Source organism: Flavobacterium riviphilum (assembly GCF_055231795.1).
Window position 1 is genome coordinate 115344 of record NZ_JBUYSY010000002.1, and the last position, 382637, is coordinate 497980.

Sequence of the window (382637 nt, forward strand, 5' to 3'; positions counted from 1 at the left end):
AGCGATTAAAGCTCCAACCCAAGGGGCAAAGTCGCCATTGACTCCAATGTTTATGGACTGTGGGATAAAACTTTTGTAAAACTCATTGCTATTTCGAGTGTCCAAAATAAGGGCTCCATACTCTTCTGCCATTTTTTCAAAATCATCTGCTGACCAAGCTTTCATTCCGTTTTGAAGTACTAGATTGAAACTTTCATACCCTTGTTTGTTCATAGCGACATTCATTCCAAAATAGGCTGGTGGTGGCAACAATCCCTCGGTTACTTCTTTTATAAATTCAGCTTCGGTCATGTTGGCTCTTAAGGCATAATTATTTGATTTTTGTTGCCCAATAGTCGAAACCGTTTCTTTGCTCATGTTTTTTCCGCAAGCACTTCCAGCGCCATGAGCGGGATAAACGATAACATCATCAGGAAGAGTCATGATTTTGTCTCTTAGCGAATGGTATAAAATTCCGGCCAACTGGTCTTGAGTCATATTGGCTGCTTTTTGGGCCAAATCAGGGCGTCCTACATCGCCAATGAATAGTGTGTCTCCAGAAAAAATTGCGTGTTCTTTTCCATTTTTATCAAGAAGTAGATACGTAGTACTTTCCATAGTATGACCTGGGGTATGTAAAACTTTTATTTTACAATTCCCTAATTCAAATAATTGATTATCAGTAGCAATAACCGCCTCAAAATTTGGTTGAGCGGTAGGACCATAAACGATAGGAGCGCCAGTGGCTTGACTTAAATCTAAGTGACCCGATACGAAGTCAGCGTGAAAGTGTGTTTCAAAAATGTATTTCAATTGCACATTATCTCGTTCTATACGATCCAAATAAGGTTGTACTTCTCTAAGTGGATCTATGATGGCGGCTTCTCCGTTCGATGTAATGTAATAGGCACCTTGTGCCAAACAACCGGTATAAATTTGTTCTATTTTCATGGTAGCTATTTTTAAGAATACAAAGGTATAATTGATTTATGATATGAAACGTGATTTTTGTTACACTTCAAAAATGATTACAAAAAGGTTTCTCTAATGATAATGTATATTCCCATAATTAATATAAACCATCCAAATGCAGGTTTTAACTTTGCTCCATCAATTCTTTTAGATAATTGCGTGCCAATGATTATTCCGAGTAATGCCATAGTGGAAATGGAGAGTAAAAAAGGATAGTTGATTTGGGTGCCAATCCATAAATCGCCAGCAAAACCAATGGCAGAATTTAAGAAGATTATTAGGAGTGAGGTCCCAACAGCTTGTTTCATAGGAAGTTTTGCGAAAAACAACAATGCAGGAATGATTAAAAAACCGCCGCCTGCTCCCAAAAATCCAGTAACAATACCAATAATAAATCCAATTATTCCCAATTGGAAATAATTTGTAGTTCCGTTTGTATCCAATTCTTTAGTAGGTTTTCGTATCATTGAAAAGGAGGCTGCAATCATTAATATGGAAAAAATTACCATAATCATGAATTCTCTGGAAACTTGAAAATTGGCAATTGAAAAAAGAGTAGAGGCAATCTGAGGGAAAATTACTTCGCGAATGATTAGAAGCGAAAGTATAGAGGGGAAAGCAAATACTAGGGCAGCTTTTAATTTTAAATTTCCCATTTTAAAATGAGTAAATCCTCCAAATAGAGCAGATAATCCTACTATAAATAAAGAATAACTTGTAGCTAATTTTGGGTCAATTTTGAATAAATACACCAAAATAGGTATTGTGAGTATGGATCCACCACCTCCGATTAACCCCAAAGAGATACCAATAATAATGGATGCAAAATAACCAAGGTATTCCATTGTTTTTCTTTTAGAATACAAAGGTGAGACTTTATCGATTTAGTTTTGGTAATTTTTGTCACATTATTTTTCAAAAAAAACTTTCGAAGCTTTTATATAATGAATTTTGAAAAAGGAGTGTAGGAATAGAATATTAGGTACTAATTTTTGGCTGTCAAATGGTACTTAAAATTACGCTTAAAATAAGACCTCAATGTGGTTTCTATGAAGTGTAACCAAACCTCTTTGTTCCATTTTTTTAAGTAAACGAGAAATTACTTCTCGGGAAGTATTCAAATCCATGCCAATTTCTTGATGCGATAATTTCAAATCGTTAGTTCCATTCGAAGCTACTTGCCTTTTCAAATAAAATTCGAGACGTTCGTCCATGGCTCTAAACGCTACACTGTCCAACACCTCTAATACTTCTTCAAAACGATTGCGGTATGTAGCCACAACAAATTCGTACCATGTGCGGTGTTCCATCATCCATCGGTCCATTAATTGTAATGGTACTGTAATTAACTCGGTATCTTCAACTGCTTTAGCCATAATTTGGCTTTTTTCGCTTCGAGTAGCGCAAACCATAGAAAGAGCACACGCTTGTCCCGGAAGTAAATAGTACATGAAGAATTCGCCTCCATCTTCGTCTTCACGATAAATTTTTATTTTCCCACTTATAACTAAAACAGTATTGCGAATGTATTGCCCCGTTCGCATGATTATGGTACCTGACGGAAAAAATTGCTCTTTGGCATTTTGATGAATGGCCTGAGTTAGTTCATTGGAAAAAGAAGGAAAAGAAGCTTGCAATGTAGTACTCATTATTGATATGCTTTTTTGATGTGGAATTCTCAAAGATAAGATAATTTAAAATAATATTTATTTAGGATAGTATTGCGGATCTGATTCTTCTAAGTGTATTGTTGTGTTTTATATTTGTTTCTTTTGTTAAAAAATAAAGATGTTGATTAATTTTTAAGAAAAATACGTTTATGTTGGTTTATTTTATTTACGATAACGATTTCTTTGAATTATTATCTATTTAACACTTTTGGGGTCAAATTTATAATCGAAACATTGTATTTTTACCAAAAACGAAAAAATTATGGACTTAACACAAGAAGATTGGATCTCACAATTTGAATCGGATAGCAATGCTGTAATGTTAGATGTTAGAACAGAAGAGGAATTTAATGATGGAGTAATTCCTACAGCAATAAACATTGATATTCGTCAAGAAGCAGAATTTATGGAAGCAATTGAAGCTTTAGATAAGACTAAAAGTTATTATGTTTATTGTCGTTCAGGAATGCGAAGTGCTAATGCCTGTGCCATTATGAATGAAATAGGTATTCCTAATACATTTAACTTAATTGGAGGGATTTTGGCTTGGAATGGAGAAATCGTGGCTCCAGATTAATAAAAGATTTTTTTAAAATAAAATAGATAAAGAATGGAAGTTATACCACAAGAATATCAAATTACAGACTTAATCAATCAAGATACATATTTAGTTAATGGTGAATTGCGTAAGTGGACTGGAAAAACCACTCCAGTGTATTCTACCATTTCTTCTACCGAAGAATATGCACCTACATTATTAGGTACTATTCCTTTTATGGGAGAAACCGAAGCATTAGAAGCTGTTGAAGCTGCTCAAGCCGCATATAACAAAGGTCAAGGTTTGTGGCCAACGATGAAGGTGGTGGATCGAATCAAGTGTATGGAAAACTTTGTGACTCAAATGAAAACAACGAGATCACTGGTTGTAAAAATGCTAATGTGGGAAATTGGTAAAACACTTGGAGATTCTGAAAAAGAATTTGATAGAACTGTGGAGTATATATATGACACGATTGAAAGTTTAAAAGAGTTGAACCGACAAAACTCTCACTTTACCAAAGTGCAAGGTATTCATGCCATGATACGCCGAGGACCTTTGGGAGTGGTACTTTGTTTAGGTCCTTATAACTATCCTTTAAATGAAACATTTTCACTGCTTATTCCTGCGCTTATCATGGGAAATCCTGTGATTTTTAAACCCGCAAAACATGGAGTTCTTTTGATTTCTCCTTTGTTAGAAGCTTTCAAAAATAGTTTTCCAAAAGGAGCCATTAATATTGTATATGGTAGAGGTCGCGAAGTGGCCACCCCAATAATGCGTTCTGGAAAAGTGGATATGTTGGCTTTGATTGGTAATAGTAAATCTGCAATTGCCTTACAAGATCAACACCCAAATAAAAACCGTTTGCGTTTAATCTTAGGTCTAGAAGCTAAAAATCCTGCTATTATTTTGCCTGATGCCGATTTAGATTTAACCATTCAAGAATGTATAACGGGTTCGTTGTCATTTAACGGACAGCGCTGTACAGCACTAAAATTGATTTACGTGCACGAATCTATTGCAGCAGAATTCAATGCAAGATTCGCAGCCAAAGTAGATGAACTAAAATTGGCTAATCCTTGGGAAAAAGGCGCGATGCTAACCCCTTTACCCGAAGTAGAAAAGCCAAATTATATTCAGGAGTTAATTCAAGATGCAACCGCAAAAGGCGCCAAAGTGATAAATGCAAAAGGAGGACAAAGAACTGAAAATGCAATTTTTCCTGCTGTTGTTTTTCCAGTTAATAAAGAAATGCGTGTCTATCACGAAGAACAATTTGGACCTATTGTACCTATTCTTACTTTCAAAGACATCCAAGAACCTTTGAATGATATGGCAGAATCCAATTATGGCCAACAAGTGAGTTTGTTTGGTAAAGACAGTCAAACAATTGCCCCTTTAATTGATACTTTAGTAAATTTAGTTTGTCGTGTAAATTTGAATAGCTCTTGTCAAAGAGGTCCAGATGTATTTCCTTTTACCGGACGAAAAGATTCGGCAGTAGCCACTCTAAGTATTCATGATGCCTTGCGTTCTTTCTCTATTAGAACTTTTGTAGCTTCAAAAGATAATACCTATAATAATGAAATTTTACAAAATTTGTTAAATAGTAAAGAATCCAATTTCATTAATACAGATTATATATTATAACCTCTATTTTCCTACATTTAAACACCTTCTTTTAACAATTGAAGGTGTTTTTTTTTGCAAGCAAAAATAAGTATTTAACATTTTTTTTGTAAAAAATGATATTTGTCATTCCACAAACAGAGTATATATTGTAAATTTGATTAACAAACTAAATCGATTTCGATATGAAAACTAACTATGCTAAGCCTTTTGTTTTTTGGTTGTGTATTGTACTAAGTCCCATCGCCTTTGCTCAAAAGTCAGATTGGAAAGCACCAATTGAATCCAAAACTTTGAAAAATCCATTCAAAGGCAATGCTAAATCAACCGCTGAAGGAAAAAAAATATATGATCAAATGTGCGTGATTTGTCACGGTGAAAAAGGTAAAGGGAATGGCCTAGCCGGATTAACCTTGGATAAAAAGCCTGCCAATTTTTTGGCTTTCAAAGTGCAAAGAGAAACTGATGGTGAAATTTATTGGAAATTAACCAACGGAAGACCACCAATGGCATCTTATGAAGAATTGTTAACCGAAGACCAACGATGGAAATTGGTTAATTATATTAGATCACTAGAACAATAATTAAAAATTTAAAACCATTCGTAAAAAAGTTAAAATAGTCAGCAAGAAAATTCAAGATCAATTGCATCGTGAGCCTTATTATATACCTGTTCGATGGCGCATTTTTCCTAATATTGTAATTAACTTAATCAGTTTTTTGTTTTCTGGAATGGTGATTTTTGTTTTGGTGTTTTGGATCTGTAAGTTCGTTCTTAAATTGTTTTATCATTTGAATTAGTATCATAAATTAAAAGGCGTTTCTGGGTTCAATTTATTAACCACTTCAAGATTTTTTTGGAGTGGTTTTTAAGTTTTTATCTATTTTCAACTCATGATCAAATAGGCAAATGCTTGCTTTGAATCAATTTTTTGTATTTTAGCTCAAAATCTGAATAAATGTTATCACAAAAAACAAAATACGCACTCAAAGCTTTACTTTATTTGGCGCAAATGCCTGAGGGGGAAATTGCAAAAACCATTGCAATTTCTGAAGGTGCTAATATTCCTAAAAAATTTTTAGAGCAAATTCTGTTGGATTTAAAAAGAGGACATTTTGTTGGAAGTAAACAAGGAAAGATGGGAGGGTATTATCTTCTAAAATCGAAAGAAACTATTACATTAGCGGATGTTCACAGATTGTTTGATGGAGCAATTGCCTTATTGCCTTGTGCATCGCTAAATTTTTACGAGCGATGTTCAGATTGTACCAATGAAGAAGAATGTCATTTACGCCAAGGTTTGATTTCGGTTCGTGATGAAACTTTAAAATCGATGCAAAAAATTACCTTAGCCTCATTGTTAATTAACCTTTCAGAGTAAAAATCACTGCAAATTATTTTTCGAATTCTATATAGTTCTAAAAAAAGCATCCCAAAAAGCACTAGTTCGAAAGTGGTTTTTGGGATGTTTTTTTGTGTGTAAAAATTTAGTTTTCTGCTATGATTGTGTCTGTCTTTCGATTGGTCCACTGTATGAGTATTGAAAGGAAAATAGTCAATAAAGCACCAATAAAGTTAAGCCATAAATACCCAAGTTTTTCTTCGCCACTTGGATAAATATATATGGCGAAATAGTAGATGATAAAAATAGCCATTTGACTAACTACAGCACTATAAAAAACGGCATTTGCTCCTACTTTTTTAAAATAGAAGCCCACCAAAAACACCCCCAATACAGTGCCATAAAAAATAGACCCGATAATGTTTACCAATTGAATTAAGTTTTCAAACATTGTACCGATACAAGCAAAAAGGATAGCAATGATACCCCACATAATAGTGAAAAATTTGGTAGCGTTGAGGTAGTGTTTGTCTGATTTTTCGCCTTTTTGATTGCGTTTATAAATATCGATAGCCGTGGTTGATGCTAATGCATTTAGCCCCGAAGCTGTAGAAGACATGGCTGCGGATAAAATTACAGCTAACAAAAGTCCAATCAGTCCTTTAGGAAGATAATGCAATACAAAATGGAAAAAAACATAATCTTTGTCGTTTGTCTCACTTTCAGGGTCTGCTTTGGCAATTAGTTCTTTGGCACGATCTCTCAAATCTTTTTCTTTATTCGATAAAACGACCAATTCTTTGCGCAAGGTTGGATTATCAAAATCTTGATTCAATTGATCAATGTATAATAAATTGATGACTTTTTTATCTTCCGATAAGGCGCTGAGTTGTTTTTCCAGAGCATGATATTCCGTTTTGTAAGCCGATTTTTCAATCAAAACTTTATTGTTCGGATTGAAATTCAAGGGTACAGGGTTAAATTGGAAAAATACAAATACCATGACCCCGGTTAGTAAAATGAAAAACTGCATCGGGACTTTTAATAAACCATTCATGATAAGTCCCATTTGACTTTCTCGTACGGATTTACCAGAGAGATAACGGCCTACTTGCGATTGATCAGTTCCAAAATAGGCCAAAGCAAGAAAAAATCCACCGGTTATTCCGCTCCAAAAAGTATATTTTTGTTCAGGATTGTAAGAAAAATTTACGATATTCATTTTGTCATTAGCGCCTGCAATATGCAAAGCGCTAGAGAAAGTCATATCGTTAGGTAAATAATGTAAGATCAAGAAAAAAGTGATAAACATGCCTGACATGATAACAAACATTTGTTGTTTTTGCGTCACATTTACTGCTTTGGTACCACCCGAAAAAGTATAAATAATCACCGAAATACCGATAAAGATATTCATGTAAGTAATATTCCAGCCCAAAATAGCCGATAAAATTATTGCAGGAGCATAAATAGTAATTCCGGTACCAAGGCCGCGTTGTACTAAAAACAGAATAGCGGCTAAGGAACGCGTTTTGAGGTCAAATCGTTTTTCTAGGTATTCGTAAGCGGTATAGACTTTAAACTTATGATAAATAGGAATAAAGGTTACACAAATCATAATCATAGCTATGGGTAAGCCGAAGTAGAATTGTACAAACCCCATTCCATCATGATAAGCTTGACCCGGAGTAGATAAAAAAGTGATGGCGCTAGCTTGTGTAGCCATGACTGACAAGCCAACCACCCACCATGGGGTCTCGTGATTGCCTAAAATAAATTCTTCAACATTTTTACTGCCTTTGGTTTTCCAAACGCCATAGAAAACGATGAATAAAAGTGTAAGTAACAGGATAATCCAATCAAATAATTCCATAGATTAAGCAAATAGTTTCATGATGACAGTAAAAATAAAGACATATATAATGTTAGCTATGAGTACTATGGTGTAGTCTCGTTTCCAAATTTCTTTCTGTGGTGGCTTCATTTTGAGTCGTTTAGTCTTAATTTTTGATAGTAGGGTGAGGTACTTTTGGTGTGTTTTTTAACGAAATCGTGTTGGCCAAAAGTTTAAAGGCGCCGATAACTCCTTCGGGTAATTCTCTAAAAAAGCTTAAACCGGTATAAATGTAATTTCCTTTGCCGTAGGGGGCTACCAATAAAGCTCCTTTTTTGTCTGTTTCGCCTTGGTCATGAGCCGATAAAATAGGGGTAAATGCAGGGTCAAAAGTATTGGGATAGTACAATCCTTGTTCTTGTTTCCAGCCTTTGAAATCATCAGGGGTTATTTTGTTTGGTGTGGTCAAGATGGGATGAGTTGGTGCCAAAAATTGTACTTCGGCATTTTCCTCGGTCACTCGATCTCTTGATATTTTTAAAGGATACGGGGCAATATTTGGTGTTACCAAGTCGTCTGTAGTATTGTATTGTACGATCATGGTTTTGCCTTCTTTTACAAAATCAAACAAAATAGATTGTTTGTTGGCCAATGCCGGCAGTGTGTTATACGCGCGTACCCCAGTCATTACAACATCAAATGAAGACAATTTTTCGGGAGTAATTTCTTCTGCTTTAATTAGACTTACTTGATACCCTAATTGCTTTAAACTTTCTGGAACCTCGTCTCCAGCACCCATAATGTAGGCAATCCTTTCGTTGTAGGTTTTGATGTCGGTTTTTAAGAATTTGGCTTCGGCAGCTTGTAAGATTTGTTGTTTGGTAATGTGGTTGTACTCTATAAGTATTTGGCTCTTGTCTAATCGTTTGTCTCCAATAATTACGATACTTTTAGCAATGCTTTCTTGATTGTTTTTTGGAGGTGTAACTGTGAAATATACAGTTTTTTCCTCTCCTTTTTGCTGTAGTTCAAATTCAATAAAAGCAGGGGTAACTTTCCAATCTTTATTCATTTCTAATTGGACAATTCCCTTAATACCTTCTTTACCTGCTCTTACTTTTACCCCAATTGTTTTAGTTTTTTCACTTTGAAACAATACTACTTTTTCGTTAAATGTTGAGGTAGCTTCGGGTACAATGTCTAAATAATTGTACATTTCTCCTTTTACATCATCGTTGTATTTGTATACCACAGTACGCTCCATAGGGATGCTTACTCCTTGGATAACTAGGTTGAAAATTACTTTGATTTCTCTTTCTTTTTCTGGCAATCCGATGGAAAGTGGGTCGCTAACTTTGTACATTCCTTCTGTTGCTTTTTCTACTAACCAATAAGGTTGTGTGTAGGAAAGCTGATCAGAAAGCTTTTGTTCTATGTTAAAAGTGAACTGTTGGTTGTTTTTCAAGCTAGTGTTTTTTTCAAAAGTTGTGGAATCCGGCAATGTGGTTACACTTTTTAATACCATTGGAATTTCAGAACGATTGATGGCTTCAAGCTTTAAATTGATGGAACTTCCAGGGGTAATTTCTTGAGTAGAAGCAACGGCTTCCAAGTACAAACCACTACAAGCTGCAATGATTTTTTTGGTAGCTTCTGCTTTAATTTTTGACCAATGATTTTCTTTCAAATCAAGCATCATTTGGTAGGCTCTTACTAAATCGGGAATACTGGCGGCGGGATGATTGTAATCAAATGTGTTGGCTATGGAAGTAAGTAATTCTCCAATAGGTTTTCCTCCTTTAACGCGATTCCAAGAAGTATCAATTCCGTCAAACAATGAGCCATTGGCTGATATTTTATCGCCATTTAAGAATTCTAAATATTCGGTTTCTTCACCTCTTGTACCTGTTGATCCAAATCCTTGAGATTGATGACAACTACGGCTCAAAGCGGCAATTTCTTGATTTGATTTACCAATATTGGCATAGTAAACGCCTGTTTGTAGTGCAATTAAATTGGATTTATCTGCCGCGTCGAATTTTTCCTTGGAACCATAAAACCACCAAGACGTATTGAAAAATTGTCGTTTAGGTTGCCAAGGTTGTACATAGGCTAATTGTTCAGGAAATACATTTGGATTGTTAGCCATTGAAAAACTTTCGACACTTAGCATGGCTGATGAGGTATGATGTCCGTGGGTAGTTCCTGGCGAACGATGATCAAATCGATTGATGATAATATCAGGTTGGAATTTTCGTATAGCCCAAACCACATCAGCAAGGACCTTATCTTTTTCCCAAATATTCAAAGTTTCGGTTGGATTTTTTGAAAAGCCAAAGTCATTGGCACGAGAAAAAAGTTGTTCTCCACCATCAATTTTTCTAGCTTCTATCAGCTCTTGAGTTCGAATTACTCCTAATTGTTCACGCAATTGAGGACCAATCAAATTTTGTCCTCCGTCGCCTCGAGTAAGCGATAAATAGGCAGTACGTGCTTTAGTGTCATTGGCTAAATACGAGATAAGTCGGGTGTTTTCGTCGTCTGGATGTGCGGCGATATACAAGACCGACCCTAAGAAATTTAATTTTTGTATTTGGTTGTAAATTTCGGCCGCGTTTAGTTTTGATGGTTTTTGGGCAAATGAAGGAGTAGCAGTTACAATAAATAAGAGACTAAAGTAAATTGTAAATTGTCGCATGTAATTTAGGTTTCAAAATATAAACAAAAACTCAAGAAAAGCGCATTTTCCGCTTTCTTATTCCAAAAAATTGTTCACGAAGATAGTATAAAAACCATACGAAAATTCAAAAAATGTAATAGGTTTTTGCATTAGTTTATTGGATTTACAAGGAAAAGCTTTTTTTGCTTATTTTATAACATACAATTAAAGGCTGAGCTTATTTTGGACTTTGTGTCATGTAGTAGTCCCAAGTTGTTTTGGCAATCTCGGCGATGATTTTTTCATTTGTAGCTTCATTTTCTTTGGATTGACTGACCAAGACACAAATGGCTACATAATTTCCGTTAGGAAAAAAAACAATTCCAATATCATTAACTGCAGCGGTAATGCCTTCTTTGTTTGTGCCAGAGGTACCTGTTTTATGTGCTACTTCAACTCCTTTAGGTAATAAGCCTTTCAGTCTGTTTTTTCCGGTTTGAGTGGCTTTCATCGTGTTCCACAAAAATGTGTGATTCGATTTTGAAAGTAATTTGGGGGAGTTTTTATAAAAAAGCTGCAAAGTTTGTACAGCGGCTTTGGGTGTGGTCCAGTTTTTAAATTGGTAATCCCAATTGGATTGCATTACTTCTTCGTTGTATGTAATTGCAAAATTCGAAATGCCTTTAGATTTTAAAAAATGTTCCACCTGCTGCGGACCACCCACCCATTGCAACAAGGCATCACAAGCTACATTATCGCTGCTTGTCACGGCGTAAGTAAGTAGTTTTGAAATAGGAAAAGTACCTCCTTTGGGGAATTCATCTTTTAGTGGACTCCAAAAATTAGGTAAAAGCGCTTGTTTAGAAATAGTGATAGGGGTATCTAGTGACAGTTTTCTTTGATCCACTTGGTCCAAGACGGCCAAGGCAATATGAAATTTGAAAACACTTTGTAATGGGAAATGCTTATCATTATTTATAGATAGTGTGTCCTTAGGATTTTTGCCACTGATTGCCACACCCACTACAGCATTTTTGGAGTTGATAATTGTAGTGATTTTGTGTCGAAGCTCCTCAAGGTTTTGACCCCAAGACATTGCGTTGGCTAAAAGTAAAAGAATCCAACAAAAATATTGAATTGATCTCATAAACTTGGATAGATAAATCAGGATTAGTTGAATAGCAATGGTCTAAAGTTTTGAAACAAATGTATTAAAAAGTCCGAGTTTTTCGGATCTAATTTGTTAATCCACTACTTAAGGTTTAAGTTATTACTTTGTTTGGTTTTAATACCGCACATCGCAATATGCGATATCGTTCGTATAGGTTATATCTGTTTTCAATAATTCTATAACTTACTATGAAAATTTATTGGTAACTATATTCGCTTTGCAAGATTAAGATGGAATGTCAGTTGTTGTAATATTCGAAACAACTACAGCGCTTAATAAAATAGGATGATAGATGTTGTGATCATTACTTAAAGTTAATCTATTGATTAGTTTGAATATACTTGCAATCTGTTTTTACTGTAATAACGGTAATATGAATGTGGTTTAATTATTTAAAAGACTAAACGAATATAAACATTATTATTTACTGTTATAGCGGTAAAAAAAGATATTTGTATTGTGTTTCTTTGTTTTGTCTAATAAAAAACATAAATTTACTGCTTAAGCGGTAAAAAATGAATGGTTTTAATCTTGGTGAATTCGTAAAAGAGCATCGTAAACAAGCTGGTTTAACACAGTTGGAACTGGCTAATCTAGCTGGAGTAGGTAAGACTACGGTTTTTGATATAGAAAAAAATAAGGAATCTGTGCGATGGAATAATCTTAGTGCTGTGCTGAAAGTTTTAAATATTGAAATTGTTTTTAAAAGTCCATTAAATAGACAATTATGAGAAAAGCAATAGTGTTTGTGCATGGAAAACGAGCTGGAATATTGTGTGAAGAGAGTGCTCAGATATACTCGTTTACTTATGATGACGATTATCAGGGGGAAGTCGTGTCTTTGACGATGTCTTTGCAACAAAAAAAACATTCATTTCCTCATTTTCCTCCTTTCTTTGATGGTTTATTACCTGAAGGTGTACTGTTGGAAGGTATGCTGCGTATTGGAAAAATAGATAAGAAAGACTATATGTCTCAATTGATAGCAACAGGAAACGATTTGGTTGGATCAGTAACCGTAAAGGGAATGGAAGATGAATAGATGTCCGATAACTTACGAATTATGTGGTTCTGAAAAGTATAGTAATAAAGGGCTCCGTTTACTGTCACCTAAAATGACGCATGTTAACGATTTGCCTTTTACTGCTGCCGAACTGCGACAAGAAGCAGCAAACAGAGCCAAAAAAATATCCATTCAAGGTGTTCAACCCAAGTTAAGCGCTATTGTTTCTGTAGTAAATCAAGGTTTTGAAATAGTAGATCAATTTGGAAACTATATTATCAAACCGCAAAATGATTTGTTTCCAGAGTTACCAGAAAACGAAGATGTAACCATGCGTATGGCTAAAAAATACGGACTGGACGTTCCTTTTCACGGAATGGTTTATGCTAAAGATGGTAGTTTGTCGTATTTTATAAAGCGTTTTGATCGCTACGGAAAAGGTAAAAAAGTTGCCACGGAAGATTTTGCGCAGTTAACTGGAAATACAAGAGATACCAAATACCGCTTTACTATGGAAAAGATAGTAAATGTTATGGATGAGTTCTGCACATTTCCAGCTATCGAAAAAGCCGATTTTTTTAAAAGAGTTGTGTTTTGTTTCATCACTGGAAATGAAGACATGCATCTTAAAAACTTTTCATTAATCACCAAAGGAGGTAAAACGACATTGACACCCGTTTACGATTTTTTGAATTCCTCAATAGCTATTAAAAAACCTGAAGAGGAAATGGCACTTACTTTAAATGGAAAGAAAAGTAATTTAAAAAAAGCGGATTTCATAAATTACTATGCTAAAGAACGTTTAGGCCTTTCGGATAAAACTGTTGATTCGATTTTGACAAATATGATTAAATGTCTTTCAGAATGGAATGAATTGATTGAAATTTCTTTTTTGTCCGATGACATGAAAGAAAAATATCTGAAACTTTTATCAGAGAGAATAAGCAGGTTTTAAGACATAAATATCACTTGATTTAGTGATTGTTTTTAGTGTGTTTTTATGGTTATGTTTGGGGAAATTAAGAACTCTCTTCGCTTCGGGATAGGTTATTAGCTATGTTAATGGATGGGCAAGTGAGTTTGGGCGGTTATGAGGTTGAGGATAGCGAGTTGAGGATAACGAGTTGAGGATGGTTGCGAAGGAAGGAGAAAATTATAAAAAGAAAAAAAATGGAAATATTAAATAGAAGCGCTATTACCATTACGCCAAAACAACCTTTTGTAGATTGGGCGAATGGCTTAACACCAGAATTCCCTTTGGAGATAAATGTTGTAGGCGAATCACATGCCTATCTTACCAATCCAGATTTTGAAGATGCCGAAAAACACTTAAAAAAATATTTCAAGCAAATTTTTATAGAAGAATTAGATAGTATTTGGACAGAGGAACAGGATTGGCCACAAAAAAGAGATTTCAAAACCTTTTGCGAATGGTTTAGTTTTGAAATTTCTGATTGGGTACAAGATTTGAGTACTAAACATCTCTTCGATGATGATCATTAAATAAAAAAAAGATGTCAAATCGCGATGAATTACAGCAAATGCCTTTATACCAAAAAGCAGAGCAAATTTTAAAAATAACCATGGGATTAGTGGCAATTGTACCCGCTGAAAATGAGTTTTTACAGGAAACCACCGTGCGCTACATGATGGAAAATGCCTTGTTACTACCTGCTAAAATCGCGGGTGTACAGGGCATTGATTTGTACGATTTGAAAATGGAAAATGCAACGTTAATCCGCAAAGCGGCAAGAGAATTGTATGTGCAAGCCGGTAGTTTGCGATTCGACGACTCAATTATGGATAAAGATTATATCGAATTGCTACGAAATACAATCGAAGAATTTCGGTTGTTGTTCATTGACTGGGTAGAAAATTTTGACCCATGGAATTATATTAAGGACGATTGGGGCTTGTTTAACCCTCCAGGAGTAAGCGCACATGATAAAGACCCGGATGAAGATATTCCCTTTGATCCCAATGATTTTTTTGGTGATGAGGAATAATCTTCATTTTAGTTTATTGCCTAAAATCTGTGTGCTTACAGTGAATGGCCTGCCCGTAAATCCTTGTCATTAATTTAAAATTTCATGAGCATTTATTCTTAGACAACGTTCGCTGCCTAAATAGAGTGGGTCACCGTGTTTTTCAGACCAAAAACCATCCAAAACATCTTTGGTAATGCATTGATAGACCGCAACGCCTTTGTAGGTGACTTTATCGGCTCCCTTGTATTTAAAATTGATGACTAAAATATTGTTTTTGAAAAATCCAGAACCCGTTTGTACTTGCTCATCGTTTATCAACCAGTGGGCTTGGATTCGATGGTGCTCGTCTAATGTTAGCGTTAAAACACCATGATAAGTAATAGCATTGTTCGCTTCCTGATTGCTTCCTGAAATGGAGTAAGTTCCGATTAAGTCTTGTGGAGTCATTTACTTCCCGATACAGAATTTAGAAATCTTTATTTTACAGTACTTAAGAGGTTATGAGGTACAGTTTGGGTACATCAAATTATATTTTTATTGTAAAATTAGTTATTTTTTTGATAAAAACACATCAATTGTTATCTATCTTGTAATTAATCCTAATTTTATGTCTTGTAGTTCAAGGTTTTAAGAAGTTGTTAATACAATAATTCTTTCTCTTTTAAAATTTTTGAGGTTTTTGGTTACATCTAGAAAAGTAATTTTTTTAGGCTAATTTTTGTGCTAATTTTTGTTTGGGAAAGTAAGATCCTAGTGTTTATAGGGGTTTGTTCGTTTTTGAGGTGTATTTTGTAAATATATTCTGTTTTTTATGTCTTTAAATGAAGTTCGATGTACTTTCTCTTAGCCAGACTATTTAATAGTTAAATATTCTGATTTGTTATGTCTGGAGTGAGTTTGAAAACTTTTTATTTGATAACGCATATCGCGATATGCGATATGGTCTCTCTGGGGGTTATCTTTTTTTAATAATTCTATAAAATTACTATGAAAATTTAATTGTAATTATATTCGCTGTGTAAGAATTGGATACAATAGTAGTTATTGTACAATTTACTACAACTACTACTAGGCCAAATTTTAAAGCTTTTTTGTACTATGAAAATTTTAGTCGTTTATAAGGTTAGTATCCTTCATTTGAATTTTACTCAATTTTATACTGTTTTACCGGTTGAAAATGTATCTTTATTTTAATGGGTTGTTTTTTGGGTTTGTTAGACATTTGAATTTAGTTTAAATTTTCAGGAAAGAGAATAGTCAGATTATTATAACAGTAACATCACTAAATTTAGTGATTGTTTAAGTGTTTTTTTATCTTTATGTTTGAGAAATTTAAGCTAACTCTGCCCCGATAAATGAAATTCAACGAAGATTCCAGGGTAAAAATCCCTACCATACTGCATTTAATGCGATTAGGTTATGAATATATTTCATTACCTTCTCAAAAATGGGATGAATCCACTAATATTTTTACCGATATTTTTCATGATGCAGTGAAACGATTAAACCCGGAGTTGAGTGATGGTGATTTAGATCGGGTGTATGACGATGTGGCTTTGTGTTTAGAAAATGAAGATTTAGGAAAAGCTTTTTATGAAAAAGTCATAGATCAGTCTGGAATTCGTTTGATAGATTTTGAAGATTTCAATAATAACTCTTTTCATGTTGTTACAGAACTGACGTATAAAAAAGATGATGAGGAATTCCGACCGGATATTGTTTTACTCATTAACGGGATGCCTTTGGTTTTTATTGAAGTTAAAAAACCAAACAATCAAGACGGTATTTTAGCAGAACACAAGCGTATACAAACCCGATTCCAAAATAAGAAATTCCGACCGTTTGTAAATATTACCCAATTAATGGTTTTTTCCAATAACATGGAATATGACAATAGTTCTCCATTGCCAATTGAAGGAGCTTTTTATGCTACGACTTCATATTACAAACCGATTTTTAATTATTTCAGAGAAGAGGCAACTTTCGATTTGAATCAGATCCTTTCAGAAGTTGACGATTCTGTTGAAACAACGGTTTTAAAAGATAATAACTTAGTTGGGATTAAACATTCGGATGAATTTATAACCAATAAAAATCCGAATACTCCAACCAATCGAATTTGTACTTCCTTGTTTCAAAAAGAGCGATTGGCATTTGTTTTACAATATGGAATTGCCTACGTAAAAGAATCAAGCGGTTTGCAAAAACACATCATGCGTTATCCGCAGCTCTTTGCTACTAAAGCTATTGAAGCTAAACTTGATGCCGGCGAAAAAAATGGAATTATTTGGCATACACAAGGAAGTGGAAAAACAGCCCTTACGTATTACAATGTAAAATATTTGACGAACTATTTTCGGGAGAAAAATATCGTACCAAAGTTTTACTTTATTGTGGATCGTTTGGATTTATTAATTCAGGCCGGAAAAGAGTTTAAAAGCCGTGGGTTGGTCGTTCATAATATCAATTCGCGCGAAGAATTCTCAAAGGACATAAAATCGACGAGTGTTATTCATAACAATTCCGGAAAGCCTGAAATTACGGTGGTAAATATCCAAAAATTTCAAGATGATCCGAATGTAGTTCGTAATACCGATTATAACCTGAATGTTCAGCGCGTGTATTTTATGGATGAAGTACACAGAAGTTATAATCCGAAAGGAAGTTTTTTAGCCAACCTGAACGAATCGGATAGGAACGCGATTAAAATCGGACTTACTGGAACCCCTTTATTGGGTACAGATTACAACTCGAAATCACTTTTTGGCGGTTATATTCACAAGTATTATTACAATTCATCTATTGCTGATGGTTATACCTTGCGTTTAATTCGCGAAGAAATTGAAACCAATTACCGTTTGGCTTTAAAGCAAACGCTAGAGGAAATTGATATTTTAAAAGGGAATGCCGACAAAAAACTGGTGTACGCCCATCCGAAGTTTGTAGAGCCAATGCTGGATTACATCGTACAGGATTTTAAAAAAGCCCGAATTACTATGAATGACAATACGATTGGTGGTATGGTGGTTTGTGATTCTTCGGAACAGGCTAAAATGTTGTATGAAATTTTTCAGACAAAATATGCGGAGCAAAAGAATGGAACGGAAGGTCTTTTAATGGCCGCAGAACCAAAACAAAGCTATGGCGACAATAAGAAAAATGAAAGTCGTGTAACGAAGGCTGCTGTTATTTTGCATGATATAGGAACCAAAGATGATCGTAAAAACGAAGTAGATCAATTTAAGGATGGCCATATCGATTTATTGTTTGTGTATAACATGCTTTTAACCGGTTTTGACGCTCCTAGATTGAAGAAATTATACATTGGGCGCGTCATTAAAGCACACAATCTGTTGCAAACCTTAACCCGTGTTAACCGAACCTATAAAGATTTTCGTTATGGTTATGTAGTAGATTTTGCTGATATTCAGAAAGAGTTTGATAAAACCAATCAGGATTACTTTAACGAACTGCAATCGGAGTTGGGCGATGAGATGCAGCACTACTCGGATTTGTTTAAATCTCAGGAAGAAATCAATCAGGAAATTCAGGAAATAAAAGACGTCCTGTTTCATTATAATATTCAGAATGCCGAGATCTTTTCGCAGCAAATCTCACAGATTAAAGACCGTGGCATTATGTTGCAAATTACCAAAGCTTTAAACAATGCCAAGAATTTGTATAATCTGATTCGCTTATCAGGAAATTATGAATTACTGGAACAATTGGATTTTCATAAACTTACAGTATTAGCAAGAGAAGCCAACAATCATTTGACGTTAATTAACACCAAAGAAGCGTTAGAAAGTAATGTCGATACTTCCAATTTGCTTAACATTGCACTCGAAGACGTTTTGTTTGCTTTTGTAAAAGTGAAAGAAGAAGAAATGGTTTTGGCCGATGAACTCAAAACCACTTTGCAAAAGACCAGAGAAATGCTCGGTGGTAATTTTGATCAAAAAGATCCGATGTTTATTTCATTGAAAGAAGAATTGGAACGATTGTTTAAAAAGAAAAATTTGAGCGAAGTTTCCAAAGAAGAAATGGAAGCCAATATTAAAGCCTTGGAAGCCATATACCACCAAGCCAAAGAACTGGAACGCAAAAACCAATTGTTGCGTGCCAAATATGATAATGACGAAAAATATGCCCGACTGCATAAACGCCTGATGGAAAAAGACCCGTTAACGGATAGCGAAAGTAGGTTGTTTGAAGCTTTGCAAGGGTTGAAAAAAGAAGTCGACCAACAAATTCTTCAAAATTCAAAAATGTTGGAAAACGAAAGTTTTGTAGAACGCATGATGATGCGCTTGGTGATCGATCAGTTTAAAAACAAACAGCACATTCCATTGGATGCCGCTACTTCTAAGCGTATCAACGGAATGATTGTGAAAGAATATATGAATGAATTTTACGGCAGAGTAGTATAATGGAGCAACAAATAGAAATTTTTAAAACTAAAGATAATCAAACAGAAGTAAAAGTACGGTTTGAACAAGATACTGTTTGGCTAGATGCCCATACCATTGCTTCATTGTTTACAGTAAATAGGCCGGCAATTGTAAAGCATATTCAAAATATCTATAAAGCAGAAGAATTACAAGAAACTGCAACCTGTTCCATTTTGGAACAGGTTGCAGCTGATGGTAAATTAAGAAAGATGAAACTCTATAATCTCGATATGATATTATCAGTTGGATATAGAGTAAATTCTAAAAGCGCAACCCAATTTCGACAATGGGCAACCCAACGGCTTAAAGATTATTTGGTACAAGGTTATGCGCTAAATGAAAAAAGATTAAAAGAACTCAATTACAAATATTCCGATTTGCAACAAGCTATACAACTAGCCGCAAATGCAGGGAATATTGAAACCTTAACCTCTTCGGAAGCTAAAGGAATCTTACGCGTAATCGAACAATACGCCTATGCGCTTGAAACCTTAGACAAATACGACCATCAAAAATTAACCATCGATAGCGACACTTCGGAAAAAGTAACTACAAGACTTTCTTATGAAGAAGCCATCAGGCAAATAAGTATTTGGAGAGATTTTCAAAATAGCGGAAAGCTGTTTGGAAACGAAAAAGACCAATCGTTTAAAAGTTCTTTGGAAACGATTTACCAAACCTTTGACGGTATTGATTTATATCCTTCACTCGAAGAAAAAGCAGCAAACCTCCTGTATTTTGTGGTGAAAAACCATTCGTTTTCCGATGGCAACAAACGTATAGCAGCTGGTTTGTTTATCTACTTTCTGGATATAAACAACAAATTACTTAACGAAAATGGCAACAAACGTATTGGTGATAATGCTTTAGTAGCGATTACCATTATGATTGCCGAAAGCAAATCAGACGAAAAAGACATCATGATTAAATTAGTGGTGAATTTGATTAACAATAAAAATTAAACACGAATACATATAGAATGACTACAGCATTACAATTTGAAAAGCAAACCAAAGCCTTAATTGACGACCTGAAAAGCGTTTGTGCCAATTACGGATTGGGAAATGACGGCAATGAATTTAAGATTATCACCCAAGTCTTTTTATATAAATTTCTGAACGATAAATTTGTTCACGAAGTAAAACAACTGGATCCCAAAATTGCCGAAACCAAAGATTGGGAAAAAGCCTTACGCGCTTATAGCCCAGACGACTACGAGATGCTAACGATGCAAATGAGCGAAAGCACCGCAAACCTGCATCCGGATCAGTTGATTTCGAGCTTATTTGACCGACAAAACGAACCAAAATTTGCCGATATATTTGATGCTACTTTATTGGATATCGCCAAACAAAACAGCAGCATTTTCTCGGTAGTAACCGAAGGCGGCGAAAAGATTGTCTTGTTTGAAAACATCAGTAAATATGTAACCGATAAACGAGATGAGTTTTGCAAAGCCATAATCAACAAACTGGTGCATTTTAGTTTTGAAAACATCTTTCATCAGAAGTTTGATTTTTACGCCACCATCTTCGAATATTTAATTAAAGATTACAACACCAACAGTGGCGGAAAATATGCCGAATACTTTACCCCACATGCTGTAGCCAAAATCATGGCGCGTTGTTTGGTACATGGCGAAGTAAGCAATGTTACCTGTTATGATCCTTCGGCCGGATCGGGAACCTTGTTGATGAATTTGGCCCACGAAATTGGCGAAGACAAGTGTACGGTTTATTCGCAGGATATTTCGCAAAAATCATCCAACTTGTTGCGACTGAATTTAATCTTGAACGATTTGGTGCACTCGATTCCGAATATTGTAAAAGGAAACACCATATTAGAACCGTACCACAAAGACAAAAACGGACGTTTACAGCAGTTTGATTACATTGTGAGTAATCCGCCGTTTAAGTTGGATTTCTCCGATTATGTGGCCGATTTGGACAGTAAAGAAAACCACGAACGCTTTTTTGCAGGATTACCCAATGTACCCAAAGCCAAAAAAGAAGGCATGGCCATTTATCCCTTATTTGTACAGCACATTATGTATTCGCTAACCGCCAAAGGAAAAGCGGCTATTGTAGTACCTACGGGATTTATCACGGCACAAAGCGGTATTGAACGCAAAATACGCGAGCAAATGGTGGAACGCAAAATGTTGCGCGGGGTGGTAAGTATGCCCTCTAATATTTTTGCCACTACAGGAACCAACGTTTCTATTTTGTTTTTGGATAAGGAAAACAGCAAAGGCGATATTGTGTTGATGGACGCTTCTAAATTGGGAACTACCGTAAAAGAGGGTAAAAATCAAAAAACAGTATTGTCACCCGAGGAAGAAGATGATATTATTGATACATTCAACAAGCACGAAGCCAAGGAAGATTTCTCGGTGGTGGTTTCGTATGACGATATCAAAGCCAAAAACTACTCCCTAAGTGCTGGACAATATTTTGAAGTAAAAATTGAATATACCGATATCACTCCAAAGGAATTTGAGGACAAAATGAAAGCCTTTGAAAGTAATTTAGCGCATTTGTTTGCCGAAAGTAAAACCTTGGAAACGGAAATTCAAAATAATTTGAAAGGGCTAAAGTATGAGTGATAGTATCGATAAAACAAATAACGACCGTTTATTTAACGAACTCTCATCATTAATTGAGCAAAGTAAACAGCGCATTACTGCTACAGCAAACAGCACGCTTACCCTCTTGTTTTGGCAGGTTGGCAAACGAATAAATGACGAAATATTACATAATGAGCGCGCAGCTTATGGAAAAGCAATTGTTGCTTCAGTTTCGGCACAATTAGAAAAACATTATGGTAGAAATTTTGAACAACGAAATATAAGGAGAATGATTCAGTTTTCTGAACAATTTCCAGATTTTGAAATTGTCGTGCCACTGGCACGACAATTAACTTGGTCTCATTTTTTGATTCTAATCCCTTTAAAATCTTTAGAAGCAAAATTGTATTATGCTCAAAAAGTAGTTGAGGAAGCTTGGGGAAAAAGAGAACTTCGCCAACAAATTTCTAGAAAAGCCTTTGAACGAAAAGAAATTGCCAACATACAACTATCGAAATTTCCTTCTGAATTGCAAAATACGTTTAAAGATCCCTATTTATTAGACTTTCTGAATTTAAACAACACCTATTTAGAAAATGATTTAGAACGTGCTATTTTGCAAGAATTGGAAAGTTTTATATTAGAGTTAGGTAAAGGTTTTGCCTTTATGGAACGCCAAAAACGAATGATAATAGACGGGGACGATTTTTATTTAGACCTTTTGTTTTATAATCGAAAACTTAAACGATTGGTTGCTATAGAATTAAAGCTAGGCAAGTTTGAAGCATCACATAAAGGTCAAATGGACTTGTACCTGAAATGGCTCAATAAATACGAAAAGCAAGATGGCGAGAACGAACCCATTGGAGTTATACTTTGTGCTGAAAGTAATAATGAGCAAGTAGAATTACTAGAAATGCATAAAGACGGAATTATGGTAGCAGAATATTGGACCGTATTACCTCCAAAAGCTGAGTTGGAAGCTAAAATACACCAACTGTTAATAGAAGCCAAAGAACGAATTGAACGAAACAGAATTGAGTAGAGTGAAAATGAACATGAAAAAGAAGCTACAAAATAATTTGAAAGGGTTGCGATATGAGTAAAAAAATAACCAAAACAGATTCAGAGCATTCATTTACCGAGTTTTTACTGTACAGCACCCCAAACGGAGGTGTTAAAGTGGAAATTTTTCTAAAAGATGAAAATATTTGGCTCACTCAGGATAAAATGGCGCAGTTGTTTGGAGTACAACGACCAGCGGTAACAAAGCACCTTAAAAATATTTTTGAGTCGGGTGAATTACAAGAAAATGTGGTGAGTTCCATTTTGGAACATACCACTTCACACGGGGCAATAGAGGGAAAAACTCAAGAAATAAAAGTTAAATAGTACAACCTCGACGCCATTATTTCGGTTGGATAACGGGAAACCAACATGGTATTTCTTTCAAAATCATTACTATATGCAGCAAGATGATCAACTAATTTCACAGCAAGAAGTAGAAAATCGCATTTTTACATTTCGAGGACTTCAGGTAATGATAGATCGTGATTTAGCAGAAATGTATGGTGTAGAAAACAAAAGGTTGAACGAGCAAGTGAAAAGAAACAGTGAACGCTTTCCCGACACTTTTCGATTTCAATTGAACGATAACGAATTTATTGAACTGGTCGCAAATTGCGACCGGTTCAAGACCCTAAAACATTCATCAACATTGCCTTATGCTTTTACCGAACAAGGAATAGCGATGCTCTCGGCAGTGATTCGTAGCAGTGTGGCCATCAAAATAAGTATCAATATAATGAATGCCTTTGTAGCGATGCGAAAAACTATGGCACAAAACAGTCTTTCCGATTTACGCATTAAAAAACTCGAACACAAACAACTGGAAACAGATGAAAAGTTTGAACGTATTTTCAAAGCTTTAGAAAGTAAAGATACCATTCCAGAAAAAGGAATCTTCTTTGAAGGACAAGTTTTTGATGCCTATCATTTTGTATCCGATTTGATTCGCAAAGCCACTAAAAATATTGTATTGATAGATAATTATGTAGACGATACCACGCTCACACTGTTACTCAAAAGAAATGAAAACGTTACCGTTACCCTTTATACTAAAAACATAAGCAAGGAACTGAAATTAGATTTGGAGAAACACAACTTCCAATATAGCCCCATCATACTAAAAGAACTGAATACCGCACACGATCGCTTCTTGATTATAGACGATAGTATGACGTACCACATTGGTGCTTCTCTAAAAGATTTGGGCAAAAAATGGTTTGCTTTTTCTAAAATGGATACCCATAGCCTTGCCATACTTAACAAACTAAACGATGAACAGAAATAAAATAACAACAAATAGCAGGATGACTATTTCGAGAATAGTGGGAGTTCAGAATAATTTGAAAACTACAAAAATATGAATGAATACTTTTTAGAAGAATTGCTTCAAATAAAAAATGGTAGAGACCATAAACATTTACCCAACGGTAATATTCCTGTTTTTGGGAGTGGTGGATTAATGCGTTATGTTAATCAAGCAATCTATAATGATGAAAGTATTTTATTACCAAGAAAAGGAACATTAAGTAATATTCAATTTACAAATAAACCCTTTTGGACTGTTGACACAATTTATTACACTATAATTAATAAAAATAAAGCAAATCCATTATACTTATATCATTATTTAAAGCAATTAGATTTAAGCTATTTAAATTCTGGAACAGGTGTGCCAAGTATGACTTTTGGTGTGTATTACAGTATTAAAGTAAAATTACCTTCATTATCTACCCAAAAAAAAATCTCCAAAGTCCTTTCTGATTTAGATGCCAAAATCGAGTTGAACAACAAAATCAACGCCGAGTTAGAAGCGATGGCCAAAACGCTGTATGACTATTGGTTTGTACAGTTTGATTTTCCAACTCCCTCTCCTTCGGGGAGGGCTGGGGTGGGGAAGCCATATAAATCTTCCGGCGGTAAAATGGTTTGGAATGAAGCATTGAAAAGAGAGATTCCTGAAGGGTGGGAGGTTGATACCTTATCTTATTGGATAAAAAATGATAAAAGCGGTGATTGGGGAAAAGAACAACTAGAAGGAAATTACAATCAAAAAGTATATTGCATTAGAGGTGCGGATATAAACGGATTAAATGGAAAAGGAGAAGTAAAATCACCTGAACGTTATATTTTAGAAAAGAACTTACATAAAGTTTTGGATCCTCATGATTTGGTTGTTGAGATATCTGGTGGTAGTCCTACACAATCTACAGGTAGATTAGCTTATATAACAGAGTGTACGTTAGATCGTTTTGATGCTCCAATTATATGTTCTAATTTCTGTAAAGCGGTTACTTTAAAAGACTATAAATATTTTTACAACTTCGTGTATCAGTGGAACAGTATTTATGATGCAGGAGTCTTATTTGGTTATGAAGGAAAAACAAGTGGTATTAAAAATTTATTGTTTGAATCATTTGTAAGTTCACATTATGCTGTAATTCCACCTAGTGAATTAGCAGAGAAATTCTACGATTTTATGAAGCCAATTCAAATCAAAAAAGAAAAGAATCTCAAAGAAAACCAAGAACTTGCTTCGCTTCGCGATTGGTTGTTGCCTATGTTGATGAATGGGCAGGTGAGTGTGGGTGGTTATGAGGTTGAGGATAGCGAGTTGAGGATGGTTGCGGAGGAAGTAGAAAAGTATAAAAACTAAAAAAAGCACATCGGCATTGGATTTTAAGCTAACCATACAACAAGGAGGAATGTTTGAGTTTGAAAAAACCGGAAAATATCCTCAATATTTAGTTTTTACTGCACCGGAACTTGGCAGAACATGGCGTTTAAAACTGAAAGAAGACATACAAAACGGCGTTTTAAAAGTAAACGGTCAAGTGGCCTTTTATTACTTTTTTGATGGTTTGGGCTGCAAAATACAAAATGTCGCTTCTGGAGTCATTACCTCAGAATGGGAAATTGAAGAGATTACGATGGTGATGAGGGATTGAGTGTGATTTGCAAAACCCAATAGCTTAGCGATTTGTTATTGCCTATGATGATGAATTGGCGGGTAAGTGTGGGTGAGATTGAGGAACAGTTGGAGATGGTTGTGGATGAAGGAGAAAATTATAAAAAGAATTAAGAATGAGATATATAGATATAATTGGAGATTTCACAAAAGAAGAAATTTTATACACCTATCGTAAAGTTAAAAGAGAACTTTATAATGAAAAGGAATATATTATACTAGAAGATATAGTTTATTTTGAAGAAAATTTATACGAAAATATTGATTATTTATTGGATTTACTGAATGGAAATTCAAAAGGATTAATAGACATTTTTTTAAACAATATTGAGCATATTGGCTCTTCAAATTTTATTTTCAAAAAAGTAAAATTTAAACCAACAGGTAAATTCAAAGTAAAGAAAACAATTGAAAATTTAAATAGGAAACTTTTTGAATTTAATTCTGATAAAAAATCTGAAAGTGTTGAATTTAGATACATTAGTAATATCTCCATTTATTTTCAGATTATTGGAGGATTATGGATCAATAGAATTGGATATAAATTAGATAAACATTTTCCTGATAACGTTTATGGTTGTAGATTGAAAAAGTTTGATGAAGAACTCGATTTACCATACTTCAAACAAAATCATTCACTATACAAACCGTACTTTAATGATTATAAGAAATGGCAAAATGATTTATTCGATAAAATTGAAACTTTTGAAAATAAAGATATAGTTGTTATTACTTCAGATTTAAAAAAATACTATCATTTAATTGAAATTAATTGTTTAAAAAAGAAAGTCGACAATCTTATTAAAGAATACATAAATGACTTGAATAAACAAGATAAGTTTTTGAATGATTTGGTATTTATAATGTTGAATAAGTTTAATGAAACCAACAATGCTGATTATAAGGATTTTTATGATGGTGAAACAATTGACTCAAAAAATTTTGGATTACCGCTGACTCTTAATGTCTCAAGGGTTTTAGCTAATATTTATTTGTTAGATTTCGATAAAGATATTATTCAAAACGTAAGACCAATTTTCTATGGTCGTTATGTTGACGATTTGATTATTGCTGTTGAATATAATAGTGATAAAGACAAACTTGAATTTGAAAAAGTATTAGGTAATTTAAAAGAGTTTGAGATAGCGAAAGGCGGTGAATTAAAAAATATAAAAGACCAAAGTTTTAAACTTTCTTTTAATTCAGATAAAGAAAATATTTTCCTTTTTAATAATAGTAAAGATAAGGCAGAGCTAAATCATATTAGGAAATCTATCAACAAGAGTTCTAGTGAATGGAAACTTTTACCAGACACATCGGAATATGATGACAATAAAGATTTAGATTTATTTCAAAGTATAAACAAAGAGACAGAGGAAGTAAACAGTTTAAGGAAATCTGATGGTCTAATTCTAAAGAGAAATAAATTCGTAAAAGAAATTTTAAGTTTTGAAAGTGATATTAAGATTTATGATAAAACAGTTTGGCAAAGCAGACTTAATAATTTTCTAAGTATCACTTATGATTTTATTTACGATATTCAAAATTTTATTGATTTAAATAAGTACGTACCCAGGTTATTTGGATTAATTATTCACTCAGGTGATGACGAGCTAATTAAAAAATATTTTGATGAGATTGCCAATGTATTTAATGTTTTAGAAAAAAATATAGAAACGGAAAATAAAGGTAAATTTCAAAAGGCAAAAAGTTTTATTTACAGCAAGATTTACGAGAATTTTATTTGTTCAAATAGCTTAAATGGAATTAATTCAGAATATGCATTAGATTTACTAGATTCTAAAATTCTAAATTTTAGTGATTTTAAGAATGACGTAAAAAGGTATTTTAATACAGATTTGCATAGTATACCATTTAAAAATTGCTATTTCAAGTATGAGGAGTATTTTAAATATATTTCAAGTAATTTACCAGAAGATGACATTGAAGATTTAACTAAAACTTTTTTTAGTCCAAATTTAAAAGATTTTATTAGTAACAATATTCAATCTACAAAATGTGATTGTGAAGAAGAGAATTGTGATAATTATTGTCATAAAATTTTTGAATCGTCAGGTTTCTATTTCTTTACAAGAAGAATTACTCTATTAGAACTATCTGTTGCTTTTAAAAATAAGGTGATAACAGAGCAGAAAAGTTTTTTAGAATTAGCAAGACAATATTATCACAAGTTTGTAATAAATGTTGGTTTAAAGGATTATCAGAAAGGACCAATGGACAAACAATATAAATTTGTTGATTTCGTTGAATCGAAAAGTCAAAATAATCCAAAAGTATGTAATACTCATTTTCTAACTAGTGATGAATCTTTTGACGCAATGGTTCGTCAATTAAATGAACCGGATAAAAGTAGATTTGATAGGCTAAAAAGAATTGTTAATGATCTAATTCGTAATAGTAAAGATATAGATTATGCTGTTTTCCACGAATTAGCTCTCCCTAGACATTTGTATGTTCAAATTGCAGAAAAGTTAGCTTTTGTGGGTATAAATCTAATTGCGGGACTTGAATATAAAATTGACAGAAGCAAAGATAAAGCTGATAATCAATTAATTTATGTATTGAATACAGGGAATAAAACAAAAGGAAGCATAGCTCTTTATCAATCAAAAATTATTGGAGCAGTCCACGAAAGTAGTGAGATTTTTAATCGGTCAAATCTGAAAATTTATCCAAAATTTAAAGAGAAATTAATTATAAAACATAATAATTTTGTCTTTAGTGGTTTAATTTGTAATGACTTATTAGATATAAATAACAGATGTAATTTGAGAGGTGAAATAGATGCATTATTTGTAATTGCATGGAATCCAGATATAGAAACTTATCAACATTTGGTAAAATCTGCAACTTTAGATATTCATTGTTTTGTTTCATTATGTAACAATAAAATATACGGAGATACGAGGATAAGAGCAGCTTTTAAAGATGAATGGAAAAGAGACATGCAAAAAATACATGGTGGTGAACTTGATAATTTTATGATATCAAAATTACCTATTAAAGAGCTTAGAGACTATCAATCTAATAATATACCACCAAGTAAGCCTTTTAAGCCTTTTCCAACAGGGTTTAAAATTTCAGATAAAAGAGAAAAGAAATAAATATGCAATCAGAATACTTAAAATTTAAAGAATTACTAGAATATTTTGTATCTCATTTAGAATGGATTGGAAATAAAGAGGATGCTTTTATAGGGTATGAAAAATATATAAAACCTTTAATAGCCGATGGTAGTTTCAAAATGACTGGTCAAGGTTGGGATGGTGCAGGAATACAAAATCAAATAAATGAATGGGAATCTTATTCATGTGGAAAAATTTGCATTAATATACAAGGGAATTACGGGTCTTATACCTCTGTAAAATGCTATTTAAATTGGCAACATACCGGAATAAATGTTTTAGCCAAATGGAAAAATAGTAAAATAATAGGTTTATATCAAGATGAGTTTATTTACTGGGAAAATCCTACTCGTAGAATTAATTCAGGGAAAGAGTATTCCTTAACAGAATTAAAACTGTTTGAATCTGATGAAATTTCGGCAGAATTAATTGATTTTTTTACAACTTTCAAGCTAAGATTTGAAACATTCCAAAAAAATGAAAAAATAGAAAAGCTAATGTCGAGTATCTACAAAAATAGGGATCTATTAAAATACAAAAAACAAATTATTTTACAAGGCCCACCGGGAACCGGAAAAACCCGTGAAGCAAAATTAACTGCAAAAGAGCTCATTACGTTAACTCCTGAAATTATTTATAAGAATCTTAAGGTTGGAGATAAAATAGATAATGTGAGTGGTACTGTAAATTATTATACCATAAAATCGATAGATACGGCAACTGTTTCATTGGTTTCTGATAGAACAACGCAAGACTGGAGCCCAACTTTTACCGAAATCATCGAAAAATACAATCAATTAAAAAGCGGAATAGAGCCTTTAAATAGAAGTGGTATGGATCCCTATTCTATTGCTGTTGCTAAACATTTATTTACAAGAAAATTAGAAGTATTGCTAGAAGAACAATGTAAACTAATTCAGTTTCATCCAAGTTATACCTATGAAGATTTTGTTCGTGGTATTGTAGCAAAACCAAATCCCGATGGCGAAGGAATACTTTACGAAGCAGAGAACAAAACACTTGGGGATTTTGCTAAAAAGGCATTGGATAATTATCTTTTAAGTATAGAAGACAATGCTTTAGCGTTACAAGACAAGTGGATTGATGAAAATTTTATTGATTTTAAAATAGAAATTGAGAGTTTAATTGGTGAAAATAATTTAGTTCTTTCAGGAAATATTGACATTTATAAGGTTGAAAAAGATTGTTTTAAATATGGTAAAGACTGGCAATATCCTTCTAGAATTAATTTTAACGAATTTAAATTGCTAATAAAAGCAGTTCTCAATAATAAATTAGATATTAATGATACTGTAATTTCAAAAGAAATTTCTGTACATGCACATTATCGTTTTACATATTATCTTGCCTTACTTCGGAAGTTTTTTGAAAAGTTTAATTATATAAAGACAGAACTAAAAGAACCACTTAAAAACTACGTACTCATCATAGACGAAATCAACCGTGCTAATCTCTCTTCGGTTCTAGGAGAGCTTATTTATGCTTTAGAATATCGTGGCGAAGCTGTGGAAAGTATGTATGCCGTTGAAGACGATAATAAATTGATTCTACCGCCAAATCTCTATATTATTGGAACTATGAATACCGCCGATCGTTCTGTAGGACATATTGATTATGCCATTCGAAGACGATTTGCGTTTGTAGATGTTTTACCAAAAGATTTAAGCGACGATACAGATGTAGTTTTTGACCGTAATTTGTTTTTTGCTGTCAAAGCTTTATTTACAACGGATGATTATAAAACACATTCGAATAATGTATCAAAAGAGTTTGAACCCAAAGATGTGGCTTTAGGGCATTCCTACTTTATTCAGCAATATGAAAAGGATAAAGAAGGTAAAAACGACAAGGATAAACCAATTGATTTTAAATTGCGTTTAGAATATGAAATTAAACCCATATTACTTGAATATGTTAAGGATGGTATATTGATAGGTGATGACATAATTGAAAAAATTGAAAGTTTAGAAGCTTCTATTTAATGGGGTATAGATTATCAGAACATAGCAGTATTTTTTTCCACCTCAATGAATCTTTACAAGAAGCATTGAATCTGGATATTTTGCTATTGGATTCCATTACCTCTAAACGGTTTAATGACAGTAGTCATTGTTATATTTACGAGAAACACGAAACAGGTTTTCAATTAAAAGCAGATTATTGTATTGGTCTGGATTGGTTGGGCAAAACAGAAAAACATATATATGTTGAGCCTAAAATTAATACAAAGAATGCCCGTGTTTTTGATCTAAAAACAGATAAAGATCCAAACGAAACACAGGATGAAGAATTTGCAGATACCACATCTGTTTTTTTTGAATTGGATTACTTAAAAATGCTGTTGCAAGTGACTTCCGTTTCGGAAAGCAATTCTGAAATTAAGGAATTACTTAAAATCGATTGGGACGCCAAACCAATTGAAATGGAACAAAAAGACGATAAGTTAACTCCCTTTTTGGTGGTACGTTTTTTACAAACCTTAAAAGCAATTGTGCGTAAAGGGTTAAAGAAAAACTATTACAAAGTTCAGGAAAACCTAAATAATAGAGTAAAAGGGAAAATATTAGTCGGGCAGCATATTAAACAAAATGTTTTCAAAAACAGATTTACCAGTACTTTTTGCGAATACCAACAATTTGGGGAAGATCATGCTGAAAACCGATTTTTAAAGAAAGTATTGCAGTTTGCAAGTAGTTATGTAGAAAATCACAAAGACCTTTTTGGAAAAAATTATACTGATATTCAACACACCATTAATTATTGTCGACCGGCTTTTGAACTGATTTCTAATCAAGTTAATGATTATGAATTAAAGCACATTAAACACAATCCGTTTTACAAAGATTATGCAGAAGCTTTACAAATGGGGAGTTATATCCTGAAAAAATTCGCCTATAATATTACACAAACTACTACTCAAAAAGTGGCAACACCACCCTTTTGGATAGATATGCCGCGATTGTTCGAGTTATATGTGTATAGCAAGATGATTGAAGCCAATCCAGCCGAAAAAAAGGAGATTCATTATCAGTTTTCTACATATGGTAATGCATTGGATATTTTGGTTTCAAAGCCTAATTTTCAAATGGTAATTGATGCTAAATACAAATTGCATTACCAAAACGGTCATTTACATGAAGACATTCGGCAAGTAGCCGGTTATGCGCGTTTAAACAAAGTAAGAACAAAATTAAATGTTACAGACGATAGAAATATTGACTGCTTGATTGTTTATCCTGATATGGAAAATGGGGTTGATGAATTGTCTTTAGCTCAAATAGATAATAAAAAGCGTAAGATAGAGCCTTATTATAAGGTATTTAAGATAGGAGTTAAATTACCTGTAATTTGAACAGTAAAATAATTTTTGTCGATAGAAAACATAAAATAAGATATAAGAAAGTAGATTTTTATGTTTTGAATTATGTAATTATTGAAGATTTTATCGATAAAATTAATTGCCAAAATTTAGCTTTAACTAAATATTTTAAACTTTTTTTCCGTTTAATTCAAATTGATTAATTCGTTTTTAGTCAACATTTTGTATCTTTAATTCAGTTCTTTAAAGTGTTAAACCTATGGAAAATATTGAATTAACTAGAAAAGAATTATACGATAAAGTATGGACTACGCCAGTATCAAAGCTGATTCAAGAATATGCACTTTCAACTGAAGGAATAAAAAAATTGTGTAAACAATTTGAAATCCCCATGCCGGATGGAGGATATTGGATGAGGCTGAAATTCAATAAAAAAATCAACAAAACAATGTTTAATCCTGTCTTTGGCGGTGTAGATAAAATTGTTTTAACGATACGAGAAGAAGGGAATTCTGTAAACTTGGACCAAACCCCTTTAACCATAAGAACCAAAGAAATCGAAAATGATCCCAAGGCTCCTTTAGTGGTTCCAAATAAAATTAATAAACCAGACCTATTGACTTTGCAGACCAAGGAGTATTGGGCTGAAAGTAAAGGTAATGTGTTTTATGATAAATATAAAAAGTTGCGTTATCCAATAAGGGTAGGTGATAAGCATCGCGAAAGGGCATTGTGTTTTATGGATGCCTTTACCAAGTTGTTACGCTATAGAGGTCATACTATTGCAAAAGATAATTACCAAACTTGTGTTTTAATCGATGGGATTTATATTGAGTTTCACCTCAGGGAAGCAACGAAAAGAGTACCTCCCACAACAGAACATAGTTTTTCACAATATGTTCCAACAGGAGAATTTATACTTAAAGTAGGTAAGTATTCCAGAGAAAAAGAATGGCGAGACGGAAAGGTAAAACTTGAAGAAATACTAGCAAGGATACTTGCAAAACTTGAAATTTATGCTCAAGAAGAGAAAAAACAACAGGAGGAATCGCGTTTGTGGAGATTACAATATGATGCAGAATTAGAACGTAAGGAGAAAATAAAAAAACGTAAGGAAGAAGAGATTAAAAATTTCAACAATTTGGTTGCGCTCTCGGAACAATATAATAAAGCGCTATTAATTAGAAATTATATTGATGCAGAAAAGCAACATGCAATAAATACTAATAACCTAACACAAGAAAAACAAGAATGGATAAATTGGGCAACGGATAAAGCGGATTGGCTTGATCCATTGATCAACAAACCAGATGAGATATTGGACGCTAAATAAAAAAAGTGGAAATATAAAATATCTTTTCAACTATTAATTTCTGAATCATAGGTTTTTAGCTTTTTTTATAATTATCGTTTAAAACCAATTGTAGGTCATGCTATTGTCATTAATTTTAATTTTATTAAAAATGGAAAATCCTTTCGAAATAATTTTAGAAAAATTAGATGCTATTCAGAAAGAATTAGAGCAAGTAAAGGCTTCTGCAGGTATTGATGGGGAAAGATTACTTTCTAGAGCCGAAACTTGCGAATTGCTAAAAATAAATGAAACCTCCCTTTGGAAACATACTAAGAGTGGTAGACTGACTAGTTATGGTTTGGGAAATAGAATTTATTATAAGAAAAAGGAGGTAATGGATAGTATTGTGTGCATTAATAAATAATGAGGTGTTTTATTGCACAAATTTCCTAAACACATCCTCAAGATCATTGTTGTAAATGCCTTCACTTTTCAATTCCGCATCGGTTTTGCCTTCGGTCATGTCCCAAATTTTGGCATTGATTCCAAGTGAAATGAGAGTAGGGATTTTATTAGAAATGACTTGAACAGCATTTTCGCTACAATCGGGAATGATGATTACGGTATGACCAATTAATGGTTGTAGTTTGTTTTCGGTAAGACCATTGAGCCCGCCATAAGCCAACCAAATGTACTCTGGAAAGTGGAGGTAACCAACAATAGCAGTTTTTTCACTTTCTACAAGTAGTATGTTTTTTTTGCCTTTTAATTGATCATTGAGGAGGTGTGCACCGAACAAACAAGAGTAATATCCGTCTTCGTTTTTGTAAGGAACTTTGAAGATTTTGCTTCTTTTTCCGTTTTCATCATAGTAACAAATTTTAGCTTTTTGCACTTTCAAGTCAGCATTGATATTCCAGAATACAGTTCCACCATCATGAGTTGTCCCTATAACGTAAGTTGTTTTGGCATCTTCCATTTTTGTTTTGCCATACGCTTTGCAAAGGTATTGCAACAAATTGTTTTCGGGAGTTATATGAAAGTAGCGCCAAATGAGACTTTCTGGAATGTATTTCGAAATTTGCAAAACAGCCGCAACGTTTTCTTGCTTTTTTGCAACAAAAGCGACTTCCTTTGCAACGGAATCAACTTCTTTTGCAAAGGAAGTTGAATTTTTTTGCATAGGCATTGCAATTGGGTCAAATTGATTCGAAAGGTCATTCCAAATGTATTCATTGCCTTGTTCGTCTTCATATCGAGTTGGAGGAAGGCTAGTTTTTCCGCACGAATGGCAGTACCCAAATTGTGGAGGTAAATTTAGATAATTGGAAAACTTACCGTCTTTGTTATTACGTTGGCAACATGGCGTTATTAATTTAAAATCTCGCTTGGGATCAAATTTCAGATGAAGGTCTATTTTTTTGAGCATAATGATAATTTTTAAATGCAACCTGCAACTCGCAAATAACTCTTGTATTTTTGCTAAGCCCTAATATTACTGAGGTTTTCAAAGTATTATGGTGGTGTTGTTAGTTGCAAGTTGTTTACTACTTTATTCCATTTTCTTGAAATGGTAGATTTATCCAATCCAGATATAGCCACTACATCTTTTTGAGTAGCCCCATTATTTATAGCTAATTTGATAATCTCTTCTATGGAGGGTTTCTTTGTTGAATTAGAAATGTTTTCTTCTAGTATAATTTTGAAATTAGTAAAATAGAACGCATTGATTTCAATCGCAGTTTCCAAAGTAGTTTCAAGAATAGGCTTGTTGAAATCGCTAGTAGAGGCATTCTCAATCAGATGTACCAAAAGAGTGATTTTATGAATGTTTATTAGCATTTTGGCAAGGTATTCTCGGCTATAATCTGTATGAATATTTTGTTCATTTATCAAGGATTGTGAATAGTCAAACATTCTTTTTTCAGCTGCTTCATTTAGTTTTAGTGTAATACAATTAATCTCAGTAGTGGCTTCAATTTCATTTCTATATTGTAATACGTTTAGAAGTAAAGTCGCGTATCTGTCAATTGTAATGTCCGATATTTTGTTGATGGATAATTTACTATTACAAGTTAATTTTGTGGTGAACAGAATGCGATCAATCAAGCCACTTTCAAGGTTTCCGTCGGCAAAAAGTTGAGGAACAAACTGGTTCTGAATGGAACCCATTAAGGTGGGATACGATTTTTCGATTCGATAACTTTCGGTTGTTTTTCTAGAAATGTCAATATGCTTATTGGTGTTTCCTTGTAAAAAAAAGGTGCGCCATGCAGATCCTTCATTACTATTCTTATTGGCCATTTTTTGTACTAAATAGTAAAGTTCGTCAATGAAGATACCAATGGAATAGGGGTTTTTATGATGTACATATAAGGCCGATTCTATTGTTGCGTCTTGTAAAAACAATTGCTTTCTAAAACAATTGTTGTTCGGGTCCTCCAATTTATTTTTCTTCGCTTCATGGTAATTTTTGTCATCATTTTTATGGAGTGGTGCAGTTGCTAAATCCATGGCAGGAGATTTACTATCGCCTCTACTTCCTACAATGGCAAAATATAAATTGGAATAATTGGTATAGCCCATTGCGTTTATTGAAAAGGATAATCCAATGGCATTGCTAAAAGCAAACAAAATGGAGCTCAATAAATATTCCTTGGGTATCCTTTGGTGTACAAAAGCATCATAAATTAAATTCCTTATTTCTACAGGAAGTAAGGAAATAATTTGATGTAATTGTTGAGATGCAATTTCTTTTTTAGTTAAAGTAAAGCTTTCAATAGTATTTTTTATATCATTAATTTTCATATACTGGATCATGTATTAAATATATAATATTTTTGGTTTTTAAGTCAAAATATGGCTTGGTCCCATTTGGTTTTTCGGGAAGATTTTGAATTAAATAAAATCGTTGCTTTAAATTGGATATAAGAAATTGAAGTGTATTCTTCTCTAATGAAGTTACTCCTTTACAAAATTTTTTCTTTGTGTTTTTTTTGAGTTTCATTTTTTACTAAGGTTAAAAAAGACGTCTTTTTGATAAATAGGCATCGGCACGAAGTTCTAATTCTGATTTAGATTCCGTTTTGCCGTTTCGAATCCATTGCAAAATTTCAGATTTTAAGAAGTAGAGTCGTTTTCCTCTTTTGTGATAAGGAATTACCTTTTGATGTGTTAAACCATAAATTGTTGCTTTAGTAAGATTTACAATTTTTGCGGTTTCTTCAATTGATAAAAAAGCGTCCTCGTCAGAAGTGTTTGAGGGTTGAATAGCTTTTAAAATTTTCTCCGTAATTTGATCCGTCAGTACTTTTATTCCTGCTTCTGTGATCATGTAGATTTGTTGATTTTCCATGATTCAAATGTGGGGAAAATGTCTTGTGGAATTTCGTGTGGATTATGGTGTGGATTTAGAATTACAATAAAAACTAATGAATTAAAGCTTTAGCAGTGTTTTTTTTGTAAAAAAGAAAACCCAAATGAAGAACAGTTATTAGTCTCATTTGGGTTTTAGTTGTTTTATTGTGGAAAAAAGTAGGCTCTGTTTTGTATTGTTTAGTTATAGTTTAGCGTTTTACCTGTTTATTGTACTCTTTGTTAAGCAATTCTTTGATATTTTTTGTAGTTTTCGGGAGTAGTAAATCATTTAATTTTTCAATCAATATGTTAAGAAATGTTATTCTTTCAGTGTTGGGAAAAAAATCAATTCCTTTGGTCAAAATTTTATAATTGTTTGAATCTCTATAGTTGTTTTCAAAGCAGAATTTATCTTTAAAATCGATGATCGTATTTAAACGTATTAATTCTGTGTAAGGTAAATTAAAACCTTCGCTAGAGGGTTCGGTTTTTGGTTCGCTCAATGCTTTGCAAAGGATGTAAAACAAAAAAGCTTTTTCTTCTGATGTTAAATTATTTGGAAGGGATGCGGTTTCTGAATTTTTGGTTTTCGCATGCTTTACTTTATGATGTTGCTCAAAATCTAATGAAGGAGCAAATGAATCCATTTCGGGGTGAATGGCTGCAATGGAAAAATCATTTAGTTGATTGCATTCGTATTTTGTTTTAAAATAGTCCATTTGTTCACAAAATCGATAATCTACATCGTTGATTCCGTGTAAAATTCCAAGATCTGCACTAAATTTTTTAAAGGTATAGCCTGCAGGAATTTCTGAAGTTTTTAGTTTTTTAAATGCTGTAAACACCTCATTTTGGAGTGTAAGTGCAATGCTGTTTTCAGAATAAGTAGATAAGCAATTTTTAAATACTTTCTCTAATTCAATCAGATATTTACTAGATTTTATCTTGCAGTTATTTACAATTAATTCATTGTTTTTTTTGTTAATCTGTTCTAAGGTAAACGCAAAACTTCTTGAGTTTTTTTTAGATTCAATTAGTGAATTTTGTATCATTTTTTCACCTAAAGAATACGTTTTATTATAGAAGTAATCATAAGTGGTTTTATATTCCATTTAAATTCAGTTTGATACGGTTGGCGGCAACTATTTTGTTTTTGTCCATTATCTTGGTGTAAATTTGAGTAGTCGAAACATTTTTGTGACCCAAAAGTTTTGAAACGGTATAAATATCTGTTCCGTTGGCTAATTGTAAAGTGGCGTAGGTGTGTCTAAAGTTATGGAAAGAAATTTTCTTGGTTATTCCAGCATCAGAGAGCCATTTTTTCAAAGGTTTTGTTATTTCTGTATATGCAATAGTACCAAATACAAATTCATTTTCCTTGGTTTGTAAATTGATAATGTTTAGCACATTTTCAGATATAGGATGATTGTATAAATTTCCTGTCTTTTGTTCTCGTACTTTAATGTAATGTCCCTGATGAATATCGGAATAGATGTTGCAAAAAGGTAAAGTTTTAATGTCTACAAATCGCAATCCAGTCAAAGCTGAAAAAAGCGCCATGTGTTTTAATTTTGTAAAACTACATTCCGTATTCCATAGTTTCTCCAATTCTTTTTCGGACAAGTATTCTCGATACGTTTCTTCTTCTTTTATGTAATCCGCATCGGTAGCAAGATTGTGTTCTATTATTTTGTCCTTATATGCCTTTTTTAGAATGAAAATAAAATTTTTGTAATAGGCGGCTGCTGTATTTCTTGATAGCTTCTTTTTTTGTGTTCTTAAGTTTTTTGTCTCAAATAAAAATGCCCTATATTTCTTAACATGGTTTTGATCTAGTAAGTTAGCTTGTAATTTGTTTCCAGCGAAAACTTTAAAATAATTCAATGAAGTATTCCAAGTACTATAATTTGATCGGCTCCCTATGTTAAGGTATTCATCTACTATTGAAGCATAATATTCAATGAAGTCTTTATTGTAAATGATGTTTTCTTTAAATCCATATTCTTTTTCTTTAATCTGAGTAAGTCTTTTGGATCGTATCAATTCAGCAAATTCTATGGTGGATTTGTTGTGGCTTTTTTCAATATCGTTCTTTGGTTTTTCAAATAGCTGCAGCCCCAAAAATTCTCTTCTTGATTCTTTTCCTGTTTTAGGATTAATAATAGGAGGAAAGTAGTCTAAGTATAAACTCGACTTATTATTTGCTAATGCTTTTTTTCGGAGGGTTACATTTGCCATGATTTTTTATTTAATTGAAAATGGAGTCAATATCTTCTCTTCTCACCAAAGTATATTTTCCTTGTTTTTTCTTAGGTATTTTAAATCGAATAATCAAATTGTAAAGTGCACCATTCGAAATATTGTACTTTTCCTGTACTTCTTGAATGGTATATGAATTGTCAAGATTAATATCAATCTCAACTGTTTTTTTGCTGCTTTCTAATTCTTTTAGATTCTTATCAAAATAGGAATCAATATCTTTTCTTCTGATTAATGTTTTTCGTGGTGAAAAAGTAAAGGAATTGATTTCCTTTCTTTCAATTAATCGGTAAAGGGTTTTTGTCGAAATGTTCAATAATAGGGAAGCGTCTTTAACCGTCAAAAAATCTCTTCCTTTAATTTCTTCTATTTTTTGAATTTTGGTATCATTTGATTTTGACAAGGTTTCTAAATCACTTTCTTTAATTTTTAAATTCCGAATGATCATCTTATTGTTTCTTCCATTGCAAATAGGTGAGCAAAATCTGGTGCGAGTTGTCTTAGCTACAAATGTATTTTTGCAGTATTCACAAACACGATTTACACTTAAATTGGAGCTCATTTTTTATTATAATAGTTAGAAATATTAGGATATAAATAGAATTAAGGGGAAATAAGGGACATAATCTGTCCAACCTTAATGTAAATTTAATAAAAAAAATGAATGAGGTACACTGGAGGTACAAAAAAGAACAAAAAAAAATAATTCAAACTAAGATATGAAAATTTAAAAAATAAAAAACCCTTGAATTTCAAGGGTTAGACTGTGTTATGATTTGGTTTTTCTTTTGAATTTTTGGGTGTTTACTTGCCGATACAGAAATTTGCAAAGATATTTCCCAACAACTCATCATTGGTAACCTGACCGGTAATCATCCCAAATTGGTATAGTGCTTCTTTAATATCAAGAGCCATCAAGTCACTGGATAGATTGGTTTCTAGTCCAAACTTCACTTTCTGAATTTCCTCTAAAGCTTTAAGTAAAGAATCATAATGTCTTGTATTTGTGACTATTGTTTCGTTATTACGCAAAGCACCAGTGTTAACATACGACAGTAATTGATTCTTTAAATCCTCGATACCTTCTTTGTTTTTGGCTGAAATTTTTAAAAGTTTAAGGTTTAAAGTTTCAAGATGGTTGTTGATACTTACTATTTCATTTTCAGCCAACAAATCAATTTTATTTATAACTACTAGAATTGGTTTTAGAGGGTATTTGTTTTTTACTTTTTCAATTTCGGTGATATAGTCAAAACCTGAAACTTTAAACTTTAAACCATCAAACAAAAAGATAACGACTTGCGCTTGCTCAATTTTTTCAAAAGTCTTCTGGATACCAATGCTTTCTACATAGTCTTTCGTTTCGCGAATTCCAGCTGTGTCGATAAATCGAAAGCCAATGCCTCCAATAGTCAATTCGTCTTCGATGGTATCACGCGTAGTTCCCGCAATTTCAGACACTATAGCGCGTTCTTCGTTAAGTAATGCATTCAATAAAGTCGATTTCCCAACATTGGGTTCGCCTACAATGGCTACTGGAATTCCGTTTTTGATTACATTTCCAACGGCAAAAGAATCAATCAAACGTTTCAATACAAATTCGATTCGGTTGACTAATTCATGAAATTGCGTTCTATCAGCAAATTCTACATCTTCTTCGGCAAAATCCAATTCCAATTCGATTAAGGAAGCAAAATTCAACAGTTCTTCACGCAGTTTGGCAATTTCGTTAGAGAAACCGCCACGCATTTGCTGCATGGCAATTTGATGACTTGCTTCGTTGTCTGACGAAATCAAATCGGCAACGGCTTCGGCTTGGGACAAATCCAATTTTCCATTCAAAAAGGCTCTTAGCGTAAATTCACCCGCATCAGCCATTCTGCAACCTTTTCGCAATAACAACTGAATTATTTGTTGCTGGATATACGTAGAACCGTGACACGAAATTTCAATCGTATTTTCTCCCGTGTAAGAATTAGGTCCTTTAAAAATCGAAACCAATACTTGATCTAAAGTCTTCTCTCCATCCACAATATGTCCCAAATGCAGCGTATGCGTTTTTTGGGTAGTCAAGTCTTTGTTTTTGATAGAACGAAAAACAGCATTGCCAATTTGAATGGCATCTTGACCAGAAATACGAATGATGGCAATGGCTCCAGCACCAGAAGGTGTAGCTAAAGCAACTATAGAATCGTTTGGAATCATGGATGAGGATTATTTTGATGCAAAAATACATAAATCCCTTGGCTTTACAATTTTATAGAGCATCACAGGTTTTAGAGAAGGTGATGATTATTGTGTTTTTTATATTGAAAAAGCATAAATATCTAAAAAACTGATATATAAGGATTGATTTGTGTCGTTTTTTTTGTAAATTTAATCAAGTTTAAATAACGCTTTAAATTTAAAAGTCATGAAAAGAATTTTGTTTCCAACCGATTTTTCTGAAGTTGCATCTAATGCATTCGTTCATGCCTTGCATTTAGCTACCCTAGTTGAAGGGGAGTTGATCCTGCTACATACGTTTCAATTGCCTATAGTGGATAGCCAATTTACTCCTGATAACTATTATTTAATTTATGAATCGATGCAGCTTGCCGAGTTTGATGTTTTTAAAGATGAAATTCCAAAACTCAGATCCATTGCCGAAAAAGAAGGATTGTCACATATTAAAATTACCCATCGATTGATGGATGGCGACTTAATTTCTTCTATACAAAAAGTGGTGAAAGAAGATCAAATCAATTTTGTGGTGATGGGTACTGCCGGAACAACAGGTTGGGAAACTTTTTTCGCAGGAACCAATACAGGTTCTGTGCTGTCAAACCTAAGTGTGCCAGTTTTGAGTGTGCCTTTGGTTGCAAAATATCAGAAAATCAAAACAATTGGTTTTACTACTCGTTTTAGAGAAAAAGATAAAAAAGCACTTGAGTTAGTATGTTCTATTGCTAAAAAAACAAAGGCAAAAGTCAAATGTTTATACGTGAAAACCAGTCGCTCTGATGTAAAACAAGAAACCATAAAAGAATGGGAAACCCACTTTGCCAATGAACCGGTTCAGTTTACAATTTTACCTTTAGATGATGTTCAAGGAACTATACTTGATTTTGTATCACAAAAGAATATTGATATCTTGGCGATGGTAACCTACAAAAGAAACTTCTTTGTCGAATTGTTTAATCCTAGCTTGACTCGTAAGTTCTCAGATTATTCCGAGGTCCCTGTTTTGGCACTACCGAGTGATGGAAACTTAACTGATGAATAGTTAGAATGCTTTTGAATCGTGTATATTTGTTGTCATTTACGACACTTTAATATGCAAATTTATTTACAGAAGAAATTACAATATGAATCCGAACTACAACGGATTCAGAAGCTTTACAATTGGATTAGTTTAGGTCGTTTACTGGCTGTTTTATTGGTTGGATTTTCGCTCTATGGATATCAAAAGTTCAACAATGTTAGCTTATTGTCTATAAGTTGTATAGCATTTGTTGGATTTTTTATTTTGATGCGTTGGCATACTCGATTGTCTTTTCAAAAGAATATAACTCAAATGTTAATTGAGGTCAATACTGATGAATTGGCCTTTTTGTCACATACCAGTAATCCTTTTGCGGATGGTTCCGAATTCCATGAATTGCATCATCCGTATGCTTATGATTTAGATATTTTTGGCCCACAGTCTTTATTTCAAAGTTTGAATCGTACTGGGACTTTCATGGGAAAAAAAACGTTAGCTACCCATTTACTGCATTTGAATTCAGCCGATGAGATTGCTCAAATTCAAAAGGCAACACGAGAATTGAGTGAAAAGCTGGATTGGCGTCAATCTTTTTTTGCCACTGCCAAAATAGGTAATGATAATGCATTCATTTATAATACCTTAATGCAATGGAGTGTTTTCAATAGTGAAGCGGTATCACTTTGGGCTGTGTTTTTGGCCCATTCCTCCCCAGTTATTTTGATTGGGTTGATGATTGGTTATGGGATAACGTCTCAATTGGTTTTAATGCAACTTTTTGGTTTAGTATTTATGATCAATTTAGGGATTGCTGGAATTTTCTTGAAACGAATTTTGGCTGAAACAGCTCATTCTACAGCAATTAATACCATTGTTCATAACTACAGTTTGTTAATTGAAAAAATAGAAAATGAATCCTTTAGTAGTGCTAAAACGATTCATTTACAAAGACAATTGACCCGCAACCAACACAAAGTCAGTTATCAATTGAAGCAATTGTCTGAGTTGTTTTCAAAAATGGACAGCACGAGCAATTTCTTAACTTCAATTATTTTGAATGGTCTTTTTTTGTACAACGTTCATCTATTGAAGGGTATCGTGAAATGGAAAAACGAACATGCGTCTGATTTGGAGCAAAGTTTACAAGTAATTGGTGATTTTGAAATGCTCAATAGCTTAGCTAATTTTTCATACAATAACCCAGATTTTGTCTTTCCAGAATTGAATGATCATTATAGAATTGCTTTCGAAAATTTAAGCCATCCATTGTTAAATCCAACAACTAGAGTAGGCAATTCCATTGATTTTCATCCACAATCTTTTTTGATTTTGACAGGTTCGAACATGTCGGGCAAAAGTACATTTTTGAGAAGTTTGGGAATCAATATGGTTTTGGCAGGAGCAGGAGCTCCCGTGTGTGCTACAAAAGCAACAGTTCATCCTATGCCAGTATTGGTCTCCATGCGATTATCCGATTCTTTAGCCGATAGTGAATCCTATTTTTTTGCCGAAATTAAGCGTTTGAAACACATTATGGATGCTTTATCCGAGTGTCCTGCTTTTGTGCTTTTGGATGAAATTTTGAGAGGAACCAATTCAGATGATAAAAGAAACGGTACAATTGAGGTGGTTAAAAAAGTAATCGGTCAAAAAGCAATAGGGGCTATAGCAACACACGATATCGAGGTGTGTCTGACAACTCATGAGTTTCCTCAGTATTTAAGCAATAAGTGTTTTGAAGTCGAAATTATCAATGATGAACTACATTTTGATTATCAACTTCGTGACGGAGTCTGCCAAAACAAAAGTGCTACTTTTTTAATGAAAAAAATGGGGGTGATTTAAATTGACAATTGTTAAACAATAAAAAAATCCGCAATCTGGTTAAGAATTGCGGATTTTAGCATGGTATTGAATTTGGTTAGTTTCGTGTATTGAATACTAGTTATTTAGCATTACAGGCATAACTAGCATAGTGACAGTTTCTCCTTCTTCTAAACCATCAACGGGAGTTAGGATTCCCGCTCTATTAGGTAATGACATTTCTAACATGATCATATCCGATTGTAAATTGGTCAACATTTCTGTTAAGAAACGAGAGTTGTAACCTATTTGCATATCGTCTCCTTGATAGTCACAAGTCAAACGTTCTTCTGCTTTGTTGGAATAATCGATATCTTCTGCAGAAACATTTAACTCGGCTCCAGCTATTTTTAAACGAATTTGGTGTGTAGTTTTATTGGAAAAAATGGCAACACGACGTACTGAATTTAAAAACAAGGAACGATCTATCAAAAGTTTGTTTGGATTTTCTTTAGGAATTACGGCGTCGTAATTTGGATATTTTCCATCAATTAAGCGACACATCAAAATGTAATTGTCAAATGAAAAAGTAGCATTGCTATTGTTATATTCAATTTTTACCTCGGCGTCTGAAGCTGAAAGTATATTTTTTAGAATAGTCAATGGTTTTTTAGGCATAATAAAGTCGGCAACCTCAGTAGCTTTCACATCTGTTCTTGCATATTTTACTAGTTTGTGAGCATCTGTTGCAACAAAAATTAATCCTTCAGGTGAAAACTGAAAGAATACTCCCGACATTACAGGTCTTAAATCGTCGTTGCCAGCTGCAAAAATGGTTTTACTAATGGCTGTTGCTAAAACATCTGCAGGAACCAATGTAGTGGAAGGTTCTTCTAAATTTACAGACTTTGGAAATTCTTCTCCAGGAGCAAAAGCCAAGGCATATTTACCAGAATTGGAACTAATTTCTATAGTGCTGTTTTCTTCAACGGTAAACGTCAAAGGTTGTTCTGGAAAAGTTTTAAGGATTTCCAAGAGCAATTTAGCAGGAACGGCAACACTACCATTGCTTGTAGAATCAATACTTAAGGTTGCTGACATGGTAGTTTCTAAATCGGAGGCAGAAACGGTCAACTGATTTTGATTCAGTTCGAATAGAAAATTATCTAAAATAGGTAATGTATTGCTACTGTTTATAACACTTCCAAGTACTTGTAACTGCTTTAATAAGTACGAACTCGATACAATGAATTTCATTTGCTTAATTTTATTTTTTGGATTCTGTTTGAAATTATTTTAGAATACCTGATACAAATATATCGTAATCTAGGTTACCTTTTTAATTTTTTTATTAACACTTAACGAGCATATTTTCGTTTGCGAAGGTACGCAAATAGTACGCCAAATAATCCTAAAACTAGGATTGGAAGCCCAATAGTTATGACTTGGGTTTGTGTGTACTGTGAATAAACTTTTTCTTTATCTAAAAGAGGTAGTTCTAAATCTTTACTTCTAATGTTAATAAGTCCATTATCGTCAAGTAGATAATTTACACAATTCTGTATAAAATCTTTGTTGTCGTATAAATTTCCAGTACGTTGATCATATCCTAGTTCGACCGGAAGTTGATTTTTGTCCAATTGATTTCTTAAGAGATCACCGTCAGAAATTACAATCATTTTGGTAGGCTTGCTTTGGTTTTTAAAATCCATTTGATCAAAAGCCTGTATACGATTTTTAAATACGGATTGGAAGGATCCTTCTAATAAAACTGCCAAAGGAATGTTGCCAGTATTTGGATAATCAGCTGGGGTTGTATTTTCAGTAACACTATTTAATTCGATAGTTGAAGGTGTTCCTATTTTTTTAGAGTAAGGAGACGATTGTAATAAGATCGTTTTTTTAATTCCATTTTTTAAAGTATCGATAGAATTAGCAAAATCCATTTTGATACCTCCTAAATTTTTTACAATTGGATGGGTATGATTGGGAACCACTAATGGTGCAAATTTCCAATTAAAAGTTTGAAATCTAGTAGCACTTCCTGTTTCACCAGATGCAAGTTGAATAGGCGTTCCTTGCTCATCCTTGATTAGGTCCGGGTTGATGCGAACTCCATATTTGAATAACATGTCGTTGATGTTTAGGTTTCTAGGAAAAGCTAAGTTTGCGCCCGAAGGATTGTATAAACTGTCTATCTCGGCCACTACTTGATCAATCAACCAGATGGTTTTTCCGCCTTTCATTATAAATTGATCCAATACTTGTTTTTCACTTTCTGAAAAGGCTTCAGTGGGTTTGGCTATTACTGCTAAATCAAATCCAGCTAGTGATTGTAGACTTCCTAATGGGTTTTGAGCAACAGAGTCAAGTGTAAAAGGGGCTATGAAATAACTTTCTCGGGTTTGAAGTAAAAATTTCGCGATAAATGCTTCTTTGAGTTCGCCATTGCCCTTAATTATTGCAACTTTTTTCTGTTTGGGACGGGTTAACTTTTGAAAGGCCTCCGAAAAAGAATATTCCAAGTGTTGCACAGAACCCACTACTTTTTGGGTAGTTGAGGCTCCCATTTGGTTTTTGAGCAAAGGGATGTTCACTTCTTTATTATCATAGGTAGCAATTGCCCATGGAAAAACCATAGCTTGTGATTGCTTTCCTTTATCGTCTACGGTAATGTTTATAGGGGTCAATCCTTTTTGATAGAGTTCTTTAATAAGAGCCATGCTTTCATTTTCGTTTTCCATAGGATCTACGAATTCAAAAGCAATTTCGTTATTATAGGCTTGGAATTCTTCTAAGATTTGCTTGGTTTCAAGTTGTAAGCGTATAAATTCAGCAGGCAAATCACCTTTCATATATACTTTGATGGAAAGAGGATTTTTTACTTCTTTAAGGATTGTTAATGAAGTAGAAGAAAGCGTATATCTTTTGTCTTTTGTCAAATCAAAACGCCAAAAAAAGAAGTATCCAATGACTTGGAGTACTACTAAAGCAATGAATGTAAAAAGTAATGGAGTGAAATTGTTTTTTTTATTAGCGTTCATTACGATTTAAATGATTTTAGGTTAAAAACAGTAAAAGATAAAAAAAGTATCGTTAAACTCACAAAATACAGTATATCACGAGTGTCAAGTACACCGCGACTCATACTTTTAAAATGATCTTGCATACCGATATACGAAAGTAGTGTGGACGATTTTCCAAAAACACTTCCAAGAGCATGAAATCCAAAATAGAAGAAAAAGCATAACACCAAAGCAAGTAGAAATGCAATAATTTGATTTTCGGATAGGGTAGAAGTAAAAACACCAATAGCGGTATAGCCACTAATTAAAAAAAGAAGTCCAAAATAAGAACCTAAAGTACTTCCTAGATCAATGTTGCCCTCAGGTAATCCAAGGGATGATATACAATATACATACAAAAGTGTAGGGAGCACCGCAACAATGATAAGGAGAAAAGCACCTAAGAATTTACCTCCTGCTATTTCCCATATACTTAACGGTTTAGTTAATAACAATTCTAAAGTGCCTTGTTTCATTTCGTCTGAAAAACTGCGCATAGTTACCGCTGGAATTAACAACAACAGAACCCATGGGGCTAAGGTGAAAAAAGGAGTTAAATCGGCAAAACCTGAATTCAAAATATTATATTCTCCTTCAAAAACCCATAAGAATAACCCGTTGATGATTAAAAATAAGCCAATTACCAAATAACCTATTGGTGAACCAAAAAAGGACTTTATTTCTCTTGTTACGATTGATTTCATTTGTTTTTTGTGCTAAATGATATTAGATGCAAATTGATTAAAAATTAAGGTAAACTTACTAGTTGATTAACACTCCAAGCTTCAGGTTGGGCATTAAATAGTGTTTTTGTAAAGGCCCAAACCTCTTTGAATAGTGCTGAATTTTTATAATTTTCTAAGTCTTCTTCAGAATCCCAATAGCTATAGGTGAATACAATAGAAGGGTTGTCTTTGTCTTGATAAAGTTCTAACAATGAAACGCCTTTGGTGTTTCGGATTTGATCTTTTACTTGATTAAAATTAGTTAAAAAAGTAGGTATTAATTCGGGATGAAAGCTCATCTTTACAATTCGTATAAACATCTAGTAATTATATATCGATATTAATTTGTGCTTGAGGTATTAGTTGTAAAATTGAATCGTAATAGGGTCTCTGAAGTTTAACCCCAACAAACTTTGGGCAGTCCCAGTTTTTGAAGGATTACTTCGGTATAAGGCAATTTCTAGATAGCCAGCATCGTTAAAGAGAGCTAACTTAGACCCTTCATAAAATTTAGAGGGATATTTGTCCGAGGAAATAATATCCGAAAAGGTATTGAGAATACTTGTTATTGGTTTTTTTTCTTTAGACATTAATAGTATTTCAAATTTTCGTCCTTTAGCGGCTTCTGTAAATTGCGTTTTAGAAATGTTAGTAACCACATTTCCAAAGTGATCAATATACATTACCGAGCCTTTTAATTGGTTAGTAGTTTCGTTCATTACTACTTGCATTTCGGTTATTTCTTTCATGGTAGAAATTTCTTTACCAATAATGGAAAGCAGTCCACCTTTTGAAAGATGACAGGATACTTGTGCCAAGACATCCAAATCCGAAGTACCATTGTGAATATGATCGTGTATATTGATTTCGACTATTTTTTCAGGTACTATTTTTTGGCATAGACGACTTAAAATACCATTGTCTGCAGCCACAAAATAATGGTCGTTCCACAAGATAGCGATGTGTTTATTTTCGTTTGTAAACTCGATGTCAACACCAATTAGGTGAACAGTGCCTTTTGGGAAATTGGAATAGGCGGCACTAATTATATAACTTGCCTCAACAATATTAAAAGGGTCAATTTCGTGTGAAATATCTACTATCCTTGCTTCTGGATGTATGCTTAGAATCTTACCTTTTAGCGCGCCTACAAAGTGGTCTTTTAAGCCGTAATCTGTGGTAAGAGTTATAATCGACATAATTTTATTTAGAATTAGTAGGGTAGTTTAAAGCTATTTTACTTAAATTTGAGATATGCAAATTTAGTAATTTCAATATTTATTTTTAATTTAAACTGCAGCATTTTGAACGAAAGAACCATCGAGCTTGTTGATATTGCGCCAAAAGAATTTTGGGGTGCTCAAGATACTCATCTTGAGATGATTAAAAAGTACTATCCTAAACTTAAAATTGTAGCTCGTGGGTCTATCTTAAAAGCATTTGGCGAAAAAGAAGTCCTAGATGAATTTGAAAAACAGTTTCATCGGTTGATGTTACATTATACACGCTACAATACTATTGATTTAAATGTAATTGAACGTGTTATTTTGAATGATGGACAGGATTCCAAAAAAACATTGGAGTATGACAAAATTTTAGTACATGGAGTGGGGGGCAAAATCATTAAAGCCTTAACCCCAAACCAACAATTATTAGTAGATACTCTAAATAAAAATGATATGGTATTTGCAGTTGGTCCTGCTGGTACAGGTAAAACGTATACTGGTGTAGCCATGGCTGTAAAAGCATTAAAAGAAAAACAAGTCAAAAGAATTATTTTAACGCGTCCTGCTGTAGAAGCTGGTGAAAACCTAGGTTTTTTACCTGGAGACATGAAGGAAAAATTAGATCCTTACATGCAACCTTTATATGATGCGCTTAGAGATATGTTGCCTAACGAAAAATTAGAAGACTTTATTTCTAAAGGAATCATTCAAATTGCCCCCTTGGCATTTATGCGTGGTAGAACTTTAGATCATGCGTTTGTAATCTTAGATGAAGCACAGAATACTACCCATTCTCAAATGAAGATGTTTTTAACTCGAATGGGCAAAAATGCCAAATTTATGATAACCGGAGATCCTGGTCAAGTAGATTTACCTAGACGTACGATTTCTGGTTTAAAGGAAGCTTTGTTGGTTTTAAAAGACGTGGAGGGTATTGGGATTATATATCTAGACGATAAAGATGTAGTGCGTCATCGCCTAGTGAAGAAGGTAATTGATGCATATAAACAAATAGAGAATAACGATTATTAAGCTTTCAAATGAAAGTAAAAAAATGTATAAAGCCTGTAATAGGCTTTTCTTTTTGACTGATTTTGAAAAAAAAATTAAATAGATTGAATACTACTGTTGCTTCTATAAAAGTTGTTGTTTCGGATTTAGATGGTACGTTGTTGAATGAAAATCATGACGTTACTTCAGTTACACAAGAGGTTTTTGAACAATTACATCAAGAAGGATTTTTAATAATAATAGCTACAGGCAGACATCATTTGGATGCAAAGTCAGTTTTGCATAACTTTAAAATTCCTCATTACTTAGTAAGTTCAAATGGAGCAAGGATTCATTCTCCCTCCAATCAATTATTGTTTTCTAAAGACATTGATCATAAGGTGTTGGCATCTGTTTTTGAATTAAATATTGATCCGAGTATTACAGCTGTCTTATTTAAAGAAAACGTTTGGCTTACTTCAAAGCCCAATGAAATGATAGTAAGTTATCAAAAAGATGCATCTTATCCCCCGCAAATTGCTGATTTTGCAACACTAGAGGATTTTACAGCACTCAAATTATTCTTCACTCATGATAACCATGAGGTTTTGGTAGGTTTGAAAAATCAAATTCTTTCTACTCATGATAAAGATTTGGTGCATGCTTTTAGTTTGCCATTGTGTTTGGAGTTTATGCATCATTCGGTAGATAAAAAAAATGCCATTACTAAAATTTTGGAAATGGAAAATTACTCCTTTAAAAACACTATCGTTTTTGGCGACGGATTCAATGATGAACAAATGCTGTTAGCTGCAGAGATAGGGTTGATAATGGGAAATGCCCCTTTGAATTTGCAACAAAAATTAAACCACCTCGAAGTTATTGCTTCAAATCGAGTGCATGGAGTAGCCAACTTTCTGAAAGAAAGATTGCTAAATAATCTGTAATGTTATACTCTAGAACTTAGTTTTAAAGACAATTTACTTGCTATACATTTCTAATTTGGAATCGGTGTTTAAGTAATGAGTTTTGTTAATTGAGAATACTATTTTGTAGGTTTTAAGTAATTTTTAAAATTAACAATACAAATACGATTGCTGTATTTTTATTTTGTTTATTTTTGAAATAAGGTATTGATTGTAAAATGATTATCAAGGTTTTAATCCCCTAGTAAAGATAGTTTTTTTTTAACATGGCCTTGTTTTTATAAAATCTAAAAGGGCATTTGAGTATAATCCGGTTTTCGAATTGAATTATTATGAAAATGTACTTTATAAGTTAATCTCTTCAACATAGTAACTCTTTTTGACTTATTAATATTCAAGCTAATGACAAACAAAGGTATCATTATCGGGTCGATTACAGTTGGAGTAATCAATTGTACAATTAACACTTTACAATATTGGTTTACAATGGGAGAGAAATATCCCACCATTTTTTTGACTCAAAATAGTATTTCTTCGGATGTGCCAACAGTTTTTTCAAAAGCGGTACCCTTAGCTGTTTCTTTAAGTTTTATTGTTACCTCTGTAGCTTTTTTTACGACAAAAATGAAAAATAAACCGCCCTATTTCCCAGGATACTTTTTAAAAGCTTTGAAACATTGTGTTTTTGCCTTTGGTTTGGTGACCATCTTTGCTGTTTTATTTCAAAAGTACGTAGGTGCAATTGAAGTAAGTCATATGCTCGCATCGATTATTACGGGATTAGTATCAGGATTTGCGGCAACTGTGGTTGATTTTGAAACCAAAAAAGACTTGCATTTAGTACAATAATTTCAATGTGAATTACTTTTTGGATGGAAGTAATGAAAACAACAAAAAGCAAAATGATACTTTGGATTTGATTAGGAATGCAGTTAGTAAGTACAAAATACATAAAGTGACACAGAGCAAAATTACGACGAGTTACCAATACAGTTGATGCCGAAATAATAGTAGTTTATTTGCTCTTGAAGGTTGTGTTTTGCAGTTCAGAAAGTGCTGAGGTTAAGTAATTGATAGAGCTGCTGAAATTACTTGGAGAGGAAATGCTCCTTCTCAAAACCAGGGACTTGAATGTGGCGGTTTTAGTTTGGATTAATGGAATAGTAGAAGAACGAAGTAAAATAATTTTTTAAAATAAATCATTTAATTTAAGATAGTTAACTATGGAAAAATTTTGGAATGACTTAAAGAATAATATGATTGCAGGTGTTTTGTTTCTTCTCCCACTTTATGTGTTGATGATTATTTTTCAAAAGGTATTTGCTTTTTTTGCAAAATTTGGAAGCGGAATGGCAAAATACTTTGGGCTGGAAAATTTCTTAGGTAAAAACATGGCCAATGTCTTTGGGGTGCTTCTCCTCTTTGGTTTTTTAATTGTTTGCGGTTTTCTAGTACGGCTAAGTTTCTTTAAACGAATTAGCGATACTATTGATGAAAAATTAAAGGTGTATTTGCCAGGTTATGAAAAACATAAAGAGTTGGCTAAACAAAAATTAATTAAAGAAGATAAAAAAGAAGAAATTCCTGTTGTTCCTCCAAAAATTCCAATACTTTTCCAGCAAAATGGAAGTTGGATTCCCGCTTTTTTAAAAGAAAAAAATGAAAATGGAGAGGCCATTATCTATTTTCTTTCGACAAAGGATTCTAAAACACCCGATTTTATGGTGACCACAACAAATCATATTAAAATATTAGAGAATATTACCGAAGCAGAATTTATCCAAGTTCTGAATAAAAGTGGGGAAGGTTTCTTAGATTTGCTGAAAAAATAATCTTAAAACATGCTAAAAAATACCTTCTTCCATTTATTACTTCTTTTTTCTACTGTATCGTTCTCACAATCGTTGACCTTAGATGAAATTATGAAAGGCAATGATTTCATTGGTTGGCCACCGGAAAATCACCGTTGGTCATTAGATGGTCAAAAAGTCTATTTTGAGTGGAATCCTAAAAAAGAATGGGGAAGTAGTACTTATTTTTGGCAAAATGGACTGAAAAACCCTCAAAAAGCATCTGCGGAGGAAGCAAGGTTTTCTAAACATGACTTTAAATTCAATAAAAACAGATCGATAGCCTATTTTATTGATAAAGGCAATTTATATGCTTATCAAGTCAAAAATAAACTAGTTAAAAAACTGTATCAGAACACGCAAACACTTTCAAATTTGACTGTGGGTTTTGATGACAGTATTTTGTTTTTTGTACAAAATGAGAATGTTTTTCAATTCGATACCCAAAAAGGAACGTTGTTTCAACTGAGCAACTTTAAAAAAGGAAACGCAACTGCAAAAAAATCTAAAGGAAATTCTTTTTTAAAATCCCAGCAAAAAGAATTGTTTCAATATGTTAGGGATCAAGAATCGAAGAAAAATTGGAATGACGAGAGAAAGAAAGAGATACTTGTAGAAGGGCCAAAAGAGTTTTGGTATGGTGAGGAGGATTTAGAGGCCATTAAAGTACATCCCAAAGGTAATTTTGTAACGTTCAGGATAGCAGCAGATCCTCAAGTTAAAAAAGAGACCATGGAGGTTTTCATTACAGATGACGGATACAATCGATCTCCAGAAACTAAAAGCAAAGTTTCTATTCAAAATATTGTGAATTCAAAAATGGGAATTTATAGTGTGGCCAAAGATTCGGTATACTGGGTAAATTTTTCTGCATTAACTGGACTTAAAGAGGTGCCAAAATATTATGAATTGTATGATAATTTAAAGAATGCCGAAAAAAAGGAAAAAGCAATTATAGCTCAAGAGCCAATCTACAATGATTCGGGTTCCAAAGCCATAGTCGAAATTCGAAGTCAAGATAACAAAGACCGATGGTTGGTAAATTTAGACTTAGAGACAGGTGCCTTTCAAGAATTTGAACATCAACATGATGAAGCATGGATAGGTGGCCCAGGTATCCCTTCTTATGCATTTTCTTCGGGGAAAATAGGTTTTTTAGCAGATCAGGAAACTGTTTATTTTCAATCGGAAGCAACGGGGTATTCTCATTTATATACCTATAATTTTAAAACTAAAGCAAAAAAACAACTTACAAAAGGCAACTGGGAAGTTAGAGATGTAGTACTGTCTAATGACAAAAAAACAATGTATCTCTCCACCAATACGTCTCATCCTGGAAATAGAGATTTTTACCAATTGAATATTCAAACAGGAAAATTGGAGCCTATTTTGACTACCGACGGAGCACATGAAGTAATACTATCCCCAGATGAAACTAAGTTAGCGGTAAGATATTCATATAAGAACAAGCCATGGGAATTGTATTGGGCAGCCAATACCAAACAACCAAAACTGCACACAATTACATCCTCATTGACAACGGATTTTGTGAAATACAATTGGAAAGCTCCTGAGGTTATTTCTTATACTGCTCAAGATGGTACTAAAGTTCATGCAAGATTATATCAACCCTTAAGTACAAAATCCAATTCGGCAGGCGTAATTTTTGTTCATGGCGCGGGATATCTGCAAAATGCACATAATTATTGGAGTAATTATTATAGAGAGTTTATGTTTCATAATCTACTTACCGATTTAGGTTACACGGTATTGGATATAGATTACAGAGGTAGTGACGGGTATGGAAGAGACGTAAGAACTGGAATTTACCGTTTTATGGGAGGAAAAGACCTCTCGGATCAATTGGATGGTAAAAAAGTGTTAGTAGAAAAGTACGGTGTAGATCCTAATCGTGTAGGTATTTATGGAGGTTCCTACGGAGGATTTATTACCTTAATGGCCATGTTAACCACTCCAAAAGAGTTCGCTTCTGGAGCCGCTTTACGTTCGGTTACGGATTGGGCTCATTATAATCACGGGTACACTGGAAATATTTTAAATTTTCCAGAAACAGATCCTATGGCGTACCAAAAAAGTTCTCCTATTTATTTTGCAGATAATTTACAAGGCAATTTGTTAATGCTTCACGGGATGGTGGATGACAATGTTGAATACAAAGATATTATCAGGCTTTCCCAACGTTTTATAGAATTTGGAAAGAAGAATTGGAGTTTGGCTTCCTATCCTGTGGAAGCTCATGGTTTTCGTGAAACCTATTCCTGGTTAGATGAGTACAGACGTATATTAAACCTTTTTGAAACAACTATCGGAAAAAAAGATTAAGCATCAATTATACCTAAGCTTTTCTTTGCTTGCTCTTAGAATAATTATAAATTTGTTGCTCTAAATACTTACACATATCAACACAATGAGTACTACAATTACAACTACCAACTTTAATTTTCCTAATCAAAAATCTGTTTATAGAGGAAAAGTTCGTGAAGTTTACAATATAAATGATGAACTTTTGGTCATGATAGCTACCGATAGATTATCAGCATTTGATGTAGTTTTGCCTAAAGGAATTCCTTATAAAGGTCAAATTTTAAATCAAATTGCTACAAAATTTATGGAGCTTACTCAGGATATTGTACCTAATTGGTTAATAGCCACTCCTGATCCAAGTGTAGCAATTGGTCATTTATGTACTCCATTTAAAGTAGAAATGGTAATTAGAGGCTATTTATCAGGCCATGCTGCTCGCGAATATGCTGCAGGAAAAAGAACTTTGTGTGGTGTGCCATTGGCAGAAGGGTTAAAGGAAAATGACAAACTACCAGAACCCATTATAACACCCACTACAAAAGCTGATAACGGAGAGCATGACGCCGATATCTCTAGAGAGGCTATTTTAGCAAACGGAATTGTCTCCGAAGAGGAGTATTTGGTTTTGGAAAACTATACTCGTGCATTATTTCAAAGAGGGACCGAAATTGCAGCCAGTAGAGGTTTGATTTTAGTTGATACTAAATATGAGTTTGGAAAAACTAAAGACGGTAAAATTGTTTTAATTGATGAAATTCATACACCAGATTCTTCAAGGTATTTTTATGCTGAAGGCTATCAAGAACGACAAGATAGAGGTGAGGAACAAAAACAACTGTCTAAAGAGTTTGTACGCAGATGGTTGATTCAAAATGGATTTCAAGGAAAAGAAGGACAGCAAATACCTGAAATGACCGATGCGTATATTGAATCGGTTTCAGAGCGATACATCGAATTATATGAGAACATCATAGGAGAGAAGTTTGTAAAAGCAGATATCTCAAACATCAATGAACGTATCGAGCAAAATGTTTTGAATTATTTAAATCGATAATAGTATATCCTATAAGAATACGGCTCCGCACTACTAAGTGTGGAGTTTTTTTTTGGAGCTATGTTATCCAATTAGGTGTTAATTCTTTTATAAAGCTATTTTTTGCTGTAACTAATCATTACAGTTGTCGTCTATTATTACAACAAGGCTAAGATAAAGTGGTGTAAATAAGTTATTTGAAATTAGTTTGCAATGTTAAATAATAGTTAATAAACAGTACTAAGTAATACAAGGTATTAAAAAATACATACCTTTGAATAGAATTTAATCATCAATCAATTTAAACAATCAATCATCATGAAAAAATCAATCATTTGTTTAGGAATGTTGGTGGCCTTATCAGGAATTGCCATCGACGCAACTGCTTCTAATTTGAATTCATCAGTTAAATTAGAAAAACTGGTTCCCGTTTATGGAAACGCAACACCATTATGTGTAGCCATTTATAAAGGGGAAATTGACTTCGTTAAAAAGTTAATAGCTTACGGAGCTGATGTAAATGAAAAGTCAAATGGTCTTACACCATTAATGATTGCAGCTAGATTCAATAAAGTAGAAATTATGAAATTACTAATTGCAAATGGGGCAAAAGTAAATGAAAAAAATGAGTTCGGAATTGATGCCAAAAAATATGCACAGTTGTCTAATGCCAACGATGCTTATGCCTACCTAGCATTGAATTCTTCTAAAAAATCCATTGCACAGCGTTAAATAGGATGTGCTACTACCAAAAAAAACTCCGTATAAACCATTTAGTTTTACGGAGTTTTTTATTGGATTTCATTTTTTATTTGAAATAAGAAAAAGTTTCGTTGTTTTCAATCTTCAATAGGGATTCATAAATAAGTTTAATCACATTTTCAACATCTTCTCTATGTACCATCTCTACTGTGGTGTGCATATAACGCAGTGGTAACGAAATTAAGGCAGAGGCCACCCCTCCGTTGCTATAAGCAAAGGCATCAGTATCGGTTCCAGTAACACGAGAAGACGCTAATCTTTGGAAAGGAATACCTTTTTCTATAGCGGTATCCAAAATCAATTCTCTTAAATTGTTTTGAACCGCAGGAGCATAAGTAATAACAGGTCCTTTACCAATTTTTGTTTCACCTTCAATTTTTTTGTCAATCATTGGAGTTGTAGAATCGTGACAAACATCCGTAATGATAGCAATATTGGGTTTGATGGTTTGTGTAATCATTTCGGCGCCTCTTAATCCCACTTCTTCTTGAACCGCGTTGGTAATGTACAAACCAAAAGGAAGTTGTTTTTTGTTTTCATGTAGTAAACGAGCAACTTCTGCAATCATAAATCCTCCCATACGATTATCAATGGCTCGACAAACAAATTTATTGTTATTTAAAATCATGAATTCATCGGGATAGGTAATGACACATCCGACATGAACGCCCAATTTTTCAACTTCTTCTTTGTTTTCGCAACCCAAGTCAATAAATATATTACTCGTTTTGGGGTTTTCTTCTTTATCGCGATTTCGAGTATGAATGGCAGGCCATCCAAAAACACCTTTTACGATTCCATTTTTTGTATGAATGTTAACTCTTTTTGAAGGAGCAATTTGATGGTCGGATCCACCATTTCGAATCACATAAACCAAACCGTCGTCTGTAATATAATTAACATACCAGGCAATTTCGTCTGCGTGCCCTTCTATTACTACTTTGAAAGGGGCTTCGGGATTGATCACTCCTACAGCAGTGCCATAGGTATCTGTAATAAAAGTGTCGACATAAGGTTTCAAATATTCCATCCAGAGTTTTTGTCCCTCTGATTCATAGCCTGTAGGAGATGCATTATTCAGATATTTTTCTAAAAATGAAATGGAGGCTTCGTTTAATATTGTTGTCGTACTCATAGTTGATATTTTTTTTGCTAAATTATAAATTTGGCATCATACTTGTCCAAAAAAAAAATACTTTTGAAGTCAAATTAATTGTAAACATGAATCGATTCCAAATCATACTACTGTTTTTATTTTTCGTTTTTTCTGCACAAGCTCAAGTTGTGACTAAGGATGTTGATAGAGAGCAACTTGACTTAGTTGAAGAAGATACTATTTTGAGTGATACCATTTTGCTTCCGGAAATAGTTATTAGTAAAAACAAACTGAATTATGAAGACAAAAAGAATTTCTTAATTCTTCAGAATAGAGTTTATAAAACATACCCTTACGCCAGATTAGCTGCAGAGCGATTAGTTGGGTTGAGAAGAGGAATGGCTTATCTGAAAACCAATAAAGAAAAAAAGAAGTATTTTAAAATAGTAGAAGACTATTTGACCAATGAGTTCGAGGCAAAATTGAAAAAACTATCCAGAAAACAAGGTCAGATTTTGGTTAAACTCATTCATAGACAAACAGGTGTTTCTACATATGAATTAGTAAGTGATCTAAAAAGTGGATGGAAGGCTTTTTGGGCCAATTCAACCGCCAATCTTTTTGACATTAGTTTAAAAACAAAATATTCGCCTTACGAAGTTAATGAAGATTTTTTGATAGAAACCATATTAGTTAGAGCCTTTGAATCCGGAAGACTTCCGAATCAAAAACCTGCCAATCCGGTAAATTATGATGATTTGAATGAATTTTGGAACAACAAAGCTCTTCAATCAAACTAAAAAGTTTCAAATGAATGATAAAAAAAAATCAGATTCCGATTTAAGATAGCAATCGGAATCTGAATTTTTTTATGGATTATAGTTGGTGATTTTAATAATTTACGTATTCTGTTATTTCAAGGCCATATCCTATCATTCCAACTCTTTTACCTTGAGTTGAGTTGGTAACCAATCGTATCTTTGAAATATCAATGTCATGTAGGATTTGAGCTCCAATACCAAAGTCTTTGCTATCAATTACAATCTTTGGCGCTTTGAGTTCGCCTTTAGCTTGTAAGGCTTTAAGCTCGGTGATTCGGTTCAAAAGATTAACCGCTTGCATGTCTTGATTGATAAAAATAACAGCTCCTTTACCTTCATTATTGATCATGGTGAACATATCATCCAATTGCTTGTCTAAGTTGTTGGTTAAGGTTCCTAATAGATCATTGTTTACTTGTGATGAATTAATACGAGTTAGGATTGATTCACCAAGATTCCAAGTACCTTTAGTTAAAGCAATATGGACTTGTTTATTGGTGGTTTGTTGGTACGCACGAAGTCTAAAAGTTCCAAATCGAGTTTGAATGTCAAAGTCTTCTTTTTTTACAATCAAACTATCGTGTTGCATTCTGTAAGCTACTAAAGCCTCAATAGAAACTAGTTTTAAATTGAATTTTTTGGCCACTTCTACAAGTTGCGGTAAGCGTGCCATTGTACCATCTTCGTTCATGATTTCTACAATCACACCAGCCGATTTGAAACCTGCTAATCTCGCGAAATCAATGGCAGCTTCTGTATGCCCAGTACGTCTTAATACGCCACCTTGTTTGGCAATGAGTGGAAAAATATGTCCAGGTCTGGCTAAATCATGGGGTTTGGTATTTGGATCAACTAAGGAAAGAATGGTTTTTGCTCTGTCCGAAGCCGATATACCTGTAGTAACGCCATTGCCTCTCAAATCTACTGAGACTGTAAAGGCAGTTTCCATGGGGTCAGTATTGTTACTTACCATAACATGTAAGCCCAATTCTTTGCAACGACTTTCGGTTAAGGGGGCGCAAATCAAACCTCTTCCATGGGTGGCCATGAAATTAATCATTTCTGGAGTCACTTTTTCGGCAGCAGCCAAAAAGTCTCCTTCATTCTCGCGATCTTCATCGTCTACTACGATGATAACTTTTCCTTGACGGATGTCTTCTATGGCTTCCTCAATTGTATTGAGTTGAATTTTTTCTTCTGACATGGATACTTTTAATTTTTAGAAGGGAATATTTTTTTGAACAATTTTTGAAATGGTTCAATTAATCGGTCGGTATTGATCATCCCAATGTCGTTAATAGCCCTATAGGTTAATAAAATAGCTAAAGGAGCCAATATAAATGAAGACATCCAGGCTCCCACAAAAGGAGTAAGTCCATCTTCTTGGGTGATTCTTTTTCCAAAAGTATTGATAAAGTGAAAGGTAATGAAAATTAATACGGCAAATACAATCGGCAATCCTATACCACCTTTTCGGATAATAGCGCCCAGAGGAGCTCCTATGAAAAACATTAAATAACAACCAAATGCAATAACGAATTTTTCATAAACTACAAATTGGTGGTTGTTGATGTTTTTTTGTTTCATTTTTAATTCTGCCAATGTACCATCAATACTCACAATGGTAGATTGAGTATTGGCAAGGGCATTTTTAAAAATAATTTGTTTGTCCTCATCGGTATAATGCGCTAAGGGGTCTATTGTATTGGCTTTTTTTAATTTTTTTAGAGTATCATTTGCAGATACAGGTGCAGCAACAGAGGTGGATGCTAAAGGAATTGTTATTTTTTGATTGATATTTTCAATAAAGGATTTGCGCTCAGTTACTTGACTTTTGGAAAGAGAATCTATCGTATATTGTAATTCCGAAATATCAAGCATACCCTTGGTATTGGTTTCTTTACTGTCTTCTACTGTGACGGTATTCAGTTTTGATAAATCAATATTAATGATGTCTTTTTTAAAAGAGCTTTTAATGAAAGGCATCTTTTCTCGGTCTTCGTATTTTTTTGGAGTTACATCTTCATAGTAATATCCGTCGTGTAAAATCAATTGAAGTAGGTTAGAGGCTTCATTACTTACCAATTCTCCAGTTTTGGCTTTTATCACGGTTTTGTTACCATCACCTATCATGGATTTTTTGTGTATGGTTACTCCACTCAAAAAATTACCTTTTTCACCCGTTTTTTTGTTGACTTTAATATTGTAAATTCCAATGGTATTAAATTGACCTTCAGCAATTGCCAAAGCAGGTTTTACTTGAGCAATGTTTCTTCTAAAGCTCATGAATTTATATTCCGCATAAGGAATTACATTGTTGGCAAACAAAAAAGCCACAATACTAAGAAAGAAAATAAACACTATTAACGTTCTAAAACACCTTTGTAGTGAGATTCCCGAAGATTTTATAGCGGCTAATTCGTAATTTTCAGACAAACTACCAAAAGTCATGATGGAAGCCAATAAAACGGATAAAGGCAAAACTAATGGGATAATTCGAGGCATAGCAAAAAGTAAAAACTTAATAACCATAATAAAGTCCAAGTCTTTACCAGCTAATTCTGATATAAAAAGCCAAACGGTTTGTAAAATAAAGATGAAAAAAAGGATTACAAAAACTGTAGTAAATGTAATCAAAAAGGATTTTAATAAATATTTGTCAAGTATCTTCACTTGTAATTAGTCTAATTTGTTGATGTAGTAGTTTGGATATTTACTCGACACAAAGGTAAATTGATTTTTTGATAAAGGTTGATTGGTTTTAAAGGAATTCACCGTTAGGGTAGTTTTAGTACCTTTTTTGCCAGTTTCAATCAAATTATAAATATGTTTGGTTTGAATATCAATCCCCAATAATATTTCTTTTCGCTGGTCTTTGCTATTAATCGGAATCAATTTAATGTATTGTATTTTTCGACCACGTACATCTTGTACAATATCCATAGAATATTTATAGCCTTTGTTGAAAAAGGTTAACATTTTTGATGGAGTTATAGCATTATCATCATTCTCGTCCACCTTGGAAATGGTAACTTCTTCGTCTTCAGGAACAATAGTGTATGTTTTTTTTCCGTCAAATAGTTTCGTGGTGCCCATAAATTGCAAGAAATACAAGTTTCCTTTTAAAGTAACATTGCCTTTGCTATCTTGGTGTATGTTTTCCTTATGATTTTGAAGGCTATATTTGAAATCAATAACAATATTGTTGTAGCTTTTTACTTTATTCGTTACTTGGTCCAAAAGGGCTTTGGCTTTTTGATCTTGCGCATGAGTAGATAAAAAAGACAAAAATGCAATGAATATAAATGCGAATGAGAAAAAATTGTTTTTTTGTTTTTTAGAATTTAAATAGGTAGGGATAAGTAACATGATGTTAAAGATTTAGTTCATTGTTGAAAAATTGATCCAGAGCAGTCATATCTAGGATGTTTACACTTCTTGCTTTACTCCCTTCAAAAGCGCCAACAATTCCTGCAGCTTCTAATTGATCAATTAAACGGCCGGCTCTGTTGTAACCTAATTTGAGTTTGCGTTGCAATAATGAAGCTGAACCCTGTTGTGCATTGACAATGATTTCAGCTGCTTCTCTAAATAATGGGTCTCTTTCTGAAATATCTATATCAAGATTAATGCCACTTTCTTCTCCTACAAATTCCGGAAGCAAATAAGCGGTAGCATAAGCCTTTTGAGAGCCAATAAATTCAGTGATTTTTTCCACTTCGGGCGTGTCTACAAAGGCACATTGTACACGTACTACATCGTTGCCATTGGTGTACAGCAAATCACCTCGGCCTATTAATTGATCTGCTCCTTGCGCATCCAAAATCGTTCTTGAGTCAATTTTGGAAGTTACTCTAAAGGCTATTCGGGCAGGGAAATTGGCTTTTATTAAACCAGTAATCACGTTAACTGATGGTCTTTGCGTAGCAATAATTAAGTGAATTCCAATAGCTCTGGCTAATTGTGCCAATCGGGCAATTGGTACTTCAACTTCTTTACCGGCTGTCATAATCAAATCAGCAAACTCGTCAACGACCAAAATTATGTACGGTAAAAAGCGATGTCCTAATTCTGGATTTAGTTTTCTGGATTTGAATTTTTCATTGTATTCTTTGATATTCCTAACCATGGCATCCTTTAGTAAAGAATACCTGTTATCCATTTCGACACAAAGCGAATTTAGGGTAGTCACTACCTTGGCAGTATCAGTAATGATTGCATCTTCTGTATCCGGTAGTTTGGCTAGATAATGTCTTTCAATTTTGTTGAATAAGGTTAGCTCTACTTTTTTGGGGTCAACCAAAACAAATTTGACTTCGGCAGGATGTTTTTTATACAATAAGGAAGTTAAAACTGCATTTAATCCAACCGATTTTCCTTGTCCTGTAGCTCCAGCCATTAATAAATGCGGCATTTTGGCTAAATCCACTACAAAGGTTTCGTTTGAAATTGTTTTTCCTAAAGCAATTGGTAATTCCATTTCTGCTTCTTGAAATTTTGCCGATCCTATGGCGCTTTTCATGGATACCATAGTTGGATTTTTGTTAGGTACTTCAATACCAATGGTGCCTTTGCCTGGAATTGGGGCAATAATACGAATACCAAGTGCAGACAATGACAAGGCAATATCGTCCTCTAAACTTTTAATTTTAGAGATTCGAATTCCCGCTTCGGGTACAATTTCATACAAAGTTACCGACGGACCTACCGTTGCTTTAATTTGAGCAATTTCAATTTTGTAATTGCGTAAAGTATCAACAATTTTATTTTTATTTTCTTCAAGTTCCAATTGATTTATGGTAATACCACCTGAGGAGTATTCTTTTAGTAAATCGAGAGTTGGAAATTGATAGTGTGAAAGATCCAATGTTGGATCGAATAATCCAAAATCAGCAACTAATCGAGAAGCAAGATTTTCTTCGATTATGGTTTCTTCCGTGGCTTTTTCAATCACAAAGGATTCGTTATGCGCACCAGTTTCTACTAAAGAAGGTTCGTTGTGTAAAGGAATGGATTTTAACTGAGGGTCTAAATTTATTTCTGAGGCGTTATTGATGGTAGGTTTTAAGGCCTCTTTGTTGATTTCAAATTGCGACCCCGTAGTTTTTAAATGGATAGTATCTTCAATTTCTGCCTCTTTCGATTCTGTTACAGCAAATTCTTCTAAGTTGTAAGAGGTATCGTTTCCTTTAGGGAATGGAGTTGTGTTTAATTCTGCTTTAATTTCCTCTTTGGTAGATTGAAATAGTTGTTGGATTTTTTCGGGTGAAATTTTTATTTTGAAAATTAAATAAATCAGTACACCTAGTACAAGCACCAAGGCCGTACCTGTTTTACCTAAATAATCTTGTAGAAGCAAATTGAGTTCATACCCCATAATTCCACCTAAATCAGGTAGCGATTCGATAAAATATCCAAATAGAATAGAAAGATTTACCATTAAAAACAAATCCCAAAACCAAATATTTTTTAGTTTGTTAGGTTTAAGTCCAAGGAATAAAAATAAACCGGTGATAAAAAAAAGTCGCACAAACAAAAAAGCAGCGATTCCAAAGCCATCTCTAATTAGAGCGTTGGCCATAAATGCTCCTGTTTTTCCCAACCAATTTTGTACCACTTCTTTTCTGTTGGTTAATTCATTAACTACACTTTGGTCAGCTTGACCATGTAAAAAGTAAGAAATAAAAGCAACCAATAATCCTATGGAAAACAAAATGAAAATGCTTCCAAAAATTAATTTATTTTGTTGAGAAAGTGTCCAAAACTTCGTTGGAGTTGATGTTGTGTCAGCACTATTAGTCGAAGTGTTTTTTTTGGTAGATTTTGCCATACGTTTTGATGTAAGCCTATATGAATTTGGGGATATAAATAATTAAGCCTATTATGATAGCAGTAATTGCTGCAAAGAAAACGGCTCCTGCAGCAATATCCTTTATAAATCCAATCTTTTGATGGTAATCAGGATGAATAAAATCAGCAATTTTTTCAACCGCTGTATTTAGTCCTTCGATACTCATAACTAATCCAATTACAAGGGTTTGAATGAGCCATTCAGTGGATGAAATTTGCATATAAAAACCAAAGAAAGTCATTAGGATGCCAATAGAAAATTGAACCATAATGCTATGTTCGGTTTGGATTAATTTTAATGCACCTTTAACAGCAAACGAAACACTTTTTATTCTTCCTTTTACAAAAGAGTTGTCTTTTTTAAATTCCATTAAATTTTTTTTAAAATGAAGCTAACGCTTTTTCGTAGTTTGGCTCGTTGGCAATTTCACCTACTTGTTCTGTGTGTGTAATTGTACCATTTTCATCAACTACAATAATAACTCTAGAATGTAAACCAGCTAAAGGGCCGTCTATTATTTCAAGTCCGTTTGTTTTTCCAAAACTACCATCTTGAAAATCAGATAAGTTAATTACATTTTCAATTCCTTCAGCACCACAAAAACGTTTTTGAGCAAAAGGTAAATCTCTAGAAACACAAAGTACAACTGTGTTGGTCAAAGAAGCAGCTTTTTCGTTGAATTTTCTAACCGAAGTAGCACATGTACCTGTATCAATGCTAGGAAAAATGTTAAGAACTAATTTTTTACCAGCAAAATCAGCTAATGTAGCTACTGATAAATCGTTTTTAACCAATTTGAAATCTGCTAGTTTGCTTCCTATTTTTGGAAGTTCTCCCGATGTGTGGATAGGGTTTCCACCTAATGTTACTGTAGCCATAATGTTGATTTTTTTAAGGTTCAAAAGTATGAATTTTTTTTAAGAATAAAATTCTAAACCTTTAAATAAAGGCAGTGATTTTCTTCTTAAAAATAGATTAAGATTTTTAATTGCTTACTTGTAGTTTTCTTCTTTACAACATAAGTTAGTTTTAATTTTTTATTGTTTTCATAGAAACGGTTATCTCGTAATTGTAGGTCAATTTTGAAACGAAATTAGGTTTTGATTCTGCTTTTATAAAATAAAATTGAGCCTTTTATTTTTTGTAGATATATGCTATATTGCAGAAAATTCCAACAAAGATTTATGATAGAACAAAGTAGTTATAATGAAGACAATATCCGATCACTCGATTGGAAAGAGCACATCCGTATGCGTCCCGGAATGTACATTGGGAAGCTTGGTGATGGGTCTTCTCCTGATGATGGTATTTACATTTTATTAAAGGAAGTACTGGATAACTGTATTGATGAGTTTGTCATGGGAGCTGGAAAAACTATTGAAGTAACCATCAAAGACAAATTAGTTACTGTTCGTGATTACGGACGAGGTATTCCATTAGGAAAAGTGGTGGATGTAGTTTCTAAAATGAATACCGGAGGAAAATATGATTCGAAAGCCTTCAAAAAATCGGTGGGATTGAATGGAGTTGGTACCAAGGCCGTAAATGCTTTGTCTCATTTTTTTAGGGTAGAATCAGTTCGAGATAATCAACAAAAAGCAGCCGAATTTTCTGAAGGAAATTTGCAATTAGAAGAAGAAGTTCAAGAAACTACCAAAAGAAGAGGTACAAAAGTTGCTTTTATTGCGGATGATACGATATTTAAAAACTATAAGTATCGCAATGAGTATGTGGTTAAAATGCTCAAAAATTATTGCTATCTCAATCGAGGGCTTACTATTTATTACAATGGGGAAAAGTTTGTCTCGGAGTTTGGACTCAAAGATTTATTAGATGAAAATATCACCGAGGAGGACATGCAATATCCAATCATTCATTTGGAAGGAGACGATATTGAAATCGCTTTAACACATAGTAAATCGCAATATTCCGAAGAGTATCACTCCTTTGTTAATGGTCAAAACACAACACAAGGAGGAACGCACTTAAATGCGTTTCGTGAAGCGGTAGTAAAAACCATTCGAGATTATTATAATAAAGGTTTTGAAGCTTCGGATATTCGAAAATCTATAGTAGCGGCAGTGGCTATAAAAGTAGAAGAACCAGTTTTCGAGTCTCAAACGAAAACAAAATTAGGTTCGACCGATGTGGGGCCTTCAGGACCTTCGGTGAGAACATTTGTCAATGATTTTATTACGACCAAGTTGGATAATTTCTTGCACAAAAATCCTGAAACTGCCGATTTGTTACTTCGAAAAATTTTGCAAGCCGAGCGTGAGCGAAAAGAATTATCGGGTATCCGAAAATTAGCCAAAGACCGTGCTAAAAAAGCAAGTTTGCACAACAAAAAATTAAGGGACTGTCGTGTACATCTTACTGATATCAAAAATCCAAGATATTTAGAAAGTACATTGTTTATTACCGAGGGAGATTCGGCTTCAGGGTCGATTACCAAATCGCGTGATGTGAATACGCAAGCGGTTTTTAGTTTGCGTGGAAAGCCTTTGAATTCTTATGGAATGAGTAAGAAGATTGTGTATGAAAATGAAGAATTCAATTTGTTGCAAGCGGCTTTGAATATCGAAGAAGATATGGGTGACTTGCGCTACAACAATATTGTAATCGCCACCGATGCCGATGTCGATGGAATGCATATTCGCTTGTTGTTGATTACCTTTTTCTTGCAATTCTTTCCTGAATTAATAAAAGAAGGGCATTTGTATATTTTGCAAACGCCACTTTTTAGAGTTCGAAATAAAAAAGAAACCATTTATTGCTACTCTGACGAAGAACGTAAAGAAGCCATCGAAAAATTAAAACCCAAACCCGAAATCACTCGATTTAAAGGACTCGGGGAAATTTCGCCAGATGAGTTCAAAAATTTCATTGGAGAAACCATCCGATTGGATCCTATTATGATGGATAAAAACACCTCAATTGAGCAATTATTATCGTTTTATATGGGTAAAAATACCCCAGACCGACAAGATTTTATCATCAAAAACTTGAAGGTAGATTTGGACGTGATTGAGAAAGAATAGTATTTTAGAAATGAACAAAAAAACGTTAATACTCATTGTTTTAGCTTTTGCTCTAGGTTTTGGTGGGACATTTTTTATTATCAAAAGTAATGATCATAAAGAATGTGAAATTGTTACCAAAAAGGTGAAAGACAAAACCGGAAATTGGGTGACTACAGAAAAACATATTTGCAAAGAAAAGTATGCTTTTTAGCATTGATGTAACGATTAAGTATATTTATAAAGATATAAATGAAAGACGAAGAAGAAGATAACATCCTTCCTAACGAAGACGAAAACAACGACGCCAGTTTTGATGCCAATGATCAAGAAGGGTTCGATGATATAGTAACTTCCAGTGGGATGCACCATTTTTACGAAGATAAAGCCGACGAGCACGATACCATTACCAAAGTTACAGGAATGTACAAAGATTGGTTTTTGGATTATGCTTCGTATGTAATCTTAGAACGTGCCGTACCCGCTATCGAAGACGGATTCAAGCCGGTGCAACGCCGTATTATGCATTCGTTAAAAGAATTAGACGACGGCCGTTATAACAAAGTAGCAAATGTGGTGGGTCATACTATGCAATACCATCCTCACGGGGATCAAAGTATTGCCGATGCTATGGTGCAAATTGGTCAAAAAGATTTATTGATTGACTGCCAAGGAAACTGGGGTAACATTTTAACAGGCGATGGCGCAGCTGCTTCTCGTTATATCGAGGCACGTTTGTCCAAATTTGCTTTGGAAGTATTGTATTCTCCTAAAATTACAGATTGGGGCGTGTCGTATGACGGTCGTCGTGCAGAACCGAACAATCTTCCCGTGAAGTTTCCGTTGCTTTTGGCACAAGGAGCTGAGGGAATTGCGGTGGGACTTTCCACTAAAGTGTTGCCTCATAACTTCAATGAGTTGATTGACGCTTCCATAAAAATTCTGAAAGGAAAACCTTTTACTTTATATCCAGATTTTCAAACTGCAGGTATCGCTGACGTTTCGAATTATAACGACGGAATGCGTGGCGGACGAGTGCGAGTGCGTGCCAAGATCAGTCAGTTGGACAAAAATACTTTGGTAATTACCCAAATTCCGTTTTCGACCAATACCTCTAGCTTGATTGACAGTATTTTGAAAGCCAATGAAAAAGGGAAAATCAAAATCAAAAAAATCGAAGACAATACTGCTGCCGAGGTTGAGATTTTAATCCATCTTTTCCCTGGTGTTTCTCCTGATAAAACTATTGATGCTTTGTTTGCTTTTACTGCTTGCGAAACGTCAGTGGCACCGTTAGGTTGTGTAATCGAAGATAACAAACCGCTTTTTATTGGGGTTTCGGATATGTTGAAAATTTCGACCGACCGTACCGTAGATTTATTGCGTCAAGAACTCGAAATTCAATTAGAAGAATTAAAGAATAAATGGCATTTCGCAACTTTGGAGAAAATCTTCATTCGCGAAGAAATGTATATTGACTTCAAATTGTATTCGGATAAAGAAGCGTTATTCCAATATATGTATGATCGTTTTGAGCCTTTCAAACCCTCCTTTGTAAGAGAAATAAACGATGATGATTTGCAAAAACTAACGCAAATCCCAATGATTCGTATCACGCGTTTTGACTCGGATAAGGCCGATGATTTCATTGCGAAATTAGAGGACGAAATGAAGGAAGTGCAACATCATTTGGATCATATTATCGATTTTGCGATTTCTTATTTTACTAAGCTGAAAGAAAAATACGGCAAAGGAAGAGAGCGCCAAACCGAATTGAGAAGCTTTGATACTATCGAAGCAACAAAAGTGGTGTTGCGTAATACCAAATTATACGTTAATAGAGAAGAAGGGTTTATTGGCACAAGTTTGAAAAAAGACGAATACGTTACGGATTGCTCAGATATTGACGATGTAATTGTCTTTTTGCGAGACGGAAAAATGATAGTGACAAAAGTAGATGCTAAGACATTTATAGGAAAAGACATTATTCATGTTGCCGTTTTTGATAAAAGTGATAAACGCACGATTTACAATTTAATATACAGAGACGGAAAATCCGGACCATCATATATTAAACGCTTTAATGTTTCTGGAGTTACTCGAGATAAAGCCTATGATTTGACCAATGCTACTCCTGGATCTCAAATTTTGTATTTTTCTTGTAATCCCAACGGGGAAGCAGAAGTGATAAATGTATTGTTGAGACAAGTTGGCAGTATCAAAAAATTAAAATTTGACATTGATTTTGCCAAATTAGCCATCAAAGGAAGGGCTTCAAAGGGTAATTTGGTAACCAAATATCCAATTAAGAAAATTGAGTTAAAGGAGAAAGGGATTTCTACTTTATTACCAAGAAAGGTTTGGTTTGATGATACGGTTCAACGTTTAAATGTTGATGGTAGAGGAGAATTATTAGGTGAGTTTAGGCCAACAGATAAGATATTGGTAATATCACAAGCAGGAAAACTAAAAGTAATTATTCCAGAATTATCAACCCATTTTGATGAGGACATGATTGTTTTGGAAAAATGGATTCCCAACAAACCAATATCGGCAATTTATTTTGATGGCGAAAAAGAACGATATTATCTCAAACGCTTTTTAGTGGATTTTGAGAATAAAGAAGAAAGTTTTATTACAGAACATCTAAATTCGCGATTGGAAATTGTAGCTACCGATTATAGACCAGTGGCTGAATTGGTTTTCAGTAAAGTCAAAGGGGTGCAAAAAGATAATCTTGTAGTAGATATGGAAGCCTTTATTGCTGTAAAAGGATTTAAAGCGCTCGGTAATCAATTAACCACTGATAAACTCAAACAAGTAAATCTATTAGAACCTTTGCCATATGAAGCCCCTGAGGAGGAGGTTGTAGAAGAGTCTGAAAATTTTGAAATACCAGAGGATGATACTTCGATACAACTTGATGATGATGGACAAGTAACCTTGTCTTTGGAATAATAGATAGGCCGTTTTTAACAAATGTTAAAAACGGTTTTTTTTTATGTATTTTTTATCATAGGCGTTTGTTGGAATTATGTTATTTTTGAGGAATAAACAAAATAAAGCTTTTTTACTATGAGTATTTTTCCTTCGGATATAGAAATTGCACAAAAAAGTAAGATTTCCTCAATAAAAACGATTGCTCAAAAAATAAATATTGATGAAGATGATTTGGAATTGTATGGAAAATACAAAGCCAAATTGCCATTAAGTTTACAAAGCGAATTTCCAAAAGGAAAATTGGTTCTTGTTACAGCTATGTCGCCTACAAAATACGGCGAAGGCAAGTCAACTATGACTATTGGTTTAGTGGATGGCCTTAACAGTATTGGCAAAAAAGCTATAGCTGTTTTAAGAGAGCCATCATTAGGGCCTGTATTCGGTTTGAAAGGTGGAGCCGCTGGTGGAGGTTATGCTCAGGTTTTGCCTATGGAGGATATCAATTTACATTTTACAGGTGATTTTTCAGCAATTGAAAAGGCTAATAATTTATTGTCGGCCATTATCGATAACGAATTGCATAATCCCAATAGTACTATAAATTTAGATCCCAAATCCATAGCCTGGAAACGTGTAATGGATATGAATGATCGTGCCTTACGTCAAATTATTATTGGTATAGGTGATAAGTCGAATGGGGTGATGCGCGAAGAGAATTTTAATATTACACCTGCTTCAGAAGTCATGGCGATTCTGTGTCTGGCCAAAGATATAGCTGATTTGAAAAAACGTTTAGGGGAAATTTATGTAGGGAAAACACATACAGGCACCCCTGTTTTTGCAAAAGACTTAAACGTGGTCGGCGCAATGGCTGCTCTATTAAAGGATGCGATCAAGCCTAATTTAGTTCAAACTATAGAAGGAAACCCGGCGCTTATTCATGGAGGTCCTTTTGCGAGCATTGCGCAAGGAACAAATTCGGTAATTGCTACTAAAATGGGATTGTCTTTAGGAGAATATACAGTAACCGAGGCAGGTTTTGGTGCCGATTTGGGTGCCGAGAAATTTTTTCATATCAAATGTGAGCAATCTGGTTTGAAACCGGATGCTGTAGTTTTAGTGGCAACAATAAAGGCTATAAAGCACCACGCTGGTATACCACCTGAAGACTTAAACATTGAAAGTAAAGAAGCAATAATAAAAGGGTTTTCTAATTTAGAAAAACACATACAAAACATTCACAAGTTTGGAATTAATCCAGTGGTTTGTATCAATGCTTTTCCAACAGACACTCCTTTAGAGTATGATACTTTGATAAAGTTGTGTCGACAAAAAGGAGTAAAGGCATTGGTTAATACTGCATTTGTAGATGGTGGTAAAGGTGCTGAAGCGTTAGCAAAAGCTGTTGTAGAAGAAGTTGAGTCGGAAAGTGCAAATTATCAGCCTTTGTATCAAAATACAGATAGTATATCTACTAAAATAGCAACTATTGCTACCCAAATTTATGGGGCAACGGGGGTGGAATATTCTTCTAAGGCAAAAAAACAATTGAAAACCATTAGCGAACTTGGATTTGACCATTTTTCAATTTGTATGGTAAAAACTCCAGCGAGTTTTTCTGATGATGAGAAAAAAATTGGAAGCCCAAGCAATTTTACTGTAACGGTACGCGAATTTGAATTTGCCAGTGGCGCGGGATTTGTAATTCCATTGCTAGGCGATGTGATGCGTATGCCGGGTTTACCTAAACTCCCTAATGCTATCCGAATCGATATTGATGATAATGGCGTGATTTCGGGATTGTCTTAAAATAAAAGAGTTGTCTATTTAGACAACTCTTTCGTTTATTCAGTATTTATAATTATTTCTTTTTGGTTTTCATGTTCAATATTTCGACAAAGAGCGAAAAAGAAATAGCAAAGTATAAGTACCCTTTAGGGATAGGGGTAACATGACTGCCCAAAATTGAAGCATTGGCCAAATGAGCACTTTCGGTTAGTAACATGAAACCAATCAGTATCAAGAAAGATAGTCCTAAGATTTGGATAGATGGATGCTTGTTCACAAAGTTGCCCACAGGCACAGCAAATTGCATCATGATGAATACCGATACAACTACAGCAGTAATCATAATATAGAGCGCTCCAGGAACTCCATTGGTCATCCCGACTGCAGTTAATATACTATCAAAAGAAAAGACCAAATCGATCATGATGATTTGCAGAATCACACTTTGGAATGATTTGGTTGCTGCTTTTCCTAATTCCTTTTCTTCTTGACCTTTTTCGTCTACTTTTTCTCTAATTTCGTTGGTGCTTTTGTAAATTAAAAACAATCCGCCTAAGAGTAGTATGATACTTTGGCCAGTAATTCCAGCATGAAGCCACCCCCAATCAATAGTAAACCAAGGCTTTTTCATTTGGATTAATAAGTTAATTCCAAATAGTAGAGTTATACGCATGAACATGGCTAGAAACATTCCGATTTTTGTGGCTTTTTTGCGTTTCTCAATAGGAAGTTTGCTAGTTGCAATTGAGATAAAAATGATATTATCTATTCCTAATACAATTTCTAAGAAAGTTAAAGTGAGCAAGGCAATCCATGCATCAGGATTTAAAAATACTTCCATAATATTTTGGTTTGATTAGTATATAAATGATTGTAGTTGAATGTTGTGTAATTAGTCTTCGATTTTGGTTACAACACCTCTTTGTTTAGCATCAGTACCTAAAATACCAAATTCAAAAGTGTATGAATTGTTATCGGTAGTTAAAATTTTAATATGAATAGCTTTTTCTTCGGCCATATTCTTTGGATGTTTTTTTTGTAGTACGTATTCGCATTCGTTCACCCAACGTATGGAAGCGGTATCAGTTTTGCCTTCGAAAGTTTCAATTTCGATGCTGTCATTTCTTTCAAAAGTAGTTATTTTTTTGGCGCCATTTACGTCATATTCAAATTGAAATTTTCCCGTTTTGAAATCGGCACATTTCCTTTCGGAGTTGTAACAAGAAAAAAAAGTGAGCATTGGGACAAGTAGAAGTAGTTTTTTCATTATTACTTTGGGTTAAAGGTTATAGGTTTTCATTTTTATTCAACGATGATTTCGTATTGATCCAAAAGGCCGCAAATTCCCGCTGTCGAAAATTTGGCTTTTTTCATAGGATTTTTTGCTGGATCAATTTTGTAGTTGTATGCGGTTCTAAAATCTGCATTTGCTAGTTGTGTTTCATGGAAAAAGGCACGATCTAAATTGCAATTGTCAAAAACACTTTTATTTAATTGGGTGTGATGAAATACAACTTCTTTCATGGAGCAATTTGTAAATAGGGTGTTATGCATTTTCTTATTGGCAAAAGAAGCATAATCTAATATGCAATCTTCAAAACGCACTTCGAATAAAAAATCATCACATTCCTGAAATGGAGCGCCCATTATTTTACAGTTTTTAAAGTAATTTTTCTTTAACCCTGTACTTTTTAATTGAACCATGGAGAGATTACAATCTATAAATTCGCAATCTATAAACATACTTTGGCTCAAATCGGCATTTGAAAAATCGCAATTTTTAAAAACACATTCTTCAAATTCATAGTTTCGAATGCTTTGATGGTGTGTGTTGAGTTTTTCAAATACAATTTGAAAGTTGATTAAATTTTCCATTAGTCATTAAAAATTCCTTTAATTACCCATTGTAAACCAGAATACATTAGATACATTGCAACAATACATATTATGATTCCAATACCCAAGACTAAGTAATGCCAAAGGGTGTGTTGGTTCATAAAGGCATTATAAATGATAGCGGGGCCTATGAAGAGTAAAGGAAGTGTACCGAGTAGGAATTTTAGCCCTTTTGCAATGTGGTCCTTGTTTGTAGCCATTTTAATGTTTTCGAAATTTTAAATTACACAATGAGAAGCAAAAAATAATCAACCAGTTAAAATAGAGTTGCATTAAAAGCTCTTTTGGCTGTTGTAAATGAACAGGTAGATAGCTTACTTGTTTGTTAAATAGTTATCAACTGCTTTTCTTACACTACCATATTTTTCAAGCAATATTGAGGCTTGATCGTAGCTAACTGGTATTTCGCTCATGATCATTTTGATGCCTCGGTCTACCAGTTTGTTATTACTCAATTGCATGTCTACCATTTTGTTTCCTTTCACTTTTCCAAGCTGAATCATAGTGGTGGTGGTAATCATATTGAGTACTAACTTTTGTGCAGTACCAGCTTTCATTCTCGAACTTCCTGTAACAAATTCTGGTCCAACAATAACTTCTATAGGGTATTGTGCTGTTTTTGAAAGGGGGCTTCCTGCATTGCAAGAGATGCTACCAGTGCTAATATTGTTTTGATTACATGCTTCCAAACCACCAATTACATAAGGAGTTGTTCCAGAAGCAGCAATACCAACGACCACATCATTTTCGTTGATATTGAATTGTTGTAAATCGATCCAAGCTTGCTGAGCATCGTCTTCGGCATTTTCTACAGCTTTGCGAATGGCTGTGTCGCCTCCTGCAATGATACCTACAACCAAATCAAACGGAACCCCATAAGTCGGGGGACATTCTGAGGCGTCTAGAATTCCTAATCGACCGGATGTTCCTGCTCCTATATAAAAAAGGCGTCCACCTTTTCTTAGTTTAGTAACAATTTCGTTTACAAGTTTTTCAATTTGTGGTAAAGCTTTTTCAACGGCCATTGGAACAGTTTGGTCTTCTTTATTGATAGAAGCCAAAATCTCTTGTACGGACATTTGGTCTAAATCATCGTAATTCGAAGTTTGTTCGGTCGTTTTTATGAACGTCATAATAAATATTTATAGTGAAATTTTAAAGCCCCAAAGTTAAATAAAATTTAGGAGTCCTATTGAATTAAACATCAGTTTGTAGTTTGGGTAAGTTTAATTATGAAATCTTCAAAGTTTTAATTTGAAATCTGATGGAATAATGGAATTGGGATTGCAGAAGTGGTATGTATAATCTAACGTTATGTTTTGAAGCAATTTTAGTCTAAAATATTAATTGTAGGAAATCTCACTTTGAGTGGAAATTTTAAAAGTTGAATAGCGAGGAACTAGTAGGGCTAAAGCTTAATTGGTTTTTGCCATCTTAATGATTGCAGGGTCCTTTTCTGTTGACTCAGTTAATGTTTTGTGTAAGCGTTCAGCCATATTTTCGATACTGTCTGAGATGGAACCGCAAATTAAATCCATTCTTTTTTGTTTTTCTTCTCTTACGGCCAATAACAATTTGTCAACAAGGAAGTTGTCGTACTTTTCCGCTATCGAGTCATGAGTATTTGTAATTCTAATAACATATTCATTACTGAAGATAGTTACTCTGATATGATGGTCTTCATTACTCAAATAATATTTTCCGCCTAATTCATCACAATGGATATCAGTACTGTTTCTTTTTAATAGCTCAGTAATAATGCCAAAAATGTGACTTTCAGTTTTGGAAAATTCTCTGGATTTTTTTTGAAACAAACTAAACATAATAAACAGTTTTAAATTGGTTACGGCTACATTTGATTCATAATTTCTATTTGAATTCAATTGAAATTAATATCAACAACATCCAAATTGAGTTCAAAGGAAATTTAAATCTGTAATAGCTTCAAAATAAATCAGTTTAATAGCAAAAAGTTCAGATGAAATGCAATTTAATAGCTTTTGTCGCTTTGATTTTCGAATACAAAAGCAATAGGCTCCACTTTAATTTATAACATTATTGCTAAGAGGATTCCTATAACAATCATAGAGACCTTCGCGATGTTAAATTTATGACCTTCGCTACTTTCGAAAATGATAGTGGAAGAAATATGAAATAAAATTCCTATTACAATTGCCGTAATTTCGGTAATGTAGTTTTGTAATTGTGGCAGGGTATTAGCACACAAAGTACCTAGTGGAGTCATTACAGCAAACAAAAGCATAAACCACAAAATGGCATTTTTGTTGAGTTGGGCTTGATCAAAAAATGTAGTCAAGATGATAGCAATGGGAAGATGATGAATGGCAATTCCGAAGGCTAAGTCGTGATGATGTCCTACAGGAAATCCTTCTAAAAAAGCATGCGTGCATAAACTAATGAACAATAACCATGGGATATGGTATATTTTACCGTGTCCATGAACGTGTCCATGCTCAGCACCTTTAGAGAAAAACTCTAAGACAATTTGAAACAAAATTCCAATCATAATGAAAATCCCAACATTGTGATTGTGTACCGCATATACTTCTGGTAGTAATTGAATAACAGTAATAGCCAATAAAAATGAACCGCTAAAAGCTAATAATAGTTTTAGGTTGGTCTTTTTTTTAGGCTTAATTACTAATGCTATGATATATCCTAAAAGTACAGCTAGCAATGGCAATAGGTAATTCATTTATGGAAAATTTCTTTATGGTATAAAATACTTATTCTTTTTTTTAAAAGGTGAACAGGTTTCCAAAAATTATTTGAAAATCATGATCAATCGTTCGCTTTCTGTTTTATGGAATTTTTTTAGTTTATAATCGCCAAAAGTATCCAAAAGGTATATACCTGCTTGCTCCATTAATTCCTCAAAGTCTTGTAAAGTTAAAGCTTTTACTTTTTCGGTGAAATGGTACTTTTCTCCTTGGTCTTCAAAATCAATTTCTTTATAAATATGGCCGTCACTTACATATCTTTTGATGTGAAATTCGATGCCTTCCACTTCTTTTACTTCCTCAGGCACTAAGTTATTTATAACATAATTTACATTCATAAAATCGATAACCGCAAATCCATATTCGCTTAAGCTCTCCTTGATTGCTTTTAAGGTTGTAAGGTTGTCTTCGTCGTTTTCAAAATAACCAAAACTAGTGAATAAGTTGAAAATAGCATCGAATTTTTCATCATAAGGCATCCTCATATCATGCACTTGGAAATGCAGGTTAGGAGCAGTATTTTTTTGAGCTTCTTTAATACTGTTTTCGGAAAGATCAGCTCCTAGTACATCAAATCCTAATTGGCTTAAGTAAATCGCATGCCTGCCTTTGCCACAAGCTAAATCTAACACTTTGGCGTTTTGTGGTAAATTAAGATATTGAGTCAAGTTATCCATGAAAACTTGCGCTTCTCTGTAGTTTCTTTCTTTGTAAAGAATGTGGTAATAAGGGGTGTCAAACCAAGAGGCGTACCAATTATTAGTTTTTTGGGGTAAAGAATTCAGCATTTATTCTTTTTCATTATAAATTAAGCCGCAAATTTAGTTTATTTTTGCAACAAATATACTATTCCAAATAGTTTGGAATTTGGTGTTTTAATTATGGAATAAAGAAGAAAATGGAGAATTATAAAATGGTCGCCAAAACCTTTTTTGGTTTTGAAGAAATTTTAGCTCAAGAATTACGCCAATTAGGTGCTCAAGATGTAGAATTAGGCGTGCGTATGGTTAGTTTTAAAGGCGATAAGGGATTTATGTACAAAGCCAATCTATCGTTGCGTACTGCATTAAAAATTTTAAAACCTATCTATTCTTTTCGTGCCAATAACGAAAAAGCCTTGTATAAAGGAATTGCAAGTGTTAATTGGTCTAAATATCTTAACGCTAATCAAACGTTTGTGATTGATACTACGGTGCATTCAGAGTATTTTAATCACTCAGAGTTTGTTTCGCAAAAATGTAAGGATGCTATTGTGGATCAATTTAGGGAGCGAACAGGACAAAGACCAAGTATAGACAAAATGTTTCCTGATTTGAGAATCAATATTCATATTGGTAAAGATCAAGTATCGGTTGCATTGGATACTTCTGGTAATTCATTGCATCAGCGAGGTTATCGAGTAGCTACCAATATTGCGCCTATTAATGAGGTTTTAGCAGCAGGTATTTTGTTGTTGTCAGGTTGGGAAGGGCAAGGACATTTTTTAGACCCGATGTGTGGGTCTGGGACATTTTTGGCAGAAGCTGCTATGATTGCTTGCAACATTCCTGCTAATATCAATAGAAAAGAATTTGCTTTTGAGAAATGGAAGGATTGGGACAATGATTTGTTTGATCAAATCATGGATAGTTTATTAAAAAAAGTAAAAGAGTTTCATTATACCATCAAAGGGTATGACAAAGCTCCGAGCGCTGTTTTGAAGGCGAAAGAGAATATCCGAAATGCAAATTTGGAAGAGTATGTGTCGATTCAAGAGGCAAACTTCTTTGATACTGAAAAAACCACAGAAGGAAGACTGCATATGGTTTTTAACCCGCCCTATGATGAACGTTTGGATATTCAAACAGAAAATTTTTATAAGAACATAGGAGATACTTTAAAAAAGAGCTATCCTGGAACCCATGCTTGGTTTATCACTGGAAACTTAGAAGCTCTAAAATATGTAGGTTTGAAACCTTCTAGAAAAATTAAATTATTTAATGGAAGTATTGAAGCTCGTTTGGTTAAGTATGAAATGTATGAAGGCAGCAAACGAACCAAGTTTCAAACATTATCGGAATAATTGGTTTCCATCTTCAATTCGATTTATTCAGTAGTTACAACTTAAAAACCTATTTAGCCCCAATAGGACATGTCTAGGGGAGCATTATGACTAAATTACAATTACGTGCGTTATTATATCAAATGGGATGTTTTGGAGTATTATATCTCACCTCCCGCTATTTGATAGGGCACTATACAGCATTAACTGGATTATGGGTTTCTATTACGGCATTTGTAATCGGTACTATTTTGGTGCCTCAATTTCAGGCTATCAAAACCAAAGACGGAGAAAAATTGTTTATGAAATGGATTTTTATCAAAGGCGTGCGAATTATTGGTTAATAGACAAACCCTATTGATACAAAAAAGCGTTTTTACCAGTTAAAGTAAAAACGCTTTTTTTTTTATTTATTTCCCCAATATTAATTCTTGGGTTTATTGTTTTTTGCAGTAATTTCTGGAAGAATCTTCTTTTTGTATAGAGGAATAAAATAAGAAATGGTATAATTGAATCCCACACCAAAATCACCATCATATGTTCTGTTAAATCCTGGGATGTAGAGGTTTTCAAAACCTTTAGGTTCTTTGTTGGTTATCAGTCGGTTGAGTCTTAAGCTGAATCCCATAAAAACATTATCAAACATTTTGGCTTTAATGCCCGCTACGACTTCAATCCAAGAAGCGCTTAATCCATTGAATTTTTTTCCAGATACTATAGGAGGTACTTCTCCCCAATAAGGATTAGGATTATAAATTTTGTAGCTATTCAACTGTTGATTAAAGGTAGAAAACCCTGCTCGTAAACCAATAGAGATGATGTTTTCCATATCAAGCCAGTTTTCATAAGCATTGTAGTCGAAACCTGCTTTGAGATAAGACCCTTGGGCAGTAGAATTCAGTCGTGTATCTTCGGTTGTTTTGTTTTCTGTACCGAGCTCTGCTGCCAAATAGTAATTTTTAGTAAGTCGATAATCTCCTACAAATTCAATTCCTTTGTAGTCTTTGTCGTATAATCCTCGAGTAAGTTTGTACAAATCTACACCAACCCTTAACCCATAGCGATTTATTTTGGGTTTAATTGTGTCGTTTTCTTTCTTCTTGGGTAGTTTTTCAACTTCCTGAACGGGTTTTGCTGGCAGTATATTATCGGCTTTCAAAGGAGTCGATTGGGTTTCCTGTGCCTGCAAAATAGTACAAAAAAGGATAAAAAAACTACTAAAAAAATATGGAAAGATGCACTTCATTTTCGTCATTGATGTTGGTTTTTTGCAGCTGAATAAATTTCATCCATTTGGTGTCGGCTACTGCACCATCGGTATGAATGAAAGGATTACTCGGACTCATTTCGAATATGGTTTTGAAGCCACAAGCTCTTGAAACATAGACTTCATTTGTAGTATAACTAAAAGTAATTATGTCGGTATTGACAAATGCCAAATTGGAACTGCCAGAATTCAAGACAAATTGAAATGAAGTACTAGTACTATTGGTTTTCAAAGGTATTGCTATTGATTTCGAATTGGCCAAATACTTAGCTTCTCCCGTAGCTTTGGGTTCAAAAATCACCCCTTCAGTCATGCCTTCTCCAATTACTTTTAAATTGGTTACACTTTTTTCTACGGTTGGATTGTTTATATCATAAAATTTAATAACCAATCTTGGTGTAGTTGGCGTATTAGGATCGCAAATGTCGTCTTTTTCGCAACCGGAAAAAGAATAAAACAAAGTTAAAAGGAGAATTAGATAATGGATTTTTTTCATTTGAGATGCATTAACGTCTTTCTAATAAAACTACATTTTCAACATGATGTGTTTGTGGAAACATATCCACAGGACGAACTCTTGTTACTTTGTATTTTTCATCCATTAAGGCTAAATCTCTAGCTTGTGTCGCTGAATTACAACTTACGTAAACTACTTTTTTAGGAGCAATTTTTAAAATTTGTTCTATAACATCTTTGTGCATACCGTCTCTAGGGGGATCGGTAATGATAACATCGGGTTGTCCATTTTGCGCGATAAATGCATCATTAAAAACTACCTTCATATCGCCAACAAAAAAGGTGCAATTTGAAATTTTGTTGCGTTCTGCATTGGCTTTGGCATCTTTAATGGCTTCTGGAACACTCTCAACACCTACAACTTTTTTTGCTTTTTTGGAAACAAATTGAGCAATAGTACCTGTTCCGGTGTATAAATCATATACAATTTCATTACCTGTTAGTCCGGCAAATTCTCTTGTGATTTTATAAAGTTCGTAGGCTTGATCCGAATTGGTTTGGTAAAAAGATTTAGCATTGATGCAAAATTTCAAACCTTCCATTTCTTCCAAAATATATTCGCGACCTTTGTATAATTGCACTTCAGTGTCATACAAAGTATCGTTTGCCTTATTGTTGATGACAAATTGTAAAGATGTTATTTGAGGAAATTTTTCATACAAGAAATCTAAAAGTAATTCTCTTTTTTCTTGATCGTCTTCATAAAATTGTATCAAAACCATGATTTCGCCAGTTGAAGCTGTTCGAATCATTAAGGTTCTTAATAAGCCTTCTTGAGCTCTTGGATTGAAAAAACTCAAATTGTTTTCGTTGGCAAAATCGCGAATGCTATTGCGAATGGCATTGGAAGGATCTTCTTGTAAATGACATTTTTGGATGTCCAAAATTTTATCCCACATTTTAGGAATATGAAATCCTAAAGCATTTTTGTTCGCTACTTCTTCTTTGCTATCAATTTCATTTTCGGTTAACCATCGGCTATTTGAAAATGAAAATTCCATTTTATTGCGATAAAAGAATTGTTTTTCTGATCCTAAAATAGGGTCAAATTCTGGAAGTTCGATTTTTCCAATACGTTGTAAGTGATTTTGAACTTCGTTTTGCTTAAAAAACAATTGTTGGCTGTAATTCATGTTTTGCCATTTGCAACCTCCACAAACACCAAAATGATCACAAATTGGCGCAACGCGGTGTTGTGAGTATTCATGAAATTTTACAGCCTTACCCTCGTAATAGGCTTTTCTCTTTTTTAGTGTTTGTACATCGATTACATCTCCAGGAACAACATTTGGGATGAATACAACTTTACCATCGGGAGCTTTGGCTACCGAAACGCCTTTTGCGCCTGCGTCAAGGACTTTTAACTGATGAAAGACAACTTTGTCTGTATTTTTCTTTGCCATAGCGCAAAAATAAGCTATAGATTTAACTTTTGGATTTGAATTATGATTTTTTTTATCCAATTGTTATGCTTCGCACTTTATTCCATGATGTCTTTCCAGTCTTTAGTGGTAATTGCAGAAGCTTTATTTTTCTTATTCATTTTTACACGCATTTCTTTTGTAATGCTATCTTTTTCAAAATGAGCTTTAAAACGATACGTGTTGGAACTGTCTTTTTTACGAAACATCATTTCGATAAATTCTAAGTCTTTGAAGGCACCATACTCTTTATTGAACTTTTCACAGATTTTTTTTAATTTCTCAAGTTTTGAATTGTTTATCACTTTTTCAGTAGCTTCATTTTCTGAAAACGGAATGAATTCATTGGTATTACAGGTGCTAAGTACTCTTTTACCAAGTTCATAAGCCTTTTTTTCTTGTGAATTTTCGTCGGTTGTTAATTCGGATACACGTACCTTTTTTTTATCATTTACATCAATTTTTTGGGTTTTACAGCCTGTAATAAGTAGTAAACTAAGCAGTATAAAGACTCTTTTCATGATTACAGTTTTTAGGATGTTTACGAAGTTTTTTTGATGTTTTAACGCGATGAGTTTTGTAAATAAATGATAATCATGAAGATAGTAAAATTATTTTTATTAGCAAAAACCGAATTTTGATTTTGGGTTTTTCAATCATATTTGTAAAGAATACATTATATAGTGATTAAAAATAAGTATCTTTGATGGGGTTAAATAATTAAAAATCAGTAGTTTGAGGTAGTTTGGTTTTAAAATAGATTACTAATCGTTAAAAATTATTATTATGAAGCATTCAATTCAATTCGTTGTAGTTCTGAGTCTTATGTTTTTTACTTCATTCGTTCCGAGAGAGGGATACGAAAGGAAAAATAAGGATGTTGATAATGTTTTTAGGGAGGTGATTAAAGTAAGTTTAAATCAAGACGGGACAGGCTTGATTTTGGACGATGGCAATTCGAAAGGACCTGATATCACTACCAAAGTCTCAAAAAACACGAGAATTAAATGGAAATTAGTATCCGACTCCGGGATAACTTCTTTAGATAGTATAGTGTCTAAGAATGGAGTAAATGTTTTTATAACTTCTCCTAAAAAGAATAGCGATGGTGATTTAGTTGGTGATGTCGGTGAAGTAACTGAAGGAACTATAGAAGAATATGGGATTTATTATACCATCAATGGGGTGTCAAACATGCATGATCCTAAAATTCAAATTCGTTAAGTACTCAACTGTGAATGTTATATTTTGTAAAGAACTTTATTCCATATTCTAAAGTTGTACATTTTGCTTTGACTTTATTCTGGTTATTGCTTTGTTCTACTGCTTTGGGGCAGATTCAAAGTAAAGTTGACAGTTTGGAGCTTTTGTACAAACATCAGGAATTGAATCCAAAGCAAGAATTAGAAGTTCTTGATGAGCTTGCCTTTAATGAACATGATACGGAAAAGAAGTTAAAGTATAGTAATTTGTTAATTCAAAAAGCTACGACTTTTAAATCGCCTTTTTACGTGTATAGAGGGTTTACGGGCAAAGGATATGCTTATATGTTAAAAGGTGACTATGGAGACGCCTTGAATTTCTTTCTAAAAGCATCCAAATTGGCCACTTCTCTTAAAATATCTAAGAGAATTTCGGCAACTAATATTTCAATTGCGGATGTTTATTCTTTGCTAGATAAAAAGGATTTGGCTGTAAAGTATTACCTAAAATCGATTGAATTACTTCGAGAGGAAAAAGATTCTACCGTTTTAGCATCTGCATTATTAAATGCTGGCGATTTATACATTTCGACTAACGATTTGAACAAAGCTATGCTGTTGACTCAAGAAGCTAATCAGATTTTTGAAAAACTCAATTATAAAACTGGTATTGCTTATAGTTTAGGAAATTTGGGAATGATTTATGCCAAATTAAAGCAAGATGATTTAGCCACGAATAATATCAATAAAGCCATTGCGATATTGGAAGTTGAAAAAGATTTTTATCCCATTTGTGTATATCTCATGACGATGGCTGACATTTATTTGGAAAAGCAAGATGTCAAAAAAGCCACACAATATACCAACAAAAGTTTGTCTCTAGCGTTGAAATACAATTTAAAAAGGGAAATAGCAGATGCTAATTTTAAGTTGTCAAAAATTTTTGAAAAGTCTCAGCAGTACCAACAATCACTTTTTCATTTCAAAAATTACACTTTATTTAATGACAGTATAAAGAATATAGAATCGGTAAAAAAAATATCTGAAATACAAGCCAAGTTTGAAATTGACAAAAAACAATTGATAGTAGATAAACTCAACCAAGAGAAAAAATCTCAGCGAATAATCACTATTATTTTTTTGATTGGAGTATTCTTGTTGTTTCTATTGGCATTTGGGCTATATCGTAGGTATAAGTACGTTTCCAAAACCAATCAGATTATTGAAAATGAAAAGAATCGTTCAAATGCTTTGTTGTTGAATATTTTACCCGAGTCGACTGCAGCTGAATTAAAAGAAAATGGAAGGGTAACTTCCAGAAAATTTGATTCGGTAACTGTTTTGTTTACTGATTTTGTGGGATTTACCAATTACTCCAAAACATTAGAACCCGAACAATTGGTTCAGCAAATAGATTTTTATTTTTCAAAATTTGATGAGATAATTGAAAAGTACAATTTAGAAAAAATTAAAACCATTGGAGATGCCTACATGTGTGCGGCCGGGTTAACCAATGACACACAAAATCATGCTCATAGAATGATGGCTGCTGCTGTAGAGATTGTCCAATTTGTGGAGCAGTGTTCTGTTGATTCATGGCCACATCAATATTGGTTTGAAATACGAGTTGGGATACATACAGGACCTGTTGTCGCTGGGGTAGTGGGAACCCGAAAGTTTGCCTATGATATTTGGGGAGATACTGTAAACATTGCTTCACGTATGGAATCCAATTCCATTTCTGGCAGAATAAATGTATCAAAAGATACTTATGAATTGGTCAAAGACACCTTCGAATTTGAATATCGTGGAGAGATTGAGGTGAAAAACAAAGGGAAAATGCAAATGTATTTTTATCTCCCTGATGTCATTATTGGCAAGGCCTAAAAAGAAAATAGAGTCTCTAAAATGTCATCTTGTCAGATTTATTTTGACAGCTATTAATAAAATGACATTATTTTATATAAATAAAAACTTGGCACAGTCCTTGACTTATCGACCTCGAGTTGTTAAAATGAGTATACAATAAAAATTAAATATAATAAAAATGGGTAAAATAATCGGAATTGATTTAGGTACGACCAACTCTTGTGTTTCTGTAATGGAAGGGAATGAAGCAGTTGTTATTCCAAATGCGGAAGGTAAAAGAACAACGCCATCTATCATCGCTTTTGTTGAAGGTGGAGAAATTAAAGTGGGTGATCCTGCAAAAAGACAAGCAGTAACTAATCCAACTAAGACTATTGCTTCTATTAAAAGATTCATGGGGCATACTTTTGCTGAAATTACTGAAGAAGCAAAAAGAGTTCCTTACAGTGTAGTAAAAGGAGACAACAATACGCCACGTGTGGATATTGACGGTCGTTTATATACTGCTCAAGAATTGTCTGCAATGACACTTCAAAAAATGAAAAAAACTGCTGAAGACTATTTAGGTCAAACAGTAACTGAGGCAGTTATTACTGTTCCTGCATACTTTAACGATGCACAACGTCAGGCTACAAAAGAGGCTGGTGAAATTGCTGGTTTGAAAGTTATGCGTATCATCAACGAACCAACTGCTGCTGCTTTGGCTTACGGATTGGATAAAAAAGGAACAGATCAAAAAATTGCTGTTTACGATTTAGGTGGAGGTACTTTCGATATCTCTGTATTGGAATTAGGAGACGGAGTTTTCGAAGTGTTGTCTACTAATGGTGATACTCACTTAGGTGGTGATGATTTTGACCAAGTAATCATTGACTGGTTGGCAGACGAATTCAAAGCTGAAGAAGGTATTGATTTACGTTTGGACCCAATGTCATTACAACGTATCAAAGAAGCTGCTGAGAAAGCAAAAATCGAATTGTCTTCTTCTGCAGAAACTGAAATCAACTTGCCATACGTTACGGCTACAGCTTCAGGACCAAAACACTTAGTGAAAAAATTAACTCGTGCTAAATTTGAGCAATTAGCTGATAGTTTAGTAAAACGTTCTATGACACCAGTAGCACAAGCTTTGAAAGATGCAGGTTTGTCTACTTCTGACATTGACGAAGTAATCTTAGTAGGTGGTTCTACTCGTATCCCAAGAATCGTTGAAGAAGTTGAAAAATTCTTTGGTAAAAAAGCGTCTAAAGGTGTTAACCCTGATGAGGTTGTAGCTATTGGTGCTGCTATCCAAGGTGGTGTATTGTCTGGAGATGTAAAAGATGTATTGTTACTTGACGTTACGCCTTTGGCTTTAGGTATCGAAACTATGGGTGGTGTAATGACTACTTTGATCGAAGCTAACACTACTATCCCAACTAAAAAATCTCAAGTATTCTCAACTGCTGCTGATTCTCAACCATCTGTAGAAATTCATGTTTTACAAGGTGCAAGAACCATGGCTGTAGATAACAAAACTATTGGTCGTTTCCACTTAGACGGAATTCCACCAGCCCCAAGAGGAGTGCCTCAAATTGAAGTAACTTTTGATATTGATGCTAATGGTATCATCAAAGTATCGGCTACTGACAAAGGTACAGGTAAATCTCATGACATTCGTATCGAAGCTTCTTCTGGATTGACAGCTGAAGAAATCGAGAAAATGAAAAAAGATGCAGAAGCTAATGCTGATGCAGACAGATTAGCTAAAGAAAAAGCAGAAAAATTGAACGAAGCTGACTCTATGATTTTCCAAACAGAATCTCAATTGAAAGAGCTTGGTGATAAATTATCTGACGATAACAAAGTAGCTGTTGAGTACGCTTTGACTGAATTGAGAATGGCACACCAATCTCAAGACATTCCAGCAATTCAAACCGCTTTAGATAACATCAATGCAGCTTGGAAAAAAGCTACAGAAGCTATGTACGCTCAGGGAGAACAAGGGCAAGCGGCTGCAGAGCCACAAGCACAATCTCAAGGAGATAATGTTGAAGATGTAGAATTTGAAGAAGTTAAATAATTTCGAAGTACTTAGGTACTAAGATTTTAAAATATTGGGAAAACCGAGTCTTCATTGACTCGGTTTTTTTATTTCACTCTCAAGGTTTGATTTTGTTCTAATAATTCTCTTTGCAAGCAAACCCTTTTTTTAAACATTACAAATAATAAATTAATGTTAAAATAACACAAGCCAAGTCCCAAAATGGAGCCATTTCTCTCTAAATCAGATGTTATTGGTAGTAAACTGATTTTTCTCATAAAAAATCATTTTTTTTTGAATTAATTTCGCATTAAAATTTGTGATTAAGGCATTTGATAAGGTAAAAAAATCTTGTCAAATTGTTAAAAATCAAATAGATATTGATTAATTTTAGTAATATTACTATATAAAATCAATGTATGAGAAAAATCAAATATCGTAAAGGGCGAAAATTGCATTCAAGTAGTTTTGAATATACCGGAGTACACACACATAAAACTTCAGAAATGCAACTTTTTGTTTATAATGATAGTGGTTTTTTTGAGTATGATGAATTAAAAGTGTCAGAATTAAGTGCACTTATTGATCCATCAAAAGTCAATTGGCTAAATCTACATGGGTTGAATGATTTGGAACTACTAAAATCGATTGGAAATCATTTTTCTATTGACAATTATGTTCTTTCTGATGTTTTAAATACAAACAAAAGAACAAAGTTTGAAGAGACCAATGATCATTTTTTTTTTAATATCAAATCGATTTTGCCTAATGAAGATGAAAGTATTACAGTTGAGCAAATAAGCTTTTTTTTTAGAAAAGGAATTTTGTTGTCTTTTCAAGAAAAACGGTCCGATTTTTTTACTCATATTAGAGATAGAATTCGACAAAATTTAGGAATTATTAGGTCTAAAAACGTAGACTATCTTTTGTACTCTCTATTGGATGCTGTAATGGAAAATTTTTATATCACCATAGAAAATGAGGAAAGCAAATTAGAAGCCATTATTGCCTTGTCAAAATCCAGTTCCGATCTCATGATTTTGGAACGGATTGAAAAGCATAGAGATAATTTTAATTTTTTGAAGCGTTCCATTGTGCCTTTAAGGGATTCATTGTTTGATTTGAAAAGCATTAAAGACGATACTACTTTTAATAGTATGTCCAATGAAAGTGTTGTGTTTTTTAACCGCTTGTATCAGAAAGCTTTGGATTTATTAGAACAAATTGATTCAGACATGAGTATAGTTGAAAGTGCGACCAATTTTTTCTATACCACACAATCGCATAAAATGAACGAAATAATGAAAACGTTGACCATTGTTTCTTCTGTGTTTATACCGCTTACCTTCATCGTAGGTGTGTATGGTATGAATTTCGAGAATATGCCCGAGCTAAAACATCCATATGGATATTACCTAGTGATGTTGTTGATGCTATTCATAAGTATTGCAATGGTGCTTTATTTTAAAAAGAGAAAATGGTTTTAGAAAATGATAATTTCAAAATTAATAATATAGCTAAATATATATAAGATGAACAAAGCAATTTACATAGCTACAAGTGAGCAAAACTGTGGGAAATCTTTAATTAGCCTTGGATTAATGCAACTTTTGATTGGTAAAACTGCTAAAGTTGGTTATTTCAGGCCTATCATTGAAGATTTTGAAGAAGGTAAGTTTGATAATCATATAGAAACTGTTATTTCTCATTTTGGTTTAGAAATGGAATTTGGTGAGGCTTATGCTTTTACCAAAAGTAAATTAATCAAGAAAAGAAATAAAGGTAAAATGGGAGAAGTTCTTGATGTAATTATCGAGAAATTCAAACGACTGGAAGAAAAATACGATTTTGTTCTTGTTGAAGGAACAAGTTTTACAGGAGAAGGAACGGCAATCGAGTTAGGTTTGAATGTTTTGATTGCCAAAAACTTAGGTATTCCTACCATTATTGTTGGATCGGGAGTAGGAAAAACTTTGGATGAGTTTGTAGATAGCTTGTATTTGGCATACGATACTTTTAAAGTAAAAGATGTAGAAGTTTTGTCCATAGTAGCCAATAAAGTACAACCAGAGAATGTTGAGTTGGTTACCTCAAATTTAAGAAAAAATCTTCCAGATAATGTACTTATCAACACGATTCCAATTATACCAACTTTGAACAATCCTACAATTCAAGAAATTGTTAATGAGATTGGTGCCAAAGTGTTGTTTGGTCATGAATATTTAAATAATCAAACAGGAAGTTACAGTATTGGAGCCATGCAATTGCCTAATTATCTTAAACACATGAGAGAAAATGGCTTAATCATTACTCCTGGTGATAGAGCAGATATAATTTTAGGAGCTCTCCAAGCCAATGAATCAGCTAATTATCCTTCGGTATCAGGTATTGTGTTGACTGGAAATATTTTGCCAGAAGAAAGTATCCTAAAACTGATAGAAGGACTCTCCTCTGTAGTGCCAATCCTTACTGTGGAAACAGGTACTTATCACGTGTCGAATCAAATTGGAGCAATCAAATCGAAAATTTATGCGAATAACAAGCAAAAAATTCAGACATCAATAGCTACTTTCGATAAGTATATTGATGTAGATGCTTTGTCTGATAAATTCACGGCCTTCGAATCTGAGGGAATTACTCCAAAAATGTTCCAATATAATTTAGTCAAACGCGCTAAAAAGCACCGTAAACATATTGTTTTACCTGAAGGGAATGATGACAGAATTTTAATAGCTGCTGCCAGATTACAAGTGATGGATGTTGTAGATATGACCATCATTGGAAATAAAAAGCAAATCGAAAATAAAATGGCCGAGTTAGGGTTGAAGTTTAATTTTGATAAGGTAGATGTTGTTAATCCAAAAGAATCAGTGCATTATGAAGATTATGCGAATACATATTACGAATTAAGAAAGGCAAAAAACGTGACTATCGCAATGGCTCGCGATGTAATGGAAGATGTTTCTTATTTTGGAACTATGATGGTTTATAAAGGACACGCAGACGGAATGGTTTCCGGGGCAGCACATACCACCCAGCATACCATTTTACCAGCTTTACAGTTTATTAAAACCAAACCAAATTCTTCAGTAGTGTCTTCTGTATTTTTTATGTGTTTAGAAGATAGGGTTTCGGTATTTGGCGATTGTGCGATTAATCCCAATCCAACTGCGGAACAATTGGCAGAAATCGCTATTTCTTCAGCAGATTCTAGTTTAGCTTTTGGAATTGAACCCAAAGTAGCTATGTTGTCGTATTCTTCCGGAACATCAGGAAAAGGGGATGAGGTAGAAAAAGTAAGAAAGGCAACTGAAATAGTAAAATCTAAACGCCCTGATATCAAAATTGAAGGACCAATTCAATATGATGCTGCTGTTGATATGAATGTAGGTAAGAGCAAAATGCCAGACTCTGATGTTGCAGGGCAAGCAAGTGTATTGATTTTTCCTGATTTGAATACAGGTAATAATACATACAAGGCTGTTCAAAGAGAAACAGGAGCTTTGGCTATTGGACCAATGTTACAAGGGTTAAACAAACCTGTTAACGATTTGAGTAGAGGTTGTACAGTGGATGATATAATTAACACTGTAGTAATTACCGCTATTCAAGCACAAGATATGTAAACAAATTAAAAGAAAAACACTTCAAAAAAATGCAGTGTTTTGGATCATTTAAATAAACAAACAAAATGAAAATTGTAATTATAAACTCCGGAAGTTCCTCAATTAAATATCAATTAATCGAAATGCCAGAACAAAAAGTAATTTGTAATGGTATGATTGATCGAATTGGTTTAGATACGTCCAATTTGACTTATACTACCGATTCTAATAAAATAGAAGAGTCGTTGCCAATTGCTAATCACAAAGTTGGGCTACAAAAAATAGCTCAGTTGTTAATGGATGAAAAAGTTGGGGTTATCAAATCTACTTCCGAAATTAAAGCTGTTGGGCACAGAGTTGTTCACGGAGGTAGCTCGTTCTCCAATACCGTTGAAATTACCACAGATGTTAAGGATCAAATCCGTAAATTATTTGAATTGGCGCCATTGCATAATCCGGCTAATTTAGAAGGAATTGTGGTTGCCGAGCAAATCTTTGACGCGGCCAAACAAGTGGCTGTTTTTGATACAGCATTCCATCAAACCATGCCTATTGAAGCTTATAAATATGCCATTCCAAATTATTTATTGACCGAAAACAAAATACGTTCTTATGGATTTCACGGAACCAGTCATAAATACGTTTCGGAGAAAGCTATTACATATTTGACAGAAAAAGCCAATCATAAAGCCGAAAAAATTATTACGATTCATTTAGGAAATGGTTGTAGTATGACAGCTATAAAAGATGGTAAAAGTATCGATACTACGCTAGGATTTGGTCCGATGAATGGTTTAATCATGGGAACCCGTAGTGGTGATGTGGATCAGTCAGTAATTTTTTATTTAATTAAAACTTTAGGCTACAGTCCAGATGAAGTGAATGCTATGTTGCAAAAACAAAGTGGAATGTTAGGGCTTACTGGTTATAGCGATTTAAGAGATATTGAAAGTAACGCTGCGACAGGAAACAAAGAATGTCAGTTGGCATTGGCAATGAACACGTATAGAATTAAAAAATTTATTGGTTCTTATACAGCTGTTTTGAACGGTCTTGATGCTATTGTGTTTACAGCTGGAATTGGAGAAAATTCAGATGTAATCAGAAGAATGGTGTGTGAAGATATGGACTATTTTGGTTTAGAATTGGATCAAGAAAAAAACAGTATCCGTTCAAAAGCAATACGCGAAATCAATTTACCTACTTCAAAAACCAAAATTTTAGTAGTGCCAACTAATGAAGAAGTGGAAATTGCTAATCAAGTGTTTGATCTATTGAATTAAGAAAAATAATTCAATTTTATACATGAAAAAAAGAGGTTTTAAAACAAACCTCTTTTTTTGTTTCATTTTGTTTTGAATAGTAACTATCGGTTGTTCAGTTTTGCTTTTTCTTTGATGATATCACTAATTTTTCTGTTCTCAATTTTACTTTCCAACCAAGAGATAATATCAAGATATAAAAAGGCTCTTTTTTCGTATTTCTTTTTATCCAATTCTTCAAATCGGGTTTTGATTTTTATGAATTCCTTCTTGATATCACTTGGATAAATTGAATTTAAATTTTTCATAAATCGAATGATTTCTTTTTGCACCTCGTGCATGTCATTCATTTTGATCAAAAATTTATAGGTGTTTTTTATTTGATTTTCAATATAAAAATCTTTGCCTAGTTCGTAATGTGCTATAAGGCATAAAATTCTTGAAAAGCACATTAAATCCTCTCTCATGGAAAGATTTTTGTTATTGATGATTTTCTCTAAATAAAAGATGCATTCGTTGTATTTTTCAATTCCAAAATAAATGGAGGCAAACTTATAGTAAAACAACATTTCGTGATGCTCATCAAGATGATTGCTATGGATTTTGAGTTTGTTTAATACCTCAGGAATCAGATATTCACTTTCGATAAATGTTCCTTCTAAAATATGTAAATTCAGTTTGTTATTGTATACATACAAAAATGACAAACAAGCTAGATTGTCATTAACAGGGAATTTAGGATCTTTAATTGTTTCTTCGAGCAAACCAAGATATTTTTTAAACTTGGATTTGTATTTTAACATGTATAGTGATTCCAAAAGGTAGTTATTTCCTTTTAAGAAAAAAACGGGGTTCAAATAAATCATATTTGAATTGTCATAAAACAATGTCACCCATTTAGCTGCATATTTGTAACTGGCCAAAAAATCTTGAACTAAAAAGCTGTGCCATAAATTGGCATTGTAAAACCAATATTTTTCTCTAAATCCAAATTTCGATTCGTCTAGTTTTGAAATGTGTTTGATGAAATAGTCGTTAATATATTGGTATTCTTCATCGTTTTTCACATAGCCAGACTTTAGCATAATGCCATACAATTGCAACGAAAGGTTGGATAATTTGCTTGAAATGGTGTTGCGATAATTTAATTCCTTGGCTTGTATTACCAATTCATCAGCACGTCCTTGGATACTCCTAGTAATGTACTGTGATTCTATTAATTTTTCAAATTCAACTATTTCGAATGCCATGTATTTTTCGTCATTTTCAAGCGCAATCGATTTGGTTTTGTCTAAAATTTTAAGGCTTTGTTTGTATAATCCCTTGTTGTATAGGATGGTAGCAAAATCGATTTGTTCTCTTAATTGATAACGGATGTTTTGGCTAGGTATATTCAAACGAATGCTAACCAAAATTTGTTTGTACAAATACGATTTTAAATTGGATAATTGTACTTTTTGAATGACACCATTCTTCAAAATTGCTTTTTCATCATAGACATCAGATTTATCCAAAATGTTGAAAAGCTCAATAAATTTAGTGTTTGAACTCGTTTCCAAACGGCTAGCAAATATTTTAAATTGCCGTTTTTCTGACTTTGAGAGTGACTTGATTAATACAAATAAAAAATCTTTTTGATGGTTAGCCATTGTAAAAAAATGTATTGTAAATAATTGAAAATCAATAACTTAAATAAGTATAAATGATTTTATAAAGAGTATATTTGCATTTATTGGTTTTTACTCTTTCTATTCTAAAACTATTTTTGTTTAGCGATGTGAAATTACATTAAATATATTAAAATGAATAGAGAGAAAGTTCAAATTTTTGACACCACATTAAGAGACGGAGAGCAAGTTCCTGGTTGTAAGTTAGATACACAGCAAAAGTTGATAATTGCTAGTCGTTTAGATGAAATGGGAGTAGATATAATTGAAGCAGGTTTTCCTGTGTCAAGTCCAGGTGATTTTTTGTCTGTTTCTGAAATAAGTAAAATAGTAAAAAACGCTTCTGTATGTGGTTTGACTAGAGCGGTTAAAAATGATATAGATGTTGCTGCTCAAGCTTTGCAGTATGCAAAAAAACCTAGAATTCATACGGGTATTGGAACATCAGATTCTCATGTGATTTATAAGTTAAATACTACTCGAGAAGATGTAATTGCAAGAGCAAAAGCTGCAGTAGCTCATGCTAAAACCTATGTGGAAGATGTTGAATTTTATGCAGAAGATGCTGGACGTACTGATAACGAGTTTTTAGCACGAGTCTGCGAAGAAGTTATTAAATCAGGGGCTACTGTTTTAAATATTCCAGACACTACAGGATATTGTTTACCTGAAGAATATGGAGCCAAGATTAAATATTTAAAAGAAAACGTAAAAGGCATAGAAAACGTAACTATTTCCTGTCACTGTCATAATGACCTAGGGATGGCTACTGCAAACTCAATAGCCGGAGCAATAAACGGGGCACGTCAGATAGAATGTACGATTAACGGAATTGGAGAACGAGCTGGTAACACAGCACTTGAAGAAGTGGTAATGGTTTTCAAACAACATCCTTACCTGAACTTAGATACAAGCATTGATACGCGTCAGCTTAATGAAATGAGTCGATTGGTTTCTGAAAGTATGGGGATGATTGTTCAACCCAATAAAGCGGTTGTAGGTTCAAATGCTTTTGCACACAGTTCTGGAATTCATCAAGACGGGGTTATCAAAAACCGCGCAACATACGAAATAATGGATCCTTTGGATGTAGGTGTAAACGAATCCTCTATTATTTTAACGGCTCGTAGTGGTCGTGCAGCTTTAGCATATCGTGCTAAAAAAGTAGGATATGAATTGACAAAAGTTCAATTGGATATTGTATATCAAGAGTTTTTAAAATTTGCTGATATTAAAAAAGAAGTAGTAGATACGGATATTCATCAAATTATTGAAGCATGTAGAATAGCAATCTAGCAGTTTTTCAACCTAACCTTAAGACTAAAATTATGAATTTAAAAATAGCAGTACTTTCTGGAGACGGAATCGGACCCGAAGTGACCTTACAAGCCAAAAAAGCTTTGAGTGCTATTGGCGTGGTATTTAATCACGAATTTGTTTTTGAAGACGCTTACATTGGTGCGATCGCTATAGAAAAGACAGGCAAACCCCTTCCTGAGCAAACGCTTAATTTGTGTAAAAACACAGATTGTATTTTGTTTGGAGCTATAGGTGATCCCATGTATGATAATAATCCATCTGCGAAAATTCGTCCAGAACAAGGGTTATTGAAATTAAGAAAAGAATTGGGACTTTTTGCAAATATTCGCCCCATTAAAGCCTATCCCCATTTAATTGATGCTTCTCCTTTAAAAAAGGAAGTTTTAGAAGGGACCGATTTTGTGGTGTATAGAGAACTTAATGGAGGATTGTACTTTGGTCAAAAATCTACCAATGAAAACTACACCTATGCAACAGATTTATGTGAGTATCATGAGGAAGAAATTGCCAAAATAGCGCATTTGGCTTTTAAAAAAGCACTTGAAAGACGCAAAAAAGTTACGTTAGTTGACAAAGCTAATGTGTTAGAAACTTCTCGTTTGTGGAGAAAAGTAGTTACTGAAATTGCCAAAGAATACGCAGAGGTAGAATTAAATTTCTTATACGTTGATAATGCTGCCATGCAAATTATTCTAAACCCAAGACAGTTTGATGTTTTGCTTACAGATAATTTATTTGGTGATATTCTTTCCGATGAGGCTAGTGTTATCTCTGGTTCAATTGGTTTAATGGCATCGGCTTCTATCGGTGATTATTATTCACTTTTTGAACCCATACACGGTTGTTATACCGAGGCCAAAGATAAAAATATTGCCAACCCAATCGCTTCTATTTTATCGGCTGCACTTTTACTGCAACATTTTGGATTAACTCAAGAAGCACAAAAAGTTACTGATGCTGTTGAAACAGCTATTAAAAATCAAGTTGTAACCGTGGATTTGAAAGTAGACTCAAGATTTGGAACCAATGAGGTTGGAGATTTTATAGCCAATTGCATTATGGATTCGGATGATCTGTACTTCAAACATGATTTTATTCAATTGGGAAGGTCAACCATCGTATAACATTTTATAACTAAAACATCAAAACTCAAAATAAATAATCAGAATAGTTCACACAAGCTTTGATACCCAAAAATTGTGTGGCAATTTTCAAATAGTAAGATAAAAATGGAATTAAATAAATACAGTAAAACAATTACTCAAGACGAAACACAACCAGCGGCTCAAGCCATGTTATATGGAATTGGTTTAACTGAAGAAGATTTAAAAAAGGCACAAGTAGGAATTGTAAGTATGGGTTATGAGGGGAATACCTGTAACATGCATTTAAATGATTTAGCAAAACAGGTAAAGCAAGGTGTTTGGGATGCTGATCTTGTAGGGCTTATTTTTAATACAATTGGGGTTAGTGATGGTATTTCTAATGGGACCGAAGGTATGCGCTATTCATTGGTTTCTAGAGATGTGATTGCTGATTCTATCGAAACCGTAATGGGTGCACAATGGTATGATTCGATGATTGCCATACCGGGTTGTGATAAAAATATGCCTGGTGCTTTAATTGCTATGGGAAGAGTAAATAGACCCTCAATTATGGTTTATGGAGGATCAATTCATTCAGGAGAGTGGAAAGGTGAGAAACTTAACATCGTTTCCGCTTTTGAAGCCTTGGGGAAAAAGTTAAAAAACACAATCTCCGAAGAAGATTTTAAAGGAGTAATCCAGAATTCATGCCCAGGTCCAGGTGCTTGTGGAGGAATGTATACAGCAAATACTATGGCTTCTGCGATAGAGGCATTAGGGATGAGCTTACCCTACAGTTCTTCAAATCCGGCTTTGAGTGAACAAAAGAAAAACGAATGTCTTGAAGTTGGAAAATACATGCGAGTATTGTTAGAAAAAGATATCAAACCAAGAGATATCATGACGAAAAAAGCGTTTGAAAACGCTATTACAATTGTTGCGGTATTAGGAGGGTCAACCAATGCGGTTATGCATTTAATTGCGATGGCCCATGCGGTGGACATCGAGATTACACTAGACGATTTTCAACGAATTAGTGATAGAACTCCAATGTTAGGTGATATGAAACCTAGTGGAAAATACATGATGGAGAATCTTCATTATGCAGGTGGGGTTCCGGCAGTGTTAAAGTATTTATTGAAAAATGGATTGATTCACGGTGATTGTATGACAGTAACCGGAAAAACAGTAGCTGAAAATTTGGCCAATATTCCAGATTTAAGCGATGGTCAAGATGTAATTCATGAAATCCAAAGAGCCTTAAAACCAACTGGAAACATTCAAATTCTATATGGTAATCTGGCTGAAGAAGGATGTGTGGCAAAAATTAGCGGAAAAGAAGGAGAATATTTTGAGGGGACAGCAGTAATTTTTGAAAGTGAATTTGAAGTTATTCCAGGAATTGAAGCTGGAAGAGTTAAACCAGGAAATGTAGTCGTCATTAGATATTGTGGTCCAAAAGGAGGTCCTGGTATGCCAGAAATGTTGAAACCAACATCGGCTATTATGGGGGCAGGCCTAGGAAATTCAGTAGCTTTAATTACCGATGGTCGATTCTCAGGAGGTTCGCATGGTTTTGTGGTAGGGCATATTACCCCAGAAGCATATGATGGAGGAGGAATTGCTCTAATTGAAGAAGGCGATGTCATTTGTATTGATGCTGTCAACAATACCATTAACCTTAAAATTTCTGATGAAGAATTCGCGAAACGAAAAGCCAATTGGGTACAACCGCCATTAAAAGTAACAAAAGGAGTTTTACTTAAATATGCTAGATCGGTTTCAAGTGCTTCTACAGGATGTGTGACCGATAAATAAAAATTTAATAATATCAAAAATACTTTGATTTTGTAGTGTGAGTAGGGGTTAGTAGAAGAATTACACAGGAAGATTTTTTCACATCACAATGCAATAGATTTTTGAAAACCAAAATACTATGAAAATATCAGGGGCAGAAGCCGTTATCAGATGCCTGTTAGAAGAAGGTGTAAACATTGTATATGGATATCCTGGGGGAGCCATAATGCCTGTTTACGATGAATTGTATAAATTTAGAGATCAATTGCATCATGTGTTGGTGCGTCATGAACAAGGTGCAACCCATGCTGCCCAAGGATTTGCTAGAGCCACTGGAAAGGTTGGTGTGGCTATTGCAACGTCTGGACCGGGTGCTACCAATTTAGTTACAGGAATTGCTGATGCTCAAATTGATTCAACTCCAATTGTATGTATAACAGGACAAGTAGGTAAACATTTATTGGGATCTGATGCTTTTCAAGAAACCGATATTATTGGTATATCTACCCCTGTAACTAAATGGAATTATCAAGTTACCGAAGCTCATGAAATACCAGAAGTTATAGCCAAAGCATTTTATATTGCTCGTTCAGGTCGTCCTGGCCCCGTTTTGATTGATATAACTAAAAATGCTCAGTTTGATGAGTTAGAATATAGTTATACCAAATGTAAAGGGGTTAGGAGCTATGTGCCGAAACCTGCTATTAACCATCAAAAAATTGCAGAAGCAGCTAGCGTTATTAATGCAGCTAAAAAACCCTATATAGTATTTGGTCAAGGCGTTATTCTTGGTGAAGCTGAGGAGCTTTTGAAAGCATTAATCGAAAAAACAGGAATACCAGCTGCTTGGACAATTTTAGGACTTTCAGCTTTGCCAACAGATCATCCTCTAAATGTTGGGATGTTAGGTATGCACGGTAATTATGGCCCAAATGTTTTAACTAATGAGTGTGATGTATTGATTGCAATCGGAATGCGTTTTGATGATCGTGTGACAGGAAATCTAGCCACTTATGCTAAACAAGCCAAAATCATCCATTTTGAAATTGACCCAGCTGAAGTTGATAAAAACGTAAAAACGGATATTGCTGTTTTAGGAGATGTAAAAGAAACTTTGGCCGCATTATTGCCTTTAGTAAACCCTAATTCTCATGAAGCCTGGCACAACGAATTCAAAGAGAAATATAAAATCGAATTAGAAAGTGTTATAAACAACGAGATATGTCCTTCTGAGAAAGGGATCACCATGGGCGAAACTATAGCAATGATTAACAAACATTCAAAAGGTGATGCTATTATGGTAACCGATGTTGGTCAACATCAAATGATTACTTGTCGCTATTCAAAATTTAATCAAACCAAAAGCAATATCACTTCTGGTGGTTTAGGAACTATGGGATTTGGTTTGCCAGCTGCCATTGGAGCCAAGATGGGAAGGCCAGATAGACAAGTAGTTGCCGTAATAGGTGATGGTGGTTTTCAAATGAATATTCAAGAGTTAGGAACCATATTTCAAACCAGAGTCCCTGTTAAAATTGTAGTCTTAAATAATGAGTTTTTGGGCATGGTAAGACAGTGGCAACAATTGTTTTTTGATAAAAGATACGCTTCAACCGAAATGATTAACCCCAATTTTATTGCTATAGCCGAGGGGTACTATATCAAAGCTAGAAAGGTTACGCAAAGGGAAGAGCTCGATGAAGCAGTTGCTGAAATGCTTGCTTCGGATGAGGCTTACTTCTTAGAAGTTTTGGTTGAAAAAGAAAATAATGTATTCCCAATGATTCCTACAGGAGCTTCGGTTTCTGATGTAAGATTAAGCTAAAAATTATGGAAAATAAAACATTCACCATCTCCGTATATTCCGAAAACAACGTAGGTTTATTGAATAGAATATCTGGAATTTTTTTAAAACGACATATCAATATTTTAAGCCTAAATGTATCTGAATCTGAAATTGAAAATGTCTCTCGTTTTGTAATTGTAGTTAATACAACTGAAAAATGGGTGCAGAATATAGTAGGACAAATTGAAAAACAAATTGAAGTTATCAAAGCGTTTTATCATGTAGACGAAGAAACCATTTTTCTAGAAAGTGCAATCTTCAAAATTGAGTCAAGTTTGTTGTTTGATGAACGACAAATTCAAAACATTATTAAAGAAAGTAATTCCGAAATTGTAACCGTTTCGCGTGATTTTTTTGTGATCTCAAAATCAGGTAGAAGATCCGAAATAGAAGATTTATACAATAAATTGAAACCCTATGGTATAATGCAGTTTGTACGTTCGGGTCGAATATCAATTTCAAAATCTAAAATGGAAATATCATCATTATTAGAAAAACTAAAAACTCAATCTTAACAGAATATTTTTTAAACCAATTAACAATACATTATAAAATTATATACATTAAATATTAGTAAAATGGCAAATTATTTCAATTCATTACCACTTAGATTACAATTAGAACAATTAGGAGTATGCGAATTTATGGACCAATCAGAATTTGCAAACGGAATTAGCGCTTTGGCTGGAAAAAAAGTAGTCATAGTAGGTTGTGGTGCACAAGGATTAAATCAAGGATTGAATATGAGAGACTCTGGTCTTGATATTTCCTATGCTTTAAGAGCAGAAGCTATCGAACAAAAAAGAGCTTCATATAACAATGCAGTAGAAAATGGATTCAAAGTTGGGACATACGAAGAATTGATTCCAAGTGCTGATTTAGTTTGTAACTTAACTCCAGATAAACAACATACCGCGGTGGTGAGCGCCATTATGCCGTTGATGAAACAGGGAGCAACTTTGTCTTATTCTCACGGATTTAATATCGTTGAAGAGGGTATGCAAATACGTAAAGATTTAACGGTAATCATGTGTGCACCAAAATGCCCTGGTTCTGAAGTTCGTGAAGAGTATAAAAGAGGTTTTGGAGTACCAACTCTTATTGCTGTACACCCTGAAAATGATCCAAATGGACAAGGATTAGAGCAAGCCAAGGCTTATGCTGTGGCTACAGGTGGTCATAGAGCAGGAGTTTTACGTTCTTCATTTGTGGCTGAGGTAAAATCAGATTTAATGGGTGAGCAAACGATTTTATGTGGTTTGTTGCAAACAGGATCTATATTGTGTTTTGATAAAATGGTAGCAGAAGGAGTTGATCCAGGTTATGCATCTAAATTAATTCAATATGGTTGGGAAACTATCACTGAAGCCTTAAAACACGGTGGTATTACCAACATGATGGATCGTTTATCAAATCCTGCCAAAATTGCAGCGTTTAAAGTTTCAGAAGAATTGAAAGAGATCATGCGTCCTTTGTTTGAAAAACATATGGATGACATTATTTCTGGTGAGTTTTCTAAAACTATGATGGAAGATTGGGCTAACGATGATGTTAATTTGTTAACTTGGAGAGCCGCAACTGGAGAAACAAATTTTGAAAAAACACCAGCTGGAGCTGTTGAAATTTCTGAACAGGAATACTTTGATAATGGGGTATTAATGGTAGCTATGGTTAGGGCTGGAGTTGAGTTGGCTTTTGAAGCAATGACAGATTCTGGAATTATTGAAGAATCGGCATATTACGAGTCATTACACGAAACACCACTTATTGCTAACACAATTGCTAGAAAAAAATTATTCGAAATGAATAGAGTGATTTCTGATACTGCAGAATATGGTTGTTATTTGTTTGATCATGCTTGTAAACCATTAATTGCTGATTATGTTAAAAATGCACCTAGTAATTTGATTGGTAGACCTTTTAATGCGGGTAATAATGGAGTAGATAATAAAGAGTTAATTGAAGTTAATTCGGTTATTAGAAATCATCCGGTAGAAGAAGTTGGAGCTTGGTTACGTGAATCTATGACTGCCATGAAAAAAATCGTTTAAAACTTAGGAATACCACATTAAAAGTGCTGAATAGGTCAAATCAAAATAATTGTGTTTTGAATTAATAATAAATATGTTTTGTTTATCATATTGATTTGATATTAACAGATTCCCTTGATTTTGAATAAATTGAGGGAATGTTTTCCTTTTTTTTGACAAAATAACGAAAGACAATCTATAATTTAGATTGTCTTTTTTTGTAAAAAAAATTATAAATTACATAATAATTTTTAAAAAAAAATATAGATTCCATATAGATATTAGTATATTTGGTTTTTACAAATCTTACATGTTATAGGAATTATTCTTTCAAAAATTAGATAAAATGAGTTATTTTAAAGTTGAAAATTTAGAACAATATTTTAAGCATTATAATAAATCCGTAAGGGAGCCTAGAAAGTTTTGGGGTAAAATTGCAGAAGAAAATTTTACATGGTATCAATATTGGGACAAAGTAGTCGATTTCAATATGGCTTCAGCTGAAGTTAAATGGTTTACTGAAGCTAAACTTAACATAACCAAAAATTGTATTGATAGACATTTGGCTAAAAAAGGAGAAAAAACTGCTTTGATATTTGAACCCAATAACCCAGACGAACCAGCACAACATATTTCCTATAATGAACTGCATCAAAGGGTTTGTAAGATGGCCAATGTTCTAAAAGAACAAGGAATAGAGAAAGGAGATCGTGTATGTATCTATTTGCCAATGATACCTGAACTTGCAGTGAGTATTTTGGCTTGTGCTCGTATTGGTGCAATCCATTCCGTTGTTTTTGCTGGTTTTTCTGCTTCTGCAGTAGCTGCCAGAATTAATGATAGTGAATGTAAAATGGTTATTACTTCTGATGGTGGGTTTAGAGGTAACAAAGTTATTGATCTAAAGGGTATCATTGATGAAGCTTTGCAAAGTTGTCCTTCAGTGAAATCTGTATTAATTGCTAAAAGAACCAATTCGGAAGTAAATGTGGTGCCAAATAGAGATTTTTGGTTGCAACCATTGTTAGATCTTGCATCAGACAACTCGATTGCCGAAATTATGGATGCCGAAGACCCATTGTTTATCTTGTACACTTCGGGTTCTACAGGAAAACCTAAAGGTATGGTTCACACTACTGCCGGTTATATGGTATATACTTCGTATACTTTTAAAAATGTATTTAACTACGAGGAAAATGATGTTTTTTGGTGTACCGCTGATATTGGTTGGATTACGGGGCATTCCTATGTTTTATATGGTCCATTATTAAATGGTGCTACTTCAGTAATTTTTGAGGGAATACCTTCTTATCCTGATTTTAGTCGTTTTTGGGAAACTATAGAGAAGCATAAAGTAACGCAATTTTATACGGCTCCTACTGCTATCCGTTCTTTAGCTAAAGAAAGTTTAGAATATGTTCAACGTTTTCCGCTAAAATCATTAAAAGTGATTGGTTCAGTGGGAGAGCCTATTAATGAAGAAGCTTGGCACTGGTACAATGATCATGTTGGAGATAAACGTTGTCCTATAGTGGATACATGGTGGCAAACTGAAACTGGTGGTATCATGATTGCACCAATTTCATTTGTAACACCAACAAAACCTACTTATGCTACCTTACCTTTGCCTGGTGTACAACCCGTTTTGATGGATGAAAAACGTAATGAAATTGAAGGCAATCAAGTAGTAGGAAGTTTGTGTATTAAGTTTCCATGGCCAGGTATTGCAAGAACGATTTGGGGTGATCACCAACGTTATATTGATACCTATTTTTCTGCTTTTCCTGGTAAATATTTTACTGGAGATGGAGCATTGAGAGACGAGGTAGGTTACTACAGGATTACGGGTAGAGTAGATGATGTGATTATTGTTTCTGGACACAATTTAGGTACTGCTCCTATTGAAGATGCTATCAACGAACACCCAGCTGTAGCAGAATCTGCAATTGTTGGTTATCCACACGATATCAAAGGAAATGCCTTGTATGGTTATGTGATTTTGAAAGAAACCGGTGAATATAGAGATCGTGATAACTTGAGTAAAGAAATTAACCAAATCATTACGGATCATATAGGGCCTATTGCTAAATTAGATAAGATTCAATATGTGTCAGGTTTACCCAAAACACGATCTGGAAAAATTATGCGTCGTATTTTGAGAAAAATTGCTGAAGGTGATTTTTCAAACTTTGGAGACACGACTACACTTCTTAATCCTGAAATTGTGGATGAAATCAAGGATAATAAGCTATAACCTATTTTATGCATTAAAGAAAAAGAGACAAATATACAATTGTCTCTTTTTTTATGTATTATGATGAAGTATTTTGCCTTCTATTATAACAGTATCTATCAAATTGGAACCAAAAGAATATGGGATATGATAAAAGGAAGGAATCGGTTTTGTCACGATAAGATTTGCTTTTTTTCCAATCGTTATGCTACCATGCGTGGCACTGATTCCCATAGCATAAGCTCCGTTTAGTGTGGCTGCATTGATGGCTTCCTCTGGAGTCATTTTCATTTTGATGCAAGCGGTTGCAACAACAAAATTCATATTTCCTGAAGGAGTAGAACCTGGATTAAAATCTGTGGCTAAGGCTAGCGGAAGTCCTGATTTTATCATTTCACGTGCAGGAGTGTAAGGAATACTCAGAAAATAGGAGCAAGAAGGCAAAGCAACTGGCATAGTTGAAGCCCCTTTTAATGCTTCTATATCTTCTGGAGTCATGACTTCAAGATGGTCAACCGAAAGTGCTTTGTGTTGCACTCCAATTTGAACTCCGCCTATAGAGTTGAACTGGTTGACGTGGATTTTTGGTTGCAATCCATATTGAATTCCTGCAGTTATAATTCGTTCGGTTTGTGCAACCGTAAAATAGCCGTTTTCACAAAAAACATCAATAAAATCAGCTAAATTTTCTTTGGCAATTGAAGGAAGCATCTCATTGATAATTATATCAATGTAGGCTTCTTTGTTGTCTTTGTAAAGGCTAGGGAAGGCGTGTGCTCCTAAAAAAGTAGCTTTGATAGCAACAGGGTAGTTGTTAGCTAATTTTTTGATAACACGCAACATTTTTAGTTCTCCTTCTGCTGTTAATCCGTATCCCGATTTTATTTCTACGGCTCCTGTTCCCAATTGTATGACTTCCTTGAGTCTTTCTTCTGATTGACGATACAATTCTTCTTCGGAGGTTTCGTTTAATTTTTGAGCTGAATTTAAGATGCCACCACCACGATTGGCAATTTCTTCATAAGTCAATCCGTTAATTCTATCTACGAATTCTTGTTCGCGATTTCCAGCGTAAACAATATGGGTGTGACTGTCACACCAAGAAGGGAGTACAATTTTACCATTAGCATCAATTGTTGTATCAGCCTTTACATTGGGTAGGTTTTCCATTGAACCAAAATCAGTAATCAAATCATTTTGGATAACCAAATACGCATTTTTTATGGTTGGTAGAATAGCCATTTCTGCACCAGAAACCATTGTAATATCAGAGTTTCGTACTTGTAAAAGTTCTTTTATATTGGTAATTAATGTTGTCATAAATAAAGTATATAAACACAAATTTCACAAATAATCATGAGAACCATCATGAAATTTGTGAAACTTGTGTGTTTGTTTTTAAAAAATTATTCTGAGACTTTAATCTCAAACATTTTATCCCAGTTTTTTCCGGTTACGAAAATGGTTTTGGTTTTTGGGTTGTATGCAATTCCATTTAACGCTTCTGCTGTAGGGCTTTTTAGTTCTTTTCTTAATTTTGATAAATCCAAAACACCTTCAACTGCTCCGTTTGCTGGATTGAATACTGCAATGGCATCTTTTAGCCAAATGTTAGTGTATATTTTGCCATTAATATATTCGAGTTCATTTATTTTTTTTATTTTAGAACTACCAGAATAGACATTGATGTAATTATCTATTTTTTGAGTAGTTGGATTAAGTGTCCATACTTTTTCGGTACCATCAGTGTGGTAAATGTTAGTGCCATCATTGGTCATACCCCATCCTTCAATATCTTTGTCATAGTTGAATTTTTTTTCCAATTTCATGGTTTTTGCATCGTATATAAAACCGGTTTTTTCTTCCCATGACAATTGATATATTTTATCATTTAAGATGGTAATTCCTTCGCCGAAGTAGGCTTTGTCCAAATCTACTTGTTGATAAATTTTACCAGTTTTATAATCATATTTTCTAATATAAGATGATCCCTTTTGTCCAGTACTTTCATAAAGTGTGTCTTTGTAGAATTCTAACCCTTCAGTAAATGAAGCAACATCATGTGGATAGGTGTTTACAACTGTATATTTTAGTAGTTTAGGTTCAATATTTGAAACCAATTCTACTCTTGCCGTGGCTTCGGAATTTTCGCCACCAAAATAAACCAAAGCTTTTAGGTTTTGATATCCTAACTTTTGATCTTTTAATGGGAACATAAGGTTTTCATTTCCTTTTTTATTGGCGATTTTAATATCATTTATAAAGTAGATGATACTGTCAATAGTTTTGGAATTTGGATTCAAAACATTAATTTTTAGTTCATCTTTGATAGTATAGGAGGGTTTAAAGGAACTACTATCGATGGAAAAAATAGAATTTTCACCTTTTTTAGTATTGCCACAATTGCTAAGTGAAAGTCCTAAGAAAATGATATATAATAAGTTGCGTTTTTTCATTTTATTTGTTTTTAAAGAAGCCAATATACAACGATATTTTTAAGAGACAAAGGGCTTGCGTAAATATAAAAAGGTTGTATATTTGCACCGGCAAGTCCTACACGACCAGCTCCTGCTGACTCCCCCAGGGTGGGAACGCAGCAAGGGTAAGCGGTTGAGCGGTGCGATGTAGGTCGCTTGCCTTTTTTTATTTTTTTATACTTGTAATCTTCCTTTGTAGGAAGATTTTTTTATTTTAGACCTTTCTAATTTAATTAGGTGTTAGTTATTTAACTCCTAAAAAAATACAATAGTTTTATGCAAAAAATAGTTTTGATAACCGGTGGGTCATCGGGAATTGGTAAATCAATTGGTGAATTTTTGCACCATAAAGGGTATCAAGTTTATGGTACGAGTAGAACACCAAAACAAATTCCAGATTCTGTTTTCCCATTGTTAGCTATGGATGTAAGGGACTCGATTTCAATTGAATCTGCAGTGAAAAAAGTGATTGATACGGCAGGTCGTTTAGATATTTTAATTAATAATGCAGGAGTTGGAATTACAGGACCACTTGAAGAGATTCCAACTGTTGAAATTAAGAATAATTTTGAAACCAATTTTTTTGGTCCTATTGAAGTCATGAAAGCAGTTTTACCACAAATGCGTCTTCAGAAATCGGGTTTAATTATAAATGTCACCTCTATTGCGGGTTATATGGGCTTGCCTTATCGAAGTGTATATTCGGCATCAAAAGGAGCTTTAGAACTCATTACAGAAGCTCTAAGAATGGAAGTGAAACCCTTCGGAATTCAGATAACAAATGTAGCGCCTGGCGATTTTGCTACTAATATAGCGGCAGGAAGATATCATGCTCCAGTTATTGAGGGTTCTGCATATGAGGAAGTTTACAGTAGAACTTTGCAAGCAATGAATGAACATGTGGATAGTGGAAGTAATCCTAATGAAATGGCCGAGGCTGTCTTTCAAATTATAAACACAACATCACCTAAAATTCATTATAAAGTGGGAGCTTTTATGCAAAAATTCTCCATCGTCTTAAAAAGAATACTACCTGATAAAGTCTACGAAAGAATGCTTATGAACCATTATGGATTGAAGTCTAAGTAATGAATTTTAATCTTTTTTATAGTTTTGATTTTTTATGTGTATTGATTTAGTACATTAGCCCCGAAATTGAAAAAACACCCAATCAAATATTTAACTACTATGAAATTTTTTATCGACACAGCAAATTTGGCCCAAATTAAAGAAGCACAAGCTTTAGGAGTTTTGGACGGAGTAACCACCAATCCTTCATTAATGGCCAAAGAAGGAATTACCGGAAAAAATAATATTCTTAAGCATTATGTAGACATTTGCAACCTAGTTGAAGGTGATGTAAGTGCTGAAGTGAATGCTTTGGATTTTGAAGGAATGATTAAAGAAGGAGAAGAATTAGCCGAACTTCATGAGCAAATCGTGGTTAAATTGCCTATGACAAAAGAAGGGGTAATGGCAGCAAAATATTTCTCTGATAAAGGAATTAAGACTAATGTAACTTTAGTGTTTTCAGTGGGACAAGCCATTTTGGCTGCCAAAGCAGGGGCAACATACGTATCTCCATTTGTTGGTCGTTTGGATGATGTTTCTACTGATGGTTTAAATTTGATAGAAGAAATTCGTTCTGTATATGATAATTATGGATTCGAGACACAAATTTTAGCCGCTTCTGTACGTCATACCATGCATATTGTAAACTGTGCCAAAATTGGTGCCGATGTGATGACTGGACCACTTTCTGCAATTTATGGTTTGTTAAAACATCCATTAACTGATATCGGATTAGCGCAATTTGTTGCTGATTTTGAAAAAGGAAACAAATAATATGAAAAAGTTATTTGTTTTATTCTTGGGTATAATGGCGTTGCAAATGCAAGCGCAAGTGAAAAGAGTGATTAAAAACACTAATGATGCTGGTGATGTGACAAGTTTTGAGTTGGATTGTACTTCAAATTTTCCAGTATTGGCCAAAGGCTTGAAATATAACATCACAAGATATGATATGAAAGGAGAACAAACACGTTCAGTATTTCGTATTCTTATGGTAATGGATGGATTTTATACCAATGTTTTGAAGAGTGAAATGTTGATTTCTGCTGAGCTTTCTAATGGAGTTGTAACTACTCAAAAGAAGCCTTTAGAAGAAGATGGTTACTTTGATGGTGCTGTAACATTAAAAATGGATTTAATTAAAGCACCTGTTGAATTGACAATCAAGAAAATTATTTTGCATGCTGGTAAAGAAGTAGTTTATGTGATTCCGGAAAAAAATGGAATTACATTTAATAAAAATTTAAATGCAATTTTTGAAGCAAAATAAAAAGGAATAAATAGCTTAAAAAGGAGGGTTCTTGTCGAGAGAACCCTCCTTTTTTTGTTATCATATAAGTTTAAGCTACAATTTATTCAACATTTGGTGTAGGTTAGAATAGGGAAGTAGGGTTGTTCATTTATATTGGGCTATAAAAAACGGATGGTTAACGAAAGAATCTTCTATAAAAAAAGAGGCGAATACCAATTGTAGGTTATCGCCTCTTTCTATTATGTTTATTGAAAAACTATTAATCCTTCTTTGTATTAAACTGGAATATCTTTATTGATATTTTTGCATCCAGAAATGGCAAAGTATAAAATGTATATTAAGCTTATTACAACAACCCAATAACTAGATGGGAAACTTCCAGTTACATCTACTGCATAGGCTTGAACCAATGGAATAATTCCTCCTCCAAATACCATGGTCATAAAAAATCCAGAACCTTGTGCGGTGTATTTACCCAATCCAGAAGTAGCAAGATTAAAGATTCCAGGCCACATTACAGATAGGCATAATCCGCATAAAACTAATAACAAGATGCTTAAAGGAACTTGTGTTAAGCTAAAAGATAGTGTAGATCCTGAAAAGGCAGGCATAGAAGCAGTAGCGTCTGTTCCCATTAAAATAGAAGAAATAACAAAAACTAATGCTGCTGAAGAAACAGCAACTAACATTTGTTTACTAGAGAATTTTTTACCCAAAACACCTCCAAATAAACGACCTACTAACATTAATAACCAATAAGTACCCACTATTGATCCAGCTTCACCTTTGTCAAAATTTAGTCCATTAGTTAGATAATTGAATGTTGTATTTGAAATAGAAACTTCAACACCAACATATAGGAAAATGGCAATCATCCCCATTTTAAAATGCGTGAAAGACAATGGGCTATGATTTTCGTTACCCTTAGCCGCTTCTGTGATTTCTGGCTCAGGAATTTGTACATTGGTCAAAACTATAAAAACCAAAGCAAAAATAGCCATAGCTAAATACAACAATGGATTGGCGTCTGATATTTTTGGAGAAGCAATGTTTCCTACGATAACTCCTCCTAAAACTGGCGCTAAAGTACCTCCTAAAGAGTTTAAAGCACCACCAAAATTAAGTCTAGAATTGGCACCTTTTTCATCACCTAAAATAGATAACATCGGATTTACTACCGCATTCAAAATACACATTGAAAAACCTGAAATGAAGGCTCCGAATAAATAAATAGAAAACGATTCAATTTTTCCAGCGATAAATAGTATTAATACTCCCGTGAATCCTATGATTAAAGCTCTTAATGCTGATTTTTTATATCCAATTTTTTCAAGCATTTTTCCTGCAGGAATCCCCATGAAGAGATAGGCCAAAAAGGTTGCCATGTTGGCTAGTTGGGATTGGAAATTGCTTAGTGTAAATTGTTCTTTTAAAATTCCTCCCATTGGATTTTGAAGACCTGTTACAAAGGAAATGATGAAAAATAATAAGAACATCATTGCAATTGGTAATGCATAATTTGTATTCTTAGACATAATTTTTTTTATTTTTTTGATTAAACATTGTATATATTGTAAATATATCTGTTACAATTTTTAAAAAAAAATAATTTTAGTTTTTTTTAGTCTTTTTTAAATCAACGACCTTTTTTCTTCTATGAAAAGAATGTGGGAACAATGTATTCAGGTTGTTAAATTGAAAACTATATCATTTTTTAGTCTAAAATTTTACTTTTAACTTCTTTGCTATAGTTTCTTCCTATTGGTAGCGTGTATGCATTAATTTGTATTCTATTGCCTTCAATAGATTTAACTTTTGTGGTGGCAATAGTGAACGACTTGTGGATTCTCATGAAGCGATCTTCAGGCAACTCTTCTGTAAGAGAGGTCAAAGATTTGTGAGTGATGTATGATTTTTCGGCAGTTACCACTTTAATGTATTCTTTCATGCCTTCTAGAAACAGAATATCATCAATGTTTATCTTTACCATTTTTTTATCTACTTTGATAAAAATATAAGGTTCTGGTTTGTGTGTTTCGGCCTTGGAAATAATTCTATTTTGGAAATGATTATTGATTTTTGTGATGCACTTTATAAATCTAGGCAAGGGAATAGGTTTGACCAAATAATCCAAAACATCAAGTTCGTAACTCTCTGCTGCAAATTCCCTAAAAGCAGTAGTAATGATGATTTTGGTATTGGGTTTATTGTTGTAAAGGTGTATCAATTCAAACCCTGACATTAAAGGCATGTTGATGTCTATGAATAAAGCGTCTACTGCATTGTTATTGATGAATTCTAAACCTTCAATAGAGTTGTTAAAGGTACCAATTACTTCATATTCTGGAAAATTTTCTAAATAATTCAGTAATACTTTTAGTGCCAATGGTTCGTCATCAATCAGTACGCACTTAATTTTCATAGTTTATGGGAATTTGTAATTGTAATATATAAAAGTTAAACTTTATGGAATGATTGAGATGAAAATTGTTCTTAAATAATAATTTTAATCTTTTCCTTGAATTTGTTAGTCCAATTCCTTTGTTGACTTTCAAATTGGGTGAAATGACAAAGTTATTTATTATTTCAAAACTAAGAGTGGACTCCTTTGTAATTTTGCAATTTATTTTAATTTTTAAATCGGGATTATTCGCGCCACCATGTTTGAACGCATTTTCGATAAAAGAAATGAGCAACATGGGAGGAATGTGTACTTTTTCGAAATTGGATTCCAAATTGATGAAAACCGAAACGTTTTCAAATCGCAATTTCTCTATTTCGATATAATTTTCGATGTATTCTAATTCTTTTAAAAAGATAACATTTTTAGTTCTGTCTATATCATACAGAACATATTCCATCAACTTTGATAATTTTAGAATGACACTCGGTACTTTTTCCGAAGCTTCTAAGGACAAAGCGTATAAATTATTGAGAGTATTAAAGAAAAAATGAGGCTGTATTTGATTTTTTAAATACTTGAGTTTGATTTTGTATTGATTTTCTCTCAATGTGCGGTTGCGTTCTCTTTCTCTAAGCCAAGTAAAAGTAAGGTAAACGGATGAAGCCATAGCCAATACATACAATTCACCTATAACCACCGCAATTATATGATTGGTTTCAAAAGGTTGGTAGTCTCTATTGGCTTCAGGCCATATGTTTTTGGAGATCAAAAAAAATGTTAATCCAGTTTTTAAAATATAGATTACTCCTAAGCTGGCTATTAATGAAAGAGCATAGCGTAGGTATTTGTTTTTTAATACTAAAAGAGGGATAAGGACAAATAAATTGAAATATACTAACGGAATATGTAAGGAGAACTCGATCAAATTTGATTTAAAGGAGTATTCATAATCGTTAAAATATGCTCCCCATCTTAAAAAATTAAGAATAAAATACAAACCCCAAAACCAAACATGATATTGCGGTTTAATTTCAAATTTGAGGTCTTTGATTTTACTCATTATAGGATATTGTGTTAAAATAAAAAATGCAATTGAAATAGCAATTATACTGATAAAAAAATTAAAGTTTGTTAATTTTTTGTTTTTAAATTAACCGCAATAGCTTTCATTTTCTATTGAAAAACACGGATGAAAACGTTTTCGTAAAACATATTATTGAACAATTCATGTCGTTGGTTGAAAAAAATCCACAGTTGGTATAAATTTTTTTTTTTAACAGAACCTTAAGGATAGTTTTACACCATAACTAACAAATACAATTAAATAAAATGAAGAAAATTCTAGTAATCTTTATGATTATTTTTACTTCCCAGTTGATGTTGGCGCAAGTAAAAACGCTTAAAGGAACCGTGGTCGATGCCAGTGGTGCACCAGTTCCTTCGGCAAACGTACAAGTGAAAGGAGAGAAATCAAGTACTGTGACCGATTTTGATGGTACTTTTTCCATTCAAGTTGGGGTTGGAAAAACTATTGTGGTTTCGTATGTAGGTTATGATGCGCAATCAGTAACAGTTGGAGACGAAAATACTATCCAAATTGTTTTAAATGCAGGTAAAACCACAGCGCTTACAGAAGTTGTAGTTACTTCTCTTGGTATCAAGAAAACAAGAAAGTCTATTACTTATGCTGCCCAAGAATTAAAAGGTGAAGAGTTTACTAGAGTAAAGGATGCTAACATTATTAATACAGTAGCAGGTAAAATTGCTGGTGTTGCTGTAACAAGAAGTTCAGGTGGTACTGGTGGATCGACAAAAGTGGTGATTCGTGGTAACTCTTCTGTAAGTAACAACCAACCTTTGTATGTTATTGATGGTATTCCTTTATATAATGGTACTTCTGGACAACCAAATAATGCATTTGGTGATACTCAAGGAGGTAACCGTGATGGTGGTGATGTAGTTTCATTGATCAACCCAGATGATTATGAAGGAATGACTGTATTGAAAGGTGCAGCGGCTTCGGTATTATATGGTTCTCAAGGAGCGAATGGTGTTGTATTGTTATCTACAAAAAAAGGGAAACAAGGAAAATCACAATTGAAAGCTTCTTCCGTAACTACTTTTGAATCGGCTGCGTATTTACCAAAATTCCAAACGGACTATGTAGCTGTTGCTGGTGGTGATGAGTCTTGGGGAGCGAAACAAAAAACTAAGGATCATGTAAAAGGTTTCTTTGAAACTGGAAGTACTCAAATTTCATCTTTGAGTTTCACTACAGCTTCTGATGTAGCTTCTACTTCATTATCTTATGCTAACACAACTGGTCAAGGTGTTATTCCTGGAAACGGTTTAAAACAAAACAACTTTGGTTTCCGTCAGTCTGGAAAATTATTTGAAAAATTAACTGTTGCAGCTAATGCAAACTATACAACTAGAACTGTAAATAATAGACCTGTAAATGGATATTATTTCAACCCATTAACTGGTGTTTACTTAATGCCAAGAGGGAATGACTTCAACGAATACAAAAACAACTTTGAGGTATTTAGTCCAGAAAGAAACATGTTTGTTCAAAATTGGATGACTAATAGAGATATTATGCAAAATCCATTTTGGGCAATTAACAGAAACCAATCTGAAGATACAAATAACTTCTTTAATGGAAATATTGCTTTAGATTATCAAGCTACAGATTGGTTAAAAATTGCCGCTCGTTACAGCTATAACAGAATTGAAAGCGGTTTTACTAAAGAAATTTTTGCTTCTACACAAGGAACTTTATCACACATTAATGGAAGATATATTGATATTAACAACTTAAGTACACAACGTTATGGTGATTTAATTGCTACAATCAATACGAAATTCAATGACGACTTTAGTTTTAACGCAAACATTGGTACAAGTATCAATAATACTATGGCAAACAAACGAACTACTTTAGACTCAGGTATTGGTGGTGGTTTGCAAATTGCTAACTGGTTTACTTTAGGAAATTTTGTAAACAATGCGTTAAACTTACAAACTGTTGATGCTAGAAGAGAGGTACAATCTGTTTTTGCTGCGACTACTTTTGGTTACAAAGAAATGTTATTCTTAGACGTAGCTGCAAGAAATGATTGGTCTTCCACATTGGTAAATACTGACAAAAAAGGATTCTTCTATCCATCTGTAGGGGTTACAGCTATTCTTAGTGAAATGGTTAAAATGCCAGAATTCGTAAACTACGGTAAAGTTCGTGCAACTTATGCGCAAGTGGGTAATGATATTTTTCCATATGTAACTTCGCCAGCATATACGTACACAGCAGAAGGTAGAAAACAACCAACTGTAGCTCCACAACCAGGTACTTCTTTACGTCCAGAATTAAAATCAGAGGTTGAGATTGGTACAGAATGGAGATTATTTAATAACAGATTAGGTTTTGAGGTGTCTTACTACAATTCAAAAACTAAAGATCAATACTTGCAAATCTTAGCTCCACTAACTAACCCATTAGGTGTAACATTCTACGGAATCAATGCAGGAAGTATTTCTAATAAAGGTATCGAGGCTGTGGTGACTGGAAAAATTGTGAACGGTGACAAATTCTCTTGGGATGCTACGGTGAATTTCTCTAAAAACAAAAACGTAGTAGAGGAAATCCCTGCTGAATTAGGAGGTACAGTAGTTTTGACTGAAGCTGGTGTAAACAACTACAGATATGTGTTGAAACAAGGAAGACCTTTCGGAGTTATCGAAGGTGTTAATATCAAAAGAGATGCTCAGGGTAGAGTACTTTTAAATCCTAAAGAGTTTGATGACAAAGGTAATTTATTACCTGCAAGTATTCAGAAAACTGGTTTTGAAGAGGTAGGAAATGCAAATCCTGATTTTATGTTAGGTTTTTCTAACTCATTCAAATTCGGTTCTTTCTTTGCCAATGTATTGATTGATGGAAGATTTGGAGGAAATGTGATGAGTTTGACAGAAGCAACTAATGACGAGTTTGGTGTCTCAAAAGCTACTGGAGATGCCAGAAACAATGGAGGTGTTGTTTTAAATGCTGTTTATCCTGATGGTTCTCCATATGTTGGAAAAATGGATGCTCAGTTATATTACAGCCAAATTGGAGGTAGAGCCGGAGCAACAGGTGAATATGTGTATGATGCTACAAATATAAGTTTAAGAGAAATTTCTATTGGTTATACTTTTAATACGAAGAAGTTGCCATTTTTACAATCTGCAAGTTTGTCTTTAATTGCTAGAAACTTAGGATTTATCTACAAAGACGCTCCATTTGATCCAAACATTTCTTTAAGTACTGGTGAAGGTTTGCAAGGTGTCGATGTTTTTGGAATGCCATCTACAAGAAGTATAGGTCTTAACTTAAACGTAACTTTCTAATTAAAAAAAAATGAAATTAAATACAATTAAAAAAACAGCTATATGTGTCTCCTTACTTGCAGCAGTAAGTTGTACAACCAATTTTGAAGAACTAAATACTAATTCAGAAGGTTTTACAGAGACTCAGTTAGAACAAGATTTTAATAACATCAAGGGATCTTTTGCTCCAATGTTTAATAATATTGTTGTTTTAACTCCAGAGTGGAAATACCAAGTTCAACAAGGACTTCAAGGAGATATCTGGTCAGGTTATATGGCTACTCCAACGCCTTTTAGGGGAGGTACCAACAATACTACTTATGATTTGGTAGATGGATGGAATGGTTTTGCTTGGGGGGCAGCTTACGGTGATGTAATGTTTAATGCGTATTCTGTTGCTCAAAAAGCAAAAGGTAAATACGATCAATTTTATTCATTATCATTAATTTTGAAAGTATTGGGAATGCATAGAGTTACTGATACTTATGGTCCAATCGTATATTCTAAATTTGGAACCACAGAAAAAACAATTGAATATGACTCTCAAGAGGAGGTTTATAATCAAATGTTTAAAGAGTTGGATTTTGCTGTAGCCGACTTAACTAAAAGAGTAGATGCAGGAGAAGCTTCTGTCTTTTTAACAACCGATTTATCTGGTTATAGACGAGAAGAAAAATTTAAAGGTGAGCATTATCAAAAATGGGTAAAATTCGCAAACTCTTTGCGTTTACGTTTAGCGATGCGTATTGTAAAGAAAAATCCAACTTTGGCTAAGGCTGAAGCAGAGAAAGCAATTGCTCAGAAATTTGGAGTAATGACAAGTAACGATGATATCTTCAAAGTAGTCTCTCCTAACTTTACTAATCCTATTGCTACTATTAGCGGTGCTTGGCAAGATGTTAAAATGTCTGCCGATATGGAGTCGATTATGGGCGGATATCAAGATCCAAGACTTTCAGTTTACTTCAAGACATCTAAACAGTTTCCTGGACAATTCAAAGGTGTTAGAACTGGAATTGAGATTGCTGCTAAGAAAGACCATGAAGATTTTTCTGAAATCGGACCAATTGTTAATTCTAAAGAAATTGTATTGATGTCTACTGCTGAGGTTTATTTGTTAAGAGCGGAAGGTGCACTAAGAGGTTGGAATATGGGAGGATCAGCTCAGAGTTTATATGAATTGGGTATTACTAGTTCATTTGCTCAACATGGAGTTTCAGGTGTTAGCGCATACATTGCTGATAATACCAAAACTGCTAAAGATTATGTTGATCCTAATTTCCCTGCTAACAATGGTAAAGCTTTAAATAATGTTACTGTAGCTTGGGATGCTGCTGCATCCAATGAAGTGAAACTGCAAAAAATCATTACTCAAAAATGGATTGCTGGTTTCCCAGAAGGACAAGAAGCTTGGTCGGAATACCGCAGAACAGGATATCCTAAGCTATTGCCAGTACTTAAAAACACAAGTGGAGGGAAAATTACTACTGAATTTGGTGTGCGTAGAGTGAATTTCGTACAATCAGAAAAAGATGGTAACCCTGGTGGTGTTGCAACAGGATTAGCGAAACTAGGTGGTCCAGACACAGGAGGAACTAGATTGTGGTGGGATACAACAGGGGCTAATTTTTAATACCTGAACCACATTAAACAACAGAACAAGTAATTTTTTATTGCTTGTTCTGTTTTTAACATTTTTATGCGTTTTTATGAATGATTTAAGTGGTTAGTAGTTTTAACACCTTGTAAATAAATGTAAAATGATTTTTTGTATTTTTTTAGAGCGATTTTGCTTAAAAATAAAAGCAAAAAAATGCACTTCATAGACAAAATATTACCGTTGGTTTAAAATTTCGAACAGTTTGGTCTATTTATTTTTTTAACAGAAATATTACCCTTAAATTTGAAATTGATTTAATATACTCTCCTTAATATAATATATAAAATTAGTAACTGTGTTTTAAATAAAATATTGTTTTAATAAATATTTAGTTAGTATAAATCTTTTTGAAATAAAATAACAAGTTAATAATATAATTTAAAAACCTTAAAAATGAAAAAAACTGTAGAAATTATGCCTGATATCTCTCATAAGAGTGCGGGTAAATTTGAAGAAACTCGTTTTGAAAAAATTCACAATGAAATTTTTAACAATTCATTAGAAGCGTCAAAAATTGTGGCACATGAAATAGCTTCTTTAATTCGTTCCAAACAAGAAGCTAATGAAAATTGTGTTTTAGGTTTAGCTACAGGATCGTCTCCTATCAAAGTTTATGAAGAATTAGTGCGTATGCACAAAGAAGAAGGATTGAGTTTCAAAAATGTGATCACTTTCAATTTGGATGAGTATTATCCCATGAATAAAGAGAACAAACAAAGTTATCATTATTTCATGCACCAACATTTGTTCAATCATGTAGATATTCACCCAGATAACGTACATATTCCTGATGGAACTGTTGCAATTGATGAATTGAATCAATACTGTATCGATTATGAAATGAATATTAAAAATGCTGGTGGACTTGATTTTCAGTTACTAGGTATTGGTCGTACTGGTCACGTTGGTTTCAATGAGCCGGGATCACATATCAATTCAGGAACTCGTATCATTACGTTAGATCATATTACTAGAGTAGATGCTTCTTCAGATTTTAATGGAATTGCCAATGTTCCAAAACGCGCAATCACAATGGGAGTTTCGACCATTATGCGTTCTAAACGTATTGTGCTTTTGGCATGGGGACAAAACAAAGCTGATATCATCAAAAGAACCATTCAAGGCGATGTAAGTTCTGAGGTTCCAGCAACTTTTTTACAAAATCACCCTAATGCTACTTTTGTTTTAGACAAATCGGCAGCTTCTTCCTTGACTCGTTTTGAAACCCCTTGGTTAGTTGGTGAGTGCATTTGGACTCCTGAATTGAAAAGTAAAGCAATTGTTTGGTTGTGTCAAAAAACCAATCAGTCAATTTTAAAACTTACCGATAGAGATTATAACAACAATGGTATGTCGGATCTTTTGGCTCAAGAAGGATCGGCTTATGATTTGAATATTAACATGTTCAATGTCTTACAACATACTATTACAGGATGGCCAGGTGGAAAACCAAATGCTGACGATACACACCGTCCAGAAAGAGCTAATCCAGCGAAGAAAAGAGTAATCTTGTTTAGCCCACACCCTGATGATGACGTGATTTCTATGGGAGGTACTTTTGCTAAATTAATCAAGCAAGGTCATGATGTGCATGTAGTGTATCAAACCTCTGGAAATATTGCAGTTACTGACGATGAAGCCTTGAAGTTTGCGGAAGTTTGTAATGATTTCGTAGGCGAAGATAGCAGTAAGATCAACTTTCAAGCCGTTATTGATTTCTTGAAAAACAAAAGCGACAATCAAATTGATTCTTTGGAAGTTCGCAAATTAAAAGGATTAATCAGAAGAAGAGAATCCTACGCAGCTGTCCGATACATTGGCTTAAAAGACGAAAATGTACATTTCCTTGATTTGCCATTTTATGAAACAGGGCAAGTGAAAAAGAATCCACTAGGTCAAGAAGATATTGCTATAGTTGCCGATATTATTGCTAAAATTAAACCACATCAAGTATTTGCTGCAGGCGATTTAGCAGATCCTCATGGTACGCATGAAGTGTGTTTGAATGCCATTTTTGCTGCAATGAAAGAATTGAAGGCCAAGCCTTATATGAAAGATTGTTGGTTGTGGTTGTACCGTGGTGCATGGCACGAATGGGATATCCACGAAATAGACATGGCTGTGCCGTTAAGCCCAGACGAAGTATTGTTAAAACGTCAGGCCATTTTATTCCACCAATCTCAAAAAGATAGAGTAATGTTCCAAGGTAATGATTCTAGAGAATTCTGGGTTCGTGCCGAGGATCGAAACAAAAATACTGCTAAATTATATGATGATTTAGGTTTAGCAGAATATGAGGCGATTGAAGCCTTTAAACGATTTGATTATTAACCTTATGTAACAATCAATTCGGTTTTGTAGCCGAATTGATTGTTTTTCTCAAATTTTGAGAAAGTTCACCCTTTATTCCTCATGAAACACTTTTGTTTAGTATTTTTACTAGCCCTTTCCACTTTTGCACAAAACGCAAAAAGTTCTCTTCCATTAATGCCATGGCCTCAAAAAATCGAATTACAAACCGGTAATTTTGTGCTAACTCCTAGGTTCAACCTTTCTGTATCAGGAAATCCAAATTCTAGAGTTTTTAACGCGGCTACAAATTTTTTAAGAAAATTGGATGGTAGAACAGGGATGTTTTTTAAACAAGGTTTCGTGACGACGACCAATGAATATTCCAAAGCGCAATTGCAAATTCAGTGCGCCAAACCTGGGGTAATTGATTTGTATCAAGACGAAAGTTATCAATTAAAAATTGATTCCAATCAGATTTTGATAACCGCAACTTCGGATTTAGGTGCCATGCACGGTTTGGAAACTCTATTGCAGTTGTTAACTGTAAAAGATGGAGTTTTTAGTTTCCCAAATGTAGTTATTACCGATATGCCAAGGTTTACTTGGAGAGGTTTAATGATTGATGTGGCAAGACATTTTCAACCTGTTGAAGTGATTAAGCGAAATTTGGACGCCATGGCTGCTTTTAAAATGAATGTTTTTCATTGGCATTTGGTTGATGATCAAGGGTGGAGAATTGAAATGAAAAAGCATAAAGTCTTGACCGATAAAGCATCTGATGGGATGTTTTATACTCAAGAAGAGATTAAAAATGTAGTAAAATATGCTGCCGATAGAGGTATTTTAGTAGTTCCTGAAATTGATGTGCCAGGTCATGCAAGTGCTATTTTAACTGCTTTTCCCGAAATAGGAAGTAAAGTAGTTACTGTAAATAAAGGAGACGCAGAGCAAAATCAAAAGGTATCTGCATTGGTTCAATACACTTTAGAAAGAAATGCTGGTGTTTTTTCGCCAACTTTGGATCCTTCCAATCCCAAAACCTATCAAATTTTAAGTGAAATTTTTGACGAAGTTTGCCCGTTGTTTACTGGGAAATACTTTCATATAGGTGGAGATGAAAATGAAGGTAAAGATTGGGATTCCAATCCCAAAATTCAAGAGTTCATGAAGAAAAATAAATTGGCAAACAATCATGAATTGCAAACGTATTTTACCATGCAATTGGTGCCCATGCTTCAAAAACACGGTAAAGCGTTAATGGGGTGGGAAGAAATCATGACCAAGAACCTTTCGAAATCGGCTATTATTCATTCTTGGAAAGGGGTAAATGAAGGCGTTGCACCTGGGAGTTCTTTGGTAAAAGCCGTAAAGAACGGGTATAAAACCGTTTTGTCTAACGGGTATTATATTGATTTAGTACAAGGCGTTGCTCAACATTATTTAGTCGATCCCATGCCAAATGATGCGTCATTAACTGCTGATGAAAAATCTAGAATCCTTGGAGGTGAGGCCACTATGTGGAGTGAATTAGTAACACCAACAACTATAGATTCTAGAATATGGCCAAGAACTGCTGCTATTGCTGAAAGATTATGGTCTGATGCAAAAGTTAATGATGTAGTGGATATGCGCCAAAGATTACAAGCTGTTACAAACCGTCTTGAAGAGTTAGGCATTTCTCATCTTAAGAACAAAGAGATGTTGTTGCGCAATCTCAGCAATTATCAAGATGTAACTAGCTTGCAGACTTTTTCAGCTATATGTGAGCCTTTGAAAATATATTCACGCAATGCCGGTGGTACCGAGTATCAAATGTATTCGCCTCTTACTTTATTTGCCGATGCTTGTACACCTGATGCAGAAGATGCTTTGATTTTTGACCAATTGGTTAGTGATTTTGTTACCAATAAAGATTCCAAAAAGCAAGAAACAATAGTGTTGTTTTTAGAAAAATGGATAGCCAATCACAAGCAATTAGAAGTCTTGAGTGAGCGTGCTCCTTTAGTACGCACTTTTTTACCACTGTCACAAAGTTTAAAAGACTTGTCTGTGCAGTTGCTTTTGAAATTAAAAGACCAGCAATCCGTATATTCAAAGAATTTAAATGAATTGTTGATTAAATGCAATTCCAAAGAACATGCGGATGTTGAATTAGCAGTATATGAAAGTTTGAAACGTTTGGTCGAATTATAAAAAGTTTCTATTGATTCTTAAATGAGTTTAAAATAAATAAAATGGTTGGTTAGTAAATAGTCATTCTTAAAAATGGTAATGTTAAGTTGGGTTTTTAGTTCCATTTTTTTAGAATGATAGGTGTTAATTTCTGTTTCAATTTGGTTATTGTTTTTTTTATTAGAAGTTAACCTCAAAACCGTCTCAAACTACCAATTGAGGCGGTTTTTTTGTGTTTGCTTGTATGAGAAATCAATTGATTCTGTCAGGAATTAGCATCAAAAAACAATCAAATTGATGTCGTTATCCTGAATATCAAACCATTCGCCTATGGCTTTATTGGTTAAGATACCATGATAAAGATAGACCCCATTTTTCAATCCTTTGTTGCATCTAATGGCACTTTCTAACCCACCATCGTCTGCAATTTGTAATAAGTAAGGGGTGATAATGTTGCTTATAGATAAAGAAGCTGTTTTGGAATATCTAGATGGTATGTTGGGAACACAATAATGTATGACATTGCTTTTAACAAAAGTAGGTTTTTCGTGTGTGGTAATTTCGGAGGTTTCAAAACTTCCGCCTGTATCAATACTTACATCCACAATAACGGCCCCCTTTTTCATATATTCTACCATGGTTTCGGTTACTACAATTGGGCAGCGCTCTTTTCCTCTCATGGCACCTATAGCAACATCACATCTTCTAAGGGCTTTTAATAAAGCTTTCGGCTGAATGGTAGAGGTGAAAATACGTTGAGATAAGGTATTTTGTAAACGTCTTAGTTTGGTTATCGAATTGTCAAAAACCTTGACATTTGCCCCTAATCCTATAGCGGTTTTGGCAGCAAATTCTCCTACAGTTCCAGCTCCCAGAATCACAACCTCGGTAGGTGGTACTCCAGTAATGTTGCCCAACAAAAGCCCTTTCCCAGAAAAATTATTAGTCATAAGTTCTGAGGCTATCAAAACTGAGGCAGTACCAGCGATCTCGCTTAGCGATTTTACAGCTGGATAGGTGCCATCTTCGTCTTTGATGTATTCAAAGGCTAACGCTGTAATTTTTTTATTGGATAGTGCTTCAAAATAAGATTTTGTCCTTGTTTTCAGTTGAATTGCCGAAAGGACTATTGCTTTGTTTTTAAGTAGTTTTATTTCTTCTATGGTAGGGGGTTCAACTTTAAGTATGATAGGGCATCCAAAAACCTTGGCCGTATTTTTAGTGATTTCAGCGCCCGCATCCATATATTCTTTGTCGGTGTAGCTAGCGTTTTCTCCTGCGCCAGATTCTATCATTACTCTGTGTCCGTGAAATGTAAGTGAATTTACTGCATCAGGCGTTAAACAAATTCTTTTCTCTTGAAAACTTGTTTCCTTTGGAATTCCAATGAAAAGAACACTTTTTTGTTTTCTTATTTCAAGGGTCTCTTCTTGTGGAATTAACTGTTGTTTGGTAAACGGACTTATCGGCATGGCAATGTTTAATTTAAGCGTACAATTTACGAAAAGAAATCAAATAAATATTTCTAAAAGTTTCGTTTCAATTGAGCAATTTCTTGCTTAAGGATTTCGGTTTCAAAAAAGGAATATACTAGTGGTAATTGTTTAGAAAGATTAGGCTTTACACATTACACTTGGGCCAAAAATAATTGTCTTTGACCATCCTCCAGTATTGTTATGTTTACGATTGAATGTTGTTCAGGAATAAGGTTTTCAATTTTTTCTGCCCATTCAATAAAACACCAATGTCCAGAGTACAAGTATTCATCAATTCCCATGTCTAATGCTTCTATTTCTGATTTTAGGCGGTAGCAATCAAAATGATAGACCAATCCTTGGTCTGCTTGATATTCGTTGACTAATGAAAATGTAGGACTATTTGTGGCGTCTTTTACTCCAAGAATCTTACAGAGTTGTTTGATTAAAGTAGTTTTTCCGGCTCCCATTTCGCCATTGAAAAGTATAATTTTATTGGGATTTTGATCCAAAATTTCTTGAGCTACATCGCTTAATTTGTCTTTCGTAAAAGTTATAGTCATATGCTTATTTTGGGTTAAAAACTAAAAAAGGAATTATCATTTCTTCCAAAGAAATTCCACCATGTTGATAGGTGTTTTTATAATAACTTACATAATGATTGTAGTTGTTTACATAAGCCAAAAACAAATCATTTTTTGCAAAAATATAGGAACTTGTCATGTTAATGGATGGGAGTCCAATTTCTTTTGGGTTTTTTACAGCAAAAACATCTTTTTGTTCATACGTTAAACTGCGACCTGTCTTGTAGCGTAGATTTAAACTTGTATTTCGGTCGCCTACTACTTTTGAAGGATTTTTTACATTGATAGTTCCATGATCGGTGGTTAATATCAATTTGAATCCCATTTTTTGTGCCATTTGGATGATTTCCAATAAAGGAGAATTTTTAAACCAACTCAAGGTTAGTGAGCGGTAAGCTTTATCATCGGCCGCCAATTCTTTGACTACATCCATATCCGTTTTAGCATGCGAAAGCATATCGACAAAATTATAGACTATTGTAATCAAATCGTTGTTTTTTAACGATTTGAAATTTTCTACTAATTTTTTTCCACCTGCAAAATTGGTGATTTTGAAGTAATCTTCTTTAATTGAAAGTCCTAAACGTTTGATTTGTGCCGATAAAAATTCGGCTTCATAGAGGTTTTTACCACCTTCTTCGGGGTCGTTTTTCCAATATTGAGGAAATTTATTTTCCATTTCAAGAGGGGTAAGGCCTGAGAAAATAGCGTTTCTAGCATATTGAGTGGCAGTAGGTAAAATAGAGAAGTAAGGGACTTCTTTTTCTAATTTATAGTGATTACCCACAATACTTTCAAAGGCTTTCCATTGATCGTATCTCAAGTTGTCAATGACAACAAAAAGTACCGGTTTGTCTTTTTTTTGCAGTTCAGGTACCACTAATTCTTTAAAGACATGGTGAGATAAAATGGGTTTTGCTGATTTTGGATCAAACCAGTCAAAGTAATTGCGCTCTATAAACTTGGCAAATTGCGAGTTGGCTTCAATCTTTTGCGATTCTAAAATGCCAAACATGCTTTGATCATTGATGTTTTCTAACTCAATTTCCCAAAACAGTAATTTTTTATAGAGTTCAATCCAGTCTTCGTAAGAATTGACTGTTGCCATTTCTAAAGTGATTTTTCGGAATTCCTTTTGGTAATCGAGTGTTGTTTTTTGAGAGACCAAACGCGAATGATCTAAGTTTTTTTTCAAACTTAACAATATTTGGTTGGGATTCACGGGTTTGATTAAGTAGTCTGCTATTTTTGCACCAATAGCTTCTTCCATCAAATACTCTTCCTCGCTTTTGGTGATCATAATAATGGGAACGGCAGATTTTTTTTCTTTCATTTCCGAAAGGGTTTCTAAACCGCTCATGCCTGGCATGTTTTCGTCAAGAAATACAATGTCAAAATTGTGCTCCTCAAAAATAGCTAACGCATCTAAGCCATTATTGCAAGTTGTAACAGTGTAATTTTTTTTTTCTAGAAATAAAATATGAGGCTTGAGCAAATCAATTTCATCGTCAACCCAAAGTATTTTTATAGTATCCATTTGTGTCTTTGTATAACTTTCAAAAATATTAAATTTTTATTCAAGTTGTCGATTTAATTCGGCTTACTTGTAGACTTTTTTTAGGATTTTAAAACTCACAATGTTGATAGGAGGAAATAGACAAAGTGCTTTCAATTTGCGAATAAATACTTTACAAACTAAATTGTTTATATTTGTTGCCCTTATAATTTATAGAAAGTGATTCCAATCAACAAATTAAAAATTTTCAATGACCCAATTTATGGTTTTATAACCATACCTAATGCGTTAATATATGACTTAATTCAACATCCCTATTTTCAGCGTTTACGTCGAATTTCACAAATGGGATTGTCTTATTTAGTGTATCCAGGAGCCAATCATACTCGATTTCATCATGCTTTGGGCTGTATGCATATCATGCAAAAAGCGGTAGAATCATTGCGATTTAAAGGCGTGTTGATTTCTAGTGAGGAAGAAAATGCATTGTATATTGCCATTTTGCTACACGATATTGGGCATGGACCATTTTCTCATGCAATGGAAAGTAGTATTGTGGAAGCTATTCATCATGAAGAAATCTCCTTGTTGTTTATGGAGGAATTGAACAAAGAATTTGATGGAAAATTAAGTCTTGCGATTCAGGTTTTTAAAGGAGAATACCATCGAAAGTTTATGTTGCAATTGATTTCAAGCCAATTGGATATGGATAGAATGGATTATTTAAAACGTGACAGTTTTTATTCTGGTGTGTCCGAAGGGAATGTCAATTCTGAACGCATTATTCAAATGATGAATGTAGTTGATGATGTTTTGGTGATTGAAGAAAAAGGGATTTATTCGGTAGAGAAATTTCTAATGTCCCGTCGTTTAATGTATTGGCAGGTGTATTTGCATAAAACTAGTTTGGTGGCCGAAATAATTTTGACTAAAATTTTAAAAAGAGCCAAAGAATTGTCCTTAAAAGGAATTGAGTTTCCGGCTAGTGCACCCTTGTCTTTTTTTATGAATCAAAAAGTTACACATGAATCATTTAATGCTGAAATTCTAAATACGTTTTCAAAATTGGATGATTTTGATATAGTGAGTGCACTGAAATCTTGGCAAGATCATCCAGATTTTATATTGTCTTCTTTAAGTTCAATGATTATCAATAGAGATTTGTTCAAAATTAAGGTAAGTGATGATAAAATAACTGCTGAAGATTTAAATGATTTAAAAGAAAAAGCCACCCAAATGTTAGGTGTTTCGATGGCAGAGGTAAACTATTTTGTGTTCAGAGGTAAAATAAAAAATCAAGCCTACAGCAAAGAAGCAGAACCCATTCGAATACTAAAGAAAGACCGTTCTATTGAAGATGTTGTAGAGGCTTCGGATCAACTTACATTTAAATCGGTTTCGAAATTGGTAACCAAATATTACGTTTGTTTTCCAAAACAACTTTTATAAAATAACATTTTAATACCTATTTTTTATATTTTTGTCGCGGTAAAACAAACAGATTTTTTATTTTGAAAAACATTAAAATAGATGTCGATTAGTTTTATCTTAATTCTTCAAGATAAAAAAAACACAAGTAGATGAAATTTACAGCAGAGCAAATTGCGGGTATATTAGAAGGAGAAGTTGTTGGAAATCCAGAAGCATCAGTATCTCGTCTATCCAAAATTGAAGAAGGAACCGAAGGATCTTTAACTTTCTTATCCAATCCAAAATATCAAAATTATATCTATGCTACACAAGCATCAATTACAATTGTAAATGATACTTTTGAGCCAGATGCACCGATATCAACCACGTTAATAAAAGTAAAAGATGCTTATGCTGCTTTTACAAAATTGTTGACTTTTTATAATGAAGTTAAACGTAATAAAACAGGAATTGAACAACCTTCTGTTATATCTGATTCTGCAACTTATGGCGAAAATTTATACCTAGGAAGTTTTAGTTATATTGGTCAAAATGTAACGATAGGTAATGATGTTAAAATCTATCCTAACTCTTACATAGGTGATAATGTTTCAATTGGAAATAATGTAACTATTTTTGCTGGTGTCAATATCTATTCAGAAACTGTTATTGGCAACGATTGTGTAATACATTCTGGAGTAGTTTTGGGTTCAGACGGCTTTGGTTTTGCTCCAAAAGAAGATGGTAGCTTTGATAAAATACCGCAAATTGGCAATGTTGTACTTGAAGATGGCGTTGAGATTGGGGCCAATACAACCATAGATAGAGCTACATTAGGCTCAACAATTATTCGTAAAGGAGTAAAATTGGACAATCAAATTCAAATTGCTCATAATGTAGAAATAGGAGAGAATACCGTTATTGCAGCACAAACAGGAATTGCGGGTTCCACTAAAATTGGAAAAAATGGAATGTTTGGTGGTCAAGTTGGAATATCGGGTCACTTAACTCTTGGCGATGGAATCAAAGTTCAAGCCAAATCGGGTATCAATAAAAACATTAAAGATAACGAAGTGCTTCAGGGTAGTCCCGCCTTTGGATTTAATGATTTTAATAAATCTTATATTTATTTCAAAAAATTACCCAAACTCATTGCTGAATTAGAAGAATTAAAAAAAATAATAAATCAAAAAAATGGAAATAATGGTTAAGCAAAAGACCATCAATACGGAAATATCACTTACCGGTGTTGGATTGCATACTGGTAAAGAGGTAACAATGACTTTCAAACCGGCTCCTGTAAACAATGGATTTACATTCGTTAGAATTGACCTTGAAGGACAACCGATTATTGAAGCCGATGCCAATTATGTTGTCAATACTCAAAGAGGAACAAACTTAGAAAAGCTTGGAGTGAAAATTCAAACTCCAGAACACGTTCTTGCTGCTATAGAGGGATGCGATTTGGATAATGTGATTATAGAATTGAATGCCTCTGAGTTGCCAATTATGGATGGTTCTTCTAAATACTTTGTTGAAGCTATCGAAAAAGCGGGTATTGTTGAACAAAATGCCAATCGAAATGTATACGTTGTAAAAGAAATCATCTCTTTTACTGACGAGGCAACTGGAAGTGAAATTTTGGTGATGCCAAACGATCATTATTGCGTGACAACTATGGTGGATTTTGGGACTAAAATTTTAGGAACTCAAAATGCAACCATGAAAAATATTGGCGAGTTCAAATCCGAAATTTGTGATTCGCGTACTTTTAGTTTTCTTCATGAATTAGAATCTTTATTAGATAATGGATTAATAAAAGGAGGCGATTTGAATAATGCCATTGTATATGTGGATAAAGAAATATCCGAAAATACCATGTCAAATTTGAAAAAAGCCTTCGGTAAAGATTCCATAACAGTAAAGCCTAATGGTATTTTAGATAATTTAACCTTGCATTATCCCAACGAAGCTGCTAGACATAAATTGTTGGATGTAGTAGGGGATTTGGCCTTAATTGGTACAAAAATTCAAGGAAAAGTGATTGCCAATAAACCAGGGCATTACGTTAATACACAATTTGCCAAAAAAATGGCTAAAATCATCAAAATTGAACAAAGAAATCATGTTCCAGTTTATGATTTAAATCAAGAGCCATTGATGGATATTCATAAAATTATGTCGGTGTTGCCTCACAGACCTCCTTTTTTGTTAATCGATAGAATAATCGAAATGTCGGAAAGTCATGTGGTTGGTATGAAAAATGTAACGATGAACGAAAATTTCTTCGTTGGGCATTTTCCAGAAGCACCTGTAATGCCGGGTGTGTTAATTGTAGAAGCAATGGCACAAACGGGAGGGATTTTGGTGTTGAGTACCGTTCCAGATCCAGAAAATTATTTGACCTATTTCATGAAAATTGATAATGTGAAATTCAAACACAAAGTTTTGCCAGGCGATACTTTAATCTTCAAATGCGAATTGATTTCGCCAATACGAAGAGGAATTTGTCACATGCAAGCCAATGCTTACGCAAATGGTAAATTAGTAACAGAGGCTGAATTAATGGCTCAAATAGCAAGAAAACAATAATAGAAGGTTTATTTATTAGGCATTTGTACTTAAAAATAAACTTACCAAAACAAAAACACTATGAATCAACCTTTAGCCTACGTTCATCCTGGTGCAAAAATTGCCAAAAATGTGGTAATAGAGCCATTTACAACTATACATAATAATGTAGTTATTGGTGATGGCACATGGATTGGGTCTAATGTAACTATTATGGAAGGGGCACGTATTGGAAAAAATTGCAATATTTTTCCAGGTGCGGTGATTTCTGCAGTTCCACAAGATTTAAAATTTGGAGGCGAAGAATCTTTAGCAATTATAGGTGATAATTGTACAATACGCGAATGTGTAACCATAAACAGAGGGACTATTGCATCTGGGCAAACAGTATTAGGAAACAACTGTTTAGTTATGGCTACGGCTCATATCGCACACGATTGTCATATTGGTGACAATTCCATTATTGTAAATGGAGTAGCGCTTGCTGGTCACGTAATCGTTGGTAAGTATGCTGTAATTGGTGGATTGGCTGCAATACATCAATTTATTCATATTGGTGATCATGCTATGGTTTCTGGGGGGTCTTTGGTGAGAAAAGATGTACCTCCATTTACTAAAGCAGCTAAAGAACCTTTATCATATGTAGGGATTAATTCAGTTGGTTTACGTAGAAGAGGATTTACCACTGAAAAAATTAAAGAAATTCAAGACATATACCGAATATTGTATCAAAAAAATTACAATACTTCTCAAGCTCTCGATATCATTGAAGCCGAAATGGAAGCAACTCCTGAGCGTGATGAAATTATTGATTTTATTAGAAATTCTTCTAGAGGAATAATGAAAGGCTATACAGGGTCTTACTAATTCTTTGAAATTGAGACCTAGAGTCACTGTATAGTACAAGATATTTTAAAAAATTTAAATTATTATAAAAAATGGCATCTACTTCAGATATTAAAAACGGACTTTGTATAAAACACAATCACGATATTTATAAAATTATCGAGTTTCTTCATGTGAAACCTGGAAAAGGCCCTGCTTTTGTTAGAACAAAATTAAAATCATTAACCAATGGAAAGGTGTTAGACAACACCTTTTCTGCAGGACACAAAATTGATGTGGTTCGTGTTGAAACGCATACATTTCAATTTTTATACCCAGAAGGTGATACGTTTCACTTTATGAATGCTGAGACTTTTGAACAAATCACTTTGAATAGAGATGTCTTAGATGCTCCAGAATTATTAAAAGAAGGAGAAAATGTAATGATTCAAATCAATACTGAAACTGATATGCCACTTTCAGTAGATATGGCTCCTTCAGTAGTATTAGAGGTTACTTATACTGAGCCTGGAGTAAAAGGAAATACAGCTACTAATGCTACCAAACCAGCAACTGTTGAAACAGGGGCTACTATTAACGTTCCTTTGTTTATTAATGAAGGAGATAAAATTAAAATTGATACCGCTACAAGTTCTTACATGGAGCGTGTAAAAGAATAATTTTTTTAAAGATAAAAGTATTTAATCTCTTTATTTCTTTTAGAGATTAAATACTTTCCTGATACATATCGGGAAATATGCTATACTATCATGAAATTTCCTAAAGTTTATTCTTTACAAGCAATTGCTGACTTGTTAAATTGTCGTTTTGTGGGCGATTCCCAATTTCCTGTAATGGGAATGAACGAGATACACGTGGTTACCCCAGGTGATATCGTTTTTGTAGATCATCCTAAATATTACGATAAGGCACTTCAATCTGCAGCAACTATTATTTTAATTAATAAAGAAGTAACTTGCCCTGAAGGGAAAGCGTTATTAATATCCGATGATCCTTTTCGGGATTTTAATATTCTTACCCGTCATTTTCGACCTTTTGTATCTTCAACTACAACTATTAGTGCTTCAGCTGTTATTGGGGAAAATACTATTATTCAACCCAACGTTTTTGTAGGGCATAATGTAGTAATTGGTGATAACTGTCAGATTCATCCCAATGTAATTATTTACGATAATACTATTATAGGTGATAATGTAATAATTCATGCCGGAACTGTTTTAGGAGCCGATGCCTTTTATTACAAAAAACGAGAGTCAGGTTTTGATCAACTCTTGTCAGGAGGTAGAGTGGTAATCGAAAATAATGTTGGAATTGGTGCTTTGTGTACGATAGACAAAGGGGTAACCGGTGATACTACAATTGGAGAAGGTTCAAAATTAGATAATCAGGTTCATGTAGGACATGATACAGTTATCGGAAAAAAATGCTTAATTGCATCGCAAACCGGAATTGCTGGTTGTGTAATTATAGAAGATGAAGTAACACTTTGGGGGCAAGTAGGAACCACCAGTGGTATTACTATTGGTACTAAAGCTGTTGTAATGGGACAAACTGGTGTTACCAAATCAATTGAAGGAGGCAAGTCGTATTTTGGGACACCAATTCAGGAGTCAAGAGAAAAATTAAAACAACTCGCCAATATCAAAAAAATACCAGAAATCTTAAAAAAGTTAACGTAATATGTCTCCAAAAGATTTTATTAGAGCCTTTTATAAATCAGACGCTTTAATTGATAGTACGGTTTTAAAAGAATTTATTCATCCAGATGTGTTAATCGATTGGCATTCTACAGAAGGCTTTATACAATTGAATTATGATGCTATTATTCAGCTTACAAAACAACTTCAAGAAGCGTATATTCGTTCCAAAGTACGAATAAGTCATATAGTTGAAGAAGAAAATATGGTTTCGGTAAGGTATTCTCACTTTGTGAAAACAGTCGAAAACCCAAGGGAGGAAATACATCTTGCACAGTTTATGACCATTTGGGAGATAAAAGACAATAAACTTTACAGAGGATATCAAATGAGTCATCTGTAATATTTTTTTCTCTCAATCGTTTGATTTGATATGAAAAAGCATACTTTTGCAACGCTAATTTAAAAACCACATAAAATAGATAACATGAGTGTTTTAGTTAATAAAGATTCTAAAATTATAGTTCAAGGATTTACAGGAAGCGAAGGAACCTTTCACGCTTCTCAAATGATTGAATACGGAACCAACGTAGTTGGAGGAGTTACCCCAGGAAAAGGTGGAACAACACATCTTGATTTGCCAGTTTTTAATACGGTAAAAGATGCAGTAGTTCAGGCAGGTGCCGATACGTCTATTATTTTCGTACCACCCGCTTTTGCTGCTGATGCTATTATGGAAGCTGCCGATGCTGGAATTAAAGTTATTATTGCCATAACAGAAGGAATTCCTGTGGCAGATATGATTAAAGCCAACGCTTACGTTAAAGACAGAAACGCTCGTTTAATTGGTCCAAACTGTCCAGGAGTTATTACTCCAGAAGAAGCCAAAGTTGGTATTATGCCAGGCTTTGTTTTCAAAAAAGGAACCGTAGGAATTGTTTCAAAATCTGGAACTTTAACTTATGAAGCTGCTGATCAAGTGGTAAAACAAGGGTTAGGTATTACAACTGCAATTGGAATTGGAGGAGATCCAATCATTGGAACCACTACTAAAGAAGCGGTTGAATTATTAATGAATGATCCAGAAACTGAATGTATCATTATGATTGGAGAAATTGGTGGACAATTGGAAGCTGATGCTGCCAAATGGATTAAAGCCGATGGAAATAGAAAACCAGTTATTGGTTTTATTGCAGGTGAAACTGCTCCAGCAGGTAGAACTATGGGACATGCAGGTGCTATTGTAGGGGGATCTGATGATACAGCTGCCGCTAAGAAACAAATTATGCGTGATAATGGTATTCACGTTGTGGATTCTCCTGCAGAAATAGGTAAAAAAGTAAAAGAAGTTTTAGGTTAATCCTTCTTTTTTAAGCAATAGAAATGCCTCACAATTTGTGGGGCTTTTGTTTTTGAAATTAGTTTATTAATCAATTGGTTAATCGCTTGAATTTCAGTAGTTAAATTAGTAAATTTGAGTTTAAAATCTTCATAAATATGAAAAGAGTCTATTTTTGGATTGCTGTTTTTGTTGTATTTGCAGTAATTTATTCCTGTGCAACAAATCCTATGACTGGAAAGTCAACTTTAAATATGGTGTCTAATAGTGAATTGTTTCCTTCTTCTTTTCAACAATATGGACAATTTTTAAAAGAGAACAAAGTTCTGCAAGGCACTGTAGATGCAAAAAGGGTAGAAACTATAGGTGTTAAAATAAAAGATGCAGCTCAAAAGTATCTGGCTTCTGTAGGGTATAAAGATTATTTGAATGAGTATCAATGGGATTACAAATTAGTTGAAAGTAAAGATGTAAATGCCTGGTGTTTGCCTGGGGGGAAAATTGTTGTCTATACGGGTATTTTACCTATTGCTAAAAATGATGCTGGCCTAGCTACTGTTATGGCACATGAAGTTTCTCATGCCCTTGCCAATCATGGTGCTCAACGTATGAGTGCCTCAAAATTAAAAGAATTAGGTGCTGTAGGTTTAGCTGTAGCTACAGGAGGAAAGTCTGCAGAACAACAAGCCATGTGGCAACAAATTTATGGAGTTGGTTCGCAAGTGGGTGTGATGTTGCCTTTTAGTAGATCACATGAAACTGAAGCCGACAAAATTGGTCTTACTTTAATGGCAATAGCAGGTTATAATCCTGAGGAAGCTATTTCATTTTGGCAAAGAATGGGGGCACAATCAGGCGGTGCTGCTCAACCCGAGTTTATGAGTACACACCCATCAGATGCCACCCGAGTTGCTAATTTAAAGCAATTGATCCCTGAAGCAAAAGCAACTGCACTTAAGTTCGGAATCAAATTTTAGTAGAAATCAAGATTTGTAAGTTTTAAACCAAGTTTTTACTTGGTTTTTTTGTCTATCCAAGTAAACCATTTCAGATAAAAAAGATATTTTTACAAAAAATTAGTTTACACTTATGACAGATCAACCCAAAGGACAAAAGAAGGTTTTAAATGCTTGGGCTTTTTATGATTGGGCCAATTCAGTTTATTCTTTGACTATTGCTTCCGCTGTATTTCCTATATTTTACGAAGCCCTTTTTACCAATCGAGGACATTATATTGAAGTGTTTGGAGTGAATTTTAAGAACACTGCGTTAATCAGCTTTACTACAGCTATGGCTTTTTTGGTAATAGCCATGTGTTCTCCAATTTTATCTGGTATTGCTGATTATATGGGGAATAAAAAGATTTTCATGAAGTTTTTTTGTTATACAGGCTCTATTGCTTGTATGGGGTTGTACGTATTTCAATTGGAATCAATTTATTTGGGATTGTTTTTTTATTTTTTTGGATTAATTGGCTATTGGGGGAGTATTGTTTTTTATAATTCGTATTTGCCTGATATCGCATATAAATCACAACAAGATGCCATAAGTGCCAAAGGGTATTCCTTAGGTTATTTCGGGAGTGTTATTTTGTTGCTCGTTAATTTGGGAATGATCATGCAGCCCAAGTTTTTTGGAATAACCGGAACCGAAGGAGAAGCTGCTATGAAGGCAATGAGGTATTCTTTTATCATGGTGGGTGTTTGGTGGATTCTTTTTAGTCAATATTCATTTTATTATCTACCAAAAGGAAATAAAAAAATAACTGAAGCAACTCGCAAAGATGTTTTGTTGAATGGTTACAAAGAGTTAAGATTGGTTTGGAATATTCTTAAATCGAACGAAATTCTGAAGAAATACCTTTATGGTTTTTTTGTTTCAAGTATGGCTGTTCAAACGGTTATGTTGGTGGCAACTTATTTCGGAGCTCAAGAAATTGCTTGGAAATCCAAAACAGATAGTACCATTGGTTTGATTATTTGTATTCTCTTGATTCAATTTATTGCTATTATAGGAGCATTTTTAACTTCAAAAGCTTCTGAAAAGTTTGGGAATATCAAAGTTTTAATTGCTATTAATGCATTTTGGGTATTATTATGTGTTGGGGCCTTTTTTATTGTGTTGCCAATGCAGTTTTATATTATGGCAGGATTGGTAGGTTTGGTTATGGGAGGAATTCAAGCATTGTCCAGGTCAACCTATTCAAAGCTGTTGCCTGAGACACTCGATACTACGTCATTTTTTAGTTTTTATGATGTAGCAGAAAAGATAGGAATCGTTATAGGGATGTGTGTTTATGGTTTGATAGATCAAGTAACAGGAAGTCCTAGGTTTGCCATCGTGTTTTTGGGTGTATTCTTTGTTTTAGCTGTTGTTTTATTGCAAAGAGTGCCCGTAAAAAAAGCCACTTCACTCATGTAAATTGTGGGGGGGGTATAAGCTATCCGGATGATGTTAACTTTTTGAAATACTACCCGATCCAGATATTTGAGTGTCCTTTTGATTGGGATTTCCAGAATATAAAATTTTACCAGAGCCTGAAATTCTTGCATGTAAACTATCAGAGCAAGTTACTTTTATGTTACCAGAACCCGAAATGATAACTTTGGCTGCTTTCGATTCCAATTGCGAGGCGTCAATGTCTCCCGAGCCAGAGATTGAGGTGGTTATTTCATTGGCTATGCCTTTTAACAAAACACTTCCTGAACCACTAAGAGTCATGTTTAGTTTTTTGGTGTCTAGTAATAGTTTCAATTCTCCCGAACCTGAAAGTTTTGTGTCAAAAGTTTCGGTTCTAATTACATCTCTGCTTATGATTGTTCCTGAACCACTCAAAGAAAGTTGGTTGATGGTTTCAATTGGGATTTTAATATGGATGTTTTGATTGTTCGAAGTTTTTAGATAATAGCCTTTTTCGGAACCTATGGTTAAAATATTTTCGTTCACCGATACAGCAATGTGGTCGATAAGGTTTTGTTCTCCTTCAAGACTGATGTTACCTTCTTTTCCTGCTATTAATTCTACATCGTATACCCCAGAAATTTTAATGCCTTCATAGGCTGTTGTGCTGCGGTTTTGAGTAACAATCATACCGTTGCCTTTTATGGTCTTGCTGTTGTTCCATTGCCCAAAAGACAAAAAGGAAATCAAGAATAAAACTAGACATTCTAAATAGGTTTTTGTTTTCATGAGAATTGCATTTGGTTACAGTTTTAATTGAGATATTGGAATAAATTTAAGAAAAAAAAGAATAGGGATAATCTAGTATTTTTGACTGCTAATTTCAATGCGATTTTATGGCAAAAGATTAGAATCAAGATTTTTAAAGTTTAAGTTTTAATTATCGAGTTTTAGTATTGCGATGCGTGTTGTATTCTGGCATAAAGATTGACATAAACCTTATGGATTTTGTGTGCTATGGTTCCATAAACATTGAATTTCAGATAAATAAAACGTTTAAATCATTAACTTTGTGTCGAATGATTTTTCATTTAATGACAAAATGACTCAATAATACTATGTCAAATCATAAAATACTAACAATTGACAACTTGTCACTTCAAGAATTTGATTCTGAATCGGATTTGATTCCTTTGTTAACTCCCGAGGACGAGGAGGAAATGAATAATGAATCGTTGCCCGAAACATTGCCCATATTGCCGTTGCGAAATACAGTTTTGTTTCCAGGGGTGGTAATTCCAATATCAGCTGGGAGAGATAAATCAATAAAATTAATCAATGATGCCAATGCTTCTGGAAAAGTAATTGGAGTGGTTGCTCAAATTAATGAAGCAGATGAAGATCCTTCTAAAGATGATATCAATACAATTGGTACCGTAGCCAAAATTTTGAGAGTTCTCAAAATGCCTGACGGGAATGTAACGGTAATTCTTCAAGGGAAAAAACGCTTCGAAATTAATGAAGTGGTATCTGAAGATCCATATATTACGGCCACTATAAAAGAAGTTGCAGAGAAACGTCCTAAAAAAAATGATTCCGAATTTAATGCTATCATTGAATCCATCAAAGAATTGGCCATTAAAATTATTCAAGAAAGCCCCAATATTCCAACTGAGGCTACTTTTGCCATAAAAAACATCGAAAGTCAGTCGTTTTTGGTCAACTTTGTTTCTTCTAATATGAACCTTTCGGTCAAAGAAAAACAAGATTTATTAGCCATAAATGGTCTGAAAGAACGTGCATTGGAAACTTTGCGTTTCATGAATATTGAATTGCAAAAGTTAGAATTAAAAAATGATATTCAGTCCAAAGTTCGTTTTGATTTAGACCAACAGCAAAGAGAGTATTTCTTGCACCAACAAATGAAAACTATCCAAGAAGAATTGGGTGGTGTTTCTCAGGAGGAAGAAATGGATGAAATGAGCCAAAAGGCGAAATCCAAAAAATGGGACGAAAAAACGCAAAAACATTTTGAAAAAGAACTAGCTAAAATGAGACGCATGAATCCTCAGTCGCCTGATTTTGGTATTCAACGCAACTATTTAGAAGTGTATTTGGATTTGCCTTGGGGTGAATATTCTAAAGATAATTTTGATTTAAAACACGCTCAAAAAATATTAGACAAAGATCATTTTGGTTTAGATGAAGTCAAAAAACGAATGATTGAACATTTGGCGGTTTTGAAGCTTAGAAATGATATGAAATCGCCTATAATTTGTTTGACAGGACCTCCGGGTGTTGGTAAAACTTCAATTGGTCGTTCGGTAGCTGAGGCATTAGGTAGAGAATACGTTCGAATATCTTTGGGAGGATTACGTGATGAAGCTGAGATACGTGGGCATCGTAAAACATATATTGGCGCTATGCCAGGTCGTATCATCCAAAGTTTGAAAAAAGCGGGAACCTCAAATCCTGTTTTTGTTTTAGATGAAATTGACAAACTTTCAAGTAGTCATAATGGAGATCCTTCTTCGGCTTTGCTTGAAGTTTTAGATCCAGAGCAAAATAATGCCTTTTATGATAATTTCCTCGAAATGGGATACGATTTGTCTAAAGTGATGTTTATTGCTACATCTAACACAATGTCGACAATTCAACCCGCTTTAAGAGATCGTATGGAAGTCATTAATATGTCGGGTTATACCATTGAGGAGAAAGTTGAGATTGCCAAGAAACATTTGTTTGCTAAACAATTAGCGGCTCATGGTTTGACTTCTAAAGATTTATCTATTGGTAAAAAACAATTGGAAAAAATCATTGAAGGATACACTAGAGAATCTGGCGTTCGTGGATTAGAAAATAAAATCGCTCAAGTGGTTCGAAATGCTGCCAAATCAGTTGCGATGGAAGAGGAGTACAACAAAAAGGTAACCGATGAAGATATCATAAAAGTATTAGGTGTTCCAAGATTAGAGCGTGACAAATATGAAAGTAATGATGTGGCAGGATTAGTTACAGGTTTAGCTTGGACTAGCGTTGGTGGCGATATTTTGTTTATCGAATCATTAATTTCTGCAGGAAAAGGCACTATGACAATTACTGGAAATCTAGGTAATGTCATGAAAGAATCAGCAACTATTGCTTTAGAATATATTAAAGCAAATGCTGAAATGTTAGGTTTGAATTCAGAAGTGATTTCTAAATATAATGTGCATTTACATGTGCCAGAAGGTGCTACACCAAAAGATGGACCAAGTGCTGGGATAGCCATGTTAACTTCTTTAGTTTCATTGTTTACACAAAAACGTGTGAAAAAACAATTGGCTATGACGGGTGAAATTACATTGAGAGGAAAAGTATTGCCTGTTGGTGGAATTAAAGAAAAAATATTAGCAGCGAAAAGAGCGAATATTAAAGAGATTATACTTTGTCATGAAAACAAAAATGACATTGACGAAATCAAACCAGAATATCTAGAAGGATTGACTTTTCACTATGTAAAAGAAATGAGCGAAGTTTTGGCTATCGCAATAACGAATCAAAAAGTGAAAAACGCAAAAGAAATTAAGTAAATATATATTTTAAAATATCCAAATTCTCTTATCTAAACGTTTGAGAATTTGGATTTTTTTATGGTTTCTATGTTTAACTTTATTTTTTAAATTATAAAATTTTATCTTCGCTTTTACGTTATAAAAGTTATCTAAAAATCCAACTATTTTGAGGGTCTATCTAAAAGTTGTTATCGTATTTCTATTATCATTTAGCTCTTCAATAGAGGCTCAAATAGGTGGTCGGTATACCTATCAATTTTTAAACCTAGTTACTTCCCCTCGACAAGCGGCATTGGGAGGAAAGGTGTTAACGATTTATGATCAAGATGTAAATCAAGTACATTTTAATCCGGCAACCATAAATGCAGAAATGCATAATCAATTAGCCATTAACTATGGGAATTATTTTGGAAATGTAAGTTATGGGACGGCTTCCTATGCCTATACATACGATAGACATGTGCAAACTTTTCATGCTGGAGTTAACTATGTCAATTATGGCTCTTTCGAAGGCTACGACGAAAACGGACAACCCACCGCAGCATTTACTGGAAATGAAGCGGCTCTAACCTTGGGATATGCTTATAATATTCCGTATACCGATTTTCACTTGGGTGTTAATGCGAAATTGATTTCTTCCACTTTAGAGCGTTATAACTCTTTTGGCGGCGCTATAGATTTGGGAGCAATCTACATCGATGAGCGTAATGATATCAATTATGCCTTGGTGATTCGAAATATTGGTACACAATTTACCACTTATTCGGGGGTGCAGGAAAAATTACCTTTGGAAATTCTAGTAGGAGTTTCTCAGGAATTGGAGAATGTCCCCATACGTTGGCATTTAACATTGGAGAATTTGCAGCAATGGAATCTAGGTTTTTCAAATCCAGTACGATCTGAAACTTCTATAAACGGACAAGAAAATGCTGAGAATGTTTCGTTTTTTAATAATGCGTTGCGTCATGTGGTTCTTGGTGCCGAATTGTTTCCTAAAAGAGCTTTTTCGCTTCGTTTTGGATACAACTTTAGAAGAGGCGAGGAGCTTAGGATAGTTGAGAAAAGAAATTTTTCAGGAATTTCTGTTGGTTTTGGATTAAAAGTAAACCGATTGAAGTTTAATTATTCCTATTCCCGCTACACTTTAGCTTCCAACACAAGTTTATTTGGTTTGACCTTAAACTTGCAATAAGAGTTTTATAACTTTGTAAACTATTTTAAAAAATTAAATTTTGAATTCAAAAATAACAATAGCAATTGATGGCTTTTCATCCACAGGGAAAAGTACATTAGCAAAACAATTGGCAGCTCATCTCGGTTATGTTTATGTAGATACTGGAGCAATGTATCGTGCAGTGGCTTTTTTTGCCATGCAAAAGGGATTTATATCCAATGAAAAATTCGATAAACTAGCCTTAATACAAGCTTTGCCTTCTATACATTTGGCTTTTCATTTTAATGCAGACAAAGGGTTTGCTGAAATGTATTTGAACGATCAAAATGTAGAGCAAGCCATTCGCACATTAGAAGTGTCAAATTTTGTAAGCAAAGTGGCAGAAGTTTCGGAAGTGCGTGCTAAATTAGTGGAACAACAAAAAGAAATGGGCAAAAACAAAGGCATCGTTATGGATGGTCGTGATATTGGTACAGTTGTTTTTCCGGATGCCGAACTCAAAATTTTTATGACAGCCAGTGCTGCAACACGTGCACAGCGTCGATTTGATGAATTGCAATCCAAAGGAACTGAAGTAAGTTATGAGGAGGTACTTCAAAATGTTGAAGAAAGAGACTATATTGATACCCATAGAGAAGATTCTCCTTTAATTATTGCTGACGATGCTGTAGAAATAGATAATTCTTTTTTGACAAAACAGGAACAATTTGACGTGGTAATGGATTTGGTTCATCAAGCAATTACAAGACACTAAGTTTTGTCATTTACCATTTAAATAGTAGCTTTACCATCTTAACATTTTATTACAATTTGAATTTATTTTATGGGAATTAAAAATAGGTTGATCATCATGAGCTTTCTTCAATTTTTTGTTTGGGGAGCATGGCTTATTACCATTGCAAATTTTTGGTTTGGCACAAAGCAATGGGATGGAACACAATTTGGTTTGGTTTTTAGTACCATGGGAATTGCTTCCTTGTTTATGCCAACTCTAACTGGAATTGTAGCTGATCGATGGATTAATGCTGAAAAGTTATATGGCGTTTTACATATTCTATATGCCTTAATCTTGTTTTATCTACCTCAAATTTCCACACCAGATAATTTTATTTATGTTATGTTGATTGCCATGTGTTGTTATATGCCAACCATAGCATTAAGTAATTCGATTTCTTACACTGCTTTGAAGTTGAACAACTGCGATGTAGTTAAAGATTTTCCTCCAATTCGTGTTTACGGTACTGTAGGTTTTATTGTAGCCATGTGGATTACTAATCTTACGGGAAATAAGGCGTCGGCTTATCAGTTTTATATTGCCGGTATTGCTGCCATTGGTTTAGGATTGTATGCTTTTACATTGCCAAAATGTAAACCTCAAAATTTGATTAATGAAAATGCTTCATTGATGGAATTAATGGGATTACAATCTTTCAAATTGTTTGCCAATTATAAAATGGCGTTGTTCTTTATTTTCTCCATGTTTTTAGGAGCTGCTTTGCAATTGACCAATGCTTATGGAGATGTTTTTTTAGACGAATTCAAACATTTTCCTAAATATGCGGATTCATTTGTGGTGAAATACTCTACCATCATTATGTCAATTTCTCAAATATCTGAGACTTTGTTCATTTTGGCTATTCCTTTCTTTTTAAAGCGTTTTGGGATCAAACAAGTAATGCTTATTAGTATGTTGGCTTGGGTGTTGCGTTTTGCATTATTTGCTTTTGGCGATCCTGTAAATGGTTTGTGGATGATTATTTTATCCTGTATTGTATACGGAATGGCGTTTGATTTTTTCAATATCTCAGGTTCATTGTTTGTGGAAACAAATACAGATGCAAAAAATAGATCTTCAGCTCAAGGCTTATTTATGATGATGACCAATGGTATTGGTGCGGTTTTAGGAAGTTTTACCTCAGGCTGGGCTATCGATAAGTTTTTTACTAAATCCTTTACTACTTCTGCTGAATTGGCTGTTTTTTTAGAAACAGATCCTGGTAATTCGAAAATGCTTGATTTCGTGTCTAGTCAAGGTAAAAAAGTTTCTACAGATGGATTGTTCGATTCTGAAATTTTGATGAAAGATTGGCATCATATCTGGTTGGCATTTGCAATTTATTCCTTGATAATTGCGGTAGCCTTTGCTATATTATTCAAACATGAACATCGACCTCAAGAAGTGGAGTCTGTAAATCATTAATACCTATAAAGTAAAATCCCAGCTTTTTAAGAGAACTGGGATTTTTTATTGCTACTTAATAGTTATAATATTTGATTAATTGATTGTTAAAAGAGCACTTTTGTAGTACATTTGCACCGCAGACCGCCTTATCGTCGTCCTGATTTATAGGGAGGGAGGAAAGTCCGGACACCATAGAGAAGCATAGCGGGTAACGCCCGTCGGTTCGCCTCGGCGAATTAGGACAAGTGCAACAGAAAGTATGTACAGGTAATGCTGTAGTGAAACCAGGTAAACTCTATGCGGTGAAATATCAAGTATATCAGCATTTAAGGGCTTCTCGTCCGTTGCTGAAGGGTAGATAGCTTGAGCTTATGAGTAATTGTAAGTCTAGATAAATGATAAGGGTTTCGTTTCGACTTTTGTCGTTTTGAGATACAGAATCCGGCTTATAGGTCTGCTTTTTTTATCACAGTGAAATAAAACGAAGTGACTATTCATCTTCGTCATTCCAATCGTCTTCTAAATCATCGTCGTAAAGGTCATCCTGATCTTCTTCATTGGTTGCATATTCGAAAAAACTAAAAAACGAACCACCATAATTCTTTTGAAATGAAAAATGTTCCAAATGATCCATTTGGGTGTGTTTAGAATGTTCTATGATTAGCATGCCGTCTTCTTCGAGTAAATTCTTTTCGAATACAAGTTGTACTACTTTTTCAAAAGTACTTTGATCTAGTCCATAGGGTGGGTCGGCAAAAATTATATCGTATTGCGTTTTACCGTTTTCTAAAAATTTGAAAACATCACTTTTGGTTGCGGCAATCGTAAAATCAAATTCTGAACTTACTTGTTTGATAAATTTAATACAACCAAAATCACCATCAACAGCGGTAATGGGGTAACTGCCTCTTGATGCAAATTCATAACTAATATTTCCGGTACCTGAGAATAAGTCCAAAACTTTTAAACCATCAAAATTAAAGTGATTGTTTAAGATGTTGAATAAAGCTTCTTTACTCATATCGGTCGTAGGTCGAACTGGTAAGTTTTTTGGTGGGAGTATTCTTCTTCCTTTATATTTTCCAGAAATGATTCTCATGAGTTAAAAAGTATAAAATGTTGTCTATTGATGGTTTCAGAATAATCGTTGTTTTTTTGCAAAGAACTCATGTCGAAAAATGAAATGTTTCTTATGTATTTATACGCTAATTGATAAAAAGGACTTTCCTCAGTGAGTGAGCCAAGAAATTCTAACGGGAAATGTTCGGGATTTAAACTTAATTGTTCTGCTGTAAACAAGATGTAGTATAAAAAATCTTCTGGTGTGGAGTATTCAAAAGTATTGAATAATAAAAGTTGTTGATTTTGTACCACAACGATCTCAAAATGTCCCGAATTAAAGTGTACAACCATTTTTTTGGTATCATTGTTTTTGGAGGTTTCCAAAATCTTAGTTACCAATATGGTATTGGCATGTTTGTAATCAAAAGAGCCAAACTGATCGATAAAAAAATTATTGATATTTACATACGGAATGTATACCGTATTCATTTCGTAATTGGAAATTGTATCGAAGGAGAAATAATCAGTAGGAAATACTTTAGTGTTGTATTGTAAATAACTTCCTAAATAATTTTCATCGAATAAAGCTTTTGGGACAAAAGTCGACAATGTGTTGTTATGTATGACTACAATTTCATCATAGGACTCCTTTAATTCTGGGAAATCTTTAAAAGCATCAGAAAAAAGAGTTTCAATTTGAGTTGATTTATGAAAAGTATCAAAATGAATTTCGTTATACGAAGTAATTTTTTTTTGTAACGTATCAAAACAACAAAATGACAAACCCGTTAATGAAACTTGTAGGGCTAATTTGTTGTATTTTTTTTGTGTTATACTCATTTTAAAACAGGCTTTTTTTGAATCACACAAACTTACAAATTTAAATAGCAATTGCAATTTCATTAACGGTAAATAAATATGGCTCTCTCATTATTCCCATATTTTTCAATTCCGAAATCATACCCTTATAGAAAACTTTCCGTTACTTTGTGGCTTAATTTTATGTTATGAATTCTGCTCAATTTTACGGACTTTTACAAAAGCAATTTCCGTTTCAACCTACCTATCAACAAGATATTTTTTTTCAAAAAATTGCCGTTTTTTTGACAGATACTTCAAACGATTCAATTTTTGTATTGAAAGGGTATGCAGGTACAGGAAAGACTTCTGTAATTTCCACAATTGTGAATAATTTAGTTGCCATACAAAAAAAATATGTTTTGTTAGCACCAACGGGTCGAGCAGCCAAAGTAATCGCCAATTATTCGGAAAAACCAGCTTTTACCATTCATAAGAAAATCTATTTTCCTAAAAAAACATCCGGAGGCGGCGTTTCTTTTACGCTGCAACCCAATAAACATAAGAACACCATTTTTATCGTCGATGAAGCCTCTATGATTTCGGACACCAATTCCGATTCGAAATTGTATGAAAATGGCTCACTATTAGATGATTTGATTTCGTATGTGTATTCGGGAACCAATTGCAAAATGATCCTTTTGGGAGATACCGCTCAGTTGCCTCCAGTTAATCTTGAAGTGAGTCCAGCGTTGGATATTCATTCGTTAGAATTGCATTATGCCAAAAATGTAGAGCATATTGAATTGAATGAAGTCATGCGTCAAGAAGAAAGTTCTGGAATTTTATATAATGCAACTGCTTTGCGTGAATTGCTTAACGATGCTTTCGTGACGGATTATCAATTTGATTTGAAAAAATTCAAAGATATCGTCCGACTTGTGGATGGTTATGATATTCAAGATGCGATTCATTCAGCTTATAGCAACTACAGCATTGAGGATACCGCTTTTATTGTACGTTCTAACAAAAGAGCGAATCAGTACAATGAGCAAATTCGTGCCAAAATATTAGATAAAGAAAGTGAATTGGCCACGGGCGATTTTTTGATGGTGGTCAAGAACAATTACTTTTGGCTAAAAGATTCTGATGAAGCTGGTTTTGTAGCCAATGGTGACATCATCGAAGTGTTAGAGATATTTGCAATCAAAGAATTATACGGTTTCAAATTTGCAAAAGTCAAAATCAGAATGGTCGATTATCCCAACCAAAAACCTTTAGAAACCGTTTTATTATTGGACACCATTAAAAGTGAATCGCCTTCTTTAACCTACGAAGAATCGAACAGATTGTATCAAGAAGTGATGAAAGATTACGAAGGCGAAACCAAATACAAACAGTTTCAGAAAGTTAAAAATAACGAGTATTTCAATGCACTTCAAGTCAAATTTTCCTACGCCATCACTTGTCATAAATCGCAAGGTGGACAGTGGAATACGGTTTTTATTGAACAACCGTATTTGCCCAACGGTATCGATACGGATTATGTTCGTTGGTTGTATACTGCCATGACACGTGCGAAAAATAAGCTATATTTGATAGGATTTAAAGATGATAGTTTTGTAGAATAGTGTTTTATTATCTGTTGATATAATTATAAAAAAAAAGAAAAATAATGAAAATAATAGCAGTCATTCCCGCTCGATACGCCTCCACACGATTTCCTGCAAAATTAATGCAAGATTTGGGTGGACAAACAGTCATCAGAAGAACTTATGAGGCCGCCATGAATACACAACTTTTTGATGATGTGTTTGTGGTAACCGACTCTGATTTGATTTATAATGAAATTGTTTCAAACGGCGGTAAAGCCATCATGAGTATCAAAGAACATGAGTCGGGGAGTGATCGTATTGCAGAAGCAGTTGAAAATTTGGATGTTGATATCGTGGTCAATGTACAAGGCGATGAACCATTCATAAATGCCGAACCTTTGGCAAAAGTGATTGAAGTATTTAAAAACGACACCAACCAACAAGTGGATTTAGCTTCCTTAATGCGTGAAATTACAAATGAAGATGAAATAAATAATCCAAATAATGTGAAAGTGGTGGTGGATCAAAATGGCTTTGCTTTATATTTTTCACGTTCTGTAATTCCGTATCCAAGAGAAAAAAATGTAGGAGTGCGTTATATGCAACATATCGGTATCTACGCTTTTAGAAAGCAAGCCTTATTAGATTTTTACAGTTTGCCTATGAAATCTCTCGAAGCTTCTGAAAAATTAGAACAGTTACGTTATTTAGAATTTGGTAAACGAATAAAAATGGTTGAAACTAGCCACGTAGGAATAGGTATCGATACGCCTGAAGATTTAGAAAAAGCAAAAAAGTTATTGAAATAAAAAAATCATAAAATAAGTTGTATATTAGATTGATATTCAGTTATCTGTCTCTAGTGTAATGTTTCGTTTTGTTTTTAACTAAAAAAAAATATTATGAGAAAATTATTTTTTACAACTGTTTTTTTTGTTGGATTTTGTTGGGGAATTCAGGCTCAAATATCACTTAATGATGTAAATAAAGTCACATCAGTAGCCTCAAAAGCAGCAACATCCTCTTTTGATGTAGGGGCTATCGGCAGTCAGATTGTAAATTCATTACAATCTAAAATTCAATTAAGTCCTGAGCAGGTTACACAAACTACTTCAATTGTTACTGAATTATTAAATAAAAAGAAAAATGCCTTGCCTATGTTAGCTACAAACAAGGCGGGTTATCAAAAAGTAATGTCTGGTATACAAACTGCTTTTCCTTCTAAAATGAAAACTGTTTTAAAAGCACAACAATATGCTAGTTTGTTACAGTTAATTCCTAAAACATCTAGTTCAACTAATATATTATCTAAATTACTCTTCTAGTTTTAATACAAAAAAATAAATAAACCGTTTCAGAGGGGCTTTGAGACGGTTTTGTTTTTTTAAAAGTTAGCAAGATGTTGTATTTCATTTTGTTAATACTAGAGGCTTGACTTTTCTTTAAAATTTCAATTTAAAAAAGCTTCTAATGTTCTTATAAAAGTGTAATTTTATGGAATTCGATTTAATTTCCTCTAATTTTATGGATATTTCAACCTCAAATTGCTCTATTAAATTCACAATGATGAGAATAAGAAATTTTGTTTTACTTCTTTTTTTACTTCTTTTAGTTAGTTGTTCCAAAGAATCCCGCCAAGAAACTCAGCCCACAATCGGGGTTATTACAGAAAGTGTTTATGCTTCTGGAGTAATAAAAGCCAAAGGTCAATATATAGTATATGCTACGGTTAACGGTGTTTTGAAAAAAACAAGAGTACAAGTGGGGCAAACCATTAAAAAAGGGCAAATTTTGTTTGAATTGGATAGTGATAAAGCTAGTTTAAATGCTCAAAATGCTCAATTAGCTTATGAGTTGAGTCGAAGAGAAAGTCGTTTTATACAAGATAAAATTGCCGAACTAGAGTTGAAACTTCAAACCGCAAAAGATAATTTGGCACTTGAAGAATCGGTTTATAAAAGAAGTCAAAATGCTATGAAATATGAAGGTATTTCTCAAGTTGATTTGGATAGGGTAACGCAAAGTTATAAAACTGCCAAAAATAATTACGAAGTAGCTCGTAGACAGTTGGCTCAATTCCAAATTCAATTGCAAAATGACCAAAATAAAAATGCAATCAATGTGAAATTAAGCCAAAAAAACCTTGAGGATTATGCAATTTCAAGTGAGTTTAATGGTCAATTGTTTGATTTACCAGTCAAAGAAGGCACATTTGTAACTCCTCAAATGGCATTGGCTACCATCGGAAAAACCAATGATTTTTTAATCGAACTGGATGTGGATGAAAATGATATGGTAAGGGTACAAATGGGGCAAAAAATGCTTATCACTATGGATAGTTATAAGAACCAAGTATTTGAAGCCATTGTTTCAAAAATTTACCCTATTATGGACGAAAAATCAAGGACATTTAAATTGGAAGCACAATTTACTAAAGCACCGCCAAAATTGTATCCCAATCTTACAGCAGAAGCTAACATTGTCATCAAAACCAAGAAAAATGCTGTAATTATTCCTAAGGAGTATTTATTTGACGGTTCTTATGTACTGGTGAATAAAGATGAAAAAAGAAAAGTTAGAATCGGTTTGAGTGACTATAAAAAAGTCGAAATTCTAGAAGGACTTCATCAAGGAGAAACTATATACAAGGCTCAGTAATGAATTATAATCTCATTCTCAATATAGCTTTGCATTTGCTTAGAGCGCGTTTGAAACAAACAATAGTGGCGGCAATTGGAGTTACTTTTAGTATTGCTATGTTTATTGCTCTGGTAAGTTTTATGAATGGTTTAAATGATTTGTTGGATGGTTTAATGCTCAATCGAACACCTCATGTTCGATTGTATAATGAAATAAAACCTACAGAAAATCAACCAATTTTATTGAGTAAAAATTATGCAAAAGACATTCATTTTATCCATTCGATTAAACCCAAAGACCAAGGCAAATCTATATATAACGCGATTCCAATTATTAAGGTTTTAAAAGAAGATTCTCGTATTGTTGACGTAGCGCCAAAAGTAGTAACTCCTGTTTTTTTTAATTCAGGTACCATAGAAATCTCCGGGGTAATCAACGGTATAGAGGTGAATGCGGAAGAGAAACTTTTTCAAACCAGTGATTATATTATCGAAGGTACTATAACTGATTTAGAACAAAACAATAGTATTATTATTGGGAAAGGGTTAGCGGATAAAATGATGTTGGTTGTTGGAGATCGTATCAAAGTAACTACTTCAAAAGGGAATTTGGCTACATTAAAAGTAGTCGGCATTATTCAAATAGGTATTGCAGAAATTGACGATACGATGACCTATACATCAATTGGTACCGCGCAAAAAATATTAGGAGAGTCTACTAATTATATTACCGATATTCAGGTTAAGCTTTTTGATATGACCACGGCTCCTTTGATTGCTAAAGAATTTGAAAAAAATTTCGATTTGGATTCCATTGATTATCAAACCGCCAATTCTCAGTTTGAAACCGGAAGCTCTGTTCGGTCAATAATTTCATATGCCGTAGGAATTGTACTGCTTATTGTGTCTGGTTTTGGGATTTACAATATATTGAATATGATGATTTACGAAAAAATGGACAGTATTGCCATTCTCAAGGCAACAGGATTTTCGGGCAATGATGTGAAATGGATTTTTATGACCTTGTCTCTTATTATAGGATTTACAGGCGGCGTTTTTGGATTGTTGTTTGGGTATATCTTTGCCTCTATTATTGACATTATACCATTTGAAACGGCAGCTTTGCCGACCATATCAACGTATCCTATTAATTTTAATATTTTGTATTACATCATTGGAATCTCTTTTGCGCTTTTCACCACATTCATAGCAGGTTTATTTCCAGCGATAAAAGCAAGTAAGATTGATCCTGTAGCCATCATTAGAGGAAAATAACTATGTCTAATAAAGTTTTAGAAACTCAAGGTTTAAGTAAATACTTTTACGACCCTTCACCATTTCAGGTGTTGAAGAATATTGATATGACTATTAATCATGGGGAATTTGTTTCCATTGTTGGTAAATCAGGTTGTGGTAAATCAACTTTGTTGTATTTACTTTCGACTATGGATACTGATTATGAAGGTAAATTGTGGATTCATGAAGAGCTTGTAACGGGTAAATCGGATAAAGAATTGGCTTGGATTCGAAATGAGAAAATTGGTTTTGTGTTTCAGTTTCATTATTTGTTGAATGAGTACAATGTATTGAGAAATGTAATGCTCCCAGGATTGAAATTAGGTAAGTTAACCGAAGCAGAGTTAGAATTTAGGGCAATGGAACATTTGAAGACCTTAGACATGCAAGAGCAAGCTTTAAAAATGCCCAATCAATTAAGCGGAGGACAAAAACAGCGCGTAGCCATTGCAAGGGCTTTAATTAATGACCCTTTAATTATTATGGGAGATGAGCCTACGGGTAATCTAGACAAGAAAAATAGTGATTTGGTTTTTGATATTTTCAAGCAATTAACGCTCGAAAAACAGCAAACCTTGCTAGTTGTAACACATGATAACGAATTTGCAGAAAGATCAGACAGAACCATTATCATGCAAGATGGACAAATTCTTTCGAATTAATCTACTACGACCTCAAAACAGCTCAATAGACCTTTGACTTCAGCCCTGCTAAAACGGGCTTTTTTTAGTTGTGTTTTAGTTGGATTTATAGCGTAGTTGCGACTGGTTTTAAAATCAGTTTTATTGGCTTTGGCTTTTTCAAACTCTGCTTTGTATAAATCACAATTGTCAAAAATGGCTTCGGTGAGATTGGTGGCCATAAAATCTGCAGCAATCAAACTGCATCCAATGAAATTGGTTTTCTTTAAATTTAGAGCGTAAAATTTTGTAAAATCCAATTGGCAATTTGAAAAATGAATTTCAAAAATTGTTTTGTCACACATAGCAAAATTGACGGCTTCCATATGACATCCTTTGAAATGCACTGTTCTAAATGCAACATGGTTAATTTGTGTCCCCTTGAAATTGCAATTAATAAATTCACAATCGATAAATTGGACATCTATAAAATGGCATGAAGGGAAATTGCAATTTTCGAAAATACAAGTTTCAAATTCTTGATGATTCAATGAGCTAATGTCGAAGATTACGTTCTTGTATTTTTGGTCATAATGGAATTCTCTCATAATTAAAGGAAGGGGGTAAAAGCAAAAAACGCAACTATCAATGGATAATTGCGTTTTTTTGTGACCTCGACAGGATTCAAACCTGTAACCTTCTGAGCCGTAATCAGATGCGCTATTCAGTTGCGCCACGAGGCCTTTTGCTAATGGCTTGGTGTTTATAACTAAGCCTTGATTGCGGGTGCAAATATAGGAATAAATGTGTAACTTGCAAGCGTATTTATTAGTAAAAATAAAAAAAAATGAAAATAGATCAGTATATCCGTGATATTCAGGATTTTCCTAAAGAAGGAATTTCGTTTAAAGATATAACTCCATTACTTCTTGACCCTAGTGCAAGGAAAGAATGTCTTGAAATTTTAGTTTCTTCATTACGAGACCGCGGAATTAATAAGGTTGTTGGCGTAGAAAGTAGAGGTTTTTTTATGGGCACTTTGTTGGCACAAGAATTAAATGCTGGTTTTATTCCAGTTCGTAAACCTAAAAAATTACCCTACGAAACTTTGTCGGCTTCATATGAATTAGAATATGGATTTGATGCTTTGGAAATTCATACCGATGCCATTCAAAAAGGGGATTTAGTGGTGATTCATGACGATGTTTTGGCTACGGGAGGTACAGCCAAAGCAGTATGCGATTTGGTCGAGCAATTAGGCGGTATTATTGTACAATGTAATTTTATAATGGAACTTTCCTTCCTAAACGGAAGAGAAAAATTGGGAGCAAATGAGATTTTTGCTGCCATTCAATATTAATCAAGCGCTCTTTTGGTTACATAATATCTATAGCCGATTAATGCCAATTGCCACTTTTTGGCTTTATTGATATCTAATCGTTGCTTGGTGAAACTTGGTAAGATGAATTTGTTAATTCGAGCTAAAATTTTAAACATATGTTTTTTTCTTCAAATATAAAAAAAATGACGGTCTATCAAAACCGTCATTTTTCTTTATATTTTTTGTTGTTTTAAGGCTTCTGCTCGAGCTTTCTCTAGTTCTATTCGAGCTTTTTCCATGGCTGCTTTTGCTTTTTCCATTTCCTTTTTCGCTTTTTCAATTTCTGGTGTAACTTTTTCGCGTTCTCTAAATGCTCGTATCATTTCAGATTTGGCTTTTTCCATTTCTTCTTTAAATCGCTCCATTTCTTTACCCAAGTTGATTTCGGTTTTTCCGTCTTTTGAAGTAATAATAATGGTGCCTTTTTTGGCATTGCCTTGAATTGCTATGTCTTCATCCAAAGCATCTAAATTTAAAAAGGAACTTGGGTCAAAACTAAAGTCTAGATCGTCTAAATCAATATCAATTTTTTTACCATTAATGTAAACCGTTGGTTTATCGCCATTTTTTTCAGTAAATACTTTTATCTTTTTTTCAATTTTCACATTTGGTTGTGCGGGTAACTCAGGTTTATCAGCAGGAGAGGCCTTTGATGCTGGGTTGGGTGGAGTTGGTGTTTCTGGTATTTCTGGTCTAGTAGTAGTACTAATTTCGTCTTCGTCATCACTAAAAGAAAAAGTAAAATTGTCGCTTTCTTTATCTTTAGTTGTGATGGCAATTTTTTTATGGTTACTAAGTTTATTAGGTTTACCAGAAAGTAAACTTAAATTAGTTTTTCCATAATCGTCTGTTTTTTTGATGAGAGAAAATGGAGCAATGGGATGATCGCTTGCTACTTGGTTGCTGCCTTTGTTGCCAAATTGATCTTCGTATTGGATTTTTATTGCCGTAATTTCAAAATTAGCATTACGCTTTATTTTTGATACTTTCAGGGTGATACCGTGTTCTTTTTTAAGTTGTTCTATGTCTTGTTTCAACTTAAAATCGGTTGTGTTTTTGTCAATTACCCAAACAAGGTCTTTTTCTTTTGCTATCGAGGAAGAGATAGTAATAGTTGGTTTTTCTTGTGCAATTACTTTTACTTGAAAAAGTATTACAAATGCCATTAATGCTGGAATTATCAAAGTGTATTTCAATAAATTCCTTCTGTGAGATTGATTTTTGTTTAACATAACGATTCGTTTTTTGATTAATGATTGATGAAAATGATTGGTAAGAGCCACACAATTTTCGTGAGTGGTAAATTTTAATAGAGCCAATTGGTAGCTTTTTTTGTCTGAAAGACGCTGTATGGCTTTATGATCGGCTATAAATTCGAGATTCTGTAAAAGGGCTTTTTGGTATAACCAAATAAAAGGATTGAACCAAAAAAGTATACTGAAAAAACGAATGATTAGTACATCAAGAGTATGATGTTGTTCACTATGAATTTTTTCGTGTTCTAAAATACTTTGTAATTCTTGTGTTGAATACAAGCTGGAGTTGAAAACAATAGTGTTGAAAAATGAAAATGGAGCAATTTTTTCAGCAACATCGATTAGTTTGAAGTTGGTTTGGCGTTCCGATTCTTGATGACGTAAAAGGTTTTTTAGGCTTTTAAAGTCTAGGGCGAGTTTTAAAAATAATACAGCCAAACCGATCAGGTACAATCCAAAAATTACACTAAACCAATTTATTTCAAAGCTATCATTCGTATGTATTTGTTTATATGATAGGGGCGAAAATAGCATGGGGACTTTTGTTGTTGTGACCCAGACAATTTTTTTGATATAAAATAACGGTAATGTGAGGGCAATACCAAGGCCACTCAATAAGAAATAGCGATTGAGCGAAAAGAATGTTTCTTTGCGTAACAAAAAATGATAGGCAAGATAGAACATTACAATCAAGCCACTCGATTTTAATAGGTAAAGAAAGAGCGTTTCCATATCTTTATTTTTGTTCTATCATAGCAAGTATTTCACGTAACTCAGCGGCTGATATTTTTTCTTCTTTAGCAAAATGGGTTACCATGTTTTTGTAGGAACTATCAAAAAAATTTTCGATAGCAGTTTTCATGAATTTCTTGCGATATTCTTCCAAAGTAACTACAGGAAAGTATTGATGGGTATTGCCAAAAGCCAGATGAGCAACAAAACCTTTCTCTTCTAAATTTCTTACAATAGTTGACAGTGTATTGTAGTGGGGTTGCTCGTCAGTGATTTCTGCGAGTATTTCTTTTACAAAAGCTTTTTTTAGCTTCCATAAAATATGCATGATTTCTTCTTCTTTGTTGGTAAGTTTTTGCATCATGGTTAATTTGTGATTGTGATACAACAAACTTATAACTATTTTTTTAGTTGGTAAACTAATTTTATAGTTATTTAACTAAATTTTAAGTTGACATTGCTCTTCTATAGGTGTGTAGACGAAGTTATGAAGAGGATTTTTGTTTTTCATTTTGTACCAATTTCAATATCCAGATACAACCAAGTACGGAAAGGAGGCCTAGTGCACTCATGAACAACCAGTTGTTTTGATAGCCAAATCGACTAATGATTTCCATGCCCGTTTTCGAACTGACGATGTGCGCCAAACTAAAACTCATAGTGAAAAGCGCCATATAGCGTCCTTCATGACCTTTGGGTGCTCGGCTCAATGCAAATGAATTTGAAAAAGGGAATATAAACATCTCTCCAAAAGTGATTATGAAAACGCTAATAATCAAAAAGCCAACCCAAGAGTGAAGAAGTAATACCAAGAAACTAATAGACATGAAAACACAACCCCACAGAATGATCTTGAGTTTGTTGATGTTTTTTCTCTGCGATGTACTTACAATAGGCATTTCTAAAAAGAAAATCAACAAACCATTGAAGGACAATAATAATCCGCTTTGAAATTCGGACAGCCCAAATTGTTCTTTATGATACAAAGGTAAAGTGGTAAATAATTGAAAGAATAACACAGCTGTTATAAAACAAACAAACAAGAATATCCAGAAAATACTGTCTTTAAATACAGAAACCGTTTGATTTGATTCGTTAGAAATCTCTATGGTATTTTTTACTGATTTTTTTTCTTTGACTAAAAAGGCAAATAAGCTAATAGCAATTATACATGAGGCTCCGTCCACCCAAAACAATCCTTGGTATCCCATTCCAATGATTATCAAACCACCTAAAGCAGGTCCAGCGGCAAATCCAAGGTTTACTGCCAAACGAACCAAGGTTAACGCTCTTGTTCTGTTTTCGGGTTTGGCATAGGTGCCCAACGAAACAAACATGGCAGGTCGAAACATATCTGCTATAGACATGATGACAAACATACTAACGCAGAGTCCCCAAAATGAGGTAATATATTGTACCACAAAAAACAAAAGACCAGTAGTAAATAAACTGAATACCATAATGCGATAAAAACCAATCTTGTCAGATAGCTTTCCTCCCAACCAAGAACCCAGCATCGAACCAAAACCAAAACAAACCATAACCCATCCTACTTGTGAATAGGTAAATCCAAGGTCTTCCTTTAAATATTTTGATAAAAAAGGGAGCACCATTGTTCCTGCACGATTTATAAAAGTCATAATCGTTAAGATCCAAACTTCTCTAGAAAACCCTCTGTAATTATCAATATAGCGTTGAAATCCTTTTGTAAGCATTGTTTTTTTGTTTGCTGCAAAGGTACTGTTTTGAAAATTTAAAATTTAGGGTTCCTTGTTATTTGACTTTGTTGGCATAAATTACATGTCGAATTTGATCATTTTTTGAGAGGGATAAATTATTTTTGCAAAAAAAAGTACATGAAAAAAGCATTTTTTGTTTTTGCAATTCTATATTTCAACGCTATTCAAGCACAAGCTCCTTTTGATAGCAATTCAGTTATAAAATTTCAAAACGATTTGAATATCGAATTTTCAGATCCCAAACATAGTCCTTTAAACAAAGAAGATTTGGCAAAATTTAAAGCCCTTGAATTTTATTCGATTGATGAAAAGTTTTGTGTTAAGGCAGTTTTAAAACGTACTCCCAACGAAGTGCCTTTTTTGATGAAAACCACAACGGACCGAAAACCATTGTATGTAAAATATGGCGAAGTAAGTTTTACAATAGAGAATCAATCATTTACTTTGAATGTATACCAAGATGTTGAATATTCTAAAAAGCAAGGTAATGAGGATGATTTATTTTTGCCCTTTTTTGATTTGACTTGTGGAAAGGAAAGTTATATAGGTGGAAGATATATTGATTTGAAAGTACCCAATTCTAATGAACTCTTGATAGATTTCAACAAAGCTTACAATCCTTATTGTGCTTACAGTCATCGTTATTCTTGCCCCAAAGTTCCAATAGAAAATGATTTGAATATTGCAATTAAAGCAGGTGTAAAACGTTTTAAAGACTAATGCAATTTATTAATTTACATACGCATCAATTTACCCATCAAGCAAAGGTGTTGGAAATAGTAAATCAATATCCCAACGATTTTGATTCCGAAATACCATATTTTTCTGTTGGTATACATCCCATGTTTATTGAGATTGATCGGTTAGAAGACGATTTTCAAGTTTTAAAAGATAAAGTACAACTATCAGGATGTATGGCTATTGGCGAATGTGGAATAGATAAAAGGAGCGCAGTAGATTTAGAAATGCAAATGAAAGTTTTGGAAAAACAATTGGAAATTGCAGAGCAAATACAAAAACCTGTAATTCTGCATTGTGTAAACGGTTATCAAGAACTCATAGCATTAAAAACGAAAGTTAAAACTACCATTCCTTTAATAATTCATGGGTTTTCCAAAAAAGATATTTTAGCGCAACAATTATTGCATCACGGCTTTTATCTTTCCTTTGGAAAACAAATTTTGGAAAACTCAAATTTAGCATTGGTTTTAAAGAACACTCCCAACGATCGGTTTTTATTAGAAACGGATGTGGCAGACATCAAAATACAAGAAGTTTATACCGCTGCAGCAGCTTATAAAGCACTAGCAGTGGAAGAAATTCAAACTATAGTAAATCAAAATTTCAATGCACTATTTTAAAAAAATAAATAATTCTTTAACTAAAAAATAATCTTTAAAATGGCACAATGGACCGAGAGAGCAGAGCTTTTGTTTAAAGCTGATGGATTGGAAAAATTAAGAAAATCAAATGTATTAGTAGTAGGTTTAGGAGGAGTAGGATCTTTTGCAGCCGAATTTTTAGCTAGAGCCGGAGTGGGTAGCTTAACGATAGTGGATGGCGATGTAGTAGATATTACCAATATCAACCGACAGTTGCCCGCCTTACATTCTACAGTAGGAAAACCTAAAGTTGAGGTGGTTGGAGATCGATTGATGGATATAAATCCAGAATTGAAATTGACACGAGTAAAAGAATTTTTATCACCAGAACGTGCTTTTGAAATCGTAAATAATGACTTTGATTATGTTTTAGATTGTATCGATAGTGTGACTCCCAAAATTAATTTGATTTTAGGTGCTAGAAGGTATAGGGTAAAAATTATCAGTAGTATGGGAGCCGGCGGAAAAATGGAGGCATCAAAAGTGAAAGTTGCAGATATTTCACAAACCATTAATTGTAGCTTTGCCCGTACTATTAAAAGGCGATTAAAAGAGCATAAATTGTTCAAATTAAAAGTAGTTTTTTCTTCAGAAATCCAAGATCCTACCAGTTTAAAATTGACAGATGGGTCCAATTTCAAAAAATCTTTTTATGGCACCAATAGTTATATGCCAGGACTTTTTGGTTTGTATGCTGCCGAAACCGTTATACGCCATTTGTTGAAAACAGATAAAGCAGAAGAATAGATTCTATTAATTATTAAAAAAAATATAACAAAAAATAAAAAAATGATACAGACCGTAATTTTTGACATGGATGGAGTGATTGTGGATACAGAACCTGTACATCGTTATGCGTATTATAAACAATTTGAGGTGTTAAACATCACAGTACCCGAGGAGATGTACACTTCTTTTACAGGGTTGTCAACTCGAAATACGTTTCAAATTTTGAAATCTAATTTTAATTTGTCTCAAGAAGTTGAGGACCTGATTCAGCAAAAAAGAAATCTTTTTAATGATGCTTTTGATACTAAAGAGGATTTGACTTTGCTAGAAGGGGTAGAAAACTTAATAAAAGATCTTTATCAAAATGGAATGCAACTTATAGTAGCTTCATCTGCCTCAAAAGTAACTATTGATCGTGTTTTTAAACGCTTTGATTTACATCAATATTTTTCGCATATAGTTAGTGGGGAAGACTTTCCACAATCGAAGCCTCATCCTGCAATTTTTGAGCATGCAGCAAGTTTGTCAGTAGCACCAAAACAACAATGTATTGTTATTGAAGATAGTACCAATGGGGTGAAAGCAGCCAATGCGGCAGGCATATTTTGTGTAGGCTATGCCAGTTTGCATTCTAAGGATCAAGATTTGACAACAGCTAATGCTTTGGTAACTGATTTTAATGACTTAGATGCAGCAATTGTAAAACAATACGGATTTAAAATCTAAACTTAAGTAGAGGAGATGTCAATCTTATTTGTAATTTTGAAAAACTAACTTAAATTACACCTATGAAAAAAATTATTATTGCATTGGCGATATTTATTGCCAATTTCACAATCGAAGCACAAGTAAAAGCACCTGCTGCTAGTCCAAAAGCGACTATCATGCAAACTGTGGGACTCACAGATGTTGAAGTGGTATATTCTAGACCAGCGGCAAAAGGAAGACCTGTTTTTGGAAATTTAGTACCATTTGGTAAATTATGGAGAACAGGAGCTAATGCTAATACAACAATATCTTTTTCTGATGATGTGATCATTGATGGGAAAACATTGAAAAAAGGTAAGTATGCTTTATATACCATTCCGAAAATTGAAAGTTGGGAAATAATTTTTTATACCACTACTGACAATTGGGGGTTGCCAGCTGAATTTAATGAGGCTAATGTAGCTTTGCGTACTACAGTAAAAGAAGAAGCGTTGCCTAAAGCGGTAGAATCTTTTACCATTGGAATTAATAACTTGTCGATGAATGCGGGACATTTAGATATTGCTTGGGAAAATTCCTCTGTTTCTTTGAAATTTGAAGTTCCAACTGAAAAAATAGCAACAGAAAGTATCAACAAAGTATTAGCAGGACCCACAGCTGGTGACTATTTTTCTGCAGCACAGTATTTATTTCAAGCCAATGGTGATCTTTCAAAATCAAGAACATACATTGATAAAGCTTTAGAATTAAGTGCCGAAAAACCTTACTGGTATTTAAGATTGAAATCTTTAATTCAAGCCAAACAAGGGGATAAAGCAGGAGCAGTAGAAACTGCAAAATTATCTCTAGCTGGTGCTGAGTCTGCAAAGAATCAGGATTATGTGAAAATGAATAAAGAAAGCATCGCTGAATGGAGTAAAAAATAATCCGTTTAAAAAGCTCAAAAAAAATCCCAATCTAGCAGATTGGGATTTTTTTTGATATTGTTTTCTAATTATTTGTGTTTATTAATGAAAGTAATAATGTTTTCAATAACGACTTTGTCACCAAGAATTTTTCTATGGCCAAGATTGTTGGTTAGCAATAATGAACTTGAAATTGCATGTTCGTGAATGTGAATTCCAGCAGAAACAGGGACTTCATAATCGTCATTATCGTGTATAATAAGTAAAGGAGTTGTGATAGAAGATACAACTTTGTAGGAGGAGTAATCGTCCATTTTTCCACCGTATTTTTTTTCAAAGTATTCTTTTAAAAGTGTACTAAACTTGGGGTTGATCTTTAATTTGAAAATAAAATCATCAATAATGTCTTTAACAACATCGCCACTTCCTATAATTACTGCATTTTTTACTTTTAACCCATTTTTTAGTGCATTTAAAACTGACATGCCTCCAAGGGAATGACCTATGGCTATTTCAAAAGGGCCGTACTTTTGGTCTACTTCGTGAATGGCGGCAATGAATTCAGACATTATTGTTGTTGAACCTGGTGATTTTCCATGGGCAGGAGCGTCAAAACTCACTGTGGCATAACCATTTTTTGTAAAAGCTTCAGCAATTTTGCATAATTGAGTTCCACGACCAGACCAACCATGAACTAAGAGCACTTTTTTTTGTGATTCACCATACCGATAGCACATTATTTTTTTGTTAAGACTTGGTATGTGTAAGAATTCCTTTTTGCTTTTTCTGTACATTTCATGCTCTCTTTTAGGCGCTTTGTGTTTGATTGGGGTAACAAATAACAATGCGGCAAAACGTGTTGTAAGTCGAGTGGATAATACTGAGGATATCTTAGCTGAATATAAAATAAATTTTGGTATTCGTAAATTTTTGTTTGTATTTGAATTGTTGCTTGGCATTTTTATAATTATCTCTAAATATTTGTAAACCGTTTTATTTTTCTTAAATTTAAGAAAATATTATTAAAGCACTGTTTTTTTAGTAAAATATGCTTTTAAAATATGTTTTTATTAAGTATTTAGAATCTTAAGTACTTAATATCAGTGATTTACAATCGTATATACTAGAACCATTTATCATGAAACAACAAAAGAAAAATGTGATTGCAATCGTTTTGGGAGGAGGGCAAGGATCACGCTTGTTTCCACTTACTCAATTTCGATCAAAACCTGCTGTGCCTATTGCTGGGAAATATCGATTAGTAGATATTCCTATTTCAAATTGTATGAACTCAGACATCTTTCGGATTTTTGTGTTGACGCAGTTCAATTCTAAATCATTAAATGCACATATCAAGAACACCTATAATTTTAGCATATTTACCAATGCTTTTGTAGATATTCTGGCAGCAGAACAAACGCCTGATAATCCTACTTGGTTTCAGGGTACAGCCGATGCTGTAAGACAATGCATGCCTCATTTTTTAAATCATGATTTTGATTACGTATTGATTTTATCAGGAGATCAGCTGTATCAAATGGATTTCAATGATATGCTAGAAGCTCATATTGCTAATCAAGCTGATATCTCTATCGCTACACTACCAGTTAACGCAAAAGATGCTCCTGAATTTGGTATTTTAAAAACAAATAAGCAAAGTGGTATCGAATCGTTTATAGAGAAGCCAGCACCTGAGCTTTTGCCTCAATGGGAGTCAGAAGTAAGTGAGGAAATGCAAGAACAAGGTAAAAAGTACTTGGCTTCAATGGGGATTTATATTTTTAATAGAGAGCTTCTAGTTGAAGTTATGAAAAACCCAGATACCAAAGATTTTGGAAAGGAAATAATACCTCAAGCTGTTGGTAATAAAAAGATTTTAAGTTATCAATATGAAGGTTATTGGACTGATATTGGAAACATAGATTCGTTTTTTGAAGCCAATATTGGCCTTACTGATGATGTGCCAAAATTTAATTTGTACGACAACGAAAACAAGATATATACGCACCCTCGATTGTTGCCTCCTTCCAAATTTATCAATACACTAATAGATCATTCGGTAATTTCTGACGGATGTATCATTAGTGCAAAGTCAATAAAACGTTCTGTAATTGGTAATCGTTCTAGAATAGGTGAGGGCACTGTTATTGAAAATTCGTATGTCATGGGGAGCGATTTTTATCAGAGTTTGGAGGATATTCAGAAAGATGTACAAAACCAAGTTAGTTTAGTTGGTATAGGAGCAAATTGTTTCTTGAACAATACTTTGATTGATAAAAACTGTAGAATCGGGAATAATGTATATCTCAATGGAGGGCCACATTTGGAAAACTGTACCGAAGAACTTTATTGTATTAAAGACGGTATAATAGTAGTCAAAAAAGGAAAAGTTCTTCCAGATAATTTTAGAATTGAATAAAAGAAAGTACATTTTTTAAGTCGTTATGGTATAAAACCCTCCAATGACTTACCTATAAATATTGATTTATGCAAAAACAAACACGAATTATAATTGAAAATGTTGTTCCACAGTTAGATGGAGGAGCGCATTTTATTAAACGAATTGTAGGTCAATCAGTAGCGGTAGCTGCTGATGTTTTTTCGGATGGACATGATGTTTTAGAGTGCTGTGTAAAATTTAAACACGAATCGGAAAAAAAGTGGAGTGAAGTGAGAATGTGGCCTACTCATAATGATGAATGGCATGCAAGTTTTACAGTTGAAAAACAAGGTTATTATACTTATTTTATTGAAGGTTGGGTGGATTACGCATTGAATTGGCAACATGGCACCGAGCGTAAAATTAACGATAATCAATATGTAAAGTCGGAATTGCTAGAAGGGGCAGAATACATAGAAGCAATACTCCAAAAAGTTGAGGCTTCAGAAAAAGAATACCTAAATCGAGTACTAACCTTATTCAAAACAGAGTCGTCTTATGATGCTGCTATAAGGGAAGCGGTGTCTCCTGAGTTGAAATCTATTTTTAAAAAATACCCCGTACGTTATATTGAAAATACCTCGCAAGAATTAATTGTGTATGTAGATAGAAAAAAAGCACTTTTTAGTACTTGGTATGAGTTTTTCCCCAGATCATCTTCTGAACAAGAAGGCCAACATGGTACATTCAAAGATTGCGAGAAACTATTACCTAGGGTGGCAGCTATGGGTTTTGATACCTTGTATTTTCCGCCCATTCATCCAATAGGAGAAGTGAATAGAAAAGGTAAAAATAATGCTACCAATGCCCAAGTAGGGGATGTGGGATCACCTTGGGGGATTGGTTCCCAATATGGCGGACATAAAGCGGTTCATCCCGAGCTAGGTTCTCTTGAAGATTTCAAATCTTTAGTGAAAAAAGCAAGCGAACTAGGAATTGAGGTAGCAATGGATTATGCGTTGCAAGCTGCTCCTGATCATCCTTATGTAAAAGAGTTTCCTCAATGGTTTAAGTGGAGACCGGATGGAACGGTTCAATATGCCGAAAATCCTCCTAAAAAATATCAAGACATTCAGCCTATCTATTTCGAAACAAAGGATTGGAAAAACCTTTGGAAAGAATTGTTAGATGTGGCTTTGTTTTGGGTTGAAGAATGCGGCATTAGAATTTTTAGAGTGGATAATCCGCATACCAAACCTTTTTATTTTTGGGGTTGGTTAATAGCCGAGGTAAAGAAAAAACATCCTGATGTTTTGTTTTTAGCAGAAGCTTTTACTCGACCAAAAATAATGAATGAATTAGCTAAACAAGGTTTTACACAATCTTATACCTACTACACTTGGAGGAATTCAAAACGAGAATTAACAGAGTATGTAACTGAATTAACTCAGTCAGCTCAAAAAGAGTATTATAGACCCAACTTTTGGCCTAATACCCCCGATATTAATCCTTTTGCATTGCAAGGAGCGAACGAATCAGTGCATTTGCAAAAATATTTTTTGGCAGCCACACTTAGTTCAAATATAGGAATTTATGGTCCTGTTTTCGAATACATGATTAGTACTCCTCTTGCTCAAGGTAAAGAAGAGTATCTGAATTCTGAAAAATATGAAGTTATTAAATGGGATTGGTCTGTTTATAATAATTTGATGCATAGAATTACACAAATAAATACAATTAGAAAAGCACAAAGTTCGTTGCAGCAAACGAATAATATTGTTTTTTGTGAAACCAATAATGACCAAGTAATAGCCTACTATAAATTTGATGATTCTAAGGAAAATCAAACTTTAATGGTGGTGAGTTTAAACGCAGAACATACTGTTCAAGCCATGGTTAAATTGCCTTATGCTCATATCGGAAATCGCCCAATACGAGTACATGATTTGATGACAGACGAATCGTATTATTGGGAGCACGAATGGAATTTTATAGAATTGAGACCTAATTTGCCTTTTCATTTATTTAATTTTCAATAGTAATGGTTGATAAAAGTAATATTGATGAATTCCAAAACCCATTTGAGTTTAATATTGAATGGAAAAATGCTTTTAAAGAAGAAGAATTTGTAAAGATTTTTTCTTCAGATATTTTAGAAAATTATATTATCAATAAGCGATGGTACGGTGGAAAAGCCAGTACCTTGAAATATATTGAAATTGTGGAATCGTTTCAGATCTCCTCAAAAAAGCATACTTATTATGGTGTTTTGTTTGAAGTAAATTTCAAAGAAGCATTCTATCAACATTATTTTATGCCTATTGCTTTTATGTCTGAAGTAGACATAGAAACCAATACTGTTATAGCTCCCGTTGTGATGAATGGGGTTCAAGGATTTCTGGTAGATGCTTTGCATCAAGAAGATTTTAGAAGGCTATTGTTTGATAACATAGTGCATTCCAATAACAAAATGGATGCGAAACTAAGTTTTCATTGTGGGACTAATATGCATCAAAAAAACTATCATAGTTCCAAATTCATGGGCGTTGAACAAAGTAATACTTCTATCATTTATAATGATTCATTAGTGCTCAAAATTTTTAGAAGGATATACATCAACATGAATCCTGATTATGAAATCAGTAGGTTTTTGACAGAAAGGATGCATTTTAAAAACTCGCCTGCATACACCGGAAGTATAAGTGTTATTTTGGCAGAAGGGAATATCACCTTAGGACTTATGCAAGAGTTAGTTCCTAATCAAGGGGATGCCTGGAAGTTCATGTTAGAGGAAATAAATGGGATTTTCGAAAACTTGAGTGTGCGAAAAATCAAAATTGACAAATTGCCCGATGTTGCCTTGTTTTCTAGGTTAAAACTGAATGATGTTCCGCATGAAATCATCGATTGGGCTGGACTAAAAATTTTTTTAAGGATTCGAACTTTAGCTACTCGCACTGCCGAAATGCACATTGCCTTAGGGAGTGATATACATGAAACGGCATTTACGCCTATAACGTACAATAGTGATTATTCGGTTTGGTTAAAAAACCGTTTGACCTATCAATTTCAAAACCGACTGAATATACTTGAAAATAATCTTCACAAATTAGACGGATTATCTCTAGAATTGGCCAATCAATTCTTGGATAATAAAAAGAAGATTAGACGAGTGTTTCTGGATTTCAATTGGACTAAAATGAAATCGGAACGCATTCGTATACATGGGGATTATCATCTAGGGCAAGTCTTGGTAAACGGTGATGATTTCTATATTCTTGACTTTGAAGGAGAGCCAGAAAGTACCATACGAGATCGAAAAGTAAAACAACCTCCCTTGAAAGATGTTGCAGGTATGTTTCGTTCGTTTCATTATGCAATTTATGCCACCATTTTCAATAATAAAGACAAATACCAATTTGAACAAAATGAACTATTTAAAGCCGGTGAGTTATTGTATAAATATTTCGTAGGGATTTTTATAGAAACCTATACTAATGTGGCACAAAATGGTAATTTAAATATTGGATACGACAAAGAAATAGAATTTTTATTGAAATATTGTCTACTAGAAAAAGCAGTATATGAATTGGGTTATGAGTTGAATTCAAGACCTCGTTGGTCTGTAATTCCTTTGACGGGTATTGCGAGTATTATGAATTTTAAAGAACAATAATTTATCACGACTGAAGCATTCGGTTTAACATTATACAAATGAATAAAGTACAAGTACATTCACTTTTTACTGACTTTGATATTAGTTTATTTAAAGCTGGTAAACATTATAGATTATATGAAAAATTAGGAGCCCATATTATTGAAGTTGATGGTATTCATGGGGTATATTTTGCAGTTTGGGCTCCATCGGCCAAGTCTGTAGAAGTTATTGGAGATTTTAATTTTTGGCAAGGCGAGGAACATCAACTCTATGTTCGATGGGATTCCTCGGGAATTTGGGAGGGTTTTATTCCTTTAATTTCACTTGGTTCAGTGTATAAATACAAAATTTATTCCTCCAATGATAATGGGGTTTTTGAAAAGGCTGATCCTTTTGCCTTTTACTGTGAAAGACCTCCTCATACCGCATCAATAGTTTGGGATTTGGATTACAAATGGAAGGATCAAACTTGGATGTCTACTAGAAAAGAATACAATGATTTGGATAAACCTTATTCTGTTTACGAAGTGCATTTGGGCTCGTGGATGCGTCATGCAGAGGATAACAGTTTTTTATCGTACACTGAAATAGCTGATAAATTGGTAAAATATGTGAAAGAAACAGGGTTTACTCATGTAGAATTCATGCCTATAATGGAGTATCCGTACGATCCGTCGTGGGGATATCAACTGATAGGATATTTTGCCCCAACTTCAAGATTCGGCACCCCGCAAGATTTTATGCATTTAGTGGATTCTTTGCATAATGCGGGTATTGGAGTTATACTAGATTGGGTGCCTTCTCATTTTCCTGAAGACGCTCATGGGTTAGGTTTCTTTGATGGTTCTCATCTGTATGAACATCCTGATAGAAGAAAAGGGTATCATCCCGATTGGAAAAGTTTGGTGTTTAATTATGGAAGAAATGAAGTGCGTTCATTTTTGATAAGTAATGCTATTTTTTGGTTGCAAAATTATCATGTCGATGGATTACGTGTTGATGCTGTGGCCTCTATGTTATACCTTGATTATTCTAGAAACGAAGGCGAATGGGAGGCTAATATTTATGGTGGAAGAGAAAACTTAGACACTATTAGTTTTTTGAAAGATTTTAATGAAGCGGTTTACGCAAATTTTGATGGTGTACAAACCATTGCAGAGGAAAGTACTTCTTTTCCAATGGTGTCAAGGCCAACCTATATGGGCGGTTTAGGATTTGGAATGAAATGGATGATGGGATGGATGCATGATACGTTACATTATTTTCAGAAAGAAACGGTGTATCGTAAATACCATCAAAATGAGTTGACGTTTTCCATGACTTATGCTTTTTCGGAGAATTTTATGTTGCCGCTTTCACACGATGAGGTGGTTTATGGGAAGCGTTCTATTGCAGGGAGAATGCCTGGTGATGAATGGCAAAAATTTGCGAATTTAAGATTGTTGTATGCTTATATGTTTACTCATCCAGGAGCCAAACTTTTATTCATGGGATCGGAATTTGGACAAAGTGAGGAATGGAATTTTCAACAAAGCTTAGATTGGCATTTGCTTCAGTATCCATTTCATCAGGGTATTCAAAAAACGATTACAGCCATAAATAGTGTGTATAAGTCAGAACCGGCTTTATATGAAAAACAATTTAGTCCAGAGGGATTCGAATGGATTAACTATTCTGATCATGAGAATGCGGTGATGACATATATGAGAAAGGGTAATCAAGAAAAAGACAATCTGATAATAGTGGCCAATTTTACTCCTGTAGTTCGTGACAATTATCGAATAGGTGTTCCGAAAAAAGGGGAATTAGTTGAGGTATTTAATAGCGATGCTTTACACTATGAAGGTAGCGGAGTTGAAAATAATGCAAAACTAACAGTAGCATCTACACCTTATGATGGAAGAGATTATTCTGTAGCTTTAACACTACCTCCTTTGGCTGTTTGCATTTTAAAATACTGCTAATGGTATGAAAAAAACAATCGCTTAAAATTTTGGATATTTTTTAAGCGATTGTTTTATTTATTGTCTTACAAAAGGTGGAAGCAATTGACTAGTTACTTCTCCAAAACCTATGCGAACTTCGTGGTTTTGACTGTAACCTTTAATGGTTACTGTATCGTAGTCATGTAGAAATTTTCTTTCTGTTCCATCATTGAGTTGAATGGGGTTTTTGCCTCCCCAAGTTAGTTCGAGCATGGAACCAAAACTATCAGGAGTTGGTCCAGAAATCGTTCCAGAACCCATCATGTCGCCCGAGTTTACTCTACAGCCATTGGAGGTGTGATGCGTTAACTGTTGACACATAGACCAATACATGTATTTGAAATTGGTTTTAGAAACTATATTTGGAACCCCATTTTTTGGAGTAATAGCAACTTCTAAATTGATGTCAAAAGCATGTTTACCTTTGGATTGCAGATAAGGTAGAGGGGTTGGATTTTGTTTTGGGCCTTTGGTTCTAAAGGGTTCTAAAGCATCCAAAGTAACAATCCATGGAGAAATGGAAGTAGCGAAATTTTTAGCTAGAAAAGGTCCTAGTGGTACATATTCCCATTTTTGAATGTCTCTTGCGCTCCAATCATTTAATAGGACCATACCAAAGATGTAATCTTCGGCTTCGTAAACGGGGATGTTTTCTCCCATAATGTTTACATCTGTTGTGATAAATGCAGTTTCTAATTCGAAATCTACTAAGCGTGATGGACCAAAAACAGGAGTGTCTTCTCCTTTTGGTAATGTTTGTCCCATCGGGCGATGAACGGGAATACCTGACGGGATGATGGAAGAACTTCTTCCGTGATAGCCCACAGGAATGTGAAGCCAATTCGGGAGTAAAGCATTCTCAGGATCGCGAAACATTTTTCCAACATTGGTAGCATGTTCTTTACTCGAATAAAAGTCTGTGTAATCACCAATCAAAACCGGAAGTTGCATCTCTACTTCCGAAATATTAAAGATGACTACCTCGCGATGTTTTGCATTGTCTCTAAGTTTAGGATTGCTCGCTTCAAAAATTTCTGAAATTCGATTTCTAACCAATCGCCAGGTTTTTTTACCATCAGAAATGAAGTCATTCAATGTATCTTGCATGAACATATCATCGGTTAGTTCAATGCCTTCAAAATAATTCAGTTGTTGCAAGGCGCCAAGGTCTATGGCATAATCGCCAATACGAGAACCAACGGTTACAACATTTTCTTTGGTCAGAAAAACGCCAAAAGGAATATTTTGAATCGGAAAATCGCTATCTACTGGCACATCAAGCCATGATTTTATATTTGGATTATTGGCTGTAACTGGCATAATGTGTTAATTAGGTTGTTGAAAATTATAGACCAAATATATTATAATCTAAGTTTCAAGCAAACGATTTTTTGTATTTTTGCGACTTAATTAACGAAAATCAATAAAATGCAACGCGACGAACAAATTTTTGACCTTATTCTTGAAGAACAAGATAGACAAATTCATGGATTAGAACTTATTGCCTCTGAGAACTTTGTAAGTGATGAAGTATTAGAAGCAGCTGGATCTGTGTTAACCAATAAATATGCTGAAGGATATCCTGGTAAAAGATATTATGGAGGATGCGAAGTAGTAGATGTAGTAGAACAAATTGCGATTGATAGAGCCAAAGCTTTATTTGGAGCGGAGTATGCAAACGTTCAACCACACTCTGGTTCTCAGGCTAATACTGCGGTTTATCATGCCTGTTTACAACCAGGTGATAAAATTTTAGGTTTTGATTTGTCTCACGGAGGTCACTTAACACACGGTTCTCCAGTAAACTTCTCTGGTCGTTTGTATACTCCCGTTTTTTATGGCGTAGACAAAGAAACAGGACGTTTGAACTATGATAAAATTCAAGAAATTGCTACAAAAGAGCAGCCAAAATTAATCATCGCTGGGGCATCTGCTTATTCACGTGATATGGATTTTGCTAGATTCCGTCAAATTGCTGATAGCGTTGGTGCTATTTTGATGGCTGATATTTCTCACCCAGCTGGTTTAATCGCCAAAGGTTTGTTGAGTGATCCAATTCCACATTGTCACATTGTTACTACAACTACTCATAAAACATTACGTGGTCCACGTGGAGGATTGATCATGATGGGGAAAGATTTTGAAAACCCATGGGGCCATAAAACACCAAAAGGTGAGATTCGTATGATGTCTTCTTTATTGGATTTGGCAGTTTTTCCTGGAAATCAAGGTGGACCGTTAATGCATATCATTGCAGCCAAAGCAGTGGCTTTTGGTGAAGCTTTACAAGATGAGTTTTTTACCTATGCAATGCAATTGCAAAAAAATGCCAAAGCTATGGCTGAAGCATTTGTAAAAAGAGGGTATGAAATTATTTCTGGTGGAACTGATAATCACATGATGTTGATTGATTTAAGAAATAAAAATATCTCTGGTAAAGAAGCTGAAAACGCCTTAGTGAAAGCAGAAATTACTGTAAATAAAAACATGGTGCCTTTCGATGATAAATCGCCATTTATCACCTCAGGTATTCGTGTGGGAACCGCTGCAATAACTACTCGTGGTCTTGTAGAAGAGGATATGGAAGTTATTGTTGAAATGATTGATAAAGTTTTGATGAATCATACTAATGAAGAGGTAATAGAAGAAGTTGCTGCTCAAGTTAATGAAATGATGAGCGAAAGAGCAATGTTTGTTTTTTAATACTTTTCGTAATCATAATAAAGAGTTTAATGTTCAAGGTTTACTTTATGGTAAAGTATTGAATTTTAAACTCTTTTTTTAATCTATTGTTTTTTAATTTTTTGCTATGTCTGTATTACGATTACAATTGCCAACTGACCCAAGATGGGTTAATATAGTTGAAAAAAATATTGAAGAAATTCTAACCGATCATGCATGGTGCGAACAAAAAGCGGCCACCAATGCTATGACCATAATTGTCAATAATTCTGAGTATCAAGATTTGGTGAAAGATTTGTTGGCCTTGGCCAAAGAAGAAATCGATCATTTTGAACAAGTGCATAACATTATCATCAAACGTGGGTTGAAATTAGGAAGAGAACGCAAAGATGAATATGTAAATGAATTGTATTTGTATATGAAAAGAAGTAGCGATGGTAGCCGAGTTTCTGGTTTAGTAGAGCGATTGTTGTTTTCGGCCATGATTGAAGCAAGGAGTTGTGAACGTTTTAAAGTACTTTCCGAGAACATAAAAGATCCAGAATTGGCAGTTTTTTATAGAGAGCTAATGGAAAGCGAAGCAGGGCATTATACTACATTCATTAGTTATGCAAGAAAATATGGAGTAGGTATTGATGTGGAAAAGCGATGGAAGGAATGGTTAGACTTTGAAGCTGCTATTATATCAAATTATGGAAAAAAGGAAACCATTCATGGTTGATCTCTTTTAAATTATTGCTGTAGTTTTATGAGTAAGAATATTTTATATTTATGCTTGTTGTTTCATTTGTAACAAAAAATCATTTATTTAATAAAATTACAACAATTATTTGTTTTTTTATTTATATTGCGGCTTTAAATAAATCTACATATGAAATTTAACTCTTTATTGGTTTGCTCTTTGAGTGCTTTACTGTTGATAAGCTGTAGTACAATGAAAAATGATCCTCTACAAACTGTGCTTCAAACCCAATCTGGGATTATTCATCAAGTGATGCAAAATGCCAAAGAACATGAAATACAAATTATCTACACAGAAATCAAAAGAGGAAAAGATAAGAGTGTTTATTTCAAAGATTACTCCTATAATTTAGACGCCAATTACTATCATTATCCTGCAAGTACAGTTAAATTTCCAATTGCGGTCATGGCACTCGAAAAGTTAAGTACCATACCTAATGCGTCTGTTAACTCGGTCTTTCAAATAGGAGACGATACTAAAAAATGGCGTTTTTCAGAAGAAATTTCAAAAGTATTTGCTGTTAGTGAGAATGAAGCCAGTAATCATTTATTTGAATTTATTGGATTTGAGTATCTAAATGAAGGCATGAAACAAAAAGGGATTCAGCCTTTTTTAATTACACATCGTTTATCGGTTCCAAATGCTGCAAATACTACGGTTGATAAAACCATTCTGTTCAAAGACGACGGAACACAAATTGAGTATCCTTCTACTACTATTCAAGGCTACAAGCCACTTGAAATTAAAGGCTTGTTCAAAGGGATAGGGTATATGAAAGATGATAATTCTATTGTGAAAACCCCTTTTGATTTTTCTAAAAAGAATGATTATCCAATTGAAAGTTTACACAATACATTAAAGAGAGTGATTTTTCCAGAGGCTTTTGCTGAAAATCAACGATTCAAATTATCTGAGAAAAACAGGGATTTTTTACTTTATTCGATGCAAAATCTACCACGAAATGCTGGATATGACCCAAAAGAATATTATGATGGGTATTGCAAGTTTTTGATGTACGGAGATACCAAAAATCCTATACCAGATCATATTAAAATCTACAATAAAGTGGGGGATGCCTACGGAACACTAACAGATTGCGCCTACATTGTGGATACTAAAAATAATATTGAATTTATGGTTACGGCTACGATTTTAGTCAATAAAAACCAGATTTTCAATGATGGAGTTTATGAGTATGAAACGGTTGGTTTTCCTTTTTTGGCAGAATTAGGAAGACAATTGTATGAAAAGAATTTAAACAAAAAGAAGTAGCATGTAATTTTTGTTTGGTGCTTAGTTTAAGGTTAGTGCCCCCAAAATTTCTTCTGACATAAATGGACCACCAGGATATTTTGCAGTATAATCCAAATTTAACCACACATTGTTTCGTTCGTCTATGTGATAATGCAATTGATTATTTGAGCTTTCTAAAGGAAACAATTCATTTTTTATAAGAAAATTTATTATTTCTAAATCGCTTACTTTCCCAATGAGAATTTCTGGATAAATATGGCCTTTGGTATGAATTAACCGAGGAGTTCCACCAATTGCTCTCACTGCAGCAGCCATTAAAATGGAATGATCATCGCAATCACCAGAGAAATACAATAGTGATTCAGAGGCTCTAGCTATATAATCTCCATTTTTAGGGTCGTTTACATAATTCCATTTACTGTTTATTTCTTTGAAAACTGCAAAACACTGAATTAGGGATTTGTAATTTTTATACCCATAAACATGTTTGAAATGTTTATTGGTAGCCATTATTGCAAAGTTTCTTACTTTAGGGTTGTTATATTCTATGGCGCTAATAATTTTTGATTTGTTTGGAAAAGGAAGCAATTTAGCAATGATAATGTCTTGTGGGTAGGGGTTGTTAGACATGGTGTATAGCATCGAATTGTAGTCTTCCAATAGACTTTTGAAACCGTAGTTTCCAAATAAACTACCATAAATGAGGATGAAAAAATAAACAATTATGGCAATAATCAAGAAGGTTTTAACAGCATTGAGTAGTATATGAATGCTAACTAATACTACAATAACAATAAGAATTCTATCAATGTTTAATGGCCAATCTGGGTCAATAAGGTTTTGATGAACTATGATAAAGGTAGGAAAAGCCAATAAAATATTTAGAATTGATATAATAATCCAATCCCAAGGTTTCTTTACTTGAAATTTTGTTTTGAATTGATTAAAGTCAAATTTTTTGGAGGATATCATATCAAAAAAGGTATGTGATTATAGCCTTTTTACTATACTAGCAAATGTACTTTTTTTATTAATAATACCTAGTTCGAATAAGCTATTTTGTATTTTATCATACTCTTCTTGGGTTATTGTTTTTTGTGACCATTCGGTAATTTCCAACCAATTATGAAGATCATTTTCTTTTTGCTGATATCGCTTTGCTAACATCTCGATTATTCCCTTAGTTTCTTTGAAGTGAAGCGTTTTGGAGTTGATAATTTCGACTATTTTTTTTACGATTGTAGGATTGTTTTCCAATAGCGAATCACGCACTGCAATTACAAAACAAGGCCAAGGAGTAGGGCATTCCCCAACTCTTTTAAATACTCCATTGTCTATTAGGGGTTGTGTCATGAATTTTTCCCACATGAAGTAATCGGCAGTACCTTCTTTCAAAGCTGTCACGGCTCCGTCAATTGTATTGACAATTTCGAATGACAAAGAGTTAAGATCCCAATTTTGATTATTAGCATTGACATAGGCCATTAATTGAGAGCCAGAGCCAATTCTAGAAATGGCGGCTTTGGTGCCTTCAAGTTGAGCTAAAGTTTCATATTTGGATTGAGCGGCAACATGTATCCCCCATATTAAAGGGGATTCTACGTAAACTTGAACTATTTTTGAAGGATTTCCTGCAATGATATCTTTTATGATTCCTTCGGTTAAAATAATGGCAATATCAGTACTTCCATCCCGAAGCATTTGGCACATTTTGCCTGTGCCTTCTGGAACGTCGGTCCATTGTAAATCGATTCCTTCATTTGCAAATTCTTTGTTTTCAATGGCCAAATGCCAAGGAAGGTTGAAATGTTCAGGAACACCAGCTATTTTTATTGTTGTCATTTATTTTTGATTTATTAGTTGCCACCATTTCCAGTTGATTCCGTCTTCTGCGGTGTATTCTTCTTGAAACCGCATACCGCATTTGCTCAAAATATGATTGGATGCGCCATTTTGAGCATGAGTGTATGCATTTACTTCTTTTATCTTCATCTGATTGAAACCATAATCCAACCAAAATTTTGTGGCTTCGGTGGCATAGCCTTTATTCCAAAAAGGCTCATCTAACCTATAGCCATAATCAAAAAAATTGGTGTTCCCATTTTCTACATGATCATTAACGAATTTAATACCAGTCCAACCAATAAACTGTCCGTTTTCTTTAAGAAGTGTGGCATAACGACCAATGTTGTTTTCTGCATATTGTTTTTGCACATACTCAATTACCTTAATGATTTCAGAAATATCTTTAGCAGGGGTATTCCATAGGTATTTGTGTACGTTAGGATTAGAATCCATGACAAACATTGCTTTTGCATAGTCTAGAGTAAGTGGACGAAGAATCAATCGGTCGGTTTCGAGAAGTAAATCCATAATTTGTTACAATTATTGCGTTAGTTTATTCAGAGTGTACAAAATAAGTTCGTCAACAGCTTTATAAGGATCTTGGCTAAAAGTGCCGTTGGCACGATTGGCAATTATGGCATTCATTGATAAACAGTGATGACCTAGTAATTTACCAAGTCCATAAATGGCACTGGTTTCCATTTCTAAATTGGTAATGCGATGTCCTTCGAAACTAAAAGAATCCATTTTAGCATTCAATGCTGGATCTTGTATTCCTAATCGTAACACACGTCCTTGTGGCCCGTAAAAACCACCAGCGGTGGCTGTAATGCCTTTGTGAATTTGATCACTAGCAATCAATTGCTCCAACTCAGGGGAACAACCGATGACATAAGGTGTTCCTTTTTTCAAATCCCAGTTGGTATGTTCGATAAACGCTTTTTCTAAACGGTTTTCTGAAATCGAATCAATCAAATAGGAGCGAAGCATGTTGTCTAATCCTAGTCCGTACTGCGCCATCACAAAATGATCTACTGGAATATCGGCTTGTAGAGATCCAGAAGTTCCAATTCTGATGATTCGCAATGAGGTTAGCGTGTCTTTTACCTTTCTAGTTTTCAAATCGATATTGACTAAAGCGTCTAATTCGTTGAGTACAATATCAATATTGTCAGGACCTATTCCAGTAGAAACCACACTAATTCGCTTGCCTTTATAGGTTCCGGTTTGCGTTTTGAATTCTCTTTTTTGAACGGTTAATTCAATAGTATCAAAATGCTTAGTGATTTTTTCTACACGATCTTGATCGCCTACAAACAGAATCGTGCTTGCAATTTGCTCTGGCTTTAAGTTGAGATGATAGACACTACCATCAGGGTTGAGTATTAATTCGGAATCTTTTATCATATCAAAGCCCCCTATCCCCCAAAGGGGGAATGCCTATTAGAGGTGAATAGGTATAGTTTTTATTAATAATCAAGCTAAATATTCCCCATTTTGGGGTCTGGGGGATTACCCTCCAACTCTTTTTGTTTTGAAGCCTTTATCTTTTAAAAGAGCCATAATTTTATCGCGATAATCACCTTGAATGATGATTGCACCTTCTTTGAAAGTGCCACCCACACTCAATTTTGTTTTTATTTCTTTGGCTAAAATTTTGAAATCCTCATCGGTTCCCTCATAGCCCTCGATAATGGTGGTGGCTTTGCCTTTTCGTTTTTCGTATTTACAAATCATCGGTTCTTTTTGCACATACAATTCGTGTGCTACTTCCTCAACGGGTTCGTCGGGAAGAGGTTGATGATCTGGAAAAAGTTGTTTTAATTGGTCTTGTAAATCCATAAAATTGAACTTTTGAAAAAATCAAATTCCAAATTCCAAGTTGGTAAGCAATGGAATTTGGAATTACTGATAGTATGTTTATACTTTTATTTTTTGATTAAACCCAAATCTACCAAACGTTCATACAAATAATCGCCTGCAGTGATGTCATCAAATAATTTAGGATGTTGGTCATCGATACAATTTTCCAAGCAATTTAGCTTCATATCGCTAACAGGATGCATGAAAAACGGAATAGAATAACGTGAGGTTCCCCATAATTCTCTCGGCGGATTCACTACTTGATGAATAGTTGATTTCAAACGATTATTGGTATGACGTGATAACATATCACCAACATTAATCATTAATTCATCAGGTTGTGCCATAGCGTCAATCCATTCGCCTTCGTGGTTTTGCACTTGTAAGCCTTTTCCTTGAGCCCCCATTAATAGGGTAATTAAGTTAATGTCTCCGTGAGCTGCGGCACGAACGGCGCCGTCTTTTGGTTCATCTGTAATGGGTGGATAGTGGATAGGTCTCAAAATACTATTACCATCTTTTACGTATTGGTCAAAATAAAATTCATCCAATCCAATAAATAAGGCTAAGGCTCTTAATACATAAACCCCTGTTTTCTCAAGCATTTGATAAGCTTCTTTACCAACGGTATTAAAATTAGCTAATTCTGAAACTTCAACATTGGCAGGATATTCACCTTCGTATTTTGAACCTTCGCTTACATATTGGCCAAAATGCCAAAATTCTTTCAAATCTCCAGCTGAGCGTCCTTTGGCATGTTCTTTTCCAAAAGAAATGTAGCCTCTTTGTCCTCCAATACCTGGAATTTCATATTTTTCTTTTACTTCGAGTGGAAGCGAAAAAAAGTTACGAACTTCGGCATATAAGTTCTCTACTAATTCGTCATTTAAAAAATGACCTTTTAATGCTACGAAGCCAATTTCTTCGTAAGCGGTTCCGATTTCATTTACAAATTTTTGTTTACGTTTCGGGTCATCCGAAAGGAAATCACGCAAGTCAACACTAGGAATGTTTTGCATAGTAAAAAAATTAAATAGTTTTGAAGTCAAAATCTTCAAGTAACAAAATTAACGATTTTTTTTGAAATCCTTTTAGGTTTGAAGTCTTGTTGATTTATAAAAATATAACAAAAATTAGCAAAACTGTGATATTTTTATATCTTTGAATCCTATTTAAACGCTAAACCAAAATGATATTTGATAGAAAAAATCTTACCGACTTTCAATTATTACAACTTTATAATAAGATAATTGTTCCAAGATTAATTGAGGAAAAAATGCTTATCCTAATTAGACAAGGTAAAGTGTCTAAGTGGTTTTCTGGCATTGGCCAAGAAGCTATTGCTGTGGGAATTACCGCTGCCTTAGACCAGGATGAGTATATATTGCCTATGCATAGAAACTTAGGCGTTTTTACTGGAAGAGACATTCCTTTGCATCGATTGTTTTCGCAATGGCAAGGTAAAGCCAATGGTTTTACAAAAGGGAGAGATCGTAGTTTCCATTTTGGGACTCAAGACTATAAGATTATTGGAATGATTTCGCATTTGGGTCCTCAATTAGGAGTTGCAGATGGGATTGCTTTGGCTAATACACTTAAAAAAAATAATAAAGTAACCGCTGTTTTTACAGGCGAGGGAGCTACTAGTGAAGGCGATTTTCATGAAGCGTTAAACATTGCTGCTGTTTGGGATTTGCCGGTTCTTTTTGTTATTGAAAATAACGGTTATGGCCTTTCGACCCCTACAAACGAACAATACCGTTGCGAAAATTTGGCTGACAAAGGAATAGGATATGGCATGGAAAGTCATATTGTAGATGGGAATAATATTTTGGAAGTCTTTAATTTGATTTCCGAATTAAAAGCTTCAATGATTGAGCGTCCACGTCCAATTTTACTAGAGTTTAAAACGTTTAGAATGCGAGGCCACGAAGAGGCAAGCGGCACTAAATACGTTCCTCAAGAATTGATGGATTTGTGGGCAGCTAAAGATCCTGTGACCAATTATAAAAATTTCTTACTTGAAAACGGTATACTTTCAGAAGCATTGGATGCTGAAATGAAAGCAGAAATCAAAAAGGTAATTGATACTGATTGGGCTTTGGCTAATGCCGAACCAGAAATTGAAGCTAGTCTTGCCGAAGAGTTAAATGATGTCTACAAACCCTATGTTGCAGAAATTGTTGAACCCTCAGGTCCTACCGAAAATATTCGTTTTATAGATGCTATTAGTCAAGGATTAAAGCAATCCATGCAGCGCTATGAAAACTCTGTAATTATGGGGCAAGACATTGCTGAATATGGAGGTGCATTTAAAATAACCGATGGTTTTGTGGCTGAATTTGGAAAGGAACGCGTTCGAAATACACCTATTTGCGAAAGCGCTGTAGTTTCTGCCGCTATGGGATTGTCCATTAATGGATACAAAGCTATTATGGAAATGCAATTTGCAGACTTTGTTTCTACAGGTTTTAATCCAATAGTGAATCTTTTGGCTAAATCACATTATCGTTGGTTAGAAAAAGCCGATGTTGTGATCCGAATGCCTTGTGGTGGAGGAACTCAAGCGGGACCTTTTCATTCTCAAACTAATGAAGCTTGGTTTACCAAAACACCAGGTTTGAAAGTGGTTTATCCTGCTTTTCCTTATGATGCCAAAGGATTATTAAATGAATCGATTAATGACCCTAATCCGGTTTTATTTTTCGAACATAAATTATTGTACCGCTCCATTTATCAAGAGGTTCCGAAGGAGTATTACACGCTTCCTTTAGGTAAGGCAGCTCTTTTAAAAGAAGGGAAACAAATCACCATTATTGCTTTTGGAGCTACCGTTCATTGGGCCTTAGAAACCTTGGATAAAAATCCACAGTTTAGTGCTGATGTGATTGATTTACGTACCTTACAACCCTTGGACACCGAAACTGTTTTTGCTTCGGTAAAGAAAACAGGAAAAGCCATTATTGTGCAAGAAGACAGTCTTTTTGGTGGAATTGCCAGTGATTTGTCAGCATTGATTATGGAAAATTGTTTTGAGTATTTGGATGCGCCAGTAAAACGCGTGGCCAGTTTGGATTCGCCAATCCCTTTTACAAAAGCACTTGAAGATCAATATTTACCCAAAGGCAGATTCGAAAAAGAATTGCTGGATTTAATAGCATACTAAAATAGAAATCAAAAAGATGATTGTTGCCCAAAAACGACAATCATCTTTTATAAAGAATGGAATTTTTCTTTTATCAGTTCTATTTCTTTAGCATAGATGCTTTTTTTTCTGGTGGCAAAATACAAGGTGTTAACTAAAGCATGATATCCTTCCCATAATACTTGTACGGTTCCATTTTCTATTTCACTTTTACACAGAAAATCAGGAACAACAGCTAGCCCATGACCGGAACTCAAACATCGAATAATTGAATTTATATTTGGAACAATATAATTGGGTCTAAAATCAGGATACTTATTAAAATTGAGTTGCCAAAAACGGCGCAAATGTTCCATATCTCCTGTAGTGCCATACCATTTCTGTTGTTTTAGCCACGATTCCAATTCATTGGAGTTTTTACTTTCTAAAAGCGTTGTAAATTCATCGCGATTTTCGTTTATACCACAGATAAGAACGATAGTTTCTTTTGAAAAAGGTTCATAAACAATGTTGTTTTTTGTAACATTTTGTGGTGTAATGATCAAATCTAAAATTCCTTTTTCCAAATAATCAACCATTTCTGGGTACAATCCGAATTGTATAATTACATTGAAAGGTAAACTTGAAATGTATTTTTCAAGTGTAATTTGAAACGTTTCAAAGCACATGCCTACACTAATAGTAGGGGTGTTTTTTTCAGTACTTCGTTGAAAATTTTTTTCAGCATCTTCTAATTTGGATAGTGGTTCAATAATATAATTGTAAAGTACCTTTCCTTTTTCGGTTGGGACCATTTTTCGGCCGGTCCTATCAAACAATTTGAAGCCAACATAATTTTCTAATGAGCTAATATGAAGACTTACACCGGGTTGAGAGATGAATAACTCCTCGGCAGCACTGGTTAAAGTACCTGTTTTGTAAACCGCTTTAAAGGTTCGGTACCATTCTAAATTGACCATAACTATTATTTTTATAATACAAATGTATAATTTATCTTATTTTAATAATAGTATGTGAGGCTGTAATTTTGCACCATCAAATTAAACAAAGAAATCATGAAAAAAGTTTTTATAATTAATGGAGGTCAAAAATTTGGTCATTCAGGTGGACGTTTCAATGAAACAATTACCAATGCTTCAGTAAATTTTTTTGAGAATAATGCGAATTTCGAAGTGAGAACCACCAATATCAATGAAGAATATGATCCAAAAGAGGAAGTCGAAAATTTTGTTTGGGCGGATGTTATCATTTACCATACCCCAATCTGGTGGTTTCAATTGCCCCATGGTTTTAAAAAGTATATTGATGTAGTTTTTACTGAAGGACATGCCAACGGAATCTATAAAAGTGATGGGCGTACATCTGAAAATCCAGCCATTAATTATGGAACAGGAGGTATGCTTAAAGGAAAAAAATACATGCTGACTACTTCTTGGAATGCACCCAAAGAGGCTTTTACATTGCCTGGTGAGTTTTTTAAACAGCATTCTGTAGATGATGGACCTTTATTTGGATTTCATAGAATGAATGCCTTTGTAGGATTGGAACCGTTGCAAAGCATCCATTTTCACGATATTGAAAAAAATGCCAACGTAGCAAATGATCTTAAAACTTATCAAAATCATTTAGAACAACTTTTTTTAAATTAATCATGGCAATACATCTTACCGCAATAATTAAAAGTAAAACTGAAAAAACTGCAGAAGTAAAATTGTTTTTGCTTGAAATGGTTCAAAAATCCACGAAAGAAGAAGCATGTATGCAATACGAATTGTTTCAGGAACAAACAGATTCCTCAATTTTTATTTTTCACGAAATATGGAAAGATCAAGAAGGATTTGAAAAACATAACCAACAAAAGTATATTCAAGCTTTTTTTGAACGATCAAATGCCTTATTGCAAGAGGCTCCTTTGGTGTATTTTAACAATAAATTATCGTAGAAATTTTGGCACAAACAAGGTTAGTTTTAATTTTGACTTGAAAATTGAATACCATGAAACCTTTAAAAGAAAAACAACTCATACAAGAAGCTTCTATTCATAAAATGCAATACGACAAAGAGTGGTTCTTTATGTTGGACGACATGGCTTTCTATTTGAAAGAAGATCTTTCAGAAGTGGAATCTATCTATTTGCCATTGATTATTGAGGGAAAGGAAAAAATGGTGAAATGCTGTACTTTTGAAGATATCTTACGAGGGCGAAGAGAAATATAATTCAAAAAAAGCTGTCTTGCATAGACAGCTTTTTTGATTTTTGACTATTTATTTAGTCATTTTTATTTAAAACTGTTAAATTTGATAGTAAAAATTACAATTTTGAAAAAAATAGTCTTGTTTTTTGGATTAATTATTACAACTTCCCTTTTTGGGCAGGAATTATTGCCTTTTGTCGAAAATTATAACAAGTCGATTTACAAAGGAGATAATCAGGTTTGGAGTATTGTGCAAGGGGAGGATAAAGCCATGTATTTTGCTAATAACAAGTATTTTATTCGTTACGATGGTAACGAATGGGAAAAATACCGATTGCCCATTAATACTGTAATTCGATCTGTTTTTTCTGATGGTGATCGAATATATTCAGGTTCTTATAAAGAGTTTGGATATTGGCAAAGAAATAATGGCAAAATGGAATATTTTTCGCTGACCCATGGAAAGTCGGTTTTCTATGAAAATGAAAATGAAGAAATATGGAAAATTTTTAAACAAAATGGTATTATTTATTTTCAATCTTTCAATCAATTGTATGCCTACAACAAACGAACGGTTAAGAAAATTACGTTTTCCCATTTGATATCATATTGCTTTCCGATTGATCAGGAACTTTATGTAGCCACGGTCGAAAATGGGATTTTTCGAATGAAAAATGATCATTTTCAAGCCATACCCGGTATGGATAAACTGAAAAAAACGGTAATTCATGGGATTCAAAAAATAAATAAAAGACTTTTTATTTTTACTCAAAACAAAGGCGTATTTGTATTTGAAAATAACATACTTCAACCTTGGAATCATCCGTTGAATGCCCTTTTAAAATCGGCTACAATCAATGTCACACACTGGGTTGCTCCTCAAAAGCTCATTATAGGTACGGGATTGCAAGGGCTTTTTTTGTATGACTTTAAACAAGACACTTATCAGAACATAAGTAAAAAAAACGTGTTGCTAAATAATTCGGTATTGTCGATGACGCTTGATGCCGAAAATGATTTATGGTTGGGTTTGGATAATGGGATTTCTCATGTTGAAATTAATTCTCCTATTTCTATTTTAAATGATAATTCGGGTATTTTAGGATCGGTTTATTCTGTTGCACAAACATCTCCTTCGCATTTTTTACTGGCCTCAAATCATGGGGTTTTTGAATTTCACTCTAATAAACTTGAGCCATTACCAGCGGGAAAAGGTCAAGCATGGGATATTGAAGCAGTACCACAAGGCTTTATTGTAGGTCATAATTCCGGTACCTTTCTCTATGAGCCTAACTCAACATTAAGGCAATTAAATGTGGAGAATGGAGGCTGGAATTTTGTAAAAAGTGGCATCAACGCATCCTATTTGCAGGCTACATATACCGGTGTGGTAGTGTATCCTAATCCCAATGATTTATCCGTAAAATATAATATTAAAGGATTGGTCAAACCTATTAAATATGTAGCACAAAACAGGAAAAATGAAATTTGGGCAGCAGATAATTATAGAGGATTATATCGGATAGTGACCAATGATCGGTATGAAACAGTTACTGTAAAAAATGTATCCCAACAAAGTAATATCAAGAATGATTTTGGAGTAAAAATTTTTGATTTTCGAAACGAACTGTTGTTTTTAATCGATAACAATTGGTATACGTACAATTCACTAGAACGCAAATTAGAAATAAACGAGTTGTTTCAATCCAATTTTAAAGACATTTCTAATGTGGTGGCCTTAGACGATAATCAGTTTTTGGTTGTAAAAGAAGGTATTTTGTATCATATTTTGACCGATGGAAGTCATTTCAAATGGAATAAAATTCGTGATAAATATTATCGTGGGAAACTTTCTATTGAAAACTTGAAAGTGTATCAGTCAAATAAGCATTATTTATTAAACTTAGATGACGGATTCATAGCAATTGCTTTTGAGTTTGATAATAAAAAAACCACAACACCAAAAATTGAGGTTTATAATCATGAGGTTTTGCTTTTACAAGGAGACAAAGTAGATAATAATGCTGAATTACGAGTTAGAGTTATTACAGGAATGTATGGTTACAAAAGGCCCAACTTATTTTATAGTATTGATGATGGTAAAGAATTTATACCTTTAAAAGATGATGGGTTTGTTTTAAATAATATGAGAAGCGGATCCTTATTTATCAATGTATATTATCATGATGGAATTGACTTTGTCAAGCTTAATTCATTTTTACTCAAAGTAAAACATCCTTGGTATTTGACGTTTTGGATGTTTATACTCTATTTTATGGTTTTGGGAGGCTTCTTGTTTCTGTATTATAAGTGGAATAAAATGCGTTATCAGCAAAAATTAAAATTGCAAGAAGAAACATTGAAACACAAAAATGAACTGATGAAGATGGAGCTGAAAGCACAAAACGAATTACAGTTTCAAGAGTACGAAAAACACATTTTAGAATTAGAATTGCAAACCAAATCTTCTGAAGTGGCTGGAAAATCATTATCTATAGCCAAACAAACTGAGATGATGGATAAAATTCAGACCATTTTAGAAACCGAAACCGAGGTGAGTAAGGTTAAAAATGAAATAAAGAAGGTGATCAAGATTAATTCGGTCAACAAGCATGAGTGGGAAGCTTTTGAAACCAATCTGAACCATATTCACAAAGAGTTTATTACTAATCTAACAGCTAAGTATCCAAAATTGACTCCAAAGGATATCAAGCTTTGCATCTACTTAAAGATGAATCTTTCTTCTAAGGAAATCGCACCAATGATGAATATTTCATTTCGTGGTGTAGAATTGCATCGTTATCGATTAAGAAAGAAATTACAACTTCAACAAGAAGAAAACCTCACCAAATTTTTGTTGAACATTTAAAGTTTGTTTAAGAGCATATATTTTTTTCTTTATAAAACGTTATAGTTACGCTTACTCTCCTACATCATCACTACATCATACGCTACAGCATAGGTTTTAAGGTGATATTGTAATTGATTGTTTTTTAGGTAATTAATGTTAAAATTTAACTAAATGATGTAGTTGTGTAGTGGTAACACACCCTTACTACAACGTTGTAATTGATTAATTTTGAGCCATCAACATTAACCAATTATAGTCATATGAGAAATTATATTATTTGTTCATTAATGATCCTATTGATGCCTGCATATATGGCAGCACAATCAATTAAAGGTCAGGTCCTTGACACACAAGGATTGGGTGTTCCAGGAGCCATAGTGGTATCTACACCTTCAAATACTTCCGCAGAGACTGATTTTGATGGAAACTTTGAAATAGCAGCCAAAGAAGGCGATATGTTAAAAATCTCCATGCTCGGATTTGATTCTCAAACGGTAAAAGTAACTTCTGTTTTTATGAAAGTTATTCTTAAAGAATCAGAAGATACCCAGTTAAAAGAAGTTGTAGTTATTGGTTACGGTACTCGTAAAAAAGCTGACAATACCGCTGCTGTATCTTCTATTAAATCAGAAGAAATTGTAAAAACTAAAGTACTTAATGCTTCTCAAGCCATTCAAGGTAAGGCAGCTGGGGTACAAGTTGTTTCTTCCGATGTACCAGGTGCAGCACCTTCTGTAGTGATTCGTGGTTTAGGAACTGCACTCGGAGGTAGATCTCCATTATTTGTAGTTGATGGTATGCCAACAGAAAGTATTAACAACATTAACGCAAACGATATCACTTCGTATGAAATTTTGAAAGATGCTTCTGCATTAGCAATTTATGGTACAAGAGCGGCAAATGGGGTAATCATTATTACGACTAAAAGTGGTAAAGGAGACAAAGTCAATGTAGAAGTAGAATCTTTTGCAGGGGTTAGAAATCCTTTGAAAAAAGTAAAAATGGCTGGTAGTAACAAATATGCTCATTATACCAATGTAGCTTTGGGATCTACTGTTTTTTCTCAAGATCAACCTGTAAACACGGATTGGTTTGATGCCATTACAAGAACTGGTCAATATGTGCAAAACAACGTTTCGGTTTCTGGTTCTTCTGAAATTGTGAAATTTTTCTTTAGTGCGGGTAATTACACTGAGAAAGGTATTTTGAATGGTTTAGATTATGGCCGTACTACTTTCAGAAATAATAATGAATTTAAAATTTCAGATAAGATAAAATTGAGTCAAAATTTCAGTTTAACTTCAACTCAATCAACACCAAAACCATTAAATGCATTTACTACGGCTTACAAACAATCACCCATAGTATCTGTGCGTTTTCCTAGTGGGCAATATGGTGTTTCTTTTGTAGGTGCTGATGGATTTGCATCTCCTTCAGGTTCAGCTTTCAACAATGTTGGGAATCCAGTAGCAATGTTAGACTTTTTTAATGAGCAACAAAGAAGTCTTACCTTACAAGGGGGATTGAAATTAGATTATGAAATTATTAAACCCCTAAAATTTACTTCTCAATTTAATGGTGAATATTTTTCTTGGAAAAACTACAATTTTACCGACACTAAAAATATTTGGTTAGCCGCAGATCCAACTAGAGTTCCTGAAGCTTACCCTACGACAGACTTTATCAATACTTTATCAAGAGGAAGAACTGATAACTATAACTGGAACATCATGAATTATTTTACATTCAACAAAACGTTTAAAGAAATTCATGATTTGGAAGTAACGGCGGGTATGGAAGCTTCAGTTAGACGTTCTACTTCAGGGATGTATGCCACAAGAAAAAATGTAAATCCAAATGAAAATTATTGGAGTATCAATATAAATCTTACAGATCTTATTGGATATTCTGAAGGAATTTCCAATGAGAATAAATTAGCCTCTTACTTTGGTCGTTTTCAATACAAATTAAAAGATAAATATTTATTTACAGGAACAATTAGACGTGATGGTTCATCCAGTTTTGCTAGAGATTATCGTTGGGGGACTTTTCCAGCCTTTGGTTTAGGTTGGGTTGTTTCGAAAGAATCCTTTTTACAAGACTCTAAAACTATCGATTTATTAAAAGTAAGAGGAGGTTGGGGTAAACTTGGAAACCAAAGTGTGCCTTTGAATCGTCAAGCTTTTTCTACTGGATTAAATTCCTATTTGGGTGGTTCATTATTAGAAGAAGGTACAACCATAGCCTCTATCATTGATCCTAGTTTGTCTTGGGAAATTACACAAGAAGCTTCTTTTGGAGTTGATTTAGAAATGTTCAACAAAAGATTAAAAGGAACATTTGACGTGTATGATAAAGAAACTTCAAATGTGATTTTATTCACTAAACCAGCGATAACTTCGGGTATTACAGGTGCAACACCAGCTCATGTTGGTGAAGTTAGCAACAAAGGTTTTGAAGCTGCTTTGCGTTGGGATGATAAAATTACAGATGAATTGTCGTATTGGATAGGAGGGAATTATTCTTATAATGACAATAAATTACAAGCTATCAAAGATGTTAGTTTAGCTCCAATCGTAGGAGGTGCATTGGGTAACGGACAGGATACTAAGTTGCTTGATAACTCCTCTGTAGGTAAACCACTAGGAAGTTTCTTTATGTATGAGTATGCTGGTTTTGATCCTAACAATGGTAAAATGTTGTATTTCAATGCCAATGGAGACAAAGTAACACAAGATGCCTTAGTATTAGCAGATAAAAAATATGTTGGAAGTGTATTGGCTAAATCTACTTTTGGTTTGTCCTTAGGTTTAACCTATAAAAATTGGGATTTCTCGGTAGATGGATATGGTACAGCAGGTGCCAAAGTGTATAATGGTAAAAAAGCACAACGATTTGCAGGTGAGAATGTTGAAGATGTTTTAGCTACTAATTTCTGGACACCCAATAACCCAGGAGGGTCAGTGGTAGGGCCATTTAACGAAGTACCTGTTGCTTCTACTTATTATTTAGAATCTGGAGATTTCTTCAGAATCAACAACATAACAATTGGTTACAAACTACCAATGGATCTTAAATTCATTAGTTCTTGTAGACTTTATGTAAATATGATCAACCCCTTTATTTTCCAAAAATACTCAGGCTTTTCTCCTGAATTGAATGGAAACGGTGATCCTTATGGTTCGCAAGGTATTGAATTAGATGCTTATCCAACTTTGAGATCATTTGTAATTGGAGCTAATTTAAAATTTTAACATTATGAAAAAGAGATATATAACCCTATTTGCTTTATCCTTATTGTTTTTTACTGCTTGTTCAGACGATTTTCTAGATGTAGATCAAAAAGAATCGGTGTCAACAGACGATCTGGAGTTGTATAATAACGATAAAGGAGCAGCCACCTTTACTACTGCGATTTACAATAAATTCTTGAATTTTGATATGTCTTCCTTTCCTTGGATTGGTATTGCTAGTATTACTTCAGATGATGCCGACAAAGGGTCTTCGCCAGGAGATACAGGAGGTGATAAAGATGTATTGGATGCCTTGACATTTAACGCTTCTAATCCATCATTTTTAGATGTTTTTAGAGCTAATTACGATGGGATAAATCGCTGTAATCAAGCTTTAAATATCATTCCAAAATTAGATAAAGCCAACCCACAGTTAAGAGAAAGATTAATCGGAGAGGCTAAGTTTTTAAGAGCTTATATGTATTTCACCTTAGTAAAATGTTTTGGTGGGGTGCCAATTGTTGATCGATTGCCAAATCCTTCTTCTGATGAAGATCGAAAAATGTTATTGGAAAGAAAAACAAAAGAAGAGGTATACGCTTTAATTGAAAAAGACTTAAAAGAGGCTATCCCTGTATTAGTAGATAAGTCCGCTTATCCTGCAAATGAAAAAGCTAGAGCTTCTAAAGGAGCTGCCTATGCCTTATTGGCAAAAGTGAGTTTGTACCAACAAAAATGGCAACAAGTTGTTGATAATTGTAATGCAGTTACAGGATATTCTTTATCACCTGATTTTGCTAAAATGTTTAGAGTGGAAGGAGAAAATGACAACGAATCCATTTTTGAAATTCAAAGTACTGGTTTAGCACCAGCCATCGGAATTCAACAATATTCTCAAGTACAAGGCGCTCGTGGTGCCGGTGGTTGGGGATGGGGTTTCAATACGCCATCTGAAAGCTTAGCAAATGCTTTTGAACCAGGTGATGTGCGAAAAGCCGCAACCATCATTTTTAGAGGAACTACATTGTACGATGGTAGAGTTGTGCCAAATACAGTAGAAAATGAAAGATATAATTATAAAGCGTTTTCTTCTTTGTATACAGGAGCAGATATTTCCGATGCTAATATGAAATTAATGCGTTACGCTGAAGTACTCCTGATGAAAGCAGAAGCTTTGAATGAATTAGGTCAAACTAGTGCCGCAATTCCACTATTGAATCAAGTTCGTAACCGAGCTGGATTGGCCAATACTACTGCACTTTCTCAGAGTGAAGTAAAGTTAGCCATCTGGAAAGAAAGACGTGTTGAAATGGCCATGGAAAACGATCGCTATTTTGATTTAGTAAGAACAGGTCAAGCGGTATCAGCATTTGCAGCTGTTGGAAAAACTTTTGTAAAAGGAAAACATGAAGTGTTTCCAATTCCACAAAATTTTATCATTCAACAAGGTGATTTCGCGCAACAAAACCCTAATTATTAAACTTCAAATTCTATCACAATGAAAAAACATCAATTGCTATATTTACTTTCTTTTGCGCTGATAAGCCCTTTTTTGATCAGTTGCGAGGATAGTATTGACAAGGTGAATAACCCTATTCCTTATGAACCGGTAGGTGGATATGAAACTTCAGATGAAGTGGCCGCTGAAAATTTAGTGTCTAAAATAAGTTTTGATAATACGTTTACAGATGCCAAAAGCAATGTAAACAGTATTGATGGTTCAAAAGCTGGATTTGGTACTGGAATTAAAGGGGCTGCCTACCAAGGATCTAGTACAGAAAACCGATTTGCAGTTGGTACTGGAACTACAAAAGTTACAGGTCTAAATGATTTTACGCTATCTTTTTGGTTAAATTCTGCCAATACAGTGCCTGATGGAGGAAGTCCAGGACAAGGTAAAGGGGCACAAGGACTATTTTCAATTGTTCGTCCAACAGAGTTTTGGGGTGCTTTGAATGTGTTTTTAGAAAATCCTGATAGTACTAAACCCAATAGATTGTTGCTAAAGTTGTCTACAGAAAACGGAAGAGCAGGTGTAGTTTGGAGAGGTCAAAACCTTGTTTTAGAAATTGACGATTTGTTGAACAAATGGGTTCATGTTTCCTTTACTTACAATTCAAAAACAAGTACCATTACAAGCTATGTCAATGGAGTTGCTAAAAAAAGTGCAGTGTGGTTTGCAAATGATCCTGGTGGCGCAGACAATCCAAACAATGCTCCAAAATGGGGAGTATTTGAAATGACTGGCACCAATGGAAAAATTTTATTTGGATCCCATCAGTTTGAAACTACTCCACCACTAAATAACGGTTCGGATCAACCTTGGGCTACTAGTTTTGTTGGGTTAATGGATGAATTCAGAATTTACAACAAAGCCCTAGAAGCCAACGAAGTTACAGCATTATACAAACTCGAAAAAGATAATCGATAATGAATTATGATACTACTACACCTAGAAACAGTTGGGTGTAGTAGTAACTTTTGTAATTGATTTTCATAATTTAAAAGATACCTATGAAAAAATATAGTTTTTTATTACTATTCCTTACGACTTTAGTGTCTTGTACTAGTTCGAATACGAATGGTAGCAGCGGAACCCCACTTCCAACACCACCCAATGTCATACTTCCTGATAATGAATTATTAGATTTAGCACAAAGAGACGCGATTAAATACTTTTGGGAGTATGCCGATGGAAATTCCAAATTAGCACGTGAGCGATATCATACTGAAGATCCCAACTTTGAAGCCAATATTATCACAACAGGTGGGTCTGGTTTTGGATTGATGAATCTGATAGTAGGAATTGAAAGAGGGTTTTTACCTCGTGCAGAAGCGGTTGCTAGATTGCAAACGGCATTAAACTTTCTTGAAAAAGCAGATCGTTTTCACGGTGCTTGGCCTCATTGGATGAACAATGCTGACGGGAAAGTGCTTCCATTTGGTACAAAAGACAATGGAGGTGATTTAGTAGAAACTTCATTTGTTTGCCAAGCATTAATTACAGTTAGAGAATATTTTAAAAATGGTAATGAAACCGAAAAAGCCATAGCCAAAAAAGCCGATGAACTATGGAAAGGAGTAGAGTGGGATTGGTATACCAAAGGAGAAGAGGCTTTGTATTGGCATTGGTCTCCAAATTATGGTTGGGACATGAATTTTAAACTCGAAGGGTATAATGAATGTTTGATAACCTATATTATGGCTGCTGCATCTCCAACACATTCTATTTCTACCAATGCATATCATAAAGCATGGGCCAGAAGTGGAGCCATTAAACATGGAGGTTCTCAATACGGAATTCCTGTGGTTTTGAGCTACAATGGTTCTGCAGGTAATGTTGGACCTATGTTTTGGTCGCATTATTCCTATTTAGGATTGGATCCTACTAATTTAAAAGACGCTTATGCTGATTATGACGCATTAACAAAAAACCATGCCAAGATTATGGTAAAATACAGTCAAGATAATCCTAAGAACTTTAAAGATTATTCGGATAAATGTTGGGGATTAACCGCAAGTTATACCCGAAATCCTGATGGTACGACTGGCTATACGGCACACGAACCTAAAAATGATAATGGTGTAATTACACCCACTGCCGCATTATCTTCATTTCCATATGCGCCGGTTGAAGCAATGAAATTCTTACGTTATGTATACGATGAAAACAAAGCAAAATATGTGGGGATTGCTGGCCCCTATGATGCGTTTTCACCTCATTACAATTGGGTAACGCCTCGTTATTTGGCTATTGATCAAGGGACTATTGCTCCTATGATAGAAAATTATAGAACGGGATTGTTATGGAAACTATTTATGAATGCTCCTGAAGTAAAAGCAGGACTGACCAAATTAGGATTTACCTCATCAAAATATGGGATTTAAACCTAATTATTCCTTCAACAATTTGGAGTAAGGATTGATAAAAAAACACACCAACTTTTTAAAAATTGAAAACATGAATACAACGAAACTATTAGTGCTTCTTTTGAGTGTCTCCGTTATAGGATATAGTCAAAAGAAAGTCAATAAAAAGAATGTAAAAATTAAACCCAAAACAGAGTTTGTTGCCGAATTAATGGCCAAAATGACTCTTGAGGAAAAAATTGGACAGTTGAATTTGCCTACTTCAGGCGATATTACAACTGGTTTAGCTAGCAGTTCCAATGTAGCCAAAAAGATCGAAGACGGTCAAGTGGGTGGATTATTCAACATCAAATCGGCCAAAAAAATTCGTGAAGTTCAAAAAATTGCTGTAGAGAAAAGCCGTTTAAAGATTCCTCTAATTTTCGGTATGGATGTAATTCATGGTTATGAAACTACCTTTCCAATTCCATTAGGGTTATCTTGTACTTGGGACATGAATTTGATTGAACGTAGTGCTCAAATTGCTGCTCAAGAAGCCAGTGCCGACGGAATTAATTGGACATTTTCTCCTATGGTGGATATTTCTAGAGACCCAAGATGGGGTAGAGTATCCGAAGGTAATGGTGAAGACCCTTACTTAGGGTCCGAAATTGCCAAAGCTATGGTGAAAGGGTATCAAGGAAAAGATTTATCCGAAAAAAACACTATTATTTCATGTGTAAAACACTTTGCTCTTTATGGAGCTCCTGAAGCAGGGCGTGATTACAATACTGTTGATATGAGTAGAATTCGTATGTACAACGAATACTTTCCACCATACAAAGCGGCTATTGATGCAGGGGTAGGATCGGTGATGGCTTCTTTTAACGAAGTAGATGGAATTCCTGCAACAGGTAACAAGTGGCTTATGACTGACGTATTGCGCAAACAATGGGGATTCAAAGGCTTTGTTGTAACAGATTTTACTGGAATCAACGAAATGGTTGATCACGGTATGGGAGATACGCTTACAGTAGCTTCTTTGGCTTTAAATGCTGGTGTAGAAATGGATATGGTAAGCGATGCTTTTTCTTCTCAATTAAAAAAAGCTTTAGAACAAAACAAAGTGTCTCTTGAAACAATTGATAATGCTTGTAGATTGATTTTGGAAGCCAAATATGATTTAGGTTTATTTCATGATCCTTATAAATACTGCGATTTAGATCGTGCCAAAAAAGAAATTTTCACTTCGTCAAGCAGAAAAGAAGCAAGAAGTACAGCAGCACAATCTTTAGTATTGTTGAAAAACGAAAAGCAATTGTTACCACTTAAAAAATCAAGTACCATTGCTTTAATTGGACCATTAGCGGATGCTAAAGAAAATATGTCTGGAACATGGAGTGTAGCTACAAAAGCAGAAAATTGTATTTCGCTTTTAGAAGGTATGAAAACTGTTGCTGGTGATAAAGCTAAAATTTTATATGCTAAAGGAAGTAATTTGGAATATGACGCAGCCTTAGAAGATAAAGCTACTATGTTTGGTAAAACGTTGCACAGAGACAATCGTTCAAAGGAAGAATTGATTGCCGAAGCGCTAAAAGTAGCCAACCAAGCCGATGTGATTGTTGCGGCATTAGGTGAGTCTGCAGAGTATAGTGGAGAATCTAGTAGTCGTGCCAATATAGAAATTCCTCAAGCTCAAAAAGATCTTTTAGAGGAATTGTTGAAAACAGGAAAGCCTGTAGTTTTGGTATTGTTTGATGGTCGTCCTTTAGTTTTGGTGGATGAAAACGAAAAAGTTCCTGCTATTTTGAATGTTTGGTTTGCTGGAAGTGAAGCGGGTTATGCTATTGCCGATGTGTTATTTGGTGATGTAAACCCTTCAGGGAAATTAACCTCAACTTTTCCAAGAAGCTTAGGTCAAGTGCCAATTTACTATAATGCAAAAAACACCGGACGTCCGTTGATGAACAAAGAAGGGAAATTTGAAAAATTCCGTTCTAACTATATTGATGAACGCAATGAACCTTTATTTGCTTTTGGTTACGGGTTAAGTTATACCACTTTTGAGTATTCTAACTTAAAAATTTCATCCAATAAAATGGATAAAAATCAATCCTTAACCGTGTCTGTTGATGTAGCAAATACAGGAAATTATGATGGTAAAGAAGTAGTTCAATTGTATATCAGGGATGTTGTAGGTAGTGTGACAAGACCATTGAAAGAGTTAAAAGATTTCAAAAAAATTAGTTTGAAGAAAGGTGAAAAACAAACAGTAACCTTTGAGATAACATTAGAAAAGCTAAAGTTTTATAATTCTGATTTGGAATTTGTTGCAGAACCAGGCGCATTTGAAGTGTTTGTAGGAACAGATTCTAATACCGACAGAAAAGTAAGTTTTGATTTAGTTAATTAATTTTTTTTTACCCTTCGACTCCACTCGAAGGGTAATTTTTTACAAACACGATTTTTTCAAGCATTTGATAATTTGATTTAACACGATGACTTTTTTAAAGAAAATATTTTTATACACATTTGTTATTGGCACCTTGTCGTTAGCTCAGGCACAACAAAAGACCTATTGCAACCCGATTAATATTGATTACGGCTATTGTCCGATTCCCAATTTTGTGACACAAGGAAAACACAGAGCTACAGCCGATCCTGTAATTACCTATTTCAAAGATCACTATTATTTATTTTCAACAAATCAATGGGGATATTGGCATAGTAAGGATATGTTAGATTGGAAATTTGTTTCAAGGAAATTTCTTCGACCAGAGCACAAGGTTTATGACGAATTATGTGCGCCATCTTTATCATTTGTTAACGATACATTATTGGTTGTAGGATCTACGCATGGTAAAGAGTTCCCAATTTGGATGAGTAAAAACCCAACCAAAGATGATTGGAAAGAACTCGTTCATAAGTCGGAAGCGGGAGCTTGGGATCCTCAAATTTTTTGGGATAAAGAGAAAGATGAAGTTTATGAATACTATGGATCTAGTAATGTCTATCCGTTGTATGGAGTCAAATTAAATAGGAAAACATTCCAACCAGAGGGAGAAGTAATACCGCTTATTGCTTTGAATGATGATGAACATGGATGGGAACGTTTTGGGGAGTATAATGACAATACTTTTATGCAGCCCTTTATGGAAGGGGCATTTATGACGAAGTACAAGGATACTTATTATTTACAATATGGTGGTCCAGGAACAGAGTTTAGCACCTATGGTGATGGGGTTTACACTAGCAAAAATCCGTTAGGGCCTTTTGAATACCAATCGCACAATCCTTTTTCCTACAAGCCTGGTGGCTTTGCAAGAGGAGCAGGGCATGGGGCTACTTTTCAAGATGCCAATGAGGCCTATTGGCATGTGTCCACTATTGTAATCAGCACTAAAAATAATTTTGAGCGTCGATTAGGGATATGGCCCTCTGGTTTTGATAAAGATGGTATTTTATATTCCAATACAGCATATGGGGATTATCCAACTTTTTTACCCGCACAACAAAAAGACCATTGGAAAGGCAGTTTTGCCGGATGGATGTTGTTGAATTACAATAAGCCTGTAATGGTTTCCTCTACCTTGGGAGGATTTCAGCCCAATTATGCAGTAGATGAGGATATCAAAACGTATTGGTCTGCAAAAACTGGAGGTAAAGGAGAATGGCTGATTTCCGATTTAGGCGAAATTAGTACTATTAATGCTTTGCAAATCAATTTTGCAGATCAAGATGTAACCCTGATGGGTAAGCCAGCCACTACAACTGGTCACAAATACGTGCTTTCCGTTTCTGATGATCAAAAAAACTGGAAAGTGGTTGCTGATAAAAGCAAGAGTACCAAAGATGTACCTCATGAATACATTGAATTTCAAAAACCAATCAAAGGACGTTATTTGAAACTAGAGAATATTGCGATGCCTGATGGCAAATTTGCTATCAGCGGCTTTAGAGCCTTTGGAAAGGCAAGTGGGAAAGCCCCAGGAATGGTGCAAAAGTTTGTTCCGCTGCGCTCAGGACCAAAAGTTAAGGGTGAGCGTCGCAACGTATGGTTCAAATGGGAACAAAATGATCTTGCTGATGGATATGTGATATATTTTGGAAAATCTCCCGATAAATTGTACGGTTCGGTGATGGTATATGGCAAAAATGAATATTATTTAAAAGCTTTGGATCGTACTGATGCTTATTATTTTCAGATAGAGGCTTTTAATAATAATGGTATTGGGCCTAGAACACCTGTTGTCAAAGTAGACTAAAATTGTAATAAAGTGTAAATATGAAAAAGGCTGCCCAAAAGTTTATACTCGGGCAGCCTTTTTATTTATAAAGCGTTATTATTGCTTAGAATAGTTTTTTATCTAAAAATTAGATTGCAGTGATAATAGCTACAAAATCATTGGCGTTTAAAGCGGCTCCACCAATTAATCCACCATCAACATCTGGTTTAGAGAAGATTTCTTTTGCATTGTCTGGTTTAACGCTACCTCCGTAAAGAATAGTTAATTCTTCAGCAATTGTACTACCAAAAGCTTTACGAACAGTTTCTCTAATAAACTCGTGCATTTCTTGTGCTTGTTCTGGAGAAGCAGTTTCACCCGTACCAATAGCCCAAACTGGTTCGTAAGCTAAAACAACTTTTTCCCAATCGCCAGCATTGATATGGAACAATCCATCTTTTAATTGGTTTTCCACTACATTAAAATGGTTACCTGATTGACGGTCTTTTAGTTCTTCTCCAAAACAGAAAATAACTGTCATATCGTGCTCTAAAGCAGTATCAACTTTGCTCGCAATTAATGCATCGCTTTCGTGAAAAATAGATCTTCTTTCAGAGTGACCTAAAATTACATGGTTCACCCCAACACTTTTGATCATGTCGGCTGAAATCTCTCCAGTAAAAGCGCCACTTTCTGCTTGATGCAAGTTTTGAGCAGCTACTTCAACTGCAGAACCTTCAAGTTTGGCAACTGCTGCAGCCAAGTTTACAAAAGTAGGAGCTACAATTACTTGTGCGTTAGTTTGTGCTGGTATTTTAGCTAGTAAATCAGTTAATAACTCTTGAGTTTGAGTGGCATTTTTATGCATTTTCCAGTTTCCTGCTACAATCTTCTTTCTCATTTTATTTGAATTTTAAGTGTATAACGATGATTAATTATTTAATTTTTTTAATACCGCATCAATTTCTTCAAAGTCTGTTTCTACTGCTCGGTATTTTACAATTTTGCCTTTTTTGTCTAAAATAATGTAACGTGGAATCCAATCTAAATCTATGGCTTTGGCAAATACGCCCTTCATTTGATCATTGGCCATGTAGTGATCTCCTTTAATGTCGTGTTTTTCGATTCCCGCTTTCCATTTATCTGCCGTTTTATCCATAGAAATGAATACATAATTTACTTCTGGATGATTCGCTTGAAGCTCTTTTAATTTTGGCATTGCTTTTACACAGTCACCACACCACGAAGCCCAAACTTCTATTACAGTAGTTTTGCCTTTGTGTTTTTTTACAATGTCTTTAAATGAAACTTGTTGATTTGTATATCCTAATAATTTTTCATTAAGTGCTACTTCAGAAAAGTTTGATTTTTGTGCTTGAGTGCATGATATACTTAAAATAGCGAATAAAAGAGCAATAGTTTGTTTCATTGGTTTGAAAGTTAAATTAAGCGTATTAAAATAAATTGTATTTATTTTTTTAAGTTTAGTTATAAGGTTGGTTAATTGGTTTGCAATAATTCCTCATTAAAGTGAATCAATACATTTTCTACAAATTTAAGTAATCTATTCCATCTATAACGAGTTGAATTTGATAGTTTAGTTGTTTTTTTGTTAAAAAAATCAACAATATCGTTATCGTATTGCTTTTTGGTGTTGGTTTAATTCTTTTGGTTTGTTGAGTACATCTTACATAAAGCTCAAATTAAATACAACAAAAAAGCGTTCTAATTTTAGAACGCTTTTTTGTTTTAGAAAGCATAGAGTGTATTGGCTAATTGTAACTTGTCAATATCATTATGGTGTACTTTTTGAACTACAACAGCTTTTGATACTAAAACCACACTTGGATTGGCTCTCTCGATCGTTTTTAAAGCGATAGCATCACAATAATAAAAATCGAAGGTTAGTCCGTATTTTTTCTTGGCTATTTCCATTTGTTCTGGTGTAGAGCCCGTCATACCTATGACTTTATAACCAAGAGCAGTTGCTTTTTGATTTAGTTTTTCCATTTTTTGCATCCCTTCAGGATCAGCAAGGGTCAGGTCATAGGCAACAATTATCATTAGTCTCTGATGTCTCAAATAACGTTCTTTATAATCCACTCCGTCTTTTTCCATTGTGAAGTCATGAATTGGAGGAACATACCCTTCTTTAATGACTTTGTCGATTCGGTCTACAAATTGAGCGCCTTCTGGAAGCGACATTAAATCCTTTTCTCTAAATTCTTTTTTGACACCATTTACATTGTATATAAATACCATTTCAACCTCACTTTTTGGAGCGTTTTCTGGAATTTGCATTCCTTCAATTATATTATTTCCCACTTTATAGGGTCTAAAATCGACTAATGGTAGATGGTTTAAAACCCAATACCCCATGAAGCAGCACAATATAAATGTGATACTTGCGATACTAATTTGAATTGTATTGTTAAATAGTGGTTGAATCAAATCTAGGTTGAAATATAAAATCAAGATGAAAACCAATAAAACAATGTCTTTAGTAAATGTACCCCAAGGCGTCAATTTTAGGGCGTCACCAAAACAACCACAATCTTTTACTACATCAAAGTAAGCGGAATAGAAGGTAAGAAACGAGAATAAAACGGTTAGTAATAATAAACTCCATACGGTAAATTTGTTTTTATATCCTATCAATAAAAACACCCCTAATAGCACTTCTACTATTACGAGAAACAAAGCTAAAGGTAATGCTGTAGGGTTTAGAAAAGGTAAATTAAAAACGGGTTCACTAAAATATTCTACGAGTTTGTAGGAGAAACCAAGAGGATCGTTAAGTTTAATGAGTCCCGATATAATGAATAAAATCCCTACAAAAAGTCGGGAAAAATGAGTGAGAATTTTTTTCATGGTTTAAAAAGTTGCGATTGGGGTTATTGGTTATCTAAATGAAAATTCATCAATATCAATGCGAAAACAGCATAATTTATCATATCTTGATAATTGGCATCGATACCTTCAGATACGATAGTTTTTCCTTGATTGTCTTCAATTTGCTTTACACGAAGTAATTTCTGTAATATCAAATCGGTTAAAGAACTCACTCGCATGTCACGCCAAGCCTCTCCATAGTCATGGTTTTTTGCTTCCATTAAAGATTTGGTCAGTGCAATTTTGGTATCGTACCAGTGTGTCGCACTTTCTACATCCAAGTCAGGTTGATCTACCACGCCTAATTCTAGTTGAATCAATGCCATTATGGAATAGTTTATGATTCCAATGAATTCTCCCGATTCGTCTTCATCAACTTTACGAATGGTATTTTCTTGTAGGCTTCTGATGCGTTGGGCTTTGATAAAGATTTGATCAGTAAGAGAGGGTAATCTTAAAATGCGCCATGCACTTCCGTAATCTTTCATTTTATTGACAAATAACTTTCGGCAAATGGCAATTATGGCATCGTATTCTTGCGAAGTGTTCTTCATTATTGGTGTATATTTGTATTCTGATTGCTCCAAAAATAAGTTATTTTTTGAAATGAATCGCTATGTTTGTAATTGAAACACCAAAACTATGACAATAAACTGCAACGGACAATTGTTGGATGTGTCCACGCCCAAAGTTATGGGGATTTTGAATGTGACACCTGACTCATTCTATGATGGTGGTCGTTTGGCAGATATGAACTCTATTTTAAAAAAAGTGGAGCAAATGTTGCTTGATGGCGCCACAATTATCGATGTAGGGGGATATTCCAGTAAACCCAATGCCAAAGAAGTCACTGCTCAAGAAGAAAAAGCAAGAACGGTACCAGTTGTTGCTTCCATTATGGAACATTTTCCAGAAGCCATTTTGAGTATTGATACTTTTAGAAGCGATGTAGCTCAATTGTGCTTGGATCAAGGTGCAGCTATGGTTAATGATATCAGTGCTGGGCTTTTAGATCCGTTGATGTTGAAGATAATAGCCAATTACAAAGTGCCTTACATCATGATGCACATGAAAGGGACGCCTCAAACTATGACCTCTCAAACTCATTATGATGATGTCATCAAAGAGATGATGTTTTATTTTTCGGAAAGAGTAGCGGCAGCTCGAAGTTTGGGTATTTCGGATTTAATCATCGATCCCGGTTTTGGATTTGCAAAAACTTTGGATCAAAATTTTGAGATTCTAAACCATTTGGATGTTTTTAAAATGATGGAATTGCCAATTTTGGCTGGAGTTTCCAGAAAATCAATGGTTTATAAAACACTTCAAATTACGGCAGATGAAGCATTAAACGGAACTACGGTTTTGAATACTATTGCATTGCAAAAAGGGGCAACGATCCTCAGAGTTCATGATGTCAAGGAAGCGGTAGAAACAATACAACTATGGAAAAAAGTAACAGAAAAATAATTTTCAGCTATTCTTTGGCTATTGTTTTGGCTGGCTTGGTAGCTTCTTGTGTCGAAAAAAGAGAAGTAGAATTGCCAAAATCCAATGCTTCTTTGGTTACGCAAATTGGTGAATATTCTACCATTTATATCTTTTATGAAAAAGTAGGAAAAGATACAATTGCGGACTTAAACCGTAATAATACTATCAGTTCAACACATTGGGTTTTTAATATCGATAAGCGATTGCCTTTACGATTAGTAGTGCCTCATTTGATAAAAATGAAAGCTAAAAAGGAAGGGAGCATGCATAAAAGTGAAACGGCACAGAGTTATTTTTCGTATGCTGATAGTTTGCGTAAAAGTTTAGCTTTTTTGCCATTTACGAAAGTTAACTATAGCCTCTCTAAACCTAAAAAAGGTATAAGTGTGTTTTTTGATAAAACAAATGTCATATGGATAGGAGGGGTACGTATCAAAAGAGAGGTTTTTGCGGATTATATGAAGCAATATGTTTTTTCAAAAAATCTGGAATACCAGTACTGTTTTTCTAAAGATTTGTCTTTTGGAGAGTATTTGCAAAACAAAGTTTTTTTAGCAACTATCAAAAAGACAGAAATGAAACAGTCATATATAGTACTTGACGAGTATGTTTATTAAAGGAAATACTTCTTTTTATAGCGTTTTTCTCTTAACTATTGATGGTGGTATGGCTCGTTGCGAAGAATGGTAAATCCTCTGTACAATTGCTCAATGAAAAATAAACGCACCATTTGATGCGAAAATGTCATTTGTGATAAGGATAATTTACCTTGCGCTTTGGCATAAACATTGTCTGAAAAACCATAAGGCCCACCAATGACGAATACTAAAGTTTTGATACCAGCGTTCATTTTTTTTTGTAATTCGGCCGAAAAACCGACACTTGAAAATGTTTTACCATTTTCGTCTAAAAGTATCAATTGGTCTGTGGAGGTAATTTTAGCTAAGATTAATTCGCCTTCTTTTTCTTTTTGTTGACTTTCTGAGAGGTTTTTAGCGTTTTTGATATCGGGAATGATTTCCAAATCAAACTTGATATAGAAGGACAGTCTTTTGGTGTAGTCTTCTATAAGAGATTGTAAAGCTTTATTGTCGGTTTTGCCTATCGCAATCAGTTTGATGTTCATGTTTGTTTGTTTTTAATGGTTGCAAAGTTATCTCTTGCGAAACACTTACTCAAATTAGTTTCTTACTATTTGTTCTTTTGTTTTATTAAAGATTCTACTCTAAAATGAGTTGCATGAAAACGGAATGTAACCATCTGTTAAATTTAAATCCCGATTCTTTTATAAAGCCAACGGTTTTGAAGCCATTTTTTTCGTGAAATAAAATACTGTTTTCATTTTCAGAATCAATAACGGCTATCATGGTATGTAATCCTTGTTTTTTGGCTAAATTGATTAGCTCGGTCAGTAATAGTTGGCCAACCCCTTTACCTTGAGCGTTTGGTGCTACATACACAGAATGTTCTACGGTGAACTTGTACGCTTCTCTAAAACGAAATTCGCTATACATTCCAAATCCAATAATTTGATCATCAACTTCGGCTACAATTACAGGGAAATTTTTAGAAATTTTATCCTTTAAAATGCTTAGTTGTTGTTCGTAGCTTCTAATGTTGTAGTCGTATAATGCGGTTGAGTTGAGTATGTTATAATTGATGATTTCAAGTATTTTTTCGGTGTCATTTACCTGATAAGGTCTAATATGTATTTTCATATTTGTTAGGAATTTCAATTCAAAAATAGAAAATCTTATCCAGTTTACGGTAATTAGCGTATCAAGTTTGTAACTTTGCACCTCAAGTTTGAGTTGTCATACTCCTTACTTTTAATATCTAATTTCCGACTTTAAAATGGTTTATCCCAAAATACCTTTAGCGCAAAGTATTCTTCAAATTTTTTTAGCCAAAGGCATTCATACAATTGTTATATCACCAGGATCACGAAACGCTCCTTTAACTATAGGATTTGTAAATCATCCTGATTTTACTTGTTACAGTATCGCCGATGAGCGATGTGCGGCTTTTTTTGCTCTAGGAATAGCGCAACAAACCCAAAAACCGGTTGCGGTAGTCTGTACTTCGGGTTCTGCCTTACTGAATTATTATCCGGCGTTTTCTGAAGCTTTTTACAGTCAGATTCCGCTTATTGTGCTTTCTGCTGATCGTCCTCAAAGTAAAATTGATATTGGCGATGGACAAACCATACGTCAAGAAAATGTGTTTTTGAATCATTCCTTGTATAATGCCAATTTAACCGAAGAGGTTTCAATTGAAAATGATGTAAAAATCAATGCCGCTATCAACACTGCAATAATTCAAAAAGGTCCGGTGCATATCAATGCTCCCTTTGAAGAACCATTGTATGAAACCGTTGCCGAGTGGAGCGTTGAAGCTTGTATTGATCAAATTGAGCCAAGTGTAGTCGAGTATCCATTGGGAGATTTGTCTCAGTTTGCTTCAATTTGGAATGCTTCTCAAAAGAAAATGATCCTAGTAGGAGTAAGTGAATTAGAGGCCAATGCCAAATCAATAAACGTTATTGCAAACGACGATTCTATTGTGGTTTTTACCGAAACGACTTCGAATATTCATCATCCAAGTTTTGTGTCAAATATTGATACAATAATTACTCCTTTTGATGAGGATGATTTTAAGTTTTTTCAACCCGATATTTTGGTAACTTTTGGAGGAATGATAGTATCTAAAAGAATCAAAGCTTTTTTGCGAAAGTATAAACCAAAACATCATTGGCATATTGATCCCTTGAGAGCATATGATACGTTTGGAGCGTTGACACACCATTTTAAGGTGCAACCCGATACTTTTTTTGATGCTTTTTATCCTTTAACTCAAAAGGTAGTAAGTAATTATTCTTCGCGTTTGGTTCAAGTTAAAAACTGGCGAAAACAAAAACATGATGCGTATTTAGCCCAAATTCCATTTTGTGATTTTAAGGTGTTTGATGCTGTAATCTCAAGTTTGCCTAAAAACATTCAGTTGCAAATTAGTAACAGTTCAGCTATCCGATATGCCCAATTAGTGGCAATAGATCCAAGTATTGAGGTGTATTGTAATCGAGGAACTAGTGGTATAGATGGTAGTACGTCAACTGCTATAGGTGCTGCCGTTGGTTCCAAAAAGCCTTCAGTGTTACTAACTGGCGATATTAGCTTTTTTTATGATAGTAATGCGCTTTGGAACAATTATATTCCAAACGATTTTAAAATCATTCTTATCAATAATGGAGGTGGGGGGATTTTTAGAATTCTACCAGGTCATGAAGAGAATGATGTGTTTAATACGTTTTTCGAAACAACACACCAGCTCAATGCTTCAGATTTGTGCAAAATGTACGGACTAACTTATTTTTCAGCAGAGGATGAAAAAAGTTTGGAAGATGGGATTCAACAGCTTTTCAATCAAAATGATCGTCCTTCGGTACTAGAGGTTTTTACACCAACTACAAAAAATAATGAGGTGTTATTGCAATATTTTAAAGCGCTCAATTAAGGATTTTTTTTAAGAACTATTCGTATAATTTATTAAATTTGAATGAGTTATGTTTTGAGTTCTTAATTTTAAAAAAAAAAATATTGATATGAGTACTAGAGAAGAATTAATTGAAAAGTATGCATCCGACTTAAAGGATAAATGTGGGGTAACTCCAGATATGGATTTACTTACAAAAGTTACCATTGGGTGTGGACCATCTATTTACAATGCAGATTCGGCCACAGTAGCGGGATCGCAGCAATCTGAATTGGATACTGTTAAAAATAATTTTTTAATTGGTAAGCTAGGCTTGTCAGATGGTCCGGATTTGGATACGGCTATTGATAAGGTTATGGAACAATATGGTAGATCCAATTCGAATAAATATAGAGTAGTGGTGTATTATATGCTCACGGTTCACTTTAAGAAAGAAAGTGTGTATAATTGATTTTTAGAATTTATTGGTACAAAAAAAAGCGCTCTGAGCGCTTTTTTATTTTCTACCTAATGTTATGCGAACACACTTACTACCAAAAAAAGGATGACTAACACAACAGCAATTACTTTTACGTATTTTGAGTTTTTCATAATATTCAAATTTAATTTTTTCAAAAATATTGATTCTTTTTGATTTTCATACTTTCAAGATGTTTTTTAACGAATAGGAATTGGGAAAACTGGTAAACTTGAGTGACCTAAGGCGTCGGTAGCTTGAACTGCAAAAAAGTAATTGTCTTTTGAGTAGGGTATTTCGGCTTTTGTTTCTTTTACAAATATTGCTTTTTGCCAATGCGATGCGGAGGTTTCACGGATTAAGATGGTGTATCCATGCACAGGTTTGCCTTCGGGAGCTTGCCAAGATAAAACCGAGCTATTGGTGAGTTCTTTGACTTCGGTACCTACATTCAAAGGGGCTTTTGGAGCCAAGGCTAGATTGCTCATTGTGGGCAAATTAGAACAAGTTACTTTACGCATATATTCAAAATCCATAAATTCAGGTAAATCTCCGTATTGAATGTTATTTTCTTTTCGAACATCTTGGTGTTGGTGGTCGTAATTTTCATTCATTTCGCAAAAACGAATAGCTGTAAATCCATTTTGACTAAAAGGGGTGTGGTCGCCACCTCTTAGAAAGCGATCGTTTCGGTATACTAATTGAATATCTAATTGCTCAACATATTGGTTGGTAACCGATTTAATGTATCTAGCTAATTGACGTGAAGGGCTATCATTTTCACGATTGGTTGCCTTTCTTATTTTTGCTTCGGCTTCAGTTTCGGTATAGGGAATGGTTTCGCTAAAAACGCGTACTCTGGTGTTATCTCTGAGTTGTGTGCCACTAGAAAGGCTATTGCCAATCATATCGTTGTTGAGCATGGCAATTATATTCCATTTTTCCTCTTTGGCAAGATCGGCTAGATGTTTGGCACCATACAATCCTTGTTCTTCACCTACAACAGCAACAAATATCAAAGTAAATGGAAATGATCTTTGACTCATGATTCTTGCCAATTCCATGACGCAAGCAACCCCTGATCCATCATCATTGGCGCCAGGTGCATCGGATTTGGCATCCATTACATCTGAGGCTCTAGAGTCCAAGTGACCACTGATGATGATAACTCTATCGTCTGTGGGGTCTGTGCCTTTAAGAGTAGCCATAACATTGCCTAATTCGCTATCTTTTGCGATTCTTTTCCCGTCGGCTTTAATTGTGAAATAGTCAATTTTTGATGATAATCTTCCATTGGACGCAAGGGCATATTGGTCAAATTCTGATTTTACCCAGCGCTGAGCTGCACCAATTCCACGTGTATTACTTCGAGTATCACTTAAAGTATGTCGGGTGCCAAAGGAAACCAGTTTTTTTACGATTTTCTCTAAGTTTTCAGTTTTAACTTCTTGAATCATTTTTAAAATCTCTTGATCAGAAATTGTGGTTTGTGCGTGTAAAAAAGGGGTGAGAAGTAGTGCTATTAAAAATGTAAGTATAGTTTTGGTTTTCATAAAAAATATTTTGGTTCTTTTCAAAGATAGTTATTTTGTAAACAATTTAATTCCACTATAAACTACTAAAAGTGGATAAATAGAACATCATTCGCTAATCAATTAAAGTCTTCGTACATTTGTAGCGGAAAAAATAAATGAAGCAATGATTCAAATAGGAAAATACAATACCCTTACTATATTAAGAGATACCAAAGTGGGTCTGTTTTTAGGCGACCCAGAGCGAGATCCTGAAGGAATACATGACGTACTTTTACCAAATAAATATGTGCCAAAAGTGTTCGAAATTGGAGAACTCCTTACGGTTTTTATCTATCTTGATCACGAACAACGCCCTGTTGCAACAACTTTAGAACCCTATATTTTGTTGAATGAATTTGCTCTTTTGAGAGTGAATTATATTAACAATGTAGGTGCTTTTATGGATTGGGGAATGGAAAAAGATATTTTAGTTCCCTTTAAAGAGCAAGCTCGTCCTATGGAAAAAGGCAAGCGTTATTTGGTGTATTTGTATTTAGATGAAAAAACCAACCGTTTGGTAGCTTCTAGTAAAACCAATCAATTTTTGAGTAATGATCAGTTGACTGTTGCGAAAGGCGATGAAGTTGATTTGATTGTTTCTCATATTACTGAACTTGGTATTAATGTCATTATCAACGAACGCCATAAAGGATTGTTGTATAAAGATGAAGTTTATGATGATGCCATCAGAACCGGAGATCGATTGAGGGGGTATATCAAAAATATTCGCCCAGATCATAAAATAGATGTGTCATTACAAATCCAAGGGTATCAGAATATAGAGCCTAATGCCGAAAAGATAATGAATGAATTAAGAGCCAATAGAGGGTTTATTCGGTTAAACGATAATTCACATCCAGAAGACATCAAGACGGTTTTAAAAATGAGTAAAAAGACATTCAAAAAGGCCATAGGTGCTCTTTATAAAGAGAAACAGATTGAAATAAAAGAAGACGGTATTTATTTGATATCGTAACAAAAAAGGCTAATCGAAAATTCGGTTAGCCTTTTTCCTTTTTGAAGCGATGTGCTTCAAAAATATTCTCTAGGTAGTTGTATCACTTGTAAAACAGCAGTTACCTAAACATTTAAAACTGCTTACAATAGATTAACTTAAGTGTAAATACCTATCGAATTATTAATTTGCTGAAATTAACGCTTGTTTGAGAATTTAGAATTAACCTCGCAATAAAACCATTGGTTGTGTATACATGTGTAGAGAATAATGCAAATGGTAACATTTATTGCTTTTAGGTTTTATTTGATTATTGCTCTAACGTTACCCTAAGGTGCTACTATTTTATTCTTGTATCTTGGACAACCGTTATATTCAGTTGCTCATTGTTTTTTGTAGTATTTTTCACTTGTTTTACAATAAAAAAATGAGCGAGAGTTTTTTTTAAAAAATCCAAATGTTTTCATTTTTTAAGTTAGTAATTCAGTGAACAATCCTTGCTAATCTTTTAACTCAAAAAACGCATACAACGCTGATTAGCAATGATTAAAATTACTAAAAAAATAAATCGACAGATGTTAAAGTAATCAAAAGATAGAGAACTTTAACAATTGTAGTTTGTTGGCCTGATTAGGATTAACAAACCTTTTTGGTTTAAAAGCTTAAAATGATTTATTTTTACACATTATAACAAAAAAATTGACCAAATGGAATGGATAACTGTAAAAGAATTTGAAGATATTACTTATAAAAAATGCAATGGGGTAGCAAGAATTGCATTTAACAGACCTAATGTACGTAATGCATTTCGACCCAAAACGACCTCGGAATTGTTGCAAGCTTTTCATGATGCGCAAGAGGATACCTCAATAGGGGTTGTGTTATTGTCTGCAGAGGGGCCAAGTACCAAGGACGGTGTGTGGTCATTTTGTTCGGGTGGAGATCAAAAAGCTAGAGGACATCAAGGATATGTAGGTGAGGATGGATACCATCGTTTGAATATTTTGGATGTACAACGTTTGATTCGTTTTATGCCAAAAGTGGTTATTGCTGTGGTGCCTGGTTGGGCTGTTGGTGGCGGACACAGTTTGCATGTGGTGTGCGATATGACGCTTGCCAGTAAAGAACATGCTATTTTTAAGCAAACAGATGCCGATGTAACTAGCTTTGATGCGGGTTATGGTTCTGCGTATTTAGCCAAAATGGTGGGACAGAAAAAAGCACGTGAAATTTTCTTTTTAGGGCGTAATTATTCGGCACAAGAAGCTTTTGAAATGGGTATGGTCAATGCTGTAGTTCCTCATGAAGAATTAGAAGCTACTGCATATGAATGGGCTCAAGAAATATTAGCGAAATCGCCTACTTCTATAAAGATGTTGAAATTCGCCATGAACCTAACAGACGATGGAATGGTGGGACAACAAGTATTTGCAGGTGAAGCAACTCGTTTGGCCTATATGACAGAAGAAGCTAAAGAAGGAAGAAATGCTTTTTTGGAAAAACGTAAGCCAAACTTCGAAAAGAAATGGTTGCCATAATATAAGGGTAGAAGTTGGAAATTAGAGATTAGAAGAAAGAGGGAAGTATAAACATAGTAGATAGTAAAATTATGTCAAGCTTTTAACTTCTAATCTCTAGCTTCTAACTTCTAATTTCTAACTTCTAACTTCTAATCTCTAACTTCTAATCTCTAACTTCTAACTTCCAATTTTAAAATGAAACACTGGATTCAAGCCGCACGATTACGTACTTTGCCTTTATCAATCTCTGGGATAATTGTGGGGAGTATGTATGCATTTATATATCCGTCGGAAGATATCTTAACACCAACTGAAGGGTTTAATTGGTCAATTTTAGGTTTTGCCTTGTTGACTACTTTAGGATTACAAGTCTTATCTAATTTTGCTAATGATTATGGTGATGGAGTAAAAGGGACCGATAATGCTGATCGAGTAGGTCCACAAAGAGCTATTCAAAGCGGAGCAATCTCAGCAAGTGCTATGAAGCAGGCCATTTTTATAACAGCATTACTTACCTTGTTTTCTGCAATTGTGTTAATTTATATAGCCTTTGGAGATACTAATTTTTTATTTTCCATTTTTTATTTATTACTCGGTATACTAGCCATAGCATCGGCTATTAAATACACTGTTGGCAAAAATGCCTATGGATATCACGGTTATGGTGATGTATTTGTATTTGTGTTTTTTGGATTAGTAAGTACATTGGGTGTGAATTTTCTGTATTCAAAACAATTGAATTGGGATTTGTTTTTGCCTGCTATAGGAATAGGATTGTTGAGTGTGGCTGTTTTAAATCTAAACAATATGCGTGACGAGGCTTCGGATAGAAAGGCAAATAAAAATACGCTTGTTGTAAAATTAGGAGGGAAAAAAGCTAAACAGTATCATGCTTTTTTAATTGTAACAGCAATGCTAACTTTTGTTGTTTTTGGTCTTATTAATGAATTTAAGCTTGATCAGTATTTGTTTTTAATTACCTATGTGCCTTTGTTAATTCATTTGAAAAAAGTGCATCAAAACGAAAATCCAAAGGATTTAGACCCAGAGTTGAAAAAAGTTGCATTAAGTACTTTTTTTCTAGCAGTACTTTTTTCCTTATGTATGATTTATTTCTTTTCTGATATTGTTGTGAATGCCTTTTTAGGAGGAAGATAGATTTTTTGAAATAGAGTAGAATTTGTTGAATTTTAATTAATAAGAAAATGAAAATTACTTTTTATGGTCATGCCTCTTTAGGTATTGAAGTTAGTGGAAAGCATATAGTTGTAGATCCATATATTTCGGCAAATCCTCAAGCCTCGCATATAGATGTTAATACGTTGAAAGCGGATTATATTCTAGTAACTCATGCTCATGGCGATCATGTTTTAGATGTAGAAATTATTGCAAAAAATAACAACTCGGTTATAGTTTCAAATGCTGAAATTGCTGGCTACTATAGTAACAAAGGATTTCAAACCCATCCTATGAATCATGGAGGGCATTGGAACTTTGATTTTGGGCGAGTAAAATATGTAAGTGCTGTTCATTCCAGTTCATTTCCAGACGGAACTTATGGCGGAAATCCCGGTGGGTTTGTAATTGAGGGAGAACATAAGAATATCTATATTTCTGGTGATACGGCTTTAACCATGGATATGAAGTTAATTCCTATGAGAACCCGTTTAGATTTAGCTGTTTTTCCAATCGGAGATAATTTTACAATGGATGTTGATGATGCTATAATCGCTGCTGATTTTGTGGCTTGCGATAAAGTTTTGGGTATTCATTATGATACTTTTGGGTATATTAATATCAATCACGAAGAAGCAATCAAAAAATTCTTTGACAAAGGCAAAGATCTCATGCTGCTCTCTATTGGAGAATCGTTAGAATTGTAATTCTTAGCTATCCAAAAGAACAAGTTTTATACTTATCTTATTTTTCATTTCTACTTAAAAACCACAAGTGGTACAAATGATGTTTGCTCTATATGGGTAGGTGTTGTAATTGTATCTATTTTTACCTATTAGTTCGCTTATGTTTACGAGAATATTTTGTTTGCTGATTCTTTCAAGTTTTTGTTTTTCATCTCTTTTTGCCCAAAAAACTGGTTATTGGGATAAAGAAAGAGCTACTACCAAGGAAATTCTTGTACCGGCAAGAGACCGAATCATTATTAAATCGGAAGATCTTCCTGTGGGAACCACAGAGATTGTATATAGAATTACGCTTTTGAACGAAAATCAACAATTGTCAAGCAGTTTGGTTTCTCTTTTAAAAGCAATTCCTGATCCAACAGGTATAAGTCAAGGCTCAGCAGGTGCGGTATTTCTATTGTCGCATATTACCGGTGAGGATAAATGTCAATATGCTTTGTTTTCTTCGAATAATGCTGCTATAAACTATCAAAAAACAGGGGAAACTACAAAAGCTTGTTGGGTTCAAAATACCCCCATAAACAAGGATGTAAAACGATTAATGGTGGATCAGTCCAGTTGTTTGCAATCCAATACGATTTGGTTCGGATTTGAGAGTAAAAATTGGATTATGAAACAAAAAATAGTACTTGAAATAGTGCCGTGGGTGGATTATAAATTAAGTAGAGGGTGGAGTGTAAATAATAGAAAAAGTATAATTGAACAATGCAAAACTTCGACTAGAGCCCAAAAAATGACCAATTCGGATGATTTTTGTGTTTGTGTTTCAAACAAAATCCAAGGTCAATTTACATATTCAGAATTTCAAAAATTATTAACGGAAGAACGTAATAAAGTTTTTAAAGATTTTGGGAACCAATGTTTTGGAGAAACATCAGTGTCTGCTTCTACATACGCTGAAATTCGAAATCAAGCCAATCAATTTGCAAGACTAGGAAAACATGGAGAGGCTATTTCTAAATGGCTAACTATAGTAAATGATGGGAAAGCTTCAGTTCAAGATTATGTTGCCTTAGGATATAGTTTTTTGATGACCAAACAGTATGGAAAAGCAATTAAATATTTACAAGAAGGAGAACAAAAAGAAAATACAGAATTGTTAATCAAATTGTATTTGGCTCATGCGTATTTGTTGAATGATGATTTCAAATTAGCTAAGCCTATTTATAAAAAGTATCAAAATCAAAATGTAACCGATAGTTTGAGTTGGGTTGAAAAAACGAAATTAGATTTTGAAGCATTTCAAAAGCAGGGTATAAGCAATGATAATTTTGAAAAAGTATTGCGTTTGTATTATTAATTTATCTACTAATGAAAGCAACATATTCTCAATATCATCTTCAATTTAAACGTCCTTCAGGAACTTCTAGAGGAGTGATGACAAGTAAGGAAACTTGGTTCTTGATTTTGGAAGATAATGGAAAATTTGGAATAGGAGAGTGTGGTTTATTGAGAGGTTTAAGTGCTGATGATCGTCCTGATTATGAAAATCAATTGCAGTGGGTTTGTGACAATATTCATTTGGGAGAAACTATACTGTGGGAGTCCCTATTAGAATTTCCTTCTATTCAATTTGGTGTGGAAATGGCATTTCGTTCTTTGCAAAGTGCAAATCCGTTTGTTTTGTTTCCATCTGATTTTACAAAAGGGTTGCAATCTATTGTAATCAATGGATTGGTTTGGATGGGAGAGGCATCATTTATGAAAGCCCAAATTGAAGAAAAAATAGGGCAAGGTTTTAGTTGTATAAAACTTAAAATTGGAGCGATTGATTTTCAAAAAGAATTAGAATTATTAGGGTATATTCGCTCGTTTTTTACTGAAGATCAAATGGAAATTCGGGTTGATGCTAATGGAGCTTTTAGTAAAAATGATGCTTTAGATAAATTAACACAACTGTCTGGTTTTAAGTTGCATAGCATAGAGCAGCCTATTGCAAAAAACAACACTGACAGTATGGCAGAGTTGTGTAGTAAGACTCCTTTTCCTATAGCCTTAGACGAAGAATTAATAGGTGTTTTTTCATTTGAACAAAAAGAAGAATTGTTAAGGAAAATTAAACCCCAATACATCATTTTAAAGCCGAGTTTTATAGGTGGTTTTAGAGGGACTCAAGAATGGATTTCGTTGGCCAATAAACACAATATAGGTTGGTGGATTACTTCGGCCTTAGAAAGCAACATTGGTTTAAATGCTATTGCACAATGGACTTATTTGCTGCATTCGTCAATGCCACAAGGCTTAGGTACTGGAGCACTTTATACCAATAATTTTGAATGTCCATTGGAAGTGAAAAATGGGCAATTGTGGTATTGCATAGAAAAAAAATGGGATTTTGATATTAATAGATTAGTTTAATATACTTTGAAATGGTTGAAATAGAAAGAAAATTTTTAGTGCATTCAACTGAATTTTTGCATCAAGCTACCTCACATTATAGCATTAAGCAAGGGTATTTGTCTAAACATCCAGATCGAACCGTAAGAGTTAGAATTAAAAGCGATAAAGGCTATTTAACGATTAAAGGACGAGGGAATGCTACAGGAATGTCTAGGTTTGAGTGGGAAAAGGAAATTCCATTACAAGATGCAGAGCAACTTTTTTTGCTGTGTGAATCAGGAACAATTGATAAAACGCGTTATGAAATACCTTTTGGTGATCACATCTATGAAGTGGATATATTTCATGGTGAAAATGAAGGATTGATTTTGGCAGAAATAGAATTATCATCTGAAACAGAAAGCTTTGATAAACCTGAATGGTTAGCAGCTGAAGTGACCAATGATGAAAGGTATTATAATGGGTATTTAAGCCAATATCCTTTTAAAAGATGGTAAATCCAATGGAGTAGATTTGCCTAAAAAAAAGCTCAATCTTTAAATTAGATTGAGCTTTTTTTGTTTTATGCTTTGACTGTAGGTATTTTGTTTTTTAGCCAGAATCCAACTAGCAACGAAAGTGATAGTAGGAATGCAAATAGGTAAAAAATACTAACCGATTTCGTTAATCCTAATAGGATTGGACCGGCAAAAGCAGCGGCAGACCATGCGGTTAATATATATCCGAAAACGGGTCCATAATTATCGGCTCCATAGATTGATTTTACAAACGATGGCATTGTTGAAAAACCTGCACCATATCCTGCTATGATTATATAAGTTATAATTTGGAAGGTTGTTGGGTTGGTGGCTATGATAGGAATTAGGGCAAAACCAATCATGTTGATGGCTAAAAAGATCATGAACGTAGACCAACAGCCAATTTTATCCGAAATACTGGACCAAAACAATCGGCCTAAACCATTAAAAAGCCCGATAATTGCGACAAATAAGGTTGCTTGAGCTGCATCCATTCCAACTTCTTCTCCTAAAATTGCTGCTTTCGAAATGATGGCTATTCCACCACAAACATTTAGGAATAACATTAACCAAAGGGCAATAAAACGAGAATCTTTTATGATTTCTCCTGAGGTTAAAGCGGCACTAGGATTGTTTGATGTTTTTTCGGCTGGAGGGTTGTCAAGATACAGTGCACTGGCTAACATACAAAGGCCGTAAAGAGCTCCTAAGAATAAAAAAGTATTCGAAAGTCCAATAGACTCGTAGAGCGGACCAATAAGAAAAGAAGCTAATAATGAGCCTAAAGCAAAAGACATTATGATGATACCTGAGGCCAAACCTGGTTTGTCTGGAAACCATTTGACTACTGTATATACGGGTACTACATAACCAAATCCAAGTCCAATTCCTTGTAAAATTCCGAATGTAAGATAAAACAGTGTAATGGAGTCAAATTGTACTGCAATACTGCTGCCTAAAAGTCCTAAAGTAAGGAAAATTGCGGCAATAGTTCCGCCTTTTTTTGGACCTATTTTTTGAGTAAATTTACCCATAAAGGCAGCGGTTAGGCCTAAAAAACATATGGCTAAACTAAAAGCTGTTTTGGTATCTTTGGCTTCCCATTGTAATTGAGTAGTTAGAGGGGCTATCCATTTACTGTAGGCATAAATGGAGCCAATAGATAGTTGCATTATCATACCTGCAACTACCATTAAATATCTGTTTTTGAGCATTTTTTAATATTTGAATTCGTATTATAGTCATTAGCTTCTATAATAGTTAATTGAAGTGATTTATGCTTGCAAACCTGCTAATGAGGGTTATTTTACAACCACTTTGTTAAAGTATTGTTTGAAAATACGTTCTGCTTTTTCAATAATTTCTGAGGATGGAGATTCTAAATCAGCAAAAGGGTATTCGAAGTTTAATAAATCCCATTTATGTTTTCCCATTTGATGAAAAGGAATAATTTCAACTTTATCAACTGTTTTATAATTGGTAAAGCGTTGTCCCCATTCATGTAAATATTCTTCTTGATCAGTCCAACCTGGAACCAAAACATAGCGTAACCACATTCTTTTGCCAGTACTTTCTCGGTATTTTGCTACTTTTAAGGTGGTTTTGTTTTTTAGTCCGGTTAGTTTTTTGTGCCAGTCATTGTTGATATGTTTGACGTCAAGTATCAATAAGTCTGTTTTTTCTAACAATTCTTTGGTATCATCGTCTAACACTCGTCCATTGGTGTCTAAACAGGTGTTAATGCCTTGTTCATGCAATTGATCGAAGAAAGTAATCAGTTTTTTTCTTTGTAATAAAGGTTCTCCTCCTGATACGGTTACACCGCCTTTTTTGGCAAAAAATAGTTTTTGATTGACGGCTTTTTCTACTAATTCAGATATGGGAACTAAAGTACCACCATGTATGTCTAGTGTGTCAGGATTTTGACAGTATAAACACCGAAATTGACAACCTTGTGCAAAAACAACCATGCGAATTCCAGGGCCATCATGCGTACCAAATGTTTCTAAGGAATGTATACGAAGTAGTCCTTCTTCTGATGGATTGGAATCGTTGTTAGATGGTGTTTGTTTTGGATAATACATATTTGGGGAATTTTTATTAAAAAAACCTGTTTAGTAACTTAAACTAAACAGGTTCAAAGGTAATAAATTATAATGTATTACATTCTTTCGTGGAATGTTCTACTGATAACCTCTAATTGGTGAGCTTTTGATAAACGAACAAAGTTTACAGCATATCCAGAAACGCGAATGGTTAATTGAGGATAATTTTCAGGATTCTCATAGGCATCCATAAGTGTTTCTCTGTTCAATACATTTACATTCAAGTGATGAGCTCCTCTTCCAAAGTATGCATCAAGAGTTGTTTTTAAATTCAATACTTGATCTTCTTTTGAAGTACCTAATGACTTAGGAATCATAGAGAATGTGTAAGAGATTCCGTCTTGTGCATCTTCGTATTTCAATTTACTAACTGAGTTCAAAGAAGCAATAGCACCATTTACATCTCTTCCGTGCATTGGATTGGCACCAGGAGCAAAAGATTCACCTGCTTTTCTTCCGTCTGGAGTTGCACCAGTGTTTGTACCGTACATTACGTTAGAAGTAATGGTAAGTAGTGAAAGAGTTGGTGTTGCGTTTTTATAAGCTTTGTATTTTCTCAATTCTTCTACAAAGATATTTGTGATTTCGATTGCAATATCATCTACGCGATTGTCATCATTTCCAAATTTAGGGAAGTCACCTTCGATTTCAAAATCAACAGTTAACCCTTGTTCGTTTCTAATAGGTTTAACTTTTGCATATTTGATTGCAGATAATGAATCCGCAATGATTGAAATACCAGCAGCACCGTAAGCAATATCAATTTGTGGGTCACTGTCAATTAAAGCCATTTGAGCTCTTTCGTAGTAATATTTATCATGCATATAGTGAATGATAAACATAGATTTAGCATAAACTCGAGCTACTTCTGCCAATGTCTTTTTGAATGAAGCCATTACAGTGTCGTAATCTAACACTTCATCTTTCATTTCAGGAATGTTATTGACAACTAACGCACCATGGTGTTCTTCGCGACCTCCATTTAATGAAAGTAATAAAGCTTTTGGTAAGTTGGCACGTGCTCCAAAATGTTGGATTGATTTTCCAATTTTTTGATAAGAAACGCAACATGCAATACCATAATCGTCAGAACCTCTATTTTCTTTCATCAAATCATCATTTTCATATTGAAGAGATGAAGTGTCAATTGAAACTTGAGCACAAAAATCTTTAAATCCTTGAGGCAATTCTTGCGACCATAAAATGGTTAAGTTTGGCTCAGGTGATGGCCCTAGGTTATATAAAGTTTGTAAGAAACGGAAAGACGTTTTGGTAACTTTTGTTCTTCCGTCATGAAATTGACCTCCGATTGCTTCAGTTACCCAAGTTGGGTCACCACCGAAAATTTCATCGTATGACCCTGGACGTAAGTGACGAACAATACGTAATTTCATTACGAATTGATCGATATATTCTTGAGCTTCTTCTTCAGTAATAATGCCTTCTTCTAAATCTCTAGTGATGTAGATATCTAAGAATGATGAAATGTTTCCAAGAGACATTGCAGCTCCATCTTGTTCTTTTACAGCACTTAAATAGGCTAAATAAGTAAATTGAACTGCTTCGTAGGCGTTTGTTGCAGGTTTTGAAACATCCACACCGTACGTAAGAGCCATAGTTTTCATGTCTTGTAAAGCATTCACTTGACTAGTAATCTCTTCTCTTAGACGAACTTTGTGTTCGGTCATGTCGCCAGTGATAGCATTAAAATCAGCTTTTTTTGCAGCAATTAAGGCATCCGCTCCATAAAGTGGTAATCTTCTAAAATCTCCGATAATTCTTCCACGAGCATAATTATCTGGCAACCCCGTCAATACGTGTTTTGAACGATACATTTTGATTTCACTATCATAAGCGTCAAAAACAGCTTGATTGTGATTTTTTGCATAATTGAAGATGTCAATGACACGATCAGAAACTTGTAATCCTTTTTCTTTAACTGCTGATTCAACTAATTTGATACCGCCAAAAGGTTTCATTGCTCTTTTAAGTAAAACATCAGTTTGTAAACCAACAATTACTTCGTTTTCTTTGTCAATGTAACCTGGACCAAATGCGGTAATTGTTGATATGGTATCAGTATCAACGGCTAAACACCCGTTGTTTTGTCTTTCTATAAGTAATTGTTTTTTACAAGCTTCCCATAATCTTGTGGTTTTAGCGGAAGGACCTGATAAAAAATCAGCATTGCCTTCATAAGGCGTAATGTTTTTTACAACAAAATCATAAACATCGACAGAGGAATTCCAATTCCCTTCTTTGAATTTTTTTGGGCTTGTTAAAGTTTCCATGTTATTATTTTTTCTTAGTTTGTAATTTACTTTTATTCAGTTGGTTGAATTGAAAGTAGTGATGCAAATTTACTAATTAAAAATAGTATAAAACATGAGATATATCATATGTGTCAAATGTTTTCAGATTTGAATGATATTTTTCTTTAAAAACAAAAAACACTAATTTTTATTTGTATTTTTTAATTTTTAATATTTTTTCACTGCATTTTATGCATCGTACATTTTAATAAAAAAATAAGAAAATGCTTAAATTGAAATATTTTTTCTTCCTGTAAATGAGGTGTTTATGAATAAAAGGTAATGAAATTGGACACTGCGTGAAATTAAAAATGATTGTTTGTTTTTTTACAACTTAAAATGTTTTTCAATTGCTTTTATCATTTCACCAGCGATATCTTTATTGGTTGCTCCTTCAATTCCTTCTAATCCAGGAGAAGAGTTGACTTCAAGTAAAAGGGGGCCTTTTGAAGAGCGAATTATATCTACACCTGCAACTTTTAAATCCATAGCTTTGGCTGCTTTGATAGCAATCTTTTTTTCTTCACTCGTAATTTTTACCACCGAGGCTGTACCACCTAAATGTATGTTGGCTCTAAATTCACCCGGTAAAGCTTCACGTTGAATTGCAGCTACTACTTTGCCATCAATGACAAAACAACGGATATCTTTGCCGTTTGCTTCTTTTATAAACTCTTGTACTAGGATATTTGCGTTCAAACTTTTAAAAGCATTGATTACGCTTTCTGCGGCTTTTTTGGTTTCGGCTAATACAACTCCTTTACCTTGGGTACCTTCTAATAGTTTTACTATCAATGGTGGCCCACCAACCATTTTAATTAAGTCGTTGGTGTCTAAAGGAGAGTTTGCAAACCCTGTAGTTGGTATGTCGACTCCATTATTTAAAAGGAGTTGCAACGAAAAGAGCTTGTCTCTAGATTGTGTAATAGCTGTAGAAGAATTCAAACAGAATACTTTTAGTGCTTCAAATTGGCGTGTTAATGCACATCCATAAAACGTGATACTAGGTCTTATTCGTGGTATTATAGCATCGAATTGGTTGAGTATTTTACCTCCTCTGTAGTGTATTTCTGGGTTTTTGGCATCCAATTTCATGTAGCATTCTTTTATGTTTAAAAAATGCATTTCATGACCTCGCATTTCACCAGCTTCCATAATTCTTTTGTTGCTATACAATTCAGGATTACTAGCTAAAACGCCAATTCTTAATCCGGTGGTAGCTTTTTTGGAATTTTTATAGAGTTCTAGTAAGCTATCCGAAGAAGGCTCTCCTAAAAGATATTTTTGTTCAGGATCAACCAAAACGCGACCACTCATTGCTTCTCTGCCTAACAACATACGAAACCCCATAGAGTCTCTATTGGTTAAGGTCATTTCAATAGTCCAAGAGTCGTTGCCGATTTTGAGTTGGGTTTGAATAACATACCGTTGTTCGCGAAAGCCACTTGAACTTTTAACTATTCGTTTGTCAATTAATGGTGCTTCACAGTGGATAACAGTTTTGATGTTATTTTGAATGGGGTTGATGTCAAATTTGACCCAATTACTGTCGTTTTTGATAAAAGGAGCAATGTTTATAGCGTGTAATGCAGATGTTTTTGCACCAGAATCAACTCTAGCTTTGATGGTAGGTATATTGAGTTCTGGAAAAGAACACCATTCTTCACTTCCTAAGATGACTTTGTTTTGTTGCATATAGTAATGGGTTTAAAAAGCAAAATTAATTTATTGTGCAATACGAAATGTTAAATTACAGAAAACAATTAGCCTGTTGAGATAATTTCTCAACAGGCTAAATTTGTTAAATATGGATGTTGATTAATTTGTAGGTTCTTCCTTTTTTTGAACATTGATAGATAGCTCAGTTGCTCCTTCTTCAATATCCATTAAAATTTCGTCACCCACGTTAATTTTTGAAGTTATGATTTCTTCGGCCAAGGCGTCTTCAACATATTTTTGAATGGCTCTTTTTAAAGGTCTAGCACCAAATTGTTTGTCGAATCCTTTATCAGCAATAAAGCTTTTGGCTTTATCTGTTAATGTTAAGGAGTAACCAAGGTCTTTGATTCTTGCATATAGTTTCTTCAATTCAATTTCGATGATCAAATTGATGTGTTCTTTTTCTAAAGAATTGAATACAATAACATCATCTATTCGATTTAAAAACTCAGGTGCAAAAGTTTTTTTCAATGCGTTTTCTATTACACTCTTAGAATGATCTTCTGCTTGAGCAACTTTGGCGGCGGTGCCAAATCCAACACCTTGACCAAAATCTTTGAGCTGACGGGCTCCAACATTTGAAGTCATTATAATAATGGTGTTTTTAAAATCGATTTTTCTGCCTAAACTGTCTGTAAGATAACCGTCGTCTAATACTTGCAACATCATGTTGAATACATCGGGATGCGCTTTTTCAATTTCGTCTAACAATACAACGCAGTAAGGTTTTCTTCTAACTTTTTCGGTTAATTGTCCTCCTTCTTCGTAACCAACATAACCGGGAGGTGCTCCAACTAATCTTGAAATAGCAAATTTCTCCATGTATTCGCTCATATCGATGCGGACAAGGGCTTCTTCGGAATCAAATAATTCTTTGGCTAAAACTTTAGCAAGTTGTGTTTTACCAACTCCAGTTTGCCCTAAGAAGATGAAAGAACCAATTGGTTTATTGGGGTCTTTCAATCCAGCTCTGTTTCTTTGGATGGAGCGTGCAATTTTTAATACGGCTTCGTCTTGACCAATTACTTTATTTTTAATTAATTCAGAAAGTTTGGCTAGTTTGTTGCTTTCGGTTTGTGCTATGCGATTAACCGGTATACCAGTCATCATAGAAACTACATCGGCAACATTGTCTTCGGTTACATTAATACGATTGTTTTTTGATTCTTCTTCCCATTGTTCTTGAGCAATGGATAAGTCTTTTTCAATTCTTTTTTCGTCATCGCGAAGTTTAGCAGCTTCTTCGTATTTTTGTTTTTTTACTACTAAATTTTTGAGTTCGCGCACTTCTTCAAGTTGACGTTCTAGATCTAAAATTTGCTTAGGAACATCAATATTTGTTATGTGTACTCTAGATCCTGCTTCATCTAGGGCATCGATGGCTTTATCTGGTAAAAAGCGATCGGACATATAGCGATCGGTTAGTTTTACACAAGCCTCAATGGCTTCTGGCGAGTAGTTCACATTGTGATGCGCTTCATATTTTTCTTTGATATTGTTCAAAATTGCAATAGTCTCATCTACAGATGTAGGTTCTACAATTACTTTTTGAAAACGTCTTTCTAAAGCGCCATCTTTTTCGATGTATTGACGATACTCATCTAGAGTAGTTGCACCGATACATTGTATTTCTCCACGTGCTAAAGCAGGTTTGAACATGTTGGATGCGTCAAGAGAGCCTGTAGCGCCGCCAGCACCTACAATAGTGTGAATTTCGTCTATGAAAAGAATGATGTCGTCATTTTTTTCTAGTTCATTCATCACGGCTTTCATGCGTTCTTCAAATTGTCCTCTATATTTGGTGCCAGCTACTAAACTAGCCAAATCTAAAGTCACTACTCGTTTGTTGAATAATATTCTAGATACTTTTTTCTGAATGATACGCAACGCCAAACCTTCAGCAATAGCGGATTTACCAACTCCTGGTTCTCCAATAAGAAGCGGGTTGTTTTTTTTACGGCGACTTAATATTTGAGAAACGCGCTCAATTTCTTTTTCTCTTCCTACTACGGGGTCGAGTTTGCCTTCTTCGGCCATTTCTGTTAAATCTCTACCAAAATTATCTAAAACTGGAGTTTTTGATTTTTTATTGGATTTGTTGACAGGATTGTTGAAACTGCTTTCTTTTAAACTGTCATCTTGTCCTGAATCGTCATTGTAGGATTCGTTTTTTGGTAGGTTATCAATAAAGTCTTGTTCGCTTGGAATCATGTTCAAGTACTGTTCTTTGGCTACATCATAATCTATTTTTAGTTTATTCAGTAGCTTGGTTGTTGGGTCGTTGGGGTTTCGTAAGATACACAATAACAAGTGAGCAGTACTTATGGAAGGGCTTTGAAAAACTTTTGCTTCTAGAAAAGTAGTTTTCAAGGCTCGTTCTGCTTGTCGAGTTAAATGTAAGTTCTTTTTCTCAAGATTACTCTCAAGGCTTATAGGGCTTGCGGGGCTTAGTATTTCAACTTTTCTTCGTAGATGATCTAAATCTACATCCAAATTATTCAAAATTCGTACAGCCTTACCATGTCCATCTCGTAATATACCTAACATCAAATGCTCGGTACCAATAAAATCATGTCCTAATCTAAGGGCCTCTTCTTTACTGTACGAAATAACATCTTTTACTCTAGGTGAAAAATTTTCATCCATGGGTTGAATTTTTAATATGTAAATTTACTGATTTACTCTGTAAGAACAAAAATCATTCCTAGTATTTTCTCTTGTCAGCTAATTGACAAAAAAAATAGAATACTTGTTGTTAAAATCAGAATTTTTTTTCAACTAACTTTTAATTTTGAGGTGTTAATAAATAAGAGAAATTTGATTGTTAAAAAGGCGAATAAAAATTTAGAAAGCCGTATATTGGCACGTTTTGAAATTAATATAATTATTTAATATAACAGCTTATGTCTGAAGGAGAAAAGTTAATTCCTATTAACATTGAAGATGAAATGAAGTCCGCTTACATCGATTATTCGATGTCTGTAATTGTATCTAGAGCGCTTCCAGATGTTAGAGATGGATTAAAACCTGTGCATCGAAGAGTACTTTATGGAATGTATGATCTAGGAGTTTTTTCAAATAAAGCTCATAAAAAGTCTGCGAGAATTGTAGGAGAGGTGTTAGGAAAGTACCACCCTCACGGTGATACTTCGGTGTACGATGCTATGGTTCGTATGGCACAAGAGTGGAGTATGCGTTATTTATTAGTGGATGGACAAGGTAACTTTGGTTCTGTGGATGGAGACAGCCCTGCGGCTATGCGTTATACAGAGGCAAGAATGAAAAAATTGTCTGAAGAAATAATGGCTGATATTGAAAAAGAAACCGTTGATTTTCAATTGAACTTTGACGATACTTTGTATGAGCCTAAAGTAATGCCTACTCGTGTTCCAACATTGTTAGTAAATGGGGCAACGGGAATTGCAGTAGGTATGGCTACCAATATGCCGCCACATAATTTGACAGAGGTAATTAATGGAACTATAGCGTACATAGACAATAATGATATCGAAGTTGAAGAATTAATGACGCATATTAAAGCGCCAGATTTTCCTACTGGAGGTATAGTTTATGGCTATGAAGGTGTTCGTGAAGCTTTTAAAACAGGTAGAGGCCGTATTGTGATGCGTGCAAAAGTAGGGTTTGAAGAAGTAGATGGGCGCGAATCAATTATTGTAACAGAGATACCTTATCAAGTCAATAAAGCTGAGATGATCAAACGTACGGCTGATTTGGTGAACGAGAAAAAAATCGAAGGTATAGCCAATATACGAGACGAATCGGATAGAAATGGTATGCGAATAGTATACATTTTAAAACGTGATGCGACTCCAAATGTAGTTCTCAATACCTTATATAAATATACGCAACTACAGTCTTCTTTCAGTGTCAATAATATTGCTTTGGTTAACGGTCGTCCGCAAATGTTGAATTTGAAAGATTTGATTCATTATTTTGTGGAGCATCGACATGATGTAGTGGTAAGAAGAACACAATTTGAATTAAGAAAGGCTGAGGAAAGAGCGCATATATTAGAAGGATTAATCATTGCTTCTGATAATATAGATGAAGTTATTGCGCTTATTAAAGCTTCTAAAAACACCGAAGAAGCTCGAGAGAAATTAATTCAAAGATTTAATTTGTCCGACATTCAGGCACGTGCAATTGTTGAAATGCGTTTGCGTCAATTGACTGGATTAGAACAAGACAAATTGAGAGCTGAATATGAGGAAATCATGAAGTTAATTGAGCATTTACGTGCTTTGTTGGCTGATGTGAACCTTAGAATTGCTTTGATCAAAGAAGAATTGATTGAAATTAGAGACAAGTATGGTGACGATCGTCGCTCTTTAATTGAATATTCCGGAGGTGATGTAAGTATTGAAGATTTGATAGCTGACGAAAGCGTGGTGGTGACGATATCTCATGCGGGTTATATTAAACGTACTAATCTAAGCGAGTATAAAACACAAAATAGAGGAGGGGTTGGTCAAAAAAGTGCAGGTACAAGAGATCAAGATTTCTTAGAGCATATGTTTGTAGCTACCAATCATCAGTATATGATGTTCTTTACTCAAAAAGGAAAATGTTTTTGGATGAGGGTTTACGAAATACCAGAAGGTACTAAAACGGCGAAGGGTAGAGCAATTCAAAATTTAGTGAATATCGAAAGTGATGATAAAGTAAAAGCGTATATTTGCACCCAAGATTTAAAGGATAAAGATTACATAAATAACCATAATTTGATTATGGTGACCAAACAAGGTCAGGTTAAGAAAACTTCTTTAGAAAAGTATTCAAAACCAAGAGCGAATGGTGTGGCTGCCATAACTATTAAAGAGGGCGATGAACTTTTGGAAGCTAAACTTACCAATGGAGAAAGTCAAATTTTAATTGCCGTTAAATCAGGTAAATTAGTACGTTTTGAAGAAACAAAGACTCGTCCTATGGGAAGAACCGCTTCTGGTGTTAGAGGAATTACTCTAAAAGACGAATCTGATGAAGTTATCGGTATGGTAACCGTAGATAAGGAAGATATTGCCGAGTCTCAAATTCTTGTAGTTACAGAAAATGGTTACGGTAAGCGTACGCGCTTGGTGGATGAAGATGGAGTTGATGTTTATCGTATCACGAATAGAGGAGGAAAAGGTGTTAAAACACTTAATATTACTGAAAAAACTGGAAATCTTATTTCGATTAACGCGGTGACCGATGCGGATGATTTGATGATTATCAATAAGTCTGGTTTGACTATTCGTATGGCAATAGAAGATTTACGTGTAATGGGTCGTGCCACTCAAGGGGTGAAATTGATCAATTTAAAAGGAAATGATTCTATTGCAGCAGTTACAAAAGTAATGAAAGATGATGCCGAAGACGCGGATGGGAATGAAAATTCCTCTGTAGAACGAGTTAAACCGGTACTCGAAGTGTTGGATGAAGAAGTAACCGATGATGACGACGAAGAGGAAGAAGATGAAATAGTTGAATCTGATGATCAAGAGGACGATTCAACCGATGAAGATTAATGATTAAATTTTTAAATATAAACTTGATAACTATGAAAAGTAAATATGTACTACTTGCTTCAACACTGTTGATTTCGGTAGTTTCTTTTGCGCAAAAAGACCAAATGAAAGCTGCAGAAAAAGCTTTAAAAGCTGGTAAATCTGATGAGGCAAAATCAATTTTGCTAGAAGCAGAATCGATCATGACTAATGCTAAAGATGTTGAAAAAGCTCAATATTATTTCATCAAAGGTAATGTAATGATGGATTTAGCAAATAAAGGAGTTGATAAAGATAATAATATGGCTTTAGCTGCTAAGTCATACCAAGAATTAGTAGAGTTTGAAAGCGCTATTGGAAAATCGAAGTATTCAGACCAAGCAAAAAAATCTATTGTAGATATTAAATACAAGCTTATCAATGATGCGATAGCCGACTCTAAAGTTGATAAAAATGATATTGCAGCCAAAAAATTGTATGATGCTTATTTGTTGGATAAAAAAGACACAATAAACTTGTATTATGCGGCTTCAACTTATGTAAATGCTAAGGATTACGATTCAGCATTAAAAAATTATGATGAGTTGAAAAAATTGAATTATTCAGGGAAAGGAACAAATTATTTCGCTGTAAATAAGATGACTTCACAAGAAGATATGTTTTCAACAGCATCTGAAAGAGATCGTATGGTGAAACTTGGTACGCATGAAAAACCAAGAACGGAAGCTATTCCTTCAAAAAGAGGTGAAATTTATAAAAATGTAGCTTTAATTTTGGTACAACAAGGTAAAGTAAACGAAGCTAAACAAGCTGTATCGGATGCAAGAAAAGCAAATCCTGAGGATACTTCACTTGCTTTAACAGAAGCTAATTTATATTTGGAAACCAAAGATTTTGATACCTATAAAAAATTAGTTGCAGAAATTTTGGCTAAAAACCCAAATGATGCTGATTTGGTTTTTAATTTAGGTGTTTTAAGCGCAAATGCTAAAAACTCTACAGAAGCAGAAAAGTATTATAAAAAAGTAATCGAAATCAATCCTAAATATACAAATGCCTATATCAATTTAGCGGCATTGAAATTAGAGAATGAAAAACCGATTATTGATGAAATGAATAAATTAGGAACTTCTGCCAACGATATGAAACGCTACGACGTTTTGAAAGCAAAAAGAGAAGACTTGTTTAAAAGTACAATTCCTTATTTAAAAACAGCTGTAGAATTAGATCCTAAGAATATAGATGTTGCTAAGACCTTATTAAATGTATACAGTGCATTAGAAATGATGCCAGAATACAAAGCTTTAAAAGCGTCTATTAAAGAATAACTTTTAAAGTTAAAATTCCAAACCGCCTCTAATCTACGAGGCGGTTTTTTTTTAAATTTTATTTTCAGAATGCTACATAATTTTTAATTGAATGTTATTTTTATATTTTGGTTGATACTTTTTTTTCTTTCATTTTAAGTGTAAAACCATTTTTGTGTTTAATTTAAAATAATCAATATGAAGCCAGTAGATTCATTTATTCTTGGACTTCCTCCGATGTATCAAAATATTGTGCTGCACTTATTGCAAGTTATCCAACGGGAATTACCCGAAGCGGAAGTGTTGTTTAAATGGGGGATTCCGTTTGTGTATCTTAAACAAAAACCTTTTTGTTATGTGCTTCCAAACGTTAAAACTAAATATGTTGATTTGGGGTTTGTAAAAGGTTTTATGTTAAAGAAACACCTAGATGTTTTAGAGGTAAAAAGCAGGAAAAACGTAAGATCACTTCGTTACTTTAGTTTGGAGGCTATAGACCATAGTGTGTTGGTTGATGTGCTAAAAGAAGCTAGTGAATTACAGTAAAATGTGCTTATAAGTAGGTGTGGAATCAGGGGTTGATTGATGGTCTGCAAGTGGTTTATTTGAGTGTTTTTCATTAATAGGTTAATGGTTGAATTGTTAATAAAAACCAAATAACAAATTGATAAATAAGTAGTTAGGATTTTTTTTTATAATTTTGAAAAGCTGATTTTATTAATACTTGTTTTTTTTGTTTTTAATAAAAATAGATTGCTATTCTTTGTAATAATTCAAAACTTATCAACGAAAACGTTTGAATCTTGTAGTTTTTATTAAAAAATTAATAATTTACTTTAGAAAAAAAAAGGTATTTACTAAATTTACATATTAATACTAAAAAAATGTCAAAAGAAATAAAAAAAATAGGAGTACTCACATCTGGAGGTGATTCACCAGGTATGAATGCGGCTATACGTTCCGTAGTTCGTACTTGTGCATTTCATAATATAGGATGTGTTGGAGTTTATAGAGGATATCAAGGAATGATCGATGGAGATTTCGTTGAGTTAGGTCCTAGAAGTGTAAATAATATCATCAACAAAGGAGGAACCTTTTTGAAATCAGCACGATCAGCTGAGTTTAGAACCCCAGAAGGTAGAAAGAAAGCCTATGACAATTTAGTTAAGCAAGGTGTAGATGCGCTAGTTGTAATTGGTGGAGATGGATCGTTTACAGGTGGTTTAATCTTTAATACTGAGTTTGGTTTTCCTGTTATTGGAATTCCTGGTACAATTGATAATGATATCTATGGTACAAGTCATACTTTAGGTTATGATACAGCCTTGAACACTGTAGTAGAAGTGATAGACAAGATTAGAGATACAGCAAGTTCACACGATAGACTTTTCTTTATTGAAGTAATGGGTAGAGACGCTGGATACATTGCTTTAAATGCAGGTATAGGTGCAGGAGCTGAAGAGATTTTAATTCCTGAAATTGATTTAGGTTTAGAACGTCTTTTAGATTCATTACAAAAAAGTAGAAATTCAGGAAAAACATCAAGTATAGTTGTAATTGCGGAAGGGGATAAAACAGGTAAAAATGTTTTTGAACTTAAAGATTATGTTGAAGCTAATTTCCCAGAATACGATGTTAAAGTGTCTGTGTTAGGGCATTTACAAAGAGGTGGAGCACCTTCGTGTTTTGATAGAGTGTTGGCCAGCCGCCTTGGTGTAAAAGCTGTTGAGTCTCTTTTAGAAGGAAAATCGAATTACATGGTTGGAATTTTAGAAGATAAAATCCAACTTACTCCATTAGAGCAAGCAATCAAAGGACATACGGAAATTGATAAAGAGTTACTCCGAGTATCGGATATCATGTCAATTTAGTCTATATATTAAACAAATAGTAATAATTAAAAATTAAGAAAAAATGTCAAAAGTAAAATTAGGAATAAACGGATTTGGTAGAATCGGTAGAATTGTATTTAGAGAATCTTTCAATAGAGATAATGTAGAAGTAGTAGCTATCAATGATTTATTGGATGTTGATCATTTAGCTTATCTTTTGAAATATGATTCAGTTCACGGTAGATTTAATGGTACTGTTGAAGTAAAAGATGGTCAGTTATTTGTAAACGGAAGACATATCCGTATTACTGCAGAAAGAAACCCAGCAGATTTAAAATGGAACGAAGTTGATGTGGATGTAGTAGCAGAATGTACTGGTATTTTTACCACTTTGGAAACTGCAAACGAACACATTAAAGGAGGTGCTAAAAAAGTAATTATTTCTGCACCATCTGCTGATGCTCCAATGTTTGTAATGGGAGTAAATCACGAAACTGCAAAAGCTTCTGATGTAATTGTTTCAAATGCTTCATGTACAACTAACTGTTTAGCACCATTAGCAAAAGTAATCAATGATAATTTTGGTATCGTTGAAGCTTTGATGACCACTGTACACGCTACAACTTCTACGCAAATGACTTGTGATGGTCCTTCTAGAAAAGACTGGAGAGGTGGTAGAGCTGCAGCAGTAAACATTATTCCTTCTTCAACTGGAGCTGCCAAAGCGGTAGGTAAAGTTATTCCAGAATTGAATGGGAAATTAACAGGTATGGCGTTCCGTGTACCAACTGCTGACGTTTCTGTTGTAGATTTAACTGTAAAAGTTGCAAAAGAAACTTCTTATGAAGAAATTATGGCAGCTTTGAAAACTGCTTCTGAAACTAACATGAAAGGTGTGTTAGGGTTTACAGAAGATGCTGTAGTATCTCAAGATTTTATTTCTGATAAAAGAACTTCTATTGTAGATGCAACTGCTGGAATTGGATTGACTTCTACTTTCTTCAAATTAGTTTCTTGGTATGATAATGAATATGGATATTCAAGCAAACTAATCGATTTGTCTGTACATATTGCAGGATTAAAATAATTATAAATGATTCAATAATCCGAAAGCTTCGGCTTTCGGATTTTTTTTGCATTCATGTATATTTTTGATATATTTGAATGTATTAATAAAAATTTTAAGTATATGAAATTAATTGTAGATAGTGGTTCAACAAAAGCAGATTGGATTGCGATTGACGACAATGGAAAAATATTGTTTACAACGCAAACACTAGGATTGAATCCAGAGATTTTAGATGGAAATGAAATTGTTGATCGCTTAAATGATCGTTTTGATATTCTTCAAAACAAAAAAAATGCCACACACTTATTTTTCTACGGAGCGGGTTGTGGTACTAATAGAATGAAATCTGCATTAGCGCAAGTTTTTCAAGAATATTTTCCAAATGCTGTTGTTACTGTTGAAGAAGATACCTATGCGGCAGTATTTGCAACTACTCCTAAAGGAGAAAAAGCAATTGTGAGTATTTTAGGAACGGGTTCAAATTGTAGTTATTTTGATGGAAAAGTATTGCATCAAAAAGTTCAATCACTAGGTTATATTTGTATGGATGACTGTAGTGGTAACGTTTTTGGAAAAGAGTTGATTAGAAAATACTATTTCAACAAAATGCCAAAACACTTAGCTGAAGAGTTTGAAAAAGATTACAATGTAGATCCTGATTTTATTAAAAATAAATTGTACAAAGAGCCTAATCCAAATGCTTATTTGGCCACTTTTGCTAAGTTTTTAATTAAAAACAAAGAAGATGAATTTTGCCAAAAAATCATATTTAAAGGCATGAAATCTTTTGTTAAAAATTATATCAAGCAATACGATAACTATCAAGAAGTTCCAGTTCATTTTGTAGGATCTATTGCTTATTATCTTAAAGATGAATTACAAGTGATTTTTGATAAATATGAAATTAAACTTGGAAATGTGTTGCGTAGACCAATTGATGGGTTGATCGCTTATCACGTGGCAAATAGTTAATTCTTTGCCGTTAAAATTTCAAAATTATAACAATTACACTATATCCTAACAAAAAATGATTTGTTTAGATATAGTGTAATTTTTTTTATAGTACTGCAATCATAGAAATTTCAATGTTTACATTTTTAGGTAAACAGGCCACTTGAACTGTTTCGCGAGCCGGAGCGGTCTTTTCATCAAAATAAGAACTGTATACTTCATTGATGGTTGCAAAATCGGTCATATTCATTATAAATATAGTTGTTTTGACCACATTTTCAAAAGTCATATCAGCGGCAGCTAATACGGCCTTTAAGTTTTGCATCACTTGTTCTGTTTCTTGTTGAATTGAATCGGTTATGAGTGCTCCTGTTTTCGGATGAAGCGCAATTTGCCCTGAAGTATATAAGGTGTCTCCTTTTAAAATGGCTTGATTGTAAGGGCCAATAGGAGCAGGTGCGTTTTCGGTGTAAATTACTTTTTTCATAAAATTAATAATAAAAAGGTTTTGTAATAGTAGATTTTAAGATTGCTTTGTCCGTCTGTAAAAATGATTTATCAGTTGCTTTTAAAGCTAATTTCTTTTAAAAGTACTGCGAATATTGTTTATAAAATTATCGTATAACTCTATCGTTAACACGACGTTTATTCCATTTAATATCACTAAGAACGCCTGATTTTATTCCTATGAAAAAATTCCAGTTGGAATATTCGCCAAAAGGGGTCCAATTAAAATCCATTCGCCAGCTCAATAAATCTCTTTCAAATCGAATTTGAGTAAATGTTACTCCTTTTTGTACAAAATCATAACCTGTAGAAATTCCCGCTTTCCATTTTGGAGTTAGGTCAGCATTGGCAGAAATCATAATAGAATTGTTTATGATTTTTCTTTCTCTATTGTTATTGCCATAGGTCAAAGAATATGCAAAAGTCATATCCCAAGGTAAGAGTGATTTGAAGAACGTAGCTAAAGCATCTTCATTGTTTCTGCTTTCATCGGAATCATCAAATTGACTTTTTTGATTTAAGACGTCGTTACTTTTTCCAAATAAATCATCTTCTCGGCCACCGTTTCGAACTACTTGATCATCTTTTTTTGTAGTACCATCAAAATCTGTACTTGCTATGGAATAATTTATGGTTAAATTGGCACTTGTCATTCTAAACAAACTACCGCCGTTGTTTATGTTGTAAACATTGATTCTCTTTCCGGAATTATCAATTGCATAAGGGTCTAATGTAGCACCAAAATTCACACTCATCTTATCTTTGAGCAATTGTGTTCCGCCACTTACTCTTACTGGAGACCAAGCTAATGTGTTTTTTCCGTCTGCATTTAAATCGTAACTGGTAGATAAGTTAAAATTGTTCAACAGCATTATTTTTTTAGGTTCTACCTTGGTAGAGTCGCTATCGGTTACTTTGGCCTCAAAGGTATTACTCAGGTCAAAGCCTATGTTATTCGAGTTGTTTAAGCCGGGTACCCCATAGATGCCTCCTTCAAAACGAGTATAAGGTTTTATCATTGTGCCACTAGCGTCAGTAGCATATGTGTCATAATATTTTTCAAAACTTGGTGTATATCCGTAAGAAATCGAAGGACGCATGACATGACGTATAGATTGAATTTTCTTGTTTTTACCAAAATTGAAAGTACCATATATTGTGGTCCCTATGCTGCTCGAAAAAGAGTAAGTTCTAAAAGCGTCGAAACCGTTAATGGTTTGGTCAACAACTTGGTTTTGGTCTTTGTCAAAATAGCGATTGATGGTCTTTAAAGTCCATGTTTCTTGGTAGTTAGCAGATGCTGAAGCACTAAAATATTTGAATAACTTGAAGTTGGTACTAATTGGAATAGAATGTTGCATACCAACTTGGGCATCTCTAAACATTTGAGGTTTAAAAAATAAAGAGTCAGTTGTTACAAAACTATTTCTACCGTTTAGGTTATATTGTAGGTTGATGTTTTTTATAAGTCCTTTTTTAATTCCATCCCCTTTCGCAAAAGGGAAGATTCTGTCCACACTTAATTGAAGTGTAGGTAGTGTCATGTTGATTTGACTAGTTTGAGTGTTTTGTGAATGTGTAGCAGATAAAGACATTCTAACTTGCGGAATGGAGTTGAAATTTCTGGAATATGAAATCGATGAACTCAAGGTATTATTCAAGTTAGAACCAAGATTGGCAACATTGATGGATTGTTGGTAATATTTACTACTTCCTAAGTTAACAGATGCTGAAAAAGTAGAATTAGGATTAGATTTTGAGTCTTTCGAATGCGACCATTGGATATTATAGATGGTTTGTTTGGAATAGTCAGGATACCCTCGTTCACTATTGATGAGATTTTCGAATCTAAAATTGAAATTTCCTCTAAAATTATAGCGTTTAGCATAGCTTGATTCCACACGCATTCCATAACTTCCATTGGTATAGTAATCCCCTAAAACCGTTAAATCGTACTGATCACTTAAAGCAAAATAATATCCAAAATTTTGTAGAGAAAATCCACGTACATTCGAATCATTGTAATTGGGAAGGATTATCCCTGAGATACTAGTTTCTTTACTCATTGGGAAATATGCAAAGGGTAGCCCAATTGGAGTGGGTACGTCAGCAATCACCATATTGGTTAATCCTGTAATTACTTTTTTTCCTGGTATTAATTTTACTTTGTTGGTCTGAAAATAGTATTCAGGATTGTCAATGTTTTTGGAAGTGGTAAAACGAGCTCCTCTTAAGAAATATACCGAATCGTTTTCTTTTTTGGTAATAGTTGCTTTAACTTTAAACTCTCCTTGATCGGTTCTAGAATTCCAAATAATGGCTTTTTTGGTTTTAAAATTAAAACGTATTGAGTCGGGTTCCACTATATTACTTCCTTGTTTGAAGTTTGGATATTGGGTGTATTTTCCTGTGGAATCTTTAATTCTTCCGGCATATACTTCATTTTTATCATAATCAAGGACTATGATTCCGGATTTTAATTCAATATCTTGATAATATAGTTCAGCCTGATCATGTAATGTAATAAGTTTTTTCTTTTGATCAATTTTGGCGTAATTTTTGGCTTTATAGCGCACTTTGTCCTCTAAAAAAGGCTTTTTTTTCTTAATAGAATCAGTAGATGTAGAATCTTTTAAAGGAGTTACATCTAGAGGTTTGGGAGTTGATTTTTTGTTTTTAATTTTAGTATCCGCAGTAGTAGGAATCGAAGTTTTGTTTTTCTTGATATCTTGAGAATATGATGAAACACTTCCTAAAATTAATAGAAATGATAGTAAAACGATATTAAATAAGTTTGTACGCAATGGTTTTAATACTATTTTTGTAGAAATGATTGCTTAAATAATGAAGCATCAAACTTACATTTATTTTTTGCAAAAATAGTCATTTAGCAAAACTATAGACGATGTGTCTTAATAAAATAATTTTAAATTTATGAATACAAAGTTTTCTTTGAAAGTATTATTTGCTATTTCTTTTCAGTTTTTTGCCTTGATTGCTTACAGTCAGGCGGATGTGTTTCGGGTTGCACTTGATGCTGGTCATGGTGGGCATGATAGTGGCGCTAAGTATAGTGGCCGCGTAGAAAAGGATGTAGCTTTAGCAGTAGTGTTAAAAGTAGGAAAAATATTAGAAGAAACAAAAAATATTGAGGTAATTTATACAAGAAAAACAGATGTTTTTGTTGATTTAATTGAGAGAGCCAATATAGCTAATAGAGCAAGAGCTTCAATATTTGTATCCATACATTGTAATGCTAACAAAAATACTGCTGCAGATGGTACAGAAACCTATGTAATGGGGATGACCAAGATTGCCTCTAACTTAGAAGCGGCCAAAAAAGAGAACTCCGTAATTACATTAGAAAAAGATTACAAGCAAAAATACGAAGGTTTTGACCCAAATTCTCCCGAAACAATGATTGGTATGACCTTAATGCAAGAAGAGTATTTAGAAAATAGTATTTCTCTAGCTGCAAGTGTGGAAGAAGAGTTTGATTTGTTAGGTAAGAAAATTAGAGGCGGAGGTGTTAAGCAAGCCCCTTATATGGTTTTACACAAGGCTTATATGCCAAGGATTTTAATTGAAATGGGATTTATTTCTAATCCTATAGAAGGAGCAGTTTTGGTTTCTGAAGAAGGTCAAAATGATCTTGCAAGGGCTATTGCAAAAGCGATAATTCGCTATAAAAATGAATTTTATAGTGCAGATGTAGTTGATAATTTTCCATCTACCAAAAGTCAAGTGACACCAGTTAAAGATGCAAATGAAAAACCTAAGGAAGTTGCAGATACAGTCAAAGCATCAACCAATTCGGTTGCTTCGACCGTTTTCAAAGTTCAATTATCGGCAAGCTATGTAAAATTAGATTTGCAGCCTAAGAACTTTAAAGGATTGAATTTTGTTTCCATGGAAACCGATAATAACTTGTATAAATACTTTTACGGCGAAACTACCGACTATAATGTTGCTAAAGAGAATTTAAAAATGGCAAAAGCAAAAGGCTTTACTTCTGCTTTTTTGACAGCCTATAAGAATGGTACTAAAATTAGTATTCAAGATGCCATTAAATAATCCTTATCAATTCAATTTTTATTTTATTTTTGCCTAAAAATCTATATATTTTGAAATTAACAAGAGAAATTAAAACCGCAATTATTGTCATTACTGCCATTCTATTATTCATTTGGGGATATAGCTTTTTGAAAGGCAGTGATTTGTTTACAGAATACAAAACATACTATGTTGAATATGAAAATGTGGAAGGGGTAATCCCTTCTTCTAACGTAACTTTAAATGGATTGGTTATAGGAAAAGTTACATCTATAGTTATCAATCCAACCACAGGAAAACTTAAAGTAGAACTTCAAATAAATACTGATTTTCCTATCTCCAAATCAAGTTTAGCCGTTATTTATGAGCCTGGTATAATCGGTGGTAAGCAAATTGCTATCCGACCAAATTTATCCGATAAAAATTTATTGGAAGATGGAAGTTATTTGAAAGGTAGTGTTGAATTGGGTATGGCTGCAAGCTTAGGCGAAAAATTGGTTCCTTTACAAGACAAGATTGAAAAACTATTAATCAATGCGGATCAGTTAATTACTGGTTTTAATACTGTGTTAGATGAAAAGGGGCAAGCTGATTTAAAAAACAGTTTGTCAGAGCTTAACAAAACAATGATTCAATTTCAAAAAGCATCAGTTAGTATCAATGAAATAATGGATAAAAACAAGTCTAATATTAACGGTGCGGTTACTAATTTTAACAAGATATCTAACAATTTTTCTAAAATTTCTGATTCTCTTCAAAAAGCCAACTTGGGTAAAACTGTAAAAGATTTGAACAAAACGCTTTTAAGTGTTAATACAATAATGGGTAATTTGCAAGCAGGAAAAGGGTCAATGGGAAAATTACTTAACGATGAAGTTTTATATAATAATTTATCAAAAACTTCAAAACAATTGGAGTTACTTTTACAAGACGTTCGATTAAATCCAACCCGTTATATCAACGTTTCTGTTTTTGGCAAGAAAAATAAACCATATCTTGCACCTGCAAGTGATACTATACTGATAAACCAATAACTTCCCATTATGAAATTTATAGACAACATTTTATTTGCCATGCTTTTGATAGTAGGGTTTGGCTATTTTTTTAGAAATGTTAAAAAGATTGTTCGAAATATTAAGTTAGGTACTTCTATAGATAGATCGCAGCATTCTAGTCAACGTTGGAAAAACATGGCCATGATAGCTTTAGGTCAATCCAAAATGGTGAAAAGGCCTTTGGCAGGAATATTACATATTGTGGTCTATTTGGGGTTTATCATTATTAATATAGAGTTATTAGAAATTATCATTGATGGTTTGTTTGGAACTCATCGTGTGTTTGCTTTTTTAGGAGCAACATATGACTTTTTAATCGGATCATTTGAAATTTTGGCGGTATTGGTCCTAATTTCAGTTTTTACATTTTGGTCTAGAAGAAATATTATCCGTTTAAAGCGTTTTGTAAGTTCAGATTTAGAAGGGTTTCCGAAGAATGATGCCAATACTATTTTATATTTTGAAGTAGTTTTGATGTCTTTATTTTTGTTAATGAACGCTACAGACTTGCATTTACAACAAGTCCCAGGTGGTTTTTCTCATTTTATTAAAGCAGGTGCGTTTCCTGTGAGTCAATTTATAGCTCCTATATTCAATGGAATGTCAAACTCTTTAGTAATGCTTTTATCTGAATTGTTCTGGTGGTTGCACATTATTGGGATATTGATATTCATGAATTACCTCTATTTTTCTAAGCATTTGCATATTATATTGGCTTTTCCTAATACGTTTTTTGCAAATTTGAATCCAAAAGGTCAGTTTGATAATTTAGCATCGGTAACCAAGGAAGTGAAATTAATGTTGGATCCCAATGCAGACCCTTTTGCGGCTCCAGCTGATGCTAATGCTGTGCCTAATAAATTTGGTGCGTCTGATGTTATGGATTTGAATTGGGTACAGTTGATGAATGCTTATACCTGTACCGAATGTGGTCGATGCACTTCAGCATGTCCTGCCAATCAAACCGGAAAAAAACTCTCGCCGAGAAAGATTATGATGGACACAAGAGACCGTTTAGAAGAGGTAGGTAAAAACATAGATAAAAATAATGGAGTTTTTGTTCCTGATAATGTTTCGTTACTCAACAATTATATTACGGCCGAGGAGATTTGGGCATGTACGTCATGCAATGCTTGTGTGGAAGAATGTCCAGTATCCATCAATCCTCTTTCTATAATTACTGACTTGAGACGCTATCTGGTTATGGAACAAAGTGCAGCACCTATGCCTTTGAATGCGATGATGTCCAATATTGAAAATAATGGAGCTCCATGGCCTTATAATCAACAAGATCGATTGAATTGGAAAAATGAAAATTAATGTTTTTTAATTTTCTTACTTGAATTTAAGATAGTAACAGAACAGTTTTACTGTTTTTAAAAATACACCATATGTCAGAAAATTTAGTAGTGCCAACCATGGCCGAAATGCTTGCTCAAGGCAAACAACCTGAAGTGTTATTTTGGGTAGGTTGTGCAGGTAGTTTTGATGATAGAGCCAAAAAAATTACTAAAGCTTTTGTTCGAATTTTGAATCGTTCGAATGTTTCGTTTGCAGTATTAGGTACCGAAGAAAGTTGTACGGGTGACCCAGCAAAGAGAGCTGGTAATGAGTTTTTGTTTCAAATGCAAGCCATGATGAATATCGAAGTCTTGAATGCTTATGAAGCCAAAAAAATTGTTACTGCTTGTCCTCATTGTTTTAATACCTTGAAAAATGAATATCCTGAGCTTGGAGGGATTTATGAAGTAGTGCATCATACAGAATTTTTAAAATCTTTGTTGGAGGAAGGCAGATTAACTATTCAAGGAGGTCAATTTAAAGGAAAAAAAATCACTTTTCACGACCCTTGTTATTTGGGTAGAGCCAATTCGATTTATGAAGCGCCAAGAAATTTAATTGAGAAGTTGGATGCTGAATTGGTCGAAATGAAGCGTTCAAAAGCAAATGGATTGTGTTGTGGTGCTGGTGGAGCTCAAATGTTTAAGGATGCAGAAAACGGAAATAAGGAAATTAATATTGAAAGAACAGAAGATGCATTAGATACAAATCCTAATATTATTGCTGCTGGCTGTCCGTTTTGTAATACAATGCTCACTGATGGAGTAAAAAATAAAGAGAAAGAAAATCAAGTTCAGGTCTTGGATATCGCTGAACTTATTGCAAATGCTGAAGATTTATAATTTAAAAAATTAAACCATGTGGGTACCTTTTGAAAGTTTACCGTTGTCATCAAAAGTTTGGATTTATCAATCCAATAGAAAATTTTCTGATGAAGAGATGAAAGAAATTGAAGTTTCAATTCAATCTTTTTTGAATGAATGGGCCGCTCATGGAACGAGTTTGGAGTCCTCATATTTACTAAAATACAATCGTTTTATTATATTAGCAGTAAATCAAGAAGTTCAAACAGCTACGGGTTGTTCAATTGACTCTTCTGTTGCTTTTATTCAAAGTTTGGAGCAAAAATATAATGTTGATTTATTAGATAAAATGAATGTGACTTTTAAAGTTGGTGAGCATATTGCACATAAGCCATTGATTGATTTTAAAAAAATGGTGAAAGACAAAGCAGTTACCGAAAACACAATTGTATTTAATAATTTAGTTAATACGATTCAAGAATTTAATGAATTTTGGGAAGTGCCTGCTATGGATAGTTGGCATAGCCGATTTTTTTAGTTTACAATGAAAGGCTTTTTAAATTTCGAGTTAAAAAGCCTTTTTTTTATTTGTATCTCATAATTTATTTTCGCCCTTTTCGGTATTTTTTACTTAACTAACAATAAGTTGAGTTTCTATTAATAATACTCTTTTATAATGCGTCATTTCTTTTTTTTAGGTTTCTGTTTTATTTCGTTGAATTTGTTTTCTCAATCTATTGATGTCGAAATATTAGAATCCGTTCATGTTAACAGAAATCAAAAATTGGATTGTTTTTTTCAGCAATTAACACATACGTATGCGTTAGGAAGTATTGGGGCGCCAGCTACCATGTATGTTGTTGGTTTAGTGAAAAAAGACGATGTACTTAAACAAAAAGCCATAGAAATTGGTGAGTCCGTTGCAGCATCTGTATTTATAACGGTAGCATTAAAAGAAATAATCAAAAGAGAACGCCCATTTGTAAGTCATCCAGAATTTCAAAAATTAACCTCAGCAGGTGGTTACGCGATGCCATCGGGACATAGCTCAATTACTTTTGCAACTGCCACTTCATTAAGTATTGCTTATCCAAAATGGTATGTCATTGCACCATCTTTTTTATGGGCTACAGGCGTGAGTTATTCAAGAATGCATTTAGGTGTACATTATCCTTCGGATGTTTTAGTTGGGGCTTTACTCGGTAGTGGCTCTGCTTACTTAACACACAAAATTAATCGATGGTTCGATAAGAAAAGGCGTTCAGAAAAATGATTTCTTTTTGGTTTTTCTTAACTTTTAGCATTTTATTTTTGAGTAATTTCGTTCTTTTAAATAAAAAGTATGAAAATAGCTATTGTTTGTTATCCAACATTTGGGGGAAGTGGAGTTGTAGCAACAGAGCTAGGACTTGAACTTGCGAAGCGTGGGCATGAAATTCATTTTATAACTTACAGTCAACCTGTTCGTTTGGCACTTTTGAATCCTAAAGTTCATTATCATCAAGTCAATGTACCAGAATATCCCTTATTTCATTATCAACCTTATGAGTTAGCACTTTCAAGTAAGTTAGTTGACATGGTCAAGCTCTATCAGATAGAGTTACTTCATGTTCACTATGCCATACCACATGCTTATGCGGGTTATATGGCTAAACAGATGCTAAAAGATGAAGGTATTTCTATACCAATGATAACTACTTTACATGGTACGGATATTACATTAGTAGGCAATCATCCTTTTTATAAACCTGCTGTTACATTTAGTATCAATAAATCGGATTTTGTAACTTCTGTTTCACAAAGTTTAAAAGATGATACTTTAAAATTATTTAATATAAAAAATGAGATTGAAGTAATTCCAAATTTTATTGATTTGGAGAAAAATAAAAAGGACACCGAAATGCCATGTCAACGTAGCGTCATGGCACAACCCGATGAAAGAATTATTACTCATATTAGTAATTTCAGATCTGTAAAACGGATTCCAGATGTTATTAAGATATTTTATCAAATACAAAAAGAAATTCCATCCAAGCTCATGATGGTTGGAGAGGGGCCAGAGAAAGAAAAGGCTGAGGATTTGTGTGTGCAATTAGGTATTCTAGATAAAGTAATATTTTTTGGAAACAGTAATGAGATTGATAAAATATTATGCTTAACTGATTTATTTTTGTTGCCTTCTCAAACAGAAAGTTTTGGTTTGGTAGCTTTGGAAGCTATGGCTTGTTCAGTACCTGTAATTTCAAGCAATTCAGGTGGGTTGCCTGAGGTGAACAGTGACGGATTTTCTGGGTTTTTAAGTGATGTAGGGAATGTGGAGGAAATGGCAAGCAATGCTATTACAATACTAAAAGATGAAGCAACGTTGAGTCAATTTAAAAAAAATGCGTACCAGACAGCAATAAAATTTGATATAAAAAATATTTTACCGATTTATGAATCTCTGTATCAACGTGCCATTCAAAAATATAAATAGCGGGAAGGCAAAACATATAATTATCTACAGAAACAAAAGAAATATGTAATAAAAAAAGAGGCATAAAAGCCTCTTTTTTTTAATTACGTTCGATGTTAGAAAACATATCTTAGGTTTAATCCAAATCCACCAGCTCTAAAATCGGTGTCTTCGATTATCCAAAAAGTTGGTCTCCAATCTACTCCAAGAGCAATAGGTGCTCCTTTAAATTTGTATTCTAGACCAACTTCTCCACTTACTCCCAAATGAAAATCATTTGCAAATAAAACAGAAGGTCCTACACCTAAATACCAATTAAATGATTCTCCTCCCAAAGGTCTGTAGATGAAATCATACAAAGCCTCAACACCAACATTGTCTCCAAAAGAAACATCAGCATGAATTCTACTGAATTTTCCAGCGCTAAAAACGGCATCAACAGCAATGTCATTGCCTAGCACATCACCAAATCTAACCCCTACTTCTTGTGCACTCGAAAACTGAACAGCACCCAAGAACAATAATCCAAATAATAATTTTTTCATAATGTGAGTTTTAAAATTAGTACTTAATAGTTTGATTATGATAAAATTAATAAAAAAAATTCTACCAACAAATTTTTAATTGCATTTCAATATTTTATTATTTTATCAAGGAAAGTTTTTAAGGTTATGTATATTTATAAATCAGGGGAATTTTAATTTTGAAAAACAAAATTTGACTTTTAAAATTGCTTTTTAATATAAAAATATTACTTTTTGATTTATTTCAAGTTATATTTTATAATATATCACCATTTTTGTTAATTTTTTATTTTTAAGATGTTTTTATTTTTTTTGTTTACGACTTAAAACTTACATTTGCTAAAAATTTTTTAAAATGGCAGGAAATAGTTTCGGAACACTGTATAAAGTTTCCACTTTTGGCGAATCACATGGAGAAGCATTAGGGGGAGTAATTGATGGTTGCCCTCCAGGAATTACAATTGATTTGGAAGCAATTGAATATGAAATGTCGAGAAGAAAACCTGGACAATCATCCATAGTAACTCAAAGAAAAGAACCTGATGCAGTGCAGTTTCTTTCCGGTATTTTTGAAGGAAAAACCACTGGAACCCCTATAGGTTTTATTATTCCTAACACCAATCAAAAATCAGATGATTATTCACACATCAAAGATAGTTATCGTCCTAGTCATGCTGATTATGTTTATGATAAGAAATACGGATTTAGAGACTATAGAGGTGGTGGCCGAAGTTCTGCTCGTGAAACTGCCAGTAGAGTAGTAGCAGGGGCTATTGCTAAACAAATCCTTCCAAATATTAAAATCCACGCCTATGTTTCATCGGTTGGGGATTTGTTTTTAGAAAAGCCTTATCAAGAATTGGATTTTTCAACTATTGAAGATAATCCAGTTCGTTGTCCTGATTCCGAAATGGCGCAACGCATGGAAGATTATATCAAAGAAATTCGTAAACAAGGTGATACCGTAGGTGGTACCGTTACCTGTGTAATACAGAATGTGCCTATAGGCTTGGGAGAGCCAGTATTTGATAAACTGCATGCCGAGTTAGGAAAAGCGATGTTGTCTATCAATGCCGTTAAAGGATTTGAATATGGAAGTGGATTTTGTGGGGCTAAGATGAAAGGCAGTGATCATAATGATAAATATAATAGTGATGGAACTACTCAAACTAATTTGTCCGGAGGGATTCAAGGAGGAATAAGTAATGGTATGGATATCTATTTTAGAATTGCCTTTAAACCAGTTGCTACTATTATGCAAAAACAAGAAACTATTGATAATGAAGGGAATTACGTAGATATGATTGGAAAAGGTAGACATGATCCATGTGTGGTTCCTCGTGCAGTACCTATAGTAGAAGCTATGGCGGCAATGGTGTTGGCAGATTTTTACTTAATCAATAAAACTTACCTATAATATTACAAAACCTTTAACCAACCAAAATAATTTATATGCAGCTTGAACAACCTAAAAAGAATAGTTTTTTTAAAAGCCTGACAGGGCAAATCCTTATTGCTATGGTACTTGGTGCCATATTGGGTGTTATTATTCACAATGTAATTTCCGAAGAAACCGCTCAAGAATTCAGTAGTCGAATTAAGATATTAGCTACTGTGTTTATTCGATTGGTTCAAATGATTATTTCTCCCTTAGTATTTTCGACTTTAGTAGTTGGAATTGCAAAACTAGGAGATGTTAAAGCGGTTGGAAGAATTGGAGGTCGAGCTCTGGGTTGGTTTTTTACCGCATCATTTATTTCCCTTTTGATTGGCTTGTTGTATGTAAATCTTTTGCAACCAGGTGTTGGATTAAATCTATCTAATGTAGATGTGGGGGCAGTTTCAGATGTTACATCCAAAACACAAAGTCTTTCATTTAATAACTTCATTGAGCATATTGTACCCAAAAGTGTATTTGAGGCTATGGCAACCAATGAAATATTGCAAATTGTTGTTTTTTCAATTTTCTTTGGATTAGCCGCTGCTTCATTAGGCGATACGGCAAAACCCATTGTTAATGCGTTAGATAAATTGTCACATATTGTTTTAAAAATGGTTAACTATGTGATGAAATTTGCTCCAATTGGGGTGTTTGGCGCAATAGCAGGTGTATTTGCAGTAAGAGATTTTGGCGAATTAGCGGTAACTTATTTTAAGTTTTTTGGCTCATTTTTGATAGGAATAGCAACGCTATGGTTTATTTTGATAGTGGTTGGGTATTTCTTCTTGGGTAAAAAAATGAAAACTTTAATGGAACGAATTGTGAGTCCACTTATCATTGCATTTGGAACTACAAGTTCTGAAGCAGTTTTTCCTAAATTAACTGAAGAGCTTGAAAATTTTGGAGTTAAAGATAAAATTGTATCGTTCATGCTTCCTTTAGGGTATTCCTTTAATTTGGATGGAAGTATGATGTATATGACTTTTGCAGGAATCTTCATAGCCCAGGCCTATGGTGTTGAATTGGATTTGCTAACACAATTCACAATGTTATTAGTGTTAATGCTTACTAGTAAAGGTATTGCGGGTGTGCCTAGAGCCAGTTTGGTAGTAGTGGCAGCAACTTGTGGCATGTTTGATATTCCGGTAGAAGGTATAGCCTTAATTTTGCCTATTGATCATTTTTGTGACATGTTTAGAAGTGCTACCAATGTTTTAGGAAATGCTTTGGCCACCTCTGTAGTAGGTAAATGGGAAGGCGAAGAATAAGATTAAATTAAGATGTAGCAATACTCAACTAATGTATTATATGACCTATTTGTTAATTCAAATAGGTTTTTTTTGTTAAAAATAAATAGTTAATTAAATGATTATTAGTGTATATTTGAGTAAATATATCAAAGTATGTCCTCGAATCGCATAGTTTTTTTAATTTTAACTCTGATAATATGTATAAAAGCATCTTGTTTTGCTCAAGATTTTATATCAAAACATGAGTTAAATTTAAAAGATTATAGAGGTGCTTGTCAATCCTTCAAACAGCAGGATTTTGAGAAATCATTGATCATTACTCGAAAACTTTTAAATGAAAGCGCAAAACAAAAGGACACCGTTTTGCTTTCGTTGGCGTATAACTTACTTGGGACCAATTACAAAGAATTTTCAGAAATAGATAAAGCGATAAAATACTATAAGAAAGCTTTATTTTTTGCCAATAAAACCCCAATAGATTCGTTAAAATTTAAAGTTAATAACAACCTTGGTAACATTTATTGTTTTGAAAAAAAGCAATTTGATATTGGGATTTCCTATTACCAAAAAGCATTTATTTATAGTGAAAAAATGCAACATAATTTCTATACATTGTTGCTTAATTTAAACATGACTTGGGTTTATTTTGATCAATCGAATTACGTTGAAGGATTGAAATATCTGAAGTATTCAAATGAGAATTTTGAAAAGTATGGAAAAGAGTCGTTTGCTGTAGTACATCATATGGTTAATGGGATGTTTTATAGTCATATCGGAAGTTTTTTAAAAGCCAAATTTCATTTTGAAAAGGCTATTGAATTAGGGGGTAAACAACGTGATTTGAACAATTTAGCTTATGCTCATAATGAATACGCAAAAATGTTATTCCAAACTGGAGCATACAAAGATGCTTATGGTCATGTTCGAAAATACGATTCTATAAATAACAAACTTTACGACGAAAACAAGCTAATTCTTGCGTCAAAATCAGGAATAAGCATTGAATTAGATGAGTATAAAAGAGAGCTTGCAAGGGTTCAGAGTATAAAACAGGCTCAAATACAAAGTTTAAGAAAAACAAGAATTATAGTAGCGCTCTTTTTAGTAGTATTAGGAGTAATGCTTACCTTAATTTATGTCTTAATCCGGAATAATAGTTTTAAGCGAAAAATCAATAAGGAGTTGACGATTGTTAACGATAATTTGAAATCAGCCAAAGATAAAGCAGAAGAAGCTTCATTACTGAAATCTCAATTTGTATCCACTATTAGTCACGAATTGCGTACACCTTTATATGGGGTTATTGGAATTACCAATATGCTAATAGATGAACACAAGGAATTGGCCAAAAGTTCCCATTTGAGTTCCCTTAAATTTTCAGCACGGTATTTGCTTTCCTTGGTAAATGATATTTTGCAAATATATAAGATGGATGAGAAAAGAGTGTATTTAGAAAATACCACTTTTAATATTTCTGATGAAATTGAAATGATTTTAAATTCACTGTCTTATTTGGCAAAAAACAATAAAAATCAATTTGTCTTAGAAGTAGATCCTACTATACCTGAATATGTGATTGGTGATAAAATGCGCTTTTCTCAGATTTTAATGAATCTTACTAGTAATGCATTAAAGTTTACCAAAAAGGGTAAAGTTGTTTTAAGCGTAAAATTGGTTAAAAAAGAAGGAGATTTTAATCATATTACTTTCATGATTAAGGATAATGGAGTAGGAATTGCTAAAGAAGATCAAAATAAAATATTTGATAAGTTTGTTCAACTTGGTAGAGTTGAAACTGATTATCAAGGAACGGGATTAGGATTGTCTATTGTTAAAAGGCTTCTGAGCTTATTTAATAGTGAAATTCATATTGAAAGTGAATTGGGCCAAGGTACAACTTTTAGTTTTACTCTGGTTTTTGAGTGTAATGTTGATAAAACTAATACTTTGATTAATAATCACATAGTAAATTTGTCAAACAATAAAAATTTTAAAATATTAATTGTTGAGGATAATAAAATTAATCAATTGGTTACTAAGAAAATAATGCAAAAAAATAACTTTAAATGTAAAGTGGTAGATGATGGGTATGAAGCATTAAAAGTACTTGAAGCGGAAACTTTTGATATAATACTTATGGATATCAACATGCCTTTGATGAATGGTTTTGAAACAACGAGAGTGATTAGAAATAATAAAATTACAACTCCAATCATTGCTTTAACAGCACTTGATAAAGATGAAATTGCAGAAGAAGCTATTTCGGCTGGAATAAATGATGTTATTATAAAACCATTTGATCAGGCTAAACTCTTTAAAACTATGAATTTGCTAATTCATAATAATGAAAATAAAAATAACAATAGTACTAATCCCGTGGTAAGCAATAACATAAATTAAGCAAAAAAAATCTAAATATCAACTATTTCTTAATAAAAATTATCAATTTCAGGTTCAACTTATTAGTGGTTAATTAGTAAAAAAGGAAAACTAAACAACACCCTACTAAATATTGTATAAAGAAATAAAATATAGCAAATATAATAAAGACTAAAAAGTAAAAATAGATAATTGTGTTTATTGTAGTATCAATTCTTGTAATTTTGTAAAGCAAACTAACATTTAATTTTTTAATTATTTTTTGATAAAATTCTTGAAAATTTGATTGTTACCAATCCGTGCCAAGCATCTTTATGTTTAATACCAGCGTTTCTTATTTTGTTTCGAGTTGGTAGATTTTCTAGATTTTGTATTTTTCTTACTTCTATTGGCTCCTTTAGGTTTGCTTTCTTCGTTATTGGATTTTTGTGATTGCCAAGGAAAAGGATGGTCTGTAATGGTTTTAACGTCAACTTTGATAAGGCGCTGAATGTCTTTCCAATACGGTTGTTCATCTTTTCCACAAAATGAAATGGCAATACCTCCTTTGCCAGCTCGACCTGTTCTTCCAATTCTATGTACATAGGTCTCTGGGATATTGGGCAAATCAAAATTGATTACAAATGGTAGTTGGTCAATATCAATACCTCTTGCGGCAATATCTGTAGCAATGAGCACTCCAATTTCTTTGTTTTTGAAGGCTTCTAACACTCTTTGACGAGCCCCTTGCGACTTGTCGCCATGAATAGCTTCTGCAGCTATGTCTCGTTTGCGTAACGCTTTTACTACATTATCTGCGCCATGTTTGGTTCTGGTAAAGACAAGAACATCGCTGATGTTTTCATTTTTTATTAAATGATGTAAGAGGTTTCTCTTTTCCGTTTTTTCAACAAAATATATTTTTTGTTCAACTTTTTCTGCTGTAGAGGAAACAGGCGAAACGGTAACGGTGGCCGGATCGGTTAGGAACATTTCCGCGAGTTCTCGTATTGCAATAGGCATAGTGGCAGAGAACAATAAAGTTTGTCTGTTTTTTGGGGTAAGTTTGACGATTTTTTTTACATCATTTACAAAGCCCATATCCAACATTTGATCTGCTTCGTCCAAAACCAATGTATGCAAGTGATCTAAATTTATGAAACCTTGTTTGTGTAGGTCTAATAAGCGCCCAGGAGTAGCAATTAGAACATCAACACCTTTTCGAAGTGTTTCTACCTGTGAATTTTGAGAGACTCCTCCAAAAATGGTTAATTGCGTTAGATTAGTATATTTGGCATAGGTGTCAAAATTTTGCCCAATTTGTACTGCAAGTTCTCTTGTAGGAGTAATAATTAATGCTCGAATCTGTTTTTGCTTTTTGGAAGAACCCACAATGCGATGTAAATGGTGTATAATGGGAATGGCAAACGCAGCCGTTTTTCCTGTTCCAGTTTGGGCACATCCTATCAAATCACGACCAGCTAATACAATTGGTATGGCTTGAGCTTGAATAGGTGTTGGAGCAGTATAACCTTCTTCAATTACTGCTTTTTGAATACTTTTGGACAAGGATAAATCTTCGAATACCATTTTTTTATATTGTTTAACTCCTTAGGAACATCTCAAAAGGAAAGGCTGCAAAGATAGTGTTATATTTTTGAGGTTTATTTTAAAGTAATTTTATTTTTTAATTTCACACAAATCTTTGATTGCATCCTTTGATAAAATCAGTTACTAAATATCCAATAAGTTTCCCGATTAAATGATTGTTTTTCTCCTGGTCCAAATCGGGGGCGCCCTCGCAAATATGGATATAGCTTGCGTTTTTTTGTTTTGAAAAAAATGAAATAAAGCAGCGTAATTCTTCTATCGAGAATCCACTTAAAGTCATAGCACTACTTGCGATATTTGGGATAGCATCTAAGTCAATTTCAATGCCGAAAGGGTCGTTTTTGATGAAATCTAACGCAGTGTTTAATTCTTGATTGAAATCTTTTTCTTTTCTGATATTGATAGCATCATAAGTGTTATAACGCACTCTGTCTTCTAACTTTTTAATAATGTCAAGTACACTTTTTGAAGTATAATTTTCATGTAGCCCAAAAATGAAATATTTTTTTAAAAAACCTTCTTCGTAGGCATATGAAAAGCCGTTGCCGCTATGTCTTCCTTCTAATATTCTAAAATCAGAATGAGCATCAAAATTAATTGCATTGACTGCTTTTCCTTTGGCCAACGCAGTTCCTTTAATATTGCCATAGGAATTATTATGTCCGCCTCCAATAATAATAGGGATTTTTCCAGCTTGAATTATTTTGCATACTATATAAGAAACTTCTTTATCAATTTTCTTTACCAATTGACTCAACTTCGATCGATCGTCTACTTTGTTGAAGTCTAGTCCTTCTACCTCACGCATTTCTTGAGAGACGTCTATGTGACCTAGAACTATAATTTGGCTTCCTTTACAAAATCGATTGTGTTGAATATTGGCAATTCCTTTAATGGCGCTTTCCCAGGCTGAAGCTGCACCTGGTCTTCCATAATTTGCTCTTACTCCAATATCTTCAGGAATACCAAATAATACATATTTTGCTTCAGAGGATTTTATAAAGGGTAACAAAGGAGTATCTTTAGGAATAATTACCATTTTTTCCCCAAATTTTAGTTCACCACTTCTATGATTTGTGATCTTGGCAAGATCAAAAGTGGTAAATGGGACTAATTTTTCCATTTTTTTTATAATTTTTTCTTTCAAAAATAATATAAATATGTTAATTCGCGTTATAGAAATAATTATAACCCTAAATTTGTCAAAAAAATTTAAACATGGAAAATCAACAAAACAATTCAAGTCTAAAAGCCATTATTGCCGTTTTAGCTGTTTTATTAACAGGTAGTTTAGTATATATTTTTAAAATTTCTTCTGATGCAGAAGTAGTTAAAACAGAATTGACTACCACGGTATCTGAAAAAGAGGCAGTAATGAAAGATTTACAAGCCTTAAAAACAACTTATGATGCTGCTATTGCAGAAAACACTTCAATGTCTGAAGAATTAATTCAAGAAAGAGATAAAATTGTTGCTCTAATGGATGAATTAAATCAATCTAAAGGAGATGTTTCTAAATTCAAATCTCAAGTAGCTGTGTTACAAAACAAGCTAAAAGTATTGATGAAAGAAAATGAAGGATTGAAAGTAGCTAATGCCAAAGTTACAGCGCAAAGAGATAGTACTGTAGTGGTTTTAGGTGAATCTAAAAAATTCAATGAAGTTTTAGTAGGTCAGAATGAAGAACTTTCTAAAACTGTAGAGAAAGGTTCTAAACTTACAATTTTAAATACTAAAACAGCTGCCTACAAATTAAGAAGTTCAGGTAAACAAATCGAGACAGAAAAAGCAAGAAGAGCAGATATTCTAAAAGTAAGCTTTACTATCGCTGAAAATAAAATTGCAAAATCAGGCGATAAAACGTACTATATCCAAGTAATCGATAGTCAAAACAATGTTTTAGGAGATAAAAAAACAGAGAGCTTTGGAGAAAACACTTTAACTTATAGCTTCAAAACAACTGTGACTTATCAAAATAAAACAGTAGATGTTTCTGAAGATTTACCCGGTAAAGATTTTGCAAAAGGAAATTACTTCATCAATATCTTTGATAACGGAGAATTGGTTTCTAAAACTAGTTTTTCATTGAAATAATACAATAGCATTGCTGTTTTATCAAACCGTCTCTAGGTAGAGACGGTTTTTTTATGTTATGGTTTTAATACATAAAAAGATACCTGTGTAATTACAAGAAAAACAAAGCTAATTTTGTACTTTTGCCAAAATTTTTAAAAAACAACAATTCATGTTAACAGTAAATAATTTATCCGTTCAATTTGGTAAAAGAGTTTTATTTGATGAAGTAAACACTACATTTACTCATGGTAATGTTTATGGGGTAATTGGTGCCAATGGAGCAGGAAAATCTACCTTTTTAAAAATAATATCTGGGGCGATGGACCCAACCTCAGGCCATGTACAACTTGAACCTGGTAAAAGAATGTCGGTTTTGAATCAAAACCACAACATGTTTGATGAGCATACAGTGCTTGAAACGGTGATGATGGGGAATAAAGTTTTGTATGCCGTAAAAAAAGAAATGGACGAACTGTATTTGGATTATAATGATAAAAATGCAGATCGTATCGGAGAATTGCAAGTGCAATTTGAAGAGATGAACGGATGGAATGCTGACTCTGATGCAGCTGCCATGTTGTCCAATTTAGGAATTACAGAAGACAATCATTATACTCTAATGGCTGATTTAGAAGCCAAAATGAAAGTACGTGTTTTGTTGGCACAAGCTTTATTTGGAAATCCAGACTTATTGATTATGGATGAGCCTACCAACGACTTGGATTTTGAAACCATTGCTTGGTTAGAAAATTTCTTAGCCAATTATGAAAATACGGTGATTGTAGTTTCTCACGACAGACACTTTTTAGATGCAGTGTGTACACATATATCTGATATTGATTTTAATAAAATTAGTCACTATTCAGGAAATTATACTTTTTGGTATGAATCTAGTCAATTAGCAGCCAAACAACGTGCACAACAAAACAAAAAAGCTGAGGAGAAAAAACAAGAGTTAGAAGAGTTTATCCGTCGATTCAGTGCCAACGTGGCTAAATCGAAACAAGCCACTTCTCGTAAAAAAATGATTTCGAAATTGAACATTGCCGAGATCAAGCCTTCTAGTAGACGTTATCCAGCCATTATTTTCGAACAAGATCGCGAAGCGGGAGATCAAATTTTGAATGTACAGGATTTGAGTGCTTCTGTTGATGGAGAGGTTTTATTTAAAGGGGTAGATTTGAATATGGCAAAAGGAGATAAAATTGTGCTATTTTCAAAAGATTCTAGAGCAACTACCGCTTTTTATGAAATATTAAATGGCAATCAAAATCCTGATACAGGTAAATTTGATTGGGGGGTTACTACTAACCAAGCGTATTTGCCAAGCGAAAATCATTCCTTTTTTGAAAATGATTTAACCTTAGTGGATTGGCTCAGACAATATGCCAAAACAGAGGAAGAACGAGACGAGGTATACATTAGAGGTTTTCTTGGGAAAATGATTTTTTCTGGAGAAGAAGCGTTGAAAACAAGTAGAGTACTTTCTGGAGGTGAAAAAGTACGTTGTATGTTGTCGAGAATGATGATGGAACGCGCGAATATCTTAATGTTAGACGAACCAACCAACCACCTCGATTTGGAATCGATTACTGCATTCAATAATTCCTTGAAAGTTTACAAAGGATCGGTAATTTTTACCACTCATGACCATGAATTTGCACAAACGGTTGGTAATAGGGTAGTAGAGTTAACGCCTAATGGAGTTATTGATCGTTATATGACTTTTGATGAATATTTAGAAGATGATAAGATTCAAGAGTTAAGAGTAAAAATGTATGCAAAATAAAACAACTAAAAAGCCTTTCCTTTTGGAAAGGCTTTTTTTTGAGACAGTTAGATTTGGATGGTAAAGCTTCGTTTTGTGTTGATTTTTAAGTGCTAAATTGTCTTAGTTTTATTACCATTAACACAAGTTGCTCAAACGAAATTTGTATATTTGTAAACCAAACTTACTACCGTTATGAATCAAAAAGTATTGCTTACTTCCAAAGAAGTCAATATCATCCTTAATCGTTTGGCTTGTCAACTCATAGAAAATCACCTCGATTTTTCTGAAACTATACTAATTGGAATTCAGCCAAGAGGTACTTTTTTAGCTAACCGATTGCAAAGTATTTTGCAAAACGAATACCATATCAAAAACATCAAAATTGGTTTTTTAGACATTACATTTTTTCGTGATGATTTTAGAAGGACCGATAAACCATTGGAAGCCAATATTACTAAAATGGATTTCTTGGTGGAAAATAAAAAAGTAATATTTATAGATGATGTACTTTATACAGGAAGAAGTATAAGAGCTGCATTAACGGCAATTCAATCTTTTGGTAGACCTTCGAGTATTGAGCTTTTAACCTTAATAGACAGACGATTTAGTCGTGATTTGCCTATCCAACCGGATTATCGTGGCCGACAAGTTGATGCTATTAATGATGAAAAAGTAATTGTGCGATGGGCAGAACAAGGAGTGGAAGATAGTGTGTTTTTAATCAACAATAACCAATAATAAGACTAATGAGCGAGTTAAGTGTAAATCATTTATTAGGTATTAAATACATTAATAACAATGATATTAACCTAATTTTTGAAACTGCTGACCATTTTAAAGAAGTAATTAATAGACCTATAAAAAAGGTTCCTTCCTTGAGAGATATCACTATTGCCAATATTTTTTTTGAAAATAGTACACGAACCAAGCTTTCTTTTGAATTAGCTCAAAAACGATTATCAGCAGATGTAATCAGTTTTTCCGCCGCCCAATCTTCAGTTAAAAAAGGCGAGACTTTAATTGATACGGTCAACAATATCTTATCTATGAAAGTAGACATGGTGGTAATGCGTCATTCAACACCAGGTGCTGCTTATTTTTTATCCAAAAATGTAAAAGCAAGTATTGTAAATGCAGGAGATGGAGCGCATGAACACCCAACACAAGCACTTTTGGATAGTTACTCTATCCGTGAAAAATTAGGAAATGTTGGAGGTAAAAAAGTTGTAATTGTGGGTGATATTTTACATTCAAGAGTGGCTTTGTCTAATATTTATGCATTGCAAATGCAAGGTGCTGAAGTTAAAGTATGTGGTCCCAAAACCTTGATTCCTAGGTATATCGAGTCTCTAGGGGTGAAAGTAGAATCGGATTTGCGAAAAGCTTTAGAATGGTGTGATGTAGCAAATATGTTGCGTGTTCAAAATGAACGAATGGATGTTAACTTTTTTCCTTCCACTCGTGAATATGCTCAACAGTACGGTGTAGACAAGGCATTGTTGGATTCTTTAAGCAAAGAAATAGTAATAATGCATCCAGGTCCAATAAACAGAGGGGTTGAGATTACGTCAGATGTGGCCGATTCCCATCAGTCGGTAATTTTAAATCAAGTAGAAAATGGTGTAGCGATTAGAATGGCAGTCATTTATTTGTTAGCATCAAAAATTCAATAGTCAAATTATGAAAGTAGAAACAAAAGGACACACGATACAAGTTAAACATACCGAAGGAGATATTTTGGGTTTTGTAGAAAAAGTAACCAATCAATTTGGTAGTTTTAAAGATCATAATATCATTTTTGATGTTTCTCAAGACGCAACGGTTACACTTGATTCCATTAAACTTTTTTCAAATCTAGCGAAGCAACATAAAAAAGCTAAAAAATCTCTAGTAATTGTTGCTTCAGCAATTGATTATAATGCTGTTCCTTCTTCAATAACCGTAGTACCGACTTTGTTAGAAGCGCATGATATTATAGAAATGGAAGAAATAGAAAGAGACCTTGGTTTTTAACTTTTACTATTACTAGCAACGAAATAATTTTATCTTTTTAAAACTTTGAAAGTAACGATTTTAGGTTGTTATGCAGCAACTCCTAGAACACTTGCCAATCCAACTTCGCAACTATTAGAAATTCAAAATCGATTTTTCTTAATAGATTGTGGTGAGGGGACACAAGTACAATTACGAAAAAATAAGATAAAATTCAGTAAGATTAATCATGTATTTATTTCTCATTTGCATGGTGATCATTTTTATGGCTTGATAGGTTTGATATCTTCTTTTTCGTTATTATCTCGAGTTACAGATTTACATATTTATGGGCCAAAAGGATTAAAAGATATCATATTGCTCCAACTTAAGTTAACACAATCATGGACTCAATTTCAGTTAGTTTTTCATGAATTAAATGCATCTGAAAGTGTTTTGATTTTCGAGGATGAAAAAGTAGCTGTGTATACCATTCCTTTACAACATCGAATTTACACCAATGGTTTTTTGTTTGTTCAAAAAGAAGGTGAAAAAAAATTAAATATTGCAGCGATTCAAGAGTACAAGATTGATGTTTGTTATTACAAAAAAATAAAAAAAGGCGGTGATATTCGATTGGAGGATGATAGCATAGTTTCGAATGGTTTGTTGACGTTTCCTGGAGTACCTGAAAAACGGTATGCATTTTGTTCAGATACTGCCTATTCTGAAGAAATTATTCCATTAATACATAACGTTGATTTGTTGTATCACGAATCTACTTTTTTAGAACATGAGCTAAAACTTGCTGAAAAGACCATGCATTCAACAGCCATTCAAGCCGCCACTATAGCTTCAAAAGCAAATGCTAAACAACTTCTTTTAGGGCATTATTCTACTAGATATGATGATATTCAATCGTTTAAAGAAGAAGCACAAACGGTTTTTCAAAACGTGCTTTTGGCCAAAGATGGTCAGGCTTTTGAGATATAACTTGTCCGATTTGATACTAAAAAATGAGTTCTAATTTTTACCTTTTATAAAGATGAATGATTTAAGTAATTATAGAAAAAATTATGATAAGCGTGAATTATTAGAAAATGATATTCCCGAAGATCCAATTAATTTGTTCAACAAGTGGTTTTATGAAGTAGAAGATTTTGGTGGAGTTGATGAGATTAATGCTATGACTGTCGCTACCATTGGGTTAGATGGTTTTCCAAAAGCGAGAGTGGTATTGTTGAAAAAATACAATGAAGAGGGGTTTGTATTCTATACTAATTATCAATCTGAAAAAGGGAAAGCTATAGCGGCAAATCCAAATGTTTGTTTATCCTTTTTTTGGCATAGTATGGAACGTCAAGTTATTATTAAAGGAAAAGCTCAACAAGTGCCTGCTACTGTATCGGATGGGTATTTTGATTCAAGACCTGATGGTAGCAAGTTGGGGGCTTTAGTGTCTCATCAAAGTACGGTAATACCAGACAGAGATTTTTTAGAGGCTAAATTGAAAGATTTAGAACAACATTATATGGGTAAGGAAATTCCTAGACCTGATTTTTGGGGAGGTTATTTGGTGGTTCCTTCAGAGGTTGAGTTTTGGCAAGGTAGACCCAATCGTTTGCATGATAGAATACGTTACATTATGCAAGAAGATTATTCTTGGTTGATAGAAAGATTGTCTCCATAATATAAGAAAGTACATTGAAAATTTAGTTAAAAGTGTAGTTCATCGATAATTTTTGGTAGTTTGTAGTATTATTATCTATTTTTATTTAGAAAAAAAACAAAAATAGTAATAAAGCAGTACCCCAATCTACTTTAAAATTTAACGCTGACACTATGAATAGACTTTCGAAAGTAATTTTGTTGGGCTTCCTTGGCCTATCTTTAAAATCTTGTACCACAGAATCTGAACTTAATCCTACTTCAGAATTAAAAACCGTAAGTCCGACTTCTGTTAATTACAATTACTCTGCAAATGAGATAGAAACTCTTTCGCTGATCAATGATTATAGAAAATCAAAAGGATTAGCAACTTTAGAGAAAATTAATTTTATCTCATTAAAATCCGAAGAGCATGCCAATTATATGATTGTGAATAATGTAGTGAATCATAATGATTTTGTGGCAAGGTCTAATGCGATTATTAAAGCTTTAGGAGCTAAAACAGTATCCGAAAATATCGCTTATAATTATGCACAACCTGTCTCAGCCTTTAATGCTTGGTTGTTGAGTGCAATTCATAAAGAAAACATTGAAGGAGATTTTTCTCATTTTGGTATTTCTATTCGTCAAGATCCTGCTACGGGAAAAAAATATTATGTCAATATTTTTGCCAAAATTTGAGATTCTTAGATACAAAAAAAGCTGTCAAAATCTGACAGCTTTTTTTGTGAAATTTGAAAAAATTATTGTTGTTGTTTTTTCATTTCTTTTTCAATCATATCGTAGAATTGATCAATTTTTGGTAATACTACAATACGAGTTCTTCTGTTTTTAGAGCGGTTTTCAGGAGAATCGTTTTCAACTAGAGGAACATAAGAACTTCTACCGGCAGCAATCAATTGAGCAGGTTTTACTCCAAGATCATTTGTTAATACACGAATGATAGAAGTTGATCTTTTTACACTTAAATCCCAGTTGTCAAGTAATACACCATTGCTTCTGTAGGGAACATTGTCTGTGTGACCTTCTACCATACATTCAAAATCTGGTTTGTCGTTTACTACTTTTGCAACTTTAGCCAAAATACTTTTAGCTTTATCTGTTACATCATAGCTTCCGCTTTTGAATAATAGTTTATCTGCAATTGAAATAAATACAACTCCTTTTTCTACATTAATTTCAATATCTGGATCTGAGATACCAACAGAACTTTTTAAGCTAGTTACTAATGCAAGGGTTACACTGTCTTTTTTAGTAAGTGCGTCTTGCATTCTGCTAATTTTCAAATCTTTTTCTTTAATAGACTCTAATGCTTTTTCAATATTTTCAGCACCTTTTGTAGTTAAGACAGTCATGTCTTTTGAGGTGTTGATCAAATGTTGATTTTGTTCTTTCAATCCTTCAACTCTAGCAGCTAAGCCAGCTTTTTCCTCTAAACAAGAATTCAGTTTAACCGTTGCTGTGTTTAATAAATCTTGTGTTTCTTTGTTTTTTGCTTCTAATGCTGTGTATTTCTTTTTGGAAACACAAGAGGAAAGCAATACTAATACTGATAAAGCTAATGCTATTTTTCTCATAATTTTGATTTTTAATAATGTTTTACAAAGTTAGATTTTAATTGGACAGTCAAAATATAAAATATTGTTAAATCGAATTATCAAAAACAGTGCCACCTTTAACAAAATAGGAGTAAACGATACTGTTTTTTTGAAAATAATTTTCTTTTTGGTACTTATCTCTTTTATTAAAATAATAGCTAAAATACTGATAAAAAGTGTAATGAGCTTTTAAAATTGCAAAAAAATGTTTGGGTTGAAATTGTGTTAAAAATTTTAACCCGGCTATTCCATCCAAAATCATTCTGATGAAGAGACGTTTGTAAAGGGTGTATTTGGGTAAATTTTTTACCAACATGAATAAGGAATTTCTAAAATTCAATTCTGTTTTCTTTGGATTTCCCTGTTGTAAGGTGGCTCCACCCACATGATATACTACAGACTTGTAATTGTATTTTATGGTATAGCCCTTATTGATTGCTCTCCAGCAAAGGTCTATTTCTTCTTGGTGTGCAAAAAAATCGGCATCAAATCCATTTAATTCATGAAAAACTTTCGATCGAATAAAGAAGCAAGCACCTGATGCCCAAAATATTTCGGTACAATTATCATATTGCCCTTGATCTTTTTCAATGCTATCAAAAATTCTGCCTCTACAATATGGAAAACCATATTTATCTATAAAACCACCAGCCGCTCCTGCGTATTCAAAGTGTGTTTTGTTTTTGAAATCTAGAATTTTTGGTTGTAAAATGGAGGTATTCGGTTCTTTTTCAAAGGTAGTAATCATAGGAGGTAGCCAATTGGGGGTTACCTCTATATCCGAATTGACCAATACAAAAATATCTGCCTCAATCGTTTTTAATGCTTCATTATAACCACCAGCATAACCATAATTTTTTGAGTTAATTACAATCTTTACGGTTGGGAAATTATTTTTGACAAATTCTATTGAATTATCCGTGGATGCATTGTCTGCAACATAAATGGTGGCTTCGGGAGAATGTTGCACTAATGAGGGTAAAAATTGTTCTAATAAGGAAACGCCGTTCCAATTAAGAATCACTACTGCTATTTTCATAGGTTATTAAGGCTTAGAGATGAAAGAGTAATCAGGAAGCGAAGGTAAAAAACTATACTTTTCATTTTCAAAATCCATGGTACAATAATAATGATTCAATCCATTGGTTACCATCAAAAATTCCGATTGTAAAGTAAGGTTGTACTGTGCAATTTGGTCAAAAGTGGTTTGTGTTATGGTTACTTCTGGGGCTTTGCATTCTATTAATGTGAAAATAGTACCATTGGGTCGAAAAATAACAATATCGTAACGTTTTCTCAAACCATTAACATGCAGTACTTTTTCGACGTTGATTAAAGATTTGGGATATTTTTTAACCTGAATTAGGTACTGAATGACATGTTGACGAACCCATTCTTCAGGCGTAAGAATTATAAATTTTTTACGTATCTCATCAAAAATAGCCATTTTATTTTCGTTATTTTTGAATCGGAAACTAAAGTTTGGAAAATTGAGTGCTTGCATTTGGCAAAAATAGTTATTTTCTTGCTAGTTTTTGATGCATTATTTTAATCTAGCTCTTTAAAAAAAGTGACCTAAAAACCCAAAAATGGACGAAGTTGTAAAAATTGTTAATGATATTAAAGCCGGTCAAGTTAAACCTATTTATTTTTTAATGGGTGAGGAACCTTATTATATAGATAAAATTTCTGATTTTATAGAGAATACCGTCCTATCCGAAGACGAAAAGGGTTTTAATCAAACTGTTTTGTATGGTCGCGATGTGAGTATTGACGACATAGTGGGAACAGCAAAACGCTATCCCATGATGGCAGAAAAACAAGTAGTGATTGTTAGAGAAGCTCAAGAATTGTCAAGAACAATTGATAAGCTCGAGAGTTATGCCGAAAATCCAATGCCCACCACTGTTTTGGTTTTTTGTTATAAATACAAAACATTAGATAAGAGAAAAAAAGTAACCAAAGCCATTGCTAAAAACGGCTTGGTTTACGAAAGCAAAAAGCTATACGAAAACCAAGTAGCCGATTGGATTAAAAAAGTGCTTGCAGGTAAAAAATATGCAATTGAACCTAAAGCAGCAGCAATGCTAGTTGAATTTTTAGGCACGGATTTAAGTCGAATTAGCAATGAATTAGAGAAACTAAAAATTATTTTACCTATTGGTTCTACAATAACTGCTTTGCATATTGAAGAAAATATAGGTTTTAGTAAGGATTTCAATGTATTTGAATTAAGAAAAGCCATCGGTGAACGAAATCAGTTAAAAGCCTATACCATTGCAGATAACTTTGCTCAAAATCCTAAGGAATATCCTTTAGTAATGACTACCGGTTTGGTATTTAGTTTTTTTGTTCAATTACTAAAGTATCATGGTTTGAAAGATAAAAACCCTAAGAATGTGGCTTCAGTTTTAGGAGTGAATCCTTATTTTATAAAAGATTACGATTTGGCTCTAAAAAATTATCCTATGCGAAAAGTAAGTCAAATCGTTGGGTCCTTGCGTGAAATTGATGTAAAAAGTAAAGGAGTAGGGGCCAATTCGCTTTCTCAAAGTGATTTGTTAAAAGAAATGTTGTATCATATTTTTAATTAATACTGTATTAAGTTATGAAATCAAGTTGGAGTAATGTTTTATTGAATTTTGGTTTTTTATTTTTAATTCAGATGGGATTTTCACAGCAAACAACAACTAATAGTATCAAATTCAGTTCGTTTGACCAGTATCCTGTTTATTTAAAAAATGATTTAGGAGTAACGTACACTCAAAAGCAAACGGTACTAAAATTATGGAGTCCTAATGCGGAGGAAGTTAAAGTAAAACTTTATGCAACGGGTGACGGAGGAGAATCTATTGCAGTCAAAAATTTGGAGTATGATGCAAAAACAGGAGTTTGGCAAATCAACTTAAAAGGAGATTTTCACAATACCTATTATACTCTCCAAGCTAAACACGATGGCAAATGGTCGAAAGAAATGCCCGACCCATATGCTAAAGCGGTTGGAGTGAATGGAAACAGGGGACTTATTTACAACAGGACTTTAACTCATCCTGCAAATTGGAAAAAAGACCGTCAACCAAGTTTGAAATCGGCTGCAGAAATCATTTTGTATGAAGCCCATGTGCGCGATTTTTCCATTGACCCATCATCAGGGATTAAAAACAAAGGTAAATTCTTGGCTTTTACTGAGAAAAATACCAAAAATGAATTTGGAGAAGCCACTGGATTGGATCATTTAAAAGAACTTGGAATCACTCATTTGCATTTGCTTCCAGTTTTTGATTATAAATCATTAGATGAATCACAACCCAACAAAATTCAATACAATTGGGGGTATGATCCACAAAATTACAATGCTATCGAAGGTTCGTATGCCACAAATCCATTCGATGGTTTGGTGCGTATCAAAGAATACAAGCAAATGGTACAAGCCTTGCACGAAGCTAATATTCGATTGGTAATGGATGTGGTATATAATCATACCAGTTCTACAGATATATTTGATCAATTAGTGCCCGGTTATTATTATCGAAATTGGCCTGATGGAAAGCGCTCAGATGCTTCGGCTTGTGGGAATGAATTTGCCTCCGATAGAACAATGGCTCGTCAATTCATGATTACTTCTTTACAATATTGGGTAAACGAATATCATGTGGATGGTTTCCGATTTGATTTGATGGGTATACATGATATTGAAACAATGAATATCATATCGAAAGAACTCCACAAAATAGATCCTACTATTTTTCTTTATGGAGAAGGATGGACTGCAGGCGATTCGCCCCTAGCATATGAAAGAAGAGCCTTGAAAAATCATGTGAAAAAAATGGATAAAATAGCAGTTTTTTCTGATGATATAAGGGATGCAGTTAAGGGTCATTTTTCTAATGAGCACGATAAAGGCTTTGCTAGTGGTAATTCTTTATATAAAGAGGTTATTCCTTTTGGTATAGTAGCTTCTACCAATCACCCTCAAGTAAAATATGACAAAAATAGGACCTATGCTCAGTTTCCATACGCTGATAGTCCAACTAAAGTTATTGGCTATGTATCTTGTCATGACAATCATACTTTGTATGATAAGTTGAAAATAGCCAACCCAACGGCATCTGAATCCGAATTGATACAAATGGGCAAATTAGCTAATTCCATTGTACTAACCTCTCAAAGTGTTCCTTTTCTGCATATGGGGGTTGATATGAAACGTTCGAAATTTGGGGTCGAAAATTCATATAATGCACCAGATAGTATCAACAAAATCAATTGGAATTGGAAACATGAAAATTTAGAACTTACGCAATATTATAAAGGTTTAATTGCGCTAAGAAAAGCACACCCCGCATTCAGAATGACTTCTGAGAAAATGATTCAAGAAAATTTAGTGTTTTTAACGCTCGAAAATCCCTTGTTGGTGGGATATACATTAACGAATCATGCCAATGGAGACTCATGGAAAAACATAAGAGTTTATTTTAATGGAGATGATAAACCTCAGCAACAACCCCTGCAAGGCAAATGGAGTTTAGTATGTGATGGAAAACAAATCAATGAAAAAGGGATGGCAACAATAGAAAATGCATTAGTTACTCTTCCTGCTCGAAGTGCCGTAATTTTGTATCAGTTATAAGATTTATAAATGAAATTCTGCAAAAAAATAACGATATTTGCGCTCGTTTAAAAATTAAAAAGATACCAAAGAAAATGGGAATGAATAAGAATACAATTTTAGGATGGGCCACATTTATAATGATTGTAATGGGGTTATTACTCATTGGGCTAGGAGCTTTCCGTTATAGAGATGTTTCTGGATGGGGATTTGCAGCGGTTGGAATTGGGTTTTTAGCCAATGCATGGGTTTTCAACGCCCTAAAAGGTAGAGTGTAATAGAGAATAAATCAACACCGGTGTTTTTAAAACACATGGATTAGCAAGTTATCTTGTAATAAATAGTAAAGTAAATAACTAATAAAAATTATATAATTGATATGTCAGACGATAAAAAGGTAATTTTCTCAATGCAAAAATTGAGTAAAACCTATCAAGGAGCCGATAAACCAGTTTTGAAAAATATTTATTTGAGTTTTTTCTATGGTGCCAAGATTGGTATTCTAGGACTTAATGGTTCAGGTAAATCATCTTTATTAAAGATCATCGCAGGTGTTGACAAAAACTATCAAGGCGATGTGGTTTTCCAACCTGGCTATACGGTAGGTTATTTAGAGCAAGAACCTGTTTTAGATGACTCCAAAACCGTAATTGAAATTGTAAGAGAAGGAGTAGCAGAAACGATGAAGGTTCTTGAAGAATACAATCAAATTAATGATTTGTTCGGATTGCCAGAAAACTATGAAGATCCAGAAAAAATGGATAAGTTAATGGATCGTCAAGCCGCTTTACAAGACAAGATTGATGCGTTAGGAGCTTGGGAGATTGATACCAAATTAGAAATAGCCATGGATGCTTTACGCACACCAGATGGAGATACGCCTATCAAGCATCTTTCAGGTGGAGAACGTAGACGTGTTGCTTTATGCCGTTTGTTGTTACAACAACCCGATGTGTTGCTTTTAGACGAACCCACCAATCACTTAGATGCTGAGTCGGTTTTATGGCTTGAACAACATTTGGCTCAATATTCAGGAACTGTAATCGCCGTAACTCACGATCGTTATTTCTTGGATAATGTTGCGGGTTGGATATTGGAATTGGATAGAGGAGAAGGTATTCCATGGAAAGGAAACTATTCTTCCTGGTTGGATCAAAAATCAAATCGATTGGCACAAGAAGAAAAAGTAGCTTCAAAACGAAGAAAAACTTTAGAGCGTGAGTTAGAGTGGGTAAGACAAGGAGCCAAAGGACGTCAAACCAAACAAAAAGCACGTTTGCAGAATTATGACAAACTTTTAAATGAAGACCAAAAACAATTGGATGAGAAACTAGAGATTTACATTCCAAATGGTCCTCGTTTGGGTACCAATGTTATTGAAGCACATAATGTTGCTAAAGCATTTGGTGATAAATTGCTCTATGATAATTTGAATTTTACATTGCCACAAGCTGGTATTGTGGGGATTATTGGACCTAATGGTGCTGGAAAATCTACCATTTTTAAAATGATAATGGGAGAAGAAACAACCGATGCTGGTGAATTTAAAGTAGGGGAAACGGTAAAAATAGCCTATGTAGATCAGTCTCATTCTAATATTGATCCCAACAAAACCATTTGGGAAAACTTTGCTGATGGCCAAGAATTGATTATGATGGGCGGTAAGCAAGTAAACTCAAGAGCTTATTTGTCACGTTTTAATTTTGGCGGAGGTGAACAAAACAAAAAAGTATCTATGTTGTCTGGAGGGGAACGTAACCGTTTGCATTTGGCCATGACGCTAAAAGAAGAAGGGAACGTATTGTTATTGGATGAGCCAACGAATGATTTGGACGTTAATACACTACGTGCACTAGAAGAAGGTCTAGAAAACTTTGCCGGTTGTGCAGTAGTAATTTCGCACGATAGATGGTTCTTAGATAGAATTTGTACTCATATTTTGGCTTTTGAGGGTAATTCAGAAGTGTATTTCTTTGAAGGAAGTTTTACAGAATACGAGGAAAATAAAAAGAAACGTCTTGGTGGTGATTTGACCCCCAAAAGATTGAAATATCGTAAATTGATACGATAGTTGTTTATATAGGTTTAGAAAATCCACTACTTAGATTTATAAGTAGTGGATTTTTTTTGTTTTAAAGAGCGGTGAAAAAGTGTAAACCATGATTTTTATCATTTATCAAGGTTTCATAATAAACTACATTTGTTAGAGTATTGTTAATATATTACTTTTTTAATCAGATGCTGTGTGTTTTAGTGTCTAGTTTTTAGTTTGAAAGAGTAGATTTTTTTCTCTAATTAAGTTTAATTTTCATCAAAATGAATCGTTTTTTAAAATACTATCGAATTATGTTTCTGCGTCATGATCTTGGAGCAGGAATTTCAGTTTTTTTAGTGGCCTTACCACTTTGTTTAGGAATCGCTTTAGCCTCAGGTGCGCCATTATATGCAGGATTATTATCTGGAATAATTGGAGGTATTGTCGTTGCGTCTATTAGTGGTTCTAATTTAGCAGTTTCTGGACCGGCAGCTGGATTGTCAACCTTGGTGGCGGCAACTATAATTTCTTCAGGTGATTATCGAATCTTTCTTTTGTCTGTAGTTGTTGCAGGGCTATTTCAGTTGATTTTAGGCTTGTTGAAATTGGGTGTAATAGCAAATTATTTCCCATCCTCTGTTATAAAAGGTATGCTGGCTGCCATTGGGGTAATATTAATTTCGAAACAAATTCCATTAGCATTAGGATACGACCAACCCGATTTTTGGACAAGTGGGTTCTTGGAATTGTTTTCCTCTACAAATTTTTTAGGAAGTATAAGCGAATTTTCTCATCATATTACTTTAAGTTCGATTCTAATCACGTCTTTATCGCTTGCTGCTATGTTGCTCCATAAATTCACTTCGATAAAAGCGATCCAACATATTCCAGGTCCCTTAATGGCTGTGTTGACAGGGATTTTATTGAATCTTTTATTTGGGTATATAAGCCCTGATTTGGCATTAAAAGAATCTCAATTAGTTCATATTCCTGATAACATTTTCTCTAATATTTCATTTCCTAATTGGTCTGCTTTATTTTCTTCAGCAACGATATGGAAGGATGGAGTTGTGATTGGGATTATTGCTTCGTTAGAAACCTTACTTTGTGTTGAGGCTATTGATAAATTGGACAAACATAATCGTATTACACCGGTGAATAGGGAATTAGTAGCTCAAGGAATTGGTAATGTGGTTTGTGGAATTTTAGGAGCAATACCGCTAACAGCCGTTATTGTAAGAGGTTCTGCAAATGTAGATGCTGGTGCAAAAACCAAGCTTTCGGCCATAACACATGGTGTGTTGTTATTGAGTGCTATACTTGTCGTGCCTTTTGTACTCAATAAAATTCCTTATGCTTCTTTAGCTGCTATTTTGTTAGTTACAGGATTTAATTTGACAAAACCCAGTCTCTACGTGAGCATGTGGGAATTGAAATGGACTCAATTTTTGCCATTTATGATAACTATTGTTATGGTTCTTCTTACAGATTTACTTATTGGAGTGTCTATTGGGTTGATTATTTCTATTTATTTTATTATTCAAAATAATTTTAAAAATGAATATAATGTTACCAAAACGATCAAAAATGGTATTTCATGTAGATTAATTAAGTTGAATACCAATGTTACATTTTTGAACAAAGTGAGTCTTAAAAAAACACTAGAAGAAACACCGTCATATACTGTATTAGTGATTGATGGTAGCGAAGCGAATTTTGTAGACTACGACATTTTAGAAGTTATAAGTGAGTATAAGAACAAGGCCAAAGACAGGCATATTCAATTTGAATTAATTGGGGTGCAATCTGTAAATGTTGCAGCTTTGCATTAACGATTTAACTGGGCTAAAATAAAAATGACCATTTTGATTTTCAAGATGGTCATTTTTTATTTATACTATTACTAAATAATATGTATTAGTTATGAATTACTAAATTGTAAGTTACTCAGGTTTTTATAAATTCCATTTTCAATAGCCAAAAGCTCTTGATGGGTACCTTGTTCAGATATAATGCCATTGTCAATCACTAATATTTTATCAGCATTTCTGATGGTAGAGAGGCGATGCGCAATGATGATGCTCGTTCTTCCTTCCATTAAAATTTCTAAAGCTTCTTGAACTAGTTTTTCGCTTTCGCTATCCAATGATGATGTTGCTTCGTCTAATATTAAAATGCTTGGGTTTTTTAAAAGGGCTCTTGCAATTGCAATGCGTTGTCGTTGACCACCTGATAGTTTTATACCTCTTTCACCAACAATGGTATCAAATCCTTCAGGAAAACCTTGAATAAATTGTAATGCATTGGCTTGTTTTGCTGCCACCATGATTTCTTCCTCTGATGCATTTGGCTTGCCGTAAGCGATGTTTTCTTTAATAGTTCCACCAAACAAAATGACATCTTGAGGAACAATACTCATGTTTCCTCTCAAAACTTCTAAGTCATAATCGCTTATGTTTTTGTCATCTATGGTGATAGTGCCTTCTGATGTCTCATAAAAGCGAAGTAGTAAGGAAGCAATGGTCGATTTTCCGGCACCACTAGGTCCAACTAGTGCAATTTTTTCGCCAGAAGATGCAGTAAAGCTAACTCCCTTAAGAACTTTAATTTCCTTGCGAGAAGGATAAGTAAAGGCAACATTTTGAAAAGCAACATCTCCTTTTATTTTTGAGAAATTTTGAGCGGTCGTGGTATTTATATTCTCAGGAGTTTCTTCTAGCAACTCAAATACACGCTCTGTAGCTCCAATTGCTTTTTGCATTTGTGCATATAATTCGGCAATGCCACCTGAAGAAGCACCAACGTAACTTGAATACAGAATAAAAGTGAATAATTCACCCACAGTAATTTCGCCATCAATACTCAATTGAACACCATACCATACAACGGCAACTATTGTCCCAAATAAGCAAATAATGATAAAAGAAGCAAAGTATCCTCTTAATTGTCCTCCTTTTATGGCAACTTTCACCACTTCTTGTATTTTGGTGGCGTACCTTTGAATTTCATACCATTCATTGGCAAACGCTTTTACAATACTGATGCCTTGCATGGTTTCTTCTACTACTATCTGACTCTCGGCAACTTGATCTTGCACTTTTTTAGAATACTTTCTGATAAATCTTCCAAAAAAGACAGCGGCTACCCCTACAAGAGGAACAATCGATACCATCATAAATGTCAGTTTTATGTTGATACTAGCCAACATTATAAAACTTCCAATAATTAAAATAAATTGTCTTAAAAATTCGGCAATTGTTGTGGTTAATGTGTCTTGAATCTGACTAATATCATTACTTATACGGCTATTTAGTTCGCCTACACGTTTTTGAGAGAAAAATGACATTGGTAGTTTTACTAAATTGGTATATAATGCCAATCGTACATTAGCTAAGGTGTTTTCAGTAAAGTTTACAAACAAGTACAATCTAAAAAAAGAAAAAATAGATTGTAAAACCAGTACTAAACCTAGTCCTAATGCAATTTGGTTGGCCAAAGCGCTATCTTTTTTGTTGACACAATCTACGAGCATCCCCATGAATTTTGGAAATGCTAAAGCTGTAACACTTGTTAGTAAAAGGAATAAGAGACCAACATAAAATTTCCATGTATGATGCTGAGCATATTTGAAAATAATTTTTGCTTTTTGCAAGGACGAAGCGGTAATTTTTGCTTTAGGTAAATTGTTTTCTTTGAATCGGGCCATTTTATAGAATTTGATTTCAAAAGTACTATTATATGGAATCAATACAAAAAAAAAGGTGAGTTTGATTGTTGTGTTAACTTGTTGATGATGAGTTGTTAATTAAAATAGGTGAATTTTTTTTCAATTTTTCTTGAAAAAAACCTTGTAAATATCAAATCATGGTGTATATTTGCACTCGCAATCACGAAATGATAGCGACCTAATAAAATAGGGCGATTAGCTCAGCTGGTTCAGAGCACCTCGTTTACACCGAGGGGGTCGGGGGTTCGAACCCCTCATCGCCCACAAACAAAATCCGTAACGACTTGAGAATCAAGTTTTTACGGATTTTTTATTTTATTTATCCCGAAATTTTCCCGAAATTTTTTTATTCTTTTGAATTACATTTCTATTTCTTTCGGGATTTTTTGAAGATTTTGTTGTTCTTGTTTGAATTAAAACTTGCTGTAGGTGAACTAAATTCAAACTAAAACTTTAATCTAAATTTCATTAATCCTTATTTTTCTTGAATTAATTTTTTAATTTTTTTCTTCACTTTATCAATCAATTGCTCTTCCATTGGTAAATAAAAATAAGATATTTATGAACTAAAATACTTGAATTGTTCTTGATCCGATTTTAGAGCATGCAATATTTTTTATGTCAAAATAAAATTTCGCTTTTTTAATTCTATTTTTCATAATGATCTTAAGTTCAGGCAAACATTTGCGATTAAATCTGTTTATTTAAGAGCAAAAAATCAACAACGATTTAAAAATATTTTTTATACTCCAAAAAATGAAAAAACCTTACCCATCTTACCCAACCCAATGGTAGAAAGGGATTGCATTAAAAAAAGCAATCTTACCCTTCTTACCCATCTTACCCATTTCATTTTTGTATTAAGGAAAGAAAGGGGAAATTGGAAAGAAGGTATAGTTGCATGTCACATACCTTAACATCTATGATTATAGGATTTTGCAAATATTGGATAAGTTTTACATAATATCATTTTCCAAAATAAAATCTAAGTGTTGTATTTGATGAAAACCAAATGATATTCATAAAAAATTATTACAATTATAGAATTGTTTTTGAAATTAAAGTTTAAAAAAAATTATCTCTTTAACGCAAAATGGCCTTTAAAAACACGTCCGTCTTCGAGCTGAATAACGTACCAGTAATCATCCGATGGGAGTGGTTGTCCCATATAGTTTCCATCCCATCCTTCTCCTTTGGGATCAATTTGTTGTACTAATTTACCATATCTGTCAAAAACTTGAATACTCGTTTTCGAATTAAAAAAAGCATTTACCCCTTTAACATTCCAAGTATCATTGTACCCATCTTGATTAGGTGTAAAATATTTTGGAATACCCAATATCGCAACCTCTTGTGCTGTGACACCGCAACCATTTAAATCTTTGACATAAACCGTATGAATTCCTGAAGGAACATTATCAAATGTGGCACTCTTTTGATATTCCCCAAACTCTTGATCTAGTGCGTATACATAATCGCCAGCACCTGTTGCCACAACGGTAATGGTGTTCTCTGAGCTTAAATCTTTAACTTCAACTGTAACTCTAGCTTTATCTGAAGCATTTACGATAATGGTTCGGGTTCTTGCGCAACCCAACGTATTGGTTGAAGTTACCGAATAAACCCCTTTTTGATTTACAGTCAATTCATAATTAGTAGCATTTACAATTGGTTGACCATCTTTAGTCCAAGAGTAACTAAAATTATTTTTTTGTCCACTATCTAACAAGCCTGCATCAATAACTTTGGTAAACGTTGGTAAATCACTACAAACCAATTCCTCTCCCGTGAGCTGTACCACTGGTATGGGATGTACAACAAATGGAATCAGTACCGTTGCTTTACAAGAGGGATTTATTGGATTGACCACTTCGACTCTAACTTGTTGCGTTGGAGTCAAAAATGGATTGGGTAACGGACATGGTAAGGGATTGTTACTTCCATCAAAGTAATAGACCAACATTCCTGTTTGACTTCCTAAAATGGTCTTTTGAAAACTAGATGTATCAAACGCAAATTTACCATCTTGCAATTTAGGATCCACTTCGTCATCGCAAATACTCGTTAAGTTTACAGGCACTGCAAAGGCTTCTGGCAAATCATCAACCACAAAATCAACACTACTCTCATAGGAACAAGCCGTTGTGGTAGTATTTGTAACTACAACTTTTATTTTTTGTGAAGATGTTACAAAAGGATTTGGTAAAGGGCTTGACAATGGCAGATTGTTTTGGTCAAAATAAGCTACCGAAACATTGGTTAGACCATTCAACAACTGCGACTGTAAAGTGGACGTATCAAAAGCAAATTTCCCATCTTGATCATCATCGCAATGGTTAAGTGTTAAAGATTGAACTATTGGCACTCGTTCTACATTAAGAGTGATATGACTTCCCAAGCCTAAACAATCGTTATTCACTTGACTATCTACTCGAATAAAGATGTTTTGGGTAGTCGGATACCCAATGTTTCTATAATTAGAAATATCTGCAATGGCATTTTTCTCTGCCAAAGCATCGGCAAGATTTCTAAAATAACGAATAGTTAATAATTGTCCTGTTGGAAAAATATTCTGAATCTCTGAAGTTACATTACTAAAATTAAAAGAAGCTATTCCATCCGAATTGGTTCCCAAAAGAGCATCATCGCACACGGTAAATGTTTTAGAATAATTCAAAGGGATTTGAGTTGTTGTCACTGACAAATTGATTATGGCTATGCGGAAACAACCCTTAGCATTGACTACTCTCACATAAACTGCATCATTACTAACGACTTTATTGGTGTAGGTAGTTGCGTTTGATATTGGATTAGTATTGTTTTGCGCATCTGTCAACGTTTGATAAAAATATAGGGTTTCATTAGCTGCATTTGTAGTGATTTTAGCAATGGCTTCCTCTAGATTGAATACACTAAACCCATCAGTATTATCATCGCATTGTTTTAAATCAACTACATTAGCTATGACTGGCAAAGCCAAAACTTCGATGGCAAATGAAGTGGTTGCAAAACAACTTGAATTGTCCTTATTCACAACTTTGACATAAATAGTTTCAGAGGTAGTAGTGTTCTGGTAAGATGCTGGAGAAATTATACTTTGCGTTAAGGCAGCATCTTTGTAATAAGAAAGTACAAATTGAGTAGCCGACTGCCCATTTAAAATAACATTAGCGTTTTGAGTCAAATCAAATAAAACTCGCCCATCAGTATCTGAACCTAACGTTGTATTGTCGCAGCTAGCTAATTTAGGGATGCTACTTGATATAGCTGGTCTAGGCTGTTCATATACTTTAATCTTAAAAGAGGTTATACTTTTACACTCTTGGTTTTCTAGATTAAAAACTTCTGCTCGTATGGTTTCTTCTCTATAGGCTAATGCATTAACATAAGTTTTAGGGTTTGTAATAAGAACGTCGTTTTGATAATAATTTACTCCAAATAAATTGGGGTCTTGACCATTCAAAATGAAACTTGATTGTTGGGTTAAATCGAAAGTATAAAATCCATCATTAGTATCATCACAAATTAATATATCCTTAGGCTGAGTGGCCTTAGGAGTATCGTATATTATAATCTCTTTTGTTTTAGTTACAGTTCCCTTATCGGAAACAACAGTTACAACAACTTTATACTTTCCGGGAGAAGAATAAAGATGATTAGGATTGCTATCATTAGAAGTTGAACCGTCGCCGAAATCCCACAAAGCTGAAAGAATAGTTTCTTTGGAGGTCAAAGTAAACGTACTCAATGTGCCCAAACAAACGTTTTTAACCGAAAAAAAAGCATCAAAAAAAGAAGTAATAAATGGAGGTAATCCTAACACTCTTTGTCCATCACCATTTAATGGCTGTCCAATTTCGTCAAAAGAACAAGCCAAACCCACTTCATTGGGTTGGTTAATTACTGGTAAAGAATTAAACAAATAACCGCTGTAATAAATCTTGCCATTGGGAGCCAATTGCAAAGCGGCCATACCATACTGTCCTGATGTAAACAAGGTTGTATTGGATGCCGTAATATCGGGACTTAATAAGTTAAATTGGGAAACTTTAAAAGTACCAAAAGACCCCGATGTATCTTCAATTTGATTATAACTTACATACAAAAGATTAGAATTTGGTGAAAATTCTATCCCATAAGCAGATACGTTTGTTAAAATAGGCTTGCCATTACTTACGACACCTGTTGCTGCATTAAAATCATATAAATAAGCACCACCCGTGTTGGTATCACTAGGGTCATCTGTAGTAGCATTATTTCTGTGGGCGATTGCTAATTTAGTCCCGTCTGGTGATGCTTTGAGATAGCCTATTGCATTATAACGGTATCCATCATAAGTAATATTGGGTGCTACTTGAGAAATTACGGGAACAGTAGACACCCCCGAAGCAGTTACTTTAAAAGCATAAAATTTATCAAGAAAATGAGTAATTACCCAAAAAGCAGTATTGGACTGATCCCTTACTGCTGTAATCTTTTCAGAACATTTAAATTTAATCTCTTGTCCTGAAGGATTTGAATCATAGGTTATTAAATGATGGTTTCTACTAATTACATCCCCAGCACTCCCATTAGTACCTATGATATTCATATCAACAACCGAATAATTTAAACCATTATTTAAGCCATCATCATCATCAGGTACTTTACCATTTTCTGAAGCATACTTACCAACAAACGCATTTGGATATACTTTGCTGTTTTCATGATGTGGTTCATCGACGGTAAAAACGTAAAACAAGTTGGAACTACCTGGCTTAGGCACTATGATGGCCGATTGTGTACTAGAATTATCACCAAACAAGCCAGTTCCTTTACTATAATCGGCATTGGGCATCACAATATGATTTTTATCCCAAACCGTTCGACCATCAGTATAGAATAACAAATCACCAGTACTAGTGGCAATGGAAGCACAACCTTCTCTGGTGTTAATTTTGCCACCATTTAAAGGAGTTACAGAGCCATCAACATTAAATTTCAGTCCAGCTTTTATCCCAAAATACCATACACTTGCTTCTTGTTGTGCAGATACTGTTGTAACAAATAACAATACGATGATTCTAAAAATTCCTTTGCAAAACATTTACTAATAATTTATGGCCATTCTACTGTAAATGTAAACTCTAAATTAATATCTGCAAAAGTATAGGTGATTGTTTTGGTTTTGTTGGCAGCAAAAGAGGAAAAACTAAACGTTCTATAATCTGGTGAACCTAAAAGTAAATCTTGACCCACCTGCCCATCTTGATCAACTAACGAAAAATACAAATTTGACGAAGGGTTAACATATAAATTGGCAGCCGCTAAATCCCAGGTAAGATCTCCTTGATTTTCTTTGGTAGCAGACCTATACCATGCACCCATTAATGATGGACTACTAGAAAATGGGTCTTTTACTTTTAATTTCCCGATACCAAAAAAAACATCTGCCAATCTATTATTATCTGTAGCGGCAAATTCTGGATCCCAAGTTTTATCTTTGTTGTAAAACGATTTTACCTGAAGTCCAGTTATTTTTACTGCGGTGCCTCTTTCTACGTTTATTACTATCGTTTTTACCACCGTTTCATCTTTCTCATTTTGCACCTTTACTTTTATAGTTTTGGTCCCTAAGGTATCAAAGCTAAAGTATAAGGTGGTTGAAGTGCCAAAATTTGACGAAGTAAAATTAAGAGGATCACTTCCGTCTGTGGTCACCCCTATGGATTTGATAACTGCATCACTAGAAACTGCTACCGAAAAAATTTCATCTACAGTTACCGAAGTTTTGGAAGCTACTGTAGTAACATTCATAACTTTGGGCGTTTCGGTATTCTCCTCAGAAGAAGAACATCCTAACAAAGCAAAAAACAAGAACAAATAATAGATTGAGGATTTCATTATTAACTATTTAAGATTTGGGATTACTAATTTTTTTTTTGACTAATGCGAGAAATTTGGTTAAATCGATAAATATTTTATTGAACAACTATTTTTCATCATACGTAATTGTCCAGTTCAAACTATCTAAGTCTTTAATAGTAAAAAGATACTTTTTATTGTAAATATTTTTCTTAAATATCTCTTTCCAACCATATTTGTCTATACTGTCTTTTTTGATAATGTAATATCTCAATTTTTGATTGTCACATTTTTTGATATATTCCTCCCAACTTGGTTTTACTATCAAATTACAATCATCATCATTCGCTTTTGTTTCATATGGCGGAAAGGAGTACCTCGGAAGACTATCCATTTTAGTCAACTCTTTGTCAAGATAAAAACAATAAATACTATTAACAGATTTATTATGAGTAATAATGCATCTATTATCAGATATATCCATACAAGAAATCATTAACAAAAACGAAATTAAATAGTAAATTTTTATTGTCTTCATATAATTAAGGTTTAAAACGATTAAAGGGCTTTAAATGATGTGTAAGCTGAAAAATTTCTTGCTTACTTAAATAATTTGAATTAATTGGATATAATCTAGGATCCCAGTATTTATAATTAGGTTGTCCAAAGTAATAATATGCCATAGTATTTGCTCTGATTTCTGTCCAATTTGATGATGATGAGGCAGAAGTTGCAGTAGCCATACTTGACCACATTCCATAACTATAAAAGTTTAATGGAGATTGTTGGGCGTGTAAATAATGACCATATTCGTGCATTAAAAGCATTCCACCTTTTGAATCTAGGCCGTTCTTTAAATAATCATTATATATGTTACGTGATGTATGAATTGTACCAAAAAAAGTTGAATTATAGACACTACCCCCTGACTGATAAGCATTAAATTGTAGGTTTGCTCCAAAAAAAGAATGATGCTCTCTTGCTTTTAATTGTGCCTGTTGTGCTGGAGATCCATTCTCTCCTTGACCTACACCATTTCCCTTAGTACCATTATTTGTACCTTGTCCATTTTGATCAACTCCATTTAAATCGGTTTTCGGTTTATTATCACCGTTTAGCCATTTTGGCGCAGATTTTATTCCACCATAAAAACTAAACTTACCATCAGTTTGTCCAAAATTAACAAAACCACCCGCAGGTGCAGCTGCAATTGTTCCCCAGCCTGCTGCATAAACTTGCCAATCTCCACTATTAAAATCGACATAGCCAATAAAACCAATTGCCCCACCAGTTGCTATACCTACCGCTATTCCTACGGCAGAAAAAGCAACTGACACAAAAACTGAAGCTACCGACTTCCAAAAACTCTCCCCACTCGGGTCAACATATTTTAAAGGATTGTTTAAAACATACCCATATCTGTTGTAGTTCTGCGTATTAAAGGGCTCTTGTACAAAGTTATCAGGTTGCAAGAAACGATGCAATTTAGGGTCATACAAACGACCGTTCATGTGAATCAAATCAACACTTTGCAAATGTTCATGCCCTGTATAGCCACGATCTAAGACCGTTAGCCCGTTCAAAGTCATTCCTGCTCCGTCTTGAACCTTGATTATATTGCCCCAAGCATCAAACAAGCGCTTCTCAACTACTTGACCTATACTATTACTTATCGCAAGTATTGTTCCTTGGTAATCTCGGTGTAAATATAAATAATTTTGCGTAACCCCATCACTTTTTATAACAACGGGAGCGGTGTAGCCATCACCTCCCAGATAGGTCACAAATTCAACCGTTCCTAATTGTAAGTTCTCTTTGATTTCCATAGTACCATCAGCAGAATAGTATTTGCGCAAAGGGCGTAATAATTTATCCTCCTCTAAACCTCCATAAAACATCGTCGAGCGGCTATTAGCATCATTATATGCAAAACTTATTTTATCTATATTGGATTCTATGATCTCAACAGGGCTCTTAAAGGCATTGTATTTTATATCCAATTTTTTAGGAGGAACTACATTGCCATTGCTAGTCTTGCGTATTTGGACATCATCAAACCACACGGTTCCAAATCCGTTATTATCCAAACGAATGTTGAGTTTTTTTATAGAAGCTGGGACTAAAACAGTTTTTTCAATTTTAACCCAACTATTTTTAACATTTGTTACTTCTTGGCTAACTACAGTAAAATAATTTGTTTCATTCTCTGTTTTCATGAACAGAAACAATTCTGCCTGCGGATTGTCAGATTTCACCCACGCCGAATAGGTATACTCTGTAGCCACCGCATTGTCAATTTTGACCCAAACATCAGCATGTCGTGTTATCTCATTTGAAGTCGTATTCACAATCTTAAAGGATGTAGCGCCTGCACCACGTTTTTCTGTGGTGTCATAACTAAATACGGTTCCATCAATCGCGCCCCAACCCTTTTTTTCTTCAAAACTATCGCAAAAAACACCTTCCCTTACATCATAACTCCCAGTAGCCTCTGCTGATAAATCTATACGATTGTTTTGATAGGGTTTTTCAGTGTTTGTATAGGCATAAGTACCAATTGGGTTTTCTGTAATTCTTCCCCTTGCATCATATGATTGATTTACCTGTACACCAATAGCATTCGGATAAGAAGTCAATCTATCCAAACTATCATATTGAAAACTCTCATTCCAATTAAATAAACTATTCGTCCTACTTGATAAATTCCCTTTTTGTGCATCAAAGGCAGTAGTTAATAGCATTAAGTTTCCGGGACTTACCCCAACGCGATCGTGTTTGATTTGCGAAGGCAAACCAAAACTGTCGTAACTGTTTGTAATAGCAATATTACCATTACCCATTGCGGCAGTTGTAACTTGACCCCTTGCATTTGTTTCATTTAATTGATACAAAACTTGAGAATTAGCATCATCAATTATCTGCCAAGCTATGCCATTTTTATAAGTGTTTTTAACCGTTTTTGCGCTAGATTTACCACTAGAAAGCACTAAAGCAGTACTAGTTTCTTTATCAGTTCTACCAAATGCATCATACGTTACTTCCTTTGTAAATCTTGCATAAGGTGTTGTTTCTATCGTTTTAATCAATCGTTTATAGCCATCATATTCAAAAAAATTGGTACTGCTTGTTCCCGCCAATAAGTCTTGAAATTGCATGCTACTGATTAATTTTGAACTTGGATCATAGGAATAAGTACTCTTAGAATTGGTATTAGTTCCAACAATTGTTTTTTCAATTACTTTACCAAAAGCATCTAGAACATAGTTTGTATTGCCATTAGGGCTAGTCTCCTTAGTTGTTTCTCCTAACAAATTGTAATCATAAGTATAGGTTCCTGCTGAAGTATCAATTAGCTTGGTTTTTCTTCCCCAACCATTTTGCTCAATAGTGGTTACAACACCTTCATAGTTTGAGTTTTTTAAGTTAGCATTGGCAAAATAAGTATAAGTTATTGTTCCGCCCGGACTATCACTCATACTAACAACATTACCTAAAGCATTTTTTATTGTTGTTTTAGTTTTAGTCCCATCATTTACTGAAGTGGTCAATCCTGAATACGAAATAGAAGTATTTTTCCCTGTAAATGAAATATTTTGAATCACTCTTCCATAAATATCATACTTAGTTTCATTCCATTGTGAGGGACTTGCGCCAAAATAAGGCTCACTTACTTTATAATTTCTATCATAGATGTCATAAAGATATGAGACAGAAGAATAGTTATTGTTTACATCTTTGATAGATGAGATAATTTTTCTTCCCAAATCATCATAAGTCTCTTGACTCGCACTTCCATCATCTCCATTGGAAGTTATAATTGATTTTTCAGCGTTTTTAGAATACACATAAGAAAGACTTTTACCTAAATAATCTGTAGTCTTTGTTTTTTTAAACCAAGAATCATAAGTATATGTAGTTGTCAATCCGTAAGGATTTGTCTCGCTATTCAAAACCCCATTATTCAAGTTATAGCTAAAAGTTTTAGCTAATCCCTCTACATCAATACTTTTAATTAAAAACCTTCCTGACGCATCATATTCGTAATTGGTTACTCTATTTATACCCGTCCCGGAAATGGTTTTTCTAGTTATATTCCCATAAGTATCATAAATATTATCTTCAGTAAGGAATTCTGTATTATGTCCTTTCTTTTTAACTTGTGTCAGAAGATGATTAGTGTAATTATAAATCTCCTCGCTTGTCATTAAATCTCCAGGTACAGAAACACTTTGTGTTTTTGTGGTCGGTCTTCCTATATAGTAAACTCCACCTAGGGGTTGATTATCATATGTAATATTGGTAATTGTAGTTTGATTTACTGTAGCACCTTCTTTGATATAGGAAGTGGATTGCGTTGGATTATTGTAAGCATCATATGATATAGTCTTTGAACTGCTAGTACCTTCAAGTCCATTGTAAATATCAGTAGCCGTATTTTGAATTTTAAACACTTTACTCGCCGACAGCTGGCTCTGGTAAGTTAAAACTGATTTTGAAATATAACTACTAGGATTAAAATTACTAGAAGGGCTATTCCAATACAACACTTCATAATTTTCAGTATTTGCCCCTCTTAAATTTACATCATACTTTGAAATACTAGAAATAAGTGTAGAACTATCATCATGCCAATTGGTTTTCATAGTAGCACGAAAGCCTAAAAAGCCCATACCTTCAAGATTAGAAACTGCACCATAATATGAATACAATTGTTTTTTATAAACAGAAGCACTCTGTTTCTCTAATTTAGTAACAACTTGAAAACTTGGTGCAATGGTAATATCAATATTAGGATAACGTTCGTTATAACCACTTGCATAAACAGAGTTATATCCTTCATCAGATTTTTCACTTAAAGGTTTATATGTTATTGACTCCGTAACTCCATTTCCATTGGTTATGGTTTTCAATAATTTATCAATATTAAAATCTTTTAGCGATTGAAAATGATGAATATAACTATTTGAAAGAAAAGAAACTTCTAGGTTTTGATTTGGTTTATCTGATGTTAAAAATATAGGTAATGGATTTGCAACTATCGTTCCCTTATTACCAGTATATGAAGAAAAATCAGAAACGAAAGTTGTTCCCATATTTCTATAAAGCTGAACTCTAATAGAACCTACATTAGCATTTCTATCAAAATAGGAATCAACGTACAAAATATCTGTTTTCCCATCATTATTCAAATCGTTTGCTATCAAATGATATGTATTCGTAGAAGCGTTCTGCTGATAGTTAAAAGCATAACTTTGATTTGTTTTAACTAATGAACTTCCTGTAGAAGTATACAAGGCGTAATTATATCCAAATGCCTTAGGGACGATAAAATCAGTTTTACCATCACCATTATAATCTCCCATTAAAATAGGCTTATCTAACTTAATATCCGTATCAGAGGTAGAGTTTTGATAAATTAATTCAAAGTAATTATAGCTATTATAGGAATAAACTTTTACTGTTCCATTGTCAAAAACAAAAATATCTGATTTCCCATCACCGTTAAAATCAGCAACATTATATTTACTAGTATCGGTTATTGATAAATATCCTGACAGCGAAACAAAATCACTAGTAATTCTTCTGTCTAGATTTACAAAATAAGTACTTCCACCGTTTCTATAACCTGAATATCCATAACATCCATCTTGATAATAATACGAAATTGATTTTTCAACGACCACAGCGTCAGTTAGTCCATCTCCATTAAAATCACCATTCAGATAAACTTTAGGAATATCTAACTCTACTTGCTGCGGAGGTAAACTTTCATTAGATGCTGCAATTTTCGTAGTAGTACTTATTTTTTGTATTACAGGATCAGTTCCGTCACAGTTGTAATTATCATAATAAATAAACTTTGGGAATTGATATGATTTTTCGTTTTGAAAATATATTGGACTTGAGAATCCTGCTGAATAGGTTGTAAAAGAAGTATTATTTGTTGAGGAATCTAATTTAATAACTGTCCATCCTTGAAAAGGCATAAATTTATTATCCCAATTTAACCAAGTCACAGGAAAAATATCATCAAACCTCCCTACTGTATGTTCCCAGCCCAAATTTAGATTGGTTCCAGAAGTCACATCATTAAACAACCAATATTTGGCTTTACTTTGAGCACCTGTTGTGGGATAAACCAAAAAATCCATTCTACCATCACCATCAAAATCACCTGAAACAGTAGCTGCGTTTTGCAAAGAAATATTACCAACACTTAGACTTGAAGTTACACTTTTATAACTTAAAGATTCTGGGGTATTTTCATAACTGAACACTGTTGGATTGTAACTCTTTGTGTTATCTCCACTTGCTTCAGTTACACTGGTCAATCGCTGATACCCCAAAGAACTAACATCATGACTTAGTATGTAATTTCTAAAACCAATACCATTGCCTATAACCTGAATTTTTTTCAAAATTCTATTATTAGTAAAACTTTGTCCACCAACAAATGCCTGTTCGGCTCTATTCCTTGCTTCATAAACAAAATTAATTCTATTCATCCCCGATTGATTTGTCACACCTCCATAATAAATATTGCTAATTATCAATGGCGCTATAGCATCTAGGTATTCATATACAATCTGTACACCTTGCGGGTTTTCCCAAGAAGTAATTCCCCATTCCATTAAAGAACGTTGGTTATGGTTCACACCATAGTAAGCTTTGGAACCATCTGGATACTCAACAATAAAATATTGCGGACCATAATTAGCACCACTTGGGTGTACACCATAGGATGTGATTTTGATGTTTGAAAAGTTCTCTGTTTCGTAAACAGTGCCATTTCCACCATAACTACCATTATTCTTAACTATTAAACGTTGTCCATCTAAAGCAAAGCGATCCATAGTATCAAAATCTACAGGATCAATGATGTCATCATGAAATTTCGTTGAGGGTATTCTAGTAATCGCTGAAACTCCAGAAACATTCCAACCATAACCTGCCATACCGTTAGGACTTTGACTACTGTATAACAAACTTAACTGCGGTACTATACCGTTTATTCCAGGGGGCACTGAAATTGGAATTGAATAATTTGCTCCTCCTGAAAGTGAAACAGACAACTCGCCTTCAGTAACACCCACTTCACTTGAGTTACCAGTTGGACTAACAGCGGTAGTAGATAGTGTTTTAGAATTAATAGATTCTTTATCAAATAATGTCTTCGTATCTCCTTCATTGGTTTCAACTCTTAGAATACGTTTTGCATTAGTTACTGGTACACCTCCAAAATCTTGGCTATGACTAACTATAGTTACTAAGAATAAAATTGCAAATAAGTAGTTTTTTTTCATTACTATTTTTTAATAATTTTAATTGTTTTTTGCTCACCTGTGTTATAAACAATATACACCATATAAACTCCAGAAGGATAAGAATCAAATGCAATCACAACTTGATTATTATTACCCACAGAAAGATTTTTTAATTGCGCTCCTGATAAACTAAACAACTGAATTTCAGCTACCCTTTTCTCTTCTTTTAATTCCCAAGACAAATTAAGCTCTTGAAGTACTGGATTTGGAAAATAAGATATGTCATCCAAACTCTGAACATCCTCTGGTATTGATTCTTTTGTATCATTAGAATTCTTGCTTACGCAGTTAATACAAAATGTTCGTAAGACCTGATTACCTGCATTATCGTAGTTAAATACTAGTTTCCCTTGAGCACAGGCAAATAGAGAAAACAAAAAGAATAAAAGGGTATAATTTTTTTTCATTTTAAGTTTATTTTGGTAAAAAAAATACGACCAAATATAAAACCCTAGTATATAAAAGAAGTGTAGAAAAACTACATATAATGTTAAAATTTTAATTTATATTCATGCTGTTTTTTTGGATTGGATGAACATGTCTTTGAATAGATTGATTATCTCCTAAAAATGTCACGAAACCGATAAAACAATCGCTCTGTTAATCTTAAATCTTCAGTTATAATTTCAGCACTTCCATGTTTTTTTTTATTTCTCACAACAATTATCGATTTATATGACATAAAAAAACTACTTGGAGTTCAAGTGATAGGATGAGTACCAAAGAAACTTATTTAACTACTTTGAAAATGGTAGTTTAGAATCGAACAGTTCAAAAAAGATTAATCTTTCATTATTATAAAAGAGTTAATACGCCAATCAAAAATTTCCCAATAAAATACAATCCTATGGAATAATCCGAAGTACAAATAGAAAAGCAACTGTTGGAAAATACAGTGACAGTAAGCTTTTTTAAATCATTAAAAACCAACTTATTCTATAGAAAGGAATTCGTAACAGAACAACAAATGAAACTGAAAATCTTCGAATAAATCGAAATATGGCACAACAAAAAAAGTTGATAAATTGTTTTGAATTACAATACAATACAATTGAAGAATTTCATAATCAAAACAGAGTTTACAAAAATATCGTTTAACTTAAACTGTAATTTTCATATCCACTAATACATATATAGATCAATGTCTGTTTCCAACAAATAAAGAAGAATTGAATTGCAAAAACGAAGAAAGCAACCTTAAACAAAAAAGTTGATTATGAGTAAATATGTTTATGTATTAGCAATGATATTAAATAAACCCCTGTTTAATAGCTTCTTTTACTAAACCAGAATTATCCGTAACCTCAAAGACATTTTTCATTTTGATTATGCGTTTTTGGATAGCACTAGTTGTCAAACAAATAATCCCTTCTAATTCTTTTATTTTAAAACCCTTCGATAGATAGAATAAAATTTGACGATTATAGTCTTCAATCATTAATTCCTTTTTCCATATTTCATTAATACAGTTTTTCACTGTATTGCTTTGGTATGAATTGCCTTTTATAATTTCCATAACTGCCTTTTGTAATTTATCAGGAGTAATATCATTTTTTATTATAAGCCCATCCGGTCTAACATTCTTGTAAATATCATATAAAATGATAATTTCTGTGTGTGCTGTAATCATTATGATTTTACAATTTGGCATCACTTCTCGAATAAAAGCAGCCAAATCGCTCCCGGACATAATGGATTTTTCCTGATAACTGGGTAAACCTTTATCAATGATCGCTAAATCAAATGATTGTTTAGAAGAAAACTTTCTTGATATAATAGTATATGCTTCTTCACAATTATGAGCTTTTGAAAAAGCAGGAGAAATTGGTCCTAACGAAAACTCTGTAAGAGCTTTAATATATCCATCTATAATCATTGGATGGTCATCAACTACTAAAAAATTCATTCAAATATTTTTTTATTTTAACAAAATTGGCAGTTTTTCAGCAACATAGGAAATAGGTACTTGGTTAGCTTTGCCCTTATTTTATTCTTAGTATAATTTCATGCGGTTTTCTTTTCTTATTATCGACGACGATGCTAATAATATCAAGGGAACCTTAGACTTTTTTGAAAATTTTCCTAATTATTTTTGTGCAGGAATAGTCAAAGATAATCAAATGGCAATAAATCAAATTATAAAAATAAAGCCACAACTCGTATTGAAAAGAATTCCTATCAAATCAAATGACGAAAATTTATCTTTCGCAAATATAAAAGAGCTATTCCAATATGTTGAAACAATGCCGTATTTTATCGGATTGGCTTCATCTCCAGAATATGCCCTTGAAGCTATTCAATCGGGATTTTCCGATTATATAATAGAACCATTGCTCTTACATCAGTTAGGGAAAAGTCTTTTTAAATTTGAAAAAAGAAACCCACCCGCTACTATTGCAACTATTTGTATCAAATCCTATAGCGACTATCAATTTGCAGAATTAAAGGAAATAACCTACTTAAAAGCAGATAATAATACTACTGATATCCAACTGAATAATGGTAAAACCGTGAATGCATATAAAACGTTAAAACATTTTGAAAACACTTTGCCATTCTATTTTTTGAGGATTCACAAAAGTTATATCGTTAACATTAATTATGTCTCACGAATACATCTCAGTAAATCAAAATGCTACCTAAATTACAATGAAATTCTGCCATTTTCCCTTACTTACAAAGATAATATTGATGCCATAATCAGAAAAATCAATATATAATTCACTTTAAAAGATCAATGTTATAGGTTTTATTAAATCAATTTACTCAAATAAAGATTTCAAATGCTAGGTTTTGCCATTTAGATGCTGCCTAAAACTATTGCACCCTATAGGTTTACTATTACCTAGTAGAATTTGAATAATCATTACTTTATTACCTGTTAATTTGCCACAGTTATAAAACAACAGAAGCTTCTTAAATATTTATTGAAAATGGGGAAACGTCTGCTTTTAAGCAGTGTCATCTTCAATAACTCAGAACGGTCAATTCCCGGCTTTTCTAAAAAAGCATTCCATTTCAGGATAGTGCCGCAATAAAATATTCTTTAATTTTTTAAAACATTTTTTAATGAAAAAACTAATAATTGCTATAGGCTGTTTAACGGCCGTTATTTTAATGTCATCTTGTACTTTAGACAGTGTTGATAATTCCAATAATGAAAATTTAAGAAATCTAAATCAAATTTCAACCTTACCTACTTCTGATACCATCCCTGTTGTTACACCCCAATTTATGGACGGGGTTGATGATAAGGATAAAGCCAAGACCTGAAAGTAATTTAATAATCCAGACAATTATTTTTTAACATAAATTGTCTGGATTTTTATTTTTATTTTTGATGAGATTTATAAATTTTTGGAAAATTGAAAACGAAAGTACAGACCGTTTTACTATATTCTATATTAATATTGATTGTTTCTTGTCAAAAAAAAATGGAAATCCAGCCTTTGAAAGGTACCGTTGGTAAAAATTATTTGGATAATTTCTGCTTAAAATTGATGGAGCAAGAAAACGATTCTGTAACAAGGAATTTATATTTTAAAATTGCCGTTAGTTATTATGAACTTAATTCTCTTGATGATTATCTTAAAACAACAAAGAAAGTTTATGAATTAGCAAGCAAAAAAAAAGATACTATACATATAGCTAAATCATTGTATTATTTAGGAGATTATTATGAAGCAATTTCACAATTAGATAGTGCTTTTAGTTACTATTCTAAATCCGAAAGAGCATATAATCAAATTAAAGATTCTACGAATTCGGGCAAAACAAAATTATATAAAGCAGGTGTTTTGTTAGATGCAGGTATTTTTTCAGAAAGCGAAATAGAAGCGATAGGTGCATTACGAATTTTATCAAAAGGCAACAACACAAGATTAGTTTATGAATGTTATAATTTAATAGGTATCTCATTAAAAGAGTTAAATAACTGCAAAGAATCTTTAAAATATTTTGACTTTGCTTTAAAGCAATTGGAAAAATTGGAAAGAGAAAATTATCCTAAAGAGAAAATTGAGAAATCTAGAATATCATGTTTCAATAACATTGGTAGAGTCTATGAAAAGCAAAAAAAATTTCAAGAAGCAATTCTCTATTACGAACGAGGTTTACTTATAAAAAATATAAAACAACTTTATCCTAAATCATATGCAATGTTACTGGATAATCTTGGTTATTCAAAATTGAAAACAGGAAACCATAATGGGATAAAAAAAAACCTGTTAGAATCTTTAAAAATAAGTGATAGTCTTAATTTTGCTTTAGGAAGTGTCTCAAGTAAAATCAATTTAGGTGAATATTATCTTTTTGAAAAGGATACTAGTAAAGCATTAGCTTATCTAAAAGATGGTTTTAAGTTATCTCAAAAAATAAAAAGCAGTCAATATACAATTCAATCTTTAAAATTATTAATGGAGAATGACTCCAAAAACAAATCCTACTATTCAAATATATTCTTTAATGTAAGTGACAGCATCCAAAATGTGGAGAGAATTACAAGGAACAAATTTGCTAGAATTGCATACGAAACCGATCAGATAGAAGTTGAAAATCAATTATTAGTAAAACAGAATACATATGTACTTATTTTATCAATAGTGTTTGCTGTTTTTTTCGTTGCTATTTTTCTAATTTATAGACTTAAATCAAAGAACAAGGAGTTGCTTTTTATTAAGGATCAACAAGAGGCTAACGAAAAAATATATCAATTGATGCTAAAGCAACAATTGGAAACTGAAAAAGCCCGCGAAGAAGAAAGAAATCGAATAGCAATGGAATTACACGATGGCATCGTAAATAGTGTATTTACTACTCGGTTTAATTTAATCCAATTAGATTCAACCCAATTAGATAAAAAAGAGCAATTAGTAAAAGAGCTTGAAAAAACAGAAAATGAAATCAGAAGAGTTTCTCATGATTTGACTCAAAACTTGCTTTTTGAAGATAAAAACATAGCCGATATTATAGCAATTTTAGTAGAATCCCAACAAAACCAATACAATACAAAGTTCGATGTATCAATAGATAAGTACATTGACTGGTCATCTGTTTCAAGTGATGGCAAAGTACATATTTATCGTATAATACAAGAAGCGATACAAAATATAAACAAACACTCAAATGCAGACAAATGCTACATAATGCTATTGAAAACAAAAGACAAAATAACTATTCGTATTTGGGATAACGGAATTGGCTTTATTACTGAAAAAGTAAAATATGGTTTTGGATTGAAAAACATAACAGAAAGAACAAAGATGTTAAAAGGTGACTTAAAAGTGACGTCAGAAATAGGAAAAGGGGTAACAATAGAAGTTGTCTTTTAAAAAATCGTCAACTATGCTAAAGTATCAAACAGTCAATTACAATAATTACATCACGATATATAATTTCCAAAAAACATAAAACATTCCTTTCTCATAATTTATTTTTTATATAATTAAATAAATAGAAATAAATAAATCTTACCCACTTCATTTTTTTATTAAGGAAAGAAAGGGTAAGATTGGGTAAGAAGAAAAAGTTATAAGTTACCCATGTTAGGGTTAATGATTATAGGGCTTTACAAAGATTAGGTAAGATGGGTAAGTAGAAAAGAGTTTTTGTAGTGATTTTTTGTTTTTACTGGAAATTATTTGTCAAATCGTTTTCTTGATTACCCAATATCCGTAGACTTGGTTGCGTTTTTCTCTTTTAAAGCCAATGCTTTTTAAGGCTTTTCCGATTCCCACGTTCGAAAGCCTGATGCCAGCCGTATATAAATTGATATGGTGTAACATTTCGGTGGAGGTGAGGAATTCTGCCTGTTCTATTTTTGTTGGGATTTCAAAGTACTTGTGAATCAAATCTTTCTCAGGGGAAATAATTTGGAATTTTTCATTTCGCAATTCATTTTGACGGATGTCTTCGATGCTCAAGGTTTCGTCAAAGGTGTTGTCTTTAGAAAGAGCATAAGCCTGTGCCCACAAATTATCAATCACGAATTCACTTTTATACTTCCAATTGATGGACTTTACAATAAAACACAACCAACGAACCGAGCCAGTTTCGTCCTGCAAAAAAGTAGTCATATTGGTAGAACCGATAAAACTGGCCACTCTTTGAATAATGGAATTTTTTCTATCATAGGGCAAACGTTCATTGATTTGCGCCTTGCTAAAATAGGATTTCAACTGATTTATTTCCTTTCGGGATAAAGCAGCCAATTCGTCAAGGTTGATTAAAAAGTTTTTGCAAAGCAAGATACGTGCGTCTTTGTCATCGCTCATGTCTTCGGCTAAATAGTTGGAAAGTTCGCTTGGGCAAAGAAACCTGCACCACGAACTTTTACCTATATTTTGCCCATTCCCATCATCGGTTAGCACAAAGGCTTGCTTGTTGAAATAATTATCAATAGTAGCGCATTTTACAGCACGCACGCACCATTTTTTAAAGTGATACTCAAATTGTTCTTTGTCTTCTCCCTGTTCGAGTTGAATGTATTCGGAAAATTGTTTGATAAAATCCGTTTTCTGATTCCAGTGGGGTAAACTCGCGAAGTAATTGATTAGTGGGTTATAGTTCGGAACAAAATCACTTTTCAAAATAGCAATCAAAGAGTTAATAGGGATTTTGATGCTTTTCTTTTGTATTTCTAGCCAAAGTGAATTTTCATTGCAGGAAGTCCATTCGTTTTGCCCTTTTGGGCTACACTCAATTTCGAGGGAAATAATATTGTTTCTGAAATCATAGTGTTCTTTGAGGTATTTTTCAGCGACATGAAAAATGGTAGTCAAATCATTTTCAGGAATCACTTCGGTTTTGTTTTTCAGGGCTAAGTCCATCAGTTTTCTAAAATCTTCAGAAGAATGGTCTTGAAAATAATCGGTGAGATCATATCCTTTAATGTTGTCGTTGGGTGGTAAGGCAATTGGAATAATCTTTGGAAAACGTTGCACCATGGTTTGGCTGCCTTTTTCTCCTGTAGCATCTTTGTCGTAACAAATAAACAGATTTTTGCAAAGTGCTTGGAGTTTTATTATTTGCTCCTCTTTAGGATAAATGGATTCACTCCCAAAAGTGACCGTATGAAATCCACGTGAATGAGCAACAATGGTGTCTTTTTCGCCTGCACAAATTATAATGTCTTGCTTTGTTTCGGCACCCAATTGTGTCAAACCAAAAATACCATTTGGGAAAGGGGGCAATACATTTTTCTTTACTCCAACTTCGATTTGATTGGGGATGTAGAGCTTGAAATTTCCATGGAGTTCAATAGCAAAAGCCACACTTTCTTTTTTGGTATACATTGGCTTTTTGCCAGTCCACGTATAACTTGAAATGGAATGCAATTGAAATTTTTCTAGAATCTCCTGCTTAACGCCTAATTGGTTCCAATACGCCAAGTCTAAAGCTGTAAAATTTCGTTTTTCTACTGTTAATGTTGCTCCTCCTTTTTCCTTTGCAACGGTTTTTACATTTTGTTGCAATGGTGTTTGCAACGGTTCTTGCAAAACCTTTGCAAAATTTTGATTTCTTTTTGCAACACTTTTGTATGGCGTGTCATCGTCTAAAATAATATTCATTTCCGAAGCAATGCAGTTTAAAACTTCATGAAATTGGGTTTTACAATCTAATTTTTCTAGGTCGGCCACCAATTGAAAAACATCTCCTTGATGGGCTGAACTAAAACATTTGAAGCTTCCGTTTTTGTATACTTTAAAAGAAGGATGAGCATCCTTTGTGTAAGGACTTGAAATGTTCCCCTTTGGAAAATCGGTAAGATTTAAGAACTTCCTATAAATTTCCTCAGGAGTTGTTTGGTTCAATATGGCTTCTTTGGTTGCTGATGTAACATTCATAGATAATTGATTTAAAGCATCACAATTTTAGTTGTGATGCTGTTTTCCTAACTAGTTTCCTTCGTTTTTTCTATTGCGCAACGATTCCTTATATTCTTTGAGTTTTAGTTGCAACTCGTCTGATAAAACATAACCATCTGGGGTTCCATTTTGTTCTATAAATATGATTGCTTCTTTAGTAGTTATATTTTTGAGGTTTGTTCTCATTCCTAACGGAATTGAAGCTCGAGTTTGCTTGAGAATTTCGTTCATCTCTGCTCTAATATGTGATTCAGGTATCTGACTCAAGTACAGCTCTTGTAGTTCCTTTTTGTTTCTGATGTAGTATAGCGTTTTCATCATTTCTTATAGCTTGATTTTTGATTAATCAAATCGGTTTTTTTGATTTAAGGATTTTAAAACCTCGCTTTTTTTATACCGAATTTTGTTTCCAATTCGATATGCAGGAATGATGTCTTTGCGTGTCCAATCCCAAAGAGTTACCAAAGAAACAGAAAGCATTTTTGCTGTTTGTTCTCTAGTTAGGAGTTGGTCGGTTTCGGGCTGTAAAGTAGCTACAAAGTCGTTGAGATAGACTTTAATGCCTTCTAAAATTTCAGTTTTAAACTCTAGCGCATTGGTGTTTTCTAATTGAAGAACTGTTGTCATAATTATTATTTTTAAAAAATTAGTTATGACAAACTTAATCTAGGTATATGTTTTTTAAACTGTGGGGTATACCCCAAAGGCTACCCCAAAAGTTTAATTATGTTTTGTGCTTTCAGCAAATCGTCTTTGAATTTCTGAGAAGTATTTGATAAAGGCTTATTCGTTTCGGATAAAATTCGTCTAATATTATCTGAATTTCTATCTATAATTAGGGCTAAGATTTCTGCTTTTTTTCTTTCGGTCGCATTTCCCCATTTATCACTTCTAATGAGTTCTTCAATCAGTAATACCTTTTGTGAAGCATCTAACCCCTTCTGTGTTTCGGTTGGAAATAAGTCGCATGCTAAACTGTTTTGATTCTTTATTCTTTTAGAATTTGGATTGAATTCACTAAAGAATTCTTTCAAACCATTACTGATTGGTTTATCGAAAAAAAGAGTCAAGTCAAAAATATGTTCCTTTGTAAGTGCCTTTTTAATTTCATTGAGAAATTGACTCACAACTAAAGAAAGACTGTTATTATCTTCCTCGCTTATAGGAATTATGCTTTCGGCGTTATAGGATTTGCTAAAGTAGTCTCTAATTTTATCCATTAAGGATTCCTCATATAAAAATGGATATTCTTCTAAAATGAAGGGAAGACATTCCAACATAAATCCAAACATTTCAATTTCTTCTGCTTTTGATTTTAATGCCTTAAGAGTTTCTTTAAAGGTTATTTTATCGTACAAAAACAATGAAATTGCATGTAAGAATTCATTGAAGAGCAATTCAAGATGTTGCCTATCGGTATAGTCTATAACATCTAAATCTTGTTTTTGTTGCCATTCATAAAAGTTATAGAAAAAATCATAATACACTTTAAAAATAGGATTCCCCGATACTAATTCCTCTAAATTATATGGTTTACTGATGTATTTATATTGATCAATCATTTTGAGAATCGTTCCTTTTAGCTTGTTTTTCAATTTCCATTTTTTGCCAATGCTCTTTGAGTTTTTCAGCATGTTCACGAGGTGTGATTTTGATATATTTCAGAAACATAGTCTCGGTTTTGTGACCTGTGATGGCCATTATCGTGGGATTATCTAATTTCCCATAAAGATTACTAGCAAAGGAACGTCTACAAGTGTGAGAAGTGATTAATTCATGCTTTGGAAACGTACCAAACTCTTTGCGCATTGTACTTTTTATTTTGACTTTGCTGTCACCAAAAAAATCTTTTTCGTCTTTTTTGTTGACCATTTTTGCGCCATCCACCATTTCTGCAAAGCCAATAGTTTTACAAACTTCTTTTACATATTCATTAAATTTTTGGTCGGAAATTACAGGAGGTAGTTTGCCGTTTCTTTTTTGTAAAATGGCTTTTACTTGGCTGTGCATCGGAATAACTACTGGATGTTCGGTTTTACTAGTTTCAATTTCTATATAATCGCCTACAATATTGAGTTGTTTTAACTTCATAAAATCTGAAATTCTCAAGCCTGTACGCAACCCTATAATGAAATTGTCCCTTGTTTTGTCCAATCGTTCTGACCCTTCAAAATTATGATTAAAGACAGCATCAATTTCATCCTCGGTAAGATAAACATCTTTAGTTTTGTTGGACAGCGCTTTAAAATCGCTGTGTTTGTATTGTGGACTTATCGGTAATCCTTCAATTTCAATTTTACTGCACCAATTTTTAATAATCGTGATAAACCCGCCAACCGTATTGTTGTTGAGCATTTCTATTTTTTGGCAATAGAAAAGGAAACTCTCATAAAATTTCAAATCAATATCTTGAAAACGAAGCTTTACATCAAAGTGGGTTTGATAATCGGAAAGCTTGTTTTTAACTCTATTGAATTTTATAATTGTACTTTCTGAAGGAGGTGTTGCTTTATTAGGACAATCAGCAATAAATTTCTCTATCCAAGACACAAAATAAACTTTGTGGGATTCGTCGCTATTAACCCTACCGAAGAAAATATTGATTTGCGATTTTAACCATGTATTTTGAATACTTACTTTTGAATTCGAATCAATATTGTATTGATCCAAAATAAATGTTTTTAGGTTGCGTAATTTACTATTTGTAAAATCCCTATTAGTTATACTGGCAACATTCTTAACTTCTTGTTTAACTTTGTTCCAATGTTCAAACTGAACATTTAGTTTGGTACCTGCGGTTTGGTCAATTCTGTTACTATCCCAAAAGCGAACATAGATATTCGAGGTGGCAGATTTAGTTTTTTTGATAAAAAATTTTAGGTTCATACCCGATATTTTAGAAAACGAATATAATAAAAATCCCGAAATAATCCCGAAAAAATACTGATTCATTCTAATCAATCCGAATTTAACCTAATTTTTCTGTAAGTATAAAAACCACAAAAGCTCTAGTATTATTGACTTTACGCCTGTTTTTATGAAAATTCAATTTCTTACAAATTAAGAAAGTTCTGTTTCCTCATCGCCCACCAAGAAACTCCAAAGTCTTTGATTTTGGAGTTTTTTATTTTTGAATTAGAATTAATTCGTTGTGTTTTTCTATTCTAGGAAAAGATTGAGTGTTGTATTTCAACTTTTTACATTCTTTTATAAATTTTTGATTTCTAAGGTTGTCTTCCTGATTTAACAACATGGTATTGAAAAGAATGTAGCCTTTAGATTCTAAAATTCGTAAGCATTGTTTAATAAAGTAAGCATCAAAAAGGAATGAAGGCATTTTAGTATCCTGAAAAATGTCAATTATAATTAAATCAAAAGTTCTACTACTTTTCAGTACAAATTCAAAAGCGTCTTGAATCTCTATTGTTAAATTGGGTACTTTGTTTAAATGAAAATAAGAATTAGCAATAGAAATGATTTCTGGATCAATATCTACGCCAATTATAGTACCTTTATATTTGATTTCGTCAACTAAAGTTTTAATAACGCTCCCACCGGCAACACCTAAAACCAATATATTGTTCATTGAATGAACAGTAGAGTAACCGATTTTTTTTAAACCAATTTTTAAAATACGTTGTAAACTGCCATAAGAATAATTGGTGTTTTCGGTGTTCATTACCAATTCTCCATTATCCCATGTTATTTCAATAGATTTATTAATGTTTGATTTGGTGTTGAATATGGTGATAGGATAGAAGTAACTAAAAAGTTTTTTTAGCATTTTTGTAGCTTTTTTTCAAAAATAGCGTTTTATTGTTTTAATTTGACATTAGATTATATAATATTCATGAAAAAGAAGTTGTACAAGTGGGTTTTCTTTAACCTTATGAGGTGGAAAATAGTTGGTTCTATAGAAGAAGAACTAAAGAAATGTGTCATGATGGTGATGCCTCATACAAGTAATCATGATTTTTATTTGGGAGTTTTCACTCGAGGAATTACGGGTTTGGAAATGAATTTTGTGGCAAAAAAAGAATTATTTTCTTTTCCATTTAACTATTACTTCCGTTATATGGGAGGGGAACCGCTTGATAGAACTGGAGGATTAAATAAAGTAGATGCAATTGCAGCAATTTTTAACAGGAGAGAAGTTTTTCGTTTAGCAGTTGCGCCCGAGGGTACTCGCAAAAATGTAAAACAACTTAAAACAGGTTTTTATTATATAGCATTAAAAGCCGATGTGCCAATAGTTCCAGTAGCATTCGATTTTGGAAAAAAGGAGGTGAAAATTGGTTTACCCTACCAGCCAACTGGTGATTTTGATCACGATCTTTCAATACTTAAGAATCATTTTATAGGAGTCAAGGGAAAAATTCCGGAAAATGGTTTTAATTGGGATTGAGCAAGTAGCATTCAATGTGTTTAGTTGATATTGGGATGGCTTTTTTTTTGAAATTTTAGCCATCTATTTATTGTACTGCTGTTTCAGCTAATAAATCCAGCAATTTTCACATAAGGCAACATCAATCTGGAGTCATTTTTTTGATACCATTAGATATTGATTACAGTTTTTTTAGTCTTTCTGATGGTATAACTTCTGTACTTTTGCCAAAACTTAAATATAAATATGGAAGCACTAGATATTTATTATCAATTTAAAGAGGAATCGATTAGAGGGAGGTATGTTACGTTAGAAGATCTACTTCCGGTATTGAATCGATTAAATAAAAATAACAATTTAATAGAAATTGGTACATCGGTTCAAGGGCGGTCGATATATTCTTTTCAGGTGGGGACTGGAAAAATTAAGCTTTTTTGGTGGTCTCAAATGCATGGTAATGAAAGTACGACTACAAAAGCGGTTATAGATTTTTTAAACTTCTTAAACAGTGATTTGGACTTAGCTCAGGAGTTTTTGAATAACTTCACACTTTTGGTTATTCCAATTCTTAATCCAGATGGAGCGGTATTGTATACTCGTGAAAATGCAATGAAAGTGGATTTGAACAGAGATTCTCAAACGCTTACGCAACCTGAAAGTAAGTTGTTGCGAAAAGTATTCGAGGCGTTTCAGCCTGATTATTGTTATAATTTGCATGATCAAAGGACTATTTTTGGAGTAGCTGATACTGGAAAATCTGCGACTGTTTCTTTTTTGGCACCCTCTTATAATGAAGAGCGTGAAATAAATTCGACACGTTTAAAAGCAATAAATGTGATAGCTGCGATGAATACGGTTTTGCAAAACTACATTCCAGGTCATGTAGGGCGTTTTGATGATTCCTTTAATATAAATTGTATAGGAGATACTATTCAATCTTTGGGTGTGCCAACTATTTTGTTTGAAGCGGGTCATTATCCAAATGATTACGAAAGAGAGGAAACACGTAAGTATATTTTTTTAGCGCTACTTGCTAGTTGTAAGGCGATTATCGAAAACGATATAGTTGTTAATAAAATTGACCAATATTTGAATATTCCTCAAAATAAAATCAGTTTTTATGATTTTATAGTGAAAAATATTAAAATAAATTATGATGGTAATGAAATTTTGACGAAATTTGCATTACAATTTAAAGAGCAATTAGTAGAAGGAAGAGTGGAGTTTATAGCATATATTGCCGCTATAGAAGATTTAGATTCAAATTTTGCTCACTTCGAGATTGATGCAAAATCAGCTTTTTATTATGATGGAAATGAAAATGTGCCAAAAATTGATCAAATAGCTAATTTTTCAATAAACAATGATGTTGTTTTTGCAAATGGAGTGATGAAAGTTTAGATTTTTTATAAAAATATTGGTTTTTTTATATATTTGCATGCTTTCTGTCCTTATACAATAATTATTAATTTAAGAGTTATGAGTAAATTTCGTTTAGATGAGGTAGATCATCAGATTTTAGATATGTTAATTGATAATACTAGAGTGCCTTTTACGGATATCGCTAAAAAATTATTGATTTCCGCAGGTACTGTCCATGTTAGAGTAAAAAAAATGGAAGATGCTGGTATTATTATGGGTTCCTCTTTGGTTCTTGATTACGATAAATTAGGATATTCTTTTATTGCCTATGTTGGGGTATTTTTAAATAATACTTCTCAAACTAAATTTGTTTTGGAAAGAATTAATGAAATTCCATTTGTTACCGTAGCTTCTGTTACTACTGGTAAATTCAATATCTTTTGTAAAATTAGAGCACGTGATACCAAACATGCAAAAGACGTAATTTTTATGATTGATGATATTGATGGGGTTTACAGAACCGAAACAATGATTTCATTGGAAGAAAGTATCAACGATAAAAAGCGTTTGATGCATACTATTTTCAAAGAATTGTAGTCACTTGATTGCTATATTACTGTATATATATAACCTCAAGTTTTCTTGGGGTTTTTTTATAATAAATTCTAACTAAACATTAACCAATACAAAATTATGTACACCTTACCCAAAATTGAACGTTTTAACCAAGATGTTCTCTCTAAGTATCACATTTATAATAGTGTATTTATAACATTGCCTTTTGATTCTGTTGATAATACTGGAGTTTTATTGCCATTATTTTCAGAAATGTGTGAAAAAGGGTTTAAAAAACAAGAGACACCCAAGGAGATTTTCGATCTTTTTGTGTCAAAATATTTGAATAATCCCAATGAAGAAGGAGCTATAGAATTAATGTTTCGCTTCATACAATATATTGAAAGACAAATTGTGTTGTTTGATGCAATAGAAGATGCTGCTTTTTCAACAGTTAATAATATGGAGGGGAGAGGCTCGTTGAGGGAAATTAAGGAACGCTCCGATGCTAATAATACCCAAAAAGAATTGATCGAATTTCTTGAAAACTTCAATGTTCGTACGGTTTTAACAGCACATCCTACACAATTTTACCCAGGGGCCGTTTTGGGTATTATTAATGATTTAACCGAAGCGATAAGAAAGAATGATTTGGTTGAAATCAAAAAATTATTAGCGCAATTAGGAAAAACACCTTTTATTCAGAAGGAAAAACCAAATCCTTTTGATGAAGCCATAAGTTTGATCTGGTACTTAGAAAACGTATTCTATGATACTGCAGGTGAAATGGTACATTATTTAGAAAAAAATGTATTTAATGGCACCACTATCCAAAATCCAATTATCAAACTTGGTTTTTGGCCCGGAGGTGATCGAGATGGAAATCCTTTTGTAACTACCGAGATTACCCTAAAAGTAGCCGATCGTTTGCGTACTTCTATTTTAAAATGTTATTATTTTGAAATTCGAAATCTAAAACGAAAATTAACTTTTTCTGGAGTTGACGTGTTGATTGCTGAATTAGAACAAAAATTATATCGTTCTGTTTTTTATTCAAAAGGTGAAATTTATATCACTTTAAATGAGTTTAAAGAGCAAATTTATAAGATTAAAAATATCATTATTACGCAACATCAATCGCTCTATTTGGATGATTTGGAAGCGCTTTTGATACGCGTAAATTTATTTGGATTTCATTTTGCATCCTTAGATATTCGACAAAATAGCAAAATTCATAATGCTGTTTTTAAAGATGTTGTAGATTTTTATTTAAAGAATCAGTCGAACATGTTTCCTTCCAATTATTTTTCTTTAACTGAAGAAGAAAAAATTGAAATAGTCTCTAAGGCGAAAGGAGATTTGGACCCTAGTGCATTTGAAAATGTTCTTACCCGACAAACTTTAGAATCCATTCGAGCCATTAAAACTATTCAAGAACAAAATGGTGAATTTGGTGCCAATCGATACATAATTAGTAATAATGAAACGGCGTTGAATGTTTTAGAGACTTTTGCCTTGTTTCAATTGTGCAATTGGGAGCAGCCAACGGTTGATGTGGTTCCACTTTTCGAGTCGGTTGACGATTTGCAAAATGCTCATGAAGTGATGCAGACATTATACGAAAATCCTTTGTATGCTCAACATTTAAAAAACAGAGGTAATAAACAAACAATAATGTTAGGTTTCTCAGATGGTACAAAAGATGGTGGTTATTTAATGGCAAATTGGAGTATTTACAAAGCCAAAGAGACTTTAACCGAAATTTCAAGAAAGTACGATATTGAAGCTATTTTCTTTGATGGTCGTGGAGGACCACCGGCTAGAGGAGGTGGAAAAACTCATAAGTTTTATGCTTCTTTAGGACCTAAGATTGAAAACAGAGAAATTCAAATTACGGTTCAGGGGCAAACCATAAGTTCGAATTTTGGAACTTTGGATTCTTGTCGTTATAATCTAGAAAATTTAGTAAGTGCAGGGGTAAATAATACGGTGTTTAATAATACTAAAAATATCCTTTCCAAAGAGGACAGTGAAATTTTAGATACACTTTCCAAATTGGGTTATGAAAAGTATTTGAGTTTTAAAAACCATCCTAAGTTTATTCCATATTTGGAGCAGATGAGTACTTTAAAGTTTTATGCCAAAACGAATATTGGAAGCCGACCATCTAAAAGAAGTAATTCAGCACAATTGGAGTTTAGTGAGTTAAGAGCAATCCCATTTGTGGGGTCTTGGAGTCAATTAAAGCAAAATGTGCCTGGATTTTTTGGAGTAGGTACTGCTTTGAAGTATTATGAAGATAGAAATGAATGGGATAAAGTAGCTGAACTGTATAAGAAATCTTTATTTGTAAAAACATTATTAGAAAATAGTATGATGTCGTTGGCAAAATCCTTTTTTCCATTAACGGCCTATATGCAAAATGACCCTGAATTTGGTGAGTTTTGGCAAATAATTTATGATGAGTTTTTAGAAACTAAGCGATTGTTGTTAAAAATTGCCGGCCATAAAGAGTTGATGGAAAACTATCCTGATGGTAAGGCCTCTATTGATATGAGGGAAAAAATTGTTCTGCCATTATTAACGATACAGCAATATGCTTTACTGAGAATTAATGAATTGAACAAAGCCGAACAGCCTGATGAAAATTTGATTAAAGTCTACGAAAAAATCGTAACGCGTTCGCTATTTGGAAATACCAATGCAAGCAGAAACTCAGCCTAAAAGTGATCTTATGAAAGCCAATCAATTACCCGTGAATGAGTATTCTAAATTCAGTGCTACTTATATTAATGCGGCAATGGATGTTGAATTAATTGAAGAACTTGAAATTTCTTTACATGATTTTATTCGGTTTGTTCAAAATTTACCTATGGACAAGTTTGATTTTAGGTATGCCGAAGGGAAATGGACCATCAAAGAAATTATTCAGCATATCATCGATACAGAGCGTATTATGGCTTATCGTGCCTTGAGAATTTCTAGAAATGATACTACACCTTTACCTGGCTTTGATGAAAATGCCTATGTAGAAAATACCTCAGGAAATACGAGAGGACTACAAGAACTTTTAACAGAGTTATCAGCCGTACGCCATGCTACCTTATTGTTGTTTAAAAGTTTTTCTGATGAGCAAATGAAACGAATGGGAATTGCTTCTGGTAATGATGTTTCTGTTCGTGCTTTAGGATTTATTATCATTGGACATCAAAAACATCATCAAAAAGTGTTTCAAGAGCGTTATTTATAAAAACAAAAAACAGACTGTTTACTTATAGGGGACAGTCTGTTTTTTTTTTCTTATAGCATTAAATTGTTGCTTGACTTATTGTTTTTCGATAATTGCTAATCCTATTCGGATTTTATCATAGGAGATTTTTTCTTCTAAGAATTCGAAGTAGGGTTTTAGTGCATTTGGATTTTCAAGTTTTAATTTAGCAGTAGCTATTTTTTCAACTTCCTCTTTGTTGATGTAATTGCTAAAATCAATTTTCTCTCCATCATGAAATAATTTTACAAGATGTGAAGCAATGGTACTTACCCCTAAGTTTCTTTTGGAAGCAATTTCTTCTATAGTGTAGCCATTAGTATACAAAGCAAACGTTTCTTTGTATGTTTTGGTTTCAGATTTGGGTTTGACGTTTTTGTTTTTTTGAAACGCAATAATGGTTTTTATAAATTGATCTCCATATTTTTCAAGTTTTGAATTTCCTACTCCGTCTATGGCTAGAAATTCAGCATCGCTCATAGGGCGATGTTGTTCGATTTGTTTTAATGTTGCATCATTGAAAATTACATAAGCTGGAACTTCTTCTTCTTTAGCTAGTTCGGATCGGAGTTTTCTTAATATTTCAAAAAGAGAATTATTTGTAACTGTTTTTGAGGCTACAGTTTTAGTTGCTGTTTTTATTTTATCTTTTTTCTGTACTGTAGTAAGTTGTACTTTTTCTCCTTCAAATAAAACTTTTTTTGCTAGAGATGTTAACTTAATTTTGTTTTTTTGATGAAAAGCAATTTCGCAATACCCCAAGTTAATGAGTTGAATAATGTATTGATTCCAATCATGCCAAGACACCTCTGTTCCTACACCGTAAGTCTTTAAATTTTGATAGCCTTTCTCAAAAATAGCAGCATTTTTTGATCCTCTGAGGAAATCAACTATTACAGGTAATGCTTCAGCTTCGCGTAATCTTGTAATAGCAGAAAGTGCTTTTTGTGCTAGAATTGTACCGTCAAAAAAAGCAGGTGGGTTTTTACAAATATCACAATTGTTGCAGTTTTCGGTTACAATTTCTCCAAAATAGGAAAGTAAAATTTTTCTTCTACAACTCAAAGCATCAGCATATTGTTTCATGCGTTCAAGCTTGGCTAATTGTATTTCGGAATTTGCTCCTTCTGAGGCAAATTTTTGAAGTTGAATCATATCGCCATAGCTTTCAAATAGTAAGGTTTCTGAAGGTAGTCCATCACGACCCGCGCGACCAATTTCTTGGTAATAGCCTTCTATGTTTTTAGGTAAGTTGTAATGAATAACCCATCGAACATTGGATTTGTCTATCCCCATTCCAAAAGCAATCGTGGCACAAACTACTTGGCATTCATCATTAATAAAACGATCTTGAACATTAGAACGCGTTTGAGTATCTAAACCAGCATGATAGGCAAGGGCTTCAATACCATTTTTTTGCAGTTTGTTGGCTACTTCTTCTGTGGTTTTCCGACTTAAACAATAAATAATTCCGGCTTCATTTGGTTTGTCTTCTATGAAATCTAAGATTTGACTAATACGATCATTTGCAGGACGTACTTCTAAACTTAAATTTTTTCTGTCAAAGGAAGCAACAAAGATGTTTGGATTGTTTAAGTTAAGCTGATTGATAATGTCGGTACGGGTTGCTTTATCGGCAGTTGCAGTTAAAGCGAGTATTGGTGTGGTGGGGAATCTATTTTTCAGATACCCTAAATTGGTATAGGCAGGTCGGAAATCATGTCCCCAAGACGAAATACAATGTGCTTCGTCTATTGCTATTAGGCTAATATTGATTTCGTTGAAAGCGTTTTCTAGGTAAGATAAGCTCTCTGGAGCTAAATAAACAAGTTTATATGTGTTGTGTTTTAAACTTGAAATTAAAAATTGTTGCTCTTCTTGCGATTGACTACTGTTGATATAGCAAGCAGAAATACCATTTGTTTTAAGACTATCTACCTGATCTTTCATTAAAGCGATTAAAGGCGAAATGACTATGGTAACTCCCGGAAGTAGTAATGCAGGAAGTTGAAAACAGATAGATTTTCCGCCTCCTGTTGGCATAATAGCAAGTGTATCATGACCAGTAAGTACGCCATGAATAATGGCTTCTTGATTTGGTCTGAATTTTTCAAACCCAAAATTTTCTTTTAGTTTGGCGTGTAAGTTTTGTGTATTCATTTTGGCGTATAATTAAATTAGATTTCAAATATAAAAAAAAGGAACTCAAGTTAGAGTTCCTTTTTACTATGTATTTTCGATATAGGAATTATTCCTCATCGTCTTCATCGTCTTCGATGTCGTTGCTGTCGGCATCTTCATCATCGTCTTCAGGGTCGAATTCTGGTTTATCTTCTTTTTCCTCTTCATCGTCATCAGAAACCGCATCTTCATCATCAAGTTCAATTCCGCTAATAGGAGCTACTACATCATCAATATCTTCGTCATCAAAATTCTCGATTCTATCTGCTAATTTTGTACTAACTTTTACAAGATAAATGGTGTCTTCAGTTCGAACTTCTACAGCTTCAATGGATTCGTTTTTTGCATTTTTAAAACGAATGATGTCGGAATCATCATAACCATCTGGAAATTTTTCAACTAATAAATTTAAAATTTCGTTAGTCAACTTGGCGTAATCAACAATTACTCTTTTCATAAATATTCTATAGGTCTAACAAATAAGCAAAAATTAATGGGGCTACTATGGTAGCATCTGATTCTATAATAAATTTCGGGGTATTGATGTCTAATTTACCCCATGTGATTTTTTCATTTGGAACCGCTCCGGAATAAGAACCATAACTAGTAGTAGAATCTGATATTTGGCAGAAATAACTCCAGAAAGGAACATCGTGCATTTCCATATCTTGGTAAAGCATTGGTACTACACAAATAGGGAAGTCACCTGCAATACCACCACCAATTTGGAAAAATCCTATTCCATTTTCGGAATTTTTAGAATACCAATCGGCAAGAAACGTCATGTATTCTATTCCTGATTTCATGGTTGATGCTTTTAGATCACCTTTGATGACATAGGAAGCAAAAATATTCCCCATGGTGCTGTCTTCCCATCCTGGAACAATAATAGGTAAGTTTTTTTCAGCAGCAGCATACATCCAACTGTCTTTTAGGTCGATTTCGTAATATTCTTCTAATACGCCTGAAAGTAGCATTTTGTACATGAATTCATGTGGAAAATAACGTTCGCCTTTATCGTCAGCTTCTTTCCAAATTTTATAAATGTGTTTTTGCAATCTACGGAAAGCTTCGTGCTCAGGAATGCAAGTGTCAGTTACACGGTTTAAACCACGCTCTAACAAATCCCACTCGTCTTGTGGAGTCAAATCACGATAATGTGGTACTCTTTCGTAATGCGAATGCGCCACTAAGTTCATAATGTCTTCTTCAAGGTTGGCCCCTGTACAAGAAATGATTTGAACTTTATCTTGACGTATAATTTCGGCAAAAATTTTCCCTATCTCGGCGGTACTCATGGCTCCTGCCATGCTTACTAGCATTTTGGCTCCATTAGCGAGTTGCTGTTCATAGGCTTTGGCAGCGTCTACAAGAGCTGCTGAATTGAAATGCAAATAATGCTTTTCGATGAACTGACTTATTGGTCCTTTGCTCATTATCAAATAGTTAGGTGTCAAAAATAATAAATAGATTTAAATATTTATTATTTTTTTTGTTAGACAATTATTAAAATTTTGTTTATTTTCTTCCGTATCCTAAGATTTTTAAAACATCTTCGGATGTTTGTTGTTCCGAAAATACTTCGGTAGCGAGGATACCGTTTTCGTCACGATCTATTAGGATGTGCTTGGGTTGTGGAATAAGGCAGTGATGAAGTCCACCATATCCTCCAATCGTTTCTTGATATGCTCCGGTATTGAAAAAACCGATATATAAAGGTTTTTCTTTGTTGTATTTGGGCAAATATATCGCATTCATATTTTGCTCAGAATTGTAATAGTCATCACTATCACAAGTCATACCGCCTAGAAGAACTCTTTCGTAAGTGTCGTTCCAACGGTTTATAGCAAGCATTATAAAGCGTTTGTTGATGGCCCAAGTATCTGGTAATGTTGTTATGAATGAAGAGTCAATCATATTCCATTTTTCTCTATCATTTTGTTGTTTTTGATACAATACTTGATAAATCGCGCCACCGCTTTCTCCAACGGTAAATGATCCAAATTCAGTAAAAATATTCGGAACATCTACTTCTGCTTCATCGCAGGCAATTTTAATCTGATTGATAATTTCATCAATCATGTATTGATAATCGTATTCAAAAGCAAGAGAATTTTTGATAGGGAAACCACCTCCAATGTTTAATCCATCTAAGGTTGGACACTCTTTTTTAAGAGCTACATAAACTTTAATACATTTTACTAATTCATTCCAATAATAGGCATTGTCATTGATACCTGTATTGATGAAAAAGTGCAACATTTTAAGTTCCAGCTTTTTATTTTCTTTGATTTCTTTTTTATAGAACGGTACAATGTTTTTGTATCCAATTCCTAATCGAGAGGTGTAAAATTCAAATTTGGGTTCTTCTTCTGCAGCAATTCGAATTCCGATTTTAAATTTACTTTTAATCTGAGATTGTAATAAATCTAATTCTTCGTAATTGTCGATAATTGGAATGGTGTTTTTATGACCATTGTTAATCAATCTAGCAATGTTTTCTACGTATTGGTCTCTTTTAAAACCATTACAAATTACATAAGTGCTTTTGTTGATTTTTCCGTTCTCTAATAAATTTTCAACAATGTTGATGTCAAAAGCAGAAGAGGTTTCAATATGAATATTGTTTTTGAAAGCCTCATTCATTACGTATTCAAAATGAGAACTTTTTGTACAATAGCAATAGTAATACTTGGCTTCGTACTTATTTTTTTCCATAGATTTTCTAAACCAACTTTTGGCTTTGTTGATGTTGTTAGAAATTTGTGGTAAATACGTGAACTTTAGTGGTGTACCATATTGCTCTACCAATTTCATCAAGTCGATATTGTGAAATTGTAGGTTGTCTTTGTTTAACTTGAATTCTTCTTGTGGGAAGTAATACGTTTGATTTATTAAGTCGAAATATTTTGTATTCATTAATGTTAGAATTTGTTGAAATTAATAAAGTGGTTTTACTCGATTAATTTTTCTTTCAAACTCTAATATTAGCATACCTAATTTGCAATTTTTCGTTTTCGCTTTTTATGTATTGAAATGGGTCAAAATTCAAACTACCAATCATAGTATAAAAACGATGGAATGATTTTATTAAAAACCGTTCCATTTTGTTTTTAGTCTTGTTTTTGGTGTGAGTATTTTGAGTTTTTTTCATCGGTGCAAATTTAAAAATAAATAAATTAGAGATGCAATGATTATGGGTAAAAAAAGATTAGGATTTGTAATCTTTAAAAGCGTCCAATATCAATTGATTATCTACTTGTTGGTTGATTTTTATTTTGCCAATACCATCAATGAGGGCAAATTGTATGGTACCAAACTCATTTTTTTTGTCATGAATCAGTAATTCCATAATAGGTTCGATGTCATTTGTGTCAAAATCCACAAAATCATAAATATTTTTAAGCGTGTTTTTTATTTGCTGATATTCTTCGATTGTAATTAGGTTTTTTTGCCAGCTGATGTAGCTTTCTAAGATCATTCCAATGGCAATAGCTTCACCGTGTAATAAGGTTTGCTTTGCATCGTTATCTAGGAAATAGCTTTCGATGGCGTGGCCTAAGGTGTGTCCAAAATTAAGTGCTTTACGAATATTTTTTTCTGTTGGATCTTGAAGGACAATTTCGTTTTTGATTTCGACTGAGCGATGGATTAATTGGTCTAAGTCGGCACTGTCAATATTTGACCAATCCAAGAATTTGTTCCAATAGTCTTTATCGAAAATCAAGCCATGTTTTAGCATTTCGGCTAAGCCTGATCGTAGTTCATTTTGTGATAATGTTGTTAAATATTGTGTGTCAATCAAAACCATTTTAGGAACATTGATTACCCCAATTTGATTTTTAAGATTGCCAAGATCCACGCCTGTTTTTCCACCTACAGAAGCATCTACCATAGATAAAAGTGTGGTAGGGATGTTGATAAAATCCACACCTCTTTTGAAAGTAGACGCAACAAAACCACCCAAATCGGTTACGACACCACCGCCTAAATTGATGATTAGAGATTTTCTATCGGCACCTAAATCAGTCAAAACATTCCATATTTCAATACACGTTTCCAGATTTTTATGGGCTTCGCCTGCTTCAAATTCAATTATTTCAATTGTTAATTCTGTTTCTAAATAAGGTAAAAATTGAGGTAAACAACTATCTGTAGTATTGCTATCTACAATTATGAAAATATTAGAATATTTATTGTTTTTTAAGAAAGAGTTTAGATTATTGTAAGCGTCTTCGTTAAAATGAACGGGATAATTATTGGCAATAATGGTGTGCATGACTCAGGTTTTAAATTGTGACGCAAAATAAGGGATTTTTTAGTAATTATATTTCATTAAGTCCTACTATATTTGTCCTAAATTATATTAAATACATGAAAAATATTTTCAATAATACACAAGTTGCTTTTGCTCTTAAAAGTGATACTGAACTTGATAGGGCTTATTTTTTGTTTAAATTAATTGCAAGCGAGCCTTTAGTGCGTATAGGTACGGCCGTTACAAATTTTGCAATTAAAGCAAATTTACCAGTAGAAAGTCTTATTAGAGCTACGGTTTTTGATCATTTCTGTGGCGGTGTCAACGAAAATGATTGTTTGAAAGTAGTTGATAAAATGTATACCAAAGGCGTTTCTTCTGTATTGGATTATTCTGTAGAAGGCAAGGAGGAGGAGGCACAATTTGATGCGGCATTAAATATGACTTTAAAAACCATCGAATTTGCTAAAGAACGTTTAGCTATTCCTTTTGCAGTTTTCAAACCTACAGGTTTTGGAAGATTGGCATTGTATGAGAAATTAGGAGGAAAAAAAGCACTTACTGCTGATGAAACCATCGAATGGAATAAAGTAGTAGCACGATTTGATGCTGTTTGTAAAGAAGCTTATATTAAAGATGTTGCTTTATTAATCGATGCTGAAGAAAGTTGGATGCAAGATGTAGCTGATGATTTGGTTACGGACATGATGCGTAAATACAACAAAGAAAAAGCTATAATTTTCAACACCTTACAAATGTATCGTTGGGATCGTTTGGATTATTTAAAGCGGATTCATGAAGAAGCCAAAAAAGACGGTTTTTATATAGGTATGAAACTCGTTCGAGGTGCTTATATGGAAAAAGAAAATCTTCGTGCTCAAGAAATGAATTATCCTACACCTATTTGTGCTTCTAAACAAGCTTCGGATGATAATTATGATGCTGCTGTTGCTTATATGATGGAGCATTTAGAAACCATGTCGATTTTTGCAGGTACGCATAACGAATTGAGTACTTATAAATTGATGGAGTTAATGGAGAAAAAAGGAGTGCCTAGTAACGATAATCGAATTTGGTTTGGACAATTATACGGTATGAGTGATAACATTAGTTACAACTTGGCTGAACACGGATATAATGTGGCAAAGTACTTGCCGTTTGGACCTGTAAAAGATGTGATGCCCTATTTAATTAGACGTGCTGAAGAAAATACATCTGTGGCTGGACAAACTAATCGTGAATTGGCGATGATTAAAGCAGAAAGAAAACGAAGAAAGGAGAATAATTAATCGTATTGAGTAAGTAAGCCGTTGACGAAGGTTTGTGCAAAGTGAAAAAGTAGTGCAAATTTTTTTTAAAAAAGAATTATCTTATATTTGGCCAATTGTTATACAAGCTTATTATTGATTATCGCTTTTAATTTGAAGTAGATAATAACAATTATAAGGTATAAATTTCAAGTCAATGCAACAAAGACGGAAGGATATTCGTTCTAAAAAGACATTGATTTAGTGAGTTTAAAAATCAAATATTTATTTAAAATGAAATTATTAGAAGGAAAAGTAGCTATTATCACTGGTGCCAGTAGAGGAATAGGTAAGGGAATTGCAGAAGTATTTGCTAAAAATGGTGCAAATGTAGCTTTTACTTATAGCTCTTCGGTAGAATCCGCAAAAGCGCTTGAGAATGAATTGAACGCAATGGGTGTTCAAGCAAAAGGATATCAATCAAATGCAGCTGATTTTAATGAGGCTCAAACATTTGTGGATGCTGTTTTAGCTGATTTTGGTACTGTTGATATTTTGATAAATAATGCTGGAATTACTAAAGATAACTTGTTGATGCGTATGTCTGAAGCTGATTTTGATCAAGTAATTGATGTAAACTTAAAATCGGTATTCAACATGACCAAAGCCATTCAGAAAACATTCTTGAAGCAACGTTCTGGTTCTATTATTAATATTAGTTCTGTTGTGGGGGTTTCTGGTAATGCAGGTCAAACCAATTACGCAGCTTCTAAAGCGGGTGCAATTGGTTTTACAAAATCGGTTGCCTTAGAATTAGGTTCTAGAAATATTCGTTGCAATGCCATTGCGCCAGGATTTATCGAAACCGAAATGACTGCGAAATTGAGCGAGGATGTTGTAAAAGGCTGGAGAGAAGGTATTCCATTGAAACGTGGAGGAAGTCCTGAAGATGTTGCCAATGCTTGTTTGTTTTTTGCCTCAGATATGAGTGCGTATGTTACTGGACAAGTATTGAATGTTTGTGGAGGAATGCTTACCTAAAACTTTTCTTTTTGGATTATACGCGCTGTGTTAATCTGAAAATTGAACAATATATTGATACATTTAGCCATGTGATTCTTTGTAAGATATGACAACATACACCCTATTATTGTTGGTTTTTTCTGTAATTTTAGCTGGTGTTTTGTCGTATTTTCAATATTTATACAAAGCCAAAAGCCATTCAAAAATTGATTGGTTTTTGGCTTTTTTGCGTTTTATAAGTCTGTTGGGCGTGATGGTTTTACTTATCAATCCAATTATTAGCAAAAAAGAATTTACGATAGAGAAACCTCCTTTGCCGATAGTTTTGGACAATTCGAGTTCAATACCTTTTTTAGGAGCAAAACAGCAAGCGTTGTTGCTTTATAAAAAGATTCTTTCAAACGCAGCCTTGCAAAAAAAATATGATATTCAACCTTTCCTTTTTGATGAGAATTTGACTCAGTCGGATTCGATACGCTTTAATGGAAAAAAATCTCAACTGAATGTTGTAGCCAAAGAACTGAAAAATTTATATCGAAATACTTTTTTTCCTACTATAATATTATCAGATGGTAATCAAACCTCGGGCGATGATTACGTAAATGTTTTTGATGTAAATAATAAAGTCTTTCCTGTTGTTCTAGGAGATACAACATCGGTTTTTGATTTGAAAATAAGTCGCGTTAATGCTAATAAATATGCTTTTTTAAAAAACAGATTCCCAGTTGAAGTTTTCGTTCAATATTCAGGAAATTCTTCAATTGCTTCTGATTTTACTATATACGAAGGGAATAAAAAATTGGTTCAACAAAACATTCGTTTTACTCCAAACCAAAAGAGTTTACAATTTACTGTTTTATTGCCTGCCGAAAAAGTAGGGTTGCATTTGTATAAAGCTATAATTCATACTGCCTTAAAAGAAAAAAATAAAGTAAACAATGTGGCTAATTTTGCGGTTGAAGTATTAGATCAAAAGACCACAATAGGAATTGTCTCTTCGATTAATCATCCTGATTTAGGCGCATTGAAACGAGCTGTAGAATCAAATGCGCAACGAAAAGTAGTGGTGTTAAATCCTCAAGAAACTAGTCGAATCAAAGAATGTCAAGTGGTGATTTTTTATCAACCCAATCGAACCTATCAAATGGCTTTTGAGACGGCAAAACAGATGGGGATCAATAGTTTTTTTGTAACGGGATTGTCAACAGATTTTACGTTTGTTAATCATCAGCAGTCCTATATCCAGTTTCAGATGACCAATCAAAAAGAAGATTATTTACCATCATTTAATGCGAATTTTAACCAATTTGCGCAAGAAGATATTGGGTTTGATAAATTCCCTCCTTTGTCTCATCCGTTTGGTAAAATGGTTACAAATGAGAATGTAAAAGTATTGTTAGAATCAAAAACAAGATCCATTGCCACGGGATTTCCTTTGATGGCTTTCGTGGAAGATGGGAATCGTCGTCTTGCCTTTTTATTGGGAGAAAATAGTTGGAAATGGCGTTTGCAATCTTATCAGGATCAAAAATCATTTGAAAAATATGATATTTTCATTGATAAAACGATTCAGTTTTTAGCGTCAAAAAGGAATACAAAAGCTTTGGAGGTGGAATTTGAAAATTTCTATAACGCAGGTGAACCAATTACAATTAATGCCCAATTTTTCAATAAAAATTACGAATTTGATGATAATGCGCAACTTAGTATTGTTGTAACCAATACAAAGAGCAATCAAACAAAGCAATATGATTTGCTAAAAGCAGAAAACAGCTATCAGGTAAATTTGGATGGTTTGAATGCCGGAAGTTATTCTTTTGTGGTCAAAGAACAGGAAACAAATACTCGTTTTACTGGGCGTTTTGAAATTTTAGATTTTGATATTGAAAAACAGTTTGTGGTGCCAGATTATCGTAAACTTTCGCAATTGGCCTCACAAACTCAAGGGGCAGTTTATTTGCCTAAAGATGTGAACGTTTTGATACAGAATTTAGTAAATGATGACTCCTATCAAGCAATAGAGAAAGAAAAGAAAACACAATCCCCTTTGATTGATTGGGTTTGGTTGTTGGTAGCTATTCTTGTCTTTTTAGTTGCAGAGTGGGTGGTACGAAAGTATCATGGAAAATTATAGGTAAAGGAATTTAATTGTACAACAGATGGATTTTAGGCTTAAAGTTTTTTATACCGTGGCTTCGCGACTCAGTTTTACTAAAGCCGCTGTAGAATTGTATATCAGTCAGCCCGCTGTTTCAAAACATATTCAAGAATTAGAGGAAACCTATAAAACCAAGCTTTTTGAACGCAATGGTTCTAAAATTTCGTTAACTCCTGCGGGTACCATATTATTGCAACATACTAAAGCAATTTTTGAATTGTATCGTACAATTGAATTTGATATGAGTTCTTTTGTAAGTAAACGCAAAGGATTGCTTAAGTTGGGTGCTAGTACTACAATTTCACAATATGTGATTCCTCCTGTTTTGGCCCAATTTCATGAAAAGGAAACGGATATCAGTATTCAATTGATGAATGGAAATACGGAGCAAATTGAAACAGCATTATTAAATAAAGAAATTGAGATTGGTATAGTTGAAGGGCAATCTAAAAATCAAGCGATAAAATATGTTCCTTTTTTGAAGGACGAATTGGTTTTAGTGTGTCATTCTGGACATTCTTTAACAAGACAACCCGAGATCTCAATTGAAGATTTAAAATCACTTCGCTTACTCACCCGTGAACGCGGTTCGGGAACACTTGAAGTTATAGAGTATGCTTTGCGGCAACATAATATACAGCTTTCAGATTTGCAAATTGAAATGGAATTAGGAAGTACCGAAAGTATTAAATCCTATTTAATGCATTCAGAATGTTTGGCTTTTATGTCAGTCTATTCTATAGGAAGTGAACTTAAAAATGGCGAATTGGCAATAGTCGATATTAAAGATTTGAATTTTGAACGAGATTTATATGTCATTACTTTAATGGGTAAATCCGATACTTTGTCAGAGTTATTTATTCGTAGTTTGTTTAAGTATTATAACTTAGAGTTATAGTCTATCGTGTTTTAGTATTGGTTTTTGGTGGATATTCGTCGGATCTTTGCAAAGTAATTTTAACAAATATCAAAATGAAAACTATTTCAGATACCCACGACACCCCAAAACAACATTTATTTTCTTTAAATAGGACAACACAACAGGTCATTTTTATACTATTATTAGTTTCTTGCGTAGTTTTTCCTATAATTTCACCTCCTGTTGCTTTATTAATTGGTTTAGTAATAGCTAATTTATTTGGACATCCATTTTTGCACTTAAATCATAAAGCTACTTCAATTTTATTGCAAGTTTCAGTTGTTGGACTTGGTTTTGGGATGAATTTACATAGTGCTATTGCAGCAGGGAAAGAAGGGTTTCTATTTACTGTAGTTTCCATTTTTGCTACGTTAATTTTAGGTTTTTTTGTTGGGAAATGGATGGGGATAGACAAGAAAATATCACACTTGATTTCTTGTGGTACTGCAATTTGTGGTGGAAGCGCCATAGCGGCTATTGCTCCTGTTGTCAAGTCGAATGAGAATCAAACATCGGTTGGTTTAGGGGTGATTTTTATTCTAAACTCAGTAGCTTTGTTTTTGTTTCCTGCAATAGGGCATTGGTTATCGCTTTCCCAAAATGATTTTGGATTGTGGTGCGCAATTGCTATTCATGATACAAGTTCAGTAGTAGGAGCGGCCAATAAATTTGGAACTGAGGCTTTGCAAGTTGCTACAACGGTAAAACTGGCTAGAGCATTGTGGATTATTCCTATCGCTTTGGGATCTTCTTATCTATTCAAAAACGGAAAGAGCAAAGTAAAAATTCCCTATTTTATTTTCTTATTTATTTTGGCATTAGTGGTTAATACCTATGTACCCTCTGTATCTGTTGTGGCGCCTTATTTTGTTACTGTTGCTAAATTAGGTTTAACGGTTACTTTATTCTTAATTGGTTCGGGATTAAACATCAGTAAATTGAAAGAAGTAGGGGTAAAACCCTTGTTGCAAGGTGTGCTTTTGTGGGTTTTTATTGCCTCATCTTCATTATTTGTCATTTTGAAACTGAGTTAATTTGTAGTGTTATACATTTTGTTTTTTAATAGTAAAGAGGCTGTTTGGTAATACGAAATGGTCTCTTTCATTTTTTTTACATTTAGTTTATGTAATTCAATTTCTTCATAATGAGTTTGGTATTCATTTGGGATGTTAAGTTCTGGTTTTAGTAGAATGTTGAACTGTTTTACTTTCTGTTTAGGCGAAAGAATGGTTAATACGGAATCTTTAATTAATCCTAAGTCTTGATAGGTTGCAATAAAAGCTCTAGGTTGATAGTTGGGTTGCAGTACATCTTGCCCGTAAAATTTGCTTTTATAATCAAAATGGAGCATTCCGAAAACTGTTGGCATAATGTCAATTTGAGACATCAATTTGTTGTATTCTCTTTTGTCACTTCGATTTGGGTCATAAATAAAGGCGGGAATTCTGTATTTATCTAACGGTAATTCAATTTTTCCAGCACTCGATGCACAATGATCGGAAACGATAACAAAAAGCGTATTTTTGAACCAAGGCTGTTTTTTAGCCATTTTGAAGAACTGTTTCAGTGCGTAATCCGTATATTTTACGCCACCTTCACGAGATTTCGCATCGCCAGGAATATCAATTTTGTTGTTGGGATAAGTAAAGGGTCTGTGGTTACTTACTGTCATCCAATGGGAAAAGAATGGTTTACCTGTTTTAGCATCAGCATTCATAGTTTGAATCGCTTTTTTCGCCATATCTTCATCACAAACACCCCATACATTTGCGAATGTAATTTCTTGAGGTTGAAATGTTTTTTTATCGATTATGTTGTACCCATTTCCTCCAAAGAAAGATTCCATGTTATCAAAGAAAGCATCTCCACCATATAAATAATTTACTTTATAACCTTTCTTTTTGAAAACAGCTGCGGTGCTGAATTTATTCTTATTATCTTTTCTTTTTACCACACTTTCGCCAGCAGTTGGGGGCAAACAAAGTGTTACGGCTTCAAGACCTCTTACGGTTCTATTTCCAACGGCATATAGATTGGTAAATTCTAAACTTTTATCAGCTAAGCTATCCAAGAATGGGGTGATGTTGTTTTCATTACCGTATCGTTTCATAAAATCGGCACTTAGACTTTCAATAGTAATAAGTACCACATTTTTTTTAACTTCGGAAGTATCAGAAGTAATCGTTCTTAATGAATTTGAATCTTTTGTGCCTAGTAATAACTCGTGTAAAAGGGTATAAGCTTCATTTTTAGGCATCGTTTTGTAAAACTTAAAATAATCCAATTCACTATTCATAAATGCCAAGTAGAATTTATAAATTCCGTTGGATTGTAATTCATTAGTAAAAATATTCGTAGAATTTTCATTTTTGGCCAGAGTAGGAATAGCCCAAAAAGAAAGGGTAAAAAAACTAAAGAAAACCAGAGATACATTCATTTTTTCTTTGAAAGTAGGTAGTTCAATCAAGTAGCTTTTCGTTCTTCTAACAATAAAAAAAGTTATGATTCCAACCACAACGAATAAGGCTGAAAAAATTGGAATCACAGGATACGATTCCATGATGTTGCCAATTACTTCATTGGTATAAATCAAATAATTGACTGCGATGAAGTTGTATTTTACTCCAAATTCGTTCCAAAAAAAGTATTCACTAATTGCATTTTGTAAAAGCAGTAAAACATATAAAAAAATTACAAAACTATACATCCACAAGCGCAAACGTTCACGGTATTGGGGTAGAAACAAAAATAACCCAAACAGTAAGGTCTTGATTCCGATAAAGGCAATTCCAATTTTGGGTAAAGCACCACCATATTCGTCTAAAATAGTATTTCCTATGGTTACATAAGTAAATAAAGTGAGTAGTAAACCAAAAATGATATAACCGTAAGGCTTATTGTATTTTGAATTGGAAATAAAAATTAAATAAAGCCAAAGAAATCCACTGGCAATAATGAATACAAACACATCGGAACAAAGTCCAAGTCCGTAAATTTTAATAATTTCTAGTAAAGAAAAAGAACTTTGAGTAATGGGGTGTACCATCAAGACCGTTCTCAAGACAAAACTAAGTAGAAGATAAAATAAAGATAAGTAGTAAAATGGGGTAAGTTTTTTTAAAAGGGGCATTGTGTTTTTTTTGCAAATTTAGAATAAAATGTTTACTTTAATTTGATATTAAATTTAAGATTCACTTAATGTTTTTTTATGATTCATTTTAAATTAAGATTCCCTTAAATTAAGAAATGACAAGTTGAGTTTTAGGATTAATAGAATACTTTTACTATACTAAATTTAATTGTTTTGAACATGAAATTAAAAGCCTTAATGCTGTTGTTTTTTTTGACTGCCATTGGTTTTTCTCAAAACTGGAGAACCAACTTTGAAGAAGCAAAAGCCGAAGCGAATAAATTAGATAAAAATATTGTTTTGGTTTTTTCTGGGTCTGATTGGTGTGCGCCGTGTATGAAGTTAGATCAAGTAGTTTGGAAATCAGAAGCCTTCAAACAAGAAGCAGAAAAAAGTTGGATTATTTACAAAGCAGATTTCCCAAAGAAAAAAGCCAATCAATTAGCTCCTGATTTAACTGCTGCAAATCAAAAATTAGCCGAAAAATACAATCGTGGCGGAAGCTTTCCTTTGGTTGTATTACTAGATAAGACTGGAAAAGTTTTAGGAATGACAGGTTTTAAAAATGTCCCTGCCAATGAGTATATTCAATTGATTCATTCTTTAAAGAAAAAATGAAAAAAATAATTCTTTTATTTCTTTTGACATCCATTTTCGCTTTTGGGCAAGTGACCCATAAGCGAAAATTGTATATGTTAGGAAGCCCTTTTGAAATGACGGTTGTTGCTAAAGATACCATTCAAGGCAACATTTACATTGATATGGCGGTAGCCGAAGTGAAGCGTATTGAAAATTTAATTTCAGATTGGATTCCAACCACACAAATATCTCAGGTAAGTAAAAATGCAGGAATTCAACCCGTAAAAGTTGATAAAGAAGTCTATGATTTGGTAGAACGTGCTATAAAAGTATCACAGCTTACTTCTGGCGCTTTTGATATTTCGTATGCATCGATGGATAAAATTTGGAAATTTGACGGAAGCATGAAGGCTATGCCCACTCCCGAAGCCATCAAACAATCGGTAGCCAGAATTGGGTATCAAAAAATTGTATTAGATGCTAAAGCTCAGACTATTTATTTGAAAGAAAAAGGAATGAAATTAGGTTTAGGCGGTATTGGTCAAGGCTATATTGCTGATAAAATCAAAGATTTGTTGCTATCTAAAGGCTGTACCTCTGGAATTGTAAATGTATCTGGCGATATTAACGCTTGGGGCTATCAAACGACAGGTAAACCTTGGACAGTAGCGATTGTCAATCCAATGAATAAAAGTAAAGTTTTTGCCACTTTTCCACTCGAAAATAGTGCAGTTGAGACCTCTGGGAGTTATGAAAAATTTGTGGTTTTTAATGGCAAACGCTATTCTCATATTATTGATCCTAGAACCGGTTATCCAGCTCAAGGAGTGGTCAGTGTTTCTGTTTTTGCTAAACAAACCGAAATTGCTGATGCGCTTGCTACAGGAATTTTTGTTTTGGGTGTAGATGTTGGTTTGGATTTGGTGAACCAACTAAAAGGTATTGGATGTATAATTGTTGACGATAAAGGAGAAATACATACCTCTAAAAATATTGATATTAAAAAGTTTAACTAATGAAAAAAATACTTTTTGCTAGTATACTAGTCGCCGCTTTACAATCTTGTACTACTGTAAAAGAATATGAAAAAGTAGCTATAAATGACCCTGATATGAAGCTTGCTGCAAGAGCATCAGAACGATATGAAACCACTTTTCAGGTTTACAGAGAAGCTTCTGCTGGAGCTAACGGAGGAAAAACTGGTGGTGGTTGTGGATGTAACTAGATTCTCAAAAAAAATATTTAATTGAAATATAGATAATGAAAAAAGCCCTATCCATTCTATTACTGAGTATTGTTTTCTTTGCCAATGGACAGCAGATAGACTCTACAACAGTTGGATTCAAGAAAAGAGTATTAGAAACTACCGAAGTCGATTTTTTGTTTAGTTATTATAAACAAGATGGGATACACTCGGCTGTTTCTGGAGGAAGTGGAACCGAGAACTTAACTGATGTTACGGCCGCTATAGTGGTAGCCATGCCCTTAAGCGATGATGAAGTACTCACAGCCGATGTTGGTATTTCCGCTTATTCTTCTGCTTCATCGAGTAATATTAATCCTTTTGATAGCAATACACCAAACCCTTGGCAATCCAGTTCAGGAGCATCACAATCGGATCAATTGACTAGTTTAGCTTTATCGTATTCTGCAAGTTCTGATGACAGAAACACGATTTGGAATGCTCACGTTTCTGGTTCGGTGGAATATGATTATTCTTCTATTGGATTTGGTGGTGGAGTGACCAAAGAATTTAATGACAAAAATACAGAAGTAAGCCTTTCTGCTAGTGCCTATTTGGATACTTGGAAACCTATTTATCCGAAAGAACTACAGGATTTTAAAAATAATGGAGATAATTTAAACGGTGGAATATTTGATTTTTTCACCATAACAGGAAATACAGCTTATAATCCGAGTCAATTTGAATTTCATAAGGATAAGAAAAGAAATTCTTATTCTCTGTCTTTAAGTTTATCGCAAGTGATAAATAAAAAAATGCAAGCATCCGTTTTCTTGGATGTCTTACAACAACAAGGTTTATTATCTACGCCTTATCAAAGGGTGTATTTTAAAGATGTGTATGCTTCCTTTATCAATGATTTTCAATTAGCCAATGATATAGAACGCTTACCAGATTCAAGATTTAAACTGCCCATAGGAGCGAGGTTGCATTATTACATCAATGAACGTTTTGTACTAAGGACTTATTATCGATTCTATACCGATAACTGGGGAGTACAGTCACATACTGCAAGTATTGAATTACCAATCAAAGTAACAGACCGTTTTACCATTTTTCCAATGTATCGTTATTATACACAAACGGCTTCAGACTATTTTGCACCAATCAATACGCATTTATCAACAGATCAATACTATACTTCTGACTATGATTTGTCTGCTTTTGATGCCAATCAATATGGATTTGGAGTCAATTATACCGATATTTTTACAAAAGCAAATATTTGGAAGTTTGGTTTGAAAAATATTGATTTTAGGTACAATCATTATGATAGAAGTGATGGTTTGAAGGCAGACATAGTATCTTTAGCATTTAAATTTTTAATGCAGTAACTATGAAAATTCTTATTGTAGAAGACGAAGTTGGAATTGCTGATTTTCTTAAACAAGGTTTAGAAGAAGAGGGCTATTCAGTATTGGTAGCTTACGATGGCGAAGCAGGTTTAGCCTTGGCTTTACAGCAAAAAGTAAACGTTATTTTATTGGATTGGATGCTACCAAAAATGCACGGAATAGACATTTGTAAAGCCATTCGAAAAGCCAATATTCAAACGCCTATTTTGTTTTTGACTGCTAGAGATACTGTACAAGAAACGATAGAAGGTTTGAAAGCTGGAGCGAATGATTACATCAAAAAACCTTTTAGTTTTGATGAATTAATTGAACGAATTAAAATTCATTTTAGAAATACCGTTTCCAATGACCTATTGGTTTTGGGCAACATCAGCATTGATCCGTCCAAACATCAAGTGCTGCAGGGCGATCAAGAAGTTAATCTTACGCAACGCGAATATGAATTATTAGTATATTTAATCAAAAATAAAGGTAAGGTTTGTACTCGAAATCAAATTATTGAGGACGTTTGGGACATTCATTTTGAATACGATACCGGTGTAATTGACGTGTTTATGAACGCCATCCGAAAAAAACTCAACCTCAATAAAGAAGAAGATCTTATTAAAACCATTCGTGGCGTTGGCTATATTGCTAATGATTAATTTTTCATAAATATGTTTTCATTTTCATACAAAGACAGAATTGCCTTTAACTATATTTTGAGCACGGGGCTCTTAATTTCTGTCGTTTTCATTGTGATTTATCAAAGTATGAAATACAATGTGAACACCCATATCAATGAAGACATTCAAACTGAAGTTCAAAAGCATTTAGAAGAAATTGAAATCGATCGCAACAATACCTATTTAATTCAAGTCGATCAGTGGCGAGCTAGAGAACACAATACTGTAAATGTCAACCCTGTTTTTGTGCAGTTTTTTGATGGTAACAATCAATTAATTGACAAATCTCCTAATTTGAAAGGCTTGCAGCTTAAAATGTATAAAGAGTCTTTGGACAACATATTCATTGATACCTATTTAAATAAAACGCCCATTCGTCAGATTCAAGTTCCGCTGTATGACGAACAAAAAATTGTAGGTCATCTGTTTGTAGCCATGTCATTAGATGATGCACAAATGATTTTGACCAACTTGCGTAATACTCTTGCACTCTCTTTTCCTTTAATACTCATTTTACTGTTCCTGATTGCTCGATTGATTGCAGGCAGAAGCATAAAACCTGTTACTGCTATCACCGAAACGTCTAGTAACATTACCAAAGACAATCTAAAAGGACGTATCGTTTTGCCTCAAAACAAAGACGAACTTTACACGCTTTCCAAAACCATCAATGATTTGTTAGATCGAATAGAAAATGCTGTAGAGCGCGAAAAACAATTCACTTCGGATGCTTCACACGAATTAAGAACACCGCTAACAGTTTTAAAAGGTACTTTGGAAGTTTTGATACGAAAACCAAGAACACAAGCAGAATACGAAGAAAAAATTGCATACAGTATCAAAGAAGTCAATCGACTGAATAATTTGGTGGACCAATTATTGTTGTTGGCGCGTTTCGAAAATCAAAAACAACAATTAAAAATTGAAAAGGTGTATTTGAACGCATTGATTTTGGATACTTTAACGATGTATTCTGAGAAGATAAAATCTAAAAAAACAACCGTTGTTACCCAATTCTCTTCTGATTTTTATATCGAATCCGATCATTATTTAGTGGCGATTATCATTGGAAATATCATCAGTAACGCCATCAAGTATTCTGGAGAAAACACTGTAATCACCATTTATTTGAATAAAGACGAAAAAGGCACCCACTGCATCATTACCGACCAAGGAATTGGGATAGCCAAAGCCGATTTGGATAAAATATACAACCCTTTTTATCGTTCGGAACCGACCAATCATCCCAATATAAAAGGTTCTGGATTAGGGCTTTCTATAGTGAAACGAATTGCAGAATTACTCCCTATGACTGTTGAAATTGATAGTGAAACCGGGAAAGGTACCCAAGTTGTTTTAAGTTTTCATTAATCTCTTTTTAAGCCGTTCTTAAGTTTTTTCATATATTTACCACTTACTTTTGTACTCTAGCTAGAGGCTGTAACCTGTGAAAGTAGTTGAATATGTCTGTCAAAAAAATAACGACTTTATTTTTCTTATTTGTTTTTGTGTATTCCAACACAGAAATAGGACAGTTATTCAAAATACCCAATTTGGTTCAGCATTATTTAGAACATCAAAATCACAACCAAGAGCAAGCCTTTTCGTTTATCGATTTTACTATCAGTCACTATAATAATTTAAACAAGCACACCGATACTGATGGTCACGACAAGCACGAAAACTTACCCTTCAAAAGCCAAACTATCAACCTAGACACAATAGTTTTGGCTTATGCTGAACCTCACTCCATTTTTACTTTAATGGAACCGGTTCTAATTCTTGTAAATCAAACACTTCCTATTTACAAAGAATGGTATATTTCTAATGTATTTAGTGCTATTTGGCAACCACCTAAACTAGTTTAAAAGTTATTGTAATGCTAATTATCTTTTTGATAAATAGTCTTTGTGAATTATTGGGTAACTAATGATTCTAACGTATAATTTTTAATTTATTAGTATGCTGAATAAAATCATAGCATTTTCTATCAACAATAAACTCATTGTATTATTGTTTACTTTGAGCGTGTTCGGATTCGGATTGTTCTCTGTATTCCAAATTTCTATTGGCGCTGTTCCTGATGTTACCAATAATCAAGTGCAAGTGATTACCACTTCGCGCAATCTCTCTACTCAAGATATTGAGCAATTTATTACATACCCCGTAGAGATTGAAATGGCCAATTTACCAGGCGTAAAAGAAATTCGTTCTATTTCAAAATTTGGATTATCGGTCGTTACCATTGTTTTTGATGACGATTTAGGAACGTATTTGCCTCGTCAATTAATCGCCGAAAAGATAAAAGCGGCATCCGAAAAAATCCCCGAAGGTTTTGGCACACCCGAAATGGGACCAATTACCACTGGATTGGGCGAAATTTACCAATACACTTTGGAGGTAAAACCTCAGTTTAGAAACAACTATTCCATAACCGATCTGAGAACGATTCAGGATTGGATTGTCAAACGACAATTATCTGGAATTAATGGTGTGGTCGAAATCAATACTTGGGGTGGTTATTTAAAACAATACGAAATCAGTATTCGTCCTTCTGAATTGAAGGCAATGAATTGTAGCTTGACCGAAATTTTTACCGCTTTAGAGAAAAATAACAGCATTGCAGGTGGGGCTTATATCGAAAAAACGAATCAAAGTTATTTCATTCGCGGTGAAGGAAAAGTCAATAGTATTCAGGATATTGAAAATATTGTGGTTAAAAACACCAATGGTCTTCCCGTTTTGATTAAAAATATCGCCAAAGTACAATTTGGTCACGCCAATCGTTTTGGAGCGATTACTGGAAACGGAGAAGGTGAGAAGGTACTCGGACAAGTGATGATGCTCAAAGGAGCCAACTCTAAGCAAGTCATTAGTGATGTCAAAGACAGAGTTGCCGAAATACAAAAATCGCTACCAGAAGGGGTGTATATTAATGGCTTTTTAGAACGAAGCGAATTGGTAGCAAAAACCACTTTTACAGTAGCCGAAAACTTAATTTTAGGTTGCTTGATTGTAATCTTTGTGGTGGTTGTATTGCTTGGCAATTGGCGTTCTGGATTGGTCGTAGCTTCGGTGATTCCGTTGTGTTTGCTGTTTGCTATTTCGTTTATGAATATTTTTGGCGTAGATGCCAATTTGATGAGCTTAGGTGCCATTGATTTTGGAATTATTATCGATGGAGCGGTAATTATTGTGGAGTTCATTGCCTTTCAAATTGCACAAAATTCGGCACATTTGGCAGGATTAAACAAAGAAAATCGTCAAATAGAGATTGATCAAATTACTTATAAAAGTGCTTCAAAAATGATGAATTCTGCCATTTTTGGTCAGTTAATCATTTTGATTGTTTTCATTCCTATTTTGTCATTATCAGGTATCGAAGGAAAAATGTTCAAACCTATGGCAATGACGTTTAGTTTTGCTTTATTGGGCGCGATGATTTTCTGTTTTACTTATGTTCCTGTTGTAGCTTCTATGTTTTTAAAACCAACAAAAGAAAATCCAAATTCTATTTCAGAGAAGCTAATCCGTAAATTAAATTCTTGGTATGTCCCCACCATTACTTGGGCTTTGGATAATACCAAAAAAGTATTGTACGGAGCCATTGCGTTATTAGTGTTTTCTAGTGTCGTGTTTAGTACGATGGGAGGTGAATTTATTCCGACCTTAGATGAAGGAGATTTTGTGATTCAACCTGTATTAAAAACAGGAACTTCTTTGACCAAAACCATCGAAACCACTACTAAAATGGAGAAAATCATATTGAAAAATTTCCCTGAAGTAGCGCAAGTAGTATCTAGAATTGGTGCTGCCGAAGTCCCAACCGACCCAATGTCGATGGAGGAAAGCGATATTATTGTGAAACTAAAACCTAAATCAGAATGGGTTTCTGCCACTTCCAAAGATGAATTGGCCGATAAAATCAAAGAAGCATTAAACGCTCAGATTCCAAATATGGAAATCGAGTTTACACAACCTATTGAAATGCGTTTTAATGAGTTGATTTCTGGAACCCGTTCTGATGTTGCGATTAAGATTTTCGGAACCGATTTGGATGTTTTGGCTAGAAAAGCGCACGAAATAGAACGCGCCATCAAAAAAGTACCTGGTGCTTCCGATGTTATTATTGAAAAAACAGAAGGTTTACCTCAAATGTATGTACAATACGACCGCTCCAAAATTGCGCGCTACGGTTTGAATATTGAAGATTTGAACGATGCCATCGCGCTGAGCTTCGCTGGAAAAGTAGTGGGAAATGTTTTTGAAGGCGAAAAACGATTCGATATGGTGATTCGTTTAGACCAAACCAACAGAAAGAGTATCGAGGATTTGAAAAACTTATATGTTACGGTTCCCAATAGTGCTCAAATTCCGTTGAATGAGTTGGCTACCATTGAATATGCTGAAGGTCCAGCCAAAATATCGCGTGACAATACCAATCGACGCATTGTAGTGGGAATCAATGTTAGAAATCGAGATTTACAAAGTGTAGTGACCGATATTCAAAAGATTGTAGATACACAAATCAAATTGCCAGCAGGTTATTATGTGAAATATGGAGGGCAATTCGAAAATTTAGAAAGTGCCAAAGCCCGATTGCTTATTGCTGTTCCTATCGCTTTATTGTTGATATTTATACTGTTGCATTTTGCTTTTGGCTCAATGAAAGAAGCTTTGATGGTGTATTCGGCGATTCCTTTATCGGCAGTGGGAGGCATTTTGTTGTTGTGGATTCGCGATTTGCCTTTTAGTATTTCGGCAGGGGTTGGTTTTATCGCTCTTTTTGGTATCGCTGTATTGAATGGTATTGTGTTGATTGAACACTTTAAAGAACTAAAACATCAAGGAATGACCGATATGAATGCCTTAATTTTGAAAGGAACTACCGACCGTTTGCGTCCCGTTTTATTGACAGCCGCCGCTGCCGCTTTAGGTTTTTTACCAATGGCGATTTCCTCATCGGCTGGGGCAGAGGTGCAACGTCCTTTGGCTACCGTAGTGATTGGTGGACTTTTTACCGCTACGGTTTTAACCTTAATTGTATTGCCGATTCTGTTTAAAGTCTTTGATTCAAAAGAATTTAAAAGACCCAAATTGAAAAAAGGCAAAAAGCACCTTACTGTTATTTTACTTTTATTGGCTAGTAGTTTTGGATTTGCCCAAAACACACAAATGTCACGTGAGGCTTTAATAACCAAAGCTCTTGAAAACAACAAAGGTATCAAGGCTGCCGCATTGCAAGTCAATAAAATGCAAGAGAACATCAAGAGCAGTTTCACCTTCGAAAAAACCAATGTGTATTATTCGTACGATCAAAATAATTTGGCCTTGAATAATTTACCGCTAAAAGTTTTTGGAGTACAGCAACGCTTTTTGTTTCCTACCGTTTATGGCGTACAAAAGAAAGCGAATACCTCAGAATTTGAGAAAGAGAAAGCTAATTTTGAGCTTCAAAAAAATAAACTTTCACTGCAAGTAGCCAAAACCTATGATCAAATCGTGTATTGGCAACATCAGGAACGTTTGTACTCATATTTGGATAGTTTGTACCAAAATTTCTCTAAAGCCAGCGACCGTCGTTTCGAATTGGGAGAAACTAATTATTTAGAAAAAATTACAGCGCAATCGAAATACAGACAAATTAAAACCAAACTCACCCAAATCAATTTTGAGAAAAAAGCACAATACGAATCCTTGCAAGCTTTGGTGCAATCCGACGAAAAAATAAGCATTCTTGAGAAAGAATTAGTACCAATGGCTACTTTGGATACTACATCAAATAAAGCTATCCATACTACTTATTTAGAGAGTATTAGTAAAATGTATAAATCGCAGGTTAGCTTGCAAAAACAACATTGGCTACCCGATTTGAATTTGGAATATTTTCAGGGACGAAATAACGGTCTGTCGCAATCTTTGTATGGTTTTCAAGTAGGTATTGCGGTTCCCATTTTATTCTCTGGCAATGTGTCTAAAACCAAAGTAGCCCAACTAGAATCACAAAGTTGGGAAGAGCAAAAGCTTAATCAAGAACAAAAAATGACGCAATTTATCCGTCAACAGCAAAATGAAATTGCCAAGTACCAAGAAAGCATCAATTATTACAACGCCACTGGGAAAAAATTATCTGAAGAAATCATAAAAGTTGCGAATAGCAGCTATAAAAACGGAGAAATAGACTTTTTTCAATACATTCAGAGTTTAGAAAATGCAGTATCTATAAAAATAGAATATGTAGAAGCTGTACTGCAATTCAACAGCAATCAATTAGAATTACACTACCTTAATTATTAGTTTATCAATATGAAAAAACAACTGTATATATTAGTGTTTACACTGCTTTTTATAGGCTGTAAAAAAGAAGAAACTACACCAGCAACAACAGAAGACGATGGTTTGGTTAGAGTTACTCAGGCTCAATTTCAATCCGCAGGAATGGTAATTAGCAGCCCTGTAATGAAAGATTTTGACGAAACGATAAAAGTGTCAGGCAAGATTGATGTTCCGCCTCAAAACAGAGCGAAAGTCACCACTTTCATAGGTGGTTATGTCAAAAGCACACAACTTTTGGTGGGAGACAGAGTTCGTAAAGGACAAGCTTTGTTAACTCTTGAAAATACGGCATTTATTGATATTCAAAAAGAATATTTAGAAGTTGCCGAGCAGTTAAAGTATCTCAAATCGGAATTTGTTCGACAAAAGACTCTGTATGATGAAAAAATCACCTCTCAAAAGAACTATTTCAAGGCGGAAAGTGAGTACAAAAGAGCTTTGGCAACCTATCAGAGTTTGAAACAAAAACTGATTTTGATGCATATTAGCCCTGTTCAGGTCGAAAAAGGGAAGTTTACGTCGGTGATAACCATTTATGCTCCTATTACTGGGGATATTGTGATTATGAATGCCAATGTGGGAATGCTGATGGCACCCGAAGATGTCATTCTAGAAATTGTTGATACAGATCACTTGCATTTAGAATTAGCTGTGTTTGAAAAAGATATTTTGAAAGTGAGTAAAGGGCAAAAAATCAAATTTACCGTTCCTGAAGCGACTAAGGAAGTGTTTAATGGAGAAGTGCATTTGGTAGGGAAATCCATAGAAGGCAATGATAGAACCATCAATGTTCACGGACATTTAGAAGACGAAACCAAGCAAAAATTACTTACAGGCATGTTTGTGGAAGCGGCTATTGTTTTTGATACTAAAAAAGGCTTAGCGGTACCTACCGAAGCTATTGTGAAAGAGAACAATAAACACTACGTTTTTACTTTGGTTACCAACAAGAATGGTTATGCCTTTAAGAAATTTGCTGTATCTTTAGGAGAACAAAATGAGGATTTTAGTGAAATAATCCCAAATACATTCATCAATGCTTCTACTAAAATATTAACCAAAGGCGTTTTTGATGTAGCAGAATAAAAATATTAACCAAAACTATAAATACTTATGAATGAAGCACATTTGCACCTAGTGGTGAACCATTTTCCTATTATCGGGACGATTTTAGGATTAGGAGTTTTAGTGGTTGGGTTGTTTTTGAAGAACAATTCGGTAAAGAATACAGCGTTTTTTCTGTTCATTATTGCGGCTATTTTTGCTGCAGTGAGTATGGCAACTGGAGAAGGAGCAGAGGAATTGGTAGAAGATATGCCTAACATTGGTCATGATATTATTCACGAACACGAAGAAATGGCAGAGAAATTGGCCGTAGTACTTTATGCTTTGGGGCTAACTTCTTTGGTTGGATTGTATTTGAGTTACAAGAAATCGGCTAAATCATCTTTGGTTTCCATTTTAGCAGTAACTATTGCAATAGTTGCCGTGTTTTTAGCACAACAAACCGGAACCACAGGAGGAGAAATTCGTCATACCGAGATACGAAAAATTGCTATTCCAAGCGATGTTCAAATGGAAGAAGAAGATTAATTTTTTTTTGTTGTTAATTAAAAAAGGATGTCTACATAAGCTAGACATCCTTTTTTTTGAAATTGAAACTAACAAAAAACAATTAACTCGCAAAGAGTAAGATAAGTAACTGTGCTACCAATATTCGACTTATCGTAACCAAAGGATATACCGTAGCATACGATTGATTAGGAATGTCAGAATCTAAGTACTTGTTACTAAAAGCTAAAGCCGCAGGGTCGGTATAAGCTCCACTCATAATTCCTACCATTTGATAGAAGTTGAGTTTGAAAACAAAACGGCTTAATATAATCAATATTGTCAATGGGATAAAAGTGATGTAACATCCATAATACAACCACATCCAACCATTATTTGCAATGAAATTTTCATAGAAACCATGACCAGCTTTGATACCCACAGCAGCAAAGAACATACAAATTCCAAAATCTTTCATAAAGTGAATCGCACCATTATTGATATAAGAATGAATCACACCAACACCTCCATATCTACTTATGAAAAGAGCGGCTAAAAGTGGTCCAGCGGCCAAACCTAATTTAAGTGGAACTGGCAAGGATGGAATCATAATAGGAATAGATCCAATGATTAAACCAAAGATTAATCCTCCAAAAAGGGATAAGAAATCAGGTTCAAGTAATAATTTTTTAGAGTTTCCAATGATTTTCTCTACTTCTTCAATAGCGGCATGATTACCAACAACCATTAAGGTATCACCGTAGTACAATTCTAATGAGGGTTGTGCCAATATTTCTAAACCAGAACGAATCACACGAGTTACTTTTACATCGAATTGATTGTACAAATCTAATTCGGCCAAAGTTTTATGAACGGCAGTTTTGTGGGTTACACTCAAAATTCTTGTTGTGATATCTTCCTCGGATTCAATAAATAAATCTGTTGAAGTTTTACCAACAATATCAATAAATGTATTAATGTCTTTTTGTTTGGCTACTACCATCAACACGTCTTTATGTTTCAAAACAGAGTCTACTGAAGGAGCAAAAACCACTTTCGAACCACTTTGTTTTTGTCTAGAGATAATAACATCCTTAATATCGTACTCTTTTAGAACTTGTTTGATGGTTTTACCAATGACCTCAGGTTTGGTAACCCTACATTTTTGTCTAACAATAACATTTTCTTCTTCTTTGTTTTGTTTTTTCAACATGATCACTTCCTTGTGTAAGTCGATTTTCAAAACATTTTTGGCTACAATAATTAAAAGAATTATTCCAAAAACCCCAATCGGATAGGTAATAGCATATGCAATAGCGGGATCTGAAAAGTGATCTACAGGTAGTTTTAATTGATTTTGAATTTCAATTAAAGTTGATTTAGCAGCTCCTAAACCAGGGGTATTGGTTACAGACCCTGACATTAAACCTACCGCGTTTTCAACTTTAATGTCTGCTAAAATATGAATCAAATAGGTGATGATACCTCCTAAAAATACTGTACCCACACCAAGTAAGTTGAAAACCAATCCTTCTTTTTTAAAGGAAGAAAAGAAAGTAGGACCTACTTGTATACCAATTCCGTAAACAAACAATATTAAACCAAACTCTCTTACAAATTGTATAAGATCAGCTTGCATGCTAAAACCTAAGTGACCTAAAAATAAACCAATAAACATTACTGCAGAAACACCCAACGACACTTTGCCAATTTTTAGTTTACCGGCAAAGAAACCTAAGCTGATAGTTAAAAATAAAACGATTAAAGATTGTGTCATTTCCGGCTCATCGGTCGGAGTAAACAAAAATTTGAACCATTCGAACATATGATTAAAATTTAAATTATTATTAAAATTTTTTAACAAATTAAAAGAATAACAGCATCATAATTACTGATAAATGTCATTTTTAGAGGCTGTTTTTGAATAAGTTAGAAAAATAATTTTTGAAATCGATTTCGTGAACGCTATCCGAAAAACCATGTTTCAACAATACAACGTTGTAGTATTTTCATTAAAACTTTAGTTATAGTCGAAATCGATTTCGTAAATTTATTATTCTTTTAGGGTTACTTTATGATAAATATCAGGTTTTTTTCGTTTAGGTCATCGTAAATTTGAGTACAATAAATCGATTTAGTGAAGTAAAATTTGTGTTAAATTAAACATTTGTAAAAGTATTGAATTATGAAAAATATTAGAATTATTCAGGAACTACACGAATTAGGAATCACTGGTTATCATGAAGTTTCCTATAATCCATCATATGAAGAATTATATAGAGCAGAAGTCTCTTCAAGAAGAAAAGGATATGAAAAAGGAGCGCATACTACCACAGGAGCAATTGCTGTGAAAACAGGCGTTTTCACCGGACGTTCTCCCAAGGATCGATATATAGTAAAAGATGACATAACAAAAGATACGATATTTTGGGATGGAAAAGTAAATTTTCCAACCACAAAAGCTATTTATGATTCCTGTAAAGAATTAGTATTGAATCAATTGTCCACCTCTCCAAAGTTGTATGTTGTGGATGCTTTTTGCGGGACAAATCCAGATACTCGCCTAAAAGTTCGATTTGTTATGGAAGTTGCCTGGCAAGCGCACTTTGTGACCAATATGTTTATCCGTCCTTCTATTTATGAATTAGAAAATTTTGGTACACCTGATTTTATTGTAATGAACGGTTCCAAAACTACCAATCCCTATTGGCAGGAACAAGGGTTAAATTCGGAAAATTTTGTCATGTTTAATTTGACAGAAAGAATTCAAATAATTGGTGGAACATGGTATGGAGGCGAAATGAAAAAAGGTATGTTTGCCATGATGAACTATTATCTTCCATTAAAAGGTATGGCTTCTATGCACTGTTCTGCAAACGTAGGGGAAGAGGGAGATGTTGCAGTATTCTTTGGACTTTCTGGAACTGGAAAAACCACCTTGTCTGCTGATCCTAAACGTTATTTAATTGGAGATGATGAACACGGATGGGATGATAACGGTGTTTTCAATTATGAAGGAGGTTGTTATGCCAAAGTAATTGATTTGAGCGAGAACAACGAACCTGATATCTGGAGAGCTATCAAACGTGATGCACTTTTAGAAAACGTAATTGTAGATGAATATGGTGATGTTGATTACTATGATCACACCATAACCGAAAATTCAAGAGTTTCTTACCCAATATATCATATCAATAAAATTGTTCTTCCATCAAAAGCTGGACATGCTAAAAAAATCATTTATCTATCTGCTGATGCCTTTGGTGTATTGCCTCCAGTTTCAATATTAGATGACGAACAAGCGCAATACCATTTCTTATGTGGTTATACCTCAAAATTGGCAGGAACCGAAAGAGGTATTACAGCGCCTGAGCCATCATTCTCACCAGCTTTTGGTGAAGCCTTTTTGACCTTACATCCTACCATGTATTCTAAAACGCTAATTGCTAAAATGAAAGAACACGGTGCTAAAGCTTATTTAGTAAATACAGGTTGGAACGGAACAGGAAAAAGAATTTCATTGAAAAACACAAGAGCTATTATTGATGCAATAATTAGTGGTGAAATAGATAAAGCACCAACAGCTAAAATTCCATATTTGAACTTAACCATTCCAACTAATCTTTCAGCAGTTAGCCCTGAAATTTTAGATCCCCGTTCAACTTATCATAATCCAAAAGAGTGGGAGAAAAAAGCGATTGATTTAGCTTCAAGATATATAAAATATTTCGAACAGTTTACCGACACTGAAGAAGGCAAACGACTAGTTAAAGCAGGTCCACAAATAGATGCTGTTTTAGAAAACGTATAGTTTGTTAGTTTGATTAATAATTAAGTTGGTTTTTTTTTAAACACTCGTTGCAACACAAAGGTTTTGTAGTGACGAGTGTTTTTTTAATAAAAATTTTAACAAAAAAGTTGAAATAATTTGTTTATTTATGATTTAAAACTATATATTTGCCACGTAAAAAAAACAAAAACAATGTTTGCAACTCAATTACATCATCATCATTTACATTATTGCTCTCAAGCGATGTGTTAATGGTATGTTTGTAATTCATCATATTTTAAAACCCGTTTGAGTACATCAAACGGGTTTTTTTATACCTTCTTAGTTGTACTCAAATTTTATCAATCTAAACAAAAAACTAAAATGAGTACACTAAAAATTGCTATCCAAAAATCAGGACGATTGAACGAAGATAGTATTCAAATCCTTAAAGATGCCGGAATATCCATAGACAATGGTATCGATCAATTAAAAGCAGAAGCCTCTAATTTTCCACTTGAAGTATTGTATTTGCGAAATTCGGACATTCCTCAATATCTTATCGATGGCGTAGTAGACATTGCTATCGTAGGCGATAATTTGTTAGTCGAAAAAGGTAAAAATATTGAAGTAATTCAAAAATTAGGTTTTTCGAAATGCAAAGTTTCTGTAGCCGTTCCTAAATCATTTAATTATACTTCAGTTAAAGATTTAGAAGGGATGCGAATCGCTACTTCTTACCCAAATACCGTGATTAATTTTTTCAAATCCAAAGGCGTTACAGTTGATATTCACCAAATTTCAGGGTCGGTCGAAATTGCTCCAAATATAGGTTTAGCCGACGCTATTGTTGATATTGTTTCTAGTGGTAGTACCTTGTTCAAAAACAATCTGAAAGAAGTCGAAGTGATTTTCAAAAGCGAAGCTGTTTTGGCCGTTTCTCCCAAAGTAAGTAAGGAATCTCAAAAGATCATCGACACCTTGAAATTCAGAATCGAATCGGTGTTGCGAGCCAGAAGATCCAAATATATTTTGATGAATATTCCCAATGATAAAATCGATGCTGTAGGCAAAATTCTTCCTGTATTGAGAAGTTTAACCGTATTGCCATTGGCGCAAGAAGGATGGAGTAGTGTGCACTCGGTTATTGATAAAGATACGTTTTGGGAAGTAATCGATCAATTAAAAGAAGTTGGCGCCGAAGGAATATTGGTTTGCCCAATTGAGAAAATGGTGCTATAAAATTTTAAATTTCAATACTGAAAAACCAAATTCCAAATTTTAGCGATTGGAATTTAGAATTTTAAAAATTGGAATTTTACTAAAAATATAAAAAATGAACAAAATATACAATCCAAAACCAGAAACGTGGTCAACCCTCCTAGAAAGACCCACAAAAACAGTAGATGACATAGAAACTACTGTAAAAGAAATTTTTAAAGAAGTACAAAAAAAAGGAGACGAAGCCATTACCAAATACACTTCTCTTTTTGATGGAGTAGCAGTAGCCAATCTTGAAGTTACTCTAGAAGAAATCAATGAGGCGATTGCATCAATTCCGCAAGAATTAAAAGATGCTATTCAATTGGCAAAATCCAATATTGAGAAATTCCATACCGCTCAAAAAACCACTCGTGTAAGCGTAGAAACTACTTCAGGTGTTTCGTGTTGGCAAGAAAAACGCCCAATTCAAAAGATTGGTTTGTACATTCCAGGTGGTACAGCTCCTTTATTTTCGACCGTTTTAATGTTGGCTGTACCAGCGTATATTGCGGGTTGCAAGGAAATTGTGCTGTGTTCTCCTCCAGATAAAAAAGGAAAAATCAACCCAGCCATTTTGTATGCCGCTCAATTGTGTGGGGTAACTAAAATTTTGAAGGTTGGTGGCATTCAAGCCATTGCAGGATTAACTTTTGGTACAGCTTCAATTCCGAAAGTGTATAAAATTTTCGGACCAGGTAATCAATTTGTTACGGTAGCCAAACAATTAGCGACTCAATTTGGGGTTGCCATCGATATGCCTGCGGGGCCATCAGAATTGTTAATTGTTGCTGATGATACAGCCGTTCCGGCCTTTGTAGCTTCGGATTTGTTGTCGCAAGCAGAACACGGTACCGACAGTCAAGTGATTTTAGTTTCGACTTCAAAAGATTTAATTGACGCGGTTGAAACTGAAATCCAAACCCAATTGGAAGTGTTACCAAGAAAAGCCATTGCAACAAAAGCCATTGAAAACTCTAAATTGATTTATGTTAAGAATGACCAAATCGCTTTAGACTTGATTGACGAATACGGGCCTGAACATTTCATTATTTGCGCTAAAAACGAAGATTTTTATGTAAATAATATTGGTAATGCGGGTTCAGTTTTTATTGGGAATTACACGCCCGAAAGCGCGGGAGATTATGCTTCGGGAACCAACCATACTTTGCCAACCAATGGTTTTGCTAAGAATTATAGTGGTGTCAATTTGGATAGTTTCTTAAAATCGATGACATTTCAAAAAATTACAGCTGAGGGCATTCAAAACATTGGTCCTGCAATTGAACTAATGGCTGAGGCTGAAGGATTGCAAGCCCATAAAAATGCGGTGACGTTGAGATTTAAAGATGTAAATATTTAAAGATTAAAGTAATGAGTTTTGATATAAATAATTTAGTTCGGGAGAATGTAAAACAAATGAAACCTTATTCTTCCGCTCGAGACGAATTTGAAGATTTTGATACCGCTCAAATGATTTTCTTAGATGCGAATGAAAATCCGTTTGAAAATGGCGTAAATCGCTATCCAGACCCGCAGCAACAATCGGTTAAATCGATTTTAGGGCAAAGTATAGGATTGCAAAAGAAACAAATTCTACTTGGAAACGGTAGTGACGAGGTGTTGGATTTATTGTTTAGAGGATTTTGTGAGCCAAAAATCGATAACATTATCACATTGCCACCAACGTATGGAATGTACAGTGTTTTGGCCAATTTGAATGATGTTACCAACAAAGAAGTGTTGTTGACCAATGAATTTCAACCCAATGTAGAAGCTATTTTGGAAGCGGTTGATGCCAATACGAAAATCATCTTTTTGTGTTCACCAAATAACCCTACGGGCAACTCATTTTCGGACGAAAGTGTGGTATATCTGTTGAATAATTTCAACGGATTAGTGGTTATTGATGAAGCCTATATCGACTTCTCTACCAAAGCGAGTTGGGTGAACGAATTGGACGCTTATCCTAATTTGGTCATTACACAAACCTTGTCCAAAGCCTACGGGTTGGCAGGGATTCGACTCGGAATTTGCTATGCTTCAGAAGCTATTATTGGAGTGTTGAATAAAATTAAACCGCCTTATAATGTTAATGAATTAACGCAGCAAAGAGCGATTGAACGTTTGCAACAACCAGCTAAAATTGAATTAGAAATTAATTCTATTATTGCGCAAAGAGAACTTTTACTTAAAGCATTACTTAAGGTAAATTTTGTTGAAGTTGTTTATCCCACAGAAGCGAATTTTGTATTGATTAAAGTGGATGATGCGAACAAAAGATACGATGAATTAATTGCCAAAGGCATAGTGATTCGTAACCGAACTACGCAACCCCTTTGCGAAAATTGTTTGCGATTGACGATTGGAACAGAAATAGAAAATAAGAAATTGATAGAAGCTTTATTAGTTTAATAAATAAAAAAATATGATTCTACTACATAGAAAATGGTTGTTAATTCTCTTGATTTTATTAAGTTTTACAACTTTAATAAAAGCGCAAACCACTAAAGCAGATGAAACTGGCAAAATTTATTTTCTTCGTTCATCAGGCTGGGGAGGAACTTTTTCCAATTTTAAATTTTATATTGATGATAAATTTGTATGCAAGGCAAAATACAAACGATATTCTATACATGAAGTTCCTTCAGGTAGGCACAATTTAAAGCTTCAATATGGCAATAAAGACATCAAAACATTCAAAAATGGTATGCCGTACATTGAGGTTCAAGTTGAATCTGCAAAATCATTATATTATGAGTTAGTATATGAAACAGGTTTATTTACAACATTAATTTATTTTAAAGAAATAGACGAAAATACTGCCAAAGAGAAAATGAAACAAATGAAGGAGAACACTTCATGTTTGTAAAAAAAAAAAAAGAGAGTAAAAATTAGAATAAATGAAAAAAGTACTTTTTATAGACCGTGATGGAACGCTAGTTTTAGAACCAGAAGGGTATCAGTTGGATAGTTTGAGTAAATTAGAATTTTACCCGAAGGCGTTTCAATATATGGCAAAAATCGCCAAAGAATTGGATTATGAATTAGCGATGGTTACGAATCAGGATGGTTTGGGAACTGATAGTTTTCCTGAAGAGACGTTTTGGCCTACGCAAAATTTTATTTTGAGAGCTTTTGAAAACGAAGGAGTTTTGTTTGATGATATTTTTGTGGACCGTTCATTTCCTGAAGACAATGCGCCAACGCGCAAACCTAGAACGGGAATGTTGACCAAGTACATTAACAATCCGAATTATGATTTAGCAAATTCTTTTGTGTTGGGCGACCGCTTGACCGATGTAGAATTAGCCAAAAACCTAGGAGCCAAAGCCATTTTCTTGAAGCAAGAAGAAGGGTTGGGAGCCGCAGAATTGTCTAGTAAAAAAGAGGAATTAGAGGCTGTAATTGCCTTGCAAACTACAGATTGGAAAGCGATTTATGAGTTTTTGAAATTAGAAGCTCGTTCGGCTAGTATTGCTAGAAAAACGAACGAAACCGATATTACCATTCAGTTAAATTTGGATGGGACAGGAAAAAGTAAAATCGACACTGGAATTGCTTTTTTTGACCATATGTTGGACCAAATTGCGCGTCACGGACAAATGGATTTAGAAATTTCGGTAAAAGGCGATTTGGAAGTAGACGAACACCACACTATAGAAGATACGGCCATTGCTTTGGGAGAAGTTTTTGCCAAGGCTTTAGGTAATAAATTAGGGATTGAACGCTATGGTTTTTGTTTACCAATGGACGATTGCCTATCACAAGTGGCGATTGATTTTGGCGGAAGAAATTGGTTGGTTTGGGAAGCTGAATTCAAGCGCGAAATGGTAGGAAAAATGCCAACTGAGATGTTTTATCACTTCTTCAAATCCTTTTCAGACGGGGCAAAAGCGAACATCAACATCAAAGCGGAAGGCACTAATGAACACCACAAAATAGAAGCGATTTTTAAGGCTTTCGCCAAAGCTATAAAAGTAGCCGTGAAACGCGATACGGAAAAAATGATTTTACCAAGTACGAAGGGAATGTTGTAAAATAAATGGGAAGTTAGAAGTGGAAAATTAGAAACTTCTGACATCTAACTTCTAACATCTAACTTAAAATAATGAAAATAGTTATCATAAATTACGGCGCAGGAAATATTCAAAGCATTATGTTTGCCATAGAACGATTGGGATACAAAGCGGTTTTGAGTAACAATCCTGAGGAGATAAAAGTAGCAGACAAGGTCATTTTTCCTGGTGTGGGCGAAGCGAGTTATGCAATGAAAATGCTACAAGAAAGCGGACTAGATACTTTGATTCCAACTTTAAAGCAACCTGTTTTGGGGATTTGTTTGGGCATGCAATTGATGTGTCAATCTTCTGAAGAAGGGAATACAAAAGGTTTGGGAATTTTTGATGTGGATGTGGTCAAATTTTCTTCCAAAGTGAAAGTGCCACAAATGGGCTGGAATACGATTTACAATCTAAAATCGGATTTGTTTAAAGGCATTACCGAGAATGAATATATGTATTTAGTGCATAGTTTTTATGCGCCGCTTTGCAAGGAAACCATTGCAACTACAAACTATGAATTAGAGTATTCATCGGCTTTAGAGAAAGACAATTTCTTCGGAACGCAATTTCATCCTGAAAAAAGTGGAGATGTTGGAGAGCAAATTTTAAACAACTTTTTAAACCTTAAACTGTAAACAAATTATGCGAATAATACCCGCAATAGATATCATCGAAGGAAAATGTGTGCGTTTGTCCAAAGGTGATTACGATACCAAAATTATTTACAATGAAAATCCACTGGAAGTCGCTAAATCATTCGAGGCACACGGAATTGAGTATTTGCACTTAGTAGATTTGGATGGTGCCAAGTCGAGCCAAATTGTTAACTATAAAATCTTGGAGCAAATAGCGACTAAAACGAAATTGAAAATTGATTTTGGTGGTGGTTTGAAATCCGATGCCGACTTAAAAATTGCTTTCGAAAGTGGTGCCAACCAAATTACTGGAGGAAGTATAGCCGTAAAAAATCGAGCCATTTTTGAAAAATGGATTGCAGAATACGGTTCCGATAAAATAATTTTAGGAGCAGATGCCAACAATGAAAAAGTGGCTGTTTCTGGCTGGTTGGAGGATTCCAATGAAGACTTAATTCCATTTATTCAAGACTATCAAAGCAAAGGTATTCAGTACGTGATTTGCACCGATATCGCTAAAGATGGTATGTTAGAAGGACCGAGTTTTGATTTGTACCAAAAAATACTGGAACAAGCCCAAGGGATAAAATTGATTGCTTCAGGAGGGATTTCTACTTTTGATGAATTGCCTAAATTAGCCGAACTAGGTTGTGAAGGAACCATCATCGGTAAAGCGATTTATGAAGGGAGAATCACGTTGAAACAACTAGAAAATTTTATTTTAAGTTCATAGTTGATAGTTAATGGTTTGTAGCTTAAAAAATAAACCATTAATTAAAAACAACAAACAATAAACAACGATATGCTTACGAAAAGAATAATACCTTGCTTAGATATTAAAAACGGACGAACCGTAAAAGGGGTGAATTTTGTCGATTTACGCGATGCGGGCGACCCAGTAGAATTGGCCAAAATCTATTCTGATGAAGGGGCAGATGAATTGGTGTTTTTGGACATTTCAGCTACCGAGGAAAGGCGAAGCACTTTGATTGACTTGGTGCGAAAAGTGGCGGCTACCATCAATATTCCATTTACGGTGGGTGGCGGTATTTCGACCGTTGAAGATGTGGAAGTATTGCTGCAAAATGGTGCTGATAAAGTGTCTATCAATTCTTCGGCAGTCAAAAATCCGCAATTAATTAATGATTTGGCACAGAAATTTGGCAGCCAATGTGTCGTAGTAGCTATTGATGCCAAACAAATAAAAGGCGAATGGATAGTACATTTGGTAGGAGGGAAGGTGCCAACGGAAATGCGATTGTTTGACTGGGCGAAAGAAGTAGAACAACGCGGTGCAGGCGAAATACTGTTCACATCAATGAATCATGATGGCACCAAAAATGGTTTTGCCAACGAAGCTTTAGCGCAACTATCACAATTGGTTAATATTCCGATAATTGCTTCAGGTGGGGCTGGAAACATTCAGCATTTTGTGGATACCTTTATTGATGGAAAAGCCGATGCGGCTTTGGCGGCTAGTGTTTTTCATTTCAAAGAAATAGAGATTAAGACGCTAAAAAAAGCTTTAAAAAACAACCAATTTGAAGTAAGATTGTAGAACATAGAACATAGAATATAGACCATAGAAATAGAAAACTCTTTTATTTTTCGTTTTCAATCTTTCAATTTTTCAATCTTTCAATTTTTCAATCATTTAATCTTTCAATTATTTTAAATAAAAAATTATGCAAATAAATATATCTAGTGCTCACGGATTAATTCCTGCGATTATTCAGGATGCTAAAACAAAAAATGTTTTGATGTTGGGCTATATGAACAAAGAATCGCTTCAAAAAACCATCGAGACTCAAAAAGTAACGTTCTTTAGCCGTTCCAAACAACGTTTGTGGACCAAAGGAGAAGAAAGTGGCAATTTTTTAGAATTGGTTTCTATCAAAAATGATTGCGATGGCGATACCTTATTGATTCAGGCAAAACCAGTGGGTCCTACTTGTCATACTGGCGCTGACACTTGCTGGCAAGAAGCCAATTCTGTAAATTATGGTTTTATCTCACAATTGGAGTCGACAATTAAAAAACGTCGCGAAAATGCCGATTCCGAGAAGAGTTATGTGGCTTCATTATTTGAAAAAGGCATTAACAAAATTGCTCAAAAAGTAGGAGAGGAAGCTATTGAAGTGGTTATTGAAGCTAAGGATTCAAATGATGAATTATTTTTGAATGAAAGTGCAGATTTACTTTTTCATTACTTAATTTTGCTTCAAGCCAAAGGATTTCAATTAAACGACATTGTCAATGTTTTAAAAGCACGTCAGAAATAAATCTTTTGGGATAATACAAATCGTTTTGGGATACAGAAGTTGTTCCAATTTAATCCTATTTTAGAAGATGCAAGACACTAATTCAGAAGTTAAAATAAAGTTCCGTTTTTTTAGTAATTTATTAAACGATTGGGCAACCGAGACCCTTTGGGCCATTATATTAGATGAAAATGAAGGTATTTATAAATTAGATAATATACCTTTTTATGCACCAGTATCTTGTGGTGATATAGTTTTTGCTGAAATAGATCCTGAACAAGGGCAACTTGTTTACAAAGAAACGCTGGAGCATTCGGGTAATTCTACAGTTCAAGTTATTGTTGGTCAAGATTTAGAAATAGAAGGATTAAGACAGCACTTTTCAGAAATGGGTTGTGAGTCCGAAAAATTTAACGATACATTTTTTGTGATGCAAATACCTTCGGATGTCGATTATGCACCAATTCGAGCCTATTTAGACACTTTGGAATCGGCTAAACAATTAACTTACGCAGAGCCAAACTTAGCAGAAAATCATTGGTATTAATTTTTACTGATTCGTAGTTTTTTATTTACATATTAAAAAAATATGTAGTTTTGATAAAAAACTATATTTAATGAAAAAAATAGCTATCCTCATATTATTTTGTATTGGCATTGTAAGTAGAGCGCAAGGATTATTAGATAAAAAGGAAACTATTTTTACCCGGCAAGATACGCTGAGAGGAAGCATTACAAAAGAAAGAGCTTGGTGGGATTTAAAGCATTATCATTTAGCGATTAAAGTAAATCCAACAGACAGTACAATTGCTGGGTCCAATACCATTCGTTATCAGGTATTGAAAGAGGCCAAGGTAATGCAAATAGATTTGCAACCCCCAATGGAGCTTACCAATGTAATTCAGGAGGGTAAGACGCTTCATTTTACAAGAGAAGGAAATGTATACTTTATTACATTATCCGATGTTCAGCAAGTAGGCACCACCAAAGAAATTGTAGTTTTTTATAGCGGAAAACCTAAAGTGGCTGTAAACCCACCTTGGGATGGAGGAATTACTTGGAGTAAAGATGCTAATGGGAATGATTTTATTGCTTCATCCTGTCAAGGTTTGGGGGCAAGTGTATGGTGGCCCAATAAAGACCATATGTATGATGAAGCGGATAATGGGATGATGATTAGTGTGAATGTTCCAGGAAATCTGACTAATGTTTCTAATGGAAGATTGCGAAATATTCAAAATGAATCAGATGGTACTCGAACTTTTCATTGGGAAGTAGTTAATCCAATAAATAATTATGGCGTAAATATCAATATTGGCGACTATGTTTCTTTTTCAGATGTATATAAAGGAGAAAAAGGAAATTTAGATTGTACCTATTTTGTTTTACGTGAGAATCTCGAAAAAGCCAAAAAACAATTTCAAGAAGTGCCCAAAATGTTGAAGGCATTTGAACATTGGTTTGGTCCTTATCCTTTTTATGAAGACAGCTTTAAATTGGTCGAAGTGCCTTATTTGGGTATGGAGCATCAAAGTAGTGTAACCTACGGCAATAAATATCAAAATGGCTATTTAGGAAGTGATTTGAGTAGTACAGGATGGGGATTAAAGTTTGATTTTATTATCATACATGAGTCGGGACATGAGTGGTTTGCCAACAATATCACGTACAAAGATATTGCTGATATGTGGATACATGAGAGTTTTACAGCATATTCAGAAAGTTTGTTTTTGGAATATTATTTCGGGAAAGAGGCTGCAAGTGAGTATGTAAAAGGAGTCCGACAAAATATTGAAAATGATAAACCGATAATTGGAAAGTACAATGTCAATAATGAAGGCTCTGGCGATATGTATTACAAAGGTGCTAACATGTTGCATACTTTACGTCAAGTGGTCAATAATGATGAAAAATGGCGTACCATTTTAAGAGGCTTGAATAAAACGTTTTATCATCAAACAGTTACCTCACTACAAATTGAAAAATATTTGAGCGAAAAGATTGGTAGAAGCTTAACTCCTTTTTTTAACCAATATTTGCGTGATACTCGAATTCCTACATTGGAGTATTATTTCAAAGACAATCAATTTGGATATCGTTGGATTAATGTGGTTGCTGGTTTTTCGCTTCCAATCATAGTGTATTTCAACGGGAAAAAGCAAAATATTACCCCAAGTAAAGATTGGAAAACAATGACAGTTAAGACTAAATCGAATTTCACTATTGATGACAATTATTATGTTAAAAGCATCGAAGTGGATAAAAATTAAAGGGCAACGAATAATTTGATGATTGACTATTGAAGAACTAGGTGATATCAAAATAAACCTTTTTATGAAGGATTCTTATCAAGATTTAATTGGTCTTTAGGTAAAATTTTATTTAAAAATACGCCAATAAATGCTGCAATGGTAAGTCCAGATAATGACAAAGTTTTACTGATGTTAACTTCTTGAATAGCAATACCTAATACAAATATAATTGAAGAGATAATTAAGTTGCGTGAATTTGAGAATTCAATTTCGGCACTAATTAGTGTACGAACACCAACAGCTGCAATCATTCCAAACAATATAATAGAAACGCCACCCATTACGGGTGTAGGAATGGTTTGTAATACAGCTCCAAATTTTCCAATTACCCCTAATATCACGGCATAAACGGCAGCTATTCTTAAAATTTTTGGATCGTAAATTTTAGTAACAGCTAAAACACCCGTGTTTTCTCCATAAGTAGTTACAGCAGGACCGCCAATGCAACCCGCAAATAAAGTAGCTAATCCATCTCCAAACAAGGTACGCGTGATACCTGGATTTTGGAAGAAATCTTTTCCAACAACGGCTCCATTTGTGGAAATATCGCCAATATGTTCAATAAAAACCACTAGAGCGATAGGAGCAATGGCAAAAATAGCCGAGAGAGAAAAGGAGGGAAGTGTTAGTATGTCACTCATCCCTTTTTGGGAAAATCCAAACCAATTGGCTTGTGTTATACTCGAAAAATCGACTACACCGAGTAAATAAGCTGTAAAATATCCGATACAGACCGCGATTAAAATGGGAACTAATCTAAAAAATGACTTTTCTAGTATGGAAACAATAATCATAGTAGTAATGACTATTAGGGCAATTAATAAACTTTTCTGATCAAATGCACCATCTTTATACCCCGCCATTGCTATGGCTACAGGACTCAATCGCAATCCTATTACCATAATAATCGGGCCCACTACTATTGGAGGAAAAAATGATTTTATTTTTTCCACTCCAAACAATTTGACCATTCCTGCCATGAAAATATAAACTATTCCAGCGGCAATGACCCCGCCTTTTACATTTCCAATTCCTTCCTCCTTGAGAATAAATGTCAAAGCACCTATGAAAGCAAAGGAGGAGCCTAAAAATACGGGTACTATTTTTTTTGTAGTATAATGAAATAGCAATGTTCCAATTCCAGCTGAAATCAAAGCGATAGAAGGATCAAGTCCAGTTAAAAATGGTACTAAAACCGTTGCGCCAAACATAGCCAATACGTGTTGAAGTCCTAAAATTAGTTGTGTTTTCGTTGACAATTCTTTTTTCATAATCTAAGAAAATTAAAATTCATCAATATTGGAATACGGTTGGTCAATGAATACAGTTTTGAGTTTTTTAAATTACTTTTTCTCCAATCAATAAGGAACTTCAATTAAACAAAGTCTTGTAATTCTATATAAATTTTTCAAAAAGTTGTATTTGGCTTTTGATGCGCTCGATGAGCATGTTCATCATGCGCTTGTTGAGATTTGAAGAGTTTTTAATATACGTTTGGTATTCTTCTAAAGTAAATAATCCAATAATAATCCCTTTAAAAGAGTTTCTTAATTTGACATCTTTTTGAATAGCATTTTCTACAAGAATTAACTTTTTTTCTATGGTTAATGAGTGAAAATCTTTTCTATTTTTTTGAAGATAATTATCAAATACAGCTAAAAATAAATCATTTTGTAATTTTAGTATGGGTCGGAGTACTTGGTTTTGAAATTTTTCATCTGCAGAGGATTGTGGCGTAATAGCACCCAAAACATCACCTCTAAACTCTTGAATAAATTGGTCGCGATTTAGCATGGTTTTTTGTTTAAAGATACTAAAAGTGAGGCTTATTTTTCCTATTTTTGAAAGTATATAAAAAGTAAATCATGAGATTCCATACTAGAAAATGGGTGAAACCCGAAGATTTAAACCCCAATGGTTCGTTATTTGGTGGAAAGTTACTCGCTTGGATTGATGAAGAATTGGCTTTATATTCTATAGTTCAATTAGAAAATCCTAAAATTGTCACAAAGTATATGTCCGAAATTAACTTTAGAAGTTCAGCTAAACAAGGGGATATTATTGAAATTGGGATTGATGTAGTGAAATTTGGTACTACCTCTTTGGTCTTGAAATGTGAAGCAAGAAATATGATGACACGAGAAACGATCATTACTATCGAAAATACGACAATGGTGAATTTAGGAGAAGATGGAAAACCAAAACCTCACGGAAAAACCGAAATAGAATATGTTAAAGACCGATTATAAAAAAAGGGATGAATCAATTTCATCCCTTTTTTTTTTTTATGGTCTCATCTGGGTTTTTAAAAAAGTTGTATCCGATGGCATTTCATAAATTTCTAAATGAAAATAGGGAACCGCTGCCATAACATGGTCAAAAATATCAGCCATGATGTATTCGTAGTTAACCCATCTTTTATCGGTTGAAAAGGCGTAAATTTCCAAAGGAATACCATGTGGAGTAGGCTGAAGTTGGCGACACATCATGGTAAGGTTTTTATTTAGCCCAGGGTGTTGATGTAAGTATTGATTAATGTATTTTCTAAACAAGCCAAGATTGGTCAAATTTCGACCATTTATAGCTAATGATTTGTCTACATTATGAGCTTGGTTGTAACGATCGATTTCTGCTTTTCGGGTTTTAATATAAGGAGAAATTAAAGCTATTTTTTGTAAATCCTCAAGTTCTCTGTCTTCTAAAAAACGTATCGAACTTGCTTTTAATAAAAGATGACGCTTTATTCTCCTCCCTTCTGATTGAAACATACCTCTCCAGTTATGAAAAGAATCAGAACTTAAACTATAGGTTGGAATAGTTGTAGTGGTGTTGTCAAAATTTCTAACTTTTACTGTAGCTAAGTTAATTTCGATTACATCACCATCGGCACCATATTTTTCCATGGTAATCCAATCTCCAATACGCACCATATCATTTATAGCTACTTGTACACTGGCCACAAAACCCAAAATGGTATCTCTGAAAATCAAAAGTATTACCGCAGAAACAGCCCCGAATATAGTCAACATCTCTTTTTGACTAATTCCGAAAAGTTTAGAAATAATAACTGAGACACCAAACATCCATAACACAATCATGATAACCTGAATAAAACTATCAATAGGCTTATCACTAAAGCGTGGCTTTTGCTTTAAATAATCTTTAATGGTGTTCAAAATGGATCGAATAATCCATAGAATAAGTAGAACAATATAGACGCCTACTAATTTTCCAAATAATCCCTCCCAATATTCATATCGATCCAAAATTATTGGAACCGACTTATAGATTAATGTAAAAGGAATTAGCTGGGCAATATAAATGACGGTCTTATTAGAAACAATTAAATCATCAAATTTTGTTTTCGTTTTTAAAGCAACTATAGCCATGGCAGTTACAAACAAAAAACGAAACATCATGTAAATAGTGTAAGTCAAGAAAATCAATATAGCTATATTGAGTACTAAACTTAAATAGGAAGAAAAGGTATAACCCAATCCCCATTTTCTGAAAATTGGATAAAGAAAATTAAAAATGATTTCTAAATATTTATTCATTGCTTAAATATTTCTTTTCAATATAAAAGGTACCAAAAGGAAGAAGCGAACCTAAAATTATTATAGAAAAAGTTAAGAAAGACCACTTTTGTTGTTGTTTTAGTAAAACCGCAAGGCCAACATAGGCAATAAATAAAACACCGTGACTCATTCCAATAGGGTAGAGTAGTGTTTTATACAAATCAATAGCATTGGGTTTGATAACTAACATGTTGAACAGTAATAGTAAATAAGAACAACCTTCTAAAAGCGCCGTAATTTTAAATGATTTAAACATAATTGAATTTTAAATATAAAGAGCCACAAAATTAAGTATTCTATTTGATTAATGGTACTGCTCATTTTTCAAAATACCATTACTTAATTTTAGCAATGCAATGCAAAAGATAAAAAAAAGGTAGTATTTCTTACAATAATGTTTTGTCATAAGATAAATTTTAAAAAGGCAAACTATAAAATTTAGATTTAAGGTAGTGGTATAACTCTTTTTTAAACGTATTTTTGCAAAAATTAAAAAATACAATGCTAGAAGAGACGTTACAAGCACCAATTGAAGAAAAAAAAGAACTTTATGCTTACCAAAAAGGTGATATAGATGCTATTTTTGAAAGAATAGATAATGCACCTTCTAATTACCATTTGTTGTATCAATTACCTACCGGAGGTGGGAAAACTGTTATTTTTTCCGAGATTGTTAGAAGGTATTTGTCTCAACATGAAAAGAAAGTGGTGGTATTAACCCATCGTATAGAGTTGTGTAAGCAAACTTCCAAAATGTTGAAAGGTTTTGGAGTGAAAAATAAAATAATTAACAGCAAAGTTAAAGACTTACCAGATCAAAACGATTTTTCATGTTTCGTAGCCATGGTTGAAACACTTAAAAATCGTATTAACGATGAAAAATTACATCTAGACAATATTGGACTGGTTATCATTGATGAAGCGCATTATAATTCTTTCAGAAAATTATTAAGTTCATTTAAAAAAGCTTTTATACTTGGAGTAACAGCAACCCCTTTAAGTTCCAATATAAAACTGCCTATGAATCAAAATTATCAAGAGCTGATAGTAGGTGATACGATTAGTTCATTAATTGATAACGGATTTTTGGCTAGAGCTGTTACATATAGTTACGATGTAGGTTTAACCTCGTTAAAAGTTGGTATTAACGGAGATTATACCGTGAAATCTTCTGATGATTTGTATACTAATATGGTGATGCAAGAAAAACTTTTGCATGCTTATACGGAACGCTCTTTGGGTAAAAAAACATTAATTTTTAATAATGGTATTAATACTTCACTATATGTATACGAAACATTTCGTGAAGCCGGTTATCCAATTCGTCATTTGGATAATACCAGTAGCAATGAAGACCGAAAAGAGATTTTGCATTGGTTTAAACATACCAAAGATGCCATTTTAACTTCCGTTGGAATTTTAACTACAGGTTTTGATGAGCCTACTGTTGAGACCATAATTCTAAATCGTGCCACAAAATCTTTGACTTTATATTTTCAAATGATTGGTCGTGGCTCTAGAAAATTGCCAGGTAAAGATGAATTCACAGTAATTGATTTGGGTAATAATGCTGCGAGATTTGGACTGTGGAGTGATCCAGTCAACTGGCAACATATCTTTAAATCACCCGAATTTTATTTGGAAAATCTAAGGGATGATCAAGAAATTGAAATGCATTTTAAATATCAAATGCCACCTGATATTAGAGCAAAGTTTAGCAAAACTGAGGATGTATCTTTTGATGTCGATGAGGAACATAAGTTGGCAATCAAACAAAATTTACGTTCCAAAGTTGTTTTAGATAAATCCTTAGATCAACATGCGTCAATGTGTGTAGACAATGCAGAGTTACCTCAGGAAGCCAAAGCACTAGCTAAATTTCTTGAAGATGACATTGAAGATAGAGTGAAAAGATTTTCAAAATGTTTGAGTCAGTGTAGTAAAAATTATCGCGAGTGGTTGATTGAAGATTATAAAACACGATTAACGTTATTAATTGGAAAAAAATATCGCGAAAAAGTAATGAGTGAATTGGACTAATAATTTTAAACGGTTCAACTTGAGTTTTGATTCAAAGTTAAGTTGCTGTATAATCCATATTTTTTAAAACTATAAATCAGTATAAAATGAGTAATAATTTCGCAAACTTAGGATTATCAACGGCTGTGGTCAAGGCAATTGAAGAACTTGGAATTAAAGTGCCAACTCAAATTCAATCCGAAATTATTCCATTGGCATTAAAAAGAAGTACTGATTTAGTTGGTATTGCAAAGACAGGAACTGGAAAAACTGCGGCATTTGGGTTGCCAATTTTGGACACCATTGATACAAATGACCACAACGTACAAGCGCTAATTTTAGTTCCAACTAGAGAATTAGGAAATCAAATATTTGAAAATTTAACTCAATTTGCAAAATATTTACCATCACTTTCTATAGCTGTAACTTGTGGTGGGGTGCCCATAAAACCTCAAATAGAGCGTTTAGGACAACCTACACATTTATTAATTGCAACGCCTGGTCGATTGATTGATCTATTAGAACGTAAAGCTGTCAATTTAAATGCAACACCTTTGTTAGTGCTTGATGAAGCAGATGAAATGGTTGCTATTTTGAAAGAAAGTTTGGATACTATTATGGCTTCATTGCCCAAAAAGCACCAAACATTTCTTTTTACCGCCACACTTTCGGGTTCTATAAAGCAATTGATTCAGAATTACTTACACAAAAACGTAGTTCAAGTAAGCTCTGACATGGAGCAATTGGGAAATCAAGCTATTGATCATCAATATATAGTAGTAGATCCTATAGAAAAATTGGACGTTTTGATGCATTTTTTAACTTCCAAAGAAGGGGAACGTGGTATAATTTTTTGTAAAACCAAAGCTGCAGTAAACAAATTAGCTAAAAATTTGGCGATTCATAAGTTTTCATCTGGTGCAATTCATGGAAGTTTAACACAAGGTATCAGAGATAGAATCATGAATCAATTCAGACAAGGACATATTAACATTTTAATAGCTACTGATTTAGCCGCTCGAGGAATTGATGTTGCAGATGTTTCTTTTGTGGTAAACTATCATTTACCAGATACGTATGAAGCTTATGTACACCGAAGTGGTAGAACAGCAAGAGCTGGTGCGAACGGACTTTCTTTAACGGTAATACAAGCTGAAGAGGAAGTTGAGATTTCAGACTTCGAACAACAATTGGGTTTACAATTTACCAAGTACCAAAAACCGTCATCCGAAAGTATTGAAGAAAATAATGCCATACTTTGGGCTAAACAAATTTTCAAGACGAAACCCAATCATGATTTAGATCTTAACTTTAAATCTCAAATTAAATCAATTTTTCATCATTTAACTAAAGATGAACTCATAGAAAAATTAATTGCCAATTATTGGTTACAACAAAAATAAGGTTGTTGTAATTACTTTGGTCGGTCCTCATATTTAATAGATATACTTTTGAATTATAATTTATATTATGTAAAATAGAAAATTCAATATTTCTACTTTGTTCTATTCTTTATTCGAAATACATGATTTATCAGGGCTAAAAAAAAGCACCCTTTTGAGGTGCTTTATACTAAAACTATTAAATCTATTGTACATTAAAGCCTATAATCCATTTTTCCCATAGCAACTCAATTCTTGTGCCGGTAATTTTATATTCTAATTTTTCTATAGACGATGAGTTCATTTTGTTTTTAACCGTTACGCGTAATTGGTCGTTGGTTGCTTTGTAATCATAAGCACCCCATAGTTTTGAATCTTTATTGAAAATTAGGACACTTTCATTGGCATTTGGAATTATAAAAAAAGAATATTTTCCAGCAGGTAATTCATTTCCTTCAATTACAATATTTTTATCCGTTTCAAACGTCGTGGCTTCGTTGGCACCGGCACGCCAAATTTTATCAAAAGGAACTAAAGCTCCCCATATGGCTCTTCCTTTAACCGATGGACTTCCGTAATTCACAGTTATGGTTGCGCCATTGATTTTTCCCGTTACAGATTCAGCAGGACTGCTCACTTTTTTTTGAGCAAAACTTATACTGGTTAACAAAAGTAACAGAAAGACAACATTTTTTTTGATTTTCATAATGCTATGGTTTTAAGTGAAATAAAGTTCTAATGATAAACAAATGCTAATTTACTAATAATATTATTCTTTTTAAGATTTTATTAAGACATTTGTAAATCAGATACTTCTAGTATTTGTCATTGATTTTTGATGACTTATTTATTACTTTTACGTTTATTAAAACCTATTTGAAACCTATGAATACCATAGCAGAACGTATTGCTGATTTTTTGAAAGAGTATCCCCCTTTTGATAATTTAACTTTTAGTGAACTCTCTGAAATTGCTTCAAATATTCGTGTTATTAATTTAGAAAAACATCAAACTTTATTCAAAATTAATGACCCGTTGCATGAATGTTTTTACGTTGTAGCCTCTGGTACTATTAGCCTTTCTGTTATTTCTGATGCTGAGGAAACTCTTTTAAATAAAAGTCAACAAGGTGATATTTTTGGTCTTCGTCCTTTTTTTGCCAAGAATAATTATATGATGACCGCTAAAGCTAGAGAGGATTCTATTATTTATGCCATTCCAATTGCTACATTTAGACCGTTTGTGGCTAATAATTCTTCGGTTTTAAATTTTTTGCTTGAAAGTTTTGCCACAACTTCACGATATGCCAGTGATAAAGAAAATTATACAGGTAAATTATTATCTGATAATGTGTTTTTTCCTGATCAACAATCAGAAATTCAATACTTTCAGTCACTCACCTATGATACCTCTCCATTGACCACCACAGGAAAAGCCATAATCAAAGACATTGCCATTATCATGACAGAGAAAATGGTTAATAATGTAATTGTTTGCGAAAATAATTTTCCGATTGGTATAGTAACGGATTGGGATATGCGTTCGAAAGTAGCAACAGGTAGGTATTTGATTTCGGATAGTATTGACAAAATTATGGATTCGCCTGTCATTACAGTGCCTGAGAATGTTTCATTAGCTGAAGCACAATTGATTATGTTGAAGTATAATGTTTCTCATTTATGTGTAACCTTAGATGGCACTTCCCAATCAGTTGTGAAAGGAATTATTTCTGAACACGATTTGATTATTGCTCAAGCTAGTAATCCAGGTGTAATGATTAAGGAAATTAAACGTTCGTTAACTCCTAAAGATTTAAAACAAGTAAGAGAAAAACTCACGGATTTAATTTTAAATGCAATTCATAAAAACATTCCATTATACCATGTTTCAAATATTGCCAGTGAAATTAATTTGGCCATAATTAAAAGATGTGTAGAGCTTTCAATTCTGGATATGGGCTCCCCTCCTGCTCGTTTTGTTTGGTTAAGCATTGGAAGTCAAGGTAGAAAGGAACAGTTGTTATTTACTGATCAGGACAGTATGTTGGTCTTTGAAGATGTAGCTGCAGATCAATATCGAGAAGTAAAAGATTATTTTGTAAAATTGGCCAAACGTACTGTTGCAAATCTTGAAAAAGTTGGTTATCCATATTGCCCTCAGGATCATATGGCGAGTAATTTGCTTTGGTGTAAATCCTTATCTGATTGGATCAAACAATTCAATAGTTGGATGAATACACCAGGTGAAAATAGCAGCGATATGAGTGCTCTGTTTTTTGATTATGAAAAAGTATTTGGCGATGAAAAATTAGAGGAAGCCATTGGTAATGTCATTTTTCAAAACGCAAAGAATAATACTCTTTTCTTTGATTACATGGGAAATGATGTATTGAGAAGTAATGCTCCCCTTACTTTTTTCAAAAAATTTATTACAGAAGAAGATTCCATTAATAGAAATAAATTTGATATCAAGACTCGTGCATTAATGCCTTTAATTGATGGTGCTCGTTTATTTGCTTTATATTATAATTTAAAAGGTATAAACAATACTTACCTTAGATACAAACAATTGGCAATTTTGGACCCCAAAAACGCAGAAATTTATCTCAACTGTGCTGAAGCTTTTATTACTTTGACTAAATTTAGAACATTAGAAGGTTTAAAAAATGATGATTCAGGTCAATATCTTCCTGTTGCAGAAATGTCACGTATGGATAAAGATAAACTCAAAGCCGCTTTAAGTCCAATGAAAGACCTTGAAGAATTGATAAAAGGTAAATTCAAACTCACTCAATTTTCTTAATATGTTAGATTGGCTAAAAAATATTAACAAGGAATATCCAGAATTCTGGAAGGAGTATTTGTCAAAGTTTGATGGTAAACCCAATAGAATTATTGTGTTTTCTACAGAAACATCTGGTATGAATCCAGAAAAAGATGTCATTCTATCAATTGGAGCTTTTGAAATAGAAGACAATAGTATTTGCATTGGACAAAGTTTTGAAGCAGTACTCTTGCAATATAAATATTTTCATGACAATGGACTCTCCAATGAGTTTATTGTTGATAGCAAAATGAAAAAATTGGTTGAAACTGATGCTATTCAAATGTTTGTTGATTTCATTGGAAATGCTGTTTTGATTGGACATCATGTTGATTTTGATGTAGACATCATTAATGCTGCATTAGAAAAAATGGACTGTGGAAAACTTAAAAACCAAGCACTTGATGTGGACGTGATGTATCGAAAATTAAACGACATTACCGACAAACAATTTTCTTTGGATGAATTGTGCGAAATTTATAAAATTCCACAAAGTGATAGAAATTCTTCTTCAGAAGATGCTTACCGAATTGCGCTGTTGTTCCTAAAATTGAAAAACAAATTGAATTTGCAAATCTAGTTTTTCACAAAAGTTTGAATTACATTTGCCAAAATTAATTTAATCAATTTTCATCATCGTTATGAAATTATACCAACGTTTTGCTTACTATTTGATCGGTTTAGTCTTAGGTTTCTTTGTTGTAGCTGGTTTTTTTTTAGGAAAGGATACTAGATGCAATTATTTTCCAAATTCCAGAGTTTTAAACAATTTAAGTTCAAAACCTTTTATCTATTCTGATAAAGCTTCTCAAATTCTTAGTGAAAAGTGGGTAGACACCATCGATATAAAAAATACGTTAAAATACGGTGATGTTGATTTTGATAAAAGTAATATTCCAACTGAAAATGGGAAATTATACACCGTTTATGGTAAAACTATAAACAATCAACCCATTATTTTGGAAGTAATAAACTACGATAATAAAGCAGTTCTTAAAGATATCATTAAAAAATAATTATCTTATCCACTGAATGGGTTCTTTTCCATGATCCTTGAGGTACTCATTTGTTTTTGAAAAATGTTGATTTCCAAACCATTTTCCCTGATTGGCGCTCATCGGTGATGGATGTCCACTTTCTAAAACTAAGTGTTGGGTTTTATCAATTTTACTTCCTTTTTTTTGTGCAAAACTTCCCCATAATAAAAAAACAAGATGCTTTTTTTGGGAAGCAATTTTTTCAATGACTGCATCAGTAAAGCGGCTCCAATCTAGATTTTTATGGCTATTGGGTTGGTCTTTTCGAACGGTTAAACTGGAATTTAATAGCAAAACTCCTTGCTTGGCCCAATCTTCTAAATTTCCAGATGTTGGCATGAAAATACTGTCCAAATCATCAGTTAATTCTCTGTATATATTACGCAAGGAAGGTGGGATTTTTATACCATCATTAACCGAAAAACACAAACCATTAGCCTCTCCTACTCCATGATAGGGATCTTGTCCGATGATGATGACTTTTACCTCTTGCAAAGCGCACTGATTAAAAGCATTAAAAAGTAATGCTTTTGGAGGGAAACATGTATGTTTTTGATATTCCTCATCAACGGTTTTTATTAATTCTTGAAAATAATCAGAAGCTAGTTCATCATGTAAAAATGATGCCCATTCTGAGTTTAATACTGAGGAATAGTTGGAGGTTATGTTATTCATATTCAAAGAAAACTTGTGATATTTTATTGTTCTTTACTTTGTACATAGCAATCACGTGTATTATTTCTCCAGAAGCTCTTCCTGTCACTTTTTCTTTATCGATGACTAAATTTCCTAAGCTTATTCTTTCGTTGACACTCGCTTTTTGATTTGGGTTTCTCGCCCATGCTTCGGTATAATGCTTTTCAAACATAGCAATACCAGAATAAAGCAACACATTCGGGAATTGATACACTTGGATGTCATCAGCAAAACAAGATACAAATCGTTTTATATCTTGTGCATTATAGGCATCTAGTTGTTCTTGTACTATTTCTAGGGGTGACATTTTTTTATCTCAAATGTAAATATTGTTTGGCTAGTAAGAAAAAATTTCTTTTACTGTTATCAAACTAAAAGTATTTTATCAATAGAGGTGTAAGCTATCAATTAATAATGTAAATACTCGAAAAGGAATACTTATTTTTGTATCCCAAAATAATACAATTTCATGATTGCTATCAACGAAAAAACATTACAAGATTTACAATTTCCAACTGTATTAGAAACCCTTTCGGACATTTGTAATACTGACTTAGGCAAAGAAAAAGCATTGAAAATAACGCCCTTTAAAGAAAAAGAGACGTTAATGCAAGCTTTATTACAAACCTCTGAATATGTTTCTTCTTTTCAAAACAACAATGCCATTCCGAACCACGGATTTGACGCCATTCATCACGAAATCAAATTTTTGGCCATTGAAGATAGTTTTCTTGAAGTAGGTAGTTTTAGAAAAATAGCCACGCTCTCAAGTACTAGCAATTTTTTATTAAATTTTTTAAAGAAGTTCGAAGACTATTATCCCAATTTATATGCTCGTGCGTCAAAAGTAGAATATACCAAAAACATCATCACCTTGATTGATGAAGTAGTGGATAAATATGGCGAGATAAAAGATAATGCTTCTCCTGATTTACTCAATATTCGGAAAAGTATGAATGTAGTTCGTGGCAAGGTAAATCAAAGTTTTGGTGTGGCCTTATCACAATACAATGGTTTAGGGTACTTGGATGATATCAAAGAAAGTTTTGTTCAAAATCGAAGAGTTTTGGCAGTCTTAGCCATGTACCGTAGAAAGGTAAAGGGAACGATATTGGGGAGTTCAAAAACGGGAAGTATTGCATACATAGAACCCGAGACTACTTTAAAATACTCTCGTGAATTGAGTAATTTGGAATATGAGGAAAAGGAAGAAATAACTCGAATATTAAAGCAATTGTCTAATGCTATTAGGCCATATCTTTCTTTGCTTATAGAGTACCAAGAATTTTTGAGTGACATAGATGTGGTGGCTGCCAAAGCCAAATATGCCAATAAAATCAACGGTATTTTACCCGAAATAACCAATAACAGAAGGTTGTTTTTGCGCGAAGCGTATCATCCTATTTTGTATTTAAATAACAAGCAGAATAATGAAATTACTCATCCACAAACCTTTGAATTAAATCAAGAAAATCGAATAATTGTCATTTCCGGTCCCAATGCTGGAGGTAAAACAATTTCCTTAAAAACGGTTGGTTTGTTACAATTGATGTTACAGTCCGGAATGTTGATACCTGTGCACGAACGAAGCGAAACATTTTTATTTGACCGTATATTGACCGATATTGGTGATAATCAATCTATAGAAAATCACTTAAGTACCTATAGTTATCGTTTGAAAAACATGAACTATTTTCTTAAAAAGTGTAATAAAAAGACATTGTTTTTGATTGACGAATTTGGAACAGGTTCTGATCCCGAATTAGGTGGTGCGTTGGCTGAGATTTTTCTTGAAGAGTTTTATCATCGTGAAGCATTTGGAATCATTACCACTCATTATTCCAATTTAAAAATATTGGCCAATGAGTTGCCTTTTGCTCAAAATGCCAATATGTTATTTGATGAAAAAACATTAGAACCCATGTACCAATTGGTAATTGGACAAGCAGGAAGTTCGTTTACTTTTGAAGTTGCTCAAAAAAACGGGATTCCTTTTGGATTGATCAATAGAGCAAAAAAGAAAATTGAAAAAGGAAAAGTACGATTTGACAAGACGATAGCTACGCTTCAAAAAGAGCGTTCAAAACTTGAAAAAACTTCTCAAATTTTGAAAGAGGAAGAGTCCAAAGCAAGAGAGGAAGGAAAAAAAATGGAGTCGATTAATGAACGAATCAAGCAAAAGTTAGAAAGCTATCAAGAATTATATGATAGTAAACAGAAAACTATTTATATAGGTCAGAAAATTGAAGACATTGCCGAAAAATATTTCAACAACAAAAATAAAAAAGAACTTATAGGTGAATTTTTGAAGATTGTAGAAATTGAAAATTCCAAACGAAAAAAGGTGTCACCAAAAGAAGCAAAATTGATCACGGAAAAGAAAAAAGAAATAATTAAAGAAGTAGAACAAAAAGTTGAGGAAATAAGAATTATTAAAAAAGAAAAAAAGGCAAAACCAATTGTAGAAAAACCCAAACCTATTTTAAAAGTAGGCGATAGAGTTCGAATGACTGATGGAAAAGCTGTAGGAACCATAGACAGTATTGAAAAAAATAAAGCGACTGTCAATTATGGAATTTTTACTTCTAAAGTAAGTTTAGAAGAACTTGATTTGGTGGAAGCTAAAAAATAAATAAGGATTACAAAATCAATTTAAGTATGCTAGTATTTCCTGAGAATAAAATAATACTACTTTTTGACGGCGTTTGTAATCTTTGCAATTCATCGGTACAAACCATTATTGAAAATGACCAAAAGGACATCTTTCGTTTTGTTGCTTTACAAAGTCATTTAGGGCAAGAAATTGTAAAACACATTGGATTGCATCCAATGCAAATAGATAGTATAATTTTTTATAAGCCTGGAAAATGTTATACAATAAAATCTGAAGCGGTTTTGTGTATTGCCAAAGAACTAGGTGGATGGTACAATTTGTTGTCTCTTTTTTCAATTATTCCAACTAAAGTTCTGGATTTCATTTATGATATTGTGGCCAAAAATAGATACAAGTGGTTTGGAAAAAAAACCACTTGTATTATTCCATCAGTTAGTATACAAAATAAATTTTTGAGCTAACAGCATATTGATTTATTGTTCAAGTAAGGCTATAAAATCATTTTCTGAAATTATGGCTATGCCTAATTTATTAGCTTTTTCTAATTTAGAAGGCCCCATATTATCTCCTGCAATCACATAATCAGTTTTGGATGTAATAGAGCTACCTACTTTACCACCATTTTCTTCAATGGCTTTTTTTAAATCATCTCTAGAAAATTTTTCGAAAACACCAGAAACAACAAAGGTTTTACCAACAAGCAATGTTGTAGCATTTGGATTTTCCTTTTCAATTAATTCAAACTGAACCCCCTTGTTTTTAAGTCGCTGAATACTATCGCAATTTTCTTTGTTTTCAAAAAATTCAACTACACTTTTTGCGATTCGTTCCCCTATTTCATCTACCAAGATTAAATCAGTTAAGGTTGCTTTTTGTAAGGCCTCTATGGTTTTATAATGTTTGGCTAATTTTTTTGCCACGGTTTCGCCAACGTATCGGATTCCTAATGCAAAGAGGACATTTTCGAAAGGTACGTTTTTAGATTGCGCAACACCATTAATTAAATTTTCGGCTGATTTTTGTGCCATTCTTTCTAGTGGTAATAGTTGTTCCACGGTCAAATCGTATAAATCAGCATAATTTTTAACTAAACCATTGTGATACAACAAAGCTACGGTTTCTCCACCAAGGCCTTCAATATCCATAGCTTTACGTGAAATAAAATGCTGGATTCTACCAATGATTTGAGGCGGACAACCATAAAAATTGGGGCAATAATGATTGGCTTCACCTTCGGATCTTACAAGTGGGGTTTGGCATTCTGGACAGTGTGAAATGTATTGGGTTACTTCTGAATGCAATGGGCGTTTGTCGAAATCGACCGCAATAATTTTAGGGATAATCTCCCCTCCTTTTTCTACAAAAACGGTATCTCCAACTCGGATATCCAATTTTTGTATTTGATCCGCATTATGCAACGAAGCTCTCTTTACTATAGTGCCAGCCAATTGAACAGGATCCAAATTGGCTACAGGAGTTATGGCTCCGGTTCTACCTACTTGATAGGAAATGGATTGTAATAATGTACTTGCTTGTTCTGATTTAAATTTATAGGCTATGGCCCAGCGAGGAGATTTTGCAGTATAGCCTAACTCTTCTTGGTGTTGAAAAGAGTTTACTTTAATAACTACACCATCTGTTTCATAGGGTAGTTCATGTCGATGAGCATCCCAATAATCAATAAAAGAAAACACCTCCTTTAGACTTTGGGCCAAAATGGCCTCATTGGGTACTTTGTACCCCCATTCTCTTGCTTTTTGCAATCCTTCAAATTGGGTTGAAAAGGGTAGCTCATTCCCTACAATGGTATACAACAAACAATCCAATGGACGTTTGGCAACTTCAGCACTATCTTGAAGTTTTAAACTCCCCGATGCAGTATTCCTTGGATTGGAGTAAGGAGTCTCACCAATTTCTATTAATTCTTGATTCATTTTTTCGAATCCTGCAAATGGCAAAATGATCTCACCTCTGATTACAAAACTTGAAGGACAATTGCCTTTAATGCGCAGGGGTACGGACTTGATTGTTTTTACATTGGCGGTTACGTCATCTCCTTGAAATCCATCACCACGTGTAATAGCTTTAGTAAGCTTTCCGTTTTCATAAGTGATACTTATTGAAGCGCCATCATATTTTAGTTCGCATGTATAAGTTAACGGTACATTTCCTAAAACTTTTTGAATACGTGCCTCCCAATCAATAACATCTTCTTTAGAATAGGAATTGTCTAAAGAGTACATTCTAAATTCGTGGGTAAGCGTTTGAAAATTTTTGGTGATAGTCCCTCCTACTCTTTGAGTGGGTGAATTTTCGTCAAAAAATTCTGGATGAGCTAGTTCAAGCTTTTGAAGTTCTTCAAGTTTTTTATCAAACTCAAAATCAGAAATTTGAGGTTGATCCAAAACATAATAGTTATAATTGTGTTGCTCAAGTTCTGAGCGTAATGCTTGTATTTTACTTTGAATATCCATAAAAAAAATTGGCTATCTACGTGTCGGATTAAAACACTAAAAATAGCCAATTTTTATGGTAAAAAAAGTTTATTTCGATTCAATTATTGAATTAATTTGTTGGAAAAGTTGTCCATCGCTTAAAAAAGCTCCTTGTTGAATCAGTTGAAAAATGGAATAATTACGTTCTTCTGTAAAAAATTTAGTTCCAATTTTCATTTCAATGGTTTCTGTAAACATGTTATCGGATAACCATTGCAGTCCTTCTTTGGTCAAAAAGTCTACTTCGGGTACTAAAGATTTCAGAACGATTGATTTTATTTCTTTTTCGAAGCATTGAAAAAGGAAAATATGGTTTTTTGAAAAATGTTCTAAAAACGAGGCTTTACTAAGTACTCCTTCCCAAATGAGATCCGAGAAAACATCAAGTTCTTGTTCTGCAACTTCTGGTTTTTCTTTTTTCAAGGTATCCCATTCTGATTTGTCAATAGATTGGGTAGCTAAAAAAGTAGTGAATTCTTGATGGAGCTCTTCAAATTGCTCTTTAGTTAATCTAGTATATTTCATGTTGAAAATGAATAAAAAAAAAACCCGATGACGTTAGAAACGTATCGGGATTTTTGAATTTTGATAAAATTATTAAGCTCTTTCAGCTACAATTTCATAAGCTAATTCTACGATTACATCTCTGTGTAAACGTACGCTAGCGCTGTATTTTCCAATACGTTTTACGATACCACTAGTGATAAATTTACGGTCAATTTCTTGTCCTGCAGCAGCTAAAGCAGCAGCAATATCAATATTTGTAATTGAACCAAATAATTTTTCTCCTCCAGCTTTTGCAGCAATTTTAATTTCAATAGCCTTTAATGCTTCAGCAGTTGCTTTTGCATCAGCAATCATTTTAGCTTCTTTGTGAGCTCTTTGTTTCAAGTTCTCAGCTAATACTTTTTTTGCAGAAGCAGTTGCTAATACAGCAAATCCTTGAGGAATTAAGTAGTTACGACCGTAACCTGGTTTAACAGATACTACATCATCTTTAAAACCTAAGTTTTGAACGTCTTGTTTTAAAATAAGTTCCATGTTGTTGTCCTTTTTTTTGAGAAGTTAGGTTTCGATAATTTTGAAAACCAACAACTATATTAATAATAATTATTTCAATAAGTCAGCCACATATGGCATTAAAGCTAAGTGACGTGCTCTTTTTACAGCTACAGACACTTTTCTTTGGTATTTCAAAGAAGTACCAGTTAAACGACGAGGTAAAATTTTACCTTGCTCATTAACAAATTTCAATAAGAAATCAGCATCTTTATAATCGATGTATTTGATTCCTGATTTTTTGAAACGACAGTACTTTTTAGTTTTGTTGATTTCTATATTCAAAGGTGTAAGATATCTGATATCTCCATCTTTTTTTCCTGAAGCAGATTGTTGTAATGTTGCCATGTTAATTAAGCTTTAGTAGATTTAAGTTTTGCTCTTCTTCTTTCTGCCCAAGAGATAGCATGTTTGTCCATAGTTACAGTCAAGAAACGCATTACACGCTCATCACGTCTGAATTCAGTTTCAAATGGAAGTAAAATTTCTCCTGGAGCTTTGAATTCGAACAAATGGTAAAAACCACTTTTCTTGTTTTGAATTTCATAAGCTAATTTTTTAAGCCCCCAATCTTCTTTCGATACCATTTCAGCTCCTCTACTAGTAAGAAATTCTTCAAATTTGCTTACTGTTTCCTTTATCTGAACTTCAGATAAAACGGGATTTAAAATGAAAACAGTTTCATAATGATTCATAAAAAAAATATTTATTTGTTAATTTGGCTGCAAAAGTAGTTATTTAATTTGATTCTGCAAGATAAAACATGAAAATAATCGATGAAGTGTAGATTTTTTGCTCGAAAGGATTGCAAAGTAAAATAATTAATTTATATTTACGTAACCGAAAATTATAAATCACCCTTTATGAAACTAAACTGTGTTGTTGTTGATGACAGTTCCGTTCAAAGAATGATTATAGCAAAGTTAGTAAATAATCATCCTCATCTTCGCTTGGTAGGTGATTTTTCCAATGCTATTGAAACCAAAAACTGCTTGTCTGTTCATGCTGTTGATTTGATTTTTTTAGACATTGAAATGCCTGTCATTAGTGGATTTGATCTTCTTGACGGACTTAAAACCAAACCTCAAATCATTTTTATAACGTCCAAAGCCGAGTATGCGGTTAAAGCTTTTGATTATGATGCAACTGATTATCTTCAAAAGCCTTTAGCGGTTGAGCGCTTTAATGCAGCTGTAAAAAGGGCTTTAGATTTGCATCATCTCAAATCTGAGAGTAAAGACGAGGAAGGTGAGCATATTTTTATCAAGAGTAACTTGAAAAAACTCAAAGTATTTACTTCAAAAATTAAATGGATTGAAGCTTATGGAGATTATGTAAAAGTAGTTACTGATGAAGATAGTAAATTGGTGTTATCTACTATGAAATCTTTTGAAAACGATTTGAGCAAGGATAAATTTGTGAGAGTTCATAAATCTTATATTGTCAATATCGATAAAATTGATCGTTTCAATAGTAAGTTTGCTGAAATTGGTATTACCAAGATTCCCTTAAGCAGAAACAAAAAAGATGATTTAATTAAAGCACTATCTATGTAAAAAAACTACTTTTTAATAAAAATCTACATTTACAATTACTCGGATTGCTCTAAATTGTGCAACCGATTCAAAACTATTCAATATTTTTTGAATGGTTTTTTTTGTTCCTACAATTGAGGTTTTTTGTGGGATTTTGATCATTATTGTTCGAATATATTCATTTCTAATACGATTGATCTCGGGTTCTTCAGGACCTAACACAGGTATGGAAAGATTTTGGCTCAATACTTGGTAAAGCCAAAAAGATCCCTCTTTAAGTTTATCAAAATCCCTATGTTTTAAGGTTAATTTTATTAATCTAAAATACGGTGGGTATTTATAAATTTGTCTATCGTATATTTGTTCTTTGTACATCGATTCGTAATCATTGTGGGTCACCTGTTGAATTATATTGTGCAACGGATTGTAGGTTTGAATGATTACTTTTCCTTGTTTTTCAGCTCTACCCGACCTTCCTGCAACTTGTGTCATCATTTGAAAACTACGCTCAAAAGCTCTAAAATCCGGATGGTATAGCATGTTGTCCGCATTTAAAATTCCGACTAAACTCACGTTATCAAAGTCAAGTCCTTTGGCTAACATTTGTGTGCCAACAAGGATGTCAAATTCTTGATTTTTGAAACCGTCAATAATTTTTTCAAAACTATGCTTTCCTCTTGTGGTGTCTTGGTCCATTCTTGCGCACTTTGCCTCTGGAAAAAGTTGAGACAATTCTATTTCGATTTGTTCTGTACCAAATCCCTTAGTGGTCAAATCAATACTAGAGCAAGAATGACAATTTGTGGGTTTTCCGATAGCATAACCGCAATAATGACAACGTAATTGATTTTTGAATTTATGAAAGGTTAAGCTCACATCACATTGAGGGCATTGAGGTACGTGTCCGCAGGTCATGCATTCAATGACAGGTGCATACCCTCTTCTGTTTTGAAACAGAATTACTTGTTCTCCTAATGATAAAGCAGAGCCAATAGCATTGATTAAGGTGTTGCTAAAATGTCCCTTCATTTGCTTTCTGAAATAGCTATCTTTTAAATCTACCAATTCAATAATTGGCATTTTGACGTTGCTAAAACGTTCTTTAAGTGCAACAAATCCGTATTTTGAGGTTTGAGTGTTAAAAAAGGTTTCAAGACTTGGTGTAGCTGAGCCTAATAAAACTTTGGCTTTATGCGCATTGGCTAAAACAATGGCAGCATCACGTGCATGATATCTTGGAGCAGGATCAACTTGTTTGTAAGTAGGTTCGTGTTCTTCGTCGATTATGATTCCTCCCAAATTTTGAAAAGGGAGAAAAAGCGCTGAGCGTGCGCCAATTACAATTTGTGCTTCTTTTGATTTTTGGAGTATCTGATACCAAGCCTCTACCCTTTCATTATTACTGTATTTAGAATGGAAAACCACAATTTTATCTCCAAAATGAGATCTTAAACGACTTACTAATTGTGTGGTTAATGCAATCTCAGGAAGTAAAAATAAAACTTGTTTTCCTAGGTTCAAAAAGGATTCAATCCATTTAATGTACAAAGCTGTTTTTCCACTAGCGGTTACACCTTGTAGTAAACACACTTCTTTTTCTGAAAATTGTTTATTAAGTGTGTCGTAGGCTACTTGTTGCGCAGTGCTTAGTGTTAATTCTTGTGATGTAGCCCTGCCATTAAACGCGATTCGATTGTGTTGTATATGATATTCTTCAAGAATTTCTTTTTCAATTAAAGCTTTAATTACAGCCACTGTAACTTGTGCCGATTCGCTTAGTTGTTTGATCGAAATGGGTTTTTTCTCTTTTGCTAGCAATTGAAAATAATGTAATACAACTTCCTTCTGCTTGTGTGCATTTTTTAATTGTTCTAATAATTGCGGGAGTCCTTTGTCGGAATTAAATTGGGAGTGTAAACGAACATAGCGAACGAGTTTTGGTTTGTAGTTTTCAGCAATTTCCTCGGCTAGGGTAATTATTTTTTTTTCAATTAAGCCATGGATAATCGGGAAAATATTTTTCTTATTTAAAATTGCAATTACGTCGTGTATTTTCAGAGTACTTTGTTTTTGCAACGCCTGGTAGATCAAATATTCATCGTCTGATAATTGGGATTCATCTATAAAAGAAGTAATTTGAATAGAAATAATTGTTTCGCTTTCTAAAAGAAACGCACTTGGCATAGCGCCACGATATACTTCGCCTATTGAACACATGTAATATGATGCAATCCAAAACCAATGTTCAATTTGTATTGGGGTAACAATTGGTTCGTGATCTAATATTTGATGTATTTCTTTAGCTTCATATAGTAGCGGTTTGTTTTGATGTAATTCAATTGCTAATGCAGTGTATATTTTGCTTTTACCAAAAGGTACAGACAGTCGCATTCCTTTTTTGATGAAATGATATTCGGCTTCAGAAACTTGATAAGTAAATGTTTTAGCAAGTGCCAAGGGTAAAATAACTTCTACAAAATACATAAAGAAAGGATTATGAAATAAACTTCAAAAAAGGAATAAATGCAAGGGATCAAGTAGCAAAAAAAACACCCTTTTATTAGGGTGTTTGTGTATTGTTTTATTTAACTCTGTGCCATACTTGTGTCCTTCCAATTAAAGAAAAACCTATATACCCACGAACTTTTAGTTTGTCATGCCCTTCAAGAGTGATGAAACATTTATAGACTTTTCCATTATTTGGGTCTGTAATAGTTCCACCCGTATATTCTTTTTGTTCTTTATGAAGCCCTTTTACCACGTGCATTCCTAAAATAGGTTTGTTTTTGTCTTCACCAGTACATTCAGTACACAGTTTATCTTTTTTCTTCGGGTCTAAAATCTCTACTACTTTTCCGTATACTTTCCCTGATTTTTCATAAATTTCTACAATTGACTTGGGTTTTCCAGTTTCATCATCAATAGTTTTCCATTTTCCAAATACAGTTTGACCTTTAACTGTACTGGTAAGTGTTAAGCTTATAAAAGCTGCTAAAAAAAGTAATTTATTCATTTTGTTTGTTTTAGTTTAAGAATTTATAAAGAAAAACACTAGATTTTTAATTGCATCGATTAATAATACAATGAGTGTTATTTCAAAAGTAATATATTTTATGCTTAAAAAGTTCGATCTATGTAGAATTTTTAGACTTTAAATGACTACGATGGGATTGTATTATAGCATTTAACTCAAATCCAAGTAATAGTAAAATACAATTAATCCAGATGTAAAACATTAAAATTAAGAGTGTTCCAATGGAACCATAAAGTTCGTTATATTTTGAAAATTTCACGACCCAAATACCAAAACCATAGGATGAAATAATGATCAAAATAGTAGTAAACACCGAACCAACCGAAAAAAATTTTGGTTTGTGACGTTGTTTGATACCAAAACGTAATAAAATAGAAGTGGTAAATAAAATCATTAAACAAAGAAAAATGTATCTTCCTAATTCTATTAATGGAATTGTATCGTTTAGAACGTCTTGAATTTTTGTTTGTTGAATTATTACTTCAAATACAACGATGATAGCTACTGTAAAAAGTAATAAAAAGGATAGAAAAATAGACATTCCAATAGAGATGAGATATTGTTCTATAAATCCTCTTCTCTCTACCACATGTCTTGATTCTTCAAATGCTCCCAATATGGCACTCAAACCGTTTGCCATTAAAAATACGGATAATATTACCCCAGAGGATAAAAGACCAGAATGACTATTGTTTAAAATATCATTAATGATTTCAGCTATAGCATCAAAAGTATTTGGAGGAACACTATGTTCTACAAAATTTAAAAAATCATTTTGAAAGCCTTTAATTGGAATAAATGGAATTAAATTAAGTATAAATAGTGCAAAAGGAAATAATGCCATAAAAAAACTAAAAGCAATAGCTCCAGCCCTAACAGGTAGTTTTCCATTTATAACTCCTATAATATAAGACCGCAAAAAGTCGTACAACGAAAGTTCTTCTAGCCAAAGAAGTTTTTTATTTTGTAAAAAATGAATCCATTTTTTAATTAAACTATTTTGCTTGATTCTATTCTTGAGTTGAATTTCGAAAGGGACTTTTGATTTAGGCATGAATAATGAGTAAATGAACTAAATAAAGTTAAAAGGCTTTTAAGCTTAAATCCATATTATAAACAGAGTGAGTTAAAGCACCTGAGGATATAAAATCTACGCCACATTCAGCATATTGGCGTATCGTGGTTTCGTTGATATTTCCTGAAGACTCAGTTTGACATTTTGACCCAATTAATGCTACGGCTTTTCGCGTGTCTTCAAAATTAAAATTATCAATCAATATACGATAAACACCCTCAGATTGAAGGATTTCCTCAATTTCATTAAGATCTCTAGCTTCCACAATAATCTTTAAATCCAATTGATTTGCCGTTAAAAAGGCTTTGGTTTTTTGAATCGCTTTCGTGATTCCACCAGCAAAATCGATGTGATTGTCTTTTAGCATAATCATATCATACAAGGCAAACCTATGGTTTACTCCTCCTCCTATGGTAACCGCCCATTTTTCGGCAGCTCGCATACCAGGAGTAGTTTTGCGAGTGTCTAATATTTGAGTTTTTGTTCCTTCTAATAATCTAACGTAGTGCTGAGTTTTGGTAGCAATAGCTGACATTCTTTGCATGGTATTTAAGACTACTCGTTCAGCTTTCAGAATTGATTGCGAACTCCCTGATACATGAAATACAATGTCCCCTTTTTTTACTTCGGCCCCATCTTTAATAAAAGTTTCAATTTGCATTGAAGAATCTACATAATTAAAAATCATTTTGGCTAGTTCAACTCCGGCAATTGTGCCATTTTCCTTTACTAGGAGCTTAGCTTTTCCTGTTGCGTCCGAAGGAATACAAGCCAAAGAGCTGTAATCTCCTGGGCCAACATCTTCGCGTATAGCATTAGCAATGAATAAATTGAGTTCTTCTTGAAATTGTGCTGCTGAAATCATAATTATGATAAAAATTTGAATGCTAAAATAAATAAAAAAAGTGGATTTACTATTTTGTTTTTGGTGAAGTATACTAGGGGTTTTAGCTTTTTTATTTTCCAATCTGAATTAATCAAAACAGTGTATTTATATACTTAAATTATTGTTTTTTTAATGATTTTAAATTAATAACAATAAAAATTTATTGAAAAACAATAAATATTTATTACTTTTGATGTCTAATTTAAAACATTACATCATGGAAATTAATATTTCAACAATGCAAATACTCAAAATATTGTATTATGTTGCTTTTGCAATTTTTATTGGTATTTGTATTAACTCAGGTACGTATGTGTTTAATGGTTTATACACATTCGTCTTTAACTCCTATAATGCAACTTATTTGGATTTAAAGTCCCTCTACAGTTTTGATAGTAGATTTTATGCACTTGTTATGATTTTAATAAGTGTAGTTGCTATTTTAAAAGCAGTATTGTTCTATGTCATTGTAAAATTTCTTCATGACAATAATTTAAATTTGGCTTTTCCTTTTAACCATAAATTATTCAAATTTATATCGAATCTGAGCAATTTATCTATAATCATTGGAGTAATTGCGTATTATTCTGTTCAATATCTACTTTGGATAAAAAGTAAAAACGTAACACTTCCTGATATTCAAACCTTGCCGTTGAATGGTGCCGACGTTTGGTTGCTAATGGGAGTAATACTTTGTGTAATTGGTCAAATATTCAAAAGAGGAATCGAAATTCAAAACGAAAACGAATTAACCATTTAGTTATGCCAATAGTAGTAAACCTTGATGTAATGATGGCTAAAAGAAAAATGTCATTAAACGAACTTTCAGAAAAAGTTGATTTGACTTTGTCCAATCTTTCAATACTTAAAACAGGTAAAGCAAAAGCCATACGCTTTAGTACTTTGGAGGCATTGTGTAAAGTTTTAGAATGTGAACCAGGTGATATTTTGGCTTATGAAAAGTGATATTATATTGAATCGTTTCAGATACTGCTCTTTTTGATATTTTTTAGAGTGAGTCATTGTAGAAATTGTAAATTTGCAAAAAAATAAAGTTACCATGTCAAATTCATACATAGCCTATCATTTTCAAATTGAACCTAAAGAATTAGGATCCGAAATTTTAATTGCCGAACTAGGGGAAAAGGCCTTCGAAAGTTTTACTGAAACCGAAACAGGTATCGACGCCTTTGTTCAAAAAAATCTATGGGATGAATCCATTTTAGAAGATATTTTCATATTAGAATCCGAGGAATTTTCGATTTCTTATACTTATGAAGAAATTGAACAAATCAATTGGAATGAAGAATGGGAAAAAAATTTCGAACCTATTGACGTGGATGGAAAATGTCATGTGCGTGCCCCTTTTCATCCTAAAACCACTGCTGAATTTGATATTGTAATTGAACCCAAAATGAGCTTTGGAACCGGACATCATGAAACTACGCATATGATGATTCAACATTTGCTAGATATGGATGTTGCAGGTTTAAAAACGTTAGACATGGGATGTGGTACGGCTATATTGGCCATTTTAGCTGAAATGAAAGGTGCTCAACCTATAGATGCCATTGACATTGATAATTGGTGTTATTTGAATTCTATTGAAAATGCCGAGCGCAACAATTGTAAACACATTACAGTATATGAAGGAGATGCTAGTTTGTTACCTGGAAAGCAATATGATTTGATTATAGCCAATATCAATCGTAATATTCTGTTAAACGACATGCAGACTTATGTTGATTGTTTAAATTCTAAAGGAGTTTTATTATTGAGTGGTTTTTATGAAGAAGATTTTCCTTTTTTGGATGCCTCTTGTACCGAAAAGGGATTAACCTTTGTTAAAAAACTACATAAGAACAATTGGGTTTGTCTAAAATACACTCGATCTTAAATTGTTTTTTTTAAATTAAGAATTTCAAAAAATGAGTACAAAAGAAAAAGTAAGGGAGAAAGTAAGTATCAAAGAACTTTTTGGACTTAATAATGAAATTATTGTCTATAACGATGATGTGAATACCTTTGACCATGTTATAGCTACATTAATTCGTGTTTGTGATCATACTCCAGAACAAGCAGAACAATGTTCGTTGATCATCCATTACAATGGAAAATGTACGGTAAAAACCGGTCCTTACGACGAACTTAAACCGCAGTGCACACAGCTTTTAGCAGCTGGACTAAGTGCGGAAATTGTCTAAATAAATCAACTTTTTAAAAAAAGCAGCATTATTTTTCAAAATTAATAATGCTGCTTTTTCTTTTTTATATATTTGGAAAAAAAAGTGTTTATTATGGAAGAATATGGTAAAATATTGGTATATGTAATGCCGATTTTTTTAATACTCATTGCGGTCGAAAAAATATATGGAAAATTGAAAGGATATGATACGGCTCCTTACATGGACACAGTGTCAAGTATCAGTTCGGGAATGACCAATTCTGTAAAGGATGTATTGGGGCTAAGTGTTTCGATTATTTCATATGAATGGTTAGTAGAACGAGTGGCTTTTTTTAAAATGGAACCTTCCGTTTGGGCTTATATAATAGCTTTTATTACAATTGATTTTTACGGTTATTGGACGCATCGTTGGGCACATCAAATTAATTTTTTATGGAACAAACACGCTATTCATCACAGTAGTGAAGAGTTCAATTTGGCATGCGCCCTTAGACAAACGGTGTCAAGCTTTGTTAACTTATTTACCTTTTTGTTGTTGCCAGCAGCTTTTTTAGGAGTGCCTTCCGTTGTGATTGCTATTACCTTGCCAATACAGTTGTTTTTACAATTTTGGTACCATACCAAGCATATAAAAAAAATGGGGTTTTTGGAAAAAATTCTTGTTACTCCTTCACATCACAGGGTGCATCACGCCATAAATCCTGAATATATCGATAAAAATCATTCGCAAATTTTTATTTTTTGGGATAAATTATTTGGAACATTTCAAGAAGAACTAGACCATGTCCCTCCTGTTTTTGGGATTACTAGACCTGCAAATACGTGGAACCCTATTCGAATTAATTTTCAACACTTAGGACTACTAATTGCAGATGCTTGGCGCGCGGAACATTGGAAAGATAAGCTACTTATTTGGTTTAAACCTACTGGCTGGCGTCCTGAAAATTTTGAGGAAAAATACCCCGTTTCAAAAATTACCGATGTGTATCATTTTGAAAAATATGGAATGCATCATTCTCAAAATTTGATGTATTGGTCTATTTTTCAAGCCTTGACTACGCTACTATTAATTACCTATATGTATAGCGCAATTGGAACCATAGGATTACCTCATGTATTTGTTTATGGAGCTTTCATCTTTTTGACCGTGTATAGTTATACTGAGTTAATGGATACCAAAAAATCAGCTATTATTTGGGAAACTTTGAGATTTATATTTGCCGGAGGGATATTTTATTACTATCAGGATTGGTTCAATTTATCCGCACTAATTCCTATGAGTAGTTATATTTTAGGGGGATATTTTTTACTTTCATTACTGGTAAATGTGTATTTTTTGAGTACAAATTTTGAAAGAAAAAATGTCTTGATCCTTTGATAGACGCTCCTTTGCTATAGATCCAACTTATCTTGTTTTTACTAACTACAAAATCACCTCTTAATGCAACCCAAAACAATATTTACTAGTTTTCTTATCTTTAGTGTACTATATCTTTTACTTCCTTTTTTTGGATTTGATGCAATCAGCTGGTTTCTAAAACCATTTTTGATTCCTTTTTTGATCGTTTCAGTTTTGATTACTAAAGATTTTAAAACAAAGAAAATATTACTTTTCGCTTTGTTCTTTTCGTGGATAGGCGATATCATATTAATGTTTGCAGATAAAGGAGAACTTTATTTTATCCTTGGATTGGTTGCCTTTTTGGTGTCTCATCTGTGGTACATTGTTCTTTTTATACAACAAGACCAAAATGAAAAGACAACAAGTTCTAGTAAAATAGCAATTGGAACCACGCTTCTTTTGGCATATTTTTTCGGAATACTTCTTTTGTTATTTCCAAAACTAGGGCCCTTAAAACTACCTGTAGTCATTTATGCCATTGTAATTACTTTGATGTTATTTGTTGCCTTCAAAAACAGTTTAAGGTGGTCAAATCCAGCAGCAAGAATAATACTTTTAGGAGCTATTTCTTTTGTATTATCGGATAGTATTTTGGCAATAAATAAGTTTTATGAAGCACTACCGTATTCCAATACCTTAATAATGAGTACCTATATTTTAGCTCAATATGGCATTGTATCGGGCGTCTTACTTTTAAATAAAAAATAGCCCGATTAAAATTTTAATCGGGCTATTTTTTGTTTGTATAAGAAGGTATTCTTAATGGGGTAATTTTTTCATAATCAAGCCGTATAGGAACGTACCCAATAGCGCTCCAATTAATACTAGTATTATCGGTAAAAATCCAGCTCCTATTAGGATGAATATAGGGCCAGGACAACATCCTACAAGTGCCCAGCCCAAACCAAATAGTATGCCGCCTAACCAATAACGAGTAGAGCCTTTTTCTTTATCAGGAACATGCATGGGGGCTCCTTTTCTATTTTTAATTTGAAAACGATTGGCTAATTGCATGCCAATTAATCCAGTGGTTACTGCAACACCAATAATACCGTACATGTGAAACGATTGAAAATGAAACATTTCGTAAATTCGATACCATGAAACGGCTTCCGATTTAGTAAGAACAATTCCAAAAAGAATTCCTACCATTAAATATTTTAATGCCTTTGTCATATTTTATAGTTTTAAAAGAATGGGTAAAATGAAATGCGCCATTAGTAAACCTCCAATAAAAAAACCTATTACTGCTTTTAATGAAGGAAGTTGTAGTGTGCTTAAACCTGTAATAGCATGTCCTGAAGTACACCCACTAGCATAACGTGATCCAAAACCAATTAAAAAGCCTCCAAGCAACAAAAGAAAAATACCTTTGGGTGATTGAAAAATATCGTTGTTAAATAAGGCGTCTGGTAACAATTTTCCATTAGGAGCTTCTACGCCCAAAAGTTCCAGTTGTTGGATTGTTTTTGGATTTAGGCTTACATTTGAAGGGTCGCTCATATAATGAACAGCTATAAATCCTCCTATCATAGTCCCCAAAACTACTACTAAATTCCATCGTGTGCTTTTCCAATCGAAGTCAAAAAAAGGTACTCCCTTCCCCGCTCCAGCAAGGGTGCATAAGGAACGCAAATTGGATGACATTCCGAAAGTCTTCCCGAAATACACCAATAGTAACATTATAAATCCAATGAGAAAGCCTGATACGTACCAAGCCCATGTTTGTGAAATAAAATCCATTTTTTATTTTTTTAATGGTGCAAATATAGAAAGTAATTGTAGTTTTAAAAAAGAGATTAGAGACAAGTGTCTATAGCTTCAAAGTAATTATATTTGTGTTTCAAAAAAAAATTATAGGATTTTATCTTTAAATGGAGTTGTAACTGTGTACTAAAATTGGGTGCCCATTGCAATTCAGAATCTAACCTTAAATCAATTCTAATGAAAACATTTTATAGGCTTTGTATTGCGTCTATGTTCTTTACCTCTTGTATTAGTACCAAATCTACGCTTCAAAATGTAGACAATAATGCCCCTGAACCCTTGCTGTCCAAAAACAATACTTTTGTAATCACCACCTTTAGCAAAGACAAAAAATACGGTTACGATAAAGATCATCCTATCAATATTTACTACCGTGGCACTCAAAATGAAACAATCAATCAAAAACGTTTTTTAGAGGCTTTAGCTGGTCCTAATGGGGAAAAACTTAGCTATCAAAAATTAGAAAGCTGTTGTCCTTTTCCTTCTAAGAACACCCCAATGGGCGCTGGATTTTTAGATGTTTATGAAATTTCATGGGAAGGTCAAAAAAAACCAATCTTACTTTATATGAATATTTATGAAAGAGGAGTTTTGATGGTTCCAATGGGCTTAACGCTTAAGAAATAGAATAATAATGAAGTGTGAATATGACTTTGTAGAGGTTAAACCGTTGTTAAACCAATATTTACGTTCAAAACACACCAAATCCGCAACAATTTTCTTTTAAAATCAACTTAAATCACAAAAGCTAATTACCTTTGCACCACTTAAACTTATTTTAATATGAACATTAATCATATCCCTCAAATTAAAAACACCACTAGTGGTAATTTTTTTGTTTTAGCAGGACCTTGCGCTATTGAAGGCGAAGAAATGGCATTGCGCATTGCTGATAAATTGGTAACAATTACTGATAAGCTGGCAATTCCTTATGTGTTTAAGGGGTCTTTTAAAAAAGCGAATCGTTCAAGAATCGATAGTTTTACTGGAATTGGAGATGAAAAAGCTTTGAAAATTTTGCAAAAAGTTTCCCAAACTTTTGGTGTACCCACTATAACAGATATTCATACTAATGAAGACGCCGCGATGGCTGCAGCTTATGTAGATGTGTTGCAGATTCCAGCTTTCTTAGTGCGCCAAACAGATTTGGTTGCAGCTGCTGCTCAAACAGGAAAAGTGGTGAACTTGAAAAAAGGACAATTTATGAGTCCCGAAAGCATGAAACATGCGGTTCAAAAAGTTTTGGATTGTCATAACGAAAACGTAATGGTTACCGACAGAGGAACGATGTTTGGTTATCAAGATATGATAGTGGACTATAGAGGGATTCCAACCATGCAACAATATGCTACCACTGTTTTAGATGTAACGCATTCTTTGCAACAGCCCAATCAAACAATCGGTGTAACCGGAGGTCGTCCAGATATGATTGAGACTGTGGCCAAAGCGGGAATAGCTGTGGGTGTGGATGGTATATTTATCGAAACTCACTTTGATCCAGCCAATGCTAAAAGCGATGGAGCCAACATGTTACATTTGGATTATTTTGAATCTTTAATGACAAAATTAGTAGCCATTAAACAAACCATTAATCAATTTTAAATTAGCATAAATTCCTTGAAAAAATCATTTTGCCTAGTTGTTTTTCTAATAACTAGTAGTATTACTATAGCACAAGAAAATTCAAATTCAAAGTATGTAAATTCGAATAAAAGAAAATTTTTTATATCATGGGGAGGTAATAGAGAAACCTACAGTACCTCAGATGTAACATTTTCTGGTAAAGATTATAAATTTACGGTTTATGATATGAAAGCTCATGACAAACCAAAGGGTTGGCACATAGATTATATCAATCCGGTTCGCATGACGATTCCTCAAACCAATTTGCGTTTAGGATATTTTGTTTCAGATCATTATAGTGTTTCAATAGGAGTCGATCATATGAAATATGTAATGACGCAAAATCAAACCGCCAAAGTATCGGGATATATTAACTTACCTACTACAAATTCTGGCTCACAGTTTAATGGTATGTATAATAGTACTCCTATCGATTTTTCAGACGAGACGTTTTTAACGTATGAACATACCGATGGATTAAATTATATTACTTCTGAGGTTTCAAGATTTGATGATATTTCTTCTTTATTCAAAATAAGCAATACGGATAAAATTCAAATCAACCTTACTGAAGGATGGGGTTTTGGAATGTTGTATCCTAAGACGAACAGCAAATTAATGGGGAATGTTCGTCATGATGATTTCCATGTTTCTGGATTTGGAACCTCTTTAAAAACGGGACTAAACATCACTTTTTTTAAACATTTCTATGTGCAAGGCGAATTAAAAGGTGGTTATATTAACATGCCTGATATTCGAACGACTATCAACCTAGACGATAGAGCTTCACAAGATTTCTTTTACTTTCAAAAGTTATTAATGTTTGGTGGTATCTTTAGCATTTAAAACATAAAAAAAGTCCAAATATGAATTGTATTTGGACTTTTTTTGTATTTCTATTTTACCAAAATATTACGATTGCTAATCTTCTTCTGGAAGTATAGCTTCATTGTTTTTTTTCGGATTTTCTTTAGTAGGTTTCTTTGATTTGTTAAAATTTATAAAATCCGGTGAAAAAGAGGAATCAGGATCTATTTCATTAGTATTTGATGGGATGTAAGTACGATTCTTTTTGAAGAGTTGATCCACAAACTCTTTAAAAGAATCAAAGTCTACATCATATGAAATACCGACCCCTTGCGTATATCCAATGCCTTGTCCAATATAATTGATGTCATTTTCTTTATTAAAAAGACGGAGGTTGAAGTTGCCTTTTTCATTCACGCGGTACAAGACTTCAACGTTTCCAATAATAGCAGATTCATTGACACCACCAAAAGGTACCCCTAGTTTTCCATTAATGGTTATCCGATCATTGATTTTGGATGATAGTGTAGCCACAAAACGTCCATCGGTTTCACGTCCTACTCTTCTATCGGCCGTAACAACATTTACACCAACTTTTAGTTTATCGTTATCGGATTTAATTATATCACCCAAGATACCAGAGGCGGTTTCAAATAAAGAGGTAGAAAAATCAGATTGATTTACTCCTTCAGGACTCAAAAAACTTCCAGATGATAATAAATACAAAGCTTGTGTTTGTCGTGTATCTTTATCGTTTAGTTTATATTGAATTTCTGATTCTAAGACAGAACTTACTGTAGGAAAGCCAATGCTAAAGTCAGGATCAGGACGTGCTAAATCGCCTCGTATTCCAATAACTACTTCAACAGGAACTTTGGTGTTGAAAGAGGAATTTTCTAGGAGTACTGAAGGATTCGCCGATGTTTTATATACGGCCTCAAGATTCAATTGCGCTTTCATTGGATTGCCCTCCCAAATGATAGAACCTCCTTTTTTCACATCAAATTTTTTATCTAAAAGACTTCCATACTTAAAATTGTAGGTACCTTCATACGCTTGAAAATCGCCCCACATGTTGAATTTTCCCAAAGTATTTATCTTAAATAACAACGAGCCGTATCCTTTACCTTTCATTCCATGTCCAGTTGCACGATCCAAAATAACTTCAATTTCAGCATCGGGATTGATATCAAAATCAAATTCAAGTTCTAGTCCTTTGTAAACTTTAGTTCGTTCAATTACACCTTTTTTACTGTTGTTTTTTTCTTTTTGTGTCACAAAATGCAAAAGGCCACTTTCCACTTCGCTTTCGGCATAATTAATTGGAATTTTTACTGAGGTTCCTTTTTCCGATTCTGCTTTGAGTTTGATAAATAATGCATCTACAGGTCCTGCTATAGTTGCGCTACCATCAATATAAGCGGTGCCAAAATAGGCAGCATCTTCACTATCTTGTGTGTCTAAAGCTAGAAAGCGTTTGGATGAAATGGACAAGTCTAACTTCCAATCAGAGAATTTATTGTGCTCCACTACCCCATTCAATAAGCCTTGTGTTTTGAATTTTGTATCAAAAATTCCATTATTTCTAAACAAGAATTTTTCATTTGATAAATCAACGATTGAGTTGTTATTCAATTCATAGTCCACATTCAAATAGGGTATATTAATCCCAGCTCCTTCAAGATACAAGCGTCCATTAATGTCTGGTTTATTTGTCGTACCTTGAATTTTAGCATTTCCAGAAACTAATCCTCTGATATTGGATAGCACTTCTCCTCCAATTGGATTCAGAAAGGATAAATTGAATTTTTCCAATTTTAAATCCAAATCGTAATGGGTTTCATTGTTTATATCTTCTATATGACCTGAAGCTTTAAAAGATTCGAATCCGTCGTTTTCCAAATGCGAATTCAAGGTGAATTTTTTGAAATTTTGATCTCCTTGAATATCTAAAGATAAATCGCCAAAAAACACATTGTTTAATTTAAGACGATCAACATAAACAGATGCTGTGGGTTTGTAAATTAAGCCATTTTGTTCAAAATTCACTTGTCCACTTATTTTTCCGTTAAAGGTAAAATTGTCGTCTCCAGGAGTAATTTTATTCAAATCAACTCCTTGAAAATTAAGATGTAAATTTTTGTAATTATTGCCTTTTATCAAGCCCGTAAAATCTATTTTTTGGTTTTCATGGGTCAACACTATATCATTTATGGCGAAATTTTTCAGGTTTTTATCAAAAATAATCTGATTGCTTTTTTGATCATCTTTATTAAGATTCCATAAATAATCTTTAAACTTGATTTCAGAATTGCTAAAACCTACAACATTATTATTAGATTCGTTTATAGTGTGATACAAATTCAAATTAAAAATGTCCTCACCATTCTTACCGCCTTTAAATTCTGTTCTAATTTTAAGAGAGTCTTTCATGGTTACATTAATCAAGCTAAAATCTCTTATTTTATAGACACTTGTTTTTATGCTATCCAGTTCAATAAATGTATTGTAAATAGGATTTTTATTATCAATATCAAGACGGATATTGTCAAAAGTAGTTCCAGAATACACCAGCTGATTAGAATATAAATTTAATTTAAATTCATTGTTATCAGAATTCATAATTCCTTTCACAATAGCATCGTTGGGTATGTTTAGCGTAGGAACCAAGGCCTCTACGATTTTATTTTTGATAGTGAAATTAAATTTCAGATTTTGGTTTTTTTGAATTTTGAAAGGCTTGTAATTTCCATAGAGACTTCCCAATGAATTTTGAATAAGACTTCCTATCTGATTGATTTTAAATTGCCCTACAATATTTGCTTCACCAATATCTTCCGAATTTAGGTTCAAAGTTCTTACTTGATTGCTATCAAAAGTTGAAGATAAATGTATGTCCTGGAATGTATATGTTTGATGCGTGTTTGTATAGGAAACATTCTTAATGAAAATATCACCATAAGTATCGTCTATATCACTTCCTTTTGCATTGACAAGAATGTCGCCTTTTAAGCTGGAAACTTTTTGGTTGTCAAAATGCATCTGATGTAAATCGGCATGCTCGATGGCAATTTTAAAATCATATTGATTGTGTTTTTGACTTAAGTCAACTAATCCATCAAACGAAAGCGCCAAGTTAGGGTCGTTGATTTTTACTTTACCCAGATAAATTGGAAGTTTAAAATCGCCTTCAACCTCTATGTTTTTGTAGGTATAGTTGTTAAAGGCAACTTTTGAAATGCTCCCTTTTAGATTGGTGTCTAAACTTTTCTTCGTAAAACCCTTGCCATCTACTTCCAATGCAAGGGATGTAAGCCCAAGATTTTTTTGATTCAAAAATGTACCTACATTAAAATCATTCAGCTTCACAGTGCCAGAATATTTTGCCAAATCTGTTTGATTCATATCTTTTATTTCCATTTTGGATGCTACTTGTCCAATAGTGGAATTCATAAGAAAATCAGCTTTGATATCTTGGGTGGTGAGTTCGGTTGATCCAATTATTTCAACTTTGCCTAAGTTTTTCAATTGCTCTGGCAATGTTTTTCCTAAAACATTAGGCAATAATTCGACAAGACTTTGATAACTCGTTGTCAACGAATGTAATTGTCCTTTCATGTAGAAGGTTTGTGCATTAGTAGGGAAGAGATTTTTGAAGTGAAGGTCTCCTTCAATTTTCGCCTCTTTTTGATCTTGAATATGCAATTGGGATAACCTTAGACTATTCAAAGTACCATTGATCTGAGAACGTACGGTGAAAAGTTGGTTTTTACCTAATTCATTATAAAAACATCGAATATCATTAGAAGCAAGTATGGAAGGATGTAATGTAACGTTGAAATTAACTTTATTATTAAAATCCGCAAAATCTTCAATTTTGTAAGTTAAAGTAACTTCTGCGTTAATTTTAGATTCTTTTGTTTTAGCGCTTAAATTTTTTAGCTGAATCTTTGATTTGTTATAACTAAAATTTGCAGATAGTTTTTCGATAAATACCCCCCTAAAGTCTTTGAAAGATAACTGGTTTATATTTGATGATACTTCGGGGCCTAGAATTTGAAAATTGCTCAATTGTGCATTTACTTTAGTAAAATCAACGTCTTTGGGCTGTTTGCGATTTTCATCAATTAATATAAAATGTCCGTCGGAGATAAAGGCCTCACGAGCAGTCATTAAGAAGGGTTTTGTTGATGGTTTTCCCGTTTCAAAGGCTTCGATAAACACATCGAGGTTGGTAAGTTTTTCTTTTTTATAGGTTTTTAAATTAAAAAGAACCCCTTGTAAATGAATTGAGTTAAAAATTAAGTCGGCATCTATTGCTTTTTTTAAATCAATAAGATGTGTTTTGATTCGATTCGCATAAATTAAAGTATCTTTATGATGATCCCGAATTAGTACTTTTTTTAATTTTACTCCACCAAAAATACTAATGCCAACTTCTTCAATTTCGATGGAAGTGCCATATGAAGTATTGATTTTTTCCATCAATTGCTTTGCTAACTTCGATTGTACCGCAGGTAAAGAAAGCAATATTCCCATGGTGAGGAGCAACACAGTTAGTATGAAGATAATCCTTAAAAATATTTTATAAAATGTTTTGATAGCTTACTTTTTGTAATTATTGGACAATTATTTTTTTGGAAGGGTTTGAAATTATGGTTAGAAATTACTCTCTATTTAATACCCAAAACACTACAAGCTATTTAATAAAAAATAGCTAATTTTGACGAAGCTGTAAAATTAAAGAAATTTACCCCCATTTATCAAAATAATCCCTATAATTTGTCTACAAATTATGCATAAAAAAGACGTTTATATTTTAGCCATAGAAAGCTCGTGTGATGATACTGCTGCAGCAGTTTTATGCAACAATCGTGTATTGTCTAATGTGGTTGCTAATCAAATGATTCATAATCAATATGGAGGCGTGGTTCCAGAGTTAGCCTCAAGAGCCCATCAACAAAATATTGTACCCGTAATTGATGCTGCTATTAAAAAAGCTCAAATTAATAAAGAACAATTATCAGCTATAGCCTTTACACAAGGTCCTGGTTTGATGGGTTCTTTATTGGTAGGAAGTTCTTTTGCCAAGTCAATGGCTACTGCGCTTCAGATTCCTCTTATTGCTGTTAATCATATGCATGCGCATATTTTGGCCCATTTTATAGAAGAAGAGGGCTTTGAGCAACCTTCATTTCCTTTCTTGGCCTTAACAATTAGTGGTGGACATACTCAAATTGTTCGAGTGGATAGTTTTTTTGAGATGACTATTATTGGAGAAACTACAGATGATGCGGTTGGAGAAGCTTTTGATAAAAGTGCTAAAATTCTTGGACTTCCCTACCCTGGTGGGCCTTTGGTGGACAAACTAGCTCAAACAGGAAATCCGAAAGCCTTTGTCTTTTCTAAGCCTAAAGTTTCGGGATTGGATTTCAGTTTTTCAGGTTTAAAAACAGCTATACTTTATTTTATTCAAAAAAATCAGAAAGAAAATCCAAATTTTATTGAAGAACATAAAGCCGATATTTGCGCTTCTATTCAACATACAATTATTACAATTTTGATGGATAAAATAAAGCAAGCAGTGAAAGAAACTGGAATTAAGCAGGTAGCTATAGGTGGTGGTGTGTCTGCAAATTCAGGTATTCGAGCGGCTATGCAACAGGCCGCTAAACAATACGGATGGAAAACTTTTATCCCAAAATTTGAATATACAACAGACAATGCAGCTATGATTGGGATTGTAGGCTATCATAAATATTTATCACAACATTTTGAAACAGCATCGGTTGTGTCAAAAGCTAGAATTACTTTTTAATCATGCAATTATTTTTCAATTCAGTAATCAATTCCTCTTGTACAGATTTTATCTTTGATAAAGAGGAAAGCAAGCACATTATTAAAGTGTTGCGTAAGAAAGAAGGTGATATTTTGCATGTTACCAATGGATTAGGGTATTTGTTTAAAACAGTGATTACTTTAGCATCTGATTCTAAATGTACCGTGAATATCTTGTCGTTTGAGAATGAAATCCCTTCCCCTTTTCCCCTACATTTAGTAGTAGCACCAACCAAGATGAACGATCGTTTTGAATGGTTTTTAGAAAAAGCCACGGAAATTGGCATTCAAGAAATTACCCCTATTATTTGTGACCGATCTGAACGAAAAGTTATTAATAAAGACCGATTTGAAAAAGTTATCATTACGGCATTAAAACAATCTAATGCATTGTTTTTGCCCAAATTAAATGAAGCTGTATCTTTTAAAGAATTTATGCATCAATCACATCAAGGGGATTTGTTTATTGCGCATTGTGAAGAAACGGATAAAAAATCACTAAAATCAGTCCTACATCCTAAGACTCCTACTACCATATTAATTGGTCCTGAAGGCGATTTTAGTCCAAACGAAATTGCTTTAGCGCTTTCAAATGGTTTTTTCCCTGTCACCCTTGGAAACACGAGATTGCGTACTGAAACAGCAGCAATTGTTGCGTGCCATAGTTTCGTTTTTTTTAATGAATAATAAACACCGAGTTACTTGAATACATGAAAAGGGTACTCAAAAAGATTTATAAATAGTTTTTCTTGCGTTGAACACGCTTTAAATCGAATGTGCAAAGTCATACTATTAGAATTCATTAATTAATGTTTACATTTGAAATGCTCTTGGCAATCATTATTGACTAATTTAAATTGAAAATGCATTCCATCTTCCTATATGAACAAATATTAAAAACAGATGAGATTATTTTTTAAACTATTACTTCTGTGTACATTAACTTCAAATGCTCAAGAAATTGCGTTGTTAAAATATAATGGCGGAGGCGATTGGTATGCAAACCCAACATCGCTTCCAAACTTGATTAATTTTTGCAACACCAATATCAATACTCGAATTAAAGCCAAACCTTCAACAGTAGTACCTAGTGACCCCGATTTGTTTTCCTATCCTTACATCCACATGACAGGTCATGGAAATGTTGTTTTTAACGATTCGGAGCGCAAAAATTTACGACTATATCTTGAAGGTGGCGGATTTTTACATATTGATGACAATTATGGAATGAATTCGTTTATAAGAAGAGAAATTAAACAATTATTTCCAGATTTTGAGTTAATTGAACTGCCCGCTAATCATGCTATTTTTCAAAAGCCGTTTGTTTTTGATAAAGGATTGCCTAAAATTCATGAACATGATGGAAAAAGACCACAGGCATTTGGCATTTTTATCAAAAATAGATTGGCGTTGTTGTACACTTACGAATGTGATTTAGGAGACGGATGGGAAGATGCAGAAGTCAATAATGACCCAATAGAAGTAAGACAAAAAGCCTTAAAAATGGGGGCCAATATTATGTTTTATATTTTTAATAATTAATTCCGTAATGCAGCTTACACATAATGAATTTCCTTTTGATGGGGGTACTTTTCCAATTATTTTGATTTGTGATACCCTTCAATTTCAACCCAATATTGGATCTATTTTTAGAATTTGTGAAGCTTTTGGAGTAGAGAAAATTATTTTTTGCGGACTTCGAGAGCAAATGAATCTTAGAAAAATAAATAAAACCTCTAGAAGTACGCATCTTCATGTGTCCTACAGTCTGGCTGATAATCCATTAGATGTGATTCAAGAACTTCAGAATCAAAATTATCAAATACTGTCTTTAGAATTGACTTCTGATAGTATTGCTATTGAAAAACTAGTCTTAGAAAAAAACAAACCAATTGCAGTAATAATTGGGAATGAGATTTCAGGAATTTCTGATTATTTCCTTAAAAGCTCACACCAAATAGTTCATATTGAAATGTTTGGAAAAAATAGTAGTATGAATGTTGTTCAAGCCACTGGAATTGCTCTATATGAGCTTACCAATCGATTAAAATAACGTTTTTATAACTATAAATAGTTGATATACAGATTATTAGTTTTTGAAATATTGCGAAAAAACATGGGAAGTTTCAATTTATTTTTGTAAATTGTTTGTGAAACACTTGTAAATCAATTAATTAACAAAAAAAAACTTCACAATTATGAAAAAACTATTAATTTGTTCAGTTGCTTTTTTGGCCTTATTTTCATGTCAAAATGAAGAAACCTTAAATGATTTAGATGTTCAGCAAACTGTATCCAAACGTAAATGTGCTTCCTATGAAGTTTTGCAAGCGCAATTAGCAGCAGATCCTTTTTTAGCTATTCGTATGAATCAAATTGAGGAATTCACTCAAAAAGCACGTTTAAAGGGTAAGTTGGTGAATGGTAAAATTGTTATTCCTGTTGTGGTGAATGTGTTATATCGCACGGCTGCCGAAAACATTTCAGATGCTTTGATTCAATCTCAGATTGATGTTTTGAACAAAGACTTTACTGCTACTAATACTGATTTTTCAAGTATTCCAAGTTTGTTTGCAGGAGTAGCTGCCAAAATTGATATTACATTTGAATTGCAGGCAATTAATAGAAAAGCCACCACTAAAACCTCTTGGGGAACCAGAGATACCATGAAAAAAAGTAGTAAAGGTGGTATTGATCCAACATCGCCTTCTAATACACTGAATATTTGGACCTGTACTATTGGTGGGGGTATATTGGGGTATGCACAATTTCCTGGAGGCTCTCTAGCTACTGATGGTGTTGTAATAGATTGTAAATATTTTGGTGTAACTAGTAATTCTGGATCAAGTTATCCATACAATTTGGGTAGAACGGCTACACATGAAGTAGGGCATTATTTAAACCTTAGACATATTTGGGGAGATGCAACTTGCGGAAGTGATTTAGTGGCTGATACTCCTACTCATGATTCTGCAAATTATGGGGTGCCTACCTACCCTCATTTAAGCACTTGTACTGGTACACCTGTTGAAATGACTATGAATTATATGGATTATACTGATGATAGAGGAATGTATATGTTTACTAATGGTCAAAAAGCAAGAATTTCAGCGCTTTTTGTTTCTGGTGGCGCCCGATCTGCTTTTGGAATTTAATTTTTTTTAAAAAATATTTTTTGTGAAACCCGCCTTTAAAAGCGGGTTTTTCTTATTTTTAAACCAAAAATAATGATTTCATCAAAAATTATTGCCAATGGTATAGTAAGAGCCGTAGCTATACTGCTACTAGCTGCTTTGTTTGTATATTTTTTATATCAAATCCAGACGGTTTTGACTTACATATTGGTTGCTTTGCTTTTGACACTTATCGGTAATCCTATCCTTGATTTTTTTAAAAAGAAATTGAAGTTTTCGCATATCATGGCTACAATAGCCACGCTTTTACTTTTTTTACTCACAACTATTGGGTTAATCATACTTTTTATTCCATTGATTACTTCGCAAGGACAAAATTTATCTTTATTAAATACCGAAGAAATTGAAAAAAATGCTCTCGATTTAATTCAGCAAATCAATACTTTTTTTGAAAGTCATTATATCAATTCTAGGAAATTCTTAAACTTAAATAATATTACTTCCAAAATCAATTTTAGTATCATTCCAAATTTTTTGAACGGATTACTTTCGGCTATTAGTAGTTTTGGAATGGGCTTGGCATCGGTATTTTTTATAGCGTTTTTCTTTTTGAAAGATAGAATTTTGTTTATTAAAGCTGTTCGTAAAGTTATTCCGGATAGTCACGAAGAGCAAATTTTAAATTCTTTTGAAAAAACCCATACGCTGTTATCGCGCTATTTTTTAGGATTGGTTTTTCAATTATGTATCGTATTTATTCTGTACTTAATTGTATTGGTTGTTTTTGAAATACCAAATCCAATAATCATTGCATTTTTATGTGCCGTACTTAATATTATACCATATTTAGGACCACTAATTGCTTCAATACTTGCAGCTCTTTTAACCATGATGAGTTATTTGGGAAGTGATTTTCAAGGCGTGATTTTACCAACTACAGTTTATGTTTTGGTAGGTTTTTGGGTAGTTCAAATGATAGATAATAATTTATCTCAGCCGTTAATTTTTTCAAAAAGTGTCAGCTCACATCCACTTGAGATTTTTTTAGTAATTCTTATTGCGGGTTTTTTATTTGGAATCATTGGAATGGTATTCGCAGTGCCTTTATATACTATTTTAAAAGTTGTAGGCAAAGAATTTTTACCTGAAAACAAGATTATACAGTTATTAACTAAAAATATTTAATGTTGAATTTAGATTTATTACGAATTGATATACAAGAGTTTATCAATAGTAACATCAATGCTAACTTAAGTAAATTGGCATTGCTCAAAAATCCATTTCCTGAAGTGGATTGGCGAAGTATTTTGGAGCAAATAGAAGGAAAATCAAAAGCAAAAGACAAATTACCTACTTGGTTTAAGGCTAAAAATATTATATATCCTCCAAAAGTTTCGATAGAACAAACCTCTTCTGAAGTAACGGCTCAATACAAAGCTAGTTTAATTTCGGGTACTCGTTTAATTGATCTTACAGGAGGCTGGGGCATTGATGATTATTATTTTTCTAAAACATTCGATAAAGTTGTCCATTGCGAAATCAATTCAAATCTTTCTAAAATTGCGGCTCATAATTTCAAACAGTTAAATGCAACCAATATAGAGTGTTTTGAAGGAGATAGTATTGAGTATATACAGGAAAGCAAGGAATTATGGGATTGGATATATATCGATCCCTCCAGACGAAACGAGAGCAAAGGCAAGGTTTTTATGCTAAAAGATTGTGCTCCCAATGTGTCCGATTTGTTAGATTTTTATTTCTCAATAGCTAAAGCTATTTTGATAAAAACGGCTCCGCTGTTAGATCTTACAGCTGGTTTATCAGAGTTGTCAAATGTGTTTTGCATTCATATTGTTGCCGTTAATAATGAGGTGAAAGAGTTATTATGGGAATTACATAAAGATTATGTTGAAGTAACCAAAATCAAAGCAATACATATCAATAAAGGAGTAATTGAATCTTTTGAAGTGCCTGCAGGGGCAGGAAAAGTAACTTATGGGTTGCCTGAATTGTATTTGTACGAACCCAATAGTGCCATAATGAAATCTGGAGCTTTTGATGCAGTAAGCGTTGTGTTCAATCTCAATAAATTAAGTGAGCATTCGCATTTATATACCAATTCTACTGTTATCGATTTTCCAGGGAGGAAATTTAAAATAGATAAAGTTATTAATTGCAATAAGTTAGCGTTGAAAAATAATTTAATGAATAAGACAGCCAACATTACAGTGCGTAACTTCCCGGAGAGTGTAGCTGATATTCGAAAAAAATGGAAAATTAAAGAAGGAGGTGATGTTTATTGTTTTTTTACTTTAGATGCGAATAATAATAAAATAGTATTATTTTGCAGCAAAATTTAAATTCAATGAAACGTTTATTTATTACCTTTTTTACAGTATTTTCTACGATTGTTTTTGCGCAAAAACCATGTGAGTTGAGTACTAATGTTACTGATTCTTTAGGTTCTTACAAAGTGACTAAAGAGTACATGATAAGTGAAAAGAATTTTGCGGGTACTTCAAGCTATATTTTTTTCTCTATGGCTTTAACTGATGGTATTCCGACTTTAAATGTACAATTGATTCAAAAAAGTAAAAATTTCATTACGGCTAAATGTTTGGATCAAAACTCTAAAGTTTTTTTACAACTCAATGATGGAAGTATTGTGTTGTTGATTCATAAAAACCAAGAAAATTGTGGCACTTTAATTCGCGATGATAAAGGATTTGATAATCGAGTAACAACTGGAGAGTTCTATTTTACTAAAGATAGTTTTGAAAAACTAAAAAATTCACCACTTTCAATTTTGAGAATTAAATATCTTACGGGAATTGAAGATTATGCTGTGAAAAAAGAGTTCACATCAGAGTTGAATGCAATTGTATATCAGCCAGAAAATTATTTCATTAATACTATTTCTTGTATAGAAAATTAGTTACAATCCCATTTTTTGTTGGACAATTGATCATTCTTGGCATCTTTTAAATTGTAATGCCACCATTCAGATTCAAGAGCGATAAAGCCATTTTGAATCATTACCTTACGAAGCAATTTACGGTTATTTCTGATGGTTTTGTCGTCAAAAAAATAACCGTGACTGGCTTCTTTACCAAAATAATCAAAAGCAGTCCCCATATCAACAACTTTACCATCAAGAGTAACAAGTGTTAAATCTACCGCCCCTCCTCTATTGTGAATGGAGCCTTTGGATGGATTGGCTACAAATTCTGGATTGGGTACAATTGCCCACATTTTTTTTTGAATATCTAAAGGGCGATAACAATCAAATAGTTGGATGCGAAATCCTTTTTTAATAAATTTTTTATTCGCTTTTATTAAGGCTTTCACGGTTTTCAAACGGAGATAACATTCTGCACAATCGTATACTTTTGATTTAAGAAAGTTATCTGTAGTGGCGTATTTTAGATCATAATAAAAAGCGTCACTGTAGTCATTCAAACGCACAAAAGTAGTATCCACTTGTGAATTACGGCTTTTACTGTCTTTATATTTATATTCTTGTGATGATTGACTAAATGAAATTGTGTGGATAAATAACAAAATGAATACGAATCTGGATAGCATAAGATTTTATTTAATAAAATGAATGCAGTAAATTTAAAAAATCTTT

Annotated in this window: 328 protein-coding genes, 2 tRNA genes and 2 other RNA genes (1 of these 332 only partly in view); 207 read left to right on the plus strand and 125 right to left on the minus strand. The window is 33.6% G+C overall.

What is annotated here, in order from left to right; genetic code table 11:
• From ACZIX2_RS03200 to ACZIX2_RS03210, 3 genes are all read right to left on the minus strand, one after another.
• Nucleotides 1-930, minus strand: partial view of an MBL fold metallo-hydrolase gene (locus ACZIX2_RS03200; RefSeq protein WP_463338638.1) — the 5' portion only. 483 nt of this gene lie to the left of the window's left edge; 930 of the gene's 1413 nt are visible here — the first part of the coding sequence; its start codon is at nucleotides 928-930; the stop codon falls past the left edge of the window.
• 77 nt (nucleotides 931-1007) lie between these two features.
• Entirely contained in the window at nucleotides 1008-1796 is a 789-nt protein-coding gene (locus tag ACZIX2_RS03205; RefSeq protein WP_463338639.1) for a sulfite exporter TauE/SafE family protein, read from the minus strand.
• 177 nt (nucleotides 1797-1973) lie between these two features.
• Nucleotides 1974-2600: a Crp/Fnr family transcriptional regulator gene (locus ACZIX2_RS03210; RefSeq protein WP_463338640.1), complete on the minus strand. Its 627-nt coding sequence runs from the start codon at nucleotides 2598-2600 to the stop codon at nucleotides 1974-1976.
• 283 nt (nucleotides 2601-2883) lie between these two features.
• Here ACZIX2_RS03210 and ACZIX2_RS03215 point away from each other — a divergent pair, with 283 nt between their 5' ends.
• The 4 genes from ACZIX2_RS03215 (at nucleotide 2884) to ACZIX2_RS03230 (ending at nucleotide 6173) form a co-directional block, all read left to right on the plus strand.
• Nucleotides 2884-3198, plus strand: coding sequence for a rhodanese-like domain-containing protein (locus tag ACZIX2_RS03215; protein ID WP_463338641.1), 315 nt, complete (start codon nucleotides 2884-2886; stop codon nucleotides 3196-3198).
• Between the two features lie 33 nt (nucleotides 3199-3231).
• Nucleotides 3232-4812, plus strand: a complete 1581-nt coding sequence (locus ACZIX2_RS03220) for an NADP-dependent glyceraldehyde-3-phosphate dehydrogenase (RefSeq protein ID WP_463338642.1) — start codon at nucleotides 3232-3234, stop codon at nucleotides 4810-4812.
• A 164-nt stretch (nucleotides 4813-4976) separates the two neighbouring features.
• Entirely contained in the window at nucleotides 4977-5375 is a 399-nt protein-coding gene (locus ACZIX2_RS03225) for a c-type cytochrome (RefSeq protein WP_463338643.1), read from the plus strand.
• A 375-nt stretch (nucleotides 5376-5750) separates the two neighbouring features.
• The gene (locus ACZIX2_RS03230) at nucleotides 5751-6173 is read left to right on the plus strand and encodes an RrF2 family transcriptional regulator (protein WP_463338644.1); all 423 of its coding nucleotides are present in this window, start codon (nucleotides 5751-5753) and stop codon (nucleotides 6171-6173) included.
• A gap of 106 nt (nucleotides 6174-6279) precedes the next feature.
• Here ACZIX2_RS03230 and ACZIX2_RS03235 read toward each other — a convergent pair whose 3' ends face one another.
• The 3 genes from ACZIX2_RS03235 to bla form a co-directional block, all read right to left on the minus strand.
• A complete protein-coding gene (locus tag ACZIX2_RS03235) occupies nucleotides 6280-8007 on the minus strand; it encodes a sodium:solute symporter family protein (protein ID WP_463338645.1) in 1728 nt (575 codons plus the stop codon).
• 127 nt (nucleotides 8008-8134) lie between these two features.
• Nucleotides 8135-10666 carry a PIG-L family deacetylase gene (locus tag ACZIX2_RS03240; RefSeq protein ID WP_463338646.1) on the minus strand — a complete coding sequence of 844 codons (2532 nt, stop codon included), beginning with the start codon at nucleotides 10664-10666 and terminating at the stop codon, nucleotides 8135-8137.
• Between the two features lie 199 nt (nucleotides 10667-10865).
• Nucleotides 10866-11774: a class A beta-lactamase, subclass A2 gene (gene bla / locus ACZIX2_RS03245; RefSeq protein WP_463338647.1), complete on the minus strand. Its 909-nt coding sequence runs from the start codon at nucleotides 11772-11774 to the stop codon at nucleotides 10866-10868.
• A gap of 539 nt (nucleotides 11775-12313) precedes the next feature.
• On the opposite strand from bla, the gene ACZIX2_RS03250 reads away from it, so the two are divergent.
• The 5 genes from ACZIX2_RS03250 to ACZIX2_RS03270 all read left to right on the plus strand — a co-directional run bounded on the left by ACZIX2_RS03250 (nucleotide 12314) and on the right by ACZIX2_RS03270 (nucleotide 14807).
• Nucleotides 12314-12529, plus strand: a complete 216-nt coding sequence (locus ACZIX2_RS03250; RefSeq protein ID WP_463338648.1) for a helix-turn-helix domain-containing protein — start codon at nucleotides 12314-12316, stop codon at nucleotides 12527-12529.
• On the plus strand, nucleotides 12526-12840 hold the full coding sequence (locus tag ACZIX2_RS03255; RefSeq protein ID WP_463338649.1) for a HipA N-terminal domain-containing protein: 315 nt from the start codon (nucleotides 12526-12528) through the stop codon (nucleotides 12838-12840). The genes ACZIX2_RS03250 and ACZIX2_RS03255 overlap by 4 nt, the downstream gene beginning before the upstream one ends.
• Nucleotides 12833-13756, plus strand: a complete 924-nt coding sequence (locus ACZIX2_RS03260) for a HipA domain-containing protein (protein ID WP_463338650.1) — start codon at nucleotides 12833-12835, stop codon at nucleotides 13754-13756. The genes ACZIX2_RS03255 and ACZIX2_RS03260 overlap by 8 nt, the downstream gene beginning before the upstream one ends.
• 215 nt (nucleotides 13757-13971) lie before the next feature.
• On the plus strand, nucleotides 13972-14304 hold the full coding sequence (locus ACZIX2_RS03265) for a hypothetical protein (RefSeq protein ID WP_463338651.1): 333 nt from the start codon (nucleotides 13972-13974) through the stop codon (nucleotides 14302-14304).
• Nucleotides 14305-14315: 11 nt separating this feature from the next.
• A complete protein-coding gene (locus ACZIX2_RS03270) occupies nucleotides 14316-14807 on the plus strand; it encodes a hypothetical protein (protein WP_463338652.1) in 492 nt (163 codons plus the stop codon).
• Nucleotides 14808-14876: 69 nt separating this feature from the next.
• Here the strand turns inward: ACZIX2_RS03270 and ACZIX2_RS03275 are convergent, their stop codons facing one another.
• Nucleotides 14877-15236: a hypothetical protein gene (locus ACZIX2_RS03275; RefSeq protein ID WP_463338653.1), complete on the minus strand. Its 360-nt coding sequence runs from the start codon at nucleotides 15234-15236 to the stop codon at nucleotides 14877-14879.
• Nucleotides 15237-16144: 908 nt separating this feature from the next.
• On the opposite strand from ACZIX2_RS03275, the gene ACZIX2_RS03280 reads away from it, so the two are divergent.
• The 13 genes from ACZIX2_RS03280 (at nucleotide 16145) to ACZIX2_RS03340 (ending at nucleotide 34043) form a co-directional block, all read left to right on the plus strand.
• Entirely contained in the window at nucleotides 16145-19219 is a 3075-nt protein-coding gene (locus ACZIX2_RS03280) for a type I restriction endonuclease subunit R (protein WP_463338654.1), read from the plus strand.
• Complete coding sequence (gene rhuM, locus ACZIX2_RS03285) at nucleotides 19219-20202, plus strand: RhuM family protein (RefSeq protein WP_463338655.1); 984 nt, start codon at nucleotides 19219-19221, stop codon at nucleotides 20200-20202. The genes ACZIX2_RS03280 and rhuM overlap by 1 nt, the downstream gene beginning before the upstream one ends.
• A gap of 17 nt (nucleotides 20203-20219) precedes the next feature.
• The gene (locus tag ACZIX2_RS03290; protein ID WP_463338656.1) at nucleotides 20220-21845 is read left to right on the plus strand and encodes an HsdM family class I SAM-dependent methyltransferase; all 1626 of its coding nucleotides are present in this window, start codon (nucleotides 20220-20222) and stop codon (nucleotides 21843-21845) included.
• The gene (locus tag ACZIX2_RS03295; RefSeq protein WP_463338657.1) at nucleotides 21838-22851 is read left to right on the plus strand and encodes a PDDEXK nuclease domain-containing protein; all 1014 of its coding nucleotides are present in this window, start codon (nucleotides 21838-21840) and stop codon (nucleotides 22849-22851) included. The genes ACZIX2_RS03290 and ACZIX2_RS03295 overlap by 8 nt, the downstream gene beginning before the upstream one ends.
• A gap of 53 nt (nucleotides 22852-22904) precedes the next feature.
• Nucleotides 22905-23198 carry a hypothetical protein gene (locus tag ACZIX2_RS03300; protein ID WP_463338658.1) on the plus strand — a complete coding sequence of 98 codons (294 nt, stop codon included), beginning with the start codon at nucleotides 22905-22907 and terminating at the stop codon, nucleotides 23196-23198.
• Between the two features lie 73 nt (nucleotides 23199-23271).
• Nucleotides 23272-24159 carry an ORF6N domain-containing protein gene (locus ACZIX2_RS03305; RefSeq protein ID WP_463338659.1) on the plus strand — a complete coding sequence of 296 codons (888 nt, stop codon included), beginning with the start codon at nucleotides 23272-23274 and terminating at the stop codon, nucleotides 24157-24159.
• Between the two features lie 72 nt (nucleotides 24160-24231).
• A complete protein-coding gene (locus ACZIX2_RS03310; protein ID WP_463338660.1) occupies nucleotides 24232-25527 on the plus strand; it encodes a restriction endonuclease subunit S in 1296 nt (431 codons plus the stop codon).
• Between the two features lie 16 nt (nucleotides 25528-25543).
• Complete coding sequence (locus ACZIX2_RS03315) at nucleotides 25544-25819, plus strand: hypothetical protein (protein WP_463338661.1); 276 nt, start codon at nucleotides 25544-25546, stop codon at nucleotides 25817-25819.
• Between the two features lie 136 nt (nucleotides 25820-25955).
• A complete protein-coding gene (locus tag ACZIX2_RS03320) occupies nucleotides 25956-28964 on the plus strand; it encodes an RNA-directed DNA polymerase (protein WP_463338662.1) in 3009 nt (1002 codons plus the stop codon).
• A 2-nt stretch (nucleotides 28965-28966) separates the two neighbouring features.
• Nucleotides 28967-30988, plus strand: coding sequence for an AAA family ATPase (locus tag ACZIX2_RS03325; protein ID WP_463338663.1), 2022 nt, complete (start codon nucleotides 28967-28969; stop codon nucleotides 30986-30988).
• Nucleotides 30988-32358, plus strand: a complete 1371-nt coding sequence (locus tag ACZIX2_RS03330) for a 5-methylcytosine restriction system specificity protein McrC (RefSeq protein ID WP_463338664.1) — start codon at nucleotides 30988-30990, stop codon at nucleotides 32356-32358. The genes ACZIX2_RS03325 and ACZIX2_RS03330 overlap by 1 nt, the downstream gene beginning before the upstream one ends.
• A 226-nt stretch (nucleotides 32359-32584) precedes the next feature.
• Nucleotides 32585-33658, plus strand: coding sequence for a hypothetical protein (locus tag ACZIX2_RS03335; protein WP_463338665.1), 1074 nt, complete (start codon nucleotides 32585-32587; stop codon nucleotides 33656-33658).
• A gap of 130 nt (nucleotides 33659-33788) precedes the next feature.
• Nucleotides 33789-34043: a helix-turn-helix domain-containing protein gene (locus tag ACZIX2_RS03340; protein ID WP_463338666.1), complete on the plus strand. Its 255-nt coding sequence runs from the start codon at nucleotides 33789-33791 to the stop codon at nucleotides 34041-34043.
• A gap of 9 nt (nucleotides 34044-34052) precedes the next feature.
• Here ACZIX2_RS03340 and ACZIX2_RS03345 read toward each other — a convergent pair whose 3' ends face one another.
• The 7 genes from ACZIX2_RS03345 to mnmE form a co-directional block, all read right to left on the minus strand.
• The gene (locus ACZIX2_RS03345; protein ID WP_463338667.1) at nucleotides 34053-35048 is read right to left on the minus strand and encodes a DUF6371 domain-containing protein; all 996 of its coding nucleotides are present in this window, start codon (nucleotides 35046-35048) and stop codon (nucleotides 34053-34055) included.
• Nucleotides 35049-35134: 86 nt separating this feature from the next.
• Nucleotides 35135-36427, minus strand: a complete 1293-nt coding sequence (locus tag ACZIX2_RS03350; protein ID WP_463338668.1) for a DUF3987 domain-containing protein — start codon at nucleotides 36425-36427, stop codon at nucleotides 35135-35137.
• 211 nt (nucleotides 36428-36638) lie between these two features.
• Nucleotides 36639-36974, minus strand: coding sequence for a helix-turn-helix domain-containing protein (locus ACZIX2_RS03355; RefSeq protein ID WP_315146244.1), 336 nt, complete (start codon nucleotides 36972-36974; stop codon nucleotides 36639-36641).
• A 211-nt stretch (nucleotides 36975-37185) separates the two neighbouring features.
• Entirely contained in the window at nucleotides 37186-38088 is a 903-nt protein-coding gene (locus ACZIX2_RS03360; protein ID WP_463338669.1) for a hypothetical protein, read from the minus strand.
• Nucleotides 38078-39214: a tyrosine-type recombinase/integrase gene (locus ACZIX2_RS03365; RefSeq protein ID WP_463338670.1), complete on the minus strand. Its 1137-nt coding sequence runs from the start codon at nucleotides 39212-39214 to the stop codon at nucleotides 38078-38080. Before ACZIX2_RS03365 ends, ACZIX2_RS03360 begins: the two co-directional genes overlap by 11 nt.
• Before the next feature lie 10 nt (nucleotides 39215-39224).
• Nucleotides 39225-39683 (minus strand): helix-turn-helix domain-containing protein, encoded by a 459-nt coding sequence (locus ACZIX2_RS03370; RefSeq protein ID WP_463338671.1) that lies wholly within the window; start codon nucleotides 39681-39683, stop codon nucleotides 39225-39227.
• Between the two features lie 356 nt (nucleotides 39684-40039).
• The gene (gene mnmE / locus ACZIX2_RS03375) at nucleotides 40040-41440 is read right to left on the minus strand and encodes a tRNA uridine-5-carboxymethylaminomethyl(34) synthesis GTPase MnmE (protein ID WP_463338672.1); all 1401 of its coding nucleotides are present in this window, start codon (nucleotides 41438-41440) and stop codon (nucleotides 40040-40042) included.
• A 208-nt stretch (nucleotides 41441-41648) separates the two neighbouring features.
• Between mnmE and ACZIX2_RS03380 the strand changes: the two genes are divergently transcribed.
• Nucleotides 41649-42500: a universal stress protein gene (locus tag ACZIX2_RS03380; protein WP_463338673.1), complete on the plus strand. Its 852-nt coding sequence runs from the start codon at nucleotides 41649-41651 to the stop codon at nucleotides 42498-42500.
• 51 nt (nucleotides 42501-42551) lie between these two features.
• On the plus strand, nucleotides 42552-44324 hold the full coding sequence (locus ACZIX2_RS03385; RefSeq protein WP_463338674.1) for a MutS-related protein: 1773 nt from the start codon (nucleotides 42552-42554) through the stop codon (nucleotides 44322-44324).
• Between the two features lie 96 nt (nucleotides 44325-44420).
• Here ACZIX2_RS03385 and dnaN read toward each other — a convergent pair whose 3' ends face one another.
• From dnaN to ACZIX2_RS03410, 5 genes are all read right to left on the minus strand, one after another.
• The gene (gene dnaN / locus ACZIX2_RS03390; RefSeq protein WP_463338675.1) at nucleotides 44421-45539 is read right to left on the minus strand and encodes a DNA polymerase III subunit beta; all 1119 of its coding nucleotides are present in this window, start codon (nucleotides 45537-45539) and stop codon (nucleotides 44421-44423) included.
• Between the two features lie 101 nt (nucleotides 45540-45640).
• Nucleotides 45641-47326, minus strand: coding sequence for a gliding motility-associated ABC transporter substrate-binding protein GldG (gene gldG, locus ACZIX2_RS03395; RefSeq protein ID WP_463338676.1), 1686 nt, complete (start codon nucleotides 47324-47326; stop codon nucleotides 45641-45643).
• A complete protein-coding gene (gene gldF / locus ACZIX2_RS03400; RefSeq protein WP_463338677.1) occupies nucleotides 47326-48051 on the minus strand; it encodes a gliding motility-associated ABC transporter permease subunit GldF in 726 nt (241 codons plus the stop codon). The genes gldG and gldF overlap by 1 nt, the downstream gene beginning before the upstream one ends.
• 44 nt (nucleotides 48052-48095) lie before the next feature.
• The gene (locus ACZIX2_RS03405) at nucleotides 48096-48392 is read right to left on the minus strand and encodes a putative quinol monooxygenase (RefSeq protein ID WP_463338678.1); all 297 of its coding nucleotides are present in this window, start codon (nucleotides 48390-48392) and stop codon (nucleotides 48096-48098) included.
• A 39-nt stretch (nucleotides 48393-48431) separates the two neighbouring features.
• Nucleotides 48432-49271 carry an SAM hydrolase/SAM-dependent halogenase family protein gene (locus tag ACZIX2_RS03410; protein WP_463338679.1) on the minus strand — a complete coding sequence of 280 codons (840 nt, stop codon included), beginning with the start codon at nucleotides 49269-49271 and terminating at the stop codon, nucleotides 48432-48434.
• 105 nt (nucleotides 49272-49376) lie between these two features.
• Here ACZIX2_RS03410 and ACZIX2_RS03415 point away from each other — a divergent pair, with 105 nt between their 5' ends.
• The 7 genes from ACZIX2_RS03415 to ACZIX2_RS03445 all read left to right on the plus strand — a co-directional run bounded on the left by ACZIX2_RS03415 (nucleotide 49377) and on the right by ACZIX2_RS03445 (nucleotide 57154).
• Nucleotides 49377-50330 (plus strand): PhoH family protein, encoded by a 954-nt coding sequence (locus tag ACZIX2_RS03415; RefSeq protein WP_463338680.1) that lies wholly within the window; start codon nucleotides 49377-49379, stop codon nucleotides 50328-50330.
• Between the two features lie 83 nt (nucleotides 50331-50413).
• A complete protein-coding gene (locus ACZIX2_RS03420; protein WP_463338681.1) occupies nucleotides 50414-51235 on the plus strand; it encodes an HAD family hydrolase in 822 nt (273 codons plus the stop codon).
• Nucleotides 51236-51616: 381 nt separating this feature from the next.
• Entirely contained in the window at nucleotides 51617-52063 is a 447-nt protein-coding gene (locus ACZIX2_RS03425; protein WP_463338682.1) for a hypothetical protein, read from the plus strand.
• 374 nt (nucleotides 52064-52437) lie between these two features.
• Nucleotides 52438-53046 carry a DUF502 domain-containing protein gene (locus tag ACZIX2_RS03430; protein WP_463338683.1) on the plus strand — a complete coding sequence of 203 codons (609 nt, stop codon included), beginning with the start codon at nucleotides 52438-52440 and terminating at the stop codon, nucleotides 53044-53046.
• Nucleotides 53047-53055: 9 nt separating this feature from the next.
• Nucleotides 53056-55407, plus strand: a complete 2352-nt coding sequence (locus ACZIX2_RS03435; protein ID WP_463338684.1) for a S9 family peptidase — start codon at nucleotides 53056-53058, stop codon at nucleotides 55405-55407.
• 85 nt (nucleotides 55408-55492) lie between these two features.
• A complete protein-coding gene (locus tag ACZIX2_RS03440; RefSeq protein ID WP_463338685.1) occupies nucleotides 55493-56443 on the plus strand; it encodes a phosphoribosylaminoimidazolesuccinocarboxamide synthase in 951 nt (316 codons plus the stop codon).
• 297 nt (nucleotides 56444-56740) lie between these two features.
• A complete protein-coding gene (locus ACZIX2_RS03445) occupies nucleotides 56741-57154 on the plus strand; it encodes an ankyrin repeat domain-containing protein (RefSeq protein WP_463338686.1) in 414 nt (137 codons plus the stop codon).
• Between the two features lie 76 nt (nucleotides 57155-57230).
• On the opposite strand, the gene ACZIX2_RS03450 is transcribed toward ACZIX2_RS03445, so the two are convergent.
• Nucleotides 57231-58319, minus strand: coding sequence for a M42 family metallopeptidase (locus ACZIX2_RS03450; protein WP_463338687.1), 1089 nt, complete (start codon nucleotides 58317-58319; stop codon nucleotides 57231-57233).
• A gap of 86 nt (nucleotides 58320-58405) precedes the next feature.
• Between ACZIX2_RS03450 and ACZIX2_RS03455 the strand changes: the two genes are divergently transcribed.
• The gene (locus ACZIX2_RS03455) at nucleotides 58406-59080 is read left to right on the plus strand and encodes a DUF4294 domain-containing protein (RefSeq protein ID WP_463338688.1); all 675 of its coding nucleotides are present in this window, start codon (nucleotides 58406-58408) and stop codon (nucleotides 59078-59080) included.
• A 91-nt stretch (nucleotides 59081-59171) separates the two neighbouring features.
• Here ACZIX2_RS03455 and ribB read toward each other — a convergent pair whose 3' ends face one another.
• From ribB to tpx, 6 genes are read right to left on the minus strand one after another with little or no spacing between them, the layout of a single operon-like run.
• Complete coding sequence (gene ribB, locus ACZIX2_RS03460; RefSeq protein ID WP_463338689.1) at nucleotides 59172-60305, minus strand: 3,4-dihydroxy-2-butanone-4-phosphate synthase; 1134 nt, start codon at nucleotides 60303-60305, stop codon at nucleotides 59172-59174.
• Between the two features lie 8 nt (nucleotides 60306-60313).
• Nucleotides 60314-61774 (minus strand): LptF/LptG family permease, encoded by a 1461-nt coding sequence (locus ACZIX2_RS03465; protein ID WP_463338690.1) that lies wholly within the window; start codon nucleotides 61772-61774, stop codon nucleotides 60314-60316.
• Nucleotides 61775-61780: 6 nt separating this feature from the next.
• Complete coding sequence (gene lolA1, locus ACZIX2_RS03470) at nucleotides 61781-62470, minus strand: outer membrane lipoprotein periplasmic chaperone LolA1 (protein WP_463338691.1); 690 nt, start codon at nucleotides 62468-62470, stop codon at nucleotides 61781-61783.
• A gap of 4 nt (nucleotides 62471-62474) precedes the next feature.
• Nucleotides 62475-64931, minus strand: a complete 2457-nt coding sequence (locus ACZIX2_RS03475) for a DNA translocase FtsK (protein ID WP_463338692.1) — start codon at nucleotides 64929-64931, stop codon at nucleotides 62475-62477.
• Nucleotides 64932-64947: 16 nt separating this feature from the next.
• Nucleotides 64948-65322: a diacylglycerol kinase family protein gene (locus tag ACZIX2_RS03480; protein WP_463338693.1), complete on the minus strand. Its 375-nt coding sequence runs from the start codon at nucleotides 65320-65322 to the stop codon at nucleotides 64948-64950.
• A 10-nt stretch (nucleotides 65323-65332) separates the two neighbouring features.
• A complete protein-coding gene (tpx, locus tag ACZIX2_RS03485) occupies nucleotides 65333-65830 on the minus strand; it encodes a thiol peroxidase (protein WP_463338694.1) in 498 nt (165 codons plus the stop codon).
• Nucleotides 65831-66136: 306 nt separating this feature from the next.
• On the opposite strand from tpx, the gene ACZIX2_RS03490 reads away from it, so the two are divergent.
• From ACZIX2_RS03490 to ACZIX2_RS03505, 4 genes are all read left to right on the plus strand, one after another.
• Nucleotides 66137-67993 carry a DNA topoisomerase IV subunit B gene (locus ACZIX2_RS03490; RefSeq protein ID WP_463338695.1) on the plus strand — a complete coding sequence of 619 codons (1857 nt, stop codon included), beginning with the start codon at nucleotides 66137-66139 and terminating at the stop codon, nucleotides 67991-67993.
• A gap of 10 nt (nucleotides 67994-68003) precedes the next feature.
• Nucleotides 68004-68186 (plus strand): hypothetical protein, encoded by a 183-nt coding sequence (locus ACZIX2_RS03495; RefSeq protein ID WP_438059781.1) that lies wholly within the window; start codon nucleotides 68004-68006, stop codon nucleotides 68184-68186.
• Nucleotides 68187-68224: 38 nt separating this feature from the next.
• A complete protein-coding gene (locus tag ACZIX2_RS03500) occupies nucleotides 68225-70930 on the plus strand; it encodes a DNA gyrase/topoisomerase IV subunit A (RefSeq protein ID WP_463338696.1) in 2706 nt (901 codons plus the stop codon).
• 117 nt (nucleotides 70931-71047) lie between these two features.
• Nucleotides 71048-72721 (plus strand): formate--tetrahydrofolate ligase, encoded by a 1674-nt coding sequence (locus ACZIX2_RS03505; RefSeq protein WP_463338697.1) that lies wholly within the window; start codon nucleotides 71048-71050, stop codon nucleotides 72719-72721.
• Between the two features lie 52 nt (nucleotides 72722-72773).
• Here ACZIX2_RS03505 and ACZIX2_RS03510 read toward each other — a convergent pair whose 3' ends face one another.
• The 8 genes from ACZIX2_RS03510 to ACZIX2_RS03545 form a co-directional block, all read right to left on the minus strand.
• On the minus strand, nucleotides 72774-73541 hold the full coding sequence (locus ACZIX2_RS03510) for a TerC family protein (RefSeq protein WP_463338698.1): 768 nt from the start codon (nucleotides 73539-73541) through the stop codon (nucleotides 72774-72776).
• A gap of 51 nt (nucleotides 73542-73592) precedes the next feature.
• Nucleotides 73593-73967 (minus strand): DNA topoisomerase IV, encoded by a 375-nt coding sequence (locus ACZIX2_RS03515; protein WP_463338699.1) that lies wholly within the window; start codon nucleotides 73965-73967, stop codon nucleotides 73593-73595.
• Between the two features lie 35 nt (nucleotides 73968-74002).
• Entirely contained in the window at nucleotides 74003-74575 is a 573-nt protein-coding gene (locus ACZIX2_RS03520; protein WP_463338700.1) for a pentapeptide repeat-containing protein, read from the minus strand.
• Nucleotides 74575-74796 (minus strand): DUF6095 family protein, encoded by a 222-nt coding sequence (locus ACZIX2_RS03525; protein ID WP_463338701.1) that lies wholly within the window; start codon nucleotides 74794-74796, stop codon nucleotides 74575-74577. The genes ACZIX2_RS03520 and ACZIX2_RS03525 overlap by 1 nt, the downstream gene beginning before the upstream one ends.
• A gap of 114 nt (nucleotides 74797-74910) precedes the next feature.
• A complete protein-coding gene (gene murQ, locus ACZIX2_RS03530; RefSeq protein WP_463338702.1) occupies nucleotides 74911-75729 on the minus strand; it encodes an N-acetylmuramic acid 6-phosphate etherase in 819 nt (272 codons plus the stop codon).
• A 282-nt stretch (nucleotides 75730-76011) separates the two neighbouring features.
• Nucleotides 76012-76479: a hypothetical protein gene (locus ACZIX2_RS03535; protein WP_463338703.1), complete on the minus strand. Its 468-nt coding sequence runs from the start codon at nucleotides 76477-76479 to the stop codon at nucleotides 76012-76014.
• Between the two features lie 164 nt (nucleotides 76480-76643).
• On the minus strand, nucleotides 76644-77312 hold the full coding sequence (locus tag ACZIX2_RS03540; RefSeq protein WP_463338704.1) for a ZIP family metal transporter: 669 nt from the start codon (nucleotides 77310-77312) through the stop codon (nucleotides 76644-76646).
• Nucleotides 77313-77381: 69 nt separating this feature from the next.
• Nucleotides 77382-78125: a class I SAM-dependent methyltransferase gene (locus tag ACZIX2_RS03545; RefSeq protein ID WP_463338705.1), complete on the minus strand. Its 744-nt coding sequence runs from the start codon at nucleotides 78123-78125 to the stop codon at nucleotides 77382-77384.
• 110 nt (nucleotides 78126-78235) lie between these two features.
• On the opposite strand from ACZIX2_RS03545, the gene ACZIX2_RS03550 reads away from it, so the two are divergent.
• Together ACZIX2_RS03550 and ACZIX2_RS03555 are read left to right on the plus strand one after the other, a co-directional pair.
• Nucleotides 78236-79399, plus strand: a complete 1164-nt coding sequence (locus ACZIX2_RS03550) for a THUMP domain-containing class I SAM-dependent RNA methyltransferase (protein WP_463338706.1) — start codon at nucleotides 78236-78238, stop codon at nucleotides 79397-79399.
• A gap of 86 nt (nucleotides 79400-79485) precedes the next feature.
• Complete coding sequence (locus ACZIX2_RS03555) at nucleotides 79486-79722, plus strand: hypothetical protein (protein WP_463338707.1); 237 nt, start codon at nucleotides 79486-79488, stop codon at nucleotides 79720-79722.
• An 80-nt stretch (nucleotides 79723-79802) separates the two neighbouring features.
• Here the strand turns inward: ACZIX2_RS03555 and ACZIX2_RS03560 are convergent, their stop codons facing one another.
• The 4 genes from ACZIX2_RS03560 to ACZIX2_RS03575 form a co-directional block, all read right to left on the minus strand.
• A complete protein-coding gene (locus tag ACZIX2_RS03560; protein ID WP_463338956.1) occupies nucleotides 79803-80624 on the minus strand; it encodes a DUF6048 family protein in 822 nt (273 codons plus the stop codon).
• A complete protein-coding gene (locus ACZIX2_RS03565; protein WP_463338708.1) occupies nucleotides 80596-81141 on the minus strand; it encodes a DUF6452 family protein in 546 nt (181 codons plus the stop codon). Before ACZIX2_RS03565 ends, ACZIX2_RS03560 begins: the two co-directional genes overlap by 29 nt.
• A gap of 10 nt (nucleotides 81142-81151) precedes the next feature.
• On the minus strand, nucleotides 81152-82564 hold the full coding sequence (gene rlmD / locus ACZIX2_RS03570; RefSeq protein ID WP_463338709.1) for a 23S rRNA (uracil(1939)-C(5))-methyltransferase RlmD: 1413 nt from the start codon (nucleotides 82562-82564) through the stop codon (nucleotides 81152-81154).
• Between the two features lie 77 nt (nucleotides 82565-82641).
• Nucleotides 82642-83103: a hypothetical protein gene (locus ACZIX2_RS03575; protein ID WP_463338710.1), complete on the minus strand. Its 462-nt coding sequence runs from the start codon at nucleotides 83101-83103 to the stop codon at nucleotides 82642-82644.
• A gap of 265 nt (nucleotides 83104-83368) precedes the next feature.
• On the opposite strand from ACZIX2_RS03575, the gene ACZIX2_RS03580 reads away from it, so the two are divergent.
• The 6 genes from ACZIX2_RS03580 to ACZIX2_RS03605 all read left to right on the plus strand — a co-directional run bounded on the left by ACZIX2_RS03580 (nucleotide 83369) and on the right by ACZIX2_RS03605 (nucleotide 92564).
• A complete protein-coding gene (locus tag ACZIX2_RS03580; RefSeq protein WP_463338711.1) occupies nucleotides 83369-83806 on the plus strand; it encodes a hypothetical protein in 438 nt (145 codons plus the stop codon).
• Between the two features lie 14 nt (nucleotides 83807-83820).
• Nucleotides 83821-85671: an adenylate/guanylate cyclase domain-containing protein gene (locus ACZIX2_RS03585; protein WP_463338712.1), complete on the plus strand. Its 1851-nt coding sequence runs from the start codon at nucleotides 83821-83823 to the stop codon at nucleotides 85669-85671.
• A gap of 160 nt (nucleotides 85672-85831) precedes the next feature.
• Nucleotides 85832-87715: a molecular chaperone DnaK gene (gene dnaK / locus ACZIX2_RS03590; protein ID WP_463338713.1), complete on the plus strand. Its 1884-nt coding sequence runs from the start codon at nucleotides 85832-85834 to the stop codon at nucleotides 87713-87715.
• 380 nt (nucleotides 87716-88095) lie between these two features.
• The gene (corA, locus tag ACZIX2_RS03595; protein ID WP_463338714.1) at nucleotides 88096-89163 is read left to right on the plus strand and encodes a magnesium/cobalt transporter CorA; all 1068 of its coding nucleotides are present in this window, start codon (nucleotides 88096-88098) and stop codon (nucleotides 89161-89163) included.
• A 45-nt stretch (nucleotides 89164-89208) separates the two neighbouring features.
• A complete protein-coding gene (gene pta, locus ACZIX2_RS03600) occupies nucleotides 89209-91302 on the plus strand; it encodes a phosphate acetyltransferase (protein WP_463338715.1) in 2094 nt (697 codons plus the stop codon).
• A 65-nt stretch (nucleotides 91303-91367) separates the two neighbouring features.
• Nucleotides 91368-92564, plus strand: coding sequence for an acetate/propionate family kinase (locus tag ACZIX2_RS03605; protein ID WP_463338716.1), 1197 nt, complete (start codon nucleotides 91368-91370; stop codon nucleotides 92562-92564).
• 83 nt (nucleotides 92565-92647) lie between these two features.
• Here the strand turns inward: ACZIX2_RS03605 and ACZIX2_RS03610 are convergent, their stop codons facing one another.
• Nucleotides 92648-94192, minus strand: coding sequence for a hypothetical protein (locus tag ACZIX2_RS03610; protein WP_463338717.1), 1545 nt, complete (start codon nucleotides 94190-94192; stop codon nucleotides 92648-92650).
• A 153-nt stretch (nucleotides 94193-94345) separates the two neighbouring features.
• On the opposite strand from ACZIX2_RS03610, the gene ACZIX2_RS03615 reads away from it, so the two are divergent.
• The 7 genes from ACZIX2_RS03615 to acs all read left to right on the plus strand — a co-directional run bounded on the left by ACZIX2_RS03615 (nucleotide 94346) and on the right by acs (nucleotide 104542).
• Nucleotides 94346-95506, plus strand: a complete 1161-nt coding sequence (locus tag ACZIX2_RS03615) for a 2-isopropylmalate synthase (protein ID WP_463338718.1) — start codon at nucleotides 94346-94348, stop codon at nucleotides 95504-95506.
• 32 nt (nucleotides 95507-95538) lie between these two features.
• Nucleotides 95539-96654 carry a 3-isopropylmalate dehydrogenase gene (gene leuB, locus ACZIX2_RS03620; protein ID WP_463338719.1) on the plus strand — a complete coding sequence of 372 codons (1116 nt, stop codon included), beginning with the start codon at nucleotides 95539-95541 and terminating at the stop codon, nucleotides 96652-96654.
• Nucleotides 96655-96759: 105 nt separating this feature from the next.
• Nucleotides 96760-98433, plus strand: a complete 1674-nt coding sequence (gene ilvD, locus ACZIX2_RS03625) for a dihydroxy-acid dehydratase (RefSeq protein ID WP_463338720.1) — start codon at nucleotides 96760-96762, stop codon at nucleotides 98431-98433.
• Between the two features lie 118 nt (nucleotides 98434-98551).
• The gene (gene ilvB, locus ACZIX2_RS03630; protein WP_463338721.1) at nucleotides 98552-100237 is read left to right on the plus strand and encodes a biosynthetic-type acetolactate synthase large subunit; all 1686 of its coding nucleotides are present in this window, start codon (nucleotides 98552-98554) and stop codon (nucleotides 100235-100237) included.
• 5 nt (nucleotides 100238-100242) lie between these two features.
• On the plus strand, nucleotides 100243-100773 hold the full coding sequence (gene ilvN, locus ACZIX2_RS03635) for an acetolactate synthase small subunit (protein ID WP_463338722.1): 531 nt from the start codon (nucleotides 100243-100245) through the stop codon (nucleotides 100771-100773).
• Nucleotides 100774-100836: 63 nt separating this feature from the next.
• Entirely contained in the window at nucleotides 100837-102309 is a 1473-nt protein-coding gene (gene ilvC / locus ACZIX2_RS03640; RefSeq protein ID WP_463338723.1) for a ketol-acid reductoisomerase, read from the plus strand.
• Nucleotides 102310-102634: 325 nt separating this feature from the next.
• On the plus strand, nucleotides 102635-104542 hold the full coding sequence (gene acs, locus ACZIX2_RS03645; protein WP_463338724.1) for an acetate--CoA ligase: 1908 nt from the start codon (nucleotides 102635-102637) through the stop codon (nucleotides 104540-104542).
• 51 nt (nucleotides 104543-104593) lie between these two features.
• Here acs and hutI read toward each other — a convergent pair whose 3' ends face one another.
• Nucleotides 104594-105841 carry an imidazolonepropionase gene (hutI, locus tag ACZIX2_RS03650; RefSeq protein WP_463338725.1) on the minus strand — a complete coding sequence of 416 codons (1248 nt, stop codon included), beginning with the start codon at nucleotides 105839-105841 and terminating at the stop codon, nucleotides 104594-104596.
• A gap of 86 nt (nucleotides 105842-105927) precedes the next feature.
• The gene (locus ACZIX2_RS03655) at nucleotides 105928-106977 is read right to left on the minus strand and encodes a glutaminyl-peptide cyclotransferase (RefSeq protein WP_463338726.1); all 1050 of its coding nucleotides are present in this window, start codon (nucleotides 106975-106977) and stop codon (nucleotides 105928-105930) included.
• 88 nt (nucleotides 106978-107065) lie between these two features.
• Here ACZIX2_RS03655 and ffs point away from each other — a divergent pair.
• The 4 genes from ffs (at nucleotide 107066) to ACZIX2_RS03675 (ending at nucleotide 109339) form a co-directional block, all read left to right on the plus strand.
• Nucleotides 107066-107163, plus strand: an RNA gene (gene ffs, locus ACZIX2_RS03660) — signal recognition particle sRNA small type.
• 111 nt (nucleotides 107164-107274) lie between these two features.
• Nucleotides 107275-108087 carry an SDR family oxidoreductase gene (locus ACZIX2_RS03665; RefSeq protein ID WP_463338727.1) on the plus strand — a complete coding sequence of 271 codons (813 nt, stop codon included), beginning with the start codon at nucleotides 107275-107277 and terminating at the stop codon, nucleotides 108085-108087.
• A 99-nt stretch (nucleotides 108088-108186) separates the two neighbouring features.
• Nucleotides 108187-108843, plus strand: coding sequence for a fructose-6-phosphate aldolase (gene fsa, locus ACZIX2_RS03670; protein ID WP_463338728.1), 657 nt, complete (start codon nucleotides 108187-108189; stop codon nucleotides 108841-108843).
• 1 nt (nucleotide 108844) lies between these two features.
• The gene (locus tag ACZIX2_RS03675) at nucleotides 108845-109339 is read left to right on the plus strand and encodes a hypothetical protein (RefSeq protein ID WP_463338729.1); all 495 of its coding nucleotides are present in this window, start codon (nucleotides 108845-108847) and stop codon (nucleotides 109337-109339) included.
• Nucleotides 109340-109596: 257 nt separating this feature from the next.
• Here the strand turns inward: ACZIX2_RS03675 and ACZIX2_RS03680 are convergent, their stop codons facing one another.
• From ACZIX2_RS03680 to ACZIX2_RS03690, 3 genes are all read right to left on the minus strand, one after another.
• Entirely contained in the window at nucleotides 109597-110856 is a 1260-nt protein-coding gene (locus ACZIX2_RS03680) for an MFS transporter (RefSeq protein ID WP_463338730.1), read from the minus strand.
• A gap of 179 nt (nucleotides 110857-111035) precedes the next feature.
• Entirely contained in the window at nucleotides 111036-111743 is a 708-nt protein-coding gene (locus ACZIX2_RS03685; protein ID WP_463338731.1) for a LytR/AlgR family response regulator transcription factor, read from the minus strand.
• On the minus strand, nucleotides 111733-112785 hold the full coding sequence (locus ACZIX2_RS03690; RefSeq protein ID WP_463338732.1) for a sensor histidine kinase: 1053 nt from the start codon (nucleotides 112783-112785) through the stop codon (nucleotides 111733-111735). The genes ACZIX2_RS03685 and ACZIX2_RS03690 overlap by 11 nt, the downstream gene beginning before the upstream one ends.
• A 269-nt stretch (nucleotides 112786-113054) precedes the next feature.
• On the opposite strand from ACZIX2_RS03690, the gene ACZIX2_RS03695 reads away from it, so the two are divergent.
• From ACZIX2_RS03695 to ACZIX2_RS03710, 4 genes are all read left to right on the plus strand, one after another.
• Nucleotides 113055-116111 carry a SusC/RagA family TonB-linked outer membrane protein gene (locus tag ACZIX2_RS03695; RefSeq protein ID WP_463338733.1) on the plus strand — a complete coding sequence of 1019 codons (3057 nt, stop codon included), beginning with the start codon at nucleotides 113055-113057 and terminating at the stop codon, nucleotides 116109-116111.
• A 10-nt stretch (nucleotides 116112-116121) separates the two neighbouring features.
• Nucleotides 116122-117723 (plus strand): RagB/SusD family nutrient uptake outer membrane protein, encoded by a 1602-nt coding sequence (locus ACZIX2_RS03700; RefSeq protein ID WP_463338734.1) that lies wholly within the window; start codon nucleotides 116122-116124, stop codon nucleotides 117721-117723.
• A 420-nt stretch (nucleotides 117724-118143) separates the two neighbouring features.
• Nucleotides 118144-120081, plus strand: coding sequence for a glucosamine-6-phosphate deaminase (gene nagB / locus ACZIX2_RS03705; protein ID WP_463338735.1), 1938 nt, complete (start codon nucleotides 118144-118146; stop codon nucleotides 120079-120081).
• An 81-nt stretch (nucleotides 120082-120162) separates the two neighbouring features.
• Nucleotides 120163-122235 carry a beta-N-acetylhexosaminidase gene (locus ACZIX2_RS03710; RefSeq protein WP_463338736.1) on the plus strand — a complete coding sequence of 691 codons (2073 nt, stop codon included), beginning with the start codon at nucleotides 120163-120165 and terminating at the stop codon, nucleotides 122233-122235.
• A gap of 257 nt (nucleotides 122236-122492) precedes the next feature.
• On the opposite strand, the gene ACZIX2_RS03715 is transcribed toward ACZIX2_RS03710, so the two are convergent.
• The 3 genes from ACZIX2_RS03715 to porX form a co-directional block, all read right to left on the minus strand.
• Nucleotides 122493-123686 (minus strand): alanine dehydrogenase, encoded by a 1194-nt coding sequence (locus tag ACZIX2_RS03715; protein WP_463338737.1) that lies wholly within the window; start codon nucleotides 123684-123686, stop codon nucleotides 122493-122495.
• A 155-nt stretch (nucleotides 123687-123841) separates the two neighbouring features.
• A complete protein-coding gene (gene tsaE, locus ACZIX2_RS03720) occupies nucleotides 123842-124252 on the minus strand; it encodes a tRNA (adenosine(37)-N6)-threonylcarbamoyltransferase complex ATPase subunit type 1 TsaE (protein WP_463338738.1) in 411 nt (136 codons plus the stop codon).
• Between the two features lie 4 nt (nucleotides 124253-124256).
• The gene (gene porX / locus ACZIX2_RS03725; RefSeq protein ID WP_463338739.1) at nucleotides 124257-125810 is read right to left on the minus strand and encodes a T9SS response regulator signal transducer PorX; all 1554 of its coding nucleotides are present in this window, start codon (nucleotides 125808-125810) and stop codon (nucleotides 124257-124259) included.
• A gap of 198 nt (nucleotides 125811-126008) precedes the next feature.
• Here porX and ACZIX2_RS03730 point away from each other — a divergent pair, with 198 nt between their 5' ends.
• The 10 genes from ACZIX2_RS03730 (at nucleotide 126009) to ACZIX2_RS03775 (ending at nucleotide 136013) form a co-directional block, all read left to right on the plus strand.
• A complete protein-coding gene (locus tag ACZIX2_RS03730; protein WP_463338740.1) occupies nucleotides 126009-127238 on the plus strand; it encodes an HD domain-containing protein in 1230 nt (409 codons plus the stop codon).
• Between the two features lie 131 nt (nucleotides 127239-127369).
• A complete protein-coding gene (gene lpxD, locus ACZIX2_RS03735) occupies nucleotides 127370-128410 on the plus strand; it encodes a UDP-3-O-(3-hydroxymyristoyl)glucosamine N-acyltransferase (protein ID WP_463338741.1) in 1041 nt (346 codons plus the stop codon).
• Nucleotides 128403-129791, plus strand: coding sequence for a bifunctional UDP-3-O-[3-hydroxymyristoyl] N-acetylglucosamine deacetylase/3-hydroxyacyl-ACP dehydratase (locus tag ACZIX2_RS03740; RefSeq protein ID WP_463338957.1), 1389 nt, complete (start codon nucleotides 128403-128405; stop codon nucleotides 129789-129791). The genes lpxD and ACZIX2_RS03740 overlap by 8 nt, the downstream gene beginning before the upstream one ends.
• A 60-nt stretch (nucleotides 129792-129851) precedes the next feature.
• Nucleotides 129852-130637: an acyl-ACP--UDP-N-acetylglucosamine O-acyltransferase gene (gene lpxA / locus ACZIX2_RS03745; RefSeq protein ID WP_463338742.1), complete on the plus strand. Its 786-nt coding sequence runs from the start codon at nucleotides 129852-129854 to the stop codon at nucleotides 130635-130637.
• A gap of 71 nt (nucleotides 130638-130708) precedes the next feature.
• Nucleotides 130709-131275 carry an elongation factor P gene (efp, locus tag ACZIX2_RS03750; RefSeq protein WP_463338743.1) on the plus strand — a complete coding sequence of 189 codons (567 nt, stop codon included), beginning with the start codon at nucleotides 130709-130711 and terminating at the stop codon, nucleotides 131273-131275.
• A 90-nt stretch (nucleotides 131276-131365) separates the two neighbouring features.
• Entirely contained in the window at nucleotides 131366-132295 is a 930-nt protein-coding gene (locus ACZIX2_RS03755) for a UDP-3-O-(3-hydroxymyristoyl)glucosamine N-acyltransferase (RefSeq protein ID WP_463338744.1), read from the plus strand.
• Between the two features lies 1 nt (nucleotide 132296).
• Complete coding sequence (locus ACZIX2_RS03760) at nucleotides 132297-132656, plus strand: nuclear transport factor 2 family protein (protein WP_463338745.1); 360 nt, start codon at nucleotides 132297-132299, stop codon at nucleotides 132654-132656.
• Between the two features lie 84 nt (nucleotides 132657-132740).
• The gene (gene sucD, locus ACZIX2_RS03765) at nucleotides 132741-133613 is read left to right on the plus strand and encodes a succinate--CoA ligase subunit alpha (protein ID WP_463338746.1); all 873 of its coding nucleotides are present in this window, start codon (nucleotides 132741-132743) and stop codon (nucleotides 133611-133613) included.
• Between the two features lie 137 nt (nucleotides 133614-133750).
• Nucleotides 133751-134569: a M48 family metallopeptidase gene (locus ACZIX2_RS03770; protein ID WP_463338747.1), complete on the plus strand. Its 819-nt coding sequence runs from the start codon at nucleotides 133751-133753 to the stop codon at nucleotides 134567-134569.
• Between the two features lie 112 nt (nucleotides 134570-134681).
• Nucleotides 134682-136013 carry an MFS transporter gene (locus tag ACZIX2_RS03775; protein ID WP_463338748.1) on the plus strand — a complete coding sequence of 444 codons (1332 nt, stop codon included), beginning with the start codon at nucleotides 134682-134684 and terminating at the stop codon, nucleotides 136011-136013.
• Between the two features lie 33 nt (nucleotides 136014-136046).
• On the opposite strand, the gene ACZIX2_RS03780 is transcribed toward ACZIX2_RS03775, so the two are convergent.
• Nucleotides 136047-136781 carry a head GIN domain-containing protein gene (locus tag ACZIX2_RS03780; RefSeq protein WP_463338749.1) on the minus strand — a complete coding sequence of 245 codons (735 nt, stop codon included), beginning with the start codon at nucleotides 136779-136781 and terminating at the stop codon, nucleotides 136047-136049.
• Between the two features lie 329 nt (nucleotides 136782-137110).
• Between ACZIX2_RS03780 and lon the strand changes: the two genes are divergently transcribed.
• The 5 genes from lon (at nucleotide 137111) to rnpB (ending at nucleotide 143367) form a co-directional block, all read left to right on the plus strand.
• Nucleotides 137111-139564 carry an endopeptidase La gene (lon, locus tag ACZIX2_RS03785; protein ID WP_463338750.1) on the plus strand — a complete coding sequence of 818 codons (2454 nt, stop codon included), beginning with the start codon at nucleotides 137111-137113 and terminating at the stop codon, nucleotides 139562-139564.
• Between the two features lie 148 nt (nucleotides 139565-139712).
• On the plus strand, nucleotides 139713-140738 hold the full coding sequence (gene porQ / locus ACZIX2_RS03790; RefSeq protein WP_463338751.1) for a type IX secretion system protein PorQ: 1026 nt from the start codon (nucleotides 139713-139715) through the stop codon (nucleotides 140736-140738).
• 40 nt (nucleotides 140739-140778) lie between these two features.
• Nucleotides 140779-141474, plus strand: coding sequence for a (d)CMP kinase (gene cmk / locus ACZIX2_RS03795; RefSeq protein ID WP_463338752.1), 696 nt, complete (start codon nucleotides 140779-140781; stop codon nucleotides 141472-141474).
• Between the two features lie 69 nt (nucleotides 141475-141543).
• Nucleotides 141544-142920 carry a nucleoside permease gene (locus tag ACZIX2_RS03800; protein WP_463338753.1) on the plus strand — a complete coding sequence of 459 codons (1377 nt, stop codon included), beginning with the start codon at nucleotides 141544-141546 and terminating at the stop codon, nucleotides 142918-142920.
• 115 nt (nucleotides 142921-143035) lie between these two features.
• Nucleotides 143036-143367: RNase P RNA component class A (rnpB, locus tag ACZIX2_RS03805), an RNA gene on the plus strand.
• A gap of 25 nt (nucleotides 143368-143392) precedes the next feature.
• Here the strand turns inward: rnpB and rsmD are convergent.
• Nucleotides 143393-144001, minus strand: a complete 609-nt coding sequence (gene rsmD, locus ACZIX2_RS03810; RefSeq protein WP_463338754.1) for a 16S rRNA (guanine(966)-N(2))-methyltransferase RsmD — start codon at nucleotides 143999-144001, stop codon at nucleotides 143393-143395.
• Complete coding sequence (locus ACZIX2_RS03815) at nucleotides 143998-144804, minus strand: DUF3822 family protein (protein ID WP_463338755.1); 807 nt, start codon at nucleotides 144802-144804, stop codon at nucleotides 143998-144000. Before ACZIX2_RS03815 ends, rsmD begins: the two co-directional genes overlap by 4 nt.
• A 167-nt stretch (nucleotides 144805-144971) precedes the next feature.
• On the opposite strand from ACZIX2_RS03815, the gene ACZIX2_RS03820 reads away from it, so the two are divergent.
• The 6 genes from ACZIX2_RS03820 (at nucleotide 144972) to ACZIX2_RS03845 (ending at nucleotide 150954) form a co-directional block, all read left to right on the plus strand.
• Nucleotides 144972-146393 carry an ATP-dependent DNA helicase gene (locus ACZIX2_RS03820; RefSeq protein WP_463338756.1) on the plus strand — a complete coding sequence of 474 codons (1422 nt, stop codon included), beginning with the start codon at nucleotides 144972-144974 and terminating at the stop codon, nucleotides 146391-146393.
• A gap of 44 nt (nucleotides 146394-146437) precedes the next feature.
• Nucleotides 146438-147166 (plus strand): 3-deoxy-manno-octulosonate cytidylyltransferase, encoded by a 729-nt coding sequence (gene kdsB, locus ACZIX2_RS03825; protein ID WP_463338757.1) that lies wholly within the window; start codon nucleotides 146438-146440, stop codon nucleotides 147164-147166.
• Nucleotides 147167-147259: 93 nt separating this feature from the next.
• On the plus strand, nucleotides 147260-147682 hold the full coding sequence (locus ACZIX2_RS03830; protein ID WP_463338758.1) for a hypothetical protein: 423 nt from the start codon (nucleotides 147260-147262) through the stop codon (nucleotides 147680-147682).
• Nucleotides 147683-147851: 169 nt separating this feature from the next.
• The gene (locus tag ACZIX2_RS03835) at nucleotides 147852-149015 is read left to right on the plus strand and encodes an efflux RND transporter periplasmic adaptor subunit (RefSeq protein WP_463338759.1); all 1164 of its coding nucleotides are present in this window, start codon (nucleotides 147852-147854) and stop codon (nucleotides 149013-149015) included.
• Nucleotides 149015-150271, plus strand: coding sequence for an ABC transporter permease (locus tag ACZIX2_RS03840; RefSeq protein WP_463338760.1), 1257 nt, complete (start codon nucleotides 149015-149017; stop codon nucleotides 150269-150271). Before ACZIX2_RS03835 ends, ACZIX2_RS03840 begins: the two co-directional genes overlap by 1 nt.
• 2 nt (nucleotides 150272-150273) lie before the next feature.
• Nucleotides 150274-150954, plus strand: a complete 681-nt coding sequence (locus ACZIX2_RS03845; RefSeq protein ID WP_463338761.1) for an ABC transporter ATP-binding protein — start codon at nucleotides 150274-150276, stop codon at nucleotides 150952-150954.
• On the opposite strand, the gene ACZIX2_RS03850 is transcribed toward ACZIX2_RS03845, so the two are convergent.
• Nucleotides 150951-151520 carry a pentapeptide repeat-containing protein gene (locus ACZIX2_RS03850; RefSeq protein ID WP_463338762.1) on the minus strand — a complete coding sequence of 190 codons (570 nt, stop codon included), beginning with the start codon at nucleotides 151518-151520 and terminating at the stop codon, nucleotides 150951-150953. The genes ACZIX2_RS03845 and ACZIX2_RS03850 overlap by 4 nt on opposite strands.
• A gap of 61 nt (nucleotides 151521-151581) precedes the next feature.
• Nucleotides 151582-151655 (minus strand) — tRNA-Arg (locus tag ACZIX2_RS03855).
• Between the two features lie 104 nt (nucleotides 151656-151759).
• Here ACZIX2_RS03855 and ACZIX2_RS03860 point away from each other — a divergent pair.
• Nucleotides 151760-152272, plus strand: a complete 513-nt coding sequence (locus tag ACZIX2_RS03860; RefSeq protein WP_463338763.1) for an adenine phosphoribosyltransferase — start codon at nucleotides 151760-151762, stop codon at nucleotides 152270-152272.
• On the opposite strand, the gene ACZIX2_RS03865 is transcribed toward ACZIX2_RS03860, so the two are convergent.
• From ACZIX2_RS03865 to ACZIX2_RS03880, 4 genes are all read right to left on the minus strand, one after another.
• Nucleotides 152269-152409 carry an SsrA-binding protein gene (locus tag ACZIX2_RS03865; protein ID WP_463338764.1) on the minus strand — a complete coding sequence of 47 codons (141 nt, stop codon included), beginning with the start codon at nucleotides 152407-152409 and terminating at the stop codon, nucleotides 152269-152271. The two genes, ACZIX2_RS03860 and ACZIX2_RS03865, sit on opposite strands and share 4 nt — an antisense overlap.
• Nucleotides 152410-152466: 57 nt before the next feature.
• The gene (locus ACZIX2_RS03870) at nucleotides 152467-153987 is read right to left on the minus strand and encodes a M56 family metallopeptidase (RefSeq protein ID WP_463338765.1); all 1521 of its coding nucleotides are present in this window, start codon (nucleotides 153985-153987) and stop codon (nucleotides 152467-152469) included.
• A gap of 298 nt (nucleotides 153988-154285) precedes the next feature.
• Entirely contained in the window at nucleotides 154286-154642 is a 357-nt protein-coding gene (locus ACZIX2_RS03875) for a BlaI/MecI/CopY family transcriptional regulator (RefSeq protein WP_463338958.1), read from the minus strand.
• 124 nt (nucleotides 154643-154766) lie between these two features.
• Entirely contained in the window at nucleotides 154767-155996 is a 1230-nt protein-coding gene (locus ACZIX2_RS03880) for an MDR family MFS transporter (protein ID WP_463338766.1), read from the minus strand.
• A 141-nt stretch (nucleotides 155997-156137) separates the two neighbouring features.
• On the opposite strand from ACZIX2_RS03880, the gene ACZIX2_RS03885 reads away from it, so the two are divergent.
• The 5 genes from ACZIX2_RS03885 (at nucleotide 156138) to ACZIX2_RS03905 (ending at nucleotide 159765) form a co-directional block, all read left to right on the plus strand.
• Nucleotides 156138-156740, plus strand: a complete 603-nt coding sequence (locus tag ACZIX2_RS03885) for a DUF1684 domain-containing protein (RefSeq protein ID WP_463338767.1) — start codon at nucleotides 156138-156140, stop codon at nucleotides 156738-156740.
• Nucleotides 156740-157381: a TatD family hydrolase gene (locus ACZIX2_RS03890; protein WP_463338768.1), complete on the plus strand. Its 642-nt coding sequence runs from the start codon at nucleotides 156740-156742 to the stop codon at nucleotides 157379-157381. Before ACZIX2_RS03885 ends, ACZIX2_RS03890 begins: the two co-directional genes overlap by 1 nt.
• Nucleotides 157382-157420: 39 nt before the next feature.
• Nucleotides 157421-158149, plus strand: coding sequence for a tRNA threonylcarbamoyladenosine dehydratase (locus ACZIX2_RS03895; protein ID WP_463338769.1), 729 nt, complete (start codon nucleotides 157421-157423; stop codon nucleotides 158147-158149).
• Nucleotides 158150-158191: 42 nt separating this feature from the next.
• The gene (locus tag ACZIX2_RS03900) at nucleotides 158192-158857 is read left to right on the plus strand and encodes an HAD family hydrolase (RefSeq protein WP_463338770.1); all 666 of its coding nucleotides are present in this window, start codon (nucleotides 158192-158194) and stop codon (nucleotides 158855-158857) included.
• Between the two features lie 62 nt (nucleotides 158858-158919).
• A complete protein-coding gene (locus tag ACZIX2_RS03905; RefSeq protein WP_463338771.1) occupies nucleotides 158920-159765 on the plus strand; it encodes a DUF2911 domain-containing protein in 846 nt (281 codons plus the stop codon).
• A 68-nt stretch (nucleotides 159766-159833) separates the two neighbouring features.
• On the opposite strand, the gene ACZIX2_RS03910 is transcribed toward ACZIX2_RS03905, so the two are convergent.
• Nucleotides 159834-160481, minus strand: a complete 648-nt coding sequence (locus ACZIX2_RS03910) for an alpha/beta hydrolase family protein (RefSeq protein ID WP_463338772.1) — start codon at nucleotides 160479-160481, stop codon at nucleotides 159834-159836.
• Nucleotides 160482-160882: 401 nt separating this feature from the next.
• Between ACZIX2_RS03910 and ACZIX2_RS03915 the strand changes: the two genes are divergently transcribed.
• The 4 genes from ACZIX2_RS03915 to glgB all read left to right on the plus strand — a co-directional run bounded on the left by ACZIX2_RS03915 (nucleotide 160883) and on the right by glgB (nucleotide 167746).
• Nucleotides 160883-162163 carry a glucose-1-phosphate adenylyltransferase gene (locus ACZIX2_RS03915; RefSeq protein WP_463338773.1) on the plus strand — a complete coding sequence of 427 codons (1281 nt, stop codon included), beginning with the start codon at nucleotides 160883-160885 and terminating at the stop codon, nucleotides 162161-162163.
• 68 nt (nucleotides 162164-162231) lie between these two features.
• The gene (locus tag ACZIX2_RS03920; RefSeq protein WP_463338774.1) at nucleotides 162232-164163 is read left to right on the plus strand and encodes an alpha-1,4-glucan--maltose-1-phosphate maltosyltransferase; all 1932 of its coding nucleotides are present in this window, start codon (nucleotides 162232-162234) and stop codon (nucleotides 164161-164163) included.
• Between the two features lie 2 nt (nucleotides 164164-164165).
• Nucleotides 164166-165800 (plus strand): trehalose synthase, encoded by a 1635-nt coding sequence (locus tag ACZIX2_RS03925; RefSeq protein ID WP_463338775.1) that lies wholly within the window; start codon nucleotides 164166-164168, stop codon nucleotides 165798-165800.
• A 38-nt stretch (nucleotides 165801-165838) separates the two neighbouring features.
• Nucleotides 165839-167746: a 1,4-alpha-glucan branching protein GlgB gene (gene glgB, locus ACZIX2_RS03930; RefSeq protein ID WP_463338776.1), complete on the plus strand. Its 1908-nt coding sequence runs from the start codon at nucleotides 165839-165841 to the stop codon at nucleotides 167744-167746.
• A gap of 57 nt (nucleotides 167747-167803) precedes the next feature.
• On the opposite strand, the gene fahA is transcribed toward glgB, so the two are convergent.
• Nucleotides 167804-169087, minus strand: coding sequence for a fumarylacetoacetase (gene fahA, locus ACZIX2_RS03935; RefSeq protein ID WP_463338777.1), 1284 nt, complete (start codon nucleotides 169085-169087; stop codon nucleotides 167804-167806).
• 108 nt (nucleotides 169088-169195) lie between these two features.
• On the opposite strand from fahA, the gene glyA reads away from it, so the two are divergent.
• The 3 genes from glyA to ACZIX2_RS03950 all read left to right on the plus strand — a co-directional run bounded on the left by glyA (nucleotide 169196) and on the right by ACZIX2_RS03950 (nucleotide 172463).
• Nucleotides 169196-170470, plus strand: a complete 1275-nt coding sequence (gene glyA, locus ACZIX2_RS03940) for a serine hydroxymethyltransferase (protein ID WP_463338778.1) — start codon at nucleotides 169196-169198, stop codon at nucleotides 170468-170470.
• A gap of 106 nt (nucleotides 170471-170576) precedes the next feature.
• Nucleotides 170577-171170, plus strand: coding sequence for a MiaE family protein (locus ACZIX2_RS03945; protein WP_463338779.1), 594 nt, complete (start codon nucleotides 170577-170579; stop codon nucleotides 171168-171170).
• A 150-nt stretch (nucleotides 171171-171320) separates the two neighbouring features.
• Nucleotides 171321-172463 (plus strand): serine hydrolase, encoded by a 1143-nt coding sequence (locus ACZIX2_RS03950; RefSeq protein WP_463338780.1) that lies wholly within the window; start codon nucleotides 171321-171323, stop codon nucleotides 172461-172463.
• Nucleotides 172464-172484: 21 nt separating this feature from the next.
• On the opposite strand, the gene ACZIX2_RS03955 is transcribed toward ACZIX2_RS03950, so the two are convergent.
• The 6 genes from ACZIX2_RS03955 to ACZIX2_RS03980 form a co-directional block, all read right to left on the minus strand.
• Nucleotides 172485-173417: a transglutaminase gene (locus ACZIX2_RS03955; protein WP_463338781.1), complete on the minus strand. Its 933-nt coding sequence runs from the start codon at nucleotides 173415-173417 to the stop codon at nucleotides 172485-172487.
• A gap of 18 nt (nucleotides 173418-173435) precedes the next feature.
• Nucleotides 173436-174287 carry a substrate-binding domain-containing protein gene (locus ACZIX2_RS03960; protein ID WP_463338782.1) on the minus strand — a complete coding sequence of 284 codons (852 nt, stop codon included), beginning with the start codon at nucleotides 174285-174287 and terminating at the stop codon, nucleotides 173436-173438.
• Nucleotides 174288-174818 (minus strand): GNAT family N-acetyltransferase, encoded by a 531-nt coding sequence (locus tag ACZIX2_RS03965; protein ID WP_463338783.1) that lies wholly within the window; start codon nucleotides 174816-174818, stop codon nucleotides 174288-174290. It lies immediately after the preceding gene.
• A 12-nt stretch (nucleotides 174819-174830) separates the two neighbouring features.
• Entirely contained in the window at nucleotides 174831-175697 is an 867-nt protein-coding gene (locus tag ACZIX2_RS03970) for a nucleoside phosphorylase (protein ID WP_463338784.1), read from the minus strand.
• Between the two features lie 105 nt (nucleotides 175698-175802).
• Complete coding sequence (locus tag ACZIX2_RS03975; protein ID WP_463338785.1) at nucleotides 175803-176132, minus strand: translation initiation factor; 330 nt, start codon at nucleotides 176130-176132, stop codon at nucleotides 175803-175805.
• An 86-nt stretch (nucleotides 176133-176218) separates the two neighbouring features.
• Nucleotides 176219-177172 carry an isopenicillin N synthase family dioxygenase gene (locus ACZIX2_RS03980; protein ID WP_463338786.1) on the minus strand — a complete coding sequence of 318 codons (954 nt, stop codon included), beginning with the start codon at nucleotides 177170-177172 and terminating at the stop codon, nucleotides 176219-176221.
• Between the two features lie 170 nt (nucleotides 177173-177342).
• Here ACZIX2_RS03980 and ACZIX2_RS03985 point away from each other — a divergent pair, with 170 nt between their 5' ends.
• Complete coding sequence (locus tag ACZIX2_RS03985; protein ID WP_463338787.1) at nucleotides 177343-179319, plus strand: alpha-ketoacid dehydrogenase subunit alpha/beta; 1977 nt, start codon at nucleotides 177343-177345, stop codon at nucleotides 179317-179319.
• 47 nt (nucleotides 179320-179366) lie between these two features.
• Here the strand turns inward: ACZIX2_RS03985 and ACZIX2_RS03990 are convergent, their stop codons facing one another.
• Nucleotides 179367-180257, minus strand: coding sequence for a LysR family transcriptional regulator (locus ACZIX2_RS03990; protein ID WP_463338788.1), 891 nt, complete (start codon nucleotides 180255-180257; stop codon nucleotides 179367-179369).
• Nucleotides 180258-180353: 96 nt separating this feature from the next.
• Between ACZIX2_RS03990 and ACZIX2_RS03995 the strand changes: the two genes are divergently transcribed.
• The 10 genes from ACZIX2_RS03995 to ACZIX2_RS04040 all read left to right on the plus strand — a co-directional run bounded on the left by ACZIX2_RS03995 (nucleotide 180354) and on the right by ACZIX2_RS04040 (nucleotide 195694).
• The gene (locus ACZIX2_RS03995; protein ID WP_463338789.1) at nucleotides 180354-180947 is read left to right on the plus strand and encodes an NAD(P)H-dependent oxidoreductase; all 594 of its coding nucleotides are present in this window, start codon (nucleotides 180354-180356) and stop codon (nucleotides 180945-180947) included.
• A 2-nt stretch (nucleotides 180948-180949) separates the two neighbouring features.
• Nucleotides 180950-181240 carry a putative quinol monooxygenase gene (locus ACZIX2_RS04000; protein ID WP_463338790.1) on the plus strand — a complete coding sequence of 97 codons (291 nt, stop codon included), beginning with the start codon at nucleotides 180950-180952 and terminating at the stop codon, nucleotides 181238-181240.
• A 53-nt stretch (nucleotides 181241-181293) separates the two neighbouring features.
• Nucleotides 181294-181515, plus strand: coding sequence for a hypothetical protein (locus tag ACZIX2_RS04005; protein WP_463338791.1), 222 nt, complete (start codon nucleotides 181294-181296; stop codon nucleotides 181513-181515).
• A gap of 102 nt (nucleotides 181516-181617) precedes the next feature.
• On the plus strand, nucleotides 181618-184362 hold the full coding sequence (locus tag ACZIX2_RS04010; protein WP_463338792.1) for a helix-turn-helix and ligand-binding sensor domain-containing protein: 2745 nt from the start codon (nucleotides 181618-181620) through the stop codon (nucleotides 184360-184362).
• 242 nt (nucleotides 184363-184604) lie between these two features.
• On the plus strand, nucleotides 184605-187598 hold the full coding sequence (locus ACZIX2_RS04015; protein ID WP_463338793.1) for a SusC/RagA family TonB-linked outer membrane protein: 2994 nt from the start codon (nucleotides 184605-184607) through the stop codon (nucleotides 187596-187598).
• 4 nt (nucleotides 187599-187602) lie between these two features.
• Complete coding sequence (locus ACZIX2_RS04020; protein ID WP_463338794.1) at nucleotides 187603-189057, plus strand: RagB/SusD family nutrient uptake outer membrane protein; 1455 nt, start codon at nucleotides 187603-187605, stop codon at nucleotides 189055-189057.
• Nucleotides 189058-189075: 18 nt separating this feature from the next.
• Nucleotides 189076-190008: a hypothetical protein gene (locus tag ACZIX2_RS04025; protein WP_463338795.1), complete on the plus strand. Its 933-nt coding sequence runs from the start codon at nucleotides 189076-189078 to the stop codon at nucleotides 190006-190008.
• An 83-nt stretch (nucleotides 190009-190091) separates the two neighbouring features.
• Complete coding sequence (locus ACZIX2_RS04030) at nucleotides 190092-191465, plus strand: glucoamylase family protein (RefSeq protein WP_463338796.1); 1374 nt, start codon at nucleotides 190092-190094, stop codon at nucleotides 191463-191465.
• 73 nt (nucleotides 191466-191538) lie between these two features.
• Nucleotides 191539-193842: a beta-glucosidase BglX gene (gene bglX, locus ACZIX2_RS04035; RefSeq protein WP_463338797.1), complete on the plus strand. Its 2304-nt coding sequence runs from the start codon at nucleotides 191539-191541 to the stop codon at nucleotides 193840-193842.
• Nucleotides 193843-193927: 85 nt separating this feature from the next.
• Complete coding sequence (locus tag ACZIX2_RS04040) at nucleotides 193928-195694, plus strand: discoidin domain-containing protein (RefSeq protein WP_463338798.1); 1767 nt, start codon at nucleotides 193928-193930, stop codon at nucleotides 195692-195694.
• Between the two features lie 109 nt (nucleotides 195695-195803).
• Here ACZIX2_RS04040 and tpiA read toward each other — a convergent pair whose 3' ends face one another.
• The 4 genes from tpiA to ACZIX2_RS04060 all read right to left on the minus strand — a co-directional run bounded on the left by tpiA (nucleotide 195804) and on the right by ACZIX2_RS04060 (nucleotide 199101).
• A complete protein-coding gene (gene tpiA / locus ACZIX2_RS04045; protein WP_463338799.1) occupies nucleotides 195804-196556 on the minus strand; it encodes a triose-phosphate isomerase in 753 nt (250 codons plus the stop codon).
• A 30-nt stretch (nucleotides 196557-196586) separates the two neighbouring features.
• Nucleotides 196587-197084 carry a TlpA family protein disulfide reductase gene (locus tag ACZIX2_RS04050; RefSeq protein ID WP_463338800.1) on the minus strand — a complete coding sequence of 166 codons (498 nt, stop codon included), beginning with the start codon at nucleotides 197082-197084 and terminating at the stop codon, nucleotides 196587-196589.
• 320 nt (nucleotides 197085-197404) lie between these two features.
• Nucleotides 197405-198526, minus strand: coding sequence for a BT_3928 family protein (locus tag ACZIX2_RS04055; RefSeq protein WP_463338801.1), 1122 nt, complete (start codon nucleotides 198524-198526; stop codon nucleotides 197405-197407).
• Nucleotides 198527-198549: 23 nt separating this feature from the next.
• The gene (locus ACZIX2_RS04060; protein ID WP_463338802.1) at nucleotides 198550-199101 is read right to left on the minus strand and encodes a DUF1599 domain-containing protein; all 552 of its coding nucleotides are present in this window, start codon (nucleotides 199099-199101) and stop codon (nucleotides 198550-198552) included.
• 88 nt (nucleotides 199102-199189) lie between these two features.
• On the opposite strand from ACZIX2_RS04060, the gene folP reads away from it, so the two are divergent.
• Nucleotides 199190-200017 carry a dihydropteroate synthase gene (gene folP / locus ACZIX2_RS04065; protein WP_463338803.1) on the plus strand — a complete coding sequence of 276 codons (828 nt, stop codon included), beginning with the start codon at nucleotides 199190-199192 and terminating at the stop codon, nucleotides 200015-200017.
• Nucleotides 199993-200655, plus strand: a complete 663-nt coding sequence (locus ACZIX2_RS04070) for a hypothetical protein (protein WP_463338804.1) — start codon at nucleotides 199993-199995, stop codon at nucleotides 200653-200655. The genes folP and ACZIX2_RS04070 overlap by 25 nt, the downstream gene beginning before the upstream one ends.
• Before the next feature lie 35 nt (nucleotides 200656-200690).
• Here the strand turns inward: ACZIX2_RS04070 and rlmH are convergent, their stop codons facing one another.
• Nucleotides 200691-201164 carry a 23S rRNA (pseudouridine(1915)-N(3))-methyltransferase RlmH gene (gene rlmH, locus ACZIX2_RS04075; protein ID WP_463338805.1) on the minus strand — a complete coding sequence of 158 codons (474 nt, stop codon included), beginning with the start codon at nucleotides 201162-201164 and terminating at the stop codon, nucleotides 200691-200693.
• A gap of 94 nt (nucleotides 201165-201258) precedes the next feature.
• Nucleotides 201259-201756 (minus strand): N-acetyltransferase family protein, encoded by a 498-nt coding sequence (locus ACZIX2_RS04080; RefSeq protein ID WP_463338806.1) that lies wholly within the window; start codon nucleotides 201754-201756, stop codon nucleotides 201259-201261.
• Nucleotides 201757-201892: 136 nt separating this feature from the next.
• Between ACZIX2_RS04080 and menD the strand changes: the two genes are divergently transcribed.
• Both menD and ACZIX2_RS04090 read left to right on the plus strand, forming a co-directional pair.
• Nucleotides 201893-203551 carry a 2-succinyl-5-enolpyruvyl-6-hydroxy-3-cyclohexene-1-carboxylic-acid synthase gene (gene menD / locus ACZIX2_RS04085; RefSeq protein WP_463338807.1) on the plus strand — a complete coding sequence of 553 codons (1659 nt, stop codon included), beginning with the start codon at nucleotides 201893-201895 and terminating at the stop codon, nucleotides 203549-203551.
• Between the two features lie 88 nt (nucleotides 203552-203639).
• On the plus strand, nucleotides 203640-203981 hold the full coding sequence (locus ACZIX2_RS04090; protein ID WP_463338808.1) for a DUF2853 family protein: 342 nt from the start codon (nucleotides 203640-203642) through the stop codon (nucleotides 203979-203981).
• A 206-nt stretch (nucleotides 203982-204187) separates the two neighbouring features.
• On the opposite strand, the gene ACZIX2_RS04095 is transcribed toward ACZIX2_RS04090, so the two are convergent.
• Nucleotides 204188-205540: a M28 family metallopeptidase gene (locus tag ACZIX2_RS04095; RefSeq protein WP_463338809.1), complete on the minus strand. Its 1353-nt coding sequence runs from the start codon at nucleotides 205538-205540 to the stop codon at nucleotides 204188-204190.
• A gap of 145 nt (nucleotides 205541-205685) precedes the next feature.
• Here ACZIX2_RS04095 and ACZIX2_RS04100 point away from each other — a divergent pair, with 145 nt between their 5' ends.
• From ACZIX2_RS04100 to ACZIX2_RS04130, 7 genes are all read left to right on the plus strand, one after another.
• On the plus strand, nucleotides 205686-206537 hold the full coding sequence (locus tag ACZIX2_RS04100) for a CvfB family protein (RefSeq protein WP_463338810.1): 852 nt from the start codon (nucleotides 205686-205688) through the stop codon (nucleotides 206535-206537).
• Between the two features lie 677 nt (nucleotides 206538-207214).
• A complete protein-coding gene (locus tag ACZIX2_RS04105) occupies nucleotides 207215-208054 on the plus strand; it encodes a 1,4-dihydroxy-2-naphthoyl-CoA synthase (RefSeq protein ID WP_463338959.1) in 840 nt (279 codons plus the stop codon).
• A gap of 177 nt (nucleotides 208055-208231) precedes the next feature.
• Nucleotides 208232-209194 (plus strand): 1,4-dihydroxy-2-naphthoate octaprenyltransferase, encoded by a 963-nt coding sequence (gene menA / locus ACZIX2_RS04110; protein WP_463338811.1) that lies wholly within the window; start codon nucleotides 208232-208234, stop codon nucleotides 209192-209194.
• Nucleotides 209195-209241: 47 nt separating this feature from the next.
• On the plus strand, nucleotides 209242-209919 hold the full coding sequence (locus ACZIX2_RS04115) for a metal-dependent hydrolase (RefSeq protein ID WP_463338812.1): 678 nt from the start codon (nucleotides 209242-209244) through the stop codon (nucleotides 209917-209919).
• Between the two features lie 139 nt (nucleotides 209920-210058).
• Entirely contained in the window at nucleotides 210059-211258 is a 1200-nt protein-coding gene (locus ACZIX2_RS04120; RefSeq protein WP_463338813.1) for a tetratricopeptide repeat protein, read from the plus strand.
• Between the two features lie 11 nt (nucleotides 211259-211269).
• A complete protein-coding gene (locus ACZIX2_RS04125) occupies nucleotides 211270-212316 on the plus strand; it encodes an o-succinylbenzoate synthase (protein ID WP_463338814.1) in 1047 nt (348 codons plus the stop codon).
• A gap of 11 nt (nucleotides 212317-212327) precedes the next feature.
• The gene (locus ACZIX2_RS04130; protein WP_463338815.1) at nucleotides 212328-212795 is read left to right on the plus strand and encodes a CYTH domain-containing protein; all 468 of its coding nucleotides are present in this window, start codon (nucleotides 212328-212330) and stop codon (nucleotides 212793-212795) included.
• Nucleotides 212796-212860: 65 nt separating this feature from the next.
• Here the strand turns inward: ACZIX2_RS04130 and ACZIX2_RS04135 are convergent, their stop codons facing one another.
• The 5 genes from ACZIX2_RS04135 to ACZIX2_RS04155 all read right to left on the minus strand — a co-directional run bounded on the left by ACZIX2_RS04135 (nucleotide 212861) and on the right by ACZIX2_RS04155 (nucleotide 221598).
• Nucleotides 212861-214030, minus strand: coding sequence for an L-lactate MFS transporter (locus ACZIX2_RS04135; RefSeq protein ID WP_463338816.1), 1170 nt, complete (start codon nucleotides 214028-214030; stop codon nucleotides 212861-212863).
• An 87-nt stretch (nucleotides 214031-214117) separates the two neighbouring features.
• On the minus strand, nucleotides 214118-214900 hold the full coding sequence (gene pflA, locus ACZIX2_RS04140) for a pyruvate formate-lyase-activating protein (protein ID WP_463338817.1): 783 nt from the start codon (nucleotides 214898-214900) through the stop codon (nucleotides 214118-214120).
• A 77-nt stretch (nucleotides 214901-214977) separates the two neighbouring features.
• Nucleotides 214978-217212 carry a formate C-acetyltransferase gene (pflB, locus tag ACZIX2_RS04145; RefSeq protein ID WP_463338818.1) on the minus strand — a complete coding sequence of 745 codons (2235 nt, stop codon included), beginning with the start codon at nucleotides 217210-217212 and terminating at the stop codon, nucleotides 214978-214980.
• Nucleotides 217213-217560: 348 nt separating this feature from the next.
• Complete coding sequence (gene rimK, locus ACZIX2_RS04150) at nucleotides 217561-218928, minus strand: 30S ribosomal protein S6--L-glutamate ligase (protein WP_463338819.1); 1368 nt, start codon at nucleotides 218926-218928, stop codon at nucleotides 217561-217563.
• 123 nt (nucleotides 218929-219051) lie between these two features.
• Nucleotides 219052-221598: an ATP-dependent Clp protease ATP-binding subunit gene (locus ACZIX2_RS04155; protein ID WP_463338820.1), complete on the minus strand. Its 2547-nt coding sequence runs from the start codon at nucleotides 221596-221598 to the stop codon at nucleotides 219052-219054.
• 257 nt (nucleotides 221599-221855) lie between these two features.
• Between ACZIX2_RS04155 and gyrA the strand changes: the two genes are divergently transcribed.
• The 6 genes from gyrA (at nucleotide 221856) to ACZIX2_RS04185 (ending at nucleotide 229639) form a co-directional block, all read left to right on the plus strand.
• Entirely contained in the window at nucleotides 221856-224480 is a 2625-nt protein-coding gene (gene gyrA, locus ACZIX2_RS04160) for a DNA gyrase subunit A (protein WP_463338821.1), read from the plus strand.
• 32 nt (nucleotides 224481-224512) lie between these two features.
• Nucleotides 224513-225787 carry a tetratricopeptide repeat protein gene (locus ACZIX2_RS04165; protein WP_463338822.1) on the plus strand — a complete coding sequence of 425 codons (1275 nt, stop codon included), beginning with the start codon at nucleotides 224513-224515 and terminating at the stop codon, nucleotides 225785-225787.
• A 177-nt stretch (nucleotides 225788-225964) separates the two neighbouring features.
• Complete coding sequence (locus tag ACZIX2_RS04170; RefSeq protein WP_463338823.1) at nucleotides 225965-226312, plus strand: DUF1801 domain-containing protein; 348 nt, start codon at nucleotides 225965-225967, stop codon at nucleotides 226310-226312.
• A 338-nt stretch (nucleotides 226313-226650) separates the two neighbouring features.
• Nucleotides 226651-227637 (plus strand): 6-phosphofructokinase, encoded by a 987-nt coding sequence (gene pfkA, locus ACZIX2_RS04175; RefSeq protein WP_463338824.1) that lies wholly within the window; start codon nucleotides 226651-226653, stop codon nucleotides 227635-227637.
• Between the two features lie 43 nt (nucleotides 227638-227680).
• Nucleotides 227681-228685: a type I glyceraldehyde-3-phosphate dehydrogenase gene (gap, locus tag ACZIX2_RS04180; protein WP_463338825.1), complete on the plus strand. Its 1005-nt coding sequence runs from the start codon at nucleotides 227681-227683 to the stop codon at nucleotides 228683-228685.
• A 102-nt stretch (nucleotides 228686-228787) separates the two neighbouring features.
• Nucleotides 228788-229639 (plus strand): N-acetylglucosamine kinase, encoded by an 852-nt coding sequence (locus ACZIX2_RS04185; RefSeq protein ID WP_463338826.1) that lies wholly within the window; start codon nucleotides 228788-228790, stop codon nucleotides 229637-229639.
• A gap of 85 nt (nucleotides 229640-229724) precedes the next feature.
• On the opposite strand, the gene ACZIX2_RS04190 is transcribed toward ACZIX2_RS04185, so the two are convergent.
• Both ACZIX2_RS04190 and ACZIX2_RS04195 read right to left on the minus strand, forming a co-directional pair.
• Complete coding sequence (locus ACZIX2_RS04190) at nucleotides 229725-230105, minus strand: RidA family protein (protein ID WP_463338827.1); 381 nt, start codon at nucleotides 230103-230105, stop codon at nucleotides 229725-229727.
• A 127-nt stretch (nucleotides 230106-230232) separates the two neighbouring features.
• A complete protein-coding gene (locus tag ACZIX2_RS04195) occupies nucleotides 230233-232929 on the minus strand; it encodes a putative LPS assembly protein LptD (RefSeq protein ID WP_463338828.1) in 2697 nt (898 codons plus the stop codon).
• A gap of 130 nt (nucleotides 232930-233059) precedes the next feature.
• Between ACZIX2_RS04195 and ACZIX2_RS04200 the strand changes: the two genes are divergently transcribed.
• The 7 genes from ACZIX2_RS04200 to bshA all read left to right on the plus strand — a co-directional run bounded on the left by ACZIX2_RS04200 (nucleotide 233060) and on the right by bshA (nucleotide 239853).
• On the plus strand, nucleotides 233060-234199 hold the full coding sequence (locus ACZIX2_RS04200) for an N-acetylmuramoyl-L-alanine amidase family protein (protein WP_463338829.1): 1140 nt from the start codon (nucleotides 233060-233062) through the stop codon (nucleotides 234197-234199).
• A 50-nt stretch (nucleotides 234200-234249) separates the two neighbouring features.
• Nucleotides 234250-235212, plus strand: coding sequence for an MlaD family protein (locus ACZIX2_RS04205; protein WP_463338830.1), 963 nt, complete (start codon nucleotides 234250-234252; stop codon nucleotides 235210-235212).
• Nucleotides 235213-235221: 9 nt separating this feature from the next.
• Nucleotides 235222-236553 carry a 4Fe-4S dicluster domain-containing protein gene (locus ACZIX2_RS04210; protein WP_463338831.1) on the plus strand — a complete coding sequence of 444 codons (1332 nt, stop codon included), beginning with the start codon at nucleotides 235222-235224 and terminating at the stop codon, nucleotides 236551-236553.
• Nucleotides 236554-236624: 71 nt separating this feature from the next.
• On the plus strand, nucleotides 236625-237416 hold the full coding sequence (locus ACZIX2_RS04215) for a (Fe-S)-binding protein (protein WP_463338832.1): 792 nt from the start codon (nucleotides 236625-236627) through the stop codon (nucleotides 237414-237416).
• Between the two features lie 16 nt (nucleotides 237417-237432).
• Nucleotides 237433-237915: an ABC transporter ATPase gene (locus tag ACZIX2_RS04220; RefSeq protein ID WP_463338833.1), complete on the plus strand. Its 483-nt coding sequence runs from the start codon at nucleotides 237433-237435 to the stop codon at nucleotides 237913-237915.
• A 138-nt stretch (nucleotides 237916-238053) separates the two neighbouring features.
• Nucleotides 238054-238650: a phosphatase PAP2 family protein gene (locus tag ACZIX2_RS04225; RefSeq protein WP_463338834.1), complete on the plus strand. Its 597-nt coding sequence runs from the start codon at nucleotides 238054-238056 to the stop codon at nucleotides 238648-238650.
• A gap of 69 nt (nucleotides 238651-238719) precedes the next feature.
• A complete protein-coding gene (gene bshA, locus ACZIX2_RS04230) occupies nucleotides 238720-239853 on the plus strand; it encodes an N-acetyl-alpha-D-glucosaminyl L-malate synthase BshA (protein ID WP_463338835.1) in 1134 nt (377 codons plus the stop codon).
• A 95-nt stretch (nucleotides 239854-239948) separates the two neighbouring features.
• Here the strand turns inward: bshA and ACZIX2_RS04235 are convergent, their stop codons facing one another.
• Nucleotides 239949-240377, minus strand: a complete 429-nt coding sequence (locus ACZIX2_RS04235) for a hypothetical protein (protein ID WP_463338836.1) — start codon at nucleotides 240375-240377, stop codon at nucleotides 239949-239951.
• Between the two features lie 334 nt (nucleotides 240378-240711).
• Here ACZIX2_RS04235 and aroC point away from each other — a divergent pair, with 334 nt between their 5' ends.
• The 3 genes from aroC to ACZIX2_RS04250 all read left to right on the plus strand — a co-directional run bounded on the left by aroC (nucleotide 240712) and on the right by ACZIX2_RS04250 (nucleotide 245447).
• Nucleotides 240712-241773: a chorismate synthase gene (gene aroC, locus ACZIX2_RS04240; protein WP_463338837.1), complete on the plus strand. Its 1062-nt coding sequence runs from the start codon at nucleotides 240712-240714 to the stop codon at nucleotides 241771-241773.
• Between the two features lie 35 nt (nucleotides 241774-241808).
• Nucleotides 241809-243065, plus strand: coding sequence for a dicarboxylate/amino acid:cation symporter (locus tag ACZIX2_RS04245; protein WP_463338838.1), 1257 nt, complete (start codon nucleotides 241809-241811; stop codon nucleotides 243063-243065).
• A gap of 135 nt (nucleotides 243066-243200) precedes the next feature.
• Entirely contained in the window at nucleotides 243201-245447 is a 2247-nt protein-coding gene (locus ACZIX2_RS04250) for a response regulator (protein WP_463338839.1), read from the plus strand.
• Nucleotides 245448-245744: 297 nt separating this feature from the next.
• Here the strand turns inward: ACZIX2_RS04250 and ACZIX2_RS04255 are convergent, their stop codons facing one another.
• Together ACZIX2_RS04255 and ACZIX2_RS04260 are read right to left on the minus strand one after the other, a co-directional pair.
• The gene (locus ACZIX2_RS04255; RefSeq protein WP_463338840.1) at nucleotides 245745-246995 is read right to left on the minus strand and encodes a DEAD/DEAH box helicase; all 1251 of its coding nucleotides are present in this window, start codon (nucleotides 246993-246995) and stop codon (nucleotides 245745-245747) included.
• A gap of 103 nt (nucleotides 246996-247098) precedes the next feature.
• Entirely contained in the window at nucleotides 247099-248139 is a 1041-nt protein-coding gene (locus tag ACZIX2_RS04260) for a formimidoylglutamase (RefSeq protein ID WP_463338841.1), read from the minus strand.
• A gap of 95 nt (nucleotides 248140-248234) precedes the next feature.
• On the opposite strand from ACZIX2_RS04260, the gene ACZIX2_RS04265 reads away from it, so the two are divergent.
• The 8 genes from ACZIX2_RS04265 (at nucleotide 248235) to ACZIX2_RS04300 (ending at nucleotide 255183) form a co-directional block, all read left to right on the plus strand.
• Nucleotides 248235-249110: a hypothetical protein gene (locus ACZIX2_RS04265; protein ID WP_463338842.1), complete on the plus strand. Its 876-nt coding sequence runs from the start codon at nucleotides 248235-248237 to the stop codon at nucleotides 249108-249110.
• 151 nt (nucleotides 249111-249261) lie between these two features.
• Nucleotides 249262-250881 (plus strand): ABC-F family ATP-binding cassette domain-containing protein, encoded by a 1620-nt coding sequence (locus ACZIX2_RS04270; RefSeq protein ID WP_463338843.1) that lies wholly within the window; start codon nucleotides 249262-249264, stop codon nucleotides 250879-250881.
• A 174-nt stretch (nucleotides 250882-251055) separates the two neighbouring features.
• Nucleotides 251056-251601 (plus strand): bifunctional pyr operon transcriptional regulator/uracil phosphoribosyltransferase PyrR, encoded by a 546-nt coding sequence (gene pyrR / locus ACZIX2_RS04275; protein WP_463338844.1) that lies wholly within the window; start codon nucleotides 251056-251058, stop codon nucleotides 251599-251601.
• 8 nt (nucleotides 251602-251609) lie between these two features.
• Nucleotides 251610-252536, plus strand: a complete 927-nt coding sequence (locus ACZIX2_RS04280; protein ID WP_463338845.1) for an aspartate carbamoyltransferase catalytic subunit — start codon at nucleotides 251610-251612, stop codon at nucleotides 252534-252536.
• Nucleotides 252537-252543: 7 nt separating this feature from the next.
• Nucleotides 252544-252876 carry a ribonuclease Z gene (locus ACZIX2_RS04285; RefSeq protein ID WP_463338846.1) on the plus strand — a complete coding sequence of 111 codons (333 nt, stop codon included), beginning with the start codon at nucleotides 252544-252546 and terminating at the stop codon, nucleotides 252874-252876.
• A 45-nt stretch (nucleotides 252877-252921) separates the two neighbouring features.
• Nucleotides 252922-253827 carry a ribonuclease Z gene (locus tag ACZIX2_RS04290; protein ID WP_463338847.1) on the plus strand — a complete coding sequence of 302 codons (906 nt, stop codon included), beginning with the start codon at nucleotides 252922-252924 and terminating at the stop codon, nucleotides 253825-253827.
• Nucleotides 253828-253879: 52 nt separating this feature from the next.
• The gene (gene pdxH / locus ACZIX2_RS04295; protein WP_463338848.1) at nucleotides 253880-254524 is read left to right on the plus strand and encodes a pyridoxamine 5'-phosphate oxidase; all 645 of its coding nucleotides are present in this window, start codon (nucleotides 253880-253882) and stop codon (nucleotides 254522-254524) included.
• 152 nt (nucleotides 254525-254676) lie between these two features.
• Nucleotides 254677-255183 (plus strand): CAP domain-containing protein, encoded by a 507-nt coding sequence (locus ACZIX2_RS04300; RefSeq protein ID WP_463338849.1) that lies wholly within the window; start codon nucleotides 254677-254679, stop codon nucleotides 255181-255183.
• A gap of 62 nt (nucleotides 255184-255245) precedes the next feature.
• Here the strand turns inward: ACZIX2_RS04300 and ACZIX2_RS04305 are convergent, their stop codons facing one another.
• The 3 genes from ACZIX2_RS04305 to ACZIX2_RS04315 form a co-directional block, all read right to left on the minus strand.
• The gene (locus tag ACZIX2_RS04305; RefSeq protein ID WP_463338850.1) at nucleotides 255246-256079 is read right to left on the minus strand and encodes an OmpA/MotB family protein; all 834 of its coding nucleotides are present in this window, start codon (nucleotides 256077-256079) and stop codon (nucleotides 255246-255248) included.
• Nucleotides 256080-256146: 67 nt separating this feature from the next.
• The gene (locus tag ACZIX2_RS04310; RefSeq protein ID WP_463338851.1) at nucleotides 256147-257139 is read right to left on the minus strand and encodes a glycosyltransferase family 2 protein; all 993 of its coding nucleotides are present in this window, start codon (nucleotides 257137-257139) and stop codon (nucleotides 256147-256149) included.
• A gap of 6 nt (nucleotides 257140-257145) precedes the next feature.
• Entirely contained in the window at nucleotides 257146-257604 is a 459-nt protein-coding gene (locus tag ACZIX2_RS04315) for a type I restriction enzyme HsdR N-terminal domain-containing protein (RefSeq protein WP_463338852.1), read from the minus strand.
• 85 nt (nucleotides 257605-257689) lie between these two features.
• On the opposite strand from ACZIX2_RS04315, the gene holA reads away from it, so the two are divergent.
• The 5 genes from holA to ACZIX2_RS04340 all read left to right on the plus strand — a co-directional run bounded on the left by holA (nucleotide 257690) and on the right by ACZIX2_RS04340 (nucleotide 264573).
• Nucleotides 257690-258694 (plus strand): DNA polymerase III subunit delta, encoded by a 1005-nt coding sequence (gene holA, locus ACZIX2_RS04320; protein WP_463338853.1) that lies wholly within the window; start codon nucleotides 257690-257692, stop codon nucleotides 258692-258694.
• A 14-nt stretch (nucleotides 258695-258708) separates the two neighbouring features.
• Nucleotides 258709-260727: a type I pullulanase gene (pulA, locus tag ACZIX2_RS04325; RefSeq protein ID WP_463338854.1), complete on the plus strand. Its 2019-nt coding sequence runs from the start codon at nucleotides 258709-258711 to the stop codon at nucleotides 260725-260727.
• A 74-nt stretch (nucleotides 260728-260801) separates the two neighbouring features.
• Complete coding sequence (locus tag ACZIX2_RS04330; RefSeq protein ID WP_463338855.1) at nucleotides 260802-260984, plus strand: CAL67264 family membrane protein; 183 nt, start codon at nucleotides 260802-260804, stop codon at nucleotides 260982-260984.
• Between the two features lie 101 nt (nucleotides 260985-261085).
• Nucleotides 261086-262777 carry an energy-dependent translational throttle protein EttA gene (gene ettA, locus ACZIX2_RS04335; protein ID WP_463338856.1) on the plus strand — a complete coding sequence of 564 codons (1692 nt, stop codon included), beginning with the start codon at nucleotides 261086-261088 and terminating at the stop codon, nucleotides 262775-262777.
• Nucleotides 262778-263022: 245 nt separating this feature from the next.
• On the plus strand, nucleotides 263023-264573 hold the full coding sequence (locus ACZIX2_RS04340; protein WP_463338857.1) for a SulP family inorganic anion transporter: 1551 nt from the start codon (nucleotides 263023-263025) through the stop codon (nucleotides 264571-264573).
• A gap of 89 nt (nucleotides 264574-264662) precedes the next feature.
• Here the strand turns inward: ACZIX2_RS04340 and ACZIX2_RS04345 are convergent, their stop codons facing one another.
• Nucleotides 264663-266447, minus strand: coding sequence for an ABC transporter ATP-binding protein (locus ACZIX2_RS04345; RefSeq protein ID WP_463338858.1), 1785 nt, complete (start codon nucleotides 266445-266447; stop codon nucleotides 264663-264665).
• A gap of 210 nt (nucleotides 266448-266657) precedes the next feature.
• Between ACZIX2_RS04345 and ACZIX2_RS04350 the strand changes: the two genes are divergently transcribed.
• Nucleotides 266658-266732 (plus strand) — tRNA-Val (locus ACZIX2_RS04350).
• An 811-nt stretch (nucleotides 266733-267543) separates the two neighbouring features.
• Here the strand turns inward: ACZIX2_RS04350 and ACZIX2_RS04355 are convergent.
• The 5 genes from ACZIX2_RS04355 to ACZIX2_RS04375 form a co-directional block, all read right to left on the minus strand.
• Nucleotides 267544-271554 carry a T9SS type B sorting domain-containing protein gene (locus ACZIX2_RS04355; RefSeq protein ID WP_463338859.1) on the minus strand — a complete coding sequence of 1337 codons (4011 nt, stop codon included), beginning with the start codon at nucleotides 271552-271554 and terminating at the stop codon, nucleotides 267544-267546.
• 11 nt (nucleotides 271555-271565) lie between these two features.
• A complete protein-coding gene (locus tag ACZIX2_RS04360; protein WP_463338860.1) occupies nucleotides 271566-272351 on the minus strand; it encodes a hypothetical protein in 786 nt (261 codons plus the stop codon).
• A gap of 88 nt (nucleotides 272352-272439) precedes the next feature.
• Nucleotides 272440-272850 (minus strand): hypothetical protein, encoded by a 411-nt coding sequence (locus tag ACZIX2_RS04365; RefSeq protein ID WP_463338861.1) that lies wholly within the window; start codon nucleotides 272848-272850, stop codon nucleotides 272440-272442.
• Between the two features lie 4 nt (nucleotides 272851-272854).
• Nucleotides 272855-279616 (minus strand): RHS repeat-associated core domain-containing protein, encoded by a 6762-nt coding sequence (locus ACZIX2_RS04370; protein WP_463338862.1) that lies wholly within the window; start codon nucleotides 279614-279616, stop codon nucleotides 272855-272857.
• A 2-nt stretch (nucleotides 279617-279618) separates the two neighbouring features.
• Nucleotides 279619-280044 carry a T9SS type A sorting domain-containing protein gene (locus ACZIX2_RS04375; RefSeq protein ID WP_463338863.1) on the minus strand — a complete coding sequence of 142 codons (426 nt, stop codon included), beginning with the start codon at nucleotides 280042-280044 and terminating at the stop codon, nucleotides 279619-279621.
• Nucleotides 280045-280532: 488 nt separating this feature from the next.
• On the opposite strand from ACZIX2_RS04375, the gene ACZIX2_RS04380 reads away from it, so the two are divergent.
• Nucleotides 280533-280628, plus strand: coding sequence for an IS3 family transposase (locus tag ACZIX2_RS04380; protein WP_463338960.1), 96 nt, complete (start codon nucleotides 280533-280535; stop codon nucleotides 280626-280628).
• A gap of 258 nt (nucleotides 280629-280886) precedes the next feature.
• Here the strand turns inward: ACZIX2_RS04380 and ACZIX2_RS04385 are convergent, their stop codons facing one another.
• A complete protein-coding gene (locus tag ACZIX2_RS04385; protein WP_463338864.1) occupies nucleotides 280887-281543 on the minus strand; it encodes a response regulator in 657 nt (218 codons plus the stop codon).
• A gap of 100 nt (nucleotides 281544-281643) precedes the next feature.
• On the opposite strand from ACZIX2_RS04385, the gene ACZIX2_RS04390 reads away from it, so the two are divergent.
• The 3 genes from ACZIX2_RS04390 (at nucleotide 281644) to ACZIX2_RS04400 (ending at nucleotide 284967) form a co-directional block, all read left to right on the plus strand.
• Complete coding sequence (locus ACZIX2_RS04390) at nucleotides 281644-282357, plus strand: LytR/AlgR family response regulator transcription factor (RefSeq protein WP_463338865.1); 714 nt, start codon at nucleotides 281644-281646, stop codon at nucleotides 282355-282357.
• A 349-nt stretch (nucleotides 282358-282706) separates the two neighbouring features.
• Nucleotides 282707-282910, plus strand: coding sequence for a hypothetical protein (locus tag ACZIX2_RS04395; protein WP_463338866.1), 204 nt, complete (start codon nucleotides 282707-282709; stop codon nucleotides 282908-282910).
• A 92-nt stretch (nucleotides 282911-283002) separates the two neighbouring features.
• Nucleotides 283003-284967, plus strand: a complete 1965-nt coding sequence (locus tag ACZIX2_RS04400; RefSeq protein WP_463338867.1) for an ATP-binding protein — start codon at nucleotides 283003-283005, stop codon at nucleotides 284965-284967.
• A 312-nt stretch (nucleotides 284968-285279) separates the two neighbouring features.
• On the opposite strand, the gene ACZIX2_RS04405 is transcribed toward ACZIX2_RS04400, so the two are convergent.
• From ACZIX2_RS04405 to ACZIX2_RS04430, 6 genes are all read right to left on the minus strand, one after another.
• Nucleotides 285280-287481 carry a VapE domain-containing protein gene (locus tag ACZIX2_RS04405; protein ID WP_463338868.1) on the minus strand — a complete coding sequence of 734 codons (2202 nt, stop codon included), beginning with the start codon at nucleotides 287479-287481 and terminating at the stop codon, nucleotides 285280-285282.
• Nucleotides 287482-287532: 51 nt separating this feature from the next.
• Nucleotides 287533-287823: a hypothetical protein gene (locus tag ACZIX2_RS04410; protein ID WP_139363434.1), complete on the minus strand. Its 291-nt coding sequence runs from the start codon at nucleotides 287821-287823 to the stop codon at nucleotides 287533-287535.
• Nucleotides 287824-287844: 21 nt separating this feature from the next.
• Nucleotides 287845-288129: a helix-turn-helix domain-containing protein gene (locus ACZIX2_RS04415; RefSeq protein ID WP_463338869.1), complete on the minus strand. Its 285-nt coding sequence runs from the start codon at nucleotides 288127-288129 to the stop codon at nucleotides 287845-287847.
• 80 nt (nucleotides 288130-288209) lie between these two features.
• Nucleotides 288210-289097: a hypothetical protein gene (locus ACZIX2_RS04420; protein WP_463338870.1), complete on the minus strand. Its 888-nt coding sequence runs from the start codon at nucleotides 289095-289097 to the stop codon at nucleotides 288210-288212.
• Nucleotides 289057-290388 (minus strand): tyrosine-type recombinase/integrase, encoded by a 1332-nt coding sequence (locus tag ACZIX2_RS04425; protein WP_463338871.1) that lies wholly within the window; start codon nucleotides 290386-290388, stop codon nucleotides 289057-289059. The genes ACZIX2_RS04420 and ACZIX2_RS04425 overlap by 41 nt, the downstream gene beginning before the upstream one ends.
• Nucleotides 290389-290626: 238 nt before the next feature.
• Nucleotides 290627-291286 carry a spermidine synthase gene (locus tag ACZIX2_RS04430; protein WP_463338872.1) on the minus strand — a complete coding sequence of 220 codons (660 nt, stop codon included), beginning with the start codon at nucleotides 291284-291286 and terminating at the stop codon, nucleotides 290627-290629.
• 66 nt (nucleotides 291287-291352) lie between these two features.
• Between ACZIX2_RS04430 and ACZIX2_RS04435 the strand changes: the two genes are divergently transcribed.
• The 5 genes from ACZIX2_RS04435 (at nucleotide 291353) to ACZIX2_RS04455 (ending at nucleotide 297053) form a co-directional block, all read left to right on the plus strand.
• Nucleotides 291353-291907, plus strand: a complete 555-nt coding sequence (locus ACZIX2_RS04435; RefSeq protein WP_463338873.1) for a 1-acyl-sn-glycerol-3-phosphate acyltransferase — start codon at nucleotides 291353-291355, stop codon at nucleotides 291905-291907.
• A 225-nt stretch (nucleotides 291908-292132) separates the two neighbouring features.
• On the plus strand, nucleotides 292133-293287 hold the full coding sequence (locus tag ACZIX2_RS04440; RefSeq protein ID WP_463338874.1) for a M14 family metallopeptidase: 1155 nt from the start codon (nucleotides 292133-292135) through the stop codon (nucleotides 293285-293287).
• 78 nt (nucleotides 293288-293365) lie between these two features.
• A complete protein-coding gene (locus ACZIX2_RS04445) occupies nucleotides 293366-293845 on the plus strand; it encodes an Lrp/AsnC family transcriptional regulator (RefSeq protein ID WP_463338875.1) in 480 nt (159 codons plus the stop codon).
• A gap of 96 nt (nucleotides 293846-293941) precedes the next feature.
• The gene (locus ACZIX2_RS04450) at nucleotides 293942-296527 is read left to right on the plus strand and encodes a phosphoenolpyruvate carboxylase (RefSeq protein ID WP_463338876.1); all 2586 of its coding nucleotides are present in this window, start codon (nucleotides 293942-293944) and stop codon (nucleotides 296525-296527) included.
• 10 nt (nucleotides 296528-296537) lie between these two features.
• The gene (locus ACZIX2_RS04455; protein WP_463338877.1) at nucleotides 296538-297053 is read left to right on the plus strand and encodes a DinB family protein; all 516 of its coding nucleotides are present in this window, start codon (nucleotides 296538-296540) and stop codon (nucleotides 297051-297053) included.
• Between the two features lie 75 nt (nucleotides 297054-297128).
• On the opposite strand, the gene recQ is transcribed toward ACZIX2_RS04455, so the two are convergent.
• The 5 genes from recQ to aroB all read right to left on the minus strand — a co-directional run bounded on the left by recQ (nucleotide 297129) and on the right by aroB (nucleotide 303531).
• The gene (gene recQ, locus ACZIX2_RS04460) at nucleotides 297129-299231 is read right to left on the minus strand and encodes a DNA helicase RecQ (RefSeq protein WP_463338878.1); all 2103 of its coding nucleotides are present in this window, start codon (nucleotides 299229-299231) and stop codon (nucleotides 297129-297131) included.
• A gap of 88 nt (nucleotides 299232-299319) precedes the next feature.
• Nucleotides 299320-299709, minus strand: coding sequence for a DNA primase (locus ACZIX2_RS04465; RefSeq protein ID WP_463338879.1), 390 nt, complete (start codon nucleotides 299707-299709; stop codon nucleotides 299320-299322).
• A gap of 7 nt (nucleotides 299710-299716) precedes the next feature.
• On the minus strand, nucleotides 299717-300688 hold the full coding sequence (locus ACZIX2_RS04470) for a deoxyhypusine synthase family protein (RefSeq protein ID WP_463338880.1): 972 nt from the start codon (nucleotides 300686-300688) through the stop codon (nucleotides 299717-299719).
• 82 nt (nucleotides 300689-300770) lie between these two features.
• Entirely contained in the window at nucleotides 300771-302171 is a 1401-nt protein-coding gene (locus ACZIX2_RS04475; protein WP_463338881.1) for a type III PLP-dependent enzyme domain-containing protein, read from the minus strand.
• A gap of 292 nt (nucleotides 302172-302463) precedes the next feature.
• Nucleotides 302464-303531 carry a 3-dehydroquinate synthase gene (gene aroB / locus ACZIX2_RS04480; RefSeq protein ID WP_463338882.1) on the minus strand — a complete coding sequence of 356 codons (1068 nt, stop codon included), beginning with the start codon at nucleotides 303529-303531 and terminating at the stop codon, nucleotides 302464-302466.
• Between the two features lie 95 nt (nucleotides 303532-303626).
• Between aroB and ACZIX2_RS04485 the strand changes: the two genes are divergently transcribed.
• From ACZIX2_RS04485 to ACZIX2_RS04505, 5 genes are all read left to right on the plus strand, one after another.
• Entirely contained in the window at nucleotides 303627-304799 is a 1173-nt protein-coding gene (locus ACZIX2_RS04485) for a proline dehydrogenase family protein (RefSeq protein WP_463338883.1), read from the plus strand.
• A gap of 252 nt (nucleotides 304800-305051) precedes the next feature.
• Entirely contained in the window at nucleotides 305052-305798 is a 747-nt protein-coding gene (gene fabG, locus ACZIX2_RS04490) for a 3-oxoacyl-[acyl-carrier-protein] reductase (protein WP_463338884.1), read from the plus strand.
• Nucleotides 305799-305886: 88 nt separating this feature from the next.
• On the plus strand, nucleotides 305887-307914 hold the full coding sequence (locus ACZIX2_RS04495; RefSeq protein ID WP_463338885.1) for a hypothetical protein: 2028 nt from the start codon (nucleotides 305887-305889) through the stop codon (nucleotides 307912-307914).
• Between the two features lie 25 nt (nucleotides 307915-307939).
• Nucleotides 307940-308836: a LysR substrate-binding domain-containing protein gene (locus ACZIX2_RS04500; RefSeq protein ID WP_463338886.1), complete on the plus strand. Its 897-nt coding sequence runs from the start codon at nucleotides 307940-307942 to the stop codon at nucleotides 308834-308836.
• Between the two features lie 74 nt (nucleotides 308837-308910).
• Entirely contained in the window at nucleotides 308911-309891 is a 981-nt protein-coding gene (locus tag ACZIX2_RS04505; RefSeq protein ID WP_463338887.1) for a YeiH family protein, read from the plus strand.
• On the opposite strand, the gene ACZIX2_RS04510 is transcribed toward ACZIX2_RS04505, so the two are convergent.
• On the minus strand, nucleotides 309888-311987 hold the full coding sequence (locus ACZIX2_RS04510) for an LTA synthase family protein (RefSeq protein ID WP_463338888.1): 2100 nt from the start codon (nucleotides 311985-311987) through the stop codon (nucleotides 309888-309890). The two genes, ACZIX2_RS04505 and ACZIX2_RS04510, sit on opposite strands and share 4 nt — an antisense overlap.
• 180 nt (nucleotides 311988-312167) lie before the next feature.
• Here ACZIX2_RS04510 and ACZIX2_RS04515 point away from each other — a divergent pair, with 180 nt between their 5' ends.
• The 10 genes from ACZIX2_RS04515 (at nucleotide 312168) to ACZIX2_RS04560 (ending at nucleotide 323758) form a co-directional block, all read left to right on the plus strand.
• Nucleotides 312168-312605 carry a thioredoxin family protein gene (locus tag ACZIX2_RS04515; protein ID WP_463338889.1) on the plus strand — a complete coding sequence of 146 codons (438 nt, stop codon included), beginning with the start codon at nucleotides 312168-312170 and terminating at the stop codon, nucleotides 312603-312605.
• On the plus strand, nucleotides 312602-313582 hold the full coding sequence (locus tag ACZIX2_RS04520) for an FAD:protein FMN transferase (RefSeq protein ID WP_463338890.1): 981 nt from the start codon (nucleotides 312602-312604) through the stop codon (nucleotides 313580-313582). The genes ACZIX2_RS04515 and ACZIX2_RS04520 overlap by 4 nt, the downstream gene beginning before the upstream one ends.
• The gene (locus ACZIX2_RS04525; protein ID WP_438059457.1) at nucleotides 313582-313791 is read left to right on the plus strand and encodes a DUF4266 domain-containing protein; all 210 of its coding nucleotides are present in this window, start codon (nucleotides 313582-313584) and stop codon (nucleotides 313789-313791) included. The genes ACZIX2_RS04520 and ACZIX2_RS04525 overlap by 1 nt, the downstream gene beginning before the upstream one ends.
• A gap of 35 nt (nucleotides 313792-313826) precedes the next feature.
• Complete coding sequence (locus ACZIX2_RS04530; RefSeq protein WP_463338891.1) at nucleotides 313827-315143, plus strand: DUF3570 domain-containing protein; 1317 nt, start codon at nucleotides 313827-313829, stop codon at nucleotides 315141-315143.
• A 2-nt stretch (nucleotides 315144-315145) separates the two neighbouring features.
• Entirely contained in the window at nucleotides 315146-315808 is a 663-nt protein-coding gene (locus tag ACZIX2_RS04535) for a response regulator transcription factor (RefSeq protein ID WP_463338892.1), read from the plus strand.
• Between the two features lie 12 nt (nucleotides 315809-315820).
• Nucleotides 315821-317200, plus strand: coding sequence for a sensor histidine kinase (locus tag ACZIX2_RS04540; protein ID WP_463338893.1), 1380 nt, complete (start codon nucleotides 315821-315823; stop codon nucleotides 317198-317200).
• Nucleotides 317201-317292: 92 nt separating this feature from the next.
• The gene (locus ACZIX2_RS04545) at nucleotides 317293-317697 is read left to right on the plus strand and encodes a hypothetical protein (protein WP_463338894.1); all 405 of its coding nucleotides are present in this window, start codon (nucleotides 317293-317295) and stop codon (nucleotides 317695-317697) included.
• A 94-nt stretch (nucleotides 317698-317791) separates the two neighbouring features.
• Nucleotides 317792-322126: a CusA/CzcA family heavy metal efflux RND transporter gene (locus ACZIX2_RS04550; RefSeq protein WP_463338895.1), complete on the plus strand. Its 4335-nt coding sequence runs from the start codon at nucleotides 317792-317794 to the stop codon at nucleotides 322124-322126.
• Between the two features lie 9 nt (nucleotides 322127-322135).
• Complete coding sequence (locus ACZIX2_RS04555) at nucleotides 322136-323251, plus strand: efflux RND transporter periplasmic adaptor subunit (protein ID WP_463338896.1); 1116 nt, start codon at nucleotides 322136-322138, stop codon at nucleotides 323249-323251.
• Nucleotides 323252-323278: 27 nt separating this feature from the next.
• Complete coding sequence (locus tag ACZIX2_RS04560; protein ID WP_463338897.1) at nucleotides 323279-323758, plus strand: DUF2231 domain-containing protein; 480 nt, start codon at nucleotides 323279-323281, stop codon at nucleotides 323756-323758.
• Nucleotides 323759-323840: 82 nt separating this feature from the next.
• On the opposite strand, the gene ACZIX2_RS04565 is transcribed toward ACZIX2_RS04560, so the two are convergent.
• A complete protein-coding gene (locus ACZIX2_RS04565; protein WP_463338898.1) occupies nucleotides 323841-325541 on the minus strand; it encodes a putative transporter in 1701 nt (566 codons plus the stop codon).
• Nucleotides 325542-325901: 360 nt separating this feature from the next.
• Here ACZIX2_RS04565 and pckA point away from each other — a divergent pair, with 360 nt between their 5' ends.
• The 12 genes from pckA (at nucleotide 325902) to ACZIX2_RS04625 (ending at nucleotide 337975) form a co-directional block, all read left to right on the plus strand.
• On the plus strand, nucleotides 325902-327527 hold the full coding sequence (gene pckA / locus ACZIX2_RS04570; RefSeq protein ID WP_463338899.1) for a phosphoenolpyruvate carboxykinase (ATP): 1626 nt from the start codon (nucleotides 325902-325904) through the stop codon (nucleotides 327525-327527).
• A 342-nt stretch (nucleotides 327528-327869) separates the two neighbouring features.
• Nucleotides 327870-328727, plus strand: a complete 858-nt coding sequence (gene hisG / locus ACZIX2_RS04575) for an ATP phosphoribosyltransferase (protein ID WP_463338900.1) — start codon at nucleotides 327870-327872, stop codon at nucleotides 328725-328727.
• Between the two features lie 94 nt (nucleotides 328728-328821).
• Complete coding sequence (gene hisD / locus ACZIX2_RS04580) at nucleotides 328822-330108, plus strand: histidinol dehydrogenase (RefSeq protein WP_463338901.1); 1287 nt, start codon at nucleotides 328822-328824, stop codon at nucleotides 330106-330108.
• A gap of 11 nt (nucleotides 330109-330119) precedes the next feature.
• Complete coding sequence (gene hisC, locus ACZIX2_RS04585; protein ID WP_463338902.1) at nucleotides 330120-331160, plus strand: histidinol-phosphate transaminase; 1041 nt, start codon at nucleotides 330120-330122, stop codon at nucleotides 331158-331160.
• Nucleotides 331161-331173: 13 nt separating this feature from the next.
• The gene (locus tag ACZIX2_RS04590) at nucleotides 331174-331617 is read left to right on the plus strand and encodes a hypothetical protein (protein WP_463338903.1); all 444 of its coding nucleotides are present in this window, start codon (nucleotides 331174-331176) and stop codon (nucleotides 331615-331617) included.
• 31 nt (nucleotides 331618-331648) lie between these two features.
• A complete protein-coding gene (hisB, locus tag ACZIX2_RS04595) occupies nucleotides 331649-332785 on the plus strand; it encodes a bifunctional histidinol-phosphatase/imidazoleglycerol-phosphate dehydratase HisB (RefSeq protein WP_463338904.1) in 1137 nt (378 codons plus the stop codon).
• 71 nt (nucleotides 332786-332856) lie between these two features.
• Nucleotides 332857-333444, plus strand: a complete 588-nt coding sequence (hisH, locus tag ACZIX2_RS04600; RefSeq protein ID WP_463338905.1) for an imidazole glycerol phosphate synthase subunit HisH — start codon at nucleotides 332857-332859, stop codon at nucleotides 333442-333444.
• Nucleotides 333445-333451: 7 nt separating this feature from the next.
• Nucleotides 333452-334177: a 1-(5-phosphoribosyl)-5-[(5-phosphoribosylamino)methylideneamino]imidazole-4-carboxamide isomerase gene (gene hisA / locus ACZIX2_RS04605; protein ID WP_463338906.1), complete on the plus strand. Its 726-nt coding sequence runs from the start codon at nucleotides 333452-333454 to the stop codon at nucleotides 334175-334177.
• Between the two features lie 69 nt (nucleotides 334178-334246).
• Entirely contained in the window at nucleotides 334247-335002 is a 756-nt protein-coding gene (gene hisF, locus ACZIX2_RS04610; RefSeq protein ID WP_463338907.1) for an imidazole glycerol phosphate synthase subunit HisF, read from the plus strand.
• Nucleotides 335003-335129: 127 nt separating this feature from the next.
• The gene (hisIE, locus tag ACZIX2_RS04615) at nucleotides 335130-335726 is read left to right on the plus strand and encodes a bifunctional phosphoribosyl-AMP cyclohydrolase/phosphoribosyl-ATP diphosphatase HisIE (protein ID WP_463338908.1); all 597 of its coding nucleotides are present in this window, start codon (nucleotides 335130-335132) and stop codon (nucleotides 335724-335726) included.
• Between the two features lie 67 nt (nucleotides 335727-335793).
• A complete protein-coding gene (locus ACZIX2_RS04620) occupies nucleotides 335794-336252 on the plus strand; it encodes a DUF4265 domain-containing protein (protein WP_463338909.1) in 459 nt (152 codons plus the stop codon).
• A gap of 70 nt (nucleotides 336253-336322) precedes the next feature.
• Complete coding sequence (locus ACZIX2_RS04625) at nucleotides 336323-337975, plus strand: M1 family metallopeptidase (RefSeq protein WP_463338910.1); 1653 nt, start codon at nucleotides 336323-336325, stop codon at nucleotides 337973-337975.
• A gap of 62 nt (nucleotides 337976-338037) precedes the next feature.
• Here the strand turns inward: ACZIX2_RS04625 and ACZIX2_RS04630 are convergent, their stop codons facing one another.
• A complete protein-coding gene (locus tag ACZIX2_RS04630; RefSeq protein ID WP_463338911.1) occupies nucleotides 338038-339288 on the minus strand; it encodes a uracil-xanthine permease family protein in 1251 nt (416 codons plus the stop codon).
• A 124-nt stretch (nucleotides 339289-339412) separates the two neighbouring features.
• Nucleotides 339413-339811 carry a glyoxalase gene (locus ACZIX2_RS04635; protein ID WP_463338912.1) on the minus strand — a complete coding sequence of 133 codons (399 nt, stop codon included), beginning with the start codon at nucleotides 339809-339811 and terminating at the stop codon, nucleotides 339413-339415.
• Nucleotides 339812-339882: 71 nt separating this feature from the next.
• On the opposite strand from ACZIX2_RS04635, the gene ACZIX2_RS04640 reads away from it, so the two are divergent.
• Nucleotides 339883-340266, plus strand: a complete 384-nt coding sequence (locus tag ACZIX2_RS04640) for an acyl-CoA thioesterase (protein ID WP_463338913.1) — start codon at nucleotides 339883-339885, stop codon at nucleotides 340264-340266.
• Between the two features lie 36 nt (nucleotides 340267-340302).
• Here ACZIX2_RS04640 and ACZIX2_RS04645 read toward each other — a convergent pair whose 3' ends face one another.
• Nucleotides 340303-341574, minus strand: coding sequence for a mechanosensitive ion channel family protein (locus ACZIX2_RS04645; RefSeq protein WP_463338914.1), 1272 nt, complete (start codon nucleotides 341572-341574; stop codon nucleotides 340303-340305).
• Nucleotides 341567-341851 carry a DUF3817 domain-containing protein gene (locus ACZIX2_RS04650; protein WP_463338915.1) on the minus strand — a complete coding sequence of 95 codons (285 nt, stop codon included), beginning with the start codon at nucleotides 341849-341851 and terminating at the stop codon, nucleotides 341567-341569. Before ACZIX2_RS04650 ends, ACZIX2_RS04645 begins: the two co-directional genes overlap by 8 nt.
• Nucleotides 341852-342096: 245 nt before the next feature.
• On the opposite strand from ACZIX2_RS04650, the gene ACZIX2_RS04655 reads away from it, so the two are divergent.
• The gene (locus tag ACZIX2_RS04655; RefSeq protein ID WP_463338961.1) at nucleotides 342097-343635 is read left to right on the plus strand and encodes a DEAD/DEAH box helicase; all 1539 of its coding nucleotides are present in this window, start codon (nucleotides 342097-342099) and stop codon (nucleotides 343633-343635) included.
• Nucleotides 343636-343721: 86 nt separating this feature from the next.
• Complete coding sequence (locus ACZIX2_RS04660) at nucleotides 343722-345017, plus strand: DEAD/DEAH box helicase (RefSeq protein ID WP_463338916.1); 1296 nt, start codon at nucleotides 343722-343724, stop codon at nucleotides 345015-345017.
• Nucleotides 345018-345201: 184 nt separating this feature from the next.
• Here the strand turns inward: ACZIX2_RS04660 and ACZIX2_RS04665 are convergent, their stop codons facing one another.
• Nucleotides 345202-345702 carry a DUF2911 domain-containing protein gene (locus ACZIX2_RS04665; RefSeq protein WP_463338917.1) on the minus strand — a complete coding sequence of 167 codons (501 nt, stop codon included), beginning with the start codon at nucleotides 345700-345702 and terminating at the stop codon, nucleotides 345202-345204.
• 179 nt (nucleotides 345703-345881) lie between these two features.
• Between ACZIX2_RS04665 and ACZIX2_RS04670 the strand changes: the two genes are divergently transcribed.
• The 3 genes from ACZIX2_RS04670 (at nucleotide 345882) to ACZIX2_RS04680 (ending at nucleotide 348835) form a co-directional block, all read left to right on the plus strand.
• On the plus strand, nucleotides 345882-347798 hold the full coding sequence (locus tag ACZIX2_RS04670; protein WP_463338918.1) for a DUF294 nucleotidyltransferase-like domain-containing protein: 1917 nt from the start codon (nucleotides 345882-345884) through the stop codon (nucleotides 347796-347798).
• Between the two features lies 1 nt (nucleotide 347799).
• Nucleotides 347800-348399 carry a 3'-5' exonuclease gene (locus tag ACZIX2_RS04675; protein ID WP_463338919.1) on the plus strand — a complete coding sequence of 200 codons (600 nt, stop codon included), beginning with the start codon at nucleotides 347800-347802 and terminating at the stop codon, nucleotides 348397-348399.
• A gap of 61 nt (nucleotides 348400-348460) precedes the next feature.
• Nucleotides 348461-348835, plus strand: a complete 375-nt coding sequence (locus ACZIX2_RS04680; RefSeq protein WP_463338920.1) for a DUF4258 domain-containing protein — start codon at nucleotides 348461-348463, stop codon at nucleotides 348833-348835.
• Here the strand turns inward: ACZIX2_RS04680 and ung are convergent, their stop codons facing one another.
• Entirely contained in the window at nucleotides 348836-349531 is a 696-nt protein-coding gene (gene ung / locus ACZIX2_RS04685) for a uracil-DNA glycosylase (RefSeq protein WP_463338921.1), read from the minus strand. It lies immediately after the preceding gene.
• A complete protein-coding gene (locus tag ACZIX2_RS04690) occupies nucleotides 349524-349859 on the minus strand; it encodes a nuclear transport factor 2 family protein (protein WP_463338922.1) in 336 nt (111 codons plus the stop codon). Before ACZIX2_RS04690 ends, ung begins: the two co-directional genes overlap by 8 nt.
• A gap of 162 nt (nucleotides 349860-350021) precedes the next feature.
• Here ACZIX2_RS04690 and ACZIX2_RS04695 point away from each other — a divergent pair, with 162 nt between their 5' ends.
• Entirely contained in the window at nucleotides 350022-352184 is a 2163-nt protein-coding gene (locus ACZIX2_RS04695; protein WP_463338923.1) for an endonuclease MutS2, read from the plus strand.
• A 26-nt stretch (nucleotides 352185-352210) separates the two neighbouring features.
• Entirely contained in the window at nucleotides 352211-352627 is a 417-nt protein-coding gene (locus ACZIX2_RS04700) for a thiol-disulfide oxidoreductase DCC family protein (protein ID WP_463338924.1), read from the plus strand.
• Between the two features lie 12 nt (nucleotides 352628-352639).
• On the opposite strand, the gene ligA is transcribed toward ACZIX2_RS04700, so the two are convergent.
• From ligA to rpsF, 5 genes are all read right to left on the minus strand, one after another.
• Nucleotides 352640-354640: an NAD-dependent DNA ligase LigA gene (gene ligA / locus ACZIX2_RS04705; protein ID WP_463338925.1), complete on the minus strand. Its 2001-nt coding sequence runs from the start codon at nucleotides 354638-354640 to the stop codon at nucleotides 352640-352642.
• Nucleotides 354641-354709: 69 nt separating this feature from the next.
• Nucleotides 354710-355186 carry a DUF6495 family protein gene (locus ACZIX2_RS04710; RefSeq protein ID WP_463338926.1) on the minus strand — a complete coding sequence of 159 codons (477 nt, stop codon included), beginning with the start codon at nucleotides 355184-355186 and terminating at the stop codon, nucleotides 354710-354712.
• Between the two features lie 72 nt (nucleotides 355187-355258).
• Complete coding sequence (gene rplI, locus ACZIX2_RS04715; RefSeq protein WP_463338927.1) at nucleotides 355259-355702, minus strand: 50S ribosomal protein L9; 444 nt, start codon at nucleotides 355700-355702, stop codon at nucleotides 355259-355261.
• A 69-nt stretch (nucleotides 355703-355771) separates the two neighbouring features.
• Nucleotides 355772-356068, minus strand: coding sequence for a 30S ribosomal protein S18 (gene rpsR / locus ACZIX2_RS04720; protein WP_024982097.1), 297 nt, complete (start codon nucleotides 356066-356068; stop codon nucleotides 355772-355774).
• A 5-nt stretch (nucleotides 356069-356073) separates the two neighbouring features.
• Nucleotides 356074-356415, minus strand: a complete 342-nt coding sequence (rpsF, locus tag ACZIX2_RS04725) for a 30S ribosomal protein S6 (RefSeq protein ID WP_463338928.1) — start codon at nucleotides 356413-356415, stop codon at nucleotides 356074-356076.
• 168 nt (nucleotides 356416-356583) lie between these two features.
• Here rpsF and ACZIX2_RS04730 point away from each other — a divergent pair, with 168 nt between their 5' ends.
• A complete protein-coding gene (locus ACZIX2_RS04730; protein ID WP_463338929.1) occupies nucleotides 356584-357276 on the plus strand; it encodes a LytR/AlgR family response regulator transcription factor in 693 nt (230 codons plus the stop codon).
• A 12-nt stretch (nucleotides 357277-357288) separates the two neighbouring features.
• Here the strand turns inward: ACZIX2_RS04730 and priA are convergent, their stop codons facing one another.
• The 4 genes from priA to nadC form a co-directional block, all read right to left on the minus strand.
• A complete protein-coding gene (priA, locus tag ACZIX2_RS04735) occupies nucleotides 357289-359739 on the minus strand; it encodes a replication restart helicase PriA (RefSeq protein WP_463338930.1) in 2451 nt (816 codons plus the stop codon).
• Nucleotides 359740-359836: 97 nt separating this feature from the next.
• Nucleotides 359837-360268, minus strand: a complete 432-nt coding sequence (locus tag ACZIX2_RS04740; RefSeq protein ID WP_463338931.1) for a DUF2147 domain-containing protein — start codon at nucleotides 360266-360268, stop codon at nucleotides 359837-359839.
• 118 nt (nucleotides 360269-360386) lie between these two features.
• Nucleotides 360387-361343: a YihY/virulence factor BrkB family protein gene (locus ACZIX2_RS04745; RefSeq protein WP_463338932.1), complete on the minus strand. Its 957-nt coding sequence runs from the start codon at nucleotides 361341-361343 to the stop codon at nucleotides 360387-360389.
• A 28-nt stretch (nucleotides 361344-361371) separates the two neighbouring features.
• A complete protein-coding gene (nadC, locus tag ACZIX2_RS04750) occupies nucleotides 361372-362229 on the minus strand; it encodes a carboxylating nicotinate-nucleotide diphosphorylase (protein ID WP_463338933.1) in 858 nt (285 codons plus the stop codon).
• 238 nt (nucleotides 362230-362467) lie between these two features.
• Between nadC and ACZIX2_RS04755 the strand changes: the two genes are divergently transcribed.
• From ACZIX2_RS04755 to ACZIX2_RS04780, 6 genes are all read left to right on the plus strand, one after another.
• Nucleotides 362468-363010 (plus strand): DUF2975 domain-containing protein, encoded by a 543-nt coding sequence (locus ACZIX2_RS04755; RefSeq protein WP_463338934.1) that lies wholly within the window; start codon nucleotides 362468-362470, stop codon nucleotides 363008-363010.
• A gap of 2 nt (nucleotides 363011-363012) precedes the next feature.
• Entirely contained in the window at nucleotides 363013-363216 is a 204-nt protein-coding gene (locus tag ACZIX2_RS04760; protein WP_463338935.1) for a helix-turn-helix domain-containing protein, read from the plus strand.
• Between the two features lie 94 nt (nucleotides 363217-363310).
• On the plus strand, nucleotides 363311-364147 hold the full coding sequence (gene prmA, locus ACZIX2_RS04765; protein ID WP_463338936.1) for a 50S ribosomal protein L11 methyltransferase: 837 nt from the start codon (nucleotides 363311-363313) through the stop codon (nucleotides 364145-364147).
• A 31-nt stretch (nucleotides 364148-364178) separates the two neighbouring features.
• On the plus strand, nucleotides 364179-364454 hold the full coding sequence (locus ACZIX2_RS04770) for an ATP-dependent Clp protease adaptor ClpS (RefSeq protein WP_463338937.1): 276 nt from the start codon (nucleotides 364179-364181) through the stop codon (nucleotides 364452-364454).
• A 93-nt stretch (nucleotides 364455-364547) separates the two neighbouring features.
• Complete coding sequence (locus ACZIX2_RS04775; RefSeq protein WP_463338938.1) at nucleotides 364548-365813, plus strand: sterol desaturase family protein; 1266 nt, start codon at nucleotides 364548-364550, stop codon at nucleotides 365811-365813.
• A 63-nt stretch (nucleotides 365814-365876) separates the two neighbouring features.
• Nucleotides 365877-366545 carry a lysoplasmalogenase gene (locus tag ACZIX2_RS04780; protein ID WP_463338939.1) on the plus strand — a complete coding sequence of 223 codons (669 nt, stop codon included), beginning with the start codon at nucleotides 365877-365879 and terminating at the stop codon, nucleotides 366543-366545.
• Nucleotides 366546-366596: 51 nt separating this feature from the next.
• Here the strand turns inward: ACZIX2_RS04780 and ACZIX2_RS04785 are convergent, their stop codons facing one another.
• Together ACZIX2_RS04785 and ACZIX2_RS04790 are read right to left on the minus strand one after the other, a co-directional pair.
• Nucleotides 366597-367013 carry a DUF6691 family protein gene (locus tag ACZIX2_RS04785; RefSeq protein WP_463338940.1) on the minus strand — a complete coding sequence of 139 codons (417 nt, stop codon included), beginning with the start codon at nucleotides 367011-367013 and terminating at the stop codon, nucleotides 366597-366599.
• Nucleotides 367014-367016: 3 nt separating this feature from the next.
• Complete coding sequence (locus tag ACZIX2_RS04790) at nucleotides 367017-367580, minus strand: YeeE/YedE family protein (RefSeq protein WP_463338941.1); 564 nt, start codon at nucleotides 367578-367580, stop codon at nucleotides 367017-367019.
• A 201-nt stretch (nucleotides 367581-367781) separates the two neighbouring features.
• On the opposite strand from ACZIX2_RS04790, the gene ACZIX2_RS04795 reads away from it, so the two are divergent.
• From ACZIX2_RS04795 to ACZIX2_RS04805, 3 genes are all read left to right on the plus strand, one after another.
• Nucleotides 367782-368231: a 2-dehydro-3-deoxyphosphooctonate aldolase gene (locus ACZIX2_RS04795; protein ID WP_463338942.1), complete on the plus strand. Its 450-nt coding sequence runs from the start codon at nucleotides 367782-367784 to the stop codon at nucleotides 368229-368231.
• A gap of 156 nt (nucleotides 368232-368387) precedes the next feature.
• Nucleotides 368388-369206 carry a 3-deoxy-8-phosphooctulonate synthase gene (gene kdsA / locus ACZIX2_RS04800; protein ID WP_463338943.1) on the plus strand — a complete coding sequence of 273 codons (819 nt, stop codon included), beginning with the start codon at nucleotides 368388-368390 and terminating at the stop codon, nucleotides 369204-369206.
• A gap of 15 nt (nucleotides 369207-369221) precedes the next feature.
• A complete protein-coding gene (locus tag ACZIX2_RS04805; RefSeq protein WP_463338944.1) occupies nucleotides 369222-370073 on the plus strand; it encodes a hypothetical protein in 852 nt (283 codons plus the stop codon).
• Between the two features lie 75 nt (nucleotides 370074-370148).
• Here ACZIX2_RS04805 and ACZIX2_RS04810 read toward each other — a convergent pair whose 3' ends face one another.
• Nucleotides 370149-374573: a translocation/assembly module TamB domain-containing protein gene (locus ACZIX2_RS04810; RefSeq protein ID WP_463338945.1), complete on the minus strand. Its 4425-nt coding sequence runs from the start codon at nucleotides 374571-374573 to the stop codon at nucleotides 370149-370151.
• A gap of 256 nt (nucleotides 374574-374829) precedes the next feature.
• Here ACZIX2_RS04810 and tsaD point away from each other — a divergent pair, with 256 nt between their 5' ends.
• The 8 genes from tsaD (at nucleotide 374830) to ACZIX2_RS04850 (ending at nucleotide 381941) form a co-directional block, all read left to right on the plus strand.
• A complete protein-coding gene (gene tsaD, locus ACZIX2_RS04815; protein WP_463338946.1) occupies nucleotides 374830-375852 on the plus strand; it encodes a tRNA (adenosine(37)-N6)-threonylcarbamoyltransferase complex transferase subunit TsaD in 1023 nt (340 codons plus the stop codon).
• A gap of 2 nt (nucleotides 375853-375854) precedes the next feature.
• Nucleotides 375855-376559: a 16S rRNA (uracil(1498)-N(3))-methyltransferase gene (locus ACZIX2_RS04820; RefSeq protein WP_463338947.1), complete on the plus strand. Its 705-nt coding sequence runs from the start codon at nucleotides 375855-375857 to the stop codon at nucleotides 376557-376559.
• 216 nt (nucleotides 376560-376775) lie between these two features.
• Nucleotides 376776-377414: a DUF4159 domain-containing protein gene (locus tag ACZIX2_RS04825; protein ID WP_463338948.1), complete on the plus strand. Its 639-nt coding sequence runs from the start codon at nucleotides 376776-376778 to the stop codon at nucleotides 377412-377414.
• A gap of 7 nt (nucleotides 377415-377421) precedes the next feature.
• A complete protein-coding gene (locus tag ACZIX2_RS04830; protein ID WP_463338949.1) occupies nucleotides 377422-377925 on the plus strand; it encodes a TrmH family RNA methyltransferase in 504 nt (167 codons plus the stop codon).
• Nucleotides 377926-378070: 145 nt separating this feature from the next.
• Nucleotides 378071-379027, plus strand: a complete 957-nt coding sequence (locus ACZIX2_RS04835) for a zinc metalloprotease (RefSeq protein WP_463338950.1) — start codon at nucleotides 378071-378073, stop codon at nucleotides 379025-379027.
• A gap of 72 nt (nucleotides 379028-379099) precedes the next feature.
• Nucleotides 379100-380191, plus strand: coding sequence for an AI-2E family transporter (locus ACZIX2_RS04840; protein WP_463338951.1), 1092 nt, complete (start codon nucleotides 379100-379102; stop codon nucleotides 380189-380191).
• Between the two features lie 2 nt (nucleotides 380192-380193).
• On the plus strand, nucleotides 380194-381366 hold the full coding sequence (locus tag ACZIX2_RS04845; RefSeq protein ID WP_463338962.1) for a THUMP-like domain-containing protein: 1173 nt from the start codon (nucleotides 380194-380196) through the stop codon (nucleotides 381364-381366).
• Between the two features lie 5 nt (nucleotides 381367-381371).
• Complete coding sequence (locus tag ACZIX2_RS04850; protein WP_463338952.1) at nucleotides 381372-381941, plus strand: hypothetical protein; 570 nt, start codon at nucleotides 381372-381374, stop codon at nucleotides 381939-381941.
• Here the strand turns inward: ACZIX2_RS04850 and ACZIX2_RS04855 are convergent.
• Nucleotides 381938-382591, minus strand: a complete 654-nt coding sequence (locus tag ACZIX2_RS04855; RefSeq protein ID WP_463338953.1) for a M15 family metallopeptidase — start codon at nucleotides 382589-382591, stop codon at nucleotides 381938-381940. The two genes, ACZIX2_RS04850 and ACZIX2_RS04855, sit on opposite strands and share 4 nt — an antisense overlap.
• Nucleotides 382592-382637: the final 46 nt, after the last annotated feature.

Bases quoted from the DNA above. Each gene is read 5' to 3' on its own strand.
- ACZIX2_RS03205 (WP_463338639.1), bottom strand. From the start codon at position 1,796: ATGGAATACCTTGGTTATTTTGCATCCATTATTATTGGTATCTCTTTG.
- ACZIX2_RS03210 (WP_463338640.1), bottom strand. From the start codon at position 2,600: ATGAGTACTACATTGCAAGCTTCTTTTCCTTCTTTTTCCAATGAACTA.
- ACZIX2_RS03215 (WP_463338641.1), top strand. From the start codon at position 2,884: ATGGACTTAACACAAGAAGATTGGATCTCACAATTTGAATCGGATAGC.
- ACZIX2_RS03220 (WP_463338642.1), top strand. From the start codon at position 3,232: ATGGAAGTTATACCACAAGAATATCAAATTACAGACTTAATCAATCAA.
- ACZIX2_RS03225 (WP_463338643.1), top strand. From the start codon at position 4,977: ATGAAAACTAACTATGCTAAGCCTTTTGTTTTTTGGTTGTGTATTGTA.
- ACZIX2_RS03230 (WP_463338644.1), top strand. From the start codon at position 5,751: ATGTTATCACAAAAAACAAAATACGCACTCAAAGCTTTACTTTATTTG.
- ACZIX2_RS03235 (WP_463338645.1), bottom strand. From the start codon at position 8,007: ATGGAATTATTTGATTGGATTATCCTGTTACTTACACTTTTATTCATC.
- ACZIX2_RS03240 (WP_463338646.1), bottom strand. From the start codon at position 10,666: ATGCGACAATTTACAATTTACTTTAGTCTCTTATTTATTGTAACTGCT.
- bla (WP_463338647.1), bottom strand. From the start codon at position 11,774: ATGAGATCAATTCAATATTTTTGTTGGATTCTTTTACTTTTAGCCAAC.
- ACZIX2_RS03250 (WP_463338648.1), top strand. From the start codon at position 12,314: ATGAATGGTTTTAATCTTGGTGAATTCGTAAAAGAGCATCGTAAACAA.
- ACZIX2_RS03255 (WP_463338649.1), top strand. From the start codon at position 12,526: ATGAGAAAAGCAATAGTGTTTGTGCATGGAAAACGAGCTGGAATATTG.
- ACZIX2_RS03260 (WP_463338650.1), top strand. From the start codon at position 12,833: ATGAATAGATGTCCGATAACTTACGAATTATGTGGTTCTGAAAAGTAT.
- ACZIX2_RS03265 (WP_463338651.1), top strand. From the start codon at position 13,972: ATGGAAATATTAAATAGAAGCGCTATTACCATTACGCCAAAACAACCT.
- ACZIX2_RS03270 (WP_463338652.1), top strand. From the start codon at position 14,316: ATGTCAAATCGCGATGAATTACAGCAAATGCCTTTATACCAAAAAGCA.
- ACZIX2_RS03275 (WP_463338653.1), bottom strand. From the start codon at position 15,236: ATGACTCCACAAGACTTAATCGGAACTTACTCCATTTCAGGAAGCAAT.
- ACZIX2_RS03280 (WP_463338654.1), top strand. From the start codon at position 16,145: ATGAAATTCAACGAAGATTCCAGGGTAAAAATCCCTACCATACTGCAT.
- rhuM (WP_463338655.1), top strand. From the start codon at position 19,219: ATGGAGCAACAAATAGAAATTTTTAAAACTAAAGATAATCAAACAGAA.
- ACZIX2_RS03290 (WP_463338656.1), top strand. From the start codon at position 20,220: ATGACTACAGCATTACAATTTGAAAAGCAAACCAAAGCCTTAATTGAC.
- ACZIX2_RS03295 (WP_463338657.1), top strand. From the start codon at position 21,838: ATGAGTGATAGTATCGATAAAACAAATAACGACCGTTTATTTAACGAA.
- ACZIX2_RS03300 (WP_463338658.1), top strand. From the start codon at position 22,905: ATGAGTAAAAAAATAACCAAAACAGATTCAGAGCATTCATTTACCGAG.
- ACZIX2_RS03305 (WP_463338659.1), top strand. From the start codon at position 23,272: ATGCAGCAAGATGATCAACTAATTTCACAGCAAGAAGTAGAAAATCGC.
- ACZIX2_RS03310 (WP_463338660.1), top strand. From the start codon at position 24,232: ATGAATGAATACTTTTTAGAAGAATTGCTTCAAATAAAAAATGGTAGA.
- ACZIX2_RS03320 (WP_463338662.1), top strand. From the start codon at position 25,956: ATGAGATATATAGATATAATTGGAGATTTCACAAAAGAAGAAATTTTA.
- ACZIX2_RS03325 (WP_463338663.1), top strand. From the start codon at position 28,967: ATGCAATCAGAATACTTAAAATTTAAAGAATTACTAGAATATTTTGTA.
- ACZIX2_RS03330 (WP_463338664.1), top strand. From the start codon at position 30,988: ATGGGGTATAGATTATCAGAACATAGCAGTATTTTTTTCCACCTCAAT.
- ACZIX2_RS03335 (WP_463338665.1), top strand. From the start codon at position 32,585: ATGGAAAATATTGAATTAACTAGAAAAGAATTATACGATAAAGTATGG.
- ACZIX2_RS03340 (WP_463338666.1), top strand. From the start codon at position 33,789: ATGGAAAATCCTTTCGAAATAATTTTAGAAAAATTAGATGCTATTCAG.
- ACZIX2_RS03345 (WP_463338667.1), bottom strand. From the start codon at position 35,048: ATGCTCAAAAAAATAGACCTTCATCTGAAATTTGATCCCAAGCGAGAT.
- ACZIX2_RS03350 (WP_463338668.1), bottom strand. From the start codon at position 36,427: ATGAAAATTAATGATATAAAAAATACTATTGAAAGCTTTACTTTAACT.
- ACZIX2_RS03355 (WP_315146244.1), bottom strand. From the start codon at position 36,974: ATGGAAAATCAACAAATCTACATGATCACAGAAGCAGGAATAAAAGTA.
- ACZIX2_RS03360 (WP_463338669.1), bottom strand. From the start codon at position 38,088: ATGGAATATAAAACCACTTATGATTACTTCTATAATAAAACGTATTCT.
- ACZIX2_RS03365 (WP_463338670.1), bottom strand. From the start codon at position 39,214: ATGGCAAATGTAACCCTCCGAAAAAAAGCATTAGCAAATAATAAGTCG.
- ACZIX2_RS03370 (WP_463338671.1), bottom strand. From the start codon at position 39,683: ATGATCATTCGGAATTTAAAAATTAAAGAAAGTGATTTAGAAACCTTG.
- mnmE (WP_463338672.1), bottom strand. From the start codon at position 41,440: ATGATTCCAAACGATTCTATAGTTGCTTTAGCTACACCTTCTGGTGCT.
- ACZIX2_RS03380 (WP_463338673.1), top strand. From the start codon at position 41,649: ATGAAAAGAATTTTGTTTCCAACCGATTTTTCTGAAGTTGCATCTAAT.
- ACZIX2_RS03385 (WP_463338674.1), top strand. From the start codon at position 42,552: ATGCAAATTTATTTACAGAAGAAATTACAATATGAATCCGAACTACAA.
- dnaN (WP_463338675.1), bottom strand. From the start codon at position 45,539: ATGAAATTCATTGTATCGAGTTCGTACTTATTAAAGCAGTTACAAGTA.
- gldG (WP_463338676.1), bottom strand. From the start codon at position 47,326: ATGAACGCTAATAAAAAAAACAATTTCACTCCATTACTTTTTACATTC.
- gldF (WP_463338677.1), bottom strand. From the start codon at position 48,051: ATGAAATCAATCGTAACAAGAGAAATAAAGTCCTTTTTTGGTTCACCA.
- ACZIX2_RS03405 (WP_463338678.1), bottom strand. From the start codon at position 48,392: ATGTTTATACGAATTGTAAAGATGAGCTTTCATCCCGAATTAATACCT.
- ACZIX2_RS03410 (WP_463338679.1), bottom strand. From the start codon at position 49,271: ATGTCGATTATAACTCTTACCACAGATTACGGCTTAAAAGACCACTTT.
- ACZIX2_RS03425 (WP_463338682.1), top strand. From the start codon at position 51,617: ATGACAAACAAAGGTATCATTATCGGGTCGATTACAGTTGGAGTAATC.
- ACZIX2_RS03430 (WP_463338683.1), top strand. From the start codon at position 52,438: ATGGAAAAATTTTGGAATGACTTAAAGAATAATATGATTGCAGGTGTT.
- ACZIX2_RS03435 (WP_463338684.1), top strand. From the start codon at position 53,056: ATGCTAAAAAATACCTTCTTCCATTTATTACTTCTTTTTTCTACTGTA.
- ACZIX2_RS03440 (WP_463338685.1), top strand. From the start codon at position 55,493: ATGAGTACTACAATTACAACTACCAACTTTAATTTTCCTAATCAAAAA.
- ACZIX2_RS03445 (WP_463338686.1), top strand. From the start codon at position 56,741: ATGAAAAAATCAATCATTTGTTTAGGAATGTTGGTGGCCTTATCAGGA.
- ACZIX2_RS03450 (WP_463338687.1), bottom strand. From the start codon at position 58,319: ATGAGTACGACAACAATATTAAACGAAGCCTCCATTTCATTTTTAGAA.
- ACZIX2_RS03455 (WP_463338688.1), top strand. From the start codon at position 58,406: ATGAATCGATTCCAAATCATACTACTGTTTTTATTTTTCGTTTTTTCT.
- ribB (WP_463338689.1), bottom strand. From the start codon at position 60,305: ATGTCAGAAGAAAAAATTCAACTCAATACAATTGAGGAAGCCATAGAA.
- lolA1 (WP_463338691.1), bottom strand. From the start codon at position 62,470: ATGTTACTTATCCCTACCTATTTAAATTCTAAAAAACAAAAAAACAAT.
- ACZIX2_RS03475 (WP_463338692.1), bottom strand. From the start codon at position 64,931: ATGGCAAAATCTACCAAAAAAAACACTTCGACTAATAGTGCTGACACA.
- ACZIX2_RS03480 (WP_463338693.1), bottom strand. From the start codon at position 65,322: ATGGAATTTAAAAAAGACAACTCTTTTGTAAAAGGAAGAATAAAAAGT.
- tpx (WP_463338694.1), bottom strand. From the start codon at position 65,830: ATGGCTACAGTAACATTAGGTGGAAACCCTATCCACACATCGGGAGAA.
- ACZIX2_RS03490 (WP_463338695.1), top strand. From the start codon at position 66,137: ATGATAGAACAAAGTAGTTATAATGAAGACAATATCCGATCACTCGAT.
- ACZIX2_RS03495 (WP_438059781.1), top strand. From the start codon at position 68,004: ATGAACAAAAAAACGTTAATACTCATTGTTTTAGCTTTTGCTCTAGGT.
- ACZIX2_RS03500 (WP_463338696.1), top strand. From the start codon at position 68,225: ATGAAAGACGAAGAAGAAGATAACATCCTTCCTAACGAAGACGAAAAC.
- ACZIX2_RS03505 (WP_463338697.1), top strand. From the start codon at position 71,048: ATGAGTATTTTTCCTTCGGATATAGAAATTGCACAAAAAAGTAAGATT.
- ACZIX2_RS03510 (WP_463338698.1), bottom strand. From the start codon at position 73,541: ATGGAAGTATTTTTAAATCCTGATGCATGGATTGCCTTGCTCACTTTA.
- ACZIX2_RS03515 (WP_463338699.1), bottom strand. From the start codon at position 73,967: ATGAAAAAACTACTTCTACTTGTCCCAATGCTCACTTTTTTTTCTTGT.
- ACZIX2_RS03520 (WP_463338700.1), bottom strand. From the start codon at position 74,575: ATGGAAAATTTAATCAACTTTCAAATTGTATTTGAAAAACTCAACACA.
- ACZIX2_RS03525 (WP_463338701.1), bottom strand. From the start codon at position 74,796: ATGGCTACAAACAAGGACCACATTGCAAAAGGGCTAAAATTCCTACTC.
- murQ (WP_463338702.1), bottom strand. From the start codon at position 75,729: ATGACGTTCATAAAAACGACCGAACAAACTTCGAATTACGATGATTTA.
- ACZIX2_RS03540 (WP_463338704.1), bottom strand. From the start codon at position 77,312: ATGAATTACCTATTGCCATTGCTAGCTGTACTTTTAGGATATATCATA.
- ACZIX2_RS03545 (WP_463338705.1), bottom strand. From the start codon at position 78,125: ATGCTGAATTCTTTACCCCAAAAAACTAATAATTGGTACGCCTCTTGG.
- ACZIX2_RS03550 (WP_463338706.1), top strand. From the start codon at position 78,236: ATGGAGAATTATAAAATGGTCGCCAAAACCTTTTTTGGTTTTGAAGAA.
- ACZIX2_RS03555 (WP_463338707.1), top strand. From the start codon at position 79,486: ATGACTAAATTACAATTACGTGCGTTATTATATCAAATGGGATGTTTT.
- ACZIX2_RS03560 (WP_463338956.1), bottom strand. From the start codon at position 80,624: ATGAAGTGCATCTTTCCATATTTTTTTAGTAGTTTTTTTATCCTTTTT.
- ACZIX2_RS03565 (WP_463338708.1), bottom strand. From the start codon at position 81,141: ATGAAAAAAATCCATTATCTAATTCTCCTTTTAACTTTGTTTTATTCT.
- rlmD (WP_463338709.1), bottom strand. From the start codon at position 82,564: ATGGCAAAGAAAAATACAGACAAAGTTGTCTTTCATCAGTTAAAAGTC.
- ACZIX2_RS03575 (WP_463338710.1), bottom strand. From the start codon at position 83,103: ATGAAAAGAGTCTTTATACTGCTTAGTTTACTACTTATTACAGGCTGT.
- ACZIX2_RS03580 (WP_463338711.1), top strand. From the start codon at position 83,369: ATGAAGCATTCAATTCAATTCGTTGTAGTTCTGAGTCTTATGTTTTTT.
- ACZIX2_RS03585 (WP_463338712.1), top strand. From the start codon at position 83,821: ATGTTATATTTTGTAAAGAACTTTATTCCATATTCTAAAGTTGTACAT.
- dnaK (WP_463338713.1), top strand. From the start codon at position 85,832: ATGGGTAAAATAATCGGAATTGATTTAGGTACGACCAACTCTTGTGTT.
- corA (WP_463338714.1), top strand. From the start codon at position 88,096: ATGAGAAAAATCAAATATCGTAAAGGGCGAAAATTGCATTCAAGTAGT.
- pta (WP_463338715.1), top strand. From the start codon at position 89,209: ATGAACAAAGCAATTTACATAGCTACAAGTGAGCAAAACTGTGGGAAA.
- ACZIX2_RS03605 (WP_463338716.1), top strand. From the start codon at position 91,368: ATGAAAATTGTAATTATAAACTCCGGAAGTTCCTCAATTAAATATCAA.
- ACZIX2_RS03610 (WP_463338717.1), bottom strand. From the start codon at position 94,192: ATGGCTAACCATCAAAAAGATTTTTTATTTGTATTAATCAAGTCACTC.
- ACZIX2_RS03615 (WP_463338718.1), top strand. From the start codon at position 94,346: ATGAATAGAGAGAAAGTTCAAATTTTTGACACCACATTAAGAGACGGA.
- leuB (WP_463338719.1), top strand. From the start codon at position 95,539: ATGAATTTAAAAATAGCAGTACTTTCTGGAGACGGAATCGGACCCGAA.
- ilvD (WP_463338720.1), top strand. From the start codon at position 96,760: ATGGAATTAAATAAATACAGTAAAACAATTACTCAAGACGAAACACAA.
- ilvB (WP_463338721.1), top strand. From the start codon at position 98,552: ATGAAAATATCAGGGGCAGAAGCCGTTATCAGATGCCTGTTAGAAGAA.
- ilvN (WP_463338722.1), top strand. From the start codon at position 100,243: ATGGAAAATAAAACATTCACCATCTCCGTATATTCCGAAAACAACGTA.
- ilvC (WP_463338723.1), top strand. From the start codon at position 100,837: ATGGCAAATTATTTCAATTCATTACCACTTAGATTACAATTAGAACAA.
- acs (WP_463338724.1), top strand. From the start codon at position 102,635: ATGAGTTATTTTAAAGTTGAAAATTTAGAACAATATTTTAAGCATTAT.
- hutI (WP_463338725.1), bottom strand. From the start codon at position 105,841: ATGACAACATTAATTACCAATATAAAAGAACTTTTACAAGTACGAAAC.
- ACZIX2_RS03655 (WP_463338726.1), bottom strand. From the start codon at position 106,977: ATGAAAAAACGCAACTTATTATATATCATTTTCTTAGGACTTTCACTT.
- ACZIX2_RS03665 (WP_463338727.1), top strand. From the start codon at position 107,275: ATGCAAAAAATAGTTTTGATAACCGGTGGGTCATCGGGAATTGGTAAA.
- fsa (WP_463338728.1), top strand. From the start codon at position 108,187: ATGAAATTTTTTATCGACACAGCAAATTTGGCCCAAATTAAAGAAGCA.
- ACZIX2_RS03675 (WP_463338729.1), top strand. From the start codon at position 108,845: ATGAAAAAGTTATTTGTTTTATTCTTGGGTATAATGGCGTTGCAAATG.
- ACZIX2_RS03680 (WP_463338730.1), bottom strand. From the start codon at position 110,856: ATGTCTAAGAATACAAATTATGCATTACCAATTGCAATGATGTTCTTA.
- ACZIX2_RS03685 (WP_463338731.1), bottom strand. From the start codon at position 111,743: ATGAAAATTAAGTGCGTACTGATTGATGACGAACCATTGGCACTAAAA.
- ACZIX2_RS03690 (WP_463338732.1), bottom strand. From the start codon at position 112,785: ATGAGTAAAATCAAAGACCTCAAATTTGAAATTAAACCGCAATATCAT.
- ACZIX2_RS03695 (WP_463338733.1), top strand. From the start codon at position 113,055: ATGAAGAAAATTCTAGTAATCTTTATGATTATTTTTACTTCCCAGTTG.
- ACZIX2_RS03700 (WP_463338734.1), top strand. From the start codon at position 116,122: ATGAAATTAAATACAATTAAAAAAACAGCTATATGTGTCTCCTTACTT.
- nagB (WP_463338735.1), top strand. From the start codon at position 118,144: ATGAAAAAAACTGTAGAAATTATGCCTGATATCTCTCATAAGAGTGCG.
- ACZIX2_RS03710 (WP_463338736.1), top strand. From the start codon at position 120,163: ATGAAACACTTTTGTTTAGTATTTTTACTAGCCCTTTCCACTTTTGCA.
- ACZIX2_RS03715 (WP_463338737.1), bottom strand. From the start codon at position 123,686: ATGCCGATAAGTCCGTTTACCAAACAACAGTTAATTCCACAAGAAGAG.
- tsaE (WP_463338738.1), bottom strand. From the start codon at position 124,252: ATGACTATAACTTTTACGAAAGACAAATTAAGCGATGTAGCTCAAGAA.
- porX (WP_463338739.1), bottom strand. From the start codon at position 125,810: ATGGATACTATAAAAATACTTTGGGTTGACGATGAAATTGATTTGCTC.
- lpxD (WP_463338741.1), top strand. From the start codon at position 127,370: ATGAAATTTACAGCAGAGCAAATTGCGGGTATATTAGAAGGAGAAGTT.
- ACZIX2_RS03740 (WP_463338957.1), top strand. From the start codon at position 128,403: ATGGTTAAGCAAAAGACCATCAATACGGAAATATCACTTACCGGTGTT.
- lpxA (WP_463338742.1), top strand. From the start codon at position 129,852: ATGAATCAACCTTTAGCCTACGTTCATCCTGGTGCAAAAATTGCCAAA.
- efp (WP_463338743.1), top strand. From the start codon at position 130,709: ATGGCATCTACTTCAGATATTAAAAACGGACTTTGTATAAAACACAAT.
- ACZIX2_RS03755 (WP_463338744.1), top strand. From the start codon at position 131,366: ATGAAATTTCCTAAAGTTTATTCTTTACAAGCAATTGCTGACTTGTTA.
- ACZIX2_RS03760 (WP_463338745.1), top strand. From the start codon at position 132,297: ATGTCTCCAAAAGATTTTATTAGAGCCTTTTATAAATCAGACGCTTTA.
- sucD (WP_463338746.1), top strand. From the start codon at position 132,741: ATGAGTGTTTTAGTTAATAAAGATTCTAAAATTATAGTTCAAGGATTT.
- ACZIX2_RS03770 (WP_463338747.1), top strand. From the start codon at position 133,751: ATGAAAAGAGTCTATTTTTGGATTGCTGTTTTTGTTGTATTTGCAGTA.
- ACZIX2_RS03775 (WP_463338748.1), top strand. From the start codon at position 134,682: ATGACAGATCAACCCAAAGGACAAAAGAAGGTTTTAAATGCTTGGGCT.
- ACZIX2_RS03780 (WP_463338749.1), bottom strand. From the start codon at position 136,781: ATGAAAACAAAAACCTATTTAGAATGTCTAGTTTTATTCTTGATTTCC.
- lon (WP_463338750.1), top strand. From the start codon at position 137,111: ATGTCAAATCATAAAATACTAACAATTGACAACTTGTCACTTCAAGAA.
- ACZIX2_RS03800 (WP_463338753.1), top strand. From the start codon at position 141,544: ATGGGAATTAAAAATAGGTTGATCATCATGAGCTTTCTTCAATTTTTT.
- rsmD (WP_463338754.1), bottom strand. From the start codon at position 144,001: ATGAGAATCATTTCTGGAAAATATAAAGGAAGAAGAATACTCCCACCA.
- ACZIX2_RS03815 (WP_463338755.1), bottom strand. From the start codon at position 144,804: ATGAGTATAACACAAAAAAAATACAACAAATTAGCCCTACAAGTTTCA.
- ACZIX2_RS03820 (WP_463338756.1), top strand. From the start codon at position 144,972: ATGAATTCTGCTCAATTTTACGGACTTTTACAAAAGCAATTTCCGTTT.
- kdsB (WP_463338757.1), top strand. From the start codon at position 146,438: ATGAAAATAATAGCAGTCATTCCCGCTCGATACGCCTCCACACGATTT.
- ACZIX2_RS03830 (WP_463338758.1), top strand. From the start codon at position 147,260: ATGAGAAAATTATTTTTTACAACTGTTTTTTTTGTTGGATTTTGTTGG.
- ACZIX2_RS03835 (WP_463338759.1), top strand. From the start codon at position 147,852: ATGGAATTCGATTTAATTTCCTCTAATTTTATGGATATTTCAACCTCA.
- ACZIX2_RS03840 (WP_463338760.1), top strand. From the start codon at position 149,015: ATGAATTATAATCTCATTCTCAATATAGCTTTGCATTTGCTTAGAGCG.
- ACZIX2_RS03845 (WP_463338761.1), top strand. From the start codon at position 150,274: ATGTCTAATAAAGTTTTAGAAACTCAAGGTTTAAGTAAATACTTTTAC.
- ACZIX2_RS03850 (WP_463338762.1), bottom strand. From the start codon at position 151,520: ATGAGAGAATTCCATTATGACCAAAAATACAAGAACGTAATCTTCGAC.
- ACZIX2_RS03860 (WP_463338763.1), top strand. From the start codon at position 151,760: ATGAAAATAGATCAGTATATCCGTGATATTCAGGATTTTCCTAAAGAA.
- ACZIX2_RS03865 (WP_463338764.1), bottom strand. From the start codon at position 152,409: ATGTTTAAAATTTTAGCTCGAATTAACAAATTCATCTTACCAAGTTTC.
- ACZIX2_RS03875 (WP_463338958.1), bottom strand. From the start codon at position 154,642: ATGCAAAAACTTACCAACAAAGAAGAAGAAATCATGCATATTTTATGG.
- ACZIX2_RS03880 (WP_463338766.1), bottom strand. From the start codon at position 155,996: ATGCTTACAAAAGGATTTCAACGCTATATTGATAATTACAGAGGGTTT.
- ACZIX2_RS03885 (WP_463338767.1), top strand. From the start codon at position 156,138: ATGAAAAAAGCATTTTTTGTTTTTGCAATTCTATATTTCAACGCTATT.
- ACZIX2_RS03890 (WP_463338768.1), top strand. From the start codon at position 156,740: ATGCAATTTATTAATTTACATACGCATCAATTTACCCATCAAGCAAAG.
- ACZIX2_RS03895 (WP_463338769.1), top strand. From the start codon at position 157,421: ATGGCACAATGGACCGAGAGAGCAGAGCTTTTGTTTAAAGCTGATGGA.
- ACZIX2_RS03900 (WP_463338770.1), top strand. From the start codon at position 158,192: ATGATACAGACCGTAATTTTTGACATGGATGGAGTGATTGTGGATACA.
- ACZIX2_RS03905 (WP_463338771.1), top strand. From the start codon at position 158,920: ATGAAAAAAATTATTATTGCATTGGCGATATTTATTGCCAATTTCACA.
- ACZIX2_RS03910 (WP_463338772.1), bottom strand. From the start codon at position 160,481: ATGTGCTATCGGTATGGTGAATCACAAAAAAAAGTGCTCTTAGTTCAT.
- ACZIX2_RS03915 (WP_463338773.1), top strand. From the start codon at position 160,883: ATGAAACAACAAAAGAAAAATGTGATTGCAATCGTTTTGGGAGGAGGG.
- ACZIX2_RS03920 (WP_463338774.1), top strand. From the start codon at position 162,232: ATGCAAAAACAAACACGAATTATAATTGAAAATGTTGTTCCACAGTTA.
- ACZIX2_RS03925 (WP_463338775.1), top strand. From the start codon at position 164,166: ATGGTTGATAAAAGTAATATTGATGAATTCCAAAACCCATTTGAGTTT.
- glgB (WP_463338776.1), top strand. From the start codon at position 165,839: ATGAATAAAGTACAAGTACATTCACTTTTTACTGACTTTGATATTAGT.
- fahA (WP_463338777.1), bottom strand. From the start codon at position 169,087: ATGCCAGTTACAGCCAATAATCCAAATATAAAATCATGGCTTGATGTG.
- glyA (WP_463338778.1), top strand. From the start codon at position 169,196: ATGCAACGCGACGAACAAATTTTTGACCTTATTCTTGAAGAACAAGAT.
- ACZIX2_RS03945 (WP_463338779.1), top strand. From the start codon at position 170,577: ATGTCTGTATTACGATTACAATTGCCAACTGACCCAAGATGGGTTAAT.
- ACZIX2_RS03950 (WP_463338780.1), top strand. From the start codon at position 171,321: ATGAAATTTAACTCTTTATTGGTTTGCTCTTTGAGTGCTTTACTGTTG.
- ACZIX2_RS03955 (WP_463338781.1), bottom strand. From the start codon at position 173,417: ATGATATCCTCCAAAAAATTTGACTTTAATCAATTCAAAACAAAATTT.
- ACZIX2_RS03960 (WP_463338782.1), bottom strand. From the start codon at position 174,287: ATGACAACAATAAAAATAGCTGGTGTTCCTGAACATTTCAACCTTCCT.
- ACZIX2_RS03965 (WP_463338783.1), bottom strand. From the start codon at position 174,818: ATGGATTTACTTCTCGAAACCGACCGATTGATTCTTCGTCCACTTACT.
- ACZIX2_RS03970 (WP_463338784.1), bottom strand. From the start codon at position 175,697: ATGATAAAAGATTCCGAATTAATACTCAACCCTGATGGTAGTGTCTAT.
- ACZIX2_RS03975 (WP_463338785.1), bottom strand. From the start codon at position 176,132: ATGGATTTACAAGACCAATTAAAACAACTTTTTCCAGATCATCAACCT.
- ACZIX2_RS03980 (WP_463338786.1), bottom strand. From the start codon at position 177,172: ATGCAAAACATTCCTAGTGTTGACTTGCGTGATTTCCTTTCGGATGAC.
- ACZIX2_RS03985 (WP_463338787.1), top strand. From the start codon at position 177,343: ATGATATTTGATAGAAAAAATCTTACCGACTTTCAATTATTACAACTT.
- ACZIX2_RS03990 (WP_463338788.1), bottom strand. From the start codon at position 180,257: ATGGTCAATTTAGAATGGTACCGAACCTTTAAAGCGGTTTACAAAACA.
- ACZIX2_RS03995 (WP_463338789.1), top strand. From the start codon at position 180,354: ATGAAAAAAGTTTTTATAATTAATGGAGGTCAAAAATTTGGTCATTCA.
- ACZIX2_RS04000 (WP_463338790.1), top strand. From the start codon at position 180,950: ATGGCAATACATCTTACCGCAATAATTAAAAGTAAAACTGAAAAAACT.
- ACZIX2_RS04005 (WP_463338791.1), top strand. From the start codon at position 181,294: ATGAAACCTTTAAAAGAAAAACAACTCATACAAGAAGCTTCTATTCAT.
- ACZIX2_RS04015 (WP_463338793.1), top strand. From the start codon at position 184,605: ATGAGAAATTATATTATTTGTTCATTAATGATCCTATTGATGCCTGCA.
- ACZIX2_RS04020 (WP_463338794.1), top strand. From the start codon at position 187,603: ATGAAAAAGAGATATATAACCCTATTTGCTTTATCCTTATTGTTTTTT.
- ACZIX2_RS04025 (WP_463338795.1), top strand. From the start codon at position 189,076: ATGAAAAAACATCAATTGCTATATTTACTTTCTTTTGCGCTGATAAGC.
- ACZIX2_RS04030 (WP_463338796.1), top strand. From the start codon at position 190,092: ATGAAAAAATATAGTTTTTTATTACTATTCCTTACGACTTTAGTGTCT.
- bglX (WP_463338797.1), top strand. From the start codon at position 191,539: ATGAATACAACGAAACTATTAGTGCTTCTTTTGAGTGTCTCCGTTATA.
- ACZIX2_RS04040 (WP_463338798.1), top strand. From the start codon at position 193,928: ATGACTTTTTTAAAGAAAATATTTTTATACACATTTGTTATTGGCACC.
- tpiA (WP_463338799.1), bottom strand. From the start codon at position 196,556: ATGAGAAAGAAGATTGTAGCAGGAAACTGGAAAATGCATAAAAATGCC.
- ACZIX2_RS04050 (WP_463338800.1), bottom strand. From the start codon at position 197,084: ATGAAACAAACTATTGCTCTTTTATTCGCTATTTTAAGTATATCATGC.
- ACZIX2_RS04055 (WP_463338801.1), bottom strand. From the start codon at position 198,526: ATGAAAAAAATTCTCACTCATTTTTCCCGACTTTTTGTAGGGATTTTA.
- ACZIX2_RS04060 (WP_463338802.1), bottom strand. From the start codon at position 199,101: ATGAAGAACACTTCGCAAGAATACGATGCCATAATTGCCATTTGCCGA.
- folP (WP_463338803.1), top strand. From the start codon at position 199,190: ATGACAATAAACTGCAACGGACAATTGTTGGATGTGTCCACGCCCAAA.
- ACZIX2_RS04070 (WP_463338804.1), top strand. From the start codon at position 199,993: ATGGAAAAAAGTAACAGAAAAATAATTTTCAGCTATTCTTTGGCTATT.
- rlmH (WP_463338805.1), bottom strand. From the start codon at position 201,164: ATGAACATCAAACTGATTGCGATAGGCAAAACCGACAATAAAGCTTTA.
- ACZIX2_RS04080 (WP_463338806.1), bottom strand. From the start codon at position 201,756: ATGAAAATACATATTAGACCTTATCAGGTAAATGACACCGAAAAAATA.
- menD (WP_463338807.1), top strand. From the start codon at position 201,893: ATGGTTTATCCCAAAATACCTTTAGCGCAAAGTATTCTTCAAATTTTT.
- ACZIX2_RS04090 (WP_463338808.1), top strand. From the start codon at position 203,640: ATGAGTACTAGAGAAGAATTAATTGAAAAGTATGCATCCGACTTAAAG.
- ACZIX2_RS04095 (WP_463338809.1), bottom strand. From the start codon at position 205,540: ATGAAAACCAAAACTATACTTACATTTTTAATAGCACTACTTCTCACC.
- ACZIX2_RS04100 (WP_463338810.1), top strand. From the start codon at position 205,686: ATGATTCAAATAGGAAAATACAATACCCTTACTATATTAAGAGATACC.
- menA (WP_463338811.1), top strand. From the start codon at position 208,232: ATGAAACACTGGATTCAAGCCGCACGATTACGTACTTTGCCTTTATCA.
- ACZIX2_RS04115 (WP_463338812.1), top strand. From the start codon at position 209,242: ATGAAAATTACTTTTTATGGTCATGCCTCTTTAGGTATTGAAGTTAGT.
- ACZIX2_RS04120 (WP_463338813.1), top strand. From the start codon at position 210,059: ATGTTTACGAGAATATTTTGTTTGCTGATTCTTTCAAGTTTTTGTTTT.
- ACZIX2_RS04125 (WP_463338814.1), top strand. From the start codon at position 211,270: ATGAAAGCAACATATTCTCAATATCATCTTCAATTTAAACGTCCTTCA.
- ACZIX2_RS04130 (WP_463338815.1), top strand. From the start codon at position 212,328: ATGGTTGAAATAGAAAGAAAATTTTTAGTGCATTCAACTGAATTTTTG.
- ACZIX2_RS04135 (WP_463338816.1), bottom strand. From the start codon at position 214,030: ATGCTCAAAAACAGATATTTAATGGTAGTTGCAGGTATGATAATGCAA.
- pflA (WP_463338817.1), bottom strand. From the start codon at position 214,900: ATGTATTATCCAAAACAAACACCATCTAACAACGATTCCAATCCATCA.
- pflB (WP_463338818.1), bottom strand. From the start codon at position 217,212: ATGGAAACTTTAACAAGCCCAAAAAAATTCAAAGAAGGGAATTGGAAT.
- rimK (WP_463338819.1), bottom strand. From the start codon at position 218,928: ATGCAACAAAACAAAGTCATCTTAGGAAGTGAAGAATGGTGTTCTTTT.
- ACZIX2_RS04155 (WP_463338820.1), bottom strand. From the start codon at position 221,598: ATGGATGAAAATTTTTCACCTAGAGTAAAAGATGTTATTTCGTACAGT.
- gyrA (WP_463338821.1), top strand. From the start codon at position 221,856: ATGTCTGAAGGAGAAAAGTTAATTCCTATTAACATTGAAGATGAAATG.
- ACZIX2_RS04165 (WP_463338822.1), top strand. From the start codon at position 224,513: ATGAAAAGTAAATATGTACTACTTGCTTCAACACTGTTGATTTCGGTA.
- ACZIX2_RS04170 (WP_463338823.1), top strand. From the start codon at position 225,965: ATGAAGCCAGTAGATTCATTTATTCTTGGACTTCCTCCGATGTATCAA.
- pfkA (WP_463338824.1), top strand. From the start codon at position 226,651: ATGTCAAAAGAAATAAAAAAAATAGGAGTACTCACATCTGGAGGTGAT.
- gap (WP_463338825.1), top strand. From the start codon at position 227,681: ATGTCAAAAGTAAAATTAGGAATAAACGGATTTGGTAGAATCGGTAGA.
- ACZIX2_RS04185 (WP_463338826.1), top strand. From the start codon at position 228,788: ATGAAATTAATTGTAGATAGTGGTTCAACAAAAGCAGATTGGATTGCG.
- ACZIX2_RS04190 (WP_463338827.1), bottom strand. From the start codon at position 230,105: ATGAAAAAAGTAATTTACACCGAAAACGCACCTGCTCCTATTGGCCCT.
- ACZIX2_RS04200 (WP_463338829.1), top strand. From the start codon at position 233,060: ATGAATACAAAGTTTTCTTTGAAAGTATTATTTGCTATTTCTTTTCAG.
- ACZIX2_RS04210 (WP_463338831.1), top strand. From the start codon at position 235,222: ATGAAATTTATAGACAACATTTTATTTGCCATGCTTTTGATAGTAGGG.
- ACZIX2_RS04215 (WP_463338832.1), top strand. From the start codon at position 236,625: ATGTCAGAAAATTTAGTAGTGCCAACCATGGCCGAAATGCTTGCTCAA.
- ACZIX2_RS04220 (WP_463338833.1), top strand. From the start codon at position 237,433: ATGTGGGTACCTTTTGAAAGTTTACCGTTGTCATCAAAAGTTTGGATT.
- ACZIX2_RS04225 (WP_463338834.1), top strand. From the start codon at position 238,054: ATGCGTCATTTCTTTTTTTTAGGTTTCTGTTTTATTTCGTTGAATTTG.
- bshA (WP_463338835.1), top strand. From the start codon at position 238,720: ATGAAAATAGCTATTGTTTGTTATCCAACATTTGGGGGAAGTGGAGTT.
- ACZIX2_RS04235 (WP_463338836.1), bottom strand. From the start codon at position 240,377: ATGAAAAAATTATTATTTGGATTATTGTTCTTGGGTGCTGTTCAGTTT.
- aroC (WP_463338837.1), top strand. From the start codon at position 240,712: ATGGCAGGAAATAGTTTCGGAACACTGTATAAAGTTTCCACTTTTGGC.
- ACZIX2_RS04245 (WP_463338838.1), top strand. From the start codon at position 241,809: ATGCAGCTTGAACAACCTAAAAAGAATAGTTTTTTTAAAAGCCTGACA.
- ACZIX2_RS04250 (WP_463338839.1), top strand. From the start codon at position 243,201: ATGTCCTCGAATCGCATAGTTTTTTTAATTTTAACTCTGATAATATGT.
- ACZIX2_RS04255 (WP_463338840.1), bottom strand. From the start codon at position 246,995: ATGGTATTCGAAGATTTATCCTTGTCCAAAAGTATTCAAAAAGCAGTA.
- ACZIX2_RS04260 (WP_463338841.1), bottom strand. From the start codon at position 248,139: ATGGAAAAATTAGTCCCATTTACCACTTTTGATCTTGCCAAGATCACA.
- ACZIX2_RS04265 (WP_463338842.1), top strand. From the start codon at position 248,235: ATGGAAAATCAACAAAACAATTCAAGTCTAAAAGCCATTATTGCCGTT.
- ACZIX2_RS04270 (WP_463338843.1), top strand. From the start codon at position 249,262: ATGTTAACAGTAAATAATTTATCCGTTCAATTTGGTAAAAGAGTTTTA.
- pyrR (WP_463338844.1), top strand. From the start codon at position 251,056: ATGAATCAAAAAGTATTGCTTACTTCCAAAGAAGTCAATATCATCCTT.
- ACZIX2_RS04280 (WP_463338845.1), top strand. From the start codon at position 251,610: ATGAGCGAGTTAAGTGTAAATCATTTATTAGGTATTAAATACATTAAT.
- ACZIX2_RS04285 (WP_463338846.1), top strand. From the start codon at position 252,544: ATGAAAGTAGAAACAAAAGGACACACGATACAAGTTAAACATACCGAA.
- pdxH (WP_463338848.1), top strand. From the start codon at position 253,880: ATGAATGATTTAAGTAATTATAGAAAAAATTATGATAAGCGTGAATTA.
- ACZIX2_RS04300 (WP_463338849.1), top strand. From the start codon at position 254,677: ATGAATAGACTTTCGAAAGTAATTTTGTTGGGCTTCCTTGGCCTATCT.
- ACZIX2_RS04305 (WP_463338850.1), bottom strand. From the start codon at position 256,079: ATGAGAAAAATAGCATTAGCTTTATCAGTATTAGTATTGCTTTCCTCT.
- ACZIX2_RS04310 (WP_463338851.1), bottom strand. From the start codon at position 257,139: ATGAAAATAGCAGTAGTGATTCTTAATTGGAACGGCGTTTCCTTATTA.
- ACZIX2_RS04315 (WP_463338852.1), bottom strand. From the start codon at position 257,604: ATGCAAGCACTCAATTTTCCAAACTTTAGTTTCCGATTCAAAAATAAC.
- holA (WP_463338853.1), top strand. From the start codon at position 257,690: ATGGACGAAGTTGTAAAAATTGTTAATGATATTAAAGCCGGTCAAGTT.
- pulA (WP_463338854.1), top strand. From the start codon at position 258,709: ATGAAATCAAGTTGGAGTAATGTTTTATTGAATTTTGGTTTTTTATTT.
- ACZIX2_RS04330 (WP_463338855.1), top strand. From the start codon at position 260,802: ATGGGAATGAATAAGAATACAATTTTAGGATGGGCCACATTTATAATG.
- ettA (WP_463338856.1), top strand. From the start codon at position 261,086: ATGTCAGACGATAAAAAGGTAATTTTCTCAATGCAAAAATTGAGTAAA.
- ACZIX2_RS04340 (WP_463338857.1), top strand. From the start codon at position 263,023: ATGAATCGTTTTTTAAAATACTATCGAATTATGTTTCTGCGTCATGAT.
- ACZIX2_RS04345 (WP_463338858.1), bottom strand. From the start codon at position 266,447: ATGGCCCGATTCAAAGAAAACAATTTACCTAAAGCAAAAATTACCGCT.
- ACZIX2_RS04355 (WP_463338859.1), bottom strand. From the start codon at position 271,554: ATGTTTTGCAAAGGAATTTTTAGAATCATCGTATTGTTATTTGTTACA.
- ACZIX2_RS04360 (WP_463338860.1), bottom strand. From the start codon at position 272,351: ATGAAATCCTCAATCTATTATTTGTTCTTGTTTTTTGCTTTGTTAGGA.
- ACZIX2_RS04365 (WP_463338861.1), bottom strand. From the start codon at position 272,850: ATGAAGACAATAAAAATTTACTATTTAATTTCGTTTTTGTTAATGATT.
- ACZIX2_RS04370 (WP_463338862.1), bottom strand. From the start codon at position 279,616: ATGAAAAAAAACTACTTATTTGCAATTTTATTCTTAGTAACTATAGTT.
- ACZIX2_RS04375 (WP_463338863.1), bottom strand. From the start codon at position 280,044: ATGAAAAAAAATTATACCCTTTTATTCTTTTTGTTTTCTCTATTTGCC.
- ACZIX2_RS04385 (WP_463338864.1), bottom strand. From the start codon at position 281,543: ATGAATTTTTTAGTAGTTGATGACCATCCAATGATTATAGATGGATAT.
- ACZIX2_RS04390 (WP_463338865.1), top strand. From the start codon at position 281,644: ATGCGGTTTTCTTTTCTTATTATCGACGACGATGCTAATAATATCAAG.
- ACZIX2_RS04395 (WP_463338866.1), top strand. From the start codon at position 282,707: ATGAAAAAACTAATAATTGCTATAGGCTGTTTAACGGCCGTTATTTTA.
- ACZIX2_RS04405 (WP_463338868.1), bottom strand. From the start codon at position 287,481: ATGAATGTTACATCAGCAACCAAAGAAGCCATATTGAACCAAACAACT.
- ACZIX2_RS04410 (WP_139363434.1), bottom strand. From the start codon at position 287,823: ATGATGAAAACGCTATACTACATCAGAAACAAAAAGGAACTACAAGAG.
- ACZIX2_RS04415 (WP_463338869.1), bottom strand. From the start codon at position 288,129: ATGACAACAGTTCTTCAATTAGAAAACACCAATGCGCTAGAGTTTAAA.
- ACZIX2_RS04425 (WP_463338871.1), bottom strand. From the start codon at position 290,388: ATGAACCTAAAATTTTTTATCAAAAAAACTAAATCTGCCACCTCGAAT.
- ACZIX2_RS04430 (WP_463338872.1), bottom strand. From the start codon at position 291,286: ATGCTAAAAAAACTTTTTAGTTACTTCTATCCTATCACCATATTCAAC.
- ACZIX2_RS04435 (WP_463338873.1), top strand. From the start codon at position 291,353: ATGAAAAAGAAGTTGTACAAGTGGGTTTTCTTTAACCTTATGAGGTGG.
- ACZIX2_RS04440 (WP_463338874.1), top strand. From the start codon at position 292,133: ATGGAAGCACTAGATATTTATTATCAATTTAAAGAGGAATCGATTAGA.
- ACZIX2_RS04445 (WP_463338875.1), top strand. From the start codon at position 293,366: ATGAGTAAATTTCGTTTAGATGAGGTAGATCATCAGATTTTAGATATG.
- ACZIX2_RS04450 (WP_463338876.1), top strand. From the start codon at position 293,942: ATGTACACCTTACCCAAAATTGAACGTTTTAACCAAGATGTTCTCTCT.
- ACZIX2_RS04455 (WP_463338877.1), top strand. From the start codon at position 296,538: ATGAAAGCCAATCAATTACCCGTGAATGAGTATTCTAAATTCAGTGCT.
- recQ (WP_463338878.1), bottom strand. From the start codon at position 299,231: ATGAATACACAAAACTTACACGCCAAACTAAAAGAAAATTTTGGGTTT.
- ACZIX2_RS04465 (WP_463338879.1), bottom strand. From the start codon at position 299,709: ATGAAAAGAGTAATTGTTGATTACGCCAAGTTGACTAACGAAATTTTA.
- ACZIX2_RS04470 (WP_463338880.1), bottom strand. From the start codon at position 300,688: ATGAGCAAAGGACCAATAAGTCAGTTCATCGAAAAGCATTATTTGCAT.
- ACZIX2_RS04475 (WP_463338881.1), bottom strand. From the start codon at position 302,171: ATGAATACAAAATATTTCGACTTAATAAATCAAACGTATTACTTCCCA.
- aroB (WP_463338882.1), bottom strand. From the start codon at position 303,531: ATGCACACCATTATTGCCAATAATTATCCCGTTCATTTTAACGAAGAC.
- ACZIX2_RS04485 (WP_463338883.1), top strand. From the start codon at position 303,627: ATGAAAAATATTTTCAATAATACACAAGTTGCTTTTGCTCTTAAAAGT.
- fabG (WP_463338884.1), top strand. From the start codon at position 305,052: ATGAAATTATTAGAAGGAAAAGTAGCTATTATCACTGGTGCCAGTAGA.
- ACZIX2_RS04495 (WP_463338885.1), top strand. From the start codon at position 305,887: ATGACAACATACACCCTATTATTGTTGGTTTTTTCTGTAATTTTAGCT.
- ACZIX2_RS04500 (WP_463338886.1), top strand. From the start codon at position 307,940: ATGGATTTTAGGCTTAAAGTTTTTTATACCGTGGCTTCGCGACTCAGT.
- ACZIX2_RS04505 (WP_463338887.1), top strand. From the start codon at position 308,911: ATGAAAACTATTTCAGATACCCACGACACCCCAAAACAACATTTATTT.
- ACZIX2_RS04510 (WP_463338888.1), bottom strand. From the start codon at position 311,987: ATGCCCCTTTTAAAAAAACTTACCCCATTTTACTACTTATCTTTATTT.
- ACZIX2_RS04515 (WP_463338889.1), top strand. From the start codon at position 312,168: ATGAAATTAAAAGCCTTAATGCTGTTGTTTTTTTTGACTGCCATTGGT.
- ACZIX2_RS04520 (WP_463338890.1), top strand. From the start codon at position 312,602: ATGAAAAAAATAATTCTTTTATTTCTTTTGACATCCATTTTCGCTTTT.
- ACZIX2_RS04525 (WP_438059457.1), top strand. From the start codon at position 313,582: ATGAAAAAAATACTTTTTGCTAGTATACTAGTCGCCGCTTTACAATCT.
- ACZIX2_RS04530 (WP_463338891.1), top strand. From the start codon at position 313,827: ATGAAAAAAGCCCTATCCATTCTATTACTGAGTATTGTTTTCTTTGCC.
- ACZIX2_RS04535 (WP_463338892.1), top strand. From the start codon at position 315,146: ATGAAAATTCTTATTGTAGAAGACGAAGTTGGAATTGCTGATTTTCTT.
- ACZIX2_RS04540 (WP_463338893.1), top strand. From the start codon at position 315,821: ATGTTTTCATTTTCATACAAAGACAGAATTGCCTTTAACTATATTTTG.
- ACZIX2_RS04545 (WP_463338894.1), top strand. From the start codon at position 317,293: ATGTCTGTCAAAAAAATAACGACTTTATTTTTCTTATTTGTTTTTGTG.
- ACZIX2_RS04550 (WP_463338895.1), top strand. From the start codon at position 317,792: ATGCTGAATAAAATCATAGCATTTTCTATCAACAATAAACTCATTGTA.
- ACZIX2_RS04555 (WP_463338896.1), top strand. From the start codon at position 322,136: ATGAAAAAACAACTGTATATATTAGTGTTTACACTGCTTTTTATAGGC.
- ACZIX2_RS04560 (WP_463338897.1), top strand. From the start codon at position 323,279: ATGAATGAAGCACATTTGCACCTAGTGGTGAACCATTTTCCTATTATC.
- ACZIX2_RS04565 (WP_463338898.1), bottom strand. From the start codon at position 325,541: ATGTTCGAATGGTTCAAATTTTTGTTTACTCCGACCGATGAGCCGGAA.
- pckA (WP_463338899.1), top strand. From the start codon at position 325,902: ATGAAAAATATTAGAATTATTCAGGAACTACACGAATTAGGAATCACT.
- hisG (WP_463338900.1), top strand. From the start codon at position 327,870: ATGAGTACACTAAAAATTGCTATCCAAAAATCAGGACGATTGAACGAA.
- hisD (WP_463338901.1), top strand. From the start codon at position 328,822: ATGAACAAAATATACAATCCAAAACCAGAAACGTGGTCAACCCTCCTA.
- hisC (WP_463338902.1), top strand. From the start codon at position 330,120: ATGAGTTTTGATATAAATAATTTAGTTCGGGAGAATGTAAAACAAATG.
- ACZIX2_RS04590 (WP_463338903.1), top strand. From the start codon at position 331,174: ATGATTCTACTACATAGAAAATGGTTGTTAATTCTCTTGATTTTATTA.
- hisB (WP_463338904.1), top strand. From the start codon at position 331,649: ATGAAAAAAGTACTTTTTATAGACCGTGATGGAACGCTAGTTTTAGAA.
- hisH (WP_463338905.1), top strand. From the start codon at position 332,857: ATGAAAATAGTTATCATAAATTACGGCGCAGGAAATATTCAAAGCATT.
- hisA (WP_463338906.1), top strand. From the start codon at position 333,452: ATGCGAATAATACCCGCAATAGATATCATCGAAGGAAAATGTGTGCGT.
- hisF (WP_463338907.1), top strand. From the start codon at position 334,247: ATGCTTACGAAAAGAATAATACCTTGCTTAGATATTAAAAACGGACGA.
- hisIE (WP_463338908.1), top strand. From the start codon at position 335,130: ATGCAAATAAATATATCTAGTGCTCACGGATTAATTCCTGCGATTATT.
- ACZIX2_RS04620 (WP_463338909.1), top strand. From the start codon at position 335,794: ATGCAAGACACTAATTCAGAAGTTAAAATAAAGTTCCGTTTTTTTAGT.
- ACZIX2_RS04625 (WP_463338910.1), top strand. From the start codon at position 336,323: ATGAAAAAAATAGCTATCCTCATATTATTTTGTATTGGCATTGTAAGT.
- ACZIX2_RS04630 (WP_463338911.1), bottom strand. From the start codon at position 339,288: ATGAAAAAAGAATTGTCAACGAAAACACAACTAATTTTAGGACTTCAA.
- ACZIX2_RS04635 (WP_463338912.1), bottom strand. From the start codon at position 339,811: ATGCTAAATCGCGACCAATTTATTCAAGAGTTTAGAGGTGATGTTTTG.
- ACZIX2_RS04640 (WP_463338913.1), top strand. From the start codon at position 339,883: ATGAGATTCCATACTAGAAAATGGGTGAAACCCGAAGATTTAAACCCC.
- ACZIX2_RS04645 (WP_463338914.1), bottom strand. From the start codon at position 341,574: ATGAATAAATATTTAGAAATCATTTTTAATTTTCTTTATCCAATTTTC.
- ACZIX2_RS04650 (WP_463338915.1), bottom strand. From the start codon at position 341,851: ATGTTTAAATCATTTAAAATTACGGCGCTTTTAGAAGGTTGTTCTTAT.
- ACZIX2_RS04655 (WP_463338961.1), top strand. From the start codon at position 342,097: ATGCTAGAAGAGACGTTACAAGCACCAATTGAAGAAAAAAAAGAACTT.
- ACZIX2_RS04660 (WP_463338916.1), top strand. From the start codon at position 343,722: ATGAGTAATAATTTCGCAAACTTAGGATTATCAACGGCTGTGGTCAAG.
- ACZIX2_RS04665 (WP_463338917.1), bottom strand. From the start codon at position 345,702: ATGAAAATCAAAAAAAATGTTGTCTTTCTGTTACTTTTGTTAACCAGT.
- ACZIX2_RS04670 (WP_463338918.1), top strand. From the start codon at position 345,882: ATGAATACCATAGCAGAACGTATTGCTGATTTTTTGAAAGAGTATCCC.
- ACZIX2_RS04675 (WP_463338919.1), top strand. From the start codon at position 347,800: ATGTTAGATTGGCTAAAAAATATTAACAAGGAATATCCAGAATTCTGG.
- ACZIX2_RS04680 (WP_463338920.1), top strand. From the start codon at position 348,461: ATGAAATTATACCAACGTTTTGCTTACTATTTGATCGGTTTAGTCTTA.
- ung (WP_463338921.1), bottom strand. From the start codon at position 349,531: ATGAATAACATAACCTCCAACTATTCCTCAGTATTAAACTCAGAATGG.
- ACZIX2_RS04690 (WP_463338922.1), bottom strand. From the start codon at position 349,859: ATGTCACCCCTAGAAATAGTACAAGAACAACTAGATGCCTATAATGCA.
- ACZIX2_RS04695 (WP_463338923.1), top strand. From the start codon at position 350,022: ATGATTGCTATCAACGAAAAAACATTACAAGATTTACAATTTCCAACT.
- ACZIX2_RS04700 (WP_463338924.1), top strand. From the start codon at position 352,211: ATGCTAGTATTTCCTGAGAATAAAATAATACTACTTTTTGACGGCGTT.
- ligA (WP_463338925.1), bottom strand. From the start codon at position 354,640: ATGGATATTCAAAGTAAAATACAAGCATTACGCTCAGAACTTGAGCAA.
- ACZIX2_RS04710 (WP_463338926.1), bottom strand. From the start codon at position 355,186: ATGAAATATACTAGATTAACTAAAGAGCAATTTGAAGAGCTCCATCAA.
- rplI (WP_463338927.1), bottom strand. From the start codon at position 355,702: ATGGAACTTATTTTAAAACAAGACGTTCAAAACTTAGGTTTTAAAGAT.
- rpsR (WP_024982097.1), bottom strand. From the start codon at position 356,068: ATGGCAACATTACAACAATCTGCTTCAGGAAAAAAAGATGGAGATATC.
- rpsF (WP_463338928.1), bottom strand. From the start codon at position 356,415: ATGAATCATTATGAAACTGTTTTCATTTTAAATCCCGTTTTATCTGAA.
- ACZIX2_RS04730 (WP_463338929.1), top strand. From the start codon at position 356,584: ATGAAACTAAACTGTGTTGTTGTTGATGACAGTTCCGTTCAAAGAATG.
- priA (WP_463338930.1), bottom strand. From the start codon at position 359,739: ATGTATTTTGTAGAAGTTATTTTACCCTTGGCACTTGCTAAAACATTT.
- ACZIX2_RS04740 (WP_463338931.1), bottom strand. From the start codon at position 360,268: ATGAATAAATTACTTTTTTTAGCAGCTTTTATAAGCTTAACACTTACC.
- ACZIX2_RS04745 (WP_463338932.1), bottom strand. From the start codon at position 361,343: ATGCCTAAATCAAAAGTCCCTTTCGAAATTCAACTCAAGAATAGAATC.
- nadC (WP_463338933.1), bottom strand. From the start codon at position 362,229: ATGATTTCAGCAGCACAATTTCAAGAAGAACTCAATTTATTCATTGCT.
- ACZIX2_RS04755 (WP_463338934.1), top strand. From the start codon at position 362,468: ATGGAAATTAATATTTCAACAATGCAAATACTCAAAATATTGTATTAT.
- ACZIX2_RS04760 (WP_463338935.1), top strand. From the start codon at position 363,013: ATGCCAATAGTAGTAAACCTTGATGTAATGATGGCTAAAAGAAAAATG.
- prmA (WP_463338936.1), top strand. From the start codon at position 363,311: ATGTCAAATTCATACATAGCCTATCATTTTCAAATTGAACCTAAAGAA.
- ACZIX2_RS04770 (WP_463338937.1), top strand. From the start codon at position 364,179: ATGAGTACAAAAGAAAAAGTAAGGGAGAAAGTAAGTATCAAAGAACTT.
- ACZIX2_RS04775 (WP_463338938.1), top strand. From the start codon at position 364,548: ATGGAAGAATATGGTAAAATATTGGTATATGTAATGCCGATTTTTTTA.
- ACZIX2_RS04780 (WP_463338939.1), top strand. From the start codon at position 365,877: ATGCAACCCAAAACAATATTTACTAGTTTTCTTATCTTTAGTGTACTA.
- ACZIX2_RS04785 (WP_463338940.1), bottom strand. From the start codon at position 367,013: ATGACAAAGGCATTAAAATATTTAATGGTAGGAATTCTTTTTGGAATT.
- ACZIX2_RS04790 (WP_463338941.1), bottom strand. From the start codon at position 367,580: ATGGATTTTATTTCACAAACATGGGCTTGGTACGTATCAGGCTTTCTC.
- ACZIX2_RS04795 (WP_463338942.1), top strand. From the start codon at position 367,782: ATGAAAACATTTTATAGGCTTTGTATTGCGTCTATGTTCTTTACCTCT.
- kdsA (WP_463338943.1), top strand. From the start codon at position 368,388: ATGAACATTAATCATATCCCTCAAATTAAAAACACCACTAGTGGTAAT.
- ACZIX2_RS04810 (WP_463338945.1), bottom strand. From the start codon at position 374,573: ATGGGAATATTGCTTTCTTTACCTGCGGTACAATCGAAGTTAGCAAAG.
- tsaD (WP_463338946.1), top strand. From the start codon at position 374,830: ATGCATAAAAAAGACGTTTATATTTTAGCCATAGAAAGCTCGTGTGAT.
- ACZIX2_RS04820 (WP_463338947.1), top strand. From the start codon at position 375,855: ATGCAATTATTTTTCAATTCAGTAATCAATTCCTCTTGTACAGATTTT.
- ACZIX2_RS04825 (WP_463338948.1), top strand. From the start codon at position 376,776: ATGAGATTATTTTTTAAACTATTACTTCTGTGTACATTAACTTCAAAT.
- ACZIX2_RS04830 (WP_463338949.1), top strand. From the start codon at position 377,422: ATGCAGCTTACACATAATGAATTTCCTTTTGATGGGGGTACTTTTCCA.
- ACZIX2_RS04835 (WP_463338950.1), top strand. From the start codon at position 378,071: ATGAAAAAACTATTAATTTGTTCAGTTGCTTTTTTGGCCTTATTTTCA.
- ACZIX2_RS04840 (WP_463338951.1), top strand. From the start codon at position 379,100: ATGATTTCATCAAAAATTATTGCCAATGGTATAGTAAGAGCCGTAGCT.
- ACZIX2_RS04850 (WP_463338952.1), top strand. From the start codon at position 381,372: ATGAAACGTTTATTTATTACCTTTTTTACAGTATTTTCTACGATTGTT.
- ACZIX2_RS04855 (WP_463338953.1), bottom strand. From the start codon at position 382,591: ATGCTATCCAGATTCGTATTCATTTTGTTATTTATCCACACAATTTCA.